The organism is Streptomyces sp. NPDC090108 (assembly GCF_044747185.1).
In the GTDB taxonomy this organism is placed as follows: Bacteria; Actinomycetota; Actinomycetes; order Streptomycetales; family Streptomycetaceae; genus Streptomyces.
Map to the genome: position 1 here is coordinate 115,344 of NZ_JBIVDQ010000002.1, position 461,373 is coordinate 576,716.

The 461,373-nt window shown below is 72.7% G+C and carries 366 protein-coding genes, 4 tRNA genes and 10 pseudogenes (2 of these 380 running past the window's edge); 199 read left to right on the top strand and 181 right to left on the bottom strand.

All coding sequences use genetic code 11. The annotated features are described in order from the left end of the window. Positions 1–961, top strand: partial view of a hypothetical protein gene (locus ACIPRD_RS05845; protein WP_401560243.1) — the 3' portion only. The gene continues 449 nt to the left of window position 1, outside the view; 961 of the gene's 1,410 nt are visible here — the last part of the coding sequence; its start codon lies off the left edge, out of view; it ends in the stop codon at positions 959–961. A gap of 62 nt (positions 962–1,023) precedes the next feature. Here the strand turns inward: ACIPRD_RS05845 and ACIPRD_RS05850 are convergent, their stop codons facing one another. Together ACIPRD_RS05850 and ACIPRD_RS05855 are read right to left on the bottom strand one after the other, a co-directional pair. Then, entirely contained in the window at positions 1,024–1,563 is a 540-nt protein-coding gene (locus ACIPRD_RS05850) for a GNAT family N-acetyltransferase (RefSeq protein WP_401560245.1), read from the bottom strand. Further along, positions 1,560–1,832 (bottom strand): annotated as a pseudogene (locus tag ACIPRD_RS05855) (XRE family transcriptional regulator); the annotation flags it as partial. The pseudogene ACIPRD_RS05855 and the gene ACIPRD_RS05850, both read right to left, overlap by 4 nt. A gap of 98 nt (positions 1,833–1,930) precedes the next feature. Here ACIPRD_RS05855 and ACIPRD_RS05860 point away from each other — a divergent pair. The 3 genes from ACIPRD_RS05860 (at position 1,931) to ACIPRD_RS05870 (ending at position 4,150) form a co-directional block, all read left to right on the top strand. Then, entirely contained in the window at positions 1,931–2,581 is a 651-nt protein-coding gene (locus tag ACIPRD_RS05860) for an SDR family oxidoreductase (RefSeq protein WP_401560248.1), read from the top strand. A gap of 6 nt (positions 2,582–2,587) precedes the next feature. Further along, complete coding sequence (locus ACIPRD_RS05865; protein ID WP_401560251.1) at positions 2,588–3,469, top strand: SDR family NAD(P)-dependent oxidoreductase; 882 nt, start codon at positions 2,588–2,590, stop codon at positions 3,467–3,469. A 66-nt stretch (positions 3,470–3,535) separates the two neighbouring features. Beyond that, the gene (locus ACIPRD_RS05870; protein WP_401560254.1) at positions 3,536–4,150 is read left to right on the top strand and encodes a TetR/AcrR family transcriptional regulator; all 615 of its coding nucleotides are present in this window, start codon (positions 3,536–3,538) and stop codon (positions 4,148–4,150) included. Between the two features lie 397 nt (positions 4,151–4,547). Here the strand turns inward: ACIPRD_RS05870 and ACIPRD_RS05875 are convergent, their stop codons facing one another. Next, positions 4,548–5,003, bottom strand: coding sequence for a hypothetical protein (locus tag ACIPRD_RS05875; RefSeq protein ID WP_401560257.1), 456 nt, complete (start codon positions 5,001–5,003; stop codon positions 4,548–4,550). Between the two features lie 854 nt (positions 5,004–5,857). Further along, positions 5,858–7,516: a serine/threonine-protein kinase gene (locus ACIPRD_RS05880; RefSeq protein WP_401560260.1), complete on the bottom strand. Its 1,659-nt coding sequence runs from the start codon at positions 7,514–7,516 to the stop codon at positions 5,858–5,860. 108 nt (positions 7,517–7,624) lie between these two features. On the opposite strand from ACIPRD_RS05880, the pseudogene ACIPRD_RS05885 reads away from it, so the two are divergent. The 3 genes and pseudogenes from ACIPRD_RS05885 (at position 7,625) to ACIPRD_RS05895 (ending at position 9,802) form a co-directional block, all read left to right on the top strand. Then, positions 7,625–8,479, top strand: a pseudogene (locus ACIPRD_RS05885) (IS5 family transposase). A gap of 102 nt (positions 8,480–8,581) precedes the next feature. Continuing rightward, positions 8,582–9,103 carry a 2'-5' RNA ligase family protein gene (locus tag ACIPRD_RS05890; RefSeq protein WP_401560262.1) on the top strand — a complete coding sequence of 174 codons (522 nt, stop codon included), beginning with the start codon at positions 8,582–8,584 and terminating at the stop codon, positions 9,101–9,103. Positions 9,104–9,259: 156 nt separating this feature from the next. Further along, positions 9,260–9,802 (top strand): NUDIX domain-containing protein, encoded by a 543-nt coding sequence (locus ACIPRD_RS05895; RefSeq protein ID WP_401560265.1) that lies wholly within the window; start codon positions 9,260–9,262, stop codon positions 9,800–9,802. Between the two features lie 692 nt (positions 9,803–10,494). Here the strand turns inward: ACIPRD_RS05895 and ACIPRD_RS05900 are convergent. The 7 genes and pseudogenes from ACIPRD_RS05900 to ACIPRD_RS05930 form a co-directional block, all read right to left on the bottom strand. Beyond that, positions 10,495–10,722, bottom strand: a complete 228-nt coding sequence (locus ACIPRD_RS05900) for an excalibur calcium-binding domain-containing protein (protein ID WP_401561827.1) — start codon at positions 10,720–10,722, stop codon at positions 10,495–10,497. A 126-nt stretch (positions 10,723–10,848) separates the two neighbouring features. Then, positions 10,849–11,072 (bottom strand): annotated as a pseudogene (locus ACIPRD_RS05905) (IS3 family transposase); the annotation flags it as partial. A gap of 15 nt (positions 11,073–11,087) precedes the next feature. Further along, positions 11,088–11,288: pseudogene (locus ACIPRD_RS05910) on the bottom strand (IS3 family transposase); the annotation flags it as partial. 66 nt (positions 11,289–11,354) lie between these two features. Next, positions 11,355–11,621: a hypothetical protein gene (locus tag ACIPRD_RS05915; RefSeq protein ID WP_401560268.1), complete on the bottom strand. Its 267-nt coding sequence runs from the start codon at positions 11,619–11,621 to the stop codon at positions 11,355–11,357. Continuing rightward, positions 11,621–15,688, bottom strand: coding sequence for an RHS repeat-associated core domain-containing protein (locus ACIPRD_RS05920; RefSeq protein ID WP_401561830.1), 4,068 nt, complete (start codon positions 15,686–15,688; stop codon positions 11,621–11,623). Before ACIPRD_RS05920 ends, ACIPRD_RS05915 begins: the two co-directional genes overlap by 1 nt. Before the next feature lie 138 nt (positions 15,689–15,826). Further along, a pseudogene (locus ACIPRD_RS05925) lies at positions 15,827–15,880 on the bottom strand (hypothetical protein); the annotation flags it as partial. Further along, on the bottom strand, positions 15,877–17,004 hold the full coding sequence (locus ACIPRD_RS05930; RefSeq protein WP_401560271.1) for a DUF6531 domain-containing protein: 1,128 nt from the start codon (positions 17,002–17,004) through the stop codon (positions 15,877–15,879). The pseudogene ACIPRD_RS05925 and the gene ACIPRD_RS05930, both read right to left, overlap by 4 nt. A gap of 1,088 nt (positions 17,005–18,092) precedes the next feature. On the opposite strand from ACIPRD_RS05930, the gene ACIPRD_RS05935 reads away from it, so the two are divergent. Further along, complete coding sequence (locus tag ACIPRD_RS05935) at positions 18,093–18,881, top strand: class I SAM-dependent methyltransferase (protein ID WP_401560274.1); 789 nt, start codon at positions 18,093–18,095, stop codon at positions 18,879–18,881. 234 nt (positions 18,882–19,115) lie between these two features. On the opposite strand, the pseudogene ACIPRD_RS05940 reads toward ACIPRD_RS05935, so the two are convergent. After that, positions 19,116–19,627, bottom strand: a pseudogene (locus ACIPRD_RS05940) (transposase family protein); the annotation flags it as partial. 323 nt (positions 19,628–19,950) lie between these two features. On the opposite strand from ACIPRD_RS05940, the pseudogene ACIPRD_RS05945 reads away from it, so the two are divergent. Then, positions 19,951–20,223, top strand: a pseudogene (locus ACIPRD_RS05945) (MBL fold metallo-hydrolase); the annotation flags it as partial. Between the two features lie 160 nt (positions 20,224–20,383). Here ACIPRD_RS05945 and ACIPRD_RS05950 read toward each other — a convergent pair. Genes ACIPRD_RS05950 through ACIPRD_RS05960 form a run of 3 tightly spaced genes read right to left on the bottom strand, consistent with a single transcriptional unit; the run spans position 20,384 to position 24,373 of the window. Next, on the bottom strand, positions 20,384–22,651 hold the full coding sequence (locus ACIPRD_RS05950; RefSeq protein WP_401560277.1) for a hypothetical protein: 2,268 nt from the start codon (positions 22,649–22,651) through the stop codon (positions 20,384–20,386). Further along, positions 22,651–23,505: a hypothetical protein gene (locus ACIPRD_RS05955; RefSeq protein WP_401560280.1), complete on the bottom strand. Its 855-nt coding sequence runs from the start codon at positions 23,503–23,505 to the stop codon at positions 22,651–22,653. Before ACIPRD_RS05955 ends, ACIPRD_RS05950 begins: the two co-directional genes overlap by 1 nt. Before the next feature lie 25 nt (positions 23,506–23,530). Then, a complete protein-coding gene (locus tag ACIPRD_RS05960) occupies positions 23,531–24,373 on the bottom strand; it encodes a vWA domain-containing protein (protein WP_401560283.1) in 843 nt (280 codons plus the stop codon). A gap of 187 nt (positions 24,374–24,560) precedes the next feature. Between ACIPRD_RS05960 and ACIPRD_RS05965 the strand changes: the two genes are divergently transcribed. After that, positions 24,561–25,319, top strand: a complete 759-nt coding sequence (locus ACIPRD_RS05965; RefSeq protein WP_401560286.1) for a hypothetical protein — start codon at positions 24,561–24,563, stop codon at positions 25,317–25,319. Between the two features lie 51 nt (positions 25,320–25,370). On the opposite strand, the gene ACIPRD_RS05970 is transcribed toward ACIPRD_RS05965, so the two are convergent. The 6 genes from ACIPRD_RS05970 to ACIPRD_RS05995 all read right to left on the bottom strand — a co-directional run bounded on the left by ACIPRD_RS05970 (position 25,371) and on the right by ACIPRD_RS05995 (position 31,354). Next, positions 25,371–26,159 carry an SAM-dependent methyltransferase gene (locus tag ACIPRD_RS05970; RefSeq protein ID WP_401560288.1) on the bottom strand — a complete coding sequence of 263 codons (789 nt, stop codon included), beginning with the start codon at positions 26,157–26,159 and terminating at the stop codon, positions 25,371–25,373. A 198-nt stretch (positions 26,160–26,357) separates the two neighbouring features. Further along, entirely contained in the window at positions 26,358–26,933 is a 576-nt protein-coding gene (locus ACIPRD_RS05975) for an ATP/GTP-binding protein (protein WP_356410963.1), read from the bottom strand. Next, complete coding sequence (locus ACIPRD_RS05980) at positions 26,920–27,309, bottom strand: DUF742 domain-containing protein (protein ID WP_356410960.1); 390 nt, start codon at positions 27,307–27,309, stop codon at positions 26,920–26,922. The genes ACIPRD_RS05975 and ACIPRD_RS05980 overlap by 14 nt, the downstream gene beginning before the upstream one ends. Beyond that, entirely contained in the window at positions 27,309–27,755 is a 447-nt protein-coding gene (locus ACIPRD_RS05985; protein ID WP_356410957.1) for a roadblock/LC7 domain-containing protein, read from the bottom strand. The genes ACIPRD_RS05980 and ACIPRD_RS05985 overlap by 1 nt, the downstream gene beginning before the upstream one ends. 172 nt (positions 27,756–27,927) lie before the next feature. Further along, positions 27,928–30,597, bottom strand: coding sequence for a nitrate- and nitrite sensing domain-containing protein (locus ACIPRD_RS05990; protein ID WP_401560291.1), 2,670 nt, complete (start codon positions 30,595–30,597; stop codon positions 27,928–27,930). A 313-nt stretch (positions 30,598–30,910) separates the two neighbouring features. Then, a complete protein-coding gene (locus ACIPRD_RS05995; protein WP_356410951.1) occupies positions 30,911–31,354 on the bottom strand; it encodes a MarR family transcriptional regulator in 444 nt (147 codons plus the stop codon). 131 nt (positions 31,355–31,485) lie between these two features. Here ACIPRD_RS05995 and ACIPRD_RS06000 point away from each other — a divergent pair, with 131 nt between their 5' ends. Continuing rightward, positions 31,486–32,994, top strand: coding sequence for an MFS transporter (locus ACIPRD_RS06000; RefSeq protein ID WP_356410948.1), 1,509 nt, complete (start codon positions 31,486–31,488; stop codon positions 32,992–32,994). A gap of 130 nt (positions 32,995–33,124) precedes the next feature. Then, positions 33,125–33,943 carry a maleylpyruvate isomerase family mycothiol-dependent enzyme gene (locus ACIPRD_RS06005; protein WP_401560296.1) on the top strand — a complete coding sequence of 273 codons (819 nt, stop codon included), beginning with the start codon at positions 33,125–33,127 and terminating at the stop codon, positions 33,941–33,943. 44 nt (positions 33,944–33,987) lie between these two features. Here ACIPRD_RS06005 and ACIPRD_RS06010 read toward each other — a convergent pair whose 3' ends face one another. The 9 genes from ACIPRD_RS06010 to ACIPRD_RS06050 all read right to left on the bottom strand — a co-directional run bounded on the left by ACIPRD_RS06010 (position 33,988) and on the right by ACIPRD_RS06050 (position 44,076). Continuing rightward, positions 33,988–35,229: a cytochrome P450 gene (locus ACIPRD_RS06010; protein WP_401560299.1), complete on the bottom strand. Its 1,242-nt coding sequence runs from the start codon at positions 35,227–35,229 to the stop codon at positions 33,988–33,990. A gap of 197 nt (positions 35,230–35,426) precedes the next feature. After that, entirely contained in the window at positions 35,427–36,443 is a 1,017-nt protein-coding gene (locus ACIPRD_RS06015; RefSeq protein WP_356410938.1) for a substrate-binding domain-containing protein, read from the bottom strand. A 12-nt stretch (positions 36,444–36,455) separates the two neighbouring features. Continuing rightward, the gene (locus ACIPRD_RS06020) at positions 36,456–37,490 is read right to left on the bottom strand and encodes an ABC transporter permease (protein WP_356410935.1); all 1,035 of its coding nucleotides are present in this window, start codon (positions 37,488–37,490) and stop codon (positions 36,456–36,458) included. Then, the gene (locus tag ACIPRD_RS06025; RefSeq protein WP_356410932.1) at positions 37,487–38,986 is read right to left on the bottom strand and encodes a sugar ABC transporter ATP-binding protein; all 1,500 of its coding nucleotides are present in this window, start codon (positions 38,984–38,986) and stop codon (positions 37,487–37,489) included. Before ACIPRD_RS06025 ends, ACIPRD_RS06020 begins: the two co-directional genes overlap by 4 nt. 10 nt (positions 38,987–38,996) lie before the next feature. Next, positions 38,997–39,401, bottom strand: a complete 405-nt coding sequence (rbsD, locus tag ACIPRD_RS06030; RefSeq protein ID WP_401560304.1) for a D-ribose pyranase — start codon at positions 39,399–39,401, stop codon at positions 38,997–38,999. Continuing rightward, positions 39,398–40,414, bottom strand: a complete 1,017-nt coding sequence (locus tag ACIPRD_RS06035; protein ID WP_401560307.1) for a ribokinase — start codon at positions 40,412–40,414, stop codon at positions 39,398–39,400. Before ACIPRD_RS06035 ends, rbsD begins: the two co-directional genes overlap by 4 nt. Positions 40,415–40,582: 168 nt before the next feature. After that, complete coding sequence (locus ACIPRD_RS06040; RefSeq protein WP_356410923.1) at positions 40,583–41,587, bottom strand: LacI family DNA-binding transcriptional regulator; 1,005 nt, start codon at positions 41,585–41,587, stop codon at positions 40,583–40,585. Positions 41,588–41,849: 262 nt separating this feature from the next. Next, positions 41,850–42,611: an IclR family transcriptional regulator gene (locus tag ACIPRD_RS06045; protein WP_401560311.1), complete on the bottom strand. Its 762-nt coding sequence runs from the start codon at positions 42,609–42,611 to the stop codon at positions 41,850–41,852. A 130-nt stretch (positions 42,612–42,741) separates the two neighbouring features. Further along, positions 42,742–44,076 (bottom strand): MFS transporter, encoded by a 1,335-nt coding sequence (locus ACIPRD_RS06050; protein WP_401560314.1) that lies wholly within the window; start codon positions 44,074–44,076, stop codon positions 42,742–42,744. A 74-nt stretch (positions 44,077–44,150) separates the two neighbouring features. On the opposite strand from ACIPRD_RS06050, the gene ACIPRD_RS06055 reads away from it, so the two are divergent. The 11 genes and pseudogenes from ACIPRD_RS06055 to ACIPRD_RS06105 all read left to right on the top strand — a co-directional run bounded on the left by ACIPRD_RS06055 (position 44,151) and on the right by ACIPRD_RS06105 (position 55,835). Continuing rightward, positions 44,151–45,101, top strand: coding sequence for a 2-hydroxyacid dehydrogenase (locus ACIPRD_RS06055; protein WP_401560317.1), 951 nt, complete (start codon positions 44,151–44,153; stop codon positions 45,099–45,101). A gap of 359 nt (positions 45,102–45,460) precedes the next feature. Continuing rightward, positions 45,461–47,485, top strand: a pseudogene (locus ACIPRD_RS06060) (sensor histidine kinase); the annotation flags it as partial. Positions 47,486–48,309: 824 nt separating this feature from the next. Further along, positions 48,310–48,744, top strand: a complete 435-nt coding sequence (locus tag ACIPRD_RS06065; RefSeq protein WP_356410912.1) for a roadblock/LC7 domain-containing protein — start codon at positions 48,310–48,312, stop codon at positions 48,742–48,744. 2 nt (positions 48,745–48,746) lie between these two features. Further along, positions 48,747–49,118, top strand: coding sequence for a DUF742 domain-containing protein (locus ACIPRD_RS06070; protein ID WP_401560320.1), 372 nt, complete (start codon positions 48,747–48,749; stop codon positions 49,116–49,118). After that, positions 49,096–49,695: an ATP/GTP-binding protein gene (locus ACIPRD_RS06075; RefSeq protein ID WP_356410906.1), complete on the top strand. Its 600-nt coding sequence runs from the start codon at positions 49,096–49,098 to the stop codon at positions 49,693–49,695. The genes ACIPRD_RS06070 and ACIPRD_RS06075 overlap by 23 nt, the downstream gene beginning before the upstream one ends. Positions 49,696–49,807: 112 nt before the next feature. Then, on the top strand, positions 49,808–50,383 hold the full coding sequence (locus ACIPRD_RS06080) for a GAF domain-containing protein (protein WP_401560323.1): 576 nt from the start codon (positions 49,808–49,810) through the stop codon (positions 50,381–50,383). A 231-nt stretch (positions 50,384–50,614) separates the two neighbouring features. Next, complete coding sequence (gene tdh, locus ACIPRD_RS06085; RefSeq protein ID WP_356410900.1) at positions 50,615–51,643, top strand: L-threonine 3-dehydrogenase; 1,029 nt, start codon at positions 50,615–50,617, stop codon at positions 51,641–51,643. A gap of 147 nt (positions 51,644–51,790) precedes the next feature. After that, a complete protein-coding gene (locus tag ACIPRD_RS06090; RefSeq protein ID WP_356410897.1) occupies positions 51,791–52,990 on the top strand; it encodes a glycine C-acetyltransferase in 1,200 nt (399 codons plus the stop codon). 31 nt (positions 52,991–53,021) lie between these two features. After that, complete coding sequence (locus tag ACIPRD_RS06095) at positions 53,022–53,930, top strand: LysR family transcriptional regulator (protein WP_401560328.1); 909 nt, start codon at positions 53,022–53,024, stop codon at positions 53,928–53,930. Positions 53,931–54,060: 130 nt separating this feature from the next. Next, on the top strand, positions 54,061–55,425 hold the full coding sequence (locus ACIPRD_RS06100) for a B12-binding domain-containing radical SAM protein (RefSeq protein WP_401561833.1): 1,365 nt from the start codon (positions 54,061–54,063) through the stop codon (positions 55,423–55,425). A 50-nt stretch (positions 55,426–55,475) separates the two neighbouring features. Continuing rightward, positions 55,476–55,835, top strand: a complete 360-nt coding sequence (locus ACIPRD_RS06105; protein ID WP_356410888.1) for an MmcQ/YjbR family DNA-binding protein — start codon at positions 55,476–55,478, stop codon at positions 55,833–55,835. Between the two features lie 18 nt (positions 55,836–55,853). Here the strand turns inward: ACIPRD_RS06105 and ACIPRD_RS06110 are convergent, their stop codons facing one another. Both ACIPRD_RS06110 and ACIPRD_RS06115 read right to left on the bottom strand, forming a co-directional pair. After that, positions 55,854–56,774, bottom strand: a complete 921-nt coding sequence (locus tag ACIPRD_RS06110; RefSeq protein ID WP_401560331.1) for a transketolase family protein — start codon at positions 56,772–56,774, stop codon at positions 55,854–55,856. Between the two features lie 111 nt (positions 56,775–56,885). Then, the gene (locus tag ACIPRD_RS06115; RefSeq protein ID WP_401561835.1) at positions 56,886–57,539 is read right to left on the bottom strand and encodes a transketolase; all 654 of its coding nucleotides are present in this window, start codon (positions 57,537–57,539) and stop codon (positions 56,886–56,888) included. Positions 57,540–57,766: 227 nt separating this feature from the next. Here ACIPRD_RS06115 and ACIPRD_RS06120 point away from each other — a divergent pair. The 6 genes from ACIPRD_RS06120 to ACIPRD_RS06145 all read left to right on the top strand — a co-directional run bounded on the left by ACIPRD_RS06120 (position 57,767) and on the right by ACIPRD_RS06145 (position 64,216). Further along, a tRNA-Pro gene (locus ACIPRD_RS06120) sits at positions 57,767–57,840 on the top strand. A gap of 209 nt (positions 57,841–58,049) precedes the next feature. Further along, positions 58,050–58,805: an RNA polymerase sigma factor gene (locus tag ACIPRD_RS06125; RefSeq protein ID WP_401560334.1), complete on the top strand. Its 756-nt coding sequence runs from the start codon at positions 58,050–58,052 to the stop codon at positions 58,803–58,805. Then, a complete protein-coding gene (locus tag ACIPRD_RS06130) occupies positions 58,798–59,754 on the top strand; it encodes a CU044_5270 family protein (RefSeq protein ID WP_401560337.1) in 957 nt (318 codons plus the stop codon). Before ACIPRD_RS06125 ends, ACIPRD_RS06130 begins: the two co-directional genes overlap by 8 nt. 640 nt (positions 59,755–60,394) lie before the next feature. Then, positions 60,395–61,567: an NAD-dependent formate dehydrogenase gene (locus ACIPRD_RS06135; protein ID WP_401560340.1), complete on the top strand. Its 1,173-nt coding sequence runs from the start codon at positions 60,395–60,397 to the stop codon at positions 61,565–61,567. Between the two features lie 141 nt (positions 61,568–61,708). Beyond that, positions 61,709–62,584: a formate/nitrite transporter family protein gene (locus ACIPRD_RS06140; RefSeq protein WP_401560343.1), complete on the top strand. Its 876-nt coding sequence runs from the start codon at positions 61,709–61,711 to the stop codon at positions 62,582–62,584. A 237-nt stretch (positions 62,585–62,821) separates the two neighbouring features. After that, positions 62,822–64,216 (top strand): NAD(P)/FAD-dependent oxidoreductase, encoded by a 1,395-nt coding sequence (locus tag ACIPRD_RS06145; RefSeq protein ID WP_401560346.1) that lies wholly within the window; start codon positions 62,822–62,824, stop codon positions 64,214–64,216. A 48-nt stretch (positions 64,217–64,264) separates the two neighbouring features. On the opposite strand, the gene ACIPRD_RS06150 is transcribed toward ACIPRD_RS06145, so the two are convergent. The 8 genes from ACIPRD_RS06150 to ACIPRD_RS06185 all read right to left on the bottom strand — a co-directional run bounded on the left by ACIPRD_RS06150 (position 64,265) and on the right by ACIPRD_RS06185 (position 74,236). Further along, positions 64,265–65,137: a carbohydrate ABC transporter permease gene (locus ACIPRD_RS06150; protein ID WP_401560349.1), complete on the bottom strand. Its 873-nt coding sequence runs from the start codon at positions 65,135–65,137 to the stop codon at positions 64,265–64,267. After that, entirely contained in the window at positions 65,134–66,102 is a 969-nt protein-coding gene (locus tag ACIPRD_RS06155) for a carbohydrate ABC transporter permease (RefSeq protein ID WP_401560351.1), read from the bottom strand. The genes ACIPRD_RS06150 and ACIPRD_RS06155 overlap by 4 nt, the downstream gene beginning before the upstream one ends. Then, the gene (locus ACIPRD_RS06160; RefSeq protein WP_401560354.1) at positions 66,096–67,454 is read right to left on the bottom strand and encodes an ABC transporter substrate-binding protein; all 1,359 of its coding nucleotides are present in this window, start codon (positions 67,452–67,454) and stop codon (positions 66,096–66,098) included. The genes ACIPRD_RS06155 and ACIPRD_RS06160 overlap by 7 nt, the downstream gene beginning before the upstream one ends. Continuing rightward, the gene (locus tag ACIPRD_RS06165; RefSeq protein WP_401560357.1) at positions 67,451–68,431 is read right to left on the bottom strand and encodes a GNAT family N-acetyltransferase; all 981 of its coding nucleotides are present in this window, start codon (positions 68,429–68,431) and stop codon (positions 67,451–67,453) included. The genes ACIPRD_RS06160 and ACIPRD_RS06165 overlap by 4 nt, the downstream gene beginning before the upstream one ends. Positions 68,432–68,494: 63 nt before the next feature. Continuing rightward, positions 68,495–69,835 (bottom strand): exo-beta-N-acetylmuramidase NamZ domain-containing protein, encoded by a 1,341-nt coding sequence (locus tag ACIPRD_RS06170; protein WP_401560360.1) that lies wholly within the window; start codon positions 69,833–69,835, stop codon positions 68,495–68,497. 103 nt (positions 69,836–69,938) lie between these two features. Next, positions 69,939–70,688: a hypothetical protein gene (locus ACIPRD_RS06175; protein ID WP_401560363.1), complete on the bottom strand. Its 750-nt coding sequence runs from the start codon at positions 70,686–70,688 to the stop codon at positions 69,939–69,941. Positions 70,689–70,857: 169 nt separating this feature from the next. Further along, positions 70,858–71,970 (bottom strand): aminotransferase class V-fold PLP-dependent enzyme, encoded by a 1,113-nt coding sequence (locus ACIPRD_RS06180; RefSeq protein ID WP_401560366.1) that lies wholly within the window; start codon positions 71,968–71,970, stop codon positions 70,858–70,860. A gap of 553 nt (positions 71,971–72,523) precedes the next feature. Then, on the bottom strand, positions 72,524–74,236 hold the full coding sequence (locus tag ACIPRD_RS06185) for an MFS transporter (protein WP_356408899.1): 1,713 nt from the start codon (positions 74,234–74,236) through the stop codon (positions 72,524–72,526). A 308-nt stretch (positions 74,237–74,544) separates the two neighbouring features. Between ACIPRD_RS06185 and ACIPRD_RS06190 the strand changes: the two genes are divergently transcribed. From ACIPRD_RS06190 to ACIPRD_RS06200, 3 genes are all read left to right on the top strand, one after another. Continuing rightward, the gene (locus ACIPRD_RS06190; protein WP_401560370.1) at positions 74,545–75,333 is read left to right on the top strand and encodes a TetR/AcrR family transcriptional regulator; all 789 of its coding nucleotides are present in this window, start codon (positions 74,545–74,547) and stop codon (positions 75,331–75,333) included. A 152-nt stretch (positions 75,334–75,485) separates the two neighbouring features. Further along, positions 75,486–76,637: a glutamate--cysteine ligase gene (locus tag ACIPRD_RS06195; RefSeq protein ID WP_401560373.1), complete on the top strand. Its 1,152-nt coding sequence runs from the start codon at positions 75,486–75,488 to the stop codon at positions 76,635–76,637. A 427-nt stretch (positions 76,638–77,064) separates the two neighbouring features. Then, positions 77,065–78,903, top strand: coding sequence for an MOSC domain-containing protein (locus ACIPRD_RS06200; RefSeq protein WP_401560376.1), 1,839 nt, complete (start codon positions 77,065–77,067; stop codon positions 78,901–78,903). 175 nt (positions 78,904–79,078) lie between these two features. Here ACIPRD_RS06200 and ACIPRD_RS06205 read toward each other — a convergent pair whose 3' ends face one another. Continuing rightward, entirely contained in the window at positions 79,079–80,542 is a 1,464-nt protein-coding gene (locus ACIPRD_RS06205) for an MFS transporter (RefSeq protein WP_401560379.1), read from the bottom strand. A gap of 345 nt (positions 80,543–80,887) precedes the next feature. Here ACIPRD_RS06205 and ACIPRD_RS06210 point away from each other — a divergent pair, with 345 nt between their 5' ends. Beyond that, entirely contained in the window at positions 80,888–81,829 is a 942-nt protein-coding gene (locus ACIPRD_RS06210; RefSeq protein ID WP_401560382.1) for an adenosine kinase, read from the top strand. A gap of 169 nt (positions 81,830–81,998) precedes the next feature. Here ACIPRD_RS06210 and ACIPRD_RS06215 read toward each other — a convergent pair whose 3' ends face one another. The 3 genes from ACIPRD_RS06215 to ACIPRD_RS06225 are packed head-to-tail and all read right to left on the bottom strand — an operon-like array spanning position 81,999 to position 85,127. Next, the gene (locus ACIPRD_RS06215) at positions 81,999–82,526 is read right to left on the bottom strand and encodes an NUDIX hydrolase family protein (RefSeq protein WP_356408953.1); all 528 of its coding nucleotides are present in this window, start codon (positions 82,524–82,526) and stop codon (positions 81,999–82,001) included. A 16-nt stretch (positions 82,527–82,542) separates the two neighbouring features. Beyond that, positions 82,543–83,721, bottom strand: a complete 1,179-nt coding sequence (locus ACIPRD_RS06220) for an amidohydrolase family protein (protein WP_401560384.1) — start codon at positions 83,719–83,721, stop codon at positions 82,543–82,545. Between the two features lie 2 nt (positions 83,722–83,723). Continuing rightward, positions 83,724–85,127 (bottom strand): glutamine synthetase, encoded by a 1,404-nt coding sequence (locus ACIPRD_RS06225; RefSeq protein WP_401560386.1) that lies wholly within the window; start codon positions 85,125–85,127, stop codon positions 83,724–83,726. A gap of 445 nt (positions 85,128–85,572) precedes the next feature. On the opposite strand from ACIPRD_RS06225, the gene ACIPRD_RS06230 reads away from it, so the two are divergent. Beyond that, complete coding sequence (locus ACIPRD_RS06230) at positions 85,573–86,433, top strand: Cof-type HAD-IIB family hydrolase (RefSeq protein WP_356408878.1); 861 nt, start codon at positions 85,573–85,575, stop codon at positions 86,431–86,433. A gap of 157 nt (positions 86,434–86,590) precedes the next feature. Here ACIPRD_RS06230 and ACIPRD_RS06235 read toward each other — a convergent pair whose 3' ends face one another. Together ACIPRD_RS06235 and ACIPRD_RS06240 are read right to left on the bottom strand one after the other, a co-directional pair. Continuing rightward, positions 86,591–87,391 carry an SAM-dependent methyltransferase gene (locus tag ACIPRD_RS06235; protein WP_401560389.1) on the bottom strand — a complete coding sequence of 267 codons (801 nt, stop codon included), beginning with the start codon at positions 87,389–87,391 and terminating at the stop codon, positions 86,591–86,593. Between the two features lie 169 nt (positions 87,392–87,560). Beyond that, on the bottom strand, positions 87,561–88,370 hold the full coding sequence (locus ACIPRD_RS06240) for a lysophospholipase (protein ID WP_401561838.1): 810 nt from the start codon (positions 88,368–88,370) through the stop codon (positions 87,561–87,563). 167 nt (positions 88,371–88,537) lie between these two features. Between ACIPRD_RS06240 and ACIPRD_RS06245 the strand changes: the two genes are divergently transcribed. The 4 genes from ACIPRD_RS06245 (at position 88,538) to ACIPRD_RS06260 (ending at position 93,211) form a co-directional block, all read left to right on the top strand. Continuing rightward, complete coding sequence (locus ACIPRD_RS06245) at positions 88,538–89,725, top strand: thiolase family protein (RefSeq protein ID WP_401560392.1); 1,188 nt, start codon at positions 88,538–88,540, stop codon at positions 89,723–89,725. Between the two features lie 162 nt (positions 89,726–89,887). Further along, positions 89,888–91,396 carry a long-chain fatty acid--CoA ligase gene (locus tag ACIPRD_RS06250; RefSeq protein ID WP_401560395.1) on the top strand — a complete coding sequence of 503 codons (1,509 nt, stop codon included), beginning with the start codon at positions 89,888–89,890 and terminating at the stop codon, positions 91,394–91,396. Positions 91,397–91,594: 198 nt separating this feature from the next. Continuing rightward, entirely contained in the window at positions 91,595–92,368 is a 774-nt protein-coding gene (locus tag ACIPRD_RS06255) for a sulfite exporter TauE/SafE family protein (protein ID WP_356408867.1), read from the top strand. Positions 92,369–92,464: 96 nt separating this feature from the next. After that, positions 92,465–93,211, top strand: coding sequence for a cobalt-precorrin-6A reductase (locus ACIPRD_RS06260; RefSeq protein WP_401560398.1), 747 nt, complete (start codon positions 92,465–92,467; stop codon positions 93,209–93,211). Positions 93,212–93,298: 87 nt separating this feature from the next. On the opposite strand, the gene cobF is transcribed toward ACIPRD_RS06260, so the two are convergent. Together cobF and ACIPRD_RS06270 are read right to left on the bottom strand one after the other, a co-directional pair. Next, complete coding sequence (gene cobF, locus ACIPRD_RS06265) at positions 93,299–94,072, bottom strand: precorrin-6A synthase (deacetylating) (protein WP_401560400.1); 774 nt, start codon at positions 94,070–94,072, stop codon at positions 93,299–93,301. Positions 94,073–94,404: 332 nt separating this feature from the next. Continuing rightward, a complete protein-coding gene (locus ACIPRD_RS06270) occupies positions 94,405–94,926 on the bottom strand; it encodes a DUF309 domain-containing protein (RefSeq protein ID WP_401560403.1) in 522 nt (173 codons plus the stop codon). Between the two features lie 101 nt (positions 94,927–95,027). Here ACIPRD_RS06270 and ACIPRD_RS06275 point away from each other — a divergent pair. After that, positions 95,028–95,101, top strand: a tRNA-Pro gene (locus ACIPRD_RS06275). 256 nt (positions 95,102–95,357) lie between these two features. Here the strand turns inward: ACIPRD_RS06275 and ACIPRD_RS06280 are convergent. The 3 genes and pseudogenes from ACIPRD_RS06280 to ACIPRD_RS06290 form a co-directional block, all read right to left on the bottom strand. Then, positions 95,358–96,341: a GNAT family N-acetyltransferase gene (locus tag ACIPRD_RS06280; RefSeq protein ID WP_401560406.1), complete on the bottom strand. Its 984-nt coding sequence runs from the start codon at positions 96,339–96,341 to the stop codon at positions 95,358–95,360. A 70-nt stretch (positions 96,342–96,411) separates the two neighbouring features. Beyond that, positions 96,412–96,627, bottom strand: a pseudogene (locus ACIPRD_RS06285) (transposase); the annotation flags it as partial. Continuing rightward, on the bottom strand, positions 96,614–97,498 hold the full coding sequence (locus ACIPRD_RS06290) for a helix-turn-helix domain-containing protein (RefSeq protein WP_401560409.1): 885 nt from the start codon (positions 97,496–97,498) through the stop codon (positions 96,614–96,616). The gene ACIPRD_RS06290 and the pseudogene ACIPRD_RS06285, both read right to left, overlap by 14 nt. Positions 97,499–97,679: 181 nt before the next feature. Here ACIPRD_RS06290 and ACIPRD_RS06295 point away from each other — a divergent pair, with 181 nt between their 5' ends. Both ACIPRD_RS06295 and ACIPRD_RS06300 read left to right on the top strand, forming a co-directional pair. After that, on the top strand, positions 97,680–98,591 hold the full coding sequence (locus ACIPRD_RS06295; RefSeq protein WP_401560412.1) for an alpha/beta hydrolase: 912 nt from the start codon (positions 97,680–97,682) through the stop codon (positions 98,589–98,591). 79 nt (positions 98,592–98,670) lie between these two features. After that, positions 98,671–99,600, top strand: coding sequence for an alpha/beta hydrolase (locus ACIPRD_RS06300; RefSeq protein WP_401560414.1), 930 nt, complete (start codon positions 98,671–98,673; stop codon positions 99,598–99,600). Positions 99,601–99,830: 230 nt separating this feature from the next. Here ACIPRD_RS06300 and ACIPRD_RS06305 read toward each other — a convergent pair whose 3' ends face one another. Continuing rightward, a complete protein-coding gene (locus ACIPRD_RS06305) occupies positions 99,831–100,856 on the bottom strand; it encodes a helix-turn-helix transcriptional regulator (protein WP_401561841.1) in 1,026 nt (341 codons plus the stop codon). A gap of 68 nt (positions 100,857–100,924) precedes the next feature. On the opposite strand from ACIPRD_RS06305, the gene ACIPRD_RS06310 reads away from it, so the two are divergent. Then, a complete protein-coding gene (locus ACIPRD_RS06310; RefSeq protein WP_401560417.1) occupies positions 100,925–102,199 on the top strand; it encodes an MFS transporter in 1,275 nt (424 codons plus the stop codon). Between the two features lie 45 nt (positions 102,200–102,244). Here ACIPRD_RS06310 and ACIPRD_RS06315 read toward each other — a convergent pair whose 3' ends face one another. Beyond that, entirely contained in the window at positions 102,245–104,893 is a 2,649-nt protein-coding gene (locus tag ACIPRD_RS06315) for an ABC transporter (protein ID WP_401560420.1), read from the bottom strand. A 225-nt stretch (positions 104,894–105,118) separates the two neighbouring features. Then, positions 105,119–107,059 (bottom strand): excinuclease ABC subunit UvrB, encoded by a 1,941-nt coding sequence (uvrB, locus tag ACIPRD_RS06320; RefSeq protein WP_401560423.1) that lies wholly within the window; start codon positions 107,057–107,059, stop codon positions 105,119–105,121. 141 nt (positions 107,060–107,200) lie between these two features. On the opposite strand from uvrB, the gene ACIPRD_RS06325 reads away from it, so the two are divergent. Continuing rightward, positions 107,201–107,749, top strand: coding sequence for a TetR/AcrR family transcriptional regulator (locus ACIPRD_RS06325; protein WP_356408825.1), 549 nt, complete (start codon positions 107,201–107,203; stop codon positions 107,747–107,749). A gap of 124 nt (positions 107,750–107,873) precedes the next feature. On the opposite strand, the gene ACIPRD_RS06330 is transcribed toward ACIPRD_RS06325, so the two are convergent. Then, positions 107,874–108,305, bottom strand: coding sequence for a response regulator (locus ACIPRD_RS06330; protein ID WP_356408822.1), 432 nt, complete (start codon positions 108,303–108,305; stop codon positions 107,874–107,876). 262 nt (positions 108,306–108,567) lie between these two features. Between ACIPRD_RS06330 and ACIPRD_RS06335 the strand changes: the two genes are divergently transcribed. From ACIPRD_RS06335 to ACIPRD_RS06350, 4 genes are all read left to right on the top strand, one after another. Next, on the top strand, positions 108,568–110,187 hold the full coding sequence (locus tag ACIPRD_RS06335; protein WP_401560427.1) for an ATP-binding protein: 1,620 nt from the start codon (positions 108,568–108,570) through the stop codon (positions 110,185–110,187). After that, positions 110,184–111,359, top strand: a complete 1,176-nt coding sequence (locus ACIPRD_RS06340) for a fused response regulator/phosphatase (protein ID WP_356408817.1) — start codon at positions 110,184–110,186, stop codon at positions 111,357–111,359. The genes ACIPRD_RS06335 and ACIPRD_RS06340 overlap by 4 nt, the downstream gene beginning before the upstream one ends. Before the next feature lie 158 nt (positions 111,360–111,517). After that, the gene (locus tag ACIPRD_RS06345) at positions 111,518–111,688 is read left to right on the top strand and encodes a hydrophobic protein (RefSeq protein ID WP_356408814.1); all 171 of its coding nucleotides are present in this window, start codon (positions 111,518–111,520) and stop codon (positions 111,686–111,688) included. A 150-nt stretch (positions 111,689–111,838) separates the two neighbouring features. Then, positions 111,839–112,501 (top strand): TetR/AcrR family transcriptional regulator, encoded by a 663-nt coding sequence (locus ACIPRD_RS06350; protein ID WP_356408811.1) that lies wholly within the window; start codon positions 111,839–111,841, stop codon positions 112,499–112,501. On the opposite strand, the gene ACIPRD_RS06355 is transcribed toward ACIPRD_RS06350, so the two are convergent. Next, positions 112,485–113,306 carry an alpha/beta hydrolase gene (locus ACIPRD_RS06355; RefSeq protein ID WP_401560430.1) on the bottom strand — a complete coding sequence of 274 codons (822 nt, stop codon included), beginning with the start codon at positions 113,304–113,306 and terminating at the stop codon, positions 112,485–112,487. The two genes, ACIPRD_RS06350 and ACIPRD_RS06355, sit on opposite strands and share 17 nt — an antisense overlap. A 119-nt stretch (positions 113,307–113,425) precedes the next feature. On the opposite strand from ACIPRD_RS06355, the gene ACIPRD_RS06360 reads away from it, so the two are divergent. Continuing rightward, complete coding sequence (locus ACIPRD_RS06360; protein ID WP_401560433.1) at positions 113,426–114,802, top strand: flavin-containing monooxygenase; 1,377 nt, start codon at positions 113,426–113,428, stop codon at positions 114,800–114,802. A gap of 82 nt (positions 114,803–114,884) precedes the next feature. On the opposite strand, the gene ACIPRD_RS06365 is transcribed toward ACIPRD_RS06360, so the two are convergent. Beyond that, positions 114,885–116,090, bottom strand: coding sequence for an epoxide hydrolase family protein (locus ACIPRD_RS06365; RefSeq protein WP_401560436.1), 1,206 nt, complete (start codon positions 116,088–116,090; stop codon positions 114,885–114,887). A 194-nt stretch (positions 116,091–116,284) separates the two neighbouring features. Here ACIPRD_RS06365 and ACIPRD_RS06370 point away from each other — a divergent pair, with 194 nt between their 5' ends. Beyond that, positions 116,285–116,752, top strand: a complete 468-nt coding sequence (locus ACIPRD_RS06370; RefSeq protein WP_356408799.1) for a hypothetical protein — start codon at positions 116,285–116,287, stop codon at positions 116,750–116,752. Between the two features lie 87 nt (positions 116,753–116,839). On the opposite strand, the gene ACIPRD_RS06375 is transcribed toward ACIPRD_RS06370, so the two are convergent. The 3 genes from ACIPRD_RS06375 to ACIPRD_RS06385 form a co-directional block, all read right to left on the bottom strand. After that, a complete protein-coding gene (locus ACIPRD_RS06375) occupies positions 116,840–117,211 on the bottom strand; it encodes a low affinity iron permease family protein (RefSeq protein ID WP_356408796.1) in 372 nt (123 codons plus the stop codon). A 245-nt stretch (positions 117,212–117,456) separates the two neighbouring features. After that, positions 117,457–117,915: an SRPBCC family protein gene (locus tag ACIPRD_RS06380; protein ID WP_356408793.1), complete on the bottom strand. Its 459-nt coding sequence runs from the start codon at positions 117,913–117,915 to the stop codon at positions 117,457–117,459. Between the two features lie 103 nt (positions 117,916–118,018). Further along, positions 118,019–118,990: a GNAT family N-acetyltransferase gene (locus tag ACIPRD_RS06385; RefSeq protein WP_401560441.1), complete on the bottom strand. Its 972-nt coding sequence runs from the start codon at positions 118,988–118,990 to the stop codon at positions 118,019–118,021. A gap of 52 nt (positions 118,991–119,042) precedes the next feature. Here ACIPRD_RS06385 and ACIPRD_RS06390 point away from each other — a divergent pair, with 52 nt between their 5' ends. From ACIPRD_RS06390 to hypE, 8 genes are all read left to right on the top strand, one after another. Next, the gene (locus ACIPRD_RS06390; protein WP_356408787.1) at positions 119,043–119,693 is read left to right on the top strand and encodes a TetR/AcrR family transcriptional regulator; all 651 of its coding nucleotides are present in this window, start codon (positions 119,043–119,045) and stop codon (positions 119,691–119,693) included. Between the two features lie 65 nt (positions 119,694–119,758). Beyond that, positions 119,759–121,525, top strand: a complete 1,767-nt coding sequence (locus ACIPRD_RS06395; RefSeq protein ID WP_401560444.1) for an enoyl-CoA hydratase-related protein — start codon at positions 119,759–119,761, stop codon at positions 121,523–121,525. After that, positions 121,522–122,091 carry a hydrogenase maturation protease gene (locus tag ACIPRD_RS06400; RefSeq protein ID WP_401560447.1) on the top strand — a complete coding sequence of 190 codons (570 nt, stop codon included), beginning with the start codon at positions 121,522–121,524 and terminating at the stop codon, positions 122,089–122,091. Before ACIPRD_RS06395 ends, ACIPRD_RS06400 begins: the two co-directional genes overlap by 4 nt. 78 nt (positions 122,092–122,169) lie before the next feature. Next, entirely contained in the window at positions 122,170–123,000 is an 831-nt protein-coding gene (hypB, locus tag ACIPRD_RS06405; protein ID WP_356408781.1) for a hydrogenase nickel incorporation protein HypB, read from the top strand. After that, positions 122,997–125,408 carry a carbamoyltransferase HypF gene (hypF, locus tag ACIPRD_RS06410; protein WP_401560449.1) on the top strand — a complete coding sequence of 804 codons (2,412 nt, stop codon included), beginning with the start codon at positions 122,997–122,999 and terminating at the stop codon, positions 125,406–125,408. Before hypB ends, hypF begins: the two co-directional genes overlap by 4 nt. Positions 125,409–125,411: 3 nt before the next feature. Then, entirely contained in the window at positions 125,412–125,831 is a 420-nt protein-coding gene (locus ACIPRD_RS06415; RefSeq protein WP_401560451.1) for a HypC/HybG/HupF family hydrogenase formation chaperone, read from the top strand. Continuing rightward, a complete protein-coding gene (gene hypD, locus ACIPRD_RS06420; protein WP_401560454.1) occupies positions 125,828–126,970 on the top strand; it encodes a hydrogenase formation protein HypD in 1,143 nt (380 codons plus the stop codon). The genes ACIPRD_RS06415 and hypD overlap by 4 nt, the downstream gene beginning before the upstream one ends. A gap of 22 nt (positions 126,971–126,992) precedes the next feature. Beyond that, complete coding sequence (gene hypE, locus ACIPRD_RS06425; protein WP_401561844.1) at positions 126,993–128,081, top strand: hydrogenase expression/formation protein HypE; 1,089 nt, start codon at positions 126,993–126,995, stop codon at positions 128,079–128,081. Between the two features lie 125 nt (positions 128,082–128,206). Here the strand turns inward: hypE and hypA are convergent, their stop codons facing one another. The 9 genes from hypA to ACIPRD_RS06470 form a co-directional block, all read right to left on the bottom strand. Next, positions 128,207–128,563 carry a hydrogenase maturation nickel metallochaperone HypA gene (gene hypA / locus ACIPRD_RS06430; RefSeq protein ID WP_356408771.1) on the bottom strand — a complete coding sequence of 119 codons (357 nt, stop codon included), beginning with the start codon at positions 128,561–128,563 and terminating at the stop codon, positions 128,207–128,209. 7 nt (positions 128,564–128,570) lie between these two features. Then, the gene (locus ACIPRD_RS06435; protein ID WP_356408768.1) at positions 128,571–128,720 is read right to left on the bottom strand and encodes a hypothetical protein; all 150 of its coding nucleotides are present in this window, start codon (positions 128,718–128,720) and stop codon (positions 128,571–128,573) included. Positions 128,721–128,799: 79 nt separating this feature from the next. After that, on the bottom strand, positions 128,800–129,006 hold the full coding sequence (locus ACIPRD_RS06440) for a hypothetical protein (RefSeq protein WP_356408765.1): 207 nt from the start codon (positions 129,004–129,006) through the stop codon (positions 128,800–128,802). Between the two features lie 63 nt (positions 129,007–129,069). Beyond that, positions 129,070–129,666 carry a DUF5947 family protein gene (locus ACIPRD_RS06445; RefSeq protein ID WP_401560458.1) on the bottom strand — a complete coding sequence of 199 codons (597 nt, stop codon included), beginning with the start codon at positions 129,664–129,666 and terminating at the stop codon, positions 129,070–129,072. Next, the gene (locus tag ACIPRD_RS06450; RefSeq protein WP_401560461.1) at positions 129,663–130,295 is read right to left on the bottom strand and encodes a NifU family protein; all 633 of its coding nucleotides are present in this window, start codon (positions 130,293–130,295) and stop codon (positions 129,663–129,665) included. The genes ACIPRD_RS06445 and ACIPRD_RS06450 overlap by 4 nt, the downstream gene beginning before the upstream one ends. Next, the gene (locus ACIPRD_RS06455; protein ID WP_356408757.1) at positions 130,288–132,081 is read right to left on the bottom strand and encodes a nickel-dependent hydrogenase large subunit; all 1,794 of its coding nucleotides are present in this window, start codon (positions 132,079–132,081) and stop codon (positions 130,288–130,290) included. The genes ACIPRD_RS06450 and ACIPRD_RS06455 overlap by 8 nt, the downstream gene beginning before the upstream one ends. Positions 132,082–132,142: 61 nt before the next feature. Next, positions 132,143–133,252 (bottom strand): hydrogenase expression protein HypE, encoded by a 1,110-nt coding sequence (locus ACIPRD_RS06460; protein WP_401560464.1) that lies wholly within the window; start codon positions 133,250–133,252, stop codon positions 132,143–132,145. 61 nt (positions 133,253–133,313) lie between these two features. Beyond that, complete coding sequence (locus ACIPRD_RS06465) at positions 133,314–135,152, bottom strand: hypothetical protein (protein ID WP_401560466.1); 1,839 nt, start codon at positions 135,150–135,152, stop codon at positions 133,314–133,316. A gap of 371 nt (positions 135,153–135,523) precedes the next feature. Further along, positions 135,524–136,924 (bottom strand): amino acid permease, encoded by a 1,401-nt coding sequence (locus ACIPRD_RS06470; RefSeq protein WP_356408748.1) that lies wholly within the window; start codon positions 136,922–136,924, stop codon positions 135,524–135,526. Positions 136,925–137,497: 573 nt separating this feature from the next. On the opposite strand from ACIPRD_RS06470, the gene ACIPRD_RS06475 reads away from it, so the two are divergent. The 4 genes from ACIPRD_RS06475 to ACIPRD_RS06490 all read left to right on the top strand — a co-directional run bounded on the left by ACIPRD_RS06475 (position 137,498) and on the right by ACIPRD_RS06490 (position 141,150). Beyond that, positions 137,498–138,517 (top strand): sugar ABC transporter substrate-binding protein, encoded by a 1,020-nt coding sequence (locus ACIPRD_RS06475; protein WP_401560469.1) that lies wholly within the window; start codon positions 137,498–137,500, stop codon positions 138,515–138,517. Next, entirely contained in the window at positions 138,517–139,593 is a 1,077-nt protein-coding gene (locus ACIPRD_RS06480) for an ABC transporter permease (RefSeq protein ID WP_401560472.1), read from the top strand. The genes ACIPRD_RS06475 and ACIPRD_RS06480 overlap by 1 nt, the downstream gene beginning before the upstream one ends. Positions 139,594–139,597: 4 nt before the next feature. Then, positions 139,598–140,521, top strand: a complete 924-nt coding sequence (locus tag ACIPRD_RS06485) for an ATP-binding cassette domain-containing protein (RefSeq protein WP_401560475.1) — start codon at positions 139,598–139,600, stop codon at positions 140,519–140,521. Between the two features lie 173 nt (positions 140,522–140,694). After that, on the top strand, positions 140,695–141,150 hold the full coding sequence (locus tag ACIPRD_RS06490; RefSeq protein ID WP_401560477.1) for a hypothetical protein: 456 nt from the start codon (positions 140,695–140,697) through the stop codon (positions 141,148–141,150). Here the strand turns inward: ACIPRD_RS06490 and ACIPRD_RS06495 are convergent. Further along, positions 141,138–142,175, bottom strand: coding sequence for an NAD-dependent epimerase/dehydratase family protein (locus ACIPRD_RS06495; RefSeq protein WP_356408735.1), 1,038 nt, complete (start codon positions 142,173–142,175; stop codon positions 141,138–141,140). The genes ACIPRD_RS06490 and ACIPRD_RS06495 overlap by 13 nt on opposite strands. A gap of 137 nt (positions 142,176–142,312) precedes the next feature. Between ACIPRD_RS06495 and ACIPRD_RS06500 the strand changes: the two genes are divergently transcribed. Next, positions 142,313–142,870, top strand: a complete 558-nt coding sequence (locus ACIPRD_RS06500) for a TetR/AcrR family transcriptional regulator (protein ID WP_401560480.1) — start codon at positions 142,313–142,315, stop codon at positions 142,868–142,870. A gap of 117 nt (positions 142,871–142,987) precedes the next feature. Here ACIPRD_RS06500 and ACIPRD_RS06505 read toward each other — a convergent pair whose 3' ends face one another. Both ACIPRD_RS06505 and ACIPRD_RS06510 read right to left on the bottom strand, forming a co-directional pair. Then, on the bottom strand, positions 142,988–143,992 hold the full coding sequence (locus ACIPRD_RS06505; protein ID WP_356408729.1) for a Gfo/Idh/MocA family oxidoreductase: 1,005 nt from the start codon (positions 143,990–143,992) through the stop codon (positions 142,988–142,990). Positions 143,993–144,180: 188 nt separating this feature from the next. Next, positions 144,181–145,344 carry a Gfo/Idh/MocA family protein gene (locus ACIPRD_RS06510; protein WP_401560484.1) on the bottom strand — a complete coding sequence of 388 codons (1,164 nt, stop codon included), beginning with the start codon at positions 145,342–145,344 and terminating at the stop codon, positions 144,181–144,183. Between the two features lie 266 nt (positions 145,345–145,610). On the opposite strand from ACIPRD_RS06510, the gene ACIPRD_RS06515 reads away from it, so the two are divergent. Together ACIPRD_RS06515 and ACIPRD_RS06520 are read left to right on the top strand one after the other, a co-directional pair. Next, positions 145,611–146,126, top strand: a complete 516-nt coding sequence (locus tag ACIPRD_RS06515) for a hypothetical protein (protein ID WP_356408723.1) — start codon at positions 145,611–145,613, stop codon at positions 146,124–146,126. Between the two features lie 55 nt (positions 146,127–146,181). Beyond that, the gene (locus ACIPRD_RS06520; RefSeq protein ID WP_401560487.1) at positions 146,182–147,180 is read left to right on the top strand and encodes a dioxygenase; all 999 of its coding nucleotides are present in this window, start codon (positions 146,182–146,184) and stop codon (positions 147,178–147,180) included. Between the two features lie 201 nt (positions 147,181–147,381). Here the strand turns inward: ACIPRD_RS06520 and ACIPRD_RS06525 are convergent, their stop codons facing one another. Next, positions 147,382–147,960, bottom strand: a complete 579-nt coding sequence (locus ACIPRD_RS06525; protein ID WP_356408717.1) for a helix-turn-helix domain-containing protein — start codon at positions 147,958–147,960, stop codon at positions 147,382–147,384. A 232-nt stretch (positions 147,961–148,192) separates the two neighbouring features. Here ACIPRD_RS06525 and ACIPRD_RS06530 point away from each other — a divergent pair, with 232 nt between their 5' ends. Next, positions 148,193–149,623 carry an MFS transporter gene (locus ACIPRD_RS06530; RefSeq protein ID WP_401560490.1) on the top strand — a complete coding sequence of 477 codons (1,431 nt, stop codon included), beginning with the start codon at positions 148,193–148,195 and terminating at the stop codon, positions 149,621–149,623. A gap of 45 nt (positions 149,624–149,668) precedes the next feature. After that, a tRNA-Pro gene (locus ACIPRD_RS06535) sits at positions 149,669–149,742 on the top strand. Positions 149,743–149,953: 211 nt separating this feature from the next. Here ACIPRD_RS06535 and ACIPRD_RS06540 read toward each other — a convergent pair. Together ACIPRD_RS06540 and ACIPRD_RS06545 are read right to left on the bottom strand one after the other, a co-directional pair. After that, complete coding sequence (locus ACIPRD_RS06540) at positions 149,954–151,147, bottom strand: hypothetical protein (RefSeq protein ID WP_401560493.1); 1,194 nt, start codon at positions 151,145–151,147, stop codon at positions 149,954–149,956. Positions 151,148–151,252: 105 nt separating this feature from the next. Continuing rightward, positions 151,253–151,657, bottom strand: a complete 405-nt coding sequence (locus ACIPRD_RS06545; RefSeq protein ID WP_356408709.1) for an FKBP-type peptidyl-prolyl cis-trans isomerase — start codon at positions 151,655–151,657, stop codon at positions 151,253–151,255. Between the two features lie 234 nt (positions 151,658–151,891). Here ACIPRD_RS06545 and ACIPRD_RS06550 point away from each other — a divergent pair, with 234 nt between their 5' ends. Beyond that, the gene (locus ACIPRD_RS06550; RefSeq protein WP_401561846.1) at positions 151,892–153,334 is read left to right on the top strand and encodes a carboxylesterase/lipase family protein; all 1,443 of its coding nucleotides are present in this window, start codon (positions 151,892–151,894) and stop codon (positions 153,332–153,334) included. A 203-nt stretch (positions 153,335–153,537) separates the two neighbouring features. Here the strand turns inward: ACIPRD_RS06550 and ACIPRD_RS06555 are convergent, their stop codons facing one another. Continuing rightward, on the bottom strand, positions 153,538–156,510 hold the full coding sequence (locus tag ACIPRD_RS06555) for an NACHT domain-containing protein (RefSeq protein WP_401560496.1): 2,973 nt from the start codon (positions 156,508–156,510) through the stop codon (positions 153,538–153,540). Between the two features lie 485 nt (positions 156,511–156,995). Here ACIPRD_RS06555 and ACIPRD_RS06560 point away from each other — a divergent pair, with 485 nt between their 5' ends. Continuing rightward, positions 156,996–157,859: an SDR family oxidoreductase gene (locus ACIPRD_RS06560; RefSeq protein ID WP_401560499.1), complete on the top strand. Its 864-nt coding sequence runs from the start codon at positions 156,996–156,998 to the stop codon at positions 157,857–157,859. A 328-nt stretch (positions 157,860–158,187) separates the two neighbouring features. Here the strand turns inward: ACIPRD_RS06560 and ACIPRD_RS06565 are convergent, their stop codons facing one another. After that, positions 158,188–159,696: an alpha/beta fold hydrolase gene (locus ACIPRD_RS06565; RefSeq protein ID WP_401560502.1), complete on the bottom strand. Its 1,509-nt coding sequence runs from the start codon at positions 159,694–159,696 to the stop codon at positions 158,188–158,190. Between the two features lie 195 nt (positions 159,697–159,891). Between ACIPRD_RS06565 and ACIPRD_RS06570 the strand changes: the two genes are divergently transcribed. Next, positions 159,892–160,872, top strand: a complete 981-nt coding sequence (locus ACIPRD_RS06570) for a MerR family transcriptional regulator (RefSeq protein ID WP_401560505.1) — start codon at positions 159,892–159,894, stop codon at positions 160,870–160,872. An 82-nt stretch (positions 160,873–160,954) separates the two neighbouring features. Here the strand turns inward: ACIPRD_RS06570 and ACIPRD_RS06575 are convergent, their stop codons facing one another. The 3 genes from ACIPRD_RS06575 to ACIPRD_RS06585 all read right to left on the bottom strand — a co-directional run bounded on the left by ACIPRD_RS06575 (position 160,955) and on the right by ACIPRD_RS06585 (position 163,826). Next, positions 160,955–161,731, bottom strand: a complete 777-nt coding sequence (locus tag ACIPRD_RS06575; RefSeq protein ID WP_401560507.1) for a VOC family protein — start codon at positions 161,729–161,731, stop codon at positions 160,955–160,957. 186 nt (positions 161,732–161,917) lie between these two features. After that, on the bottom strand, positions 161,918–162,805 hold the full coding sequence (locus ACIPRD_RS06580) for an MBL fold metallo-hydrolase (RefSeq protein ID WP_401560510.1): 888 nt from the start codon (positions 162,803–162,805) through the stop codon (positions 161,918–161,920). A 232-nt stretch (positions 162,806–163,037) separates the two neighbouring features. Next, complete coding sequence (locus ACIPRD_RS06585) at positions 163,038–163,826, bottom strand: hypothetical protein (protein ID WP_356408687.1); 789 nt, start codon at positions 163,824–163,826, stop codon at positions 163,038–163,040. 189 nt (positions 163,827–164,015) lie between these two features. On the opposite strand from ACIPRD_RS06585, the gene ACIPRD_RS06590 reads away from it, so the two are divergent. The 6 genes from ACIPRD_RS06590 to ACIPRD_RS06615 all read left to right on the top strand — a co-directional run bounded on the left by ACIPRD_RS06590 (position 164,016) and on the right by ACIPRD_RS06615 (position 170,666). Next, positions 164,016–164,141, top strand: coding sequence for a putative leader peptide (locus tag ACIPRD_RS06590; protein WP_356408684.1), 126 nt, complete (start codon positions 164,016–164,018; stop codon positions 164,139–164,141). Between the two features lie 137 nt (positions 164,142–164,278). Continuing rightward, positions 164,279–165,202 (top strand): glutathione S-transferase C-terminal domain-containing protein, encoded by a 924-nt coding sequence (locus ACIPRD_RS06595; RefSeq protein WP_356408681.1) that lies wholly within the window; start codon positions 164,279–164,281, stop codon positions 165,200–165,202. Positions 165,203–165,547: 345 nt separating this feature from the next. After that, positions 165,548–165,670 carry a putative leader peptide gene (locus tag ACIPRD_RS06600; protein WP_356408943.1) on the top strand — a complete coding sequence of 41 codons (123 nt, stop codon included), beginning with the start codon at positions 165,548–165,550 and terminating at the stop codon, positions 165,668–165,670. 219 nt (positions 165,671–165,889) lie between these two features. Next, complete coding sequence (locus ACIPRD_RS06605; RefSeq protein ID WP_401560514.1) at positions 165,890–167,149, top strand: LLM class flavin-dependent oxidoreductase; 1,260 nt, start codon at positions 165,890–165,892, stop codon at positions 167,147–167,149. A gap of 23 nt (positions 167,150–167,172) precedes the next feature. Next, positions 167,173–168,561, top strand: coding sequence for an NtaA/DmoA family FMN-dependent monooxygenase (locus ACIPRD_RS06610; protein ID WP_401560516.1), 1,389 nt, complete (start codon positions 167,173–167,175; stop codon positions 168,559–168,561). A gap of 311 nt (positions 168,562–168,872) precedes the next feature. Beyond that, entirely contained in the window at positions 168,873–170,666 is a 1,794-nt protein-coding gene (locus ACIPRD_RS06615) for a LuxR C-terminal-related transcriptional regulator (protein ID WP_401560519.1), read from the top strand. 38 nt (positions 170,667–170,704) lie between these two features. Here the strand turns inward: ACIPRD_RS06615 and ACIPRD_RS06620 are convergent, their stop codons facing one another. Beyond that, a complete protein-coding gene (locus ACIPRD_RS06620; protein WP_356408669.1) occupies positions 170,705–171,298 on the bottom strand; it encodes a DUF6817 domain-containing protein in 594 nt (197 codons plus the stop codon). Positions 171,299–171,562: 264 nt separating this feature from the next. Then, a complete protein-coding gene (locus ACIPRD_RS06625) occupies positions 171,563–174,127 on the bottom strand; it encodes a CHAT domain-containing protein (RefSeq protein ID WP_401561848.1) in 2,565 nt (854 codons plus the stop codon). Between the two features lie 195 nt (positions 174,128–174,322). On the opposite strand from ACIPRD_RS06625, the gene ACIPRD_RS06630 reads away from it, so the two are divergent. The 6 genes from ACIPRD_RS06630 (at position 174,323) to ACIPRD_RS06655 (ending at position 181,160) form a co-directional block, all read left to right on the top strand. Then, positions 174,323–175,747, top strand: coding sequence for a S8/S53 family peptidase (locus ACIPRD_RS06630; protein WP_401560523.1), 1,425 nt, complete (start codon positions 174,323–174,325; stop codon positions 175,745–175,747). Further along, a complete protein-coding gene (locus ACIPRD_RS06635) occupies positions 175,744–176,382 on the top strand; it encodes a sigma-70 family RNA polymerase sigma factor (RefSeq protein ID WP_356408663.1) in 639 nt (212 codons plus the stop codon). The genes ACIPRD_RS06630 and ACIPRD_RS06635 overlap by 4 nt, the downstream gene beginning before the upstream one ends. A 5-nt stretch (positions 176,383–176,387) precedes the next feature. Then, complete coding sequence (locus ACIPRD_RS06640; protein ID WP_401561851.1) at positions 176,388–176,972, top strand: hypothetical protein; 585 nt, start codon at positions 176,388–176,390, stop codon at positions 176,970–176,972. 209 nt (positions 176,973–177,181) lie between these two features. Continuing rightward, complete coding sequence (locus ACIPRD_RS06645) at positions 177,182–178,063, top strand: TIR domain-containing protein (RefSeq protein ID WP_401560526.1); 882 nt, start codon at positions 177,182–177,184, stop codon at positions 178,061–178,063. A gap of 38 nt (positions 178,064–178,101) precedes the next feature. Beyond that, the gene (locus ACIPRD_RS06650; protein ID WP_356408655.1) at positions 178,102–178,512 is read left to right on the top strand and encodes a hypothetical protein; all 411 of its coding nucleotides are present in this window, start codon (positions 178,102–178,104) and stop codon (positions 178,510–178,512) included. A 17-nt stretch (positions 178,513–178,529) separates the two neighbouring features. After that, positions 178,530–181,160 (top strand): tetratricopeptide repeat protein, encoded by a 2,631-nt coding sequence (locus tag ACIPRD_RS06655; protein ID WP_401560529.1) that lies wholly within the window; start codon positions 178,530–178,532, stop codon positions 181,158–181,160. A gap of 123 nt (positions 181,161–181,283) precedes the next feature. Here ACIPRD_RS06655 and ACIPRD_RS06660 read toward each other — a convergent pair whose 3' ends face one another. The 7 genes and pseudogenes from ACIPRD_RS06660 to ACIPRD_RS06690 form a co-directional block, all read right to left on the bottom strand. Continuing rightward, the gene (locus tag ACIPRD_RS06660; protein ID WP_401561853.1) at positions 181,284–182,060 is read right to left on the bottom strand and encodes an N-formylglutamate amidohydrolase; all 777 of its coding nucleotides are present in this window, start codon (positions 182,058–182,060) and stop codon (positions 181,284–181,286) included. Positions 182,061–182,340: 280 nt separating this feature from the next. After that, positions 182,341–184,557: an NADP-dependent isocitrate dehydrogenase gene (locus ACIPRD_RS06665; RefSeq protein ID WP_401560531.1), complete on the bottom strand. Its 2,217-nt coding sequence runs from the start codon at positions 184,555–184,557 to the stop codon at positions 182,341–182,343. 183 nt (positions 184,558–184,740) lie between these two features. Next, entirely contained in the window at positions 184,741–185,202 is a 462-nt protein-coding gene (locus tag ACIPRD_RS06670) for a DUF4186 domain-containing protein (protein ID WP_401560534.1), read from the bottom strand. Positions 185,203–185,314: 112 nt separating this feature from the next. Next, positions 185,315–186,406 carry a mechanosensitive ion channel family protein gene (locus ACIPRD_RS06675; RefSeq protein WP_356408934.1) on the bottom strand — a complete coding sequence of 364 codons (1,092 nt, stop codon included), beginning with the start codon at positions 186,404–186,406 and terminating at the stop codon, positions 185,315–185,317. Positions 186,407–186,952: 546 nt separating this feature from the next. Beyond that, positions 186,953–187,552: a putative immunity protein gene (locus tag ACIPRD_RS06680; protein WP_401560537.1), complete on the bottom strand. Its 600-nt coding sequence runs from the start codon at positions 187,550–187,552 to the stop codon at positions 186,953–186,955. A gap of 229 nt (positions 187,553–187,781) precedes the next feature. Continuing rightward, positions 187,782–188,546 carry a crotonase/enoyl-CoA hydratase family protein gene (locus ACIPRD_RS06685; RefSeq protein WP_401560539.1) on the bottom strand — a complete coding sequence of 255 codons (765 nt, stop codon included), beginning with the start codon at positions 188,544–188,546 and terminating at the stop codon, positions 187,782–187,784. 139 nt (positions 188,547–188,685) lie between these two features. Next, positions 188,686–189,653 (bottom strand): annotated as a pseudogene (locus ACIPRD_RS06690) (lysylphosphatidylglycerol synthase domain-containing protein). A gap of 275 nt (positions 189,654–189,928) precedes the next feature. Between ACIPRD_RS06690 and ACIPRD_RS06695 the strand changes: the two are divergent. From ACIPRD_RS06695 to ACIPRD_RS06725, 7 genes are all read left to right on the top strand, one after another. After that, positions 189,929–191,887: an ABC transporter ATP-binding protein gene (locus tag ACIPRD_RS06695; RefSeq protein WP_401561855.1), complete on the top strand. Its 1,959-nt coding sequence runs from the start codon at positions 189,929–189,931 to the stop codon at positions 191,885–191,887. A gap of 198 nt (positions 191,888–192,085) precedes the next feature. Continuing rightward, positions 192,086–193,447, top strand: a complete 1,362-nt coding sequence (locus ACIPRD_RS06700; protein ID WP_401560542.1) for a lectin — start codon at positions 192,086–192,088, stop codon at positions 193,445–193,447. A gap of 157 nt (positions 193,448–193,604) precedes the next feature. Then, the gene (locus tag ACIPRD_RS06705; RefSeq protein ID WP_401560545.1) at positions 193,605–194,168 is read left to right on the top strand and encodes an RICIN domain-containing protein; all 564 of its coding nucleotides are present in this window, start codon (positions 193,605–193,607) and stop codon (positions 194,166–194,168) included. A 59-nt stretch (positions 194,169–194,227) separates the two neighbouring features. Next, positions 194,228–195,070: a LytR/AlgR family response regulator transcription factor gene (locus ACIPRD_RS06710; protein WP_401561858.1), complete on the top strand. Its 843-nt coding sequence runs from the start codon at positions 194,228–194,230 to the stop codon at positions 195,068–195,070. 131 nt (positions 195,071–195,201) lie between these two features. After that, positions 195,202–195,618, top strand: coding sequence for a hypothetical protein (locus ACIPRD_RS06715; protein WP_401560548.1), 417 nt, complete (start codon positions 195,202–195,204; stop codon positions 195,616–195,618). Next, positions 195,615–197,348 carry a cation acetate symporter gene (locus tag ACIPRD_RS06720; RefSeq protein ID WP_401560551.1) on the top strand — a complete coding sequence of 578 codons (1,734 nt, stop codon included), beginning with the start codon at positions 195,615–195,617 and terminating at the stop codon, positions 197,346–197,348. Before ACIPRD_RS06715 ends, ACIPRD_RS06720 begins: the two co-directional genes overlap by 4 nt. A gap of 310 nt (positions 197,349–197,658) precedes the next feature. Continuing rightward, positions 197,659–198,867, top strand: coding sequence for a sensor histidine kinase (locus ACIPRD_RS06725; RefSeq protein WP_401560554.1), 1,209 nt, complete (start codon positions 197,659–197,661; stop codon positions 198,865–198,867). A 29-nt stretch (positions 198,868–198,896) separates the two neighbouring features. Here the strand turns inward: ACIPRD_RS06725 and ACIPRD_RS06730 are convergent, their stop codons facing one another. Further along, the gene (locus ACIPRD_RS06730; protein ID WP_356408222.1) at positions 198,897–199,079 is read right to left on the bottom strand and encodes a hypothetical protein; all 183 of its coding nucleotides are present in this window, start codon (positions 199,077–199,079) and stop codon (positions 198,897–198,899) included. Positions 199,080–199,296: 217 nt separating this feature from the next. On the opposite strand from ACIPRD_RS06730, the gene ACIPRD_RS06735 reads away from it, so the two are divergent. Then, on the top strand, positions 199,297–200,481 hold the full coding sequence (locus ACIPRD_RS06735; protein ID WP_356408219.1) for a hypothetical protein: 1,185 nt from the start codon (positions 199,297–199,299) through the stop codon (positions 200,479–200,481). Between the two features lie 73 nt (positions 200,482–200,554). On the opposite strand, the gene ACIPRD_RS06740 is transcribed toward ACIPRD_RS06735, so the two are convergent. After that, entirely contained in the window at positions 200,555–201,214 is a 660-nt protein-coding gene (locus ACIPRD_RS06740; RefSeq protein WP_356408216.1) for a hypothetical protein, read from the bottom strand. A gap of 321 nt (positions 201,215–201,535) precedes the next feature. Here ACIPRD_RS06740 and ACIPRD_RS06745 point away from each other — a divergent pair, with 321 nt between their 5' ends. The 8 genes from ACIPRD_RS06745 to fxsT (ACIPRD_RS06780) are packed head-to-tail and all read left to right on the top strand — an operon-like array spanning position 201,536 to position 214,488. Then, entirely contained in the window at positions 201,536–201,739 is a 204-nt protein-coding gene (locus ACIPRD_RS06745) for a hypothetical protein (protein ID WP_401560558.1), read from the top strand. A gap of 1 nt (position 201,740) precedes the next feature. Continuing rightward, on the top strand, positions 201,741–203,006 hold the full coding sequence (locus ACIPRD_RS06750; RefSeq protein WP_356408210.1) for an FxsB family cyclophane-forming radical SAM/SPASM peptide maturase: 1,266 nt from the start codon (positions 201,741–201,743) through the stop codon (positions 203,004–203,006). A 46-nt stretch (positions 203,007–203,052) separates the two neighbouring features. Continuing rightward, complete coding sequence (locus ACIPRD_RS06755; protein WP_401560561.1) at positions 203,053–203,943, top strand: DUF4231 domain-containing protein; 891 nt, start codon at positions 203,053–203,055, stop codon at positions 203,941–203,943. Positions 203,944–203,965: 22 nt separating this feature from the next. Then, positions 203,966–205,213 carry a toll/interleukin-1 receptor domain-containing protein gene (locus ACIPRD_RS06760; RefSeq protein WP_356408204.1) on the top strand — a complete coding sequence of 416 codons (1,248 nt, stop codon included), beginning with the start codon at positions 203,966–203,968 and terminating at the stop codon, positions 205,211–205,213. Then, positions 205,210–206,370 carry an AAA family ATPase gene (locus tag ACIPRD_RS06765; RefSeq protein ID WP_401560564.1) on the top strand — a complete coding sequence of 387 codons (1,161 nt, stop codon included), beginning with the start codon at positions 205,210–205,212 and terminating at the stop codon, positions 206,368–206,370. The genes ACIPRD_RS06760 and ACIPRD_RS06765 overlap by 4 nt, the downstream gene beginning before the upstream one ends. Next, positions 206,367–207,338 (top strand): hypothetical protein, encoded by a 972-nt coding sequence (locus ACIPRD_RS06770; protein WP_401560567.1) that lies wholly within the window; start codon positions 206,367–206,369, stop codon positions 207,336–207,338. Before ACIPRD_RS06765 ends, ACIPRD_RS06770 begins: the two co-directional genes overlap by 4 nt. After that, positions 207,335–211,246, top strand: a complete 3,912-nt coding sequence (fxsT, locus tag ACIPRD_RS06775) for an FxSxx-COOH system tetratricopeptide repeat protein (protein WP_401560570.1) — start codon at positions 207,335–207,337, stop codon at positions 211,244–211,246. The genes ACIPRD_RS06770 and fxsT (ACIPRD_RS06775) overlap by 4 nt, the downstream gene beginning before the upstream one ends. Before the next feature lie 53 nt (positions 211,247–211,299). Beyond that, positions 211,300–214,488: an FxSxx-COOH system tetratricopeptide repeat protein gene (gene fxsT, locus ACIPRD_RS06780; RefSeq protein WP_401560573.1), complete on the top strand. Its 3,189-nt coding sequence runs from the start codon at positions 211,300–211,302 to the stop codon at positions 214,486–214,488. Between the two features lie 42 nt (positions 214,489–214,530). Here fxsT (ACIPRD_RS06780) and ACIPRD_RS06785 read toward each other — a convergent pair whose 3' ends face one another. Further along, positions 214,531–215,379: a carbonic anhydrase gene (locus ACIPRD_RS06785; RefSeq protein WP_401560576.1), complete on the bottom strand. Its 849-nt coding sequence runs from the start codon at positions 215,377–215,379 to the stop codon at positions 214,531–214,533. Between the two features lie 239 nt (positions 215,380–215,618). Here ACIPRD_RS06785 and ACIPRD_RS06790 point away from each other — a divergent pair, with 239 nt between their 5' ends. From ACIPRD_RS06790 to ACIPRD_RS06805, 4 genes are all read left to right on the top strand, one after another. After that, positions 215,619–216,581 carry an NAD(P)H-dependent flavin oxidoreductase gene (locus ACIPRD_RS06790; RefSeq protein WP_401560579.1) on the top strand — a complete coding sequence of 321 codons (963 nt, stop codon included), beginning with the start codon at positions 215,619–215,621 and terminating at the stop codon, positions 216,579–216,581. 252 nt (positions 216,582–216,833) lie between these two features. After that, positions 216,834–217,526: a GNAT family N-acetyltransferase gene (locus ACIPRD_RS06795; protein ID WP_356408183.1), complete on the top strand. Its 693-nt coding sequence runs from the start codon at positions 216,834–216,836 to the stop codon at positions 217,524–217,526. Positions 217,527–217,778: 252 nt separating this feature from the next. Further along, complete coding sequence (locus tag ACIPRD_RS06800; protein WP_401560582.1) at positions 217,779–220,193, top strand: GH32 C-terminal domain-containing protein; 2,415 nt, start codon at positions 217,779–217,781, stop codon at positions 220,191–220,193. A gap of 151 nt (positions 220,194–220,344) precedes the next feature. Continuing rightward, on the top strand, positions 220,345–221,016 hold the full coding sequence (locus tag ACIPRD_RS06805; protein ID WP_401560585.1) for a LysE family translocator: 672 nt from the start codon (positions 220,345–220,347) through the stop codon (positions 221,014–221,016). Between the two features lie 159 nt (positions 221,017–221,175). On the opposite strand, the gene ACIPRD_RS06810 is transcribed toward ACIPRD_RS06805, so the two are convergent. Together ACIPRD_RS06810 and ACIPRD_RS06815 are read right to left on the bottom strand one after the other, a co-directional pair. Continuing rightward, the gene (locus ACIPRD_RS06810; protein WP_401560588.1) at positions 221,176–222,474 is read right to left on the bottom strand and encodes a DUF1479 domain-containing protein; all 1,299 of its coding nucleotides are present in this window, start codon (positions 222,472–222,474) and stop codon (positions 221,176–221,178) included. A gap of 489 nt (positions 222,475–222,963) precedes the next feature. Beyond that, positions 222,964–224,172: an ROK family transcriptional regulator gene (locus ACIPRD_RS06815; protein ID WP_356408166.1), complete on the bottom strand. Its 1,209-nt coding sequence runs from the start codon at positions 224,170–224,172 to the stop codon at positions 222,964–222,966. A gap of 403 nt (positions 224,173–224,575) precedes the next feature. Here ACIPRD_RS06815 and ACIPRD_RS06820 point away from each other — a divergent pair, with 403 nt between their 5' ends. The 5 genes from ACIPRD_RS06820 (at position 224,576) to ACIPRD_RS06840 (ending at position 230,555) form a co-directional block, all read left to right on the top strand. Next, complete coding sequence (locus ACIPRD_RS06820) at positions 224,576–226,285, top strand: sodium:solute symporter family protein (protein WP_401560591.1); 1,710 nt, start codon at positions 224,576–224,578, stop codon at positions 226,283–226,285. Positions 226,286–226,299: 14 nt separating this feature from the next. Next, entirely contained in the window at positions 226,300–226,617 is a 318-nt protein-coding gene (locus ACIPRD_RS06825; RefSeq protein WP_356408160.1) for a hypothetical protein, read from the top strand. A gap of 143 nt (positions 226,618–226,760) precedes the next feature. Further along, the gene (locus tag ACIPRD_RS06830) at positions 226,761–227,591 is read left to right on the top strand and encodes an aldo/keto reductase (RefSeq protein WP_356408157.1); all 831 of its coding nucleotides are present in this window, start codon (positions 226,761–226,763) and stop codon (positions 227,589–227,591) included. A 374-nt stretch (positions 227,592–227,965) separates the two neighbouring features. Continuing rightward, complete coding sequence (locus ACIPRD_RS06835) at positions 227,966–229,243, top strand: family 16 glycosylhydrolase (protein WP_401560596.1); 1,278 nt, start codon at positions 227,966–227,968, stop codon at positions 229,241–229,243. Positions 229,244–229,355: 112 nt separating this feature from the next. Continuing rightward, on the top strand, positions 229,356–230,555 hold the full coding sequence (locus ACIPRD_RS06840; protein ID WP_356408151.1) for a beta-1,3-glucanase family protein: 1,200 nt from the start codon (positions 229,356–229,358) through the stop codon (positions 230,553–230,555). A gap of 186 nt (positions 230,556–230,741) precedes the next feature. Here ACIPRD_RS06840 and ACIPRD_RS06845 read toward each other — a convergent pair whose 3' ends face one another. Then, entirely contained in the window at positions 230,742–232,199 is a 1,458-nt protein-coding gene (locus tag ACIPRD_RS06845; RefSeq protein ID WP_401560599.1) for a sugar porter family MFS transporter, read from the bottom strand. Next, a complete protein-coding gene (locus tag ACIPRD_RS06850) occupies positions 232,196–233,248 on the bottom strand; it encodes a zinc-dependent alcohol dehydrogenase family protein (RefSeq protein ID WP_401560602.1) in 1,053 nt (350 codons plus the stop codon). Before ACIPRD_RS06850 ends, ACIPRD_RS06845 begins: the two co-directional genes overlap by 4 nt. Positions 233,249–233,465: 217 nt before the next feature. Here ACIPRD_RS06850 and ACIPRD_RS06855 point away from each other — a divergent pair, with 217 nt between their 5' ends. The 3 genes from ACIPRD_RS06855 to ACIPRD_RS06865 all read left to right on the top strand — a co-directional run bounded on the left by ACIPRD_RS06855 (position 233,466) and on the right by ACIPRD_RS06865 (position 236,268). Further along, positions 233,466–234,617 carry a LacI family DNA-binding transcriptional regulator gene (locus ACIPRD_RS06855; protein ID WP_401560605.1) on the top strand — a complete coding sequence of 384 codons (1,152 nt, stop codon included), beginning with the start codon at positions 233,466–233,468 and terminating at the stop codon, positions 234,615–234,617. 140 nt (positions 234,618–234,757) lie between these two features. Further along, entirely contained in the window at positions 234,758–235,708 is a 951-nt protein-coding gene (locus ACIPRD_RS06860; protein ID WP_401560608.1) for a carbohydrate kinase, read from the top strand. A 263-nt stretch (positions 235,709–235,971) separates the two neighbouring features. Then, positions 235,972–236,268, top strand: coding sequence for a hypothetical protein (locus ACIPRD_RS06865; protein ID WP_356408128.1), 297 nt, complete (start codon positions 235,972–235,974; stop codon positions 236,266–236,268). A 48-nt stretch (positions 236,269–236,316) separates the two neighbouring features. Here the strand turns inward: ACIPRD_RS06865 and ACIPRD_RS06870 are convergent, their stop codons facing one another. The 4 genes from ACIPRD_RS06870 to ACIPRD_RS06885 form a co-directional block, all read right to left on the bottom strand. Then, entirely contained in the window at positions 236,317–236,790 is a 474-nt protein-coding gene (locus ACIPRD_RS06870) for a hypothetical protein (protein ID WP_401560611.1), read from the bottom strand. A gap of 139 nt (positions 236,791–236,929) precedes the next feature. After that, on the bottom strand, positions 236,930–238,300 hold the full coding sequence (locus ACIPRD_RS06875; RefSeq protein ID WP_356408122.1) for a phosphatase PAP2 family protein: 1,371 nt from the start codon (positions 238,298–238,300) through the stop codon (positions 236,930–236,932). Positions 238,301–238,659: 359 nt separating this feature from the next. Then, positions 238,660–239,166 (bottom strand): CAP domain-containing protein, encoded by a 507-nt coding sequence (locus ACIPRD_RS06880; protein ID WP_356408119.1) that lies wholly within the window; start codon positions 239,164–239,166, stop codon positions 238,660–238,662. A gap of 473 nt (positions 239,167–239,639) precedes the next feature. Continuing rightward, positions 239,640–240,302: a deoxynucleoside kinase gene (locus tag ACIPRD_RS06885; protein WP_356408116.1), complete on the bottom strand. Its 663-nt coding sequence runs from the start codon at positions 240,300–240,302 to the stop codon at positions 239,640–239,642. A gap of 553 nt (positions 240,303–240,855) precedes the next feature. Here ACIPRD_RS06885 and ACIPRD_RS06890 point away from each other — a divergent pair. Next, complete coding sequence (locus ACIPRD_RS06890; RefSeq protein WP_401561860.1) at positions 240,856–241,680, top strand: hypothetical protein; 825 nt, start codon at positions 240,856–240,858, stop codon at positions 241,678–241,680. Positions 241,681–241,835: 155 nt separating this feature from the next. On the opposite strand, the gene ACIPRD_RS06895 is transcribed toward ACIPRD_RS06890, so the two are convergent. The 7 genes from ACIPRD_RS06895 to ACIPRD_RS06925 form a co-directional block, all read right to left on the bottom strand. Then, entirely contained in the window at positions 241,836–242,630 is a 795-nt protein-coding gene (locus ACIPRD_RS06895) for an SGNH/GDSL hydrolase family protein (protein WP_356408110.1), read from the bottom strand. A 1,179-nt stretch (positions 242,631–243,809) separates the two neighbouring features. Further along, positions 243,810–244,886 carry a class I SAM-dependent methyltransferase gene (locus ACIPRD_RS06900; RefSeq protein WP_401560616.1) on the bottom strand — a complete coding sequence of 359 codons (1,077 nt, stop codon included), beginning with the start codon at positions 244,884–244,886 and terminating at the stop codon, positions 243,810–243,812. 182 nt (positions 244,887–245,068) lie between these two features. Continuing rightward, positions 245,069–247,471, bottom strand: coding sequence for a glycoside hydrolase family 65 protein (locus ACIPRD_RS06905; protein ID WP_401560619.1), 2,403 nt, complete (start codon positions 247,469–247,471; stop codon positions 245,069–245,071). Positions 247,472–247,520: 49 nt separating this feature from the next. Further along, complete coding sequence (locus ACIPRD_RS06910) at positions 247,521–248,441, bottom strand: pyridoxamine 5'-phosphate oxidase family protein (RefSeq protein WP_401560622.1); 921 nt, start codon at positions 248,439–248,441, stop codon at positions 247,521–247,523. A 142-nt stretch (positions 248,442–248,583) separates the two neighbouring features. Continuing rightward, the gene (locus tag ACIPRD_RS06915; protein ID WP_401560625.1) at positions 248,584–249,288 is read right to left on the bottom strand and encodes a response regulator; all 705 of its coding nucleotides are present in this window, start codon (positions 249,286–249,288) and stop codon (positions 248,584–248,586) included. Positions 249,289–249,347: 59 nt separating this feature from the next. After that, entirely contained in the window at positions 249,348–250,073 is a 726-nt protein-coding gene (locus ACIPRD_RS06920; protein ID WP_356408095.1) for a CBS domain-containing protein, read from the bottom strand. A gap of 130 nt (positions 250,074–250,203) precedes the next feature. Next, positions 250,204–250,905, bottom strand: coding sequence for a CBS domain-containing protein (locus tag ACIPRD_RS06925; protein WP_401560628.1), 702 nt, complete (start codon positions 250,903–250,905; stop codon positions 250,204–250,206). A gap of 352 nt (positions 250,906–251,257) precedes the next feature. On the opposite strand from ACIPRD_RS06925, the gene ACIPRD_RS06930 reads away from it, so the two are divergent. Continuing rightward, a complete protein-coding gene (locus tag ACIPRD_RS06930; RefSeq protein WP_401560631.1) occupies positions 251,258–252,022 on the top strand; it encodes an HAD family hydrolase in 765 nt (254 codons plus the stop codon). A gap of 40 nt (positions 252,023–252,062) precedes the next feature. On the opposite strand, the gene ppk2 is transcribed toward ACIPRD_RS06930, so the two are convergent. The 5 genes from ppk2 to ACIPRD_RS06955 all read right to left on the bottom strand — a co-directional run bounded on the left by ppk2 (position 252,063) and on the right by ACIPRD_RS06955 (position 256,917). Further along, positions 252,063–252,866, bottom strand: a complete 804-nt coding sequence (gene ppk2 / locus ACIPRD_RS06935) for a polyphosphate kinase 2 (RefSeq protein WP_401560634.1) — start codon at positions 252,864–252,866, stop codon at positions 252,063–252,065. A 53-nt stretch (positions 252,867–252,919) separates the two neighbouring features. Next, a complete protein-coding gene (locus ACIPRD_RS06940; protein ID WP_401560637.1) occupies positions 252,920–253,810 on the bottom strand; it encodes an SDR family oxidoreductase in 891 nt (296 codons plus the stop codon). A 92-nt stretch (positions 253,811–253,902) separates the two neighbouring features. Further along, positions 253,903–254,640 carry an SDR family oxidoreductase gene (locus ACIPRD_RS06945; protein ID WP_401560640.1) on the bottom strand — a complete coding sequence of 246 codons (738 nt, stop codon included), beginning with the start codon at positions 254,638–254,640 and terminating at the stop codon, positions 253,903–253,905. Between the two features lie 50 nt (positions 254,641–254,690). Beyond that, entirely contained in the window at positions 254,691–255,386 is a 696-nt protein-coding gene (locus ACIPRD_RS06950) for a TetR/AcrR family transcriptional regulator (protein WP_401560643.1), read from the bottom strand. A gap of 175 nt (positions 255,387–255,561) precedes the next feature. Further along, positions 255,562–256,917, bottom strand: a complete 1,356-nt coding sequence (locus tag ACIPRD_RS06955; protein ID WP_401560646.1) for a mycothione reductase — start codon at positions 256,915–256,917, stop codon at positions 255,562–255,564. Positions 256,918–257,599: 682 nt separating this feature from the next. On the opposite strand from ACIPRD_RS06955, the gene ACIPRD_RS06960 reads away from it, so the two are divergent. Further along, positions 257,600–258,013, top strand: coding sequence for a hypothetical protein (locus tag ACIPRD_RS06960; RefSeq protein WP_401560649.1), 414 nt, complete (start codon positions 257,600–257,602; stop codon positions 258,011–258,013). A 163-nt stretch (positions 258,014–258,176) separates the two neighbouring features. Here ACIPRD_RS06960 and ACIPRD_RS06965 read toward each other — a convergent pair whose 3' ends face one another. Then, the gene (locus ACIPRD_RS06965) at positions 258,177–258,758 is read right to left on the bottom strand and encodes a hypothetical protein (RefSeq protein ID WP_401560652.1); all 582 of its coding nucleotides are present in this window, start codon (positions 258,756–258,758) and stop codon (positions 258,177–258,179) included. 594 nt (positions 258,759–259,352) lie between these two features. Here ACIPRD_RS06965 and ACIPRD_RS06970 point away from each other — a divergent pair. Continuing rightward, positions 259,353–260,018: a TIGR02679 domain-containing protein gene (locus ACIPRD_RS06970; RefSeq protein ID WP_401561863.1), complete on the top strand. Its 666-nt coding sequence runs from the start codon at positions 259,353–259,355 to the stop codon at positions 260,016–260,018. A gap of 78 nt (positions 260,019–260,096) precedes the next feature. Here the strand turns inward: ACIPRD_RS06970 and ACIPRD_RS06975 are convergent, their stop codons facing one another. Beyond that, on the bottom strand, positions 260,097–262,082 hold the full coding sequence (locus tag ACIPRD_RS06975) for an N-6 DNA methylase (protein ID WP_401560654.1): 1,986 nt from the start codon (positions 262,080–262,082) through the stop codon (positions 260,097–260,099). A 168-nt stretch (positions 262,083–262,250) separates the two neighbouring features. Between ACIPRD_RS06975 and ACIPRD_RS06980 the strand changes: the two genes are divergently transcribed. The 4 genes from ACIPRD_RS06980 to ACIPRD_RS06995 all read left to right on the top strand — a co-directional run bounded on the left by ACIPRD_RS06980 (position 262,251) and on the right by ACIPRD_RS06995 (position 272,382). After that, a complete protein-coding gene (locus ACIPRD_RS06980; RefSeq protein WP_401560656.1) occupies positions 262,251–263,168 on the top strand; it encodes a serine/threonine-protein kinase in 918 nt (305 codons plus the stop codon). A gap of 202 nt (positions 263,169–263,370) precedes the next feature. Continuing rightward, the gene (locus ACIPRD_RS06985) at positions 263,371–264,657 is read left to right on the top strand and encodes a serine/threonine-protein kinase (protein ID WP_401560659.1); all 1,287 of its coding nucleotides are present in this window, start codon (positions 263,371–263,373) and stop codon (positions 264,655–264,657) included. A 160-nt stretch (positions 264,658–264,817) separates the two neighbouring features. After that, the gene (gene drmD, locus ACIPRD_RS06990; protein ID WP_401560662.1) at positions 264,818–268,063 is read left to right on the top strand and encodes a DISARM system SNF2-like helicase DrmD; all 3,246 of its coding nucleotides are present in this window, start codon (positions 264,818–264,820) and stop codon (positions 268,061–268,063) included. Further along, positions 268,060–272,382 (top strand): Eco57I restriction-modification methylase domain-containing protein, encoded by a 4,323-nt coding sequence (locus tag ACIPRD_RS06995; protein WP_401560665.1) that lies wholly within the window; start codon positions 268,060–268,062, stop codon positions 272,380–272,382. The genes drmD and ACIPRD_RS06995 overlap by 4 nt, the downstream gene beginning before the upstream one ends. Before the next feature lie 85 nt (positions 272,383–272,467). On the opposite strand, the gene ACIPRD_RS07000 is transcribed toward ACIPRD_RS06995, so the two are convergent. Continuing rightward, entirely contained in the window at positions 272,468–272,674 is a 207-nt protein-coding gene (locus ACIPRD_RS07000; RefSeq protein WP_401560668.1) for a DUF397 domain-containing protein, read from the bottom strand. Further along, entirely contained in the window at positions 272,671–273,537 is an 867-nt protein-coding gene (locus ACIPRD_RS07005; protein WP_401560671.1) for a Scr1 family TA system antitoxin-like transcriptional regulator, read from the bottom strand. Before ACIPRD_RS07005 ends, ACIPRD_RS07000 begins: the two co-directional genes overlap by 4 nt. 291 nt (positions 273,538–273,828) lie before the next feature. Between ACIPRD_RS07005 and ACIPRD_RS07010 the strand changes: the two genes are divergently transcribed. Then, positions 273,829–274,227 carry an ATP-binding protein gene (locus ACIPRD_RS07010; protein ID WP_401561865.1) on the top strand — a complete coding sequence of 133 codons (399 nt, stop codon included), beginning with the start codon at positions 273,829–273,831 and terminating at the stop codon, positions 274,225–274,227. Between the two features lie 70 nt (positions 274,228–274,297). Here the strand turns inward: ACIPRD_RS07010 and ACIPRD_RS07015 are convergent, their stop codons facing one another. Further along, positions 274,298–274,666: a hypothetical protein gene (locus ACIPRD_RS07015; RefSeq protein WP_401560673.1), complete on the bottom strand. Its 369-nt coding sequence runs from the start codon at positions 274,664–274,666 to the stop codon at positions 274,298–274,300. A 182-nt stretch (positions 274,667–274,848) separates the two neighbouring features. Here ACIPRD_RS07015 and ACIPRD_RS07020 point away from each other — a divergent pair, with 182 nt between their 5' ends. Together ACIPRD_RS07020 and ACIPRD_RS07025 are read left to right on the top strand one after the other, a co-directional pair. Then, the gene (locus ACIPRD_RS07020) at positions 274,849–276,495 is read left to right on the top strand and encodes a hypothetical protein (RefSeq protein ID WP_401560675.1); all 1,647 of its coding nucleotides are present in this window, start codon (positions 274,849–274,851) and stop codon (positions 276,493–276,495) included. Between the two features lie 88 nt (positions 276,496–276,583). Next, on the top strand, positions 276,584–277,639 hold the full coding sequence (locus ACIPRD_RS07025; protein WP_401560678.1) for an EcsC family protein: 1,056 nt from the start codon (positions 276,584–276,586) through the stop codon (positions 277,637–277,639). A 36-nt stretch (positions 277,640–277,675) separates the two neighbouring features. Here ACIPRD_RS07025 and ACIPRD_RS07030 read toward each other — a convergent pair whose 3' ends face one another. Beyond that, positions 277,676–278,365: a hypothetical protein gene (locus tag ACIPRD_RS07030; protein WP_401560681.1), complete on the bottom strand. Its 690-nt coding sequence runs from the start codon at positions 278,363–278,365 to the stop codon at positions 277,676–277,678. Positions 278,366–278,444: 79 nt separating this feature from the next. Here ACIPRD_RS07030 and ACIPRD_RS07035 point away from each other — a divergent pair, with 79 nt between their 5' ends. Beyond that, positions 278,445–278,864: a hypothetical protein gene (locus ACIPRD_RS07035; RefSeq protein ID WP_401560684.1), complete on the top strand. Its 420-nt coding sequence runs from the start codon at positions 278,445–278,447 to the stop codon at positions 278,862–278,864. Here the strand turns inward: ACIPRD_RS07035 and ACIPRD_RS07040 are convergent. From ACIPRD_RS07040 to ACIPRD_RS07065, 6 genes are all read right to left on the bottom strand, one after another. Beyond that, positions 278,859–282,164: a type ISP restriction/modification enzyme gene (locus ACIPRD_RS07040; protein ID WP_401560686.1), complete on the bottom strand. Its 3,306-nt coding sequence runs from the start codon at positions 282,162–282,164 to the stop codon at positions 278,859–278,861. The genes ACIPRD_RS07035 and ACIPRD_RS07040 overlap by 6 nt on opposite strands. Before the next feature lie 187 nt (positions 282,165–282,351). Beyond that, positions 282,352–283,443 carry a MerR family transcriptional regulator gene (locus tag ACIPRD_RS07045; protein WP_401560689.1) on the bottom strand — a complete coding sequence of 364 codons (1,092 nt, stop codon included), beginning with the start codon at positions 283,441–283,443 and terminating at the stop codon, positions 282,352–282,354. Positions 283,444–283,523: 80 nt separating this feature from the next. Continuing rightward, entirely contained in the window at positions 283,524–283,940 is a 417-nt protein-coding gene (locus ACIPRD_RS07050) for a hypothetical protein (protein WP_401560692.1), read from the bottom strand. Positions 283,941–284,070: 130 nt separating this feature from the next. Further along, complete coding sequence (locus ACIPRD_RS07055) at positions 284,071–284,520, bottom strand: hypothetical protein (protein ID WP_401560695.1); 450 nt, start codon at positions 284,518–284,520, stop codon at positions 284,071–284,073. Between the two features lie 194 nt (positions 284,521–284,714). Further along, the gene (locus ACIPRD_RS07060) at positions 284,715–287,261 is read right to left on the bottom strand and encodes a DUF262 domain-containing protein (protein ID WP_401560698.1); all 2,547 of its coding nucleotides are present in this window, start codon (positions 287,259–287,261) and stop codon (positions 284,715–284,717) included. 104 nt (positions 287,262–287,365) lie between these two features. Next, positions 287,366–288,205, bottom strand: coding sequence for a hypothetical protein (locus ACIPRD_RS07065; protein WP_401560701.1), 840 nt, complete (start codon positions 288,203–288,205; stop codon positions 287,366–287,368). Between the two features lie 341 nt (positions 288,206–288,546). On the opposite strand from ACIPRD_RS07065, the gene ACIPRD_RS07070 reads away from it, so the two are divergent. After that, positions 288,547–294,729, top strand: a complete 6,183-nt coding sequence (locus ACIPRD_RS07070; RefSeq protein ID WP_401560703.1) for an AAA domain-containing protein — start codon at positions 288,547–288,549, stop codon at positions 294,727–294,729. 79 nt (positions 294,730–294,808) lie between these two features. Here the strand turns inward: ACIPRD_RS07070 and ACIPRD_RS07075 are convergent, their stop codons facing one another. Next, complete coding sequence (locus ACIPRD_RS07075; RefSeq protein ID WP_401560706.1) at positions 294,809–296,980, bottom strand: UvrD-helicase domain-containing protein; 2,172 nt, start codon at positions 296,978–296,980, stop codon at positions 294,809–294,811. Positions 296,981–297,163: 183 nt separating this feature from the next. On the opposite strand from ACIPRD_RS07075, the gene drmA reads away from it, so the two are divergent. From drmA to ACIPRD_RS07105, 6 genes are all read left to right on the top strand, one after another. Further along, complete coding sequence (gene drmA, locus ACIPRD_RS07080) at positions 297,164–300,994, top strand: DISARM system helicase DrmA (protein ID WP_401560709.1); 3,831 nt, start codon at positions 297,164–297,166, stop codon at positions 300,992–300,994. Next, the gene (drmB, locus tag ACIPRD_RS07085) at positions 300,991–302,886 is read left to right on the top strand and encodes a DrmB family protein (protein WP_401560712.1); all 1,896 of its coding nucleotides are present in this window, start codon (positions 300,991–300,993) and stop codon (positions 302,884–302,886) included. The genes drmA and drmB overlap by 4 nt, the downstream gene beginning before the upstream one ends. Beyond that, positions 302,883–303,650, top strand: a complete 768-nt coding sequence (drmC, locus tag ACIPRD_RS07090) for a DISARM system phospholipase D-like protein DrmC (RefSeq protein WP_401560714.1) — start codon at positions 302,883–302,885, stop codon at positions 303,648–303,650. Before drmB ends, drmC begins: the two co-directional genes overlap by 4 nt. A gap of 1,188 nt (positions 303,651–304,838) precedes the next feature. Continuing rightward, entirely contained in the window at positions 304,839–305,258 is a 420-nt protein-coding gene (panD, locus tag ACIPRD_RS07095) for an aspartate 1-decarboxylase (RefSeq protein WP_401560717.1), read from the top strand. Between the two features lie 32 nt (positions 305,259–305,290). Further along, on the top strand, positions 305,291–305,665 hold the full coding sequence (locus tag ACIPRD_RS07100) for a GNAT family N-acetyltransferase (protein ID WP_356408065.1): 375 nt from the start codon (positions 305,291–305,293) through the stop codon (positions 305,663–305,665). A gap of 107 nt (positions 305,666–305,772) precedes the next feature. Then, positions 305,773–306,417: an aspartate/glutamate racemase family protein gene (locus ACIPRD_RS07105; RefSeq protein WP_401561867.1), complete on the top strand. Its 645-nt coding sequence runs from the start codon at positions 305,773–305,775 to the stop codon at positions 306,415–306,417. A gap of 1,055 nt (positions 306,418–307,472) precedes the next feature. Here the strand turns inward: ACIPRD_RS07105 and gndA are convergent. Next, positions 307,473–308,912, bottom strand: coding sequence for an NADP-dependent phosphogluconate dehydrogenase (gene gndA, locus ACIPRD_RS07110; RefSeq protein WP_401560721.1), 1,440 nt, complete (start codon positions 308,910–308,912; stop codon positions 307,473–307,475). A 286-nt stretch (positions 308,913–309,198) separates the two neighbouring features. Between gndA and ACIPRD_RS07115 the strand changes: the two genes are divergently transcribed. Further along, positions 309,199–310,518: a transglycosylase family protein gene (locus tag ACIPRD_RS07115; protein ID WP_401560724.1), complete on the top strand. Its 1,320-nt coding sequence runs from the start codon at positions 309,199–309,201 to the stop codon at positions 310,516–310,518. On the opposite strand, the gene ACIPRD_RS07120 is transcribed toward ACIPRD_RS07115, so the two are convergent. After that, on the bottom strand, positions 310,488–312,086 hold the full coding sequence (locus ACIPRD_RS07120) for a DMT family transporter (RefSeq protein ID WP_401560727.1): 1,599 nt from the start codon (positions 312,084–312,086) through the stop codon (positions 310,488–310,490). The genes ACIPRD_RS07115 and ACIPRD_RS07120 overlap by 31 nt on opposite strands. 238 nt (positions 312,087–312,324) lie before the next feature. Here ACIPRD_RS07120 and ACIPRD_RS07125 point away from each other — a divergent pair, with 238 nt between their 5' ends. The 7 genes from ACIPRD_RS07125 to ACIPRD_RS07155 all read left to right on the top strand — a co-directional run bounded on the left by ACIPRD_RS07125 (position 312,325) and on the right by ACIPRD_RS07155 (position 322,200). After that, positions 312,325–313,074, top strand: a complete 750-nt coding sequence (locus ACIPRD_RS07125) for a (2Fe-2S)-binding protein (protein WP_356408243.1) — start codon at positions 312,325–312,327, stop codon at positions 313,072–313,074. A 39-nt stretch (positions 313,075–313,113) separates the two neighbouring features. Continuing rightward, on the top strand, positions 313,114–314,283 hold the full coding sequence (gene glgA / locus ACIPRD_RS07130; protein ID WP_401560730.1) for a glycogen synthase: 1,170 nt from the start codon (positions 313,114–313,116) through the stop codon (positions 314,281–314,283). Positions 314,284–314,321: 38 nt separating this feature from the next. Then, positions 314,322–315,542, top strand: coding sequence for a glucose-1-phosphate adenylyltransferase (gene glgC / locus ACIPRD_RS07135; protein ID WP_356408053.1), 1,221 nt, complete (start codon positions 314,322–314,324; stop codon positions 315,540–315,542). Positions 315,543–315,879: 337 nt separating this feature from the next. After that, positions 315,880–318,201: a GH92 family glycosyl hydrolase gene (locus tag ACIPRD_RS07140; protein ID WP_401560733.1), complete on the top strand. Its 2,322-nt coding sequence runs from the start codon at positions 315,880–315,882 to the stop codon at positions 318,199–318,201. A gap of 144 nt (positions 318,202–318,345) precedes the next feature. Then, positions 318,346–319,677, top strand: a complete 1,332-nt coding sequence (locus ACIPRD_RS07145; RefSeq protein WP_356408047.1) for a wax ester/triacylglycerol synthase family O-acyltransferase — start codon at positions 318,346–318,348, stop codon at positions 319,675–319,677. Positions 319,678–319,876: 199 nt separating this feature from the next. Continuing rightward, positions 319,877–320,455 (top strand): carboxymuconolactone decarboxylase family protein, encoded by a 579-nt coding sequence (locus ACIPRD_RS07150; RefSeq protein ID WP_401560736.1) that lies wholly within the window; start codon positions 319,877–319,879, stop codon positions 320,453–320,455. Positions 320,456–320,646: 191 nt separating this feature from the next. After that, entirely contained in the window at positions 320,647–322,200 is a 1,554-nt protein-coding gene (locus tag ACIPRD_RS07155; RefSeq protein WP_401560739.1) for an SDR family NAD(P)-dependent oxidoreductase, read from the top strand. Between the two features lie 219 nt (positions 322,201–322,419). Here ACIPRD_RS07155 and ACIPRD_RS07160 read toward each other — a convergent pair whose 3' ends face one another. Both ACIPRD_RS07160 and ACIPRD_RS07165 read right to left on the bottom strand, forming a co-directional pair. After that, positions 322,420–323,259, bottom strand: coding sequence for a maleylpyruvate isomerase family mycothiol-dependent enzyme (locus ACIPRD_RS07160; protein ID WP_401560742.1), 840 nt, complete (start codon positions 323,257–323,259; stop codon positions 322,420–322,422). 158 nt (positions 323,260–323,417) lie between these two features. Then, positions 323,418–323,882, bottom strand: a complete 465-nt coding sequence (locus ACIPRD_RS07165) for a hypothetical protein (protein ID WP_401560744.1) — start codon at positions 323,880–323,882, stop codon at positions 323,418–323,420. Positions 323,883–324,377: 495 nt separating this feature from the next. On the opposite strand from ACIPRD_RS07165, the gene ACIPRD_RS07170 reads away from it, so the two are divergent. Then, positions 324,378–324,551, top strand: coding sequence for a hypothetical protein (locus tag ACIPRD_RS07170; protein WP_356408035.1), 174 nt, complete (start codon positions 324,378–324,380; stop codon positions 324,549–324,551). 229 nt (positions 324,552–324,780) lie between these two features. On the opposite strand, the gene ACIPRD_RS07175 is transcribed toward ACIPRD_RS07170, so the two are convergent. Then, positions 324,781–326,247 carry an amidase gene (locus ACIPRD_RS07175; protein ID WP_401560747.1) on the bottom strand — a complete coding sequence of 489 codons (1,467 nt, stop codon included), beginning with the start codon at positions 326,245–326,247 and terminating at the stop codon, positions 324,781–324,783. A 330-nt stretch (positions 326,248–326,577) separates the two neighbouring features. On the opposite strand from ACIPRD_RS07175, the gene ACIPRD_RS07180 reads away from it, so the two are divergent. The 3 genes from ACIPRD_RS07180 (at position 326,578) to ACIPRD_RS07190 (ending at position 331,256) form a co-directional block, all read left to right on the top strand. Then, entirely contained in the window at positions 326,578–326,949 is a 372-nt protein-coding gene (locus ACIPRD_RS07180) for a peptidase inhibitor family I36 protein (RefSeq protein WP_356408029.1), read from the top strand. 126 nt (positions 326,950–327,075) lie between these two features. Continuing rightward, entirely contained in the window at positions 327,076–327,960 is an 885-nt protein-coding gene (locus ACIPRD_RS07185) for a hypothetical protein (protein ID WP_401560750.1), read from the top strand. Positions 327,961–328,223: 263 nt separating this feature from the next. Further along, positions 328,224–331,256: an alpha-mannosidase gene (locus tag ACIPRD_RS07190; RefSeq protein ID WP_401560752.1), complete on the top strand. Its 3,033-nt coding sequence runs from the start codon at positions 328,224–328,226 to the stop codon at positions 331,254–331,256. 327 nt (positions 331,257–331,583) lie between these two features. Here the strand turns inward: ACIPRD_RS07190 and ACIPRD_RS07195 are convergent, their stop codons facing one another. Further along, positions 331,584–332,048 (bottom strand): GNAT family N-acetyltransferase, encoded by a 465-nt coding sequence (locus ACIPRD_RS07195; RefSeq protein WP_356408020.1) that lies wholly within the window; start codon positions 332,046–332,048, stop codon positions 331,584–331,586. Between the two features lie 178 nt (positions 332,049–332,226). Here ACIPRD_RS07195 and ACIPRD_RS07200 point away from each other — a divergent pair, with 178 nt between their 5' ends. Next, positions 332,227–333,960 carry a protein kinase gene (locus ACIPRD_RS07200; protein WP_401560755.1) on the top strand — a complete coding sequence of 578 codons (1,734 nt, stop codon included), beginning with the start codon at positions 332,227–332,229 and terminating at the stop codon, positions 333,958–333,960. 97 nt (positions 333,961–334,057) lie between these two features. Here the strand turns inward: ACIPRD_RS07200 and ACIPRD_RS07205 are convergent, their stop codons facing one another. Further along, positions 334,058–335,479, bottom strand: a complete 1,422-nt coding sequence (locus tag ACIPRD_RS07205; RefSeq protein ID WP_356408014.1) for a lipase maturation factor family protein — start codon at positions 335,477–335,479, stop codon at positions 334,058–334,060. A gap of 336 nt (positions 335,480–335,815) precedes the next feature. Here ACIPRD_RS07205 and ACIPRD_RS07210 point away from each other — a divergent pair, with 336 nt between their 5' ends. Further along, entirely contained in the window at positions 335,816–337,924 is a 2,109-nt protein-coding gene (locus tag ACIPRD_RS07210) for a SpoIIE family protein phosphatase (RefSeq protein ID WP_356408011.1), read from the top strand. Positions 337,925–337,997: 73 nt separating this feature from the next. Next, positions 337,998–338,861 carry an Fpg/Nei family DNA glycosylase gene (locus ACIPRD_RS07215; protein ID WP_401560759.1) on the top strand — a complete coding sequence of 288 codons (864 nt, stop codon included), beginning with the start codon at positions 337,998–338,000 and terminating at the stop codon, positions 338,859–338,861. Between the two features lie 57 nt (positions 338,862–338,918). Here ACIPRD_RS07215 and ACIPRD_RS07220 read toward each other — a convergent pair whose 3' ends face one another. From ACIPRD_RS07220 to ACIPRD_RS07230, 3 genes are all read right to left on the bottom strand, one after another. Then, the gene (locus ACIPRD_RS07220; RefSeq protein WP_356408005.1) at positions 338,919–339,575 is read right to left on the bottom strand and encodes a zf-HC2 domain-containing protein; all 657 of its coding nucleotides are present in this window, start codon (positions 339,573–339,575) and stop codon (positions 338,919–338,921) included. A 288-nt stretch (positions 339,576–339,863) separates the two neighbouring features. Then, on the bottom strand, positions 339,864–340,379 hold the full coding sequence (locus tag ACIPRD_RS07225; RefSeq protein ID WP_356408002.1) for a hypothetical protein: 516 nt from the start codon (positions 340,377–340,379) through the stop codon (positions 339,864–339,866). 136 nt (positions 340,380–340,515) lie between these two features. After that, positions 340,516–341,064, bottom strand: a complete 549-nt coding sequence (locus ACIPRD_RS07230; protein ID WP_356407999.1) for a sigma-70 family RNA polymerase sigma factor — start codon at positions 341,062–341,064, stop codon at positions 340,516–340,518. A 244-nt stretch (positions 341,065–341,308) separates the two neighbouring features. On the opposite strand from ACIPRD_RS07230, the gene ACIPRD_RS07235 reads away from it, so the two are divergent. Continuing rightward, positions 341,309–342,382, top strand: coding sequence for a CapA family protein (locus ACIPRD_RS07235; protein ID WP_356407996.1), 1,074 nt, complete (start codon positions 341,309–341,311; stop codon positions 342,380–342,382). On the opposite strand, the gene ACIPRD_RS07240 is transcribed toward ACIPRD_RS07235, so the two are convergent. After that, positions 342,383–343,807: an amino acid permease gene (locus tag ACIPRD_RS07240; protein ID WP_401560764.1), complete on the bottom strand. Its 1,425-nt coding sequence runs from the start codon at positions 343,805–343,807 to the stop codon at positions 342,383–342,385. 246 nt (positions 343,808–344,053) lie between these two features. On the opposite strand from ACIPRD_RS07240, the gene ACIPRD_RS07245 reads away from it, so the two are divergent. Beyond that, on the top strand, positions 344,054–345,313 hold the full coding sequence (locus tag ACIPRD_RS07245; RefSeq protein WP_401560767.1) for an MFS transporter: 1,260 nt from the start codon (positions 344,054–344,056) through the stop codon (positions 345,311–345,313). Positions 345,314–345,462: 149 nt separating this feature from the next. Here ACIPRD_RS07245 and ACIPRD_RS07250 read toward each other — a convergent pair whose 3' ends face one another. Further along, complete coding sequence (locus ACIPRD_RS07250) at positions 345,463–345,942, bottom strand: universal stress protein (protein WP_401561870.1); 480 nt, start codon at positions 345,940–345,942, stop codon at positions 345,463–345,465. Positions 345,943–346,208: 266 nt separating this feature from the next. On the opposite strand from ACIPRD_RS07250, the gene ACIPRD_RS07255 reads away from it, so the two are divergent. Next, the gene (locus tag ACIPRD_RS07255; RefSeq protein ID WP_356407988.1) at positions 346,209–347,042 is read left to right on the top strand and encodes a polysaccharide deacetylase family protein; all 834 of its coding nucleotides are present in this window, start codon (positions 346,209–346,211) and stop codon (positions 347,040–347,042) included. Positions 347,043–347,222: 180 nt separating this feature from the next. On the opposite strand, the gene ACIPRD_RS07260 is transcribed toward ACIPRD_RS07255, so the two are convergent. Then, positions 347,223–347,897 (bottom strand): class F sortase, encoded by a 675-nt coding sequence (locus tag ACIPRD_RS07260; protein ID WP_401560771.1) that lies wholly within the window; start codon positions 347,895–347,897, stop codon positions 347,223–347,225. A 333-nt stretch (positions 347,898–348,230) separates the two neighbouring features. Here ACIPRD_RS07260 and ACIPRD_RS07265 point away from each other — a divergent pair, with 333 nt between their 5' ends. Further along, the gene (locus ACIPRD_RS07265) at positions 348,231–349,058 is read left to right on the top strand and encodes a hypothetical protein (protein ID WP_356407983.1); all 828 of its coding nucleotides are present in this window, start codon (positions 348,231–348,233) and stop codon (positions 349,056–349,058) included. 99 nt (positions 349,059–349,157) lie between these two features. Here ACIPRD_RS07265 and ACIPRD_RS07270 read toward each other — a convergent pair whose 3' ends face one another. Both ACIPRD_RS07270 and ACIPRD_RS07275 read right to left on the bottom strand, forming a co-directional pair. Next, complete coding sequence (locus ACIPRD_RS07270; RefSeq protein WP_401560774.1) at positions 349,158–349,922, bottom strand: DUF4239 domain-containing protein; 765 nt, start codon at positions 349,920–349,922, stop codon at positions 349,158–349,160. Between the two features lie 33 nt (positions 349,923–349,955). Beyond that, positions 349,956–350,084, bottom strand: coding sequence for a hypothetical protein (locus ACIPRD_RS07275; protein ID WP_356407977.1), 129 nt, complete (start codon positions 350,082–350,084; stop codon positions 349,956–349,958). A gap of 812 nt (positions 350,085–350,896) precedes the next feature. Here ACIPRD_RS07275 and ACIPRD_RS07280 point away from each other — a divergent pair. The 5 genes from ACIPRD_RS07280 to ACIPRD_RS07300 all read left to right on the top strand — a co-directional run bounded on the left by ACIPRD_RS07280 (position 350,897) and on the right by ACIPRD_RS07300 (position 360,347). Next, entirely contained in the window at positions 350,897–351,835 is a 939-nt protein-coding gene (locus ACIPRD_RS07280) for an SCO0930 family lipoprotein (protein WP_356407974.1), read from the top strand. Between the two features lie 299 nt (positions 351,836–352,134). Then, complete coding sequence (locus tag ACIPRD_RS07285; RefSeq protein WP_356407971.1) at positions 352,135–352,947, top strand: SAM-dependent methyltransferase; 813 nt, start codon at positions 352,135–352,137, stop codon at positions 352,945–352,947. After that, the gene (locus ACIPRD_RS07290; RefSeq protein ID WP_356407968.1) at positions 352,944–355,091 is read left to right on the top strand and encodes an EAL domain-containing protein; all 2,148 of its coding nucleotides are present in this window, start codon (positions 352,944–352,946) and stop codon (positions 355,089–355,091) included. The genes ACIPRD_RS07285 and ACIPRD_RS07290 overlap by 4 nt, the downstream gene beginning before the upstream one ends. A 109-nt stretch (positions 355,092–355,200) precedes the next feature. Beyond that, entirely contained in the window at positions 355,201–359,502 is a 4,302-nt protein-coding gene (locus ACIPRD_RS07295; protein WP_401560777.1) for an AAA family ATPase, read from the top strand. Further along, complete coding sequence (locus ACIPRD_RS07300; protein WP_401560780.1) at positions 359,499–360,347, top strand: serine peptidase; 849 nt, start codon at positions 359,499–359,501, stop codon at positions 360,345–360,347. The genes ACIPRD_RS07295 and ACIPRD_RS07300 overlap by 4 nt, the downstream gene beginning before the upstream one ends. A 188-nt stretch (positions 360,348–360,535) precedes the next feature. Here ACIPRD_RS07300 and ACIPRD_RS07305 read toward each other — a convergent pair whose 3' ends face one another. Continuing rightward, complete coding sequence (locus ACIPRD_RS07305; protein ID WP_356407959.1) at positions 360,536–361,420, bottom strand: LysR family transcriptional regulator; 885 nt, start codon at positions 361,418–361,420, stop codon at positions 360,536–360,538. Between the two features lie 118 nt (positions 361,421–361,538). On the opposite strand from ACIPRD_RS07305, the gene ACIPRD_RS07310 reads away from it, so the two are divergent. From ACIPRD_RS07310 to ACIPRD_RS07320, 3 genes are read left to right on the top strand one after another with little or no spacing between them, the layout of a single operon-like run. Beyond that, the gene (locus ACIPRD_RS07310) at positions 361,539–362,210 is read left to right on the top strand and encodes a succinate dehydrogenase (protein WP_356408234.1); all 672 of its coding nucleotides are present in this window, start codon (positions 361,539–361,541) and stop codon (positions 362,208–362,210) included. Between the two features lie 2 nt (positions 362,211–362,212). After that, positions 362,213–364,186, top strand: coding sequence for a fumarate reductase/succinate dehydrogenase flavoprotein subunit (locus ACIPRD_RS07315; RefSeq protein ID WP_401560783.1), 1,974 nt, complete (start codon positions 362,213–362,215; stop codon positions 364,184–364,186). Beyond that, complete coding sequence (locus ACIPRD_RS07320; RefSeq protein WP_356407953.1) at positions 364,183–364,932, top strand: succinate dehydrogenase/fumarate reductase iron-sulfur subunit; 750 nt, start codon at positions 364,183–364,185, stop codon at positions 364,930–364,932. The genes ACIPRD_RS07315 and ACIPRD_RS07320 overlap by 4 nt, the downstream gene beginning before the upstream one ends. 192 nt (positions 364,933–365,124) lie before the next feature. Here ACIPRD_RS07320 and ACIPRD_RS07325 read toward each other — a convergent pair whose 3' ends face one another. The 6 genes from ACIPRD_RS07325 to ACIPRD_RS07350 form a co-directional block, all read right to left on the bottom strand. Beyond that, positions 365,125–368,532, bottom strand: coding sequence for an SAV_2336 N-terminal domain-related protein (locus ACIPRD_RS07325; protein ID WP_401560787.1), 3,408 nt, complete (start codon positions 368,530–368,532; stop codon positions 365,125–365,127). A gap of 2 nt (positions 368,533–368,534) precedes the next feature. Continuing rightward, on the bottom strand, positions 368,535–369,485 hold the full coding sequence (locus ACIPRD_RS07330; RefSeq protein ID WP_356407947.1) for a MoxR family ATPase: 951 nt from the start codon (positions 369,483–369,485) through the stop codon (positions 368,535–368,537). Continuing rightward, positions 369,482–371,572 (bottom strand): trypsin-like peptidase domain-containing protein, encoded by a 2,091-nt coding sequence (locus ACIPRD_RS07335; RefSeq protein WP_401560790.1) that lies wholly within the window; start codon positions 371,570–371,572, stop codon positions 369,482–369,484. Before ACIPRD_RS07335 ends, ACIPRD_RS07330 begins: the two co-directional genes overlap by 4 nt. Positions 371,573–371,629: 57 nt before the next feature. After that, positions 371,630–372,073: a CU044_2847 family protein gene (locus tag ACIPRD_RS07340; RefSeq protein ID WP_401560792.1), complete on the bottom strand. Its 444-nt coding sequence runs from the start codon at positions 372,071–372,073 to the stop codon at positions 371,630–371,632. 252 nt (positions 372,074–372,325) lie between these two features. Further along, positions 372,326–372,523, bottom strand: a complete 198-nt coding sequence (locus tag ACIPRD_RS07345) for an antitoxin (RefSeq protein ID WP_356407938.1) — start codon at positions 372,521–372,523, stop codon at positions 372,326–372,328. Positions 372,524–372,561: 38 nt separating this feature from the next. After that, positions 372,562–373,599 carry an LLM class flavin-dependent oxidoreductase gene (locus ACIPRD_RS07350; RefSeq protein WP_401560795.1) on the bottom strand — a complete coding sequence of 346 codons (1,038 nt, stop codon included), beginning with the start codon at positions 373,597–373,599 and terminating at the stop codon, positions 372,562–372,564. A gap of 90 nt (positions 373,600–373,689) precedes the next feature. On the opposite strand from ACIPRD_RS07350, the gene ACIPRD_RS07355 reads away from it, so the two are divergent. Then, positions 373,690–374,181: a hypothetical protein gene (locus tag ACIPRD_RS07355; protein WP_401560797.1), complete on the top strand. Its 492-nt coding sequence runs from the start codon at positions 373,690–373,692 to the stop codon at positions 374,179–374,181. Positions 374,182–374,360: 179 nt separating this feature from the next. On the opposite strand, the gene ACIPRD_RS07360 is transcribed toward ACIPRD_RS07355, so the two are convergent. The 5 genes from ACIPRD_RS07360 to egtA form a co-directional block, all read right to left on the bottom strand. Continuing rightward, on the bottom strand, positions 374,361–374,576 hold the full coding sequence (locus ACIPRD_RS07360; RefSeq protein WP_356407930.1) for a dodecin: 216 nt from the start codon (positions 374,574–374,576) through the stop codon (positions 374,361–374,363). A 134-nt stretch (positions 374,577–374,710) separates the two neighbouring features. Further along, positions 374,711–375,673, bottom strand: coding sequence for an L-histidine N(alpha)-methyltransferase (gene egtD / locus ACIPRD_RS07365; RefSeq protein WP_401560801.1), 963 nt, complete (start codon positions 375,671–375,673; stop codon positions 374,711–374,713). After that, entirely contained in the window at positions 375,670–376,557 is an 888-nt protein-coding gene (gene egtC / locus ACIPRD_RS07370) for an ergothioneine biosynthesis protein EgtC (RefSeq protein WP_401560803.1), read from the bottom strand. Before egtC ends, egtD begins: the two co-directional genes overlap by 4 nt. Next, positions 376,557–377,888, bottom strand: a complete 1,332-nt coding sequence (gene egtB, locus ACIPRD_RS07375; RefSeq protein ID WP_401560806.1) for an ergothioneine biosynthesis protein EgtB — start codon at positions 377,886–377,888, stop codon at positions 376,557–376,559. The genes egtC and egtB overlap by 1 nt, the downstream gene beginning before the upstream one ends. Then, positions 377,885–379,198, bottom strand: a complete 1,314-nt coding sequence (gene egtA / locus ACIPRD_RS07380) for an ergothioneine biosynthesis glutamate--cysteine ligase EgtA (RefSeq protein ID WP_401560809.1) — start codon at positions 379,196–379,198, stop codon at positions 377,885–377,887. Before egtA ends, egtB begins: the two co-directional genes overlap by 4 nt. 274 nt (positions 379,199–379,472) lie before the next feature. On the opposite strand from egtA, the gene ACIPRD_RS07385 reads away from it, so the two are divergent. Further along, a complete protein-coding gene (locus ACIPRD_RS07385; RefSeq protein WP_401560811.1) occupies positions 379,473–380,318 on the top strand; it encodes a TIGR02452 family protein in 846 nt (281 codons plus the stop codon). A gap of 288 nt (positions 380,319–380,606) precedes the next feature. On the opposite strand, the gene ACIPRD_RS07390 is transcribed toward ACIPRD_RS07385, so the two are convergent. The 3 genes from ACIPRD_RS07390 to ACIPRD_RS07400 form a co-directional block, all read right to left on the bottom strand. Continuing rightward, positions 380,607–381,053 carry a type II toxin-antitoxin system PemK/MazF family toxin gene (locus tag ACIPRD_RS07390; protein ID WP_356407918.1) on the bottom strand — a complete coding sequence of 149 codons (447 nt, stop codon included), beginning with the start codon at positions 381,051–381,053 and terminating at the stop codon, positions 380,607–380,609. Between the two features lie 231 nt (positions 381,054–381,284). Then, positions 381,285–382,781 (bottom strand): SPFH domain-containing protein, encoded by a 1,497-nt coding sequence (locus ACIPRD_RS07395; RefSeq protein WP_401560815.1) that lies wholly within the window; start codon positions 382,779–382,781, stop codon positions 381,285–381,287. A gap of 133 nt (positions 382,782–382,914) precedes the next feature. After that, positions 382,915–383,133, bottom strand: coding sequence for a hypothetical protein (locus tag ACIPRD_RS07400; protein WP_356407912.1), 219 nt, complete (start codon positions 383,131–383,133; stop codon positions 382,915–382,917). Between the two features lie 166 nt (positions 383,134–383,299). Between ACIPRD_RS07400 and ACIPRD_RS07405 the strand changes: the two genes are divergently transcribed. After that, entirely contained in the window at positions 383,300–385,330 is a 2,031-nt protein-coding gene (locus ACIPRD_RS07405; protein ID WP_401560818.1) for a TerD family protein, read from the top strand. A gap of 85 nt (positions 385,331–385,415) precedes the next feature. Here the strand turns inward: ACIPRD_RS07405 and ACIPRD_RS07410 are convergent, their stop codons facing one another. Then, positions 385,416–386,399 (bottom strand): alpha/beta hydrolase, encoded by a 984-nt coding sequence (locus ACIPRD_RS07410; protein ID WP_401560821.1) that lies wholly within the window; start codon positions 386,397–386,399, stop codon positions 385,416–385,418. Positions 386,400–386,554: 155 nt separating this feature from the next. Continuing rightward, positions 386,555–387,118 (bottom strand): NAD(P)H-dependent oxidoreductase, encoded by a 564-nt coding sequence (locus tag ACIPRD_RS07415; RefSeq protein WP_356407903.1) that lies wholly within the window; start codon positions 387,116–387,118, stop codon positions 386,555–386,557. Positions 387,119–387,222: 104 nt separating this feature from the next. On the opposite strand from ACIPRD_RS07415, the gene ACIPRD_RS07420 reads away from it, so the two are divergent. Both ACIPRD_RS07420 and ACIPRD_RS07425 read left to right on the top strand, forming a co-directional pair. After that, positions 387,223–387,903, top strand: a complete 681-nt coding sequence (locus tag ACIPRD_RS07420) for a TetR/AcrR family transcriptional regulator (protein ID WP_356407900.1) — start codon at positions 387,223–387,225, stop codon at positions 387,901–387,903. A gap of 195 nt (positions 387,904–388,098) precedes the next feature. Beyond that, the gene (locus ACIPRD_RS07425; protein ID WP_401560825.1) at positions 388,099–389,100 is read left to right on the top strand and encodes a LacI family DNA-binding transcriptional regulator; all 1,002 of its coding nucleotides are present in this window, start codon (positions 388,099–388,101) and stop codon (positions 389,098–389,100) included. A gap of 34 nt (positions 389,101–389,134) precedes the next feature. Here the strand turns inward: ACIPRD_RS07425 and trxA are convergent, their stop codons facing one another. Further along, positions 389,135–389,509, bottom strand: coding sequence for a thioredoxin (gene trxA / locus ACIPRD_RS07430; protein WP_356408594.1), 375 nt, complete (start codon positions 389,507–389,509; stop codon positions 389,135–389,137). Positions 389,510–389,761: 252 nt separating this feature from the next. On the opposite strand from trxA, the gene ACIPRD_RS07435 reads away from it, so the two are divergent. Together ACIPRD_RS07435 and ACIPRD_RS07440 are read left to right on the top strand one after the other, a co-directional pair. Beyond that, a complete protein-coding gene (locus ACIPRD_RS07435) occupies positions 389,762–391,192 on the top strand; it encodes an NAD(P)/FAD-dependent oxidoreductase (protein WP_356408591.1) in 1,431 nt (476 codons plus the stop codon). Between the two features lie 115 nt (positions 391,193–391,307). Then, a complete protein-coding gene (locus tag ACIPRD_RS07440; protein ID WP_401560829.1) occupies positions 391,308–391,664 on the top strand; it encodes a tetratricopeptide repeat protein in 357 nt (118 codons plus the stop codon). A gap of 58 nt (positions 391,665–391,722) precedes the next feature. On the opposite strand, the gene ACIPRD_RS07445 is transcribed toward ACIPRD_RS07440, so the two are convergent. The 3 genes from ACIPRD_RS07445 to ACIPRD_RS07455 all read right to left on the bottom strand — a co-directional run bounded on the left by ACIPRD_RS07445 (position 391,723) and on the right by ACIPRD_RS07455 (position 395,257). Next, complete coding sequence (locus ACIPRD_RS07445; RefSeq protein ID WP_356408585.1) at positions 391,723–391,992, bottom strand: hypothetical protein; 270 nt, start codon at positions 391,990–391,992, stop codon at positions 391,723–391,725. 365 nt (positions 391,993–392,357) lie between these two features. Beyond that, entirely contained in the window at positions 392,358–392,891 is a 534-nt protein-coding gene (locus ACIPRD_RS07450) for a GNAT family N-acetyltransferase (RefSeq protein ID WP_356408582.1), read from the bottom strand. A gap of 227 nt (positions 392,892–393,118) precedes the next feature. Then, complete coding sequence (locus ACIPRD_RS07455; protein WP_401560834.1) at positions 393,119–395,257, bottom strand: glycoside hydrolase family 6 protein; 2,139 nt, start codon at positions 395,255–395,257, stop codon at positions 393,119–393,121. A gap of 874 nt (positions 395,258–396,131) precedes the next feature. Between ACIPRD_RS07455 and ACIPRD_RS07460 the strand changes: the two genes are divergently transcribed. From ACIPRD_RS07460 to ACIPRD_RS07480, 5 genes are read left to right on the top strand one after another with little or no spacing between them, the layout of a single operon-like run. Continuing rightward, the gene (locus tag ACIPRD_RS07460) at positions 396,132–396,539 is read left to right on the top strand and encodes a DoxX-like family protein (RefSeq protein WP_356408576.1); all 408 of its coding nucleotides are present in this window, start codon (positions 396,132–396,134) and stop codon (positions 396,537–396,539) included. Then, a complete protein-coding gene (locus ACIPRD_RS07465) occupies positions 396,536–397,465 on the top strand; it encodes a hypothetical protein (protein WP_401560837.1) in 930 nt (309 codons plus the stop codon). Before ACIPRD_RS07460 ends, ACIPRD_RS07465 begins: the two co-directional genes overlap by 4 nt. After that, positions 397,462–398,226: a DUF2071 domain-containing protein gene (locus tag ACIPRD_RS07470; RefSeq protein ID WP_356408570.1), complete on the top strand. Its 765-nt coding sequence runs from the start codon at positions 397,462–397,464 to the stop codon at positions 398,224–398,226. Before ACIPRD_RS07465 ends, ACIPRD_RS07470 begins: the two co-directional genes overlap by 4 nt. Then, the gene (locus ACIPRD_RS07475; protein WP_401560841.1) at positions 398,223–398,984 is read left to right on the top strand and encodes a methyltransferase domain-containing protein; all 762 of its coding nucleotides are present in this window, start codon (positions 398,223–398,225) and stop codon (positions 398,982–398,984) included. Before ACIPRD_RS07470 ends, ACIPRD_RS07475 begins: the two co-directional genes overlap by 4 nt. A gap of 4 nt (positions 398,985–398,988) precedes the next feature. Next, a complete protein-coding gene (locus ACIPRD_RS07480) occupies positions 398,989–399,420 on the top strand; it encodes a hypothetical protein (RefSeq protein ID WP_401560844.1) in 432 nt (143 codons plus the stop codon). A gap of 97 nt (positions 399,421–399,517) precedes the next feature. On the opposite strand, the gene ACIPRD_RS07485 is transcribed toward ACIPRD_RS07480, so the two are convergent. From ACIPRD_RS07485 to crcB (ACIPRD_RS07500), 4 genes are all read right to left on the bottom strand, one after another. Further along, a complete protein-coding gene (locus tag ACIPRD_RS07485; RefSeq protein ID WP_356408562.1) occupies positions 399,518–400,804 on the bottom strand; it encodes a SpoIIE family protein phosphatase in 1,287 nt (428 codons plus the stop codon). A gap of 265 nt (positions 400,805–401,069) precedes the next feature. Then, entirely contained in the window at positions 401,070–401,447 is a 378-nt protein-coding gene (crcB, locus tag ACIPRD_RS07490; protein ID WP_356408560.1) for a fluoride efflux transporter CrcB, read from the bottom strand. Continuing rightward, positions 401,444–401,797: a DUF190 domain-containing protein gene (locus ACIPRD_RS07495; RefSeq protein ID WP_356408558.1), complete on the bottom strand. Its 354-nt coding sequence runs from the start codon at positions 401,795–401,797 to the stop codon at positions 401,444–401,446. The genes crcB (ACIPRD_RS07490) and ACIPRD_RS07495 overlap by 4 nt, the downstream gene beginning before the upstream one ends. Then, positions 401,794–402,333, bottom strand: coding sequence for a fluoride efflux transporter CrcB (gene crcB, locus ACIPRD_RS07500; RefSeq protein WP_401560848.1), 540 nt, complete (start codon positions 402,331–402,333; stop codon positions 401,794–401,796). Before crcB (ACIPRD_RS07500) ends, ACIPRD_RS07495 begins: the two co-directional genes overlap by 4 nt. Positions 402,334–402,407: 74 nt before the next feature. On the opposite strand from crcB (ACIPRD_RS07500), the gene ACIPRD_RS07505 reads away from it, so the two are divergent. The 3 genes from ACIPRD_RS07505 to ACIPRD_RS07515 all read left to right on the top strand — a co-directional run bounded on the left by ACIPRD_RS07505 (position 402,408) and on the right by ACIPRD_RS07515 (position 407,386). Beyond that, complete coding sequence (locus tag ACIPRD_RS07505; RefSeq protein ID WP_401560851.1) at positions 402,408–402,992, top strand: NADPH-dependent FMN reductase; 585 nt, start codon at positions 402,408–402,410, stop codon at positions 402,990–402,992. Between the two features lie 152 nt (positions 402,993–403,144). After that, positions 403,145–403,933, top strand: coding sequence for an SAM-dependent methyltransferase (locus tag ACIPRD_RS07510; protein WP_401560853.1), 789 nt, complete (start codon positions 403,145–403,147; stop codon positions 403,931–403,933). A gap of 621 nt (positions 403,934–404,554) precedes the next feature. Continuing rightward, entirely contained in the window at positions 404,555–407,386 is a 2,832-nt protein-coding gene (locus tag ACIPRD_RS07515; RefSeq protein ID WP_401560856.1) for a lectin, read from the top strand. A 57-nt stretch (positions 407,387–407,443) separates the two neighbouring features. Here the strand turns inward: ACIPRD_RS07515 and ACIPRD_RS07520 are convergent, their stop codons facing one another. Together ACIPRD_RS07520 and ACIPRD_RS07525 are read right to left on the bottom strand one after the other, a co-directional pair. After that, on the bottom strand, positions 407,444–407,650 hold the full coding sequence (locus ACIPRD_RS07520; protein ID WP_356408549.1) for a hypothetical protein: 207 nt from the start codon (positions 407,648–407,650) through the stop codon (positions 407,444–407,446). A gap of 210 nt (positions 407,651–407,860) precedes the next feature. Further along, a complete protein-coding gene (locus ACIPRD_RS07525; RefSeq protein WP_401560858.1) occupies positions 407,861–408,574 on the bottom strand; it encodes a PAS domain-containing protein in 714 nt (237 codons plus the stop codon). Between the two features lie 203 nt (positions 408,575–408,777). Here ACIPRD_RS07525 and ACIPRD_RS07530 point away from each other — a divergent pair, with 203 nt between their 5' ends. The 3 genes from ACIPRD_RS07530 to ACIPRD_RS07540 all read left to right on the top strand — a co-directional run bounded on the left by ACIPRD_RS07530 (position 408,778) and on the right by ACIPRD_RS07540 (position 414,366). Further along, the gene (locus tag ACIPRD_RS07530; protein ID WP_401560861.1) at positions 408,778–412,047 is read left to right on the top strand and encodes a bifunctional cytochrome P450/NADPH--P450 reductase; all 3,270 of its coding nucleotides are present in this window, start codon (positions 408,778–408,780) and stop codon (positions 412,045–412,047) included. A gap of 216 nt (positions 412,048–412,263) precedes the next feature. Continuing rightward, positions 412,264–413,310, top strand: a complete 1,047-nt coding sequence (locus tag ACIPRD_RS07535; RefSeq protein WP_401560864.1) for a zinc-binding dehydrogenase — start codon at positions 412,264–412,266, stop codon at positions 413,308–413,310. 255 nt (positions 413,311–413,565) lie between these two features. Continuing rightward, positions 413,566–414,366 (top strand): FAD binding domain-containing protein, encoded by an 801-nt coding sequence (locus ACIPRD_RS07540; RefSeq protein WP_401560866.1) that lies wholly within the window; start codon positions 413,566–413,568, stop codon positions 414,364–414,366. Between the two features lie 176 nt (positions 414,367–414,542). Here ACIPRD_RS07540 and ACIPRD_RS07545 read toward each other — a convergent pair whose 3' ends face one another. From ACIPRD_RS07545 to ACIPRD_RS07555, 3 genes are read right to left on the bottom strand one after another with little or no spacing between them, the layout of a single operon-like run. Then, positions 414,543–415,784 carry a ferritin-like domain-containing protein gene (locus ACIPRD_RS07545; protein WP_401560869.1) on the bottom strand — a complete coding sequence of 414 codons (1,242 nt, stop codon included), beginning with the start codon at positions 415,782–415,784 and terminating at the stop codon, positions 414,543–414,545. Next, positions 415,781–416,635 carry a phosphate/phosphite/phosphonate ABC transporter substrate-binding protein gene (locus tag ACIPRD_RS07550; protein ID WP_401560871.1) on the bottom strand — a complete coding sequence of 285 codons (855 nt, stop codon included), beginning with the start codon at positions 416,633–416,635 and terminating at the stop codon, positions 415,781–415,783. The genes ACIPRD_RS07545 and ACIPRD_RS07550 overlap by 4 nt, the downstream gene beginning before the upstream one ends. After that, positions 416,635–417,831 (bottom strand): acyl-CoA dehydrogenase family protein, encoded by a 1,197-nt coding sequence (locus ACIPRD_RS07555; protein WP_401560874.1) that lies wholly within the window; start codon positions 417,829–417,831, stop codon positions 416,635–416,637. The genes ACIPRD_RS07550 and ACIPRD_RS07555 overlap by 1 nt, the downstream gene beginning before the upstream one ends. Positions 417,832–418,074: 243 nt before the next feature. Between ACIPRD_RS07555 and ACIPRD_RS07560 the strand changes: the two genes are divergently transcribed. From ACIPRD_RS07560 to selB, 6 genes are all read left to right on the top strand, one after another. Continuing rightward, complete coding sequence (locus ACIPRD_RS07560; protein WP_401560877.1) at positions 418,075–419,328, top strand: cysteine desulfurase family protein; 1,254 nt, start codon at positions 418,075–418,077, stop codon at positions 419,326–419,328. A 102-nt stretch (positions 419,329–419,430) separates the two neighbouring features. Next, complete coding sequence (fdh, locus tag ACIPRD_RS07565) at positions 419,431–422,760, top strand: formate dehydrogenase (protein WP_401561873.1); 3,330 nt, start codon at positions 419,431–419,433, stop codon at positions 422,758–422,760. Next, a complete protein-coding gene (locus tag ACIPRD_RS07570) occupies positions 422,757–423,836 on the top strand; it encodes a 4Fe-4S dicluster domain-containing protein (protein WP_401560879.1) in 1,080 nt (359 codons plus the stop codon). The genes fdh and ACIPRD_RS07570 overlap by 4 nt, the downstream gene beginning before the upstream one ends. After that, complete coding sequence (gene nrfD, locus ACIPRD_RS07575) at positions 423,833–424,969, top strand: NrfD/PsrC family molybdoenzyme membrane anchor subunit (RefSeq protein WP_401560882.1); 1,137 nt, start codon at positions 423,833–423,835, stop codon at positions 424,967–424,969. Before ACIPRD_RS07570 ends, nrfD begins: the two co-directional genes overlap by 4 nt. A 218-nt stretch (positions 424,970–425,187) precedes the next feature. Next, positions 425,188–426,552 (top strand): L-seryl-tRNA(Sec) selenium transferase, encoded by a 1,365-nt coding sequence (selA, locus tag ACIPRD_RS07580; protein ID WP_401560885.1) that lies wholly within the window; start codon positions 425,188–425,190, stop codon positions 426,550–426,552. A 2-nt stretch (positions 426,553–426,554) separates the two neighbouring features. Beyond that, a complete protein-coding gene (selB, locus tag ACIPRD_RS07585; RefSeq protein WP_401560888.1) occupies positions 426,555–428,333 on the top strand; it encodes a selenocysteine-specific translation elongation factor in 1,779 nt (592 codons plus the stop codon). Between the two features lie 65 nt (positions 428,334–428,398). Here the strand turns inward: selB and ACIPRD_RS07590 are convergent. Continuing rightward, positions 428,399–428,494: transfer RNA gene (locus ACIPRD_RS07590), tRNA-Sec, on the bottom strand. A 113-nt stretch (positions 428,495–428,607) separates the two neighbouring features. Between ACIPRD_RS07590 and selD the strand changes: the two genes are divergently transcribed. Together selD and ACIPRD_RS07600 are read left to right on the top strand one after the other, a co-directional pair. Then, positions 428,608–429,645: a selenide, water dikinase SelD gene (gene selD / locus ACIPRD_RS07595; protein ID WP_401560891.1), complete on the top strand. Its 1,038-nt coding sequence runs from the start codon at positions 428,608–428,610 to the stop codon at positions 429,643–429,645. 240 nt (positions 429,646–429,885) lie between these two features. Continuing rightward, positions 429,886–430,293 (top strand): hypothetical protein, encoded by a 408-nt coding sequence (locus ACIPRD_RS07600; RefSeq protein WP_401560893.1) that lies wholly within the window; start codon positions 429,886–429,888, stop codon positions 430,291–430,293. A 107-nt stretch (positions 430,294–430,400) separates the two neighbouring features. Here ACIPRD_RS07600 and ACIPRD_RS07605 read toward each other — a convergent pair whose 3' ends face one another. Next, positions 430,401–431,504, bottom strand: coding sequence for a TolB family protein (locus ACIPRD_RS07605; RefSeq protein WP_401560896.1), 1,104 nt, complete (start codon positions 431,502–431,504; stop codon positions 430,401–430,403). Between the two features lie 286 nt (positions 431,505–431,790). On the opposite strand from ACIPRD_RS07605, the gene ACIPRD_RS07610 reads away from it, so the two are divergent. Beyond that, positions 431,791–432,576 (top strand): VOC family protein, encoded by a 786-nt coding sequence (locus tag ACIPRD_RS07610; protein ID WP_401560899.1) that lies wholly within the window; start codon positions 431,791–431,793, stop codon positions 432,574–432,576. 231 nt (positions 432,577–432,807) lie between these two features. Here ACIPRD_RS07610 and ACIPRD_RS07615 read toward each other — a convergent pair whose 3' ends face one another. Then, on the bottom strand, positions 432,808–435,027 hold the full coding sequence (locus tag ACIPRD_RS07615) for a SpoIIE family protein phosphatase (RefSeq protein ID WP_401560902.1): 2,220 nt from the start codon (positions 435,025–435,027) through the stop codon (positions 432,808–432,810). A 212-nt stretch (positions 435,028–435,239) separates the two neighbouring features. Next, positions 435,240–435,599, bottom strand: coding sequence for a metalloregulator ArsR/SmtB family transcription factor (locus tag ACIPRD_RS07620; RefSeq protein ID WP_356408501.1), 360 nt, complete (start codon positions 435,597–435,599; stop codon positions 435,240–435,242). Positions 435,600–435,738: 139 nt separating this feature from the next. On the opposite strand from ACIPRD_RS07620, the gene ACIPRD_RS07625 reads away from it, so the two are divergent. From ACIPRD_RS07625 to ACIPRD_RS07650, 6 genes are all read left to right on the top strand, one after another. Next, positions 435,739–437,082, top strand: coding sequence for an MFS transporter (locus ACIPRD_RS07625; RefSeq protein WP_401560905.1), 1,344 nt, complete (start codon positions 435,739–435,741; stop codon positions 437,080–437,082). 152 nt (positions 437,083–437,234) lie between these two features. Further along, entirely contained in the window at positions 437,235–438,314 is a 1,080-nt protein-coding gene (locus ACIPRD_RS07630; RefSeq protein WP_401560908.1) for a hypothetical protein, read from the top strand. Positions 438,315–438,480: 166 nt separating this feature from the next. Continuing rightward, positions 438,481–438,864 (top strand): SRPBCC family protein, encoded by a 384-nt coding sequence (locus ACIPRD_RS07635; protein ID WP_356408492.1) that lies wholly within the window; start codon positions 438,481–438,483, stop codon positions 438,862–438,864. Between the two features lie 77 nt (positions 438,865–438,941). Beyond that, on the top strand, positions 438,942–440,060 hold the full coding sequence (locus tag ACIPRD_RS07640) for a MerR family DNA-binding transcriptional regulator (protein ID WP_401560910.1): 1,119 nt from the start codon (positions 438,942–438,944) through the stop codon (positions 440,058–440,060). A gap of 192 nt (positions 440,061–440,252) precedes the next feature. Continuing rightward, positions 440,253–440,729, top strand: coding sequence for a helix-turn-helix domain-containing protein (locus tag ACIPRD_RS07645; RefSeq protein ID WP_356408486.1), 477 nt, complete (start codon positions 440,253–440,255; stop codon positions 440,727–440,729). 113 nt (positions 440,730–440,842) lie between these two features. Continuing rightward, a complete protein-coding gene (locus tag ACIPRD_RS07650; RefSeq protein WP_401560914.1) occupies positions 440,843–442,960 on the top strand; it encodes an MMPL family transporter in 2,118 nt (705 codons plus the stop codon). 172 nt (positions 442,961–443,132) lie between these two features. On the opposite strand, the gene ACIPRD_RS07655 is transcribed toward ACIPRD_RS07650, so the two are convergent. From ACIPRD_RS07655 to ACIPRD_RS07675, 5 genes are all read right to left on the bottom strand, one after another. Further along, entirely contained in the window at positions 443,133–444,026 is an 894-nt protein-coding gene (locus tag ACIPRD_RS07655; protein ID WP_401560917.1) for a YihY/virulence factor BrkB family protein, read from the bottom strand. Beyond that, positions 444,016–444,597: a hypothetical protein gene (locus ACIPRD_RS07660; RefSeq protein WP_401560919.1), complete on the bottom strand. Its 582-nt coding sequence runs from the start codon at positions 444,595–444,597 to the stop codon at positions 444,016–444,018. The genes ACIPRD_RS07655 and ACIPRD_RS07660 overlap by 11 nt, the downstream gene beginning before the upstream one ends. Then, positions 444,597–445,742: a DUF6286 domain-containing Asp23/Gls24 family envelope stress response protein gene (locus ACIPRD_RS07665; protein ID WP_401560922.1), complete on the bottom strand. Its 1,146-nt coding sequence runs from the start codon at positions 445,740–445,742 to the stop codon at positions 444,597–444,599. The genes ACIPRD_RS07660 and ACIPRD_RS07665 overlap by 1 nt, the downstream gene beginning before the upstream one ends. Beyond that, positions 445,739–445,933, bottom strand: coding sequence for a hypothetical protein (locus ACIPRD_RS07670; protein ID WP_356408474.1), 195 nt, complete (start codon positions 445,931–445,933; stop codon positions 445,739–445,741). Before ACIPRD_RS07670 ends, ACIPRD_RS07665 begins: the two co-directional genes overlap by 4 nt. A gap of 162 nt (positions 445,934–446,095) precedes the next feature. After that, positions 446,096–446,602, bottom strand: coding sequence for an Asp23/Gls24 family envelope stress response protein (locus ACIPRD_RS07675; protein ID WP_356408471.1), 507 nt, complete (start codon positions 446,600–446,602; stop codon positions 446,096–446,098). 463 nt (positions 446,603–447,065) lie between these two features. Here ACIPRD_RS07675 and ACIPRD_RS07680 point away from each other — a divergent pair, with 463 nt between their 5' ends. The 7 genes from ACIPRD_RS07680 to ACIPRD_RS07710 all read left to right on the top strand — a co-directional run bounded on the left by ACIPRD_RS07680 (position 447,066) and on the right by ACIPRD_RS07710 (position 454,057). Further along, entirely contained in the window at positions 447,066–447,650 is a 585-nt protein-coding gene (locus tag ACIPRD_RS07680; protein WP_401561876.1) for an RNA polymerase sigma factor, read from the top strand. Continuing rightward, positions 447,647–448,273, top strand: a complete 627-nt coding sequence (locus tag ACIPRD_RS07685) for an Asp23/Gls24 family envelope stress response protein (RefSeq protein WP_401560925.1) — start codon at positions 447,647–447,649, stop codon at positions 448,271–448,273. The genes ACIPRD_RS07680 and ACIPRD_RS07685 overlap by 4 nt, the downstream gene beginning before the upstream one ends. Continuing rightward, entirely contained in the window at positions 448,270–448,626 is a 357-nt protein-coding gene (locus ACIPRD_RS07690) for a hypothetical protein (RefSeq protein ID WP_401560928.1), read from the top strand. Before ACIPRD_RS07685 ends, ACIPRD_RS07690 begins: the two co-directional genes overlap by 4 nt. A gap of 252 nt (positions 448,627–448,878) precedes the next feature. Then, a complete protein-coding gene (locus ACIPRD_RS07695; RefSeq protein ID WP_356408462.1) occupies positions 448,879–449,574 on the top strand; it encodes a type 1 glutamine amidotransferase domain-containing protein in 696 nt (231 codons plus the stop codon). A gap of 374 nt (positions 449,575–449,948) precedes the next feature. After that, positions 449,949–450,866, top strand: a complete 918-nt coding sequence (locus ACIPRD_RS07700; protein ID WP_356408459.1) for a LysR family transcriptional regulator — start codon at positions 449,949–449,951, stop codon at positions 450,864–450,866. Between the two features lie 382 nt (positions 450,867–451,248). Beyond that, the gene (locus tag ACIPRD_RS07705; RefSeq protein WP_401560931.1) at positions 451,249–451,689 is read left to right on the top strand and encodes a hypothetical protein; all 441 of its coding nucleotides are present in this window, start codon (positions 451,249–451,251) and stop codon (positions 451,687–451,689) included. Further along, entirely contained in the window at positions 451,679–454,057 is a 2,379-nt protein-coding gene (locus tag ACIPRD_RS07710) for a tetratricopeptide repeat protein (RefSeq protein WP_401560934.1), read from the top strand. Before ACIPRD_RS07705 ends, ACIPRD_RS07710 begins: the two co-directional genes overlap by 11 nt. 25 nt (positions 454,058–454,082) lie before the next feature. Here the strand turns inward: ACIPRD_RS07710 and ACIPRD_RS07715 are convergent, their stop codons facing one another. Beyond that, on the bottom strand, positions 454,083–454,898 hold the full coding sequence (locus tag ACIPRD_RS07715) for a class I SAM-dependent methyltransferase (protein ID WP_401560936.1): 816 nt from the start codon (positions 454,896–454,898) through the stop codon (positions 454,083–454,085). Between the two features lie 368 nt (positions 454,899–455,266). Between ACIPRD_RS07715 and ACIPRD_RS07720 the strand changes: the two genes are divergently transcribed. Next, positions 455,267–456,238: a hypothetical protein gene (locus ACIPRD_RS07720; RefSeq protein WP_401560939.1), complete on the top strand. Its 972-nt coding sequence runs from the start codon at positions 455,267–455,269 to the stop codon at positions 456,236–456,238. Between the two features lie 149 nt (positions 456,239–456,387). Here the strand turns inward: ACIPRD_RS07720 and ACIPRD_RS07725 are convergent, their stop codons facing one another. Then, positions 456,388–456,699 (bottom strand): hypothetical protein, encoded by a 312-nt coding sequence (locus ACIPRD_RS07725; RefSeq protein ID WP_401560941.1) that lies wholly within the window; start codon positions 456,697–456,699, stop codon positions 456,388–456,390. Positions 456,700–457,023: 324 nt separating this feature from the next. Here ACIPRD_RS07725 and ACIPRD_RS07730 point away from each other — a divergent pair, with 324 nt between their 5' ends. The 3 genes from ACIPRD_RS07730 to pgsB form a co-directional block, all read left to right on the top strand. Next, the gene (locus tag ACIPRD_RS07730) at positions 457,024–458,265 is read left to right on the top strand and encodes a hydrolase (RefSeq protein ID WP_356408453.1); all 1,242 of its coding nucleotides are present in this window, start codon (positions 457,024–457,026) and stop codon (positions 458,263–458,265) included. Positions 458,266–458,503: 238 nt separating this feature from the next. After that, a complete protein-coding gene (locus ACIPRD_RS07735; protein ID WP_401560943.1) occupies positions 458,504–460,771 on the top strand; it encodes a HAMP domain-containing protein in 2,268 nt (755 codons plus the stop codon). 15 nt (positions 460,772–460,786) lie between these two features. Beyond that, a protein-coding gene (pgsB, locus tag ACIPRD_RS07740; protein ID WP_401560946.1) for a poly-gamma-glutamate synthase PgsB crosses the window boundary here: on the top strand, positions 460,787–461,373 show its beginning. 874 nt of this gene lie beyond the right edge of the window; only the first 587 of its 1,461 coding nucleotides appear in the window; the start codon lies at positions 460,787–460,789; its stop codon lies off the right edge, out of view.

A 461,373-nucleotide genomic window follows, 5' to 3' on the forward strand; every position in this document is an offset into this window, starting at 1 on the left:
CGACCGCCGCACCACCATCCCGCGCGGGCAGGCCGAGGAAAACGGCATGATCATGCTGCCCGCCGCAAGGTCCGGGCCCGTCAACGACGGAGACATCACCGCAGCGGAAATCACCGCTCTGCTCCGCGAGAACGGCAACAACAAACGCGAAGTCCTCCAGGTCAAAGGCATCTCCCAGGCCCCGGCCCGCCGTGTCCTGCCGGTCAAGATCCTGGTGTATGCCGACGCAGACCGTACCGACGTCGAAGTCGGCATCGTCGTCGACGGCGAACTCAGTCAGGCCCACGAACTCGCTCTCATCGGCCACGGTGGTGCCAAGGCCCTCGGCATCTCTGTCGCGCCGCCCCCCGAACGCCCTCTTCTCGACCCCGACCTCGAAAAGGCCCGCGTACCGCTGCAAGAGGTCACCCAGCACCGTGCAGAACAGGCCGCATTCCAGCTCGGCGCTCACGCCCCCATGCCCGGTCCGCCGGCAGTTCAGCAGCCACAGGCAGACGAGATCCGAGCCATCGGAGTCTTCGAGCATCCGGACGTCCTCGACGACGCACTCACCAACGCCCGCCGCCGACTCTTGATCATCTCCCCGTGGATCAAGAACGCGATCATCACCACCGACTTCCTTAGCAAACTCGAACGCCGGGTCAAACAAGGCGTCAAAGTGGACATTGCCTACGGCTACGAGGAAAACGACACCAAGACCGACCCTGCCTCCGTCCGGAAACTCACCAACCTCGCCGACCGCTACCGCGACAAACTCAGCTTCACGCGTCTGAAGAGCACCCATGCCAAGGTCCTCGTCTACGACGACGTTTGGGTGACCACGTCCTTCAACTGGCTCTCCTTCAAAGGTGATCCCGAACGTACCTACCGCATGGAGGAAGGAAGCCTCGTCCGCAACCGCCAGATCGCCGACACCCAGTACGCCCGCTACCTTAAGTTGATCGCCGACCAGCGCCGATAACTGTCAGCGGCGGTGCCTCCCGCATGCCGCTGCACCTTTGCACCGGGTCTTGTGAGCGTCGGTCAGCCGCTGGCTCGGATCATTACGGTGAGGACCGGTGAGGCCGGTGACGGCTGGCTCTGTCCGATGTCCTGGTACCCCCACAACTTGTAGAGCGCGTGGACCTTTCCGTCACCAGCGGCCGGGTTGACCATGAGCGTGACGTACGGCTCGTCGCGTGTGGCGAGGAGGGCGTCATGGATACGCCGGGCAGTACCGGTCTTCCGCCAGGTCGGTCGGACGCCGATCTCCTTCAGGGCCACGGCCGGACGCTCGGTGTACATCTCCGCCGGCGTCGGGCTGGTGCGCTGCCAGTAGCGGTCGCCGTGCTCGATGGTGTTGCCGTAGGCGTAGCCGACCGGGTGCCCGTCCGCGTACGCGAGGACGGCCGTGAACCCCGGCTCGGTGCCGTGCCGGTCCAGGCGTTCGCCGAACGCGGTGACCGCGTAATTCGGCAGGTGGAGGAGCGGGGCACGCACGTCGGCGTACACGTCGAGGAGGTCGCCGCGGGCGGTGTCGAGGGCGGTGAACGTGCGCAGGTCGATGGAGGGCGCCGTGGTCATGCAGCCATCCTCCAGGTGGCGGTGTGCTCGGTCCAGGTCCGCACGGTGGAGCTGACCGGCGCGGTGGCGCGCAGTGCGGCCCCGAACTCCTGCAGCATGCGCGTGACCCGGGTGTGCTGGGTGGCAGCCTCAGCGGGGACCTTCATCGCGGTGGCCGTGGCGGCTTCGGGGGCGCCCTGGGCGAGCTGGGCGTGGGCGAGCCGGGTGGTGGTGATGGCCCGGGACCGGATCATGTGGGGCCGGAGGGCGGACAGGCAGCGGTGGGCGTAGATCCGCCTCTACCCCGACGGCCACTTCGACATCTACCTCGGCGAGCCCTTCGAACGCGTTGTCACGGACCAGCTAGGACCACGTTGGCTCCGCGCGAGTGCAGCGTGCGGGCGGTGGCCGCACCGTCGCCAACGCGGGGATCGCGGCCGATCCGCCGGCGACGATCGCCACCATCGACCCGGCCATGTTCGAGCGCGTCGTCGAAGTGGACCTGCTGGGCGTCTGGCGCACCGTTCGCGCCGCACTGCCGCACGTCATCGCGGCGCGCGGGCACGTCCTGGTCACCGCTTCGCTGTACGCCTACTTCAACGGCATGACCAACGCCCCCTACGCCATGTCGAAGGCCGGCGTCGAGCAGTTCGGCCGCGCCCTGCGCGCCGAACTCGGCATCCACGGCGCCAGCGCCGGGGTGCTCTACCCCGGCTGGGTCCACACGCCCATCGCTGGAGCAGCCTTCGGAAGCAACGACATCACCACCCGCATGCGCGAGATCGCCTTCCCGTCCCTGCTCGGCAAGGCCATCGCCCCCACGCGCGTCGCGGACGCCGTCGTCCGCGGCATCGAGAACCGCTCGGCCCGTGTCATGGTCCCCCGCAGGTGGATACCGTTCTCCGCCCTGCGCGGCGTCCTTAACCCCGTCACCGATCTCATCGCCGAACGCCACCCCGAACTGCGCCGACTCCTGCGCCGACTCGAGGAAACCGCCGTCCCCACAGGCAAGTCCCCGCAGACCGACTCACCGAGCTAGGCTGTCATGCCCCGTTACGACCTGGCCGGGCGCACCGTCGTCCTCACTGGCTCCACCGGCGGCCTGGGCACCGCCCTCGCCCGGGCCCTGCGCGGGCGAGGCGCCAACCTCGCGCTGCTCGACCTCAGCCTCGCGGCCACCACGGCCCAAGCCCAGGACCTGGGAGACGAAACGGTCGCCCGTGGCTGGCACGCCGATGTACGCGACCTCGTCGGCCTGCAGCAAGCCATGGACGAGGCCGCCACGCAGTTCGGGCGCCTCGACATCGTCATCGCAGGCGCCGGGATCGACACCATGGCCCCGATGGCGACCATCGACCCGTCGGCCTACGAACGTGTCATCGACGTCAACCTCAACGGGGTCTGGCGCACCTTCCGCGCGGCGCTGCCCCACGTCGAGGCCCAACGCGGCTATCTCCTCGCGATCTCCTCCATGGCCGCCTTCGTGCACTCGCCGCTCCAGATCTCCTACACCGCGAGCAAAGCCGGCGTGTGGGCGATGTGCGACAGCCTTCGCCTGGAGGTTCGCCACCTGGGTGTCGGTGTCGGCAGCGCCCACCCCACGTTCTTCCGCACTCCGATGATGGACGACGTGACCGCGGACCCGGCCGGGCACGCCCTCTGGGGAGGCAACGCCAAGGGGTTGTGGAAGACGGTGCCGCTGGAGAAGGTCATCGCCGGTATCGTCCGCGGCATCGAGCGCCGTGCGGACCGCGTCGTCATCCCCAGGTACCTCACCCTGACCGCGAACGCTCCCGGTCTGTTCCGGCCGATACTCGAACGTGTCGGTTTCCGCCCTCAGACGGTCCAGCGCGCCCTCGGCCTCGCCTCGGCGTCAGGCTGGCACGACTCGGCGGTGCATGAGCGCCACCAGGCCGGTTCCCGCTGAATTCCGGGCTGAAGGAAGTGGCCCAGGGGGCCGGCCGTTAAAGCACCTCGTAAAGTAGCGGGAACCATGACAACCAAGGTCACACGCACGACACGTCGAGCCGCCGCAACCCGTGCGGCCATTGTCGACGCCGCCGAGGAGCTGCTGGCCGCCGGGGGCCCCGAGGCGGTCACCCTGGAGGGCATCGCCGAACGCGCGGATGTCGCCGTGCAGACGGTGTACAACCGCGTGGGTGGCCGCGCGGCCGTTCTCATCGCGGTTGCCGAGCGGGCACTCGAGGACAACCGGACCTACATGGACGACGCCTACGCTGCCCCGGGCACCCCGGTGGAACGCATCAGGGCCGCCTCGGCCGCGTACGTCCGCTTCGCCGCCGAGCGCCCGCACCAGTTCCGCCTGCTGGCCGAGCCGCCGGACGAACCCGCGGCCCTGGAACGGGTCGCCGCGCTCGTCGACGAGCAGAACGCCAAACTCGCCGCCGCCCTGGCCGACGGGGTGGCCGACGGCTCGCTCGCCGCCGACCTCGATCCCGTCACCACCGCCACCGCGTTGTGGGCTGCCATGAACGGCGTTCTCGGCCTCTCCTGGCGCGCGGACCGACTCCGCGCTGACGCCTCCCATTTGACGGAACTCGTCGCAGCTGTGGAAAGGGTGGTTCTCCGCGGACTGCTCGCCCGCTGAAGTCCGCCCGGGGCCGCGCCCTCCATGAACCCGGATCCGAAGCGACGGCGGCCTTCTCGCCCGCTGCCGGTCACCCCTGTCATCGTCCCTCGCCAGAACACGCCGTCCGCCGTCGTCCCGGTCATCTGCAGCGGGTTGTACAGCAGACCGAGGCTCAGGAAACGAGTGCTCGACCAGACCGCCTAGACGATGCCCACCTGCAGAACACGGGCGATTACGGGCACGGGGCGTGTGCGAGGCGATGGACCTGGACCCGGTGGCATTAACGGTCCGAACTGGCCCCATTTTTCAGGTTCCAGATGGCCCCATGCGGTCGTGCAGAGAGTCAGTGTTCCCGCTTGAGACGGCCCCGGGTTCCGGTTTCGAGTGGCCCCAGTCGATCCTGATCAACCGAGAATCAGGAGTCGGCCTCCGAGTCGCGCGCCCATTCCTCGCGCGGCCGTAGCTTCGCCAGGATCTGTTGGGCTTCGTTGCGGACCCCGGCGTCCGGGTCCGTTGCCAGCTCTCGGCACTGCTTGATCAGCCGGTCCGCGCCTTGGGTCGTCATCCATTCGGGGTTGCAGTCCAGGGCGGCACCGAGATGGTCCACGGCGTCGTCGGTGCCCGCCTGGCTGTAGGCCAGCAGGACATAGCGCAGGCCGATGGTGTCTTTGCGTTCGAGCAATGCCTCGGCCGTTTCCTGGATGACCCAAGTGTCCTGGGCGTCCAGGAGAAGACGGTGGAGGACGTCCGCCACTTCGTCGATCTTGTCCGAACCCGCGAGCTGCCGCCCAGCCGCCCCGCGAACGGACCAGGCCGGCGCCTCGGCATTCCGCTTCGCGGCGCTCAGTTCTTGATCGTTGAGGGGTGCCATGCCCACAGCCTGCCAGGAGACCTGGCGATCTCCGGATGATTTTCGTCAGCCTCGCTGCTGTCTTGAACGGCTCCAGCCTCGGCGAATGCCTCCGCGGCGTTCGCCGTGGCGGCGGGACCGCCGAGCACAGGGCCTCGCGCACCAGCCGCCGGTGGACGCCGTACTTCCGCGCGAGCGCGCGGACGGACAATCCTTCCCGCCATGAGTCGCGGCGGATCAGCAGGAATAGCTCTTCCTTCGAGGACACCACTCGGTATCGCCCCCCTCACGGAGACCTATACCGAGCGTCCCAGCCCCACGTCGGGGGTGGGGCCGCCTCAAGCCGGAACAACCCCCGAACGCTCCCATGCGCCCCACCGGTGGGGCCAACTCAAGCCGGAAGCGTGGGGCCGAGTCAGGCCGTTAATGCCAACCCGGCTCCGAACAACATCAACAACGTCCGTTTGAAGCTCAAGCGCCTGACCGGGCGCAACATCCTGACCGAGCCAGAACCGAGGCTGGTCACCCTGCCACGTCCGTAGTCGTCAGGCGAGGGCGACTTCATCCACAACGGCGAAACGGACATCAGCTCACATCCCGCCCTCTCAGAGGTGTCGCCTTGTGCATCCCGGGGAGCTAGCAGAGGCACCTGCTTGTTCCGGCAGCGACCGGCCACCACGGCCATGAGCATCCCCGGCGCTGGCCACGACCTGTACCTGGAACAGCCCGAGATCCTCTCTACTCCACCAGCGACAAGGTCAGCGATCACATCGGCCGACAGGCCTGTGATCCTCCGGTCGTCGGTGATCGCAGCACGACTGACACTTTCCACCACACGACCATGACCGGCGATCACGGGCTCGACGCCTCACCGACTATCGTGCACGAGCTCGTTCGGCCGCTGGCCAGACCGTCATGTCGACATCCACGAAGCTCAGCCCCTTCCGGTACCACAGCGCGGTCGACTTCACCTGGATCACGAGCAGCGCGATGTTTCCGGAGGAGTCCTTGGCGCAGATCTCGGTGCCAGCTGCCGCCGCTGCCAGTTCGAGACGGTGGCTGCCGGGCTTGTGGAGCAGGAGACGGCAGTCGTCGTACGTGGTCCCCGGCGGACCGAAGATCATGACGAACGTGCTGGTGTCGCTGTTCAGGGCGCAGTCGACTTCCTTGCAGTCGAAGCGGATGTCCCCCTTACGATCCTTACGCTGGACAGGCTCCTCGAGGCTCACTGAATCGCTCTCGTCCAGACTCCGCATGGCGTATGCGAGGGGCGTGGGCGTGGGTGGGACGAGGGGAGCCGCCCCCGGCACCCGACCGTCCTTCTCTGAAGGCGATGCCGATCCCGACGCTTCCGATGACCGCGTGGCCGATGTCGCCGGACCGGTGGTCGTCGACGAGGTGACCGTACCCCGGTGACGGAAGCCCTCCACCGCGTTGGTGAGCCGCCAAACCGCGCCCACCAGCAGCGCGGCTCCCACCGCCACGGCCGTGGCCATGGCCGCAGCCATGATCAACGCGGTACGTCTTCGGGCCCGTCGTTCCTCCGGTGGCAGTGGCGACGGTTGAGGCCACATCGGTCGGGTCGGCGGGACCAACGGCTCCGTGTACGGGGCCACGAGAGTCGGAGCGGGCACCGGAGCGGGAACGGTCACCGCCGGTCCCATGAACTCCCGCCATACGGCCGTTCCCGCGCCAGGGTCGGCGTCCGGGCCCAGCTGCTTCCGACACCACGCTACGACGTCCGCCGGGGTGGCCCGTTCCTTCGGTTCGGCGACCAGGCACCGGGCGAACAACGGGCGCAGCTCTTCGGGCAGCAGGGATAGATCGGGTTCGGAGTGCACGATTCGGTACAGCATGTTGACCGCGGAACCGTTGCCGTACAGCGGTTCGCCCAGTGCCGCGAACGCGGCCGTCTGGCCGAGCGCGAAGATGTCGGTCGCCGCCGTGACCTCCCCCGCGGTGGCCTGTTCGGGGGCCATGAACGAGGGCGTGCCGATGGTCGCGCCGGTGGCGGTGTACGAAGTGGCGTCGGAGGCGAGCGAGATCCCGAAGTCGATCACCCGCGGCCCGTCGGCGGCCAGCAGCACGTTCGACGGCTTCAGGTCCCGGTGCACGATGCCGGTGTCGTGGATGGCTTGCAGCGCCTCGGCCACCCCCGCCATCAGCCACAGCACCGCTGGGACGGGCAGAGGTCCGCGGCGGCCGACGGCCTCGGTGAGGGAGGGCCCGGGAACGTACAGCGTGGCCAACCAGGGCGGTGTGCCCTCCGCGTCGGCGTCGATCAACTCGGCGGTGTACGCGCCCCGGACGCGCCGGGCCGCCGCTATCTCCCGCCGGAACCGCCGTCGGAACTCCGCGTCGTCGGCCAGCTCCGGCCGTACGACCTTGATCGCCACCGGTCGGCCGCCCTGAGTGTGCGACAGGTAGACCCGTCCCATGCCGCCGGCCCCGAGCCGGGCGGCGAGACGGTAGCCGGCCACCGTGGGCGGATCGTCCGCCTGTAGCGGCTGGAACACTTCGGTCGCGTCATTCACGAGTCGTTGCCCCCTGATCCCCTCAACCCTGATCAAAAGACGACTTGATCAGCAAGGGAGCAGCCTAAGACATCGTTTCTTATGGCGTGATCACTAGTTGAACCGTGCATGACGGATCTGGTTGGGCGGTTGGTGCCGGACGAGTTATGGGTGTTGTTTCGGCGAGTGGTGCCGCCGACGGAGGTGAAGCGTCCGCAGCGCGGGGGTCGGCGGCGGGCCGGTGACCGCGAGACCCTGGCGGCGATCATCTTTGTGGCCACCTCGGGCTGCACGTGGCGACAGCTCCCGCCAGTGTTCGGTCCGGCCTGGCCCACCGTCTACCGGCGCTTTGCCCAGTGGAGCCGGGCTCGGGTGTGGGCGAAACTCCACCGCGTTGTCCTCGATGAACTCGGAGCCTGCGGGGAGTTGGACTGGTCGCGGTGCGCGATCGACTCCGTCAGCATCCGGGCGGCAAAAGGGGGCCACTGACGGGACCGAATCCGACCGACCGTGGCAAGGCGGGATCGAAAATCCACTTGATCACCGACCGCAATGGACTGCCGCTGTCGCTGGGCATCTCCGGTGCCAACATGCACGACAGCCAGGGCCTCGAACCGCTCGTGCGGGGCATCCCGCCCATCCGCTCCCGCCGTGGCCCCCGCCGCCGACGGCCGGCCAAGCTGCACGCCGGCCAAGGGTTACGACTACGACCACCTGCGGAAATGGCTTCGCCAACGTGGCATCCGACACCGCATGGCCCGCAAGGGAATCGAGTCATCAAAGCGGCTTGGTCGCCACCGCTGGGTCGTCGAGAGGACCGTGTCCTGGCTGGCAGGCTGCCGCCGCCTGCACCGCCGCTACGAACGCAAGCCCGAGCACTTCCTCGCCTTCGTCGGAATAGCCGCTGCTCTCATCGGCTACCGCCGACTGACCAAGTGCAACCACGTCGAAGGCCACGCGCAGCAGGGTAACGGCCTGCGCTGATGCCGGACCTGGGCGGCATTCGAGCAGATCAGCGAGATCACAAATCACTGGCAGCGGCCCGACTGGAAGCCCGGCACCCGCGCCTACTACTGGCTGCTGACGATGCCCACCACCGCGTTCGGCGACCAGATCCCTCAACTTCAGGCCGCCATCAGCCACCTGCCCTACGACCCGATACCCGACGACGGCATCCACCTGACCCTGGGACGAATCGGTGACACCGAGACCACTTCCCTCCGAGCAGTTCACGAGCTGCTCGGCGCCATTCGTGCAGGCATGTCGACCGCCTTCGACCTGACCGCCATCCCCATCACGGCATCCAGGGGCGCGGTCCGCTACAGCATCGCCCCTTGGACCCCGCTTCTCGCCCTGCACGCCCACCTTGCCCAGGCGACCGCGGGCGCCGGACTCGGACTGATGAAACCCACCAGCCACCTGAGACCACACGTCGGCGTCGCCTACTCCTCCCGCCGGTGTCCAGCCGCAGACGTACGAACCGTCCTCGCGCCCCTGCGGAAGCTGCCCCCTTCCACACTCCACGTCACCAAGGTGGACCTGGTGATGATGAGACGAGAGGCTGACGCCTACCGCTGGGACACCGTGGAGGAAGCACCGCTCGCCTAGCCTGAGGTATGGGGGCGGCTGGCAGAAGGCGGCCGAGACGGTGCCCGTCCGCAGAGACGGCGATGCCTGCTACTCGCCTCTCTCCCGCAACCGTACCTTCGTCACGTCGCAGACCGTTGTGCCTCCTGCAGGCACACACTGCCGGGAGGAGTCAGCATGATCGATGGCTGGAGCACGGTCTCGTCAACTGTGGGGTATTCGGGGATACGGTTGGTCGTGCGCCGCGACACCGTCCGGCGTTCCGACCAGAGCCTGGGCGCCTACGAGTACATCGAGTCGGTCGACGGTGTGCGCGTCGTGGCCCTCGATGACCGGGGACGGATCGCCCTGGTGGAGGAGAACGTCTACGTGTGCGGGCAGCGTCTACTGATGTGTCCCGGGGGCGGATGCGAGCTCGGCGAGGACCCGCTGGAGGCTGCCCGCCGAGAGCTGGCCGAGGAGGCCGGGATCTGCGCCGCCGAGGTCGAGCTGCTGACGGTGATGTGGCGGATGCCGGCTGGTGCACGCACCCGTGAACACCTGTACATCGCCCGAAACCTGAGCATCGGCGAGCACCACCGGGACGCGAGCGAAGCCGACATGGAGTTGCGCTGGGTCGCGTTGGAGGAGGCGGTAGCGATGTGCGGCGACGGTCGAATCACCGAAGCCGGAACCCTTGCGGCGGTCTTGCTCACCGCACAGCGCACCACCATCTCCTAGCGGGCCCCTCCTGGGACGTACCCGGTGGACACAGCAACCCGGGCGCTGCGTAGGTGGCGTATGCGCGCAGCCCGGCGCTGCGGGCGGCCTCCGCGCGGGCCGGGGTGGGGTCGACGACGGCGATCACGTCGATGCCTGACTCACCGCGCACAGGAGCACCTTCAACAGCCCGGTCCGCGACCGGCTTGGAGCAACAGTCGTGAGCGTCCCCAGGGCGCGGCCGGTGCAGCGCGAGTTGGACGACAACGAAGAGCGTGGGCGCGGCCTGCGTCTCGTGGCGGCGCTGGCCGCCGGCTGGGGCACGGACGAGCGGCGCTGGGGCAAGATCGTGTGGCTGGCCTGGAGGGGCGCGGGTGACCGTCGGAGAGCCTCCGGCCGCAGTGCGGCCCGTGCCCGTCCGTTCCAGCTGGTTGAGCTGTTTGGCACGGACGGGCGCCTGCGGATCAGCAGGACCCCTGCTGAACCCGGCCTGCCCGCCGTCGGCGGAGAGCCCGAGGACGACCAGCGGAACTGGCCGCCCCAGGGCGCGGCGAAGCCCCAGCTGGTGAAATCCACCGAGCCGGGTCTTCGCCGTCTCACGGGCGTCTCACACGCCGTGATCCGGCGGAAGTCGGAGGGGGCCGTTCGTGATCGTCCGGACAGGTGGATTCCCCCGCGCCGGCACCGCGTGTACGCGCCACAGCAAACCCTTGCTACGTCGGCGACGGCTTGATCGCCTTGGTGATCGGCGCGCCGTCCTTGTCGGTCATGAAGTCCCGGTGGACCGGCTTCCTGTCCGTCGGCGCGGGAAGGCCCGGGCACGCGATGCCGTCGCCGTCCCGGTCGAGTCCGTTCGGGTCGAGTGAGTCCGCTCGCAGCACCGCCTGCGCGTCGGCCTGGGCCTTGAACGCGTCGCAGTCGACAACGTGTCCCTTGTGCACATAGGGAGCGACGTCGAACGTATGCTCCGGAGGCCCGTTGCCGCCGCACGCGGTCAGCGTGATCGCCGCGAGCGCGCCGACCGCCGTGACGGAGATACGACGACCCGGCCGCGGCCGGTGATCCAGGCGTTTCTTGTGGGCGTAGTACGTGGAAGGGGCGATCTTGCAGTCGTGCTCGGTGAGCGTCCTGCAGATCGGCTCGACCCCACCGAAGCGGTCCCGGTGCTCGTCGATGAACGCTACGAGCGCGGGTGTGGCCGGTCGAGCTCGGCCGCGAAGAAACTCGCCGCTGCCTTCAGCATCTCGTTGGCCCGCTTGAGTTCGGCGTTCTCCTTCTTCAACGCCTTGATCTGGGCGGACCCCTCCGTCGTCGTCCCCGGCCGCTGGCCCGCGTCGACGTCGTGCTGCTTCACCCAGTTTCGCAGCGTCTCGCGGGAACCGATGCCAAGCTCGTCGACGGCCGCCTGCAAGGCGGCCGTCTCGTTCGGGTAGTCACCGCGGACTTCGGCGACCATGCGCACCGCGCGACGCCGCAGCTCAAGCGAGTAACGGGAGGGTTGTGCCATGGCTCAATCCCTCCATGGAATCGAGTCTCCACTTCACCCGGGGCGATTCAGGTGCAGAGAGGTAGATCAAAAGAGGTTGAGTTTTGCTGACTCCACGGCTCCCATAAGCCGGCAGTGCCCAGTCTCTCCGTCCACGCAAATGTAGCCGGTGCCGACGGCCATGTCGGATGGATCTCCGCTGTGGAGGTAGGCGACCGACTGGCAGTCGAAGTAGAATGTACCTTCGACCTGGGCATACTCTCCTTCAACGAGCGCGAAGGCCATGCCTTCGTGGCTCACCTCCCGGTCAAGAAACTCCTGCGCGAGCCTGGCCGCGTGTTCCATGTCCAGCATCAGTCCGTCCTGAGGAGGGAGAAGTTCCGCCACGTTGAGAGATCAGCGTGACCTGACTGACCGTCCAGGAACACCACGTCCCCCTCGACGTTCACGACGTTGAAAACATGGGCCTGCCGTCCCTTCTGGCCCATCACGATACCTCTGGCACCATCCCCCGATGTCTTGATCTCATGGACGATGCCCGAGATCGTCGACGACTTGAACTTCCTTCCGCCGTACAACGCCTCGATCGGCCCTGTGGAGCCTTCCATGAGAGCGCCGGGAGCGGAGGATGGGGCTCCCTCAGCCAGCAGGCGATCGACTGCAACAGCACATGCACGGCAGTTCGTCTCGCCACCCTGAGGGTTCACAAGTGCCCTGAGCTGAGGGGTGATGGGGGTCTTGTACGTGATGCCGCCGTATCCGAGCGTGACACCTCCGCCGCCGGGGCCGAACCGCAGGTTCCCGACCGCAACCTCAGCCTCTTCCGGGAATACGGCGGCCCGCTCCCAGCCGGTCAGTCCGCCGATGCCGACGAGGAGGATCTGCTGGGCGAGTTGGTCAGCCGCCTTGGAGTAGAGGTCCGACAGCTCCTCGCACCCCTGCTCATAGAACATGAACGAGGCGCGGTAGAGGCGGTAGGCGGGGCGGACGGGCAAGTACTTGTCGAGGAAGCCCCCCGCGCCTCCGTTGCGCCCGGAGAGGGCGTCGGCGAGGTCGCCGATGAAGATGAAGGGGGATTCGGCGCCCTCTTTCAGGCCGGTGCCGAAATCCTTGAAGGCTGAGGTGATGGGGTCCCACCAGCTCTGGCCCGAGGGGTCGACGGCGTAGGTCGGCCGGTCACCGGCGTAGGTGTAGGCGGAGGTGTAGGGCTCGGCGATGCCGGGCCGGATCGGGTCCTGGGCAGTGAGTCGGCCGGTGGTGGGGTCGTAGCTGCGGGCGCGGAGGTAGTAGCCGGCGGCGTTGGTGGTGGGTTCTTTGTACTGGCCGGTGTAGGTGAAGCGGTTAGTGGGGGGACTGGCGGCGGCGTTCGTCTGGGTGAGTTGGCCGTAGGCGGTGTAGGTGTAGCTGGTCTGGAGGTTGCCGGTGGCGTCGGTGAGGTCGGTGACCGAGCCGAGTTGGTCGTGGTGGTAGAAGTAGGCGGAGCCGTCGGCGGTCGTCTGGGACTGGATCTGTTCGAGGGGGTTGTCCTGGTAGGCGGCGATGAGGCTGCCGGAGCCGCTGTATTCCGCGGCGGCCTGGGGCAGGCTGTTGTTAGGGTCCCAGAGGCTAGTGCGCAGCAGGCCGGTGCCGGTTTTTGAGGCGGTGGTGCGGTTGCCGTCGGCGTCGTAACCGTAGGTGTAGGTGGCGCTGAGCGTGGTGAGTGAGGCGAGACGGTTGGCGGCGTCGTAGGTGAAGGTGTTGGTGCCGTCGCTGGTCTGGTTGCCGTTGTCGTCGTAGGTGTAGGTGCGGGTGGTAGTGCCGGTGGCGGCGGTATTCAGCTGGTCGGCCGCGTCGTAGGTGTAGGTAGTGGCGGTACCGCCGGTGGTCGAGGTGAGGCGGTTGCCGACACTGTCGTAGGTGTAGGCGATGCTGGCTGTGGTATCGGGGCACTGGGCGGCGGCGGTGGCGGAGGTGCAGTCGGTCAGCAGCCGTCCGGCGCTGTCGTAGGTGTAGTACTCGTACGAGGCGGGTTTGCCGAGCCGGGTGAAGTCCACGCGGGTGGGTTGGCCGGCGCCGTCGAGGGTGAGTTGCCAATTTGCCAGGGTGGTGGTGCCCTTGACGCTGCCGATGGAGGCTAGGTGTCCGGCGTTGTCGTAGGACCTTTTCTCCGTGTACCCGTTCGCGGCGGGCAGTGTGGTCGTTGTGAGGTTGTCGGCCTGGTCGTAGGCGTAGGAGACGGTGCCAGCGGGGCCGGTCTGGGAGGTTTGGCGGGAGTCGTCGTCGTAGCCGTACGTCGTCTTCTGCCCCGATGCCGGAGCGGTGGCGGTGTAGTCCTGGGCGCGGGAGGTGATCCGCCCGTCGTCATCGTAGGTGTAGGCGAAGGCGCCCTTGCCTGTCGACGGGGTCACCGACGTCAGCCGGCCGTCCAGGTCGTACCCGAAGGTTCGCGTCCCGGTTCCGTCGGTGACGGTCTTGTGCTGCCGGGCTGCGTCGTAGGTGTAGCTGATGGCTGGGGTGGAGTCGCTGTAGGTCGTCGCCGTCGGCAGGTTCCGCGCGTCGAAGGTGGTGGTGGCGATGATGCCGCGGGCGTCGGTGACCGTGGTGGTGTTGCCGTCCGCGTCGTACCCGAACGACTGTTTGCGGCCCAACGGGTCGGTGACGCCCGTCTGCCGTCCGGCGCCGTCGTAACCGTACGTCGTGGTGTGCCCGTTGGGGTCCTTGCGCGTGTCCAGCGTGCCCGTGACGTTGTACGAGTAGGTGGTCGCGGCCCCGTCCGGACCGGTCACCTTCGCGATCCGGCCCAGCTCGTCGTAACCAGTCTTCGTGACCCGTCCCAGCGGGTCGGTCACTGACGTGCTGTGGTTCATCGTGTCGTAGGCGGAGACGGTCTTCTTGCCGAGCGGGTCAGTGACCGTCGTCTGGTTGCCCGCCGGGTCGTAGCCGTACGTCGTGGTGTATTTCGTGGGATCTGCTCCGGAGGCGTTGCCTCGAGGATCGACCTCGGTCTGCATCCGCCCGTCGGCGTCGAACGTCCACGAGGTGACGAATCCGAGCGGCGATGTCTGGCTGGTGCGGTTACCGTCCGCGTCGTACCCGTACGACGTCACCTTCCCCAGTGGGTCCTTCACCGACTTCTGTCGGTCGGCCGTGTCGTAGGTGTACGTCGTCACCTTCCCCAGCGGGTCGGTGGTGGTGGCAACGTTGTTGTTGCCGTCGTAAGTGGTCTTGGTAACGTGACCGAGCGGATCGGTTACTGACACGACCCGGTCCAAGGCGTCGTAAGCGGACTTGGTGACCGCTCCGGTCGGGTCGGTAACCTGCGTCTGGTTGCCGTTGGCGTTGTAGGCGTAACTGGTGGTGTAAGCCGCCTTGTTGGCGCCTGTGCCGTTGCCGCGCGGCGAGACCGTGCTGAGCAGCTGCCCGTTCTTGTTGTAGGCGTAGGTCGTGGTGTTGCCGAGCGGGTCGGTGACCGAGGCGAGGTTGCCCGCCGAGTCATAGGTGTTGGTGGTGACCTTCCCCGCGGGGTCCGTGCTGGTCAGGACGTTCCCGGCCGGATCGTGGGTGTATGACGTGGTGTGGCCTGTGGCATCCTTGACGGAGGTGAGCTGCCCGGCGTCGTCGTAGCCGTAGTTGGTCGCATGCCCCAGCGGGTCGGTCACCGACGACAGCAACCCTCGCGCATCGTAGGCGTAGGTCGTGGTGTAGGCGGCCAGGTCCGCGCCGGAGACATTCCCGCGCGGGTCGGTCTTGGACAGGATGTGCCCGGCGGCGTCGTAGGTGAAGGTCGTCTTCTCACCCAGCGGCGTGGTGACCGACGTCCGGTTGCCGGCCGCGTCGTATCCGTAGGTCGTCCTCTTGCCCCGCGGGGTCGTGACCGAGTCGAGCGCGCCGAGCGAGGTGTAGGTGTAACTCACCTTCCCCGTCGCCGGGTCAGTAACGGTGGCTACCTGCTTGGCGGAATTGTACGTGTACGCGGTGGTGTTGCCGCGGCCGTCGGTGTGGGTGGCGACATTGCCGGCTGCGTCGTACGTCCAGCTCTCGCTGACGCCCAAGGATGACGGCGCGGTGCGGGTTAGCATGTTCCCCGCGCTGTCATAGGTCATCGTGGTGGTGTTACCGAGCCGGTCGGTGGAGTCCACCGGGTGGAGCGACTTGTCGTAGTCGTAGGAGACCTGGTTGCCGTAGGGGTCGATGCTCTCCATCAGCACGTTGCCGGAGTAGACGTCCGACCACACTCCGCCGTCGGCATCGGTAGTGTTCGAGGTACGGCTGCCATCCCAGGCGAAGGTGGTCTTCCTGCCGTTCGCATCGGTCTGGCTGTTCACCCGGCCGTTGGCGTCGTAGCCGTTGGCGATCTTCCCGCCGCTCGGGTCGGTCACGGTGGTGAGCCGCTTCGCCGAGTCGTACCCGTACCTCGTGGTCTTGCCCGCTGGATCAGTCACCGAGGTCAGCAACCCGGAGGTGTACCCGTACCCGACCGTCGTCGCATCCGGAAGTGTGACCTTGCTCAGCAGCCCGTCTGAGCCCACCGTGAAAGCAGTGGAGCGTCCGGCGGCATCAGTGACCGAGGACAGACGTCCCGAGGAGTACGACAGGGCCAGACCGTGACCACTGGCATCGTCCAGGGCCGTCAACTGGCCGCCACTGGTGAATAAGCTCGCCGAATGGTCCTCGTCGGTGACGGTGTAAGTCCCCCTGACGCGGTCAGCTTCAAGAGCGTGCCCGCTGGCGCAGCGTATGTACCGTCGCTCTGCTTCGCGAAGACGATCTGCGAACCGTCCGTAGTGAGCAGCGTGGCGGTGTTCGAGCCGAGTGTCAGTTTAGAGTCGAACGGTGTCGTCCAGCCCGGCCCCAGCAGTCCCACGGCCGTCGAGTCCGAACGGTAGTAGCGGTCGAGGGTCAGCGGCTTGCCCGCACCGACCAAGCGTGCGTCGGTAGCCTTCTCGAAATACGTGCCCGTGGCGGTGTTCACCGGGTCCGCCCGGTGCGATTGTGCATAGCACGTGCAGATGCCCACCTCCGCGCCCGGGATGTCCGGTGTGTAGAAGGCGGTCGCGTACGGCGAGGTTGTGCCGTTCGCACTGGCGGTGCCGTCGGTACCATCCATGAAGATCCAGGCGTAATACTTCTTGCCGTCCTGCAGCGGACCGCCGGGCTGGTTCGACGCCCACCAGAAGCACTGGTTCGCCGGGTAGGAATTGGCCGGCCACCATCCGTAGCACCAGGCCCCCGTCTCCAGGAACTTGCCAGCCGGGTCACCGGAGGACTTCTTGATCTCCTGCTGGACGACGAAGTTGCCTGCCGAGTCGATGACATACAGCCACATACCGGAGTACGTGGCCGCCGTGCCGGAGCCGAACTGCAGGTTCCCGCCGATCGACATGTATCCCGGATAGGCCGTCGCGTACGCCGTCACCCACGCCGGGTCGGGCGTCGCCGCGGCACTCCGCGGCGCGAGGGCGCTGCCGCTGCCCGACCGATGCGCGGCCGGCCCCTTGCGCAGGTCCTTGCCCGGGCGGGTTGCGGGTCTAGCATGCGGGCGCAGACCCGGCTTCATCGGCCGCGGCCGCACATAGCCCCGCATCGGCGACACCAGCCCCTGGCCGTGCGTCACCTGACTGCGTCGATCGGCCAGCGTCATCGCCTTCGGCGGCTTCGGAAGATCAGCCGCAGTCCTCGGCTTCACCACAGAGGACGCGAGCGACGCAGCCGTCCTGTTCGGAAGGGCCCATGACGGTGCCACGCCTGCGATGGCCACTAGGGCCAGGGTCAGGAGCGTGACGACTAACCTTCGTGCTCGTGTATGCACTGTGGATCCCCTGTGATCAAGTCGTGAAGGCGCAACAGGGATCTTTGGCTGACGGGGCCGCAGAGAAACCTGCGGCCTGTGGGTTGTCTGAAAGCGTCGGTGAGCTGCGAAAGCGTGCTGTGCAACGCCTGGCCAACAGGGGCGACGACGGAGTGCCGCAGTCGAAAATGGCGTGAACGTGTCAGAGTGCTGGGATCGGGACCCGATGGGGTCGGGTGCCCAGGCCGACGGCTACCGGCAACGCCGGTTCAGTTAGAACTCCTAACGAAAAGCCCTCTCGGTCTCTTCTGATTCCTCGTGTCCCGGTCCGGCGGCGTAGGCCAGCGGGGGTGCGACGAAATAGTCCCCGCCCACCGCTTTTTCGGGGCCCGCTCATGCTGTCTTCGACACGCCGCCGTCGTTATCCGTCCGACAGCACGGCCGCGGAGTGGGCCCGTCGCGACGGCCTGGAACGCCCTCAGATCCGGCGCCCCCGCCCCCGAGGCGGCCCGCCGTGGCGACGGAAGCGGCCGCCGCGCAGGGCGTCTTGATCTGATATGGCCCACCCACGTCTCCGCCCAGTCGGCGGCCGGGATCGGAGGACCGGCGTATGCGATTGATGATCAGACCGCCATCAAGGTGGCCGACGGCGCCGTAGAAGTGGTCTCCGAGGGTCACTGGAAGTTGTTCAGTCCTTCCGCCTGATGGACCGTGGTGCCGTGGAAAAAAGGTGTGCCTGTCGGCCCGGACCACCGCTGACGGCCCTTCATCCGGACGCGGCGTTTCGGCAATCAGTTTGGACGGCTGTGCCTAAAGCTCCCTGCAGTGAACGCGTGCTTGCCGGCCGCGGTCCCCATCGTGGCCGATGGGGCACCGGTGGAGTGGGGACCTGCGTCGGTGCGGCGTGCCGCGGTTTCCCACAAAATCCGGTGGAGCCTCAGCGGCCGGAAGTGGTTGGGTCCTGCTCACTGCTTTGCTGACACGGCCCGGCACAGTGCAAGGTCCAAATCGCAGGCGCGGTCTAGCCCGTGTGTCGTCGAGTGAAGGAGGTTATCGCGGTGGCTGGTTATGGGGCGCTTTGCGACGTATACGAGTGGCTGATCGGGGACGACAGGTTGACCCCCGCCAGGGCAGCCGCGGTTTACTACAGCGATGTCGTGGGCTCTCTGCTGCCCGACGCGCGCGTCCTCGACTGTGCGTGTGGAACCGGCCAGCTCGCCGTCGGTCTCGCGAGTCTTGGCCTTGACGTGGTCGCCGCAGACGCCAGCAGCGGGATGGTTCGTCGGACCGAGAAGGCCGCCGACGAACAGGGTGTGTCGCTTCGAGCCCTCCGCGCGAGCTGGGACGAGCTGCCCGACCACCTGGAGGACTCCACGTTCGATCTGGTGTTCTGCGTCGGCAATTCGCTCGGGCACGCTGAGGGCGCAGCCGGGCGCCTGACCGCACTGGAAGCAATGTCGCGGCTGCTGAATTCGGGCGGACGCCTTGTGCTCCACTCACGCAACTGGGAGCTCGTGCGGTCCGCTGGCTCACGGGTAGACGTCCGTGATCGACTCATCCGCCGCAACGACCGTGATGCGGTCGTCAGCTACTACTGGCAGATCGATCAGCGGTGGGAGCAGGAAAACTTCCTCGAGATCGTGGTCGCCCAGATCGAGCCGGACGGGGCAGTGCGAGCCTGCTCGGAGCGGTTGTCCATCTGGCCCTACCGGTACGAGGACCTCGTGGCGCAGTTGCGCAGTGTCGGGCTCACGGTGCAGTCCACCACCTTCGATCCCGAGAGCGATGGATACCTGGTGGTCGCCAGCCACGACCAGGCGCGAGGCGCGTCTGAGCCGGCGCGCTGATCCGCCTTTCGTCGTTGTCGGTGCCGACCTGCCGGCTCGCGACCGCCTGCAGCGAGTTCTTCGCGAAGTGTTCAGCGCTTGAAGCGGTTGCTGCGGGTGCGGTCCTCACCCTGCATCTGACCTGCTCAAGCTGAGGCTAGAAGCAGCTCGCGATCTGCCTTACCGTCAGCTCATCAGTGAGCCTCTTTCATCCTGAATGTATGCAGGTCAGGAGGGTGTGGATTGCCTGGACGATGCCGCAGTCAGGTCGTGGGTGCGTCCCGGTGTGGCACGCAAGAACCAGAGTGGGGTTCCGTCCGGCCGTGCGATGACCTGGACATTCATGCCGTGCTTCTTGTGCTTCTGGGAGTAGTACGGTTCGTCCGCCCTGATGCGGTCAGTGGGGATGAGGGTGCCGTCGACGATCACGAAGTCGCCGTCACCGAGTCCGGTCAGGGTTTCGTGCAGGCCGGGTGCCCAGGAGGCGAGTATCTCGATCGTCTCGTCGGCGTAGCGCCAGGCGGTTGTCTCGGACACCCCGAAATCGGCGCCGACCTGCCGATATGTCTCATTCTTTCGTAGATGCGTCAGGGCGAGGAGAGCCTGCTTGAAGCAGCTCAACTTCCGCCAAGGCGATCGCAGTTAACGCCTTCGGGCGTAGACGGGCCAGGAGACATGCTCGACGAGCTCGTACGGGACGTCGAGCATGGAAGGATACGGAACCAACAGGGCCCCTCGGTCGCCGGTGTGATGAGTGAGATCACCACGCCAACGACGAGGGGCCCTGCCTCGTCACCAGACCCGCCGACCAGCCCATTTCGCCCGCCAGTACAGGATGAAAGAGGCTCAGTTACGGGATGGACCTTAACCCCCTTCGAATTCGAGACCGTCATGCCTACACCGGCTCTCCAGGCCGCGTGCGAACCTGTCACCCGAACCTGCAGCAGACCCGGTGTGTAGACATGGCCGCCATACGGGTCGCGCGGACGAGCGGCCACGCACCGCCGCTGCCATCGCGGTGAAACAGGGGCGGGTGCTGATGGCGCCTTGGAGAAACGCGTTTGCCGGTTAGCAAAACCGGCAAACGCGGCTGCTGCCGATCCACTGGGGAACCTTCAACCTGGCCTTCCACCCGTGGGCGGAGCCGGGGGAGTGGACCAGGGACGCGGCCGAGGAGGTCGGGCAGGCCGTTGCTTCTCCTCGGCCGGGCGAGCCTTTCGAGCCGGCCGGGCAGATTCCCACGGATCCGTGGTGGCAGTCCGTGTCCGGCCCCATCCCCCACCCGTGGCGCGAGCCCCGGCCCACGGTGGCGGCCGCCACCGAGGAACGACACGAGGATCTGGACTTCGCGGGCGACGTCTGACATCGGGTCGGCGTGAGACCGGCCCGCTCGTAGGGATCTGCCGCACGACCGGGCTACAGGGGAACCTGTCATCCGCACTGCGGCGGATCCGGGGACCCGCTCGTGGGACGGCTGCTCGGCGAGGAGCGGGACGGGGGCTCAGCAGGCTCGCGGGTCCGTTTCAGTGGCCCGTCAGCAGGAAGGTCATGTATTTCCGGATGCCGAGATCGCGGCGGGTTTCCTTCCGCGCCGTCCGAAGTTCGCCCGTGACCCGCGCGCGTTCGGCCTCCGCGCCGCTCAGCTGCTTCTGGCGTTGCAACAGTTCGGCGCGCTTGCGCTGGGTCTCCATGGCGCGCTGCTGACGGTCTGCCGTGAGCCGCTGCCGTTCGTCGGTGATCCGCTTCTGAAGGGCGTCCCGATCCTGCTGGGCCGTGCTCTCCGCCTGCTTCACCTCCTGGTCGTACCGTGCCCGCAGCGCGGCCATCTCCGTCCGGATCCTCGCCAGGTCCGGCCCGGGCAGCTTGGAGGGCGCGGAGGCCCTGGCCCGCTGCTCCAGGGACTGGCGCCACACCTCGAGGGCGGTCGCCCGTGCTTCGCCCACACCGGACACGCGGACGTGGTGGCCGCCCGGGCGGACGAAGTAGGCGATTCGGCTCCCGGAACCCTGCCCCTGGGAGTAGGCCACCCCCGTGAAGTCGGCCGCCGTGCGGATGCCCGCCTGCACCAGGGCCCCGACGGTCTTGGCCCCCATGTTCGGCAGGGACCGCGCGTCCTGGATCGAGGTGGCGCGCAGCTTCGCCTCGACGTGCCGGCGCACCGCGGGTTCCAGCGCGGCGGCGATCAGGCTCTTCTCTCTGGCGGGCAGCTCCGCCTTGCGCTTGCGGGACTGGTCGGTGCGGCGGTTCAGCTCCATGGTGATGCGGGCCAGTCCGTCACGCAGGTCGGTCTGGAGGGTCTGGACCCGCTTGTCGGTGGCCGCGCCGTCCTTGGCGGCGGAGGCGTCCAGTTTCTGGATCTCCTGCTCCAGCCGCCGGTGGGCGCCTGCCGGGTCCCTGAGTTCGCGGGCCCGGCGGCTCAGCCCCCGGGCCCGCCGGCGGGCCGTCCGGTACTCCGGCCTGAGCCGCCGGCCCACGGCGATCACGGCGGCCGAGGTGAGCAGGGCGGCTCCCTGGGCTGCGGGCAGGTGGCCGCCCGGCTGTCCGGCGGCGACGGAGAGCACGCCGGGCGCGGCGGTGCTCAGCAGGGCGGTGGCCGCGGCCGCCAGATCGCGGGGGCGGCGCCCGGCGAAGCCCGTGATGGCGGGCGCGGACGCGGAGGCCGGCACTGCTGTGGCGGGGGCGGACGATACGCGGTCCACGAGCCACGTCGGGATGCCCCCGGCGGGTGCGGGCGCCGGTGCGGGCGTACCCGCCGTACCCGCCATACCGCCCGTTGCCGCAGGGGCCGCAGGGGCCGCGGTGCCGTTCTTCCGCATGCCGGGTGAGCTGGGGACCCGGAGCGCGTCGGCTGTCAGGCGGGGCAGCTTGGAGCAGGGTTGCCCGAGGAATCCCTGAACGCGGGCCGCCTCCGTGCGAAGCCGTTGCTCGGAGTGATTGAGCAGCAGCGGCCAGGCCAGTGAGGTCGCAGGGTCCTTGAAGTCGGGCTCGGACAGGATCAGGTACTCGCCCTGGGCGTCGTGGAGCTGGGTCCACAGACCGGGGTCGACGGCGACGGCGAGCAGGGAGAGGTGGATGAGCCAGGCCGAGAAACGGTCCATGGCGGGCCCGAAGTCGGCGGCGCCGCGCTCCGGCGACTGATAGTTGCGGTGGCCGTTCTCCGTCGCGGCCTCACCCTTGAGCGCGGGGACGTACATGCCGTCGTAGTCGACGAGACGCAGGGTGCCGTCGTCCGCCACGATGATGTTGCCGTGCTGTAGGTCGCCGTGGGCGATGCCGTGGTCGTCCAGGTCGCCCACCATCGCGAGGAAGCGGTCGGCCAGGGCCTGGACGGCAGTCGAGTCGTGGCGGTGGCGGTCGATCCACGAGATGAGGTCGGTGCCCTGCACCCATGCCATCCGGAGCACCGGAAACCAGTCGCCGAGGGCCAGCACACCCTGCTCCAGGAACTCGAAGCGCACGGGCCACGGCTGGGAGAGGCTGCTGGTGTCGAGTGCGCGCAGCGCAGCGCTGATCGCGGTGTAACGGCTGCCGATGGCGGAGGTGTCACGGGTGAAGCACTTCAGGGCATAGCGCTGCCCGTCGCGCGCGGTGACGGAGAATACGCTGGCGAAATTGCCGGAGATCGCCTTGGGTCCGAGGACGGGGCTCTGCTGGACGGTTCCGTGCTGGAGATCGGGATCGCGGAAGCAGAGCTCAGGGTGTTGCAGGGCCTCCGCGTACTTCGCGCCCGTGGGGAACTTCCGGACCCCACCGGCCGCGGTGGCGGGGCGACCGCCGCGGGACACAGCCATCACGCCTCCGTTCTCACCCGTATCCGGACAAGGGTCACGTCGTCGTTGCGCATGAGTCCGCGCGCCCGCTGGTCCTCCACCCACTCCGTGAAGGACTCGTCGCCCGCATCGGCGAGTGTGGCCAGCACGGTGCCCGGCGTCCGGTGCCCGTGGTCGGGGGACAGCAGCCAGGCGGCCAGCGCGTCACTGGCGAGCAGCACCTCGTCGCCCGGTGCCAGGGTGCCGTGGGCGAACTGCAGCCGCTCGGCCACCAGGGCCGTGTCATGGTTACGACTGCCGAGGAGCTGGGGGGTGATGCCGAAGCCTTCGACGTCCTCGACGGGGAAGGCCCGCAGGACGGCACCGTCCCGCAGGTGGAACAGGCAGCTGTCGCCCAGGGCGAAGGCGTGCCAGGACCGGTGGACTTCGCCGTCACCGTCCTCGGTGGCCCGAACCTCCACTCCCAGCACGGTCGCGAACGCACCCTTTTCCAGACCGGGCTGTTCGTACCAGGTGATGGGCCGGCCCCGGGCCTCGCGCTCCTCCCGGTACCTCTCCAGGTACACCTTCCAGCGGAGTGCGGACCGCTGCATGAGGTCCGGGACGAAGGTGTCCGCCTCGTCCCACCAGTCGCGGTTGAGGGACATCGATTCGACGGCGTCCGTGACGAGGCGCTCCGCCCAGGCGCCCGCGAGCAGGCTCTCCGAGGCGCCGTCCGACACCGCCGCGTACAGGGGGACGACGGTGCGGCCGTGATCGTCGGTCCGTGCGTCCCCGGACCAGGACAGCCCGGCGTCCTCGCACTCGGCGAGGGTGTTGCCCGCCTTGGGTACCCGTAGCACCTGGCATTCCGGCAGAGCCGGGACGTCCTCCATGGTCAGCGCAGCTCCGTCCCGGTGTTCAGCGCAGCTCGGTGGCGCGGGTGCCGATGTCGAGGAACTCCACGATGGAGGTGATGTCCGCGTTGTAGACGAAGCCCCGGGTGGTCTCGCTGACACGGTGCCCCTGCGAGGCCGCGTAGGAGCGCATGTGGCTGGGCAGCACGCTGGACATGTGGAACAGCAGCCGGGCGTACGCGTCCGGCAGCCCCTCCTCGCTGTCCGGGAAGGTGACCGGCGTGCCGCCGCTGCCGGACACGTGGAGGTTGAACAGGAGCACCGCGCCATCGGCCGTGGCATGCGAGGCCAGTGCGATGGCGGCGCTGGTGGGATCGCCGTCGGTGGACTCGCCGTCGGTGAGGTTGAGCACGATAGGCGGGAAGCCGCCCGGGTGCGCCTCGATCCAGTTCGCCACAAGGCTGTCCGCGTAGCCGAAGGCACGTGTCATCGGCGTACCGCCGTTGGTCACCGGGTCCATCCACACCGGGAACTGCACGGAGGTCTCGACCAGGCCGCCGGCCCCGTCGGGCACCTTCTTGGTACGACTCTCCACGCGTGCGGGGTTGTTGGCCACCTCACCCAGCGGAACGAGGTCGCGTCCGGCCAGCGCGCCCTGGAACGCGGAGCCCACGTGGTTGTGCCCGTACCCGATCACGGCCACATGGAAGTAGTCCCGTACCCCTTCCTCCTTGGCGCACTTGACGGACAGTTCGGTCAGCAGACGGTTGATCGCGTCGGACACGACCGTGGCGCGCTGCTGCGCGACTTCACCGGCGCCCATGGGGTCGCTCATGGAGGCGGACTGGTCCACGAGGAAGATGAAGCAACCCGGATTGGTGCGGCTGATCTCTGCGGTGTACGGCACTGCGCCCCCCTGCTCTGAAGGGGATCACCATATCGAATGACCAGTACGTTCACGCCATCTTCACGCTCCAGTGGCCCGAACTGCGCCTCGGACAAGGGCGATCCCGGTGACGTGCCGGGAATTCGTGTGGGGCAGGATGTCCGCGGACGAGGACTGCCCGGCCCCGGCGCAGCGGATCAGGCGAGGCATGATGACCATCCAAGTGACCTTCGGCGACGACCGGTTCGCCACGGTCACCGACGAACCGCTGCGCATTCCGCCCCGTTTCACCGGTGACTCCGTGGACGTCGTGCCGTACGGGGACCGGAGGGGGCGGGAGCGGTTTCTCGGGGGCACCTTCGGGAGTCAGGAGTGGTTGTGGGACACGCCCGACGTCCTGCGGTTCGACCCGGACAGCCGGGAACTGGCAGGCGTCGAGCTCCAGATGCCGTACGTCTCCGCCTGTGCCGAGACGTCCCTCCGGGGTCCGGTCCTGCCCGCGGTGCGCCGGGGCGGGCTCCGCGCGGAGGAGGTGCGGGCCTTCCGGCAGGAGACGTGCACCGTGCTGTGCCGGGCTCCCGGGGACAGCGTGCTGACCTGTCTGCGCGATCTCGACGTCCTCCAAGCGCCGTTGGACGCCCGCATCGGCATCGCGCCCGACGTGGCGCTCCTGGTCCGGCGCGGCGCCGTCGTCGGCTGGAGCCTCACCGACCCCGTGCGTCACCTTGCCACCGCCTACGCCGCTCCCGACCCCGCTCCGCCGTCACCCGCCACCCGTGCGCTGCTCGGTTCCTGCCTGGACCTGGTCACGGATCCGCTGCTCGGACAGGTGCAGGACGGTGAGCCGGCCGCCCTCGCCCGGCTCCGGGAGGTCCACCGGGCCCTGGTCGTCCAGCGCGGCGCCGGGCATGACCGGCATCGCGCCGACGCTCTCCTCTCTCTCATCGGCAACCTGGTGGAGGGGTGAGGCTGAGGGCGGTGCGGTGAACGTGAAGGGGATCTGGTTCTCGGGGGGTTCTTACGGCACGCGCGCCACGCCGACGTAGAAGCCGCTCGGTTCCTGGGCGGGAGCCGGAGTGTCCTGGTACCACCGGGTCGCTGTCACCAGACCCGGGGCGACCAGGTCCAGGCCCTCGAAGAACGGCTCGATCTCCGCCCGCGTACGCATCCGCAGCGGGATCTCGCCCTTGCGGTAGGTCGTGGTCACCGACCTGGCGAGGTGCGGGTGTTCGTCGGTGGTGCCGTGGGAGAACATGAACCAGCTGCCCGGGGGCAGGGCGTCGAGAAGGGTCCGGGTGACGCCGTAGGGATCGTCCTCGTCGGTGACGAAGTGCATCAGCGCGTTCATCGACAGCGCGACGGGCCGGGTGAAGTCCAGGAAGGCGCGGGCGTGTTCGAGGATGGCGTCAGGGTCGCGGACATCGGCTTCGATGTAGTCGGTTCCTCCCTCGGGAGTGCTGGTGAGCAGGGCCTCCGCGTGCCGCAGGACGAGGGGGTCGTTGTCGGCGTAGACGATCCGCGCCGACGGCACCACGGCCTGCACGATCTGATGCAGGTTCGGCCGTGTCGGGATGCCCGTGCCGATGTCGAGGTACTGGTCGACGCCGTTGCCGGCCAGCCAGGCCGCGGCGCGGTGCATGAACGCCCGGTTGCGCCTGGCGTTGAGACGCGCCTCCGGCGGCAGCTTCGACGCCACCTCCTCGTCGGCCGGATAGTTGTCCTTGCCGCCCAGCAGCCAGTCGTAGACACGTGCCGGATGAGGCCTGCTCGTGTCGATACGGCTCTCGGAGGAGGGGCCTGCCGTCATGCATGACTCCAGCGTGTACGAGATCGCGGACCGGCTCCCCGAGGTCGCTTCACGCGCCCGGGCGAGGCGGCAGAGGGCGTGGTGATTGTGCCATCGGCCCAGCGGTGAGGGGGAGTTGGTGAGTGGTCCCTGCGTCCTCGCGGACCGGCTTCTGGGCTGCGAGGACGGTGGCGACGGCGACGGCATCGCCGGCGCGGCTCACGGCACCTGCGCCGCCAGTTCGTCGGCGATGACGTGGTCGACCAGGGCCAGGAGGACGTCGCGGCAGGACTCGCGCTCGCGGGCGTCGAACATGCGGAGGTGGACATCGGGGCGGAGAGCCAGTGCGCGGCGGATCTGCTCGGCGGGGTAGGGCTGGTGGCCGTGGAAGCGGTTGACGGCCACCACGAAGGGGATGCCGCGTTTCTCGAAGAAGTCGATGGCGGCGAAACTGGTCTCCAGACGCCGGGTGTCGGCCAGCACCACGCCGCCCAGAGCCCCGACGGCCAGGTCGTTCCACATGAACCAGAACCGCTGCTGACCCGGAGTGCCGAAGAGGTAGAGGACGACCTCGGGGCTGAGCGTGATGCGGCCGAAGTCCAGGGCCACCGTGGTCGTCGACTTCCGCTCGACGCCCGTGAGGTCGTCCACCCCCGGGCTCACCGCGGTGAGTTGCTCCTCGGTGCGCATCGGCACGATCTCGCTGATGGCGGTGACCATGGTGGTCTTGCCTACGCCGAAACCCCCTGAGATGAGGATCTTGACCGCGTCGGGGGTGATGTCAGAGGCGGGCAAGGCCGTCCCTCACTCTCTGCAGTAAGGCGATTCCCGGGCGCCCGTTCGGGGCCGCAGCTGCCCGGACGGGTGGTCGAGCGGTGATCAGCTCAGCTTCCAGCAGGTCGCAGAGCATGATCTTGAGTACGGAGACGGGCAGGTCCAGCTGGGCGGCGAGCTCGACGACGGCCACCGGGCCGGGACACCGGCGCAGGATGCGCAGGTGCTCGGCCTGCAACGGCCGGCCGGCCAGCTGGGCCGGCCGCTCCACCGCCGTGACGAGGGTGATCAGGGTGAAGACGTCCCGGGCCGGCTGGGTCCGGCCTCCGGTGAGGGTGAACAGCCTCACCCGGCGGGCTTCCGCCGGGCCGGTGGGGCCTGCGCCGGGACCGTCCATCACGGAATCTCGGGGGAGCGGCGGTGGCCGGCCGCGGCCTCCGGGAAGCGGGGCGCGACACCGAAGAGATCGCTGATGCTCTCGGCGAGCGTGTTCATCTCGAAGGCGACCACACCGACGTCGGCGTGGGCCGTGGCGATGACGGCCAGGTGGGCGCCCGCGCCGGCGTTGCTGAGGATCAGATAGCCCTCGCGCATCTCGATCAGCGCCTGGAGCACCGCGCCGCCCTCGAACTCGGCGCAGATGCCGCGCCCCAGGCTCATCAGGCCCGACGACGTGGCCGCGAGGCGTTCCGCCTCCTCCCGGCCGATGGACGTGGATCTGCTGACGACCAGTCCGTCGTCGGAGAAGACGACGGCGTGGCGGACGTTCGCGACACGCTGGACCAGTCCGGTCAGCAGCAGGTCCATCGGGGTGTCGGCGGCGGGAACCGGATTTCTGGCCATGGGATGTCAACTCCGGTGACGGTGACGGTGAGGGGGGACGGTGACGGGAGCGGTGACGGTGGCGGTGAGAGGGGACGGTGACGGGAGCGGTGAGAGGGGACGGTGGTGGTGAGAAGGGATGGGCGAGGCAGCGGACGTGACGACGGTTTCCGGGGCGGATCCCCGCTCCGGCTCACTCCTTGCGGTGCCGTGCCCGTGCGGTGCCGCTCTGGAACGCCGACATGGTCCGGGCACTGCGCTCCGCCGTGGTGGGCCCGCCCGCCGCGTCGGACATGCCCATCGGCGCGGGGGCGTGGCGCAGTTCCTCGGCGAGGCTCGCCTGAGGGGTACGGCTGGGCAGCGGCGGCAGCCCGTCGGGCACCCGCTCGGCCTCCGCGGGCCCCGGCGGGCGGCTGGTGCCGCTGCCGGACACCAGCGGGCCTCCGTTCCCGCTTCCCGGCACCGGCGGGCCTCCGTTCCCGTTTCCGGTCACCGGCGGACGGCCGGTCCCGCCTTCGGCCGCCGGCGGGCCTCCGTTCCCGCTCCAGGCCGTCGTGGGGTGCGGCAGCGGTGCGGCCGGATCGGGGTGGGGCAGCGCGGCCGTCGGGGCGACCCGGCGCAGGGAGCCGCTCCGGCCCGGGGCGGTCGCCGGTTCCCCCGCGGGCGCGGGCCTTACGGCGGTGAAGTTGCCCGGCGCCGGGGAAGCGGCCCCGGCCCGGTCTGCCGAGGACGCATCCGCGTGCGCCGCGTGAGCCGTGCCCGATGCGCGCACCGCACGAGCCGCGTCCGCCGCACGTGCCGCGTCCGCCGCACGTGCCGCGTCCGCCGCACGTGCCGCGTCCGCCGCACGTGCCGCGTCCGCCGCGCGAGCCGTACGCGCCGCGCGCGCCACGCGTGCCGCGTCCGCCGTCAGCGTCCTCTCCGCGGCGTCCGCCGCGTGGCGGACGATCAGATGCTCGGGGACGATGACCACCGCGGACGTGCCCCCGAACGCCGACGGCCGCAAAGTGACGCGCAGTCCGCGGCGGTTGACGAGCCAGGCGATGACGAACATGCCGAGGCGGCCGTCGTCGCCGAGGGCGAGCACGTCGAACGAGGGCGGTTCGGCCAGACGCAGGTTGGCCTGTGCGTACTCCTCCGCGCTCATGCCGATGCCGCGGTCCTCGATCTCGATCGCGGCGCCCTTGCCCACCGGGCCCGTCCGGACCATGACGGGACAGATGGACGGCGAGAACTTGACGGCGTTCTCCAGGAGTTCGGCCACCAGGTGGGCGACGTCGGCCACGGCGGTGCCCACGAGGGACACCTCGTCGTCGGCGGTCACGGTGATGCGCTGGTACTCGGACACCTCGCCCGCCGCGCTGCGGAGCACGTCCGGCAGCGGTACGGGCTCGGTCGTGCGGCGGCTCGGCCGCTCCCCGCTGATGATCAGCAGGTTCTCCTCGTACCGGCGCAACTGGCTGGCCTGGGAGTCCAGTTGGTAGAGGTCTTCGAGGATCTCGGGTTCCTGGTGCTTGCGCTCGAACCTGTCCAGCAGTTCCAGCTGGCGGTCCACCAGGTTCTGGGTGCGCCGGGCGATGATCAGGATGGCGTTCTGGAATCCCCGGCGGGCGTCGACCAGGGCGACCGTGCTGCGGATGCCGGTGCGCTGCACGGCGTTGAACGCCTGGGCGACCTGGCCCACCTGGTCGGTCCCGTAGTCGAGTTCGAGCGCGGTGGCCTCGGCCTCCACGTCCACCGTCTCTCCGTGGTCCAGGCGCGACACCAGGTTCGGCAGCCGGTGGTCGGCCAGTTCCAGCGTGGCCGTGCGCAGTCCGGCCATCCGGCGCAGCAGGGAGGACGACACGCGCCAGGCGAGCACGGCCGAGAAGAGCACGGCGAGCAGGCCGTAGAGGCTCAGGACGCCCTGGTGGATCAGTGTCCGGTGGGCGGTGTCCGCCTGGTTCGACAGCAGTTGCCGTACGGAGGCGCGGATTCTGTCCCTGAACCTGCTCTCCACCTGGTCGAGCGTGGGACGCCACAGCCGGGACAGCTGTGCCAGCGGGACGGCGCCGCGGGCGTCGGCGGGCGCGGTGATGAGGTAGTTCTCCGCCTTGACCAGGTTCCGCCACTCGGTGCTCCTGGTGATCCTCGCCAGTGCGGCGCGGTCGCCGGGCGACTGGATGAGGACCACGTCGGCCAGCAGTGACCGCTGCAGGCCCAGGGGGGCGGTGAACGCGACCCGCTGGGCGGGGCTCAGCCGCCCGGAGGGCAGCGCCCCGGACACCACCGCGTCCTGCAGCTGGATGGCCTGTTCTATCTCGATCAGCATCGACAGGGGTTGGGCGTCCGAGACCAGTGAACCCTGCGGAACCTGCCAGGCGTTGAAGACCGAGGTGATCTCAAGCCCGATGAGGGACTCGAACTGTCCGATTGCCTCGATGTCGCTGACGGCTCTCCGGTCGATCTGCCGGCGCAGTCCGCTGAGGGGGAAACGCGCCACGGCCTCGGCGAAGGGTGTCTCGGACTTCCGGACGTGGGCGGGGGCGCCGGCGAGGCGATGCCGCAGGTCGCCGAGGGCCTTGAGGGAGGCGTCGGTGGCGTCGCGCCGGTCCCGCAGTCCGGTGGGGGAGGCGGCCGGGTCGTTCAGCCAGACGGTGCTCGCGCGCAGTTCCGCCTCCAGGGCGGTGCGCACGTCGTTCAGCTGCGGATCCGTCGTGTGTCCCAGGCGCGCCTGTGCGCGCAGATCGAGCCCCTGGGAGAAGGCCTGGACGGTGTTCCCGCCCCAGATGACGGCCAGCGCCGTGCACGGGACGAGGGTGAGTAAGAGCAAGGAGGTCAGCAGTGATCTGCGCCGCCGGTGCCGCCGTCTCGGTGGTGCCATCTGGTCTCCCGGTTGTTGAACGCCTCGCTGCGATCGGACCGTGCTCGGAGCGGCGCAGGACGGAGACCGCCCGGCCTGACCACCCACCCCTCGGGACCATAAGGGGAGGCCAATCCTTCGAATGGCCGTGCGGGGTTGTCAAGAGGTGATTGCGCTCTGCTCAACGCAGCGCCGGGCGGAGCCAGTTCGTTACGGGTGTGACCGGAGGGGGAGTCCAGATCCGGCACGGGCGCGGGCGTGACCGAGGGGGGCAGGTCCGGCGCGGGCGCGACCCGAGGGGCCAGGTCCGGTACGGGGGTGACCGGAGGGGGGTTCAGGGGCGGCCGGCGGGTGGCTGCTCGGCGAAGACGCGCTCCAGCAGCGTGTGCAGTGTCTCCCGCTCCCGCTCGTCGAGCCGGCCAAGGCCGTCGAGCGTGTGGCGCATCTTCCCGCGGATCACGTCGACGACCCGCTCGCCCTCCGCGGTCAGCACCACGTTCTTGACGCGCCGGTCGGAGGGGCTCGGCTCGCGGTGCACCAGGCCGCGCTTCTCCAGGCGGCCGACGATGCCGGTCATGTTGGAGGCGTCGCAGGTCAGCGTGGTGGCCAGCACACTCATCGAGGCGGGTCCCCGGCGCAGCACGGTGAGGGTCTTGCCCTGGCTCGCCGTGAGGTTCTCGCTCGCGGCGGCGACCGTGAAGTCGCCGTAGTACGCGGCCAGCGAGACGGAGAGCAGCTCCATGAGCTGGGCGGTTCCGACGCGGGGGAGTGCCGTCATGCGGCTCACCCTACGCCCCGAAACTTGACTATCTCAAATATCGGCGGTTACGGTCCCGACCGATACTTGAAGTTCTCAATCTTCGACGTACTGAAGCAGTTCGTCGGGATCCCACTCATGGAAGAGAGTCCGTGTCTCACGAACAGCACACGGCGGCGCGAAGGCATGCGACGGACACCGCGGTCGTCCTGGTGCTCGGGCTTGCCGCGATGGTCGTCTCGATGATGCAGACCCTGGTCGTCCCGATCCTGGGCATCATCCAGAACGACCTGGGGGCCACCACGGCGAACGTCAGCTGGGTGACCACCGCGACGCTCCTGTCGGCGGCCGTCTTCACCCCGCTCCTCGGCCGCTTCGGCGACCAGCACGGCAAGAAGCCCACCCTGGTCGGCGTCCTGCTCGTGATGATCGCGGGCTCCGTGCTCGCGGCCACCACCACCTCCCTGACCTGGCTGATCGTCGGCCGGGTGATGCAGGGAGCGGCGACCGCGATCTTCCCGCTCGCCCTCTCCATCCTGCGTGAGGAGATCAAGCCGGAGAAGCTGCACGGCGCGATGGCCCTGGTCAGCGGCACGCTCGCGTTCGGCAGCGGACTCGCGCTGGTGGGCGCCGGCCTCCTCACCCGCGGCTCCGACCCCGACTACCACCGGGTCTTCTGGCTCGCGGTGGTGCTCGCGGTGGTGGCGCTGGCCGGTGTGCAGTTCGCGGTCCCCGCCTCCCGCAGCAAGACCGGGGGACGGACGGACTGGCTGGGCGCGATCACCCTGGCGGCGCTGCTCGTCCTGCTCCTCCTGCCCATCTCGCAGGGGCACACCTGGGGCTGGACCTCCGGCCGTACCCTCGGCTGCTTCGCCGCGACGGTCGTCATGACCGGTGTGTGGGTCCTCACCGAGAGCCGGGTCAAGGAACCCATGGTGGACATGAAGATGTTCGTCCACCGGCCCGTCCTCTTCACCAACCTCGCCGGCCTGCTGCTCGGGTTCGCGATGTTCGCCCAGTTCATCGGCGTCTCGTACCTGGTCCAGGTGCCCGAGAGGATCGCGGGCTACGGCTTCGGAGCCTCCGTCCTCGCGGCGTCCGTCGTGTACCTGCTGCCGACCACGCTCGTCTCGCTCCTGGGCTCCCAGTTCGGCGGCGTGCTGGTGCGCCGGGTCGGCGCGCGCGTCACCCTGGCCGCCGGTGCCTGCTTCGGCGTGGTCGGCTTCACCTGGCTGAGCGTCGCCCACGACACCACCGCCTCGGTGATCGGCGCGGGCATGGTCATCGGGCTCGCGATCAGCTTCGGCTACGCCGCGATGCCCGCGCTGATCGTCGCCAGCGTCCCGCCGCACCAGTCCGGCATCGCCAACGGCATCAACTCCATCTCCCGCTCGGTCGGCAGCGCCGTCGCCAGCGCGGTGATCACCTCGCTGCTCGCGTCGAAGACGATCCCGCTCCCGAAGGGGATGCCCGCACTCCCCGAGGAGAGCCAGTTCACGCTGAGCTTCGAGATCGCCGGAGTGGCGTTCGGACTGGTCGTCCTCGTCGCCCTGACCGGGATCAAGGCCGCGCACGCCCCCCGCACCCCGGTCCTGCGCGGCAGCGCCGCCCCCGCCGAGCCGGCGGCCGCGGAGCCGGAGACCCGTACCGAACGCGTCTGACCCGCTCCCCGCAGCACCGCCGGCCGCGGCCCGTGCCCGCCGGACGTCCCGCACCCGCCGGACGTCCCGGGTCGGGCCGCGTCCGGCTTTCCCCGCAGGAACCCGCATCCTCCCCGAAAGGCATGTCCCGATGAAGACGACCGACCAGACGGACCGCACCGGCCACGTCTCCGATCACGTCCGCGATCACGGCCCGGTCGACCACCGCGCGGCGCTCGCGCGGGAGACCGCCCGGCTCGTCGAGGTCGTACGCGGTGCCGACCTGGACACGGCCGTGCCCGGCTGCCCCGGCTGGACGCTCGCCGACCTCGTCAGGCACACGGGCAGCGTCCAGCGCTGGTTCTCGGTCCTGCTGAGCGCGCGCGTCCAGGAACCCCCGCGCAGCAGGGACGTGGACCTCCGGCTCCCGGACCGGCAGGACGGGTACGCCGACTGGCTGGCGGAGAGCGCGGCCGTGGCCGCCGACGCCTTCGCGGCCACCGCACCGGACCTGCCGATGTGGGCGTGGGGTGCCGACCAGCACGCCCGGTTCTGGGCCCGCCGGATGCTCTTCGAGACCCTGCTGCACCGGTCCGACGCCGAGCGGGCACTCGGCCTGCGGCCCGCGTTCGACCGCCCCCTCGCCGTCGACGGCGTCGACGAGTTCCTCGTCAACCTGCCCTTCGCCACCCCCTTCGCCCCCCACGTGTCCGAGCTGCGCGGACCGGGCAGGACCATCCGCTTCGCGGCGGCGGACGGGGACGAGTCCTGGCTCGTCCGCCTGCGCCCCGACGGCTTCGGTATCGACACGGCCCACCCGGCCGACGCCCCCGCCGACGCGACCGTCCGGGGCACCGCTGCAGACCTGCTCCTGCTCGTCTACGGCCGCCTGCCCCACACGGCCGCGCCGTTCGGCCGCGAGGGGGACGAGCGGCTGCTGGACCACTGGTTCGCCCACTCGTCCTTCTGAGCGACCCGCCCGGCCCGGGAGGCCGCGCCCGGCGGCTGCGGGGATCAGCCCCGCAGCCGGACCGGCACCTCCTGCCAGCCGAAGGCGATGAACGACGGCACCTGCCGCAGCCCGCCCCTGCCGAAGGCCGGCGCCAGAGCGGGGAACCGGTCGAACAGCGCGGGCAGCGCCGTCAGCGCCTCCAGCCGGGCCAGCGGCGCGCCGACACAGCGGTGCACACCGATCCCGAACGCCAGATGGTCGTCGGCGCCGCGCCCGGCGTCGAAGACGTGCGCGGCCTCGCCGTAGTGCGCCGGGTCCAGCCCCGCGGCGGCGTACGTCGTGAGGATGGCGTCCCCGGCCGGCACGGTGACGTCCCCGACCGTCAGGTCCTCGACCGCGAAGCGCAGCGGCAGCGAGGCGATCGAGGGATGCACCCGCAGCGTCTCGTCGATCACCGCGTCCCAGGTGGTCCCGCCCGAGCGCACGGCCGCGAGCTGCTCCGGGTCCTCCAGCAGGGCCACGACCGCGTTGCCGATGAGGTTGACCGTCGTCTCGAAACCGGCGCCGATCACCAGCAGCAGCGTGTACAGCAGTTCCTCGTCGCTGAGCCGGTCGCCGTCCTCGTCGCGGACCCGGATCAGCTCCGTCGTCATGTCGTCGCCCGGGTGCCCGGACTTGTACGCGATCAGGCCGCCCAGCACCGTCCCGATCCGCTCCTGCACGAACGCGGTGTGCTCCGGGCCCGGGTCGGAGGTGTCCATGATGGCCGCGACGAGCTCGGCGGTGCCCGCCCGCAACTCGTCCGGCACACCGAACAGTTCACAGATCATCCGCATCGGCAGCTCGTGCGCGAACAGCGGCCGCAGGTCCACCACCGCGCCGTCGGCACCGGCGCGCTCCACGGCGTCGAGCAGCTCGGCCGTGATCGACTCCACCCGCGGGCGCATCGCCTCGGTGCGCTTGTGCGTGAAGCTCGGCGCGACCAGCTTGCGCAGCCGCGCGTGCTCCGGGCCGTACGTGGTGAGCATGTTGACCACACCCACCCAGCCGAGCACCCAGCCCCAGGAGGGGTGTTCGGCCAGTTCGGGCCACAACCGCCAGTGCAGCCGGGGGTCCTTGCTCACCCGCCGGTCCAGGATCAGTTCCTTGAGGACGTCGTGTCCGGTGGGCGCCCAGGCCGGTATGCCGCCGGGCAGTTCGACGGGCACGATCGGACCGAGTGCGCGCAGCTTCGCGATCTCGGAGGGGATGTCGGTGCCGAACGGGTCGAGGGCGACACGGTCGGCGGGATCGGTCACGGTCACGGCAACTCTCCTCAGCGGCAAGGGAATCGAGGACTGAACCGTACGGGCAGGCGCCGGCCGCGTGTGGCGGCGGGGGAGATCCGCCGGACGCCGCGGCCCCGGCGCCGGGGCGTGCCCGCCCGCCGGGACACGCCCCCGTCGTCAGCCCTCCCGCGCGCTCCGGTGCCGCGGCGCACCTTCCGGGGAGGGAGATTCTCCTAGCGCAGCGACGCCGGTACGTCCGCGGAGTCGCCGATCCCGACCAGGTACTGCGCGTACGCCTTGACGGTGGACTTGGTGACGAGCCTGCCCTGCAGGGTCTGCGCGGCACCCACCTTCTTGCCGTCGAGGACGTCACCGGCGAGGCTGACGACCTTCTGGCCGAGGGCGTAGGGCGATTCGGCGTTGGTGGCGTACATCGTGCCGGCCTGCACGGCGGCGAGGGCGTCGGCTATGCCGTCGTTGCCGACGAGCTTGACCTTCCCGTCGAGGTGACGGGACTTGAGGGCGGCCAGGGCACCCATCGCCATCTCGTCGTTGGCCGCGTAGACACCGTCGATGCCGGGGTGGGCCTGGAGGATGTTCGTCATGACGTCGAGCGCCTTGGCCCGGTCGAAGTCGGCGGCCTGCTTGGCGACGGTTCTGATCTTCGGGTACTTGGCGAGCTGCTCCTCGAAGCCCTTGCTGCGGTCCTGGGCGACATTGGTGCCGAGCAGCCCCTGGATCTCGACGATCGTGCCCTTCCCGCCGAGGGACTTGGCGAGCGCGTCGGCGGCGTTGCGGCCCGCCTGGATCGCGTCGTAGCCGACGAAGGAGGCCAGTTCGCCGCTCTCGGGCTTGCGGTCGAAGGCCATGACGGGGATGCCCGCGCCGTTGGCCTGCTTGACGGACGCCGTCGCCGACGTGCTGCTCACCGGGTCGATGATCAGGGCGCCGGTCTGCTTGGAGACGGCGGTGGTCGCCAGGTTCAGCGCGGTGGAGTCGGAGTTGTTGGCGTTCTGCACGCTCAGCTTCACGCCCGACTTGGCCGCCTCGGACCTGGCGCCGTTCCCGACGCTCACGAAGAACGGGTTGTTCAGGGTGCTCATGATCAAGGTGGCGGTCTTGTTCCCGGAGGCCTTGCCGGCGGAGGTGCCGGACGCCGTGTTCTGGGCGCCCCTGCTGCAGCCGGTGAGGGCGAGCGCGGTGACGGCGGTGAGGACGGCGGCCGACCTCACGGTGCGGGTGACGGACATGGTGCGGCTCCTTCAGGGGGTGTGACGCGCGGCGGGGACGGGGGACGAGGCGGGGACGGGGTCCGGCGCCGGGGAGCCGGCGGGCAGGGAAGGCCTGCGCCAGGCGACCATCGCGCGCAGGGCGTCCACATTGCGGTCGAGGAAGACGGCGAGGAGGATGACGAGGCCCTTGACGACGCTCTGCAGGAACGGGGAGACGTCCAGGAGGTTCATGCCGTTGTCGATGACGCCGAGGACCAGCGCGCCGACGAGGGTGCCGAGCAGCTTGCCCCGGCCGCCGGCGAGGCTGGTGCCGCCGATGATGACGGCGGCGATCGACTCGAGTTCCAGGCCGGTGCCCGCGGTCGGCTCGGCGGTGGACAGGCGGGCGGTGAGGATGAAACCGCCCAGCGCCGCCAGGAGTCCGCTGATCACGAACGCCAGGACCTTGACCCGCTGGGTGCGGATGCCCGACAGCCGGGCCGCCTCCAGGTTGTCGCCGGTCGCGTAGACGAAGCGGCCGAAGCCGGTGCGGGCCAGCAGCACGCCGAAGACCGCGTACCCGGCCACCATCAGCCATACGGGGACGGGGATGCCGGCGAGGTAGTCCTGCCCGATGCCCTGGAAGGCGTAGTCGCTCACACCGACCGGGTTGCCGTCGCTCAGCTGGAGCGTCAGCCCGGACAGGATGGACATCATCGCGAGGGTGGCGATGAAGGACGGCATCCGGGTCCGGGTGACCAGGACCCCGTTGAGCAGGCCCGCGGCCGCGCCGACACCGAGTCCGGCGGCCAGGGCGGGGAACAGGCCGTGGTCCCGCAGGACGAGTGCGGTCACCACGGAGGAGAAGCCGAGGACGGCGCCGACGGAGAGGTCGATCTCGGCCAGGACGATGACGTACGTCTGGCCGATGGCCAGCAGCGCGACCACCGAGGTGGCAAGACCGACGTTGAGCAGGTTGGTGCTGGTCAGGAAGACCGGCGACGCGATGCTCAGGACCACGCCCACCAGCAACAGCATCCACAGTGCCCGCAGTTGGCGGGCCACTGACTTCAGGACGGGGATCATGCGGCACCCACCAATGCGTGTTCCAGGACGGACTGCTCGCTGAGGCGGTCGCCGGCCAGCTCGGCCACCAGCCGCCCCTGGCGCATGACGACCGCGCGGTCGGACATGGCGACGAGTTCGGGGAGGTCGGAACTCACCAGGACGACGGCGACCCCGTCGGCGGTGAGCTGGTTGATGATGCGGTAGATCTCGGTCTTCGCGCCGACGTCCACGCCTCGGGTCGGCTCGTCCATCAGCAGCACCCGGGGGCCGGTCAGCACCCACTTGGCGAACAGGGCCTTCTGCTGGTTGCCGCCGGACAGCGACGTCACCGCGGCCTCGGGGGAGGCGGTCCGTACCCGCAGCCGGGACATGACCTCGCCGCAGGCCTCCCGCTCCCGGGACCGGCGCACGAGATCCGCCGGACCGGTGTGGCGGCGCAGCGTGGCCAGGGAGATGTTCGCCTCCACCGACAGATCCGGGCACAGGCCCTCCGCCTGCCGGTCGGGGGTGACATAGGCGATGCGGGAGGCGATGGCGTCCTGGACGCGGCGCAGCCGAACCGGCCGGCCGTCCACCTCGACCGTGCCGGAGGTGAGCGGTTCGAGACCGAACAGAGCGCGCAGCAGGCTCCCGCGGCCGCAGCCGACCACCCCGCCGATGCCCAGCACCTCCCCGGCACGGACCTCCAGATCGACGTCCTGGAAGGCGGCGCCGGAGCCCGCGCCCCGGACCCGCAGGACGGTCTCCTCCCCGGCGTTGCGCTCCTTGGGATAGAAGTCGTCCACCGTGTCGCCGACCATGGCCGCGACGACCTCCGCCGGGCCGGTGTCCGCGGTCGGCGCGTCCAGGGCGACCAGACCGTCGCGCAGGACGACGATGCGGTCGGCGAGCTCGAAGATCTCGTCGAGGCGGTGGCTGATGTAGACGATGGACACGCCCTCGTCCCTCAACCGCCGCACCTGCTCGAAGAGTTGCCGCGACTCGCGTTCGTCGAGAGCCGCCGTGGGCTCGTCGAGGATGAGCAGCCGCAGATCGTGGGAGGTGGCCTTGGCGATCTCGACCATCTGCTGCTCGGCGACACCGAGCGTGCCGACGGGGGCGAGCACGTCGATGCCGTCCATGCCGAGCGCGGCGAGAGCCGAGCGTGCCTCGCGGGCCATCCGGTTCCTGGAGACCAGCAGCCGCCCGAACCGCCGCTCGCGGTCGAGGACATGGATGTTCTCGGCGACGCTCAGATGCGGGAAGAGGTTCTGCCGGAACTCCTGGTAGATGACCTCGATGCCCCGGGCCATCGCCGCCTGGGGATCCTTGAACGCCACCGGCTCGCCGTCGACGACGACCTGCCCGGAGTCCGGCCGGTGCGCGCCGGAGATGACCCGGGTGAGCGTGGACTTCCCGGCCCCGTTCTCCCCGGCCAGGGCCACCACCTCGCCCGGACCGACCTCGAAGGTGACCCCGCGCAGCACGCTGTTCTCGCCGAAGGACTTGGTGACGTCCTGAAGTCGTAGCCTCATGCCTCGCTCCTCAGTACACGACGCCCGCCGTGAGCAGCACGTTCGCGTACGGGGTGAACTCCCCGGAGCGAACGGCGGCCCGTGCGGCGGCGGTCGCCTGCTTGAAGGTGGTGTGGGGCGCGAAGCGCAGGGCCACCCCGTGCGCGGCGAACCGGTTCTCGATCTCGGCGAGCATCAGCGGGCTCGCCTCCTTGATCTCCTCCGACAGCAGCACGTCCTCCACCGCCACCTCGGCCAGGACCACGTCGAGCAGGTCCAGGAAGCGCGGCAGGTTCTCGGCGACGGCCAGGTCCACCCGCTCCACACCGGGCGGAACCGGCAGGCCCGCGTCGGTGACGACGAGCTGGTCGGTGTGGCCGAGTTCGGAGATGACCCGGGCGAGCTGCCCGTTGAGCGTTCCGTTGTTGCGCCTCACGAGGCGGCTCCTTCCAGATCGGTCGCGGCGCCGGCGGTGGCCGGGCCGACGGCGGTACCGACGCCCGCGGCCGAGGGGCCGGCGGCCGGGCCGGCGCCCGCGAGCAGGGCGTCGACCGCGGCCAGGTCCGGGAGCGAGGGGCTCGCCCCGGGGCGGGTGGTGGCCAGGGCTCCGGCCGCCATGCCACGTCGTACGGCGGTGTCGGTGTCCAGGCCGGCGGCGAGCGCCGCGCCGAGCGCGCCGGTGAACGCGTCACCGGCCGCCGTGGTGTCGACGGGGGTGACCGGGAAGGCCGGGAAGCGCGTCACCGTCTCCGCGGTGACCGAGACCGCCCCGGCCCCGCCCAGCGTGATCAGCGCATGCCGCACGCCCCGGTCGAGGAACCAGCGGGCGGCCCGTTCCGCGGCCTCGGGACCGTCCACCTCGATGCCGGTCAGCGCGGTGGCCTCGCTCTCGTTCGGGGTGACGATGTCCACGTCCGCCCAGATGTCGTCCGGCAGCGGCTGCGCGGGAGCCGGGTCGAGCACGACGGTGAACCCGGCGTCGGCGCCCGCCCGCGCGGCGTGCCGGGTGACCTCGGCCGGGACCTCCAGCTGGAGCAGCAGGACACGCGTGCGGTCCCGGGTCGCGGCGATGCTCGCGTCGACCATGGCGGGCGTGAGCGAGGCGTTGGCCAGCGGGGTGATGACGATGTCGTTCTCCCCGGAGGCGTCGACGCGGATGTGGGCGACGCCGGTGCGCCCGGGGACCGTACGGACCTCGGAGGTCCGCACGCCGTGGGCGCGCAGGCCGTCCAGCGCGAGGTCCCGGAAGAGGTCCTCCCCGACGCAGCCGGCCAACCAGGTGGGCGCGCCCGCCCGGGCGGCGGCGACGGCCTGGTTGGCCCCCTTGCCGCCGAGGACGAGCGTGAAGTCGTCCCCCAGCACCGTTTCGCCGGGGCGTGGCAGCCGCCGGCTGAACGCGGTGACGTCCGCGGTGATGCTGCCGACGACGAGAACACCGGTCCGGGTCATCGCGGACCTCCTCCTGTTTGTGGCATGAGCGGGGTAGGGACATGGCCGAGCGGCCGTGCCCCGAGGGGGTGGTGCTGTGGGGGAGTCGTGCCTGTTCCGGTGCCTGAGCGCCTGCCTACGGCGCCGGTTCGCGGCCGGATCCGTCAAGGCACGGGCACCGGGACCGGGTTACCGCCGGGGTGCTCCGGTGGAACCGCGCTGGACGAGCTTGGTGTCCAGCGTGATCCGCCGGGCGGCGCCGTCCCGGTCGTCGCCCTGGCCGAGCCGCTGGAGCAGCAGGCGCATGGCGAGGACGCCCTGTTCGACCATGGGGCGGTCGATGACGGTGAGGGGCGGATTCAGCAGCGGCCCGGTGTCGAGGTCGTCGAAGCCGATGACGCTGACCTGCCCGGGGACGCCGACACGCATGTCGTGCAGCGCCTTCAGCGCGCCCAGGGTCAGGAGGTTGTTGGCCGTGAACACGGCCGTGGGCGGCTCGGCCGAGGACAGCAGCCGCAGCGTGAGCTGATAGCCGCTCTCCTCCCGGAAATCGCCGATCAGGTCGAACTCCGGCAGGAGTTCCACGCCGGCGTCGGCCAGTGCCTCGACGAACCCCTCGCGGCGGTGCCGTCCGGGTGTCGTCTCCTGCTGGCCGCTGATCGCGGCGATCCGGGTGTGCCCGAGCGCCAGCAGATGGGAGGCCGCCTGCCGGCCGCCCCCGTGGTTGTCCACCAGGACGGCGTCGAAGTGCTCGCCGCCCGCCAGATCGCGGTCCACGAACACCAGCGGCACGCCCGCGTCACGGACATGCAGCGGTGTCTCGTCCTGCTCCGTGGCCGGCGCCAGGATCACCCCGTCGACCTGGTGGATCATGTCGGTGAGCACCTCGTCCTCGCGCTCACTGCTCTCGTCGCTGTTGGCGAGCAGGATCCGGTACCCACGGTCCCGGGAGGCCGACTCCATGCCCTTCACGACAGCGGCGAAGTACGGGTTGGTGATGTCGGGGACGACGACGCCGATCGTGCGGGTACGCCCCGACTTCAGCGACTGCGCCGCCACACTGGGCCGGTAGCCCAGCGCGTCGACGGCCGCCTGGATCGCCTCCGCGTTGCGCACCCGCTGGCCGCGCAGATGCCGGGAGACCGTGGCGGCGGAGACCCCGGCGCGGGCAGCCACATCGTGGATGGTGCTCACTGCGGAACTCCCGTTTCGTCGCTGAAACCGTTGTCAGAGAACGATTGCAGTCGGGTCCGGGCCCGTCAATGAGCGATGAGCAGATTTTTCGGCGCCGCACCCCGGCGAGCCGGGACCGCGACAGGACGCCGCTCCCCGGAGCGGTCCGGGGAGCGGCGTCGGCGGGGTGCGCGAAGAACGCCACCCCGGCCGGACCGGCTTCACGCCCGGATCGCCCAACCTGGCTTTCCTGATGGGGCGTTCGGCGGGCGGATGGCCAGGGTCAGGGCGACACCCGTGCGGCGACTTCCTCCACGCACTCCCGCAACGCGTCCGCGTACGAGCGGAGTTGGTCCTCATCGGTGAGGATCACCGTGGCGGCCAGCGAGATGGCCAGACGCGGGGAGTCCCCGGCTGCGCCGGGCAGCGCGGCCGCGATCGAACGGACGCCGATCTCGTTCTCCTCGTCGACCCCGGCCCAGCCGCGCTCCCGCACGAGGGCCAGCTCGGCCCGGAGCGGTTCCGGGTCGGTGAGGGTGCGGGGGGTCACCGCCGGGAGCGGCCCCGCCAGCAGCCGCTCGCGTTCCTCCTCCGGGAGCCCGGCGACGATCGCCTTGCCGAGGGAGGTCGCGTTCCAGGGGTTGCGCGTCCCCTCCGCACTCCGCAACTGCAGGTGCTGGGTGCCCTGGACGGAGAGGACGAGCAGGACCTCCGCGCCCTGGAGGACCCCCGCGATGACGGGCAGACCGGTGCGCGCGGCGAGCCGGCGCATCGGGGCCGCGGCGGCCGAGTAGCCGGCCGGTGAACGCTGGAAGCCGCGGGACAGCTCCAGCACGCGCGAGCCCAGGGCGTAGCGCCGCGCGTCCTCGTCGTAGACGGCGAACCGCTCCTCGACGAGCCGGCCCAGGATGCGGTGGGCGCTGCTGACGGGCAGGTGCGCGGCGCGGGCGGCGGCGCTCACGCCGAGACCGGCGGGGTGCTCGGCCAGCACAGTGAGCAGCCGCAGCCCCCGGCCCAGCATGTCGTCGCCGGATGGTGTGGTCACCGTGTCTGCCTCCGTCGTTCGGTGCGGCGGTCGTCCGCGGCCGTCGCCGGCCGGCGGGGTGGCCGGCCGCCGGGTGGAGCGGGATGCGGCGGCCGTCGTCCGCAGGACGGGGCGGCCGCCGTCGCGACGATCACCGTACCGGGGCCGGCCGGGCGCTCGCGGGCTCGGGCACGGCCAGGGTGAGCGCGGCGGCGATCAGCGCGCACCCCGCCATCAGCCCGAAGGCGCCCGCGTCGCCCAGCTCCGTGCCGCGCACCCAGCCGACCAGATAGGTCCCGGCGAACGAGCCGAGCGCCCCGAAGGAGTTGACCAGGGCCACGGCGGCGCCCGCGATCCCGGGCGGGGCGAGGGTCGTGACGAGGGCGAAGTAGGGGCCGTACGGCGCGTACAGGCACAGCCCCGCCACCACGAGCAGCGCGAGGGCGAGCGGGAAGTCGCCGGCCGCCGCGTAGGAGGCGAGCAGGGCGGCACCGCCGCAGGCCAGCCACGGCCACACCGCCGCCCGCCGCCGCCCGCTGCGGTCGGACATACGGGAGTTGAGCAGCATGGCGCCGGCCGCGCAGGCGTACGGGATCGCCGTGAGCAGCCCGGTGGCGCCGATGCCCTCGCCCGAGCCCTTCTTGATGATGGCGGGGAGCCAGAACACGAAGCCGTACATGCCGAAGGACCAGAAGAAGTACTGCGCGGCCATGACGAGCACCGCGGGGGAGCGCAGCACCCGGCCATAGCGCTCGCGCAGCGTGCCGGTCACCGGCGGCGCCGCCGCCCGCTCGGCCTCCAGGTCCGCGCGCAGCAGAGCGAGTTCACGCTCGGGCAGTCCGTGCGCCCGCTCGGGGCGGTCCTTGATGAGCCACAGGCAGCACAGCCCCCACACCACGGAGGGGATGCCCTCGGCGATGAACATCACGCGCCAGTCGGAGGCCGACACCAGCCAGCCGGACACCGCCGACAGCCACATCACCGTGACCGGATTGCCCAGGATGAGGAAGGTGTTGGCGCGCCCGCGCTCGCCGCGCGTGAACCAGCGTCCGAGCAGCATGACCATCGACGGCAGCACCGCGCCCTCGACGACGCCCAGGGCGAAACGGACCGCGATCAGTTCGGCCGGGCTGCTGAGCAGGCCCTGCGTCACGGCCAGCAGCCCCCAGGCCACGGTCGACCAGGCGACCAGCCGGCGGGCGCTGCGCTGCTCGGCGTAGATCGTCCCCGGTATCTGGAAGAAGAAGTAGCCGAGGAAGAAGGAGGCCGCGATGAGGGAGTCGGCGTTCGCGGACAGCCGCAGATCGCCTGCCATGCCGCCGGCGGACGCGATCGCGTAGTTGGACTTGTCGAGATAGGCGAGCGAGTACGTGACGAACGCGACCGGCATCAGCTGCCGGGCGCGCGCGGACCGCCAGAACCCGGCCGGCGCGGGCGCCTCCGGCGGGGCCGCGGCGGTGTCGGTGGCAGGTGACGTCGCTGTCATCCCTGACCCCCTGTTTTCCGTGAGGTGGAAAGTGTTTCACTGGACGGGAAGCACGGTACGAGAAGGAGAGTCCGATGACCAGAGCCCTTCACCACTCCGCCACCGGCGTACTGCTCCCGTGGTCCGGTCTGGACCGCGAGCACGGCCCCTGGCCGCCGGGCGTGGAGGTGCACACCTGGGACGGGGTGACACCGGGCACCGAACCCGACGGCGAGGCGGCGGCCGGCATCGGGCTGTGGGTCATGCCCTACGCCGTGCCCGACGCCGTACGCCTGCTGCCCCGGCTGCCGAATCTGCGGGCGGTGCAGTCGCTGAGCGTGGGCGTCGAGAAGCTCGTGCCGCTCCTGCCCGCCGGGGTCGACCTGCACAACGGCCGCGGGCTGCACGACGCCTCCACCGCCGAACACGCCCTCGGGCTGATCCTCGCCGCGCAGCGGGACCTGCCGCAGTGGGTCGCCGACCAGGCCGCCGGCCGCTGGGAGCCCCACTTCACGCGCTCCCTCGCCGACGCCCGCGTGACGATCGTCGGGTACGGCTCCATCGGCGCCGCCCTGGAGCGGCGACTGCTCGCCTGCGAGGCCCGGGTCGTCCGGGTGGCCCGGCGGGCCCGGCCCGACGAGGGCGTCCACGCCGTGGCCGACCTCCCCGGCCTGCTCCCGGAGACCGACATCGTCGTCCTCGTCCTGCCCGAGAACCCGGACACGGTCGGCCTGTTCGGGGCGAAGGAGCTCGCCGCGCTGCCCGACGGGGCGCTCGTGGTCAACGTGGGCCGGGGCCGGACGCTCGACACCGGGGCCCTGCTCGCCGAGACCCGCGAGGGCAGGCTGCGGGCGGCGCTGGACGTCACCGACCCCGAACCGCTGCCCGCCGGCCACCCTCTGCGGCACGCTCCCGGGGTTCTGGTCACCCCCCATGTCGCCGGCGGCTCCGCCGCGTTCCGCCCCCGCGCGGAGCGTCTCGTCGTCGACCAGGTCCGCCGCTTCGCCGCCGGGGAGCCGCTCCTGCACAGGTTCCCCCGCGACTGATCCCGCTCGCGGGAAACCCGCCGGGAAAAGGGCCGGTGCGCATCCGTGCGCACCGGCCCTCGCCGATTATCACTGGCAATTGCTGATCGAATCCGATCGTTTCCTCCTGTCTTTCTCTCGGAAATTCAACACGGTTATCGCTCTGCCGTACGACGCTTAATACCAGAGCGGGATGCTGTGCGGGGGACTTTGCCAACTGGCCTCCGAACGTCATCCGCAGGCAACTACCGTGAGTGTCCGTCAGGCGGCGTAAGCCCTGTTCCAACGGCCTTTCCGTCGCCCGGCACCGCGATCGCTCATGCCCGCATCGCGCACCGCGCGCGGAATTCCGGGCCCGACGGACCAGTACGAGGACGCAGATGTCTCACCTCCGTGCACCGGCCGCCCGAACCGACCGCCGAGAGGGCGGCCGGCACGGTCGACCGGTCGCCCGAACCGCTCCCGAACTGACCGAGACGCACATACGGCCCCAGCTCATGCGGCTCGCCGTGCTCCCGCCCGTCGCGGTCGCGCTCAGCGGCACCGCGGCCGTTCTGTTCAGCGTCCGCTCCACGGGCGCCCGCACGGGCCTCACCCTGTGGGCGGTCCTGGCCGCGGCCGTCACCGTGAGCGTCGCGGGCATCCTCATCGCCGCCGTGGCCGCCGACCGCGCCGCCCGTTCCGTCACCGAGCGCGTCGGGGCACTGCGCCGCAGCGCCGCACGTGGCGAGGCGGACCTGCGCGGCCTCGTGGAGGCGATGCGCCGGGGCACGCCCCCGACGCAGCGCAAGCCGCGCCACAGGCCGCCCCAGGACGCCGACGACTTCGAGCTGCTCGCTGCCGACCTCGCCCGCGCGCACGACGGCGCCGTCACCGCCGTCGTGCAGGCGGCCCAGCTCTCCAGCCAGGCCGGCAGCGAACAGAAGCTCGAGGTCTTCGTCAATCTGGCGCGGCGCCTTCAGTCCCTCGTGCACCGCGAGATCTCCATCCTCGACGACCTCGAGAACGAGATCGAGGACCCCGACCTGCTCAAGGGCCTCTTCCACGTCGACCACCTCGCCACCCGCATCCGCCGCCACGCCGAGAACCTCGCCGTGCTCGGCGGCGCGGTCTCCCGGCGCCAGTGGAGCAACCCCGTCGACATGACCGAGGTGCTGCGCTCCGCCATCGCCGAGGTCGAGCAGTACTCGCGGGTCAAACTGGTGCCGCCGATCGACGGCGAACTGCGCGGCCACGCGGTCGCCGACGTCATCCACCTGCTCGCCGAACTCATCGAGAACGCCACGGTGTTCTCCGCCCCGCACACCCCGGTCCTGCTGCGCGCCAACCTCGTCACCTCCGGGCTCGCCGTGGAGGTCGAGGACCGCGGACTCGGCATGCCGGTGGGGGAGCAGAGCAGGATGAACGCCCTGCTCGCCGACCCCGACCAGGTCAACGTGGCCAGCCTCCTGGCCGACGGCCGCATCGGGCTGTACGTCGTCTCCCAGCTGGCCCGGCGGCACGGGATCGGCGTGCGCCTGCAGACCAACATCTACGGCGGCGTCCAGGCCGTGCTCATCGTTCCGCAGGCGCTGCTGGGGGCGGGGGCCGGGGCGTTGGCTTCGGGTGCGGGTGCGGGTGCGGGTGCGGGTGCGGGTGCCGGTGCCGGTGCCGGTGCCGGTTCGGGAGCGCTGCCTGCGGTGCCGGAGGTGATGCCCGCGGTGGAGGGGGCGTCGTCTGCGGTGCCGGGGTCTGCTCACGGCGCGGTCGCCGCGGGTCGGCCCGCCGTTGGTGACACCGGTCCGGACCAGGGACGTCCTGGAGCGCCGGTAGCCGGCCCGACGGTTGGGGCGACCAGGAACGGGGCCGGCGTGAACGGCGCCGGCGCGAACGGCTTCGGCCTGGACGGCGTCGGCCTGGACGGCTCTCGTGACACGTCCGCTGTCCGTCGGGCCGAGGAGGGGCCCGACGCCGCTGTGGACGGAAGCGGGAGCGGGAGCGCCGGGCGGGCGTCCGGCGGCGGCAGGCGGCGGCACGCGCAGCGCGGCGGCGGCCGGGCAGGAGCCGTGAAGGGCGGCAGCGCGGAGAACGCGGGCACGCCCCCTCCGCTCCCGGTGCGCGGCAACCACGAGCAGCGTCCCAACCCGGCCGAGGCCGTCCCCGGCATCAGCGCCGAGCACCGTTCCGCGGTGGAGGCCCACGCCGGCGTCGCGCCCACCCCGCGCGACGGAGTGGTGCGCGGCACCATGGACAGGCCCCGACTGCCCCGGCGGCGCGCTCAGGAGCACATCGCGCCCCAGCTGCGCGGCGGCCCGGCACCCCGGCAGGACGGCGACACGGTCCCGGGGCACGACCCCGGGCTGATGGCCGCCTTCCAGCGCGGGATCGGACTGGCCGAGGCACAGCAGCACCTGGAGGCGTCGGAGGCCGCGGAGATGACGGAGGCCGCGGAGACCGCGGGGCCGGGCGAGCCCGCGGTACCCGCTTACGGAGAGCCGTATCCCGGGACGGGGGCATACAGCGAACAGACACATGTGGAGTCGACGCACGTGGATTCGGTACAGGGGGAGTTGCCCCAGTCGGTGCCGCAAGTGGAGCTGTCCTACACGGAGTCGTCCCACACGGAGTCGTCCCACACGGACACGCCCCACACGGATACGCCCTACACGGCGTCGCCCTACGCGGTGCCGCCCCACATGGAGCACCCGCACATGGAGCACACGCACGTGGAGCCGCCCACTGCGGTGCCGCCCCACGTGGTGCCGACATACACCGCGCCTACGCACACCGCTCCGCCATACCCGAGCCCCGCGTACATGGACGTCGACCACATGGACGCCGCGCACATGGAGACGGCACACACAGCCCCGGTGCACATGGCCACCGACCACGCAACAGACGCCGTACACACGGCCACCGACCACACGGCCACCGGCCATACGGACGCCCCCTACATGGAGCCCTCCTCCATCGACTCCGCGCGCCCTGAGCGGGCCCACCTGGAGTCCGCGCCGGCGTCCCCCGCGCCCCTCGGCCTCCTGAACCCGCTTCCCGCGCAGCAGCCGTACACCCACGCGCCGTTCCCCGCGCCCGAGGCGGCCAGCCGATCCGACGGGAGCGCGCCGGCCGGATGACCCCTGTCACCTCGTTCTCCCCGCCCCCGTCTCTCTCCCTCCCTCTTTCCCACTCCCCCCTCACCCCCACTTCCAGCGCTCGCGCTGACTTTCGTACCTCAAGGAGTCGATCCACCATGGCGAGCGATGCGCCGAGCGCCCACGCGTCCGACCTCGACTGGCTGCTGAGCGGCCTCGTGCAGCGCGTGCCGCACACCAGCAGTGCGGTGCTCCTGTCCTGCGACGGGCTGGTGAAGGCCGTGCACGGCCTCGACCCCGACAGCTCCGACCACATGGCGGCCCTGGCCTCCGGGCTGTACTCGCTCGGCCGGAGCGCGGGCGTCCGGTTCGGGGACGGCGGCGAGGTCCGCCAGGTGGTCGTCGAACTCGACTCCACGCTGCTGTTCGTGACCACGGCCGGCTCCGGCACATGCCTGGCCGTGCTCGCCGGCCGCGAGGCGGACGCCGCCGTGCTCGGTTACGAGATGGCCATGCTGGTCAAGAGCGTCCGGCCCTATCTGGTGACCGCACCCCGCCGGCCCACCGCCGAATCCCCGGCGATGAGGCCTTGAGGGTGGCCACAGCCGGCGACGGGCCCTGGCTGGACGACGCCGCGGGCAGGCTGGTGCGCCCGTTCACGGTCAGCAACGGCCGCACCGAGCCCAGCATCGCCCTGGACCTGATGTCCCAGGTGATGGCCACCGGGGTCGTCCCGCCCGGCTACCTCGGCCCCGAGCACGCGCAGGCACTGGACCTGTGCCGCGCGCCCCTCTCGGTGGCCGAGGCCGCCGCGCATCTGAAACTGCCCGCCGTGGTCACCAAGGTGCTGCTCTCGGACCTCGTCGACTGCGGGGCGCTGACCGCCAAGCCCCCCGCCTTCCACCACCACCCCACTGACCGGTCCCTGCTGGAGGCAGTGCTCGATGGACTACGACGACAGCTCTGACCCGTTCCCCACCGCGCTCAAGATCCTGGTCGCGGGCGGGTTCGGGGTCGGCAAGACCACCTTCGTGGGAGCGGTCAGCGAGATCGCGCCGCTCAGCACGGAGGAACTGCTCACCACGGTCGGTGCCGCCACGGACAACCTCGACGGCATCGAGAACAAGGTCGAGACGACGGTCGCCATGGACTTCGGCCGGATCACCCTCGATCCGCAGCACGTCCTGTACCTGTTCGGCACGCCCGGGCAGGAGCGGTTCTGGTTCATGTGGGACGAGCTGTCGGAAGGGGCGCTCGGCGCGGTGATCCTCGCCGACACCCGCCGGCTCGAGGAGTGCTTCGCCGCCGTGGACTTCTTCGAGGAACGGGGCCTCGGTTTCGTCATCGCCGTCAACGAGTTCGACGGGTCGTTCCGTTACGAGCCCGACGAGGTGCGCGCGGCCCTCGACCTCGATCCGGGGATCCCGGTCGTGCGCTGCGACGCCCGGATCTCCAGCTCCGGCGTGCAGACCCTGCTCACCCTCGTGCGCCACCTCATCGCCCACGCACCCGAACCCGCCCCCAGCCACGGCGCCCATATGTGACGCCCCCATGTGGTCCAGCCACACCGCCACGGAGAGGACCGGACCACATGGGGTCCGGGTACCGCCCACGGAGAAGACCTATGAGCCACGCCCACAGCCACGGAGCACGGACATGAGTTACGAGCCCGCCCGGCCGGTCCGGGGACTGCTGCTCACCCCGGAGGACAGGGAAGCCCCCGCCCGGATATCCCGGCTGCGCCGCCTGGGGCTGGGGGAGCGGCCCGAACCCGCCCTGGACGCCTTCGCGGACCGGCTGGCCGGGCTCACCGGAGCGCCCTACGCGATGGTCAACTTCGTCGGCCAGGACCACCAGTTCTTCGCGGGTCTCAGCGTCCCGGCGACGGCGCCGGTCGTGCGGGAGGACGGCAGCAGGGCCGAGATCGGCCGGGTGCTGCCGCGCGGCCATGGTTTCTGCCCCCATGTGGTGGTCCGCCGCAAGGCCCTGGTGCTGGAGGACGTCCGCGACTACCCCCGCTTCGCCGGCAACCCGGTCGTCGACGCGTACGGCATCCGCTCCTACCTCGGCGCCCCGCTGGCCGACGGGTCGGGCATGGTGCTCGGCACCGTGTGTGCCGCCGACACGGAGCCCCGCGCCTGGGGGAGGTCCGGGCTGGAGACCATCAAGGCACTGGCCGCCGAACTCGCCGCACGCCTGCAGCGCGCCGCCGACGACGGACTGCCCTTCTGAGAGCCGCCGCGACACGCCGGGAGGAGCCCTCTCGGCCGAACCCCCGGACAGGAAACCCGCAGGCGGGAGGCGTCCGGCGGACGTGAAGCAAACCTGAGGCGCCGGTTAAGAAAAGATCGATGGACCACGGCCCGCGCATACGGCAGATTGCAGGGTGATTTCACCCCTCTGACCCGGTGCGGGCGCTTCGGCGTACCCGCGTCCGGGACCTCACCCACAGGAGCCGTAGCGTTGAAGGCGCTGGTCAAGGACAAGGCGGAACCCGGGCTCTGGCTCAAGGACGTACCGGAACCCGTCATCGGCTCCGGTGACGTACTGATCAAGGTCATGCGGACCGGCATCTGCGGCACCGACCTGCACATCCGTGCCTGGGACGGCTGGGCGCAGCAGGCCGTCAGCACTCCGCTCGTGCTCGGGCACGAGTTCGTGGGCGAGGTCGTGGAGACCGGCCGCGACGTCACGGAGATCAACGTCGGCGACCGGGTCAGCGGCGAGGGCCACCTGGTGTGCGGCAAGTGCCGCAACTGCCTGGCCGGCCGCCGCCACCTGTGCCGGTCCACCGTCGGCCTCGGCGTCGGCCGCGACGGCGCGTTCGCCGAGTACGTCGCGCTGCCCGCGTCGAACGTGTGGGTGCACCGCGTGCCCGTCGACCTCGACATCGCCGCGATCTTCGACCCGTTCGGCAACGCCGTGCACACCGCGCTGTCCTTCCCGCTGGTCGGCGAGGACGTCCTGATCACCGGCGCGGGCCCGATCGGTCTGATGGCCGCCGCCGTCGCCCGGCACGCCGGCGCCCGCAACGTCGCCATCACCGACGTGAGCGAGGAGCGCCTGGAGATCGCCCGCAAGCTCGGCGTGAGCCTCGCCATGAACGTCTCGCGGACCACGATCGCCGAGGGCCAGCGCGAACTGGGCCTGCGCGAGGGCTTCGACATCGGCCTGGAGATGTCCGGCCGTGCCGAGGCCATGCGCGACATGATCGCCAACATGACGAACGGCGGCCGGATCGCCATGCTCGGCCTGCCGTCCGAGGAGTTCCCGGTCGACTGGTCCCGGGTCGTCACCTCGATGATCACCATCAAGGGCATCTACGGCCGCGAGATGTTCGAGACCTGGTACGCGATGTCGGTGCTGCTGGAGGCGGGCCTGGACCTCGCCCCCGTGATCACCGGCCGGTACGCGCACACCGACTTCGAGGCGGCCTTCGCCGACGCGGCGAGCGGCACGGGCGGCAAGGTCATCCTCGACTGGACCGTCTGATCCCCGGCCCGGTTCGCCCCCGGGACGCCGGAGCCGGTGCCGAAGGACCGACCGCGTTCAGCCCTTCGGGCCTGCGCGCGCTCGGCCTCCCGGCACCGGCCCGCCCTCTTCGGCTCACTCGCCCCTCGTACTCGATGGAGTCCCCACATGTTCAACTCTGTACGTGACGACCTGCGCGTCACTCTCGACGAGATCCGCGCCGCCGGCCTGCACAAGCCCGAGCGGGTCATCGGCACCCCGCAGTCCGCGACCGTGAACGTCACCGCCGGCGGCCTTCCCGGCGAGGTCCTCAACTTCTGCGCCAACAACTACCTGGGCCTCGCCGACCACCCCGGCGTGGTCGCCGCCGCCCACGAGGCCCTCGACCGCTGGGGCTACGGCATGGCGTCCGTGCGCTTCATCTGCGGCACCCAGGAGGTCCACAAGGAGCTGGAGGCCCGCCTGTCGGCGTTCCTCGGCCAGGAGGACACGATCCTGTACTCCTCCTGCTTCGACGCCAACGGCGGTGTCTTCGAGACCCTGCTCGGCGAGGAGGACGCGGTGATCTCCGACGCCCTCAACCACGCCTCCATCATCGACGGGATCCGCCTGTCCAAGGCCCGCCGCTTCCGCTACGCCAACCGCGACATGGCGGACCTGGAGACCAGGCTCAAGGAGGCGACGGAGGGCGGCGCCCGGCGCAAGCTGATCGTCACCGACGGCGTCTTCTCCATGGACGGCTACGTGGCCCCGCTCGCCGAGATCTGCGACCTCGCCGACCGCTACGACGCGATGGTCATGGTCGACGACTCGCACGCCGTCGGCTTCGTCGGCCCGTCCGGCAAGGGCACCCCCGAGCTGCACGGCGTCATGGACCGCGTCGACATCATCACCGGCACCCTCGGCAAGGCCCTCGGCGGCGCCTCCGGCGGTTACGTCGCCGCCCGCGCCGAGATCGTCGCCCTGCTGCGCCAGCGCTCGCGCCCGTACCTGTTCTCCAACACCCTCGCCCCGGTGATCGCCGCCGCCTCCCTGAAGGTCCTCGACCTGCTGGAGTCGGCCGACGACCTGCGCGTGCGGCTCGCCGAGAACACCGCCCTGTTCCGCAGCCGCATGACCGCGGAGGGCTTCGACATCCTCCCCGGCGACCATGCCATCGCGCCCGTCATGATCGGCGACGCGGCCGAGGCCGCCCGCATGGCCGAACTGCTCCTGGAGCGCGGCGTGTACGTGATCGGCTTCTCCTACCCGGTCGTCCCGCAGGGCAAGGCCCGCATCCGCGTCCAGCTGTCCGCGGGGCACTCCACCGAGGACGTGAACCGGGCCGTCGACGCCTTCGTCGCCGCCCGCGCCGAGCTGGCGGCCTGACCAGGGCCGACGCCTTGCGATAATTGACCGCATGATCGAAGCGCGGCGGCTCCACATCCTCCGTGCGGTGGCAGACCACCGCACGGTCACGGCGGCTGCCGCCGCGCTGTACCTCACCCCCTCCGCCGTCTCGCAGCAGCTGGCGGCGCTGGAGCAGGAGACGGGCCACCGCCTGGTCGACCGGGGCGCCAAGGGCGTACGGCTGACCCCGGCCGGCGAGATCCTGCTCGGCCACACCAACGCCGTCCTCGCCCAGCTGGAGCGCGCCGAGGCGGAGCTCGCCGCGTACGGCTCGGGGGAGGCGGGCACGGTCACCGTCGCGGCCTTCGCGACCGGCATCGCCCAGGTCGTGGGGCCCGCCGTGGCCCGCCTCGCCGCGACGGCGCCCGGCATCCGCATCCGGGTGCGGGACGCCGAGGGCGACGAGAGCCTGCCGATGGTCCTGGACCGGCAGGTGGACGTGGCGGTCGCCGTCGAGTACCGGGGCGCCCCGCCCGCGGACGACCCCCGCTTCACCTACGTCCCGCTGTACGCCGAGCCCTTCGACGCGGTCGTACCGCTCGGCCACCGTCTCGCGGACGCCGCCGTGGTGCCCCTCGCCGAGCTGTCCAAGGACCCGTGGATCGGCCCCTACCCCGGCAACCCCTGCCACGACGTGGTCGTCCTCGCCTGCGAGAGCGCCGGATTCCAGCCGGTCCTGGAGCACTCCTCCGACGACTTCCGCGCCGTGGTCGCCCTGGCCTCGGCCGGAGCGGGCGTGGCCCTCGTCCCCCGCTCGGCCCTGCGCGGCATGGACCTGACGAGCGTGGTCGTGCATCCCGTCGACGGCGTGGCGCCGACCCGCCGGGTCTTCGCGGCCGTACGCCGGGGAGCGGAGCAGCACCCCCTGATCCAGCCGGTGCTCGAAGCGCTCGGGCGGGCGGCGCAGGCGGAGGCGTAGCGCGGGCGCCGGCGCACGTGGCCGCCCCGGTCCGTGCGGGCCGGAGGCCGCTCCGTGCGGATGGGGCAGGCGCCGTCTCCGGGGAACCGGCCGGCGGCCGCGCGCTGTCTGGGCTGTCATGCGCGTGACGATGATCCTCCCGGCCCTGACCGAGGCGACCAGCCCCCTGTTCCGGCCGATCAAGTACTCGCTCTTCCCGCCCCTCGGCCTCGCGACCCTCGCCGGGTACCTCGGACCCGACGACGAGGTCACGCTCCTCGACGAACACGTGGAGCGCCTCGACCTGGAGTCCCTGGACACCCCCGACCTGCTGGTGATCCAGCCGTACATCACCTCGGCCCGCCGCGCCTACGAGGTGGCGGACCACTTCCGCGCGCGGGGCGCGCACGTCGCCATGGGCGGTCTGCACGTCACCTCGCTCCCCGACGAGGCGGCGGCCCACGCCGACACCGTGTTCACCGGCCCCGGCGAGGAGACCTGGCCGCTGTTCCTGAAGGACTTCCGCGACGGCGTCCCCGCCCGCCGCTACGACTCGACGGCGACCCGCACCCTCACCGGACTCCCGCCCATAAGACGCGACCTGATCAAACGCCGGCTCTACCTCGTCCCCAACTCCATCGTCGTGACCCGGGGCTGTCCGCACCACTGCGACTTCTGCTACAAGGACGCCTTCTTCGAGGGCGGGAAGTCCTTCTACACGCAGACCGTCGACGACGCCCTCGCGGAGATCGACCGGCTGCCCGGCCGCCACCTCTACTTCCTCGACGACCACCTGCTGGGCAACCGCCGTTTCGCGGCGGCCCTGTTCGACGGGATGAAGGGCATGGGGCGGCTGTGGCAGGCGGCGGCGACCGTCGACTCCGTGCTCAGACCGGGCCTGCTGGAACGCGCGGTGGAGGCCGGGCTGCGCAGCCTGTTCGTCGGCTTCGAGACGGTCAACGACGCCAACCTCGCCGAGCGCCGCAAGAACCAGAACATCGGCACCGACTACGCGGCCGCCGTGCGGCGCCTGCACGAGGCCGGGGTCATGGTCAACGCCAGCTTCGTCTTCGGCCTCGACCAGGACGGCCCCGACGTCTTCGACCGGACCGTGGAATGGGCGGTCCGGCAGGGCATCGAGACGGCGACCTTCCACATCATGACGCCCTATCCGTCGACCGGCCTGTGGAAGCAGATGGAGGCGGAGGACCGCATCGTCCACCGCGACTGGGACCTCTACGACACCCGCCACGTCGTGTACCGGCCCAAGGGGATGACCCCGGAGCAACTGGAGGAGGGGTACTGGCGGGCCTACCGGGACTTCTACCGCTGGTCCAGCATCTGGCGGGGGTCCGCCGCCCAGCCCGGACCGCACGAACGCCTCCGGCACCTCGCGTACGCCGGCGGCTGGAAGAAGTTCGAACCCGCCTGGGACCTGCTGATCCGCTCCCGGCGCGTGGTGCGGGCCCTGCCCGCGCTGGAGAGCACGCTGGCGGCGTTCGGCGGCCGGCGGTGAACCGCACCGGCGGCGGGTGACTGTCAGTGGCACGGGCTACGGTGCGTTGCATGCCGGACGCAGAAGACGTACGCCGTGTCGCCCTGGGCCTTCCCCACACCACCGAGAAGGTCGCCTGGAACATGCCCACGTTCCGGGTGGCGGGGAAGATGTTCGCCACGCTCCCGGAGGACGAGACGTCGATAGCCGTGCGCTGCCCGAAGGAGGAGCGCGACGAACTGGTGCTCGCCGAACCCGGGAAGTTCTGGATCGCCGGCCATGAGGCGCAGTTCGCGTGGGTGAGGGCGAGACTCGCCGCTCTGGACGACGAGGACGAACTCCGCGACATCCTCGCCGACTCCTGGCGTCAGGCCGCCCCGACCGCCCTCCTGGACGCGCACCCCGGGCTGGGGCGGCCCGAGGAGCGCTGACGTGCCGCGGCCGGCGGCTCATCGGCCGCCGGTGGCCGCAGCCGCTCCCACGAACGACCCGATCCGCTCCCGCAGGCTCGCCGCGTCCAGACCGTGCGCGGTCACGTGCTCCTCGACCGTGCCGTAGCGCCGCAGCTCACGGCGCCCGACACCGAGCCCCAGCACCCGGTGCGGCACGTCGGCCAGTGCCTCGCTGACGGCGGCCGTGGACGTCCCGGCCAGATACGGCTCCACGAGGACGACGTCCGTGCCGGCCGCCTCGGTGGCCCGGCGCAGCCCGGCCGCGTCGAAGGGCCGTACGGTCGTCGCGTACAGGACCGTCGTGTCCAGGCCCTCGGTCGCGTCGAGGACGGCGTCCAGCGTCGGGCCGACCGCGAGGACCACACCCGCGCGCCCCTCGCGGACCGTGTGGAGGCGCAGGCCGTCCACCGGCCGCCCCAGCCGGTTGGACTGGACGGAGAGGCGGACGTAGACCTTGTCGTCGCCCGCGGCGACCGCGTGCCGCAGCAGGGTCTCCGCCTCGTCCGGGTGTCCCGGCACATGGATGGTCCAGCCGTCCAGGGTGTCGAGGAGGGCCACGTCGCCGGGCGCCATGTGCGTGTGGCCGCCGGCCGGCCAGTCGAAGGAGGCGGCCGCGCTGACCAGCACCGCGCCCACGTCCTGGTGCCCCAGGTCCAGCTTGATCTGCTCGAAGGGCCGCTCCACGAGAAAGCTGGCGAAGGTGTGCACGACCGGCCGGAGCCCGGTGAGCGCCAGCCCGGCCGCCGCCCCGACCAGGAGCTGTTCCCGGATGCCGACGTTGATCACCCGGTCCGGGTGCCGGGCCTGGGCCGCGGCGAACGCGTCCCTGCCGATCTCGGCGAGGACGACCGCGACCCGCGGGTCCTCGTCCAGCAGCCGGGAGACGACGGGGGCGAGACGGTCACGCATGGTGTCCATGAGGGGGGCTCCTTCGGTGGCGCGGCTCGTGCCGCGGGTCGCCCGGAACCGAGGTCCCGGGCCGGGGCAGGCCCCTAAGGGGCAGGGGGCAGGGGGCAGGGGGGATGGGGGTCAGGCGGCCGTCTTGGGCTCGACCCGGGCCACGACCACGTGCGGCCGGCCCGGATGCGGGGCGGTGAACGCGTCGTACAGGGCCGTGTGGTCACGCCCGTCCACCGTCACCGCCGACCAGCCCGCGGCCTCGAACCGGGCCGCGATGCCGCCGGGCAGGGCGTGGCTCGCGGAGGAGTTGTCCACCACGACCGTGTGCAGCCGGTCGAGCCCCGAGGCCCCGGCGAAGGCGATGGCCTCGTGGTTGCTGCCCTCGTCCAGCTCGGCGTCCCCGGTCAGCACCCACACGGCCTGCTCGCCCAGCCCCTGCGCGCGCAGGCCCAGCGCGGTGCCGACCGCGATCGGCAGGCCGTGCCCGAGCGAGCCGCTGCCGATCTCCGCGCCCAGCACCAGCACCCGGTCCGGGTGATGGCCGAGCGGGGAGTCGTACGCCCCGAACCCCGGCAGCCAGTCCACCGGCACGAAGCCCTTCGCGGCGAGGACGGCGTAGTACGCCATCGGGCCGTGCCCCTTGCTGAGCAGGAACCGGTCCCGCGCCGGATCGTCCGCCCGCTCCGGCGCGACCCGGAGGACCCGGTCGTAGAGGACCCACAGCACGTCGAGCGTGGAGGTGGCCGCCGGGCCGTGCTTCTCGTCCCCGGTCATGAGCGCCATCAGCCGGGGCAGGTCGTCGTACCCGTAGCCATGGCCGCTGACGCCGTCGGCACGGCCGGTCGAGGGGCCGTGCGCGCGGCTGTCGTCCGCTGTGATCGTCATGCTGTCGACGATGCGACCTCAACCGGACTTGAGGTCAAGCGGCATACGGATGCGCGACCACCGACCCGAGTGCGGTATTGTTTCCCTGCACGTTGAGGCCAGGGAAACCCCAGGTCAGACGGCAACGGGACGTGGCGCAGCTTGGTAGCGCACTTGACTGGGGGTCAAGGGGTCGCAGGTTCAAATCCTGTCGTCCCGACTCGTGAGAGTCGCAGATCAGGGGCTGTTCCAGAGAAATCTGGAGCAGCCCCTGACTCGTTTTCGCAACCGGTGCGGAACAGCCCCCTTCTCCAGGTGGAGTGACGCAGGTCACGTCACGGTGGGGAACCCGGAGGTGGCCGTCGGCGAACAGCGGAAGACCGTGACAGGGCTTCCGAGGGATGACGACATGAACCACAGAGGCAGCGCATGACGCCTCCGCCGGGTACCGGCACCGATCCGGCCACGAAGACGGAACCGCCCACCGCCTCGAAGGCACCCACCGGCGGCCCCGGCCGCTCCATCGGCTCCGGCCCCTCCATCGACCACCGCCTCCTCCAGGGGCTCGGCGCCGCCGCGGTGTCCGGAGACTCCGGAGAGCCGGACGGCTCGGTCATCGAGCGCTCGTGGGAGGCCCCCGACCTGTTCGCCGTGATCTTCGACCGTCATGCCGACGACATCCACCGCTACATCGCACGGCGGCTGGGCACCGACACCGCCGACGACTTGATGGCGGAGACGTTCGTGATCGCGTTCCAGCGCCGCCGCCGCTACGACCTGGCCTATCCGCACGCCCGTCCCTGGCTGTACGGCATAGCGACCAACCTGATCGGCCGGCACCGCCGGGACGAGGCCCGCCGGCTGCGCGCGCTCGCCCGGATGGCGTCCCTGCCGGCGGGGCACGGGCACGACGGCCCCGAAGAGGCGGTCACGGGCCGGCTCGCCGCCGGGGGGACGCACGGAGAGCTGGCCGGCGCGCTCGCCCAACTGCCCGCCCGCCACCGGGACGTGCTGCTGATGATCGCGTGGGGGGAGCTCGACTACGCCGAGGCCGCGCAGGCCCTCGGTGTCCCCGTCGGTACGGTGCGCTCGCGCCTGCACCGGGCCCGCGTCAAACTGCGCCGGGTCCTGGGCCGCCCGGACCCCACCGCCCCCACCACCGCCGAGGAGTCCGACCGTGGATGAAGTGACGCTGCTGCGTGAGTGGGACACCGCTGGTCAGGGGCCTTCCGGCCCGGCCCGGGACGCCGCCCGGGCGCGCCTCGCGGCGGCCGTGGCCGAGGAGTCGCGCGGTGACCGGGCCCGGGTGCGCGCGCCGGGCCGGCGGCTCGTGCTGCGTACCGCGTTCGCCGGTGCGGCCGCCGCGGTGGTGGGCACCACCGTGTTCGTCGCCCGTGACCCCGGGCACGGCCGTGCCCCCGGGGCGCCGCGCCTGGAGAGCGTCAGCGCGACACAGGTGCTGCTCAGGGCGGCCCACCGGTCCCGCGGTACGCGCCGCGAGCTGCCCGTACCGCGCGACGACCAGTACCTCTACAGCAGGACCTACATCCGCCGGACATCTCTGACGGGGGGCCGGGTCCGGACGTGGGACGACGAGAGCTGGATGTCGGTGGACGGGTCCAAGCCGTCCCTGCGCCAGGAGCACGGGGACATCCACCATGATCCGCCCCTCGGCGAGCACGAGGTGAGGTGGCCGCCCACCGTGTACGCCCAGCTGGAGAAGATACCGGCGGACCCGGACCGGATCCTTGCCGGACTCCTGCGCGGCATGCCCGCCACCGACCCGACGGCCGGTGTCATGGCGTTCACCCAGGGGTGCATGCTGATGATGGGGCCAAGGGTGACGCCTCCGGGACTCCAGGCCGCCGCCTTCGAGGCGCTGGCGAAACTGCCCCGGATCCGCTTGGACCGCCACGCGCTGGACGGCGACGGCCGCGAAGCCGTGGGGGTTTCGTACCCCGGGTCCACCTTCACCTTCCTCTTCGACCGTCGTACGTACGACTACCTCGGCCTGCGGGTCAAGGGCCACGGTCTGAAGCGGGTGAACGGTGAGTGGGAGACCGCGCACTGGTACTACGAGACCAGGACCCTCCGCGAAGTCCGAGTCGTCGACCGGATCGGCCAACGCGGCTGACCTGACAGCCCCGCCCCGGCGATGCCGGGGCGGGGCTGTTGTTCTTCTGCCGGAGCCGGAATCCTTTCTTTTCCCGGTCGCATCGCCTGTCGGTGAATTCTCCGCGCGCCGGCGGGCTGCGCGGTATTCACGCGTTTTTTCGGGCTCCGGTAGGCGCGGGTCGCGTCAATTCGACACAGACGCGCTTCCAGTCCCCTTGGCGCTCGCATCTGCGTAGCTGATGGCGCCGAGAGGGCTGCACATGCGGTGCTTCATGGCGCAAGGGCTGGCATCTGCGGACAGTGATGCGACACCTCTTTTCTGTGCCCTGGGTCACATGTGCGCCTCCTTGGTGGCGCCTCCGGCGGTCGCTTGCGGGTGCATGGGACGACAGGGTGCGACAGGTCGATGGTCCGAATGTGCCGCGAACTCGCCTTTATTCAGGGCAAGTTGGAGGAACGTGTGTCGTGCCTGGTCGCGGCCTGTCGGGGTGATGGGGGTGGATCCGGGAGGTTGAAAAGTGGATCAATAAGAGTTGCTTATCAAGCGGTCGAATTTGCCTCTTTGACGGGGTCGGGCGGTCGGGAGGAGGGTGGTTTTCGACGCGGAAACCGGAAAAACATTCCGGACTGATTCCGTGTTTTCCGACTGGAGGAATATCGTGGCGAAGATTGTCTGTGTTCTGTACCCGGACCCCGAGACGGGCTTCCCGCCGAAGTACGCACGGAACGACCTGCCGAAGATCGAGGGCTACCCGGGTGGCCAGACCCTGCCGTCGCCGAAGGCGATCGACTTCACGCCGGGTGAGCTGCTGGGCAGCGTCTCCGGTGAGCTGGGTCTGCGCGCGTTCCTCGAGTCCCGCGGTCACGAGCTGGTCGTCACCTCCGACAAGGAGGGTCCGGACTCGGAGCTGGACCGTCACCTCGCGGACGCCGACGTGGTGATCTCGCAGCCGTTCTGGCCCGCCTACCTCACCCCGGAGCGGATCGCGAAGGCCCCGAAGCTGAAGCTGGCGCTGACCGCCGGCATCGGCTCCGACCACGTCGACCTGGACTCCGCGATCGCCCGCGGCATCACGGTCGCCGAGGTCACCTACTCCAACAGCATCAGCGTCGCCGAGCACGCGGTGATGATGGTCCTGTCCCTGGTCCGCAACTACCTGCCCTCCCACAGGATCGCCGAGCAGGGCGGCTGGAACATCGCCGACTGCGTCTCCCACTCCTACGACCTCGAAGGCATGGACGTCGGCGTCATCGCCGCCGGCCGCATCGGTGTCGCGGTCCTGCGCCGCCTGAAGCCCTTCGACGTCAAGCTCCACTACACCGACAAGCGCCGCCTGCCCCGCGAGATCGAGGAAGAGCTGAACCTCACCTTCCACGCCACCGCGCAGGACCTCGCGAAGAACGTGGACGTGGTCTCCATCCACGCCCCGCTGCACCCCGAGACGATCAACCTGTTCGACGAGAAGCTCCTGAACAGCATGCGCAAGGGCTCCTACATCGTGAACACCGCCCGCGCCCAGATCGTGGACCGTGACGCGGTCGTGCGGGCGCTGGAGTCGGGTCAGCTCGGCGGTTACGCCGGTGACGTGTGGTACCCGCAGCCGGCTCCGGCCGACCACCCGTGGCGCACCATGCCGTTCAACGGCATGACCCCCCACATCTCCGGCACCTCCCTGACCGCGCAGGCCCGTTACGCGGCCGGCACCCGGGAGATCCTGGAGTCCTTCCTGGACGGCACCCCGATCCGCGACGAGTACCTCATCGTCGACGGCGGCAAGCTCGCCGGCACCGGCGCCGCCTCCTACACCGCGGGCGACAAGAAGAACAGCTGAACCTCTCGGCTGCGGTGGGGGCGTACGGAACCGACGCCGTACGCCCCCACCGCGGCCGGCCACTTCGACGTCCGGCCCGGACGGGTCCCGGCAGGGGCCCGTCCGGTTGTCGGTCCGGGTATCAGCACCGAGAAGGACAACGTGCCCATTCCACTCCAGGACGCTCTGGCCGAGCAGGCCACCACCGCCGAGCGCAAGGCGTCCCAACTCCGCAGCCCCGTACGGTTCCTGTTGCTCTCCGCGCTCGCCGGTGCCTTCATCGGCGTGGCCGCGGTGCTCCTGCTCGCGGTGACAGGACCGCTCGGCGCGGCGCACTCGCCGTGGACCAAGCTCATCCAGGGCCTGATCTTCGGCGTGGCCCTGACCCTCGTGGTCTTCGCCGGCTCCGAACTGTGCAACGGCAACATGATGACGATGGTCCAGGGCGTCGGCCGGCGGAAGGTGTCCGTCGTCGGTGCCGTCGCCGTCATCGTCTTCTCCTTCGTCGGCAACCTGATCGGCTCGGTCGTCTTCGCCTGGATGGTGCACCGCGCCGGTGTGCTCGACGCGGTGAGCGTCCCCGGCAGGCCCGCGCCCGGCGTCACGCTGCTGGCGGGCATGCTGTCGACGAAGATGGGCGCGAGCTCCGGGGCACTGTTCTTCCGCGGGGTCCTGTGCAACTTCCTCGTCTGCCTGGCCGTGTGGACGGCCGGCCGGACGCGTTCCGACGGCGCGAAGATCGCCCTGATCTTCTGGTGCCTGCTGGCCTTCGTCGGCTCCGGCTTCGAGCACGTCGTCGCCGACATGACCTACTTCTCGCTGGGCCTGTTCGCGCACCTTCCCGGCGTGACCTTCGGCGCCTTCGCCCGCAACCTGCTCTTCGTGGGACTCGGCAACCTGGTGGGCGGCGCGCTGCTGGTCGGTGTGGCCTACACCGTCATCGCACGCCCGGCCGCGGAGACGCCACCCGCACCGCAGGAGGAGACCCCGGTCCGATCGGCCGCCCTCCTCGGCGCCGGCGCGTCGCCCGGGAGGTGACGCCGGGCCGGGCGCCCCGCGCCGGCGAGGGCATTCACCGGCGGATTCTCCGGGCACCGGCCGCGGGACCTGCGGCGTTGCCGGGGACGGCCCGCCGAACGGCGCCTTCCGCCCGCCGCTCACAGGTCGCGCGACGATTCCCGGCGTGCTGGGATCGATATGTCGGCCGTGCTCCCGCGCGCGCACGGTCCGAGGCGCGGCTGCCCGGAGTCGAGCTCCCTGACCTGCGGAAAAGGGGTGGTCTTCGTGTCACGACCCAGGATCCTGGTGGTGGGGGCCGGTTTCGCCGGGGTCGGCTGCGTCCGCCACCTGGAGCGCAAGCTGGCCCCGGGGGAGGCGGACGTCACGCTGGTGACGCCGTACTCGTTCCAGCTGTATCTCCCGCTGCTGCCCCAGGTCGCCTCCGGGGTGCTCACGCCCCAGTCCATCGCCCTGTCGCTGCGCCGCAGCGAGAAGTACCGCACCCGGATCATCCCGGGCCGGGCGATCGGCATCGACCCGGCGGCGAAGGTCTGCGTGGTGCGGACCCTGACCGGCGAGATCGTGAACGAGCCGTACGACTACATCGTGCTCACGCCGGGCAGTGTGACCCGCTCCTTCGACATCCCGGGTCTGGAGGAGCACGCGCTCGGCATGAAGACGCTCGCCGAGGCCGCGTACATCCGTGACCACGTCATCTCCCAGCTCGACCTCGCCGACGCCAGCGACGATCCGGCGGAACGGGAGGCGCGGCTGCAGTTCGTGGTGGTCGGCGGCGGCTACGCGGGCACCGAGACCGCTGCCTGTCTGCAACGCCTGACCCATGCCGCCGTGGAGCGCTACCCGAACCTGGACCCGGGCCTGATCCGCTGGCACCTGATCGACATCGCGCCCAAGCTCATGCCCGAACTCGGCGACCGGCTGGGCCGCAGCGCGCTGAAGATCCTGCGTGACCGGGGCATCGACGTGTCGCTGGGCGTGTCGGTGGAGAAGGTCACCGACGACCAGGTGACCTTCACGGACGGCCGGGTCATCCCGACACACACGCTGATCTGGACGGCCGGCGTGATCGGCAGCCCCCTGATCGACACCTTCGACGCGGAGAAGGTCCGCGGCCGGCTGAAGACCACCGCCGAGATGACCGTGCCGGGCCAGGACGGGATGTTCGCGCTCGGCGACGCCGCCGCCGTACCCGACGTCGCCAAGGGCGGCGACGCGATCTGCCCGCCCACCGCCCAGCACGCCATGCGGCAGGGCAGGAAGGCCGCGCAGAACGTCATCGCCTCCCTGCGCGGCGAACCCCTCCAGCCCTATGTGCACCACGACCTCGGTCTCGTGGTCGACCTCGGCGGCAAGGACGCCGTGTCCAAGCCGCTGGGCATCGAACTGCGCGGAGTCCTCGCCCAGCTCGTCGCCCGCGGCTACCACTGGTCGGCGCTGCGCACCAACGTCGCCAAGGCCCGTGTCCTGGTCAACTGGCTGCTCAACGCCGTCGCCGGCGACGATTTCGTCCGCACCGGCTTCCAGCGCGGCCGCCCCGCCCGGCTCAAGGACTTCGAGAGCACCGACGCCTACCTCACCCCCGACGAGGTACGCACCGAAGTGCGACGCGCCGGGGCCGGACGGAAGACCGCGGAACGCGACTCCGGCTGAAGCAGGCCGCAGGACAGGGCTCCGGCCGGAACGGACCGGACCCCGCGGTCACTTGAGGCCGCTGAGCATGACCCCGCGGACGTAGTGCTTCTGGAGCAGCAGGAAGAGGACGAGGACCGGCAGGATGCTCAGGACGAGACCGGCCATGACGATGGGCATGGTGCGGGACGGGTCCACGTAGTCCTGGAGGAGCTGGATGCCGACGGGCAGCGTCATCACGTCCGGGTCGGCCGTCGAGACGAGCAGCGCCCAGATGTACTCGTTCCAGGAGTCCACGAAGGTCAGCAGTCCGAGGGTCACCAGGACCGGTCCGGTCTGCGGCAGGACGATCCGCCACCACACGGCGAACTCGCCGGCCCCGTCGATGCGCGCGGCCTCCAGGACCTCGTCGGGGATCGCGACCATGAACTGGCGTGCCAGGAAGATCCCGAAGCCGTTCACGAGGAACGGCATGGTGAGGGCCACGACGCTGACGGTCAGGCCCGCCCCGCCCCGCCCGAACAGGTCGTTGCCGCCCGCGAGCGGCCAGTGCACCAGGATCAGGAAGTGCGGCACGAAGAACAGGAACGGCGGGAACATCATCGTCGACAGCACCAGACGGAACACGAAGTCCCGCCCGGGGAAACGGAGTTTGGCGAGGGCGTAGCCCGCGAGGGACGACGTGAGCAGCACCGACCCGGTGATCACGGCGGTGGCGACCACGCTGTTGCGGAACAGCAGCGGCAGATCGAGCTGGTGGAACGCGGCCCGGTAGTTGGACAGGTCGAACGCCTCGGGCAGGAACCGGTACGGCAGCGTGCCCGACTCGCCCGGCCCCTTGAAGGACGTCATCACCATGTCGAGGAACGGGACGGCCGTGAGCACGGCACCGGCCACCACCACGAGGTACGACAGCCACGGGACGCCACGGCGGCGGTTCACGCGTCCTCCCCGTTGCGCCGGAAGAGCCACAGCTGCACCAGCGTGACCACGAGGATCACCACGAACAGCAGGAAGGCGGCGGCGCTCGCCGTCCCCCAGTCGCCGTGGACGAAGGCCTGCCGGTACATCTCCAGCGCGGCCACGTCGGTCGCGTCGCCCGGGCCGCCCTTGGTCATCACGCTGATCAGCGCGAAGGACTGGAGACCGGTGAGGAACTGGGTGATGCACACGAACAGCAGGGACGGCCGCAGCAGCGGCAGCGTGATCCGCCGGAAGACGGTGACCGGCCCGGCGCCGTCGAGCGCGGCCGCCTCGTAGTACGACTCCGGAACGGACTTCAGGCCGGCCGTCAGGATGAGGATCGCCGAGCCGACCGAGGCCCAGGCCTGGACGACCACGACCGAGGGCAGCGCCATGTCCGGGTCGGTGAGGAACGCCACCGAGCCCAGCCCGAGGGCGTTGAGGACCCCGTTGGCCAGGCCGCCCGGCTCGTACATGTACTTCCACACGTTGCCGACGGCGACGACGGTCGTGACGATCGGCAGGAAGTACAGGGTGCGCCACAACCCCTGGAACCGCAGGTTGTCGATGCAGGTGGCGACGACCACCGAGCCGGCGAGCGCCAGGGCCACCGTGCCGAGCGCGAACAGCAGCGTGTTCGTGAGGACCGGCGTCAGGAACGCCGAACCGTCCGCGAGCAGCCCGGTGAAGTTGTCCAGGCCGACCGGATCGATGTCGCCGAGCGCGAACCCGGCCCAGTGGGACATCGACAGCAGCAGCGCGAATCCGAGCGGCACCAGCAGGAAGACCACGAAGAACAGCAGGGCCGGTGCCAGGAAGAGATAGGCGACGACGGCCTGGCGGCGCCGGGCCCGCGCGCGGACGCCGGCAGCGGGCGCCGGGGCCTCGGCGGACCGCGGGCGGTGCGCACGGCCGGCCGTCTCCGGCACCAGGGCGTTCACCATGAGCGGGACACCTCCTGATCGACCTGGCGGCGGGTGAGGCGCAGCGCCTCGTCGACCGACCGCTCGCCGGTCCACAGCGCCTCGATGTTCTTGCGGAGCAGCGACTTGGCCTGCTGCGCGCCCGGGATGTTCGGCTCCGGCACCGCGTACGCCAGCGCCTCCAGGAACGGGCGCAGGTTCGGATCGCCGCCCCCGCCCAGGAGCGCGCGCATGTCGTCGGCACGGCCGGTCAGGGAGCCCACCGACACCTGGAGGGAACTCATCCGGGTCGCCTGCGCGCCCGTTCCGGCACCGGGCACCCCCACCTTCTCGGTGTTGAGCCAGCGCAGGAACTCCCAGGCCTCGCGCGGATGTCTGCTGGCCGTGTTGACACCCAGCATGAACCCGGTGGCGAGCGTGGCACGCCGGCCGTCCGCCTCCGGCAGGGGAACCGGCGCGACCCCGACATCGCGGTAGGCGTCGCCCATCTCCGCCTTCAGGCTCGTGGTCCACCAGCCGGCGCTGACCACCATGGCCACCTGCCCGGACTGGAACGCCTTGTAGACGTTGATCCCGGGGGCGCTCGCACCCCTGGCGACGAGCCGGTGCTCCAGGTCGAACACGGCCCGCCCGGCGGGCGAGTCGATGGCGGTCCGTCTGCCGTCGGCCGAGACGAACGCGCCGCCGGCCGCGTTGAGCAGCGCGAGGGTCTGGCCGACGGTGGTGGAGTCGTCGTAGACCGACAGGCCGAACCCCTGGACCAGCGTGTTGCCGTACCGGTCCCGCTTCGTCGTGCGGTACGCCGTCTCCTCCAGCTCCCGCCAGGTCCGCGGCGGCCGGTCGACACCGGCCGCGCGCAGCAGCCGCCGGTTGTAGTAGAGGGCGTACGTCTGCATCTCGGTCGGGTAGCCGTAGACCGTGCCCGCCACCGAGGAGGAGCCGACCGCGGCCGCGCCGTAGCCGCGGGTGATCTCCTCGGCGTGCTCGGCCGGCGCGGGCCGCAGGACGCCGGCCCGGACGAGCTGGCCGCTCCACAGGCAGTACGGCTGGAGGATGTCCGAGCCCTGGCCCGCGGTCTGCCGGACCATGAAGGTGGTCAGCAGATCCGAGAACTCCACCGCCTTCGTAAGCACCTTGACCCGGTCGTGCGTGGCGTTCCACTCGTCGACCGGGCCGCGCAGCGCCTCCTTCAGCTCCCCGCTCGCGTAGTGCGAGAGCAGGGTCAGCACGATCGGGTCGCCCGGGCGCCCGGTGCCCTGGTGGGGCCCGGCGCAGCCGGAGGCCCCCGGCACGAGCAGCGCGGAGGGCAGCGCGAGCGCGAAGTGACGGCGGCTCAGGCCGTCCGCCGTCCGGGCCCGGTGTGCCCGCGTCACCGTGCGGCCTCCTTGCGCAGCACACGGAACACGCGCGTCGTGGTGAATCCGGTCTTCCGGTACAGCCGGCCCGCCGGGGAGTGCTCACCGGTCCACAGGAACCACGCGGAGTGCGCCCCGTGCGCCCGCATCCGCTCCAGCACCAGGTGCAGCAGCACCTTGCCCAGTCCGGTGCCGCGCATCTCCTCCAGCACACCGAACGGGCCGAACCGCTCGTCCGCCCTGCCGTACGCCCCGTGCATCGCCCAGCCCGCCAGGCGTCCCGAAGGGTCCCGGACGACGACGATCCGGTCGAGCGGCGTCCCGGCGGCCGCGCACTCCCGGATCGCGCGCGCCCAGTCCGGGCTGAAGCGGGTTCCGGCGAGCGCGATCAGTTCCACCAGCTCGTCGTCGGACGGCGTGCCGAACCGGTGGCCGGCCGCCGTCAGTTCGTCCCGGTGCAGCACGACCTCCGCCGGGACGCTGTACCCGACCAGGCCGCGGTCCATCGCCGCCGCCTCGTACAGGGTGCGGAAGCCCAGGGACTCCAGGAGCCCGGCCGCCTCCGGGTACGCCTCGGCGTCCAGGCCCGGCAGCACGTAGTGCGGGGTGTACGACGCGAAGTCCACCCGGGTGCGGCCGTGGCCGTGCAGCCAGTCGAGGGCTTCGGTGAGCAGTTGCCGGCCGAGGCCGCGGCCGCGGGCGGCCGGGTCGGTGAAGAAGAACGGGATCCAGCCCTGCTCCGGCTCCAGGTCGGTGCCGCTCAGCGGCGTCAGACGGCGTACCGCGTAGGCGGCGCCCACGACACGGTCGCCGTCGACGGCTACCCGCAGCCCCTCGGGGTCGAAGTTGGCGTCGAGCAGCACCAGCGAGCGGAAGCGGTCCGGGGTGATCGGGTCGGCGGGGGCACTGCGGCGCCACGCCTCCACCAGCCGCGGCCCGTCGCCCGTGCGGAAACCACGGATCACGGCCCGGGACGGCGTCGTGCGGTCGGTCATCGACGGGGTGTCCTTTCCTCCGCGGATCGCGGCGGGCGGTCGGGTGACGGGGTGCGGCGGCGATCAGGAATAGAGCAGTACGTCGTCACCGGCCCATCGGCGGGGCGGCGACGGCGGATCGCACAGCGGCAGCGGGTCGTCCCCCGCGTCGATGGCGCGTCGCAGGCGGTCGGACCCCCACAGCAGGTCGATGAAGGGACGGTGACGGGACCGGGCCGCGCCGCCGCCGGAAGAAGGGTCCGCTCCGCCGTCGGAACGCGTGTCCGCGCCGCTGCCGATACTCGTGTCCGCGCCGCTCCCGGTGTCGCCGCCCGCTTGGGCGCCATCGATGGTGTCGCCGTCCGCCCGCGCGCCGTCGCCGGTGCCGTCGTCCGTGCCTCTCCAGGCGAAGTCGTCCGGGTACAGACGGCGCAGTACGGCGAGCATCGCGACCGCGGTGCGCACAGGGGCGAAGGACGCCCGGTCGGTGACGTGGAGCTGCACCCCGCGCAGCGGCCGTCCGGCGTGCTTGTGGAAGGCCGGCACGTACCGCAGTTCACGGAAGCGCACGCCGGGCAGGGCGAGTGCGGCGAGCGAGGGCGCGAACCGCGCGTCGATCCAGGGTGCTCCGACGATCTCGAAGGGCTGCGTCGTACCGCGGCCCTCGGAGAGGTTCGTCCCCTCGAACAGGCAGGTGCCGGGGTAAACGGCTGCGGTCGCCGGCGTCGGGATGTTCGGCGAGGGCGCCACCCACGGCAGCCCGGTGGCCCCGGCGTCCATGTGACGCCGCCAGCCTGCGGTCTCGATCACCGTCAGGTCGGCCGCCCTGCCCGCCGCCCGGGGCACGGCCGCGGTGTTGAGGAGCCGGGCGAGTTCACCGCAGGTGAGCCCGTGCCGGACGGGTGTCGCGGCGCGCCCCACGAAACTGGCCCACTCCGGGTCGAGCAGGGGGCCCTCGCTGACGAGTCCGCCCAGCGGATTGGGGCGGTCGGCGACCACGAACCGTACGCCCGTACGCGCCGCCGACACCATCAGGTCGTACATGGTCCAGACGTAGGTGTAGAACCTGGCGCCGATGTCCTGGAGGTCGTACACCAGGGCGTCGACACCGCTCGCGCGCAGCAGTTGGTCGAGCCGCTCGCCGTCGCACCGGTAGGTGTCGTGGACCGGCAGACCGGTCGCGGGGTCCCTCTCCGCGTCCTCGCTCTCCCCGGCCTGGCCGGTCCCGTGCAGTCCGTGCTCGGGACCGAACAGCGCGACCAGGCGCACACCGGCCGCCAGCAGCGCGGGCGCGGCCGGACGCAGATCGGGGAGAACACCGGTGTGGTTGGTGACCAGTCCGAGCCGGCCGGGTCCGGCGAGTCCGGGCGACGCGTGCAGGCGTGCGATCCCGGTCGTCACCGCGACGCGGTCGTCCGTGCTCATCCTTTGCCCCGTCTGCCGGTGACATCTCGAAGCGACTGTCGGAAATCTACGTTCTTGTTACGGAATTTGGCAATGATCCCTCGTGGTTCGCGTCGAGGGAACGTCAGTACGCAGACGCCCCTGCCGGAGCCGAGGCCACCAAGTCCTCCATCACGGCCCGGGGCAGCGACGGGTTGGCGGCGGCCGCTCGCGCCACCTCCGCGTCCTCGTCGGAGAGAAGCCCGATGAGGACGCGTGGGGGCAGTGCCGGGTGCACGGCGGCGACCGGCCGCGCCCTCCTGTCCGTCAGGCACGCGAGCAGCGCGGCGGCCGTCGCGTCGGGGCGCCCGGCGATCCTGCGGAGTGCCTTCCCGGCGGGCGGTACGCGTCCGGCCAGTTCCTCGAGCAGGTCCGCCGGAGCGTCCGGGTTCGCGGCCACCGCGGCGGCGACCTGGGCCCCGTGACGCCCGATCATGTTCCGCAGCCGGGCCGGGGAGAGCCCCGGGTGCGGGGCGACGGACTTGACGACCTTGGCGTCCGGGTCCGCCGCCAGCTGGTCGCGGATCCCGGCCGGCAGGTCGCGCCGTTCGGCCAGGAGCATCCGCATCACCGGGTGCGGGGACCGGGCCAGCCGCTCGACCTCGGCGGGAGAGGCGGCGGCGATCCGCGGCAGCAGGGTGGGCCCGATCCTGACCGTGGAGGCCAGCTCGCCGAGCACGTCCAGCGGCACCCGGGGATGGTGCGCGAGGGCACGCCGCACGTCGTGGCCGCGGCCGTCGGCCAGCGCCCGGACGAGGTCCTCGCCGATCCCCGGATTCCCCGCGAGCCCGGCACGGACGCCGGGATCGGGGTCGCCGACGAGGCGCGCGCCCACCTCTGCCCGAGCCGGGACGGCCCGAGCCGGGGCAGGCCGCTTCCGTCGTCGGGGCCCGTGCCCCGGGGTGTGCCGGCCGGAGGGGCCCGCGGCGGCAGGTGCGGGCGACCGGTGACGGTGTGCCAGGTCCGGGCGTGGGGCTGTGGGTCCAGGCGCGGGGGACGTGGGTTCAGGCGGGCAGGGACGACAGTGCGGCGGCGACCCGCTCGGAGGCCTCCGGTGGGGTCGAGGCGTGAGGGGAGAGGCGGAGCGAGTCCGTGCGCACCGTGGGGGTGACGCCCTCGGCGTGGAGGGCCTTCGCGACCAGGGACGGATCGTGGTCCGGCATCGTGAAGGAGAGGATGCCGGCGCGCCGGGCCGGGTCGGCGGGGGAGAGGACGCGGCCGCCGTGCACCCTGACGGCCTCGGTGAGTTCGGCGGTCCGGGTGGCGATCGCGGACTCGATGGCCGCGACCGTGTGCCGCTCGACCAGGTCCAGCGCGGCCGCGAACGCCGCCGCCGTCACCGGGCTGAGGTTGGTGATCGACCACTGCCGCGCGTCCGGGGCGGGGGAGTGCTCCGCGCCGTCGAAGAGGCCCGCGTCCTGGACGCCCGTCCAGCCGGTGAGGACCGGCTCCAGGGACTCCAGCGCGCGGTCGGACAGCGCGGCGAAGCCGGTGGCCCATCCCGCGCGCAGCCACTTCTGGCCGCCGGCCACCACCACGTCCGCCGCGTCCCAGGGCATCTCCGCCACGCCGAACGCCTGGATGGCGTCCACGATCAGCAGCCGGTCCGGGCCGATCGCCTCGCGCAGCCCGGCCAGGTCGGCACGGAAGCCGGTGCGGAAGTCCACGGCGCTGACGGACACGGCGACGACGTCCTCGGACAGTGCCGCGCGGACGAGTTCGGGGGTGACCCCGCCACCGGGCTCCGGATCGAGCCAGCGGGGCGTGGCCCGGCCCAGTTCCGCCGCGCGGCGCCACGGGTAGTGGTTGGCGGGGAAGTCCGTACGGGCCGCGAGGACCACGCCCCGACGGATGCCGAGCGCGGCGTGGAAGAGGCCCGTGGACGCGTTCGGGAGCAGTGCCGTGTGCGCGGCGTCTGTGCCTGCGAGTCGCGCGGCGGTGTTCCGCGCGGTCTCCTCGGCGCGCATCAGCTCGTCCACGGTGGTGTGGTCGGCACGGGCGGACTCCTCCATAGCGCGCGCGGTGGCGGCCACCGCGTCCCGCGACGGCGGTCCGAACCGCGCGAAGTCCAGGTATCCGGCGGGCGTGTCGAAATGAGCTGCGTACGACGTGAGCACGGGGCTCGTCCTTCCGGGGCGTTGCGGATCGGGCGTGGTGGATCGGGCGTGGTGGATCGGGCGTTGAGGATCGGGGGCTGCGGATCGGGGTGTTCGGGCGTGCGGATCGGGGCGGTCCGCGGGGGTGTGGTCCGACGGGCACGAACCCGCCCGCGTGGCGGTGCGGGCGGCGCGCCGGGTCAGGGGTTCCGCGCGTCCGGCCGACAGGCGTGCCGCGTCCGGCCGGCGCGCCGCCCTCGTGGACGCCCCCGCCCGCTCGAACGGTACGCGCAGCGCGGCGCGCGGTCCGCCCCGGGGCCTGCCCCCGACCGACCTCCGACCGACCTCCGACCGGCACCCGGCGGCACCCGGCGGGTCCGGGGGACGACATGACGGGACGGCCGGGCACCCCTCCTCAGGGGTATCCGGCCGTCCCGTTCACCTGGACGCGCGCCGCCGGGAGCAGCTTCGGTCACCCGGACGCGCGCCGCGGGAAGCAGCCCCGGTCACCCGGACGCGCGCCGCCGGAAGCAGCTCCGTGCACCCGGACGCGCGCCGCCCGAGGCGGCCGGGCTCAGTGTCCGGCGGACTCCTCGGGACGGGCGTGGCGGGGCAGCAGGAAGGCCAGCAGGAACGTCAGGCCCAGCATGCCGTCGACGATCCACAGCACCGTCTTCATCACGGAGCCGAACCCGCTCTGGAAAGCCGAAGTGGCGGTCGCCTTCAGCGCGGCGGGTATGCGGGCGCCGGCCTGGGGCGAGGTGACGGCGGACCGGGTGTCCTTCTCCAGGCGCGCGCAGGACGCGGGGGTCGCGGCGGGATCCTTCGCGACCGCGCGGTCCGAGGCGCACGTGCGCAGGTCCTTCACGATGCGGTCCTGTGCGGCCGGGGCGACGTGCGCGGCGGCCAGCTGCCCCCGCAGCCCCGCCGAGTGGTGGTCGACCGCGGTGGCGATCCCGCCGCCCACCAGGCCGAAGAACACGGTGCCGAGGATGGCCACGCCGAACGCGCCGCCGAGCTGCTGCATCGCGGTCATGGTGCCGGACGCCGACCCCGTCTCGTGCTGCTCGACACTGGCGAGGACGATGTCGAAGAAGGGGGCCATGAGCAGGCCCATGCCGACACCGGTGACGAGGAGCGACGGCAGGAGCTGCCAGGGGCCGACGCCGCTGCCCACCCTGTCGAGGGTCAGCCACACGCCGAACACGCCGAGCGCCATGACCAGCGCGCCCGCCTGGAGCACCGAGCGCCCGAACCGTACGACACCCTGCGCCACGCCGAAGCCGACGATCATGCCGCCGGACCAGGGGACCATGACCAGACCGGCCTTGAGCGGCGAGTAGCCGAGGCCGATCTGGGTGTAGAGGTTGAAGACCAGCATGAAGCCCTGCATGGCCGAGAAGAAGACCAGGCCGAGGACCATGCCGCCGCTGAACCCGCGCTTGCGGAAGAGGCTGGGGACGACCAGCGGGTCGTGGCCGGCCGCGTTGCGGCGCGACTCGTACACACCGAAGGCCACGAAGAAGGCCACCGAGACGGCCATCATCACGAACGTCCACACCGGCCAGTCGTACTCGCGGCCCTGGACCAGCGGGAAGATGAGGAGCAGCGCGGCCAGCGAGACCAGGAGCATGCCCGGTATGTCGAGGCGCGGCCGGCTGTCGGACCGGCCCCGCGGCAGGTAGCGCAGGGCGCCGAGCAGGGCCGCGGCGCCGAGCGGCAGGTTGATCAGGAAGATCATCCGCCAGCCGGTGCCGAAGTAGTCGGCGTCCACCAGCCAGCCCGCCAGGATCGGACCGCACACCGCGGACAGCCCCATGACCGGGCCGAACATGCCGAAGGCCTTCTGGGACTCCTTGGGCGGGAACATCTCCTTGATCATGCCGAGGCCCTGAGGCAGCATCACCGCGCCGAAGAGACCCTGGACGACACGCGCGCCGATCAGCATCTCGGGCGACACGGACACCGCGCACAGCAGCGAGCCCAGGGTGAAGCCTGCGGCGCCGACCATGAACATCCGGCGGCGCCCGTGGATGTCCCCGAGACGTCCACCGGTGACCAGGCCCACGGCCATCGAGAGGGTGTACGCGGCGGCGAGCCACTGCAGGGTGGACGCGCTGCCGCCGAGGTCGGCCCGCATGGAGGGACCGGCGATGTTCGTGACGACGGCGTCGAGGAGGTCCATCACCTCGGCCGCGAGGATCACGAAGAGCGCGGGCCAGCGCCACCGGTAGGGCGCTGGTGCGTCGGCGGGCGTCTCGGCGGACGCGACACCGGTGGTGGACATCGGTACTCCTCGCGGAACGGCCGCGCCCGCGGTGAGGTCCGGGGCGCGGCGGATGGACGTGACTGACGGATGGATGCGGCCGCCCGGCTCGCGGCGGCGGGCCCGGAGGCCGGGTCGAACGGCGGGGCGGAACGGCCGGACGCGTGGGAGAACGGCGTTCACCCTAACAGAACACTGCTCACCGAGAGAACGGCGTTCATCAAGATATAGCGCAAGGGTGGCGCGGTGACAAGATATATCGCGTTTCTCGGAGCGGAGTGCCTGCTCGCGGGAGGAGAACACTGTTCTCCCGCGCCTAGACTGTCCCCATGAGCGACGCGGCCGCCGGCAACTCCGTACCACCTCCGCCGTCCCCCTGGGAGCGCGAGCGTCCCGCCCGCCCGCAGGCCGCCCCCGCGCGTGCGCCCCTGTCCCGCGACCGGGTCGTCGAGGCGGCCTTCACCGTGCTGGACCGGCAGGGGCTCGACGGGCTGTCGATGCGCCAGGTGGCCGCCGAACTCGGGGTCGCGGTCTCCGCCCTCTACGCACACGTCACCTCCAAGGACGACCTCCTGGAGCTGATGTACACGCGTCTCTTCGACGGCTTCCGGATGCCCGAGGCCGACCCGGAGCGCTGGCGGGAGCAGGTCCGGGAGTACGCGCGCGGGGGGCGCGAGCGGCTGCTGGCCCATCGCGACATGGCCAGGATCTCCATGGCCCACGTGCCGTTCACGGCCGAACTGCTGCCGCACGTCGAGTCGTTGCTCGCCGTCTTCCGTACCGCGGGGCTGCCCGACCGCATCGCGGCGGAGGCGGGCGACCTCATCTCCACGTACATCGACGGCTTCGTGCTGGAGGAGGAGATGTGGCAGGACCGGGCCGCGCGGCGCGGCGGTGGCGACGCCTCCCTGGCCCGTCCCGACTGGCGCGAGATGGCCGACGAGATGCAGGGCTATTTCGCGTCCCTGCCCGCGAAGGACTTCCCCCACCTGCGCGCCCTGGCCCCGGTGATGGTCACCGACTCCTCCGACGAGCGGTTCGACATCGGCCTGGAGATCATCCTGCGCGGCCTGGCGAGCTACCTGCCCGGCCCGGACGCTCCGGGCCCGGACGCCTGATCCGCAGGTTTGGCCGCCGGAATTCCGGCCAGACGGACATACGTATCGTTTGCCGCCATTCGTCGGGCCGTGGCGGCGCAGCCGCGGCCGTGGCCCGGACGGGACGGGCAGGTGGAGGACATGCGAACGTGGGGACGCCGGGCGATGGTCGCATGCGCAGCGTAGGCGTGGAGGAGGAACTGCTGCTGGTGCACGCCCGCAGCGGTGAGGCACTGGCCCTGTCGGGCGCCGTCCTGAAGGCCGCGGACCTCGACGCCGCGGACCGGGCGGCCGCGGACCGGGCGGCCGGAAAGCCGTCACCCGACGGCGGCGCCCCCGGGCACGCCTTCGAGAAGGAACTCCAGCGGGAGCAACTGGAGTTCGCCACCCGGCCGGTGACCCGGATGGGCGAACTCCGCGACGAGATCGTCCGCTGCCGCGCCGAGGCGCGCCGGCACGCCGCGTCCGCCGGAGCGCTCGTCGCGGCCATCGCGACCTCCCCCCTGCCGGCGCGGCCGTCGAGGAGCCCGGGGCAGCGGTACGACTGGCTGGGCGGGCAGTTCGGGCTGACCGCGCAGGAGCAGCTGACCTGCGGCTGCCACGTCCATGTCGCGGTCGAGTCGGACGAGGAGGGCGTCGCCGTACTGGACCGGATCCGCCCCTGGCTGGCCGTGCTGACCGCGATGAGCGCGAACTCCCCCTTCTGGCAGGGGCAGGACAGCGCCTACGCGAGCTATCGCAGCCGGGTGTGGAACCGGCTGCCCTCCGCCGGGCCCATGGACGTCTTCGGGTCCGCCGACCGCTACCACGAGCAGATCCGCGCCATGCTGGGCACCGGCGTGCTGCGGGACGAGGGGATGATCTACTTCGACGCCCGGCTGTCGGCCTCCTATCCCACCGTGGAGATCAGGGTGGCCGACGTCTGCCTCGACGCGTCGACCCCCGTGGTCCTGGCCGCCCTCGTCCGGGCCCTCGTCGAGACCGCCGCCCGGGCCTGGCGCGACGGGGAACCCCCCGCCCGCGTCGGCACGCATCTGCTCCGGCTGGCGGCCTGGCGGGCCGGCCGGTCCGGGCTAGACGGCCCCCTCCTCCACCCGGAGACGATGACGGAGACCACCGCCGAGGACGCCGTGCAGGCGCTCTGCGCCCACGTCCGCAAGGCCCTGGCCGGGTACGGCGACGAGGAACTCGTCCGCGAGGGCGTCGCCGGCCTGCTGGCGCGGGGCAACGGTGCGCGCATCCAGCGCCGGCTCCTGCGGGAGCGGGGCTCCCTCGCCGCCGTGGTCACCGACTGCGCCCGCATCACCACGGCCGCCCCGGCCTGAGCCCGCCCCGCCCCGGCCTGGCCTGAGCCCGCCCCGGCCTGGGCCCGGCCCAGCCTGGGCCCGGCCCGGGCCAGGCCCAGGGGGTCCGCGTGGCGCGGCTGGTGGCGGTGGGGGCGTGGTGGGGGGTCGCTGTCGCGGCCCGTGGCGGCTGGGGGCGGCCCGGCCTCACCCCGGCACCGGCGGTCCCGCAGGACCGGCCGCGCTCCGTGGTGTTCGATGGGTGGAGGCGGTCCCGCCCGGGCGCGGATCCGATGCCGGCGCGCCCGCCGGTGCGTGTCCGGGCGCGGTGCCGGTACCGGCGCGCCCGGACCGCCGCGCACCCGCGACGGGCGGGGCGGCTGGTCGACCGGCCGCGTCGCCCCCGTACCGCCGCGGCCGGACCACCCCCTCCGGCCACCCCCTCCGACCACCTCGCGGGAGGTCACCGATGGCCACGCTGCTCTCCGTCAACGTAGGGATGCCCCAGGACGTCCCCTGGGCGGGCAGGACCGTCCGCACCGGCGCCTGGAAGTCCCCGGTCCAGGGCCCGCGCATGGTCCGGCGCCTCAACGTCGACGGAGACGGCCAGGGCGACCTGGCCGGACACGGCGGCGAGATCCGGGCGGTGCTCGTGTACCAGCTGGAGTCCTACCGGTTCTGGGAGAAACAGCTCGGCCGCGACGACCTGGCCTTCGGCATCTTCGGGGAGAACTTCACCGTCGACGGACTGCCCGATGACGAGGTGTGCGTCGGTGACCGGTACCGCGTCGGCGAGGCCGAGTTCGAGGTCACCCAGCCCCGCGTCACCTGCTACCGCGTCGGCATGCGCCTGGGCGAACCCACCATGGCCGCCCAGATGGTCGCCCACCACCGGCCCGGCTTCTACCTGCGGGTGATCACCGAGGGGCTGGTCCGGGCGGGCGACACGATCACGCTGGTCCGCAAGGGGCCGCAGGAGCTCAGCGTCGCCGAGACCGACGCCCTCCTCTACCTGCCCGGCCGCGACCCGGCGATGCTGCGCCGCGCGCTGGAGATCCCCGCCCTCAGCCCCGGATGGCAGCAGTCCTTCCGGGAACTCGCCGCACGGACGCCCGACGGCGGGCCGGAGCCCGCCGGCGCACCCGGGCGAGCGGGCGCACCCGGGCGAGCGGGCGCACCCGGGTCGGCGGGCGCAGCCGGGCGTGCGGACGGGCCCGCCGCGGAACGGCCGCCCGTGGACCGGCCCGGATGGCAGGGCTTCAGGGCCATGCGGGTCGACCGGATCGTCCACGAGACCGCCGCCGTCTCGTCGATCTACCTCACCCCGACCGACGGCACCCCCCTGCCCGGAGGCCGCCCGGGGCAGTACCTCTCCCTCCGGCTCGCCCTCGGGGACGCCGGTCCCGCCGTGCGCAGCTACTCCTTGTCCGCCGTCCCCGAGGACGGCATGTACCGGATCAGCGTCAAGCGCGAGAGCCCCGGTCTGGTCAGCGGCTACCTGAACACCACGCTCCGGACCGGCGATCTGGTGGACGTCGCGAGCCCGCGCGGGACGTTCGTCCTGGAGGACGGCACCCGTCCGGTCGTCCTCGCCTCCGCGGGGATCGGCGCCACCCCGGTGCTCGCCATGCTCCACCGGCTCGCCGCCGCATCCGATCCACGCCCCCTGTGGTGGGTGCACATCGCCCACGACCGTGCCCACCACGCGTTCGCGGACGAGGCCCACGCCCTGCTGGCGCGGCTCCCGCGCGCCCACGAGCACATCTTCTACAGCTCCGGCGCCGGCCAGGACGGCGGACCCCGGGTGACCGGGGGCCGGCCCACGGCCCGGTCGCTCACCGCCATGGGCATCCCCGCCGACGCCGACGCCTACCTCTGCGGTCCCGTCGCCTTCATGGACGGCTTCGGCGCCCTCCTGCGCGACCACGGCCTGCGGCCCGAACGGATCCGTACGGAACAGTTCGGCGCCCTGCCCGCCCTCACCCCCGGCGTCGTCGCGGGCGACGCGGGCACGGCTGTACGGCCCCACCGGCCGGCCGGCCCCGCCGGCACCGGTCCGCTCGTCACCTTCGCCCGCAGCGGCGTCACCACCCCCTGGCCGTCGGGATGCGCCTCCCTCCTCGAACTCGCCGAGGCCTGCGACATCCCGACCCGCTGGTCCTGCCGCACCGGTGTCTGCCACACCTGCGTCACCCCGCTGGTGACGGGCGGCGTCACCTACACCAGCCCGCCCCTCGAACTTCCCGAGGAAGGCACCGTCCTCGTCTGCTGCAGCGAACCGGCCACCGAAGTGGTCCTCGACCTCTGACACCCCCGCCCGCGCCGGACCGGCGTCCACCGGTGCCGCCGTCCGGCCGGACCGTACTCCTCCGCCGGTCAGCGCCCCGGCGCCGCCGGAACCCCGGACCCGCGGGGAACCCCGGACCCGCGCGGAGGCCGGGACCCGTGCGGAGGCCCGGACCCGAGCGGAGGCCGAGGCCCGGTCAGCGCCCCGGCGCCGCTGCCGGAGTGCCGGGCCGCCGGGCCCTCCCCGGCACGCACCACCACGCGAGCGCGGCCGCGACCAGATAGGCGAGGGCTCCCACGGCCATGGCGGTGCGCACGCCGGTGCCGTGCCCGGTGCCGTGCCCGGCGCCGGTGGCCAGCAGGCTGCCGCCGAGGGCCACGCCGGTGGCGCTGCCGATCTGGCGGGCGGTGTTGAACAGCCCGGAGGCCGCGCCCGCGTACGCCGGGGGAGCCGCCCCCATCACCGTGGCGGTCGAACCGGTCAGCGCGAAGGACGTGCCGAACCCGACCGCCATCAGCGGAGCGACCAGCAGCGGGTAGGCGGGAGCGGCGCCCGCCGCGGCCCAGCCCGCCAGCCCCAGGGCGCCCAGGAGCATGCCGGTCACGACCAGCGGACGGTCCCCGGTGCGGCGGGCGAGGCGTCCGGAGAGGACGGAGGCGAACATCGTCATCGCCACCGCGGGAAACAGCGCGAGGCCCGTCCTGAGGGCGCTGTAGCCCCGCTCCTGCTGGAAATCCAGGCTGGCGGTGAACACCATGCCGTAGAAGCCGAAGTTGAACAGCAGCCCGATCGCGGCCCCGCCGGCCATCGCGCGCGAGCGGAGCAGGCGGGTGGGAAGGGCGGGTGACCGGGCGGTGCGCTCGCGCCACACGAACGCCCCGGCCGCGGGCACGACCAGGCCGAGCCCGGCCAGCACCAGGGGATCGGACCAGCCGCGCCGGCCGGCCTCGTTCAGCGAACCCGTCAGCAGGGCCACCGCCGCGATCACGGCACACTGCGCGGGCCAGTCCAGGGCCCGTCCGGCGTGGCGGGGCGAGGCCGCCACGCATCCCGCCGTGAGCGCCAGACAGGCCGCGCCGACCGGCAGGTTGACGAGGAAGACCCAGCGCCAGCCCACCGTGGACACCAGCAGCCCGCCCAGCAGCGGTCCGGCGGACGCCGCGACGCCCGCCATCGAGCCCCACAGCCCGAAGGCGCGCGAACGCTCCTCGGGCAGCGGATACGCCTCCTGGAGCAGGGCGAGCGAACCCGGGACGATCAGTGCCGCGCCGAGTCCCTCCAGCAGCCGGGCCGCCACGAGGAACACGGCGTCCGGGGCGCCCGCGCACGCGGCCGAGGCCAGCGTGAACACCACGACGCCCGCGCAGAACACGCGCCGGCTGCCCAGCCGGTCGCCGAGCGCGCCGCCCGTCATCAGGAACCCGGCGAAGACCAGGGTGTATCCGTCCGTGATCCACTGGATGCCGGTGAGCGAGGCCGGCAGCTCCCGGCCCATCACGGGCACGGCGACGTTGATGACTGTGACGTCCAGGATGACCATGAAGTAACCGGTGCACACGGCCAGCAGCGGTGCGGCGGACCGGCGTCCGGCCGGCCGGGCGGGCCCGGGGCGTCCGGGGTGCCCGGGGGCACCGCCTCCCGCCGACTCCGCGAAGGGCACGACGCAGGCTCCGATCTGTCCGCGGCTCCCCCCGAACGGCCATCATGCCAACGCGGGCGCGGACCCCGCCCGGGACGCGCCCACCGGGCACCCCAGCGTCGCCCCTCGCCCCATGCCGTGCGCCGCGCCGGACACCGATCGCCCCATGTCGTGTGCCGCGCCGGACACCGATCGCCGCGCGTCAGACGCATCGTCACCGGACACCGTTTGCCGCGCGTCCGACGCATCGTCATCCGACACTGATTGCCGCAAGTTTCTGCAAGTTCTTGCCAGGTGTGCCGCGGGCTGTTTGACTCGCACAGCTCCCCGAGCCGATGAGCCGACGAGAGGAACCAGCAGACCTCCATGAGCACCGAGACCGACGTCCTCGTCCTGGGCGGCGCCGGCGTGGACACCATCGTCCACGTCCCCGAGCTGCCGCTTCCGTACGCCGACAGCTACATGATCCGGCCGGGCATCCGGACACGCGCGGGACAGAGCGGGGACTTCGTCGCGCTCGGCCTCAGCGCGCTGGGGTTGCGCAGCCACCACCTCGACCTGATCGGCGACGACCACGAGGGTGACCTCGTCCGCGCGCTGCACCGCGACCGGGACATCCCCTTCACCGGTGTCCTGTCGCCCGGCGGCACGAAGCGGGCGGTCAACCTGGTCGGCCCGGACGGACGGCGGCTGTCGCTGTACGACGCCACGCGCGCCCAGGAGCCCGCCAGTTTCCCTGAGGAGACCGTGCGCGCCCTGGCCGCCTCCAGCCGGCACGCCCACGTCGTCATCACCCATCCGTGCGCGCTCGCGATGCCCCTGCTGCACGAGGCGGGCCTGACCATCTCCACCGACCTGCACAACTGGGACGGGGTCGACCCGTATCACGAGCCCTTCGCGCTCGGCGCGGACCTCGTGTTCCTGTCCACCACGGCCCTCGCCGACTTCGAGGCGACCATGCGCTCGATCGCCGCCCGCGGCCGGGCCCGGACGGTGGTGGCCACCGCCGGGGCCGACGGCGCGTACCTGCTGGCCGACGGCGAACTGACGCACGTCCCCGCCGTCACGCCCCCGGGCGCCGTGGTCGACTCCAACGGCGCGGGCGACGCCTTCGCCTGCGGCTTCCTGTTCGGCCGGCTGCGCGGCGAGGACCCCCTGCGGTGCGCCCGGTACGGCGCGGTGGCCGGGGCGTACGCCTGCACGGTGCCGTCCACCCGCGCGGACGCCATCGGCAGGGACGCGCTCCTCGCCGGCGCGGCGGAACCGCCCCGCGAGACCGTCCACGCGCCGGGGGCCGGCAGCCGCTGACCTGCCCGCCCGCCGGGCCGGTGCCACCCGCGCCGACCGCGGTACTGCCGTCCACGCGGGCCGGGGTGCTGCGGTCCGCGCGGGCCGGGGGTACCGCCGTCCGCGCGGGCCGGGTGGTGCCGCCCGCGGGGGCCGGGCGTGGCGGCCCGGCCCGGCGGGCGGGTGTGGATCAGGACACGACGCCCACGTGTGCCAGCGCCTGCTTCAGCAGCACCCCGTGCCCGCCCGGCATCTCGCTCTGCACGGCCGCCGAGGCCGCCTCCTGCGGGCTGAACCACACCAGGTCCAGGGCGTCCTGGCGGGGCCGGCAGTCGCCGGTCACCGGGACGATGTAGGCGAGGGACACGGCGTGCTGGCGCGGGTCGTGGTACGCGGTGACGCCGGCCGTCGGGAAGTACTCGGCGACCGTGAACGGCTGCATGGAGGACGGCACCCGGGGGAGGGCCACCGGGCCGAGGTCCTTCTCCAGATGGCGCAGCAGCGCGTCGCGGACCCGCTCGTGGTGCAGGACCCGGCCGGACACCAGGGTCCGGCTGACCGTGCCGTCCGGGCCGATGCGCAACAACAGCCCGATGCTGGTGACTTCGCCGCTGTCGTCCACCCTGACGGGCACAGCCTCGACGTACAGGATCGGCATCCGGGCCCTGGCCATTTCCAGCTCGTCCGTGGTCAGCCAGCCGGGCGTGGTCTCGGTCATGTCAGACATTGCTTGATCATACTTTCCGGGTGGGGCGCCCGCCGGGGTGACGGGCGGATTCGGATGCGGGCAGTCCGTAGACGCGGCGGGCGTTGTCCCGGCCGGTCCAGGCCGCGATGCGCAGGGCGTCGGGCAGGCTCAACTCGTCCTCCGCCACCCGGGCTTGCAGCAATCCGGCCATTCCCCGCCGGAAGGACAGCGCGCCCAGGTGATGGAACTCGGCCACACCATAGGCGTCGGAGCTGTACAGCAGCTTGCGGAACGGCGTGATCTCCAGAGCCTCCTCCAGCACCTCCCGTGAGCGCGCCGGACCCGTGTGGTGCAGGGCGAGTCCCACGTCGAGGTACACGTGCTCGAACACCGTTGCCAGGAAAGCGGCTTGGCGGTGGTAGGGCCAGCAGTGCAGCAGCAGGACCGGGACCGCGCCCGCCGTCAGGCGCAGCCAGTCGGTCAGCAGGGACGGGTCGGCGCGGTGGAGCCGCAGGTCGGCGTCGCCGAAGCCGGTGTGCAGCTGGAGGGGCAGTCCCAGCCCGACGGCCGTCCACAGCAGGTGCCGTACGAGGACCGGGTCGGCCAGGCGGCGCCCGCCGTCCGCGAGCATCCGCGCGGCCGCCCGGGTCACCTCGTCCGCGGCCGGGCGCGCGGGGTCCAGACCGAGACCCGTGCGGTAGGCGGCCACCGACTTCACCGCCACCACCCCGGGCCGCCGTACGGCCTGCTCGGCCGCCGCCTCGAACTCCCGTGCGTACGCGTCCGGTTCGACGCCCCGGGCCACGACCGCCTCCGCCACCCGCTCCAGCCGTACGACCTCGTAGGCGGCGGCTCCCGCGGCCGCGGCGAGTTCGGCGGGTCCGGTGCCGGGGTGCGGGGTGAAGCCGGTGTCCACGCAGAACACCTCGGCCCCGGCGGCGGACAGGAGACGCCGGTTGACCTCGCGCCAGCCCAGCTCGGCGCGCCGGGCCACGTAGTCGGCCGGCGGTGCGTGGCGGGGGAGGTCCAGCAGGGGCGCGCAGTGCCGGCGCACCGCCACGCCGGCCGGGCTGTCGAAGGGGGACACACCCGGCCACGCCCCGCCCTCGGTGAGCAGCGAGGCGAACTCCCCGGGGCCGAGGTCCGCGGTCGAGGCCCCGTGGCAGTGGTGGTCCACCAGCGGCAGCGCGGCGAGGGCCTCCTGGAGCGGTCCCGGCGTGGTCATCGTCAGTACGCCCACCGGTAGGCCGCCGCCACTCCGGCGTCGTCCAGCCCTTCGGCTGCCGCCGCCTCGCCCTGCCGTACGGCCGTCACCGCGTCCGCCAGCACCGGGCCCAGCGCGTCCCGCAGCACCCGGTCGGCGCGGAACTCCGCGACGGCCTCCGGCAGCGACTCCGGCAGCCGCCGTACCCCGAGGGCGGCGGCGTCGTCCGGCCCGTACCGCGCCGGGTTCCCGGTGATCTCCCCGGGCAGCGGGCGGCCGGCGGCCAGGCCGTCCAGGCCGGCGGCGACGACACAGCCGAGGGCGAGATACGGGTTCGCGGCCAGGTCGACGGGTTTGACCTCCAGATTCGCGCTCTGCTCCTCGTGTCCGGCCGTCCCGGTGACGACCCGCAGCGCGGCCTCGCGGGTCTCCCGGCCCCAGGAGGTGAACACCCCCGCCCATCGGGAGGGCCTGAGCCGCAGATAGCTGGCCGGGCTCGGCGCGGTCACCGCCGTCAGCGCCGGCAGCCGCGCGAGCACCCCGGCGAGGAACGACTCCGCCTCCGCCGTCATGCCGTACCTGCCCTCGCCGCCCGCGTGCAGGTTCCGGCCGCCGCGCCGGCAGGACAGGTGCAGATGGCCGCCGTTGCCGACGCTCCCGGCGAGCACCGCCGGGGCGAACGACACCCGCAGACCGTGCCGGGCGGCCACCGCGCGGATCGTCTGGCGCACCAGCACGCTCCGGTCGGCCGCCGCCACCGGGTCCAGCGCGCCCACCGAGACCTCGAACTGCCCGGCCGCGTACTCGGGATGGACCTGGTCCACGTCCACGCCCTGGGCGTCCAGCGCCGCCAGCAGGTCGGCCGCGAAGTCGCTCAGCGCGACCTGCCGCACCGCGCCGTACGCGGGGCCCGGCGCCGCGGGCACGAACTCCCCGGGGGGCGCCGAGTCCAGCCCTACCGCCCACTCGATCTCCACCGCGGCCCGGAAGGACAGGCCGTACCGCTCGGCGGCCCGCGCGACCGTCCGGCGCAGGAACGTGCGGGAGCACCCCGGGTGCGGGGCGCCGTCCTGGCCGACGCGGTCCACCGGCGCCCACGCCCATCCCGGCTGCGCGGCCAGGACGGTGAGCCGGTCGAGGTCGGGGTAGAGCCGCAGGTCGCCGTCGGGGGAGCCGAGCACGTCGGTGGTGACGACCGAGTCGTCGGCGAGGAAGGTGTCGAAGACCGGGGACATCCCCACCCCCCAGGTCACCGCCGCCTCCAGCCGCGCCGGCGGGACCGTCTTCACCCGGGTGATCCCCGCGGTGTCCACGTAGGCGAGCACGATCCCGCGCACGCCCCGTTCCGCCAGGTCCGCGCCCAGGGCGGCGGCCCGCCGCGGCTCGCCGGGGCGCCCGCCGGGCACCGGATCGGCAAGGGTCGTCATACGTCCTCCTCGACGGCTCGGCCTTCCGCGTGGCCGGCCCCGGGGCGGCCCGGTCCCGGGGGCGCGCGGACCGGCTGACCGGACCGCCCGGGCGGTGCGCGTACCGTCCGTCTCCCCGGCGCGGGGCCGCGCGGGTCCCCGGTCCCGGCGGTGTCGGGGCCAGGGTTTCACGGCGACCGCACCGAACCGCGGCACCGCCGCGGCCGCGTCGTCCGGTTCCCGGCCCGCGCGCCGCGCGCAGCGGAGGTGTCCGGTCCGGTCCTCCGCGGTCCGGACCGGGCCTCTGCGGTCCTGGCCGGTCCTCCCCGGGCCCCCACGGTCCTCCCCGGGCCCCCGCGGTCCTCCCCGGGTCCCGCGGTCCTCCCCGGCCCGGGGGACGGCCGGGGGCATGAGGAAGACTGGGCGGCATTCCCGTGTTGTACCCGTCCCCGACCGGAAGCAGGACATGTCCGTCACGCCCGCCCCCCTCCTCGACGCCTCCGACCTGCCCCCGGGCCCGGCCGACATCCGGCTCGTCGTCACCGACATGGACGGCACCCTGCTGGACGACGCCAAGCGCGCCCCCGCGGGCCTGTGGCCGGTGCTCGCCGAACTGCGCCGGCGCGGCGTGCTCTTCAGCCCCGCGAGCGGCCGCCAGTACGCGACGCTGGCACAGCAGTTCGCCGAGGTCGCCGACGGCATGGTGTTCATAGCGGAGAACGGCACCTACGTGGTGCGCGACGGCGTGGAACTGAGCTCCGACCCCATGGACCCCTCCGCCGCCGCCCGGGTCGCCCGTACGGTACGAGGGCTCGTCGCGGACGGCACCGACGCCGGCGCGGTCGTGTGCGGCAAGCGGTCCGCCTACGTCGAGCGGACCGACGAGGCGTTCCTGGCCGAGGTGCGCAAGTACTACGTCGAACACCGCGTCGTCGAGGACGTCACGGCCGTCGACGACGACATCATCAAGGTCGCGGTGTTCGACTTCGGCTCCGTCGAGCGGGTCACCGCCCCCGCGCTGGCGGAGTTCGGGGCCACCCACCAGGTCGTGGTCTCCGGCGAGCACTGGGTCGACGTCATGAACCGCACCGCCAACAAGGGCGCCGCCCTGCGCGGGCTCCAGCGCGAACTGGGCATCACGCCCGCGCAGACCATGGTCTTCGGGGACTACCTGAACGACCTGGAGATGCTGGACGCCGCCGACTGGTCCTTCGCCATGGCCAACGCCCACCCGGAGGTCGTCCGCCGCGCCCGCCACATCGCCCCGTCCAACAACGACAACGGGGTGCTGCGGACGATCGCCCGGGTGGTCGGCGTACCGCTGTAGCCGTCACCGGGCCGGGCCGGGGCGGGAGCCGTGGCCGGTCCCCGGCCGGCCCGGACGCGAGCCGCCACCGGCCCGGATACGAGCCTTCACCGGCCCGGACGCGAGCCGACACCGGCCCGGACGCGCCCGCGTACCCGCGCGTCCGGGCGGCGCGCGGTCAGGACTTGAGCGCGACTCCGCCGTACAGCGAGACCGGCCGGCCGTCCTCCGGCGTGCTCTCGGGCCGCCAGTCGGACACCTGCGCGACACCCGGCTCGACGAGGCGGAGTCCCTCGAAGAACCGGCCCACTTCGGCGTGCGAACGGGCCACCAGCGTCACTCCGCCCGCCGCGTAGGCCGAGATGCCCCGCTGGACGTTCTCCGGTTCGAAGTCGGCCGTCATCATGGACAGCACCAGCGCGCTGCCCGGCGCCAGCGCCTCGACCAGGGTGCCCACCAGGTCATGGGCTCCGTCCTCGTCCGCGACGAAGTGCAGCAGCGCGATGAGGGACAGGGCGACCGGGCGGTCGAAGTCCAGTACCGCGGAGGCCCGTTCGAGGATGCCGCGCGGATCGCGGGCGTCGGCCTGCACGTACTCGGTCACGCCCTCGGGGGTGCCGCGCAGCAGGGCGCCCGCGTGGGCCAGCACGATCGGGTCGTTGTCGACGTACACCACGCGGGTGTCCGGCGCGACGGACTGGGCGATCTGGTGCAGGTTGGGCTCGGTCGGTATGCCCGTGCCGATGTCCAGGAACTGGCGGATCCCCGTCTCCTCGGCCAGCATCCGGCCGGCCCGGCGCATGAACGCGCGGTTGGCGCGGGCGGCCCTCGGGGCACCGCCGTCGATGGCCGTGATCCGCCGGGCGAGCTCCTCGTCGACCGGGTAGTTGTCCTTGCCGCCGAGGAACCAGTCGTAGACCCGGGCCGGATGCGGCCGCGTGGTGTCGATCAGCTGGACGTCCGGTCCCGTGCCCGTCACGTGCCACTCCTCCGCTCGGCCCCGGCGCTCGCCCGGGTGTGCGAGCAGTCTGGCACGGGCGAGCGGCCCGACGCGGAGGATCTTCGGTCATCGGTCCGAATGGAACGCCCGTCAACGGAGTTGCCCGGCAGCCCGGTCGAGCGTGCCCCCCGGGGACGCGCGGCGGCGGTCAGCGGGGGAGCACCTCGTCGAGGAAGCGCGTGACGTCCGCGAAGACCTCCTCCCGGTTCGTCTCGTGGAACACCTCGTGCCGGGCCCCGGCGTAGATCCGCTCGGTCAGCCGGCCGCCGCTCAGGCGCTCCACGCCGGGCCGGCTGCCGGACAGCGGCACCAGCCGGTCGTCGTCCCCGTGCAGCCACAGCAGCGGCAGCGGCCCGGCGTCGCCGCCCCCCGCCACGTCCTTCAGCGTCCGGACGAACGCCTGGAGCGTCGGCCGCTTCATCGGGCCGTGCCAGACCAGCGGGTCGGCGGCGTACGCGGCGCCCACAGCGGGGTCGCGGGAGAGCGCGGACGGGCTGACGGGCACGTCCGGGATCTCGTCCAGCGCGAGCAGCCGCCCGGGCAGCTCCCACGCGCCGATCACCGGCCCGGAGAGGATCAGCGCGCTCGGCTCGTCGCCGTACCGCTGGACGTACCGGGCCGCGATCAGGCCGCCCATGGAGTGGCCGAGGACGACGAGAGGCGCGCCGGGGTGCGCGGCGCGGGCCAGGTCCGCCACGCGGTGCGTGTCGGTGACGACGTCCTCGAAGTCCTCGATCAGCACCCGTTCGCCGGCCGACCTGCCGTGACCGGCGTGGTCGGGCGCGTACACGGCCGCGCCGTGCCGGCCCAGGACGCCCGCGAGCCCGTCGTACCGGCCCGCGTGCTCGCCGTACCCGTGGACCACCAGGACGACCGCTCTCGGCGCCGGGTGCGGCCACTCGCGGACGGCCAGGGCGCCGCGGGTGCCGGTGAGGGTGTGTTCGCGGACGTCGGGCATGTGGGGCATGTCTCCTCCGGCTGCCTGGGGGAAGGTCCGGGAGGATCTTCCCAGCCGGCCGGTGGCCGGTCTATAGTCAAAAACTAGCAGTGCTAATTAAGGGGCTCCGCCGCCCCACACGTCAGGTACGTGCTGATCCACAACGCCGTCGGTCAGGAGTCCAAGTCGTGCGTCCCGTCCACTTCGCGGCCGCCCGCCGCACCCCCATCGGCAAGCTGCGCGGTGCCCTGTCCTCCGTGCGCCCCGACGATCTCGCGGCGACGGTGATCCGGCATCTCGTGGCCGGGGTGCCCGCCCTCGACCCCGCCCGCGTCGACGACGTCTACTGGGGCGCCGCCAACCAGGCCGGCGAGGACAACCGCAACATCGCCCGCATGGCCGCGCTGCTCGCGGGCCTGCCCGAGTCCGTGCCCGGCGCCACCGTCAACCGGCTCTGCGCCTCCGGCCTGGAGGCGGTCACCGCCGCCGCCCGCACCATCGCCGCGGGCGAGGCCGACATCGTGATCGCGGGCGGCTCCGAGTCCATGAGCCGCGCTCCCTTCGTGCTGCCCCGCCCCGACGAGGCCCTGCCGGCACGCATCGAGACCTACGACACCCGCCTCGGCTGGCGCCTGGTCAACCCCGCCATGAAGGACCTGCACGGCGTGCTCTCCATGGGCGAGACCGCCGAGGAGGTCGCCGAACGGTACGGCGTATCCCGCGAACGCCAGGACGAGTTCGCCCTGCGCAGCCACCAACGGGCCGCCGCTGCCCGCAAGGACGGCCACTTCGACGCCGAACTCCTGCCCGTGGAGCGGCCGGACGGCATCGTCGTCGATCAGGACGAGTGCGTCCGCGAGGACACCTCGCTGGAGAAACTGGCCCGCCTCAAGCCGGTCTTCCGCCCCGGCGGCACGGTCACCGCCGGCAACGCCTCACCGATGAACGACGGCGCGGCCGGACTCCTGCTGGTCAGCGAGGAGATGCTCGGCGAACTCGGTCTGGAGTCCCTCGGCCGGTACGTCGCCGGCGCGTCCGCGGGCGTCCACCCCGACGTCATGGGCATCGGCCCCGTACCCGCCACCCGCAAGGCGCTCGCCCGCGTCGGCTGGCGGACCGACGACCTCCAGGAGGCCGAGTTCAACGAGGCGTTCGCCGCCCAGGCCCTGGCCTGCGTCGACCAACTCGGCATCGACCCCGCCCTGGTGAACCCGTACGGCGGCGCGATCGCCCTCGGACATCCCCTCGGCTGCTCCGGCGCCCGCATCCTCACCACCCTCCTGCACCGGATGCGCCGCACCGGCGGCGCACGAGGCCTGGCCACCATGTGCGTGGGAGTCGGGCAGGGAAGCGCCGTACTGGTCGAAAGGGCTTAGGGGGAGTCTCCCCGGGGGGTGTCCTCCCGGGAGCGTCTCTCCCCGCACGCGCCCCGGACCCGCCGCCCGGCAACACCAGCCGCGGCAGCAGGAGTTCCTCCCGGACCGGTCCGGTGGCAGCACGAGCCGCAGCAAGGAAAGCAAGGAACGGAGCACCACCCCATGGCAACCCTGTCCGTCGCCGCCATCCTCGCCGAGAACGCCCGGCGCCGCCCGCACAAGACCGCACTCGTCGAGGGCGGACTGCGGCTGTCCTTCGGGGAGGTGTGGCAGCGCTCCCTCGCCCGGGCCGGAGCGCTCGCCGGACTCGGTGTGCGGCCGGGGGACCGGGTCGCCCTGATGGCGCCCAACACCGCCGAGTTCCCCGTCGCCTACTACGCGATCACGGCCGCGGGCGGCGTCGTCGTCCCCGTCCACCTGCTGCTCTCCCCGCGGGAGGTCACCCACGTCCTGAAGGACAGCGGCGCCGGCCTGCTCCTCGTCCACCCCGCGCAGGCCGAGACCGGACGGGCCGCCGCCGACGCCCTCGGCATCCGGGTCGTCGTCCTCGGCGAGGAACTGGACCGGCTCGCGGACGCCGCCGTACCGCTGTCCTCGTACCTCACCCGCGAGGCCGACGACCCCGCCGTGATCTTCTACACCAGCGGCACCACCGGCGAGCCCAAGGGCGCGGTGCTCAGCCACTTCAACATCGTGATGAACGCGACCGTCAACGCCTTCGACGCCAACGACATCCGCCCCGACGACATCGCGCTCGGCGCGCTGCCCCTCTTCCACGCCTTCGGCCAGACGGTGTCGCTCAACTCCACCTGGCGCGCGGGCGCCACGCTCGTCCTGCTGCCCCGCTTCGACGCCGCCCGCGCGATCGAGCTGATGGTCCAGGAGGGTGTGAACACCCTGCACGGCGTGCCGACCATGTTCGTCGCGCTGGCCGCGGCCGCCGAGCACGCCGCCGCCCTGCCGGACCTGCGCGTCTGCGTCTCCGGCGGGGCCTCCCTGCCGGTGGCCGTGCTGGAGCGGTTCGAGGCCGCGTTCGGGGCGAAGATCTACGAGGGCTACGGGCTGTCCGAGACCTCCCCGACCGCCACCGTCAACCAGCCCGTCTTCGGCACCCGGGCGGGCACCATCGGCCACCCGCTGTGGGGCATCGACGTGGAGATCGCCCGCGCGGACACGGAAGGCAGCGTCGAACTCCTCCCGGCCGGGGAGCTGGGCGAGGTCGTCGTCCGGGGCCACAACGTCTTCTCCGGCTACCTCGGCCGTCCCGAGGCCACCGCCGAGGCCCTCGTCGACGGCTGGTTCCGCACCGGCGACCTCGGCGTCAAGGACGAGGACGGCTTCCTCAGCATCGTCGACCGCAAGAAGGACATCATCATCCGCGGCGGCTACAACGTGTACCCGCGCGAGATCGAGGAGATCCTGATGCGCCACCCCGGCGTCGCCCAGGTCGCCGTGATCGGCCTGCCCGACGACCTGCACGGCGAGGAGGTCTGCGCCGTCGTCGTGCCCGAGCCCGGCAGCGGCCCCGACGCCGCGGGGATCACCGAGTGGTCCAAGGAGCACCTCGGCAAGTACAAGTACCCCCGGCGCGTGGAGTTCACCGACGCCCTGCCGCTCGGGCCGAGCATGAAGGTGCTCAAGCGGGAACTGCGGGCCCGCTACACCGCCTGAGACCCGCCCGGCCGGTCGTCCGGGGTCCGCTGGGCTCACCGCCCGAGGTGCGCTGGGCTCACCGCCCGGGGTCGGCTGGGCTCACCGCCCGAGGTGTGTCCGGCCCGCCGCACGAGCTCCGGCCGGCCGAGCCCCCGAGTCCGTCCGGCGGACGCCCCTCACCCGGCCCGGATGTGTGCACATAGCATCGGTCTTCGCATGAACACGATGACGCTCTGGCACATATCCGGCTGGGAGTTCGCCGCCCTGGCCCTCGCCGCCCTCCTCGTCGGCTTCTCGAAGACCGCCGTCAGCGGGGCCAACACGGTCAGCCTCGCGGTCTTCGCCGCCGTCCTGCCCGCCCGCGCCTCCACCGGCGTGCTGCTGCCCCTGCTGATCGCCGGCGATGTCCTCGCCGTCCTCACCTACCGGCGGCACGCCCACTGGCCCACGCTGTGGCGGCTGTTCCCCGCGGTGGCGGCCGGCGTGGTGGCCGGCACCCTCTTCCTCCTCTGGGCCGACGACGGGATCGTACGGACCTCGATCGGCGCGATCCTGCTGCTGATGACCGCGGTCACGCTGTGGCGGCGCCGCACGGCGGACACCGCGGACGAACCCGACGCCGTCACCGGCCGCGCCGGCCGGGTCAAGGCCCGCGGCTACGGCGTGCTCGGCGGGTTCACCACGATGGTCGCCAACGCCGGCGGCCCGGTGATGTCGATGTACCTGCTGTCGGCCGGCTTCCGCAAACTCGGCTTCCTCGGCACGTCCGCGTTCTTCTTCCTCATCGTGAACGTGGCCAAGGTGCCCTTCAGCGCCGGCCTCGGCCTGATCGACGGCCGCTCGCTGCTCCTCGACGCCGCGCTCGTGGTGTTCGTGGTGCCCGGCGCGTTCCTCGGCAAGTGGGCCGTGCACAAGATCGACCAGGTGCTCTTCGACCGCCTGGTGATCGCGGCGACGGTCGTGGGCGCGGTGGAACTGCTGGTGAGCTGAAGCCGCCCCTCCGGGGATGTCTCCCCTCTCTTCGCGTCTCTTCGCGTCTCTTCGCGGGTCCGCGACGACCGGAGAGGCATCCCCTAACCTCACCCCATGCCCACGCACGTCCTGATCCTCGGCGGCACCACCGAGGCCCGCCGTCTCGCCGCCGACCTGGCCGCCCTCCCGGACGTCCGGGTCACCACCTCGCTCGCGGGCCGGGTCGCCCGCCCGGGGGCGCTGGACGGCGACGTGCGGACCGGCGGCTTCGGCGGAGCGGAAGGGCTCGCCGACTGGCTGCGCGCCCACCACGTCGACGCCCTGGTCGACGCAACCCACCCCTTCGCCGCGTCGATCACGGCGAACGCGGCCCGGGCGGCCGGCGCCACCGGAGTCCCGGCGGTCGTCCTGCGCCGCCCCGGCTGGCGGCCCGGCCCCGGCGACCGCTGGCACCTCGTCCCGTCGCTCGACGCCGCCGCGGCGACGCTGTCCCGCCTCGGAGAGCGGGTGTTCCTCACCACCGGGCGCCTCGGGCTGTCCGCCTTCGCCCACCTCACGGACCCACACTTCGTCGTCCGCTCCGTGGAACCGCCCGAGCCGCCCCTGCCCCCGCGCACCGAAGTGCTGCTCGCCCGCGGTCCGTTCACCCTCGCCGACGAGCGGGAGACGCTGCGCGCCCACCGTGTCGACGTCCTGGTGACCAAGGACAGCGGCGGCGCCGCGACGGCCCCGAAACTGACGGCCGCGCGTGAACTCGGCCTGCCCGTCGTGGTCGTACGCCGCCCCGAGCTGCCGCCGGGCGTGACCGCGCTGCCGGACGTGCCGGCGGTCCTTGAGCGCCTGGGGCTGGCGAGCCGGTGACGGCGGCCGGGGCGGCGGCCGGGGCGGCGGCCCGCCCCCGGTTCGCGCCGGTCGGGTACGTCCCGGCCATCGAGGGCGAGTGCGCGTTCAGCCCTCGGCGGGGTTCCGGCGCAGCAGGTACGTGTCCATGATCCAGCCCTTGCGCTCGCGGGCCTCGGCCCGCAGCCGCTCGATGCGCGGGGCGGCCTCGGCGATCGGTCCGGACACGAGGATCTCGTCCGGAGTGCCCAGGTAGGCGCCCCAGTAGATGTCGATGTCGCCGTCCGTGTACTCCTGGAAGGCCTGGTGCGCGTCGAGCATCACGACGATGTCGTCCACGCCGTCGGGGAAGCCCTCGGCGAGCCGCCGCCCGGTGGTGATCTGCACCGGACGCGCCACCCGGTTCAGCCCCGTGCGGTGGCGGGCGACCAGCGTGGAGACGCTGCTGATCCCGGGGACGACGTCGTACGCGAAGTCCACCGCCCCGCGTTCCAGCACCTCTTCGAGGATGCCCAGCGTGCTGTCGTACAGGGAGGGATCGCCCCAGACCAGGAACGCGCCGGTGGCGTCCTCGTCCAGTTCCTCCGTGATGAGCCGCTCGTAGATGGCGGCGCGTGCGCTGCGCCAGTCGCCGACGGCCGGCGAGTACGCCGCCCCGCCCGCCTTCCGGTCCCGCTCCGGGTCCCGGACCGCCACGATCCGGTACGACCCCTCGGGCAGATGCGCGTCCAGGATGTCCCGGCGGAGCTGCGTCAGATCACTCTTGACCTCGCCCTTGTCGAGCAGGAAGAACACGTCGGTGCCCCGCAGGGCCTTGACCGCCTGGAGGGTCAGCTGGTCGGGATCGCCCGCGCCGATGCCGATGACATGAATCGTTCGCACGCCCCGAGTCTGCCGCATGCCCCCGGAGACCCGTCCACCGCCTCCACGAGGCTCGGTGCGGCGGGCCCGGCCACGCGCCGGCGCCCTCGTCCCGGCCGCCCCGGAGGCGCCGGGCCCCGGCCCACCCCGGCTGCCCGGAGCCTCCCGCTCGGCCGCCCCGGCACCTCCACCTCGGGACCTCCACCTCGGGACCTCCGCCCCTGTGGCGCCGCCTCGGGAGCTCCGCCCTTGTGCCGCCGCCTCGGGACCTCCGCCCCCTGCCTCCGTCTCAGGACCGCCGCGCCTCCCGCGCCTCCGCCCCCCGTGCCTCCGCCCTTCGTGCCTCCGCTCCCTCAGCCGCCCAGACGCGGTGCCTCGGCGGCCGCGTCGACGGGGTCGGTGCCGTGCTCGACCCGCCCCGCCAGTTCACGGGCCCAGTCGGCGAGCCCGGCGAGATCCACGCCGTAGGGCCGGTCCTCGCCCGGTCCCGAGGCCCACGCCTCGACGGCGCCCGCACCGCGCCGCAGCAGCCGCGCACCTCCGGTGGTGTTGCCGCGCGCGGAGTGCGTGAGGCCCACCGCCAGCTGGGCCATGCCGCGCCACAGGGCGCGCTCGTGCTCGGGACCCGACTTCCAGGCGTCCTCGAACACCTCGTGCGCGTGGAACGGCTTCCCCGCCGCCAGCAGCGCCCGCGCCTCGGCGACCGTCTCCTCCGGGGTCCGCACGATCCCCTCGGGCTGCCGCTCGACCCCCGCCGAGCCGTACGGCAGGGGCCGCCCCAGCCCGTCCCGGGGCCGCGCGTTCCGCGCGCGCCCGTCGTCGTCCCTGTCCCGGCCGCCCGCCGGGCCGCCCGCCGCGGTGTCCGTGTCTCCCATGGCACCGATTGTCCTCCGCGCGGGGCCGTCTTCGGATCAGCCCCGTACGTGGGGTAAAGTGCTGTTCACGCGATCACGCGGGTCACCGCGAGTGAGCGCATCGGGACGTGGCGCAGCTTGGTAGCGCACTTGACTGGGGGTCAAGGGGTCGCAGGTTCAAATCCTGTCGTCCCGACTTTTCGAAGTCGCAGGTCAGGGGCCGTTTCGGAGAAATCCGGGACGGCCCCTGAGCCGTTTTCGGGGACCAGTTGGGGACCAGCCACCTTGACCGCGTCAGCGGGCGGCGACGATCGGGTGCGGAACGGTCCGCGGGGATCGACGTCATCAGAGCGCTGAACGTCCAGGACCTGGAGTCCTTGAGCGACGTCGTCGAGCAGATCGAGGAACAGTCGAATTTTGTGGACCGACCGGACAGTCCGATGACCGGTCGATCAAGCGAGCGGCTTGCGGTAGCGGACGTACTCGTTCCGTCTCCGGAACCCCACGCTCTCGTAAAGATCGTAGGACCGGTGCGGATTCGCCGTGCCCGTGTACAGCCTGGCAGTCGTCGCACCCTGCTCACGTAGGCTTCGCAGCCCGTCCAGCAGCAGGATCCGGCCGATTCCGAAGCGTCGCTGGTCCGTTCGGACACTCAGCTCTTGCACCTCGCCCACGGTGTGGTCGTGGCTGCGGATGGAGCAGAGGGCCACGCCGAGCATGTCCTGCCCGTTCCAGGCAGCCCTCCAACATGCAGGGTCGGCGGTGTCGACAAAGTCCCGGAAGGGCCATTTCTGAGTGAAAGCGGTGTCCGCATACGAATCGACGACCGTCCTCCAGGCCGCACGGTAGTGGCTGGTCCCGATCGGCCCCGTCCTTATGCCGGCCGGGAGTTCGCTGCCCGGCTCGGGCAACTGCTGCAGATCGCCCAGCTCCAGCTCGACCAGACTGAAGACACGTCGGTAGCCGGCTGCGAGCAGAAGCGCCGTGGCGTCCTGCGCGGAGGCCATGGCGTTCGCACCGATCACTGCGGTCCGCGCCGTGCCATGTTCGTCGACGAGCTGGCGGATACGCTCTTCGGCCCAGCTCAGCATGGCTGATCCGATGCCCTGGTCGCGATGCTCGGGCAAGAGGTGACCGCGGTGCAGGTAAAGCCACGTATCGTCCCGCTCCTGCCACCACCGGATCGTCGAGTAGCCGACGACGCTCCCGTCGCGTACCACCAGGACCTGGTTCTTGGACGGCTCGTCCAGCTCGGCGGATGCCTCGGCGATCTCGGCCGCTGTCGGGAGCCCTTCCACGATCGAACGGGCGTCGACCCGGTCCCGTTCGACACATCCCAGCCGCACCGCGGCCATGGGGCCGTGGTCCTCGTCGCCCCGATACGGCCGGAACCCGAAGCCGGCCGGGAGGCCCTGTTCTGGCGTGTCTTCGGACATGATCGGATGATCTCGAACGTCGAGGCAGGTCCGCCATCCTGTTCAAGATCCATGCCGCGTTCGTCTGCGGCCGTTCGTGGATCCAGTGCTCGGCGGGGAAGTCGTAGAGGGCCAGTAGTCCGTCCCCGTCGTCGGTGATCTTCTTGACGGCCTTGGGGAACTTCGCGCCGTACTGTCCGGCGAACGCGGCGACGGCCATGGCCGCGTGCTCGCGGTCTTCGGTGTTGTAGGTGTCCTGGATGGCCTTCTTCGCCGCGGGCTGGGCCGTCCGCTCAGCGTTGCCCAGGCTCTGACCGGTCCGTTTCCGCTTCCCGCGTGCCCGTCGTCCACGAGGCGAGTATCCGCAGGGCGTCGTGGGAGGGGGTGCCGGGTTCCGCGGTGTAGGTGACCAGTTGCTGGTCGGGGTCGGTGGCGCAGGTGAGGGTGTTCCAGTCGAGGGTGAGGTCGCCCATGACCGGGTGGTGCAGCACCTTGGTGCCCATCCCGCGGGTGGCGACGCGGTGGGCGCCCCACCAGCGGCGGAAGTCCTCGTCGCGCAGGGAGAGTTCGCCGACCAGGGCGGTCAGCCGAGGGTCCTCGGGGTCGCGGGCCGCCTCCATGCGGAGCTGGGCGACGCCGGTCTGAGCGACCTCCGGCCAGTCCCGGTAGAGGGCGCGGACCGCGGGGTCCAGGAAGACCATGCGCACGTAGTTGCGCTGCTTCCCGGGGATGTGGTCGAAGTCGCCGAGGAGCGCGCCGGCCAGCGGATTCCAGGCGAGCACGTCCATGCGGCGGCCCAGGACCATGGCCGGGACGTGGGACAGGTCGTCCAGCAGCTGGCGCAGTTGCGGCTGGACCTTCTGCGAGGTCTGCCTGCGCGACCGGTGCGTGTCCTTTCCGGCCAGCTCCAGCATGTACGCGCGTTCGTCCTCGTCGAGCCGCAGGACGCCGGCGATGATGTCCAGCACCGCGGCGGACGCCTGGCGGCGCCCCTGTTCCAGCCGCGTGTAATAGTCGGTGCTGATCGAGGCGAGCAGGGCCACCTCCTCCCGGCGCAGACCGGTGACGCGGCGCCGGCCTCCGCCGCTGTCCGCCAGCCCCACCATGGCCGGGCTGAGATCCATCCGCCGGGCCTTGAGGAAATCGCCCAGCTCGTTTCTGCGCGTACTGCTGCTCATGCGGACGATTCTGCCAGGGCGGGCCCTTTCCGAGAGGGGGACGGTTTTGTCCCTGGACAGGAGTGGCCCATTTCGCGGGTGTCCTCCGCGTGCGAATGTCGATGACGTGGCCGGTGGCGACGAGATCCACATTTCGGGACCGCCGGCGATTTCCCCCCTGCACGAAGGAAACACCGAAGACATGAAGCAGAACGTCGCTTTCGACAGCGCCGGCCTAGAACTGGCCGGGACCCTCTTCACCCCGGACGGACACGGCGGCGACCCGCTGCCGGCCGTCGTCGTGTCCCACCCGGCGGGCGGTGTGAAGGAGCAGACCGCGAGCGTCTACGCCGAGCGCCTGGCCCGTGAGGGCTTCGCCGCTCTCGTCTTCGACGCCGCCTGCCAGGGCGACAGCGAGGGCACCCCGCGCGGTCTGGAGAACCCCTTCCAGCGCGCCGAGGACGTCCGCGCCGCCGTCACCTACCTGACCACCCGCGACGACGTCGACCCCGCCCGCATCGGTGCGCTCGGCATCTGCGCCTCCGGCGGCTACGTACCGTTCGCCGCCCAGACCGACCACCGCGTCAAGGCCGTCGGCACCGTCAGCGCCGCCGACACCGGCGACCTGTTCCGTCGTGGACTCGGCCGCACCCAGGGCCCGGAGGTCCTCCAGGCCATGCTCGACCGGGCCGGCGCCCTGCGCACCGCCGAGGCCCGGGGCGAGGCCCCCACCATGCAGAACTGGGTACCCGAGTCGCAGGAGGGCCTGGAGGAGGGCACCCTGTGGCGCGAGGGATCCGAGTACTACTACACGGACCGCGGCCGGCACTGCCGCTCGAACACCGGCTGGGTGCTGCGCAGCATCGACCAGCTCGCCCAGTACGACTCCTACGCGATGATCCGGCTCATCGCCCCCCGGCCGCTGCTGATGGTCATCGGCTCGGAGGCGGACACCGCCTACTTCAGCCGTGAGGCGGTCGCCGAGGCCGGTGACAACGCCGCGCTGTTCGTCGTCGACGGCGCCACGCACGTCGACCTGTACGACAAGGACGAGTACGTCACCCCCGCGGTCGCCGAGCTCACCCGGTTCTTCGGCGAGCACCTGGCCGCCTGAACCGAACCATGCCCGAACCATGCCCACGAGCCGCCCTCCCCGCGGCGGCTCGCGGTGAAAGCCAAGAAGAGGCGGAACCATGCAGAAGGAATCTGTACGTTTCAAGAACCGCACCTGGGACGTTGCGGCCGACCTGCGCCTGCCGGACGGGTTCGACCCCGCGAAGAAGTACCCGGCCATCGTCTGCGGTCACCCGATCAGCAGCTGCAAGGAGCAGACTTCGGGAAGCGTCTATGCCGAGCGGCTGACGGAGCTGGGATACGTGACCCTGGCGTTCGACGCGTCGTACCAGGGCGAGAGCGGAGGTGAGCCCCGCTACCTGGAGGACCCCGCCACGCGTGTGGAGGACTTCCGCTGCGCGGTGGACCACCTGGTCACACTCGACTACGTGGACGAGGACCGCATCGGTGTCGTCGGCGTCTGCGGCGGTGGCGGCTACGCCGCGAGCGCCGCGATGACGGACCACCGGATCAAGGCGCTCGGCACCGTGGTCGCCGCGAACTACGGCCGGATCATGCGCGAGGGCGGTCTGACCCCGGACGCGGCGATCGCGGCGATCGAGGCGATCGGCAGGCAGCGTACGGCCGAGGCGCGTGGCGCCGAGCCGGTGGTCACGACCTACATCCCCGACTCCCCCGAGGAGCGCGAGAAGGCGGGCATCGGGGACGTGGACATCGTCGACGCCGTCGAGTACTACCGCACGCCCCGCGGGCAGGACCCGAACTCGCCGAACAGGCTGCGCTTCTCGGGCCTCGGCGCGGCGATGGGTTTCGACGCCTTCCACCTCGCCGAGGTGCTGCTGACGCAGCCGCTCCAGGTCATCGTCGGTGACGTGCCGGGCGCCTTCGGGTCGTACCGGGACGGGTTCGAACTCTTCGACCGGGCCCGCTCGGACAAGAAGGACATCTTCGTCGTCCCGGGCGCGAGCCACTACGACCTGTACGACCGGCCGAAGTACACCGCGCAGGCGCTGGAGAAGCTGGAGTCCTTCTTCGCGGAGAACCTGTAGCCGCCAGGGGAGGCCGCCTCGGTGGCCTCCCCGCCCTGTGCGTGAAAGCGCCCGCCCGCCCCCAGGCCGCCCGGGCGCTTTCGCGCCGCCCCGCCTTTATGCGAATGAAAGGAGGGAACGCGCGAGGGAAAATCGCATTCTTCAGCAGGGGATCGAAACCCACAGGGCAATGGTTCGTTCCGCGGGAAAGGGCGGACGGCGCGGGACCGCCGGGAATCGTCGTCCCGCTTTCATGGACCCGGCTCCGCCGGCGCGGACCGACGCGGATCCTGGTGGAGGCACAGGAGTTCGGCGGCGGCGTTCGCCACCGCCCGGCGCAGGTCCGGTGGTTCGAGCACCTCCACGCCCGGACCGAGCCGGAGGACCTCGCCGACAGCGTGCTCCACCGACTCGACGGGGACGACCGTGCGCACCCGGCCGTGACCGTCCGGCGGCTCCGCGTGCGTCCTGGCGGCGTCCAGGACGGCGGCTTCCGCCAGGTCCGGGAGGCGCTGCCACGCCTGGGCCGAGAGCCGCAGCACGGCGTGGCCCCGGAACCGTCTCGCGTCGAAGTCCGCCATCCAGGCGCGCCAGTACCCGGCCAGGTCGAAACCGGCGGGCCGGTCGAAGGGCTCGCCGTCGTCGACCGTCAGCCGGAGGATCTGCGAGATCCGGTAGGTGCGTATCGCGCGTGCCGCGTCCTGTCCCGGCGACTGCGCCACCAGGTACCAGGTCCCGGCCTTCAGCGTGATCCCGAGCGGGCGCAGCTCCCGCTCGACCTCCTGCGGCTCGGCCCAGCGGCGGTAGAGCAGCCGCAGGGTCCGCTGGTTCCACACCGCCCGCGCGACCGCGGCGAGGTGCGGGACCTGATCGGCGTCGCGGTACCAGGGCGGTGTGTCCAGGTGGAAGCGCTCGCGGACCCGCGCCGACCGCTCGCGCAACGCCGGTGGCAGGGCCGCGTCCAGCTTCAACTGTGCGGCCAACAGGTCGGCCCCGAGACCCAGTTCGGATGCGGGGCCGGGCAGTCCGGCCAGGGCGAGCGCGTCCGCCTCGTCGCCGTGCAGCCCGTTCAGCCGCGTCCGGTAGCCCTCGACCAGCGCGAACCCGCCCGCGTGACCGGACTCGCCGTAGACCGGGACACCCGCGGCGGAGAGCGCGTCCACGTCCCGGTAGACGGTGCGCACGGAGACCTCCAGCTCCGCGGCCAGCTGCCGGGCGGTCATCCGGCCGCGATTCTGCAGGAGCAGGACGAGGGAGAGCAGACGGCTCGCGGTCATGGCCATGGTGCCCATCCTCACCGACTCGGCTGACACACCGTGGCAGTGAAGATTCCTTCAATGGGCGCATGGTCATGGAACACCGCTCGCGACGCACCGGACGCCTCCTGGTCTCCGCCGCCTTCACCACCTCGCTCGGCAACAACGTCCAACTCATCGCCGGCACGCTGCTGGTGATCCGCACCGGTCACACGATGATGTCGGTGGGATGGCTGTTCATCGCCGTCGCGGTGCCGCAGGCCTTGCTCTCGCCCTTCTTCGGGCGGCTGGCGGACCGCGTCGACCGGCGCACGCTGTGGATCCTCAGCGATGCGGCGAGCGCGGTCACGGCGCTGGCGCTCCCGCTGTGGCTGTGGACCGCCCACGGCAGGGACACCGGGCCGGCGGTCTACGGCGCCGGTCTCGCCCTCGCCGTGCTCTCCGCGCTGTTCTTTCCGGCCAGTGCCGCGCTGATCAAGGAGAGCGTGCCCCCGGAGCGGCTGCGCGTCTTCAACGCCCGCTACGAGATGGCCGTCCAGACCGGCATGCTGCTCTCGGCGACGGTCGGCGGACTGGCCGTCCAGGCCTTCGGGGCCGTCCCCCTGCTGCTCTTCAACGCGGGGACGTTCGCCCTCTCGGCGACATGCGTGGCGGCGGTCGGGCGGTCCCGGCCGCGCGCGTACGAGGCTTCGCGGGCCCCGGTGGAAGAGGTCCGGGTGGCCGGACGGGACGGCACGGATGCCGCGCCCGGTGCGACGGGTGCCGCTCCGCCGCCGATGGTCTGGCTCATCGTGCTGTTCGCCCAGGGCAGCGTCGTCGTCACGGTGTTCAACGCCCTGCTGCCGAAGTTCGTCCTGGGCGACCTGCACCGGGGAGCGGGCACCCTCGGTGCCGTCGACGCGCTCGGCAGCCTCGGATTCCTGCTGGCCACGGCGGCGTACCGGTTCTCGGGCCGCCGGTTCGGCGACCTGCGGACCGCGGTGGCCGGGTTTCTCCTGTGCGGCGGACTGTTCGTGCTCCAGCCGCACTTCGGCGTGACAGGAGCGGCACTCCTGGTGCCGATGGGAGCGTTCGCCTTCGGCCAGGCGCGGATCGCGTCCCGCAACCTGCTGATGGCGCACGTGGGGACCGACGAGGCGGGGCGGGCCTTCGGTCTGGCCAACGGCGGGGGACTGGCCGCCACCGTGGTGGCCATGGTGCTGGTCTCCGCGGTCACGGACCGCACCGGCATCGCGACCGGCTTCGCCGTGACGGCCGCGCTGAGCGTGGCCGCGACGGCGGCCGCCGCCTGCCGCCTGTCCCGCGCCCGCGTCCGCACCCGTGTGACGGCTGTCCGCGAGCGGGAGGTGTCCCGTACGACCTGAGCCCTGCCGTCCGGTGGCCGTACGACGGGCGAAAGCATCGTGCCGCTATGGAAGTTGCGCCGGGCTGCCGTCCTCGGCCTCCTGTGCCGCGAGGCGGCGGGCCAGGTGGTCGGCGGTCGGGGTGCCGCCCGAGCGGGCGACGTCCGCCGGGCGCCCCTCGGCGACCACGCGTCCTCCGTCGTCGCCCGCCCCCGGCCCGAGGTCCAGGACCCAGTCCGCGGCGGCGACGGTGCGCAGGTCGTGCTCCACCACGACGACGGTGTTCCCGGCGTCCACCAGACGCTGCAACTGCCCGACCAGCAGGTCGACATCGGCGGGATGCAGTCCCGTGGTCGGTTCGTCGAGCAGATAGAGGCTGTGGCCCCGGGGCGCCCGGTGCAGCTCGCTCACCAGCTTGATGCGCTGGGCCTCCCCGCCGGACAGTGTGGTGGCACTCTGGCCCAGCGTCAGATAGCCCAGGCCGATGTCGGAGAGCAGGGTGAGGATGCGTGCGGCGGGCTGTACGTCGTGGAGGAACTCGCGCGCCTCGTCCACGCTCATCGCCAGCACGTCCGCGATGGTCCTGTCGCGGTGACGGACCATCAGGGTGCCGGGGTTGTAGCGGGCCCCCTCGCAGACCGGGCAGGGGGAGGTCTCGGTGGGGAGGAAGAGGAGTTCGATGCTGACGACTCCGTCGCCCAGGCAGTGCGGACAGCGCCCCTGGGTGACGTTGAAGGAGAACCGGCTCGCGGTGTAGCCGAGTTCCTTCGCGGCGGGCTGGGCGGCGAACAGCTTGCGGACGCTGTCGAACAGGCCGGTGTAGGTGGCGAGGTTCGAGCGCGGGGTGCGTCCGATGGGCTTCTGGTCCACGACCACGAGGCGGTCGATGTGCCCGAGACCGGAGCCGGACCGTACCGTCACCCGGTCCTCCTCCAGGTCCCACACGGGCACCCCGGCCTCCTCCTCGTCGGCGGTCTCCACCGACGCGGCGTTGCGGGCGATGTCCTCCTCGCTCTCTCCGGCGTGCAGGTGGTCGTAGACCGTCTCGGCGAGGGCGCGCCGCACGAGCGTCGACTTCCCGGACCCGGACACGCCGGTGACCGCGGTCAGCGTGCCCAGCGGGAAGCTCGCGTCCACGTCGCGCAGGTTGTGACCGGTGACCCCGTACAGGCGCAGCCATTCCTCCGGACGGCGGGGCTCGTCCGGTCCGGGCACGGTGGGCGGGGCCGGCCGGAGGTAGCGGGCCGTCACCGACTCCGGCGCCTCGCGCAGCTCGTGCGCGGGACCGTTGTAGAGGACACGGCCGCCGTGCCGTCCGGCGCCGGGCCCCATGTCGACGATCCAGTCGGCCGATTCGAGGACCTGCGCGTTGTGCTCCACGACGTAGACGCTGTTCCCGGCCCTTCGGAGCCGTCGCAGCGCGGTGAGCAGCATCTCGGTGTCGGCGGCGTGCAGGCCGGCCGAGGGTTCGTCGAGGACGTAGAGCACGCCGAACAGGCCGCTGCGCAGCTGGGTCGCCATGTGCAGCCGCTGCAGCTCGCCGCTGGAGAGGGTCGAGGTCGCGCGCCCGGTCGCGAGATAGCCCAGGCCCAGGTCGACGAGCGTGCCCAGCTGCTCCTGGAGACCGGAGACCAGGGCGTGCGCGGCCTGCCGGCGCTCGGCGGGCAGGGCGAGGGTGTCGGGATGGTCGCGCGCCGACTCCAGGAAGGCCGAGAGCTGCGTCAGCGGCATCGAGGTGGCGGCCGAGATGTCCTGCCCGGCGACGGTCACCTCCAGCGCCCGCGGATTGAGCCGCTTGCCGTGGCAGGTCGGGCAGACCTCCTGGGTCATGAAGGAGGCGGCCTTGGCCCGCAGATGCGCCGCCTTGGAGGTGGCGAAGGTGTGCAGCACCCATCTGCGGGGGCTCATGTACGTGCCCTGGTACGAGCGTTGGACCCGGTGCGCGTCACGGACCGGGTGCACGGTGACCGTCGGCTGCTCGTCGGTGGTCAGCAGCCACTCGCGCCGGGCGGCGGGCAGGTCGCGGAAGGGTACGTCGATGTCGACGCCCAGTTCGGCGAGGATGTCGCGGTAGTTCTTGCCCTGCCAGGCGCCCGGCCAGGCGGCGATGGCGCCCTCGCGGATGCTGAGGGAGTCGTCGCCGACGAGCTTGCCGTCGTCGACGGTGTGCAGGCGTCCCAGACCGGAGCAGGTCGGGCAGGCGCCCACCGCGGTGTTGGGCGAGAAGCTGTCGGAGTCGAGCGGCGCGGCGTCCCGGGGGAAGGTCCCGGCCAGGTCCTCGGGGGTCCGGCCGGCCGGATAGGTGCCGGCGCGGGAGTACAGCATGCGCAGCACGTTCGAGACGCGGCTGACGGTGCCCACCGTCGAGCGCGTGCTGCCCCCGCTGTGCTGCTGGCGCAGCGCGACGGCCGGCGGCAGGCCGGTGATCGAGCCGACCCGGGGTGCCGCGCCCTGGTCGATGAGTCTCCGGGCGTACGGCGAGACGGATTCGAGGTAGCGCTGCTGGGCCTCGGCGTAGAGGGTGGCGAACGCGAGCGACGACTTGCCTGACCCCGAGACCCCGGTGAACGCCACGACCTGGTCGCGCGGAACGTCCACGTCGACATGGCGCAGGTTGTGCTCGTCGGCTCCCCGGACCTTGATCAGCCCGTCGTCACCGGCGTCCTGCGGGGCGGTGTGCGAGGGTGCGGAAGCAGGAGGTGCCGATGGAGCCATGGCCACAACGTAGCCCAGCGGGTCGGAGCCCGCGGGAGGCGGATGGCGATCGGGTGACCGGGCCCGGCGCCGGCCGCGCACCGCCGCCGCGCGCGTACGACCGCCCGCTGTGCGTGTACGGCCGCCTGCTGTGCGCGTACGACCGCCCGCCTCGCGCGTACGGCCGTACGCCGCCCGCTTACGGCCGTCGTCCGCTCAGCCGCTGAGCCTCCTCACCCGGCCCGGTCAGGCGGCGTTCCGCCGGTCCGACGCCATCCCGCGGTTGTAGGACGTGCCGGTGGTCGGGTGCTGCGCCTGCGGGTACCGGGCGGCCACCGTGCCGCTGATCTTCTTGCGCAGGGCGGTCGGACGTGTCCCGTGGACGCGGTTGTGGTTCTCCTGGAGCGTGCGGCGCCGGTGGGTCTCGTCGATGGCGCGCTGCATCGACGCCGACGTCCGGTCCGCGTACATGTGCACCTCGCCGTCGGGATGGCGGGCCGCGCGGCCGATCATCTGGATCAGCGCGGAGTCGGAGCGGAAGAGGCCGTCCCGGTCGGCGTCGAGGATCGCCATCAGGGAGACCTCGGGCAGGTCGAGTCCCTCCCGCAGCAGGTTGATGCCGACCAGCACGTCGTACTCCCCGCGGCGCAGTTCGGCGAGCAGTTCGCCCCGGCGCAGGGTGCTGACACCGGAGTGCAGGTAACGGACTCGGATCCCCTGCCCCTCGAAGTGCTCGGTCAGCTCTTCCGACATCTTCTTGGTCAGGGTCGTCACCAGGGTCCGCTCGCCGCGGGCGGCCCGCTCGCGGATCTGCGCGACCAGGTCCTCCATCTGCCCGGCGCTCGGCTTGATCAGCACCCGCGGATCGAGCAGCCCGGTCGGCCGGATGACCTGCTCGACGACGGCGCCCCGCGCGGCGGTCAGCTCGAACCGGCCCGGGGTCGCGGACAGGTACACCCGCTGCGGGCACCGCGCGGAGAATTCCGGCCACGTCAGGGGACGGTTGTCCAGCGCGGACGGCAGCCGGAAGCCGTGCTCGACCAGCGTGCTCTTGCGCGCGGCGTCGCCGTGGCTCATGCCGGACAGTTGCGGCACCGTCACGTGCGACTCGTCGATGACGACGAGCAGGTCCTCGGGGAAGTAGTCGAGGAGCGTGGACGGGGGAGCGCCGGGGGCGCGTCCGTCCAGGTGCCGGGAGTAGTTCTCCATGCCGGAGGCGACCTGGGTGTGCCGGATCAGCTCGATGTCCTCCTCCGTCCGCGTCCGCAGGCGCTCGGCCTCCAGCAGCCTGCCGCCGCGGTGCAGCTCCCCGAGCCGCTCGGTCAGCTCGGCCTGGATGGAGTCGGCCGCCGCGCGCATCCGCTCGGGGCCGGCGAAGTAGTGGGTGGCGGGGAAGACCCGGGTCCGGTCGACGGCCTCGCGCACCTCCGCGGTCTCCGGATCGACGACGGTCAGCCGCTCGACCGTGTCGCCGAACATCTCCACCCGCAGCATCGTGCGGTCGTAGGCGGGGTGGATGTCGATGGTGTCGCCGCGGACGCGGAACCGGCCCCCGGCCGGCTCGCCGTCGGTGCGCGTGTACTGGATGTCGACCAGGGCCGCGAGCAGCTCCTCCCGGTCGACCGTGTCGCCCACCGCCAGCCGGAACGAGCGGTCGAGGTAGGACTGGGGGGTGCCCAGGCCGTAGATGCACGAGACGGACGCCACGACGATCACGTCGCGGCGGCTGAGCAGGGACCAGGTCGCCGAGTGCCGCAGCCGGTCGACCTCCTTGTTGGAGACCGACTCCTTCGCGAAGTACGTGTCGGTGCTCGGGGCGTACGACTCGGGCCGGTAGTGGTCGTAGAAGGAGACGAAGTACTCCACCGCGTTGTGCGGGAACAGCTCGCGCAGCTCGTTCGCGAGCTGGCCGGCGAGCGTCTTGTTCGGCGCGAGCACGAGGGTGGGCCGCTGGAGCTTCTCGATGAGCCAGGCGGTCGTCGCGGACTTCCCGGTGCCCGTGGCACCGAGGAGGACCACGTCGCTCTCGCCGGCGCGGACGTGCGCCTCCAGCTCGGCTATCGCCTTCGGCTGGTCGCCGGAGGGGGTGTGGCGGGAGACCACCTGGAACGGCCGTCCGGCCCGTACGACCTCGTCGGCGGTGTGCTCGGCGAGCGTGATGCGCCGGTTCTCGGAAGGGAATGCCATGGGGTGGTCGCTCCTGAACTCGATGTAACCGCACAGAAGCGGACAAACGCTAACTAGACGGTGTCCAGTTTGTGCTTTTGTTCCAATCTTGTCAATGGCAAGTATCTTGCCGGTGACCAGTTCGGGGGATAGGGTGCCGCCGTGACGCCGTACCACCACGGGAATCTGCGCAGCCAGGTGCTGGCGACCGCCGCCGAGCTGGTCGCCGCCGAGGGCCCGGACGCTCTCTCGCTGCGGGAGCTGGCACGCCGGGCCGGCGTCTCGCACGCCGCGCCGACGTACCACTTCAAGGACCGGCGGGGACTCTTCACCGCACTCGCGACCCAGGGCTTCGACCTGCTCACCGCCGCCCTCCGCGGTGCGGAGGCGTCCGGCCGCCCGGACGCGGCCGCCGGGACCTACGTCGGCTTCGCGATCTCACACCCCGGCTACTACGCCGTGATGTTCCGCCTCGACCTGGTCCACGACACCGACGACACCTTCCGCGCCGCGCGCCGGCGCGCGTACGACCTGCTCACGGCCCGGCTCGACCCCGGCGGCCCCCCACTGGACGCGGCCGGTCGCACCGCGACCGGCGAGGCGGTGTGGTCCCTCGTCCACGGGATCGCGGCGCTCGCCCTCGCGGAGGCGCTGGGCGTCCCGGACCCCGTCGCGCTGGCCCGGGTCACCGTTCTGCGGCTGACCGGATGACGGCCGGAGGCAGGGGGCGGGCGGCAGGTGACCGGATCGCGGAAGGCCGCCCCGGAGGAGTCCGGGACGGCCTTCTGTCGCTGCTGGTGCCGGAGGTCCCGGCGGCGGCCGGCGCCGCCCGGGCTCAGGCCTTCGGAGGCTTGACGGCGATGTCGAGGTAGAAGGCGTCGATGCTGCGGACCGCGGCCTCGAACTCCTCCAGGTTGACCGGCTTGGTCACGTAGGCGTTGGCGTGGTGGTGGTAGGCGCCGGTGACGTCGTCGGGGGCGGCGGACGTGGTCAGCACGACGACCGGGATGGTGCGCAGCTCGGCGTCCTCCTTGACCACCGCGAGGAACTCGCGCCCGTTCATGCGCGGCATGTTCAGGTCGAGCACGATCAGGTCGGGGCGCTCGTTCTCCGGGTCGCGCAGGTAGTCCAGGGCCTCGAGGCCGTCGGAGACCTGGGTGAGGTTGCGGGTGCCGCGCTCGGCGAGGGCGTCCTGGATGAGCATCGCGTCGGCGATGTCGTCCTCGACCAGCAGCACGTCGTACGGGCGGATTGCGGCGGCAGCCATGATTCACGTGCTCCGGTGTGTGGGGCGATGGGGAGGGCGGTGCGTGCGGTCGGTGACCGGCCCGGGCCGGCGGAGCCGTGCTCCCCCCGGCCGTGCCTCCACGCCGTCGGGCGGGAAGACGCAGAGGGGCCAAGCATGACAGCACCATAAATCGTTGATCGAGGACGGGACAACACGCGGTGTCAGGCCACGGGTACAGTGTGCCTGCCGTACGCCGCGGCACAGGCCGGGAGGCCGGCCGAGGGAGGGGAAGTCCACCGCGATGTCGAGCGATGCGTCGGACGCGGGAGCGTTCGCGGACTGGACGACCCGTCGCTGGCTGCGTGCGGGTGTGGCCGCCACACTCGTCGTCCTGGCGGTCCTGGGGGCCCTGGGCGGCTGGGCGATGTGGCGCACCTCGCAGATCACGTCCTCGCTGATCGACCGGCGCTCCCCTGCTCTCGTCCAGTCCATACGGGTGGAACAGGGTCTGGTGAACCAGGAGACGGGCGTGCGGGGCTACGGCCTCTCAGGCCGGCGGGACTTCCTGGAGCCCTACGCGCAGGGCGTGGTCGACGAGAAGGCGGCGCTCGCACGGCTGCGGTCCCTGCTCGACGACGACAGCCGGGGCCGGGCCGATCTCGCCCGGGTGGAGAAGCTCGCCGGCACATGGCAGCAGCGGATAGCCCGGCCCGTCGCGGAGGCGCCGCCCGCGGAGGCGGTCGAGATCACCGCCGCACGCGCCGACGAGGGCAAGACCGCCTTCGACGCGCTGCGAAGTGCGATGGCCCGCCAGCAGACGCACCTGCAGACCCGGCGGACCGCCGCCGCCGACGCGCTGCGGCAGGCGATGACGCTGCGGAACTGGATGTTCGCCGCCATCGCGGGCGTCATCCTCCTGGTGGCGCTCATCGTCTTCGAGGCCCTGCGGCGCGGGGTCACCGGACCGCTCACCCAGCTCGGCTCGGCCGCCCGTGACGTCACCCAGGGGCGGTTCGACCGTTCCCTCGTCGGCACCGGTCCCGCGGACCTGCGCCGGCTCGCCGCCGACCTGGACTCCATGCGGCTGCGGCTGGTGGACGAGCTGCGCTTCGCCGAGTCGGCACGCAGGCAGCTGGACGAGCAGTCCGAGGACCTGAAGCGGTCGAACACCGAACTGGAACAGTTCGCGTACGTCGCCTCGCACGACCTCCAGGAGCCGCTGCGCAAGGTGTCCAGCTTCACGCAGCTGCTGCAGCGGCGCTACGGGGGGCAGCTCGACGAGAAGGCCGACCAGTACATCGCCTTCGCCGTCGACGGCGCCAACCGGATGCAGATCCTCATCAACGACCTGCTGGCCTTCTCCCGGGTCGGGCGCGTCCACAACGAGCAGCAGACCGTGGACCTGGAGAAGGTGTTCGCCCGGACGCTGGCCGACCTCAGCGTCAGCCTGGAGGAGACCGGCGCCGAGGTCACCCACGATCCGCTGCCCACCGTCGTCGGCGACGCGACCCAGCTGGGCATGCTCTGGCAGAACCTGCTGTCCAACGCGGTCAAGTTCCGCAGCCCCGACCGGCCGCCGCGCATCCACCTCGGTGCCGTGGCGCACGACGGCGTCTGGGAGTTCTCGGTGAGCGACAACGGCATCGGCATCGCGCCGGAGTTCCGGGAGAAGGTCTTCGTCATCTTCCAGCGGCTGCACACCAAGGACGCCTATCCGGGCACCGGCATCGGCCTGGCCATGTGCAAGAAGGTCGTGGAGTTCCACGGGGGCACCATCGGGATCGACCCCGGACGCGAGCAGGGAACCCGCGTCGTCCTCACCCTTCCCGCCCTCGCCGGGGCGGAGACCGCTCCCGCGGACACCCTTCCCGCCCTCGCGGGGGCTGAGACCGCTCCCGTGGACGGGGAGGCCCAGCCATGACCGTCCGGGCCGCGGAGCGCGGTGAGCGGTACGACGTCCTGCTGGTGGAGGACGACGACGGGGACGCCCTCCTGGTCGAGGAGTTCCTCCACGACACCGACCTGCCGCACACCCTGACGCGGTGCCGTACGGCCGCCGAGGCGCGCCGGACGCTCGCGTCGGGTTCCGTCGACTGCGTCCTGCTCGATCTGCACCTGCCCGACGCCTCCGGGGTGGAGACGGTCCAGGCGATCGAGGCGGACACCCAGGCCGCGATCATCGTCCTGACCGGGCTCGACGAGCCCCGCGCGGGAGTCGACGCCCTCGCCGCCGGCGCCCAGGACTACCTGATCAAGGGCAAGGTCGAACCCGAGCTGATGCAGCGGGCCGTCCGCTACGCCGTCCAGCGCAAGCAGGCCGAACGCGCGAACGCCGCCCTGCAGATCGGACGGCTGCGCGCGGAGGAGAACGCGCGCCTGGAACGCGGGCTGCTGCCCGAGCCGATCCTGACCTCCTCCTTCGTCACCGCCTCCAGCCGCTACTACCCCGGCCGGGCCCAGGCCCTGCTCGGCGGTGACTTCCTCGACGTCGTCCAGACCGACGACGGCCAGGTCCATGCCATCATCGGCGACGTCAGCGGTCACGGTCCCGACGCCGCCGCGCTCGGTGTCTGCCTCCGCATCGCCTGGCGGGCCCTCACGCTCGGCGGCCACCGCGACCGGGAACTGCTCCGGCTCCTGGAACAGATCCACATCGCCGAACGCGCGGGCAGCGACCTGTTCGCCACCTGCACCCTCATCACCCTGGACCCGAGGGCCGGTGTCCTCACCCTGCACCTGGCCGGCCATCACGAACCCCTCGTGCTCGGCCCGGACGGCACCCGGCAGCTCGACGCCGCCCACGGCATCGCGCTCGGCATAGCGCCCGGACTGGGGGACTGGCCCGCCACCACACTGGAACTGCCCGGCACCGGCGCGCTCATCGCCTACACCGACGGACTGATCGAGGGCTTCGCGGACGGTACGGGAGCCCGGCTCGGCGTGGACGGCCTGCTGCGCATCATCGACACCCTGCACACGTCCGACCCCGGCATCCATCTCGACCGGATCATCGCCAGCACCCGGGCGCTCAACGCGGACCGCCACACCGACGACCTCGCCGTCCTGCGCCTGGACTGGAACACCAAGGGCTGACCCCGTCGCGGGACGTGCGCGCCGGGGGCACGGAGCCCGCGCGGGGGTCCTCCCGCGGATCGTCGGCGGCCCCCGGAGAACAGCCGTGATGAACAAGGCGTTCTCGGTGTATGACCGTGCGATCGCGGGGCAGACGGGGGTGCAGGAGGTCGATAGACATGGTTCCCTTGATTCTGGTTCTGCTTCTCGCTCTGCTTCTGTTCGGCGCCGGTTTTGCGATCAAGATCCTGTGGTGGGTCGCCGTCGCCGTCCTGGTGCTGTGGCTTCTCGGCTTCGTCATGCGGTCCACCAACGCGGGTGGTGGCCGGGGCCGTTGGTACCGATGGTGAACTGACCCGCACCGTGCTGTCCTTCGCGGGGCCGGACCGTCACGACGGTCCGGCCCCGCGGCTGTGCCGCCGTCCGCACCGCACGCCGCCGGGCCCCTCACCGCTTCGTGACATGATGCCGACGACGTGTCGTGGCAGTGGAGGTGCGGGGTGCCGACGGGTACATGGGAACGGCTGCCCGAGGCCCGGCGGTCGGCGATCGTACGGGCGGCGGAGCAGGAGTTCTCGGCGCGCGGATTCTCCGGCGGCAGCCTCAACACCATCGCCCGCACCGCGGGGGTCGCCAAGGGCAGCCTGTTCCAGTACTTCACCGACAAGGCCGATCTGTACGCCCATCTCTCCGAGCTGGCGAGCCTGCGGATCCGCGCCGCGATGGAGACACGGATCCGCGCACTCGACTGGGAAGCGGACTTCTTCACCGCGTTCACCGGCCTGGCGCTGGCGTGGGAGGCCTACTTCCACGACCACCCGCTCGAACGGGCGCTGACCGCCGCGGCGAACCTGGAGCCGGACAGCGCCGCGCTGGGTGCCGTGCGCCGTGTCGTCAACGAGCACTATCTGGCCGTGCTCGGGCCACTGCTGCGGGCCGCGCAGGAGCGCGGGGACCTGCGCCCCGACGCCGACCTCGACGCCTTCCTGTCCATGCTGCTGCTCGTCCTGCCGCATCTGGCGCTCGCGGCGCACCACCCCGGACTCGACCCGGTCCTGGGGCTGGGCGCCGCGCGTCCCGAGGACCGTGCCGCCGCCGTCGTCCGTCTCACCGAGGTGTTCCGCTCCGCGTTCGGGGCGCCGGGCCTCACCGGTCCGCGCTGAACCCCGGACGGGCTCCGGGCAGCCAGTCGAGCAGCGCGGCCAGCGGCGCGCGCCAGCCCCGGTCGAGCATGAGGTCGTGGCCCATGCCGGGGAACTCGCGCAACTCGGCGCCGTAGCGGCGGGCCGTCGCGCGGACGTCGCGCACCGGGACCAGACGGTCGTCCGGCGTGGCCAGGACGAGCACCGGTGCCCGCCCGCGCGGCGCGGCGGGCGGCCGGTGGAACAGGAGCTGGTACTGCGCCGGCGGTGACTCCGCGCCGCAGCGCGCCGACTGCCTCCGCGCCTCCTCCCGCGGCAGCCCGGCGAAGAGGTACTCGGGCCGCAGCGGCAGGGAACCGCCGCCCATCATGCGCAGGGCGTCCAGCGGATGCCGCCGGGCCACGGCCAGCAGGGAGCCGAGCGCCGGATGCGCGGGCACCGGGGCGACCAGCACGCCGGCGTGCGCCGCGTAGCGGGCGAGCACCTGCTGGACGACCAGGCCGCCCATGGAGTGGCCGACCAGGACGGGCCGCCGGGGCAGGGAGGCCGCGGTGTGCATGACGTCGTCGGCGAAGTGGGACAGCCGCGCCGTACGCAGCCGGCCCCCGCTGCCGCCGTGCCCGCGCAGCGACACCGCGTGGGCGGTGTGCCCGGCGGCCGCCGCGGCCGTGAGCCAGTGCTCCCAGCACCAGGCGGCGTGGCCGAGACCGTGCACGAACAGCAGGGGCGGTCCGTCCGCGTTCCCGTCGACGGGCGCGGCGGTGAGGACCTCCAGGCCGCGGGGGCCGCGACGCGAGGTGATGACGACCGGAGGGTTGTCTGTCATGAGCCGCGACTCTAGTGTGACCGTCGGTCATATGACCAGTGGTCATGGCGGATCGGTTCCGTCGCGCCGCCCATGCCCCTCCGTCACGCACCTCCCTCCGAGCCGCCATGGAGACATCCGTGTCCAGTCCCGCAGCCACTCCCGCCTCCTCCGCCGTCCCGCCCGGCCCCCGGGTCTGCGTGATCGGCGCCGGCTCCTCCGGGATCGCCGCCGCCAAGGTGCTGCACGAGCGCGGGTTCGACTTCGACTGCTTCGAGCTGTCCGACCGGGTCGGCGGCAACTGGGTGTTCGGGAACAGCAACGGCGTCTCCTCGTCGTACCGCTCGCTGCACATCAACACCTCGCGCTCGCGCATGCAGTTCAGCGACTTCCCGATGCCGGAGCACCTGCCGAACTTCGCCCGGCACGACCAGATCGCCGCCTACTTCGACGCCTACGTCGACCACTTCGGCTTCCGGGAGCGCATCGCGTTCACCACAGGGGTCGACCGGGTGACACCGCTGGACGGAGGAGGGTTCGACGTACGCCTCGGCAGCGGGGAGACGCGCCGGTACGACGCCGTCCTCGTGGCCAACGGCCACCACTGGGACCCGCGGCTGCCGGAACCCGCCTTCCCCGGCGCGGAGACCTTCACCGGCGAACAGATGCACTCCCACCACTACAAGGAGGAGTCCCAGCTGGCCGGCCGGAAGGTCGTCGTGCTGGGCATGGGCAACTCCGCGATGGACATCGCGGTCGACGCCAGCTACCACGCCGAGGAGACCTTCCTGGCCCACCGGCGCGGGGTGCACATCATCCCCAAGTACGTCTGGGGGCGGCCCTACGACAAGATCGGGGGACACGAGCGGATCCCCGCCGCCGTCCGCTGGCCGGTGGCCCGGATCCTGATGCGCGCCGCCACCGGGCCGATGTCCCGCTACGGGCTCCAGGACCCCGACCACCGCTTCGCCGAGGCGCACCCGACCATGTCCAGCCGGGTCCTGGACCGGCTCGCGCACGGTGCGATCACGCCGAAGCCGAACATCGACCGCTTCGACGGCCCCGACGTCGTCTTCACCGACGGCAGCCGGGTCGCCGCCGATCTCGTCGTCCACTGCACCGGCTACCGGATCACGTTCCCCTTCCTCGACAAGGACTTCCTCGACCCCGGCGGCGACAACCGGATCAGGCTCTACCGGCGCATGTTCCACCCGGACGTGCCCGGCCTGTACTTCATCGGGCTCGTCCAGCCGCTCGGCGCGATCATGCCGATCGCCGAACGCCAGTCGCTGCTGGCCGCCGACCACCTGGAGGGACGGTACGCACTGCCCTCGCGCGCCGCGATGGACGGGGAGATCGACCGCTACCAGCGCTCCCTGGACCGCCGTTACGTCTCCAGCAAACGCCACACCATCCAGGTCGACTTCGACGACTACATGCGCGCGCTGACCAAGGAGCGCGCCGCCGGAGCGCGGGCGTCCCGCCGGGGACGCGCGGCCGCGCCGGCCCGCGGCTGAGCGGCGCCGGCCGCGGACCCGCCGGCCGGCCCCGGGCCGGCGGACCCGCCGCTCGGCCGGGCGGGGCCGGGCGGGTGCCTGTTCAGGCCGGTGGTGCCTCGCGCAGGTCGCGGAAGAAGGCGCGGATGTCGCCGACGAGCAGGTCCGGTTCCTCCATCGCGCCGAAGTGGCCGCCGCGGTCGAACTCGGTCCAGCGCACGATGCGGTTGCTGCGTTCGGCGAGGTGACGCAGCACGATGAAGTTCTCCCGCGGGAACAGGGCGAGCGCGGTCGGAGCGGAGGACGGCTCGGGCGGCTGCCCCCAATAGGGGGCGTGCGCACGCTCGTAGTAGATACGGGCGGACGAACCGGCGGTACCCGTCAGCCAGTACAGCATCACGTCGGTCAGCAGGTGGTCGCGGTCGACGGCGTCCTCGGGCCGGTCGACCGAGTCCGTCCACTCCTTGAACTTCTCCGCGATCCAGGCGAGTTGGCCGACCGGTGAGTCGTTGAGGGCGTAGGCGAGGGTCTGCGGGCGGGTGGACTGGATGTCGGCGTAGCCCTGCTTGTCCCGGCTCCACTCCCGCATCCGCTCCCAGGAGGCCCAGGTGCGTTCCCGCTCCGCCGGGCTCAGCTCCGCGAGCTCCTTCTCGGTGGGCTCGGACGTCGCCCCGGTGCCGGGGATCAGGTTCAGGTGGACGCCGGTGACCGCGTCCGGGCGGATGCGGCCCAGCTCGCGGGAGACGGCCGCTCCCCAGTCGCCGCCCTGCACGCCGTAACGGTCGTAGCCGAGCCGGCGCATCAGCTCGGCGAAGGCGGCCGCGACGCGCCGGTACTCCCAGCCGCTCTCCCGGGTGGGCCCGGAGAGGGTGAAGCCGGGGATGCTCGGCAGGACCAGATGGAAGGCGTCGGCGGGGTCGGCGCCGTGGGCCCGCGGATCGGTGAGCGGACCGGCGATCCGCTCGAACTCCACGATGGAGCCCGGCCAGCCGTGCGTGATGATCAGCGGGGTGGCGTCCGGTTCCGGCGAGCGGATGTGCGCGAAGTGGACGTCCGCGCCGTCGATCGTGGTCATGAACTGCGGCCACCGGTTCAGGCGGGCCTCCGCCGCCCGCCAGTCGTAGGTGTGCCGCCAGTAGTGCGCCAGCTCCCTCAGGTAGTCGCGGGGGACGCCGTAGTCCCACCCGACGCCCGGCAGCTCGTCCGGCCAGCGGGTACGGTCGAGCCGGTGGCGCAGGTCCTCCAGATCGCTCTCCGGTATCGCGAGGCTGAAGGGCCTGATGCGGGCCTCGTGCGAAGTCGTCGTCATGCGCGTGCAGTGTAGGTGTGTTTCCGTCCTGCTGATCTTGTCCGACGCCCTGCGGACGGAGCCCCGGGCCGGCACTGCGTCCTGCGGACGGAGCCCGGGGCGGCGCGTGACCGGGCCGGACGGCAGCGCCCCGTACCGCCCCGGTGGGTCCACGCCCGTGGTTGGGGTGGAGCGGCCGGGGAACTCGGCAGGACATGATCCGGACCCTCCTCCGAGGCGGCGTGGCCGGCGCCGCCGGTACGACCGTGCTCGACGCCGTGGGCTACGCCGACATGGCGTGGCGCGGCAGATCCGCCAGCGGCGTGCCCTCCCGGCTCGCGGACGAGCTGACCCGCGACCTGGGGCACCCGGTCACCGGCTCCGGCGAGGCCCGGGACAACCGGCTGTCCGCGCTCGGCGCGCTCACCGGCATCGGGCTCGGCTGCGCCGTAGGGGTATCCGTCTCCCTGCTGCACGCGGCCGGGCTCCGGCTGCCGTGGTGGGCGGGCGGCCTGATGACCGGAGCCCTTGCCATGGCCGCCGCCGACGTGCCGATCGCGCGCCTCGGCCTGAGCGACCCGGCCACCTGGTCGGCCGCGGACTGGACGTCGGACGTCGTGCCTCACCTGCTGTACGGGGTCGTCACCTACGGTGTCGTGGCGGCCGGGGATCGCTGTCCGTGAGGCCGGATCCGGGCGGCCCGCCGATCCGGCCGCGCGCCCGGCTGTGCCCCGTGGACCGGTCCGGGGGGCCGCGTCCGGGAGGGTCGGTCAGATCTCCTCGTCCATGCGGATGACGTCCCGGAGGTCGTCGTGGGCCTTGCCCGGCGGGCCGCCTTCCTGCGCTTCGAGCAGGGCCGCGGCGATGGCGTCCAGCTTGCGCTGGATCGCGCGCTCGGCGCGCAGCTCGGAGTTCTTCAGCAGGGCGAGCAGGATCAGGGTCACCGCCGTCATGCAGTCCCCGGCGAACACCTGCCACTCCGTGCCCAGCCCGATGACGTGGATCACCACCATCCAGGTGACCAGCGCGAGGCACAGGACGAAGAAGAACGGCGAGCTGGTGAACGTCGACGCGCCCTCGGAGAACCGCTCGAACCGCTGACGCCGGGCGCCGCCCCGGTCGGCGGGGTGCGGGAAGGTCATCGGCTGCCGCCTCCTCTGCGTCGGACCGCACGGTCACCCGCGCCCCGGGTCCGGGGATCTCCGGTCCAGGGATCCCCGGGCCGGGGTCCCGGGTCCTGACGTCTACCCCGGTCCGGCACCCGCGTACCGGTCCGGCGCCCGCGTACCGGTCCGCCACCCCCGTACCGGTCCGCCACCCGCGCCCCCTCCGTGTGCCGGGCGGTGCGGAGGGGGCGCGGGTGAGGGACGCGGCGCGGAGCGGAAGCTCAGCCCGGGGTGACGCGGCCGCGCCACCCGCCGGACGCGTCGCCGCGCGTCTCGATGAACTCCTTGAAGCGCCGCATGTCGCCCTTCACCCGCCGGTCGATGACGCCGAGCCAGTCGGCCACCGTCTCGGCCGGGTCGGTGGGCTCGACGTCCATGACGAGTTCCACCCGCGTCCGGTCGTTCCCGAGGCTCTGGAAGCGGACGCTCCCGCTCTGGAGGGTGTCCCCGCTGATCGAGCGCCAGGTGATCCTCTCGTCCGCGAGCTGGTCGACGATCTCGGTGTCGAAGTCCCGCCGTATCCCGCCCATCGAGGTGGTCCAGTGGTTGTGGGTGTCGTCGAGCTGCTCCACCGTCTCGACGCCCTCCATGAAGTTCGGGAACTCCTCGAACTGCGTCCACTGGTTGTAGGCGGTGCGGACCGGGACGTCGACCTCGACCGATTCCCTCACTGTGCCCATGACGCTCCTCCTTCTGTGCGAGACCGGCGGCAGGCACCGGGCAACGGGCTGCCCCACCCGAGTACCCCGCCCGGCACGCCTCGCCCCTCGCACGCCCGAGCCGTCATCCCCCGGTGGCGGGCTCGTCGTCCCAGGCCAGCGAGCTGATGCGCCAGCCGTCGGGCGTCCGGACGAACTGCACGGTCTTGTGCCCGACGGCCTCGAACCACTCGCCGTGCAGGAACCCGGACTTGCGGTAGTCGCTGAACCGCTGCGCGACCGAGCCGAACATCCGGGTGTCCTCGGCGACTTCCGCCTCGGAGAACTCCGTCAGCGTCCCGTCGGTCAGGATCTTCTCGCGGGACGCGACGAAGGACCCGACGCCGTACACCAGGGGGTCGCCGTCGGTGTTCTTGATGATCAGCCCCTCGGGGATGAACACCTCGCGGATGACGCCGAGGTCGGGACCGCGGCCGCCGGTGGTGGTGAAGGCGCCGAAGAGGTCGTGCATCAGCCGGTCGATCGCGGCCTTGTCCCCGCACGCGGGGCCGTCCGCAGGCGGCCACTCCTCGGCGAGCACCGACCAGACCTCGCTGTCGCGCCGCACGCCCCGGTGCGCGGAGCGCTGCCGCAGCACGCCCTCGCGGGTCATGCCGAGCCGGCGGGCGACCCCGGCGCTGCGTTCGTTGCCGGCGGCCACCCGGCATTCGACGCGGTTCATCCCGCGCTCCGTGAACGCCCAGTCGATGAGCCGACGGCCGGCCAGGGTGACCAACCCCCGCCCCTGACCGGCCGGTTCGAGCCAGCAGCCGATCTCGCAGTTCCCGGCGGCGGCGTCGAAGCCGGTGAACATGACGCCGCCGACCAGGGTGCCCGCCAGCCAGATGCCGTGGATCCGGCCCTCGTCCGCGGCCTGCCGGTCGGCGTGACGCCGCAGGGTCGCGGTCGCGGAGCCGAGGTCGGTACTGAGGTCCGCCCACGGTATCCACGGGTCCATCAGGGGGCGCGCGCGGTCGATGTGGGCGAGGAACTCCTCGGCCTGCCAGGGTTCCAGCGGGCGGAGCTGAGCGTCGTCGGTGAGCGGCAGAGCGAACACGGGCACCTCGTTCGTAGGTACGTAACAAGCGTTCGGTACGTAAGCTAGCACCATGCCGCCCGCACCCGGAGACCGTGAAGCCCGCCGCGACGACGTATCGGAGGCCGTGTGGCGCGTTCTCGCCGAAAGAGGGTTCGGCGGGCTGACCCTGCGTGCCGTGGCCGCCGCGATGGGCGCCTCGACCGGCCTGCTCATGCACTACTTCCCGACGAAACGCGCCCTGCTGACCCACGCCCTGGACCTGCTGGAGAAGCGCACCGCCGAACGCCCCCGGCGCGCGCGCCCCGCACCCGGCCTCGCCACCGTGCGCGTCATGCTCCTCGACATCCTCCCGCTGACCCCGGACGACACCGCCCGCAACCGCATCTGGGTCAGCTCCTGGGACCTGTCCCTGGCCGACGCCGGACTGGCCGCCGACCAGGCCGGGCGCTACGACCGCCTGCGCGCCACGATCCGCCCGCACCTGGAGGAGGCGCGGCGGCTCGGCGAACTCCCGGCCGATGCCGACCCGGAGCGACTCGCCGCCTCTGCGGTCGCGTTCACCCATGGACTGGTCGTGCAGGCGCTCTTCGACCCCGGCCGGTTCTCCGGGGACGCGCAGACCGCCCTCCTCGACGGCTTCCTCGCCTCGCTCGCGGCGGGACGGAAGGGGGAGGGGGAGACGCCTGGGACAGGGGGAGGCGCGAGGGAGGAAGAGATCTGACGAAGGCGGACGAAACGCCGCGCCAGTGCTTCTCGCCCTCCCGGAAACCGGCGAACATCCCCGTCATGGACCTCCTTCTCGTCGTCAGCGCGTTCAACAGCCTGTCCCAGCGCGTGTACGCGGAACTGTCCGACCTCGGGCACCGGGTGGACGTCGTCCTCGCCTCCCACGGCCCCGACGCCGTCCGCGCCGCCGTACGCGAGGTGCGCCCGGAGCTGATCCTCGCCCCGATGCTGAGGTCGGCGATCCCCGAGGACGTGTGGCGGGAGCACACCTGCCTCGTCGTGCACCCCGGGCCGCCCGGCGACCGCGGGCCCTCCTCGCTGGACTGGGCCGTCGCCGAGGGCGCGCGGGAGTGGGGCGTGACCGTGCTCCAGGCGGAGGCGGTGATGGACGCGGGGCCGGTCTGGGCCGCCGAGCCGTTCCGGGTGCCGGAGGCCGGCAAGAGCGACCTGTACCGGGGCGAGGTCGCCGACGCCGCCTCGGCCGCCGTCCTGCTGGCCGTACGGCGCTACGGCGAGGGCTCGTACAAGCCGGTGCCGCAGCCCGGCCCCGACACGCCCGTGGTGTGGCGCGACGCCTTCCGCCAGGACCGGCGGCGGATCGACTGGGCGGCCGACGGCACACAGACCGTGCTGCGCAAGCTCCGCGGGGCCGACTCGCAGCCCGGCGTCCTCGACGAGATCCACGGCCGGCAGGTGTTCCTGCACGGCGGACACCCCGAGGACCGGCTGCGCGGCCGGCCCGGGGAACTGCTCGCGACCCGCTCCGGCGCGGTCTGCCGGGCCACCCGGGACGGCGCGGTGTGGATCCCGGAACTGCGCCCCCGCAAGGCCTCCGGCGACCCCGCCCCGTTCCGGCGCCCGGCCGCCTCCGTACTCGCCTCCTTCCCGCCCCCGCCCGGTGCCGCCAGGCCCGTGGAGACTCGCCCCGGCGACCGCCCCTCATGGCTGCCGGAGGACACCGTCCCGCTCGAACTGCCGGGCGACCGGCGCACCTGGAGCGACATCCGCTACACCCAGCGCGGTGACGCCGGATTCCTGAGCTTCTCCTTCCCCGGCGGGGCCATGAGCACCGACCACTGCCGCAGGCTGCTCGCCGCCTACCGCTTCGCGCTCACCCGGCCCACCTCCGTGCTGGTGCTCGGCGGCACGCGCGACTTCTTCTCCAACGGCATCCACCTGAACGTCATCGAGGCGGCCGCCGACCCGGCGGGCGAGTCCTGGCTCAACATCAACGCCATCGACGACCTGGTCGAGGCGGTGCTGCGCACCACCGACCGGCTGGTGGTGTCGGCGCTCGGCGGCAACGCGGCCGCCGGCGGCCTGATGCTGGCCCTCGCCGCCGACGAGGTGTGGTGCCGCACCGGCGCCGTCCTCAACCCGCACTACCGGCGGATGGGCCTGTACGGCTCGGAGTTCTGGACCTACACCCTGCCGCGCCGCGTCGGGGCCCGCACCGCAGGGCGGTTGACCGGCGAGGCGCTGCCGGTGAGCGCCGCGACGGCCGCGCGGATCGGACTCGTCGACCGCCTGGTGCCCGTCCCCGCAAGGGAGTTCACCGCCGAGACCGCGCGCATGGCGGCCGCGCTCGCCGCCGCACCCGGCCTCGGCGCCCGCGTCGCCGCGAAGGCCGCGGCCCGCCTCTCGGACGAGGAGGCACGGCCCCTCGCGGAGTACCGGCGCGACGAACTCGCCCGCATGCGCGCCGTGTTCTTCGATCCCCGTGCCCCCTACCACGCCCTGCGCTCGGCCTTCGTCCGCAAGCAGCCCACGGGTTCGGCCCGTCCGCTGTCCCCCGCCGGCGACCCGACCACCGGAGGTCCCGCATGACCCTGACCGAAGCACGCCTGCTCGTCGCGGGCGTCGGCAACATCTTCCTCGCGGACGACGCCTTCGGACCCGAGGTGATCCGCGCCCTGGACCGGCGCCCGCTGCCGCCCGGCACCCGGGTCCGGGACTTCGGCATCCGCGGCCTCGACCTCGCGTACGAACTGCTCGACGGCTACACCACCGCCGTCCTGGTCGACGCCGCCGAACGCGGCCACCGGCCCGGAACCCTCTCGCTGATCGAGCCGGACCTCCCCGACGGCGGCCCCGGCGCGGCCCCGCCCGAGGCCCACGGCATGGACCCGGCGAAGGTCCTGGCCCTCGCCGCCCACCTCGGCGACGGGACGCTCCCGCGCGTCCTCGTGCTCGCCTGCGAGCCCGCGACCCGGCCCCGCGCCGACGAGGACATCGCACCCGGCCTCAGCACCCCGGTGAGCGACGCCGTCGCCCATGCGGTCGAGGCCCTGCACGTCATGGTCCCGGCGCTGCTCGCCGACCCCGCCGCCACACCTGCGTTGCGCCGCCAGGAGGAATCCGCGGACCCGTCCGCGGCCGGGCTCGCGCACTAGAGGGGCGGCGGCGCCGAGGATCGGCAGGGCAACGCGTCCCTCGACGTGTGCCCGAGCCGATCGCGAGGAGCAGCGCCCATGTGCGAGTCCGAGGACGTCACCCAGGCCGTCCTGGCCAAGAACGACGGCCTGGCCGAGGAGCTCCGCGCCGAGCTGGCCCGGCGCGGGGTGAGCGTGGTCAACCTGCTGTCCAGCCCCGGCAGCGGCAAGACCGAGCTGCTCGGCCGGGTGCTGGCGCGCGCGGTGGACGAGCGGGTACCGGTGGCCGCGCTCACGGCCGACCTGGCGACCGAGAACGACGCCCGCCGCCTCGCCCGCTCCGGCGCGCCGGTGAAGCAGCTGCTGACCGACGGCCTGTGCCACCTGGAGGCCCGGCAGCTGAGCGGCCACGTGGAGAACTGGATGCCGCGGGACACCGCGGTGCTCTTCGTCGAGAACGTCGGCAACCTCGTCTGCCCCGCGTCGTACGACCTCGGGGAGAGCCTGCGCATCGTGCTCATGGCGGTGACGGAGGGCGAGGACAAGCCGCTGAAGTACCCCACCTCCTTCGGCTCCGCGCACCTCGTCGTGCTCACCAAGACCGACCTCGCCCAGGCCGCCGGCTTCGACGAGGCCGCGTTCACCGAGAACGTGCGGCGGGTCAACCCCGGGGTGGAGATCCTGCGGTCCTGCGCCCGCACGGGCGAGGGCGTCGCCGTCGTCCTGGACCGTGTGCTCGCCGTGCGCGACGGCGCCCCCGTCCACCGGCCGCCCCTCGCCCCGCACCCGCACGGACACGTCCACGTCCACGACGGGGACGACGGCCACAGCCACGCACACGGCCACCACCATGCCGGTGAGGCCCACCGGGGCCATGCCGGTGAGGACCCCCGGGACGCCTCCGGCCTCCCGGCCGGCCGCGTCTCGTGACGACGGGCACCACCGAGGCGGTCCGCCGCCGCGTCCGGGTCCGCGGCACCGTGCAGGGCGTGGGCTTCCGCCCGTACGTGCACCGGCTCGCCACCGGCCTCGCGCTCTCCGGCTTCGTGAGCAACACGGCGTCCGGCGTGCTCATCGAGGTCGAGGGTCCGGCCGACGGGGTCGAGGGCTTCTGCGGCCGGCTCGCCGCCGAGCCGCCGCCGCTGGCCACCGTCACCGGCGTCGACGTCGAGCAACTGCCCGCCACCGGCGCCGACGACGCCTTCACGATCCGCTCGACCGACCGGTCCCCGGGCCGCACCCACCTCCCGCCCGACACCGCAACCTGCGCCGACTGCCTGCGCGAACTCGCCGACCCGGCCGACCGCCGGCACCGGCACCCCTTCGCCACCTGCACCCACTGCGGCCCCCGCTTCACCATCGCCACGGGCATGCCGTACGACCGGGCCGCCACGACCATGTCCGGCTTCCCCATGTGCCCGGCCTGTGCGCGCGAGTACGGCGATCCCGGCGACCGGCGCTTCCACGCCCAGCCCGTCGCCTGCCCGGACTGCGGACCCCGGCTGCGCCTGGTGCCGGCCGCCGGCACCGGCATCCGCCCCGCCCGGGACGCCGACGCCCTGACGGCCGCCCGGGCGCTGCTGGCCGACGGCCGGATCGTCGCCGTCAAGGGCCTCGGCGGCTACCACCTCGCCTGCGACGCCGCCGACACCCGCGCCGTCGACGCGCTGCGCGCCCGCAAGGCCCGCGGCGGCAAGCCGTTCGCGGTGATGTGCCCGGACCTCGACGCCGTACGGCGCCTGGCCACGGTGTCCGAGGCGGAGTGCGCCGCGCTCACCGGCCCCCACCGCCCCATCGTGCTGCTGCGCCGCCGCACGGACACCGGCGCCCGCCCGCTCGCCCCCGGTGTCTGCCCCGGCAGCCCGCACCTCGGCGTGATGCTGCCCTACACCCCTGTGCACACCCTGCTGCTCGGCCTGCCCGGCGACCCGCCCGGACCGCGGACCCTCGTCATGACCAGCGGCAACCGCTCCGGGGAACCGATCGTCACCGACGACGACGAGGCACTGACCCGGCTCGCCGGACTGGCCGACGCCTGGCTCGCCCACGACCGCGTCGTCGCCTCCCCGTGCGACGACTCCCTGCTGCGGGTCCGCCCCGACGGCACCGCGCAGGTGCTGCGCCGCTCGCGCGGCTACGTGCCCCGGCCACTGCGGCTGCCCGTCCCGGTGCGCCCCGCGCTCGCGGCGGGCGGCGACCTGAAGAACGCCCTGTGCGTCGGCGAGGGCGACCAGGCGTGGTTCGGCCCGCACATCGGCGACATGGGCGACCTGGCCACGCTGGAGGCCGCCGGCCGGGCCGAAGCGCACCTGCGCGCCCTGACCGGCGTCACCCCCGTGCTCGTCGCCGCCGACCGGCACCCCGGCTACCACTCCGCCCGCCTGGCGAACCGGCGGGCCGCCGAACTCGGCCTGGGCAGAACGGTGTTCGTACAGCATCACCACGCGCACATCGCCTCCGCCATGGCCGAGCACGGCCTCGACGCCACCGCCCGGGTCATCGGGGTCGCCTTCGACGGCACCGGATACGGCGACGACGGAAGCGTCTGGGGCGGCGAGATCCTGCTCGCCGGCTACTCCGGCTACCGGCGCTTCGCCCACCTCGCCCCCGCCCCGCTGCCCGGCGGCGACGCGGGCGTGGCCAACCCCTGCCGGCTGGCGCTGGCCCGGCTGTGGGCCGCGGGACTGCCCTGGGACACGGACCTGCCCAGCGTCGCCGCCTGCTCTCCCGGCGAACTCGCCGTACTGGAGCAGCAGTTGAGGAGCCAGGTGGCCTGCGTTCCGACCTCCAGCATGGGACGCCTCTTCGACGCCGTGTCCTCCCTCGCGGGCGTGTGCCATCGCGCCGGGTACGAGGCGCAGGCCGCGCTGGAACTGGAGGCCGCGGCCGCCTCGGCACAGGGCACGTACAGCGCCCCGGACGCCTGCGGTTACACCTTCGGGATCGTCACCGGCCCGGGCCCGCTGCGCTGCGACCCCGCCCCCGTGCTCCGCGCGGTCGTCGCCGACCTGCGGCGCGGCACCCCCGTCCCGGTCGTCGCCGCGCGCTTCCACCACGGGGTCGCCCGGTGTGTGCGGGAGGTGTGCCGGCACGCGCGCCGGGCCACCGGACTTCGCACCGTGGCCCTCACCGGCGGGGTCTTCGCCAACGCGCTGCTGGAGCAGACGTGCGCCGGCCTGCTGGACGGCGACGGCTTCACCGTCCTGCGGCACGGCGAAGTCCCCCCGAACGACGGCGGTCTGGCGCTCGGGCAGCTGATGGTCGCGGCCCACGAACCAAGGGACCCGGCCCACGCCCGGCCGACCCCCGACAGCGCATCCAGCGACGAGACGGAGTGACCCATGTGCTTGGCAGTGCCCGGCAAGGTCGTGGCCATCGACGACAGCGCCGACCCGCTCACCGGTCTGATCGACTTCGGCGGTGTGCAGAAGAACGCGTGCCTGGAGTACGTCCCCGACGTGCGGGTGGGTGAGTACGTCATCGTGCACGTCGGCTTCGCCCTCCAGCGCCTGGACGAGGAGTCCGCGCTGGCGTCGCTGCAACTCTTCGAGGAACTCGGCCTGCTGGAGGAGGAGTTCGGGGACGCCTGGCAGCAGGCCGAACGCGAGGCGGGCGCCGCCCTCGCGCAGGCCGCCGGTCCGGCCCCCGCACCCGCCGCCCCCGCGCCGGCACCCGCCGTCGCTCCCGCCCCCGCCCCCGCCCCCGCTCCCGTCGCGGCCGCGGCCCCGGAGGGCACGGAGAACGGGAGCGAGACCCGGTGAAGTACATCGACGAGTTCAACGACCCGGAGCTGGCCCGCCGGCTGCTGGACGAGATCCGCGCCACCGTGACCCGCCCGTGGGCGATCATGGAGGTGTGCGGCGGCCAGACCCACTCCATCATCCGGCACGGCATCGACCAACTGCTGCCCGAAGACGTCGAGTTGATCCACGGGCCGGGCTGTCCCGTCTGTGTCACCCCGCTCGACGTCATCGACCAGGCACTGGAGATCGCCTCGCGGCCCGAGGTGATCTTCTGCTCCTTCGGCGACATGCTCCGGGTGCCGGGCAGCGACCGCGACCTGTTCCGGGTCAAGGGCGAGGGCGGAGACGTCCGCGTGGTCTACTCGCCCCTCGACGCCCTGGAACTGGCCCGGCGCCACCCGGACCGGCAGGTGGTGTTCTTCGCCATCGGCTTCGAGACCACCGCCCCCGCCAACGCGATGGCCGCCCACCAGGCGCGCCGCCTGGGCCTGACCAACTTCAGCCTGCTGGTGTCCCATGTGCGGGTGCCCCCGGCCATCGAGGCCATCATGACCTCGCCGGTCTGCCGGGTGCAGGGATTCCTGGCCGCCGGGCACGTGTGCAGCGTGATGGGCACGGCCGAATACCCGGCGCTGGCCGAGCGGTTCGGCGTACCGCTCGTCGTGACGGGATTCGAACCGCTCGACATCCTCGAGGGCATCCGCTGCGCCGTCCGCCAGCTGGAGCGCGGTGAGCACCGGGTGGAGAACGCCTACGCGCGCGCCGTGCGCGACGACGGCAACCCGGCGGCCATGCGCATGATCCAGGAGGTGTTCGAGGTCACCGACCGCAACTGGCGCGGGATCGGCCCCATTCCGGGGAGCGGCTGGCGCCTCACCGAGGCCTTCCGGGAGTTCGACGCCGAGCACCGCTTCGACGTCGGCGGCATCCGCACCCAGGAGCCCGCCGAGTGCCGCAGCGGCGAGGTGCTCCAGGGCCTGATCAAGCCCACCGAGTGCGCCGCGTTCGGCACGAGCTGCACCCCCCGCACCCCGCTCGGCGCGACCATGGTCTCCAGCGAGGGCGCCTGCGCGGCCTACTACCTGTACCGCCGGATGAGCGGCCCGACGCCGCGGGCCGACCGGGCCGCGCGGGAGGAGATGAACCCCGTTGTCTGAACTCGCCGACACCGCCGACGCCATGACCGGCGGCACGCCGGCCGGCCCGTACGCCGGAGCGCCCGTCGACCCCGCCGCCTGGACCTGCCCCGCCCCCCTGCGCGACCAGCCCGTCGTGGTGATGGGGCACGGCGGGGGAGGTGTCCTGTCCGCCGAACTCATGGAACAGGTCTTCACCCCCGCCTACGGCAACCCCGTCCTCGCCGGTCTCGCCGACTCGGCGGTCCTCGAACTCGGCGGCGTCCGGCTGGCGTTCTCCACCGACTCGCACGTCGTCCGGCCGCTGTTCTTCCCCGGCGGCAGCCTCGGCGACCTCGCCGTCAACGGGACCGTGAACGACCTGGCGATGAGCGGGGCGCGGCCCGCCTGGCTGTCCGCGGCCTTCGTGCTGGAGGAGGGCGTACGGCTGAGCGTGGTCGAGCGGATCGCCCGCGACATGGGGGCGGCCGCCGAGGCGGCCGGGGTCACGATCGTCACCGGCGACACCAAGGTCGTGGAGGCCGGGCACGGCGACGGCGTGTACGTCACCACCGCCGGGATCGGCCTCGTCCCCGCCGGCGTCGACATCCGCCCCCAGCGGGCCCGCCCCGGCGACGCCGTGATCGTGAGCGGTCCCATCGGCCTGCACGGGGTGGCGGTGATGAGCGTGCGCGAGGGGCTGGAGTTCGGCGTCGAGATCGCCAGCGACACCGCGCCGCTGGCCGGACTGGTCGCCGCGATGCTGGACGTCACCCCCGACGTCCATGTGCTCCGGGACCCGACCCGGGGCGGTCTCGCCGCGTCCCTCAACGAGATCGCCCGCGCCTCCGGCACCGGCGTGCGGCTCCGCGAGCGCGCGGTCCCGGTGCCGGACGCCGTGGCCAACGCCTGCGGTTTCCTCGGACTCGACCCGCTCTTCGTCGCCAACGAGGGGCGGCTCGTGGCCTTCGTGCCCGGCGCGGCGGCCGAGGAGGTCCTCGCGGCGATGCGCGCGCACCCGCAGGGCGCCGGTGCCGCGCTGATCGGGGAGTGCGTGGCCGAACACCCGGGCATGGTCGTGGTCTCGACCGGACTCGGCGGGACCCGGGTGGTGGACCTGCCGCTCGGCGAGCAACTGCCCCGTATCTGCTGAACGGCAGACCCGCACGGCCCGGCGCGGCGGGGCGCGGCGACCGGTACGCGCCGGCCCGACGCGCCACGGCCCCGCGACCCGCGCACGCCACGCGGGTCGCGGGGCCGTACCGCCTACCGCCCGCGTCAGGCCGGCGCGGGCAGGGGCTCGATCCCGGTGATCTCCAGCTCGCGGCCGCTGCGCAGGTCGTTGGACGGCTGGTCGCAGCGCGGACACCAGAAGAACGGGGGCATGCCCACCGCGAACTCCTCGGCGCACGCCCCGCACCACGCGTGGGCGGTGACCTGCTCGACCACGAGCCGGGCCCCGGCCAGCGCGGTGCCCTCGCGGGCGACCTCGAAGGCGAAGTCCAGGGCGTCGGGGACGACCCCCGACAGCTCGCCGACCCGGACGGTCACCGCCGAGACGGCCGCCGTCCCCTCGGCCCGGGCCCGTGCGCCGGCCTGCTCGATGATCGCGGTCGCGACCGACAGTTCGTGCACGGCCGGCTCACGGGTACCGGCGGGCGGCGACGCACCCGCCGGTCATCCGGCGGATCCGCAGCTCACGCACCAGGCTCGGGAGCGACCGGACGACCAGTGCGGTCGCGAGCACCCCCACGATCAGGGCCTGCGCCCTCAGTACCCGTCGTCCCGTCATCGTCCCGGCTCCCGTGCAAGCGTCCGCTGATCGTCTGCCTCGGTGGTCCCTCATCTGCGGTGACTCCCTCCTGCTTCCGTCATCCCGGTGGGATGTTCGGCATGATCTCCAGAAGAGCGTCATGCCGGTGCGGGCTGATCCCGGTCGAGCGGCGGGCGTCCGCGGTGCCGTCCTCGTAGTGTCCGGGCTGTGCCTCGTACGGTCCCTGGTTGCCCTCGTGCGTCCCGCACACATGCGTGGGCGTGTCGGGCTTCACCTGGGGCCGGCCGACTCTGATGTTGCCCATGAGGTGGTCTCCCTTCGTCGCCGGCTGTCGCCGGTTGCCGCCTCCGCGCCGCGGAGGACGTGTTCACGACCGTTCGGTGAGGTCCTCGAAGAACCGTTCCACGGCCGGCCAGACCTGTCCGCCGCCGGACAGGCCCCGCCATTCCCGGCGCACGACCGCGACCATGCGGTAGCAGTCGTCCACCGGCACGATCCAGTGGTGGTCCTGGCCGTGGACGGTGTTCACCAGCAGCGCCTCCACGTCGGGTGCCACGGAGGCGAGCCGCGGAAACGACTCGGTCAGCTGCCGCCAGGCCGCCGCGTCCACCTCCCACCGCATGGCGCCGGCCGGGCTCGGGCCCTCGGCGGTGACCGTGCCGTCGTCCCGCGGCACGAAGAACACCAGCCCGACCGGCACCCCCAGGATCTCGGTGTCGACCCGGGGGAGCCGGACCCGGCGCCGGGGCACCAGCCGGTAGCGTCCCTCGCCCGCGGCCTCGTCGCCGAAGAGCACCGAGCAGGGGCCGCAGACGCAGCGCACCTCGGCGTCGGTGCGGTCGTACAGATGGCGGTGCTCGCCGGGCACCGGCGTGGCGCACAGCTCGCACACCTCCGCCGCGGCCGCCGCCGAACCGTCGGCCGAGGAGCGGATGAGGCGGGCCAGCGCGCCGTCCGTGCTCACCGCGCACCCCGGAGCGTGAGGGTGGCCAGCGGCACGAACGCCGGGGCGGCGCGCCCGGCAGGGGAGGCCGGCAGCACCTCCACCGACGTCAGCTCCGGCGCCACCGCGAGCACGGCCTCCCGGACCGCGTCGGCGACCTCGGCCGCACCGCCGCCCGAGCCGCCGCCCGCGCCGCACCCGGAGCCGCAGCCGGAGGCCGCCGTCAGCCGGATCCGGCCGACTCCGCCCTCCGCACCGGCCCACTCGACGTCCCCGCCGCGTTCGCGCACGGCGGGCCGCAGCCGTTCGACGGCGCGGGCGGCCCGGCGCTCCACCGGTTCCGGATGGACGTCGTGCAGCACGAACAGGTGCGCCAGCAGTTCGTCGCCGGCCAGGTGCCCGGCGAGCCGTCCGTCCGCGTGGTCCATCACGCGGGCGAGTGCCTCGCCGTAGACCTCGGTCAGCAGCCGTACCGCCTCGACCGCGGAACGGGTGGCCGGGCCGGGCGTGGACTCCAGCCCGGCCAGCACTTCGTCGAGCCGGGCGAGCCGGGCCTCCACGGCGGGGTCCGGCAGCCGGACCGGCGCCCCGGCCGCGGCCTCGCCCGCCGCGCCGCCCGCGGTCCGCGTCTCCGCCGCCGCCTCAGCCATGGTTCGCGCCGTAGGTCGGCGAGTGCAGGGTCGTCAGCGTCTTGCCCTTGCCGACGTACATGTGCACACCGCAGGGCAGACACGGGTCGAAGCTGCGGACCGTGCGCATGATGTCGACGCCCTTGAAGTCGTCCGGCCCGTTCTCCTCGAAGATGGGCTGGCCCTGCACCGCGTCCTCGTACGGCCCCGGGGTGCCGAACTTGTCGCGAGGGCTCGCGTTCCACGGCGTCGGCGGGTACGGGTGGTAGTTGGCGATCTTCTTGTCCTTGATCACCAGGTGGTGGGAGAGGACACCGCGGACCGCCTCGTGGAAGCCGCAGCCGATCGCCTCGTCGGGTACCTCGAAGTCCTCGAACACCTTGGTCTCGCCGGCCCGCACCAGACCCATGGCCTCCTCCAGGAACTGCAGGGCCATGGCGGCCGCGTAGGCCACGAAGTACGGCCGGGCGCGGTCCCGTTCGAGGGTGTTGCTCCACTTCGGGATCTTCCACTCCAGCGTGGTCTCCGGCAGCGTCTCGCCCGCCGGCAGGGAGATGCGCACGCTGTTGCCGGTCGCCTTGATGTACGGGGTGTCGACCAGGCCGCTCAGCGCGGTCGACCAGAGCCGGGCGAGGGGGCCGCCGCCGGTGTCGAGCGCGAGGTGGTCGCCGGTCCGCTTGTCGAACCAGCGCGGGCTCATCACCCACGTGTACTTGTCGTCGAAGTTCCGCTTCTGCGGCATGGGGATGGTGGTCTGGTTCCACGGGTGCCGCATGTCGACCGGGTTGCCCAGCGGGTCGTGGGTGACGAACGGCTGCTCGTTCACCCAGTCCTCGTAGTACGAGCTGCCCAGCATGATGCGGATGCCGAGGTTGATGTCGACCAGGTCGTTGGTGACCAGCTTGCCGTCGACGACGATGCCGGGGGTGACGTACATCGCCTTGCCCCACTCGTTCATCGTCTCGTAGCGGTAGTCGCAGACCGCCGGGTCCTGCCAGGCGCCCCAGCAGCCCAGCAGGATGCGGCGCTTGCCGACCTCCTCGTAGCCGGGCAGCGCCTCGTAGAAGAAGTCGAAGACGTCGTCGTTCATGGCGACGGCCTTCTTCACGAAGTCGATGACCCGCATCAGCCGGCTGAGGTAGTCGGTGAAGACGGCCGGGGTCGGCATCGTGCCCACGCCGCCCGGGTAGAGCGTGGACGGGTGGACGTGCCGCCCCTCCATCAGGCAGAACATCTCCCGGGTGACCCGGCTGATCTTCAGGGCCTCCTTGTAGACCTCGCCCTCGAAGGGGTTGAAGGCCTTCATGATGTCGGCGATCGTCCGGTAGCCGTGGATGTCGCCGCGGGGCGCGTCGGTGCGCTCGGCGCGGGCCAGCACGCCCGGGTTGGTCGCCTTGACCATGGCCTCGCAGAAGTCCACGAACACCAGGTTGTCCTGGAAGATCGTGTGGTCGAACATGTACTCGGCCGCCTCGCCGAGGTTCACGATGTGCTCGGCCAGCCGGGGCGGCTTCACGCCGTACGCCATCTGCTGGGCGTAGTCGGAGCACGTGGTGTGGTTGTCACCGCAGATGCCGCAGATGCGGGAGGTGATGAAGCCCGCGTCGCGCGGGTCCTTGCCCCGCATGAACACCGAGTAGCCGCGGAACAGCGACGAGGTGCTGTGGCATTCCACGACTTCCCGGTTGGCGAAGTCGATCTTCGTGTAGATGCCCAGGTTGCCGATGATGCGGGTGATCGGGTCCCAGGACATGTCCACGAGCTGCTGGGGTTTGCGTCCCTTGCGCCCGGCCTCGGTTGTGGTCATCGGTGTCTACAGCCTCTCGGTTCGGAGTCGGCGTGCTGCGGGTGGGGGGATCGCGTGCCGGTCAGGCGCGCCAGTACGGGTCGTAGCCGGTGGTGAGCTTGCGGCCCTTGTGGCGCCACTTGGTCTCGTGGTTGACCATGTCGTTCGTGAAGCCGCGCAGCCTGCGGATGACCGCCCCGTACGGCTTGACGAACAGCGTCGACAGCGTGGCGCCGGGCGGTTCGTCCATGAACGGCATGAACGCGTCGGGGAAGGCGGGCATGGTGCAGCCGATGCAGATGCCGCCGACGTTCGGGCAGCCTCCGATGCCGGCCATCCAGCCGCGCTTGGGCACGTTGCAGTTCACGACCGGACCCCAGCAGCCGGTCTTGACCAGGCACTTGGGGGAGTTGTAGTCCGTCGCGAAGCTGCCCTGCTCGTAGTACGAGCCGCGGTCGCAGCCCTCGTGGACCGTCTTGCCGAAGAGCCACTGCGGGCGCAGCATGTGGTCCAGCGGCGGCGGGGGAGCGGAGCCGGCCGCGTGCTGGAGGACCCAGATCAGGGTCTCCATGAAGTTCTCGGGCTGGATCGGGCAGCCGGGCACGTTCACCACTGGCAGGCCGCTCTCCGCGGTGAAGTCCCAGCCCAGGTAGTCCGCGAGCCCCATGCATCCGGTCGGGTTGCCGGCCATCGCGTGGATGCCGCCGAAGGTGGCGCAGGTGCCCGCCGCGACCACCGCCCAGGCCTTGGGGGCGAGCTTGTCGATCCAGGTGTTGAGGGTCTCCGGCTGACCGGTCTCGGGGTCGTTGCCGAAGGAGGTCCAGTAGCCGTCGCCCTCGATCACGTTCTGGTTGGGCACCGAGCCCTCGATGACGAGGATGAACGGGGCACCGAGCTCACCGCGCGCCGCCGCCCGGTAGGGGGCGAGGAAGTCCTCGCCGCCCAGGCTCGGGGAGAGGACCTTGTTGACCAGGTTGACCCTCGGCAGGCCCGGGATCAGGCCGAGTATGACGTCCTCGAGGGAGGGCTGGTCGGCGGCCGTCAGGGAGACGGTGTCGCCGTCGCAGCTCATGCCCTCCGAGATCCAGAGGATGTAGATCTCGTCGAAGCCCCACCTCTCCTCGGCGATTCCGGGAGTGACTCCGGCATCGGTGGTGCCGCTGGTGCCGTTGGTGCCGCTGTGACTGGTCATGTCCTCGGCCTCCGCTGCAGGGGGTGGGGGAGTGGTGCGGGTGTCGCGGGAGAGCCGGGGTCTACGGCTCGTCCGGCGCTCCGGCGGGCTCGAGGGGTTCGAGTTCGTCGGGCCGGAAGTAGTGGAAGCGGCCGTACCAGGTGTGCAGCTCGGCCGCCGGGTCGTCGTCGACGGTGACGGCGACATGGGTGCTGCCGTCCACGTCGTGGAAGACGGCGGCCACCCGGGCGCTCCGGCCGGCCAGGAACATGTCCTGCGCGTCGGAGCCCCGGCCCCGCGGCCGCATCCGCACGCGGCTGCCGTTGCCGACGCGCGTGCCGTCGACGAGCACGGTGTCGGTGGCCGGGGACAGCCCGTCGTCCCCGCCCTCCTGCCACCAGGCCGGACGGCCGAGGGCCGGGTCGGCGGGGTCGGCGGGGTCGCCGGGGTCGCCGGTGGGAGGCGGGGCGCCTGGGCCGCCTGCGAGGGATGCGGGGAGCGGCGGGCCGGTGAGGTCCGTGCGCCCGGTGAGGTCCATGTCGCCGGTGGGGCCGGTGAGATCCATGGGGCCGGTCAGACCGGCGAGGCGGGGTGGGACGGTGAGGCGCGTCGCGGTGCCGGGGCCGTCGGGGCCGTCGGGGCTGCCGGGGTCGGCCTGTGCGGCTTGTGCCGCCTGTGTCGCCGGGGCTGCCGGTTCGGCGGAGGCGGCTGTCGGGGCTGCCGGGGCGGACGGGGTCAGGGAGCGGACGGCACCGTGCAGCCGTTCGAAGACCTCCCGCGGCATCGTGTCGACCCGGTCGAGGATCGCGGCGGCACGCGGGTCGGTCGCGCGCGCCTCGCGCTTCTCCTCGTCGGTCAGCAGCATCGTGCGCAGGGTGAGGATCTCGTCGATCTCCCCGGCGTCGTGCAGATCGCCCGGACTCTCCGGTGCCACCTGCGGGTGATCGGGCAGGATGATCGGCGCGGAGAGCAGCAGGTCCGCCGTCAGCCCGTCCCCGGCGTCGCCGGAGGTGCTCCCCGCGCCCTCGGCGCGCTCCGGCTCGGCGGGGGGCGGTCCGCCCAGGACGGGGAAGGTGAACTCGTTCCGGCAGGCGCGGGTCTCCTCGACCAGCGCGGCGGGCGGGTCGATCAGGGAGACGAACTCCACGCCCTCGCCGGCGAGCAGGGTGTGCGTCGCGATGAGCGCGCCGCGCAGCGCCTCGTCCCGCGGGGTGGCCGGCTCCGGCGGGGGTCCCGTGTGCTCCGTGCGCACCCGGAGCCTGCAGACGCCGTCGGACAGCCGCTCGGCCGTGACCGTGGCGCGGGCCCGCACCTCCGCACGCCGGCGCACCACCCGCCCGGCCCCGCCGGGCAGCGGCTCGGTGTCCTCGCCGGCCGGGGCTCCGACGTCGAGCGTGTGCTCGCGGCGCAGCAGATCCTCCAGCGGGACGGTGAGGCCGGCCTCACGGGGCACCGCCTCGTCGAAGCTCAGATGCGTCGTGCCGTCGTCCGCGCGCAGCGACGCCACCGGCCGCGGACTTCCGTCCCGGCCGGTCTCCTCGACCTGCTTGTGCTGCATCTGCAGGTGGCGCACCCGCACGCGGACGACCGCGCCGGGCCGTCGTACCCGCAGCAGGCACTCGGTCCGCTGGTACCAGGAGTCCGCCGAACCCGAGACGCCCGCGGCGACCGGACCGGACTGTTCCACCCAGTCCCGGGGGAAGAGCACCCCGAACTGCCAGCGGACGCGGTTCTTGGCCGACGACCGGCGGTAGGGGTAGAGCAGGTAGCCCTCGTAGAGGACGGCGTCGGCGACGGCGCCCATCTGCTCGAAGCCAGGGGAGGCCGGAGCGGGCTCCGGCCTCCCGGCGGCTCGCGGGGCGTCCTGCGCGACGGCGACGGCACGGACCGTGTCGCCGTCCTCCACCAAGCCCTCCGACATCCGGCCTCCTCGGATCGGTACGCGCGTCGCCCATGCCTTCCACCACGTTCACACCGGCGACGCGGACTCGCCTCCTCCGGCGCGGCCGCGTTGAGCCGTTCGGGCGACCGGGCCCCGGTCGCGGCCGGGAACGGCGGGGTACGGCGAAGTACGGCGGGCGGGGGCGGCCGGTTTCGGCGGGAACGGCGGGGTACGGCGAAGTGCGGCGGGCGGGGGCGGCCGGTTTCGGCGGGGACGGGCACGACGACGAGGGGCCGTGCCGGATCTCGTCCGGCACGGCCCCTGGAAGATGTCCGTGTTGCGTGGTCGTCTGGCGCGGCTTCCGCGCGGTCCCGTGCCACCGCCCCGTTCCCGGGGCCGGTGGCCGCAGGTCACGCGGTGCTGCGCTGCCGCCGTCCCGCCATCACCGCGAAGAGGATGATCCCGACGAAGAGGAACAGCACGCCCTGGTACACCGCCGCGTAGCCGGCGCCGGCGACGAGCCAGACGGAGAAGGCGGCGGCGACGCCCGCGATCACCAGGTCGCGCACCAGCCGGCCCGGGGCGACCTTGTCGCGGCGCCCGCTGATCAGGTGGAACAGCTGCGCGGCGGCGGCCAGCAGGTACGGCACGGTGGCGGTGAACGTGGTGATGAGGATCAGGGACTCGAAGACCTTGCCGGAGCCCGACATGTAGTTGTAGACGGTCAGCAGCGAGGCCAGGACGCTCGTGACGACGACGCCGACGGTCGGCACACCGCGACGGCGGCGCCCGAAGGCGGCCGGGAACAGACCGTCCTGCGCGGCGGCGTACGGCGTCTGCGCGCTGAGCAGGGTCCACCCGTTGAGGCAGCCCACCATCGACACCAGTGCGGCGAGCGCGACGGCCCAGCCGCCCCAGGTGCCGCCGAACATGGCGTTCACGGCGTCCGAGAAGGGCGCGGTGGACTTGACCAGGTGGTTGTGCGCGACCGTGCCGAAGACCGACAGGGTGCCGAGCAGGTAGACGAGCGCGGCACCGGCGGTGCCGATCACCGTGGCGCGTCCCACGTTGCGCCGGGGGTTCTCGACCTCGCCCGCGCTCACCGCGGCGGACTCCACACCGAGGTAGGAGAAGAGCAGCAGTGCGGCCGAGGCGGACACCGCGCTCAGGGTGCTGCCGCCGCCCGTGTGGAAGGGGCCGAGCTTGTGCGGGTCGAAGAAGAACAGGCCGCCGATCGCCACGAGGAGCAGCGGGGCGAACTTCAGCACGGTGGAGACGAGCTGCACGGCGCCCACGTACCGGGTGCCGGCGAAGTTGGAGAGGGCGGGCAGCCACAGGATGACCAGCGCCGCCAGGCACGCGGTCCAGCGGTGGCCGCTGACCGGTATCAGCACGTCGAGGTAGCCGACGGCGGCGACGGCGAGCGCCGCGTTCGAGACCCAGGTGGTGATCCAGTACGACCACGCCGTGAGGAAGCCGGCGAAGTCGCCGAAGGCCTCGCGGGCGTAGACGTAGGGGCCGCCGGTCGCCGGGTTGCGCTCGGCGAGGCGGCCGAAGACCAGGGCGAGGGCGATGGCGCCCACGGTCAGGACGCCGAAGGCGACCAGGCTGACCGTGCCGAAGGGGGCGACGGACGCCGGGAGCAGGAAGATGCCTCCGCCGATGATGTTGCCCATCACCAGGGCGGTGGCGACGGGCAGCCCGAAGCTGCGGGCATGCTTTCCGGTGTTGCCGTGCAGGTCCTCACCGGGAACGTGGGGGGCGCTCGGGGGCGCCGGAGCCGTCTGGGGGGCGGTCCCGGTGGCTTGCATGCGTGGCGATACCTCTCAGTGGGCGGGGTGAGTCCCGGGATGGCCGGGACCAGCCCATGGTCCGTTATGCGACACCCCGGTGCCAAATCGCCGTTTCTTGTGTCGTAAAGGGCGCCCGATCATGGAAAAACGTTTCGGCAATGGGGGGAGGTCGAGGAGGAATTGCGGTCGGTGTCCGGAGGGTCGCTCAGCGGAATCGGCGGCGCGGCGGGAGTCCGGGGTCTGGGAGGCGTCGGGGACGCCCGGAACCCGGCACCGGCCGGACCGGGGCTCGGCGTCGGCCCGACCGCGGCTCGGGACTGGCCGGACCGCTGCCCGGGACGTGCCGGCGGCCTCGGGTCCGCTTGCGGGCCGACAGGTCAAATCCCTTGTTGTACAGGCCCGTTGGTGCGGCATGATGGCGCCGGAAGTGATCGCCGATCTGCGGCCCTTCGACGCTTTGTGGACGCTTATGTCCCGTCCTGCTTTGCAATAATGTCTTGACAAAGTATTGACAGTGGCCCCGGCAGGCACTTTGATCGCGTGCCGACGCAACAGCGTTCCTTCCCCGTAGCGCAGTGAGGTGCACGCAAGATGGACCGCTCTTCTCGCTCCCGTTCCCGCCGGCCGGCCGCTCTCGTCGCCGTGGCCGCCGCGGCAGCCCTCACCCTCGCCGGCTGCTCCAGCGGCTCCGGCGGGAAGAAGGCCGAGGAGGGAGGGCCGGGCGCCTCGGCGGGCAAGGCCGGCACTCCCCGGATGACGATCGCGCTGGTGACCCACCAGTCGCAGGGCGACACCTTCTGGGACATCGTCCGCAAGGGCGCCGAGGCCGCCGCCGCCAAGGACAACGTCAAGCTCGTCTACTCCCACGACCCGAACGCCGGCAACCAGGCCGGCCTGGTGCAGAACGCGGTCGACCAGAAGGTGGACGGCATCGCCCTCACCCTCGCCAAGCCGGACGCCATGAAGGCCGCGATCGGCAGGGCGAACGCCGCGAAGATACCCGTGGTCGGCCTCAACTCCGGGGTCAGCGACTGGAAGAAGCTCGGCCTGCTGGAGTTCTTCGGGCAGGACGAGACCGTGGCGGGCGAGGCGTTCGGCAAGAAGCTGAACGAGGTGGGCGCCAAGAAGGCCGTCTGCGTGATCCAGGAGCAGGGAAACATCGGCCTCACCCAGCGCTGCGACGGGGTGAAGAAGACGTTCTCCGGCACGACGCAGACGCTGTACGTCAACGGCACCGACATGCCGTCCGTCAAGTCCACGATCACCGCCAAGCTCAAGCAGGACAGCGCCATCGACTACGTCGTCACGCTCGGCGCGCCCTTCGCGCTGACCGCGGTGCAGTCGGTGGCCGAGGCGGGCGGCAAGGCCAAGGTCGCCACCTTCGACCTGAACAAGGAACTGACCGGCGCCATCCAGAAGGGCACCATCCAGTTCGCCGTGGACCAGCAGCCCTACCTCCAGGGCTACCTGGCGGTCGACTCCCTGTGGCTGTACAAGAACAACGGCAACTACAGCGGCGGCGGCGAGCAGCCGGTGCTGACCGGGCCCGCCTTCGTCGACCGTTCCAACGTCGACCGCGTCTCGCAGTTCGCCACGAACGGCACCCGGTGATGGCTGCGGCCCCGCGGGCGGAGCCCGCGGTCGACGGGCCGCCGGCGCCCGGCCCGAAGGACGCCGACGGCCGCACCGCCCCGCGCCCCCCGGTCCTGCGCCTGCTGGCGCGGCCCGAAGTGGGCGTCTTCCTGGGCGCCCTGGCCGTCCTCGTGTTCTTCCTGGCCGCCGCGCCCTCGCTGCGGCAGGGCAGCTCCATGGCCACGGTCCTCTACCAGTCCTCGACCATCGGCATCATGGCGCTGCCCGTCGCCCTGCTGATGATCGGCGGGGAGTTCGACCTCTCCTCCGGCGTCGCCGTGATCACCTCGGCGCTCACCGCGAGCATGCTCAGCTACCAGCTGACCGTGAACGTGTGGACCGGCGTGGCCGTCGCCCTAGTCCTCTCCCTCGCGATCGGTGCGCTCAACGGCTGGATGGTGGTGCGCACCGGACTGCCCAGCTTCCTGGTCACCCTCGGCACGTTCCTCATCCTCCAGGGCGTCAACCTCGCCGTCACCAAGCTCGTCACCGACAACGTCGCCACCGACGACATCAGCGACATGGACGGGTTCGCCGCGGCCAGAAGGATCTTCGCCTCGACCGTCGACATCGGCGGCGTCCAGGTGAACATCACGGTCTTCTACTGGCTGGCCTTCGCGGCCCTCGCCACCTGGGTGCTGCTGCGCACCAGGTACGGCAACTGGATCTTCGCCGTCGGCGGCAGCAAGGAGAGCGCGCGTGCCGTCGGCGTCCCGGTGGACTTCACCAAGATCACGCTGTTCACGCTGGTCGGCTTCGGCGGCTGGTTCATGGGCATGCACAACCTCTTCTCGTTCAACACCGTGCAGTCGGGCGAGGGCGTCGGCCAGGAGCTGATCTACATCGCCGCGGCCGTCATCGGCGGCTGCCTGCTCACCGGCGGGTACGGCTCGGCGATCGGCCCGGTCTTCGGCGCGTTCATGTTCGGCATGGTCAACCAGGGCATCGTCTTCGCCGGCTGGAACCCCGACTGGTTCAAGGCCTTCCTCGGCGTCATGCTGCTCGGCGCCGTCCTGATCAATCTGTGGGTCCAGCGCACGGCCACCCGGAGGTGAAGCGATGACCGACAACGGAACCGGAACCCACGGCGCCGCCCTCGCCGACCCCGCGGTGTCCGAGGACGTCCCGCTCGTCGAACTGCGCGGCGCGGGCAAGTCCTACGGCAACGTCCGGGCCCTGCACGGCGTCGACCTCGCGGTCCACGCGCACCGGGTGACCTGCGTCCTCGGCGACAACGGCGCGGGCAAGTCCACCCTGATCAAGATCATCTCGGGGCTCCACCGGCACACCGAGGGCGACTTCCTCGTGGACGGCGCCCCGGTGCGCTTCGGCACGCCCCGGGAGGCCCTGGACAAGGGCATCGCCGCCGTCTACCAGGATCTCGCCACGGTGCCGCTGATGCCGGTGTGGCGGAACTTCTTCCTCGGCTCCGAGCTGACCAAGGGGCCCTGGCCGGTCCGCCGCCTGGACATCGCCCGGATGAAGGAGACCGCCGACCGCGAACTGCGGGAGATGGGCATCGTCCTGGACGACCTGGAGCAGCCGATCGGCACGCTCTCCGGCGGCCAGCGCCAGTGCGTCGCGATCGCGCGGGCGGTCCACTTCGGCGCCCGGGTGCTGATCCTGGACGAGCCGACCGCCGCGCTCGGCGTCAAGCAGTCCGGCGTCGTGCTCAAGTACATCGCCGCCGCCCGCGACCGGGGCCTCGGCGTCGTCTTCATCACCCACAACCCGCACCACGCCTTTCTGGTCGGCGACCACTTCAGCGTGCTGCGTCTCGGCACCCTCGAACTGGCCGCCCCGCGCTCCGCGATCACGCTGGAGCAGCTGACCAACCACATGGCGGGCGGCGCCGAACTCGTCTCTCTCCGGCACGAGCTGGCGCAGGTGCGGGGGGTGGACGTGGACACCCTGCCTGGAGCCGAAGGGCTCGCGCCGGACCCCGGCGGCCCCGCGGCCGGCTCCGGCGGGAACGGGGGGTGAGGGGGTCGGGCGTCGGGAATCGGCAGGTGGAGGGGCGGGGCGTCGGGATCGGGCGAGGCGGGAGGGCGGATCGGCGGGAACCGGGGAGGTGAAGGGGCGTGTCCTCGGGAACCGGGCAACGGGCGCCGGCGTTGTAGGGATGACGGGGAGACCCGCGGTGACGGGAGGGCGAGATGACAGACGGTACGCAGGACCGGCGGGCGTCCGCACAGGCCGAGGAAGCAGCCCGGGAGCCCGAGAGGATCCCGGAGATCCGGAAGACCCCGGAGAGCGGCGAGACGCTGGCGGCGTCCGGAACCTCGGCCGCCCTGCCCGAGAAAGCCGTGGCGGCGGTGGACCCCGCGGACACGACGGGCGTGACGGCCTTGGCGCGCGTGATGGGCGCAACGACCCTGGCGGGCGTGACGGACGCGGCCGACGCGGCCGACGCGGCCGACGCGGCGGCCGGGGTGAACGCGACGGCCGGGACGGCCGGGGAGGGGGCCGCGGACCTGCGCCGGGCCCGTTTCGGCGTCCTGCCCGAGCGGATACGCCCGCAGGACACGGTGGAGACCCGGCCCGCGACGCTGCCTGACCCCGCGCGCGACCGCTACCACGCGGACGAGTGGCTGGTGCGTTACTGCGGCTGAGGCGCGAGGGCGGGAACCGCGCCGCGGGAGATCAGGCTCTCGGCGCAGTCCAGCACCGTCCGGGCCGCGGGCCGCGGCTGCCAGCCGAGCAGCCGGTGGGCCTTGTCGGTCGTGTGCCGGTTGCGCCGGCCCAGCGCCGGGATGATCTCGCGCAGTGTCCGGTCCCCGAACCGCGCCGCGAGCCGTACGGCGACATCGGGGATCCGGCGCGTGGAGACGAGCCGGCCCTGCTCGCCGAGCCCGTCCCGCAGCACCTTCGCCATGTCCGCCATCCACATGAACTCGCCGGTGGCCAGGAAGCGTTCGCCCGCCGCCGCCGGCGCGGTCATGGCCCGCAGGTGGACGTCCACCAGATCCCGTACGTCCACGATCTCCAGGCCGACCCGCGGGACGCCGCGCATCGCCCCGGAGAGCATGCGGGCCACGATGCCGACCGACCCCAGGCCGTCGGTCGCGAGAACGGGACCGAACACGGCCCCGGGCAGCACCGTGGTCAGCTCGGTCGGTCCGTCGTGGCGCGCCATGAAGTCCCAGGCGGCCCGTTCGGCGAGGGTCTTGGAGCGGCGGTAGGGGATCAGCGTCGGATCGTCGGGGTCGGTCCACAGCGTCTCGTCGGTGACGCCCTCGGCGGAGTAGGAGGAAGGACTCGCGGCGTTCGCCGCCGAGGTCATCACCACGCGGGCGACCCCGGCCGCCGTCGCGGCGCGCAGCACGCGCAGGGTGCCGTCCCGGGCCGGGGTCACAAGATCGCCCGCGGCGGTCGCGCCCAGCGGTGAGGCCACGTGCAGGACGCGGTCCACCCCGTCGAGCGCGGCTTCCCATCCCGCGTCGTCGGTGAGGTCGGCGACGGCGAAGCTCAGCCGCCCCGCCGGGTCGGCCACCGTCGACACGGCCTCGGTGACGGCTCGCTCGCGGCCGGGGGAGCGCACGGTCGTACGGACGTGATGACCGCGCCGCAGCAGTTCGGCGACGCACCAGCCGCCGATGTATCCGGTGCCACCGGTCACCAGCACGAGTTCGGACATGACTGTCCTCCTGCAAGAAGGGTGAGGAAAGGGGAGGTGTGCCAGAATGGCGGGAAACGGAGGGCCCTCCGCTATGACCTCCAACGTACCGGAGGGGCCTCCGGTTAGCAATCGGAGACTGGACGGAAGCCTCAGCCGTGAACCCGCAGCCCGCGAAGCCGACCCGGAAAGACGCCCGCGACAACCGGGCCCGCATCCTCGCCGTCGCCCGCGAGGAGATCGCCGCGTCGAGCACCGCCTCCCTCACCGCGATCGCCAGGAAGGCGGAGGTCGGCATCGGCACGCTCTACCGGCACTTCCCGACCCGCGAGGCGCTGATCCTGGAGCTGTACCGCACCGACCTGCAGTACCTCATCGACCTCGCGCCCCGGCTGAGCGACGAACACCCCCCGCTGACGGCCCTGCGTCTGTGGTTCGACGAGGTCGCCCGCTACGGCCGCCTCAAGTTCGGCGTGTCCGAGGTCATCCACGCGGCGACGGACAACGGCCGCGAGGACGAGTTCTACGGGCCGTTCGTCCGCGCCATCGGGGTGCTGCTGGACGCCGGCGCGGCCGACGGCTCGCTCAAGCCCGGCATCGACCCGGAGGACGTGCTGCTCCAGCTCAGCGTGCTGTGGCGGATCGACCCGGCGCGTGACGGGGAGGCGCGGGCGACGCGCATCATGGGGCTGATCGTGGACGGACTCCGCGCCTGAGGCGCCGCCCGCGGCTGTGCCGTGTCCCGGATCCGGGCGAGGCTCGCCGTGCTGAACCGTGTCCCGGTGTCCTGGGCGCCGGCTCCGGTTCCGGGGTTCGGGCCACCGCCCGCCGGGTCAGGCCGTGCGGACCTCCGCCAGGGGTACGGGGCGGTGCTCGCGCAGCGACAGGGTGCACGCCTCGGCGACCCAGCCCGCCTCCAGCGCGTCCTCGACCGTGCAGGGGGACGGCCGCGTACCGGCGACGACCTCGGTGAACGCCGCGAGTTCGGCGCGGTAGGCGGCGGTGAAGCGGTCCATGAAGAAGTCGTGCGGGGTGCCGGCCGGGAAGGTCGCGCCGGGCTCGACCGAGCGGAGCGGCAGCCTGTCGTCCAGGCCGACGGCGATGGAGTCGGCGAAGCCGTGCAGCTCCATCCGCACGTCGTAACCCCGCGCGTTGTGACGTGAGCTGGAGACCAGCGCGAGCGTGCCGTCGTCCAGGGTGAGGACCGCGCCGGTCGTGTCGGCGTCGCCGGCCTCGGCGATGTAGGCGGCGCCGCGGTTGCCGCCGGCCGCGTACACCTCGCGGACCTCGCGGCCGGTCACCCAGCGGATGATGTCGAAGTCGTGCACGGAACAGTCCCGGAAGATGCCCCCGGACGCGGCGACGTACGCGGCGGGCGGCGGCGCCGGATCCAGGGTCGTCGAGCGGACCGTGTGCAGCGGGCCCAGCTCGCCCGCCCGGACGGCGTCCCGCGCCGCGGCGAAACCGGCGTCGAAACGCCGGTTGTAGCCGATCTGGACCGCCACCCCGCTGTCCCGCACGGCCTTCAGGACCTCGGTCCCCTCCCTCATCGTGCGGGCGACGGGCTTCTCGCAGAACACCGGCACGCCCGCCTCGACACCGGCCAGGAGCAGCGCCGGGTGGGCGTCCGTGGCCGCCGCGACGACCACGCCGTCCACCCCGGCCGCCAGCAGCGCCTGCGGCGAGTCCGCGACCTCGGCACCGAACCGCTCGGCGGCCGCCTTGGCGGCGTCCGCGGACGGGTCCGCCACGACGAGGGACTCGACGACGTCCAGTCCGGAGAGCGTTTCGGCGTGGAAGGCGCCGATGCGGCCGAGGCCGAGGATTCCGATTCGCATGTGTCCACCGATCCCTGTGTCTGGTTGCCGTACTCCGCTGCCCCGCCGGGGCTCCGCCGGGGCTCCGCCCCTTGTCCGCCCGCCGTCCTCCGCGCCGAGCCGTGTACGGCCGCGGCCGGCGCGCGCCCGGTCCGCCCCGCGCCACCTGCCCCGCCTAGTCGGCCGTGCCCTCGCCCTTCCGTCCCCGCCTACGGCACCGTCACGTCGGCCCATGCCCTGGTCGCGGCCGACTCCGCCATCGCGTCCAGCACGGCGGCGCTGTGCACCGCGTCCACGAGGGTGGCGCCGGGACCGTACGGCTCGCCCTCGGCGACCGAGCGCAGGAACCGGTAGGCCTCGATGACCTTGAGGTCGTCGTAGCCCATCGCGTTGGCGGCGCCCGGCTGGAACGCGCCGAACTCGCCGTCGCCCGGGCCGACGTACACCGTGCTCACCGGCTGGTCCTGGTACGCCGTACCGCGGCTGACGCCCAGTTCGTTCATCCTGCGGAAGTCCCAGAACACCGCGCCCGTGGTGCCGTGCACCTCGAAGCCGTAGGCGTTCTGCTCGCCGACCGACACGCGGCAGGCCTCCAGGACACCGCGGGCGCCGGAGGCGAAGCGCAGCAGACAGCCCACGTAGTCCTCGTTCTCCACGGCGCCGGGTTCGCCCCCGGCCGCGAGAGCGTGACCGGAGGTGGCGCCCGCCGGGCGGGGCCGTTCGCCGACGAAGACCGCCGTGTCGGCGGCGACGGACACGATGTCGCCGAGGAGGAAACGGGCCAGGTCGGCGCCGTGCGAGGCGAGGTCGCCGAGGACTCCGCTGCCGCCGCGCTCGCGCTCGTACCGCCAGGTCAGGGCGGCGTCGGGGTGGGCGGCGTAGTCGCTGAAGAGACGGACGCGCACATGGGTGACCCGGCCGATCCCGCCGGAGGCGATCAGGGAGCGGGCGGTCTCCACCGCGGGCGCGGCACGGTAGTTGAAGCCGACGGTGCTCCGCACGCCGGCCTTGGCGACCGCGTCGGCCACCGCGCGGGCGTCCGCGCCGGTCAGCCCGACCGGCTTCTCGATCCACAGGTGCTTGCCCGCCTCGGCCATGGCCACGCCGATCTCGCGGTGCAGGAAGTTCGGGGCCGTGACGCTGACGGCACCGACGCGTGGATCGGCGGCCACCTCACGCCAGTCCCGGGTGGCCGAGGCGAACCCGAACCGTTCCGCGGCCTCCTCGGCCCGGCCCGGCACCTCCTCGGCGACCGTCACCAGTTCGGGGCGCAGGGGCAGCCGCGGAAAGTGGTGCCGGACGCGGGCGTACGCCTGGGTGTGCACCCGGCCCATCCAGCCGAACCCGATGACAGCGACTCCGAGCGCATCCATGACAGCCCCTCGTCCGACCGGTCCCACTCCTGTCCGGGCCACCTTTGTACGGACATGGCCGGGGAGTCAACGCCTCCGCACCGTCCGGCCGGTCCCGGTGTGCCCCGGCCGCAGCCCGGTCGGCCTCGCCGCGGTGCGCGGCGCCGGCTTCGGTGGCGGCGGTGGCCGGCAGGACGGGAGGGTACGACATCGGGGCAGGTGGGGGCGGTTTTCGCCGGGCGGGGGACAGGTGGCGGGCGCGCCGGGCGTGGGTGATCGTGGAGAGCATGGCTGACTCCACGGCGGCCGCCGACGCGCCGCACCGGCGGCACGGCATGCGCGAGGGCATCCTCTTCGGCGGGGTGTACGGCGCCGTACTCGCCAGCGCGATGGTCGCCGCACTCACCCAGCACGGCCACAGCTCAGCGGGCAGCCGTCGCTACGACGCCGCGTGGCTCCTGGTCACCGCGTTCGCCTCCGCGCTCGCCCACGGCTACGCCCACTACATCGCCGAGCGCTCCCCGCACGGCGGCCAGGGCGTGCTGCGCAGCCTCGCCGCCGAGTGGCCGCTCGTCACGACCGTCCTGCCGACCGTCTTCCTGCTGGCCGCCGCGGGCTGGGGCCGGCTGCCGGCGAACGGCGTGGAGTACCCCGCGTTCGGGCTCAACATCGCGATCCTCTTCGCCCTCGGGATGGTGACCGCGCGCCGTTCCGGGCGCAGTTGGGTCGCCTCCGTGTTCATCGGAGCGGTCGACTCGCTGCTCGGGGTGATCGTGGTGGTGGCGAACTCGGTCATCCATTAGGTGCCGAAAGCCCGCTTCGGGTGGGTGCGGGGCCCACAGGGGGCAGGCAGTCCGTATGACCACGACAGACCACGCGGCCGCCGTACCGGACGACGCTGTGCCGGAAGGCGCACTGCCGGACGACGCTGTGCCGGAAGGCGCTGTGCCTGGCGACGCCCTGCCGGACGCCGTCGTACCTCCTGTCGCGCCCGGTGACGCCGCCGGCGCCCTGACCCGGCAGGTGCTCGACGGGCTGCACGCGACCGCGGACGACCGGCTGCGCGAGCTGCTGCGGTCCCTGGTCCGGCACCTGCACGGGTTCGCGCGCGAGACGCGGCTGACGCGGGCGGAGTGGGAACGGGCGATCGGGTTCCTCACGGCCACCGGGCAGGCCTGCACGGACACCCGGCAGGAGTTCGTGATGCTCTCCGACGTGCTCGGCCTGTCGATGCTGGTCGAGACGCTCCACGGACACGGTGCGCCCGGCACCACCGAGTCCACGGTCCTCGGCCCCTTCCACGAGACGGCCTCCCCGGCGCGCGCGTTCGGGGACAGCATCGACACGGTCGGCGGCGGTGAGCCCTGTGTGGTGAGCGGCCGGATCCGCTCCACCGACGGCAGGGCGCTGCCCGGGGCCGTCCTGGACGTCTGGCAGGCGGACGGCAACGGCTTCTACGACGTCCAGCGCCCCGACCGCCAGCCGGCCGGGAACGGGCGCGGCCTGTTCACCGCCGACGCCGAGGGACGCTTCCGCTTCCGCACCTGCGTGCCGAGCCCGTACCCCATCCCCACCGACGGGCCCGTGGGCGAGCTGCTGCGCGCCGCCGGCCGGCATCCGTACCGGCCCGCGCACATCCACTTCCTCGCGGACGCCGAGGGGCACGTGCCCGTGACCACGCACATCTTCGTGGCGGGTGGCGCCCATCTGGACTCGGACGCGGTGTACGCGGTGAGGGAGAGCCTGGTGCGGGACTTCACCCCGACCGACGATCCTGCCCTGGCCCGGGAGTACGGCGTACCGAACCCCTTCCGGCACGCGGCCTTCGACCTCGTGCTGGAGCGGAGCGAGACGTAACCGGCAGGGATCACCGGGTCTCGGGGAAGCACCCCCTGAGGGCTCTGCCGGGTCGACCGGACCGAGGGGTACCCGCCGGGCCCGCGGAGCCGAAGAGTCCCCGCCCGGTCCGCCGGAGCCGAAGAGCCCCTGCCCGGTCCGCCGGGCCGAGGGGTCCCTGCCGGGGCTGCGGAGCCGGAGGGCAGCCGCCGGCCGAGATGCTCAGCGGGCCGCGCGTACCCCGTCCAGCGCGATCGAGAGGACGCGGTCACGCTGGGCGTCGTTCTCGAAGGACGTGGCCGTGATGCCGGCGACCATGCGCAGCAGGTCGCCGAAGTCCATGTCCTGCCGTGCCACGCCGGCCCGCTGGGCGCGGTCCAGGAGCGGGCCGCCGGCCGAGTACATCGAGTCGCGGCAGGCGATGAAGATGTCGGACTCGCCGTCGAGGGCCTCGCGGACCGCGCGCTTGGTGACCATGTAGCCGGCGAAGCGCCTCAGCCATGTCGTCAGCGCCTCCCACGGTTCGTGGTCGGCGACCTCCACGGAGGCCTGGCACAGGGCGTTCACCTCACCCGCGTAGACGCTCTCGAAGAGGTCGCGACGGGTGGGGAAGTTCCGGTACAGGGTGCCGATGCCGACCCCCGCGCGGCGGGCGATGTCCTCCAGGGAGGCCTCCGCGCCGTGCTCGGCGAACGCGTCACGGGCCGCGACGAGCAGGGCGTCGTAATTGCGTGCCGCGTCCTTACGGTGCGGCCGGCGGGACGCGACGATCTCGCTGACGGGGAACGGCGTGGCCGTCACTGCTGCCTCCCGGAAGGGAATCGGTTGAACCGGAGGGTGGCCTCCGCTACAGTGGAGGGGTACCTCCACTTTACCAGTGCGAGGTGACTCCGCCATGGGCGGGCGTACGCCGCCTCACGGCACCTCCCTCGACTCACGCTCTTCCCTCACGCGACGCTGCCCGCACGCGCAGCCCGCTCCTCGATCTCCCGGCCCGTAACCCTCCGCGCCCTGATTCCGGAGAGGCTTCTCCATGCCCCGCACATCCACCCGCCTCACCTTCGCGGTCCTCGCGACAGGTGCGGGCGTGTTCGCCATGCTCCAGTCGCTGGTCGCACCGGCCCTGCCGACCGTCCAGCACGCCCTGCACACCTCTCAGTCCACCGCGACCTGGGTGATGACGGCCTATCTGCTGTCCGCCTCGGTCTTCACCCCGATCCTGGGACGCGCCGGCGACCTGGCCGGCAAGAAGCGCACCCTCGTCGCTGTCCTGGTGGCCGTGCTCGTGGGCTGTCTCATCGCCGCGCTCGCCCCGAACATCGGCGTACTGATCATCGCCCGGGTCGTCCAGGGCGTCGGCGGCGCCCTCTTCCCGCTCTCCTTCGGCATCATCCGCGACGAGTTCGCGCCGTCCGAGGTGAGCGGAAGCATCAGCAACCTCTCCGCCGTGATCGCCGCGGGCGGCGGCGTCGGCATGGTCGCCGCCGGCCCCATCGTGTCGGCCCTCGACTACCGCTGGCTGTTCTGGATCCCGGTGGCCGTCGTCGCCGCGACGATCCTGATAGCCCTGCGCTACGTTCCCGAGTCGCCCAAGCGCGCCCAGGGCAGGGTCAGTTGGCTCGGCGCCGTCCTGCTGTCCGCCTGGCTGGTGGCGCTGCTGCTCCCGCTGAGCCAGGCCACCCGATGGGGCTGGGGCTCACCGAGGACCCTCGGTCTGTTCGCCGCCGCCGTGGCCTTGTTCGCGGTGTGGCTCGCCGGCGAGGCGCGTTCCGACAGCCCGCTGATCGACCTGCGCGTGATGCGGCTGCCCGCGGTGTGGACGACCAACGCGGCCGCGCTGCTCTTCGGCGCCGGCATGTACGCGATCTGGTCCTTCCTGCCGGGCTTCGTCCAGACGCCGACCGCGGCCGGGTACGGCTTCGGCGCGAGCGTCACCGAGTCCGGGCTGCTCATGCTGCCGATGCTGCTCGCGATGTTCGCCTCCGGCATCCTCTCGGGCCGTCTGGAGCCCCGCGTCGGGGCCAAGGCGCTGCTCACCGCCGGGGCCGCGCTCGGCGCGCTCGCCTGCGGCTTCCTGACCCTCTGGCACGACGAGCAGTGGCAGATCGCCGTCGTCGCGGGCCTGTTCGGCCTCGGCATCGGACTGGCCTTCGCCTCGATGGCCAACCTGATCGTGGGAAGCGTCCCGCCCGAGCAGACCGGCGCCGCGACCGGCATGAACGCCAACATCCGCACCATCGGCGGCTCCATCGGCGCCGCGCTCACCAGCGTCCTGGTCACCGGCCGCCTCCAGCCCTCCGGGCTGCCGTACGCCTCCGGCTACACCCACGGCTGGGCCCTCCTCACCGTCCTCTGCCTCGCCGCCGCGGGAGCCGCCCTCCTGGTCCCGGTGCGTCGCACCGCCGGCCGCGCGATGGAGCCCGTCCCGGCCGGGGCGGCATCGGCACCCGCTCGCGTGCGGTAGTGTTGACCTGCGTGATCGCGCGGAACACACCGCGTGAGACCGCGGCGGGACGTGGCGCAGCTTGGTAGCGCACTTGACTGGGGGTCAAGGGGTCGCAGGTTCAAATCCTGTCGTCCCGACTCGGAAGAGTCGTGGTTCAGGGGCCGTTCGGGAGAAATCCGGAACGGCCCCTGAAGCTTTTCCGGGAGCCTTCGGGGGCCGATCGCCCGCGCGGGCGGTCCCATGGGCCGGGGCGCAGTGCGCGATGGGGTGGCGCCGCCCGGCCGGCGGTCACCGGGGCCCTCGGGATCCTCGCTGCGCCGGGCGCGTTCGCGTACCCGGTCGGCGGCCTCAGCCGACGGATCTCGCCGCTCTGGACAGAAGCCAGTTGATGATCGCCGCCCGGCAGACGGCCGTCGCGTGTTCGAGGAGCAGTTCCTCGTACCACCGCTGAGGATTCGGCATACCGCGCACTTCCAGATCGGAGACGAACAGCCGGGTGCCGTGGCTGATCTGGCTGCGGATCCTGTACAGGCTTCGGTGCATCTTCCGCATCACGTCGTCCGTCGCCGGGGCGTACCGGTCGACGAACGCCCGGAAGGCCGAGGTCGTGCTCTCGCCGCCCGGGGCGTCCACCAGCGCCTCCATGCTCTGGACGACGGCCGTGTACGCGGCGGACGCCGACAGGTGGCCGACCTGCGCCGCGTGGTGGAACCAGTGTGTGGCCCGCAGGAGCGTTCGCCGGTCGGTGACATCGAGGGAGTCGAAGGCGTGGAGGCAGCGCGTGAGGTGGGTGGGCAGGTGCAGAGGGGAATCGCACCGCACCACACCTGTGTGTTCGTCCGTCACGGGAATGTCGCCCAGGTCGCCCTGCTCGCACAGGCTGTCCGGCGTTCCGCCCCAGTCGGCCGGCCAGTACTGGTCGTGGACCCATTCGCCGCTGGGATGGTCCGTCTGCCCCGGACGCCGGAACGCCGCCGTCGCCCACCTGCCGCGGACCGGCCCCCGTACGGGAAGCACCAGGTGCGCGGCAGCGACCCCGAGGACGCTCATCCACTGGTCGGCGATGCGGTCGCCGCGTGAGAAGGACAGCAGGCTGTCCTCCGCGCCGGGATACGCGCACTCGAAGATCAGCGGGTGGGTCTCGGCGATCCAGGGCGTTGCCGGATTGCCCGCGGGCAGCGGACGCAGGACGAGCCGGTCCTCGAAGCGCCAGTACCCCTCGTTCGGTTGGGTGGAGAAGAGGATCTTCCGCACCAGGCGAGGAACGGGCGGCGCCAGCAGCTGCAGGCGGATCCGTTCCTCCATCTCGGCCAGCTGCCCCTCGGTCAGGGCTTCCCCCGGGTGCACGTCGCACAGCCTGCCGCTCGCGGTGAAGTGCAGCACGAGTCGGGCCGGGCCGGTCGCCGGCGCGGGAAGGACGAGGCGCCGGTCGTCCACGTTCTGGCAGTCACCGACAAGCTGGAAGAGGAGTTCGAGCAGCTCGTCGGTGTCGACTTCGTCGAGGTGCAGGCGACGCCGCACCTCGTCCTTGGTGATGCTCACGTGCCCCCGCTGTCCGTTCCGTCCTGGCCGGCAACACCTTGGGGCAGCGCGTGGACCGCGCGCAAGCGACTTGCGGCGGGGCCGGCACCAGGAGCCGGGGAACCCCTAGGAGTTGCTCCACCCCGTCGTGCCGGAGTACGAGTCCAGCAGGTCGACCACGAAGATCAGGGTCGAGTTCGGGGGGATCAGGGGCGACGGCGACTGCTTGCCGTAGCCGAGGCGCGGGGGAACGATGATCTCGCGTCGGCCGCCGACCCTCATGCCCCTCACGCCCCGGTCCCAGCCCTTGATGACCTTGCCGCTGCCCAGCGCGAACTTGTACGGCTCGCCGCGGTCCCAGGAGGCGTCGAACTCCTTGCCGGACCCGAAGGTCACCCCGACGTAGTGGACCCTGACCACCATGCCCGGCTTCACCTCGGGGCCGTCCCCGACGACCAGGTCGCGGACGGTCAGTTCGGCAGGAGCGTCACCCTCCGGGACGTTCACCTCGGGCTTCGTCAGTTCGCTCATCGCAGCCTTCTCGCTCTCCGCCGGAACCCGTCGTACGGTCCGGCGGGACGCATGGACGCTCCATGCGGCAGATGGTCACGCTACCGGGCGTGGCGCTCCCCGGAACGCAGCCCCGCTCCCGGTGGCCGCACAAAGGGTGAGCGCCGGGCGTGTCCGGCATGGTGGAGTGGGGCAGTGGATCTCATCCGTACGTGCAACGGGTCGGTGCGGGGCTTCCGGGCGGCCGCGGCGGTCATGGCGTTCCTCGGCATCCCCTACGCCGCCGAGCCCTTCGGGGAGAACCGGTTCAGGGAGCCGGCTCCGGCCCGGGGCTGGGACGGGGTGCGGGAATGCCGGGAGTTCGGGCCGGTGGCCCCGCAGTCCGCGCGGCTTCCCGGGGCACCGTGGTGGTCGCCCGGCGACGAGGACGTCCTCACGCTCAACATCTGGGCTCCGGCGTCCGGCGACGGCCCGCTGCCCGTCCTGGTGTGGATCCACGGAGGCGCGTACACCTTCGGTTCCTCCGCGCAGCCCGACTTCGACGGGACCACCCTGGCGGAGGCAGGGCTGGTGGTGGTGACCTTCAACCACCGGGTCGGATTCGAGGGGTTCGGGCACGTCCCGCCGGGTGACGGGCCGCCGTACCCGGATAACCGGGGTCTGCTCGACCAGGTCGCCGCGCTGCGGTGGGTGCGCGAGAACATCGCCGCCTTCGGTGGCGACCCGGACAACGTCACGGTCGCCGGGCAGTCGTCCGGAGCGGCCTCGGCGGCCTGCCTGATGGTGATGGACCGGGCGCGCGGGCTGTTCCGCCGCGTCATCGCCCACAGCGCCGTCGGCCCCTGCTTCTCGAAGGAACTCGCCGCGGACATCACCCGGAGGGTCGCCGCGGAGGCCGGCGTGCCCGCCAGCGCGAGCGGCCTGGGGTCCGCGACTCCGCAGGCCCTCATCGCGGCGTCCGACCGCGTGGCCGAGAGCTTCCGGGAGGACCCCGGATCCGGGCGCCTCCACTACGACCCCGTGATCTACGGCCCGGTCGTCGACGGAGACGTCCTGCCCGGCGACCCCCTGTCCGCACCGCCGGCCGCGGGCCCGGAGACGGTGGACCTCCTGGTGTGCCACACCACGCAGGAATACTGGCTGATGGACGCCGTCGGCAGCAGCGCGAAGGTCACCACCGACGAGCAACTCGACCTGTTCGCGAAGGACTTCCGCCTCCCCGGTGAGCTGGTGCCGGGGTACCGGGCGATGATGCCCGGCGCGCCGGTCCTCGACGTCTACCTCGCCGTCTTCGGCGACCTGCTGTTCACCGAGTACACCAGCCGGCTTGCGGAGCGCCACGCGCGAGCGGGGGGCCGGGTGTTCACGTCCCGCTTCGCCCGCCACCGCGCCGGGCCCGGGGGAGTCGTGCGCCCCTGGCACTGCGCCGACATCCCCTTCGCCTTCGGCAACCACGCGCACCGATGCGTCGAGTTCCTCATCGGCGGCCCGCCCCAGGACGCGGATCACGAGCTGTCCCGGCGGATGGTCGCGGCGTGGGCCGGCTTCGCCGCCACCGGCGACCCCGGCTGGCCCGCGGCCGACGGCCCGACGGCACCTCCTCATGTCTGGGACACCGAGGACAGCCCCGTCGGCCCTGGGGACGCCGCGGCGCGTGCGCTGTGGCGCCACGCCGACTTCTCGCCCCTGCGGCCCTGAAACGGACGGTGGGTCGCGGGGGCCGACGACCGCTCCACCCGTCCCCGTCCCCGACGACCGCACCGGCACGCCTCGCTCCCCCCGGCACCTCAGCCGGCCCCGCTGCCCCGCTCACCCCTGCCCCCTGCCCCCTGCGCACCTCAGCCCGGCCAGCCCCGCTCACCCCCGTCCCCCCGGCGGCACCTCAGCCCGCCCCGCCCCGCTCACCCGTGCCCGTCGCGCACCTCGCGCGGCCACGTGTCCGACGGGCTTCCGGTGCGGGCGACGGCGCGGAACCGGTCGTCGCCGGACCAGCCGTTCGCCAGGTGGGACTGCAGCCGCAGATGCCGGAACTCGAAGGAGGCACCGGACCGCCTCAGGACACCGCGCCGGTGCGCCTCCTCCAGGAACGTCATCAGCCGCCACGGCAGCCGCCCGGTCGCCGCCAGCCAGATCCGCGCCACCGTGAAGCGCCCCCACGCGCTGAGCGCCAGAGCGGCCGCGCCCAGCGGCAGCCACAGCTGGGTGCCCACGTGCGACAGGCCGCCCCAGTCGCCCGGCAGCGCCATCACCGGCACACAGACGAGCGCCACGAGCAGCGCGACGACACCCCCTCGGGTGAACGACGCCGTACGGTCCGTACGCAGCGAGGAACCGGGGCCGGTGGCCCGCATGAGGTCCGAGGGGACGCTCAGCGCGCGGTACACACCGCACACGCACCCGCCCACCAGACCGATCAGCACCCCGCCCGCCGCGAACGGCGGCAGACAGCGGATCAGGAGCCCCAGCGCGGGACCCTGGGTGAGCCAGCCGCGGGCCTGTCTCGGCAGCTCCGACCGCAGGTTCGCCGCGTACGCCACCGTCCCCGGGCCGCCGGCCAGGGCGAGACGGACGACGACGACCCCCTCCTCGGCCTCGAACACCGTCTTTTGGGACGTGAAGGGGCGGCACTTGCGGCCGTGCAGCAGCGGGATCGTGCAGTCCGGCGGTTCGCCCCTGCCGGGGTAGGCGATCGGCCGCGCGCCGTCACCGGGGATCAGGAGCATGCCCCGCAGCGGTCGGGTGCTGGTCGCCGTCCGCACCCCGTTCCGTACGGCGAACCGCCAGCCGTCGATCCGCCGGCCGCTCAGCTCGGCCGGCGTCCCGGACTTCAGCTCGGTCACCCCGACCGCGGTGACGCCCGCCGCCGTGCAGGCGGTCACTCCGATCAGCAGCGCGGCCGCGGTGCCCCGCACCACTCCCGCGGCGAACCGGCGCAGCACACGGCCGACCCGCGGCGCGTGCGCCCCGTCCTGGCCGGCCTGGTGCGTGCCGCTGACCAGTAAGGCCGTACCCACTCCCATGCACGTGGTGCCGATCAGCGCGGTCCACGGATCGCGGGACCGGCCGAACAGCACGGTGCCCGCCGCGCACGCCCCGCCCAGCAGCAGGGCCGCGCCGCACGCCCGGGCCACCGCCCGGCCCGCCGTACCGCTCCAGGGCAGGCTGAGCGGCACCGGCCTGCGGGGCAGCCCGGCGATGCCGAAGAACAGGGTGAACAGCAGGGAGAACAGACAGCCGCCGAGCAGGTCGGGCACCCAGCCGTCGGTCACGGTGCCGTAGCGGAAACCGAACCGCAGGTCGTCGGTGTAGGCGAAGGCCGCCCACAGCGCCGCGCTCACCGCCGCGGTCAGCAGCGTCTGGCGCAGGACGAACCGCTTGCCCGGCAGGTCCCCGTCCGTCGGCAGCAGCCACGACGCCCCGAACGCGAAGCCCAGGGTCTGCCCGAACAGCGTCGCGCAGACCGACAGGACGTCCTGCGCGCCGGCGGTGCCGCTCACCACCCGCACCGCCATGAGGGGCAGCACCAGCGCGGACAGCACGGCCAGCGCCAGCAGCCCCGGCGCGTACACCCGCAGGGCGCGCGGCAGCAGCGACTCCAGTTCCCACCAGGCCAGCCGTCCCGTGTCGCGGCGCTGGAGCGCCCGGGCCAGCAGGGTCAGACGGCGTACGGCGTCGCCCGTCGCCCGTGGTCCCGAGTCGGCGAACGCGGCGGGCACGAAGCCCCCGAGCAGGTGCTCCTCGACGGATGCCACCGTCGGGAAGCGCTTGGTGTCCAGCAGCTCCGCGGGGTTGCCGGAGGTGTCGCTGTAGACCGCGCGGGCCAGCGCCACCATCAGCGGGGTCGTCAGGGCGCGCGCCGGCGCCGACTCCGGCCGCCGGTCCAGTTCCCGCAGCACCGGCGTCCACACGGTCACCCGCCCGCCGTCCGCCGTGTGCAGGGGCCGGGCCGTGCGCTCCAGATGTGCCCCGGCCTGCGCGAGGTCCAGCGGCCTGAGCTCGACCACCTCGGCCGCGGTGAGCACGTCGCCCTCGGCGACCGCCGTCGCCCACGCCTCGGCGCGGCTGGTGAGCAGCAGCGGCAGGTCGTCGTCGAGCTCGGCGTTGACCCGTCGTACGGCCTCCCCGTAGGCGGGGCGCGGCAGTTCGTCGAAGCCGTCGAGGACGGGCAGGACGAGCCCGGCGTCCAGGAGCGCGCGGGCGAGGGTCCGCCGGCCGTCCGCCGCCGCGGCGAGCGGCGGGTAGTCGTCCGCGAGCCGGTCCGCGAGCCAGGCGCGCAGACCGGTGCGCCGCGGGTCCCAGCCGGCGAGCGGGACGATCACCGGGACCGGCCCGCCGGGCGGCCGCGCGGCCAGCCGGCCGAGCACGAACCGCATGGTCAGCACGCTCTTGCCGGACCCCGGGCCGCCGAGCACCACCAGCCGGCGGCCGGGCAGCGTCGCGAACGATCCGGTGAAGTCATCCGTCTCGGCGTCCCGGGGCGCGGGCAGCGGCTGGGCCCGCCTGATGTTCTCGGGGTGGTCGGCGAGGCGGCGGTCGGCCTGCGCCCAGCGCACCTCGATCGGCATCGGGTCCTGGAGCCGCCGCAGCCGTGCCTCCGCCGCCCACTGGTCGCGTACGGCCTCGGCCAGCGCGTCCGCGGCCCTCCTGCGGTCCTCGGTCGCCGACCGGGGCGGCGGATCGCCGTCGCCGCGCAGGATGTCGGCCACCAGCGCCACGATCGACACGAACGCGCCGATCGCCGAGATCAGGACGCCCGCGACCGCCGCGTTCCACCACCAGAACTGGAGGACACCCGCGAGCGCCGCCAGCGCGGCCCCGCACGCGGCGAACCCCAGCCGCCGCCGCGCCCGCGCCCTGTGCCATCCACCTCGCATATGACCGCTCCCCGCGCCGGAATCCGGTGCCTCGCCATTGTGTCGGAATCATCCGTTTTAACCGTGGAACACCCTCAGAGGGTGCTTTTCGAAACACGTGTGAGGGAGCGCGCGGGGTTGTTCGGGGGGCGGGTGAGAGCGCGAGCCGCGCGCCGGGCACACGCCGACAGCATCAGCGGTCGGCATATGTGACAAGCGCGCGGGCCGAACGCGAGCCGTCCGGACCGGGACGGAGGACGGGCCGGCCTCGGGCGCGCACCGGGATGCCCGGACGCGCCCCCTGGTTCACGCCTCGTGCGCTCCTGCGGACGGGCACACGAGCTGCCACCATCGACGCGGGCGGACGGAGGGACCGCTTTCGGCCGCGGGCACGGCGTGACCGCGGCGCGGGCACGGTGTGCGCCGCGCGTCGCGGGTACGGCGTGACGGCGGCCGGACGTGAGCTGCTGCGAGGGCCTCCGCGGGGGCCGTCACGAGGGGGACGTATGACGCGGCGATGGCTGGTGACGGGGTGTTCCTCGGGGCTGGGGCGGGCGGTGGTGGACGCCGCCGCGCGGGCGGGGGACCTGGTGGTCGCGACGGCCCGCCGGCCCGCCGTGCTGGAGGAGCAGGCGGCCCGGTTCCCGGACCGGGTGACCACCGTGGCCCTCGACGTGTGCGACCCCGCGCAGTGCGAGGCCGCCGTGGCGCACGCGGTCGACCGCTTCGGCGGGGTGGACGTGCTGGTGAACAACGCGGGAGCGGGGCTGTTCGGAGCCGTGGAGGAGGTGACGGACGACGAGTTGCGGGCGCAGCTGGAGATCCTCACCGTCGCCCCGTGGCGGCTCGTCCGGCTGGTGCTCCCGCTGATGCGCGCCCAGGGCTCGGGCCACATCGTCAACGTGTCCTCGCTCGCCGGACGCACGGGGTTTCCCGGGCTGTCCGCGTACGTGGCGGGCAAGTACGCCCTGGAGGGCATGAGCCAGGTGCTCGCGGCGGAGGCCGCGCCGTTCGGGATCCGGGTGAGCGCGGTCGAGCCCGGCGGCTTCGCCACCCGCTACGGTGCCGCCCTGGCCGAGGCCGCGACGCGCGTCCCGGCCTACGAGGGGATCACGCAGGACATGCGGTCGGGACTGCGGGACATGGAGGACAACCCCGCGCTGGGGCGTCCGGAGGCGTTCGCCGCGCACCTGCTGCGCCTGGTCGAGGCGGACTCCGCACCCGTGCGGGTGCCGGTCGGGGCCGACGCGTTCGCCTTCCTGGAACTGGTGGAGGAGGCCGCCCGCGAGGAACTGGCGGCCGCCCGGACCCTCGTGACGGACGCCCCCACGCCACCGGAGACGGCCCCCGTGACGGCGCCGGTGACGTAAGGGGCCATCCGAGGGGCCCTGGCCGCCGTCGAGTTCGCGAGCGGCGGCGACGACGGCCGCCGTACGGAGCGGCGGCGGTGACGACCGGTGTACGGAGCGGCGGTGGCGACGGCCGGTGTGCGGAGCGGCGGCGGTGCGCCGTGGGATCCGGCGGTCCTCGGCGGTCCGCACCGCCCCCGCGTGCCGTGGCATGTCGGTGGCGTCCACCCCGAGTGCCGTGCCGTGCCGCTGAGGTCCACCCCCGCGTGCCGTGGCGGTACGGGCCGCCACGGCACGATCGGAGCCTCCGGAGGCACCGGGCCCGAAGGCGGCCCGAACGGCGCCCGGATCAGCTCGACAGGTGGGCCAGGACGGTGTCGTGGGCGGCCCGCACGGCGGCGCGGGACTCCTCGGTGTGGTCGGCGACGTCGAAGCCGTGGCGGCCGGCGGGGACGTCGACCGTCTCGACCCGGGTGCCGGCCGCCGTCGCCGCGGTCAGGAACTCCGCCACGGTGGCGGCGATCGTGGGCTGCTCCAGCCCGGCGCGGGTGAGCACCACCGGCAACTCGCCCGCGGTCCGTACGGCTTCGGCGGGCCGGAACCGCGCGTCCATCGTGTGCCATCCCGGGAGCGGCGCCAGGACCGGATAGCTGGCGGCGACGCAGCGCAGCCATGGCGGAGGTGCGGCGAGCCAGTCGGTCAGGAGCGGTCCGCCGCCGGAGAAGAACCACAGGGCGACCCGGTCGGCGTCGACCCGGGGGTCCGCCCGGACGAGGGCGACGGCCGCGGCCACGTCCTCGGCGGCCCGCGCGTAGTCGGTGAGCGCGTGCAGGCCGTGGTCGACGGTCGCGCCGACCATGCCCAGAGCGGCCGCGTGGCGGGCGTGCCCGGTGTAGAGGGGCCAGTCCCTCGGTGTGGGGCGCGCGTCCGCCGGTACGGGCCCGCCGTGCACGAACACCACGGCGGGCCGGGGGTCGGCCGCGTCCGGCAGGAACAGGTCCACGGCGCCTGTCCGTTCACGCGGGCACTCCGGCGGGTCCAGCACGAACGGCCGTGTGGAGAAGGGCTGTTCGTCCTCGCCGACGGTGATCCGGTGGCCTTTGCCCGCGGCGGCGTCGAGCAGGACGGCCGCCAGGCCGTCGGGGGCGGACAGCATCGGCCAGTGTCCCGTGGGGATTTCGAAGAAGGTGACCCCGGGGCGGGCCAGGGCCCGGAACTGCGGCGGACCGGTGCGCACGAACGCCTCGACCATCGCGATGGTCGTCCCGGACGCGGTGCAGAACACGCCGGTGACGGGTGTCCCGGCGGCCGCGCCGGTCAGCCGCAGCGGCTCGACGAGGGTGCCGGACGGCTGCGGCGCGGCGTACCGGTCCAGGCGCTCCAGGGCCCGCGCCGACAGTCCGGCCGTGCTGCCCCAGCGCTCCCACCCGCCGGGCTCCGGCACCGGGACCCGCCCGCCGTGCTCCGCCGGACCGTCCGGGCGCGACAACCGCTCACGGACCTCCTGGTCCGGGACGAGGGCCAGGGCGGTGTCGCCGTCCTGCGGCATACCGGAGTCCAGGTACACGATCCGGCCGACGCGCTCCGGGCGGCGGTCGGCGGCGCCCAGCACGGGGTGGATGGCGTAGTCGTGGCCGACCAGGACCAGGTCCGCCTCGTCGAGATGGTCGATCAGCTGGACCACGTCCTCGACGTGCGTCTCCAGACCGGTGCCGGGACGGGCCAGATGGCGCCGCTCCCCGAGCCCGGTCAGGCTCAGCGGGCAGGCCCGCGCCCCCGCCTCGCCCAGCCGTGCGGCGGTCTCCCGCCAGACCCAGCCGCCGGTGAAGGGGCCGGAAACCAGTACGAACGTCGTCATGTTCGCCTCCTCGTGTCCATCGGTCCGCGCGGGCGCCGCACCGGTCGCCGGTGCCGGTCGTGCGTATCGTCCGCACCGGGCGCACGCGCCCGTCACCCGCATCGGGCGGGCGTACGACGCTGCGCGCCGGCCGTCCTCATCGGTCGTCCGCGCTCACGGGTACGGTAGGAACTCCCCCAGAGGGAGGTTCAAGCCATGTCGCCCGAAGGGCTGTTGAGCATCGGTGAGCTGGCCCTGCGCGCGGGCGTCACCGTGAAGACCGTCCGCTTCTACTCCGACCGCGGTCTGCTGCCCGCCGCGTCCCGCAGCTCCGGCGGCCACCGGCGGTACGGGCCGGAGGCGCTGGACCGGCTGCGGCTGATCCGGTCGCTGCGCGGCCTCGACCTGCCGGTGCCCGAGGTGGACCGGGTGCTCGGCCGGGGCGACGACCTGACGGAGGCCCTGGAGGAAGCCGTCGACGGCCGGCTGCGCGAGCTCGGCTCCCAGCTGACCGCGCTGCGCTGGCGGGAGGCGGCCCTGCGGCTGGTCCGGGACTGCCCGGCCGGGGAACGCGCGGACCGGCTCCGGCTGGTCGGCGCGGTGGCGACCCCGCCGAGCACGGCGGCCATGGCCCGGTTCTGGCGCGGGGCGCTCCCCGTCCGGCTGGCGCCCCGGCTGGTCTCCTCGATCCTGGAGTACGCGGTCCCGCAGCCGCCGGAGGATCCGACACCGGCCCAGGTGCTGACCTTCGCGCGCCTGCACGCCATCGTCACCGCGCCCTGCCCGGCCGTCGACCCGCGCCGCCCGGCGGGCAACCGCACCGACACGGACTGCCACCCCGACGTGCTCTACGACGGCCTCTTCGACGCCTACGGCCTGGCCGCCGGCCACCTGAAGGCCGACCGGGCGCCGGACCGCGGCCAGGCGCTCGACCGCTTCGTCGCGGCGCACGCGGAAGCGCGCGGCCTGCCGGACAGCCCCGGCTTCCGCCGCACGCTCAGCGGCCTGCTGGCCCGGGCCGCCGACCCCCTCGTCGACCGGTACTGGGAGCTGACCGGTGAACTGACGCGCTCACCGGAGCCGACCATCGGAGCCGTGCACGCCTGGCTGCGGTCCGCGCTGCACACGGACGTCACCGCGACGGCCGGCCGGCCGCCCTCCGGCGGCCCGCCGCACCCGGCGCCCACCGCTCCGTGACGCCCTGCCGGGGAGCGCCCGGCAGGCAGGGGGAGCCCGGCGCGGGCCGCACCGCGAGCGGGTGCGCGGGGGCCGCCGCCGGTCAGGCCTGGTGCGGGTTCGGCTTCAGTACGGCGAAGACCGCGCCGGCCGGGTCCGCCAGCCACGCCACGCGGCCGCCGTCGGGCACGTCGGTCGCCGGCAGCAGCACCCTGCCCCCCGTGCTCCTCGCCGCGGCCACGGCGGCGTTCACGTCCATGACGGCGAAGTAGGGCACCCAGCACGCCGCCTGCCGCGGGTCCTGGAGCGCCGTCGCACCGCCGAAGGAGGTGTCCTGCCTGTCGTCCTCGGACCGGTAGCTGAGCACCTCGTAGCTCATGTCGGGGTCCTTCATCTCCTCGGAGCGCCAGCCGAACAGCGCCTCGTAGAAGCGGACCGCCGCGTGCGGGTCGGCGACGTACAGCTCGTCCCAGACCAGCGCGTCGTTGTCGGAGACCCGTTCCAGGCCCGCCGCGGACTCCAGGACGGCGAAGTGGGCGCCCTGCGGATCGGTGCACTGGGCCATCCGGCCCTCACCCACGGGCTGCGGCCCGCAGCGCACACGGCCGCCGGCGGCGCCCACCTCACGGACGGTGGCCTCGATGTCGGCGGTCCGGAAGTACGTGATCCAGGCCGGCCGGGCCCCCGCCTCGGTGAGCGGTCCGAGGCCGGCGACCGTCGCGCCGTCCTTGCGGAAGAAGCCGTAACCGCCCGCCTCCGGACCCGCGGACTCGAACTCCCAGCCGAAGACGGCACCGTAGAAGCTCACGGCCGCTCCGGTGTCCGGACTGCCGAGGTCGATCCAGAAGGGTGAACCGGTGGGAAAGTCGGTGCCGAGCATGGGGGTGCCTCCTGCGGTTCCGGTGGACGGACCGTCACTATGCCGACCGCCGTGGCCGCCGCCCGGCATCCCGCCCCGCCCGCACCGGCCGGTTCACCCTGGCTGGGTACAGCCCGCGAGGTTCAGGAGCAGGCCCGCTCCCGTCGTGCGGCCCCGCCCCGCGTCAGTCGTGCCGCCCGCCCCGCCTCAGTCGTGCGGGCACAGGACGAAGTCGTCGTACGGCCGCCACGCGCGGTCCTCGCCCAGCTCGGTCAGGGCCGCGCGGACGCGGCGCAGATGGTCCGGCGTGAGCTGGAGCGGGGGCTCGTCGGGCTGGTAGGTGGTGCGGACCGGGTAGTCGACGCCCGGTACGGCCGTCATCTCGATGTGACAGCCGAGCACATGGGTGACCGGGCGCCGGGCGGCGAAGTCGATCAGACGGTCGATGCTGCGGGTGAAGGCGGGGACGTCCTGGATGTAGAGCCGGCCCGGATAGACGCTGTCGCCGGTGAGCAGGAAGCCGGTGGCCGGGTCGTAGAAGGTGACGGCCGTCTCGTGGTGGCCCGGGGTGGCCAGGCACTCCAGCACCCGGCCGCCCAGGTCGACTCGGGCGACGGCGTCCGGGTCGGCGTCGAAGCCGAAGTACGGCCACGCCGTGCCGAGACCCGCGTCCACCACCGTGGTGTGCGGGCGGTCCGCGAACTGGCCGTCGCCCGCCACATGGTCGCCGTGGGCGTGGGTGTGCAGGACGAGCAGTCCGTAACCGTCCTCGGGGTGCCTGGCCGCGATCAGCTCGTCGACCACCCGGCGCAGCGGGAAGAACGCGTCGGACCCGGTCGCACCGGTGTCGACGAGCACCGCCCGGTCCGCGCCGAACAGCAGGAACAGGAACGGGGCCTCGTAGTGCACCGCCATGTTCTGCCGCAGGATGTACGTGTCCTCGTCGTGGGCGTGGACCTGGATGTCCGGGTCGGTGTTGTGCTTGGCCGACGGCGAGCCGTGGATCCAGGCCACGTCCAGCGGGTGTTCCCGGGAGGGCGGACTCTGCGGCGTGCTCCCGCCGGCGGAGCGGTTCGGACCGGAGCCGGCGTCCACGGCAACTCCCTCGTGTCGGGTCCGCTGACACCGTGCCCCGGACTCTGCCCGGGAAGCTACCACGCTGGTCAGCGGCCCTGTCCCGCGGTGCTGCCACGCTGGTCGGTGGCCTGTCGCGCGGTGCCGCCACGGTGGCCGGCGGCTCTGTCTTGCGGTGCCGCCACGCTGGTCGGTGGCCCTGTCCCGCGGTGCTGCCACGCTGGTCGGCGGCTCTCTCCCGAGGCCGGGAAGGTCAGTCGAAGGTGCCCGGGTCCGCGGGCGGTGTCCGGCCGGCGAGGACGTCCTTCAGCCGCCCGGCGCCCTGCTGCACGGCCCGCTCCGTGCTGTCGTGGTCGGCCTGCACCGGGCCGCCGTTGGTGACGGTGATCGCCGAGGAGCCGACCCGTACGACCGCCAGGTCCACGGAGAGCGTGACGGGCGCGCCGTCGGTGGTGCCCTGCACGGTCATGGTCAGACCCTGCCGGGCGTCTCCCGCCTTCGGCAGCTCCAGGTCCACGACCTGCACCGTCCGCTGCCCGCCGGCGCCGTCGACGGTGAACTGGTCGCACTCCGCGGTGGTCTTCTCCAACTGGTCCAGGGACTTGTCCAGCGACTTCCCGTCGTACTGGCCCACCTGGTACAGCAGCCGCGCGTCGCCCTCGGTGAAGCCTGTGAGCGCGGACTCACCGGACGGGCGGCCCAGCACGCTCTCCGCGTACACGCTGTCGAGCAGCTTCTGGCAGTCTGCCGCCGCGGCCTTGCCGGTGAGGAACGCGGCGACGTCGACCTTGCCGACCAGCAGCTTGTCGCGCCAGCTCGCCGCGTCGTCCACCTGGGTCCAGGAGTCCTCGATGTCGGCCTCGGTGATCAGCGCGGCCTTCGCGCCGTCCTTGGTCAGGGACGGCGGCGCCGAGGAGGACGCGTCCGCCGCGGGAACGGTCCGCGTGGACGTGTCGTCGCCCGCGCACGCCGAGGTGGCCAGCAGGGCCCCCGTGGCGAGGGCCGACGCGAGGACACGTGCGGGGCGGGACGGACGGTTCATCGCGGCGGCCTCCTCGGAGCGCGGTATGTGCCTCCACGTCACCATCCGCCCCACCGGGCGACCAGCCACGCCCGTCCGTTCGAGTGAACACCCGCACCGGGCCGCCTAGGACGTGGACACCCTCTTGACGCCGCGCGGCGCCGGATCGACACTCCAGTGAGGTAATCCCAGTGAACAGGTAGGGAAACGATGCGGCGCCTGAAGACGGTCACCGGCCCGGCGGGCCGTACGCCGTTGTGCGCCCCCCTTCTCACCTCACGCCTGCACATCGATCTGCTGCGGGTCTGCAGCGCCATCGGCCGCTCCGCCGCCTGAGCCGGTCCCGCGCGCGCCGGCGCCGCCTCCCGGCCGCCGGTGCAGCCCCCGCCTTCCGTTCGCCGACACCGCATTCCACCCGCCGCGCATGTGCGCAAGGTCCGCACGTCCGCGCGCGCCCACGATCGGGGAGTCGTATGTCCGCCGCACCGCTCGCCGCCCTTCCGCCCGCCCCCCGAGCCGCCGCCTTCCGGGGCCGGATCGGCGGGGATCCGCGCAGTGGCCACCACGCCGTCGCGCACCGCTACCGGCTCCATCTGTCGACCGCGTGTCCCGACGGCCTGCGGCTCGCCGTCGGCCACAGCCTGCTGCGGCTCGGCGACACCTGTCCGGTCACCTTCCTGCCCGCCCTGCCCGACCGCCCCGACGGCGGCCACGAGGCCCTGCGCCCGCTGTACGAGGCCGGCGCGCACCACTACTCCGGGCCCGCCGCGGCACCGGTGCTCAGCGACGACTGGTCCGGACGGGTCGTCAGCACCCACACCCCGGACATCCTGCGCGACCTCGACCGCCTGGCCCCGGACCCCGCCGTCCGGCTGTACCCGCGCGGCTGGGAGTCCACCATCGAGGCGGTCGAACGCCTCTGCGCCACGGGCATCGAGGACGCCGCCCAGCGCGCGGGGCGGGCGGGGGTGCGTCCGGCGGAGCGGGCCGCCGCGCTCGACGTGCTGCTCGGCACGCTCGGCCGCCTGGAGCGGTCGCTGACGGGGGAGGAGTACCTGGTCGACGGCCGCCCCACCGCCGCCGACATCGAGCTGTGGGTCGCCCTGCTCCGGCTCGACACCGTGCACCGCTGTCACCTCGACGCCTCCGCCGTGCACCGCGTCGCGGACCATCCCGTGCTGTGGTCGTACGCCCGGCGGCTCGCCGCGCACCCCGCCTTCGGCACGCATCTCGACCTGGACGGCATCGCCCGCCGCCATCACGGTCACTGCCAGGGCCTCGAAGCGGCCGGGGCGGCCGTGCAGATCCTGGACTGGGCGGGACACGCGACCGAGATCCCCGCTCCCGCGGGCGCGCGCGACCCCCTCCCGGCCGCCCGTACCCGGCGGGGCCACTGACCTGCCGCCCGTACGGGCCGGGGCCACCGACCTCCCGCCCGTACCCGGCGGGGCCACTGACCTGCCGCCCGTACGGGCCGGGGACACCGACCTGCCCTCCGCACCCTGCGGAGCCGCGGAACTGCCGGCGGCCGCCCGGCTGCCGGGACCCGCGTGTGCGGGGTGGCCGGGTCCGGAGCGATCCCGGGACGGGCGCCGGACCATAACCCGCTCGCGGCGGCGCGGAATCCGGGTGCCGCGAACGGGAACACCTGTCCGGGGCGGGACGTTGTGACAGACGACGGGACAGACGAGGTGCCGCGCGGACGGCGTGCCTCGCACCGGCGGACGGGGGGTGTGACGGACATGAAGCCCGACCTCGCGCAGGCACCGTGCCCCCGCACGCCGAGGACCGCCCGCTCCGTCCTGCTGCACTCCCGGCCCCACATAGACCTCCAGCGTGTGGCCGGCACGCTCTGTCGTCGCTGACGCACCCTCACCGCCGCCGACGGGCCCGGGATCCGCTCTCCCCGGCCCGCCCGTCACGGCGTCTCCCCTCCGCACCGCCCGGCGTCGGCCCCGTCGCACCCGCACACCCGCACACCCGCACACCCGCCACGGTCTACCGGCGCCGTACCCGCCACCGCCGCGTCCCGCGCTCACGCGGGCCGGCGTGCCCTCGTCCGGACAACCAGGAAGGCGTCACCCGTGCCCCCTGCCCCCTCTGGTTCCGCTGTCTCCTCCGCCCACCTCCATCTCGCCGTCGACCTCGACGGGACCGGCCGCCATCCCGCCTCCTGGCGCGACCCGGCCGCCCGGCCCGGCGAACTGTTCACCGCCGGCTACTGGGCCGCCCTGGTGGCCGAGGCCGAAGCCGGCCTGCTCGACTTCGTCACCTTCGAGGACGGCCTCGGCCCGCAGTCCTCGAACCCCCTGGACCCCGACGAACGCACCGACCAGGTGCGCGGCCGCCTCGACGCGGTCCTCATCGCCGCGCGCGTCGCGCCGCTCACCCGGCACATAGGGCTGGTCCCGACCGTGGTGGCCACCCACACCGAGCCGTTCCACATCTCCAAGGCCATCGCGACCCTCGACCACGTCACCTCCGGCCGCGCGGGCCTGCGCGTGCGGATCAGCGCCCGGTCCGACGAGGCCGCGCACTTCGGGCGCCGCGCCATCCCCCGCTTCCAGGCCTACGACAGCCCGGAAGCCCGGGAGACGGTGACCGGTCTCTTCGACGAGGCCGCCGACCACGTGGAGGTCGTCCGCAGGCTCTGGGACAGCTGGGAGGACGACGCCGAGATCCGGGACGCGGCCACCGGGCGCTTCGTCGACCGGGACAAGCTGCACCACATCGACTTCGAGGGCCGCTTCTTCAGCGTCAAGGGCCCCTCCACCACCCCGCGTCCCCCGCAGGGCCAGCCGGTGGTGACCGCGCTCGCGCACCAGACCGTCCCGTTCCGGCTGGTGGCCCGTCAGGCCGACGTCGGGTACGTCACCCCGCAGGACGCCGCGCACGCCCGTGCGATCGTCGCCGAGATCCGCGCCGAACAGGAAGCGGCGGGCCGCGCCGAGGACCCCCTGCACATCTTCGGCGACCTCACCGTCCTCCTCGACGACACGGCCGGGGCGGCGCGGGACCGCAGGCAGCGACTCGACGACCTCGCGGGCGGGCCCTTCACCGACGACGCCCGCGTCTTCACCGGGACCGCCGCGCAACTGGCCGACCTGCTGGAGGAGTTCGCGCAGGAGGGGCTCACCGGATTCCGGCTGCGGCCCGCCGTCGCCGCCCACGACCTGCCCCGCGTCACCCGGGACCTGGTCCCCGAGCTCCAGCGCCGGGGCCGCTTCCGGTCCCGGTACGAGGCCGGCACCCTGCGCGGCCTCCTCGGGCTCGACCGCCCCGCCAGCCGTTACGCCCCAGGGGACCCGGCTCCGGCCGCTCCCCGGACGATCCCCGTCGCCTGAGCAGCCGGAGAGGACCGCACGCCATGAGCGAGCCCAAGAAGCAGATCCATCTCGCCGCGCACTTCCCCGGGGTCAACAACACCACCGTGTGGAGCGATCCCGCGGCGGGCAGCCACATCGATTTCAGCTCCTTCGCCCACTTCGCGCGCACCGCCGAACGCGCCAAGTTCGACTTCCTGTTCCTCGCCGAAGGACTGCGGCTGCGCGAACAGGGCGGGCGGATATACGACCTGGACGTGGTCGGCCGCCCGGACACCTTCACCGTGCTGGCCGCGCTCGCCGCCGTCACCGACCGGCTGGGCCTGACCGGCACCATCAACTCCACCTTCAACGAGCCGTACGAGGTGGCCCGCCAGTTCGCCTCCCTCGACCACCTCTCGGACGGCCGGGCTGCCTGGAACGTGGTCACGTCCTGGGACGCCTTCACCGGCGAGAACTTCCGCAGGGGCGGCTTCCTGCCACAGGAGGACCGGTACTCCCGCGCCCAGGAGTTCCTGGCCACCGCGCACGAGCTGTTCGACTCCTGGCGGGGCGACGAGATCCTCGCCGACCAGGCCACCGGGACCTTCCTGCGGGACGCGCGGGCCGGGGCCTTCACGCACCGGGGCCGGCACTTCGACATCCAGGGGCGGTTCAACGTCCCGCGCAGCCCGCAGGGCCGCCCGGTGATCTTCCAGGCCGGCGACTCCGACGAGGGCCGCGAGTTCGCCGCCTCCGACGCCGACGCGATCTTCAGCCGCTATGCCACCCTCGACGAGGGCAAGGCCTTCTACGCGGACGTCAAGGGCCGCCTCGCCCGGTACGGCCGCGAACCCGGCGAGCTCCTCATCCTGCCGGCCGCCACCTTCGTGCTCGGCGACACCGACGAGGAGGCCGCCGAGCTGGCGCGTGAGGTGCGCCGGCAGCAGGTCAGCGGGGCCACCGCCCTCAAGCACCTGGAATTCGTCTGGAACCGCGACCTGTCGGACCACGACCCGGACGGTCCGCTGCCCGACGTCGACCCGCTGGTCTCCGAGGAGCACATCTCACGCGGCCGCGCCCAGGTGCGGATGTACCGCGACCCGCTCGCCACCGCCCGGGAATGGCGCGAGCTGGCCGAGGCCAACAAGTGGTCCATCCGCGACCTGGTCATCAACACCGGCAACCGGCAGACCTTCGTGGGCTCCCCGGCCACCGTCGCCCGCAGCATCGACACGTTCGTCCAGGAGGACGCCGCCGACGGATTCGTCCTCGTCCCGCACATCACACCGGGCGGTCTCGACGTCTTCGCCGACCGGGTCGTCCCGATCCTCCAGGAACAGGGGGTCTTCCGCGCCGACTACGAGGGCACCACCCTGCGCGACCACCTCGGCCTCGCCCACCCCGGCGCGGACACCGGTACCGGCCGGCGCGGACGGTTCGCCGGGGTCTAGGGCCTGACCCGGAGGAAAGACCCTGGCGGGCCGCCCCGGCCCCGTCCGCACCTCCTGGCCCCCCCGGGGACGCGCAGTGCCGCCGAGCGGGTCCCCGCGCGCCCCGGTCCCCGTGTCCGGTGCGGCACCCTCGGAGCACCGGTGTGGCGGCGAAACGTCTCCCTCCCCCGAAGGAGGCGTTCCGCCGCCGTCCCCCGGTGCCGGACTGCGGTCCCGGGAGAAAGACTGCCGTCCAGGAGCGGGCGGGCACCTGAGTCGGGGGCTACTCAAGTCGCCCTGTATCAGAACTGAGTACCCGCACTCCTGTTGACGTGACGACATACGAACAGGACGCCAAGACCCTGGAACTGCCCTGGCCGTTCACCGGCCGGGAGGACGAACTGGAGCTGGTCCGCCGTTCGCTCGCCGTCGGGCGGCACGGCATCGTGCTGACCGGGCCCGCCGGCTGCGGAAGGACCCGGCTGATCGCCGAGGCGCTCCGCGGCACCGACCGGGCCCGCGTGACGGGCACCCCGGAGGCCCGCCATCTGCCCTTCGCGGCCTTCGCCCACCTGCTGCCCGAAGCGGTCTCGCTGCACCGCGCGGTCCAGCTCCTGTGCGGCGTACGGCTCCTCGTCGTGGACGACGCCCATCTGCTCGACGAGGCCTCCGCCGCGCTCGTCCACCAGCTCGCCGTGCACGGCCGCACCCGGCTCGTCGTGGCCGTCACCGACGGGGCCCCGGCACCGGAGGCGGTGTCCCGGCTGTGGACCGGGGAGCTGCTGCCGCGCCTGTCACTGGAGCCGCTGCCCCGGGAGGACACCGCCCAGCTCCTCGCCCCCGCCGGCCTGGAACCCCTCAGCGCGGCCCGGCTGCACCGGCTGTGCCGGGGCGATCTGCGGCTGCTGCGCGAACTGCTGGGCGCGCTGCGCGAGTCCGGGGGGCTGCGCCGCGTCGACGGCGGTGAGGAGTGGGCCTGGCGCGGTCCCGTCCCCGTCACGCCCGCCGTACGGGGACGGCTGGCCGCCGCGCTGGACCGGTCCGGGCCCGGTGAACGCGAGACGCTCGACCGCCTCGCCTTCGCCGAGCCCCTGCCGGTTCCTCTCGACGGACTCGACCTGGACGTCCTGGAGGCGCTGGAGGCGGACGGGCTGATCCAGGTGGACGACGGCGGGGGCGTCACCCTCGCCCACCCGCTGCACGGACCCGCCCTGCGCGCCACCGCCGGGCGGCTGCGGGCCCGCCGGCTGGCGCCGGCACCGGACCACTGCCTGGACGCGCTGGAGGCCGAACGGGCGGAGATCGTCGGACGCTGGGAGCGCGGCCTGGTGACGGACGTGCCGACCCCGGTGGGGGACTGGCTGCTCTCCGGGGAACTGCCGGTTCCCGCCCCGTACGCCGCCGTACGCGCACGGTACGCCCGGCTGCGGGGCGAACTGCGCGAGGCGGCCGCCTGGGCACGGGAAGGACTGCGCCGGGCACCGGGTGACGCGGACTGCGAGGGGGAACTGCGCCTCTGCCTGGAGCAGTCGGGGGAGGGCGACGCCGGGGACGGCGTGTGGGGCGCCGCCGCCCGCGGCGACCTCGACGGCGCCGTCGCCCGGATCACCGGGGACGACACCTTCGCGCTGTACGACGCCGTCCGCCTCGGTGCGCCCGAGCGGGTGGCCGGACGGCTGCGGGACCGGGGGGTGTTCGCCCGGCACGCGGAGGCGCTCGTCCGGCTGGACGGGCACGCCCTGGACCGGGTGGCCGGGGAACTGGCCGAGCGCGGCTTCGTCCTGTTCGCGGCGGAGGCGTGCGCCCAGGCCGTACGCGCCCACCGCGACCCGCGCGCCGCCCGGCTCTCCCGCACCCGCGCGGTCGCGCTGGCCAGACGCTGCCCGGGAGCCCGGACCCCCGCGCTGTCGGCACTCGTGCTCGGCGAGCTCACCGCCCGGCAGCGGCAGATCGTCACCCTCGCGGCGGCGGGCCTCAGCAACCGGCAGATCGCCGAGCGCCTCACCCTGTCCGTCCGCACGGTCGGCAACCACCTGTACAGCGCCTACACCCGCCTCGGCGCCAGCGACCGCGGCGCGCTGCCCTGGCTCACCGACCCGGTGGAGGTGACGGCGGAGTCGGCGTGAGGGGCGTGCCGCCGCCATCGGCCCGGCTACCAGCCCGGCTACCGGCCCGGCTGCCGGGCGCAGGCTTCCCAGGCAGCCGGGGACATCAGGTCGCGCGAGGCGGCGAACAGGCGCCGGAGCGCCGGTCCATGGCGTTCGGCCAGTTCGGCGTTGTGGGCGAACACGTCGAGTTCGTTGGCGGCGGTGATGTCCAGGAAGGCGCGTACGTCCGCCTCGGCCGGGGTGTGCTCGCGGCCGGTGGAACGGTCGCGGAAGAGCACGGGCCGGGGGCCGCCGAGGCGCGGGTAGACGACGGCGCGGTCGCAGCTCGCGTACAGGTGCACCAGGGCTTCGGCCCGTTCGCCGATCAGGCCGGCGAGCACGCCGCGTTCACCGGTGTCCAGCAGGGGGTGGTCGAACCCGTCGGTGCCGTAGGCCGCGTGGCACAGCCCGGCGAGCCGGACGTCCTCGCCGGCGCCCCACTCGCCCAGGACCGCCGCGACGCGGTTCAGGTGTTCCAGCAGGGTCCCGCCCGGGTGGGGCATCTCCGCGGCGCCCCGTGCGCGCAGGAAGTCCTGGGCCCCGGCCCAGGACGACGGGCGAACGGATCCCGTCCGCGTGGAGTCGCTCTCCGAAGGTGTGAAGGGGTTCATCGGGCCTCCTCGTCCGGTGTGCGTACGGCGCCGCCGCGGCCGCCGGTCGGGCCGCCGCCGTTCGTGCCTCGTGCCGTGCCGGTCCGCGTGACACGGATCCGCTTGGCACGGATGCGCGTGGCATCGGTCCCGGCGAAGGCCAAGGGTAATCAGGGCCGCCCCACCGTTCACCCGCACCCCAAGCCGTACCCGAAAGCCGGACTCCCGTCCGGGCGGGGCACCTACGCCGCCCCGAAGGCCGCACTCCCGTCCGCCGGAGGGCCCCTACGCCGCCCCGAAGGCCGCGAACGCCCAGCCCGTCGCCTGGTGGACGGGGTCCGCCGGCTGGACGGCACGGGCGTCGCGCAACGCCTCGGCCAGGGACAGACCGGCGTCGAGGCCCTTGTGCAGGGCGAGCATGAGCGGCACCACGGCCGCGTCGTTGACCGGGGCGCTGCTGGCCACCACCCCGGCCGTGCCCAGCGGCAGCAACGCGGTGACCAGGCCGAGGAGTTCGTCCGCGCCCACCGAGGCCAGCCGCGCGGTGTCGCAGCTGGACAGGATGATGCGGTAGGGGCTGCGGGCGAGACGCTCGAAGTCGTGCACGATGAGCGGACCGTCGGTCATCCGCAGAGCGGAGAACAAGGGGCTGTCGGCGCGGAACGTGCCGTGCGCGGCGAGATGGGCGAGGGCCGCGCCGTCCAGCTCCGCGAGGACGCGCGGAACCTGCGCGCCCTCACCCTCCAGGACGGTCGCGCCGCCGTGCCGGCCCGCCAGTCCGGGCACTTCGGCGCCGCCCGTCGCGAGACCCGGGCCGCGTACCAGGACGTGCCGGCCGCCCGGCGGCGGCTCGGTCTCGCGGGCGCGCAGCCAGCTGCCCGCCGACGGGGAGACGCTGAGCACCCGGTCCCGCAGCGCGGGCAGCAGGGCCCACGGCACCCGGTGCAGCGCGCCCGGAGGTACGATCACCACCGGCCCGGAGCCCAGATGCGCGGCCGCCCCGGCCAGCAGCAGCTCCTCCAGACGGCGCCCGGCGGCGGCGACCAGCGGCAGCCGCGCCTCGCCGCCCGGGTGCGCCAGCCGACGCAGTCCGGCCTGCACGTGCTCCGCCTCGGTCACCGCCTCGTCGAGCGAGCCGCCCGCGAACCGCCGGACCCGGCCGTTGCCGCACAGCAGGACGTGCACCCGCCCGTCCACCACGGCGAGTTCGACCAGCCGGGTCCCGCCGAGCCGGTCGAGCAGACGGCCGGTGTCGAAGCGGTCGCCACCGCCCGGCGCGTCGCCGCGCATGTGATGGGTGCGGGAGCGGATCTCCCGTTCCAGCCGCCGCTGTTCGCGCTCCAGGGCCGGCATCGGCCGGCCGCCGGCCCGCGCCTCCTCCGCGCGGGCGGCGATCTCCCGGTAGGCGGTGAGGCTGCCGAGCAGGGCCGGATCGGCGGGCGGCCGGGCGGGCGGCGCGGACAGCACGGTCGCCCGCCACCGCTCGCTCCACTCCAGCAGTCGCCGCGGACTGCCCTGGGCCAGGCTCGCCGCCTGTGCCAGCGCGGCCAGTTCGGCGCCCTGCGCGGTGACACGGGCCCGCAGCTCGGAGGCGCCGAGGGTCATCCGGTGGTCGTCGAGGACGTCCAGCCCGCGCCGGCACGCCTCCAGCACCCCGCGCGCGGACCCCGCCGCCCGGGCCCGCAGCGCCTGCGCCACCCAGCCCGTCACCCGGGCCTGCGGCGGACCCCCGCGCCGGCTGCGCGCGGCCGCCTCCAGGTGCCGTTCCGCCTCCCGCGGCCGGTCCAGCGCGAGCGCGGTGCGCCCCGCGAGCAGCGAGGCCTCGGCGGCGGCCGGCGAGCCGGAGGAGGCCAGCCGCTCCGCCACCGCCGCCGCGTCCGCGACCAGACGTCCCGAACCCCGCCCGGAGACCGAGCGCGCCTCCGTCAGCACCAGCCGGGCGTGCGCCTCCCACCACGTCCGCCGCTGCCCCGCGAACAGCCGTACGGCGTCGGCGGCGCGGGCGGTGGCGGTGTGCGGGTCACCGGCCGAACGGGCGGCCCGCGCGGCGGCGAGCAGCAGCTCGGCCTTGCGCGTGGACTGGCCGCCTATCCGGTCGAGCTGGGCGATGGCCGTGTCCGCCTCGGTCAGCGCCTCCGGGGCGAGCCCGGCCGCCATCAGCACCTCGCAGCGCCGGACGGACAGCATGAACGTCGGCGTGCCCAGCTTCGCGTACCGCTCCTCGGCCTCGTCCAGCAGACGCAGCGCCGCCGGGATGTCCCCCGACCGGAACGCGGCGAGACCACGGCTCTCCACCGCGTCCGCCTTGTCGTGCTCCTGGCCCGTGGTGCCCCACAGCCGCTCCGCCGCCGTGAAGTCCGCGTCGGCCCGGTCCACCGCGCCCACCGCGAGATGCACCGTGGCCCGCAGGGTCAGCGCCCGCGCGGTCCAGATGTCGTCCCGCACCTGCCGCAGCACCGGCAGGGCCCGGCGCACGTCCTCCAGAGCCTCACGGTGCCGGCCCAGCACCCACCACACATAGGCCCGCCGGTACAGCACCCGCGCCCGCGTGTGTCCCGTACCCCGTGCCACCCCGCGCTCGAACGACGCCAGCCCCTGCCGGGTGCGCCCCGCGTGCACCAGTGCGACCCCCAGCGTGGCCAGCACATCGGCCTCCCGCTCGGCCGACTCGGCGCGCGCGGACAGGTCCCTGGCCCGGCGCAGATGGCCGAGCGCGGTCCGCATGTCGCCGAAGTCCCGCTCCCAGATGCCCAGTACCTGGTGGGCGACACCGGCGTGCAGCGGTGACGGCCCGGTGCGCAGCAGCGCCTCCGCGCGTGCCCGGGCCTCGGCCGGATCGGCGAAGACCATCGGCAGCAGCTCGAGTACCGGCTCGTTTCCCGCTGTCACCCCTCGGATGGTAGTGGCCCGCGCGCACCCGTCACACGGTTCTTCCCGGCGGTGTATCCGCGGCAGCGCTGTACGCGCCGGGTCCGGGGGATGTATCAATCGGTCGTCCGGCGACTCTGCATGTCGGACGACCGGTTCCGGGGGAGGACACACAGCATGGCACCACAGCGATTCCACGAGCAGTTCGGTCACATCCAGCGCCAGATGCCCGGCGTCCCCCTCGCCATGGGCCCCGGGGACGCGGGGGAGTTCCTCTACGAGAAGGGGGTCGTGCTCGCCCGGGACGGCGAGGAGGCCCGGCTGGTCGAGGACACCGTCCGCACCCACTTCACCGACACCCAGGGCCTGGTCCCCGAGCACGTGCGCCGCACCGGGCCCGACACCAACCGCACCGGCGTCACCCGCATCCGCGTCGGCGACCCGGCCGGGGGCGACGACGTCGTCCACCACGCCCTCGGCGCGCTGCGGGAGGCCGAGGGCCGGCAGGGGCGCCCGCTCGTCACCCGCAACCACGTCGTGCACATCGCCGTCAACGCCTGCCCCGGCGACGAGCCGGTGCCCGTGGCGCGCGGCGAGGCCCCCAACCCCGCCCCGGCGCAGGGCTCGTACGACCCGGACAGTGCCGTCGGCGTCCTCGTCATCGACACCGGACTCGTCCACGACCACGCCTCCTACCCCCTCCTCGCCCACACCACCGGCGACCTCCAGACCGGCGAGACCGACGCCGAGGGGGTGCTGCGGCAGTACGTCGGGCACGGCACGTTCATCGCCGGGATCGTCGCCGCCGTGGCGCCGAACACCGGCATCACCGTGCGCGGCACGCTGAACGACGCGGGCGCCGTCCTGGAGTCCGAGTTCGGGGCCGCGCTGTTCGACGCCGTGGACCAGGGCGGCTGGCCCGACATCATCAGCCTCTCCGCGGGCACGTCCACCGGCGGCACCGAAGGACTCCTCGGGCTCGACGCGTTCATGAGCGAACTGCGCGCGCAGAAGACCCTGTTGGTCGCGGCGGCGGGCAACGACGGCTCCGACAACCCGTTCTGGCCCGCCGCCTACGCCACACTGCCCGGCTACGAGGACAGCGTGCTCTCGGTCGGAGCGCTGCGCGGCGACGGCGAGTCCGCCGCCTGCTTCAGCAACCACGGCCCGTGGGTGGCCGTGCACGCCCCGGGCGAGCGCCTCACCAGCGCCCTCACCGGCTTCGGCGCGCCCGTGCCGTACGTCTACCAGCACTCCACCTACGACGCCTGCCGCTACGGCTTCGACTACGCCTGCACCTGCCAGTACCCGCGGCACACCGGGGTGCTGACCGAGGCCCGGGAGAGCACGGCGGCCAAGCCGGACCAGGTCATGTTCGACGGCCTGGCCCAGTGGAGCGGCACGTCCTTCGCCACCCCGGTCGTCGCCGGACTGGTCGCCGCCCACATGACGGCGCACGGGGAGCGCGACCCCCGTGCGGCCCGCGCCCAACTGCTGCGTTCCGGAGCCGAATCCGCCGACGTGCGCGGGGCGCGCGTACCGGCGCTCAGGCCGCCGACCTGGCGACCTGTCCCCGTCGCGATCACGGCGCAGCCCGCATGAGGGCCGGAACCCTCCTCTCCTCGGCGTACGATGACGTGCCGTACACGAGGGGTGGAGCCGTGGACCGAGCAGAGGTCGGCGCGCTGGTCAGGTCGGCCGTCGACGGTGACGCGGCGGCCTGGAAGGCGCTGGTGGAGGGGCTGGGCCCGCTGGTGTGGTCGGTCGTGCGGGCGCACCGGCTCTCGGAGGCCGACGGACACGAGGTCTATCAGACCGTGTGGTTCCGCTTCGCCCAGCATCTCGGCCGGATCCGGGAACCCGAGAAGGCGGGCGCGTGGCTCGCGAGTACCGCCCGGAACGAGTGCCTGAAGGTGCTCAAGGGACTGACCCGGCTGACGCTGACGGACGACCCGCGGGTCCTGGACCGGGCCAGTGAGGAGCGGACGCCCGAGCAGTCGCTGCTCGACTCCGAGGAGGAGGCGGACCGCGCCGAGCGGATCCGTCACCTGTGGCAGGAGTTCGAACAACTCGGCGATCGATGCAGGCAGCTGCTGCGGGTGCTGATGGCCTCGCCGCCGCCGAGCTACGGAGAGGTGTCGGCCGCGCTCGGTATCGCGGTCGGGAGCATCGGGCCCCTGCGCCAGCGCTGTCTGCGCCGACTGAGGGCCCGCCTGGACGCACGGGGGGCGGCGTGAACGGCATGGACGACAGCGGCTTCCCTCACGAGGAGCTCCCGGACGAGGATCTCCCGGACGGGGGTCTCCCGGACGGGGGATTCGCGGGCCCGGACGGGCAATTCGTAGGTCCGGAAGGGGAGTTCGGGGGTCCGGAGGAGGACTTCGGCGGCTCCGGTCCGGACGAGGACCTCCTGGAGGAGCAACTGCGCCGGGCGGCCGCCGTGCTCGACCCGGTCCCCGAGGGACTCCTCCAACTCGCGCTGGAGGCGTACGCGTTGCACGACCTCGACGCCCGCGTCGCCGAGCTGACCTTCGACTCGCTCGTGGACGCGCTGCCGGTCAGGGGCGCGCCGCAGGCACCGCGCATGCTGACCTTCCAGGCCGGCGAGCTGACCGTCGACGTGGAGGTGACCGGTGACGGGCTGATCGGCCAGCTGCTGCCTCCGCGCCCGGCGCGCATCGAGGTGCTCGGCGGTCCGCGGACGGTCCTGCCGGTCCCGGTCGACGTCCTGGGCCGCTTCACGAGCGACGCGCCGCCCAGCGGACCGTTCGCCCTGCGGCTGCGCACCGGCGAGGACGTCATCGTCACGGAGTGGCTGAGAGCCTGACCTGGCAGGGCCGGTCCGCACGACGGGTCCACCGGGGCGGTGAGGGACAGCGCCCCCGGATCGGCGGATCGTGCCGTTGCCGGCGGATGGGAGTGGATCGGCTTCCGCGCCCTCTATTGTGGACGTGTCCTTTGTCGTCCCTGAGACTTCATTGCGATCGTGAAGTCAGGCCTGTGTCCCGCGGAGTTCGCATGCCGTTTCATGTCCGTGTGACCACCCGGTCCGACCCGTCCCGCGTGGAAGTCCGTCTCGACCTCACGGAGCAGCAGCTCGAGGCGTACTTCTTGAAGCCGTACCACGAGGGTCGCCCCATCGTCATCGGTGGAGCGACGGTACCGATGGCGGACCTCGAGCGCATCCGGATCAACCACTCCGATCTGGGCGCCGCGCAGATCGACGCCCTCCTGCGCCGGGAGGCGCGCGTTTCGGGGGCCGGACTGTTCGGACCGACCCACGCCGGCATCGCCGCCCATGGCGAGGACGTCACCGACCGGTACATCACCTCGGCCCCCGGCTCCCGGGCGACCGGCTCCCCGCGGCCGGACGAGGGTCCGCCCGCCGGCGGGGAGCCCGACCGGCGCCGGGTGTTCGTCGTCCACGGACGCAACACGAGGGCCAGGGACGAGATGTTCGCGTTCCTCCGTGCGCTCTCCCTCGGCCCGATCGAATGGAACGAGGCCGTCATGGAGACCGGAAGACCGTCGCCGTACGTCGGTGAGACCCTCGACCTGGCCTTCCGGCGGGCCGCGGCCGTCCTGGTGCTGATCACCCCGGACGACTACGCGTGGCTGAAGGAGGAGTTCCACGGCCCCCACGAGCCGCCGTACGAGACCGGCCCCACCGGGCAGGCCAGACCCAACGTGCTGTTCGAGGCGGGCATGGCGATGGGGCGTGACGAGAACAGGACCGTGCTGGTCGAGTTGGGGCAGGTCCGCCCGTTCAGCGACATCGGCGGACGCCACGTCCTGCGGATGAACGACTCGACCCGGCGGCGTCAGGAACTGGCGCAGCGGCTCCAAGCCGCAGGCTGCGCGGTGAACATGAACGGAACGGACTGGCACCGGGTCGGCGACTTCGCCTCCTGCGTGTAGTCCCGCGCGCGGTCCGCACCCGAGCAGGATCGAGCCTCGTGAAACGTGAGGTGCAGTTGAGCATCACCGAGCAGACGCCCGACATCGTCGTCCACATCCTCGCGGAGAAGTCCTCCGTGGAGGAGCTCCTCGCCGCGCTGGCCGAGGAGGGCATCCAGGCGCGGCCGGTGGAGGCGCTGGGCAGTTCGGAACTGGCCGAGATCCTGCTGTCCGCGGGAGTGCTGGCCGCCGCGCTGCCCAGGCTGATCGCCTCGGTGTCCCGGCACTGCCGGCGCGGCCTGGTCATCGATCTCTACGACGGGGACGTCTCCGTCAAGAAGGAGAGGTCGCTGCCTCGCGGGGTGATCGTGGTCCGTGACCACGAGGGGAAGGTGCTGGTCAAGGACGTGGACGGGGATGTCCACGGCGTGGTGGACGTGATGCGTGCGGCGATGGACGACCAGACCTGAAGGACGGGGTGCGGGGTATGCGGATCAGCGCGCAGCGCAGTGTCGTCTTCCGCGATGTGCAGAACCGGGAACTCGCCGAAGAGGCAGCCCGGTTGTGCCGGACGTTGCACCAGCCGATGACCGTGCGGCAGCTGGGCGCTGGTGATCTGCAACGGGGCTGGCAGCAAGTCGAGCAGCTCAACCTGCAGTTGCGTATCCATCTCGACGGTCTGCTGATGTCGGTGCCTCCGGAGGAGCGGCAGCGCGCACGGCGACTGGCGGCGTCGGTGGAGGCTATCTGCGTCGCGGACGACGCCCATCAGTCACGGGTGTTCAAGAATCCCGGCAGGACCGAAGGCTTCGTGATCGCCGTCTCCGCGATCGCTCTGGGACTGGCGGCCGAGGTGGCGCTCCAGATGCCCGGCGCGTACGCGTTCAACGCCTTTCACCAGGAGATGCCGCGGACGCGGGCCGGCGACGCTCTGGAGGAGACCGTCCTCGGCTATCTGCGGGCCACGGCGCCGGGGCGCGAGGAACCGGTGGCCGTCCGGTCGGCTTTCGGCGCGGCGGAGCGCCTTCCCGGTCTTTCCCCGGAGATCCGCGAGTGGGCCGAGGGCCAGGAGCGCGACGCCTGGGTCTCGAGCATCTCCTTCGCGCTCCAGCACGAGCTGTGCCACATCTGGGAGAACCACTTCGACGGGAGCACGCGGATCGACGACGCTCTCGTCCGCGACCTGCCGCCCGCGATGCGACGCGAAGTACAGGCCGACTGCAGCGCGGCGACCTCGCTCGTCAACTATCACGTCTTCGTCCGGCTGAACCGCATTGATGAACCCCGCGTCGCGGAGGAGCCGGAGGCGCCCTCGGAGGCGGCGGATCCGGAGCAGGCGGCCGAGACCGGGGAGACGGACCCTGACAGCCGTTTCACCACCGCCGTCCGGTACGGCACCCGTCTGATGATCGAGGCGATCGAGTCCTTCTACACCGCGAGCCTGCTGATGACGGAGTACTCCGTCCACATGGGCGCGGAGGAGGACGAGTTGAAGCGCTCGGACCTCATCCTCAGGCGTCAGTACACCCGTTTCTATCTCGACTGGTTGTGCGAAACCGAGTTCCCGGCGCGGTACGGCTTCGAGATCGGCCGCCGGCGCGGCTACCACGAACTGCACAACAGGTTCATCAGCGAGGTTCAGTTCAGCATCTGGGACCTCGACGCGGCGGGCGGAGAACAGACACGGCAGGAGGAGATCGAGCGCTGGGAGGCCGAGTTCGCCCGGGGCGACGCCGAGGCCGCCTTCAAACTCGGCGGACTGCACGTGCGACGGGGCCGCCCCGAGGGACTGACCTGGTTCCAGCGGGCGGCCGAGGCGGGGCACCGGGCCGCGGCCGCCAAGTACGGCCTCCTGCTGGACGAGACGGGAAGGAAGGACGAGGCCGAGCACTGGTACCGGCGAGCGGCCGAAGCCGGCTACGCCTCCGCGATCCACAATCTGGGCGTGCTCCTGTGGGAGGCGGAACGCCCGGCGGAGGCCGAGCCCTGGCTCCGGTCGGCGGCGGAGGCCGGCAACGCGCGGTCGGCCGCCTGCCTCAGCATGCTGCTCCGGGCGTCGGGGGCGACGGAGGAAGCGGATCGCTGGCTGAGGATCGCCGCGGAGAACGGCGCCGGTGGGGCGGGGTCGCACTACGCGCTGACCCTGCGGATGAACGGCCAGGAGGACGAGGCGGAACGCTGGTGGCGCGAGGCCGCGATGGCCGGCCGCCCCGAAGCGGTCTACTGCCTGGGGCTGGCGCTGGACGAGAAGGACAGTGCCGAGGCCGAGGGCTGGCTCCGCAAGGGCGCCATGGCCGGTCATGCCGGCTGCATGGTGGCCCTGGGGTCCTGGCTCACCCGGCACGGCGACACCGCCGAGGCCCGGGAATGGCTGACCGAGGCGGCCGCGACGGGCCACATGGGCGCCGCCGGAGGCTTGGCCGACCTGTGCCACCAGGCCGGCGACGCGGCAGGGGCGCGGCGCTGGTGGCGCAAGGCCGCCGGACACGGCAGCGCCGAGGCGGCGCACAATCTGGCGGTGATCAGCCACGCCGAGGGCCGCACGGAGGAGTCCCTGCGGTGGATGCGGCAGGCCGCGGAGGGCGGGGTCGCGTCGTCCGCGTACAACCTGGGGATCGTCAGGAACCTGGAGGGCGACCGTACCGAGGCGGAGGCCTGGTTCCGGCGGGCCGCCGAACAGGGCCACGACGAGGCCGCGTACAACCTCGCCCTGTTCCTCGCCAGGCGCGGGCAGGACGAGGAGGCCGAGCGGTGGTATCGCCAGGCCGCACTCGGCGGTGATGCGGACGCGGCCAACAATCTGGGCATCCTCGTGGTCCGGCAGGGCCGGACCACGGAGGCCGAGTACTGGTTCCGGCAGGCGGTGGAGAACGGCCACACCGACGCGGTGAGCAATCTCGGACGGCTTCTGAGCGAGCTCGGCCGGGTGGAGGAAGCCGTAGCGGTGATGTCCCGGGCGGCGGACGGGGGCAGCGGCCCCGCTGCCTTCAACCTCGGCTGGCTCGCCTATGAGCAAGGGCGCCTGGAAGAGGCGCGGACATGGTGGCAGAAGGCCGCCGACGCCGGACATCCCGGGGCGGAGCAGAACCTGGCGAGTCTGCGCGACGCGGAGGAGTGAACCTGGGCCTGCCCGGGAGGAGGCGGTGGACCTGGCGGGCCTGCCCGGGGAAGCAGGGGTGCCCGCGCTGCGCCGGGCCGGGGCGTCCCGGCGCCCGCTCCCGTCCTCCTCCCCGTCCTCGGCTCAGACCGCCGAACCGACGGCGTCCACCAGTTCGGCCAGCCCGGCGGCCAGCCGTTCCAGCCCCGGCCCCGCCGGGCCGCCCGGCTCCCGCATGTAGGTGTCCCGCCGGATCTCCACCATGAGCGCGCTCACCCGCCGGTCGCGCCCGTAGTGCTCCAGCGGCACGTACGTCCCGGCGAACGGGCTGTCGAGGCCCGTGCCGCCGAACCCGGCGAACGCGGCCAGCGCCGCCTTCGTCAGCTCCGGCGGCGTGTGGAAGGAGTCGGTGCCGAGACAGACGGCGGGACGCGGCCCGGCGCCGTGCAGTTCGTACGGCAGGGGTTCGGCGGGATAGGAGTGCACGTCGATCACGACGGCCCGCCCGGTCGCCGCGAGCCGTCCGGCCACCGCCTCGGACATGGCCCGCGCGTAGGGCCGGAAGTACCGCTCGACCAGCGGTTCCGGGTCGGTGTCCGCGGCGCGCAGCTCGCCTCGGTGCGTGGTCCGCGTGTACACCGCGCCCATCCCCACCGCGAGCATCTCCTCCCGCTCGTCGGGGAACCTCTCCGGGTCCACCACCAGTCGCGAGAGCCCGTTGACGAACCGCCACGGCCGCGCGCCGGCGAGCCCGGCGGCCACCTCCGCGATCCGGGCGGTGTGCGTGTCGGTGATGTGGTCCAGCTCCCGCTCCAGGGCGTCGTCGTCCAGCACGATCCCGGCGCGCACGTCCCCGGGTATCGCCCGCGAGGAGTGCGGGACGTGCAGCAGCACGGGCGAGTCGGCGTCACCGGGCAGCAGCGCGTACGCGGCCGGCGACGAGGCCGTGGACGGCGACCCGGCCGCGGGGGAGAAGGACGAGTGGGACGCCGGGGAGGCGGGCGTGACGGGCGGGGGTACGGACACGGGCGGCTCCGGGATCGCGGTGGGGTACTGCCGGGACGGTCAAGGTGTCACACGGCACCGACAACCGGGTCCACGGGTATGCCCGCGGGCGGTACGACGGCGCCCCGGCCGGGGAGGATCCCGGCCGGGGCGCCGTCGGAGCCACGGCGTGGTGTCACACGCCGGGGGCGTCAGCTCACAGGGACGCGAGCGTCTCGTTCCACGTGGCCGACGGGCGCATGACCGCGTCCGCCTTGGCCTTCTCGGGCTGGTAGTAGCCGCCGATCTCGGCCGGGGAGCCCTGGACCGCGTTCAGCTCGTCGACGATCTTCTGCTCGTCGGCCGCGAGAGCCTCGGCCAGCGGCGCGAACGCCTTGGCCAGCTCCGCGTCCTCGGTCTGACGGGCCAGCTCCTGCGCCCAGTACAGGGACAGGAAGAAGTGGCTGCCGCGGTTGTCGATGCCGCCGACGCGACGGGTCGGGGACTTGTCCTCGTTGAGGAAGGTCGCCGTGGCGCGGTCGAGGGCGTCGGCGAGGACCTTGGCACGGGTGTTGCCGGTGGTCGCCGCGAACTGCTCCAGGGCCGGGACCAGCGCGAAGAACTCGCCCAGCGAGTCCCAGCGCAGGTAGTTCTCCTTGACCAGCTGCTGGACGTGCTTCGGCGCGGAGCCGCCGGCACCCGTCTCGAACAGGCCGCCGCCCGCCATCAGCGGGACGACCGACAGCATCTTGGCGCTGGTGCCCAGCTCCAGGATCGGGAAGAGGTCGGTGTTGTAGTCACGCAGCACGTTGCCGGTCACCGAGATGGTGTTCTCGCCGCGGCGGACGCGCTCGACGGACAGCTTGGCGGCCTCGACCGGGGCGAGGATCCGGATGTCCAGGCCCTCGGTGTCGTGTTCCGGCAGGTACGCGCGGACCTTGGCGATCAGGTTGGCGTCGTGGGCGCGGCTCTCGTCCAGCCAGAACACGGCCGGGTCACCGGTGGCGCGGGCGCGGGAGACGGCCAGCTTGACCCAGTCGCGGATCGGCGCGTCCTTGGTCTGGCAGGCGCGGAAGATGTCGCCGGCGGCGACCGGCTGCTCGATCAGGACGTCACCGGCCTGGTCGACCAGGCGGACCGTGCCGGCGGTCGCGACCTCGAAGGTCTTGTCGTGGGAGCCGTACTCCTCGGCCTTCTGCGCCATCAGGCCGACGTTCGGGACCGTGCCCATGGTCGACGGGTCGTACGCGCCGTTCGCGCGGCAGTCGTCGATCACGGCCTGGTAGACACCGGCGTAGGAGGAGTCCGGGATCACCGCGAGGGTGTCGTGCTCCTGGCCGTCCGCGCCCCACATGTGGCCGGAGGTGCGGATCATGGCCGGCATGGAGGCGTCGACGATGACGTCCGAGGGGACGTGCAGGTTGGTGATGCCCTTGTCGGAGTCGACCATGGCGAGAGCCGGGCCCTCGGCCAGCTCGGCGTCGAAGGAGGCCTTGATCTCGGCGCCCTCGGCCAGCTTCTCCAGGCCCTTGAAGATGCCGCCCAGGCCGTCGTTCGGGGAGAGGCCGGCGGCCGCGAGGACCTGGCCGTACTTCGCGAACGTCTTCGGGAAGAAGGCGCGCACCACGTGACCGAAGATGATCGGGTCGGAGACCTTCATCATCGTGGCCTTCAGGTGCACGGAGAACAGGACGCCCTCCTCCTTCGCGCGGGCGACCTGCGCGGCGAGGAACTGCTCCAGCTCGGCGACGTGCATGACGGAGGCGTCGACGACCTCGCCCGCCAGGACCGGGACCGACTCCTTGAGCACGGTGGTGGTGCCGTCCTCGGCGACCAGCTCGATGCGGAGCTTGCCGTCCTCGGCGACGACCACGGACTTCTCGGTGGAGCGGAAGTCGTTCTCACCCATCGTCGCGACATCGGTCCGGGACTCGGGGCTCCAGGCGCCCATGCGGTGCGGGTGGGCCTTGGCGTAGTTCTTGACCGAGGCGGGGGCGCGGCGGTCCGAGTTGCCCTCACGCAGGACCGGGTTCACGGCGGAACCCTTGATCTTGTCGTAACGGGCGCGGATCTCGCGCTCCTCGTCGGACTTCGGGTCGTCCGGGTAGTCCGGCAGCGCGTAGCCCTTGGCCTGCAGCTCGGCGACGGCGGCCTTGAGCTGCGGGATGGACGCCGAGATGTTCGGCAGCTTGACGATGTTGGCCGCGGGGGTCTTGGCCAGTTCGCCCAGCTCGGCCAGGGCGTCCGGGATGCGCTGGTCCTCGTTCAGGTGCTCGGGGAAGTGCGCGATGATGCGCCCGGCCAGCGAGATGTCACGGGTCTCCACGGGCACACCGGCCTTCGCGGCGTACGCCTGGATCACCGGCAGGAACGAATGCGTGGCCAGGGCCGGGGCTTCGTCCGTGTAGGTGTAGATGATGGTCGAGTCAGTCACCGGGTGCTCCGCTCCACGTCTGCAACATTGCTCGACATCAAGATATCTCGTGAGCGGGGCGCCCTCGACAGGGGCCCGCGCCCGCGTGAGCGCCGGGGCGCCGCCACCTGGCCCGACCTGGCGTGACCGTGACGATCCACAGCCGTCCGGAGGTCCGGCGGGTCTGCGCTCACCCGTCCCCGCTCACCCCTGGCGGCCGGGTTCCCCCTGCTGCCCGCCGCCCGTCATCTCCCGCTCGATCCACCTGAGGATCACGTCCACCACGTACAGGTGCTCGGCGCGGGTCAGCGGGCGTCCCTTGGGGATGCCGTGCAGCCGCTGCAGGCAGGTCCGGCAGCAGGTGGCGGTCGCGTGCTGGGCGACGAAGACCGGATGGCCCCGGTACGGCGTCTGCCTGCCGTCCTTGTACGGCTCGGCCGGGGCGAGCCGCTCGGCGATCAGGTCGTAGGCGTGCCGGCGGACGGTGGCGGGGCCCTTCAGCTCGGCCGTCGCGCGGTCGCGGCCTCGCAGGTGGAACTTCGCGCGGAACGGATGGCGGCCGATCGTGTCGATCCGCGCGTCCAGCGCGCGGAGCGTCCGGGGTGTCTGGGGCGTACGGGCGGGGAGCTGGGGCTCGGGGAGCCGGGGGTCCGGGGGAGTGGCCATGACCCTTCGAGCGTACGACGGGGCCGTCCCGTCCGGACGGCGGACGGAAACGGCCCCGGACTCCCGCGCCAGGTTCTCGGGGGCGTCTCCCCCTCCCGGCGCCGGACGGACCTCAGTCGGCCAGGACCGGCCCCGGCGCCAGGTCCTCGGCGTGCCGCTGGTGCGGGATCAGCACGGCACCCTGCTGGAGGGAGACCGTCCGGGTCGGCGCCGGGATGCTGATGCCCTCCTCGCGGTAGCGGCGGTGCAGACGCTTGATGAACTCGTGCTTGATCCGGAACTGGTCGCTGAACTCGCCGACGCCGAGGATCACCGTGAACCCGATGCGCGAGTCGCCGAAGGTGTGGAAGCGGATGGCGGGCTCGTGCTCCGGGACCGCGCCGGTGATCTCGGTCATCACCTGGGACACCACCTCGGCCGTCACCTGCTCGACCCGGTCGAGGTCGGCGTCGTAGCCCACACCCGCCTGCACCAGGACCGTCAGCTGCTGCTCGGGCCGGGTGAAGTTCGTCATGTTGGTCTTGGCGAGCTGCCCGTTGGGGATGACGACCAGGTTGTTCGACAGCTGGCGGACGGTCGTCTGGCGCCAGTTGATGTCCACGACGTACCCCTCCTCGCCGCTGCTGAGCCGGATGTAGTCGCCCGGTTGCACGGTCTTGGACGCGAGGATGTGGACGCCCGCGAAGAGGTTGGCGAGGGTGTCCTGGAGCGCCAGGGCGACGGCGAGGCCGCCGACACCGAGGGCGGTGAGCAGCGGCGCTATCGAGATGCCCAGCGTCTGGAGCACCACCAGGAAGCCGATGGCCAGGACCAGCACACGGGTGATGTTGACGAAGATGGTCGCCGAACCCGCCACGCCGGAACGGGACTGGGTGACCGCCTGGACGAGACCGGCGATCACCCGGGCCGCGGAGAGCGTCACCACCAGGATCAGCCACACCTCCAGCGTCAGGTGGACGTCCCGCTGCACGGTCTTCGTCAGCGGCAGCACCACGGCGGCCGTCGCCGCGCCGCTCGCGATCGCCGCCCACGGCACGACGGTCCGCAGCGCGTCCACGATGACGTCGTCACCGGTCCAGCGGGTGCGCTTGGCGTGCTTGGCGAGCCAGCGCAGCAGGGTGCGGGAGAGGAAGGCCAGCACGAGGCCCGCGGCCAGCGCGATGCCGGCGACGACGAGGTCGTCCAGGGTCGGATCGCGGGTCAGGGCGTGGTTCACCGCGTACCTCCGGGGCGCGAAGCGGTCGCGTGGAGCCTGATGTGATGTCTCGTCAAGAAGTCACCTGCTCGAAGTCCGGGATGTGCGAACGCGCCGCTCCGCCGGATCGGCGGCGGTCGGCGCGTTCGCTCATCCTGCCGTATCCGGGAAGGGGGTTCGTACCAGGACCGGCGGAGGGGGCACGCCTTTCGGACGATTCCCGCCGCGAGTCCGTCCTGGTCGCGGCCGTCGCCGTGGGCGGCGGTGGTGGGCGTGCCGCACGAACGGCGGGCCTGGCGTAACGGCACGCCCGTACGAACGGCCGCCTGGCCGAACGGCACGGTCGCACATGCCGTCCCGATCACCGCGCCCCAGCCCACCGGCCTGCTCCACCCGCCCAGGTTCCACGGTCACGGCCGGAACCTGCCACCGGCGCGCGGACGCAGCGGGACCGGGACGGCGTACGCCGGAGCGACGCCGATGGCGTCACCGCTCGGGCAGTCGGCCGACTCCGCCCGGCGGTGGGCCTGTTCGGTGAGGTGGCAGCGGCCGGTCTCAGTCGCGCAGCGCCGCGTCGAGATCGCGTACGAGCTGTCCCACCCGGCCGCCGCCGGGCGGCGCGGCGGGCAGCCGGCCGAGTACCGCGACGACGGCCCCGGGCGCGTGCCGACGAGCCCACGCCAGCGTGTCGGCGGCGGCGCACCCGCCGTCCGCCGAGGTCGAGTCACCTGTCCTGTCGGCCTGTTCGGCCGATCCCGCTCCTGCCCGCGGTTCCGTGAGGGCGAGTTCGCGCGCCCGCGCCGCGTGGGCCGCCGCGCCGAGAAGGTGTTTGACCTGATGGGCGCTCGCTCGGGGATGGAGGTAAGCGGCGGCGGCCGCGTGGCTCGCCGCAAGTGCCGCGTCGCCCGCCGCGGGTGGCGCGGCCGCTTCCCGTCCCGCCCGGTACGCCGCCCACGCGCAGCGCCGCAGCGCCGCCGTACGACGGCCGCCCCCGGCGAACGCGTACGCCGCGTCCAGGGCTTCGCGAGGGCGCTGGTCGGCCGGGTGGCTCCGCTCGAAGAGCGCCAGCACCTCGCGCGCGCAGTCGGCCGCGAAGCCCGTGATGGCGCGGAGTTCGTCCTCGCTCAGTTCGATCTCGTCCGGCCCGGCCGCCATGGCTCGCCCGCCCTCCTGGGTCGTGTCCGCGAAGTACCGCCCCGCCCGCGTACGCCCGGTACGCGGACGAGCCTACGCCTCGGGCTCGCACCTGCCGGACGCCTCGGGCTCGCACCTGCCGGACGCCTCGGGCCTGCACCCGCCGGACGCCGTGAGCGGTGCTCTTCGGGCGCCGCGGGCGCCGCACTCCGGGTGGACGACGCCGCTTCGCGGGCGCGGTGCGGGTGGCTCAGAGGTCCGTGAAGGAACCGTGCCGTCCGGCGCCTCCGGCGAAGCGCGCGGCGCCCTCGCCGGACTCGGCCAGCACGCGCATCCCGTGGACGAGTTCACCCCGCATCGCGGTCTCCTCGTCCAGCCCCTCCTGCTCCAGGGCCGAGGCCCGGTCGCCGCGCAGGCAGGCCTGCGGGAAGCGGGCGATGGCCGCCGCCAGCAGCTCCGCCTCCGCGCGGGCGCGGCCGGCCGGGACGAGGCGGTCGGCGAGGCCGATGGCGTGGGCCTCGGCGGCGGGGACCGGGCGGCCGGTGAGGATCATGTCCATCGCCCGCCCGGCGCCGATCAGCCGGGGCAGCCGTACCGTTCCGCCGTCGATCAGCGGGACGCCCCAGCGGCGGCAGAACACCCCGAACACGGCGTCCTCCTCGGCGACCCGCAGATCGCACCACAGGGCCAGTTCGAGGCCGCCCGCCACAGCGTGCCCGGCCACGGCCGCGATGACGGGCTTGGACAGCCGCATCCGGGTCGGACCCATCGGCCCGTCCCCGTCCTCGGTGACCAGGTTGCCGCGTTCCGCGCCGATCGCCTTCAGGTCGGCGCCCGCGCAGAACGTGCCGCCCTCGCCCCACAGCACGGCCACCCGCGCGGTGTCGTCCGCCTCGAACGCGCGGAACGCGGCGGCGAGTTCGGCGGCGGTCGGACCGTCCACCGCGTTCCGCGCGCCGGGGCGGGACAGGATGACGGTGGTGACGTGCTCTGCGCGTTCCACACGGACCGGCACGGCGGACACTCCTTCTCGGGGCTCGGGGCTCGGGGCTCGGAGCTCGGGGACTCTAGTGCTCCGGGTGTCCGGGTGTCCGGGTCTCCGGGGCGACGGCGGTGCGATGTCCGGCGGACGCGGACCGGAGGGCAACTCTGCCTCAGATGACCTTGAGCCGCACCAGTGCCCCCGGCGTCGGCGCACCCGGCACCAGCGGCACCCAGACGGTGATGACGCGGTGGGCGAGCACCACGGCCGTCGCCATCGCCATCGCCATCGCCACCGCCACCGGCCCGCCCACCGCGACCAGCGCCACGACCAGTGCCGCCTCCACGGATCCGACGCCGCCCGGGGTGGGCACCAGGGCCACCGTGGCCGTCGCCGCGAGGTACGCCAGTGCGATGTGCGCCAAGGGCACCGGTAGCTCCAGCGCCCGGCCCACCGCCGCGAGCCCCGCCGCCTGCAGCGCGGGGAAGGCCGGCGAGCCGCCCCGCAGCGCCGACGAGCCGCCCCAAAACGCCGGCGCCCGCGCGGGCACGGTGTGCACCGAGCGCGCCTCGGCCAAGGCGTCCCGCAGGAACCGGGCCACGGCCGCGCGCAGCCGTCGTACGCACACCACCGCGAGCACCACCGCGCACAGCACTGCCGCGCACAGCAGCACTGCCGCGCACAGCAGCACTGCCGCGCACAGCAGCGCGGCCACGGCCGGCAGCGGCGGACGCGTCGCACCGGCGGGCAGCACGGCGCCGGCCCGCAGCGCGTCCGGGAACGCGAGCAGCGGCGCGCCCAGCAGCCCGAGCCGGCCCATGCCCTCGGCGAGCAGGTACCGGGCGAGCGCGGCCGAGGAGCGGGCGGGCGGCGCCCCGCACACGGTCATGACCCCCCCAGGTTCACCGCGCTCGCCCCGAGCCCGGTCGGCAGCAGGTGGTTCGCCGCGCCCGCCGCGAACGGGGTGGCCGGCAGCCGCGCCTTGGGCAGCGGCTGCACCACCGCGCCCTGCCGGGTGACTGCGGCCGCGACCCAGGTCGGACAGGTGGCTCCGGCCGCCGCGAGGATCCACGGCCAGGACGTGCCGCGCCGCTGTCCGAGGCCCGCGGCGAGCACCGTCCGGTGCCGCACAGCGGCCACGGGAGCGGGGCCGACGGCTCACGGGACGGCAGCGGCTTCCGTGCGGACGGCCGCCCGAGCCCGGCTGCCTGATGCCGGACCCTGGAGGCCCCGATGCCGGACGCCTCGAAGGGCCGCGCGGAACGGTCGGCGGCGAAGAGCACGCCGAGGACGCCCGATGCCGGACCCTGGACACCCGACACCCGACGTCGGATGCCGGATGCCGGACGAATAGGGTGAACCGCTGTGGACCTTGACCTCAATGAAGCTTGAGGTTCTACCGTTCTCTCATGAGTATGGAGATCACCGCCTGGACGCAGCTGCACAGCGTGATGACCGCGCAGCAGGAGCGCCGTCCCTTCGCCCGTGCCACACTGCGCCGCATCGCCGCCTTCGCCCGCCCCCACCGCGCCGGGATCATCCGGTTCGTGCTGCTCGGGGTGGCGACCGCGCTGCTCGCCGTGGCCACGCCCGTCCTCGCCGGCCATGTCGTCGACGCGATCGTGGCGGGCCACGACTCCGGCACGGTCGTACGGCTGTCCCTGCTCATCGCGGTGGTCGCGCTCGCCGAGGCCGGTCTCGGCATCCTCGGCCGCCGCCTGTCGGCCACCCTCGGCGAGGGGCTCATCCTCGACCTCAGAACGGCCGTGTTCGACCACGTGCAGCGCATGCCCGTCGCGTTCTTCACGCGCACCCGCACGGGAGCGCTCGTCAGCCGCCTCAACAACGACGTGATCGGCGCCCAGCGGGCCTTCGCCAACACCCTGTCCGGCGTGGTCACCAACGTCGTCACCCTGCTGCTCACGCTGGCCGTGATGCTCACCCTGTCCTGGCAGATCACCCTGCTCGCCCTCGCCCTCCTCCCGGTGTTCGTGCTGCCCGCGCGCCGCATGGGCAGCCGGATGGCGCGCATGCAGCGGGAGGCCGCGGCACTGAACGCGGCCATGGGCACCCGGATGACCGAGCGGTTCTCCGCGCCCGGCGCCACCCTGGTCAAGCTGTTCGGCCGCCCGGAAGAGGAGTCCGCGGAGTTCGCGCTGCGGGCCGGACAGGTCCGTGACATCGGGGTCCGCACGGCGACCGCCCAGTCGGTGTTCGTCACCGCCCTCACCCTGGTCTCCGCGCTCGCGCTCGCCCTCGTCTACGGCCTCGGCGGATGGTTCGCGCTGCACGGCACCCTGGAGGCGGGCGCGGTGGTCTCCCTCGCCCTGCTGCTCACCCGGCTCTACGCCCCGCTCACCGCCCTCGCCGGCGCCCGGGTCGAGGTGATGAGCGCCCTGGTCAGCTTCGAGCGGGTCTTCGAGGTGCTCGACCTGAAGCCGCTCATCGAGGAGAAGCCCGACGCCATCGAGGTGCCCGAGGGCCCGGTCGCGGTCGAGTTCGACGACGTGCGCTTCTCCTACCCCGCCGCCGACCAGGTCTCCCTCGCCTCCCTGGAGGAGGTCGCCGCCCTCGACACCCGCGGCGGCGAAGAGGTCCTGCACGGCATCTCCTTCCGCGCCGAACCCGGCCAGACCGTCGCCCTCGTCGGCTCCTCCGGCGCCGGCAAGTCCACCATCGCCCAGCTCCTGCCGCGCCTGTACGACGTCGACACCAACGCCGACGGCGACGGCAACACCGACACCGACACCGACGGCGACGGCGAGGGGGCCGACGGGGCCGGCAGGGCCGGCGGTGCCGTGCGGATCGGCGGCACCGACGTGCGCGACCTGACCGCGGCCTCCCTGCGGGCCACCCTCGGCATGGTCACCCAGGACGGCCACCTCTTCCACGACACCGTCCGCGCCAACCTGCTGCTCGCCCGCCCCGGCGCCACCGACGACGACCTGTGGGAGGCGCTCGGCCGGGCCCGCCTCGCCGAGGTCGTACGGTCCCTGCCCGACGGCCTCGACACCGTGGTGGGCGAACGCGGCTACCGGCTCTCCGGCGGCGAGCGCCAGCGCATGACCATCGCCCGCCTGCTGCTCGCCCGCCAGCGGGTGGTCATCCTGGACGAGGCCACCGCGCACCTCGACAACACCTCGGAGGCGGCGGTCCAGGAAGCCCTCGCCGAGGCCCTGGAGGGCCGCACCGCCGTGGTGATCGCCCACCGGCTGTCCACCGTCCGGGCCGCCGACCAGATCCTCGTCGTGGAGTCCGGCCGCATCGTGGAGCGGGGTACGCACGACGAACTCCTCGCCGCGGACGGCCGGTACGCGGAACTGCACCGGACGCAGTTCGCCTCCCGCAACGGCGACGAGGTGCCCGCGACCTGAGCCGCGCGGACGACGGCGGCCCGCCGGGCCCGGGGTGCGGTGACCCGGGTCCGGCGGGCCGCCGTGCCGTATGACTTGACGCGGATGGTCCGTACCTTTAACTTCACGCCTTAATCAAAGACTCCGGATCCATCCGACGCCTTTGCCCCACGCGTGAGTTGGTCATGATCCGGCACCCCCACACGAAAGGCCACCCGCATGGCCAGACCCCTTGGCGCGGCCGTCTCCGTCGCGCTCCTGTCCCTCGCCGGCGGACTGCTCGCCGCGGCCCCCGCCCAGGCCGACACCGGCTCCATCACCGGACTCGCCGGAAAGTGCCTCGACGTCGCCGCGGCCGGCACCGCCGACGGCACCGCCGTCCAGCTCTACGACTGCAACGGCACCGCCGCCCAGCAGTGGACGGTGGGATCGGACGGCACCGTACGCGCCCTCGGCAAGTGCCTGGACGTCACCGGCAATTCGACCGCCGACGGCGCCAAGATCCAGCTCTGGACCTGCACCGGCGGCGCCAACCAGAGGTGGACCGTCACCTCGGCGCACGACATCGTCAACCCCCAGGCGGACAAGTGCCTGGACGTCACCGACAACAGCTCCGCCAACGGCGCCCGCGCGCAGATCTGGACCTGCACGGGCGCCGCCAACCAGAAGTGGAACGCCCCCGCGGCGAGCGGCGGTGGCGGCGGCACGTCCGCGCCCATGGCCGTCGCGCCGTACCTGTACAACGGCTGGGGCAGCCCGCCGAGTCCGAGCACCATCACCCAGGCCACCGGCGTCAAGTGGTTCACGCTCGCCTTCGTGCTGAGCAACGGCTACTGCAACCCCCAGTGGGACGGCGCACGCGCGCTCACCGGCGGGGTCGACCAGCAGACCGTGAACACCGTGCGGGCGAACGGCGGCGACGTGATCCCGTCCTTCGGCGGCTACAGCGGCAACAAGCTGGAGAGTTCCTGCTCCAGCGCCGGTGAACTCGCCGGCGCCTACCAGAAGGTGATCAACGCCTACGGCCTGAAGGCGATCGACATCGACATCGAGGCCGACGCCTACAGCAACCCCACCGTGCAGCAGCGCACCGTGGACGCGCTCAAGTCCGTGAAGGCGGCCAACCCCGGGCTGAAGGTGTACATCACCATCGGCACCGGCCAGAGCGGCCCCGACACCAGCCTCATCAACCGGGCGGCGTCCTCCGGGCTGACCGTCGACGCGTGGGCCATCATGCCGTTCGACTTCGGCGGCGCCGGACAGAACATGGGCAACCTCACCGTGCAGGCCGCCGAGGGCCTGAAGAACGCGCTGAAGAACGCCTACCACTACAGCGACGACCAGGCCTACCGGGACATGGGCATCTCGTCCATGAACGGCATCACCGACAACAACGAGACCGTGACGGTGAACGACTTCCGCACGATCCTCGCCTACGCGCAGGCCCACCACCTGGCTCGGCTCACCTTCTGGTCCGCCAACCGCGACCGTCCGTGCACCGGCGGCGGCGCCGACAGCTGCTCCGGCGTCGCCCAGTCCGCCTGGGACTACACCCGCGTTCTCGCCGGCTACACCGGCTGACACGCGCCGCCCCGGACACCCGGCCGGGCACCGGACATCCCGCACGGCCCCCGGCGGCCGCCCGGCGCACCCCGCCGGGCGGCCGCCGGCCCCCCTCCCGCGAGGAGATCCCCGTGTCCCCCTCTTCCGCCGCGGCAGATCCACCGCCGCCGCGCTGGTGGCCGTCACGGCCGCCGCCCTGCTCACCGGCGCCCCCACGCACCCCGCGGCCGCCGCGGTCCCCACCGGCTTCGTCACCGTGATGAACGCCGCGAGCGGCGGATGCCTGGACGCCGAGGGGGTCGGCACCGCCAACGGCACCGTCGTCCAGCAGTACGCGTGCGACGGCACCACCGCCCAGCAGTGGAGCCTCACCGGCACCGGCGAAGGCCACGTCCGGATCGGCGACCGCAACGACACCGCCCAGGCCGCCGGCACCGTCACCGGCCACCAGGCCTACGGACTCGGCAGCTACTGCTGCTTCGACGTCGACCCGGCCGTCACCCCCCGGACGGGGGCGGTGGCCGCCGTCCGCGCACCGGCGAACGCCCGCCGCCGCACGCGATCTCGACGTGGGCGCCGAACCGGGCCACGATGCCCAGGCGCGGTTCCCCGCGCGGTTACGGTTCCCCGCGCGTGTGCGGCGCCCACCGCGGAGCAGACGCACCGCGGGCCCGGGCGGACCGCACGGACGGAACTGGCGGCACCGGCGGACGACGGGAAGAGGAGCGGCGGGCGATGAGCGTGACCGGCCGGGAGCGGCCGACGGAGGGAGCGGCACGAGCCGGAGAGCCCGGCCGCCTGTTGAGGGTGCTCGCGGTGGACGACGAGGAACCGGCGCTCGAAGAACTGCTGTACCTCCTCGGCGGGGACCCACGGGTCGGCACCGTGCTGCCCGCCCTCCGGGCCGGCGACGCGCTCGACCGGCTCACCGGGGCCGCGGAAGGCGGCCCGGACGGCCCCGAGGGCATCGACGTCGTGTTCCTGGACATCAACATGCCCGGACTCGGCGGCCTCGAACTGGCCCGCCTGCTCCACAGGTTCGCCGCGCCGCCGCTCATCGTCTTCGTCACCGCCCACGAGGACTTCGCCGTCCGCGCCTTCGACCTCAAGGCCGTCGACTACCTGCTCAAGCCGCTGCGCGAGGAGCGCTTCGCGGAGGCCGTACGCCGGGTGGCCGAACTCACCCGCGCCGGACAGGGCCCGCGCCCGGCCGCCGCCCACGCCACGGGGTACACGCGGGGCACCGGGGCGGTCGGGACGGGCCCGGGGAGCGTGTCCGGCGGCGGCTTCGGGGACCAGGTGCCCGTCGAACTGGGCGGCGTGACGCGCTTCGTGCCCATCGCCGACATCACCTATGTCGAGGCGCAGGGCGACTACGCCCGCCTGCACACCCGGCGCGGCAGTCACCTGGTGCGGGTCCCGCTGTCCGCGCTGGAGGAACAGTGGCGCTCCCGGGGTTTCGTCCGCATCCACCGCAGTCACCTCGTCGCCCTCGGGCGCATCGAGGAACTGCGCCTGGACGGCGGCAACCTGACCGTACGCGTCGGCGGCCGTGTCCTGGCGGTGAGCCGCCGCAACGCCCGTGAGCTGCGGGACCTGCTCGCCCGACAGGCCAAAGGGGCTGCGGGCAGGGCGCGTTGAGCCCGAGAGGCGCTCCCGGCCCGTCTTCTGTGACGGCCCTGTGCCGAACCGCGCCGGGCGACTACCTCACCACTGACGTGCTGCGTACACTCGCCGCAACAAGGTGATCACGCGGTCTCGGGGGGTGTGCCATGGGTGCGGAGCCCGTCCCCCGCGAGGAGGCCCGCACCGGCCCGGGGCGGGACACCGGCCGGCAGCGGGTCACCTCCCGTGAAGTGGTCACCGGACCGCCGCGCGCCACCGCCCGCGACGGGCACCCCTGCCCCACAGCCCCCGAGCAGGACCGCCTGCCCGCAAGCGACTTCGCCGTACGGTCCCTGATGCGACGTCAGTTGCGTACGGCTCTCATGGCGACCGGCCTGCTCACCGCCCTCCTCGGCCTGCTCCCCGTCGTCCTGCGGACGCTGCCGCTCTCCGGCGCCCGTCCGGGCGCGCCCCTGGCCGTCTGGCTCGTCCTCGGCGTCGCGCCGTACCCCGCCCTGCTCGGCATCGGCGCCTGGTACGTCCGGCGCGCCGAACGCAACGAGGGTGACGTGAAAGGCCGTTGAACCAGACGTACGGAATCGTGGGGATCTCGGCCGTGGTGCTCGCCACGGCCCTTCTCGGCGCGCTGGGCCTGCGCGTCTCCCGGACCACCTCCGACTTCTACGTCGCCTCCCGCAACGTCGCCCCACGGCTGAACGCCTTCGCGGTCAGCGGCGAGTACCTGTCCGCCGCCTCCTTCCTCGGCATCGCCGGACTGCTCCTCGCCCAGGGCGTCGACATGCTGTGGTTCCCCATCGGCTACACCGCAGGCTTCCTCGTCCTGCTGGCGTTCGTCGCCGCCCCGCTGCGCCGCTCCGGCGCGTACACGCTGCCCGACTTCGCCGAGGCCAGGCTGGAGTCCCGGGCCGTGCGGCGGATCGCCGGCGTCCTCGTCGTCGGCATCGGCTGGCTGTACCTGCTGCCCCAACTGCGCGGCGCCGGACTGACCCTGAGGCTGCTCACCGGCGCGCCGGGCTGGCTCGGCGGACTCGTCGTCGCCGTCGTGGTCACCGCGGCCGTCGCCGCCGGCGGCATGCGCAGCATCACCTTCGTGCAGGCCTTCCAGTACTGGCTGAAGCTCACCGCCCTGCTCGTCCCCGTGGTGTTCCTGCTGCTCGCCTGGCACGCCGACCGCGGCCCGGCCCCCGCCTGGGACGACCGCCCGGTCTTCCACCGCTCCACCGAGGTCCGCGTCGACCGTCCGCTGACCGTCACCGTCGAAGAGGCGGCCCGCGTCACCGCCACCGGGGCCGTCGACGGCCACCCGCTGCGCGGCGCCGCCGTCACCCTCACCGAGGGCCGGCACCGGATCGGCGCCGGGACCGTCCTGCGCTTCCCGTCCGGCGCCCGTGTCCCGCTGCCCGACAGGGCCTCCGGCCCGGCGGCCCCGTCGAGCTGGGCGACACCGCTCGCGTCGAGCCGCGAACAGCACGGGCTGTACGCCACCTACGGGCTGATCCTCGCCACCTTCCTCGGCACCATGGGCCTGCCCCATGTCGTCGTGCGCTTCTACACCAACCCCGACGGCCGTGCCGCCCGCCGGACCACCGTGATCGTGCTCGGCCTGCTCGGCGCCTTCTACCTGCTGATGCCGCTGTACGGGGTGCTCGGCCGGCTGTACGCGCCCGACCTGCTGCTCACCGGCGACACCGACGCGGCCGTGCTGGTCCTGCCCCAGCGCCTGATCGGCGGGGCCGGCGGCGACCTGCTCGGCGCCCTCGTCGCGGGCGGCGCCTGCGCGGCCTTCCTGTCCACCGCCTCCGGGCTCACCATGTCGGTCGCCGGCATCCTCGCCCAGGACGTGCTGCCGGCCCTCGGCGTACGGCACTTCCGGCTGGCCGTCGTCCCGGCCATCGCCGTGCCCGCCGCCGCGAACACCGTCGTCGGCGACCTGCCCGTGGCCGACGCGGTCGGTCTCGCCTTCGCCGTGTCCGCCTCCTCCTTCTGCCCGCTGCTCCTGCTCGGCATCTGGTGGCGCGGTCTGACCCCGCCGGGGGCCGTCGCCGGGCTCCTCCTCGGCGGCGGCTCGGCCCTCGCCGCGGTCACCTCGACCATCGCCGGCTCGGTCAGCTCCGGCTGGCTGCACACCCTGCTGGCCTGGCCGGCGGTCTGGTCGGTGCCCGTCGGCTTCGCTGCGATGGTGCTGACCTCCCTCGCCACCCGCGGCCGCGTGCCACCGGGCACCGGCGTCACCATGGCCCGCCTGCACCTCCCGGAGACGGCGCTCCACGGCCACGAACCATCCACCCCCTGACCTCGGAGGCACCCCGCTCCCGACCGCCCCCGGGCTCCCGCGCCCCTGACCGCCGCCAGGCCTCCCGCTCCCGACCGCCTCCCCGACCGCTCTCCGGGCTCCTGCTCCCAATCGCCCCGGGGCTCCCGCTCCCGACCGCCCCGGGCTCCCGCTCCCGACCGCCGACCCCGACCACCCGCCCCGGGGGGCCGCCGGGCCGCCCGACCACCCCGTGTCAGCCCGACCGCCGCGCCCGACCGCCCCGACCGCCCCGACCGAGGAGAGCCCCGATGTACGACCCCCACCCACGCCACGCCGGAGGCCGCGCGCGGTGAGTGTTCTCGGGGTGCTCCTGCTCGCCGTGGCGGGCCTCGCGCTGTTCGTCCTCGGGGCCGCCCTCGGACACGTGGCCCTGCGCCGTCAGCAGGAGAACCCGGCCGGCCCCGGCACCCCCGTCGAACAGGCCACGTTCCACACCCTGCACACCGCCTCGCTCGCCGCCCCGGCCCTGCGCGCCGGACTGACCCCGGACACGGCCCGCAAGGCGGCGCGGCGGCTGCGCCCGCTGCTCGGCACGGCCGCCCTCGCCCTCACCGACGAGGAGTCCGTCCTCGCCTGGGACGGCGCCGGCGACCACCACCGGGAGGCGACGGCGGCACGGCTCGCCGAGGCCGTGCGCAGCGGCCGTACCCAGGCCCTCGAACTCTCGTGCGACGAGGACGGCTGCCCGGTCCGCCGGGGCGTCGTCGTGCCGCTCACCGTGGACGGCCGGGTGACCGGAACGCTCGCCGCGTTCGGCGACCGCGAGTCCGCCGTGCCGGTCCGGGCGGCCGGGGAGGTCGCGCGCTGGGTCTCCGTACAGCTCGAACTCGTCGACCTCGACCGGGCCCGCTCCAGCGCGATCGAGGCCGAGATCCGCGCCCTGCGCGCCCAGATCTCCCCCCACTTCATCTACAACTCCCTCGCCGGCATCGCCTCGTTCGTCCGCACCGACCCCGAGCGGGCCCGCGAACTGCTGCTGGAGTTCGCCGACTTCACCCGCTACTCGTTCCGCCGGGGCGGCGACTTCACCACCCTCGCGGAGGAACTGCGCTCCATCGAGCAGTACCTCGAACTCGCCCGCGCCCGTTTCGGACAGCGCCTGGCGGTCACCCTGCGCATCGCGCCGGAGGTACTGCCCGTCACGCTGCCGTTCCTGTGCCTGCAGCCCCTGGTGGAGAACGCCCTGAAGCACGGACTGGAGGAGTCCGTGGAGCGCAGCCGTATCACGATCACCGCGGAGGACGAGGGGACCGAGGCCCGGGTCGTCATCGAGGACAACGGCATCGGCATGGAGCCGGAGCGCCTGCGCGCCCTCCTGCGCGCCGCGCCGGGACCCGCCACCGGCATCGGCCTGAGCAACGTCGACCGCAGGCTGCGCCAGGTGTACGGCGACGCCTACGGCCTGGTCATCGAGACCGGCCTCGGCGCCGGCACCAAGATCACCGTGCGGGTGCCGAAGTTCCGCCCGGGCATACGGCCGGCGCCCAGGCCCGGGTGAGCGTGGGCGCCCGCACCGCTGTGTGGAGGTCAGACCGTCCAGCGGCCGTTCGGCTGGCGCCGGTCCTGCTGCTGGCGGTTGCCGGCCGGCGGCTGGCTCTTCGTCTGCCGGGCCGCCGCCTGGGGTGCCTGCGTGTGGTAGTAGAGCTGCTTGCCCTGTCCGCGCGCGCCCAGGCCGTGGTGGCCCTTGACCGGAGAGTTGTGTCTACCCATGACGACTCCTTGCCCGCGGCAGGCCCGCGTTCTCCGGAGCCCGGCCGCCTGCGTCACCGCACGGCGACGGCGGCCGGTTTTTGTTACCGCTCACGGTACGCCGGGGCCGACCGCCCGGCGACTGGGCCGCGAGGGTGAGTTTTCCGGCACGGGGTTTCACCGGCGGGGACCCTGGATTCTTCGAGGTGCGGGGCGCCGGGCGCGGTGCGACGCTGACATGGTGCATACGTCTGAACTGACTCCCGAGATCCGGGCCGCCCTCAGCGAGGAGCGGCCCTATCCCGCCATCACGCTCGTGCTGCCGACCGATCCGGATTTCCCGTTCAGCGAGAAGGACCGGATCCTCCTGCGCGACCTCGTCACCGAGGCCAAGCGCCGGCTGGCGGACGACCCGGACGTGGGGCGGGAGACGAAGCTGGAACTGCGGGACCACCTGCTGGATCCCGCCGTGGTCGAGAACGCGATCGACCCGTTCCACCCCGACGACGCGATGGTCGTCTACCTGGCCGCCAACGAGCCCGTGCAGGTCTGGCAGATGACCTCGCTCGCGCCCGTGCAGCCACGTGTCGAGTTCGCCGACTCCTTCCTCACGCGGTACCTGGTGGGCGCCGAGCAGCGGTCCCGGCCCTACCTCGTCCTGGTCCTCGACCAGGAGATGTGCCGCCTCTACCACGGCTCCGTACGGCGTCTGGACCAGGTGGACCACCACGGGTTCCCGTGCGCACCGGAGATCCCGTCGCCCGAGGACGCCCTCCCGGGGGCGATTCCGCACTCGGCGCCCTACGAGGGCCACAAGGCACGCGTCGAGCAGTACGTGCGCCGGGTCGACAAGCGGCTCGGCGACGCGCTCGGCGAGCACTCCGGCCTGCCGCTGTTCGTCATCGGCGGCGACAAGATCCTCTCCGTGTTCAAGTCCCTGTCCGCGCACGGCAACCACATCGCGGGCACGCTGCCGCTGGCCGGGATGGACAACGTGCGGCCCCAGGACCTGGTGAAGCGACTGGAGCCGATGCTCGCGGAGTTCCACGCGAAGCAGGTGGACGAGGCCGTCTCCGCGCTGGCCGAGGCCCAGGGGCACGGCAAGTACGCCGGCGGACCGCTGGAGGTCTGGACGGCGGTCGCCGACAAGCGGGTCCGGCTCCTCGTCGTGGAGGAGGGCCTGGAGCTCGCGGGCCGGATCACCGGAGACGGGCGGCAGCTGGAACTGGCAGAGGTGCCCAGGCCCGTGACGCTGCCGGAGCCGCTGCGGGACATCGAGCCCCCGGCGCACGCGAGGGGCATCGCCACCGACATCGTGGAGCAGCTCGTCGACGCCGCGATCGGGGCCGACACCCAGGTCCTCTTCGTCCCCGACGGCACCCTCCAGGGAGCCTTCGGCGTGGCCTGCGTACTGCGCTACTGACGGCGGCCGGGACGCGGTACCGGACGCGAGGTGCGGGGGCCGTCCCCTACGGCCCCCGCACCCGTGCCCGCCGTCAGGCCTCGGCGTCCGCCTCCTCGATGTCGCGGCCCGCGTGTCCCAGCACCTCGTCCATGTCGCCGAGCTCCTTGTCGAGCTCCTCGGCGCGCGGGGCGACCGACCGGAGCCAGGCCACGGTGGCGAGTGCGAGATCGACGGCCTTCTTCCGCTCGCCGTCCCCGAACAGGTCCTCGATCCGGTACGCGAGGCCGGCGAGGGTCTCGTCGCCGGTGCCCGGCACCAGGGCCCCCGCCAGGCCGGGCGGGACGGGGGTCCGCTCCCGCGACTCCCGCAGGGCGGTGACGACCGCGGGGTTCTCGCTGTAGCCGTCGAGGAGGCCCATCAGGACGTACAGCCGCGCCCCCAGCCGGGGCAGGCCCGGGTAGCGGTCCAGCCAGGCGATCAGCTTGGGCTCCCCGTCGAGGTAGGCGACGACCTGCGCCAGCTCCTCGGCCGTCGTGTTGGGCAGCACGTAGTGGAACGGCAGGACCCGGGCCACCTCGTCGGCGAGCGCGGCCTTGCCCTCCGCGTCCAGCCGGCCCGAGACGAACCGGGCGACCAGATCACCGTCCAGCCCGAACCCGGGGGGAGCCGTCCGGTCCCGCGAACTGCGCGACGCGTCGTGCCGCAGCCGCAGGAGCTCGTCGGCGATCTTGCTGATCGGTCTGTCGTGCACGGAATCTCCCGCGGGCCAGGATGTCGCTGATCTCCGGACGCCTGCGGCCGGTACGCGGTGTGCCGCGCACCCGGTCCTGAGCAGGCATCAAGACTGTGCCGCCCGGGAGCGGGGAGTAAGCACGGGTTGGGCCAGGCGGGCTACGCGGCCACCGGGGCGCTCCACGCGGCGGGGCGGCGCGGACGCCGGACCCGGCTGAGGTGGAAGGGCCGTTGGAGGCTCGGACCGTGGCGGCTGGCTCTACGATTGCCACGTCGCCGTGTCGCGCACGGCACGATCCGGCACAGCCACGTCCGAGTGGCTGATCGCGGAGGGAGCACCGTGTCGAATCTCCGGCTGGACGGCCACCTCGTGGCCGACGGCCCCGGTCGGGCCGGCCGGTCGTGTCCCGCCGCCGGCGCGGACCGGGAACCGCTGGATCATGGCCTGGACCATCCGGTGCTCTCCGAGGTGCTGCGCCACCTGCTGGAGAGGCAGGAGCGGTCGGCGGGCCGGCCCGTCGCGTACTACGAGGACAGTCCCTGAGGTGAGACACGGTCCGGAGGGGGGAGCGGGGGCTTCGGCGGACGTGCACGCGTCGGCCCCCTGGCCGCACAGGCTGCTGGACGTGCCCGCCCTGCGCCGCGAGGGCACCGCGCCGGTGCCCTTCCAGCAGTTCGTGCTGAAACTCAACAGCCGCTGCAACCTGCTCTGCACGTACTGCTACGTCTACAACGCGGCGGACGCCTCCTGGCGGGGCCGTCCGGTCAGGGTCACGGACACCGTGCTCGCGCGCAGCGCCGAACGCATCGGTGAACACGTGGCCGCGCACGGGCTGGGACGGATCCGGGTCGAACTGCACGGCGGTGAACCGCTGCTGGGCGGCGTGGACACGGCCCTGCGGCAGGTCCGGGAGGTCCGCGCCGCGGTACGGGCGGCCGCCGGCGCCTCCTGCGAGGTGCTGGTGGGCGTGCAGACGAACGGCACGCTGCTGACCGCCGACACCGTACGGCGGCTCGCCCGCGCCGGGGTGCGCGTCGGTGTCAGCCTCGACGGCGGACGGCCCGAGCACAACAAGCGGCGGGTCGACCACGCGGGCCGGCCCGCCTGGGAAGCCGCCACCCGCGGCCTCACGACGCTGGCCCGGCACCCCGAGGCCTACGCCGGCATCCTGTGCACCATCGACCTCGACCTGGATCCCGAGGACGTCTACGACTCGCTCACGGCGTTCTGCCCCCCGGCGCTCGATCTGCTCCTGCCGCACGCGAACTGGGCCGCCCCGCCCCCCGGCAAGGGGCCCTCCAGCGCCGGCTCGGCACCCTACGGGGAATGGCTCGCCCGCGCCTTCGACCGGTGGTTCGACGGCGACCGCCACCGCACCCGCGTCCGGCTCTTCACCGAGATCATCGGGCTGCTCCTCGGCTTCCCCGGCGGCGCCGAGGCCGTCGGACTGTCCCCGGTCGCGGCCGTCCTGGTGGAGACGGACGGCACGATCGAGCAGGTGGACTCCCTCAAGGCGGCGTACTCCCAGGCCCCTTCGACCGGGATGGACGTCTTCCGCGACAGCTTCGACGACGTGCTGGAGCATCCGGGCATCGCGGCACGCCAGCTGGGTGTCCGCGCGCTCGGCGCGGACTGCCGCGACTGCCCGCTGGTACGCGTCTGCGGCGGCGGCCACTACGCCCACCGCTACCGCGCGGGCAGCGGCTTCCGCAACAGATCGGTCTACTGCGCGGATCTCGCGCTGCTCATCAGACACATCGCGGGGAGAATCGAGCCGGTTCTGCGCTCGGGTCCGCTCTTGCCCGATTGAACCGGTTTGCATTGCACGGCAGTTGAAGCCGCGTCAGAATCTTGTCGTGAGCACTGGCGGGGGAGTGTCCGCGACGGAGCACGTCTGGCGGGCCCAGAGCGTATGGTCACAGGCCGCGAACCGGCACAAGGCGGCGATCGGCAGGGCGCGTACGGCCACGCTGTGCGCGGTCGTCGCCGCGGGTGTGTGCGGAGCCGCCTCGGCGCAGCTCATGCCGCTGTCCGCGTGGGCCGGCCGGCTGCTCGCCTTCCTCGCCCTCGTCGTCGCGGGGCTCGCTCCCCTCCTCGCCCGTGGCGCCGCCCCGGGCCGGGTGCGGGAGTGGACCCGGCTGCGCTCGGTGTCCGAGGAGCTCAAGAGCCAGACGTACCTCCGCCTGGCCCGGGTGGCGCGGTACCGGGAGCCGGCGGGGCGCGACGCGGAACTGCGCCGCCGTACCGACGCCGTGGTCGCGGCGGCCGCCGATCTCGAGTACCTCACCACCGGCATCGCGCCCGCCGACCGGCCGCTGCCGCCCGTCGCCGGCATCGCCGACTACGTCGAGGGGCGGCTCAGGTACCAGCTCGACCGGTACTACCGTCCGAAGACCGGCGAGATGGCCGGGCGGGCCCGGCTGGTGGAACGCTGGGGGCAGGCGCTGGCCGCCGTCTCCGTGGTGCTCGGCGCCGTGGCCGGGGCGTTCGCGGTGGAGCAGGCGGCCGCCTGGATCCCCGTCGTCGCCGCGGTCTCGGCGGCCGTCGTGTCGCACGGGGCGGCGGCGCGCTACGTCGCCCAGCAGGTGGAGTTCGGCAGGACCGCGGGCGAACTGGAGCGGCTGCTGGCGTGGTGGCGGAGCTGCGACCCGGCGACCGATGCGGAGGCCGACCGGCTGGCCGAGCGTACGGAACACGTCGTCTCGGTGCAGAACGAGGGCTGGATGGCCAAGTGGATCGCGGAGTGAAGGCGGGGCGAGGGTGGTCAAGGTGTTCATCAGCCACAGCACCAGCGCGGACGACGAGATCGCCCGGGTGAGAGAGGCCCTCGCCAAGGGCCTGGACGACCGGAACCACAAGGTGCTGCTGGACGTACGGATCCAGGAGCCCGGCCGGCCCTGGCAGCTGAAGCTCGCCAGACTCCTCGGCGAGTGCGACGCGGCCCTCGTCCTGGTCAACGAGTCGGCCCTGGCCTCCTCCTGGGTGCGCCGCGAGACCAACATCCTGCACTGGCGCAAGACGCTGTACCCCGGCATGGTCCTGGTCACCGTCCTGGTGGGCGGGGTGAGCGCCGGCCAGCTCAGGGCCTCCGAGCTGCGCTACCTCGCCGACGACGACGTCGAACGGATCCGGACCTGGACGGACGACGAGGTGGACCGGCTCGTACGGCGGTTCCCGCAGGTCCGCCGGGTCTGGGACGACACCGTCAGCGCCTGGCTCGACGACATCGGCAACCACCTCAGGGAGATCAAGGACCCGTCGGTCTTCGCCAGGATCGCCCGGGAACTGGAGGTCCCCGAGGAGGAGCTCGACGAACTCCTCCCCGGGCTCGCCCCCGTGCTGCTCGCCTCCCAGATGCTCGACACCCACGACGTCGTCAAGCTCGGCAACGCCGTCCTGGTGGCCCGCAGAAGTGGCCTGGAACGGGACCGGGTGGGTCAGTTGGCGACGCTGATCCTCCCGGTCTGGGTCGACCGCGACGAGGCCCGGCGCATCGTGCGCGAGACCGACGGCTCGGTGCGCCGCGTCGTGATCCTGACCGTCGACAGCCCCGAGATCGGCAGGCAGTACCTCGACCGGGCGTTCTGCGTCGACAACCGGAGCTACTACGTCGCCATGGCCGCGGGACGCCCGCCCGGTGACGAGAACCCGGAGGACTACCTGCTCGAACAGTGCGAGCTGGCGGTCAAGGACCGGATCGGCATGGATCCGTACCAGGAGCTCGGGCGGCCGAAGGAACCGCGTGACTTCGGACGCCTCTTCCTGGTGCTGGACGTCAAGCGCTGCGACCTCGCCATGGTGCACCGGGTGATCGCCCGGCTGCACGAGAAGGTGCCCTGGGTGCATGTCCTGGTCATCCCCGGCCGCGGTGTCGACGTACGGGGACGCTGGCCGGGAAGTCCCGACGAAGTGCTGGTTCTGGACCCGCCGTTCGAGGCGAGTCATGAGACTCTGGTCGAGGCTGTCATGCGACGCGTGGACGAGTGCGTGCAACCGAGCCGCAGGGGGGCGTGGTGAGTCAGAAGAAGACCGGTGCGCGGAATCAGCCCGAGGCACAGGGACGGCCCCCCGAGGACACCGGTGACGCCGGCCCGGGCGGAGCCGGCGCGGCCGCACGGGACGGGCAGGCCGGCGCCCTCGCGGCGGACGGCTGGCTCGACACCCCCGACCGCGGCGACGGCCGCGTCTACGTCATGGCCTCCGAACTGGACTTCGCGGTCAAGGTCGCCCTCGCCACCGGACGCCCCCTGCTGCTGCGCGGCATGCCGGGATCCGGCAAGTCCTCCCTGGCGCCCTACATCGCCCGCCGGCTGGGCTGGCGCTACTACGTCCACGTGGTCACCTACCGCACCCAGCCGCGGGAACTGCTCTGGAGCTTCGACAGCGTCCGCAGGCTCGGCGACGCCCAGGTCGCCGCCCAGCGCGGCGAGCCCCTGGACAACGCGAGCTACGTCCAGCCGGGCGTCCTGTGGTGGGCGCTCGCCCCCGAGTCGGCCCGCAGGCGCGGCAGGCCCGAGGGCACCGAGGTCGGCGACCCCTGCCCGGACCCGTTCGAGAAGGTCAACGCCGACCGCAGTCCCGACCACGCCGTGGTCCTCATCGACGAGATCGACAAGGCCGACCCGGACGTCCCCAACAGCCTTCTCGTGCCGCTCGGTTCGCACCGGTTCGTGGTCGCCGAGATCAACGCGGAGATCCACACCGAACAGGCGGCGCAGGGGACACAGGCGACACAGGGGACACAGGCGACGCGGGCGGCCGGTCCCGGTTCCGCCCCGGCGACGGAGAGCACGCACCGCGCCCGCCACCTCGTCGTGCTCACCACCAACGAGGAACGCGAGCTGCCCCAGGCCCTGTTGAGGCGCTGCGTGGTGCACGTCCTGCCGGAGCACGACAAGGACATGCTGGTCCGGATCGCCAAGGAGCACATGACCGACTGGCCGGGCGAGGTGACCGACGCCGACGAGGAACTGGCCGAGGCGGTCGCCGGCAACCTGATGAAGGTCCGCGAGCAGGCCGACAAGCAGGACGTACGGCGCCCCAGCACGGCCGAGTACCTCGACGCCCTGCTCGCCTGCCGCTCCCTGGACATCCGCCCCGGCGACGACGAATGGCAGCTCCTCACCCGCAACGTGCTGATCAAACCGCAGCAGATGGCCGGTGACCCGACATGACGGGGGAGGCCTGGCTCGGTGACGTGGCACGGGCCGCCCGCGCCCTCGGCACCCGCTCCCCGGAGGACTTCGCACGGATCGCCGCCCTGCTGGGCATGGGCGGACCACCGGCCGGACCGCCCCGGGCGAGGCCGGAGGCCCCCGGCCCCGACGCCCCCGCCTGGCGGGCCCCGGCCCGCGACAAGGACCCCGCGCGAACACGGACCGACAGCGACCCGCCGGAGTTCCGCCACCGCGACCGGCCGGGGCGCTCCACCACCGTCACCGTCCTCGTCCCCGACGACGTGGACCGCCGCTTCCCGCACACCTGGACCACGCCCTCGCTGGCCCGCCCCCGCGAACGCGGCGAGGCGCCCCGGCGGCCCCCGCACCTGCCGCTGCTCGCCCCCCGCTCCACCGCCGCCCTGCTCACCATGCTGCTCTCCCGGGTCACCCCCGAGGGAGAACTCGACGTCGACCGCGCCACCGAGGAACTGGCCCGCGCCCGCCCGCTGACCGCCATCCCCCGGCTCCCGCTGTCCACGCTCCGCTACGGCGTGCAGATCCTCGCCGACACCTCCGGCGCGATGGAACCCTTCGCCCGGGACGTGGACGACGTCGTCACCCACGTCCGCGCCCTCGCCGGGGTCGCCGGCACCCAGGTCCTCCGCTTCGCCGACGTACCCCTGCGCGGGGCGGGACCGGGCTCGCGGGCCACCTGGGAACGGCCCTACCGGCCGCCCCGGCCCGGGGTGCGCGTGCTGATCCTCTCCGACCTCGGCGCCGGCGGCCCCACACTGAACCCCTGGCGCGCCACCGAACAGGAGTGGCGCACCACGATCGACCTCATACGCCGGCGCGGCTGCGAACCCGTCGCCCTCGTCCCGCTGCCCGAACGGCACTGGCCGCGCTGGGCCCGCCTGCTGCTCCCCGTGCTGACCTGGGACCGCGGCACCACCGTCGGCAAGGCGCTGGGGGCCAGGCGTTGAGCGCGCGGGAGCGGCCGGGCCGGACACTGGCGGTGCTGCTCAGCGTCGCCGCCCGGATCGATCCGGAGCTGATGCGGGCGGTGCGCCTGCGCGTGGCACCCGGCCTCGACGTCGCCGCCGAGGTGGACCTCTGGTTCGGCGACCTGGTCGCCCACCGCGGGTTCGGCTTCGTCGTACTGGACCCCCGGCTGCTCGACGAACTGCGCGCCGAACTCGCCCTGCGGCTGCGCCAGGCCGGCGAGGACGACCCCATCCACCGCCTGTGGCCCACCTTCCGGCAGCTGCGCGCGGGCGCCTCGCCCGCCCTGGTCGCCCAGGAGACCGCCACCTGGCAGGCCGTCAGCGGACACCCCGACGCCGACCGGAACATCGAGGAGAGCCTCCAGCCCGCCCTGCGCGCCCTGGTGGAGGAGGAACGCGAGGGCATCGCCCGCTGGTTCACCGAGGCGTGGGACACCCTGCCCGAGCGCGTCCAGCGCTCCACCACGGCCTGGCAGCTGCGCACGCTCTCCGCGGTCCGGCTCGACCTCGACCCGCCCGCACCGCCCCGGCCGGCCCGCCTGTCGCTCGCCGACGTCGCCGTCATCGCGGAGGGGCTGCCGACCGCGAGGCTGCACCTCGGCTGGGACGGCCCCCGGCTGGTGCTGAGCGACACCCCGCTCGGACCCGACCAGTTCGCCGTCGTCGTGCCCGACACCGACCCCCGCGTCGTGGAACTGGTCACCTCCAGCTCCATCCGGACCATCCTCGTGGGCCGGGGCACGGTCGTCGAGGAGTGGGTGGGGCCGGCGGGAGGACTGCTGTACACCGCGGAGGGCGCGACGTACTCGCTGCCCGCCCCCGCCCCGTCCGGGCAGGAGGCCACCGGCCCGGAACACACCGATCCGGGACGGGAGGACGCACCGGACCGGCCCGGGGAGCACGCGGCCGGCGCGGCGGACCACGAGCGGGACGCCGGAGCCGGACACATCAGCATCTGCTACGCGGGCGAGAGCCGCCCCTGGGCCCTGTGGACCGCCCACCAGCTCGGCCGCGCCGGACGGCCCACCACCCTGCTGCACTGGGACACCGCCTCACGCACCCCCACCGAGTCCCTCGAACCCCTGCTGGCCGCACCGGGCCGGGTCCTGCTCCTCATCAACGAGCGGGCCCTGCGCCCGGATCTGCACGACGACTCGGAGTGGACCGAGGCCCTGCGGCTGATCGTCCGCCCGCACCGGGAGCGGTTCGTCGCGATCGCGGTGTCGTACGAGCCGCTGCCCGACACCATGGTGGAGCTGCACCCGGTCGACCTCGCCGGCCTCGACGAGGCGGAGGCCCGGCGCGACATCCTCCGGCGGCTGGGCGTCGACCCCGGCGAGGACCCGCCGCCGGACGGCCCGCGCTTCCCCAACGACCCGCCCCAGGTACGCGAGGCCCCCCGGCGCAACGGCTACTTCACCGGACGCAAGGACGACCTGGAGGCCCTGTCGGAACTGCTGGCCGAACCCGGGCCGAGCGGCGGCCGGGTCGTCCTGCACGGCATCTCCGGCGTGGGCAAGAGCCACCTGGCCACCGAGTACGCGCACCGCTACGGCGACGGCTACGACGTCGTGTGGTGGATCACGGCCGGACTGCGCGCCACCGCCCGCGAGGACTTCGCCGCGCTGGCCGTCCACCTGGAACTGGAGGCCGCGCGCGACGTCGGCGAGCGCATCCGCGCCGTGCACACCGCGCTGCGCGCCCGCACCGGGCCGCGCGAGCGCTGGCTGCTGATCTTCGACGGCGCCGACGACGTCGGCGAGATCCGCGACCTGCTCCCCGAGGGCCGCGGCGACGTGCTCATCACCAGTCTCAGCCGTGACTGGGCGGCCATGCCGGGCTTCCAGGAGTACACGGTCCGCCCCTTCACCCGCAACGAGAGCGCCGCGTTCATCCGCCGCCGGGTCCTCAGGTCCACCCAGGCCCAGGCGGAACGGCTCGCCGAAGCCGCCCAGGACCTGCCCCTGGTGCTGGCCCAGACCACCGCGTGGCTCATCGCCAACCCCGCCGAGCCCGTAGCCGGTTACCTGGAGGCGCTGGACCGGCAGTCGCCGCAGGAACTGGACGTGCGCACCGAGGACGACTACCCGGTCGGCTTCGTGCGCTCCTGGGGCCTGCTGCTCAACTCCCTGCGGGAGCGCAATCCGGACGCCGCCGAACTCATCGAACTCATGGTGCTGTTCTCCCCGGACACGATCCCGCTCCGCCTCATCGCCGCCGCCCCGGCGGGCGTGTTCCCGCCCGGCGGGCTCGCCCGCACCGTGGCCGACTCCACCCGCTGGCAGAACGCCCTCGCCAGCCTCGCCGACCTCACCGCCATCCACCTCAGCTACACCCCCGACCCGTCCCTGGAGTACGGCGTCGAATCGGCCCAGATGCACCGCCTCTACCACCGGTTCATCCGCGGCACCCTCACCCGCGACCGCCGCGCCGAACTCGCGGCCGCCGCCAGCGGGATCCTCGCCGCGGCCAACCCCGGCAGGCCCGCGGACCGGCGCGAGTGGCCCGTCTACACCGCGCTCATCCCGCACCTCGACTACGCCGGCTCGCTCGACCGCGACGAACCCGGCGTGCGCGGCCTCGTGCTCGACTGCCTCGACACCCTCCGGCTGCGCGGCGAGTACGACACCGGGCTGCGCCTGTGCCAGCAGGCCGTGGCCCGCTGGCGGCCCCGCCACCCCGAGACCGACGCGGACATGCTGGTCCTGGTCCACCAGCACGCCAACCTGCTGCGCCGCGTGGGCCGTTACCGCGACGCCGAGGCGGTCGGCAGGGCCGTCGTGGAGGAGCTGTCCGGCGTCCGCGGCACCGACGATCCCGAACTGCTGCGCGCCAAGGACGGACTGGGCGGCACCCTGATGGCCCTCGGCCAGTTCCAGCGCTCCCGGGAGCTGTTCGAGGAGGTCTGGCGCGGCCACGCCCGCCCGTCGGGCGACCGGGGCGCCCGGGACCGCGCCCGCAGCAACATGGCCCTCACCCTGGGCCTCCTCGGCCGCTACGAGGAATCCCTCGACATCCACCGGGAGTTGTTCGAACTGCGCCGCCGCGAGCTGGGCGCCGACGACTACGAGACCCTCTACTCGGGCCTGTGCCTGGCCTGGATGGCCCGGCTGCTCGGCCGCTACCGCGAGGCCCTGTCCCTCCAGCGGTCCAACGCCCGGCTGCACAGCCGCGTCCTCGGCCCCTACCATCCGCAGACCCTGCGCGCCGAGCACAACCTCGCCCAGTGCCTGCGCCGGGACGGCCGGCTCGACGAGGCGGCCGCCCTGTTCACCAGTGCCGTCGGCCGCTCCCAGCAGGCGCAGGGCGTGCTCCACCCGGACACGCTGATGATGACCTCCGACCGCGCCACCCTGCTGCGGGAGATGAACCCCCGCGAGGCGCACGACCTGGCCCGCACCGTCTCCGAGCGCTATCTGCGCCTCCTCGGGCCCGATCACCCCTACACCGCCGGCTCGCTCGGCAACCTCGCGCTCGCCCAGTGGACCGACGGCGACGAACGCGGCGAGGCGGACGCCTCCGCGCACACCGCCTGGCAGCTGATGGTCCGCGCCGTGGGCGGCGAACACCCCTGGACGCTCGGCTGCCGCATGAACCTGACCGCGAGCCTCGCCCGGTCGGGGCGCCACGAGGAGGCCCTGGCCCACGACACCGAACTGCTCGACGCCGCGAGGCGGCAGCGCGGCACGAGCCATCCGCTGACCCTCGCCGCCGCCACGGCCCGCGCCTGCGACCTGCGGGCGCTCGGCCGTACCGAGGAGGCCGGACCGCTGCTGCGGGAGACCGTCGCCCTGCTGCGGGACACCCTCGGCCCCCAGCATCCGCACACCCGGTCCGCGGAGGTGCTGGAACGCCCCCACTGGGACTTCGAACCACAGCCCATCTGACCCATCGGCAGGGCACCGCACCCGCTGCGGCAGCCGCGGAGGAGACCAGGCGCATGGACAGCCGGAGAACGGCCGACGGCCGGCACATCACCGTCAGTTACGCCGGGTTCAACCGGCCGTGGGCGGTCTGGATCGCCCACCAGCTGAACACGCGCGGCCACAGGGCGGTCACGCGGCGCTGGAACCCCCGGGTGGACGTGCCCTTCGAGGAGGAGTTCGCCGCGCTGCTCTCCGACCGCGGACGCGTCCTGCTGGTCCTGGACAACTGGTACTTCGGCCTCGGACCCATCGCCGAGACCGACTGGGACCGGGTGCTGCGCCGCGAGGTCTCCGCCCACCCCGACCGCTTCGCCGCGGTCACCGTGGCGACCCAGCGGGTGCCCGGCGCCGTGGCCCTGCTCAAGCCCGCCGACCTGCACGACCTCGACGAGCACGAGGCCGCCCGCAGGCTGCTGCGCCGGCTGTCCATCGACCCGGCCCACCCCGCCCGGCCGTCCGACGTGACGGCCCCCCGCTTCCCCAACGAACCCCCCGAGGTGCTCGACACCCCCCGCCGCAACCGCCGCTTCACCGGCCGGGACCTCGAACTGGAGCACGTCCACGCGGCCCTGACCCGCGCGGATCCCGGCGGCGAGGCCGCCACCCGGATCGTGCTGCACGGCATCAGCGGCACCGGCAAGACCCAGATAGCCGCCGAGTACGCCCATCGCTTCGGCAACGACTACGACGTGGTGTGGTGGATCGACGCCACCCACCGGGCCAAGGCCCGCGAACGCCTGGCCGCGCTGGCCCCCCGCCTCGGGCTGCCGGTCGGCGAGCGCATCGGGGAACGGATCAGGGCCGTGCACGAGGCCGCGCGCACCGCCGCGCACGGACGCTGGCTGCTGGTCTTCGACGGCGCCGAGGACCCCGCCCAGCTGACCGACCTGCTGCCCGGCCGGCACACCCACGTCCTGCTCACCGCGGTCAGCGACTGGTCCGGCGTACCCGGCACCCATGTGATGGACGTCCGCCCCTTCACCCGCACCGAGAGCGTGGCGTACGTACGCCGCCGTGCCCCGCGCCTCACCGCCGGGGAGGCGGACGGGCTGGCCTCCACGGTCCGCGACCTGCCGCTGCTCCTCGCCCAGACCGCCGCCTGGCTGGCCGCGAACGACGTGGCGGCCGAGGACTACCTGCGCCTGCTGCGCGACACACCGGAGGACGAGGCACCCGAACCGGACGCGGGGGACGCGCGGGACCCCGCGGACGCCGGCACGGACGTGGACGCCGACACCGATACCGACACCGACACCGACACCGACACGGTCACGGTCACGGACGAAGGCGAACGGGAAGACGTCACGGAGGGCGCTGCGGACGCCGAGGACACCGCGGACACGGCGGGCGCCGTCGGAGAGGCGGAGGCCACCGACGCGCGCCCGGAGTACGAGGAGGCGTACCCGCTCGGCTTCCGCACGGCCTGGTCGACCACCCTCGGCACGCTCCGGGTGCGCAACCCGGAGGCCGCCGAACTCCTCAACCTGCTGGCCTTCTTCGCCCCCGCCGAGATCCCGGTACGCCTGCTCGGCGAGGTGCGCCACGGCGACCTGCCCCCCTCCCTGGACGAACTGGTCCGCGACCCCCGCTCCTGGCACCTCGCCCTGCGCCGGCTGTCCGAGTACACGGCCGTACGACTGGACTACGAGCAGGACCTGGGGGAGAACCCGGCCGTCGAACAGGTCCGGATGCACCGGCTCTACCAGCGGTTCCTGCGCGAGACGCTCTCCCCGCAGGAACGCCAGAGGTACGCCGCGACCGCCTGCCAGGTGCTGGTCGGCGCCGACCCCCGGCGCCCCGCCGACACCCGCGACTGGGAGCGTTACGCCCTGCTCATCCCGCACCTCGGCCCGGCCGGCGCCTTCGACTCCACCCGCACCGCCGTGCAGGAACTCGTGCTCAACTGCATCGAGTACCTGCGGGTGCGGGGCGAGTACCGGACCGCTCTGCGACTGTGCGAGGAGGTGCTCGCCCACTGGGAGCGCGAACTGGACCCCGCGCACGGCGCCCTGCTCTCGCTCCAGCACAAGCTGGGCAACATCCTCCGTCTGGCGGGTCGTTACCCCGAGGCCGAGCGGCTCGGCCGGTCGGTCGTCGGCCGGCTCGCCGCGACCCGCCCCGAGGACCACCCCGAACTCCTGCGCGCCAAGGACGGACTGGGCAGCACGCTGCTGGCCCGCGGCCGGTTCACCCAGGCCCGCGACCTGTTCACGGAGGCGGCGACCCGCTTCGCCGACCAGTTCGGCACCGAGGCCCCGCAGACCCTGGCCGCCCGCCACAACCAGGGCCTCGCGCTGCTGCTGCTCGGCCGCTACACCGAGGCCAGGTCCATCCACCGGGACGTGCTCCAGATACGGCAGCGCCGGCTGCGCTCGCGGCACCACCTCACGCTGCACTCGGGCGCCGTCTACGCCCGGCTGATCCGGCTGCTGGGCGACTACCCGGAATCGGTGTCGCGGCTGGAACAGATCGTGCGCACCCTGCGCCAGATCTCCGACGAGCGCCATCCGCGGTCCATCCTGGCCGACCACCAGCTCGGCATCTCCCGGCGCCGGACCGGGGACTACGCGGGGGCGGGCGAACGGCTCTCCGGAGCCGCGCGCCGGGCCGCCCAGGTGCTCGGCCCCCAGCACCCCGACACCCTGGTCGTCGAGGCCGACTACGCCACCTACCTGCGCGAGCACGGAGAGCTGGGCGTCGCCCTGCGCTGCGCGGAGTCCGTCGCCGAGCGGTACGACGGCCTGCTCGGACCCGGGCATCCGTACAGCATCGGCACCCTGGGCAACCTGGGCCTGACCCTCGGGCACGCCGGTGACCACCAGAAGGCGCTGCGGCTGGCCGAGACCGCGTACCGGGACATGGTCGTGGCCGTCGGCGGCGACCATCCGTGGAGCCTCGGATGCGCGCTGAACCTCAGCGGCGCCCGCACCCGCACCTACGACGTGCGCGGCGCCTGCCGGCTCAGCCGGGACACCGTGCTGCGCGCGGCCCGGCTGCTCGGCGGCACCCATCCGCTGACCCTGTCGGCCCGCACGGCCCTCGCCGACGACCTGCGCGGCCTCGGGCAGCCCGCCGAGGCCGCCGACCACGAGAGCGAGGCCGTACGGACCCTGCGCGAGCGCCTCGGCCCCGAACATCCGCACACCCGGGACGCCCAGCGCCGGCTGCGCCCGTACTGGGACTTCGAACCGCAGCCGATCTAGGGGTCCTCCCGGAACGAGCGGCGCTTCAGGGGAAGTGGCGGTTCAGGAGGGGGCGCCGGAGAGGATCTCGACCTTTCCGGTGTCGAGCGAGTAGTAGGCGCCGACCACGGCGAGGGCGCCCTTGTCGACGAGGGGGCCGAGGCCGTCGTTGGAACGCAGCGCGGCGGCCGTCAGCGTGACCTGGGCGCGGGCCATCGTCTCGACGGGGTCGTCGCCGCCCTCCTTCACCGCCTTCTCGTACGCCGGGCGCAGCGCCTCGGCGATCGCCTGGAGACCGCCGGGCAGCGGCTTGCCGTCGCGCAGGGACTGGTACGAGGCCTGGACGGCACCGCAGCGCTGATGCCCGAGAACGACGACCAGGGGGGTGTTGCTCGTCAGGGGGCCGTACTCGACGGATCCCGTGACCACCGGCTCCACCGCCTCCCCGCCCGTGCGCATCACGTACAGGTCGCCCAGCCCGGTGTCGAAGAGCAGCTCGGGCGGGACCCGGGAGTCGATGCAGGACAGGACCGACCCGAAGGGCTCCTGCTTCTCGGCCACGAACTGCCGCCGGTCCGGATCCCGGTCGGGGTGCTGGAGGTTCCCGCTCACCCAGCGCCGGTTGCCGTCCATCAGCCGCTTGAAGGCCTCGGCGGGCGTCCCGGGCCGGGCCTGCGGCGACGCGCTGTCCGTCGCCCCCGTCGTCGTACCCGCCGTACCGGCCGGTCTCGCCGCGCCCGTCGAGGCGGCCGGAGCCGCCGACGTGGTGGCGCCCGTCGCCGAGCAGCCCGTCAGCGCGACCGCGGCGCCCGCCAGCGCCCCGGCCAGCAGCCCCCTGCGATCCGTGCGTCCCCCGGCACCGGCCGGCGTGCCGTCCGGGGCGTCCCCCCGCCTGTTGCCCGGCGTGTCCATCGGCTGTACCTCCTGATGCCGCGCGGCCGCGGCCTCGTGCCGTGCCGGCGCCGATTGTTCAGCGCGGGGCGGCGCCCGGGGAGCAGGCGCGAGCGGGCGCGGGCGACATTGGCACCGACGGCCGATGCCTGCGCGGCGCGGGGGAGACGTCCGGAAGCGGCCCTTCCGCGCCGCGGGCCGTGCCCGCCCGTCTCCCGCGAGCCTGCCGCGGCGCACCCGCGGGGGCCATGATGGCGGCCATGGGTCTTTCGACGGCGTTCACGGAACTGTTCGGTCTGCGGCACCCCATCGCCCTGGCGCCCATGGGCGGTTCGGCGGGCGGGGAGCTGGCGGCGGCCGTCTCGCGCGGCGGCGGTCTGGGTCTGCTGGGCGGCGCGTTCGGCGACCGGGACTGGCTGGCCCGCGAGCTGCCGCTCGTGGCCGGGGCCGGGAGACCGTGGGGCGCGGGGTTCCTGAGCTGGGCCGCCGAGGTCGCCGCGGTCGAGCAGGCGCTGGAGTACGGGCCCGCGGCCGTGATGCTCTCCTTCGGCGACCCGGCCCCGTTCACGGAGCGGATCAGGGCGGCGGGCGCGGCGCTGATCGTCCAGGTCACCGACCTGGAGGAGGCGCGCAGGGCGGCGGATCTCGGAGCCGACGTCATCGTGGCGCAGGGCACCGAGAGCGGTGGCCACGGGGCGCGGCACGGGCGGGGCACGCTGCCGTTCGTGCCGGTGGTGGTGGACCTCGTGGCGCCGGTGCCGGTGCTGGCGGCCGGGGGGATCGCGGACGGGCGCGGTGTGGCCGCGGCCCTGGCGCTGGGGGCCGCCGGTGCCCTGCTGGGCACCCGTTTCCAGGCCACGGCCGAGGCCCTGGTCGATCCCTCGGTCGCGCGGGCGCTCGTCGAGGGGCGCGGACAGGACACGGAACGCAACACCGTCCTCGACATCGCCCGCGGTTCCACGTGGCCGACGGCGAAGTACAGCGCCCGCGCCCTGGGCCATCCCTACCTCGACGCCTGGCGCGGCCGCGAGGCGGAACTCGCCGCGGACCCCGCGGCGCGGGAGGCCTACCGGGCCGACGTGGCCCGCGGCGCCGTGCCCGCGCTGCCGGTCTGGGCGGGGGAGGGCGTGGACCTCGTCCGTGACCTGCCTCCGGCGGCGTCCCTGGTCACGGAGCTGGCCGCGGGTGCCGAGGCCGCTCTCGCCCGGGCGGGCCGGCACTGAGGGCGGGCGGCACCGGGCGGCTCCCCGCTGCCCGTCGTAAGATCATCCCCAGCCTCCTGCCGTCCGTCCACGGCCGAGGTGGGGGTACCGCATCTCCATGGGCGGGACATGGTGCATGTCACCTAAATGTCCCCCTTTCTTTACTGGCCCTTTCCTCATTGGGCCGGGCTCGGGCCGCATGCTGAACCACCGCCATCGCACCGGGGCGTCGGTGGCGGTCAGCACTCCCATTCACGAAGGACCGAAGGCCCTGTGCCCGCACCTGTTGTTCTCACCGGCCGCAATGTGCGGCTCGAGCCGCTCGCTCCGCATCACGCCGAGGCCCTGGCCGCGGCCGGAGGCGAGGACCGTACGACCTACGCTTTCACCCCCGTCCCGCAGGGCGTGGAAGCGGCCCGCGGCTATGTCGAGCGTGCGCTCGGCGAACAGGCCCTCGGCCGCATCCTGCCCTTCGCGGTGATCAGCACCGCGAGCGGGCTGGTGGTGGGTGCCACACGTTTCCTCGAACTCGACTACTGGCAGGGCCCGCTGGTCTGGCCGTCCGTCCCGGGCGTCCCGTACGGCGACCCGCTCACCGCGGTGCCCGACGCCGCGGAGATCGGCAACACCTGGCTCGCGCCCAGGGCCCAGGGCACCGGTGTCAACACCGAGGCGAAGCTGCTGATGCTGCGCCATGCCTTCGAGACCTGGGGCGTGCGCCGCATCTCCTTCCGCGCCGACGCCCGCAACGTGCGCTCCCGCGCCGCCATCGAACGCCTCGGCGCCACCTGCGAGGGCGTCCGCCGCGCCCACTCGCGCGGACTGGACGGCGTCGTGCGCAACACGGCGTTCTACTCGATCCTCGACGAGGAGTGGCCGACCGTCCGCGACATCATCGAACTGCGCATGGCCGGCACGGTGTCCCCGGCCGTCCTGGACCGTGCGCCGGACGCCGCCTGCACCTGACCGTGCGCGAGTGCGCCCCGTGTCCGGCCGTCCGCCGGGCGCGGGGCGCTCCCGACTGCGGGCGGCGGTGGTCCGTACCGGGCGTCCGCCGCGTCCGGGAAGCGCCGGTCGCGCGGATCGGGGCCGTCCGATGCGTTGACGGGCCGTGCGCACGGCCGCATCATCGGACACCGGTCGGTCGTACGCGACAACGATGTCAGAGCGCGTGAATGTCATGCACCTGTCTATCCAGTGCCGCGGGAGTGGGATCACATGCGTCGAAGAGCCTGGGCCCTGCTTCTCCCTCTCGCCGCGCTCCTGGCCGCACTCCTTCCGTGCACGCCCGCGGCGGCCGGGACCGTGCAGGACTACCCGGAGTTCCCCTATCCGCCGACCACCTACAGCGAGCCGTACCGGGGCCAGTTCCACTTCAGCTCCAGGTCCGGCTGGATGAACGACCCCAACGGACTCGTCTACGCCAACGGGCACTACCACTTCTTCTACCAGCACAACCCGCACGGCCTGGCCTGGGACACCATGCACTGGGGCCACGCCACCAGCCCCGATCTGGTCCACTGGACGCAGAAGCCGGTGGCCCTGGAACCCGGGGTCCACCCCGGCACCCTGTTCTCCGGCGGCGGGGTCGTCGACAAGGACGACACCTCGGGTCTCAGGACCGGCTCGTCCGACCCGATCGTCGTGTTCTCGGGCATCGACGGCGTGAGCGTCTTCTACAGCAACGACGACGGGCGGACCTTCCAGGCCTACGACAAGGGACGCAAGGTCATCGACATCCCGGCCGACAGCCGTGACCCCAAGGTCTTCTGGGACGCGGCCCGGCACCGCTGGGCGATGGTGGTGTGGTCCTCCCAGGACGGCAACGGCGTGAACATCTACACCTCGCCCGACCTGCTGCACTGGACGTTCGCCAGCCGCTACACCGCCCCCTGGCTGTTCGAGTGCCCCGACCTGTACCCCCTCGCCCTGGACGGCGACCCGGGCCGGCAGAAGTGGATACTGACCTCCGCGTCCAGCCAGTACGTCGTCGGCTCCTTCGACGGCACGACGTTCACCACCGACCGGCCCCAGCCGCAGCAGATGGACCTCGGCACCACCTACGCGGGCGGCAGTTTCTACGCGGCCGAGACGTTCACCGGCGCACCCGGCGGACGCACCGTGCAGATGGCCTGGCAGGGCGGCAACTACGGCAGCACCTGGACCGGCGACGCCACCTTCCCCGCGACCCTCGCCCTGGTCACCACCCCCGACGGCCCGCGCATCACCCGTACCCCTGTGGCGGAACTGGAGTCCCTCGCCTCGGACAGCCGGACCTGGAAGAACCGCACACTCGACTCCGCCACCCGGCCCGACCCCCTCGCGGGCGTCAAGGCCGACACCTATGAGCTGACCGCGCAGTTCGACGTCAGGGGAGCCACGGCCGAGACGTTCGGCTTCGACCTGCACCTGCGCTCCGACGGCACCGCCGACCGCCGGGTGGTCTACGACACCCGGGCCCAGACGCTCCAGGGCAAGCCGCTCAGGCCGAGGGACGGCAAGGTCACGATGCGGATCCTCGTGGACCGCGGCCAGTTGGAGATCTTCGCGGACGGTGGCCTGTACTCCCTGTCCGACAACGCCTCCTTCGACTCCTCCGCCGACAGCCAGGGCATCGGACTCTTCTCCCTCGGCGGCAAGGTGACCCTGGACAGCGCGACCTTCACCCGCCTCAACACCAGTTGGGGCACGGGGCAGTCCACGCTGCGGAGCGACCTGAACGGCCCCTGGCACGCCTCCGGCGGAACCTGGAGCGACACCGGCGGCGGCAAACGGGTGTCCGCCCCCGGCGACGCCTTCTACCTCAGCGCGAGCGCCGGGAGCGACGCGACCTACCAGGGCGACATCAGCCTCGACACCGCGCGGGCCGGCGGCCTCACCTTCCGCGCGGACGCGGCGGGCGCCGGGTACACCGCCAACGTCGACACCTCCGGCATGGTCAAACTCTGGCGCCCGGGCCGGGACATCGCCACGTACGCCACGCCCGTCGCGGCGGGCAGCACCCACCATCTGAAGGTGCGCACGGACGGCGACCGGATCCGCGTCTGGCTCGACAACGGCACCGACCCGGTCATCGACGCGACCGACGGCACCTACGCGAGCGGCCTGTTCGGCGCCAACGTCTACAACGGCACCGCCACCGTGCAGAATCTCGACACCGGCACCGGCGGCCTCGCCTCGTTCACCGCCGGACGCTGGAGCCCGCGGGACGGCACCTGGACGGTCGAGCCGGACGGGCTGCACGGCACCGGCGCCCAGGACGCGTTCTACCTCAGCGACCGCACCGGCGCGGACTTCACCTACCAGGGCGATCTCTCGGTCACGAACGGCACCGCCACCGGTCTGACCTTCCGGGCCGGTTCCGGCGGCGCCGGCTACACGGCGAACATCGACACCTCCGGCGTGGTCAAACTCTGGCGCCCCGGCCGGGACATCGCGGCGTACAGGACGCAGATCGTCGAGGGCCGCGCCTATCACCTGAGGGTGCGCACCGACGGCGACCGCATCCGTGTCTGGTTCGGCGACGGACCGGATCCGGTCATCGACGCGACCGACGGCACCTACACCAGCGGCCTGTTCGGCGTGAACGTCTTCGCAGGGAACGCCGTGGCGCAGAACCTGAGCGTCGGCTGACCGCCGGCCGGACGGGCGGCCGCGCCGGACACCCGGCGTGGCGCGAAGTCCTCCCCGGCACCCCGACGTCCGGCCGGAACATCACCGGTAAGTGCTACTTTTCGCCCGGCCGTCGGCGGCGGGTACGTACGACGCAGGAAGGACGATCACTGTGTGGATCATCGGATTTCTCGCGGCGGCTCTGCTGGTCGCGCTGACTCCGGGTGCCAACAATCTGCTGGCACTGCGGCATGCCATGGTGCACAGCTTCGGCGGGGCGATGACCGGGGTCTGCGGACGGCTGGCCGCCTTCGCGATCCTCGTGGGCGCGGTCGTCGCCGGGCTGGGGCCGCTGCTCTCCGCCTCGGAGTGGGCGCTGACGGCCATCAAGTGGGCGGGCGTGGCCTACCTCCTGTATCTGGGTACGACCATCCTGTGGTCCAGCTTCCGCGACGGGGGCGTCGACTCCGGTGAGCCGGGCCCGGGTGGATCCGGCCCCGGTGAGAACGGCACGCCCGAACCCCCGGCACGCGGGACGCCGACGCTGCGGGCCCTGGCGCGCAAGGAGTTCCTCGTCGCGATCACCAACCCGAAGGCGGTCCTGGTCTTCACCGCCTTCGTCCCGCAGTTCGTCACCCCCGAACGCGGCTCCGTGGCCACCCAGCTCGCGACCCTCGGCGCGGTCTACCTCCTGGCGGAGGCGGCCGCGGCCGGAGCCTTCGCCGCCGCGGGCAGCGTGATCAGGACGGTCCGGCTCAGCCGTCGCGCGCACCGCAGGCTGGACCGCGCCACCGGTGGCGTACTGCTCGGCATGGCGGGCCTGCTCGCGGCGGAATCCGCCTGAGCGCCTGAGCGCCTGAGCGCCTGAGCGCCTGAGCGCCTGAGCGACGGAGCGGCGGCCCGGCACCGAGCGCCGGCCGGCCCGGAAGCGAGGCCGGCCCGGCACCGCGGCGGGCCCGGGTGGCACCGGAACGCCGCGCCCGAGCATGGGTCCGCGACCGTGTCAGCACTCCAGGCCGAGTCCGCGGCGCCCGGTGTCGTTCAGGTCCTCCGGGCCGAACCGGCCGGTCCAGGCGCGCTCGTAGTGCTCCTCGGGGAAGTCGCCCGGGCTGGAACCCGTGGCGAACGCCTCGCGCACGTCTGCCGCGTAGCTCTCGTTGCGGGAGCACCAGGGGGCGGCCGGGATGTACATGACGTTCCCCCAGCCCTTCTGGTCCGTGACCGGCGCGACGCTGTGGATCATGTCGCAGTGCCACCAGACCGAGTCGCCGGCCCTGACGTCCGGGATGCCGCTCAGCGCCTTCATGAGCAGCGGGTGCCAGCGCGTGCTCGCGGGGAAGACCTGGTTGGTGGTGACCCCGCACATGTCGTCCTCGGGGACGTCGGCCAGCAGCGGGCGCAGCATCAGGTAGGCCATCGCCTCGGGCACCGGCACCGTGTGCAGGACGCCCTGGTCGTGCTCCATGTCCGACAGGGCGGTCCAGCCCTGGAACGTGCGGAACGCCGAGCACATGGTGCTGCCCGGGTACTGCGGGCCGGTGGTCCGGTGGGCCGCGTCCCAGGGGTCGTAGAGCTCGACGCTGCCGTCGAAGAGGTGCCGGAAGGCCCGCTGGTTCTCCTGGGTCATCCACAGGTCGAGCGTGCCGGGGTCGCAGTGCGTGCCCAGCCCGCCGGAGTCGGTGCCCGGAGGGCGGCGGCGGATGCGGTCCGGGTACATGGCGTCGCGCTCGGGGTCGAACCATCGCACACCCTCGGACTCGTGCCGCCACAGCGAGTTCAGGAAGCTCTGGACCCGGGCCATCCGGTCGCTCTGACGCGCCTCCATCTGGGCGCGGGACCAGTAGATGGGGTAGATCTCGGGCTTGGAGCCGACACTGCCGAAGAAGTCGTCACCGGGACCGGCGTAGTTCTCGAAGAACTCGTTGCGCTCGACGTAGTCGACGATGCCGGAGTCCCACGCGAGGGCCTGCTCGCGCGCGAAGTGGCCCCGTACGACCAGACAGCCCCGGCGGCGGAGCTTGTCGAGCTGCTCGGGGGAGACCGAGCCCGCCTCGATGTCGGCGTAGTCGACGACGGGCCACACCTCCTCGCCGCGCTCCCTGTCCGCCTCGATCTCGGCGACCCGCGCGGCCACGCGCTGTTCCACGACGGCGAAGACCTCGTCCACGGTGCGTCCCGAAGCCTCGATACGGGCACGCAGCGCGGGCTTGATCCGGCGGATCGCCTCGGACAGATCCCCGGGCACGCTCTGCCAGTGCGGCAGAGCGGGCAGGGGCCGGGTCGGGTCGTTCGTGGGGGACATGGCGCAACCGCCTTTGGTCAGGAGCCCTTACTTGCGCCTCCGACGGTAACGAGCGAGAAATGTTTAGGCAAGGCTCCTGACTAAACAGTGCGGGACGACCGGCCGCGCCGACCGACGGGCACCTGGGCGGGACGGCCGACGACAGGACGGAACGGCGGCCGCCCACACCGGCCGGCAGCCGGCTCTGCCGGCCGGCGGGCGCCGGGCGTGACGGCGGACGGCATGGCGGAACGGCGGCCGCCCATACCGATCGGCGGGCACTGACACCCACCGAAGGCCGCCCACACCCACCGAAGGCCGCCCACACCCACCGAAGTTCTCCTGCACCGACCGAAGTCCGTCTGCATCGACCGACGGGCACCCGGCCCGGGCGAAGTGTCCACCCTCCGACGGGCACCCGGCCCGGGCGGACACCTCCGGAAGCCGCCCCCGTCGCAGCGGGCACCGGGCCCCGGCCGCCGCCCCCGCAGACGGCCGGGCGCCCGGTGCCTACGAGCGCTTGCCGCCCGCCCCGGCCCACAGGTCGGCCCGGGCCCGCCGCAGGGCGAGGGCGAGGGCTCCGCGCAGGACCGCCGTGTCGCCCAGGGTGCCGACCTCGATGGGCGGGGTGAGCGGCGCGAGATCCTGGACGGTGGCCCGCACCGGTTCGAGCAGCGCGGGGTGCAGGCCGATGGGGCCGCCGAGGAGCACGAGCTCGGGGTCGACCACCGCGCAGACCGCCGCGATGGCCTCGCCGATCGTGCGTCCCTCCCGCTCCACCACGGCCTTCGCCCCGGCGTCGCCCTTCGAGGCGCGGTCGAAGATCTGCCGCGCCACGTCGACGGCGACCTGCTCGCTGCCCGGTTCGCGATGGGGATGGAAACCCCCTGCCGCGACGGCCCTGGCGAACCCGTGCCTGCCGTGCCGCGGTCCGGGCGGCTGGGTGCTGACGCCGAGGTACCCGATCTCCCCGGCCACGCCCCGGGCGCCGCGGACCAGCTGGTCGCCGATCACCAGGCCCATGCCCATGCCGGCGCCGACGTAGACGTACGCGAAGCTGTCCGCCGTGCGCGCCGCACCGTGCCAGCGCTCGGCCAGGGCGGCGAGGTTGACGTCGTTCTCCACGAGGACCGGCGCGTCGACCGTGCCGTCGAGCGCCTCCTGGGGCTGGAACAGGCCTTCCGGGTAAGGGGTGTCGGGCAGGTCGACGACCTGGGAGGTCACCGGGTCGACCGGGTTGGCCACCGACACCGCCACCGCCAGGGGCCTGCCGTGGCCCGGCGATCCCTCGGCGACCGCCGCGCCCACCAGGTCGCGCAACTGCGCCGCGACGAGGGCCGGGTCGCGCGGCCGCACCGGGACGACGTGCGTGCTCTCCAGGAACGGCCGGCCGAACAGATCGGCCGCGCACACGCGGATCTGGGCCGGATTGAGGTCCACGGCCACGACGAAACCGGCCGTGGGGGCGACCTGGTAGTACGTGCCCACCCGGCCCTGGCGGCCGCGCTGTTCGCCCGCGGGCAGCAGCAGGCCCGCCGCCTCCAGCCGGCGCACCGCCTCGGAGACGGTGGTCTTGGAGATCCCGGTGTGCTGGGCGATCTCCGCCCGCGTGACGGGGGCCTGCTCGAAGACCGTGTCCAGCACGATCTGATCGGTCAGTTCCCGCAGCAGCGTCATGCTCGGCAGCGCCTGCAGGCCGAGTCCCTTGCGGATCTCCATCTCACCCCTTGTGGCCGGATGTCGCTGCTGTTACGTTAGCGCGCAATCTTTGGTCAGGCCTCCTTCCTAACTATCGACTGAGCAGGGCGGACGCCCACGAGACCGGCCTGATGGGACCGGCCCACCAGCACCTGGGCACGGCGCATCGGACCGGCCTCCGAACCCCCGCCCGCGACAGCCGGCCACGAAGGCCGACCCCCGCACGCCGCCCCCGTACGGAACGCACGCACCCGCGTCCGGCCGGTCGGCCGACGGACCCCCGACGCCCGGAAAGCAGGGACATCCACCATGAGGCAATCCGCACAGGCCCCGGAGCCACCAGACCCGGCCGGACCCCTGCCGGGCCGGGCACGCGCCCTGGCCGGCACCCCGGTCCCGACGTGCCGCCGGGGAGGTGAGAGCGGTGTACGCACTCGCTGACGCGGACCTCCGGCTGGACGCCGGACCGGTCGACTACGTGCTGATCGCGGTCTACTTCGCCTTCGTGCTGGGCATCGGGGTCGTGGCCCGCCGCAAGGTGGCCTCCAGCATGGACTTCTTCCTGTCCGGCCGCTCCATGCCGGCCTGGGTCACCGGACTCGCGTTCATCTCCGCCAACCTGGCGGCCGTCGAGATCCTCGGCATGACGGCCGACGGCGCGCAGTACGGGCTGCCCTCGGTGCACTACTACTGGATCGGCGCCGTACCGGCCATGGTCTTCCTCGGCCTGGTCATGATGCCCTTCTACTACGGCTCGAAGGTCCGCAGCGTCCCCGAGTTCCTGCTGCGGCGCTTCGGCCGCTTCGCCCACCTCGTGAACTCGGTCAGCTTCGGACTCGCCCAGGTGCTGATCGCCGGCGTGAACCTCTACGCCCTGTCCACCGTGGTGAACCTGCTGCTCGGCTGGCCGTCCTGGCTGTCGATCCTCGCCGCCGGCGCGATCGTCCTCGTCTACACCCTCCTCGGCGGCCTCTCCGCGGCCATCTACAACGAGGTCATGCAGTTCTTCGTGGTCCTGGCCCTGCTCGTGCCGCTGACGGTCGTCGGGCTGCACCGGACCGGCGGGTGGAGCGGCCTGGTCCACAAGATCGACGGCTCGAACGGCGACGCCGCCCTCCAGCTCCACTCCTGGCCGGGCACCAATCTCACCGGGATCGGCAGCTCCACGCTCTCGGTGCTCGGCATCGTCTTCGGCCTCGGGTTCGTGCTGTCCTTCGGGTACTGGACGACCAACTTCACCGAGGTGCAGCGCGCCCTGTCGGCGAAGAGCATGTCCGCGGCCCGGCGCACCCCGCTGATCGGCGCCTTCCCCAAGACGCTGATCATCCTGGTCATCATGATCCCCGGCATGGCCGCGGCCGTCCTCTCCCCGGAACTGGCCGCGCTCAAGGCCGCCAACGCCGCCGACCCCGGGGTGCAGAGCCTGCACGGGGTGTCCTTCAACAACTCCATCGAGCTGCTGATGCGGGACCTGCTGCCCAACGGCATGCTCGGCGTCGCGATCGCCGGACTGCTCGCCGCCTTCATGGCGGGCATGGCCGCCAACGTCAGCTCCTTCAACACCGTCGTCACGTACGACATCTGGCAGACGTACGTGCGCAAGGGCCGGCCGGACGAGTACTACCTGCGCACGGGCCGTGTCCTCACGGTGGTCGGATGCGTGCTGGCGATCGGCACCGCGTTCATCGCCGGGAACTTCGGCAACATCATGGACTACCTCCAGACGCTCTTCGGCTTCTTCAACGCGCCCCTGTTCGCCACCTTCATCCTGGGCATGTTCTGGAAGCGCATGACACCGGCGGCCGGAGGCGTCGGCCTCATCGCCGGCACCGCGTCGGCGGTCACCGTGGACATGCTCAACCGGTTCGGGGTGATGCACGTCTCCGGCCAGGGCGCCAGCTTCCTCGGGGCCATCGCCGCCTTCGTCGTCGACATCCTGCTGAGCGTCGCCGTCTCGCTCGCGACCCGGCCCAAGCCCGACAGCGAACTCGCCGGTCTCGTCTGGTCCCTGACCCCGCGCGACCACCGTACGCACAGCGAGACGGGCGACGACGCCGGCTGGTACCGCAAGCCCGCCGTGCTCGCCACCGGCGTACTCGTCCTGACCGCCGCGCTGAACATCGCCTTCTGGTGAGAGGGGAAGACCCCATGTCCGACAACACCGACCTGCCGGCCACGGCGCCCGCGAGGTCCGCGCACCTGCTGTTCGATCTGCGCAGCATCATCGCCGCCCTGTTCGGGATCTACGGCGTCGTGCTCACCGCCATGGGCGCGACCGGGGCGAGCGGCGAGGAACTCCGCAAGTCCGGGGGCTGGAACGTCAACCTCTGGTGCGGGATCGCCATGCTGGCCCTCACCGCCTCCTTCGCCGCGTGGGTGATCCTGCGCCCCACGCCCGCGCCGGACGCCTCCGTACCCGCGGCGGAGCCCGAGGCCGAGCGCGCCGTCCCCGCGCAGACCGCCTGACCTCACCGGGCCCGGCGGCCCGCGGACCCCTCCGCACCGCCGGGCCCGGTGCCTGTCCCGTCCCTCTTCCTTCTTCCTTTCCCCTCTCTCGCCCCGCCCTCCCTCGTCCCTCCCTCGTCCCACCCTCGACCACAAGGACTTCCATGAGCACGGTCCCCACGCGCCTTCTCCCGGACGGGCTTTCCCTCCCCTGCGTCGGCTTCGGCACCTATCCGCTCGCCGGACAGGAGGCCGAGACCGCGGTCCTGAGCGCGTTCGACGCCGGTTACCGGCTCATCGACACGGCCGCCAGCTACGGCAATGAGGCCGAGGTCGGCCGGGCCGTCGCCGCGAGCGGCCTGCCGCGCGAGGAGGTGCTCGTCACCACCAAGCTGCGCGGGGCCGACCACGGTTACGAGCCGACGCTGCGCGCGTTCGCGGCGTCCGCCGAGCGGCTGGGTGTCGACTACGTGGACCTCTACCTGATCCACTGGCCGCTTCCCCGGCTCGACGCCTACGCCGACTCCTGGCGGGCGATGACCGAACTGCGGGAACAGGGCCTGGTGCGCTCGATCGGCGTCAGCAACTTCACCGTGGACCAGCTCGATCGGCTCGCCGCGGAGACCGGCGTCATGCCGTCGGTCAACCAGATCGAGATGCACCCGCACTTCCCGCAGGAGCGGCTGCGCGAGGAGCACGCCCGCCGGGGCGTCACGATCCAGAGCTGGAGCCCGCTGGGACGCGGCGACGGGCTGCTCGCGGAGCCGGCCGTGACCGAGGTGGCCCGTGCCCACGGAGTGACGCCGGCCCAGGTGGTGCTGCGCTGGCACCTCCAGCTCGGCGTGGTCCCGGTCCCCAAGTCGGCGTCCCCCGCGCGCCAGCGGGCCAACCTCGACCTCTTCGGCTTCACCCTGAGCGAGGAGGAGACCGCGGCCCTGTCGGCCCTCGAACGCGGGCGCACAGGCGGGGACCCCGACACCCACGAGGAGTTCTGAGACCTCCGTCGCACCCCCTCGCCCCGCCGGACACCCCCAGGGCCCCCGGCCCGTGTTCGCCCGCTGACGCGGCGTGCACGGGCCGGGGGCCCTTCTTAAGAGCGGCTTAAACGCGTCTTAAGCCTGTGCGGGAAACTCTGTCGCTTCTCAAGTAGCCGCAGTTCAGAGGCATTTGAGGGGGCGCACTCCGGTTGGCGGGGTGGTTGAACGTGCGTATTGTCGGTGCCCACCGACGGCGCTCGCCGTCCCGGTGAGAGCGCTCTCAGGCTCTCCGCCGCCTGCGGCACGCGCTCCTGTCCGCGCCGCACACCCGCGAGTCCCCGCTCGGCTCACGACCGCATGTTCCCCCCCCAAGACAAGGTGCGTCACCCCACATGGCCGCTCACCGCTCCCGCCGATGGACCCTAGGAGGGTCGGCGTGTCTCCTCGCCGCCGCCCTCGCCTCGGCCGTCCTGTTCAACACCACCGGACCCGCCGCGCACAACGCGAACGCCGCGACCGTGCAGACCTGGTCCGACGACTTCGACGGGGCCGCGGGCAGCGCGCCCGACCCGGGCAAGTGGTCCCTGGAGACGGGCGGCGGCGGCAACGGCAACCACGAACTCCAGTACTACACGAAGAACACGGGCAACGCCGCGCTCGACGGCAACGGCGACCTGGTCATCACCGCCCGCAAGAACAGCGACCCTGGCCTGCAGTGCTGGTACGGGACGTGCCAGTACACCTCGGCCCGGCTGAACACCGCGCAGACCTTCACCCAGGCGTACGGCCACTACGAGGCCCGCATCAAGATCCCCCGCGGCCAGGGCGTCTGGCCGGCCTTCTGGATGCTGGGCGACAACCTCGGCAGCGCCGGGTGGCCGAACAGCGGCGAGATCGACATCATGGAGAACGTCGGCAAGGAGCCCGGCACCGTCCACGGCACCATCCACGGCCCCGGCTACTCCGGCGCCGGCGGCATCGGAGCGGCGTACACCCTGCCCGACGGCAAGGCCTTCGCGGACGACTTCCACGTCTTCGCGGTCGACTGGAGCCCGAACGCCATCACCTGGTCCGTCGACGGCAAGAACTACGAGACCCGCACCCCGGCCGACGTGAACGGCAACAAGTGGGTCTACGACCACCCCTTCTTCATCATCCTGAACCTCGCGGTCGGCGGTGACTGGCCCGGCAGCCCCGACGGCGGCACCTCCTTCCCGCAGAGCATGACCGTCGACTACGTCCACGTCACGACCTCGGACAGCCCCGACTCCGGCAACGGCGGCACGAGCCGTACCGGCGCCATCAAGGGCATCGGCGGCATGTGCGTGGACGTCGCGGGCGCCTCCAGCGCCGACGGGACCCCCATCCAGCTGCACGACTGCAACGGCGCCGACGCCCAGAAGTGGACCCTGGGCACCGACGGCACCGTACGGGCGCTCGGCAAGTGCCTCGACGTCAAGGGCGGTTCGACCGACGCCGGAGCCGCCGTCCAGCTCTACGGCTGCAACGGGACCAAGGCCCAGCAGTGGGCGTACACCTCGGCCCACGACCTGACCAACGTCGGCGCCGACAAGTGCCTCGACGCGACCGGCAACTCCGCGGCCGACGGCACCCGGCTGCAGATCTGGACGTGCGGCGGCACCGCCAACCAGAAGTGGACCGTCGGCTGAGGCGCTCCGCCCGCCCGGACCCCTTCCCACGCACCCCCCCACCCACCCCCCACCAGAGCGGTCCCGGCCTGCGCCGAGGACGGGACCGCACTCCATGGCAAGGAGCTCACCCATGACGCCTCGTCACCAGCGCAACATGACCCGCCGCAAGATGATGTTCGCCCTCGGCGGCGCCGCCGTGGGAGTTCCGGCCCTCGCCGCGCTCGCCCCGTACGCGCTCGCCGGCCAGACCGACGCCAAGACCGCGGCGGCGGCCGGTTCGCTCCCGGTGACCGTCGTCAACAGGACCGGCTCCTTCGACAACGCCTCCGCGCACCTCTACGTCGTCGGCAACCTGGACGGCAAGCAGGTCCGCCTCACCCAGGACGGCACGCTCGCCCCCATCGCCCTCTCCGACAACGGCGCCGACGGCTTCACCGACTACGCCATCCCGCTGTCCGGCAGCGGCGACACCAAGCTCAACCTGCCCTTCATGTCGGGACGCATCTACGTCTCCCTCGGCCAGAAGCTCAAGTTCAAGGCCGTCACCGACGGCAACGGCAACGCCGCGCTCCAGTTCCCGGCCGGCTGGGTCACCTCCGACCCCAACTTCGGGATCCTGCACGACTGCGCCGAGTTCACCTTCAACTCGGGCGGCATGTTCTGCAACACCACCATGGTCGACATGTTCAGCATCCCGATGAGCATCCGGCTCACGGGGCAGAAGGACCAGACCACGGGCACGCTGCGCGACGGCGGACGCGCCGCCGCCTTCGCGGCGGTCAAGCAGGTCGAGGAGTTCTCGAAGCTCGTCGTGGACGACACCCGCGTCATCGCCCCTGGCCACGGACTGGACTCGGGCATCTTCGCCAAGGACTACTTCGCCCCGTACATCGACCAGGTGTGGAGCACCTACACCGGCAAGGACCTGAAGATCAGCACCAACGCCGGCACGTTCACCGGCCGGGTGCGCGGCGACCGGTTCACCTTCGACGGTCCCGCCTCGGTGTCCTTCGCCAAGCCCTCCACGCGTGACGTCCTCTTCTGCGACGGCAACCTCGCCGCGCCGAACGACGGCACCACCGGCCCCGTCGCCGCCGTGCTCGGCGCCGGCTTCAACCGCTCCACGCTGATCAGCCAGACCGCCCAGCCCGCCACCGACCCGGCCGCGTTCTACCAGGGCGCCCTGACCAACCACTACTCCAAGGCGATCCACGCGGCCACCAAGGACGGCAAGGCCTACGGCTTCGCCTTCGACGACGTCGCGGACTTCGCCTCCTACATCCAGGACACGGCGCCCACCGGTTTCACGCTGACGCTCACGGCGTTCTGAGCACGCCGGGCGGTCCGGGATCCTCGTGCCCCGGGATCCTCGTGCTCCGGGATTCCGGGCCCCAGGATCACGCCGGAGCGCCGCCGGTCACCCGCGGCCGCCCCGTGAGCGGCCGTGACCGTTCCGTACGACGAGAGGCGCCCGGCCGGAGAATCTCTCCGGCCGGGCGCCTCTCGTCGGGTCCGGTCAGCTCACCGACGCCGTCGGCGCGGGTGCCTCCTCGGCCTCGGCCCCGTCCCGCCCGGCGGACGTGCCCCCGCGGTGCAGCAGGTCGCGCTCGATCTGCTCCAGGGTGCGTCCCCGGGTCTCCGGCAGCAGCCGCTTGACGAAGACACCGGAGAGGAACGTCGTGACCGCGAAGATCACGAAGTTGGCCCCGGCACCCCAGGCGCTGAGCAGCGACGGGAAGACCAGCGCCACGGCCATGTTGAAGAGCCAGTTGAAGACGACGCACACACCGACGGCGCCCGCGCGGATGCGGGTGGGGAACAGCTCGGGCAGCATCACCCACTGCACCGGGCCCCAGGAAGCGGCGAACGAGGCGACGTAGAGCGCGACACCGAACAGGGTCAGCGGCGCGAGCAGCGGCCCGTGACCGAGCGGCGTCAGGTTCACCGCGGCCAGCACGGCCATGCCGGCGCACATGCCGACCGAGCCCCACAGCAGCAGGGGGCGGCGCCCGCGGCGGTCGATGAGACGCATCGCGGGAAGCGTCATCAGCATGTTGACCAGGCCGATGCCGACGTTCGCAAGGATCGCTCCGTCGTCGCCGAACCCGATGCTGGTCAGCAGCGTCGGGGCGTAGTAGATGATCGTGTTGATGCCGCCGAAGTTCTGGAAGAACACCAGCAGCAGGCCCACCACGAGCACGGGCCGCAGCCGGGGCGCGAACAGGTCGCGCAGCGTCAGCCGCCGCGTCTCCGCCCGCTCCTCCTCCAGCGTCCTCTCGATCTCCAGCAGCTCGGTCCGCGCGGCCCGGCCGTCCCCGCGCAGACGGGTCAGCACGGCACGGGCGTCGTCCGGCCGGCCCCGCCCCACGAGCCAGCGCGGGCTCTCCGGCTGCGTCAGGATGCCGAGGGCGAGCACCGCCGCGGGCAGCACACCGAGACCGATCATCCAGCGCCAGGCGTGCGCGGGGGCCAGCGCGTAGTCCGTGACGTAGGCCAGGAAGATGCCCACGGTCACCAGGAGCTGCATCAGGGAGGCGAGACCGCCCCGCACCTCCACCGGCGCCAGCTCCGTCAGATAGAGCGGCACGACGACCGACGCGATGCCGACACCGACGCCGATGACCACCCGCGCGCCGATCAGGAACGGCGCCTCGGAGGCGACGGCGGCGGCGAGGGTGCCCACGATGAAGACGAGCGCGGCGCCCAGGATCAGACGGCGCCTGCCCCAGGCGTCGGAGAGCTTTCCGGCCAGCCCGGCGCCCGCCATGGCGCCCACCAGCAGGCCGGACACGACCAGCCCCTCCATCAGGGGCGACAGGCGGATGTCCTGGCGGATGAAGAGCATCGCGCCGGAGATCACCCCGGTGTCGTAGCCCCACAGGATGCCTCCGAGGGCACCGAACACCCAGATCAGGGCGTTGCGCAGCCGTGGCCGCCCCTTCGGCGCCACCCCCGCCGCCGGCCGCGCGCTCACGACGCCGAGCCCGCCGCCGTGCCCAGCGCCGTGGCCGCCGCGACACGCGGGTCGCCGGCCTGCGGGGCGAGGTGGATCTTCTGGCCCGAGCCCGAGCGGAAGCGCCGTACGGCCTCGTCGAACTCCTCCAGCGGCAGGACGTCGCTGACGAGCGGGTCCAGGTCGAGTCCGCCGGCCAGGATCTCCACGGCCGGCTGGAAGCCGTTGTGCACCGCCATCGAACCGATGATGTCGATCTCGCGGTTGTAGACCAGGAACGGCGAGAACGAGGCCCGCCGCGCCGGGTCGGCCACGCCGAACTGCAGGAACGTGCCGCCCTTGCGGACCCGGCCCAGACCGTCCTCGATGGCCGCGATGACGCCGGTCGCGTCGATGACGACCTCGAAACCGTGGTCCCGGCCCAGCTCCCCGGCGTTCGCCGCGGTCGCGTCGGCGCCCATGCGCCGGGCGAGCTCCAGGCGGCGGGTGTTGGGGTCGACGACCGACACGGAGGCCGCGCCGGAGTGCGCCACCAGGGCCGACATCATCAGGCCCATGGTCCCGGCGCCGTAGATCAGGTAGTGCTCACCGGGGCGGCGGGGGAGCCGGCTCAGACCGTGGACGGCGCACGAGAGCGGCTCGACGAGACCGGCGGCGGCCTCGGACAGCCCCTCGGGCAGGACATGGCAGCGCCCCGCGGGGACCGCCACGTACTCGGCGAAACCGCCGTCGCGGGTCACCCCGGTCGCGGTGTAGTGCTCGCAGAGGTTGCCGCGGCCGATCCTGCAGTAGTGGCAGGCGCCGCAGGGGGTGTTGGGGTCGACGGCGACCCGCTGGCCGACGCGCGGGAAGAGCACGTCCCTGCCGGTCCCGACGACGACTCCGGTCAGCTCGTGACCGGGTACGAGCGGGTAGGTCACGGACGGCAGCTCGCCGCCCAGGATGTGCATGTCCGTGCCGCAGAGACCGCAGGAGCTGACGCGGACGACCACCTCCGAGGGACCAGGACTCGGATCGGGTATGTCGGTCAGCTCGGCGCTTCCCGGCTGGGTGACCACGACAGCGCGCATGGCGCCTCCTCACGACGGTGTGCGGACGGATGTCGGCAGACGCCGGGAAACATAATCGGCGCGTAAGCGCTTGCGCAAACGCTTACGTGTGACTTTTCATAGGTCACTGACGTCTCATGGACGAACGAGACGGCCTCTCCCCACCCGCGCCCGCACCCGTCCGGCTCCGGCCCGGGACAGGCGCACACGCGGCAGCGGGGCACACGAAGGAGAACGGATGCGGACCATGGCGGACGTGGCGAGACACGCGGGTGTCTCGGTGGCCACGGTGTCCCACGTGCTGAACGCCACACGTCCGGTACGCCCGGCCACCCGCGACGCGGTGCTGCGCGCCATCGACGAGCTCGGCTACATCCACAACTCCCTGGCGAGGTCCCTCGTCACCTCCCGCACCCGCTCGGTCGGCCTCGCCGTCTCCGCGATCAGCAACCCGTACTTCACCGAGATCCTCCAGGGCGTCGAGGCCGAGGCCCTCGCCACCGGCTACGGACTGCTCATCGCCGACCCCCACGACGACCCGGCCCACGAACTGAGCGTCGTCCGCATGCTCCACGAACGCCGCGTCGACGGCGTGATCATCGCCCCGTCGGCCGAACCGTCCGCGCTGCTGGAGTACCTGGACCGCGCCGACGTCCCGGTCGTCTTCCTGGACCGCCTCGTCGACGAGGCGGAGCCGCCGGCGTACGACCAGGTGTGCGCCGACGGCGCCCCGCCCGTGCGGGAACTGGTCGAGCACCTCGCCGCGCTCGGGCACCGCCGGATCGCGATGGTCGCGGGACTCGCCGGACTGAGCACCACGACCGAGCGGATCGACGGATACCGGCAGGGGCTGCGGGCGGCCGGCCTCCCCTTCGACCCCGCCCTCCTCGCCCACGGAAGCTCCGCCTCGGACGGCGCCCGCCTCGCGACCGAGCGGCTCCTGTCCGGCCCCGGGCGCCCCACCGCCGTCATCGCGGCGAACAACGCGATGACCATCGGCGCGCTCCAGGCGCTCCGCGCCGCGGACCTGCGCATCCCCGAGGACATCGCGCTCGTCAGCTTCGACGACTTCGAATGGGCCGACCTCTTCTCGCCCAGCCTCACCGCCGTCCGCCAGCCGAGCCGTGACCTCGGCAGACTGGCACTGCAGCTCCTCCTCGAACGCCTGGACGAGCCGGACCGCGCCCCGCGGACCGTCCGGCTCCCCTGCACCGTCGTCCACCGCACGTCCTGCGGCTGCCCGCCGGGCACTCCGGTCACCACGGCATCGCATGCCTCTGCGGCCTCTGCTGCCTCTGAAGCTTCGGCGGGCTCTGCAGCTTCGGTGGCCTCTGCGGGCTCGGCGGCTTCGGCGGAATCCGAGGGGGCGCCGTCGCCGGGGCCCGGCTGACCTGCCCGTCCCGGCGGAGCGCCCCCCGGCCGTGCCCTCGCCGGCAGTCGCCGTCCCAGCCGCTCCGCCGCCCCGCTGTTCCGCCGTCATGCCGCACCACCGCTCACCGCACCACAGTTCACCGAAAGGAACCCACAGAAGTGATCGTCGTCGCCGGTGAGGCGCTCATCGACCTCGTGCCCGCTCCCGTCGCCCCCGAGCGGCCGTCCCCCCTGCCGCCGCTCCTGCCGCAGCGAGGCGGCGGCCCGTACAACGTCGCCGTCGCGCTGGGGCGTCTCGGCTCTCCGACGGCGTTCTGCTCGCGCGTGTCCACGGACGCCTTCGGCGCCGCTCTGCTCGCGGGGCTGCGGGACGCGGGCGTCGGCACGGAACTCGTCCAGCGCGGCCCCGAGCCCACGACGCTGGCCGTCGCCGACGTGGGCAGCGACGGATCGGCCGGCTACGGCTTCTACACCGAGGGCACCGCCGACCGCTTGTTCGCCCTGCCGCCCGCGCTGCCGGACGGCACCACCGCCCTGTCCGTGGGCACCTGCTCGCTCGTGCTCGAACCGGGCGCGAGCGCGTACGAGGCACTGCTGCGCCGGGAGTACGGCAACGGGGTCTTCACCGCCCTCGACCCCAACATCCGGGCCGGTCTGATAGCGGACCCCGACGCCTACCGGAGGCGTTTCCTGTCCTGGCTGCCCCATGTCACGCTGCTGAAGCTCTCGGTCGAGGACGCCTGCTGGCTCGCGGACTGCCGTCCCGACGGCGCCCTGGAGGACAGCCTGGCCGCCTGGCTGGAGCGCGGTCCGGCGGCGATCGTCCTGACCCGGGGCGGCGACGGACTCAGCGTGCGCGGCCGGGGCGCCGGCCGGGTGGACGTGCCCGGCACCCCGGTCGAGGTGGTCGACACCATCGGCGCGGGGGACACGGTCAACGCGGCCCTGCTCCACCGGCTGCGCGAACTGGGGGCGTTGAGCCACGCGGCGGTTGCCGGACTCGGCGCCGACGTCTGGCGGGACGTGCTCGGCTTCGCGGCCCGCGCGGCGGCTCTGACCTGCTCGCGGGCGGGGGCCGAGCCGCCCTACGCCTCGGAGCTGTCGGACTGAGGCGGCCGGGGGCCGCGGAGCGGACCGGCCGGGCGGGGCAGGCCCGACGGGGTCCGGTGGGGCAGGTCCCGGTGGGCGGCCCCGCCGGCCAGGCTCGGCGGGCAGGCGCCGGTGGGGGAGCGGGCGCTCCCACGTCGCCGGTCCGCGCGGCGACCTGAGAAGCGGCTCTGGCGGGCCACCGCTGAACGACCGCCGAACAGGGCTCCGCTGAAGCGCAGTTGCCGATTTCCCGTCTGACCGGGCGTCTGCTTATGATCTTGATCGTGACTGTGCAGAACGCCGGCAAGGCGCCGTCCCGCAAGCAGCGGCTCCAGGAGAAGCAGCGCCGTCAGCTGGCGGTGGTCGACACCGTCGACAAGGCTGAGGTGAAGGTCCGCAAGGCGGAGGCGGAGCTTGCCATGGCCATCGCCGAGGCGGTGCAGGTGTTCGGCGACGAGCACGCCGCCTCCCAGGGGCTCGACATGCCCGCCGAGGCCATCCGCCGGTTCATCGACATCGCGCTCACGGCGACCGCGTCGCCCGACGAGAACGACACCGAGACCCCTCAACCCCAGTCCTGAGCCTGCCCGTCGACCTCGCGGGGCAGGCCTCGTCCCCGCTTCCGGCCGTCAGCAGTACACGGTCCGTGTGGCGGAGTCGAGCCGCAGACGGGTGTGATAGCGGGCGATCAGGGCCTCGGTGTAGTCGCCGTGGTCGACGCGGAACCAGACGTCGTCCTGGCCGCGATCACCATTGACGTCGTCCAGGCGGACGCACCAGCGCTCCGGGCGGATCTCCTTGGTGTACGACTCGGTGCCCTGCCGCACGTCATGACATGTCCGCCGGTGCTCGGTCGTGTACCAGGTACGGGTCCGGCGGTGGCCGCGGGAGCCGGTCGTGGAGGAGTGCCCGACCCGGACGTCTTCGGCCGAGCACTGCTTGACCAGGTGCGGGCGGGTGGCCGGGGCGGTCTTCCGGGGGACGTGCCTGAGGTCGTCCTTGAGCCCGGAGACCGGGTCGGGGGCGTCGAGACCGCAGGCGGTGAGCGTGCTCAGAAGAACCGCCGCCAACCCGAGCGCCGCTCTCGCTGTCCTGTCCGGCATCCTTGTCTCCCCCCGCGGTCCGGACGCGCAGCGTATCGAACTTCTGTGCAGACGCACCGGTGGACGACGGGCCGGACCACCTTGTCCGGCCCGGCCCAACGGCGCGTCTCTTCGGGCGAGTCCGGGCAGGGAATCCCTCTCAGACGAGTTCCGGCAGGGGTTCCGGTCGCCTGTCCGGTGACACCGCAGGCTCCCACGACCGGGTGGTCCCCATGTAGTGATGGATGACCGAAGCCATCGCCAGCAGGAGGAGCGGCCCGAACACCCAGGGATGTCCGGCCATGTGGGTCGGCAGGTAGCGGTAGGAGAGCAGGAGCCCGGCGAAGACGGCCGTGCCGTGGGCCACCAGCCGTACTCCCGAGGGGTCCCAGCCGCGTTCGAGCGAGCGCAGGGCCGCCTCGATCGTGAGCGCGAACACCACGCCGGCGACCAGGTCCGTGCCGTAGTGGTAGCCGAAGCCCAGCGTCGCGCAGAGTGTGGCGACCAGCCAGAACGTCCCCGCGTAGCGCAGCGCCTTCGGGCCTCTGCGGGAGTGGATGAAGATCGCGGTGGCCCACGCGGTGTGCAGGCTCGGCATGCAGTTGCGCGGGGTGATCGCGTCGTACGGCACCGGGTGGGGCGCGCCGAGGACCGGCGGCGTGTCCGGCCACAGGTTGGCCACCGCCCACTGCACGCCGCCGGTCCCGGAGGCGCCGGGACCGTAGGCGAAGACCGGCCCCACCACCGGGAAGATCATGTAGATGGCCGGTCCGAGCAGGCCGATCACGAGAAAGGTCCGCACCAGATGGTGGCGCGGGAAGCGGCGCTCGGCCGCCACGTCGCGCAGCTGGTACAGCGTCACGGCGACCGCGGCCACGGCGAGCTGGGCGTAGACGAAGTGGAGGACATGCGTGCCGGCCGGCCCGACGGCCGCGAGGATCCGGCCCGCCAGCCACGACGGGTCGCCCAGCGCGTGATCGGCGGTCGCCACATAGGGATCGAGCACCGACGGGCGGGTCTTCGACGTGATGAGCAGCCAGGTGTCACCGGTCTTGCGGCCGGCCACCAGCAGCAGGCCGAGCCCGACGCCCTTCAGCAGCAGGACGCGTTCCTCGCCGGTGCGGCGCGTGACGGCGACGACCGCGCAGCCCAGCATCACCCAGAGAGCGCCGTTGCCGAAGGAGCGGCCCTCGGGCACGTCGGCACCCGCCGCCCAGCGCACCAGGACGAAGACGACATCGATGCCGATCGCGGCCGCGGCCGCGATGAATCGCTGCCGCCGGGTGAGCACCACCATCATCAACGCCATACCCGCGTACAGCGGCCCCGGTTTGGGCGGGAATATCACCTCGCGCGCCTGTTCGGTGATCGGCCCCGGAACGCCGCAGTAGCGACGCGCGACCACTTCCACCGCGACGAGAAAGGCGAGGGCCACCGCACCCGTCGTGGCCCAGAGCAGCGCCCGTGGGTGACGCCGTACGGCGATCAGCGTGCTTCTGTCGGTTATTCGCGCAAATGCCCGCGATATCATATATGTCAAGGTGTCTGGCCGCTTTGGTCATTGGTCAACCAGGCCACATATCGCGCCGTATGGCATGGTTTGCCGGAAAGCCAACAGTGATCGTCGTGAGCTCGAACATGCTATCGGAGCATGTCATCGGAGAGGCGGGCATCAGGCGTCCGGCACCACGATCAACCCCCCCCCGGGTCGACAGAAGCCCGCCGGCCGGTCGGCACGGCGGGCAGTGCGACGATATTGCCTCTTCTGTCCGAAGGCTGTGGCCGGCGTCACTACTACGGCGAAACGGAACGGGCCGGGCGGGAACCTGGATGGGTTCCCGCCCGGCCCGCGACCGCGGCCTCGGCCTGTGGACTTCCCCTGGAGAGGGGTCAGTTGTAACGGCACACGGTGATACCGTCACGCGCGCCGCAGCCGATCTTCGTGTACCCCGGCTGGATCATGTTGTAGTAGTGCCCCCAAGTCCGGTACCCCGGGCTGTTGGTGTCGTGGTCGGGATCCGCGTCGTAGGCGCCCTTCTCGCTCGCCCACTGCCCCGTGGCCTGCGTCGGCGACGAGGACGAGATGTTCTCGGCGGCGTTGTTCACGCTCTCGTCGTGCTGCAGGCCGCCCGCGGTGGATGCCGGGTCGTCGGCCCAGGCCTGGGCGCCCCTGGCGAGGCCGGCGTCCCAGGACAGCGCCGACTGGCCCGCGTCCTGGCGCACGCTGTTCGTCTCGGAGACGATGCTCTGCTGATCGGACGAGCTGACGTCGGCGGGGAAGGCCGCCGCGTGCGCGGTGCCCGCTGCGGCGCCGTACGCGAGCGCCATGCTTCCGGCCATCAGCGCCGCTGCGGCGACGGCCGTGGCCCGGTGGTGTATTCGAGTCGGATGCGTCATTTGCGACTCCCTGGTCGCACAGGGGACGGCGGCAGGGGCGGAGCCCTGCTGGAGAGGCGCCGGCGTGCGTCACGGCCGTCGTCGGCGGGCCGCACGCCCGGCTCGTGCGATGGTCTGGAGCCATCGGCGACGCGGTGGTCCGCAAGGCGTCCGCATGGCCGCCTTCGGTAGCACAAGCCTATGTCCGGGGCGTCCGGGAGGCGACCGGAGACATCGCAACGCCGCCCGCCTCCCCGGTCGCCGTGCGGGCGGGCCGGGGAGGCGGGCGGCGTCAAGTGGGGCCGTGCGTCACGGTGTTCCGTGCGTTCCCCCGTCGGAGGGCATGCCGTACCCGCCCGAGTCGGGCCGGACGACGGCCTGTTGAGCGGAGCCCCTCCGACGCGGGCCGCCGCGGCGCCGGCCTTCGGCGGCGTACGCGGCGCCGGAGCCGAGCCGAGGCCGCGCCCGGGTCCGTGCCCGAATCAACGCCCGAGTCAGCGTCGGCGCTCGACCGAGGCCAGGGCGTCCTTGACCTCCTGCGCCACGCGGGCCGCGTCCTCGGGGTTGTGCACCACGTCCGTGTTGTTCATGTCGATGACGAGGACCTCGCTGGCCGAGTAGTGCTTGTGCACCCAGTCGTCGTAGCCGGACCACAGCGTCCGGTAGTACTCGACGAGGCTCTCGTCCTGCTCGAAGTCACGGCCCCGCAGACCGATGCGGTGCTGCACCGTCTCGAAGTCCGCCTTCAGGTAGACCATGAGGTCGGGTGCCTTGCGGTACGGCAGACCGTCGATCTCGCGCATCATCTCGTCGAGCAGCGCCTCGTACACCTGCATCTCGAGGGAGCTGATCCGGCCCAGGTCGTGGTTGACCTTGGCGAAGTACCAGTCCTCGTAGATGGAGCGGTCGAGGACGTTGTCGTTCACTTTGTACGCTTCCTTGATCGACGCGAACCGCGTCTGCAGGAAGTAGAGCTGGAGCAGGAAGGGGTAGCGCTTGGCCTGGATCTCTTCGGGGCTCGCGGTGTAGAAGAGCGGAAGAATCGGGTTGTCTTCCACGCTCTCGTAGAAGACCTGGCTGCCCAGCTCCTTGGCGAGCAGCTCGGCGACACTCGTCTTGCCGATGCCGATCATGCCTCCGACGCAGATCACTGGCATACCTCATTCTCCCGGGGGGCTTCTGTCCGTGGGCGGGGCGACCGGGCGCCCCACCCCATCGAGACGCACGCCGGAGGGCACGCGATTCCCCGGGACCTTCATGATCAGCGTCACGTGGTTCTCGTCCGGACAGCTGTCCCGACACGTACCGCCCGCCTCGGCCGGCCAGAGCATTCCGCAGTCGCCGCGCATAGGGGCGAGCCGCAGCTCGGCGGCCGCCTTGAATCATAAATGAAGATTCACCTTCTGCCTGCCGGTGTGCCGGCGCCCGCTCCACCCCGCGCTCCGGCGCCGCCCGCGGACGTCCGCGACCGGGTTCCGTGCCGCGTTTCCCGTGTGCGGGTGACTGCGCGAGAGCTTGTGGTGAATTGCCCTGCTGGGCGACGTTTCGCCCCCCTGTGGGAAAGCGGTAGCGGTACGGCTCACTCGCGGACCTATATTGACCCGGGGAAACATCGGCGCGGTGCGGGGGGATCGAGCGCTCATGCGATCAAGGGGAACGCCGGGAAGAACGCGCAGGGCGTCCGCCGCCTTCTTCGTCTGCGCCGTCGCCATGGTGCTTCTGGGCGCGTGCGGGACGGAGGTGGCCGGACAGGGGGACGGGAGGCCGGCGTCGGCTGCCGAGCCGATCCCGTGGACGACGATGGAGCCCTCCGCGGTCACCGGAGTGCGTCTCGGTGCCGACCGCCGCACACTGCTCCTCGACGCGCCGGTGCCCAGCGGTCCCCGTCCTTGCGTGCGCAGGCTCAAGGCCGTGCTCACCGATCCGATGACGGACCTCGTACGGGTGCAGGTCACCTTCACCTCGCCGTCCGGCGACAGGGCCTCCGGGTGCACGAGGGAGGGCAAGGCCACGGCGAGGGTGCGGCTGCCCGAGCCGCTGGGCGACCGCGACGTGATCGTCGACAGTCGTACGCGCTTCACCGCCGACGGTGCCGCACCGCCCGCGCTGCGGTTGTGCGGGAAGCTGGGCTGCACCCCGCCGGTCACCGGCTGCACCCCCGACTCCTACGACCAGGCGCTGTCGGCGGCCGGCGCGCCCGAGCACACGTACCGGGACGCGGAGAGGTGCGACGGCGGGTGGCTGGTGCTCGACTTCTCCTGGCGCACGGGACCGGCCTGCGGCGACTCCACGGGCCCCGCCTGCTCGTCCCGCCTGGGCGACCGCTGGTTCTTCCGCGCGAAACGCACGGGCTGGATGCCGATCACCCGGACCTCGGCCGGAGGCTGCCGGAGCGTGCGGCGCGTGGAGCCCGCCTTTCCGGCCTCGCTGTGCGCGTCACTGGCTCCGCTGCCCTCTGCGCTCCACCCGGGTTTTCCTCCGCCCTCCCCGTCCGGGAAGCCCGGTCGGGGAGCACCTGCTACGGCCACCCCGTGACCCGGCGTACGGCCGGCCCTCATCGCGCATGAGGTGTCGGCGGCACGATGCCGCAGCCCCTGGGGCCCGCCCGAGGGCGGCATGGGCAACCCCCGTGCGCGGTGCTCGCACGGGGGGCCGTGGGGTTCGGGGAGTGTGCCGTCGGAGGGGTCCGGTCAGCTGTTGGCGTTGAGGACCGGGTAGAAGCCGGAGGCGTGGCCGGTGGCGGTGGGGTGGTACGACTCCCACGACGGCGAGACGACGATGGAGTGCATCCAGTTGTCGCCGGAGCACAGCTCGTGCCCGTTGAAGGTGCCGCGGACGTCACCGAAGACGAAGCCGTGGGCGGCGGCCCTGGCCTGGATGACGTTGTCGAGGACGTCGGAGGCCTCGTCGATCTTCCGGTGCTTGGTGTCGCTCAGCCCGATGCAGAAGACGTTGAGGGTGTACAGGTGCGGGTAACCCAGCACGACGACCTTGGCGTTGGGGGCCTTGGCCCGGATCGCGTTGTAGGTGGCGTCGAGGCGGGCGGGCAGGGTGTTCTGCGCGTAGCTCTCCGCCTGGTTGACCCGGTTGACGCAGTCGGAGTCGGAGTCGGTCGCACAGGCCGTCATGACGTCGGCGAACCCGGCGTCGTTGCCGCCGATGGTCAGGGAGACCAGCGTGGTCGAGGAGTTCAGGGGGCCGAGCTGGGAGTTCGTCACGTCCGTGGTGACGGCGCCCGAGCAGGAGGTGTCCGCGAAGGAGGACGGGGCGTGCGCGTTCTTCCAGAGGTAGGGGTAGGCGCTGAAGCTGCGGTGGCAGTTGCCGCTCGCGCTGTCGTAGTTGCCCGCGCCGTTGCCGGCGGAGTAGGAGTCGCCGAGCGCGACGTAGACGGGACCGGCGGCCTGGGCCGGGGCGTTCAGACCCAGGCTGAGCAGCACTGCGGCGCCGAGGGTTGCGAGCACCGAGAGCGGCTTGGTCGATCTCACGGGGACCTCCAGAAGTGGAATGTTGGATTCCGTCGAACGGCAGACGGCAGCGCTACGCCTTGATGCGGACATGACAGGTCAGCCTTCCGGCCGGACTCGCGTTCGCGCCCCGGTCTCACGGGGAGGCGGCCAGGGGCGGGCCGAACGGGAAGGGCCGCCACGGGAAGGCGGTGAGATGCCCCCCGGTGGGTCGGGGGCGACATGGGAGGCCGCGGGAGTGCGGCCGGCGGATGGTCAGCGCATGCCGGTGCCGGACGGGTCCGGCATCCCGGTCACGGACCTGGAGGCGGGGCGGCGGGAGCGCGCGCCCCGGCGGATGCGGGCTCGGCGGACGTCGCGTGGGTCCGCGGCGAGGGCCCGGCGGTGAAGGCGGTCCGAGTGGGGGGAGGGGTGGGAGTGGTGGGTGCGGTCACCGTGGACGGGCCGGTCGCTGTGGCGATCGGGCCCGTGCGTCTCGCGGTGCCGGACTTCGTGATCCGCATGCGGCTCTCCTGTGGGGGGATGCGGGTCAGGGGGTGTGCGGGTGCGGCAGGGACCCGCCCATGGATGGTGGGCGTGCTCCTGACAAGTTCACTTTTGAAGTGTCGTGATTCCAGGGCCTGTCGGCAAGCTGTTGGAGCCAAAAAATTACGCGCGTAGCACTTCTCTGTGACAGCGCTGTGTCCGCGGCCCGCAGCGGCTGCCACCTCAGGGGACTCCACGTCAGGGCGTTCGCGGCCGGGGCGGTTTGAAGCGGGAGGGTCGGCCCGCGCGGCTGGTGACCATCTCCCAGGTGCTGAACCTGGCCGGGGCGCTCACCGAGGACCGTGTGCGTGCGGGCCGGAGCGCTCGTGCGCCGGATCGGTGCAGTCCCGGCCCGGCTGCAGGCTGCCGGGAGCCGGCAGCCGGATGAACGAGGGGTGTCACCGCCTCGGCTCCTCCGGTGCGGCGCTCCGGCACGGCCGCCTGGCCACCGGCCGGGTGCCGCGCTATACGGCCGGGCCCCGCGCTTTACCAGCCGGGTCCCGCGCTACACGGCCAAGGCCCCGGCGCCGCGCGGCCGGCCTCGGGCAGGCTGGTGCCAGGGGAGTGCCGGGCGTGCGGCACGGCGGGTGAGCCGGTCCGGGTGGGTCCGGCCGGGCTCCACCCGGTCGGGGCGCCGCCGATCGCCCCCCCCGCCGCCGCTCTGCCGCTTCGCGGTCAGACGCGGGCCTCGTAGACGATGTTGAACGGCGTCTGTGCCGCCCGGCGGAAACGGGTGAGCCCGGCCTCGGACGCGACCTGACGGGTGCGTTCCTCGCCCGCCTGGGCGCCCAGGGCGCGGCCGACCTCCTGGGACTGCGAGGCCGGCGTGCAGATCAGGGCCGAGGCGCTGTAGAAGGTGCGGCCGACCGGGTTGAGGTTCTCCTCCAGCCGGTCGCCCGCCAGCGGCTCCACGAGCATGATGCTGCCGCCCTCGGCCAGCCGCTCCCTGCTGTGCGCCAGGGCGCCGACCGGGTCGCCCATGTCGTGCAGGCAGTCGAAGAACGCGATCAGGTCGTACGGCCCGCCGCCGAAGTCCTTGGCGCCGGCCACCTCGAACGCGACCCGGCCCTCGACGCCGCCCTCGGCGGCCAGTTCGCGGGCCGCTTCGACGGACGGCTCGTGGGTGTCGAAGCCGGTCACCCGCGCGTCCGGGAACGCCTCACCGATCATCACGGCGGAATGTCCCAGCCCGCAGCCCACGTCGGCCACCTTGCCGCCGGTGCGCAGCTTCTCCACCACACCGCTCAGCGCCGGCAGCCACTCGGCCACCAGGTGCGCGGCGTAGCCCGGGCGGAAGAAGCGGCCCGTCCCGGCGAACAGGTCGGCGTGATGCTCGTGCCAGCCGACGCCGTTGCCGTCCCGGAAGGCGCGCTCCAGCCGGTCCCGTTCCTCGGCCGAGCCGCAGGACAGGAACGACTGGTACCCGCCGAGCGCGAAGGCCGGACTGTTCTCGTCGGCGAAGACCGCGCTCTGTTCCGGCGTCATGCGGAAACGCTCGTCGCCTTCATGGCTCAGGTATCCGCTGGCGGCCATCGCGGCCAGCCACTCGCGGACGTTGCGCTCGGTGGTCCGGGTACGCCCGGCGAGCTCCCCCGGGGTGACGGTCTCGCCGTCCGAGAGGGCCCGGAAGAGCCCCAGCCTCTCCCCGAGCAGGGCCAGGGGCGCCGCCGCGACCGCGCCCAGATCGGTCACGACCCTCCCGAGCAGCTCGTTCAGCTTCGTCTCGTCCACGGCGCTCATGTCGACCGACACGACCGCACCTCCGCTCGCTCCGGCCGGACCCGCAGTTCGTCGCGGAGGAGATCCCCTCGCGCCGTTCGTGCGACTGACGCTACCTCGTGCCCATGGGGAGAAAGCGCTGCAAAACACCCCGGAGCGCGGGCGGGAGCCCATCAAGGCCACCCCCGTCCCGGGCGGCCTCGGGTGACGCCGCGTCAGGCCTCGGACAGCGTGAGCCGGTACGTCTCCCCGGGGGCGATGGTCACCGCGCGGCCGGCCAGCCTCACCCGGACCGGTGACTCCTCCGAGTCGGGCACGCTGATCTCCAGCTCCCCGCCGCGCCGTCGTATGCCGATCCCCCAGTGACCGCGATAGCGCACCGTGAACCCGTACTCGGAGAGCGTCGAGAGAGGGACCGGGTCCAGCCACAGGGCGTCCTCGCGTGTCTCCAGTCCCGTCAGGCCGCGCTGGATCAGGTCGAGGGTGCCGGCCATGGCCCCGAGATGGATGCCCTCACCGGTCGTACCACCCTGGATGTCGGCGATGTCCGCCTCCAGCGCCTCGCGGACGTACTGCCATGTCTCGGACCGTCTGGCTCTGGCGAGGACCAGCCCGTGCACCAGTCCGCTGAGGGTGGAGCCGTGACTGGTGCGCCGCAGGTAGTAGTCCACGGTGCCGCGCCAGATGTCGTCGTCGAGGGGGTAACCGAGACGCTGGAACAGGGACCGCAGCTCGGCGGGCGAGAACAGGTAGCCGAGCATGAGGACGTCGGCCTGCTTGGACGCCTTGTAGCGGTTGACCGTGTCGTCCTCGGCCTCCAGGATCCGGTCCAGCCGGCGGATGCTGCCGTAGCGGGCGCGGTAGGCGTCCCAGTCGAGTTCGGCGAGGTCGTCGTACCCCTCGAACTGGCTGATGACGCCTTGGTGGAACGGCACCCGCAGCCGGCGTGAGACCTCCTCCCACCTCGGCAGTTCGTCAGCTCTCAGCCGGACCCGCTGGAACAGTTCCTCGCGGCGCCATGCGGGAAGGCGCCGCATCAGCTCCAGGGTGCGGGCGAGGACCCAGGCGGCGGTGACGTTGGTGTACGCGTTGTCGTCCAGCCCCGGCCGACCCGCGTCCGGGTAGCCGTCGTGGTACTCGTCCGGGCCGACGACACCGCGGATCCGGTAGCGGTCCGGGCCGGGGTCGTGGACGGCGAGACCGGCCCAGAAGCGGGCGATCTGCAGCAGCATCTCCGCACCCTTGGTGTGCAGGTACTCGGTGTCGCCGGTGGCCTCGCAGTACTGCCACACGTTGTAGGCGATCGCCGAGCCCACGTGGTGCTGAAGCCTTGAGTGGTCGGGCAGCCAGCGGTCCGAGCGGGGGTTCAGATGCTGTTCCTGGGTCTCCTCGCGGCCGTCGCTGCCGCTCTGCCACGGGTACATGGCCCCGGCCCGGCCCGCCTCGGCCGCGGCCCTGCAGGCCCGGGGGAGGCGCCGGTAGCGGTAGTTCAGCAACGCCCGGGAGACCTCGGGGAAGTGCAGGTCGAGATACGGCAGCACGAAGAGCTCGTCCCAGAAGACATGACCCCGGTAGGCCTCGCCGTGCAGCCCCCGGGCGGGAACGCCCACGTCCAGGTCCCCGGTGTGCGGGGAGAGCGTCTGCAGGACGTGGAAGAGATGGAAACGCAGGACGCGGCCGGCCTCGCCGGGCACCCGCAACTCCGCGCGCCGCCACAGTTGTTCCCACGCGGCCGTGTGGGAGTCCAGCAGGGTGGGGAAGTCCGCTGCCGTGGAGACCCGGTCGACCGCTTCGCCCAGCGGGTCGCTGATGGCCGTGTCCCGCGAGGTGTGCAGCGCCACGGTCTTCTCGACGGTGACGGGACGGCCGGGGGCGATCAGGACGACCAGGCGGTGGACGGCCCGCTGACGACCCGGCCGGAGCACCGATGCGACCGGAGCCCGGTCGGCGACGACCGTCGTCCGGGCGGCCAGGGCGACGGTGATGTCCGAGGAACTCGTGCGGCAGCTGAGCCAGATCGTGCGGGGCTCGCGCGCACCCGTCCGCACATGGCCCACGTGGCGGCGGTCGAGCGCGCGGTAGCGGTGCACGTTGCCGTTGATCACCTGGCCGTCCAGACAGCTCTGGATCTCGATCTCGCCCGACCAGCCCTCCGCCGTGAACTCCGTCCGCAACGCGGCCAGGTGAGGATCCCCCATGTGCACCATCCGGGTCTGCTCGACGCCGACCAGGCCCGTGCCGCCGTTCCGGTGGTGGAAGGACCTGGTGAGGGTGGCGCGGCGCAGGTCCAGCGTGTGCCGGTGATCGACGAGGGTGCGCGCGTCGGGGGAGAACCACGGGCCCCACGCTTCCCCGGCGCGCCGCGTACGGAACCTGAGGAGCAGCCAGTTCGGGAGGTTGACCAGGTCCTCGTTCACCAGCCGGCGCCCCGCCACGGCCGACTCCAGGCGGTTGTAGCACCCGGCCGCGTAGGTCCCCGGGTAGTTCGTCAGACCGGCCCGGCGCTCGGGCAGCGCTCCCCGTGTGGCGAAGTAGCCGTTGCCCAGCGTGCAGAGCGCTTCCCGCAGTTGTTCGGCCGCGGGGTCGTAGCCCGTCCACTCCCATGTCCACTCCGACATCCGCCACCCGTCCCTCTCCTGCGGAGGTGATGGAGGACCGTGCGGCGGGCTACTGCTCGGCCGCGGTGATCCGTCGCCCGGTGAGGCTCGTGGGGCGGATCGACAGCCACATCTCACGGGCACCGCCCGCCCATGGTGTCGTGTGGGCGTGCCGGGTGAGCCGGCGTACCTCGTCGGGCTCCGTCACGACCGTCGCGGGGCCGACGGCGAGGACGCTCCAGCCCTGGCTCAGGGCGTCGTCCACGTGGTCTACCTCGAAGGCGACCTCCCTCTCGGCCGCCGCCGCGGTCACGGAGTTCGGCGCCGTACGGAAGACGATGGCGTCGTCGACGACCGCGTAGTTGACCGGGATGACAGCCGGATGCCCCTCGGACGTCGACACCGCGACGCGTCCCACACCGTGCGTGGAGAGCAGGGTGCGGCACTCCTGCGGAGTGAGGTCCCGGAGCACGGGGTGCAGCAGCGCGTGCCCCTGGCCGGGCGGGAGGTCCATGCCACCTCCGTACAGAGCGGTGACGGTGGTGCCCAGTGCGCCGGCCAGCCTGATGAGAGTGGCCATGGACGGGGCCGCGGGCCTCTCTTCGAGGTAGGCGAGGTACTCGGGGGACATCCGTGCGCGGCGGGCCGCTTCCTCCAGGCCGATCCCCTGTCTGCGCCGCTCGGCGGCCACACGCCGGCCGATGTCACCGGGGTCGGCCGTCCGGCGCGGTGTGACACGGGTGGACGCGGCTTGTGCGGCACCCGTGCCCGGCCGTGACGTGCGCGTGGTCCCGGAGGGGGCGTCGTGAGGGTGCTGGAGGTGTGCGTCGGGCCCGGGGAAGACGAGCGTCACCTCGTCCGTGTCGGACCAGCGCACGTCGTAGGGGGGTGTTCCGTCCTCGTGGTGGATGCCGACGATCTCGCCGTCGCGCCGGGCGGCGCCGGTCGTCGGACTCTCGATGACGAGTTGGTCGCCGAGGTGAGCTCGCATGACTCTCGCCCTCTCCTCAGAAGGGTGCTGTATCCCAACCTGCCACGCGCGCCCCTCCGCCGCAGGGGACGGCAGCCCCGGTCCCGTGAGACGAGCGCACCGCGTCCGGGAGGACGCACGCACCGTCGCACGGCCGAGGGGCTCATGACCCGGAACCCGTGTGCTCACCGCCGCGCTGATCCAGGTGGCAGGCGAGGACGGCGGCCTGGACCCTCCGCTGCACGCCGAGCTTGGCCAGCAGCCGGGAGATGTGGTTCTTGACGGTCTTCTCGGACAGATAGAGCTTCTTGCCGATCTCACGGTTGGTGAGACCCTCGCCGATGAGGGCGAGGATGTCCCGTTCCCGGGGTGACAGCCCCGCAAGTTCCGGCGGGAGGGGCGGTGCCCCGGCCGGCTCCGCGCGCAGCGAGCGCATCAGCCGGGCGGTGGTCGCGGGGTCCAGCATGGACTGTCCCGAGGCGACGGTGCGCACGGCCGAGACCAGGTCGGACCCCTTGATCTGCTTCAGGACGTAACCGGCGGCGCTGGCCATGATCGCGTCCAGCAGGGCCTCCTCGTCGTCGAACGAGGTCAGCATCAGACACGCCAGTTCCGGCATCCGGTCCCGCAGTTCCCGGCACACGGTGATGCCGTCGCCGTCGGGCAGGCGTACGTCCAGGACGGCGACGTGCGGGCGCAGGGCCGGTCCGCGGACGAGGGCCTGCTCGGCGGTGCCCGCGTCGCCGACCACTCGGATGTCCGGCTCGGCGTCGAGCAGGTCGTTCAGCCCGCGCCGTACCACCTCGTGGTCGTCCAGCAGGAAGACCCGGATCGGGTCCTGCTCGGTGAAGGTGTGTGTCTCGGCCATGACGATCCCTCACCTCGGTCTCTCGGTTCGGACGCGCTCCGAGCTGCCCACGAGACCGATCATCGCCCGTGGCCCCCGGACGCACCAGGGCCGACCGGGCCCTGTTCGTGCGGCGCTTCCGTCCGGTGCGGGGCATGCCGGACCGCGTCCCGCGCGAGGTCGAACTCCACGTCCACCACCCCCTCGACGGCCCGCACCAGGCGCGCGGCCACGGGGACCAGGGCGGTGTCCCGGACCCGGCCGGTCAGGGTGGCGACTCCGTCGTGCACCTCCACGTGGAGGTCGCAGGACGACAGCGGGAAGAGGTAGGCCACGATGTCCCGCCGTACCTCCTCGGCGATGTCCTCGTCGTCGCGCAGGAAGACCGTGAGCAGGTCGGCGCGGCTGACGACACCCTCCAGCAGACCGGCCTCGTCCACCACGGGCAGCCTCTTGACCTTCTCGCGGGCCATGACGCGTGCCGCTTCGGCGAGAGTGGCGTCCGCCCGGACGGTGATCGCGGGTGAGGACATCAGGTCCCCCGCGGTCACCGCGCCGGCCTTCACCACGTCGGCGGGGCGCAGCAGGGCGTAGCCCCGCTCGGGGCTGTCCCGGAGTTCCTCCGTGGGCAGCAGGTCGGCCTCGGAGACGACACCGACGACCCTGCCCTCTCCCTCCAGCACGGGCAGCGCACTGACCCGCCACTCCTGCATCATGCCCACGATGTCCTTGAAGGAGGCCCACCGGCCGACGGAGACGACCGTGTGGGTCATGACCTCGCTGACGATCTGCGGGCTGGCGAACATGATGACCTCGCTGGGCGTCGGTGAGAGCGGGTGCCGTCTCCAGCATGTGCCCGTACGCGGAGGCGGGCCATGGGACCCTCGGCCTCGGGCAGGGCCGGTCGGCCTTCCGTCGGCCCCGCGCGGGCGGCCGTCAGATGCCCCGCCCGTCGGCCCCGGTGAGCCGGCAGTCCACGCCGACCACGCCCTCGACGCCCCGCACGAGGCGGACGGCGAGCGGAATCCGCGTGGCGTCCGCGACCCGGCCGGTCAGCGTCGCGACACCTTCGCTGACGATGATGTGCACGGGCTCGACCGGGGCCGGGAACAGGACGTCGACGACATCGCGCCGGATCTCGTCGGCGAGGTCGTTGTCCGGACGCAGGAACACCTTGAGCAGATCCCCCCGGCTGACGACGCCGTCGAGGACGCCCTCGGCGTTCACGACCGGAAGCCGCTTCACGTGCCGGACGGCCATGATCCGCGCGGCTTCCGCGAGCGTGGCGTCGGCGTGGACGGTGACGGCCGGGGTGCTCATCAGCTCCTCGGCACGGGACGCCCCGGCCTTGGCCAGGTCGGCCAGGCGGCGCGTTCGGGTCAGCCGGTCCGGATCGCTGTCCCGGAACTCCTCCTTCGGCAGCAGATCGGCCTCGGAGACGACCCCGATGACACGGCCGTCGCCCTCCAGGACCGGCAGGGCACTGACCTTCCACTGGTCCATGCGCTCGACGATGTCCTTGAACAGGGCCGTGCGTCCCACCGCGACGACGGCCCGCGTCATCACGTCGCTCACCCGGTGCGGGCTGCCGTGCAGGCTGTCCTGCTCCCGGGCCTGAGGCCGAGGCCGTGTGCTCATGTCGGACCGCCGCTGCCGTCGGGGGCGTACAGATCGACCAGCCGGATCCGGGAGGTGTGCGGTCGCTCGGCGACCGTGGTGGCGGAAGACATGGTTCAGGCTCCCTTCGTGGGTCCTGATACCAGCGTGAGCGCTCCAGAGCGCCACCACCACAGGCCGCTCGGATCCGGCCGGGGCCCTTCGGCCCCTCGTCCCCGTGCCCCCGCATGCGCGGAGGAGGAGCGGAATCCACACTGGTCGGGGAACGAGTGCCCGCACCGGGGAGGGCCGCACTCCGCAGGCTCCGACGGAGCCGGCAGCGATGCTCGAAGGAGACGACCATGACCGCGGGCCGGCCGGCGCAGGACAGGCCATGACAGCCCGGTCCCTGGCCGCGCTCGTACCGTCGCTGCGTGACGTCGCGGCGGTGGTGCTCGACACCGACGGGGTGATCACGGACTCGGCCCGGCTGCACGCCGAAGCCTGGAAGGCCGCCTTCGACGCCTTCATCGGCGAGTACCCGCCCGGGGATCTCGGGCAGCGGCGCCCGTTCGACACCCGCGAGGACTACCTGCGGTACGTGGACGGGAGGTCCCGGCTCGACGGCGCCGCCGCGTTCCTCGTGTCGCGCGGCCTCGCGCCGTCGCCGGAGACGGTACGCCGTGTGGCGGGTGAGAAGGAGCGCCTGTTCACCGAGAGCCTGCGCGCCCATGGCGTACGGGCGTATCCCGGCACGGTACGGCTGGTACGCGTGCTGCGCCGGGCCGGGGTTCCGGTCGCCGCCGCCTCCGCGTCGCGGCACGCCCGGGAGCTCCTCGCCCTGGCCGGCGTGCTGGACCTCTTCGACGCGCTGGTCGACGGCGCGGAGGCGGCCCGGCTGGGGCTCGCGGGCAAACCGCAGCCCGATCTGTTCCTGGAGGCGGCCCGACGGCTGGGCGTCCCGGCCGAACGCGCCGCGGTCATGGAGGACGCTCTCGCCGGTGTCGAGGCGGGCTGTCGTGGACGCTTCGCCGTCGTCGTGGGCGTGGACCGCTCCGGCGACCCGGACACCGCGGCGAGGCTGCTCCGCTACGGCGCCGACATCGTCGTACGAGACCTCGGAGAACTGCTCGAAGGCGAAGGAGCACCGTCGCGGTGAGCGGGACGTCCGTCGCGCCGACGAAACGGCCGGGTGCGGTTCAGAGGTCCGCGGTGTGATCGGGGACGTAGGTCTGCAGATCGCGTGGCGGCCGCTCGTACCCGGTCGACGGCGGCCGGGACGGCAGTTCGAGAACCGGTGGCGGCACCTCGTGGTAGGGCACGGAGTCCAGCAGGTGGCTGATCATGTTGAGACGTGCCCGGTGTTTGTCGTCGCTCTCGACGACGTACCAGGGCGCCTCGGCGATGTCGGTGTGGACCATCATCTCGTCCTTGGCCCGCGAGTACGCCTCCCAGTGCGTGATCGACTCCAGGTCCATCGGTGAGAGTTTCCACCGGCGCAGCGGATCCTCCAGCCGGCGCCGGAAGCGTTCCTGCTGCTCGGTGTCGCTCACCGAGAACCAGTACTTGCGCAGCAGGATTCCGTCCTCCACCAGCATCCGCTCGAAGATCGGGCACTGCCGCATGAAGAGCTGGTACTCCTCCCTGGTGCAGAAGCCCATCACGTGCTCGACCCCGGCGCGGTTGTACCAGGACCTGTCGAAGAGCACGATCTCCCCGGCGGCCGGCAGATGCTCCATGTAGCGCTGGAAGTACCACTGCGTGCACTCGCGTTCGGTCGGTCTGGGGAGCGCCGCGATCCGTGTCACCCGCGGATTGAGGCGCTCCGAGACCCGCTTGACGGCGCCGCCCTTGCCCGCCGCGTCCCGTCCCTCGAAGACGACGACCAGCCGGGCGCCCTCCGCCCGCACCCACTCCTGGAGCTTCGCCAACTCGGTCTGCAGCCGCAGCAGTTCCTTCTCGTACACCGTGCGCGGGAGTCGTGCCGCCTTCTTCCCCGCCATGCCCCACCACCATCCCTCGCCATCGAGCGTCCGGCGCAGATCCACGCGTGCGGTCAGCAGACCCCGGTGACGAGGTCCGACAGGCCGACGCGGGTCAGGAACTCGCGCCGGATGCGGTCGGCGACGTCGGAGACTTCCCCCGAGCCGTCGTCGGCAGGGTCGATGTGGACACGGTAGGGCCGCTGTCCGTCGGGGAGGGCGACGATGCGGGCGATCTCGTCGGAGACGAGCGAGGCGTCCGCGCCCTCCGGAGCGAGCGCGGCGAGCTTCTCGGACACCTGCTCCATGAGGCCCGCGTAACGGCTCTCGTACACGGTCGCGGTGTCCTGGTCGGCGGGGTGCCCGGAGTGGGCGAAGTGGTTCGTGCCGCTGGTGAAGGAGCCCGGGACCACGATCGACGTCTCCACGCCCCAGCGGGCCAGCTCGCCCGCGTAGCTGACGGCCATGGAGTCCATGGCGGCCTTGGCCGCGAAGTACGGCGCCAGGTACGGCGGGGTGCCGCCCTTGACGCTGGAGCTGGACACCCAGATCACCAGGCCCTTGCCGGCGGCGCGCAGGTGCGGCAGCACGGCGCGGTTGACACGCTGGGTGGACACCACGTTGACGTCGTACAGCTCGGCGAGCTGCTCCGGCGTGAACGCCTCGGCGGGCCCGGTCACCATGTGGCCCGCGTTGTGGATCAGGACGTCGATGCGGCCCTCTTCCGTGAGGATCCTGGCCACGCCCGCGTCCACCGACTCCTGGGAGCCGACGTCCAGTTCCACGGTGCGCAGGTCGACGTCGTGCTGCTCGGCGTACTCCTGGGCGGCCAGCACCTGCGGGGCGTTGCGCGTGCCGGTCTGCCGCATGCCCGCGTACACGGTGTGGCCCGCATCGGCGAGGGCTCGCGCGGTGAGGGCTCCGAAACCGCTGGAGGCTCCGGTGATGACGATGACCTTCTTCATGGTTCTCTCTCCCTTGCGCGGTCGATCGGTCCGTGCGGCCGGGCGCGCGTGGGTCACGGCCGGTGCGGGACATTCCGGGTGCGGGGGTGGGCTCAGGCGGCGCCGCCGTTGGTGAAGAGGACCTGGCCGTTGACCCAGCGGGCGGGGCCGGCGAGGAACGCGACCGCCTCCGCGATGTCCCCGGGGACGCCGAGCCGCTCCAGCGGCGGGACCTTGGCGAGCTTCTCGATGGTGGCCTCGTCCTTGCCGTCGAGGAACAGCGGGGTCGCGGTGGGACCGGGCGCGACCGCGTTGACGGTGACGTCCTTGCCGCGCATCTCCCGGGCCAGAACCGGCGTGAGGGCCTCGACGGCGCCCTTGCTGGCCACGTAGGCGCCGTAGGTGGGGAAGAGCAGCCGGGTCACCGAGGTCGAGAAGTTGATGATGGCGCCGCCGCCGCGCACCCGGCGGGCCGCCTGCTTGGACACCACGAAAGTGCCGCGGATGTTGGTGCGGTAGATCCGGTCCAGGTCGTCCATGTCGAGCGTCGCGACCGGCGAGAGGAGCATGATGCCCGCGGTGTTGACGACGACGTCCACGCCGCCGAACTCCTCCTCCACGGTGTCGAACGCGGCCGACATCGCCTCCTCGTCGGCCACGTCGCCGCTCACGGCGATGGCACGTCCGCCCGCCTCACGCACCGCGGCCACGGTCTCCTCGGCCCTGGCCTTGTTGCCCGCGTAGTGCACGGCCACGGCCATCCCGTCCTCGGCCAGGCGCTCCACGACGGCGCGGCCGATACCGCCGGATCCGCCGGTGACCAGGGCGACGCGGGTGTTCTCGTTCGTCATGGGTTCGCCTTTCACAGGGAGCACGGAGAGCCGGGCCGGCCGCACGGGCGTCACTCGGCTCCGCCGTCGAGAGGGATCGCCGTCAGCCACTGCCCCAGCAGGGCCGCCTCGGCGGGGGTGAAGGGGTGCGGGGTGAGCCCTCCGAGGTTCGACCGCAGGGTGGTGACGGCGGACGCACGGGCGTCGCGTGCCGTCGTGCCGGGCGCGTCCACGAGGATGGCGCGGTGGACGGCGTCCCGCACCAGGGTGGACAGCCCCTGGTCGGGGTAGAGCGCGGGCCGGGTCACCAGGGCGAGGGCGACGCCGGTGTTGGCCGACATCACCATCTGGGCGGCCACCTCGGGCGGCACGCGCAGACGTCCGTCGGCGGCGAGCCGGTCGAGGACGTCGCGCAGGAGGCGCACCGCCTCTTCCACCGCCTGCGGCACGGACCGCAGTCCGGGCGCGAACATCAGCTTGTAGGCGTTGGGGTGGGCGAGCGCGAAGGCGGTGTGGCTGTCCCATCCGGAGCGCAGGTCCTCCAGCGGGTCCTGGGACTTCTCGGCCTTCCGCTTCCGGTCCAGGTACTGGCCCCAGGTGTGGTCGACGGTCGCCGAGAGGAGGCCGTCCTTGTCACCGAACAGCCGGTACAGCACCGGCTGCTGGATCCCCGCGGCCTCGCACACCGCACGCGTGGAGACGTCCCCCGAGTCCGAGGCGTCGAGGAGTTCGGCCGTCACCGCGATTACCGCTGATCTCGCGTTCATGTAAGCAACGATAACGACACCTATCGCTGATCGCAAGTTCTTGTTATCGGCGATACGGATCCTTCGTACGCACCCGCGCGGACGCGCCGCCGCGTGTTCCGGTGCCGGGCGCGGAGAGATCGGGCTGGGGGAGATCGGGCGCGGGGAGGCCGGGCGCGGGGAGGCCGGGCGCGGGTCAGACTTCGAGCAGGGCCTGTTCGACGACCTCGGTCAGGGCCGGGTGGATGTAGATCGTGTCCCGGGCCACCTGGTCCACCGTCAGCCCCAGGGACATCGCCTGGATCAGCTGCTGGATCAGGGTGGCGGCCTGCGGCCCGATGATGTGCGCGCCGAGGATCGTGCGGTCGGCCGGGCTCACCAGCAGCTTGACGAAGCTGGTGGTGTCCTCCAGGGCCCAGCCGTAGGCGGTCTGCGCGTAGTCGCGGACGCTCACCAGGTACGCGACGCCGAGCCTGCGCGCCTCCTGCTCGGTCAGGCCGACGCTCGCGATCTGCGGACTGGTGAAAACGGCGTGCGGCGCGACTTTGTTGGACAGGGTCCGCACGTCCTCGGGGTGCAGCAGGTTGTGCCGCACGACCCGCGCCTCGGCGTTCGCCATGTGCTTCAACTGGAAGTGGTTGGCCACGTCGCCCAGGGCCCAGACCCCCGGCACCGACGTGCGATACGCGTCGTCGGTCACGATGTGGCCGTGCTCGTCGAGCGCCAGCCCTCCGGCCGTGGCGTCCAGGAGGTCGGTGTTGGGCCGGCGGCCGGCGCTCACCAGCAGCGTCTCCGCCTCCACGACCTCTTCGCCGGCGGGGCCGCTGACGGTGAGCGCCACCCCGCCGCCGTGTGCCGCCACGGACGTGACGGCGGTCTCCAGCAGAACCCGGTGCCGCTGCGCGGCCAGTTCGGTGAACCGCTCCGACACCGCCTCGTCCTCCGCCATCAGCAGCCGCGGCCCGCGCTGCACGATCGTCACGTCGGTACCGAACGCGCCGAACACGTAGCCGAGTTCGGCGGCGACGAACCCGCCGCCGATGACGGCCATCGACGCGGGCAGCTCGTCCATCCGCATCACGGTGTCGGACGTGTGGTACGGGACGGCGTCGAGTCCGGGAACGTCCGGCACCCGGGGCCGTGCGCCGACGGCCACCACGAACATGTCGGCGGTGATCTCCTCGGCGCCGACCCGCAGCACCTTCGGCGCGGTGAACCTGCCCGGCTCGGTGTAGACGTCGACGCCGTTCGCCCGGCGGTAGTCCACCGCGCTGTCGTGCAGCGGGTCGATGCGCCCGAACACCCGGTCGCGAATGGCCTTCCAGTCGACGCGGTCGACGGTGGCGTGGACACCCAGCCGCGCACCGGTCCGCGTCCCGACGGCCACATCGGCGGCGACCACGAACATCTTGCTCGGGATGCAGCCCCGGTTGAGACAGGTGCCGCCGAAGCGGCCGGGATCGACCACGGCGACCTTCAGCCGGGCCGTTTCCTCGGAGAGCAGCATGTTTCCGCTGCCTGCCCCCAGGATGACCAGATCGTAGTGCGCCACGTCGTCCACCTCCGCCGTCGGAGTCGGTCTCTGAGTCGGTCCCGGAGTCGGTCAGGGAGAGAATTTCTGAGGCCGCGAAGACGAACGGGCACGAGCTCCGAGCGACTTCTGGGCCGGCCTTTTGCGGGGGGCGCGGATCGGTCACCACTCTCCGATACAGCTTGCCCGATTCCTGTGCAGTGTGCAGCCGAGCGTGCTGTCGCCCGCTCCCGGCGGGTCTACCGGGGCGGTTTCCGCGCTCCGGCGCTCCGGCGATTCGGCGTGCGGGGGCGGTTCCCGCGCTCCGGCGATCCGGTGGCGTGTCGTCGGCGGCTGAGTCCTGATCGGGGCGGGAGCGAGTGGCCGGCTCGGACTGCGCGACCCCGGTGCCCCGTTCGGCGACCCGCGGGTGTGCGGGGGAGCGAAGACTCGCTCGACGTCGCGCTCGACGCCGGGCGACTTCCTCTCCCCGAGGGGGAGGGGCGAGGGGTGCCAGCCGTCCTCGTCGAGAGGCGGCGCCAGGGGACGGACGGCGCGCGGGAGACCGTGGACGTCGCCCTGCGCCTTGACCCCGGCCGGGCCACGCCGCTGCGGCCGTAAGGGCATCAGCTCGCGGACCGATACCGATGGCCTCGCGCCCCGATCGTCCACCCCCGGTGGCACCTCGGCCACCAGAGCCGGACCGGCCGCTTAGAGTGGTCCGATGTTCGATCGTCTGGAGATCGAGGTTCTCCCGCCGGGCTCCCGATACGCCGCCCAGGTGCGGCTGCGCGTCAACCGCGAGGATGTGATCCGCGAGGCGGTCGGCGAAGGCGGCCGCGGACCTTTCGCGGCGGATGTGCTGCCGGCCGACCGACCCAGCCCGCTCCGGGCCACCGCCGAGGCGCGGCGCCTGGAACTGGGGGCGCCGGAGTGCACCGGCGAGTGCTGTGGCTTTCTCACCGTGGTCGTGCAGCGGTTCGGGGAGATCGTGCAGTGGTCGGACTGGACGATGCCCGGGGCGCTTCCACTGGCCCCCGATCCTTACCCGCTGCCGGAGTTCCACTTCGAGGCGGGACAGTACGACGCGGAACTGGCCCGCGCCGAGGCGGACCGCTCCTGGCAGGCGCGACCGTAGAGGAACCAGGAAGCAGGAACCAGGAAGCAGGAAGCAGGAACCAGGAACCCGGCGGGATCTCACCGCTCGGACGCCCTGCGGGCGGTCGCCGCTTCAGCAAGGGACCGCTACCGCCACGCCGGATTCCAGGCCCAGGCCGCTCGCCACGACGCTCCGCTCGGGATCAGTACAGCCAATGCCGCAGTACGAAGATGTGGAGCGCCAGGGCGGCTGCGATGGCGAGGCCCAGGACGACTCCCCACGTCCGGGGCCCGATCCGGTCCCTGAGACGCTGCGGCGGTCGGAACCGCGCGGACGGGTCGGTGCTCAACTCCCACCAGTCCATTATGCGTTGGACGTCCGCGTCGAAGTCGGGCAACGGGTACGTGGCGCTGTCGGTGAGCGCGGGCAGCGATCGGCGCCGCCTGTTGGTCAGCGTGATCCGGGCGGTGTACGCCATCCCGGTCCGGCCATTGATGTCGCGTGTGTCGATCCAGCGGATCTCCCGCCAGGGGTGGGTACGGCCGCGGCCGATGCCCCAGCAGATCGTGATGCCGTCGGCCCCGACCCGGGTCCAGCTGCGGCGTGACGACCACAGCCCGCCTGCGAGGAGCACGAAGGCCCCGGCCGTCAGCCACGAGAAGGCCACGCTGCTCAGGTCTTGAGCGGCGAGGAACAGTTGAACAGCGATGGCGGCGACAGGTGCGATCAGGTGACGCCACGAGAGGCGATAGCGGTCTCGACCGCGGAAGATCAATTCGTCCACAGCCGCGCACGCTACGCCCGCTCATCGAACACGCGACCGGGTGTGCACGGTCTACAGCGAAGCTGTTACGTGACCTGGAAAAGGCGCTCTGGCCTCGGTCGGCATCCGCCCAGGAAACGCGGAACGCGACGAGTGGCACAGCGGCCTTCTCCATGCCTGCCCAGGCAGGCAGGCGGTGGCCGCTGCGGCGGCGGCCGTCAGGACTCGGGGAGGCATGGTCAGGGTCTCCATGACTGCCCCCGCCCGCCCGCAACCCGCGGCCCGCCGGGAAAGTCGGCAAAGCGGTCGGCGCGGGTCCTGAAAAGCCAAGGGACCGCTACCCGGACAGGCGCCTCGCTGTAGGGTGAGGAAACAGCCCTTGACCTGCAAGTACGCGGGCAGGGAGCCGACAGATCGGGAGTTTCTCCGTGTTTCGCACCATGTTCAAGTCCAAGGTCTAGCGTTTGGGTGTTCCGCAGGTCAGAGGCTTGACAGTCATGCTCGGGTCAGCGGGCGGTCAGCATCGGACGCGGGAGCGTCCCAGCTTGCCGACCAGGTGGCCTCCATGGGGGAGCTGGACACAGGTGCCCGGCTCCCGCTGGGGAACTGCCGGACCTGGGCACCCGCCTGCGCGCCAGTGCGGTCGGACGGGGCCTGTCCTCGACGCTGGAGGAATTGGGCCCACCACTGACCGACCGTCGGGCAGTCCGCGGCGCGGCGACGGCTGAACGCTCCCGCCTGTGGTCGACGGTTCAGACGGAGCTGGAAAGCACGACGCTGTCGGCCGAGCCCTGGACTGCCCAGTGGCTGGAGGAGATACGACGCGGCGGCACACTCGCCCGCCAGGACCCGCACACCGTGACCACCGTCATCACCCAGGCCGTCCAGACTCTGGCGACACTTTTCCCCGGCACGGACCCACGCATGACCGCGGCCTCCTGGGGCCGCGGCGAACCGGCCACCCGCGTCACCGGCTCGGCGCACGGCCTGGACGACGGCACCCTGCTGTCCCGGCTGGTCCTGCGCGGCATCGCACTGGCACGAGGCGTCGAGTTCCCCGGCGACGCACCGGCGCGCCGGGCGCTGTGGCGCATGGCCTCGGTCACTCCGGACGAGGTCTCCAGCACGGTTCTCGCGTACGGCCTGCGCCCCACCGGCGGCACCTGGCGGGAGGCGGCACTGCGCGAGCGTGCCGATCACCACATGGAGATCCACCTGACCCTACGCGAACTCCGCACCCTCACCCTGAACATGCCGCCCGGCACCCTGGTCCACAGGTGACGACGTTGAGCATCCGCCTCGCGGATGGCTCCAGGCCGGGTTGGGACGGTGGCTCAAGCCCTGCCCGGGCGGGAGTGGTCAGGCAGGTAGCCCGCCTGCTGCGAGTCGATCACTCATGTCGCTCACCAGCTCCTTGCCCGACCCGCCGGCCGTGGTGAGCAGTTCCTCGAAGGTCCGCAGACGACGGAAGGCCTCGGCGTAGACCGTCTGCTTTTCCAGAGGCAGCTGGAGCACCTGGAGACGCCGGATGTCGACCCTGGACGAGCTGGAGGCATGGGTGCCGGCCTGACGCCCGTTGGCCGGCGCGAACAGGCAGCCGGCGAGGAAGTGCGGTTCCAGTTTCTCCGCGTCCACGCGCAGGAGGTACAGCTGAGGGCCCAGGGCGGTCGGCGGTCCCTGGTGGACCCAGGCCTTGAAGGCACGGGCCACTCCGGCGACCACGACGTCGCCCTCCTCGGCGACGGCCGCGGCCGAGCCGGTGGGGACCATCCCGCTGGGAGTGCCGTCGTGCAGGAGGTCGGCGATGGTGAGGAGCGGAACGGCGACCCCGCCGGCGGGCGCTGCCGACTCCGGCGGCTGCTGGCCGGCGCGCAGTGTCAGTGCTCCGGCTTTGACGAGGTCTCCCACCGTCGTCGTGGTCTGTGCGGTACCGGCCTCGAAGTCGAGGGCGGACAGGCGCGTCGCGTGATCGGCCAGATCCGTCAGCAAAGATCCGAACTCGTCCCACTTGCCTGCGAGTTCCTTGCGGGACGGTTCGGCCGCCGCCGCGGTGTAGCGCCCGGGGGTGACATCCACCTCGTCGTCGAGAAGGTCGAGCAGGGGCACCTGGACGGCGCCCTGCGGCGGCTCCCGGTCCGGCTGGTCGAGGGTGGCCATCGCGGTGAGCACATAAGAACCGAGGCTGTCCCAGTCGGGGCTGGGTTCGCGCGTTCCCGGTCTCGCGAATCGGGTGGCGTCCACCAGGAGGGCGTCCTGGCTCGGGGGAGCGGCCGCGGAGCCGTCCGGGGCGGCGCGGAGGATCCACAACTGAAGTGACACGCTGTGTGGTTGGGCGCTGCCGGGAGGCAGGGAGACGACGGCGCGGAGCGCTCCGGTGCGCAGCAGGGAGCCGCGGATACGGCGGCCCGCCTTGCGTGACGCGACGGCCGGCGGAAGGACGATCACGGCGGCCCCGCCAGGCTTGAGATGGGACAGCAGGTGCTGCACCCAGGCCAGTTCGGGTTCGGTGCGAGGGGGCAGGCCGTGCGTCCAGCGCTGGTCGGTGGCGAGCTCCGCGTAGCCCCAGTCGCGTTCGTTGAAGGGAGGGTTGCACAGGGCGATGTCGGCCTTCGATCCGGCGAAGGGGTCGTCCCGCAGCGCGTCGGCGCTGACGATGCGTGTCCGGATGTCGTGGTCCTCCGAGAGGAACTCGAGCCGGGCGGCCGTCAACGCGGCCAGTGTCAGGTCCCTTTCGCAGGCGAGCACCTCCAGGCCCGCTCTGTCGTACTCCCGCACGGCTGCGGCGGCCAGGTGTCCGGTACCGCACGCCGGATCGAGGAGGGCCAGTCCGTCCTGCGCCGGGCCGAGGCGGACGGCGAGGGCGATCCGGGCCATCAGCGCGGCCAGTTGCGACGGGGTGGTACTCAGCTGCCGGACGTGCGTCTCCAGCCATCGCTGCAGCAAGAACTCGAAGACCTCCCGGGGCCCCTCTTTCCGCCCCACCTTCGCGGTCTCGGCCACCAGGTCACGTGCCTGCGCGGAGAGTTCGGGCGGGGTGGTGCGTGTTCCGGGGGAGCGCATCCGGCGAGCCGCCGCGGCGATGGCGAGCCCCGACTCGTTCCGGCTGCCGAGTGCCTCGAAGCGCGGCCAGAGGAGTTCGCGGCCACCGATGTCCCTGAGCTTCCCGTTGTCCCGCAGCCACTGCTCGACCTCGGCCAGGGAGAACTGCGGACTGACGTCGGTGCCGCCGATGCGGGTGGGGAAGGAGTCGTGGCGGCGGCGCCAGTTGCTCACGGCGGCGCGGCCCACGCCGGCGATCCGGGCGATCTCGGCCAGGCTGACGGGGACGGCTTCACGGGCACTCATGGTTCGGTCTCCGAGGTACTTGGCGGCTGGGCTGGTCGGCGTTCCCAGCGGCCGTTCATGCAGGGAAGGCTACTACCCCTATTGACTTTGTTCACAGCGTGTATGTTCCATCTTGTTGTGCAGGGAATGTGGAGGTCGGCGGAAATGTGGAGTCCCGCGCCGGGAACGGTGATCCATGACCGCTATCGACTGGAGTCCGTGCTGGGCCGCGGAGTGATGGGGTACGTCTGGCGGGCCCGCGACCTGCCCCTTGACCGGCCTGTGGCGGTGAAAGCCGTCGCAACGGAACTCCTGGCCGTGGCGAGCAGCCGCGACGCCGCACTCGCGCGGTTCGGCAGGGAGACGCGGGCGGCAGCACGCCTCGACCACGCCAACGTCGCCACGGTCTTCGACGCGTCGATCACGGACGACACATGCTGTCTGGTGATGGAGTTGATCGACGGCACCACCCTCGAGTACCTCTTCGACCAGCAGGAGAACGGCCGCTTCGACGTGCCCTCGGCGGCCGCCGTCGCCGCCCAGCTGTGCGCCGGACTGTCCGCGGTCCACACGGCCGGCCTGGTGCACCGCGACCTCAAGACGCAGAACGTCATGGTCCGCCGCGACGGCGTCGTGAAGATCCTCGACTTCGGCCTCGTCAAGCTGCTCGGCGACACCGACCCGCGGCTGACGATGACCGGCGAGGGGGTCGGCAACCTCGTCTGCGCTTCTCCCGAGCTGCTGGCGGGCCGGGACCCGCTCGACGGCCGCAGCGACCTGTATGCCGTGGGCTGCCTCCTGCATCACATGCTCACCGGGGAGACGCCCTTCCCCACGGATCAGCCCGCGCTTCTGGCCTCGCACCACCTCGTCTCGCCTCCGCCCCTCGTCGCGGACGCGGGGGTGCGAGTGCCCGGGGATCTCCAGAATCTGATCACGGACCTCCTGGCCAAGCGACCGGACGACCGTCCCGCGTCGGCCGCCGAGGTCTACGCAGGTCTGGCACCCCACCTGCCGGAGCCGGACCTCGCGTCGGCGGTCAGGCGGACTCCTCCCGAGGATCCGCGTCGCCCTTTCCTCGTGCCCCAAGGACCGCTGCCCCTGTGACCGCTGCCCCTGTGATCGACGGGCCCACCGGTTCACGGCAGGAATTCTGCGGTCGTTGCAGGTTGCACCTTTTCGGTCACACCCGGCACAGGAGTGTCATGGCCGGTGACAGAATGTCCCCGTCGGCCGGGACGCCGTGACGCTCCCGGACGACACGGGATGCGGCGGGCGCGGCAGGCGCCGGAACTGGGGGCGGGGCGCGATGCGGCGGAGCCTTGGGCGGTACGAGCTGACGCACGAGCTGGGCCGGGGCGGGATGGGTGTCGTCTGGGCGGCCCACGACCGCGACCATGACCGCGCGGTCGCCGTCAAGCTCCTCGCCACCCGTGGCCGCGGTGCCGAACCGAGCATGCTGGAGCGCCGGTTCCTGCGCGAGATCCGCCTGACCGGCCGCCTGCGGCATCCGGGCGTCCCCGCCGTCCACGACCACGGCAACCACGAGGGCGAGCTGTACCTGGTCATGGATCTCGTCCCCGGTCGCGCCCTGGACGCCGTCCTGAAGAACGACGGTCCGCTGGGCGTCGAGCAGGCGGCGGACGTGGCCCGCCGTACGGCCGAGGTGCTGTCCTACGCCCACGGGCAGGGCGTCGTGCATCGCGACCTGAAGCCGTCGAACCTGATGCTGACCCCCGACGGTGAGATCAAGGTCCTGGACTTCGGGGTCGCCGCGGCGCTGGAGCCCCAGCCCGGCGAGACCCGTTTCACCGCCGCGAACGCCACTCCCGGCACGGTCGTCTACATGGCGCCCGAGCAGGCCGTCGGCCAGACCGTGCCCGCGAGCGACCTGTACGCGCTGGGCTGCGTCCTGTACGAACTGCTCACCGGCGCGCCGCCGTTCACCGACGCCAGCCCGTTCATGCTGTACCACCGGCATGCCCACGACCCCGTCCCGCCGCTCGCCGACCGCCGCGCCGGTGTGCCCGACGGATTGCGGACGCTGGTCGAGCGGCTGCTGGAGAAGAAGCCCGAGGACCGGCCCGCCTCCGCCGAAGAGGTGGCCGCCCTGCTCGCCGCCTGGGCGCCCCGACCGGCTTCCGCCGCCGGGGTCGCGGCCGCACACCCGCGGCTGGCGGAGCTGGCGGCCCTGTGCCGGGCGGGACGTCCGGCCCGCGCCCTGGAGGAGTACCGCGAGCTGATGGACGGCCCCGGTCTCGACCGCGCGAGCATGCTCGCCGCCCGCGCGGGCGCCGCCCTGTGCGCGGGGACGCTCGGCCGCACCCGCGAGGCACTGGACGAGCTGAAGTCCGTCCTCGCCGAACAGCGCAGCCTGCTCGGGCCCGGCCACCCGGCCGTTCTGGACACCCGCTACGAGATCGCCGTCCTGCTGGTCCGCACCGGGGAACGGCACGCCGCCGAGGAACTGCTGCGCCGCCTGGCCGACGAGGAGGACACGATCTTGTCCGAGTCCGAGTCCGAGTCCGAGTCCGTGTCCGACGTCGGACACGGACGGAGCCGCACGCTGCTGGAGCGGCTGCGCCGCATGGGCTGAGCCCCACCGAGGCCCCGAACCCGACCGTGCGAGTGTTTGTGAGCTCTGTTCACAGATTACGGCTCGTGTTAGCCTGCCTTCACGTCGTTCCGGAGGGGAGACAGGACACGAGACACTGTCTACGGACGACGGCAGGTGAACACCGAGGGGAACAGCGCTCATGACGCCAGCAGCTCAGCGCGAGACCGAGCGGACGGGGGCGCAGCCGCTCCCCGAGGAAGGGAATCTGGTCGAGGTGCGCGGCCAGTCCTGGGTCGTCGCCCGCGTCGAGCCGTCCTCGGCCGCCTCGGACGGTGAGGGGAACCGGCACCCCGCGACCCTGATCCACCTCCAGTCCGTCGCCGACGGCCGCTTCGGCGACACCCTGTCCGTGATCTGGGAGGTCGAGCCCGGACGCCGCGTCCTGCCCGCCGGCTCCCTGCCCGACGCCTCCACGGGCTCCTACGACTCCCCGAACCGCCTCGCCGCGTTCCTCGACGCCGTCCGCTGGTCCGCCGTCGCCTCCGCCGACGCCCGGACCCTCCAGGCCCCGTTCCGCTCCGGCGTCGCCGTGGAGCCGTACCAGCTGGAGCCGGTCTCCCGGGCGGTCGGCGCGCCTCGCGTCAATCTGCTCCTCGCCGACGACGTCGGCCTCGGCAAGACCATCGAGGCCGGCCTGGTCGTGCAGGAACTCATGCTGCGCGGCCGGGCCCGCCGCACCATGGTCGTCTGCCCGGCCGGTCTCACCCTCAAGTGGCGCGACGAGATGGCCGAGAAGTTCGGCCTGGAGTTCACCATCGTCGACTCCGAGCACTGCGCCCGCCTGCGCCGCACCCACGGCACCGCCGCCAACCCCTTCCGCGTCCACCCGCTGACGATCGTCTCCCTGCCCTGGCTGCGCGGCCAGAAGGCCCAGCGCCTCCTCGACGAGGTCATCGGCGCGCCGGAGGAGAGCCCCGACGGCGAGCACAAGCGCTTCTTCGACCTGCTCGTCCTCGACGAGGCACACCATGTCGCACCGGCCGCGCCCAAGCAGGTGTACGCGGTCGACTCCCAGCAGACCAAGCTGATCCGCCGCCTCGTCCCGCACTTCGAGCACCGCCTCTTCCTCTCCGCCACCCCGCACAACGGCTATCCCGAGTCGTACACGGCGCTCCTCGAACTCATCGACGACCAGCGCTTCGCACGCGGCGTCGACCCCGACAAGGAAGCGCTCAAGGACACCGTCGTACGACGTCTGAAGTCGACCGTCACCAACGCCGACGGCACGCCCCGCTTCCGCACCCGCGTCACACGCGAGCTCTCCGTCGACTACACACGGCAGGAGCGGGCGATCCACGAGCTGCTCGGCTCGTTCGCGGAACTGCGCCGCAAGAAGCTCACCCCCAAGGCCCGCGGCGGCCGCCGCGCCGCCGACCTGGTGACCCTGCTGCTGAAGAAGCGCCTGTTCTCCTCCCCGGCGGCGTTCCTGCACACCGTCCAGGTCTACCTCTCCCACCTGGAGGACACCGGCGGCCCCGCGCGCACACGCTCGGCGGCCGCCGAAGTCCCGGAGTGGCTGGAGGAGTTCGCCGACCTCGTCGCCGACCTCGACGACACGGGCCTGGTCGACGCCGAGGACGACGCCCTGACCCGCTCCACCTCGCTCACCCCGGCGGAGGACGGCCAGGAACTGGACCTGCTCCAGGAGATGGAGCGCTGGGCTCTCACGCACGAGGCCGCGCCCGACTCCAAGGCCGAGGCGCTGATCGCCGAACTCAAGGCGATCTGCCGCCCGGACGGAAAGAAGTGGACCAACGAACGGGTCGTGGTCTTCACCGAGTACCGCGACACCCAGAAGTGGCTCCACGACCTTCTCCAGCAGGAGGAACTCACCGTCGGGGGCCGCGTCGAGCGCCTGCACGGCGGCCTGTCCGCCGAGGAGCGTGAGCGTATCCGCCTCGGCTTCCAGACCGAGCCGTCCCGCGCGGAGGGCAAGGTCCGCATCCTGCTGGCCACCGACGCCGCCGGCGAGGGCATCGACCTCCAGAACCACTGCCACCGCCTGATCAACTACGACATCCCCTTCAACCCCAACAAGCTCGAACAGCGCATCGGCCGCGTCGACCGCTGGGGCCAGAAGCACGACCCGGAGATCACCCACTTCATCGGCTCCGGCTGGCAGCAGGCGCAGGCCGGCTCCTACGAGGCCGACCTGGAGTTCCTGTCCCGGGTCGCGAAGAAGGTCGCCCGTATGGAGCAGGACCTCGGCTCCGTCAACGCCGTCCTCGCCGACGCCGTCCAACGCCGGATGACCGGCGACACCGCCCCCGTCGACATCGAGAACGCCAAGCCCAGGCCGATCAAGGGCCGTCGCACGGGCGGTGAGGTCGCCCCCGAGCAGAACGTCACCGCGCAGACGAAACGGCTCGCCGACCAGTACGACGAGACGGTGACTGCGCTCGGCCTCACCCCGGGTAACGTCAAGCGCGTCGTGGACACCGCCCTCGCGCTGGACAACCAGCCGCCCCTGCTGCCGTCCACACTCCGGGCGGAGGACTTCGAGCCGGGCGACCTCTTCGACGTACAGCCCCTGTCCGGCAGTTGGGAACGGGCCACCCGCGGCCTCGCCCACAAGCTCCGCGAGGGCGAGCAGCGCCCGCTCACCTTCTCCCCGGCGGTCGCCGCCCAGGGCAGGGACGACGTGGTTCTCGCCCACCTCAAGCACCCGCTCGTGGCCCTCTCCACGCGCCTGCTGACGGCGGCCGTCTGGAACGCGGACCTGATCGGCCTGCACCGCGTCACCGCCGTCGTCTCCGACGACCCGGCCGTGACCACGACCCTCGTCTCCGCGTACGCCCGGTACGTCCTCGTCGGCACCGACGGCACCCGTCTGCACGAGGAAGTGCTGTACGCGGGCGGCTGGTTCGGCGACACAGGCCGCTTCCGTCGCTGGGAGTCGGTGAACGAACAGGGGCGGGTCCTCTCCCAGGCCCTCACGGACGGCATCGAGGCCGCCCCCCACCTGCGCAGGGAGCTCACCGAGGCCTGGCCGCGACTCCGCGACCCGCTGTTCCGGTCCCTGGAGGCCCGCGCAGGTGAACTCGGCCGCCAGCTGGAGAGCAGGCTCGCGGACCGCCGGGCGGAGGAGGAGCACCGGATCGCCGCGACCCTTGACCGCTTCGAGGCCACCCTGCGCGCCAAGCTCAAGGAGGAGGGCGACGGAGAGGGCGAACAGCTCGCGCTGCTGTCCACCCACGAGCTGACCGGCCACGAGCGCCGCCAGTTCGAGGACGACCGCCGCCGCTGGGACGATCGCCTCAAGGGCCTCCCCGCGGAACGGGCGCGCGAACTCGCCGCCATCGCCGCCCGCTACCGCGAGCCCCGTTCCCACCTCTTCCCCGCCGCCGTCGTCTTCGTGATCCCCGCAAAGGAAGCCCGCCGATGAGCCCCCGCCGCCCCGTGAGCTCCGGAGTAGCCGCCGCCAAGGCCCAGGCCGCCGACGGCCGCAGGCAGCACCAGGAGTGGCTCGACCTCACCGAGGTCTCCGGCCCGTTCCTGACCATGCCCGTCCTGCTGCGCGCCTGGCCGCAGCTCGACACGCTGGAGAAGGACGAACGCGCCCGCCTCCGCGCCCGCCACGCCGACTGGCAGACGGACACGACGGCCGGCCGCGATGAGTGGGTGGCCTACCTGCTGGGCCGCCTGCTGGGCTGGGGTGACGCGCTGGCGTTCCGCCAGGGCGAGGCGGAGCACCACGGCCTCGACCGCCTCACTCTGCGCGTCGCGGAGCACAACACAGAGGTGCGCCCCGACTTCGCGCTGGTGGAACCGGGGGCCGACCTGGCGGCCGAGCCGGACGTCGAGTCGGCGGCGAAGCGGGTACGCCTGCTGGGCATGACGGTGCCCGCGGGCACGGCGCCCACGGCCCGCGTCGGCGGTGGCGGCGACTGGTCGGCGGCCCCCGCCGACCGCCTGGCCCGCCTCCTGCGCCACCACGGAGTACCGCTCGGCCTGGTCACCGACGGCCGCTGGTGGTGCCTGGTCTGGGCCCCGCTGGGCGGCGTCACGACCACGGCCGTCTTCGACACCATCGGCTGGAACGAGGCCGCCGAGCGGAACGTCGTACGGGCCTTCGTCTCGCTGCTGCGCCGCCGCCGCTTCTTCGAATACGACGACGCCGAGACCCTCGTCGGCCTGCTCAAGGCCGGCCTCGCGGCGGGCGAGGATGTCACCGAAGCGCTGGGCATCCAGGTCCGCCAGGCGGTCGAGTTGCTGGTGGACGCCATAGGGCGCGCGGACGTGCGGGCGGTGGAGCACGGGGCGCCGGGTCTGCACGCGTCGGGCGTGAGTGCGGGGGAGGTGTACCGGGGCGCGGTGGCGGTGATGATGCGCGTCGTCTTCCTGCTGTTCGCGGAGGAGCGAGGCCTGCTTCCAGCGGACAACGAGGTGTACGCCCGCTCTTACTCTGCCCGCTTCCTGCGCGACGAGCTGAAGGCGCGGGCGGACGAGGAGGGCGAGACGTCACTGGAGCACACGACGTCGGCATGGCACCGCCTGATCGCCCTCTTCCACGCCGTGCACGGGGGAGTGGACCACCCGGGCTCCGGCTTCCACCTTCCGGCGTACGACGGCTCGATCTTCGACCCCGACAAGTACCCGTGGCTGGAGCGCACCACCCCGCTCCTCCCCATCGACGACCGCACCGTCCTGCACATGCTCCAGGCCGTCCAGGAAGTCCGCGTCGGCAAGGGCAAGGACCGCGAGGTCCGCACGCTCAGCTTCCGCGCGCTGGACGTCGAGCAGATCGGCTACGTGTACGAGGGCCTGCTGTCGTTCGACGGCCGCCGGGCCACCGAGCACATGGTGGGTCTGATCGGTCCCGAGGGTCTGGAACACGAGGTGGCGCTGAGGGACTTGGAGACGCTGGCGGCGAAGGCCGGCGGCTCCGTGAAGACCCTCGCGAAGTCGGTCTTTGAGAAGTGGAAGGACCCCAAGCCCCCGGCGACGGCCGGCCAGTTGGAGAAGAAGCTCGCTCCCCTGAGCACGGAGGGCGCGGCGGAAGCCCGTCGCCGCCTGAACGCGGTGACGAAGGACCCGGCGCTGACGGAACGGCTCCTGCCCTTCGCCGGCATCCTCCGCGACGACCTGCGCGGCCTGCCGACGGTCATCCCCAACGGCGCGCTGTACGTCACGGAGTCGTCCCTGAGGAAGAACACGGGCACGCACTACACGCCCCGCTTCCTTGCGGAGGAGGTCGTCCTGCACGCGCTGGAACCGCTGGTGTACGAGTCCGGCCCGCTCCAGACCGCGGACACGGGGGAGTGGCGCCTGAAGCCGGCCGACCGGATCCTCGACCTGAAGGTCGCGGACATCGCGATGGGCTCGGCGGCGTTCCTGGTGGCGGCCTGCCGTTACCTGGGCGACCGCCTGATCGAGGCGTGGGAGTCCGAGGGCCGCGCGGACGCGATGGCCTACCGCGCGGGCCGGGCCGTGGACGCGGTGACAGCGGCGGACGCGGAGCAGGACCCGGTCGTGGTCGAGGCGCGACGCCAGATCATCGAGCACTGCCTGTACGGCGTCGACATCAACCCGATGGCCGTGGAGATGGCCAAGCTGTCGCTGTGGCTGGTGTCGATGGACCCGGGCCGGCCGTTCACGTTCCTGGACGACCGGTTGGTGGCGGGGGACTCGCTGCTGGGTGTGCACGACATGGAGCAGATCCAGTCCGTGCACATGAAGCCGACCGGGCAGACCGACGTCCTGGCCGAGCAGGCCCGGCAGTTGGTGGACCAGCTGACGCGGGAGCGGCTGGCGATCACGGCCATCAAGGGGGTTGACCTGCCGGCGCTCCAGGAGAAGCGGGAGCGGCTGGAGGAGGTCAACCGGCACTCGCGGCGGCTGCGGCTGGTTGGCGACCTGATCGCGGGGGCGGCGCTGGCTACTTGTGCTTCGGGGCGGGTGCCTTGGTACGAGGAGGAGGGCGGGGAGCGGGTCCGGGACCTGTTCCCGCGGGCTGCGTGGATCGTCCAGCGGATCATGGAGGACGGGGTCGAGGACGACTCCGAGGTGGTGCGTGCGGCTCGGGCTACGGCGGAGGAGTGGCTGGCGGCGGAGCTGCCGGAGGGGGCGTTGGAGCGACGGCCGGTGCATTGGCCTTTGGTGTTTCCGGAAGTGTTTTCACGGATGGGTGGGTTCGACGCGATTGTGGGGAACCCTCCCTTTCTGGGTGGACTCAAGCTCAAGACCGCGTTCGGTGAGGCGTATAGGGATTACCTGGTAGAGCAGGTGGGGCGAGGCGTCCGGGGAATCCGGGGTACTGCAGATATGGCGTCCTATTTTCTGCTGCGCGTGAATTCATTGCTCAATGATGAGGGTCAAGAGGCGATCATTGCGACCAATACCCTGGCGCAAGGGGATTCGCGGGAAGTTGGCCTTGCGCAGTTGGTGGCAGATGGGGTTCAGATTAGGCGTGCAGTCAAAAGCGAGGCTTGGCCATCGAAGTCCGCAGTGCTCGAGTATTGCGCGGTGTGGTTGAATAGGGCCGTTGCCCCTGACGCCAAGTGCTACCTTAATGGCCTTCCGGTTCATGGGATCACTGCTTCTCTGAACCCTGACACTCGATTTTCTGCCCCAGTTGGACGGCTCGTGTCTAATAAGTCTATGGTATTTCAGGGCTCCAACGTCCTGGGTACAGGTTTCACGATGCCTCCAGAGGAGGCGCGTCAATGGGTTCTCGCGAATGCGAGAAATGCTGAAGTATTGCGGCCCTACCTGAACGGACAGGATTTGAATGGGCGCAGCGATATGTCTGCCAGTCGTTCGATTATCTCCTTTTGGGATTGGCCTCTTGAGAGGGCGATGGAATACCCTGAGCTTCTCGGACAAGTGAAGAAAAGGGTGAAGCCTCAGCGTGACGGTGATCCAATCAAGAGCTACCGTGAGTACTGGTGGAGATTCGCTGCTCATCGCCCGAACTTGTACGCCGCCATTGAGGGTTTGAGTAAGTGTATTGTTTGTGCCAGGGTGAGCAAGGCGGCTATGCCTGTCATGGTGTCGACGGGCCCCATTTTCAGCGAGATGACTGTTGTCTTCGCATCGGATGACCCTGGATTTCTGGCATTTCTATCCAGCTCGTTGCACTATTGGTGGGCCCTCGATAGGTCATCGACGATGAAGGGGGATCTGCGGTATACCCCCACTGATGTTTTCGAGACCCTCGTTCGCCCGTCGCTCAGTGAGAGGCTACGAGTAGCAGGGGTAAAACTCGACACCTTCCGCCGTGATTTGATGCTCGCGCGGAACATGGGTCTCACGGCCACTTACAACCTGGTGCACAACCCCGGTTGCGAGGACAAGGAAATCACGGAACTTCGTCGACTCCACGAGGAGATTGATAAGGCCGCTGTTGAGGCATACGGCTGGCATGACCTCCTCGACGATTCCGGGCAGACCCCTCCCGCCGATCCCACCCATGAGACGTTCCCCCTCGACCACGGCTTCCACGAGACTGACCAAGGCACCCGCTACACCATCGGCCTCCTCGCCCGAACCGAGATCATCGACCGCCTGCGCCAGCTGAACCACCAGGCTTACGCCGACGAGGTGCACCTCGGGCTGCACAAGGGTGTGACGGAGAAGAAGGCGCGAGAGAAGCACCCCGACCTGCCTCCGCCGTCGCCCGAAGCCGTCCGGAAGCGAAAGGAGCAGCTTGCCGCGCGGGGTGGGGCGGATTTCGGTGAGGGCGCTGAGGGCGCCCTGTTCTGAGCCGTCGGTATGACAACGGGCTCGTTCACGTCACCTCAAGTGACGTGAACGAGCCCGTTGTTCCGCTCGGAAGCCGTGCTCGGCCCTACTCCACCGTGAGCCTTACGAACGTCGCCCACTCGCCCCGCCCGACCCGCAGCATCGGCCCGTCACCCACGACCTTCGAGTCACGCACGTACACGGCGTCCAGGCCGGCGGCTACTTCCATGCAGTCGCCGCCGCCCGATCCGCTGTAGCTGCTCTTGAACCAGTGCAGCCCGCTCACGTTCTCGGATACCTGCTCCACGCTCATGTCTCTCCCACCAACCGTTCGATGAGCCGTGCGGACTCGACGCCGTTCAAAGCCTGCGATCGCAGCTTGCCATACCGCAACCCGAAGGCGCTGACCTCTGCGGGATCATGCACGACACACCCGACTTCCTGAGACTCGATGTAGCCGAGGTGCTGGTGCTCCTTGGTCTCCAGCACCACGAACGCGCCGTTCAGACCGGAGTGAAACCCGCACGCGGCAGGCATGACCTGCACCTCCAGGTTCCGCAACGCACCCACCTCCAATAGGCGTTGCCACTGTCCGCGCATGACCTCCGTGTCGCCCACCGGATTCCGCAGCGCCTCCTCCGCGATGATGAAGGACAACTCCGCGAGCGGCACCCGAGTCAGCAGCTTCTGGCGACTCATACGTGCCTCCGTGTGCTGCTCGATGATCTCCTCACTCAGCGGCGGACAGTGCCCGGCGAACAGGGCCCGCGCGTACGCCTCCGTCTGCAACAACCCGGGAACGAGCAGCGGATCGTAAGAGAACCGGCTCACCACCTCCGCCTCGATCAGCGCGAAGTTCCTGAAAAACCTCGGCAACTTCGCCCGATCCACCTCCCCCTGGAGCGCCTCCAGCACCCCACCCGCCTCCAGCACCTCCTCCGCCGCCGCCGTGAACGCCGCCTTCGCCGGCCGCCGCCCCTGCTCCACCGAGGCGACCTGCTCCAGCGAGTAGCCGATCGCGTCACCGAGTTGCTGCTGGTTCAACCCGGCACGCTTGCGCAGGTACTGCAACAACACCCCGTACGCCGACCACACGCCCGGCACATCGGGCCCCTCGTCCTTCGCCTTCGCGCCCCGCCCCGTCCGCGTCTCCCGTGCGTCCCGTACCGTCCTCACAGTCCCACGCCCTTCCCATCCCGCTCCGCGCCCCGCCACGGCCGCAGCTCGCCACCGGTCCATGTCCAACGCGATGCGCGGGAACCGGGACACGCGCCGGACCCGTACAACGCCCGTACAAGCCCCGTACAACCAGGTCGACGGCCGCCCTCCCACCCCGTACGACGAGCCCGACGTACGGCCGTCGTACCTGGTCAGCGGACCACCCACCCCGCCACGCTGACACCGTGACCCACCATCACCGCACGGAAGAGGCGCAGGCGCCTCTCGCCCCCCACCCGCCAACTCACCCTGCGCTTCAGCAGTACCCGGCGCGGCGCCCGCCTCGGCCGCCGGCTCGCCGTCCAGCAGTTCACCGAGTGGACAGGCACCCCGTACGACTCCGACCCCGCCCGGGCCGTCGCCCTCGTCACCGCCGAGCTGGCGTCGAACGCGGTCCGCCACGGCAGCCTCCCCGGCCGCGACTTCCGGCTGACGCTGCACCTCCTGCCGGACCGCTTCCGCGTCGAGGTGACCGACACCCGCCCCGAACGCCTGCCAGCGCCCGCGACCCCGCGGCCCCCCGACGAGACCTCGGGCCGCGGACTGCTCCTCGTCGAGGCCTACGCCGACCGCTGGGGACGCACGGTCCGCGACGCGTACACGAAGACGGTCTGGGCGGAGGTACGGCTCCGCACCACGGGCTCGTGAGACCGGCCACCCTCGTCAGGGACAGGCCGCCCGGCGACAGCCGCCGCAACGCCGACGAGGGGAAGGACCGTCAACGACCGCCGTAGTGCTCCGCCGGCTTCTGGATCTCCAGCGTCCACAGCAGCACGTCGTCGCCCGGCCGCTTGTACGGTGCGCGCCGGGCCGGCTTGAAGAAGCCGCCGGACGGCCAGCCGCTGTCCTTCAGCACCACGAGTGCCGACAACAGAGGCAGCGACCCGTCCGGGCTCTCCCGGACCGAGGCATCCTCCAACAGGTAGGGCATGGGCCCCTCGTGGGCGGGGACGTGATGACCGAGCCGTGCGAGCTCGCTGCTCAGGTCGCCGTACTGAATCGGTGCCGCGCCCTGGCGTGCCCGCGACCGCAGGATCTCGACCACGGCGTCCAGAGCCTGCTCGTACTTCAGCGTGCCCTTCTGCATGTGCCCTCCCGACCGCGGATCCCGACGACCGCCGAACCTACGCCACCGGCGGCGGCGCGGCGCGCGAATGCGTGAAGTGGCCATGTTCCTCTTGTGAACTGAGTGCATGGGTTTCATACTGATGGCGGCCAACTGCCGCCCGCCTCCTCGGCGGGCAGATGCGCGTGGCCGGGGGGAAATGAATGAACGGCTCGGACGGCAGACTCGTGCAGACCGCGGTGATCGGAGGCCGGAACTCCGGACGCGCGATCATCCTGCCGACAGACGCGGAGGAACTGACCCGGTGGCGCCGACGCCATCCCGCCTACACCTACTGGTGCGGCACCCAGCTCGGTGGTTGCGGCAACGAGCTGTCGGACCGCTTGTATCGCGACAAGGTCTGCCACTTCGCCCACCGGCCCCACACCTCCTGCCACCGTACGGCCACCGGCGCGGCCAGCGCCGACCACCTGTTCATCAAGGACGACCTCGCCGCCTGGGCCGGGCGCAACAGGCTGAAGGGGCGGACCACTTCACGCGACCTCGGATCCGGCCCCGGAGACGCCGTCGACTTCCGGGTGGGTGGAGCCAGGCAGCATGTGCGCTTCCAGTTCAGCAGGCTCGCGCACGCCGAGTGGCAGCAGGCCCGCAGGCGGCTCGCTCCTGAATCCACCACCCTCGACTGGGTGTTCGGCCCGGGCACGGCCCACCCGGAGACCATGGAGGAGCTGTACGACGCGTACGGATACCTGCTCCGCTTCCGCTTCGAGACGCACGGTGCGGTACGGCGCATCCGGCTCCGGGCGGAGGATCCTCGGCGCAGCACCGACTGGGTGCCCCTCGACGTCTGTGCGATGACCTCCGAAGGGCTTCGGCTCCCGGGAGTGAGGCCGCGACGCCGGGCGGGTGCCGGCCCCGCCGCCGAGGCGGGAGCCCGGCGCAGCGGAGTGCCGGTGCGCCGGTCCCGCGAGGAGCAGGTGCTCGCGCTGAGGGAGGCGCTGCTGAGCGCGGCGAGGTTCCGAACTCGGCCCACTTGGGAGGCACTGGCCCGAACCGCCGGAAGCGACCTGCTCGGTCTGTCCACCCCGGACCGTGTCGCCTTGCTGCTCGCCGTGGAGCAGGCCGGTGGCGGCGAGGGGAGCCCGCTGCTGTCGGCGCTGATCAGGACGGGGGAGAGCGACCCGCCGCCCTACCTGGGGGATGTGGTGGCCGCTGTCGGCTGCGGGGTCCCCGCGACAGCGGCGGTCCTCAAACGATGGTGTCAGCGTGAGGCGGACCGGGCATTCGCCGTGCACGGGGTACCGTCCCGCACGGCTCCGCCGCGGCTGCCGCTCACCGTGGACGGTCAGCTCGCCGCTCAGCAGGGTGCGGAGCCCGCTCAGCACCAGACCATCGTGCATGTCCAGGGCGGCCCGGTCCGACAGTCCATGGCCCGGCCGAAGCCGGAGCCGAAAGGGCTCGTCGGTGTTCCCCTCCTCCGCGACACGGAGATTCGTCACGCCCTGCGCAGCGCACGGCACAGACGCGGCCCCAGGCCCAGGTACGCCGCGGCTCTCATGGCGCGGGCGGAAGAGGCACTGACGCGGCTGCCGGAACCACAACGCAGCGAACTGGTCGCCGAGATGGTGACCACCCGCCGCTGGCTGGACAGCCGGCCGGAAAAGCCGGCGCGGAAGCCGAGGCAGAGCCGGCGCGCCAAGGAGGCGGCCGACGCGAAGAAGACTGCGGCCGCGAAGCAGTCGGCGCGAGCGAAGAAGACGCGGCAGGGGAAGAAGGCGAAGAACCCCTTGCAGGGTGCACGCCCCCTACCCGGAGTCGGCAACGCCCCACCGAAGAAGAGACCGAAGTGAGCGCCGTTCCTCCTCGTCCACTGGCGCCGACTCACGACCGTGATCATGCGGGACTACTCACCAACACTGTGACACCGGGGGCGATGACATGATTCTCTCTGCTTACGAACAACAGGAGTGGGACAAACTCCAGAAGCGAAAGGCGGCCTCCCTCGGCAAGGAAGCGAGGAAGATCCTTCCGCAGTCGGCCCGGGACCGACTCGCTTCGCTCGGCCAGAAGGTGAAGAGCGCCCCGGGCGCCGACAAAGTCGCTGCCGCGTACGGCGGAGCCGCAAGGGGTCTCGGCAAGGCTGTGGGAGACACCGCAAGCCGGACCGTGAGCAAGAAGCGTGTCATCGAACAGTATCGACGTGCCGGACATGACGTCGCCAGGGCGGACGAGATCCGTGAACTCGACCTGCGCGTCGTCGATGAGGTCACCAGGCACAACCTGCTTCGGTACGGCCACGCGCTCTCGGCGGCCGCAACCGGCTTTGGCTCCGCCGCGGCCGTGACAGGCGGCGAGGTGCTCGCCAGCGCCGGAACAATCGCAGGCGCAGGTGCGGGTGCCGCACCCGGATTCGGAACCGTAGCCGGGGCGATGGCCGCCGACACCGCGATGATGCTTGCCCTCTCCGCTCGAACGGTCTCCGCCACGGCTCTCTACTACGGCTACGACCCAAGCGATCCCGAAGAGGAAATCTTCGTGATGTCCGTGATCGCTCTCGGAATGTCCACGGGCACATCCGCGAAAACGGCCGCTTACGCCGAACTGTCTCAACTCACCCAGTTGCTGGTGAGGAACGCTCCTTGGGCCAAGTTGAACGAGAAGGTTCTCACCAAGATCGCCCAGGCCTTCGCGGCCAAGTTCATGCAGCAGCTGCCGAAGAGGAAGCTCGGGCAGCTCGTGCCCATCGCCGGCATGGCTGTCGGTGCGGGGCTGAGCTACATGCTCATCGATCGGATCGCCGTTTCGGCGCGCGACGCGTATCGCGAGCGCTTCTTGATCGAGAAGTCGGGTGGCGACCTGACCGGTGACTTTGACTACGGCGACGCCGACCTCGTGCAGGACGATGACGCGATCGGCGTGTTCGAACTGCTCCGGAAGGAGGATGCGCTGCCGACGTCCGCCCCGTCCGACTCCGTGGATCAGACGGACACCTGAGCTTGGCGTACTACCGCACGCGGCACTTCCTGGAGATCACGCAAGTTGCTTGCCGCGGGCGAACAACGCGGCTTCGATCTGGTCCGGGAGGACACCCGCTCCTTGTGCGTACTCGTGGGTGAGGAACAGATACCGGCGGTACCACGGCGTCGTCCAACCGCTTGTGGGCCACATCTCGCCGGTGTCGGCGGCCCGCAGCGCGAGGGCGACGAATCGGTCCAGGATCAGAGGACGCCACGCTCCCTCGTCCTGCTCGTGACCGGCGAAGTAGATCACCTTGGTGAAGAACGCCGGGCCCAGGTACTTGATGTGCTGGTCGTTGTTGAAGGCGTAGTACGCCGCGACGGGGCCTTCCTCCCGGAGCGTGCCCAACCCTGCCTCCAGGTGCGCGTCGATGTCCCCGGCGGAGGCGGCCGCGAAGATGTCGGCGCGACGCGCGACCGAACGGGCCTTGGTACCCGTGCCCCAGACGAGGGCGTTGATCAGCAAATGCCGACGGCCTTCGACGGTGTCCGAGCGACGCGCGACACCGAAGACCGTGGTGCGGTCGACTCTCTGCCGACCGGCCACCGTCGGGCAGTCATCGAGCTCCGGCGGCCACCAGTCGACGCTGGGCAGAAGGGGTATCCAACGGGCTCGGTCGAACGGAATCGCTTGCCCGAGCACGTCGCCGCGATCAGGGACGGGAGTCCCGGTCGGCATCAAGCCCACCTTGGCCGCCGGCATGCCCACAGTGTTCCGCATCGCCGTATCAACTCCTCTGTGTCGGGGCGCCGGGACGCCCGCCGCGCGCAATACTGGAGGCATGCTTGTTCCCAGCGGTCAACTGTCGCCGCTCCAGCAACACTTGTTGCGGGAATTGGACCTCTGTGACCTCCCGGCTCCCGAGGCGGCGCCGGAGTCCTACGCGGCCCGGGACCTCGACACGGACGAGGTCCGGGACGCCTTGCCGACCCTGTTGTGGTCCGGGCTGGTCGAACAGCGCGGTGGCGACCGGGGCGCCCTCCGCCTCACCCCGCTCGGCGCGGCGGCCCTGCGCGCGGCCGAGTGCGACGAGCTGACGGCTCGCCTGAGCGCGGTGACGTCCTTCGCCGACACCGTGTCCCGGGGGGCGCCGCCCCGTTCCGCCGGGCACGCGCTGAAACGGCTCGCGGAAGGGACATGGACTCTGAAACAGGCGGAGTCCTACGTCCGCACGGGTGAGACGGGCGCAAACCACTCATGACGCGTCCGGTTCGCCGAAGTCCAGGACCACGCGCCGCCGTGCGCGGGTAGCTCCGGGCTGCGGTGGGAGCACGCCCGCCGACGTGAGGTCGGTGACGGTGACGACCGGCGAGCCCACGATCTTCGTGGTGAGCGCTTGCTGCACGGGTGCGAGGTCGACCAGCCGTCGAAGGACGGACAGCAGGTCGATCAGTTCCTCGGTCCACTCCCTCGGCCAGGACGTGACGTGGATGTCGTCGAGCGGGCTCGTCTTCCGGCTGGTGGGGGAGGCCTTCCGGTAGCCGAACCACTTCTTGATGACGTTCATCCCGCCGACTTCGTAGTTCCAGACCTCGGGCGGGACACCGGTGAAGGCCCCCGGACCTACCCGCAGGGTTCCGGTCTCCGCGTCGTAGCCGAGCATGTCCGGCACAGTGTCGCCGATTCCCGTTTCGTACCGAACCTGCCGTGGGTCTCCCGCGGGAAAGGCGACGCTCTCCCGGCCGGATTCCTGCCCGGCGGGAGCGGCGCCGGCGTCGCCGTAGGTCGCCGCCCACAGGAACTCGCGGCCGACGCCGACCGCTTCGCCCCACAGCACCGGATCGCGGGTGAGGGGTAGCCGGACGCCGGGAGTGAGCAGTTCCTCGCTGAAGTGCTCAGTGAATGCGCTGTGTCCGGCGACCGCCACGGCATAGGCGGCGAGGTCGTGCGCGGTCAGCTCGTTGTCCAAGCCGAGGGCCGCGGTCAGGTACCGGAGCAGTCCGGTGGGCACGTTGGCGCTGCCGTCTGGATGGAGCACGGGGTGTACTCGCCCGCCCCGGCCGTTGAAGTGATGCGTGTCCGGCAACAGCGCGGTCGCCACCAGTGCTGGACCGCTGCTTATCTCGTGGCCGCTCTGCTGGTTGAGGAACACCTGGCCTGGCTGTAACGACTCCCACAGGTCAGGCCTGGGGAAATCGAGTGCCCGATTGTCGGCGATGACCCATTGGCGATCGAAGCTGCGCATGGCGATCCGAAAGGTCTTCGGCTCGGTGCCGCTTTCCTGCTCCATGCTTCGATCTGGGTGGGGGAAACCCGGCAGGGGCACCGGACGTGAGCCGAGTCGACGGTCCCGTGTCTCTTTGAACAGGACGGATTTGACCTCGAGGTCCTTCTCGGCGTTGACAAGCGCCCAGCGGCGCACGAGAACTGATGCCGAGGGTGAAGTAACCCACGAGCGGTTTGCCTTGCTACCTGGACTCCCCCATGGGAAGAGCACGTCGAGCGCTGGATATTCGTCCCAACCCGACGCGGAAGCCGGTGTGAACGGCCGCACCCCACCCGCATGCGCGTCCCGCCAGCCCCCGTCATCCAGACGCAGCTCCCGCAGCTGGGCGAACTTGTCCGCCCGTCTGCCCTGGAGAGCCCGGTAGTGAATGCGCGCGGGACGTTCCGAGTCGTGATCCGCCCGCCGGACGAAGACGCAGATCGACAACGGCTGGGCGACGTGCGGGAACACGCGGGTGGCCACGTCCGACCGCTGCCCCTCCGGCGACAGGTTGATGATCCACCCCTCGTCGCACGTCCTGCGCAGATAGTCCCGCATGCCCCGCCCGGCCGGACCGGTGGCGAACGCCGACGGGGTGATGAAGCAGACGACGCCGTGCCGGTCGTCGGCGTGTGCGTCGAAGACCTTCCACGTGGCCCAGCGCCAGAAGTAGACGTAAAGGTTCTTGAGCGCGTGCTCGTAACGTCCGTTGCCCGGGTACCGAAAGTCGTCCAGTGGAGGACGGCCCTGCCCTTTCACACGCTTCTCGATCCAGCCGCCGCGGTTCTCCGCCTTGTCGTCGTACGGCGGATTGGAGATGACCACGGTGACAGGGACGTTGGCCTTGACGTGGTTGGCGCGGGCGCGTGACAAGGAGAGGGCCGCGTACGTCGAGGCGAGTTGCTCCTCCTGTACGTAGGGGTCGTCGAGCGTGTCCGTGACGTGGAGGTTCAGGCCGCCCGGCGGGAGTGCGGCGCCGTGTTTCTTCAGCAGGTCGGCCGCGCGTAGTTCGGCGACGGCGAACGGGCCCATCTGGAGCTCGAAGCCGTACAGTCGCTCGGCGAGCCGGCCGATCGCATCGGGTGCCATGGCCTCGCCGGACCGTTCGGCCGCCTGCCGTGCCACCCGCTCGATGACGGTGTGCAGGTAGGTGCCGGTGCCCATCGCGGGGTCGACGATGTGCACGCTCTCGTCGCTGTAGCCGAGTGCCTTGCCCAGCCGGGTGCGCAGTACCTCTTCGGCGAGCCGGACCATCTCCTCGACGATCTGGTGCGGGGTGTAGTACGAGCCGCTGCGCTGGCGGAGGCTGTCGTCGTAGACGGAGAGGAACGACTCGTAGAGATGGAGGTAGGCGTCCCGGTTGCCCTGCCGGATGGTCTCCCAGTCGACGGCCGCGACGGTACGGGCGAGGAGGTTCAAGGTCACCTCGAACCGCTCGTTGACGTTGTCGGTGAGCAGTTGCAGGGCCTTGCCCATCAGGGCGTGGCCCGCGTTGAGGCGGCGGCCGATCTCGTGGAAGCTTGTGCCGGTGACAGGGATGGCCTCGGTGTGGGCGAGCAGTAACGCGAAGGTGACCGTCTGGGCGTAACCGTCGGCGAAGGTCGCATCGTCCGCAGTCGGGAAGAGGTAACGGCGCCAGTCGCCCCTGAGACCGGTGAAAGGGAGGTCGGCGGCGGCGTCCGCCGTGTTCAGCCCGGCCTCGGCCCGCAGCTGTTCCCGCACGGCCTCGCGCAGCAGGCGGCACAGCGGGGCGATGTGCTGGACGAGTACCGAAACACGGCGGATCCTCGGCGGGTCCCAGCACAGCACGGCCTGTGCCAAGGCGTCGAAGGCGGCGAGGTCGAAGGCTGTCAGCTTCTCGCTGGCGCTCCTCAATGCCCCCGTCAGTACGACCTCCTCGCCGATCTGCGCGCCGTACTGGAAGACTCGCCAGTGGGTGCCGTTGGTGTAGAGCAGGTTGGGGAGGTCGCGCAGGCGTTCCCACTGCCTCTTGTCGTGACCGGTGAAGGAGTCGGGATCGACGCTCTTTCCGGGTCGCTTCACCTCGATGTATCCGGTCACGTCCGTGCCGACGCGTACTGCGTAGTCGGGTCGTACCCCAAGGTGCGGGATGCGGGTCTCCGGGAACCATTCGATCTCTGGTCGGGCATGGTGCGCGGCGATCGTACGGAGCAGTTGCTCCAGAGGGCTGCGGATGGCCGCCTCGCGGTCGCCCGGCCCCAGCAGGTTCCGTTTGCATTCGGCACCGAAGACGGATACAGCTTCCCGGAGCCAATGAAGACGTGCGTCAGCCATGAAATGTCCCCCATCCCCCCGGTCCCGGACGCGATATGGGACCAGCCCCTACTTGCGAAGTATGAGACAGCAACATCCCCATTGGGCAGGGGTGTGCAGGAGTTCGGCTGAGGTGACCGTGCGCCCCGCAGCGGTCGTTCGTCGGGCGGATCCGGTTCCGTCGGGAACCGGATCCGCCCGACGGAACCTAGTTCTCCAACCGGACCGGCATGAGAAGTGAGAAGGTGCCTTCGTCGTCGGGCCGGCGGATCGCGAGCGGTGCCGTGGGCGCGCCCAGTTCCAGGACCAGTTCGTCCCGGGCCCCGGCGGCGAGCGCGTCCAGCAGGAACGCGCGGTTGACGGCCACGTTGTCCGGGTCGTCGTCACCGTCGTCGCACACGATCACAGAGCCGTTCTCCGCCACCCTGAGCACGCTGAGGTCGTGAGGCTCGCCGTCCTGCTCACGTGTCTCGCTCACCCGTACCGAGCCCGTCTCCAGCGCTTCACGGAAGGCCGTCGTATCGACGTGGGCCCGGCGACCGGCCGGGAGGTCGACGAGACGGCGGTAGTCGGGGAACTCGTGGCCGATGCTCCGGCCGGACGTCTGCCGGTCGCCGGTCTCCAGCGTCACGCGGTCACCGTCCACCGCGAAGTGGACGGACTCCTTACCCGTCAGCAGCGCCCGCATCGAGTCGACGAGCGGAAGAGGCACGACGACCTGGGTCCCCGGGCCGCCGTGCCCGGTCGTGGGCGCCTGCGCGACGGCCATCCGGTAGCGGTCGGTGGCCACGAGGCGAAGGCCGTCGCCCTCGACGTCGAACAGGACTCCGCCGAGCATCGGCAGCTCCGCGTCGGTACCGGCCGCGAAACGGACGGCGTCCAGCGCGGCACCCAGCTCCGGTGCGAGGACGGACAACCGGGCGGTGGCGTCGGCGGTGTGGAGCGAAGTCATGGGGTCTGTCTCCCTGCGGTCGAGTAGAGCTCGGAGCGAGGAGAACTCGACGCGGGCATCGGACAGCCCCAGCTCGAGACGGCGCAGGTGCGCCTGAAGCAGACCGCGCACCAGGTCCGTGTCGGTACCGGCCCAGCCGGCCAGTACGAGCCGGATGTCGGCCAGCGGCATGCCCGCCCGGCGCAGCCGGGCCAGCAACCGGGCCTCCTCCAGCTGCCCGGGCTCGTACCAGCGGTAGCCGCTGACCGGATCCACCCAGGCGGGGACGAGTACACCGGCCCGGTCGTAGAACCGCAGCGCGCTCACGCTCAGTCCGCCGTCCCGGGCCATCTCCCCGATGCTGCGCATGTCGTTCTCCACATCCGGAACCCTGAGCCCTCGACAAGGTCGAGGGTCAACCCGGCCACGCCCGCGGACATCACGGTCGTTCAGATCCCGGCGAATTCGGGTGCCCAGGTGAGTCGTAGGCCGACACTGTCGGCCAGTGCGGTCCAATGGACCGCAGACGGGCATTTCTCCAGTACCAGAACCGGGCGTATCGCAGCGCTTGGGCAGGTGCTCCGGAGCTGGTGGGCGTAGTCGAGGATCTGTCCGATGCCCAGGCGCATCTGCTGGTCCTCGCGTGCTCCGGTGAGGCTCTTGACCTCGGCGACGAAGATGTCTTCACGAGGACCGCCGAGAACGCGTGCTTCGGGTGAAGCGGCCGCGACGGGTCGAACGCGTCCCGTGCGCGCTCTTCTCAGCTCCAGGCATGGTGCGGGCCTTCCCCTGAGCAGTGCCGAGAAGCCGTCCGCGTCCACGACGCAGACGTGCCGTCCGCGCCTGCGCTGGGCCTCGGCGTCCACGGGCGTACTGCTGTAGGTGCGACGCTCGCCGGTCACGACCTTGCTGGCCAGATCGCCATAGACGACAAGGGTGACCTTGCGTGAGAAGTCGGTCTTGGGGGTCGCGCCCTGGGGTTCTGCTCTCTCATCCTCAGTCGTCGTCCGAGGGCAGCCAGCCGATGTGCCGCAGTACGGGCACTATTCGGAAGCGGACGAAGGCGATCACCGGTGTCTCGTCATCGGTGGCGGAAAAGAGCAGGGCGTGCTGGAGGGGCTTATCGTGCTGTGGGTCGTCCAGGCCCACAGGAGGCAGATCCGGTCGGTCGAACGCGGCCTCCAGAGCGACACCCTCCCGATCGGTCAGCGCTCTGAGATGGCGCAGTCCCACGACGTTCGCCAGGTCCCAGGTGGTGAGCGACTTCTTGATCCGCGGCCGGCCATGTGTGTCGACGTACGTGGGGAACACCATGATCCGCAGTTCGCCATGCCTTGCAGAGGCGCAGACCCCGGAGCGCAGTCGGTTGTGCAGGTTGGAGAGGGCCGACGGCATCTCGGGGACGACCGTGGGCTTGTGGAGCACCAGGTCGCGCTCGCCGTTCATCCAGTGATTGTCATGTACCTTCAATGAAGGCCGCCCGGGGACGCGTACCTCCCACGCAGCGGCGGTCGCCCTGGACATTTCTCCGGAACATGTCGTCCCGCTCTTCTCGATGCCCCTTCCGCCGGCCCGGGCCAGCGTGAGGTCGTTCAGTAACTGCACGAGTGATGCCTCCGTTGAGAAATCCCGACAAGCGTTCAGTTCCGCTGCGCCAGATCCAGCGCAGCCACCCCGACGAACCAGTCCAGGACTTCGCAGATCTCGTCGCCGTGCTCCGCGAAGACACTGACCGGGAAAGAAGGACGCAGCTCCAGCTTCGCCTCGGGCAGGTCGATTCCGTCGATCTTGTTCAGCCGGTTCAGGAGTTCCCGGCGCTGCTCCGTGTCGTCGAAGGGGCTGCGCGTCTTGAGGTACTGGAAGACCACCTCGACGGTTCCGCTGACGGGATAGATCCCGACCGGCCACATCAGGTGTGGCCCATGGCTGGTTCCGAGGTCCAGCATGGGGAAACAACTCGTCTCCTCGTGCCGGCTGTACGTCACGTGGCCGCCCTGGCGGCGCCAGAAGTCGAGGGCCGCCACGACCCCCTCGAACGCGGCAGGCCAATTGTCGCGCAGCTGCGCACGGAACCGCTCGGCCGCTGCCGTGTCTTCCCCGTCGGGGAGCGGGTCGTGCGCCGCCGGCTGCGTCACATCCCGGCCCAGCAGGGTGGCCAGCTCGGCGGCGGACAGGCGCTGGGAGGGGTGTGCCCGCCCGAGGGAGTCGAAGCGCACTCCCTCGCTCGCCAGCAGTTCCTGCGGGGGTGGCCGGTCACTGCCGTCCGCCCAGCGGAACGAGGGGGAGACCCTGCCCTCCACGGTGAGTACCCGGTAGGCGCCGATCACGCCCATGTTGGCGCCGAGGTAGGCCCCGACAGGCACCGGGTGGCTGCCGATGAGCTCGGCGACGTCGCCGTACGTCGTCCAGGTGCCGCTCGGCATCGCCACCAGAGCGGCACGCAGTTCGACCCAGCCCGGTGATTCCTCACCGGTCGGCTTGACCCCGCCGATCGGACCGGGCCACAGTTCCGCGGCGCGGTCGGCCAGACGATCGGCCCGTTCGAGGATCTGCGCCTTGCCCCAGCGCTGTGCCGAGGCGATCTCGAGGTTCATGCGCAGGGCACTGCCGTCGAGGATCTGCTGCTTGCGTTCGAACGGGTGGTTGGAAAGCTTGGCGTTGTCACCGGTCAGTGTCAGGTTGCCGAGCGTGTGCACCAGCAGGTCGTGCAGTTCCTGCGGAGTCTGGTCCGGCTCGGTCTCCTCAGCGAGCAGATCCAACCAGGCAGCGGCGGGGCGTTGTGGCAGGACGTGCTCCACGCTGAGGGACGCCTTGGTGAAGTCCACAGGCTCGGAGGCCCGGTAACTCTCCTCGAGACGGCGCAGAATGTAGCTGCGCTGTGAAGGGCGTCCGGACCAGTAGAACGGTTTGGCGCGGACCGCCGCGCTCAGTTCCTCGTCGCTCGGCCAACGCCTGCGTCGGCCGGACAGGAACCGCCGCACCGCCTCGGCCGCCGGCCGGTCGGTTTCGAGCTCCTTCGGCGCTTCCATGAAGATGCGGTTGAGGCCGGTCGTGGGCGTCTGACAGATCAGGCGGCGTACCAGGTAGGACTCGACGTAGCCCAGCGCCTGAGCCGCTTCGTCGGGCGTCGTCCTGCCCGCCGCCAGAAGGTCCAGCAGGTGCAACGCGAGCGGGTAATGTGTCTGGCCACCCCAGGAGGTCAGACGCTCCAGGATCGCGCGGAGGGCGGGAGCCTGCTCGCGGGCGGGTTCGACGACGCGCATGAACCTCGCTGCCCGCTCGGCCAGTTGCTCGATCTCGCGCTGCAACGCATCCTCGTCGCCAGCCAGCGGCTGGAGCCGTTTCTGTTGCTCGCGGTAGATCTCGCTCTGCTTGGTCTTGTAGTGGCCGCGTACCACCAGGTCGAGCCATACCAGGAGTTCGAGGTTCTTCGGGCCGAGACTCTGCTGCATGGGCAGCCAGAGTTCCTGGTAGATCCGCTCGCCTCGCTTGGGCAGCAGCATGAACACGTAGTTGCGCAGTAGGTCGCTCTGGCTGAGCCCGACACCGGTGTTGTTGATCGACTCGAAGATCCGGTACACGTTGTCACCGGGCTCGGCGGTGATCTCCACGATGGAGAGCAGGTCCTTGAGCACGGTCTCGACCGTTGAGGCCCACCGCTCGTCGCCCGCCTCGTGGTCCTGGGCGAGGGCACCGCGGAAGAACCGGTAGGCGGCCCCGATGTTGTCGCCCCCGCCTGCGTCCGCCCGTGACTGGACGCAGGCGGTGTAGGCATCCCGGTCCGCCTGTGTGGGCAGCAACCGATAGTGGTCCGCGCCTTCGTGGAACTCGTTGACCAGTACCTGGCGGTGCACCCGATCCACCCCTCGCGCGTCCCCCGACTCCTTCAGGTGGTCGCGCAGCGCGGTGAAGGCCAGCATCAGCGTGGTCAACCGCTGTTGCCCGTCGACCACGAGCCACCTTTGCACGCCGCCCGCCTGGATCTGACCGGGTGCGAGCACCACCGAGCCGAGAAAGTGCGGCGCGGCCGGCTCTCCGGCCAGGTGCTGATCGACCAGCTCCCCGATGTCCTCCCACAGCCGCTGAAGCTGCTCCCTCCCCCAGCTGTACGTGCGCTGATAGAGCGGCACCTGGAACTGTTTGTCCCCTTGGACGAGCTTGAGGAAGGTGATCTCTTGGGCGCGCATGTGCCTCCTTTCGCTACGGCACCCCCGACGGAGGCACAGGACAGGGGCGTTCATGTACGACGCCCTGCGCGCCATGGGCAGTTGTCCGTTGAATCTATGCCTCTTCAGGCGCCGTTGTCCGCTGATGTCAGGGACGAACGGTTCGAGATGCGCGGCATCGTTTCGTTCGGGGAGCGGCGCAGCAGCTTGATGGTGCGGCCCTCGACCCAGGCGTTCCAGGCTTTGAGGTAGTAGAGCAGGTGCTCACGTGAGTCGTCGCGGCGTCGGTGCGCGTTGCCCAGGGCCAGGTTGAGCATGGTGTTGCGCAACGTCAGACGTGGATCGCCCGGCTCCAGGCGGGCACCGGTGACGACCCCCGTCTCCCAGTCGGATTGGTCGATGGCGGGCCGGGCCTCACTGGTGACGTACCAGCCGATCGTCGCGGCCGTGACAGTGATACGGCACCCCCTGTTCAGTGCGATGCCGTGGTGCAGGGCATCGCGGACACCGGGGTGCTCGCGAAGCAGGTGCAGCAGTTGGTCGTTGCTCGTGACCGACGATCCACCGCTCCACGGGGAGTTGGGGGAGTTGCGGTACAGGTGCAGTCCGCGCAGTGCGGCCGCCAGGTGGGTTGCGTGGGCCTCCCCCGCGAGGGCCAGCGCGTCCCGGCCGGTGCGCTTGCGGCCCGTGTCCATCACGGTGAACGCGGTGCGCGGCACGCCGTGTGTGACGGTCAGGGGCACGGTGACGCCCGCCTTGACGATGGCTGCCAGGCGGTGCTGTCCGTCGATGAGTACGTCGTCCTCGTCGAAGGCGATGCCCTGGTGCGTCAGCTGCCATTCCCCGCGCTGGATCTGACCGGCCAGGTGCTGCACCGTGCTCTTGCTGAGCGGCCGGTTGCTGGTGTTGCGGGTGAGCCAGTCTGCCGCCAACTGCGGCGACACCTCGACCACTTGCATATGCATGGCACCTTTGCCTTCCTCCTGGGTGACGTCACTGACAGCCTGCCGTGAGTTGTGAACTAAGTCAACGGGGTTATGGGAGGCGAAGCCGGGTGTCAAAGTGTCGTACGAGTGATCCAGGTTGGCGCAGTGTCGGTGGCGATCACTCGCCGCGCGCCGCCTGTTACGGAAGGGTGACAAGGTGCGATGGGTGTCCGTGTTTGCTGATACGCTCGCTTTGTGTGCTCAGTTCACACTCGAGTTCGTGCGCCGGGGGGCGCCTTGTGATCGGGCTCGCGGTGCTCGGGGCGGGATGACTGGACGGGTCACCGGATGGCCCTCAGGAGCAGTGGTGGGGTGGGCGTGTGAGTCAGGATGAGCGCGGGCTGAGTGACGGGCTGCAGCCTCTCGGTTCGGTCTACCAGTACGACGACGGGCTGTATCTGCGGGTGGACGACGTGGTGCCCCACGTGCTGGCGGACGTCGAGGGTAGTCACGGGTACCGGGAGGGGGACGACCTGGTGCGCTGCACCCTGTCCCTGAGTAACGGAACCGGGCGGCCGTTCGAGCTCGACGGGGTCACTCTGCTGGTGCGGGGAGGTCCGTACGGCAAGACGGGCCGTCAGGTGCACGACCACCGCAGTGACGTCATCGACGACGCACTGGAGGGCACCCTGCGCGCCGGGCGCAGAGTCTCCGTCACGTGGGCGTACAGCATTCCGCCCGGCACCGCCGACGACCTGGACATCGAGGTCCGCTTCCCGGCCGGGGACCGGGGGAGTGTCACCTTCGGCACGGCGTCGACGGTCTGCACGGTGGCCGCCGCGGTGTCCGGCGAGCGACCTGTACCGATCGCATTCGATCAGTCCGTGCTGTTCGATGAGCAACAGCAGTCGTTCTTCGCGGAGCCGCAGGGCGCCCCGGAGCCCGTGACCGGGGCCGCGAGCGGGGCCGGGCGTGCCGTCTCGGCCGCAGGCGGGGAGCAGGAGGCAGCGCCCGCCGGCCTTGACGCCGTCCCGACCCAGCCGACCGGGCTCGGGCACCAGACATCCCGGTCACTGGTGCCGGAGATGTCCGCCGACGATCTGGACGCCGCCCGAGTCCGGCAGATCTTCCGGTTCCTCGCCGAGGCCGAGGAGTCGAAGACACGCCCCGTGCGCACGCTCGACGGGGCGGCCGGTGCCGTGTGGTTCGACGAGCTGCCGGACGGCGACGGCGTCGAGGTGATGACCGACGGCGCTCTCGCCGGGGACGACCCGGCCTGGCTGACCGTCGCCCGCCCCGAAAGGGAGGAAGCGCCCCAGCCCAGGCCCCTGCTCGGGCCCTGGGTGGACGAGACCCGTGTCCGCGACTTCAAGGAGTCTCGCGCCCCGCACCTGAGACGGCGTATCGAGCCAGAGTTCCCCGACTGGTCACAGGGCATCCCGCTCGACAAGACCTACCACCTGCTCGACGAGCACCCCCAGCGCGAGAAGATCGAGAAGTTGTACGCCGCCTGGGAGCGGGAATGGCTCGCCTGGGCGGAACGCCGCCGCTCGATCGACCCCCTGGTCCGGCTGTACGACCGACTTCACAAGATGCACGAGGACGCCGCGGGCCTCGGAGAGGCGTACGAACTCGTCCTCGGCCTGGGCCGGCTCACCTGGCAGACGAGCACCGGGCAGCGAGTGGAACGGCACCTCATCACGCACCGCGCCACCCTCCGGCTCGACCCGTCCACCGGCACGCTCACCGCCGCTCCCGACCCCACCGGCGTGGGCCTGGAACTCGAGGAGGGCATGCTCGAAGGGGCCCAGCATGTGCCGGGCGCCGTGCGCGAGACGATCGTCGAGGTGCTGGAGGACGCCTCGGACGTGACCGACCCCGAGCACCTCCACGCCGTACACACCGCTTTGCGAAGCTGGGTCAATGCCGCGCACAGCGCGGGAAGTTACGCACCTGCCGTCGAGCGCGTGAAGCCGCGCAGCCTCGAAGTCCCCCAGGTGGGGCTCACTCCCGCGCTCGTCCTGCGTGAGCGCAGCCGCCGCTCCACCATGGACGCCCTCAAGGCCATTGCCCGGCAGATCGACGCCGGCACGCCGCCGACTGCACTGCTCGGCTACATCGCCGGCCGGGATGGCGCGCTGACCGCTGCGGACCTCGCTGCTGCGGAGGACGACGGAGCGGCGCAGGGCGGCGACGAGATGTACTTCGCGCTGCCCGCCAACGAGGAGCAGCGCACGATCGCCGAACGCCTGCGCGCCAACCGGCTCGTGGTCGTCCAGGGGCCGCCCGGCACCGGCAAGACCCACACCATCGCCAACCTGGTCACCGACCTGCTCGCCCAGGGCAAGCGCGTCCTCATCACCAGCCACACCCCGCGCGCCCTGCGCGTGTTGCGGGACAAGCTTCCGGAGTCCGTCCGCGACCTGTGCGTGAGCCGCACCGAGGACGGCGCGGCAGCCCAGAGGGAGCTGGAGGCGTCCGTGCAGCGGATCCTCCGCGAGTACGCGGGCTACGACGAGAAGGCCTCCCACCAGCAGATCCGCACCCTCCAGACACGCCTCGCCCGGGCCCGTGCCGCACAACAGGCCATGCTGCGCGACCTCGCCGTGCTGCGCGAACAGGAAACGCACCGCTTCGAGGCGGGGATCGGCGGCTACAGCGGTAGCCTGCAGGAGATCGCCAGGCGGCTCACCGCCGAGGCGGAACGGTACGACTGGCTGGGCCCTGTCCCGCAGGAACAGCCCGCCCTGAGCGCCGAAGAAGCCTTGCGCCTGCTGCACACCACCCGTGCGTACACCCCGCACCACCAGGCCCTCGTGGCCGAGGTGCCCGGACCCTCGGAACTGCCGGGCCCGGGCGACTTCGAGGAGGCCGTGCGCGTCGTACGGTCCGCCGAGGGAGCGCACACGGCCGCGCGCCAGGATCCGCTGTGCGCGGAGTACGACACGGCCGTGAGGAGCCTCAGCGAGGGGGAACAGCAGCGGCTGTCCGCGGCGCTCGACGCGTTCTCCACGGCCCGCGCCCGCGCCGCGGCGCTCGCCGCGGCAGCCGGTGACTGGGCCGCGGCGCTCCTGAGGCAGGTGACGGAGGGAGAGGACTGGCAGGCACGCAGCCGACGGGCCGCCGTCACCGAAACCCTGGAGGCCGTCGACAACTCGCTCGCCATCCTCGGCACGGCCATGGTCAACGGCCTGGACCAGTACGACCCGGCCACGGCGCTCGCCCAGGCCACCGCACTGCACGACGGCTTCGGGCAGGGACAGAGACTGCGCGGCCCCCTCGGGATGCGCTCCAAGCTGGCGAAGGCCGTCGGCGCGTTCGCGGAGAACGTACGCGTCGACGGGCGGGCGCCGGAGGATGTCCCGACCTCGGCCGTCGTCCTCGCCCGAGTCCAGCTGGAACTGCGCCTGGCCCAGGTGGAGTCCGAGTGGGGCACGCCCGTCGCCGCCTGGCAGGGACACGGGCCGCGCCTCGCACGGCTGCGACAGGACGCGGAGGTGCTCGACGCGCTGCTCGCCGTCGCCGCCGCCCGCACCGACGTCCTGACCGCCTCGGCCACCTCCCCGGCCCTCGCCGTCGCCACCTGGCACGATCCGTCGGTCGAGAACGCCGTTCGCGCCCTCCTGCGCGCGTCGACCACCCTGTACGCGGCCGAACAGTCCCGCAAGGTCATCGCGGACGCCGAGGAACTGCTGCGCGTCTGGGGCGACCGGCCCGGTGTGTCGCCCGCCGTGGTGCGCGCATTCGGCGCCGTTCGCGACCATGACCCCGACGCCTACCGGACGTTCGGCGAGGAGATGGCCGAGGTGCGCGAGGCGGCCCGGCTGCGAGCCGAGCGGGACGTGGCCCTGGTCCGGGTCCGCGAGGCGTTCCCGGCCCTGGCCGACCGGATCACCGCCGCACCCGAGGACCGCGCCTGGGACGCCCGACTGCCCTCCCTCGCAGAGGCCTGGGCCTGGTCCGCGTGGCGCGACCGCATGGAACGACTGACCGACCCCGAGGCCGAGCGGGGCCTGCGCCGACAGCTGACGGAGGCCGACGACGAGGCCCGCATCATGCTCGCGCGGCTCGCCGCCGCCCGCGCCTGGCACCGCTGCCTCGGCCTGCTCACCGGCGACCAGTCCCGGGCGCTCAGCGCCTACCAGCAGGCCGCACGCCGCATCAAGGGCAAGTACCAGCACCGCTACCGGCGCGACGCGCAGGCCGCCCTGCGCAAGGCGCAGACGGCGGTGCCGGCCTGGATCATGCCGCTGCACCAGGTCGCCGAGACCGTACCCATGGACCGGCCGGGGCTGTTCGACGTCGTCATCGTCGACGAGGCCAGCCAGTCCGGCCTGGAGGCCATGCTGCTGAGCTGGCTCGCCGACCGGATGGTCATCGTCGGTGACAGCAAGCAGGTCAGTCCGTCCAACGTCGGCCTCAAGCAGGACGAGTACTTCCACCTCCGGGACCGTCTGCTCACCGCGCTGGAACCGGACGTCCGCAGCCTGTTCGGACCCGATTCCAGCTTCTTCGACCTCACCGAAGCGCTCTCGGCGGGCCGCGGGACTCTCATGCTCAAGGAGCACTTCCGGTGCATGCCGGAGATCATCTCCTTCTCCAACGACCTCTGCTACAACCGTGATCTGCTGCCCCTGCGGCAGTACGGAGCCGACCGGCTGCCCCCGCTCCGCACGGTGTACGTCGAGACGGGCGAAGCCGTCGGAGCCAACACCCGGCTGACCAACCTCGCCGAGGCGGAGGCACTCGTCGACGCGATCGTGCGCTGCTGTGCCGACCCCGCCTACGACGGGAAGACCATGGGCGTCATCAGTCTCCGCGCGAGCAAGGGACACCTGACGGAACTGGAGAACCTGCTCGCCGAACGCCTCGACTACGAGCAGCGCGAGGAGCGGCGCATCCGGGTCGGTGACGCCGAGGACTTCCAGGGCGACGAGCGGCACATCATGTTCGTCTCGTTCGTCAACTCGGCGACCACCGCTGCCGGAGCGGTCCCGGGCGGCTTCAACGGCAAGACCTACGAGCAGCGCATCAACGTGGCGGCCTCGCGCGCCAAGGACCAGGTGTGGGTGTTCCACAGCGCGCGGACCGAACAGTTCCACGAGAACGACCTGCGTCGGCGGTGGCTCGATCACCTCACCCGCCCCGCTGAGGAGGACGTCGTCGCGGTCGAGGGCCAGGTGCTGCCCGATGTCCGGCACGAAGCGTTCGACAGCCTGTTCCAGCAGCAGGTGTACCTGGAACTGACGGGCCGGGGCCACCGGGTCCGTCCGGGATACAAGGTGGGCCGCCACGCTATCGACCTGGTCGTGGAGGGCGGCACACGTCGCCTCGCGGTCGCGTGCGACGGGGATGCCTTCGCCGAAGGAGAGGACGCCTCCACCGCGGCCGCCAGACAGCGCGACCTGGAACGCGTCGACTGGACGTTCGTCCGGATCCGGGGCAGTCGCTTCCACCTCGACCGCGAGCAGGCCCTGGCCCCGCTGTGGGCAGAACTGGAACGGCTGGGCATTGAACCGGCCGGACGGGAGCCGGAAGCCGCCGCCGACGACGCCGTGACCGCCGCCGACCCCACGACCGGCGAGGCTCGGCCGACGGGGGAGGCGGCGGCCGGGGGTGAGGTGACGGCGGACGCCGACGTTGCCGTGCCCGGGCGCGTGGCTGTGCCGGGCAGTGCTGCCGAGGCGGAGGATGTGGCCTCGGCGAGGGCCGGATCCACCGCTGCGGTCGGGGTCAGTGCCGCTGGCGGGGACCGCGGGGCGTCCGAGCCGCGGGGCGCGTCGCCCCAAGGGACGGGGAGCCCGGACACGGCACGAGCGCAGCAGCCGGCGGGACCGGCGGCGACCCTCGGAGCGGTGTCCGCGCCCAGCAGCACGGACCCGCGCGAGTCCCTGAGCGGTCCGGCCCGAAGGCCGACGCCCGCTCCGACGCCGCCGTCTGCGACGATCGCCGACGACGGAGCCGCTCCCGCACGAGCGGCGGGGACGGCGATGTCCGGGGCACCGTCTGCGGCACGGCCGACGGGGCCGGCCCACCCGGCCGGGCACGTCGTACCGTCCGACGGTCCGGCGCCGTCGTCGATGCCGAGCAGGACCGCCCCGGGCCCTCTGCCGGTCCGGGAGATCCCCGCTGCGGCGTTCCAGCGCCTGTTCCGTGAGGTGCAGCAGTTGCAGGCGGCCGTCGATGCTCCGGCCGAGTTCCCCGACGGAGCGGACGCGGCCCAGCTGGTGTTCCTCAGGAGGACCCAGGCCGACCGACGCGACCGGCGGAACAAGCGCCTGGCCTTCCTGCGCACCTTCCTCGACTCCGTCGGCGTCGGACGGGAAGGGACGGTCCCTGACGTCGTCATCCCGGGCGCGCTGCTCCGTCTGGAGTTCGACGGCCAGGTGGACGAGGACACTTTGTACACGATCGCCGAACTTCCCACCGAGGAGGCGGACATCGTCTCTCCGTCCTCCCCTCTCGGCCACGCGCTCACCTGGCAGCCGACGGGGCGCGAGATCGCGTACGACGCGTCCCAGGGAAAGTCGCGCACGGTCGTCGTGCGGGAGATCCGCGTCTGATCGCGCCGACGGGTCGTGACCGGATGGACGCCCTGCCCCGCGGACCGCTTTCGGCTCGCAGGACAGGGCTCGGTGCGGCTCAGCCGGTGACCGGGTCCAGCATGGGGCTCCGCTCACCGCTCCAGGAGATCGCCAGAGCGTCACGCGCCCGCGTACAGGCCACGAAGAGCAGACAGTGCTCGGCCAGCAGGTCCGAGCGGTGCTGCACGGCGTCCTCGTCGGCCGGCGTCACCTGCGGGGCGAACGGCAAGGCGTCGGCCGTCACGCCGACGACGGCCACACAGCGGAACTCCAGCCCCTTCATGGCGTGCATCGTCGCCACGCGCACCCCCGAAACCGCCGACCCGGGGTCGTCCTTGACGGCGACAGCGGGGAGGCCTTCCCTGCGCAGGCGGGTGATGACGGCGTCGACCAGTGTGTTGAACCGGGCGCACACCGCCACTTCGGACGGCTTCACACCGTCCTGCTCGACCCATGTGCGGACCTGCTCCACCAGCGCGCGCAGTTCGTCGTCCTGGCTGCCATGCCCGCGAGCCACCGGGACGCGGCCGTGCAGCTCGGAACGGTAGCCCCGCAGCGAGTCCGGCCCGCCGTCGTCCTCGTCGTCCTCACCGAGCCGGCCCACCGGGTGACCGTCCAGGAGGGACGCGGACCAGCGCAGAATTTCCTCCGTGCTGCGGTAGTTGAGGCGCAGCCGGGACGTCCGTCCCCGCACGTTGACGCCCAGGGAGCGCAGCGAGACCCGGGAGTCGTAGATGCGCTGGTGGGGGTCGCCCACGAGGAACAGGTCATCGGCCTGCTCGGCCACGCAGGCACGCAGCACCCGCCACTGGGCCGGGTGCAGGTCCTGTGCCTCGTCCACCACGACGTGGCGGTAGCGCGGCCCCCGCTCGGCCAGGATCCGGGCGGCCTGGTCGCACACCATGGTGTACGTCGCGCAGTCGCGGGAGGCCAGATCCCCCGTGAACTTCTCCATGACCCGCCACAGCCGGGCCCGTTGGACCCGTCCCAGCGGTGTGCCGCGCCCTCTGCGCACACATCTCAGGTACTCCTCCGGCGTGCGCAGTCCCTGCGCCAGGACGACGCTCCGGAACTCCTGGGACAGGAAGCGCTCCGACCAGGGCAGGTCCTCGCGGGCGGCGGCGCGGGTCCACGCGCTCTTCTCCGCCGCGGCCGACAGCGGTTTCGGCGAGCCGCCCCTGGCTTCCCGGACGACGCGGGCGGCCAGTGAGTCCACCGTCGTGACGTCGACGCGGTCGAGCAGACGTGCGTCCGCGTCGCCGAGCAGGAGGGCGAGGCTGTCCCGCAGGGCAGCCGCCATCGCGTTGGTGAAGGTGGTGAGCAGGATCCGGTCGTCCTGGCGTCCGGTACGCAGCAGGTGCCTCACCCGGTGCAGGGCGACGACCGTCTTGCCGGTGCCGGGGCCGCCCGTCACCTGGGCCGGCCCGTTGAAGCCCGCGTGGTAGGCGTACCTGCGCTGGGCGGGGTGCAGGAATACCCGCCAGCGGGTGAAGTCCTCGGTGAGGATCCGCTCCAGCTCGCCGGGGCCGGTCACCTCCACGATCCGGTCGGGCGTGTTGAGGATCGCCTCGCTGAGCGTGACGGCCGGCCGGTCCTCAGCGGTGCGCACCGTCTGCCCGCGGGGGGCGATCAGTTGCTCCCAGACGTCCTGGGGCGAGTAGTCGGCTGCCAGGTATTCCAGTACCTCGTACTGATCGGCGGGCATCATGGGGGGCGCCATGACCGTCAGGTCGTCGGCGGTGACGCACACACGCGCCAGTCGCAGGACCTGCTCGTCGATGCCGAGGTCGCGCAGTACGGTGTCGGAGTGGCGCGCGAAGAGCCGGTCAGGGGTCTGGACCGCCTTCGTCTCGAAGTAGGTCTCCATCTGCTCGAGTGCCTCGACGTTGCGGACCTCCAGGCCACCGGTGGCACTGTTGACCGAATAGGCGCGCTTGCAGGCCCAGTTGATCGCCTCGTCGTGAGGCGCCACCCTGAGGAGAGTGAACAACTCGCTCCCGTCGTCCGGGGCGAGGAGAACACCGCGGTAGAACCTGGTGACCCGGATGGTACGGATCCGGGGATCGCGCGCCCGCTCGAGCTTCTCCAGATGCATTCCCTTGCTGGCGTGGAGCTGAGGCACGGTCAGGCTCCGGAACATCCGGATCGCGTCGTTGACCTCCTTCTGGACAGGTCTCTGCAGGGAGATCAGATCCGTGACGAAGTCGTCGGAGAGGGCGAGGCGGGGCATGGAGGTCCTAGGGTCGCGGACAGGCAGTGGGCGGGCACCAGCCTAGAGACAGACGGAGCGCCGGGCGAGGGGGGACCTCCCGTATTCGTTGTGTGAACTGAGTCAACGGGTCTATATTTCTCGTGCTGTCACATCACCGACGCATACCCGTGCTCCCACGGCCCTGTCCGGAAGGACCCCCGCATGCCGGCCCAGCCTGCCCAGGCCGCTGTTCCGCACCCGCTCGACGAAGTACCCCAGACGTTCCGCCCCGGGGACTCCTACGCGGTGCGCGACGCGCTCGTGCACTACATCCGCCGGGATCTGCTGGGTCCCTGGGACGGTGAGACGGAAACCCTGCCGAGCGCCTCCTCAGGTCCCCGTGACCGGTATCTGGTCGGCGTGCTCGGCCCGCGTCCGCAGGCCGTCACCGCGGACCGGATCGCCCGTGCGGCCGCCCAGGGCGCGGACGGCGAGTCGGGCGACGAGCAGGAAGGTGACGACAGCGGCCTGCAGGACCGGCTGAGTTCCCAGGCCGCTGGACACATCTGGGCATCTTCTATGGGACTGTCCTTCACCGCCGCGGCCTCGGTCGGCACACTCAGCGCCACTGTCCGCTGGGGCCGCTACAGCCAGTCGGGCGAGGCCACCGAGCGGGGGGCGACGCGACGGGTCTGGACACGTGAGCCGGTCGAGCGTCTGGTGGACATCGACGTGACCGACGGGGCCGACCGCACCATTCAGCTCGACGGCGACAGCGTGGTCCTCGACGTGCAGGTACGCCGGCACACGGGCCGCACGGGCGTCGAGGACCTGCGCATAGTCGAACTCGCCCTGGTGAACCGGCAGCAGGACAGCGCGGACGCCCGCGACGCGCACTGGCTCTTCCAGACCGAGATCGACGTCACCGCCTTTCCCGACGACCAGGCAGCCGTTTTCCTGCCGGTCGACGACCCACTCGACCCGGCGGCCCGCGATCGCGCACCCGAGGACGCCGAGGAACGGCGGCTGCGTCTGCTCTACCGGGACAGCCTCAGCCATGCCACCGGCCGCAACGTCGCCGTTCACGCGCACGTCCGCGACGGAGAGCGCAACGCGCACCGGCTGACCACCGTCTGGCTTCCCGAGTACGACGTCAGGGCCACCACCGCGCCGGCACTCGACGAGCAGGACCTGCTCCAGGGTCTGGAGCTGGGCATGGACGAGCTGGCGGTCCTCGCCGTGCCCACCCGGCGTGCCGAACTGAGTGCCGCCCTGGCCCCGTTGGCCGATGGCTACGGCACGTGGCTGGAGCAGCAGCGCCGCAAGGCCGCCGCGCTCCCCGAGGACCTGCGAGCGGCGGCCGAGACTGCCATCGAGCAGGCGCTCGAGGTCTGCGATCGCATCACCCTCGGCATCGACCGACTGGTGGCCGACGAGACGGCCCTGCTGGCCTTCCGGTTCGCCAACCGGGCCATGGCCCTCCAACGCCGCAACACGGCGATCGCGGCCGCCCGCGCCGGCCGCGAGAACGACCCCCGGTCCTACCAGGAGGCCTTCGACGAGGTACACGGCAAGGGCAAGGCGGCGGCCAGCTGGCGCCCGTTCCAGCTCGCCTTCGTCCTGCTGAACATCGACTCTCTCACTCAGCCCGGGCACCCGCACCGTGGTACCGGTCGTGAAGCCCTCGTCGATCTGCTGTTCTTCCCGACCGGTGGCGGCAAGACGGAGGCGTATCTCGGACTTGCCGCCTACACCTTCGCCTTGAGGCGCCTCCAGGGCACCATCGGCTCCGGTGCGGAGGCCCGCAGTGGTGAGGCGGGCGTGGGCGTTCTCATGCGTTACACCCTGCGGTTGCTGACCGCTCAGCAGTTCCAGCGCGCCGCAGCCCTGGTGAGCGCCTGCGAGGTCCTGCGACGCGAGGAGTTCGCGCGGGACCGGCGCTGGGGGCCCACCCCGTTCCGTATCGGGCTCTGGGTGGGGACCTCCGTCTCACCGAACTGGTTCGACGAGGCCAAGGAACAGATCGCCGAAGCCAAGGAGAACGCCAGCGACAAGCACGCCCGTGTCCTGCAGGTCCTCACCTGTCCCTGGTGCGGCAGCGGACTGACCGCCCGCTCGAACATGGAGTACGACGAAGGCCGCCGCAGGGTCCTGCTGTACTGCCCCCGCGGCGAGGGGGAGGACCGCTGCCCCTTCTCCCGTCGCGAAGCGCTCGGCGAGGGCATCCCGGTGCTCACCGTCGACGAGGAGATCTACCGGCTGGCCCCGTCCCTGCTGATCGCCACGGTCGACAAGCTCGCCCAGCTTCCCTGGAACGGCTACTCCGGCTTGCTGTTCGGCAGGGTCACCGAGTTGTGCCCCCGCCACGGCTACCGCCACGACGACCTGGACGCCAAGACCGGCTGCGGTGGCCGCCACAACGCCCGAGGCGATCTGCCCGGCGTCACCGCCCAGCCCGTCACGCGCCTGCGGCCGCCGGACCTGATCATTCAGGACGAGCTGCACCTGATCTCCGGAGCCCTCGGCACCACCGTGGGCCTCTTCGAAGCGGCCGTCGACCAACTGTGCACGTGGAGCTTCACCGACGCGCACGGAGGACGTCACGAAGTCGGCCCCAAGATCGTGGCCTCCACCGCGACCACCAAGCGCGCCGCCGACCAAGTGCTCGGTGTCTTCGGCCGCAAGGTCGCCGTCTTCCCTCCCCAGGTGCTGGACGTCGGCGACACCTTCTTCTCCCGGCAGGTGGACCTGAGCCGGGAGAACCCCGGCCGCCGCTACCTCGGCGTCTGCGCCCACGGCACCCGACTCAAGGCTGCCGAGATCCGTGTCGCGGAGATCCTGCTGCTCGCCGCTCAGCAGCTCTTCGACGACTACGGCAGGCCGGCGGACCCGTACATGACGCTGGTCGGCTACTTCAACGCGACCCGTGAACTCGCCGGCATGCGACGGTACATGGACGACGACATCACCACCCGTGTGCGGTCCAACGGCAGTCGCAAGGGCCAGGACACGCTGTCGGACCGGATCGTCAGCAGGGCCGGGATGCTCGGCATCCAGGAACTGACCTCACGCATCTCCTCCTCGGATGTCGGCGCGGCCCTGAAGCGGCTGGAGATCGAGTTCGACCCCGAGCGGGACACCTCGGTGCGCAGGCGCGCTTTCCTGCGCGAGTACGCCGCCGCCATGAAGGACAAGCGCGAACCCCGCGCGTCCATGACACCGACGGTGCGACAGGCCGTCGACGTCGTCCTCGCGACCTCCATGCTCCAGGTCGGTGTCGATGTCTCCCGCTTCGGACTGATGCTCGTCGTGGGCCAGCCCAAGAACACCGCCGAATACATCCAGGCGTCCTCGCGCGTCGGCCGTGACGCCGCCCGCCCGGGCCTGGTGGTGACCCTCTACAACTGGTCACGCCCCCGCGACCTCGCCCACTACGAGGACTTCGAGCACTATCACGCGACGTTCTACCGCCAGGTGGAAGCGCTCTCCGTCACCCCCTATACGCGCCGGGCGCTCGACCGCGGTGTCGCCGCCACCTATGTCGCCGCCCTGCGTCACGCGGCCTACGACTCCTCCCGCAACCTCGACGCCCACCACGTCGACCTCGACGGACCGGTCGCGCAGGAGGTCGAACGGCGGCTGCTCGACCGCGCCGAACGGGTGGGGGGAGACCGGGCCCGCGAGTACCTGAGCGAACGTCTGGACCGGCTCAAGGACGAATGGCGCCGCAAACGCGACGAGAGCAGTTCGGCCCTTGCCTACCGCAAGGAGAAGCACAAGACGACCGTCGTGAACGGCCTGCTGCGACGGGCGGACGGATCCCGGTGGACCGAGCTGACCGTCGGCATGTCGATGCGTGAGACGGAGAACGAGATCAACCTGCTCCTTCCCGGCGGCGGCGCGTTCCTGGAGGAACCCTCCGGCGACGGACCCGACTGGACGTTCGGCACGTCCGGCGCCGACTCCGGCACCGACCCGGACACGGCGAGCACCGTGGACAGCGATGAGTACGGGCCCGTCACGGCCGACACGGCCAGGAAGGCACAGCGATGAGCAGCCAGGGAAGCAACCGCAGAGTCGGCGCCGTACGGCCCAGCCACCTCATGTTCACCGCCGGGATCGGCGCCCTCGTCGACCTGCCCAACTTCTCCGTCCTGATCCGGGGCACCGACTCCTGGAGTCACTCCGGAGTCACCGACTACGACATCGACGAACCCCGGCTGCGCGCCGCCGTCAACCGGTCGCTCCAACGCTACGGACGAGGCCAGATCGAGCAGTTGCGTGCCGCTCCCTGGCTGGAGGGTGCCGACGCGGACCCGAAGGGCTGGGCGGCCCAGGGCGTCGGGGTGCCCGTCACGCCGTTCCCGCAGTGGCTGCGCTGCACCGCGTGCAACGTGCTGGCCGCGATCGACTCAGGCGAGTTCGCCTTCGTCAACGCCAACCCGCGGACGCCGCACGAGGCGAAGTTCGTCCACGACTGCAAGCGGGGCAAGCCCCTGGCGGTGGCGGCCCGTTTCACCCTTGTGTGCACCGCAGGCCATCTCGACGAGTTCCCCTACACCACGTACGTGCACCGCGGGCAGGCCTGTGGCAAGACGCCGCGCCCGAAGCTGCGCATGAAGGACCACGGCGGCAACCAGGCCGCCAATGTCACCCTCGAGTGCGTCGCCTGTGGTGTGAAGCGCAACATCCGGGAAGCCATGGGTGAACGAGGCCGGCGCAACCTGCCCAGCTGCCGCGGGCGGCACCCGCATCTCGGCACCTACGAGACGAACGGCTGCGCACAGGAACCGGTCCTGATGGTGGCGGGCGCGTCCAACCAGTGGTTCCCGCTCACCCTCAGTGCCCTGGCCCTGCCCAAGGCACCGGGCGGAGATATCGACAAGCTCCTGGACGACCACTGGCCCGACCTTGAAGTAATCAGCGACCGGGGCCAGTTCGACTTCATGGCGAGTATGCCCAAGTTCACCTTCCTCAAGGAGTTCGACGCCGACGGGGTGGTCGCGGCGATCACGGCCCGCAAGCAGGGAGCCACGGGGCCGGCCCCCTCCGCCCCCGACGTCCAGGCGGACCTCTTCGGACCCGAGTGGGACGCGCTCTCCGGTCCGGTTCCCACCCCCACCGACGACTTCGCACTCCGGCAGATGCTCGTGCCGGCCCGTCTGAGCGAACTGTTCTCCGACGTCAGGCAGGTCGAGCGGCTGCGTGAGGCTCGGGCACTGATCGGGTTCACCCGGCTCGACGCACCCGATCCCGAATCCCCGGAGATCGCCACGCGCGTCGAGCTGTCCCGCGGGGTCCGGAACTGGGTGCCGGCCAGCGAGGTGCGCGGCGAGGGCGTCTTTCTGCGCGTACGGGACGGTCTGATGGCCGAATGGACCGCCCGTATGGAGAAGTCACCGCAGATGGACGCGCACAGACAGGCGTACGCACGGTTCCGCGCCAATCGGAAGTCGGACCGCAAGATGAGCGACTTCGACCCCTACTCCGGGTGGCCCGGAGCGCGGTACATCGTCCTGCACACCCTCTCCCACCTGTTGATCCGCACCATCGCCCTGGAGTGCGGCTACAACTCGGCCTCGCTGGCAGAGCGGATCTACGCAGGGGACGAACACAACCCGCGGACCGGCATCCTCATCTACACCGCCGTCCCGGACTCCGAAGGCACCTTGGGAGGGCTGGTGTCCCTGGCCGAAGAGCGGGAGTTCGACCGGATCGTGCGTCGCGCTCTGGCCGACGCCCGCCACTGCTCGGCAGACCCGCTCTGCGCCGAGCGCCTGCCGCAGGACCCGGCGGACTTCCTCCACGGAGCCGCGTGCCATGTCTGCCTGTTCGTGTCGGAGACCACCTGCGAACGCGGCAACAGGTTCCTGGACCGCCGGTTCCTCGTCCCGCTCACCGGAGACCGGGATCCGGTGCTCACGCCGGTCGGGCTGCTGCCGTGAGCCGACCCGCGTTCGAGGGCGCCGCCGAGGCCGCCGTCGCGGCTCTCGGCCTGTCCCGCAGCAAGGACCTCGCCGGCCTGCTCGCCCGGGGACGCACCAGAGAACGGATACTCACCGAACTGGCGACTCCGGGAGTCAGCGTGACTGTCGCGGCGCTCTACGACGCCATGGAGGCGGAGTCGGTGCCTCCCTCCGAGGCGGCTGCCTACCTGCGTGGCTATGTCGCCGCCCGGCGGAAGGCTCGGGACACGGTCCGGGTGCGCACGGTGTGGAGCGGACCTTCGACACCGGCGGTGCCGGTGCGGGCGACCGCTCAGGTACTGGTCGAGGTCATCAACGAGGCGCGGCACGAGCTGTTGGCGATGACGTACGCGGCTCGTCCGTATCCGGCCCTGACAAGGGCCCTGACAGAAGCTGCGGGCAGGGGCGTCAAGATGCACGTCGTGGTCGAAACCTTGGCCGGGGCCGCCGGCCTGCTCTCGGGCAGGGAACCGGCCGAAGCGTTCACGTCCGTGCCCGGCCTGCAGCTGTGGGTCTGGGCGCGGGATCAGGCGAAGCAGGGCCGGTCACGCCAGCACGCCAAGCTTGCGGTCGCCGACCGCCGCACTCTGCTGCTCGGCAGCGCCAACCTGACTGAGTCCGCCGCCCGGCGCAACATCGAGGCGGGTGTGCTGGTGACCGGCGGTGAAGCCCCGCGTCGCACGGCAGAGCACATCGTCGAAATGCAGCGTCTCGGCATACTCAGACCTTTCCCGCCACGATAAGCTCCCGATCGGCCACAGAACCGTGCTCGTGACGAGACGCGCAGGCGGCAGGCAGCAGCCCACCGTCGCGAGGGTGCCGGCTCTGTGGCCCAGCTGATTGGTGTGGGACGAACTCATCGGCGCATCGGACCGGGCCCCAGACAACGGCCCTAGACCTGATCATCGGGATCAACAGGACATCGCGTGCGCCCTACCGCTTCATCAGCCACGACCTGGCGTGGTGTGCAGGGCGAGCCATCGGTTCGCGGTACTGCTGCACGGCAAAATCGTTTGAGGTGTGCGACGTGCGCCAGGTGCGTAGCAGCTACAACACCCGTAGAGCCCTGCCGGCAGATGGCCGCACTCGTGGCCGGTCCCGTACTTTCAGGGCGGCGTGCCGACCGGCACGGTACTGCAGATGTCGGTGTATGTGTCGGTGCGTGCACTGCAGGCTTGCGGAAGAAGGGTGGACACCGTCACTACGACGGGTATGCGATCTCCTGATCAGCCCCATCCCGTGGCGGCAAGGTCAGCAACAGCCCACCCACGGCGGTTCCGGTACCGGGCTCCAGAACATCCTTCAAGCTGCGACGGGGGCGCTCTTCCCGGGGGAATCCCGCGCCGGAGTCTGCCGCGGAGGAGTTCGGGCTGACGTGGATCGGCCTGCTGCACCATTACCCGAATGAGCAGGTTGTCCTGCTGGTGCCTGGAGCGGCGGGACGGCGTCCTCGCACTCGGCGGCGGCGCGGGCAGCAGCCTTGCCAACCATCGAGTGCCATGCCTCGCTCCCTGCTCCGGTGCCTGTGGGTACCGGGCCCATGCCCTGGTGGCGGGCCAACCCGTCTCCGGAGTCGCTTCGGTGCCGTCATCCGCCACCCACTACATGCGTCTCCTGCTCCTTGTGGCCCTGTGCTCTCCCATCTCGGTGACGGCCTCCGTGTGGTCGCCTGACTGCTCGTCCCTGGTCACCATCCGCGACGTGCTCGCGGTGGACGCACTGACGGCATGGGCCTGCATACCCTGGTCAGTCCGCCTCGCAGATCGAAGCTCGCATTAAGCTGATTCTTCGTCAGGGAAGTCAGCCACGGGTCAGTCTGAGGCCTGAAACACCTAGGGACAGCGGACCGAACATGCGAATCGTTGTACGCTCCGGACATCGCCCTTGACCTGCAAAAGCAGGCAGGGAGCAGACAAACCGGGAGTTCCTCCATGCTGCGCACCATGTTCAAGTCCAAGATTCATCGCGCCACCGTCACTCAGGCGGACCTGCACTACGTGGGATCCGTGACCATCGACGCCGACCTGCTGGACGCCGCGGACCTGCTGCCCGGTGAGCTCGTGCACATCGTGGACATCACCAACGGGGCCCGGCTCGAGACGTACACCATCGAGGGTGAGCGCGGGTCCGGGGTGATCGGGATCAACGGGGCGGCCGCCCATCTCGTGCAGCCCGGGGACCTCGTGATCATCATCAGTTACGCTCAGGTCGACGATGCCGAGGCGCGGGAGATGCGGCCGAAGGTCGTGCACGTCGACGGCGACAACAGGATCGTCGCCCTCGGTGCCGACCCGTCCGAGCCGGTGCCCGGTTCCGACCAGGAGCGCAGCCCGCAGGCCGTCCCGGCCTGACCGGGGGACGACGACCAGGAGCGTGCGTACCGATGACCGGGAACGACATCGAGATCCGTGACGACCGGGCTGCAGGCCGCCTGGAGGCTTTCGAGCCCGTTGGTGCCGGTGGTGACGGCGGCGGCGAGGTCGTCGGACACATCGAGTACTTCGTGCTCGAATCGCCCGCGCGCGCCCTGGTCCCGGTCCACACGATCGTGGAACCCGCGCACGAGGGCCGGGGCATCGCCGGATCCCTGGCCCGGGAGCTGTACGGCATCGCCGCCCGCGAGGGTGTGCCCGTCGCTCCCCTCTGCCCCTACGTCGTCAAGTGGGCGGAGCGTCATCCTGAGGTGGCCCCGCCCGCCGACCCCGCCCTGCTCGACGCCGCGAAGGACTGGCTGCGGGCGCATCCCGGACGGTTCTGACCGGCGCCGGTTCGCCACCACAGGGAGCCGGTTCGCCACCGCACGGCGCCGGCCCGCCACCTTAGGGAACGGTCTTTCGGGGACCTTTCGGAGAAGGGATGTCGTCCGTGCTCGCCCTGCTGCACACCTCGCCCGTCCATGTCCCCGTCTTCGACGCCCTGCGCGACACGGACCATCCGGGTCTGGAGCTGCGGCACTTCGTCGACGAAGGGCTGCTGGACCGGGCCCGTCGGGACGGTCCCGGGGCCGTGGCGGCGGACGTGCGGGACGTGCTTGTGCGCGCCGCGGACGCCGGGGCCACGGCCGTGCTCTGCACCTGTTCCACCATCGGTGCCGTCTCCGAGGCGCAGGCCGGCGCCGTCGGCCTCCCGGTGCTGCGGGTCGACCGGCCCATGGCGGCCGCCGCCGTGGCGGAGGGCCCGCGTGTGGTCGTCCTCGCCACTGTCGAGAGCACCGTCGCCCCGACCGTGGACCTCGTCGAGGAGGAGGCGCGCGCCGCCGGCCGGGCCGTGTCCGTCCGCTCCCTCCTGGTCGAGGGCGCCTGGGACCTGTTCTCCACCGGTGACACCGACGGGTGCGCCCAGCGCGTCGCGGCCGTCGCCGACGGCGTCACCGACGCCGACGTGATCATCCTCGCCCAGGCTTCGATGAGCCCGGCCCAGCGTCTGACGACGACTGCGGTCCCCGTACTCTCCAGCCCCCGTCCCGGACTGGCGGCTGCCGCCGCGGCGGCGGCGGTGAGGGCGCGCTGAGCGCCGGGGAGATCGCATGATCACGGGGCGGCGGCCCTGACACCCCTCAGGGAAACCACGACCGGACCTGCCTCGGCCCCCTCAGGGCCCCCGCCCGCAGCGGCCGGGCCTGCCTCGGCCCCTCAGGGAAACCCCCGGTCCGCCCCGGCCTGACCTGTCCCGGCCCCTCAGGGTGATCCCGCGCAGGCCCCCGAAGTCTCCGAGCCTCGGACCCCGTGTGGCCGTGGGGTGCGTGGCTGTCCGGTCGCCGGGTAGTCGGGGAGTGGTCCAGGGGCGCCGACGCGCCCGGTGACTGCCCGGAGGACTGCCATGACGAACCCGCTTCCCGACCCCGCATCCCCGGGACCGCCCCCGGAACCGGTCTCCCCGGCCCCCGACCCGTACCCCTACCCGACCCCGGTGCCGCCGCCAGGTCCGGTCCCCGAGCCGGCACCGCCCGCCCCGGGACCCGATCCGACCCCGGCGCCCGCCCCGCCGGCCCCGGGGCCTCCGATTCCGGGCCCTCCGGTGCCCGAGCCGCCCGCTCCAGGGCCGCCGGAACCCTCACCGTCCCCGATCCCGCCGGGCCCGGAACCCGTACCGAACCCCGAACCCGGACCGCCCCTCACCTGACCTCGCCCTCAGGGCCGAGCCCTGGACCAAGCTCTGGGCCGAGCCTTGGACCGAGCCCAGAACAAGGGCGTCCGCCGGGAGCCTGCGCAGGCTGATGTACGGGAGGTCCGGCATCCGGCGGGTCCAGAGGTGCGGCATCTGTACGGGGCCCGCAGGGCGTCCGTGCTGAGGTCCCGATCCCCTCTCTGCGGGACACACGCGCTCCCCGCCGGACACGCGCGCTCTCCGCCGGACACACGCGCGTCCCGGCGCGTGGAACGCACTGCCTGCGCTCCGCGCACCGGGACGCGGCACGGGCCGGCGGCCGACCGCAGGCGACCCAGCTCGACCCCGCTCGGCCCACCTACGGCAACCACAGCCAACCCGGTTCAGCTCAGTTCACCTAGCCAGCAGCCAGCAGCCAGCAGCCAGCAGCCAGCCCAGCTCACCGAACCCGGAACCCCCTACGCCGAGACCTCGCTCCGGTCCCCGCCCCACAGCGTGTGGAACGAGCCGTCCCGGTCCACCCGCCGGTACGTGTGCGCGCCGAAGAAGTCCCGCTGCCCCTGCGTCAGCGCCGCGGGCAGCCGCTCCGCGCGCAGCGCGTCGTAGTAGGCGAGGGCCGCCGAGAAGCCCGGCGTCGGCACGCCCTCGCGGGTGGCCGCGATCACCACGTCACGCCAGTCGTCCTGCGCACCCGCGATCTCCTGCGCGAACGTCGCGTCGGACAGCAGACTCGGCAGGTCGGGGCGGGCGTCGTAGGCGGCGCGGATGCGGTCCAGGAAGGCCGCGCGGATGATGCAGCCGCCGCGCCAGATGGAGGCGACCTCGCCGAGGTCGATGTCCCAGTCGTACTCCTCGCTGCCCGCGGCGATCTCGTGGAAGCCCTGGGTGTACGAGACGATCTTGGATGCGTACAGCGCCTGCTCCACCTTGTCGGCGAAGGCGGCGGCCTCCTCCCTGCTCAGCGGGGTCGGCGTCGGGCCGGCAAGGTCGCGCGAGGCCTCGCGCAGCGCCGCGTGGCCGGAGAGGGAGCGGGCGAAGACGGCCTCGGCGATGCCGGACACCGGGACGCCCAGGTCGAGGGCGATCTGGACCGTCCAGCGGCCGGTGCCCTTCTGCTCGGCCTGGTCCACCACGACGTCCACGAACGGCTTGCCCGTGGCCTCGTCCACGTGGGACAGCACCTCGGCCGTGATCTCGATCAGGTAGGAGTCGAGGCGGCCGCGGTTCCAGGTGCGGAAGATGTCCGCGATCTCGGCGGGGGAGTACCCGGCGACATCGCGCAGCAGCTGGTAGGCCTCACCGATCAGCTGCATGTCGGCGTACTCGATGCCGTTGTGGACCATCTTCACGAAGTGGCCCGCGCCGTCGGGGCCGACGTGCGTCACGCAGGGGGCGCCGTCCGCCGCCTTCGCGGAGATCTTCTCCAGCATCGGGCCGAGGGAGGCGTACGACTCCGTCGAGCCGCCGGGCATGATGCTCGGCCCGTGCAGCGCGCCCTCCTCGCCGCCGGAGATGCCCGTGCCGACGAAGTGGATGCCCTGCTCGCGCAGCTCCTTCTCCCGGCGCCGGGTGTCCGCGAAGTGGGCGTTGCCGCCGTCGATGATCATGTCGCCGGGCTCCAGCAGCGGCGCGAACTCCTGGATCACCGCGTCCGTCGGCTCACCGGCCTTGACCATGATGACCAGACGGCGCGGGCGCTCCAGGGCATCCACGAACTCCTTGGCGGTCTCCGCCGGGACGAAAGCGCCCTCGTCCCCGAACTCCTCGACCAGAGCGTGGGTGCGCGCCGCCGTACGGTTGTGCAGGGCCACGGTGTAGCCGTTGCGCGCGAAGTTCCTGGCCAGATTGCGTCCCATGACCGCGAGGCCCGTGACGCCGATCTGCGCTGAAGTGCTCATACCGCCTGCTCCCTAGCTGCCTGGTGATGACGGATCCGTCCGCTGGGCCCGGGTCCCGGGTCCATCCTGACGTGCCGCCTCGGCGAGCGCACATGCGACTCGCCACGCTGGTTTACGGATGGAAGGCGCCACTCGCCTCAGTGGGGAGCGTGATGCGGCCGAGGCGTCCAACCGCGATGCGTTCCCGGCCACTTGCCGCGACGGTAGGCCGGTTTCGTATCTTGTCATGGCCTGTTCCCAGCCCTTACTTTTGCCCCTCCTGACGCATGTCGAGGGGATTTCGGTCATGGCCGTACGCGGCCGGCATCGCCGGTACCAGCCGAACAGGATCAACCGCGCCTCACTCACCGTCACGGCGGGGGGCGCCGGACTCGCGATCCCGCTGGTCGCTGCCGGCACGGCGGACGCGGCCGACGTGTCCACCTGGAACAAGGTCGCCGCCTGCGAGTCCAGAGGCGACTGGAGCATCAACACCGGGAACGGTTTCTACGGCGGGCTCCAGTTCACCCGGTCCACCTGGGAGGCGTACGGCGGTACGCGGTACGCGCCGCGCGCCGATCTCGCCACCCGGGACCAGCAGATCGCCGTCGCCGAGAAGGTTCTCGACGGGCAGGGGCCGGGCGCCTGGCCCGTGTGCTCGGTACGGGCCGGTCTGACCCGGGGCGGCCCCGCGCCCGGCGCCGGTGGCGGTGGCGTTCACCCGGACGGGCACCGTACGGAATCCCACGCGGAATCCCGTACGGGCACCCACCACTCGGGAAGCGGTACGGACACGCACCGCTCCGGAGCCCCCGCGGGCACCGCCGCCCGGACCGCGCCGGCCTCCTCGGTGCGGGACGTCCAGCCGCAGACGACCCCGCAGTCCCGGGCCGGCAGAGCCGAGATGTACACCGTGGTGCACGGCGACACCCTCTCCGGCATCGCGGGCGACCAGCATGTCCGGGGCGGCTGGCGGGAGCTGTACGCGGCCAACCGGGCGACCGTCGGCTCCGACCCCGACCTGATCCTGCCCGGCCAGCGGCTCGACGTGCGGCCGGGGACCGGCGTCACGCCCAAGTCCCCGGCGAAGAAGGCTCCTTCGCAGGGCAACGCCCCGGCGCGGAAGAAGGCCCACCCGGCCACGAAGACCGCCCCCGCGAAGAAGCCCGCGGAGCACCAGCACGCCTCGCACCCCGCGGCGCCCGCCCACGACACCCGAAGCCACACGCTCGTCGCCCCGGTGCACGCGGCGATCGGCACCGGCTACCGCGTGTCCGGCGCGCACTGGTCGAAGGGCTACCACACCGGGATCGACTTCCTGGTGGGGACCGGCACCTCGGTCCAGGCCGTGGCGCCCGGGCATGTGGTGGCCGCGGGCTGGGGCGGCTCGTACGGCTACCAGGTGGTGATCCGGCACGCCGACGGCCGCTACACGCAGTACGGCCACCTGTCCGCCATCTCCGTGCGCGCCGGCCAGAGCGTGGCGGAGGGGCAGCGGATCGGGCGTTCGGGCGCGACGGGCAACGTCACGGGCCCGCATCTGCACTTCGAGGTGCGGACGGGGCCCGACTTCGGCAGCGACGTCGACCCGCTCGCCTACCTCCGCGCGGGCGGCGTCAGCATCTGACCCGGGACCCGGTGCCGGTCCAGGAGGGACGACGGCACCGGGATGCTCGCGGCCAGCACCTCGGAGGCGGGGATCCCGTCCGGGACGCACCGCGGCCGCCGCATGGCGTCGAGACCGTCGCCGTCCGCCGCGAGCAGGTCCTCCAGGTGACTCCCGTCCGCTGCGAGGACGCCGTCCGGTCCGTCGTCGGGGACCCGTTCGCCGTCCGGGTACGAGCCGCCCGGCGCCCGTACGCCGTCCGGGCTCACGGTGCGCGGTTCCCGTACGCCGTCCTGCCTGTCCTCCACCGTCGGAGTCACGGCGTCCCGCGCGTCGGCGCCCGGCACGAGTGCGCCACCGGCTCGCACCGGGTCCGCCCCGTGGGCGTCCCCCGCCACGGCACCTTCCGGGCCGCCGGCCGCCTCCCCTTCGACGCCCGCCGCCGGCATCGGCCCCCGCGCCGGAACACCCGCCGCCGGCACCGGCCCCCGCGCCGGCACGCCCTCCGGCGCGAGCCGCGGCCGGGGCACACCCGCGGCCGGTCCACCTGCATGCGTGGCCGTACCCGCACCCGAAGCCGTCGAGCCGACAGCGGAAGCCGTTCCCGCAGCGGAAGCCGCTGCGGCAGCGGAGGCCGTCCCGACGACGGATCCGGTCCCGGCGGCGGAACCCGCCCTGGCGGCGGAACTCGCCCTGGCGGCGGAACCCGCCCCGGCACCGGCATCCGTACCGGCGGCCGCCCGCCCGTCCCGGGCCGGAGTCCCCTCCAGCCGCTCGGTCGTCAGCAGGATCAGACCGCCGCCCGCCACCACCCCGCACGCCAGCGCGAGCATCGTGCCCGTGGCGCCGTGGCGGAACGTCTCACCGAACATCAGAATGCCGACCGCGGCGGCCAGCACCGGGTTGACCACCGTCAGCGTGGCCAGGGGCGACGCGAGGCCGCCGCCCCGGTAGGAGGCCTGGGACAGCATGACGCCGGCCACCGAGAACAGGGCGATCACCGCGAGCGAGGGCAGGTCGGCGAGACCCACCCCGTCGCTCCAGTCCACGGCCACGGTCTTGGTGAACACCGACGACATGCCGAACGCGGCGCCCGCGCCGGTGGCGAGCAGCACGCTGCGCACCGCGGGATGCCGGTGCGCGGCGCGCCCCGCGGCCGCCAGCGCCGTCACCGCCGCGCCGGTGGCCGCGGCGACGGCGATCCGCTGCGCGGTGTCGAGGGAGTGTGATCCGGCGGAGCCGACCAGGGACAGCAGGCCCGCGAGACCCGCCGTGGCCATGACGGCACCGCGCCAGGCGGCGGCCCCGGCCCTGCGGCCGACGCAGAGCGCCGCCATGGGCAGGGCGAAGACGATGGTCAGGGCGCCCAGCGGCTGTACGAGGCTGAGCGGGCCGTACGCGAGCGCCACGACGTGCAGCACGCCGCCGAGGCCGTTCAGCGCGAGTGCCGCCCACCAGCCGGGCCGGCGCAGGGGCACGTACTGCTCTTCGGGGCAGCACAGCGCGACCTGCTCCTGCACGATCGCTCCGCCGGCGTAGGCGACGGCGGAGACGAACGACAGCAGCACGGACAGCGCGAGGGCGCTCATGAGCGTCTCCCCTGCGGGAGGAGGGCCGGGTGGACCCTGAGGGTCCGGCGCGGCGTACGGTCGGCTTCCATGACGGACACTGTGCCCGCTCCGACCCCGTCAAGTCGTCGTCCCTGAGCACGCAATGGGTCCTACTGCCGATGGAGTACGACAGGGCGCCGATCATCCCCAGGAGGGGTGACTCGGGGGCGCGACCCCGAGTCCCGAGCGGGCACGGATCCTGGTAGTAGTGCTGTCCGTGGATCTCGACCCCGAACTCGCCGCCCTCCGCCCGCTCGGCGGCTTCTTCGTCCTGCGCGCGGCGGCGGCCGGAGCCGGCCCGGCGCGGCGGCTGCCCACCCTCGCGGAGGCGTACGGCCCGCCGGGGCCGGACGACGGCCGCCGCACCGCCCTGACCTCGCGCGTCGAACTGGTCGCACAGCGGCTGCGCGTGACCGAGCCCCGGGTCGCCGCCTCCCTCGCGCACCAGGGCCTCGCCGCGCGCCTGTGGTCCGCCGCACTGGCCTGCGCGGCCGTGTACGGCTCGGTGCCCGACCTGGACCCGCGCCGCTTGCGCTGGGACGTCCCGGCGGCCGCGCCCGACGACCTGTGGCTGACCGGCGTGCGCCCGCTGCCCGGAGACCCGGACACGCTCGTGGACGGAGTGCTCCGCGGTCATCTCCAGCCCCTGGGGGAAGCCCTGAGATCCCGCTACGGCGTGGCGGCCGGGCTGCTGTGGGGCAACGCCGGGTCCGCGCTCGCGGGAGCCGCCAGGGAACTGGACCGCTGGGCACGCGTCCACGGCCGCACCGACGTGGCGGAACGGGCCCGCGTCCTCACCGACGCGCTCTTCGCCCACCCCCTGCTCGCCGGCACCGGAACCCGGGGCGGCACCGCGTTCCGCCGGGGCAGCTGCTGCCTGTACTACCGCGTCGCCGGCGGCGGCGTGTGCGGCGACTGCTGCTTCACCCGGCCACCGGGCTCTTCCCCACGCGCCGCATCTGGGTGACCATGAGAGAACTACCGCCGATCGCAAGGGGGTTGCCCGGTGCGAGTGGGACTGCTGACACGGGAGTACCCGCCGGACGTGTACGGCGGAGCCGGCGTCCATGTCGAGTTCCTCGCCCGGGAGCTGTCCTCCCTCGTGGAACTGGAGGTGCACACCTGGGGCGAGGGGCGCGGCGTCGGAGTGGTCCGCCACCGTCCCTGGGCCGCTCTGGACGGGGCGAACGACGCGCTGCGCACCTTCTCCGTGGACCTCTCCATCGCGGCCGGGCTGCGCAGCCGTGAACTCGTGCACTCCCACACCTGGTACGCCAATCTCGCGGGCCACTTCGCGAAGCTCCTCTACGGCGTCCCGCACGTGGTGACCGCCCATTCGCTGGAGCCGCTGCGTCCGTGGAAGGCCGAGCAGCTCGGCGGCGGGTACGCCCTGTCGGGCTGGGCCGAGCGGACCGCGGTCGAGTCCTCGGACGCCGTGATCGCCGTGTCGGGGGCCATGCGCGAGGACGTCCTCGCCTGCTACCCGGCACTCGACCCGGCACGGGTCCACGTCGTGCACAACGGCATCGACACCGCGCTCTACCGGCCCGACCACCGCACCGACGCCCTCGTCCGGCACGGCATCGACCCGGCCCGGCCGTACGTGCTGTTCGTCGGCCGGATCACCCGGCAGAAGGGTGTGCCCCATCTGCTGCGCGCCGTACGGGAGATCGACCCGGGCGCGCAGGTCGTGCTGTGCGCGGGCGCGCCCGACACCCCGGAGATCGACGGGGAGTTCCGCACGCTGTTCCGGGAGCTGGACCGGGTGCGGTCGGGCGTGTTCTGGATCCCGCAGATGCTGCCGCGCACGGAGGTCATCCAACTCCTCACCCGCGCGGCCGTGTTCGTCTGCCCGTCGGTGTACGAGCCCCTCGGCATCGTCAATCTGGAGGCGATGGCCTGCGGCACCCCGGTCGTCGCCTCCCGGGTCGGCGGGATCCCGGAGGTCGTCGAGGACGGCCGGACCGGACTGCTGGTCGACCTCGACGAGGACCCCGGGGTCTTCGAGTCGGGCCTCGCGCGGGCGCTGGACACGGTCCTCGCCGATCCGGCCGGTGCCGGGCGGATGGGGGAGGCCGGACGGGTGCGCGCGGTCGAGGAGTTCGGCTGGGACACCGTCGCCCGGCGCACGGCACTGCTGTACGGGGAGGTGCTCAAGCAGGCCCAGGCCCGCTGAGCGCGTCCGTGGGTTCGACCAGGGTGGAGGGAGCGGCGATGAGTCGTGGGGGACCTTCGGTTCTCGGGATCGTACTGGCGGGCGGCGAGGGCAAACGCCTGATGCCGCTGACCACGGACCGCGCCAAACCCGCGGTCACCTTCGGCGGCACCTACCGGCTCGTCGACTTCGTGCTGTCCAACCTCGTCAACGCGGACGTGCTGCGGATCTGCGTGCTCACCCAGTACAAGTCGCACTCGCTGGACCGGCACGTCACCACCACCTGGCGGATGTCCAGCCTGCTCGGCAACTACGTCACCCCGGTCCCCGCCCAGCAGCGCCTCGGACCCCGCTGGTACCTGGGCAGCGCGGACGCGATCCTGCAGTCCCTGAACCTCGTCCACGACGAACAGCCCGAGTACGTCGCGGTGTTCGGCGCCGACCACGTCTACCGCATGGACCCGCGGCAGATGCTCAGGCAGCACGTCGAGGGCGGTGCGGGCGTCACGGTGGCCGGGATCCGCGTACCGCGCGCCCAGTCGTCGTCGTTCGGGGTGATCACCCCGGGCTCGGACGGCCGTACCGTACGGCGCTTCCTGGAGAAGCCGGCCGATCCGCCCGGACTGCCCGACGACCCGGGCAGCGTGTTCGCCTCGATGGGCAACTACGTCTTCACCACCAAGGTCCTGGTCGAGGCGCTGCACCGGGACGCCGAGGACGAGTCGTCCGCGCACGACATGGGCGGCTCGATCCTGCCCCAGCTGACGGTCCGCGGCGAGGCGCAGCTGTACGACTTCCAGGACAACCACGTCCCCGGCGAGACCAGCCGGGACCGCGGCTACTGGCGCGACGTCGGCACCCTGGACGCCTACTACGACGCCCACATGGACCTCATCGCCGAGCGGCCCGCCTTCAACCTGTACAACCGGCAGTGGCCGGTCTACACCCATTCGGGCCAGCTCTCCCCGGCCCGGTTCAACGCGGGCGGCATCGCGAGCGAGTCCATCATCAGCGCCGGCTGCCTGATCCGCGGCCAGGTCACCCGCTCGGTGCTGTCACCGGGGGTACGGGTCGATCCGGGCGCGGTCGTCCAGGGCTCGGTGCTGCACGACAACGTGCGCGTCGGACGGGGCGCGGTCGTGCGCGGCGCGGTGCTCGACAAGAACGTCGAGGTGCCGCCCGGCGCGACGATCGGGGTCAACCCGGAGCGGGACGCTGAGCTGTACACCGTCTCGCGGGGCGGGGTGATCGCCCTGGGGAAGGGGCAGCAGGTCTCCTGACCGGCCGTTCCGCCGCCCCGCGCACAGGGGCGGCGGCCCGCACCCGCCCGGCCGCGCCGCCCCGCCGTGCGCACGTCCTCGTGCCGCGCGGACGCCGTCACCGCCCCCGCTCGGCACGCCCTCGTGCCGGGCTCGCACGGCCTCGCCGCCCCGCCCGGCGCGCCCGCGTGCCTGCCTCGCCGCCCCGCCTGGCACGTCCGCGTGCCTACCTCGCCGCCCTGCCCGGCACGCCCTCGTGCCGCGACGCGCCGACACATTCCGCCCGGGATGCCCGAGTTCACGTCCTTCGCCCCGCACGATGCAGGCAACGACGTCGAACCTTCGGAGGTCATCCGACATGAGAGGGACCCGGCGCACACGGCTGTGCCTGGCCGGGGTGATGGCAGCGTCCACGCTGATCGCCACCCCCGCCGCACGCGCCGCCGAGCGGACCGACGGCCACCTCACCGACCTGGTCAACCCCTTCATCGGGAGCCAGGACGAGGGCAACACCTTCCCCGGTGCCGCCGTGCCCTTCGGCATGGTGCAGCTCTCCCCGGACACCGGGCACAACACCGGCTACGACTACACCCAGAACCGCATCCGCGGCTTCTCGCTGGTCCATCTCTCCGGCGTCGGCTGCCGCATCGGCGGCGACCTGCCCGTCCTGCCCACCACCGGCGACGTCACGGGGACGGACTACACCAAGTACGCCGCCGGGTTCCGGCACGCCGACGAGGAGGCGAGCCCCGGCTACTACCGGGTCGGCCTGGACTCCGGCATCCGCGCCGAACTCACCGCGACCGAACGCACCGGCGTGCAGCGCTTCACCTTCCCGGCCACCGACAAGGCCAACGTGCTGCTCAACGCGGGCCAGGCACTGCACAAGCCGGTCGCCGCCTCCGTCGAGATCCTCGACGACCACACCGTGCGCACCGGGATCACCGGCCACGGCTTCTGCCGGGACACCGGCCCGTACACGGTCTACACGACCACCCGTTTCAGCCGCCCCTTCACCGCCTACGGCACCTGGGACGGCGCCAAGCTCACCCCGGGCGCCCGCACCGGCCGCGGCGGCGCCTACGTCCGCTTCGACACCACCGGCGACCGCACGGTCGAGGCGACCACCGCCCTGAGCTACGTCGACGCCGCCGGCGCGGACGCCAACCTGAGGGCCGAGGGCGGCCGCTCCTTCGACGCCGTACGCGACCGGGCGCGGGCCCTGTGGGAGCGGCGGCTGGCGGGGGTCCGCGTCCAGGGCGGGGACCCCGTCCTGCGGCGGACCTTCTACTCCTCGCTGTACCGGTCGTTCCTCGCGCCCAACATCGGCAGCGACGCCGACGGCCGCTACACCGGCTGGGACCAGCGGATCCACCGCGCCAAGGGCTTCACCTACTACCAGAACTGGTCCCTGTGGGACACCTACCGCACCCAGGCCCAGCTGCTCGCCCTGCTCGCGCCGCGCGAGGCCCGCGACATGGCGCTGTCGGTGGTCAGGACCGACGAGGACGGCGGCTGGCTGCCCAAGTGGGGCTACGGCCCCGTCGAGACGAACATCATGAGCGGCGACCCCGTCACCCCGTTCCTGACCACCGCCTACCAGCTGGGTCTCCTCAAGGGTGAGGAGGAGCGGGTCTACCGGTCGCTGAAGAGGAACGCCGACGGCGTGCCGCCCGCCGGCCACCCGGGCATCGGCCGCGAGGCCAACAACGAGTACCTGGCGCACGGCTTCGCGCCCTACGAGGCGGACCGCCCGTACGCGAAGATGGGCGACAGCGACTACCACCACGGCGCCTCCGTGACCCTGGAGTACGCCCTCGCCGACGCCATGCTCGCGCAGATGGCCCACGGGCTCGGGCACGACGCCGACGCCGCCCGCTACGCCGCACGCGCCCAGAACTACCGCCGGATCTTCGACCCCTCGACCGGCTTCTTCCGCGCCCGTGACGCCTCCGGCGCCTTCACCGGACCCGCCGACCCGGCCCGCGGCACCGGCTTCCACGAGGGCACCGCCTGGCAGTACCAGTGGCTGGTGCCGCAGGACCTGAACGGCATGGTGGACCTGATCGGCGGCCGGGCCGCCGCGAACGCCCGCCTCGACGCGTTCTTCGCCTACGACCGGCTGCTCGCCGAACCGGAGAGGACCGCGCGCGAGGTGTGGGTGCACGGCAACGCCTACAACTACTACAACGCCGACAAGTACAACCCGATGAACGAGCCCGACCTCATCGCGCCGTACACCTACCTCGCCACCGGCCAGCCCTGGAAGACCACCGACGTCGTGCACGCGGCGCTGACCCTCTTCACCGACGGCCCCACCGGCATGACCGGCAACGACGACCTCGGCACCATGTCCGCCTGGAACGTGCTGTCGTCGATCGGCCTCTTCCCGATCCAGCCCGGCTACGACACCTGGGGCCTGTCCACCCCGGTCTTCGAGCGCGTCGATTTTGCCCTGGACCGCCGCTACTGGCCGGCCGGCCGGCTCACCGTCACCGCGCCCGGCACCTCGGCGGGCGACCGCTACGTCCAGACCGTCCGCACGGACGGCACCCCGCACCCGCTGACCTACCTGACGAACCGTGCGCTGCGCGCCACGCGCACCGTCGCCTTCACGGTCGGCCCGCGCCCGTCCGAGTGGGGTACGTCGCCCCAGGCGGCGCCCCCCGTGCTGAGGTGACCTCAGAAGTCGCCCGAGTCCCGCCGCTTTCTTGGGGCGGGACTTAATCTCTCGTTAACTGAGCGTAACCCGATCGCACTTGACCGTAATCGCCTGCCGGAGTTTGACTTCAGACTCACCCCGTCATCGACGCGAGGGACGCCCGTGACCTCCGACCTTCTCGCTCCCCTCGACCTGGCCTTCTGGAACATGGAGTCCGACCGGTACCCCATGCACCTCGGCGCGCTCGGCGTCTTCGCCACGCACTCGCCGACGGCGGGCGCCCACGCCGCCGACCTGCTCGCGGCCCGCGCCGCCGCCGTACCGGGCCTGCGGATGCGCATCCGCGACGTCTGGCAGCCGCTCGCGTTCGGCGGCGCCACCCGTGAGCCCGACCCGGACTTCGATCCGCTCGACCACGTCCGGCTGCACGCCCCGGTCTCCGACTTCCAGGCCGAGGCCGGCCGGCTGATGCGGCGCCCGCTGGAGCGCTGCCGGCCGCCCTGGGAGGCGCACGTCCTGCCCGGCGAGGACGGCGTCTCCTTCGCCGTCCTGTTCAAGTTCCACCACGCCCTCGCCGACGGACTGCGCGCGCTGAAGCTGGCGGCCGGGATCCTCGACCCCGTCGACCTGCCCGAGCGCGGCCCCCGGCCCCCCGAGGCGCCCCGCGACATGCTGTCCGACCTGCGCGGACTGCCCGGACGCGTCCCCGAGCTGGTCAGGGGCACGCTGTCTGACGTGGGCCGTGCGGTGGGCATCGGTGCCTCGCTCGCGCGTTCCACGTTCGGCATGCGGCCCTCCGCCGCGCTCACCTCCGCGCCCAGCGGGACCCGCCGCACCGCGGGCGTCGTGATCGACATCGACGACGTGCACCGGATCCGCAAGAGCGCCGGGGGCACCGTCAACGACGTCCTCATCGCGGTCGTCGCCGGCGCGCTGCGCCGCTGGCTCGACGAGCGCGGCGACGGCAGCGAGGGCGTGGCCCCCCGCGCGCTCATCCCCGTCTCCCGGCGCCGTCCGCGGGCCGCCCAGCCACAGGGCAACCGGCTCTCCGGGTACCTGATACGGCTTCCGGTCGGCGATCCCGACCCGCTCGCCCGGCTCGACACCGTCCGCACCGCGATGGTCCGCAACAAGGACGCGGGGCCGAACCGGGGCGCCGGCGCCGTCGCGCTGCTCGCGGACCATGTGCCCGCGCTCGGGCACCGGATCGGCGGGCCGATCGTCGGGCAGGCCGCGCGGCTCTGGTTCGACATCCTCGTGACGAGCGTGCCGCTGCCGGGGATCGGGCTCCGGCTCGGCGGCCACCAGCTCACCGAGGTGTACCCGTTCGCGCCGCTGGCCCCCGGCCAGACGCTGGCGGTCGCGATCTCCACCTACCGGGGACGCGTGCACTACGGGCTGGTCGCCGACGCGGAGGCGGTGCCGGACCTGGACGTGCTCGTGCGGGCGGTGTCGGACGAGGTCGCGTCGCTGATCGTCGCCTGCGACGCGTGAGGCCCGGGCGGGCTTCCGGCAGGGCTCCCGGCCGGGCGGGGGAGTCCTGCCCGGCCCCCGGCCCGGGCAGCCCGCCCCGCAATCCGGCGCTGCCGCTGTCCGGCCCCTGCCGGACGCCGGTAGCGCCGATGTCACACCCGTGAGCTCCCGGACGTCTCCATGTCGAATGCCGCACACGAAGACGTCCAAGGAGGACACCGTGACACCACGCGTTCCGAAGACGGAACTCCCCGCCGACCTCGCCGCCGCCATGATCAAGCAGTTCGGCGCGGTTCCCGAACCCGTCGAGGTGACGTGGCACAACCCTCAGGTCGCCCAGGCCTCCATGGAGCTCGGGGCCAGGGTGGGGCAGTGGGACGCGGCCGACGAGAGCCTCAAGTCGTTCGCGCACATGGCCGTCGCGGCGCAGGTCGGCTGCGGCTGGTGCCTCGACATCGGCTACTTCCAGGCCCAGAACCAGAACCTCGACCTCACCAAGGCCGCCCAGGTGCCGCGCTGGCGGGAGTCGGACGTCTTCACGCCGCTGGAGCGGGACGTGCTGGAGTACGCCGAGGCCATGACGAACACCCCGCCGACGGTGAGCGACGAGCTGATCGCGGGCCTGCTCGGCGGTCTCGGTCCGGCGGCGCTCGTGGAACTCACCGCGTTCATCGCCTTCTCCAACTTCGCGACCCGGACCAACGCGACCCTGGGCATCGAGTCGCAGGGCTACTCCGCGGCCTGCGAGATCCCGCTGGCGGCCCGCCCGGAGAGGTCCGGCGCCGGATCCGTCTCATGACCGAGGACCGGCGGGGCGTGACGGCCGGCCGTCACGCCCCGCCGGTCACTGTGTTTGTTCGCGTTCGCTCGGGTTTGTCCAGAATCACATGAGCGGTTTGGTGCTCGGGGCCGCGGCTCCCGTAAAATTCCCTGTTCGAGGGCGGGCGCGAGTCGGAGCGCTGCGCAGGTGATCAGGGAAGCGGCAGCGCGATGACGGTGACAGAGGACGGCGCGACGTCCATGGGGTCCGTGTCCATGGAGGCCGGGTCGGAGGACTCCGTGTCCGTCGACCCCGCGGTCGTGGACGAGATGGTCTACGGCCCGGGCATCGACCCGGAGCGGATGGCCGTCTGCCTGAGCGTCCTGGAGGAGCTCGACACGCTCGACGTCGACCACCCCGACGCGATCAAGGTGCGCCGGGCCACCTCGCACATCTACCGCACGGTCAAGCAGCGCCGCCGTCAGGAGCGCCGGGCCGCCAAGACCGCGCACGACCGCGCGGTGACCGAGGCCACGGCCACCGGTTCCGCCGAGCGCATCGACGACGAGACCGAGGGCATCCTGCCCTCCTCCAAGATCGAGACCGGCCGGATCGCGGGCATACTCCAGCGCCCGCGCTCCTGCTACACCTGCAAGCAGCGCTACGTCGAGGTCGACTACTTCTACCACCAGCTCTGCCCGGACTGCGCCGCCGAGAACCGCGCCAAGCGCGACGCCCGCGCCGACCTCGGCGGCAAGCGCGCCCTGCTCACCGGCGGCCGCGCCAAGATCGGCATGTACATCGCGCTGCGGCTGCTGCGCGACGGCGCCCACACGACGATCACCACCCGCTTCCCGAAGGACGCGATCCGCCGCTTCAAGGCTATGGACGACTCGGCGGAGTGGATGCACCGCCTGGAGGTCGTCGGCATCGACCTGCGCGACCCCGCGCAGGCCGTGGCCCTCGCCGACCAGGTCGCCGACGCGGGTCCGCTCGACATCCTGATCAACAACGCCACGCAGACGGTACGCCGCCTGCCCTCCGCGTACGCCGCCCTGGTCGACGGCGAGAGCGCCGCGCTGCCCGCCGGCGAGCTCCCCGCCCATCATGTGATCGGCGCCTTCAACTCGGGCGCGGTCGACGGTCTGGCCGCGCTGCCGGTCGGCACCAGTGGCATCGCCGCCCAGAAGGTCGCCGACCTGGCCCTGGTCGCGGGCAACGCCAGCATCGCCCGGCACCTCGACGGCACCGCCATCGACGCGGGCGGGCTGCTCCCGGACGTCGTCGACTCCAACACCTGGGTGCAGAGCATCGACCAGATCTCCCCGGTGGAGCTCCTGGAGACGCAGCTGTGCAACTACACGGCGCCGTTCATCCTCATCAGCAAGCTCCGTCCGGTCATGGCCGAGGCCGCGAAGAAGGCGGCGAGCGGACGCTCCTACGTCGTGAACGTCTCGGCGATGGAGGGCGTCTTCAGCCGCGGTTACAAGGGTGCGGGCCACCCCAACACCAACGCCGCCAAGGCCGCGATGAACATGGTGACGCGGACCAGCGGCGAGGAGATGTTCCAGACCGACCGGATCCTCATGACCTCGGTCGACACCGGCTGGATCACCGACGAGCGGCCCCACTACGACAAGCTGCGGCTCGCCGAGGAGGGCTTCCACGCCCCCCTCGACCTGGTCGACGGCGCGGCCCGCGTCTACGACCCGATCGTGCGCGGCGAGGCGGGCGAGGACCTGTACGGCGTCTTCATGAAGGACTACGCGCCGGGCAAGTGGTGAGCGACGGGTCCGGGGGCACCGAGGACCGGCGCCCCCGGACCCGGATTCCCTGACCGGTGCTCCCGGACCCGGCCTTCCGGACCCGGCCTTCCGGACCCGGCCTTCCGGATCCGCGCTTCCGGATCGGCGCTTCCGGACCCGGTCTTCCGGGCCCGGCCCTCCGGACCCGGTCTCCCGGGCTCGGGCTTCCGGCCCCGGGCCGCCGGGGGCGGGCCGTCCTCAGGGCGCGGTGAACAGTCCGGGGAAGCGCGGCGCGAGCCACGGCCTGCGGCCGCGCACCAGGATGCGGCCCCGCGCCAGCGCGCTCCACTGACCGAGCCGGCCGAGCGCCATGAGCAGGAACGTGACCGGTTCGATGGCGATCGTGCAGTCCGGCCGCTCCGGCGGCCGCGTGTCCACGCGGACCGTGCCCGCCTCCACCCGGACCCCGAAACTCCCCCCGCTCCACAGGCGGATGGCGTAGGACGCGGTCGTTCCGGCCGCTCGGGCGGGCTCGGTCACCCGCTCCATCACCGCCGTCAGGAACGGCAGTGTCAGCTCCACCCGGTCCGCGTCCAGCATGTGCGGCCGGCCGAGCGCGCGGGCGAGATCGTAGCCATGGCCCAGCATGTGGGTGAGCAGGTACGAGCCCAGCACCTGTCCGCTCATGGTCCCGAGCGGGGTCACCACCGTGGTGTCCGCGCCGCCCGCCCGCAGCGCCCGCAGGCACGCCTCGGCCTGCTCCTCGATCATGGCGGCCAGCGGTTCGGCCTCCCGCTGCCCGAACGCGGCCAGCGACTCCTCGTTCGCCGCCGCGAGGCTCTGCGGGGTGCCGTCCCCGTACGGCCGCTCGCTGCCCGCCGCGAGTTCCGCCATCAGCTCGTTCGCCAGCGCCAGATGGGCCGCGGCCTCGCCCACGCTCCACAGCGCACCGGGTATCCGTACCCCCATGCCGTCCGCGCCCCCGCGCAGCAGCGCGGCGATCGCGGCAGCCGTGTCCCGTACGGCCGTCTCCAGCCCCTCGGGCAGCTCCGCCCGTACATCCCGTTCCGCCGCCGACCCCACGTCGTTCTCCTCCACGCCTGTGCCACCGTCCGAACCGGTACGAGTCCCCCGGGCGCGGCGGACGTGCCGGCACCGCTGATCAGGGCTCACGGGGCGTACAGAACACCAGGCAACCGGCGTGGCGGCAAGTCCCCGGGCGGCGGGAACCCCGGGGGCCTCGTGTGCGCCCGCTGTCAGTTCCGGTGCGCGGGCCGGTGCGCGGACGGTACCTGGCGGGCCGCGACCAGTTCCAGGACGGTGCGCCAGTCCTCCAGCACACCGGCGTCGAAGACCGCCGTACGGCTCTCCTCCGCGGCCTGGCGCAGCCGCTGCTGATCGTCGGCGTCCGGGCCGCCGTCCCCGAGGAGCAGCCGGAACACCCGCTCGCCGAGCAGGGCCCGCACCGCCTCCGCCGTGACGCGCGCATGCTCCGCCTCCGCCGTGGCGCGGACATGCCCAGCCTCGGCCGTCGCGCGCGCCCGCGGCTGCCCGTCACCGCCGGACCGTGGCATCGCGGTGATGCCGTGCACCAGCCCGGCCACCTGGAGCTCCTTGTCCGCCGGGCGGCCGCGGCGCAGCAGCGCGGCGGTGCGCAGCGCGTGCCGGCACCGGCCGGCGTACAGCAGATCCATCAGCTCCTCGACACTGCGCGGCTCCATGCGTCGGTCCTTCCGCGAGACAGCCGTTGCCGCGTGTCACCCGATCACGGCGAGCTTGCGCGTCGGCCAACGGCACCTGAACTGCGCCGGGTCGGCGGCGAAGGTCGGTCCGTGACCGGGGGACGGATGCGCGGCGGTAGGCCAAGTGGGTGTTTCACTTCGGTGGACGGTGGTGCGCTTTATGACAAATAGCAGCATATTAGGGGGTATTGAGCGAGTGAGCGACGCGCGATGGTTACGCCTTGTTTTCACTCCCTATCGAGCGCATGTCCGCTCATCTGGTTAATCTGGTGAGGACGGGCAGACAGTACGGGTCCCACCCACACCCATCGTCCGTCCCCGGGTGAGCCGGCCGACAACGGCCTGCTCCGACTGCGAGGTACCGGCGCCACCGCGACCGAACTGGCCTTCCATCCAGACCCGAGCGGGCGTCGAGAGCCGGAGCGTGGACGGTCCGGCGGCCCCGAGGGCGATCCGACGTATAAGGAGTGCGCGGTGACACCGGAGAAGACGAACAGCGACAAGGGCCCCGAGGAACGTGCGGAGAGCAGGCGCCGCCGCCCCGGAGAGCTCGGCAGCCTGGAGGTGTGGGCCCGCTCGGCCCCCATCCGCCTGGCCGGCTACGAGGACGACCTCGCCGAACCGCACATCCTGCCGAGCGTGGACTGACCTTCCCGGCCGGGCGCCGGGAGCGGGCCGTGCGGGTGGGAGGACGAGGCCTCCCGCACCCCCGCAGCACAGGTGAGCAGGCGTGATTCCCCGCAGCGGCGACCGGCCGATCGTTTCCTGCGTGCCGGCGGTCGCCCGCATGGCCCGGCGGTCGCCCGCGTGGCCCGGCCGGGCCCCCGCCCCCGTTGGTGTCGAACCGCTCAGCGGCTGGACCCGCGCCCTCCCGGAATCAGCTCGCGTCCTCGGCCAGGGGCGCCGTCCGCCGCCATGGGTGCAGGCGTTCCAGTTCCTCCGCGAGGTCCAGCAGGTCGGCCTCCGTGCCGGGGCGTCCCACGAGCTGTACGGCACAGGGCGCGCCGGACGGCAGCGTGCCGAACGGCACCGACATCGCGGGCCAGCCGGTCAGGTTCCACGACGGGGTGAACGGCGAATAGGCCGTGTTCGCGAGGACGTTGCGCAGCCAGCCCCGCTCGTGCCAGGGGGCTGCCTCGGGGGACCGGCGGGCCAGGGCCGGGGTGAGCAGGATGTCGTGCGCGGTGAAGAACGGGGTGAGGCGGGCGCGCAGCCGCTCGCGGTGGTCACCGGCCCGTACACCCTTCAGGAAGCGCCGGCCCACGGCTGCGTGCACCCGGGTCCGCCGGGTCAGCCGCGCCGGATCCAGGCCCTCCGCGTCCACCGCCGTACCCGCTGTCCAGTACCGCAGCGACGTCAGGCCCAGCGAGAGGGGATACGGCGGCTCCGCCTCGCTGACCTGGTGTCCGGCGTCCGCCAGCAGCCCGGCCGCCTGCCGCACCGCGGCCGCGTACGGCCTGCTCACGCCCACCCCGGCGAGCGGGCTGCGCAGCGCGACGGCGATCCGCCGCGGCCCGCGCGCCCGTCCCGGCTCCACCCCCGACGCCGGCTCGGGACCCGACTCCGTACCCGACTCCGTACCCGACTCCGTATACGACGCCGGCTCCGCCCCCGGCTTCCGCTCCGCCGCGTCCGGACCTGCGGGCGGGGCGGTGTCCGCGATCACCGAGAGCATCAGCCGCAGATCCTCGACGGTGGTGGCCAGCGGGCCGTTCTCCGACATGCCGAACCAGTCGCCGTTGCCGATCCCGGCCGGCACCACTCCGTGTGCCGCTTTCAGCGTGACCAGGCCGCAGTTGGCCGCCGGGATGCGCAGCGAGCCCATGCCGTCGTTGCCGAGCGCGAGGGGCACCATGCCCGCGGCCACCGCCGCCGCGCTGCCGCCCGAGGAGCCGCCCGCCGTACGGGAGGTGTCCCACGGGTTGCGGGCGGTGCCGTGGACGCCCTCCGTGGTGCCGAAGACGCACAGCTCCGGCACGTTCGTCAGGCCGACGACCACCGCGCCGGCCGCGCGCAGCCGGGCCACCGTCACATGGTCCTCGGCGGCCGGGGTGTCCGGGGTCGCCGCGGAGCCGTTGCGCAGGGACTCGCCGCGCACGGACAGGTTGTCCTTCACCGCCACCGGTACGCCCGCGAGGGGGAGCGAGGCCAGGTCGGCGCGGGCGGTCAGCTCGTCCGCCTCGGCGAGCGCGGCCTCGGCGCGGACGACGCGGAAGGCGCCCACCCGCCCGTCGAGCCGCTCGATCCGGGCCAGGTGCTCCGCCACCACCTCGCGGGGCGTGACGCGCTTCTCGCGCACGGCGGCGGCGATCTCGGCGGCGGTCCGGCCGGCCCAGCTGCTCACGGGAACTCCTAATCGAGGCGAATCGGTGGATCGAGGTGCGCGGTCGTGCGGGGGAGCGCATCGGATCGAGGGGACGTGCAGGAGAACTGTGCACGGTCGGACGCGGTACGTCGAGGGGCGCAGGACCCGACGGGCGGAGAGAAAGCGCGAGGGTCACCGCCTCGTGAATCGCCTTTTGAAGCGGTAGCTAAGCATTTGCGCCCTTTGTGGAAACGGGATTTCCGCCGCTCTTGTCAAACGAGTCGGCGACCTGCATCCTGTTGATCAAGAAGCGGGTGGAAATGTCATCCGCGGCTCGGGAAACCGTACATCGTGCAGAGGAGAGAATGAATGAGAAAGCGCATTGCGGCTGCCTCCGTCGTGCTGGCGGTTGCCGCCGGATGTTTCACCGCGCCGGCGGCATTTGCGTCCACCTGCTCCGAGAACTATGGCTTCGAGCTGTACTACAACTCCAATGAGGGTGGGTCCAGCGCCTGCTTCTACGTCAAGCAGAACTTCGCCGGTGAGGTCTTCACGGAAGCGGGAGCGGGCAAGGGTCAGCCCGTGAAGAACAATGCCGCCTCGGCCGACAACTGGGGAGGGCACACCGCCCGGGTGTTCTACAACTCCAACTACGTCGGTCTCTACGACGACGTGCAGGGGGATTCCTGGCGCAACCTCGCGGACACCTACAACAACAACGCTTCCTGGGAGCGGCTCTAGGTTCGGACCGGTGCCGGTCCCGGCCCTCACCGTGAGGTGCGGAGCCGGGGCCGGCGCTTTTTGATGTGCTGTGGAACAGGGGTCGGTGTGGTCGGTAGAAGGTATCGGTTCGGTCTGGCCGGAGTCGTGGTCTCCTGCCTTTCTTTGATGGTGTCCGGTTGTCAGGCGGGCGGAAAGGTGTCGTCTCCCCATGCGTCCGGCGCGGCTCCGCACCTGCTGGCCGGTGTGGATCTGACTCTCCCCGTCGAGAAGTACCTTTTCTCGACAGCGGAGCAGAAAGAGCTGCAAAGTGCTCAGGATGTGCTCGCCGCTCGTTGCGTGAAGGGTTTCGGCCTGCACTACGAGGTGCCGGCATCCGGCTCTGATGCCGGACCGCGCAGCCTGATGGACCGCAGGTACGGAGTGACGGACGAGAAGATGGCCGCGGCCTTCGGATATCATCTCGGAGATATTGATCCGCGCAAGGTGAAGACAGCGAATCCCGACCTTCCCAAGGGGGACGCTCTGGTCGTACTGACCGGGAGATCGGGCAAGGTGACGAAGTCCGGTGTCCTGGTCAACGGGAAGAAAGTCGCGCCGGGCGGCTGCTTCCGCACGGCCCGGGAGGCGATCTTCGGGAAGAGCAAGGGAAACACCTCGATCGACGACTTCCCTCAGGATCTGAACCGGCAGAGTTTCTTCGCTTCGAAATCCAGCCCCGATGTGGTGCGGGTTTTCGAAGCGTGGTCGAACTGCATGAAAAAGCGCGGATTCTCGTACCCGGACCCGCTCACCGTCGCCGACGACAAGCGTTTCCGCGGGGCCGATCCGGTCCCTGCCGAAATCGACGTGGCGCGCGCGGACGTCGGGTGCAAGAAGGAGACGAACCTGGTCGGGGTCTGGTTCTCCGTGGAGACGCGGTTCGAGGAAGGAGCCATTCGCCGGAACGCCTCCCGTCTGAACCGTGAGCTGGAGAAGAAGAAGGAAGTGCTCGCAGCGGCTTCGGACGTGGTCCGGAAGGCGGACGGCTGAGCCCGGGTCCGCCGGTCGCCGGCGCCCGGCGGGGAGCCCTCCTCGTCCCCGGCACCGAGCCCGCGGAGAGGAGCTGGAGGCACGATTCGAACGGTGCGCGGTGGGGGAGCTGTACAACGCGTCGACTCCCGTGACCGTCGTCGCCCCCTGACGGCCCGGGGCCCGCGGGCCGCCCGCGGCGCACCGCCGACCCGCCTCACCGAACCGCTCCGCCGACCGCCCCACCTGGCAGACCACTTCCGGACCCAGCAGGGAGCACCCGCATGCATGACGACCGCAAGCTCGTCGAAGACCGGCTCCGGCGTGTCCTCGACGAACGCATCCGTCCCGCCGTGTACCCCGAGTCCGTGCCGCTGGAGGTCGCCGTCTGGCACGCGCCGGGCGAGCCGGTGCCGGTCGAGGAGGGGCTGGCGGCCGAGCCCGAGCCCATCGAGGTGGGCAGCCGGTGGGGCGCCCCCTGGGGCACCAGCTGGTTCCGGGTGACCGGCACCGTCCCGGCGGCCTGGGCGGGCCGTACCGTCGAGGCCCTGCTCGACCTCGGCTTCGACGAGAACATGCCCGGATTCCAGTGCGAGGGCCTCGTCTACCGCCCGGACGGCACCCCGGTGAAGGGCCTCAACCCGCGCAACCAGTGGGTCCGCGTCGGCTCCCCCGCCGAGGGCGGCGAGGAGGTGCGCCTGCACATCGAGGCCGCCTCCAACCCCGTCGTCTTCGGCCCCCGTCCGTTCCGGCCCACCCCGCTCGGCGACAAGGACACCGCCGGGAGCGAGCCGCAGTACACGCTCACCCGCATGGACCTCGCCGTCCTCGACGAGACCGTGTGGCACCTCGTGCTGGACCTGGAGGTCCTCGGCGAGCTGATGGCCGAGCTGCCCGCCGACTCAGGCCGCCGCCACGACATCCTGCGCGCCGTCGCCCGGGCCCTGGACGCGCTCGACCTCCAGGACGTGAACGGCACCGCCGGCCCCGCCCGCGCCGCACTCGCCGACGTGCTGGCCGCACCCGCGGTGGCCTCCGCCCACCGGATCAGCGCCGTCGGTCACGCGCACATCGACTCGGCGTGGCTGTGGCCGCTGCGCGAGACCGTGCGCAAGGTGGCCCGTACGACCGCCAACATGACCGCGCTCATCGAGGACGAGCCCGAGTTCGTCTTCGCCATGTCCCAGGCGCAGCAGTGGGCCTGGGTGAAGGAGCACCGGCCCGAGGTGTGGGCGAGGGTGAAGAAGGCGGTGGCGGAGGGACGGTTCGTGCCGGCCGGCGGGATGTGGGTGGAGTCGGACACCAACATGCCGGGCTCCGAGGCGATGGCACGGCAGTTCGTGCACGGAAAGCGGTTCTTCCTCGACGAGTTCGGCATCGAGAACGAGGAGGCCTGGCTCCCCGACACCTTCGGCTTCGCCGCCGGGCTCCCGCAGATCATCAAGGCGGCCGGCTCCAAGTGGCTGCTGACCCAGAAGATCTCGTGGTCGCAGACCAACCGGTTCCCGCACCACACCTTCCGCTGGGAGGGCATCGACGGCACCCGGATCTTCACCCACTTCCCGCCCGCCGACACCTACAACTGCTCCATGAGCGGCAGCGAACTCGCCCACGCGGCACGCAACTTCCGCGACAAGGGGCACGCGAGGCACTCACTGGCGCCGACCGGCTGGGGCGACGGCGGCGGCGGAACCACACGCGAGATGGTCGCCAGGGCGGCCCGCCTGCGCGACCTGGAGGGCTCCCCGACGGTCACCTGGGAGACACCGCGCGCGTTCTTCACGAAGGCCGAGGCCGAGTACCCCGAACCTCCCGTCTGGGTAGGTGAGTTGTACCTCGAACTGCACCGCGCCACCCTCACCAGCCAGGCGCAGACCAAGCAGGGCAACCGCCGCAGCGAGCATCTGCTGCGCGAGGCCGAGCTGTGGGCGGCCACCGCCGCCGTGCGCACCGGATTCCCCTACCCCCACGAGGAACTGGACCGCCTCTGGAAGACCGTCCTGCTCCACCAGTTCCACGACATCCTGCCCGGCTCCTCCATCGCCTGGGTGCACCGGGAGGCCCGCGCGACCTACGCACGTGTCGCCGCCGAACTGACCGCGATCATCGAGGGCGCCCAGCGCGCCCTGGCCGGCGAGGGCACCCGCCCGCTCGTCTTCAACGCCGCCCCGCACCCCCGCGCCGGGGTTCCCGCGGGCGGCGCCGGAACCCCGGTGAGGGAGGGCCGCACGACCCTCGTACCGCGCGTGGACGGCGGCCACGTCCTGGACAACGGGCTGCTGCGGGTCGAGATCGACGCGCGCGGTCTCGTCGTCTCGGCCTACGACCACGCCGCCGGCCGCGAGACCGTCGCCCCCGGCACGGCCGCGGGCCTGCTCCAGCTCCACCCGGACCTCCCCAACAAGTGGGACGCCTGGGACGTCGACTCCTTCTACCGCAACACCGTCACCGACCTGACCGGCGTCGACGAACTGAGCGCCGGCGAGGACGGCGTCTCGGTACGGATCGTGCGGTCCTTCGGCGACTCGCGCGTCACCCAGGTGCTGTCCCTGCCACCGGGGGAGCGCGGGCTGGTGTTCGACACCGAGATCGACTGGCACGAGACGGAGAAGTTCCTCAAGCTGGCCTTCCCGCTCGATCTGCACGCCGAACGGTACGCCTCGGAGACCCAGTTCGGGCACGCCTACCGCCCCACCCACACCAACACCTCGTGGGAGACGGCCAAGTTCGAGGCCTGCAACCACCGCTTCGTCCATCTGGAGGAGCCGGGCTGGGGTGTCGCGGTCGTCAACGACTCGACGTACGGCCACGACGTGACCCGCACGGTCCGCGACGGCGGCGACGGCGGCGACGGAGGTACGACGACCACGGTCCGAGCCTCTCTGCTGCGCGCCCCGCGCTTCCCCGACCCCGAGACCGACCAGGGAGTCCACCGCTTCCGCCACGCCCTGCTCCCCGGCGCCCGGATCCCCGACGCGGTCCGCGAGGGCTGGCGGATCAACCTGCCGGAGCGGCACACGACGGGCGCCGCCGATGAGGTCGCCCCGCTGGTGACCGCCGACGACGAGGCGGTCGTGGTCACGGCCGTGAAGCTCGCGGACGACGGCAGCGGTGACGTGGTCGTCCGCTTCCACGAGGCGCACGGCGGCCGGACCCGGGCCACGCTCACGGCCGGTTTCCCGGTCCGGGACCTCACCGTGACCGACCTGCTGGAGCGCCCGGTGGACGCGGGCGCAGAAGTGCGGAGGGAGGGCGAGCGGATCACCGTGTCCCTCAGGCCCTTCCAGCTGATGACGCTCCGCCTGCGGCGGGCCTGACCGGGGCGGCGGGGGCCGGGAGCTGAGCCGGCGCCTGGGCCCGGGGGCGCCGGGGCGGGCGACCTCGGGTCCCGGTGGCCGCTGGCGGTCGCGCGACGTGCCGGCCGCTCCCGGCGGCGGGCGCGCCGGCCGCACGGGCACACTGTCGCACTGCCGCACGGGCACACGGCCTCACGCGCACACGGCTGCACGGGTACACGGCCCCACGCGCATACGGCCCACGCGCAGCCGTCCCGCCGACGGAGCGCCCTGTGCCGGGCCGGTGTCGCGCGCCTCCCGGGGTGGACCCACGGCGCGACGGCGCCTGTCCGGTCCGCCGGCCTCGGTTCAGTCGACCGCCAGGCGGTAGACCTGCCGGGAGCCACCCTCCGGGCCGGGTGCGGCCGCCTCCGCCGGGCTGAAGCCGAGGCGCTCGTAGAAGACGCGCCCGCCGCCCGCCGCGGCGCCCGGGTGGTCGGGGCCGAAGGTCACCACCTCGATGGTGCCCGGACCCCGTACGAACCTGCGTGTCGCGCTGTTCACGAGCGCGCGGCCGACACCGCGCCGCCGCGCCTCCGCGGACACGACCAGCCAGTGGATGTGATGCACGGGCGCGTGCCCGGCACCGAACAGCAGCCCGCCCAGCAGTCCGGACGGCGAGCTCGCGACGAGCGCCGTGGAACGGCGGACGTGCCGTTCGAGGACGCGATGGAAGCCGGGTTCCCCGGCCATCGGACCGAACCACTGCTCGACCTCGGCCGCGAGCCCCACGAGTGCGTCGATGTCGTCTTCCCGCGCGCTTCTCAGGATCACGAGGGCAGTCTCCCAGACGGGACGGGTGTCCGCGCGGGCTCGATCCGGCCGCGGACGACACCCGGCGCGGACCCTCCCAGGCCGGCCCACGGACCTCCCCCGGACCCCGACCGGTCTTCCCCGGCCGTCGTCCACGGACCCTCCCCGGCGGCAGGCGGACCCCGCTAGGGTCCTGCCCATGCGATCGCACCGCGTCGTGACGCTCACGGCCACCCTCAACGAGTACGCGGCCGTTCTCAAGCAGCTGAGCGATCAGGAGTCGCTGAACTCGAAGTCGGGCGTGCCCTACACCGTGGGAAACCTCGAAGTGGGCCGCGGCGCCTGGGAGATGTGGGCCACCTGCATCGGGCAGGGGAACGTGAACGCGGCCCTGCAGGCCAGCCAGGCCATCCAGGACCTCCAGCCGGAACTGATCGTGTTCCTCGGCACCGCGGGAGGGCTGAAGGAGGACGTGCGCCTCGGAGACGTCGTCTTCGCGACGAAGGCGTACGGGTACGAGACCGGGAAGCAGACGGACGAGCGCATGCTCGCCCGCCCGGACATCGCGCTGGCCGACCCGCGGACCGTCGGATTCGCCCGCAGGCTCGCGGCCTCGGAGAAGTGGCGGCCGCCCCGCGGCGGACCGGCGGCCGGGCAGGAGCTCGAGTCCCCCTGGGCGCACGTCGAACCCATCGCCGCCGGGGAGAAGATCCAGGCGGGGCGCCGGGAGGAGTTCCGCGCGCATCTGCGTGAGTCCTTCAACGACGCCGTCGCGGTGGAGATGGAGGGCCTCGGCTTCCTGACCGCGGCCCAGCAGTGGAAGGGGATCACCGCCATGGTGATCCGCGGGATCTCCGACCTCCTCGCCGACAAGTCGCCGAGCCAGGACGCGGTGGTCCAGCCCGTGGCCTGCGACAACGCGGCGCGCTTCCTGCGCGACCTGCTCACCGACCTGTGGCCCGAGGGGGAGGACCCCGCCGGGGGCGTCCGGAGCGACGCCGCTGCCCGGACGCGGACCCTGTTCGACCCGGTGACCTTCATGGCCGCGGATTCCGCCGACGCGGCCGACGGCAGAGCGGTCTTCAGCCGCGGGGATCTGCCCGTGGTCGATCTGACCGGCGAGACGGTGGGTCCGGCCTACCAGCTCGTGCGCGAGATCGGCCGGGGATCGCTGAACGCCGTCTGGGAGGCCGAGGAACGGGCCTTCGGACGCACCCTGAACCGGGTCGCGGTCAAGCTCCAGCCGCCGGACACGACCAAGCGCCACCGGTACTTCGCCCGGGAGGCCGCCACCATGGCCGCCTTCGACAGCCCCTGGGTGATCCCCTACCGCGCGGCCGGGACCATGAACTCCGGTCGCCTGGAAGGCTGGAGCTACATCGTCACCGGACTGGGCGGAGGCTCGCTGAGGAACTGGATCGACGAACGGCCGCTCGCCGGCGAGGACCTCGGGCTCATGCTGCTGGACATCGCCCGGGCGCTCCACTACCTCCACCTCGGCGGCCTGGTCCACGGCGACGTGAAACCGGCCAACATCCTGCGCTACGAGGGCCGCTGGGTGCTCGGCGACTTCGGACTCACGCAGCCGACCGGGGCCCAGGAGACCGAGGGGACGCTCGGCTACATGGCTCCCGAGCGGTTCGAGGGCCGGGTGGTCACGGCGAACGACGTGTACGCGTTCGCGGTCACCGCGGTGGTCGCCGCCTGCGGTGTCTGGCGCAACGAGCGCCGCACCGTCGACAGCACCATGAGCAGGGTCGCCGAGTACCTCGCCACCAACGTCCGCAGACGGCCCGAGTGGGACCCCGAGGCGTTCCCGGACGCCTTCTCCCAACTACTGAGACGCTGTTTCAGGGACGACCCGCGCGAACGCCCCGGCATGGCCGAGGTGATCGACTGCCTGGAACAGGAACTGCGGATGCCTCCCTCCTGAACCGGGCGGCGAGTTGTGGCTGTAGCTACACCTGTGGCCGTAGCCGTAGCCGCAGCCGTACCGGGGTTCCCCCCGCAGGGGCTTCCCGGCGCGCCGCTCACCACCGCCGCGCGGTCTCCGACAGCCGCGTCGGCGGCAGGTACTCCCGTACGTATGTCCGCTGCCAGCACGCCCCCGTGTCCCGCAGTTCCCGCCAGGTGCTGTAGCGGTAGTGGAAGAGGCGGGCGCGGACGTAGCGGGGCGGGGTGTCCGCGGGGAAGGGGGAGCGGCGCAGCAGCCGCAGGGTGTCGCGGTCGTTGTCCAGCAGCCGTTCCACCAGGCCGCCGAACCATTCCCCGGCGTAGCCCGGTGACAGCGCGGCGAACCACATCAGCCAGTCCAGGCGCAGATGGAAGGGGGCGAACTGGCGCGGCCAGTGCCGCAGGTCGCCCGGCTTGCCCCGGAACTCGTACTCCCGCCAGTCCGCGTCCTCGCGGGGTGCCTCGTCCAGCGTGCCCTCGACCACCACCTCGTAGCGGATCCGGCTGACGCTGCCGAAGGCGCCGTAGGTGTTCACCAGGTGCAGCGGGTCGAAGGAGCGGTTCATCACCTGACGGCGGGAGACCATGTTCGCCACCGGGTGGTAGCTCAGGAAGACCAGCAGCGCGGCCACCGCGAGCACCACGACCTCGTACCAGAGCGGTGCCGGGGGCACCGGCGGGGCGCCGCCGGGGATCCGGAGCGCCGACAGGGCGAGCACGATGGTGATCCAGTTCAGCCAGGAGAAGTTCCCGGACAGCACCAGCCACAGCTGGGTCACGATCATCAGCGCCGCGGCCGCCGAGGCGACGGGCTGCGGGGTGAACAGCAGCACCGGGACGACCAGCTGGGTGACGTGGTTGGCGGCCACCTCCGCCCGGTGCAGCGGCCGGGGCAGATGGTGGAAGAACCAGCTCAGCGGGCCCGGCATCGGCTGTGTCTCATGGTGGTAGTAGAGGCACGTCAGCTTCCGCCAGCAGGTGTCTCCCCGGATCTTGATCAGTCCGGCGCCGAACTCCACCCGGAACAGGATCCAGCGCAGCAGGAACAGCACGACGACCGGCGGCGCGACCTCGCCGTTGCCGAGGAAGGCCGCCAGGAAGCCGGTCTCCAGCAGCAGCGACTCCCAGCCGAACGCGTACCACGTCTGGCCCACGTTCACGATCGACAGATACAGCGCCCACGGCACCAGCCACAGCAGGATCCCGGCCCACAGCGGCAGCAGTGAGTCCACGCCGGCCAGCAGCGCGGCCGAGACCGCGCACCCCGTCCAGGCGCACCCGGCGAAGAAACGGTCCGAGTAGTGGAGATGGAACAGGCTCGGCGCCCGCTTGAAGGGGACGCGCGCGGTGTAGCGGGGGATCGGCAGCATGCCGCGTTCGCCCAGCAGGGCCCGGAACTGCGTCACGGCGACCAGGAACGCGACGAGGTACACGGCGGCCAGAGCCCGCTGGAAGACCAGCCGGCTCAGCCAGTAGTCGGGTGCGGTGAACCAGTCCACGGCCGTCTGCTCCTGCCTCCATTGTGGCCACCCCCGCGAGCACCCCTGCCGGCACCCCGCGCGACCACGCCCGTGCTCGCTCCGGGCCCGTCACTGCCTGTACCGCGTCACGGCGTCCGCGTAACCCGGCCCGCGGCCGCCGCCCAGCGGACCGCCCCCCTTCGCCCAGCGGACCGCTCCCTCGCCCAGTGGACCGCTCCCTCGCCCGGCGGACCGCCTGCGCCCGTGGACCGCCCCCGTCCCGCCCCCGTCCCGCCGGGTGGGCCCGGTCCGGTCCACCCGAAGAGCCGGTCCGGTCCACTCGAAGAATCGGACAAATGCTGGCAAGGTGGCCCCATGGTCGAACGGGCAGCGAGCGCCCCGTCACCCTCGGAGGACTGGCCCGCCCACCCGGATCCGATCCTGGCGCTCAACCGCATGGGCAGCTTCGACTGGGACCTGGACGCGGGGCTGTTCCACATGGACGCCCAGGCCCACGAGGTCTTCGACCTGCTCCCCGGCGAGTACGACGGCCGGCCCGAGTCCCTGGTGGCACGCGTGCCGCAGGCCGAGGGCGCCCGGCTCGACGCGGTCGTGTCCCAGGCCATCAAGGAGGGCCGGGAGAACTACGGCGCCTACTTCCGCATCCGCCGCCGCGACGGCACCTGGCGCTGGACCCACACCCAGGGCTACATCCGGCGCGACGAGTCCGGCCGGCCGCTCAGGGTCGTCGGCATCGTGCGCGACGCCACCGAGGAACTCGCCGACAGCGGCGCCCGCGGCGCGCGGTCCGCCCAGGACGACGCCTTCCGCAAGCAGACCAACGTCGTCCAGGTCATCTCCGCCGCCCTCGCCCACGCCCGCAGCGTGCAGGACGTCATCGACGTCCTCAAGGACACCCAGGGCGTCCGGCACGTGGGCGCGGCCAGCCTGGTCATGGGCCTGGTGGAGGCCGGGCGGATCCGGCTCGTGGCGGAGGGCCCGGCCGGCAGCTTCGTGCCCGGCACCGGCCTCACCCGGATCGACGACCCCTACCCGATGAGCGAGGCCGTCCGCACGCTCGCCCCGCGCTTCATCGAGTCGCCGGAGGAGTTCGCCGACTGCTACCCGCTCCTGTGGCAGCACATCACCGGCCTGCACATCACCTCCGCCGCCTACCTGCCGCTGATCGCCCAGGCCCGCCCCATCGGCGCCATCGGGCTGCTCTACAACGACCGGCGCGGCTTCTCGGCCGAGGAGCGGGCCGTGCTGGTCGCGCTCGGCAGCAGCATCGCGCAGAGCCTCCAGCGGGCCATGCTGTACGAGCAGGAGAAGGACCTCGCGCAGGGGCTGCAGCAGGCGATGCTGCCCCGTACGATCCCCAGCGTCCCCGGCGCGGACGTGGCCGTGCGCTACCGCTCGGCCGCCCTCGGCCGGGACATCGGCGGCGACTGGTACGACCTGATCCCGCTGCCCGGCGGCGGCTCCTCCGGGGGACAGGTCGGCGCGGTCATCGGGGACGTCCAGGGCCACGACACCCACGCGGCGGCGGTGATGGGCCAGCTGCGGATCGTGCTGCGCGCCTACGCCGCCGAGGGGCACCCGCCGGCCACCGTCATGGCCCGTGCCTCCGTCTTCCTGCGCGATCTCGACACCGACCGCTTCGCCACCTGCCTGTACGCGCAGGCCGACCTGTCCACCGGGCTCGTCCAGGTGGTCCGCGCCGGGCACCTCGACCCGCTCGTCCGCGACGCCGACGGCAGCTGCCGCCGGGTCCCGGTCCAGGGCGGTCTGCCGCTCGGCCTGTCCGCCGAGTTCGGCCGCCTGGAGTACCCCGTCACCACCCTTGAGCTGGAGACCGGGGACACCCTGCTGCTGTGCACCGACGGACTCGTGGAGGAGCCCGGCACCGACCTGGACGACGGCATGCGCGACCTGGCCGCGCTCGTCGTCGGCAGCCCGCGGGACGTGGACATGGGCGGCCTCGCCGACCGGCTGATCGAGGCGGCCGAGCGCCGGGGCGGCGACGACGACATGGCGCTGCTCCTGCTGCGCCGGCGCGGACCGTCCGCCGCGCGGGCCGGGGGCCGGCTCCGCCGTTATGTGGCCCCCGGCGACTCCGAGGCGCTCTCCCGGACCCGCCACATGATCCGGTCCGCGGTCCGCGCGTGGCACGCCGGGAGCCGGGCCGACGACATCGAGCTGGTCGCCGACGAACTGGTCACCAACGTGCTCATGCACACCGAGTCCCCCGCCTGGATCACCCTGCGGCTCCTGGAGGGCGGCGACCGGCGGGTGCGCATCGAGGTGGAGGACTCCTCCAGCGCCCTGCCACGCCGCCGCGAGGCGCGGGCCGACGGCGTCTCGGGACGCGGACTGCTCCTCGTCGACCGGCTCGCCGACGCGTGGGGCGTGGAGGCGCGCGGCGGCGGCAAGGCGGTGTGGTGCGAGTTCCGGGTGCCCCCGGGCGAGGACGCACCCGCCTGACGCCGGGGAGGCACCCCCCGGGGCGTGCGGCGTCCCGTGTGGCCCTGTCGGTGGCGGATGGCACTCTGGAGCCATGCCGGAACTGCCCGAGGTCGAAGCGCTGAAGGACTTCCTCACCGAGCACCTGGTCGGCCGCAGGGTCGCACGGGTGCTGCCGGTCGCCGTCAGCGTCCTGAAGACGTACGACCCGCCCCTCACCGCGCTGGAGGGCGGCGAGATCACGGCCGTGCGGCGGTACGGCAAGTTCCTCGCCCTGGAGACGGACGCCGGCCCGATCCTCGTCACCCATCTGGCCCGCGCGGGCTGGCTCCAGTGGAGGGACCGCCTGCCGGACGGGCCGCCGCGCCCGGGCAAGGGCCCGCTGGCGCTGCGCGTCGCCCTGGAGACCGGCGAGGGGTTCGACCTCACCGAGGCGGGTACGCAGAAACGCCTCGCGGTGTACGTCGTCCACGATCCGCGGGAGGTCCCGGGCATCGCCCGCCTCGGCCCCGACCCGCTGGCCCCCGGCTTCGACGAGGCCGCCTTCGCCGCCCTGATCGAGGGGGAGAGGAGACGGCTGAAGGGCGCCCTGCGCGACCAGTCCCTGATCGCCGGCGTCGGCAACGCCTACAGCGACGAGATCCTGCACGCGGCGAAGATGTCGCCGTACAAGCTCGCCGGGTCGCTGACCCCCGAGGAGACCGCCGTGCTCTACGCAGCGCTGCGCTCCACCCTCACGGAGGCGGTCGAGCGCTCCCGGGGCCTCGCCGCGGGACGCCTGAAGGCGGAGAAGAAGAGCGGCCTGCGGGTCCACGGCCGTACCGGCGAACCGTGCCCGGTGTGCGGGGACACCGTCCGCGAGGTCTCCTTCAGCGACTCCTCGCTCCAGTACTGCCCGACCTGCCAGACCGGCGGCAAGCCGCTCGCGGACCGCAGGATGTCCCGCCTGCTGAAGTGATCCCCGTGACCCCCGCCCCGGGGCCGACGAGCGGGCCGGCCCGCGTCCCCCGGTGGACTACTCGGCCGCCCGCAGCGTCACCAGCGGCTGCCCGTCCGAGGTGCGCACCTCGTAGCGGGCGATCTCGTCCGGATGCAGCCAGGAGCCGACCGTGGTCGTGGTCGTGCCGGTCTCGTGCGCGCCGATGTCCCAGCCGCCGAGGATCTGCTCCGAGCCGTCCTGTCCGATGACGACCAGCCGGCACGAGTGCGCTCCGGAGGCGTCCTTCACGCTGAGGTCCAGGGCGCTGCCCCACTCCTCGTCCTTGGCGGTGACCTGGGCCCATACCCCGGTGCGCGCGTCGGTCGCCGCGGTGACCCCCGGCGCGGGCACGCCCCGCTCCGCGTAGAACAGCGCCCCGGAGCCGGACACGGCCAGCACCACGGAGGCGGCCAGGCCGTACAGGAAGCGGCGGCGGCGCGCGCGGTCGCGGTGGGCGACCCCGTCGAGCAGCCGCTCCAGCAGCCGGGGGCCGGGCCGGGTCAGAGCCGGCACGAAGCGCGGAGTGGCCTCCCGGTACAGCATCAACTGCCGTGCCGCGGGGCGGAATCCGGTCACCTCCGCCGTGCACTGAGGGCACTCCATGAGGTGGTCCTCGAAGCGGAAGGCGTCCGCCTCGTCCAGCACGCCGAGCGCGTACGCGCCGACGTCGCGATGCCTTTCCAGGGACCTCATGCCGAATCCTCGTGCCTATGGGTGCGGGTGGGGTTACTCGTTGCACCCACCGGTACGCAGGGGACGGCCGAATCACTCAAGCCGCGCACGGAAATCACGGCGGAGGTATTCGGAGCGGTCCGGGCCGCGGATTGGTGCGATTTCCGGAAAGTTTCGGGGAGCCGCCGGCGGCGCTCCGACGGCGCTCTGGCGAGTCCTCCCGGCACCCCCGATGTACCTTCGACGCGCCCGCAGGCGTACCTTCGACGCGTCCGCCGGCGTGCCCTCAGGGGCCTTCGGGCCGGGGTCTCAGAACAGGTGGATGGCGAGGTGCCCGAGCGGCAGCCCCAGCTGCCAGGCCGGGGTCCACACCTTGGGCCCGTCGTCCTCGCCGGGCCCCGCGCCGCCCGGCACCGCGTCCAGGTCGGGCGCGAGCAGCTCGGTCTCCTCCAGCCAGCGCCAGGCGTCGTCCGCCAGCGCGAGGTCGGGCGAGGGCACGGCCGACCGCGCCGCCTCGGCCGTGAGCTCGGCCAGCCGGTCCCGCACCCAGTCCTGCCACGGCTGGTCGTACGCCGTCAGCGACAGCCAGGTCTCCAGCTGCGAGATCACCCGGACCGAGGAGAGTTCGCCCTCGGTGTCGGACAGGAAGACGGTCAGCGCCAGCGCGTCCCGCCCGGCCCGGAACTCGAACGACGTCGGCGGCATCAGATCGCCGGTGCGCAGCAGTTCGTCGGCGATGTACTCGGCGTAGAACCACGCCATGGGAACGTCCAGTTCGCCACCGCCCGTGCCGCCCGTGCTCTCTTGACCTCTGTTGTGCAGCATCCCGTCCTGCCCTTCTCCGGTGCGTGCGTGCCGCTCCGGACCCGACCCCCGACCGGAAACCTGGATGAGGACAGCTGAGTGCCCGGACGGGGGTGGCGGCAAGGCGCTTTGCCGAGGCTTGACCCGGCTCCCGGTTTCATCCCAGGTCGGTGGCGTATCCCGGCAGAACCCTGCGCAGGGCGCGCAGCGCGTAGTACGCGCGTGACTTCACGGTACCGGGCGGGATTCCGAGGGTCTGGGCCGCTTCCGCCACACTGGCCCCGCGGAAGTACACGAGGACGAGGACGTCACGGTGTTCCGGTGTGAGAGTCTTCACGGCCTCGCGGACGTCCAGCGTCGCCACGGCCCGCTCGGCGTGGTCGGCGGTCACCCGCGCGTCCTCCGGCACCTCGTCGCCGACCTCCGGCGGGCGGGCCCGCCGGGCCCGCCGGGCGTCGATCGCGAGGCGCCGGGCGACGGTCAGCAGCCAGGGGCGGACCGAGTCGAAGTCCTCGGCGTGCAGGGCCTCCGGATGCTGCCAGGCCCGTACGAGGGTCTCCTGCACGAGATCCTCGGCACGCTGGCGGTCCCCGTCGCTGAGCCGGAGCAGCAGCGCGAAGAGCGGCCGGCCGTGCTCGCGCTGGAGCGCGGCCAGCTCGTGCTCGGCGGTCGTGGTCCCTCGGGCGGTGGTGGTTACGGCCGTCATGTCCGTATGGCAGCGCAGGGGGCGGCCGGGGGACAGGGGCCGTGCCCGGCTGTGCGACGGGCGGTCGGTCCCCGGCGGCGAACGGTCGGCCGGGAGGTCCGCGACGGCACGGTCCGCCACCGGACGGGCTAACGAGAGCGCCGGGACTGTTTGCGCCGCGAGTCAGCTTCGTACCCATATGCCTGTCACGGCTTTGTCTGTCAATACGACAACTCAGGCAATACGACAACCCAGGGGTGAGCAGATGTTCGGACGCAGGCATCAGGTGGCTCTCGCGCTGACCGCCCTCCTCACGGCGGCCGCCGCCTGCCAGAACCAGGAGCGGACCGAGCCGTCCGCGACCGCGCACCCGGCGCCGGCCGCCGCCCGCGGCTTCACGCTCGTCGCGTCGGGCGACATCCTGCCCCACAGCTCCGTCCTGGAGCGGGCGAACTACGACGCGGGCGGCAACGGCTACGATTTCCGCCCGATGCTCGCCGCCGCGCAGCCGGCCGTCGCCCGCGCCGATCTGGCGCTGTGTCACCTCCAGACGCTCTCCGCGCAGCCCGCCCTCACGCCCCCGCCGCAACTCGTCCGCGACCTGGCCGCGGCCGGCTACGACGGCTGCTCCACCGCCTCCGACGGCTCCCTGGACGACGGGATCCAGGCCGCTCTGTCCGCCATGGACCAGGCCGGGCTGCGGCACGCGGGGACCGCCCGCAGCGAGGAGGAGGCCCGCACGGTCCCCCTGCTGAAGGCGGGCCCGGCCAAGGTCGCGCACCTGTCCTACCCCGAGGACGCCGACGAACGTCAGATGATCGCCGACGCCCGGACCGCGCGGCGGGCGGGCGCCGACGTGGTGGTCGTCTCGGTCCGCTGGGGCACCGCCTGGCAGGACGCGCCCGACCAGCGGCAGGTGGCCCTCGCCCAGGACCTGACGGCCTCGAAGTCCGGCGGCCGCCCGGACATCGACCTGATCCTCGGCACCCACACCCAGGTCCCGCAGGCCTACGAGAAGGTGAACGGGACCTGGGTGGTCTACGGCCTCGGCGACCAGATCGCGGGCGAGACCAGCAACGCGAGCGGCGCACGGGACTCCCGCGGCGACGAGTCCACGCTCGCCCGCTTCACCTTCGCCGCCCCGGCCCGCCCCGGCGGCCGCTGGGAGGTCACCAGGGCCGAGTACCTGCCCCAGACCTACGACGTCGACGCCGGCCGCGTCGTCGACCTCGGGCAGGCGATCGCCGGCGGCGCGGAGCTGACCGCCGCGCGCGACCGCGTCAGGGACGTCGTGCTCAGCCGGGGAGCCGCCGGGAGCGGACTCGTGGCCGGACAGTGATCACTCGGCGGGCGGCCGCCCGGCGAGCGCCGAGTGGCGGTAGGAGTACCCGAAGTAGATCGCGCAGCCGATCACGAACCAGACGGCGAACCGCACCCAGGTCTGCCACGTCAGGTACGTGATCAGCCAGAGCGAGAAGACGGCGCCCAGCGCGGGCGTGTACGGCATCCACGGCGTACGGAAGCCGCGCGGCAGGTCGGGCCGCCGGTGCCGCAGCACGATCACCGCCACGCACACGACCACGAACGCCAGCAGGATGCCGATGTTGGTGAGTTCGGCCGCCTGGCCGATCGGCACGAAACCGGCGATCAGCGCCGACCCGGCCCCGACGATCCACGTCACCCGGGTCGGCACGTGCCGCGTGGGGTGCGTCTTGGCGAACCACCGCGGCAGCAGCCCGTCCCGGGACATCGAGAACCACACCCGTGTCACCCCGAGCATGAACGTGAACATGACCGTCAGGATGCCGATGATGGCGCCCACCGCGATCACGTCCGCGAGCCCGCTCAGCCCGACCGCCTGGAACGCCGACGAGAAGCCGCTCTCCGGGTCGATGGACCGGTAGTCCTGCATGCCCGTCAGGACCAGACAGGCCGCCACGTACAGCACCATCGCGATGATCAGCGAGTAGACGATCGCCTTCGGCATGTGCCGCTGCGCGTCCTTCGACTCCTCGGCCGCCGTCGACATCGCGTCGTACCCGAACACCGCGAAGAACACCGTGGCCGCGCCGGTGAACGTCCCGCTGATCCCGTACGGGAAGAACGGGTGGTAGTTGCCGGTGCTGATGTGGAACGCGCCCACCCCGATGACCAGCAGCACCACCAGCACCTTCAGGGTCACCACGACCGTCTCGAAGCGGGCCGCGCTACGCATGCCCCGGTTGAGCAGCCAGGCGATCAGCAGGCACAGCAGGGCCGCGAACAGGTCGACCCGGTGCCCCGCCCCGGTGCCCGGCGCGCCCTGCATCCAGTCGGGCAGGTCCGCGCCCAGCTCCTCGACCAGGAACCCGAAGTACCCGGAGATGCCGATGGCGACCACCGCCACGATCGCCGTGTACTCCAGCAGCAGGTCCCAGCCGATGAACCAGCCCGCGAACTCGCCCAGCACCGCGTACCCGTAGGTGTAGGCGGATCCCGCCTTCGGGATCATCCCCGCGAACTCGGCGTACGACAGCGCCGCGCAGGCGCTCGCGACACCGGCGATCAGGAACGACAGCAGCACGGAGGGTCCGGCCGTCTCGTTGGCCACCGTGCCGGCCAGCGTGAAGATGCCCGCCCCGATGATGCCGCCCACGCCGATGGCGGTGAGCTGCCACAGTCCGAGCGACCGTTCGAGCTCCGCTCCCGCCCCGGCCTCGGTGTCCTCGATGTGTTCGATCGGTTTGCGGCGGAGAATCCCCTCACCCATACGGATCTTGGCCATGCGCCTCACCTCTTCTCCGAAGGCAAACGGCTGACGGCCGATCATGATGACGCAGGGGCGTGCTCTACGGAAGACGCCACGCACGGCCGGTTCCGGTCCGGCTGCGACGCGCGCGGCGCCGCGGATCCGCTCGTACACCTGCCCGGACATTCGTACAACCGGCGGTTGTAGGGTGCCCGGCGCCGGTTGTTTGATCCCGAGGCCACGGGCCCGCTTACATGGCCCTGGATCAACGGGAGGTTGTACATGAAACTGGGGCGGCCCTTCGGCTGGCTCTGGGCGGCGTACGCCGTGAGCGCCGCCGGAACCTGGCTGGCCTTCGACGCCTTCGCGGTGATCGCGGTCGTCGTGCTGCACGCCGGCTCCGCCGAGGTGGCGCTGCTGGCGTCCGCCGGACCGGCCGTGGGCGCGCTGCTCGCGGTTCCGCTGGGACCCTGGACGGAATTCCGCCGCAAACGACCCGTCATGATCGCGGCGGATCTCGTGCGGTGCGCCGTCCTCCTCTGCGTCCCCGCCGCCCACGCCCTCGGTGTCCTCGGCTTCCCCCAACTGCTCGCCGCATCCGTCGTGGTGGCGGCCGCCGACATCACCTTCGGCGCGGCCTCCGGCGCCTGCCTCAAGAGCCTGGTGCCGCCCGCCGGCATGCTCACCGCCACCAGCAGGTTCGAGTCCACCACCTGGACCGCCACCGTGCTCGGACCGCCCCTCGGCGGCGCCGCGATCGGCCTGTTCGGCCCCGTGGTCACCGTGGCCGCCAACGCCGTCAGCTTCCTGCTCTCCGCGCTCGGCATCCGTGCCGTCGAGGGCGCCGAGCACCCTCCGGCACGGCCGCCGCGCGACGCGTCCCGCACCCGCGCCGCCGGCCTCCTGGAGGGCTGGCGGCATCTGCTCACCAGCCCGGAACTGCGCCCCCTGTTCCTCAACGCGGTCCTGGTGAACGGCCTGATCATGGCCGCCTCGCCGCTGCTCGCCGTCCTCATGCTCGGCAAGCTGGGCTTCGCGCCCTGGCAGTACGGCCTCGCCTTCTCCGTCCCCTGCCTCGGCGGCCTGCTCGGCTCCCGGGCGGCCCGGCCGCTGGCCGCCCGCTTCGGCCGCCGCCGGGTCCTGTTCACCACGGGGGTGCTGCGCGCCTGCTGGTCGGTGGGGCTCGCGTTCGTCCGCCCGGGCATACCCGGACTGGTCCTCGTCATGGCCGTCGAGCTGGGCCTGATCACGTCCGCGGGCGTGTTCAACCCGGTCCTCGCCGCCGAGCGCCTGGAGCGCACCCCGGCCGACCGGGTGGCCCGTACCCTCTCCGCCTGGTCGGTCGGCACCCGGACCGGCATCGCCGCGCTGACCGCGCTGTTCGGCCTGCTGGCCTCCCTCACCGGCCCGCGCCCCGCGATCGCCCTGACCGGCGTGCTCCTCCTCGCGACCACGCCCATGCTGCGCGGGTTCGCCAGGGAGCGCCTCCCCGGTCTTCGCGGGCCCGCGACGCCCGGCACGGCACCTCGCCGCACGGCCTGACCGCCCATGTACGCCCATGTACGCCCACGTACGCCCACGTACGCCCACGTACGCCCACGTACGCCCAGTGCGGGGGCGATCCGGCCGCACGCCGAGGCACACCGCTCCGGACGCCGCGGCCTGATCCGCGAAGACCGGAGAGACGCCCCCTAGGGAACGACCGTCACCGGCCAGCGGCCCGACTTCACGAGTCTGACCGCCACCGAGCCGATGATGCGGTGTCCCGCCTGTTCGGACGCGCCCACCACCACGGCGTCGGCCTTCAGTTCGTCGGCCGCCCGCACCAGCCCGTTGTACGGGTCGCCGCGGAAGGTGTGGAACTCCCAGCGCACCGCGTATATCCCCTTGAGCCGCTCGGCCGCCGCCCGGATCTGCGCGATCAGGTCCTCGGCGATCTCGTCGGTCACCTCCGCCACCGGCGCCCCGAGCGCCGCTCCCGCGGCCATCACCGGCTGGACGTACACCACCGCCAGCAGCGCGTTCTGACGCCGGGCCAGTCCGCTCGCGTACGCGGCCGCGCGCAGCGAGGAGTCGGAGCCGTCCACTCCGACGACGATGACCTTCGGGCCGTCCGTGCCCCGTTCGAACCGGTGCTCCGGCTGTTCGTGCCGCTCCGGCTGTTCGAACAGCTCGTGCCGCTCGTGCCGGTCGTCCTGCTCGTGCCGCTCGTGCTGTTCCGCCACGCCCGTGAGGCTATCGGAAGCGGTGGCTCCGGTCGGTGCCCGGTGCGCCGGCCCGGCGGTCCGCCCCGGAGCGCCCGGCGCGGCGCGCGGCTCCGGCGCACCCGTGGCACTCCGCCGCCCGAGGGGCGCGGGCTGCTCCGACCGGGTGTATTACCGCCGCCGCACCGGTGGAGTTGTGGGGCGGTCGCCGTTCGCGGGGCGACTGATGGGTCATGCAGAAGGATCAGTTGTTCACACGGCGCCGGCTGCTGCTCGCCGGCACCGCCGCGCTGGGGGCCGCGGGCACGGCGGGGATCATCATGGCGGGAGACGAGGAGAAGCCCGTCCGTACCGCCGCCCTCGCGGGTCCACAGGCGCGCCAGACGCTCAAGTCGTCCGCCTTCCGGCTCCAGCCGCTCGCCGGATACGGCCACCCGCGCGCCGTGCCGCGCAAGCCCGCGGTGCGGCACGAACCCATCATGCGGATCTCCACGAGCGGCCGGCACATGATGCTGACCTTCGACGACGGCCCGAACCCGGACTACACCCCGCACATCCTCGACACCCTCGCCAAGTACCGCGTCAAGGCGATGTTCTTCGTGTGCGGCGAGTGCGTCGTCGAGAACCGGGAGCTGCTGGCCCGGATGGCCGACGAGGGACACGTCGTCGGCAATCACACCTGGACGCACCCGCTGCTGACCGAGCTGGACCGGGGCGAGATCCGCTCCGAGATGGAGCGGACCAGCGACGCCATCGAGGACGCCTACGGGGACCGCCCGCAGTGGTTCCGCGCCCCCTACGGCGCCTGGAACCGCGCCGCCTTCCAGCTGGGCGCCGACATGGGCATGGAACCGATGGCGTGGACCGTGGACAGCCGCGACTGGACCACCCCGGGCACCGACACCATCGTCGACCGCGTCGAGGGCGGCGCCGACCCCGGTGTCGTCGTGCTCTCCCACGACGCCGGGGGCGACCGGACGCAGAGCGTGCGCGCGATCCGTGAGTACCTGCCCCATCTGCTCGACTCCGGCTACCGCTTCTCCGTGCCGCGCCGCCGCGTGGCCTGAGAAGACCGCGGCCCCTGCCGGCGGCCCCGGGCACACCGGGGGCGCGCCGGGCGGGGGCCGAGGGACACCGGCCGAGGTCCGGGCGGGGCCGTGGGGTGTGCACCGAGGTCCGGGCGGGGGCCGCGGAGCGCGCGCGGAGGTCCGTGAGGGGCCCGCGCCGCCCGGTCGCCGTGTGCCGGCTCAGCCGCCCGTGGCCAGGCGCGCGAACACGACGACGTTGCCGTCGTAGCCGTTCTGCTTGGAGAAGCCGCCGCCGCAGGTGATCACCCGCAGTTCCGGTGTGCCCTTCGAGCCGTAGACGCGGTCCCCGGGGAACTTGTCCTTCTCGAAGACCTCGATGCCGTAGATGTCGAACACGGCGGTCGTCCCGTCCTTGCGGGCGACCTCGACCCGGTCGCCCTTCTTCAGCGCCCCGAGCCCGTAGAACACCGCGGGGCCCTGCTGGTTGTCGACATGGCCGACGATCACGGCGGTGCCCTTCTCGCCCGGGGAGACCGCACCCGTGAACCAGCCGGCGAGGTCGGGGTTCTCGGGCGGCGGGGCGGCGACCCAGCCGTTCGCGTCCAGCCCGACGGACATGACCGGGGCGTCGACGCGGATCGCCGGGATGCGGATCCGGTCCGCGGGGGAGAACGGCATCGCCGGGGGTCCCGCGGCGAAGGTCTCCGGTGCGGAGGGCCGCACGTCCGGGGCGGCGGCGGAGGCGGGCTGGGGCGGCCCGCTGTCGAACTCTCCCGAGCCGTTGCGGATGAGCGCCAGACCGGTCAGCAGGACGAGCGCGATCATGCCCCAGGGGGCACGTCTGCGCCGCCGCTCCTCCTCTTCGGCCGGCACTGCCGGATCGGACGCATACATTCGCCATCCTCTCTCGACGCGGCCGTCACCACGTCCCGCCTGCATGGGAGAACGCTAAGTCCCCGGCACGCGGCGGGCGACGGGCCGACGGGCGAACGGGTGTCCCGTCAGCCTCGCGGTGCGCCATCCGAGTTGCAGTCCCGAGAGAATTTCTGACGGTCCGTGACCTGCGGCAATATCCGATTGTCGGGTTATCTCGCAGGGTGGCGTATCACCAGGACGGACCATTCTCGACGTGCGGGCGTGTTCCTGGGGTCTGAGGGTTCAGTCGGGAGGTCCTTTCTCGCCGATCGCCCGGGCACGAGGCCCGGGGTGCCTCCCGCGGAGGATCACATGCGAAACCAACGTGCCCTGGCGGCCGCGTGCGCCGCGGTCGCCATGCTCGGTTTGGCCGCCCCCGTGGCGGTCGCCGACGGCATGGGCAACGGGGGCGGCCCGTCCGGAGGCGGGGTCAGCCCGAACACCGGAACGGCGGTCATCGGAGGCGGCACCGGGATCGGGGGCACCGGGATCGGTCCCGGCGGCGGTGTCGTCATCGGCGGCGGCAACGGCAATTTCAACGGGAACGGCAACTTCAACTGCAACGGGAATTTCAACGGGAACGGGAACTTCAACGGCAACAACGGGAACTGCCGGGGCGGCAACAACAACTTCGGCAACGGCAGGGGCAACGACAACGGCCGAGGGAACGACAACGGCAGGGGCAACGACAACGGCCGGGGCAACGACAACGGCCGCGGCGGTGATTTCGGCGGGCGCGGCGACGACCACGGGCGCAACATCATCGTGACGCCGAACGTGGTCCCGGCCGGCGGCCGGCTCACCGTCACCGTGGACGGCTGCACCGGCGGCACGGTGTCCTCGCGCGCCTTCCGCACGGCCACGCTCCTGCCGGTCGACGACGAACGCTCGCGGGCCCGTGTCACCGTCGACCGCGACACCCGGCCCGGCCGGTACGACATCACGGTCAACTGCGGCGGACGCAGCCTGACGCGTTCCTGGGCCTTCACCGTGCTCGGCGGTGTCCAGGGCGGTCTCGGCGGCAGCAGCACCGCCGGGGCCACGCCGACGGACATGGCCATCGGGGGCGGGCTCGTGGCCTCGGCCGTGTTCGGGGGCGGCGCGTTCTGGCTGCGCCGCCGCGGCGAGAAGCAGATCTGACCCGGTCCCGGTCTTCCCCCGCGGAGAGCCCGGGACCCCGCACATCCCGGCAGGCCCGCGCCCCGGCCCCTCACGGGTGCCGGGGCGCGGGCCTGCCGGTCAGCCCTTGACGTTCGGGAACAGGTCGAGGAACGGTGCCGCGGTCGCCGCGATGCCCCGGCTGAACGGGGAGTCGAAGTCCCAGATGAGGAACAGCATGAAGGCGATCGTGGCCGAGAACAGCCCGGCGAGGATCAGTTCGCGCGCGGTGCGTCTGATCTGCAGGGCGAAGACCATGCCGACCGTGATGACCGCTCCCGCCAGCAGTCCCCACCACACCACGGGCGGCATGGTGGGCCCGGTCGAGTCCGCGCGCGCGTTGCGGGCCTGGTCGGCCGCGGCCATCTGGTCCAGCACCGGCTGGTAGGCCTGCGCCTCGAAGTCGTTCTTCGGCTGGTAGTCGGTGACGTCCTGGCGCAGCTGCTGCAGGAGCTGCCCGCCGCGTGCGGTGACCTCCTCATGGTCCGTCATGGACTTCCACTCGGTGTTCACGACGTATCCGACGTAGGTGTCGATGTCGTCGCGGACGCGGTCGCGCACGTCCGGCGGATAGACGCGGACCCGCTCCGAGATCTCGTGCAGCGCCTGGGCCTCCGCCTGCACGTTGTCCTGGGCGGCGCTGCGCGCCTCCCACACGCCGGCGATGGCCAGGCCCAGGACGATGGCGTACACCACCCCGATCCACATCGTCATGTACTCGATGACGTCCGGCGTCTCGCTGGGGTCCTCGTCGTCGGGCGCCCGCCTGGAGCGCACGAAGGTGATGACGACGACCACGGCACAGGCCCCCAGCATCCCGAGGACGAGAACGAGCCAATCGGACAACTGATGCCTCCAGGGGTGAGAACGGCCCGCATGTCAGCGCGGGCGCAGCGCCGCGACGGCGACGATCGCGGGGATGGCGATGAGCAGGACGTAGGTGACGGGTGACGTGGGGGACGGCGCCGGGTGCGAGTCGGCCTTCGGGTGGTAGGCCGGGTAGCTCACCGGTGCCGGAGCGGGCCGAGGAGTGGGGCTGGGCGGGGGAGCCGGTGCCGGCTTCGGCGCGGGCTTGGGAGGCGGCGGTGGCGGGGGAGGGGGCGGCGGTGGCGGCGGGACCGGCCGCGGCGCCGGTGCCGCGGGGGCGGGCGGCGGGGGCGGCTCGGGCTTCGGCGGTGGCTTCGGGGCCGGCGTCGGCCGCGGTTCGGGAGTCGGCTTCGGCTTCGGCGGAGGTGGCGGCGGGGGCGGCGGTGGTGGTGGTGGTGGCGTGGGAGTGGGTGTCGGCGTGGGCGGGCACGGCGGCGGTGTGGGTCTCGGACAGTGGTGAGGACGGCCATGGCCGTCTCCCACGCCCGCACCGGCGCCGGTGCCTCCACCGCCGGCCACGGCCACCGCCACCGTGCCGCCCGAGCCCGTCGAGGCGTACGCGCAGGCGTCGGCCGACGCGCTGCCCACCGGGCAGCCCGTCAGGGTCCAGGTCAGTGCCAGCAGCGCCAACCCCCGTGTGATGGAGGCATATCGGGTCGCTTCGGGTCCTTGCACGTCGGAGAGCATGAGGCGCCGGGGGCGATCTCACTCCACAGTGGGCCTGGATTGGTCCGAATGAGGGATAAAGCGTGATCCGTGGTTTGACGTACAGAAGTGTCACGAGTGGCCGGCCCGCGCGCCTGTGCGATCACCGCCGTCCCCGCGCCGCCGTGCCGCGCGCCGGAGGAAATTTCCCGCCACCTTTGAACACACCGCTCCCCGGGCCCGTACCCATGGCCGTGCGGCGGCGCGGCGAAGCGCTGCGATATCCAGGCGAATATGGGGAGTTGACGATGAAGACCTCGTGGCGGACCGCCTCGCTGGTGGCCACGGCCGCCTCGGTACTGGCGCTGACGACGGCGTGCGGTCAGGAGAACGCCGCTGCTCCGGCGCCGGTGGCCCAGAACGTCGGGGCCACCACCGCGGCGGGCGACTACGGCAGCTCGGGCACCGACACGGGCAACGGCTACGGCGCGGACGGCAAGGCCTCCGGCACCGCGCCGGCCGGCAAGCTGACCGTCGCCAGCAACGCCGACCTCGGCAGCGTGGTCACCGACGCCGCAGGCGTCACCCTGTACCGGTTCGACAACGACACCGCCAATCCCCCCAAGTCCAGCTGCGACGGCGACTGCGCCACCACCTGGCCGCCCGTCCCCGCCACGGACTCCTCCGCCGGCGCCGGCATCGACAAGGCGCTGCTCGGCGAGGTCACCCGCACCGACGGCACCAAGCAGCTCACCATCGGCGGCTGGCCCGCCTACCGCTACGCCAAGGACACCGGTCCCGGCGAGGTCAACGGCCAGGGTGTGGGCGGCAAGTGGTTCGCGCTCGCCCCCAACGGCAAGAAGGCCTCGCTGTCCGCCGTGCCGGGGCTGTCCGTGCGCAAGGACGCCAAGCTGGGCGATGTCGTCGTCGACAAGAACGGCATGACGGTCTACCGCTTCCTGAAGGACAAGGCGTGGCCCAAGTCCGTCTCGAACTGCACCGGCCCCTGCCTGGAGAAGTGGCCCGCCGTCGCCCCGGTCAAGACCGAGGACACCGAGGGCGTCCAGAAGAAGGGCCTGATGGGCTTCACCCGCCCCGACGGGGTCAAGCAGATGACCGTCAACTGCTGGCCGATCTACACCTTCTCCGGTGACAAGACCCCCGGAGACACCAACGGTCAGGGCGTCGGCGGCACTTGGTACGCCGTCTCGCCCGACGGCAAGCCGGTCGGCGCGCCGGGCAAGTAAGGATCCCCCTCCCCAGGGTCGATCGCCCCGCCCCGCCCGGCATCCGACCGCAGGTCCGCCCCCTCCGCACCGCACGGAGGGGGCGGACCGTTTCGTCGTACGGGCGCGGCGCGGCAGGCGCGCGGACCGCTCCCGCGCGCCTGCCGTCACCCAGCGGGGTCGTACCGGCACTTGCCGCAGGCAGTGACGGGGAACGGATGGTCAATTTCCGGTTCGGGTCGCTCCTTTGGCGGACGATCAGTAGCCTCAGCTCGAACACCGGATCGCCCGTCCCTGTCGCCTACGCCTTGGAGAGATACATGGAGCGTCCCGCCTGGGCCCCACGGAACATCGACATCTCCGTGCCGAGCGTCTCGCGTATCTACGACTTCTACCTGGGCGGTTCGCACAATTTCGAGGTCGACAGGGAAGCGGCCCGCAAGGCGATGGAGTTCCTGCCGGGACTGCCGAAGATCATGCGCGCCAACCGCGCGTTCCTGCGCCGGGCGGTGCGGTACGCGGCCGGTGAGGGCATCACCCAGTTCCTCGACATCGGCTCCGGCATCCCGACCTTCGGCAACGTCCACGAGATCGCCCAGGCCGCCGTACCGGGCGCGCGTGTCGTCTACGTCGACCACGACCCGGTCGCCGTGGCCCACAGCCAGGCCGTGCTCGCGGGCAACGAGGACGCGGACGTCATCGCCGCCGACCTGCGCAAGCCGCGGGAGATCCTCGCCAGCCCCCGGCTGACGGAACTGATCGACCTGAAGCGTCCGGTGGCCCTGCTGCTCGTTGCCATACTGCACTTCGTGGAAGACGCGGACGATCCCCGCAGCGCGGTGGCCGAACTGAGCGCGGCGCTCGCGCCCGGCAGCATGCTGATCCTCACCCATGCCTCCTACGAGGGCATCCCGTTGCCGGCGGAGCGGGCCGAGGGCGCGGTCGACGTGTACAAGGACATCCGCAACCCGCTGATCATGCGTTCGCGTGACGAGATCGCGCGGTTCTTCGAGGGGTACGACATGGTGGAACCCGGACTGGTCCCGATGCCGCTCTGGCGCCCGGAGACGGCCCCGGAGGACGAGGACCCGTTCGCGTTCTCGGGATTCGCCGGCGTGGGGCGCACCGCGTGAGCGCGGAGCCGGACGGCCCGGAGGACAGACTGCGCCGCCTGACGACGATCTGGGGCCGGGCCGTCTTCCCGGTCACCTCCACGTCGCTCACCCGCGTCGAGTTCGAGGAGCAACTGCTGCCCCTCGCACGCCGGCTGAGTGCGCTGCTGCGCGCGCACAGCTTCGACGCCGAGGAGGCGAAGGCGGTCGGCGCCGCCCTCGTCGGCGTCCACTGCACCGACCCCGAGGCGCTCACCCGCACCCTGGACTGCGTCGACGCCTACCTCGTCCTGTACTGCGGCGAGGACCGCCCGCAGGACGAACTGCGCATGCGCTCGTCCCGGTTGCAGCACGCCATGGCCGCCGGATACGCACAGGCCCTGCGCGAGCGGACGCTCGCCGAACAGGAGGCGATCGCGCAGGCCGCGTCGCGGGCCCAGGGTGTCGTCGCACAGGCGCTGCACGCCACCGAGGCCCGCTTCCGCGCCGTCTTCGAGGGCGCGGCGATAGGGGTCGGCATCGCCGACCTCAACGGCAACGTGCTCCAGGTCAACAGGGCGCTGCTGCGCATGTTCGGGCTCTCCGAGCCCAGTCTGCGCGCGCGCCGGGTCCGGGACTGGACGCACCCCGAGGACGCGCCGCAGACCTGGAAACTGTACGAGGAACTGGTGCGCGGCGAACGCGACCACTACCACGTGGAGAAGGCCTTCAACCGCCCCGACGGAACGGTCCTGTGGACCAATCTGACCGTCTCCCTGCTGCGCGACGCCGACGGGGAGCCGCAGTACCAGCTCGCCCTCATGGAGGACACCACCGAGCGGCGCCTGCTGCACCTGCGGCTGCGCTACGAGGCCACCCACGACGCCCTCACCGGACTGCCCAACCGCAGCCTGTTCTTCGAGCGTCTGGAGAAGGCGCTGGCGGCGGGCGAGGGCCAGCGGTTCGGCCTGTGCTACCTCGACCTGGACGGCTTCAAGACCATCAACGACAGCCTCGGACACGCCGCCGGCGACCGGCTGCTGGTGGAGGTCGCCGACCGGCTCCAGTCCTGCGCGACCGCGCCGGGCGAGATGGTCGCCCGGCTCGGCGGCGACGAGTTCGTGGCCCTGACCACCGGCCCCGGCACCGAGCGCGCGGTCGACGAGCTCGCCGAGCGCATCATGCACGCGCTCGTCACCCCGATCAGCATCGACGGCCGCGACCTGCTGGTGCGCGGCAGCCTCGGCATCGTCGAGGGCCCGGCCGGCGAACGCACCGCGGCGGAGGTCCTGCGCAGCGCGGACATCACCATGTACCGCGCCAAGTCGGCGGGCGGCAACCGGTGGGAGCTGGCGGACCCCGAGGCCGACGCCCGCGCGATCACCCGCCACGGCCTGACCACCGCCCTGCCGACGGCGCTGGAACGCGGCGAGTTCTTCATCGAGTACCAGCCGCTCGTCCATCTCGGCGACGGCAGCGTGCGCGGCGCCGAGGCGCTGGTGCGCTGGCTGCACCCGCAGCACGGCGTCCTCGGCCCGGACCGGTTCATCCCGCTGGCCGAGCACACCGGTCTGATCGTGCCGCTCGGCCGCTGGGTCCTGGAGGAGTCCATCCGCCAGGCCCGCGCCTGGCGCAGCCGTGAGGACGCCGGGGCATCGGCGGGCGGACCGCTGCGCATCAACGTCAATCTCTCGCCCTGCCAGCTCACTCATCCCGGGCTGGTCCAGGACACCGTCGACATCCTGGAGCGCGCGGGGGTCACCCCCGACGCGCTGTGCCTGGAGGTCACCGAGTCCGCCCTCATCGGCGCCGACGACGACCTGCTCAAGCCACTGCGCCGGCTAGCCGACATGGGCGTCGACATCGCCCTCGACGACTTCGGCACCGGCTACTCCAACCTCGCCAACCTGCGCCGGCTGCCGGTGAGCATCCTCAAGCTGGACCGCTCCTTCACCCGGGGCATGCAGCAGTTCCCCGCCGACCCGGTCGACCTCAAGATCGTCGAAGGCATCGTCTCGCTGGCCCACAGCCTCGATCTCGCCGTCACCGTCGAGGGCGTGGAGACGGGCGCCCAGGCCGAACAGCTGCGCGTCCTCGGCTGCGACACCGCCCAGGGCTGGTACTACGCCCGCCCGGGGCCGCCCGAACGCCTGCACGACCTGGCGCTGGTGGACGCGGTGAGCTGAGGCTCCGGCGCGGACATGTTCCCGCCGGTGTCCGTCCGGGATCTGGCCGTGAGGGCACCTGCCGGGCGACACTGGACGCGAGATCGGTGCGCGCCGGGGGGAGCGGGCTGTGCGAGGACGTGCTGGACCGGCCGGACGACGCCGCGCGCTGTGCGTCGGCCTGACCACTTTCGGACAGCACCGCGGCGAGCCGCCCGCCGGCACCCCGGCCGGACTGCCCTACGCCGGTGAACGGGTGGAGGGGCTGGAGAAGGTCCTCGTCTCCGGCGGGTACGACTGCACCGTCCTGGACGGGCAGGCGCTGCCGACCGCCGAGGCACTGGGAGACGCCGTCCGCGCGGTGCTGAGCGAGGGCACGACCGGCGACGTACAGGTCGTCCACGTGCTCAGCCACGGGCATCTGGCACCCGGCGGCGTGTACGTCGTGGGCGCCGACGGCCTGTACGCGCCCGGCACGAAGGTGCAGGAATGGGTCGCGCACATCGAGGACTTCGCGGAACTGCCCCGCGCGCACACCCTGTTCCTGGTCGACACCTGCCACGCCGGGCAGGCGGCCAGGCTGAACTGGCTCCCGGCGGCGGGAGCGGCGACCCGCGCCTGGGTGATAGCGGCCACGCCCGCGCACGGTCTCGCCTACAACGGCTGGTTCACGCAGGCGGTCACCAACGTCCTGACCCGGCTGCACGCCGGCGAGATCGACTTCTACCCGGGCGAGTACGTCCCGTTCGGGCACGTGGTGGAACACATCCGGCGCGAGGTGGCCGTGCTCGGCGGCGACCGGCAGGCCGTGTGCAGCACGCCCGTGGACGGACAGCCCGACCCGCCGCCGTTCTTCCCCAACCCCCGCCCGGCCGAAGCCGGTTCGCTCAGCGCCCTGCGGGAGGAACTGGACGCGGCGGCCGAGCCGCTGCTCGACCTCGACGCCGCCCTGGACGCCGCGCACTTCCTCGACCGCGCGGCCGGACACCGCCCGGAGCCGGGCACCGGCCGCGTCGGCTGCTTCGTCGGACGCGAGCGCGAACTCCAGGGGCTGGCCGACTGGCTGACCCCGGCCGGCGAAGGCGGCCTGCGACTGGTCACCGGCGGTGCCGGGTCCGGGAAGTCGGCCGTGCTCGGCATCCTGATGTGCGCCGTCCACCCCCGGCTGCGCGAGGCCACCCGGCACCTCTGGGAGGCCGCGTCGGCGTCGATGCCGCGCTGGAACGGCGCACTGGCTGCCGTTCATCTGCGCGAGCAGGACCTCGCCGGCGTCACGGCGGCCCTGGTGCGCCAGCTCGGCCTGGACCTGGACCCGTCCCGGGCGACGCCCGCCGAAGTGGTGGCGCTGACCGGCCGCTTCGCGTGCCCGCCCCTGCTCGTCCTGGACGCCCTCGACGAGGCGGTGGACCAGGAACGCATCCAGGAGGAACTGCTGCTGCCGCTCGCCGGGGCGGCGCGGTCCGACGGCACGCCGGCGTGCCGCCTGGTGATCGGCACCCGGCCCTGGGAACAGTTCCAGCCGCTGCTCGCCCTCGCTCAGGAGCGGGGTGGCCTCGTGGACCTGGACACCGTGCCCGCCGACCGGCTCCGCGGTGAGCTGGGCCGCTACGTCGCGGACCTGTTGAGTCTCGCCCCCGCCTTCGAGTCCGGCCGGATGCTGCCGGCCCGGCGGGCCCTCGCCCATGGAGTCGCCCGGACGCTGACCGAGGGCGGAGGGCAGCGGGGCGGCGAGTTCCTGTCGGCTGCCCTGTTCACCAACTGGGTCGTGCGCGGACACCCGGACGGCCTCGCCCCGGCCGAGGCCGCGCGGCTCGCCCTCCAGGTGCCGCGCGGGGTGCCGGACGTCCTCGAACTCGATCTGAGGGGGCGTACCGGACAGCGCCGGCTGCGACCGGTGCTGACAGCGCTCGCCCACGCGTGCGGCGCCGGCATGCCCGCCACCGTCGTCAGACGGGTGGCCGTCGCCGCGGCCGGCGCGCGCGAGCCCGGCGCCCCGTCGGAAGACGGGCTCTCGGCGGCGGAGTTCGAGGACGTCCTGCGTCAGGTCCGCTTCTACCTGCGCTCGTCCCCCGACACGGACGGCACGACCCTCTACCGGCTGTTCCACCAGAGCCTCGTGGACCACCTGCGGCAGGACCGGGTGGACCTGGACCTGTTCCACGACCGGCTGACGGCGCCCGCCCCACCCGACGCCACGGGCGCCCGGCGATGGGACGCCGCCGAGCCGTACGTCGTCCGGCACGCCGCGCAGCACGCGGCCGAGGCGGGCAGGCTGGACGAACTGCTGCATGTGGCACCCCATGTCGTCCGGTCCCTGTTCAACACGGTGACCGGTCCCCGGGGGCGGCTGGCCGCCGCCGTGTACCGGCTGAGCGCGGACCGGCCCCCCACACCGCCCGATCCGGTGACCGCACGCCGTGACCTCCAGGCGCTCGACGCCGCCCGCTTCGGCGCCCGGGGCCTGCTGGAACGGCTCACGGCACGGGCGCCCTCGGGCCACTGGCTGCCGCGCTGGGCGACGGGCGGTCAGCTCCCGTCCGCGCAGCGCGCCGTTCTGCTCGGCCACACGGACACCGTGCGCGCGGTGGCGTGCGCCCAGGTGCGCGGCGGTCCGGTCGCCGTCAGCGCCGGCGACGACATGACGTTACGGGTGTGGGATCTCGTGACCTGCGCCGCGGTGCGCGCCCCGCTGACCGGGCACGACGCGCAGGTCTCGGCCGTCGCCTGCGGGGAGTGGGCCGGCCGGCCCGTCGCGGTCTCGGGGGACACCGGCGGCGGCATACGGCTCTGGGACCTGGACGGCGGGAGCTCGCACGCGTTCGCCTCGCTGTCCGCCTCCGTCACGAGCCTCGCCTTCGGTGTCGTGCGGGGGCGCACGGTGGTGATCGCTGGCGGCACGACCGACGCGATACTCGTCCACGACATCGAGGACGGCAGCCTGGTGCGGCGGCTCGCCTTGGGCGAGGGCGCTTCGGTGGGCGCCCTGGCGTACGAGGAGCGCGACGGTCTCCTGGTGGCCTGTCTGCAGCGGCACGACCACCACTACCGGCTGGTCGCGTGGGACTGCGCCGGCTGGGACGTCGTGACCGACGCGGACCTCTCGCCGCTGTCCTGGGGCACCGCCCTCGCCTGCACGGCGCTGAACGGCCGTACCGCATGCGTCACCGGGCACTTCCGCGGCCAGGTGCAGCGCTGGCAGCTCGCGGGCGGAGCACGCGTGGGCGACCCCCTCTCCGGTCATGAGGACGTCGTGTACGGGCTGGCGGTCACGGCGTCGGGCGGCCGGACCCTCGCCGTGACCGCCGGGAACGACGCCACGGTGCGGACCTGGGACCTCGAACGGGGCGAGCGGGCCGCGGAGACCCTGCTCGGACACCAGGGGCCGGTGAACACGGTCGCCTGCACGGCGGTGGAAGGGCGTCCCGTCGCGGTGACCGGCGGCAGCGACGGCACGGTACGCCTGTGGGACCTCGCCGGCGACGACCGGCTCGGAGATCCTCTCCCCGGCCACCGGGACGTCGTGAACGGTCTCGCCTGCGCCGTCCTGGACGGCCGCGACATCGCGGTCACGGTGAGCAGCGACGGCACGGCGGCGGTGTGGGACGTGGAACTGGGCCTGCCCGTGCGGCGGCTGGAGTGTTCCACCGGCTGGCTCCACGACGTGGCCTGCACCGTCCTGGAGGGCCGGGTGCTCGCGGTGACCGTGGGCCGGGACGGCTCCGTGCGGGTCCTGGAGCTCGGCAGCGGACAGCAGGTCCGCGCCCCGTACACCGCGCACGGCTGCGCGGTGGCGGCGGTCGCCTGCACCCGTGTCGACGGCAGCGCGACAGCGGTCACCGCCGGTTTCGACGGCACCGTGCGGATGTGGCCGGTCCTGGACCGGCGCCGCGGGCGGGACGTCGTCCTGCGCGGGCACGAGTCAGCGGTCACGGCGGTCGACTGCGCCGCCCTGGGCCGCAGGCCCGTCGCCGTGACGGGGGGCCACGACGGCACCGTGCGCGTCTGGGACCTGCGCGAGGGCAGGCAGTCCGGCCGGCCCCTCGACCGGCACCGGGGTCCGGTGAGCGCGGTCGCCTGCGGGCTGCTGGACGGCCGCCCGGTCGCGGTGACCGGCGGCCACGACCGGACGGTGCGGATCTGGGACCTGGCCACCCGTCAGGCGCTCGGCGGACCGTTGTGGGGGCACCGCGGCACCGTCACCTCGGTCGCGTGCACGACGGCCGGCGGCCGCCTCGCGGTCGTCACCGGGAGCGCCGACCGGACCGTCCGCACCTGGGACGCGGCCACGGGCGCGCAGACGGCGGTCAGTCCGATGCCGTACCCCGTGAACGCCGTGGCGGTCACGCACGGCGGGGACCTGGTGGCCGGTTCCGGCTGGGAGACGGTCTGTCTGGGGCGGGGCGGCGGTCGCACGGAGAAGGAGGCCCGGTGAACGACGACGGAACGGGGACGGGACCCTCACGGGTGCTCGGTGTGCACGGGATCGGCAACCTCCAGCCCGGACTCGACGGCCCGGCGGCCGCCGCGCGCCTGGCCGGCTGGTGGTCCGGGGCGCTCGCCGCCCGTCTCCCCGGAGCCCCGCCCGCGGTGGAGATGGCGTACTACGCGCACCACCTCCGGAGCGTGGAGGAGATGCCGCAGGGCGCGGACGGGCTGGACGCCCTGCCCGGACACGGCCGGCGGGACGCACTGCGCTGGGGGGAACTGCTCGGTGCCGGGGACTACATCGCACAGGGCAGGCTGACCGCACCACTGCGCGCGCTGGTGAGCTGGGTGGCCGGTGCGTACGGCCTCGACCACCGGCTCGCCGGCCTGTTCGTCGCGGCCTTCTTCACCGAGGTCGGCACCTACTTCACCCAGCCGGAGCGGCGTACCGCGGCCGTCGGCGAGGTGGCCCGGGCACTGCGGCGGACCCGGCCGCGGGTCGTGATCGCGCACTCGCTGGGGTCCGTGGTCACCTACGACGCGCTGTGGACGCACGCGCATCCCGACGTGGAACTCCTGCTGACCGTCGGCTCGCCCCTGGCGATGCCGGACATCGTGTACGACCGGCTGCTCCCGCACCCCGGGCCGAGGCGGCTGCCGCCGGGAGTGCGGAGGTGGGTCAACGTGAGCGATCCCGGGGACATCGTGGCCGTTCCGCCGCGCGGGGTGTCCGCCAGGTTCGAGCAGGTCACGGCCGACCTCAGCGACTCCATCGGGGTGTTCGACTTCCACCGCGCGACGAAGTACCTGGGGTGCGCGGCGGTCGCGGGCGTGCTGGCCGCGTATCTGTGACGGACCGTGTCCGCACGCTCGTCCCGGCCCCTTCCCCGTCCCGGCCCCTTCCCCGTCCCGGCCCCTTCCCCGGCCCGGGGAGGCGGGACCCGGGGAAGGCCGGGGCCTGCGTGGGGACGCCGGTCCGGTGGGGCGCCGCGCACCGACGGCACAGGCGGCCCCGCCGGCCACCCGGTGACAGGAGACGGTCAGCGCTGCAGCAGCATGTGCTGGAGTTCGCGGGCCGCTCTCGGCGGTGCCACGTCGCTGCGGTGGGCGAGACCGATGGTCCGGTGCAGGCCCGGCCGGGTCAGCGGGGTCACCCGCAGCCGGCGCCCCGAGCCGGTGGCGACCATGCGCGGCACGACGGCGACCCCGAGCCCCGCCCGCACGAACCCCAGCACCGCGTCCATCTCCCCGCCCTCCACCGCGAAGTCCGGCTCGAACCCGGCGTTGCGGCACGCGGCCACGGTCAGCTCCCGCAGGTCGTAGCCGTGCCGGAACATCACCATCCGCTCGCCCTCCAGATCGGCGATGCCGACCGTTCTCCCGCCCCGCCCGGGCGCCGGGACGTCCGGTGAGGACACCACCACCAGATCCTCCCGGAGCAGTTCCACCGTGGTCAGCGCGGGTGCCCCCGGCGGCAGCGGCAGCACGAGCAGCGCCAGGTCCAGGGCGCCCCGGGCCAGCTCGCGCACCAGGTCGTGCGAGCCGCTCTCCTCGATCATCAGCTGGATCCCCGGGTACCGGTCGTGGAAGGCCCGCAGCACGTCCGGCAGCAGGCCCGTGCACAGGCTCGGCGTCGCCCCCAGCCGGACCCGGCCGCGCCGCAGCTGCGCCAGCTCCTGCACCTCGTGCCGGGCGGTGTCGGCGTCGGCCAGGATGCGCCGGGCCAGCGGCAGCAGCGCCTCGCCCGCGTCGGTGAGGGTGATGTTGCCCCGAGCGCGCAGGAACAGATCGGCGCCCAGCTCCCGCTCAAGGGCCCTGATCTGCTGCGACAGCGAGGGCTGGGCGACATGGACGAGCTCGGCGGCCCGGGTGAAGTGCCGGGTCTCCGCCACGGCCACGAAGTACTGGAGCTGCTGGAACTGCACGTCTCCAGCATAGTCCTGGCCTATGGAAACGAGCCGCACCATGTCTTGGACCGATGAGGGCCCGGGGTTCTAGCGTCGAGCCATGGCTCTGGCAACGCGGACGGACCGACGGCCGTCGATGGCGCGCACGATGTGGGACAGCTCCGTCGGCAAGAAGACGGTGATGGCCGTCAGCGGTCTGGTCATGCTGCTCTACCTGGTCGCGCACATGATCGGGAACCTGAAGATCTACTTCGGGGCGGGCGAGTTCAACCACTACGCCCACTGGCTGCGCACCGTCGGCGAACCCTTCATGCACTACGAGTGGACCCTCTGGATCATCCGGGTCGTCCTCGTCGCCGCCGTGATCGCCCACGCCACCTGCGCCTACCAGCTCAGCCGCCGCGACATCCGGGCCCGCCCCGTCAAGTACGTGCACAGCAAGGCCCGCGCGTCCTACGCCACGCGCACCATGCGCTGGGGCGGGATCATCCTCGGCCTCTTCATCGTCTGGCACCTCCTGGACCTCACCACCGGCACCGTGCACTCCGGCGGCTTCCAGGAGGGCCACCCCTACCAGAACGTCGTGGACACCTTCTCCACCTGGTACGGCGACGTCATCTACATCGTCGCGATGCTCGCGCTCGGCCTGCACATCCGGCACGGCTTCTGGAGCGCCGCCCAGACCCTCGGCGCCGGCAGCCGCGCCCGCGACCGCGCCCTCAAGACCGTCGCGAACGTCCTCGCACTACTGCTCACGGCCGGTTTCATCGCCGTACCCGTGGGCGTCATGACCGGAGTGGTGAGCTGACCATGAACGCCTCCCCGTACGCCGACAGCACGACGTACACCGACTACACGACCGGCGCACCGGTCACCGACACCAAGGCCCCCGCCGGCCCCGTCCACGAACGCTGGGACAAGCGCCGCTTCGAGGCGAAGCTGGTCAACCCCGCCAACCGCCGCAAGCACACCGTCATCGTGGTCGGCACCGGCCTCGCCGGCGGCTCCGCGGGCGCCACGCTCGCCGAACAGGGCTACCACGTCGTCCAGTTCTGCTACCAGGACTCCCCGCGCCGCGCCCACTCCATCGCCGCGCAGGGAGGCATCAACGCGGCGAAGAACTACCGCAACGACGGCGACTCCGTCCACCGGCTGTTCTACGACACCGTCAAGGGCGGCGACTTCCGCGCCCGCGAGTCCAACGTGCACCGGCTCGCCCAGGTCTCCGTCGAGATCATCGACCAGTGCGTGGCCCAGGGCGTGCCGTTCGCCCGCGAGTACGGCGGCCTGCTCGACACCCGCTCCTTCGGCGGCGTCCAGGTCTCCCGCACCTTCTACGCCCGCGGCCAGACCGGCCAGCAGCTCCTGCTCGGCGCCTACCAGGCGCTGTCGCGGCAGATCGCCGCCGGGAACGTGGAGATGCACCCGCGCACCGAGATGCTCGACCTGATCGTCGTCGACGGCAGGGCGCGCGGCATCGTCGCCCGGGACCTGATCACCGGGAGGATCGACACCTACTTCGCGGACGCCGTCGTCCTCGCCTCCGGCGGCTACGGCAACGTCTTCTACCTGTCGACCAACGCCATGAACTCCAACGCGACCGCCGTCTGGCGCGCGCACCGGCGCGGCGCCTACTTCGCCAACCCCTGCTTCACCCAGATCCACCCCACCTGCATCCCGCGCACCGGCGACCACCAGTCCAAGCTGACCCTGATGAGCGAGTCGCTGCGCAACGACGGCCGCATCTGGGTGCCGAAGGCCAAGGGCGACGACCGGCCGCCGCACCGGATCCCCGAGGACGAGCGCGACTACTACCTGGAGCGGATCTACCCCTCCTTCGGCAACCTGGTCCCCCGGGACATCGCCTCCCGTGCCGCCAAGAACGTCTGCGACGAGGGCAGGGGAGTGGGCCCCGGCGGGCAGGGCGTCTACCTGGACTTCGCCGACGCCATCGCACGCATGGGCCGCAAGGCCGTCGAGGCCAAGTACGGCAACCTCTTCGACATGTACCAGCGGATCACCGACGAGGATCCGTACGAGGTGCCGATGCGCATCTACCCGGCCGTGCACTACACGATGGGCGGACTGTGGGTCGACTACGACCTCCAGACCACCGTCCCCGGCCTGTTCGCGATCGGCGAGGCCAACTTCTCCGACCACGGCGCCAACCGGCTCGGAGCCTCCGCGCTGATGCAGGGCCTCGCCGACGGCTACTTCGTCCTGCCGGCCACCATCAACGACTACCTGGCGCGCAACCCGCACCAGGAGCCGGTGACCGGCGCACACCCCGCCGTCCAGGAGGTGCTGGCGGAGACCGAGGACCGGATCAACCTGCTCCTCGCCGTCGACGGCGACCGCACCCCCGACTCCTTCCACCGCGAACTCGGCGAACTGATGTGGGAGTTCTGCGGCATGGCCCGCACGGAGGAGGGACTGCGCAAGGCGCTGGAGCGCATCCCGCAGATCCGCGAGGAGTTCTGGCGCCGCATCAAGGTCCCCGGCACCGGTGAGGAGTTCAACCAGTCGCTGGAGAAGGCCAACCGCGTCGTCGACTACCTCGAACTCGCCGAGCTGATGTGCCTCGACGCGCTGCACCGCGCCGAGTCCTGCGGCGGCCACTTCCGCGAGGAGTCCCAGACGCCGGACGGCGAGGCGGCCCGCAGGGACGAGGAGTTCTCCTACGCCGCCGCCTGGGAGTTCACCGGCACCGGTGAGGCCCCCGCCCTGCACAAGGAAGACCTGGTCTTCGAGTACGTCCACCCCACCCAGCGGAGCTACGCATGAAGCTCACCCTGCGCGTCTGGCGGCAGAAGAACGCCGACGCCGAAGGCGCCATGTCCACCTACGAGGTGGACGGCATCTCGCCCGACATGTCCTTCCTGGAGATGCTGGACGTCCTCAACGAGCGGCTCATCCTCGGGGGCGAGGAGCCCGTCGCCTTCGACCACGACTGCCGCGAGGGCATCTGCGGCGCGTGCAGCCTCGTCATCAACGGCGACGCGCACGGCCCGGAGCGCACCACGACCTGCCAGCTGCACATGCGGTCCTTCCGGGACGGCGACACGATCGACATCGAGCCGTGGCGAGCCGCGGCCTTCCCGGTCATCAAGGACCTCGTCGTCGACCGGTCCGCCTTCGACCGGATCATCCAGGCCGGCGGCTACGTCACCGCCCCCACCGGCTCCGCCCCCGAGGCCCACGCCACCGCCGTGCCCAAGGCCGACGCCGACCACGCCTTCGAGCACGCCGAGTGCATCGGCTGCGGAGCCTGCGTCGCCGCCTGCCCCAACGGCGCGGCGATGCTCTTCACCTCCGCCAAGGTCAACCACCTGGGCGTCCTGCCCCAGGGCGCGCCCGAACGCGAGAGCCGCGTGCTGGACATGGTGGCCCAGATGGACACCGAGGGCTTCGGCGGCTGCACCCTGACCGGTGAGTGCGCCACCGCCTGCCCGAAGGGCATCCCGCTGATGTCGATCACCAGCATGAACCGGGAGTGGCTGCGGGCGAACCGCGCGTCGCGCAAGCGGTAGAGACGTTCGCCGGCGGATCGGCGGACGGGCGGGGCCGGGGATGGTGCTCATCCCGGCCCCGTCTGGCTTTTACGGGCGCCGCCGCCCCGGCAACACGAACGCCGTTCGGCGACCCCGCCCGCGCTCCCGCCCGTGCGCTCCTGCCCGCGCGCTCCCGCCCGTGCGCCGGGCGGGCCGCGCGTCCCGCCCGTGTCACGGCGTCTCCGCCTCCGTGCCCAGGTCCGTCCCCGTCCGCTCCGTCCCCTCCGCATCCGCCCGCGCCTTCGGCGGCAGTGGGCCCACGGCCAGAGCCCCGAGCTGCAGGAAGGCGCCCATGGTGGCCGCGCGGAGGTCCTTGAGCCGCCAGTGCGGGGAGCGGAGCGCGGCGTCGAAGGGCACGTGCACGATCCGGCCGGGCATGCGCGTGGCGAAGTCCCCGGGCAGCCGCCCCCGGGAGCCGTCGGTCCGCGTCGCCACGACCACCGCGCCGTCCGCCAGGGCGTGACGTCCCGCCTCCCGCAGCTGACCGAGGGTGCGCACCACCGCGCTTCGCGACACCTCGCTCGTACCGCAGCAGACGATCAGCAGGTCCGTGTGGTCCAGGACCACGTCCAGCGGCCGGTCCACGCTGACCGGCGCCCAGTCCGTGAGGACGAAGGCGTAGTAGGGCGCCGTGTGGGACAGCACCCGCGTGTACTCCTGCGCGTGCGCGGAGTTCGGCCCGAAGTGCCCCGCCGGATGGGCCGCCACCTCGAGCCCCGAGTCGAGCCGCGTGGTGCGGGCACTGACCTCCTCGTACGACGGACCGAGCGGCAGGGCGGCCAGGTCGCGCGGCACGGCACGGCTGCGGCCGTGCGGCAGGAACACGTGCAGCGCCCCCTCGGTCGCCGCCCCGTCCAGGGCCAGCACGGGCTCGTCCCGCGCCGTGGCCAGCAGCGAGCCCAGCACCATCGTCGCGGTCGCCCGGCCGCTGTAGTGCTCGGCGGCGAGCAGGGTCAGCCGCCTGCCGTGGGTGAGCGGGGCGCGCAGCCGCGCCAGCCGCTCCTGGGCGCGCGAGCGGGCCGGACCGAAGCGGGGCAGCGGGATCCGCTCCCCGGTGCGCCCTGCCTCGGTCCGCGGAGGCGGCGGGACGAGCGGCCCCGGAGCGGGTGCCCTCACGGCCGGAGGGGCGGTCGGCTGCTCCGGTCCGCCCTGCCGCATGCGGGTCTGGGCGATGTACCGCGCGAGGACGTCGGCCAGCTCGCTCGCCGTCGGACACCGCGCCGGGTCGTCGTCGAGACACCGCTCGACCAGGCCGCGCAGCTGGTCCCAGCCCTCCCCCTGCCACAGGTGCATGCCCTCGGGCAGGTTCGGGACGTCCACCCCCGCCTTGCTGCTGATCAGCCTGAGCATCACGCCCAGGGAGCGCATGCTGCCGGCGACGTCCGGCGCGGGACCGGTGCCCGCGTACTCGCCGTCCACGGCGTAGTCGGACAGGTCGGCGAGCACCACGGTGCGCCGCAGGACGAACACGTTGTCCATCCCGAAGTCTGCGGGCACCAGCCCGCTGGCGTGGCACAGGGAGAGCGCGTTCGCCAGATGCCAGGAGACGAGGAGACCCCGGACCAGGTCGAAGGGGGCCGTGCCGCGTTCGAGCGCGCCGGCGAACACCTCGGCGAGCCGGGGCGGCTGGGCGTCCGGCGCGTCCGCGTCCTGCACCGGGGTCATCGCGAGCCAGGGCGGCGACTCGTCGAGCCCGGTGGCCAGCAGCGCGGGCGCGTACTGCCCCTGCAGCCGGGCCAGCGCCTCCGCCTCCACCGCGATCAGCCGGGCGTTGGCGGCCGGCAGATCGGGCCGCGGCACGCGCAGCACCGCCTCGGTGCCGTGCTGGTCGACCCCCCGGTAGACCACCGTACGGCGGCCGCGGCGCCGGCCGCGCAACCGGTAGCCGCCGAGCCGCCGGGGGTCGGCGGCGGTCAGCGGCTCCCAGTCGTCCGCCGGAGCCGCTCCTTGCGCGTCCGCCGGGCCGGCCGGGCCGGCAGGGGAGACCGGGGTCCGGTCGAACGACACCCCGAAGCGGGTGAGCAGCCGCTTCTCCACGCTGGTGAACGGATGCTGGGATCCTGGCAGCCGGTCCGGGCCGTCCGGGTGGGCCAGCCACGCGGGGAAGTCCGGCGAGTTTCCCGCGAGTTCCTCCAGATGGCGCCCGATGCGGGCGCTGGTACGCAGGAGTTCGTCCTGCGGCACCGCGTCGAGGAGCACGGTCTTGGCCGACTCGGAGAAGTCGAACACCCGGTGCTTGGCGGGCAGCGGACCCGGCACCGGCGCCGGATGCGGGTGCACCAGACCGCCCAGGAACACCTCGGCGAGGTGCGAGGTGGTCGCCGGCCAGGGCACCGCGGACTGCACCAGCCGCATCACCGGCACGGAGAGCGGGGAGACCGCCGCGAGATGCGCGGCGAGCCGGTACGCCTCCGGGGTTGCCGCGTCCCGGAAGTGCTGGGCGCTGGTCAGGTCCCGGGCCGCCGCCACACTGCCGTACCGGTCGGGCAGCGACAGCAGGGGCAGCTCCGCGGTGGTGCCGGGGGAGGAGAGCAGCCGGGCCCAGTCCCGCAGCGACGCGGGCACCGGTTCCAGCACCGGCACCGGCACCCCCTCGAAGGCGGACAGCTCCGCCGGCAGCACCGGATCCCGTATCTCCCACGAGGAGTTGGCGCCCCCGATGCGCCGCGTGGTGACCTCCCAGCGCTCCGCGCCGATGCCGGACGCCTCCCACATGCCGGGCGGCAGCGTCTGGAGCACCGCGACCGGACCGCGCTTCGCCCAGCCCGCCAGCAGCGCGTGCACGGCACCGGACCGCCAGGCGGCGCCCATGCCGTCACTGACGACGAGGACGAGGCCGCGGCCGGAGGGGTCGTTCACGGACCGCAGCGGCAGCGGGGTGCTGTCCGGGCGGAACGGCCGCGCGTGCAGCGCCGGTTCGTGTGCGCGGCGGGTGTCGAGGCCGAGCACCCGGGTCGTGGCGAAGGCGCCCAGACGCTCCAGCAGGGAACGCAGCTCGGCACTGAGCCGGTGCCACAGCAGCATCGACAGCCCGTCGTCGACGAGCAGGGTGAGGTGCAGCCAGCGTTCCCGCACCGGCCGCTCCACCACGTCCGGCAGCCCCGTCTCCGCGACCTGGTCGGCCGTGCGCTCCTCGTCGATCTCCAGCCGGTGCCGGCTGTCCACGCGCAGCCGCAGGGGTTTCAGCGCCCGGCCCGCCTCCAGTTCGTCGGCGAGGGCCTTGTCCTCCGGCACCCGCACCGGCATCGCACGCCGTGCCTCCGGGGCCGGCGGGACGGGGCGCGCCTCGGCGGCCGGCGCCTGCCGTGCCGCCGCGTACAGGTCGGGCGCGGTCAGGTCGGGCAGGTCGGGGTCGTCCGGCTCGGGTGTCCGCGGGCGAGCGGCAGCGCGGCCGGACCCGGGAGCGGGCTCCGGCTCCGGGGGCTCCTCGGGTGCCTCCTGCCGCAGCGGCGCGCCCGCCCCCGCGGGCAGCAGGCGGGCGAGCCACAGCACGTCGAGGAGCTGCCCGGCGTCCAGGTCGTGACCGCAGGCCGACAGGACCCGCAGGGCCTCGGCCAGCCGGTCACCGCCGCCCGCCATGGTCACATCGCCCCGGTCAGCTGGTGCAGCACGGCGTCCAGCAGCCCGTCCGCGTCCAGGTCGACGCCGCCGGTGCGCAGGAACACGGCGTTGAGGAGCTGGTCGGTGGCGAGCTCGCCCAGGGCGCGCCGCCGCAGGAAGGCCTCGATCAGGTCGTCGGCGTCCCGCAGCGCCTCCGCGCCCAGGTGGGCCGAGACGATGGTGCGCAGCCGGTCCTCGTCGGGCACCGGCAGCTCCAGCCGCAGGCACCGGCGCAGGAACGCGGGCGGGAAGTCCCGCTCGCCGTTGCTGGTGATCACCACGACGGGGAACTCGGTGCACTGCACCAGACCCTGGTGGACCCGGACCGTGCCCCGGTGGTCCAGCGTCTGCACCTCCACATCGGCCATGTCGGCCGGGAGTCGCACCAGTTCACCGATCTCGAAGTACCCCTCCTCGAACACGGTGAGCAGATCGTTGGGCAGGTCCACGTCGCCCTTGTCCATCTCGTCGATGAGCAGGCAGCGCGGCGCGGCGGAGGCCACCAGCGCGGTGCCGAGCGCGCCGAGCCGGATGAACGAGCCGATGGACGCCTGCTCCTCGCCGCGGTCCCGGTTGAGCGTGGTCTCCCGCAGCCGGCCGATCGCGTCGTACTTGTAGAGGGCCTCCTGCACGGTGGAGCGGCTGGTGACGGACCAGCGCAGCAGGTCGCCGAGCCGCAGTTCGTGGGCGACGGCGCGGGCCAGGGAGGACTTGCCCGTGCCCGCCGGACCGGTCACCAGCAGCGGACGGCGCAGGTGCAGCGCCGCGTTGACGACGTCGGCGTGCCGCGGATCGATCACGTACGGCTGCTCGGGGCGCACCGCGGGCGACGGGGTGAAGCGGCGCCAGGGCGGCGCCGGAGGGAGGGCGACGGCCCTCGGTACGCCGTCGCCCCGGAAGAGTCGCCAGTCGGCCTCGGCGGCTGAAGTCATGGGCTCTCCTGAGGTTCTGTCAGGTGCAGTCGGGGCACGGCACGGTCGGCGTCGGCCCAGGCGAGCACGGGCCGGCCGGGGAACTCGGGCGGGTTCGCCTTGGCGTTGGCGCGGTAGGTGTGCACTCCGTCGGGCAGTTCCGGGGTGGCCACCCGCGCCATGTGCCGCAGGCTCGGTGAGGTGCCGTCGCGGCAGCGGTCCCACATCACCACCGGGATGCCCAGGGCGAGGCAGGTCTGCACGATGCCGTCCCGGGTGCCGGGCGGTACGTCCACGGAGACGCGTACGGTGTCGAGTTGGTTGACCAGCCGGGAGTACAGGGTGTCGCGGTCCATCGGCTCGGAGACGACGAACTCCTTCCCGGAGTCCAGCCGGTTCCATCTGCTGCGCCAGCGGGAGACGAACCGGCTGTTGCGGCGCAGGAGTTCGGGACAGTGCACGACCAGCGGGAACTCCACACCCAGCACACCGGGCAGCGGCTCGCCCGGCTCCCGCGCCGCCCATTCGTCGACCGGCAGGTTCAGCCCCGCGCGGTCCACGAGCACCTCCACCAGGGGCGGACGTTCGTCCTCGGGCGGCGGGGTGAGCGAGTCCAGGACGCGCAGCACCTCGCGCGCCGCCTCGGTCTCCGAGAAGGTCCGCACACTGTCCGTGGACACCTGCCGCGGCCCGGCCCCCTCGTCGCACCAGATGCGGATCCGGTGCCGGTTCCGCCCGGCCCCCGTCACCTGGACCAGGACCCGCGCCCGCAACGGGCGCGCCCGCACGGAACGCCCCCACTCCTGCGCGTCGTAGCGCCGCTCCGCCAGCGCCGGGCGTTCGATGCCGAGCCGGGCGGTCACCCCGTCCGCCCACATGCGCAGATAGGCCCGCCGGGTGTCGGAGCAGAGCACGCTCAGGTACTCGACCACCCGCAGCAGCGCGGGCACCCTGCGCTCCCCGGCGCCCGAGCGGCCGTCCCCGGGGAGCTTCTCCAGACGGTCGATCAGCGCGTCCACCGTCTCCGCGTCGGGCATGGCCGCGAGATGCGGCAGGGCCGCCCGCACCACCTCCGGGAACCGGCCGAGGACGGCCGGATCCAGGTCCCGCAACTGCTCCAGCAGTGCGGCGTGCTCCGTCGGGGAGAGCAGCCGGGGCACCTGGGACAGGGCACCCGCCGTGAGGAGAGGCCCGACGGCCCCCGGATGGTCGCGGCGCAGGATCGCGGCCAGGGCGGCGAGTGCCCGCGGATGCGTCAGGAGGAACGCGGCGAACTCCTCCGCCGAGGGCGGCACGACATCGCTGCCGTACCGCACCCCGCACACGCGGGCCAGTCTGCGGGCGCAGTCGCCCCGTCCGCTCGGCGAGGGGAACATGTCCTCGATCGCCTCCACCAGCAGCCGGAACGCGGGATCGCCGGTGTCCGGCGTCACGGGTCCGGCGACGGACGGCACGCCGAGGGCGCGCAGTTCGGCCTCCACGGTCTGCCAGGGAACGGCCCAGCTGCGGCGGACCACGTGCTGCGGGTCGAAGGGCGCGGGAGCCCCCGACTCCCGGTCCCGGGGCGTGAAATGGGCGACGACGAGCCCCACCACCGCCCGTTCGTCGGCGCACCACACCGGGCTGCCGCTGTAGCCCGGACCGACCGCCATACCGGTCGGCGCGCCGTCCACGAAGGCGTGCGGACCGTGGACCATGGCCACCATGAGGCGCGCCACCGTGGAGGCGTGGCCGGTGCCGTGCCAGGCGCAGACCTCCTGCCCGGCCGTCATGGGAGCCCGGAGGGGAACGGTCCGCGGACCGAAGGCCGCTCCGTCCACGTGGAGCACGGCCAGGTCGCCGTACCACTGGCGGGTGCGCGCGGCGGGGGCCCCGCCGTCCTGCGCGCGCGGCGGGATCCAGTGCGTCACCCGTCCCACGCCCCGCCCGACGCCCCCGCCGCGGCCGCGCATCTCGACCGGCACCTCGGCGACGCCCGGCGCCCTGGACTCGAACGGCTGTCTGCCCAGCGCCGCGTTCACGACGTGCGCGCAGGTCAGCACGGTGTCCGGGCCCAGCAGGAATCCGGCCCCGGCGACCTTGTCGTCAGCGGGCCGGCGCAGCGTCACGACATGACGGGAGGGCTCGTCGGTACCGTCCCCCGCGGTTCCGAACCAACCCACGCGTCACCCCGCGCCGGTGGCCGGCCCACCGCCCGCCGGGGTTTTCCAGCAGGCGGTGACGGTGAGATGGGCCTGCCCGGCCGAACCGACGATGCCGAACTTCAGGTCGTGCCCCACCTGGACGCCGAAGGTCACGGTCAGTTCCGTGGGCGGCGCCGGCACGGCCGTGGCGGCGTCGTGGACCTCCTGCAGCAGCGGGCCGATGGGCCGCAGCGCGCCGCGCAGGGCCTCGCCCGCGAAGTTCGCGACCGCCGTCGTGAAGCTGCCCACGGGCACGGCCGTCCCCAGGCCCTCGGGAAGGTCGTCGTCCAGCGGGTCCGATGTCGGCGCGGCCGCGAGGCCCGGTCCGGGCGCCTGGGGCGCCGCGGGCAGCAGGACGAAGCGGACGGGTGTGCCGTCGTCGAGTTCGAGATCGCCGTCACGTTCGAGATCGGGTGAAGTGGACACCACCGCATTGTCGGTCAGAAAGTGCCCGTCCGAGGTGGTGATCGCACAACTCGGTCACCGGATCCGCGCACCGCGCGCACGAGCACGGCCGGCTGAACGCGGCATCACGGAGCCGGAGTTCACCGGGCGGAGGGTGCGCGGGACGCCTGACGGAGGGTGCACGTGAGTGAGGCCTGGCGGGGGCCGCACGGGGAGCTGCACGGGACGCGGCCCGCGGCCGGTGCGGACGCGGGCCGTGCCGGAAGGCCACGCCTACGGCTGCGGGGGATTGTCGCGCGGCGGACGCGTGCCCAGCTCGTCCCGCATCTTGTCCTGGGCGGTGTCGACCTGCGACTGGTACTTGTTGCCGGTCCGCTTGTCGGCGTAGTCGCCGGCCTGGTCGATGCCCTTGTCGGCCATGCCCTCGTGGCCCTTGAGCATGCCCTTGATCTTGTCCATGAAGGACGACATGGCAGCCCTCCTCGCTGCTCGGTGCTTCCCTCCCAGGGTCACCGCGGCGCGCCCGCTTCGCATCTCGGGCCCCCGGGTCCGGGAGCGAACAGCGACGCCAGACGCCGGTAGGAGTCCAGCAGCTCCGCACGCCCGTAGGTGCTGGTGGTGACCAGCACCTCGTCGGCGCCCGTCTCCTTCAGCACCGCCTCCAGCTCCCCGGCCACCTCCTCCTCGGTGCCGGCGAGCTGTCCGGCCGTGCCCCGCTCGAACAGGTCCCGCTCCTTCGCGGTCATCGCGCGGGCCTCGGTCTCCTCCGCGGGGGCCAGCGGCGGGAACGTGCCGTGCGTACGCGCGTACGCCATGGCCCAGGCCTCGGGGACCAGCAGGCGCCGCGCGGCCCGCGAGGTGCCGGCGACCGCGACCGTGCCGGAGACGACCACGTACGGCTCGGCCGCCCAGGCCGAGGGCCGGAACAGGGAACGGTACTGGTCGATGCCGCGCAGCATCCGCTCCCGGTCGCGCAGATCACCGATCACCATCGGCAGCCCGGCGAGGGCCGCGATCCGGGCCCCCTCGCCCATGGCCAGCACGAACGGAGGCACCCGCAGACCGTCCGAGGGGCGCGCCCGCACCCCCGTGGGCGAGGTCCCCTCGAACCAGCCGAGCAGCTCGGCCAGCCGCGCCGCGAAATCCCCGGCGTCCTCCTTGTCCCGGCCGAGCGCCCGGCGCACCCCGTCGGTGAAGCCCACCGAGCGGCCCAGCCCCATGTCGATCCGGCCCGGGAACAGCGACTCCAGCACCCCGAACTGCTCGGCCACGACGAGGGGCTGATGGTTGGGCAGCATCACCCCGCCCGTGCCGACCCGGATCGTGCGGGTCGCACCGGCCACCGCGGCCGCCAGCACCGTCGGCGCCGACCCGGCGACCCCGGGCACACCGTGGTGCTCCGCCACCCAGAACCGGTGGTAGCCCAGCGCCTCCGCCTCCCGTGCCAGCGCGACGGTGTCCCGCAGCGCCTCGGCGGGCGGGCGCCCCGCGCGGATGCGGGAACGGTCGAGGACGGAGAACCTGGTCCGGGCGATCACTGCGTTCACACGGGGTTCAACACCGCGGCGGTCCCAGGATTCCCGGGCATGGCCGACGGGCCCCGCGGAGACCGGGGAGACACCCCCTACGCTGGCCCCGTGACAGACAGCAGCGGGCGCCCGGTCGCCGTGTTCGACCTCGACAACACCCTCGCCGACACCGGGCACCGGCAGCACCATCTGCAGCGGCGCCCGCGCGACTGGGGCGCGTTCTTCGCGGCGGCGTCCGAGGACCCGCCGCTCGCCGAGGGGGTGGCGCTGCTGCTGGACACCGCCCGCGACTGCGAGATCGTCTACCTGACCGGCCGCCCCGAGCGGTGCCGGCGCGACACCCTGGACTGGCTGGCCGCCCACGGGCTGCCCGGGGGAGACCTCCACATGCGGCGCGACGGCGACCGCAGGCCCGCCCGGTCCACCAAGCTGGAGATCCTGCGCCGGCTCGCCCGGGACCGCGAGGTGCGGGTCCTCATCGACGACGACATGCTCGTGTGCGACGACGCCGAGCGTGCCGGGTTCGCGGTCGTGCGGGCCGGCTGGGCCGGACGTTCCGCGGTGCTGGAGGACGCCCAGGAGCGTGAGGGCCGTACCTGAGGGCCCGGACCCCGCGGCCCGGCGCCGGGCGCCCGGCGGGGGCGCGGGGCGTACTGCTCGTCCCCGGACGGCTCGGCCTCGGCGTACTGCTCGTCCCCGGCCGGACGGCTCGGCTCGGCGTACGGTTCGGCTCGGCGTACGGCCGGGCGCGGCGCAGAGACCGGAGCCGGGCGCGGCGGTCAGGCCGAGTCCTCCAGGCGGAAGCCCACCTTCATGCAGACCTGGTAGTGCTCGACGCGGCCGTTCTCGATCTGGCCGCGCACCTGTGTCACCTCGAACCAGTCCAGGTTGCGCAGGGTCTGGTCGGCACGCTCGACGCCGTTGCGGATGGCCTGGTCGATGCCCTCGTGCGAGGTGCCGACGATCTCGGTGACGCGGTAGGTGTTGTTCGTCATACGGGTGCTCCTCTGCGCGCGAGGCCGCGGCGACGCGCCTCGTGTCCCTCGTGACCGGCAGGTCACTCCGTACTCCACCGTGCCGCATCCCCGTCCGCCGCGCGAGGCGTCGCCGCCGTCCGCGCGGCGGTCCCTCAGCGGGCCACGCTCAGCGACAGCGCGAAGCGGCCCTTGGCGTCCGTCCACCACCGGGTCAGCTCCAGGCCCGCCTTGGCAAGTTCCGCCGTGACGCCCTCCTCGCGGAACTTCGCCGACACCTCGGTGCGCAGATCCTCGCCCTGCGCGAAGTGCACGGCGAGGTCCAGCGCGGGCACCTTCACCGTCTGGGCCACGCGGGAACGCAGCCGCATCTCGATCCACTCCCGCTCCGGGTCCCACAGCGCCACGTGATCGAAGGCGTCGAGGTCGAAGTCGGCGCCGAGTTCACGGTTGACGACGGCGAGGACGTTCTTGTCGAAGGCGGCCGTCACCTTCGGCACGTCGTCGTACGCCAGGACCAGAACCCGGGGGTCCTTCACCAGGTCCGTGCCGAGCAGCAGGCTGTCCCCGGGAGCGAGCAGGGAACGCACGGAGGAGAGGAAGTCGGCCCGCTCGTCGGGCAGCAGGTTGCCGATCGTGCCCCCGAGGAAGGCCACCATGCGGGGCCCGGGGGTGTCGGGCAGAGCCAGGGGAGCGGTGAAGTCGGCGATCAGCGCGTGCACTTCGAGGCCGGGCCGCTCCGCGATGAGGGCTTCGCCGGCTCCGACGAGCGCGCTCTCGCTGACGTCGACCGGTACATAGGCCTCCAGCGAGGTGAGCGCGTCGATCAGGTAGCGGGTCTTCTCCGAGGAACCGGAGCCGAGTTCGACCAGCGTCCGGGCACCGCTCGCGGCGGCGATCTCGTCCGCGCGCGCGGCGAGGATCTCGCGCTCGGCGCGGGTGGGGTAGTACTCGGGCAGCTGCGTGATCTTCTCGAACAGCTCACTGCCCCGGGCGTCGTAGAACCACTTGGGCGGCAGCCACTTGGGTTCGGAGGTGAGTCCGGCGAGGACGTCGGCGCGCAGCGCGGCGTCCGTCGCGTCCTCGGGGAGGGTGCGGGTGACGTGCAGGGGGCTCACGTACAGGACTCCTTCGGGAGGGCGGAGACGGGCTCCCCGGCCGCGGGGGCCGGTGCGCCGGGTGCGGCCGGGGTGACCGCGGTGGTGGCCAGAGGGGCGGGGACGGCCGGGCCGCCCGTGGGGGAGGCGGCAGCGGCGTCCGGCGCCGCCGGGGCGAGACGTACGCCGTCGCGGTCGGCCGTGAGGACGGTGCGGTCGGGCACCTCCCGCCACAGCGGATCGTCGTCGTACGGCTCGGAGGCGACGACCACGCCGCGGCCGGGCTCCGCGCGGTACCAGAGGCTGTCGCCCCAGCGGGTCGCGGTGATGGTCTCGCCGTCGGTGAGCAGCAGGTTGAGGCGGGCTCCCGGAGCCGCCTCGGCGACCTGGCGCACCGTGGCGCACAGCGCCGACTCCGGGGTCTCCAGGGCGCGCAGCCGCTTCAGGACCAGGGCCCACACGAACGCCGAGTCGGTGCGCGCCTCCAGGGAGAGCAGGTCGGCCGGGGGCAGCAGGGGAACCAGCGGGGCCGCGGACGCGGGCCAGCCGGGGACCGCCCCGTTGTGGCTGAACAGCAGGTGGCCGGCGGCGAAGGGTGCCGCCGCCGCCTCGCCGTCCGCCCCGGCCAGCGTGGCGTCGCGGACGGCGGCCAGGACGGCGCCCGAGCGCACGACCCGGCAGAGGTCGGCGAAGGACTGGTCCGCCCAGACCGGCCCGGCCCGCCGGTAGCGGGCCGGCACCGGATCGCCGGCCGCGTACCAGCCCGCGCCGAAGCCGTCGGCGTTGACCGTGCCGTACCGCTGCCGACGCGGTGCCCACGACTGGCGGTAGAGGCTGTGCGGGGGCTCCACGAGCAGCCGGCCGAGCGGCTCCTCGGGCCCCAGATAGGCCAGATGGCGGCACATCAGGCGGACTCCGGACGGGCGGTGCGGAACCCGGAGAAGATCTGCCGGCGCACCGGGTAGTCCCAGTTGCGGAACGTGCCCCGGCAGGCCACCGGGTCCACCGCGAACGAACCGCCGCGCAGCACCTTGTACTCGGGTCCGAAGAACACCTCCGAGTACTCCTTGTACGGGAACGCCGCGAAACCCGGGTACGGCGCCAGGTCGCTCGCCGTCCACTCCCACACGTCGCCGATCAACTGACGTACTCCGAGCGGGGATTCACCGGCCGGATAGCTTCCGGCGGGCGCGGGTCCGAGGTGCCGCTGGCCCAGGTTGGCGTGCTCGGGGGCCGGGTCGGCGTCGCCCCAGGGGTAGCGCCGCGAGCGTCCGGTCGCCGGGTCGTGCCGGGCGGCCTTCTCCCATTCGGCCTCGGTGGGCAGTCTGCGTCCGGCCCAGCGGGCGTAGGCGTCCGCCTCGTACCAGGACACGTGCAGCACCGGCTCGCCGGCGGGCACCACCTCGGTGGCGCCGAAGCGTCGCCTGAGCCACTGGCCGCCGTCCCGGTGCCAGAACAGCGGCGCCGTGAGTCCGTGTTCCCGGACGTGCTTCCAGCCCTCCGGCGCCCACCAGCGTTCGGTGTCGTAGCCGCCGTCCTCGATGAACGCCTGGTAGGCCCCGTTGGTCACCGGGGTCGTGTCGATCCAGTAGGGCGCGACCTCACGGCTGTGCGCCGGGCGTTCGTTGTCCAGCGCCCAGGGTTCGGTGGAGGTACCCATGGTGAACGGGCCGCCGGGCACCAGGACTTCGGCGGGCCCGGTGAACTCCGGTGCCTGCTCGGGCCGGGGCGCGGTCAGCGCCTGGGGACCCCGGCGCAGCTGATGGGTGATCAGCATCGTCTCGTCGTGCTGCTGTTCGTGCTGCGCGATCATCCCGAACGCGAAACCCGCCTCGGTGAGCCGGGTGCCGTGGAAGTCCGCGGTCTCCAGCAGGTCCAGGGCGCGCTTGCGCACCTCGGCGGCGTACTGGCGTGCCTCCTCGGGCGGCAGCAGCGGCAGCGAGGGGCGTTCGGACCTCGGGTGCTCGAAGGCGTCGTACAGGCCGTCGATCTCCGGCCGCATCGCCTCCCGGCCGCCGACCGCCCGCAGCAGCCACAGCTCCTCCTGGTTGCCGATGTGCGCGAGGTCCCAGACCAGCGGCGACATCAGCGGGGAGTGCTGCGCGGTGAGGTCGGGGTCCTCCACGCACGAGGTCAGCAGCGTGGTGCGGGCGCGGGCGGTGGTCAGCGAGGCGAGCGCGCGGTCGCGCAGCGCCTCGGCGCCGGTCACGGACGGGCCGGTCTCCGGGGCGGTCATGTGCGGATGTCCTTCCTGGCACGGGCACGGTGGTCCGTGCGGCGCAGGCGGTCCAGCAGGTCGTCGGCGGGGCTGCGGCCCCGGGCGACGTACCGGTGCAGGTGGGCGGCCACGGCGTCGGTGACCGCGCGGGTGGCGCCGAGGCGCGGCAGCGCCTGGAGCGCCGCCGAGAAGCAGGTGACGGCGGCCTCGCGCAGTTCGGGATCGGCGAGGCCGTCCCGGGCCGCGTCGGCCCACAGCGGGTTGTGCGGGGCGGGCAGGTTCAGCGCGCGCTCCGCGAGCGGCTTCACGGCCTGGTGGGCCGTCTCGGCGGCCTCGGCGTCGTCGAACAGCGCCGTCGTCACCGCGAGCGGGACGATCCAGCCGTCGTCGCCGGGTTGTGCGTCGATCATCCTCAGCTCCATGTGGCCACGCGGCCTGACCGGCGGGAACAGCGTGGTCAGGTGGTAGTCGAGGTCCGCCCGGGTGGGCGGCCGGTGGGTGCGCGAGCGGGTCCACTCGCGGAAGGTCAGCTTCTCGGGGACCTCCCACGGGCCGTCGTCCCCGCGGACGCACATGACGGGCGAGTCCAGGACGTGCCGGGCCCAGCCCGCCCGCACGTCCCCGTCCGGCGGGGGCGCGCCGGCGCGGCCCGCGCCGATCTCCATCCAGACCAGCTGCCGGGTGGACCGCCAGCCCGTGGGACGCCCGCCGACCAGGGGGGAGTTGGCGAACGCGGCCACCAGCACCGCGCCCAGCTGGTGCGCCAGCCACCAGCGCTGCTCGTACCCCAGGGGGCCCGGTTCCTCGTGTCCCGCGTCCAGGCTCACCTGCACGGACGCCGAGGAGCACATCATGTGCCGGCCGGCCGGCCCCGTGCGGTCGAGGCAGGCCTCCATGGCGTCGTAACGGGGTTCGCGCAGGAAGCGGGCGGGTGCGTGCCAGGGGTCGTGGCCCATGCCGACCAGGGCCAGGCCGTCCTCGGCGAGGACGCCGCGGACGGTGTCCAGGTCGGCGGAGACGATGTCCACGCACTCCATCAGGGAGGCGGCGGGGGGCGAGCTGAGCTCCAGCTGCCCGCCGGGTTCGACGGTGAGCGCCGAGAGCAGCGGCACCGTCCGCAGCGTGGCGTAGGCCGCTGCGAGTCGTTCGGATGTCACGGGGAGCTGCGGCAGCCGCAGCTCGTGGACGAGCCATTCCAACTCGACCCCGACCGTGCGGGGCGGGCCCGTCTTGAAGCAGATGCCCCGTACGAGGGCGTCCACCTCGGCCTCGGTGACCGCGGTGCGACGCTCCGTACAGTTACCACCCTCGCTCAATGAGTCGGACATGTCGGGATCCTCCTGAGATTCCACCATGCCGCCGTCCCGGCTTTCGGTGGGCCGGGCAGGGACTCGTCCCACCCAAGACCCTCGCACCGAATCGCACAAGGGCGCCCAACAGGACGTTCGGGACCTGTCATCTCCCCTTCCTCGCGCGTTTCCGCCCGCTCAGGACCTGGGAAACCCCGTTGCACCGCCTCACCAGCATCACCCAGGATGCGTGCGTGAGCACGACGGAGGAGACCGCGCGGGCCGCGGTCATGGCGTCCACGGGGGTGGCGCCATGAGCGCGCGCCTGCGCGGGATCGCGACGGAGACCGAGCGGATCGTGGCGGCGGGGTCCTACCGCGCGCCGGACGGCCGGGAGGTGTCCCTGGCGGCGGCGACCGAAGCCGCCCGCGCCGGGACGCGGATGTACGGTCCCGGGCCGGTCGACGTGCCCGAGCCGCTGCCGCGGCTGTCCGGATCCGGCACGTTCTTCGAGGTCACGGGCGAGAGCAGCCTGGAGGCCGCCCGCCGGCTGGGTGCCGCCGGTGAACCGGTGGCCCTCCTCGGTTTCGCCTCGGCCCGGAACCCCGGCGGGGGCTATCTGAACGGCGCCCAGGCCCAGGAGGAGGCCCTGTGCCGCGCCTCCGCGCTCTACACCTGCCTGCTCCGGGTCCGCGCCTTCTACGACCACCACCGCGCGGACCGTGACCCGCTCTACTCCGACCGGGTGATCCACAGCCCGGCCGTGCCGGTGTTCCGCGACGACAGGGGGAGGCTGCTGGCCGAGCCGTACCCGGTGGGCTTCCTCATGGCGGCCGCCCCCAACGCGGGCGTCCTGCGCCGTACGGCTCCCCACCGCGCCGGCGAGCTCCCGGCGGCCCTCGCCGCGCGCGCCGGACGGGTCCTGGAGACCGCGGCCCGTCACGGCTACCGGCGGCTCGTGCTGGGCGCCTGGGGGTGCGGTGTCTTCCAGAACGAGCCCGCCCAGGTCGCGGCCGCCTTCCGTGGCCTCCTCGGCCCCGGCGGCCGGTTCGCCGGCACGTTCGCCCACGTGGCGTTCGGCGTCCTCGACCGCACACCGGGTGCCGTGGTGCGCGGGGCGTTCGAGGCGGCGTTCCCGGAGGGCGCGGGGGTGCCGTAGGCGGACGTCCGCGGTGCGGGACCCGGCTACGGGGGTGGGGCCGACCCCGGGTTACGGGGGTGGGGCCGACCCCGGGTTACGGGGGTGGGGCCGACCCCGGGTTACGGGGGTGAGGCCGACCCCGGGTTACGGGGGTGAGGCCGACCCCGGGTTAAGGGAGTACGGCCGACCCCGGCCGGGGTGCTGGGTGTGTGCCGCCCGCCGGGCGGTGTTCAGGGCTCGCGGGCTCGCGGTGTCCCGGGCGGGCGGCCTCGTGGGGCGCGCCGGTGCCCGGGTCCGGCCGGTGTCTCAGGTCCAGCCGTAGCGCTCGTGCAGCCGGTGGCGGACGAGGTTGAACCGCATCCGGTCCAGCGCGCACGCCTCACGGCGCATGCCGTCCTCGTGCAGACGCAGCACGCGGTCCACGTCGACCCACGAGTCGCGCCCCGTCCGGTCCCACGGTCCGCTGCCGATCGCGACCCACTCCCGGTCGCCGTCGTGCCGCTTGCTGGAGAGCTGCACGGCGAGGAAGGTCCCGGCCGCCTCCCTGGCGACCACCAGCACCGGCCGGTCCTTGCCCCGGCCGTCGTTCTCCTCGAACGGCACCCAGGTCCAGACGATCTCACCCGGGTCCGGGTCGCCGTCGTGGGCGGGGGAGTACTCGGTGCGCACCCGGCCGACCTCGCGCGGGTCGGCCTCGGTGGTGGCGTGGGGGCCCGAACGGCCCGGAACGTTCTCATCGGTGTACGTGCTCACGACAGGCACCCTAATGCGTCCCGTCCGCAGGTCAACGGGCGCCCGGCGGTTGCGGGTTGCGGGTGCGCGATCTCCGTGTTGCGGCCGTCCCCGGAATGTGCGGCCGCCTGCGGGACGTGCGGCGGTCTGTGCGATCTGCGGCGGCCGGCGCAAGGTGCGACCGCCCCCGGACGGCGGACGGCCGGGGCCCCGGATGTCGGGACCCCGGCCGTGGTACCGGCCCGCTGCCGGTCAGCCCTCCTGTTCCACGGTCACCCGCTGCGCCTTCGGCGACGCGGGCGCCGCGACCCCGTCGAGGGACGGCGAAGTGCCCTCCGGACGCTGGCCGTTCTGGTTCATCGACGACAGGAGCTGACGCGCGAGGCCCAGTCCCGTGCCGCCCATGGTGAGCGCCTTGGCGAACATCTCGGCCACGCCGTCGGCCCCGTTGAGCACCACCATGTTGTCCACGTTGCCGAACGCGGACGCACCGGCCTCGACGATCGACGGCCAGTTCTCGGCGAGCTGCTGGGCGACGACCGCCTCCTGGTTCTCGGCGAGGGCGGCGGCGCGGGCCTTGATGGCCTCCGCCTCGGCGAGTCCCTTGGCGCGGGCCGCCTCGGCCTGCGCCAGACCCTTCGCCTGTGCGGCGGCCGCCTCGGCCTCACCGGTCGCCCGGGTCGCCGCGGCGGTGGCGGTGCCCCGCGCCTTCGTGGCCTCCGCCTCGGCGCTCGCGGCCGCCTTGACCCGCGTCGCCTCCGCCGCGGCCGCCAGCTCCGTCTCCTTCGCCTTGGCCTGGGCGCCCGAGATCCGCGCGTCACGCTCGGCCTCGGCCAGGGTCCGCTTCTCGTAGGCCCTGGCGTCGGCCGGCTTGCGGACGTCCGCCTGGAGCTGCTGCTCCCTGCGGTGCGCCTCCAGCTCGGCCACCCGCGTCTCCTGCACGACGACCTCCTGCCGGGCCGCCGCGTCGGCGAGCGGACCGGCCTGGCGGGACTTCGCCGCCGCCTTGTCGCGCTCGGCCTGGTAGCCGGCCTGGAGGATCTCGCTGTCCCGGGTGGCCTCGGCCATCCGGGCGTACGACTGCTGCTCCGCCTCGGTGGCGAGACGGTTCGCCTCCGCCTGTGCGATCCGCGCGTCCCGCTGCACCGCGGCCGCGTGCGGCATCGCCAGGTTCTGGATGTACCCGGTCGGGTCCTCGATCTCGTGGATCTGCAGCGAGTCGACGATCAGGCCGAGCTTCTCCATCTCCGTACCGCACGCCGCCCGGGTCTGGCCCGTCAGCTTCTCCCGGTCGCGGATCATGTCCTCGACCGTCAGTCCCCCCACGATGGAACGGAGATGACCGGCGAAGACGTTGTGCACCCGCTCCGACATCATCCGCTGCTGGTCCAGGAAGCGGCGGCCCGCGTTGGCGATCGACACGAAGTCGTCGCCCACCTTGAAGATGACCACACCCCGCACCTTGAGCGGAATGCCCTGGTGGGTCACGCAGTCCACCGAGAGCTCGGTCTCGTTCAGGTCGAGGGAGAGCTTGCGCACCGCCTGCACGCCGGGCAGCACCAGGGTGCCGCGCCCCGTGACGATGCGGAAACCCATCCCCTCTTCCAGGCCCTCGGTACGGTGCTTGGACCCCGAGATGATGAGCGCCTCGTTCGGCTCGGCGACCCGCCACATCATCTTGAACAGACCGATCAGCACGAGGACGGCGACAACGACCGCCCCCGCAACGACGCCGACAACCATCGGCATACGCCCCCTTTGCATGGTGCCCTTTCGGCACCGAACGAAGGGAGTGTGCGCCTTCGCAAGCCCTTGGTGAAGACGCTGACGGTTCCTTGTTGCAATCTTGACACCCAGCGCTCCCACCTGCGCCGGAGCATGCTCAACTGTCGTACGCGGCAGTGACGTAGACGGTTCTCGGCGGCAGGTGCTCCACCACCATCACCACGGTCCCCGGCGTGATCCTGGCGGTTCCGTCCGCCGCGTAGGCGAGGAAGTGCTCCGCCCCGCCCCGCACCCTGACGATCACCTCGCCGACCAGCCCCGGCCCGATCGTCCCCGTCACCCGTCCCATGAGCCCGACCATCGACGCGTCCTCCATGGCCACAGCGTAAGGGCGGAACGCGTTCGCGGAGCCGGACGTGGGAACGATCCGTGGGGTCTACAGTCTCCTTTTGTGTGCCACATCACCCCAAGGTGCGCTTTGGTGGACGTGATGCCGTGGCGCGCGGTGCCGTCGCAGCAATCTGGGGGGATTCGTGCGCGAGATGACGAAGGGGTCGAACGTCGTCCTGTCGGCCCTGAGCGAGAACGCCGGCTCGGTGATCGTCGGCCTGGGCTGGCTCAGCCCGAGCGGCGAGGGCGACGCCGATGTGTCGGTCCTGGCGCTGGGGCCCGACGGGAAGGTGCGGACCGACGCCGACTTCTACTTCTACAACAACCCCGTCGCCGCCGACGGCAGTGTGCAGTTGTTGGGCAAGGCGCCCGCCGACCGCGGGGACACGGACCGGATCGGATTCGATCTGACCGCCGTTCCCGGGGGTGTGCAGCGGATGGTCGTCGCCGCGAGCAGGGACGGCGGGGCGTGCTTCGGTGAACTGGAGGACCTGACCGTCACGTTGTCCGACGGAGCCGGCGAAGCGCTGCTGCGGTTCGCGATCGCCGACGCCGGCGCGGTGAGCGCCGTCGTCTTCGGCGAGCTCTACCGGCACGCGGGGGAATGGAAGTTCCGCGCCGTGGGCCAGGGCTACGCCGACGGACTGGCGGGACTCGCGACCGACTTCGGTGTCGACATCGACGACGACGCCGCGAACGGCCCCGCGCCCGAGGACGCGACCGCGGTCGAGCAGGAGGTCGCGGCCGCCCCGGCGGCCGTTCTCGGCACCGGTGTGGAACGCCTGCCGGACGCGGTCCCCTCGCCCCGAGCGCCGCAGGACGCGGCCGTACCCGCGCGGACGGCGCGGCCCCGCACGGCCAGGAGGAAGACCACCCTGCCCAGGGTCGCGAAGAAGTCCCTCGCCGAGAACGAGTCCTGGCGGGACGCGCGGCTCTTCCCCGCGTCCGCCCTCAAGAGCGACCGGGACCGTGAGACGCGCGCGACCTCGGTGCTGCTCTCGGTCATGGCACAGGTGCCGGAGTTCGGCAGAAGGCTCACCGCCGCGTTCGGAGCCCCGGCCGGCCGCATCGAGACGTTCACCGAGGTCTCCCTGCCGCACGGGAACGGCCCGCGCCGGCCCGACGGGGTCATCCGGGTCGAACGGGCGGGCAAGCTGTGGACCGCGCTGGTGGAGACGAAGACCAACGGCAACGCGCTCAGGGCCGAACAGGTGCAGGCGTACGCCGACATCGCCGCGCGCCGCGGCTACGAGGCGGTGATCACGCTGTCCAACGACGTCGCCCTGGAGGGCAGTTCACTGGTCGACGTGAAGACCGACGGCCGGCGCAAGCACAAGGTCGCGCTCTGGCACCTCTCCTGGGCCGAAGTGGCCTGTCAGGCACAGATGCTGATCCGTCACGAGGGGGTCGGCAACCCGGCGCACGCCTGGCTCCTCCAGGAACTGCTCCACTACCTCCAGCACGAGAACTCCGGCTGCCACGGCTTCCAGAACATGGGCCCGGCATGGGTCCCCGTGCGCAACGGCATCGACGACGAGACCCTGTGTCCCGGAGACCCGCGCGCCCTGGAGGTCGTGGAGAGCTGGGAGCGGCTGATCCGTCAGGTGTGCCTCGGTCTCGGCGGGGAGCTCGGCCGGAAGGTCCTGCCGGTGCAGCGCGGCAAAAGGGGTGCGGGGCCGGGGGAACGCCGCAGCGCGCAGGCCGGCCAACTGTGCGCCCAGGGGCGGCTCCAGGCCGAACTGCGCATCGAGGGGAACACCGGTGTCCTCGCGGTCTCCGCGGACCTGCGCACCGGCCGCGTGCGGGTCTCCACCGAGATCCCGGCGCCGGAGCAGGGGTCCGCGCTGACCGGGGTGAAGCGTCTGGTCCGGCGCCTCGCCGACGCCCCGGCCGATCTGCACGTCGAGACCCTGGTCGACAGCGGTGCCGGCGGTCCGCGCGGGACGCTGGAGCGGCTGCGCCCCGAGCCGGCGGATCTGCTGCCCACCGGCGACGGCGCGCGCATCGCCGGGTTCCGTCTGTCGCTGCTCAGAGGGATGGGAAGCGGCCGGGGCAACGCGGAGTCCGGGTTCATCCGGAGCGTCGACGACGCCGTACAGCGCTTTCACACGCACGTGGTCGTCCACCTCGACCGGGCGCCCGCCCGCCGGACCCCGGTCAGGGAGGCGGTACCGGCGAGGTGAGGGCCTGCCACCGCCTGCCCGCCTGCCCGTCTGCCACCGCCCGTGCGCGGGTCCGCGGGTCCGCGGGTACGCGGGCCGGTGGTGGTCAGCGGTCCAGGAGGCGGGTGAGCCAGGTCAGTTGGGCCGCGCGGGCCGCCCGGGCCAGGGCGGTGTGCGGGGCGAAGGTGTCGAAGCCGTGGAAGCCGCCCGGCCAGACGTGGAGTTCGGCGTCGCCGCCCGCCTGCCAGATGCGGGACGCGTAGGTCACCACCTCGTCCCGGAAGGTCTCCGCGGAGCCCACGTCCAGGAAGGCCGGCGGCAGTCCGGACAGGTCGTCCGCGCGGGCGGGGGAGGCGTACGGGGGAACGTCAGGACCGCCCCGGCGGTCGCCCAGCACCGCGGTCCACGCGGTCTCGTTGGCGGTACGGTCCCAGACGCCGATGCCCGTCATCTGGCGGCCGGAGACGGTGTCGTTGTGGTCGTCGAGCATCGGTGACATCAGCAACTGGCCGATCGCGGGCGGTCCTTGCCGGTCGCGCAGCAGCAGGGCGAGCGCGGCGCCCAGGCCGGCGCCCGCGCTGGAGCCCGCGACGACGATCCGGTCCGGGTCGCCGCCGATCTCCCCGGCGTGCGCGGCCGTCCAGCGGAACCCGGCGTACACGTCGTCGATCTGTGCCGGGTACGGGTGCTCGGGGGCCAGCCGGTACTCCACGGAGACCACCACCGCCCCCAGTTCCAGCGCCCAGTTGAGCGCGCCGTCCACACCGGCCCGGTTGGTGCCGAGGACCATGCCGCCGCCGTGGACGTAGTAGATCACCGGCAGCGACGCGCCCGCTCCGGCGGACTTGGGGCGGCAGACGAGCAGGGACACCTCCGGCGCGCCCTCGGGGCCCGGGACGGCGCGGTCCTCGAAGGCGAAGGCGCCGTTCGTGGTGAGGTCGAGCAGGTCCAGGAGGCCGGCCAGATCCGCGTTCGTCTCCTCGCGCGCCGGAGCGATCTCGTCCGGGGCGAGCCCGGGCGTGATGACGTCCTTGTTGCTCTCCAGGCAGGCGGCGAGCTCGGGGTCGAACGGGGGCGGGTCCAGCGACATGGCTTCTCCTCGCGCGGGTCACGACGGGGTGCTGTGACACCTATGCCCCGTCGGCGGGAGATCGTGACGCGCCGCCGCGCGCGGACCGGACCCCGGACGGCACGGAGGGGGCCGGCGCCTCGTCGGGCGCCGGCCCCCTCGGGGTGCGGCCGTGCTCAGGCGGCCGGGGCCTCGGCGACGGTGCCGTGCAGGCGGGCGACGACCTCGGTCAGCTGGGCGGCGACCTCGGCGTCGTCGACCGGGTGGGTCTCCGCGAAGCGGGTCACCGAGCCCGGGATGGAGAGCTTGATGTCCTCGACGACCTTGCCGCCGGCGATGCCCGCGGCCTTGCGGGTGTCGTCCTGGGCCCACACGCCGCCGTACTGGCCGAACGCGGTGCCGATGACGGCGACCGGCTTGCCGCCGAAGGCGCCGGCGCCGTACGGGCGCGACAGCCAGTCGATGGCGTTCTTCAGGACGGCCGGCATGGTGCCGTTGTACTCGGGAGAGAACAGCAGGAACGCGTCGGAGGCCTGCGCGGCCTGGCGCAGCTTGGCGGCGGCGGCCGGGACGGCGCCCTCGACGTCGATGTCCTCGTTGTAGAACGGGACCTCGGCCAGGCCCTCGAAGAGCTCGACCTCGACGCCCTCGGGCGCGAGCTTGACGGCCGCCTCGGCGAGCTGGCGGTTGTGCGAACCGGCGCGAAGGCTGCCGACGAGCGCGAGGATGCGAACAGACATGAACTACTCCAAGGGAGGCTGCTGAAACACTGCTGTCACAAAGCGGACCGAAGTCCGTTTAACTTCTACCAGGCTAACCGGACCGCGGTCCAGTTTTGTTCCCGATGCTTTACGCTGGCTTCATGTGCGCCGCCCTGCCGCCCTTTGCCGAGCCTCAGGACCCCTTCGACGTCCCCCAGCTGCTGGAGGTGGGTCCGCTTCCGCAGGAGGCGTGCCTGCGCGCCGACGCGGCCCGCAACCGGGCCCGCCTGCTGGATGCCGCCGCCCGGCTGATCGCCGAGCACGGGGTGGCCGGCGTCACCATGGAGGCGGTGGCCGCCGCGGCCGAGGTCGGCAAGGGCACGGTCTTCCGCCGCTTCGGCGACCGCAACGGGCTGCTCATGGCGCTGCTCGACCACTCCTCCCGCACGCTCCAGGCCGCCTTCCTCTGCGGACCGCCCCCGCTGGGTCCCGGAGCCCCGCCCCTCGACCGGCTGCGGGCGTTCGGGCTCGCCGTGCTCCACGGCTGCGCCGAGCAGCTGGAGCTGCAGCTCGCCGCGCAGCCCGAGGCCTGCCGCCGGTTCTCGCACCCCTCGTTCCAGGCGCTGCGCGCGCACGCGACGATGCTGCTGCGGCAGATCGTGCCGGACGCCGACTGCGACCTGCTCGCCCAGACGCTGCTGGCCTACCTCGACCCGGCCCTGATCCACCATCTCCTGCGGCAGTGCGGCATGCCCATGGAGCGGCTGGAGGCCGGCTGGACCGACCTCGTCGCCCGGGTGACGGGCACCCCGGCCACCGGCTGAGAGGCGCGCCACGGCGCCCGGCACCCCCGCCCCCGCCCGCGCCGACAGTGCCCCCGCCCGCGCGGACCTGTGCCTTCGCTCCCGCCCGCGCCGACGGTCGCCCGTGGCCGCCTCCGGAGCCCAACTGGTCCGTTCCTGAACGAGGTTGCCCCGCCCGAAGCCGCCGTCGGCACCTCTGCCAGGATGCGTGCTGCCATGGTGCAGATACCGAACACGCCCACGAGCGCCGACGTGGCCCGCCTGGCCGGCGTCTCACGGGCTACCGTGTCCTACGTCCTCAACAACACCGGTGCCGTGCGGATCAGCGAGGCGACCCGCCAACGCGTCCGCCAGGCCGCCCGCGAACTCGGATACGTGCCCCACGCGGCCGCCCGCAGCCTGCGCGCCGGACACAGCCGTACGGTCCTCATGTCCGCGCCGACGACCCCCGCCGGCCCGGTGTACGGCCGCCTCCTCGGCGAACTCCAGACGGCGTTCGGAAGCCTCGACTACACCGTCGTGCAGTACGGCAGCGTCGGTCTCCGGGGCGACGAGGCGGCTCGCGCCTGGGCCGAGTTACGGCCCGTCGCCGTCGTCGTACCCGCGACGGAACTCGGCCCGCGGGGAGTCGCCGTCCTCAAGCGGGCCGGTGCCCGCGCCGTGGTGACCCTCGGCCCCGACCGGGTCGAGGGAGCGCACGCCCTGCTGACGGACCACGCGGCCGTCGGCCACTGCGCGGGCACCCACCTGTACGCGCGGGGCAGACGCCGCATCGGGGTCGTGATGCCCGAGGAACCAGGCCTGGACGCGTTCTCCCGGCCCCGGCTCGCGGGCGTGCGCCGGGCGCTGCTCGGCACGGACGCCACCGCGACCGCGCTCCCGCTCGCCTACACCGAGGCGAGCGCCGGCCGGCTCGCGTCGGGCTGGACGGAGTCGGGCCTGGACGCCGTGTTCGCCTACAACGACGAGTACGCGATGCTGCTCACGCGCGCGCTCCAGGACCAGGGAGTGCGCGTCCCCGAGGACGTGGCCGTCGTCGGCGCCGACGACCTCATGCTCGGCCGGCTCCTGCGCCCCCGCCTCAGCACGGTACGACTGGAACTGCCCCCGGGACGCGACCTCGCGCAGCTGGTCGACGACGCGGTCCGCGAACCCGGTGTGGAGCCCGTGGTCCGCACCGTGCTGGGCGCGTCGGTGGTCCACCGGGCCTCCAGCTGACCGCCCGCACCGCGGCCGTACGGCCCGCCGGCCGTCACGCGCCCTTCGCCTGCTCCTCCGCGATGTCCTTGCGGACCTGGTCCATGTCCAGCTTGCGGGCCTGCTCGATGACGTCCGTGAGCGCGGCCTCGGGCAGGGCGCCGGGCTGGGCGAAGATCGCGATCTGGTCCCGGACGATCATCAGGGTCGGGATCGACTGGATGGCGAAGGTCGCCGCCAGCTCCGGCTGGGCCTCGGTGTCCACCTTGCCGAAGACCACGTCGGGGTTGGCCTCGGCGGCCTTCTCGTAGACGGGCGCGAACTGCCGGCACGGCCCGCACCAGGACGCCCAGAAGTCGATGAGGACGAAGTCGTTCTCCGCCACGGTCTGGTCGAAGTTGTCCTTGGTCAGCTCCACGGTGCTGCTCATGGCGTGATTCCCTCTTCCTGGTGTGGGGTTGTCCCGAGGGCGGAAACAGGACCGCCAGGTCCCCTATTCCTATGCCGCTTCCGCCGCTTCTTCCACTTCTTCCGCCTTCCGGGCCATTTTGGACCTTCCGGTCCCGGTCCGGATCCCGCCCCCCTCGTGCCCGGATCCCGACCCCCCTCGTGCCCGGATTCCGCCCCCCTTCGTGCCCGGATCCGTGTGGCCTCCGTGCGGCTCACCCACCAGACTGACCCCATGACGGAAACGGATTCCCTGGCGTACGACGTCGTGGTGCTCGGTGCCGGTCCGGTGGGGGAGAACGTCGCCGGCCGCGCCCGCGCCGCCGGTCTCACCACCGCGATCGTGGAGAGCGAGCTGGTCGGCGGAGAGTGCTCGTACTGGGCCTGCATGCCCAGCAAGGCGCTGCTCAGGCCGGTCATCGTCCAGGCGGACGCCCGTCGGCTCCCCGGCCTCGCCCAGGCGGTCCAGGGCCCCCTCGACGCGCCCGAGGTCCTCGCCCGCCGGGACGTCTTCACCTCTCACTGGAAGGACGACGGACAGGTCGCCTGGCTGGACGGCATCGGGGCGGACCTGTACCGCGGCCACGGCCGCCTGGCCGGCCCCCGCACGGTCACCGTGACCGCGCCCGACGGCACCGTCACCACCCTCACCGCACGCCACGCCGTGGCCGTCGCCACCGGCACCCGGGCCCAGCTGCCCGACCTGCCGGGACTCGCCGAGGTCAGGCCCTGGACCAGCCGGGAGGCCACCAGCGCCGAGTCGGCACCCGGCCGGCTGATCGTGGTCGGCGGCGGTGTCGTCGCCACCGAGATGGCCACGGCCTGGCAGGCCCTCGGCTCGCGGGTCACCCTGCTGGTGCGTGGCAAGGGCCTGCTGAGCCGCATGGAGCCCTTCGCCGGCGAACTGGTCGCCGAGGCGCTCACCGAGGCGGGCGTCGACGTCCGCACGGGCACCTCCGTCGCCTCCGTGACCCGCGAGAACGGCGCGGTCGTGGTCGTCACCGGCACCGGCGAGCGCATCGAGGCCGACGAGATCCTGTTCGCCACGGGCCGCGTCCCGCACACCGGCGACATCGGCCTGGAGACGGTGGGCCTGGAGCCCGGATCCTGGCTGGAGGCGGACGACACCCTGCGCGTCGACGGCACCGACTGGCTGTACGCGGTGGGCGACGTCAACCATCGTGCCCTCCTCACCCACGAGGGCAAGTACCAGGCCCGTATCGCCGGCGACGCCATCGCGGCCCGCGCCCTCGGCCGGCCCGTCGACGACGTGCCCTGGGGCGCCCACGCGGCGACCGCCGACCACTACGCCGTACCCCAGGTCGTCTTCACCGACCCGGAGGCGGCCGCCGTCGGCCTCTCCCTGGCCGAGGCCGAGCAGGCCGGGCACCGCGTCCGCGCCGTCGACGTCGAGTTCGGCTCGGTCGCGGGCGCCGGTCTCTACGGCGACGGCTACAAGGGCCGCGCCCGCATGGTCGTCGACCTCGACGAGGACATCCTGCGCGGCGTCACCTTCGTCGGCCCCGGCGTCGGCGAACTGCTGCACTCCGCGACCGTCGCCGTCGCCGGCCGTGTCCCGGTCAGCCGCCTGTGGCACGCCGTACCGTCCTACCCCACGCTCAGCGAGGTGTGGCTGCGGCTGCTGGAAGCCCTCCGGGACAGCTGACCGGCGGCCGACCCGGTCGCCCCGAGGCGTATCCGGCAGGCGAGCGTCCCGGCATCCCCATCTAGTGGAATGTTCAACAACCCCTTCGCGTTGTACGGCGCGAAGGAGGTCAGGAGTGGAGACCACGTACTACGACCACGGAACCGCCGCCGACCGCTGGGAGCGCGCGCGGCTGTTCTTCGACGCCAAGGACTACGCGGGTGCGGCCCGGGTGCTCGCCGGGCTCGTCGAGGAGGTGCCGGAGCAGACCGGTCCGCGGCTGCTGCTGGCCCGGGCCTACTACCACTCGGCCCAGTTGAGCCGCGCCGAGGCGGAACTGCGCGCCATCGTCGAGCGCGACCCGGTGGAGCACTACGCACGGCTGATGCTGGGCCGTACGCTCGAACGCCGGTCGCGGCACGACGAGGCGGCACGGCACCTGCGGATCGCTTCGGCGCTCGCGGGCGAGTTCCCGGCCGGCGAAGCGGAGTGAGCGGGACACGGGGCCCGGTTCCTCGGGGAGCCGGGCCCCGTGCGTGCCGTGCCCCGGTTCACTCCCCGGCCTGGCGGCAGGCCGCCGCCGCGGTGTCGGCCGCCACCCCGGCCCGGGCCAGGTCGTCGGCGCACTTCGCGTGGTCGCCGACCAGGCCGACGTAGCAGGCCATCCGGACGGCGTCGCTGACCTGGCCGCCGCCTGCCGCGACCTGGTTCTCGCACGCGGGGATGTCCGCGTGGGCGGCGGGAGCGCCGAGGAAGAAGACGCCGCCGAGGGCGATGGCCACACCGGCGAGGGTGCTGGAGATGCGGGCCGACGGATGCATGCGGACACACCTGCTCTCTCGATCGTCGCGCGCGGACCGGGCGGATCCGGCGGGCGGACGGCCGGGCGAGCCGGGCGGACACGCGGCACGCGCCGGGCTCCGCGCGGGGGACGTCACCGGGCGGACGCGAGCGGAGGGGCGGCCGGAGGGCGATCGCCCGGCCGGCGCGTCAGCGATGCCGCTGATTCCGCCCTGTTCTCCCTCCGACGCTAGAACACCGCCCGGGAGCACGCACGCGCAGGAGCCACGGGCACCGCACCACGGACACGGCGCCACGAGCACCGCACCACGGGCCGGCCGGGCCGCTGCCCGGCCCGGTTCGGTGCCGGACGAAGGACGACGGACGACTGGCGACGGACCCCGGCTCAGGCCTCGAACTCGGTGAGGTCGATGCCGTGGACCTGGAGGGCATGGCCGTACTCGGGATGCACCGTCTCGCGCTCCGGGGTCATGCCGAGCTTGTGGACGACGTTCTCGGAGGCGGTGTCACCGAGACGGTGGATGGCGACGACGCGGTCGAGGCCGCGGTCCTGGAGCGCGAACTCCAGCGTGGCCTGGGCCGCTTCGGAGGCGTATCCCTGGCCCCAGAACTGCGAGCCGAGCCGCCAGCTGATCGCCGCGTCGGGCATCGCGTCGGGCAGGAACTCGGGCAGGGACAGACCGGTGAAGCCGATCAGTTCGCCCGATCCGAGCAGCTCCACGGCGAAGAGCCCGAACCCCTCCTCGTCCCACTCCTCCTCCCACCGCTCGATGTCCTCGGCGGTGCGCTCCAGATCGAGCACCGAGCCGTCGTCGACCCAGCGCATGACCCGCGGGTCCGCGTTGATCTCGGCCATCGGCACGAGGTCGTCGTCGTGCCAGCGGCGCAGGAGGAGGCGAGGGGTACGGATCTCGGTCATGACCCCCATCCTGCCGAATGCCGGGCCCGACCGGAAATCGGCGCCCACCTCGGCGGAAACGCCGTTCCCGGTGCCGCGGACCGCTGATGCCGCGGACCGCCGGTGCCGAGGTCCGGCGGTGTCACGGTCCACCGGTGTCCTCGGACCGACGGTGTCCCGGACCCGCCGGCACGCGGACCGGGGGACCGGCGCTGCGCGCGCGGCCCCCCGGCTCGTCTCCGCGCGGTCTACGGCTCGGTGCCCCAGACCAGGGTGCCGCCGACGTAGACGGTCACCTTCGGGGCGTCGGCGTAGGACGTGCCGGTGCCGCGGCTGTAGTCGTCGGACTCGCTGAAGTTCGACCAGTCCGACTTGGCCAGGCGCAGCTGGATGTCACCGCTGTTCGCGCCGGCGGCCAGCGAGCCGGAGGCGAAGGAGACGTCCAGCGTGTGGTCGGCCCCGGTGCGGGCGCTCGGCAGGGTCGTGACCGAGGTCCGTACGGCGGAGCAGCCGAGCTGCGCGTAGTCGCACCAGGTCTGGTAGCCGGCGGCCGAGGAGTCGCCGGTGAACCAGTAGCGGACGGTCACCTTGGACAGATCGGCGGCGCCGGAGCCGGAGTTGACCAGCTGGAGACCGGGCTTGATCTGGTTGTCGGTGGGCGAGGAGTCGTTGTTCTTGTACTGGACCTTGAGGCCGGTCGACCCGCCGCCGCCCCCGCCGGAGGACCTGGTGGTGGCGGACACCGAGGACGAGGCCGTCGAGACGTTGCCGGCCGCGTCCTTGGCCCTGACGGTGTACGTGTACGTGGTGGCGGCGGACAGGCCGGTGTCGGTGTACGAGGTGCCGGTGGCGCTGCCCACCTTCGTGCCGCCGCGGTACACGTCGTAACCGGTCACGCCGGTGTTGTCGGTGGCCGCGCTCCAGCTGAGGGAGACGCTGTCGGCCGTCGTCGCCGAGACGGTCAGACCGGTCGGCGCGGTCGGCGCCTGGGTGTCACCGCCGCCTCCGCCGCCCGAACCGCTCACCGGCGGATAGGCGTTGGCGAGCAGCTGGCGGAACTGGGCCGAGAACCAGTGCCCCGCCAGCGGCGAGTTGGACAGGGCGCCCGTCGGGTTGTTCCCGTTGCGCGCGTTGCCGGTGTACGTCGGGTCGCACATCCGGTCGAAGCCCTTGCCCTCGTCGTTGTCGACGGCCTGGCTGGCGCCGTCCGACTCGCCCGGCGGCTTGGCCCACACGTACGCGTCGATGCCCGTGTCGGGCGCGGTCGCCGGGCGTTCACCGAGTCCGGCCCCGCTCTGGTTGCACCAGTTGCCCGCGTGGATGCGCCGGTCGATGCGGCCGCCGTCGACATAGGCGTCCACACCGGTCGTCGGACCGGCGCCGGCCGGCCTGGCCGAACCGCCCCAGCCGTTGCGGGAGGTGTCGATCAGCATGCCGGTGCCGCTGTCGAAGCCCTGGGAGACGAGGGCGGAGCGCAGCCCCTGGGCGTACGTGGTCTCGTCGTCGTACTGGTTCCAGTCGATCCACTTGGACTGGCGCACGGTCTGGCCGTTCACCGTGTCGGTGATCTTGACGTACGGCTCCTTGGTGGCCGAGTAGTTGGCCGTGTTCACGATGAACCCGGTGACGTCGGAGACGGTCGCGCCGCCGGTCGTCGCCGCCTTCTTGAACTCCTGGGCGGCCGGCACCAGGTTGCTGTCCCAGCCGAGCCAGCCGTGGTGGCCGGCGTCGATGTAGTTGTACGCGTTGGACAGCGCGCCGAGCTTGTGCAGGGCGTAGCCGACGCCCTTCTCGTAGTTGCCGTTCGCCTTCATGGTGGCGCACTGGGTCGTGGAACCGGCCGTGCCGCCCGCGTTGGTGACCAGGTTGGGCAGCGAGTCCGGCTCGATCAGGTTGACGATCCGCAGGTTCGCGTAGGCGGGGTCGGCGAGGATCGCCGCGATCGGGTCGATGTAGTCGCTCTGGTAGCGGCCGAGTTCGTCCGGGCCGAGTTCACCGTTGGACGCGAGGGCCGCGCAGTCCCGGCCGGGCAGGTCGTAGATGACCAGTTGGACGAGATTGGCGCCCTGCGCCTCGGCCGCGTCGAGATGGGCCTTGAGCCCGCGGGCGTCGGAGGTGCCGGCGATCGCCGCGATGCGGTCGAGCCACACGAAGGTCGGCTGGTTCGCCACGGCCGAACCGCCCGGCTCCGCCGCCGCCCTGGCCGACCAGTCGGGGTTCACGTAGGGCTTGGCGCCCACGTACGGGTTGTCCAGCTTGGCGGCGGCGGACGCGGACTGGGGCACGGTGATCAGGGACAGCGCCCCGACCAGGGCGCCGACGGCCAGCGCCGCGGTCCGCCTCGGCGGGCGGCGGCGCGGGGAGGGATCGGGTCTGCGGGAATGCATCAGGCGTCTCCTGGGGGTGACGGTGTACGGATGCGGGTGGATCCGGGTCGGTACGACTCGTCGCGCTGCGGCGCTGAACCGTGGAAGGAGCTGCGGATCACGGGCGACGGCGTCCGGGCCGGCGGGCCGTGGACCCGGTGCGCCGGGGACGGACGGCGACGCCCGCGTGAGCGGCGTGCCGGACGGGAGGTGCGGGCGGCGTGCGACTGCGCGGGGCACGTACGGGGTGGGCCGGTGACGCGGCCTGACAGGAGTGCGCGCGGAACCCGGGGAGCCCCGGAGTCCGCCGTGGCGTCGAACCGGCGGTGCCCGGCCGCGAACGAGAGCGGAGGACAGGGCACCTGTCGCATGGGAGCGCTCCCAAGGTGACGCGGCCACGCCGCACGTGTCAACAGTCCTGACGGCGAAGGCACTTCGGGAGACATGGCGCACCGGCCCCGTGCAGTCACCGCGGTGCGGGACATGCCGAGGTCAGGGCCGCGGCGTGGTGCCAAGTGCGCCCGACGACAAGGGAATTCGAGGACGGGCGGGGGTGGCGGGCGTCCACCGCACCTTTCCCGTCAACTTCGCCCGGACGGCCGGACCGTGACCCCGAGGCATTGACGTGTGCACGCATAGTGGCTTCCATGGGCCACAGTCCGGCCCTGACGGGTCGGGTCCGGCCCGGAGCGGGACACTCGGGGCCGGCCCGCGGGAGCCGCCGCGCCGGACGCCCGCCACCGGAAAGCCGCCGAGGTGCCGCGCGCCCGCTCGTGGGAGCGCTCCCACGCCTCGTCGGCACCAGGAAGGGACACAAGCCATGCTTCTCGCCCATGCGCCCCCGCCGCCGCACCCTCCCCGCGGGCGCGGCAGGTCCGCTTGACATGATGTGCTCATGTTCGAACAAGGGCGGGGACTGGTCGCGGCGCGGGGAGCGATCGCGCTGGTGTGGTTCTACGAGGGGTTCTGGTGCAAGGTGTGGCCCGGGAGGGCCGACCAGCGCGCGATCGTGGGCGACGTTCCACTGCTGCCCGGCTGGGCGGTGACGGCGGCCCTGCTCGCCATCGGACTGGCCGAGGTGGGCATCGGGCTGTGGGTGCTGAGCGGACGGCGGGCGAGAGCCGCCGCCGCTGTCCAGACCGCGCTGGTGCTGGTGTTCAACGCGGGCGGCCTGCTGTTCGCCCCCGACCGGATCGACGAGCCCGGCCGCCTGCTGACACAGAACCTCGTCTTCCTGGTCCTGATCCACGCCGTGGGAACCCGGAACGCCGGCGCCCCCGCCGTCCGGCGGGTGACCACGTGAACGCCGCCACCCCCTGGGCGCGAGGACGGCTGAGCGGCCTCGGCGGCACCCCCCGGATCCTGTTCGGGCAGATGTACGAGGACTGGGGCGTCGAACGCCGGGTCTTTCCCGCGCCCGGTACCCGGGTGCTCTGCATCGCCTCGGCGGGCGACACCGCGGCCGCCCTCGCGGGCCTCGGGTACGACGTCACGGCCGTGGACATCAACCGCACCCAACTCGCCTACGCCCGCGCCCGGCTGGCCGGTGCCCCCGTCGTCGAGGGCACGGCGGAGCAGGGCATGCGGCTCGGACGGGCCGCCGCCGGCCTGCTGCTGCCCGAGTGGCGGCCCCCGCGGCTGCGGGCCTTCCTCGGCCTGCGCGACACCGAGGAGCAGCGGCGCCACTGGCGGCAGCACCTGGACGGCCCCGGACTGCGCCGCCTGATGCGCGTCGCGCTGCGGCCCGGGGGAGTCCTCGCGGCCGCGCTCCGCCCGTCCTTCGCCGGAGTCGTGCCCGCCCGCTTCGACGAAGTGCTGCGCCTGCGCATCGAACGGACCGTCGCGCGCCATCCCAACGCCACGAACCCCTGGCTGTGGCGCCTGCTCCTCGGCGCCGAGCCGCCCGGCGGCCCGCCGCTGTCGGCACCCGGCGTGCGTCTGGTGCACGGCGACGCGGCCGACGTCCTGGAGCGGGCCGCGCGCGGATCCTTCGACGCGGTGACGCTCTCCAACGTGCTCGACGGCCCCGACCGGGCCTACGCCCGGCGCCTGCGCGCCGCCGTGCGGCACGCGGTCCGGGAGGACGGCGTCGTGGTCCTGCGCAGCGCCCGCGAACCCGGACCGGCCGGCCCCGGCTGGGCGGCCGAGGACCGCTCCGTGCTGTGGGGCGTCGTCCGCGCGGTACGACTCGGCGCCGCGCCCGGGACCGACCGGAGGATCACCCCGTGAGACACCTGCTCCAGCGTCACCCCGTGTCCATCCGCACCCGTTTCGGGCACTCGCTCGTCCTCACCTACGCGCTGCCCGCCGACGTGCTGCGCCCCCTGCTGCCCCCGGGCCTGGAACTCGACACCCACGGCGGGCACGGCTTCGTCGCCGTCGCCCTCGTCGACACCCACGACCTGCGCCCCGCGTTCCTGCCGCCCGCCCTCGGCGCGGACTTCCACCTCACCGGCTACCGCGTCTTCGTCCGCTTCCCCACCCCGGGCGGCCGCACCATGCGCGGCCTGTGGATCCTGCGCAGCGACACCGACAGCCGTCTCATGACGCTCGGCGGCAACCTCCTCACCCGCTACAACTACCGGCTCGCCCGCATCCGCAGCCACGTCGCCGACGGCGTGCTGGAGTGCCGGATCGACAGCGCCGACGGCCGCGCCGACCTGCATGTGCGCGCCCGCGTCGACGGCTCCCCGGCGCCGCTGCCCCCGGGGAGCCCCTTCGCGGACACCCGGGACGCCCGGCGGTTCGCCGGACCGCTGCCCTACACCTTCGAGCACGAGGCACGGACCCGCTCCATGATCGTCATCAAGGCGTTCCGCACGCACTGGGACCCGGCTCCCGTGTCCGTGGACGTACGCCGGCTCACCTTCTTCGACCACGGGCCGTTCGCCGGCACCCGCCCCGTCCTCGCCAACGCCTTCCACGTCGCCGATCTCGACTACGGCTGGGAACGCGGCGTCCGCCGCGCGGAGAACGGCGGCGCACTGTGAACCGTCCGGCGGGCCACCGGTCCGGCGTCCGCGAGGTCGTCGCCTACAACTGGCCCCTCTACACCGCCGGGATCGCCGTCGCGGCCGGCGCGGGCGCCCTGCACGGCGCCCTCCCTCCGCGGCTGCGGCCCGTGGCCCGTGCCGCAGGCGCCGCCGCGGCCGGCCTGCTCGCCTCCACGACGCTCGCGACCTGGCTCGTCTACGACCGCTCCGGCCTGTACGGCTTCGACTGGCTGGACACGCTGCTGCCCGGGGCGCCCGCGGCCCACCTGGTCGTCGGCACGGGACTCGACGAGGCCAGCGTGCCGCTCGCCGCCCGCTGGCCCGGCTCCCGGCAGACCACGGTCGATCTGTACGACCCGGCCGTCATGACCGAGGGCTCGGTGCGCCGCGCCCGCCGCCGGGTGCCCCCGCCCGCCCACGCGCTGCCCGGCAGGGCCGGCGCCCTGCCCGTCCCCGACGCCTCCGCCGACGCCGTCCTCCTCTTCTTCGCCGCGCACGAACTGCGGTGCCGCGCCGAGCGGGGGCGCCTGTTCGGCGAGTGCGCGCGAGCACTGCGGCCGGGCGGCAGCATCGTCCTCGTCGAGCACCTGCGCGATCCCGCCAACACCGCCGTGTTCGGTCCCGGCGCCTGGCACTTCTACCCGCGCCGGGAGTGGCTCCGGCTCGCCGACGAGACCGGCCTGCGCCTGGCGGCGGAACGCCGGATCGCCGGTCTGGTCACCGCGTTCTCCTTCACCCGTGGCGCGGGTGCGTGACCGGATGATCCAACTCCTCTCCCTGGCGGAGCAGTTGCGGCTCGTGGGATTCGCCCTGGTCGTCATGGGGCTCGTCCACATCGTCCTGCCGCGCCTGCTCGACTGGCCCGCCGACCTGTCCGGCACCACCCTCCTGACCCGCCAGGTCTCCTACGCCCACCTCTTCTTCATCGGCGCCGCCTGCGTCGTCCTCGGCGCACTGCCCCTTTTCTGTGCCCCCGAACTCCTGGGCGGCACCCCGCTGTCCACGGTTCTGCTGGCCGGGCAGACGGCGTTCTGGGGCCTGCGCTGGGCCGCCCAGTTCGTCTACTTCTCCCCGCTGCTCTGGCGCGGAAAGCCCCTGTTCACCCTCGGCCACGTCGCGCTGGCCGTCCTGTGGACCTGGGTCACCGGCGTCTTCGCCGTGGCGCTGGCGCGTTCGGCGGGCTGGGGCTGATCTCTGCGGTACGCGGCACGCGGTGCGCGGTCCCGGCACCGTCCGCCGGCCCGCGGCGACGGCGTTCGTACGATCCGCCGGACAGGCCCTGGCCCGGTCAGAGCCGGACCACGACCAGCGCGATGTCGTCGAGCGCGCCGTTGCTGACGCCCAGCTGGTCGAGCAGGGCGGAGGCGAGGTCGTCCGGGCCGAGCCCCGTGCACCGGGCGAGTGCGCCGGTCAGCCGGGCCAGGCCGGTGTCGATGTCCTCGTCGTGACGCTCGATGAGGCCGTCGGTGTACAGGACGAGCGTGTCGCCCGCGTGGTAGCTCGTGCCGGCCTGGGGACGGGGGACGTGCTCGGGCCGGGCGCCCAGCGGTGGGTCGGTGGCCTGGTCCAGCAGCTCGAACGAGCCGTCGGAGCTCAGCAGGACCGGCGGGGGATGTCCGGCACTGGAATAGATGATCAGCCGGGACCTGTGGTCGACCAGCGCGGTCACCGCCGTGGTCGCCAGCGCGCCCTCCACCGAGCGGGAGTACAGGCCGAGGACCTCCAACGCCTGCGCGGGTCCCGTCACCGCGCGGCTGGCCGCCGACAGCGCACTGCGCAGCATGCCCATGACGGTGGCGGCCTCCAGACCATGGCCCACCACGTCCCCGACCGCCACGGTGAAGCGGCCGTCGGGCAGGTCGACGGCGTCGTACCAGTCCCCGCACACGTTCAGCGAGCCGATCGCCGGCAGGTAGCGCACCGCCACGTCCGGATGCCGGGCCAGGTCGGGGGAGTGCAGCATGGCCTCCTGAAGGGTGATGGCGACCTGCCGTTCACGGGCGTGGGCCCGGCGCAGCTCCTCGTTCAGCCGCTGGAGCTCCTCGGCCCGTTCGTACAGTTCGGCCTCCATGGCCTCCTCGCGCTCGCTCAGGGGTACGGCGTGCTGCCGTCCCCGGGTACGGCGGGCCCGGCGGGCGCGGATGAAGGCGGTCACGTCCTCCGCCTTGTGGATGAGCAGCGACACCTCGCTGTCGGGCCCCAGCACGGGCGCGTTGACCGGGGACCACCAGCGCTCCTCGAACTCCCCCGGCCGGTCGGCGAGCGGCATGTCGAACTTCTGGACGGCCATGACGTCCGGCTCCCGTGTGGTCAGCACCCGGTCGAACGAGGCCGACAGGTTCCGCACACCTTCCGGGTGCGGGTCGGCGGGGTTCTCGGGGAACACGTCGAACACGTGCCGCCCCACCAGATCGGCGCGGGTGTGCCTGGTCGCCCGGCAGTACGCCGCGTTGGCGTCCACGATCACCAGGTCCGGCGAGAGCACCAGATACGGGCTGGGCGTGGCGTCGAACAGCGCCGAGTAGTCGACCTGCGTGGTGGCCCCCTCTCGCACGCCGTCCGCCGGGCTGTCCACCTCTTCACTCTACGAGGCGCCCCAGAACGGCGCCTGGGCGCCGCGTGCGGCCTCCGGCCGGTCCGCGGGCCGGTTGCCGGGGCCCTCCTGCCGGTGCCCGCGCCCTCCTGCCGGTTGCCCGTGCCCTCCGCGGGCCGGTGCCCGCACCCTCGGCCGGAGGGCCGGTGCCCGCACACTCCGGCCGGCTCCCGGCTCGACCCCCCGCCCGACTCCCTGCGCCCGAGCGCCTTCCGCATCGCTTCCCGCGGCCCTGGGGGGCACGCGATCAGGCGAGGAGTGCCTGGGCGAGGGTGAGGCCCGCGAAGACCGCGCCGATACCGGCCGTGACGGACGCGGCCACGTTGGCCGCCGCGAAGAACCGCGCGCCGGACTCGGCCAGCCGGAGTGTCTCCCAGGAGAAGGTGGAGTACGTCGTCAGCGCCCCGCACAGCCCGGTGCCCAGGAGCAGTTGCACCGAGTGGCCGACCGCGCCGGACAGCACGGCGCCCGTGAGGACGCCGAGGATCAGGGAGCCCACGACGTTGACGGCGAAGGTGCCCCAGGGGAAGACGGTGTCGTGCCGGGCCTGGACGGCGCGGTCGGTCAGATAGCGCAGGGGCGCGCCGACGACACCGCCGGCGGCCACGAGAAGGAAGTCGTTCACCTGCCGGCCGCCCCGGGGTCGCCGTCGAAGGTGACGGTCCGGATGTCCTCCAGGGTGATCAGCCCCTCCAGGCCGAGGTCCGCGAGCTGCGGCAGGAACGTCCGGATGCGCTCCTCGGTGTCGACGATCACCACGGCCACGGGGAGGTCGTCCGCCATGGACAGCAGCCGGGTGGTGTGCACGATCTGCCCGCTCCCGAAGCCCTCCACCCCGTGGAAGACCGAGGCACCGCGCAGTCCCGCGCGGTGGGCCCGGTGGACGATCTCGCTGCAGACCGGCTTGTGGTGCCAGGTGTCGGTGTCGTCGACCAGGACGGTCAGGCGCACCGCGGGGTGCGTGCGGAAGGTCATGAAGCGCTCCGATCCGCCAGGAGGCGGCGCGCGCCGAACGCGCCGGCCGTCACCGCGGCCGCCGCGGCGACGATCGTCGAGGCCAGATAGGCGAGGGCCGTGAGGGCACGGCCCGCGTCGACGAGGCGCTCGATGTCCAGGCAGTAGGTCGAGAAGGTGGTGAAACCGCCGAGCACGCCCGTTCCGAAGAAGGGGCGCAGCAGCCGGTGCGGGGTGAAGATCTCGGTGACGGCGACGAGGAAGAAACCGATTACCAGACAGCCGACGGCGTTCACCGTCAGCGTCGTCCAGGGAAAGGCACCCGCAGGCGTGGGCCACAGGCGTCCCGCCTCGAACCGGGCCAGCGCGCCCAGCGCACCGCCGACCGCGATGACCGCGAGCACGTCGTACTGCGCCCGGCGCGGATCCGGGAGCCTGCCGGTGTGCGGGGAAGAGCCGTCCATGCCGGCGTGCACCGCAGCGCCGTCCGGCCCGTCCGGTTCGATGGGTCCGTCGGACGCGGGCGTCGTGGCCCGTCGGGACTTGTCGGAACGCATACCTCTCCCTACGCGTGGACTCCCGCCCGCCGACAAGGGCAGGACGGATCACGGGTAGGGACTGTTGGCGGCGAGTGCCGCGGTTCGGATACGGCGAGCCCCACCGCCGCGCGGCCCCCGAAGGCGCCCGCACCCTCACCCTACCGGGTGGCGACCGAGCGGGCGCCCCCGGAGGCCCTGCCCCCAGCCGTAGGGAGTTCGCCCTGTGGCCGGATCTGGGCCGGCTCCCGTACTTCGACGCCGATGCCGAGGAGACCGCGCTGCCGCCGGTCGTCGCCCGCCTGCGCGCCGCGGTGGCCGCGTCGGACGGCGTGCTGATCGCCACGCCCGAGTACGCCCACGGGACCTCGGGTGTGCTGAAGAACGCGCTGGAGTGGCTGGTCGGTGGAGGCGAGCTCGACGGCAAGCCGGTGGCCCTGGCGAGCGCGTCCCCCGCGGTGTCCGGCGGCGACCGCGCGCGGGCCTGGCCGGCCCAGACCCTCGCCGTGATGATGGGGGCCAGGGTGATCCCGAGGCAGCTGCGTCTCCCGGGCGCCACCCGGAGGATCGAGCACGGCAGGGTCGTGGACGGACCGGGCCTCGCCGCGCTGGGCGCACTGCTGGACGACCTCGCCGCCGCGGCGGCCGTCGCCCGGGCGGAGAACGAAGCCCTCACCTGAGGACCGGTCCGCCCGGCCCCGGCCACCCCCAACAGCGTTCACCAGCAGGGCTTTTGCGGGAGTGATGACCAGCCTGATCCACCGACGCCCGGCCCCGTGTGTCACACTCACTGATCGTCAGGTATTCGCACCCGCGCGCGACGGAGTCCGCCATGACGACCGGCACCCCCATTCCCCGGCAGATCGACACCAGTGCGGCTCATCCCGCCCGGGTCTACGACTGGCTCCTCGGGGGCAAGGACAACTACCCCGTCGACGAGGCCGTCGGAGAGAAACTCCCTCCCGAGGCCCGTGACGCGGCCCGCCAGAACCGCGCGTTCATGCATCGCGCGGTCGCCTGGCTCGCCTCCCAGGGCGTCGACCAGTTCCTCGACATCGGCACGGGCATACCCACCGAGCCGAATCTCCACCAGATCGTCCAGCGGATCGCCCCGACGGCCCGGGTCGTCTACACCGACAACGACCCGATCGTGCTGCGGCACGCGGAGGCGCTCCTCGTCGGCACCGCCGACGGCGCCACCGACTACGTGGAGGCCGACGTCCGCAGCCCGGCCGACATCATCGAACGGGCCCGCCAGACACTAGACTTCAGCCGTCCCGTCGCGCTGTCCCTGATCGCGCTGATGCACTTCATCGGCGACGACCAGGAACCCCACGCCCTCGTCCGCAACCTGCTGGACGTCCTCCCCTCGGGCAGCTACCTCGTGCTGTCCCACGCGGCCTCCGACCTCTACCCGGAGCTCGCGGCCCAGGTCACCGCCGAGTACGCCAAGGGCGGGATACGGCTGGGCTTCCGGGACCGCGCCGGCGTCCTGCGCTTCTTCGAGGGACTCGAACTGGTCGGGCCGGGACTGGTCACCGCCCCGGAGTGGTACGGGGACGGCCCGGCCCCCGCCCCCGAGGGCAGCGGCATCTACGCGGCCGTCGCGCGCATTCCGTAGCCGTTGCGTCCGGGGTGCGGCGGAGAGAGCGTGCCGTCGCACCCCGGGCTCGCAACCGCGTTCACGGGTGGCCGAGTCGACCGCGACTCCGTCCCGGGCGCGGGTCGGGACGGGACCTCTCTCCCGTATTGACGTGAGCACGACTGCTGACTACGTTGCGACAGTGCTCCCGTCGGACCGGTGTCCCGCGGCGGGGGTGACGAGAAGAGTTCCGAGTTCCCTGCCAGGCTCGCCGGGTCGTACGACTCCGGCACGGTGGACAACGTTGTCACGGTGGTGATCTCCGCATGAGTGGTTCCACGGCCGCCCGCCCCCGCCGTGACGCGCCCGCGAGCCGACGCGCCGGAGACCACGGGTCCTGAGACAACGTTGTCACCGGCATCACCGGCACGTCCCCGGTGCGCGCCCCCGGCCGCCTCTCCCGGCGCGGGCGGTGCCGCCCCCGGAGCGCCGGCGCGGAGACCCGCCGCAGCGAGCCGTCGAGCGGGACCCGGCAGCCGGAATCCGGGCCAGCCGGCAGCCGGAATCCGGGCCCGCCGGCAGCCGGCGGACCGTCAAGTACAGCGCACAGCAAGCCGCTTCACGGACTCAGCCCGCATCCCCCACAGGAGGCAGATCGCCATGTCCTGGACCCCGGTCGGCGCGCGCCGGCCCGACAGACGCGGGCGGCCGTCCCGCGGCCGCCGGATCCGTACGGCCCTCGGCGCCGCGGCGGGCGTCACGCTCCTCGGCGCCTACGCGTTCCCCGCCCCGGCCGCCTGGGCCGCGCCCGCGCGGACCACCGCGCTCGTCTCCTCACCGGCCGACCTGGTCAACCCCTTCATCGGCACGTCCAACGACGCCAACGACTTCCCCGGCGCCGACGTCCCCTTCGGCATGGTGCAGTGGAGCCCGGACACCTTGTCGCGGCCGCCGGGCGGCGGATACGAGTACAAGGACTCCTCGATCACGGGCTTCAGCCTCACCCACATCGCCGGACCGGGATGCGGGGCGGCCGGTGACGTGCCGGTGCTGCCCACCGTGGGCGCGGTGAACAACTCCGCGACGGACAGCTACTCCCACACGGGAGAGTCCGCCTCGGCCGGCTCGTACAAGGTCGCCCTCGACAACAAGGTGACCACCGAGCTCACCACCACGACACGCAGCGGCATGGCCCGCTTCACCTTCCCCGCCACCTCGCAGGCCAACCTGCTCTTCAAGCTGGCGAGCAGTCAGAACGGCGGCAGCTCGACGCAGTTCAACGTCGTCTCCTCCACCGAGGTCAGCGGCCAGGTCACCAGCGGGCGGTTCTGCGGCGCCGGGAACACCTACACCGTCTACTTCGACATGGTCTTCGACCGGCCGTTCGCCACCAGCGGCAGCTCCCTCGCCCCCGGTGCGAAGCAGCCCGCGCCGAGCGCGGGGCGCGCCGCGAAGAACGCGCCGGACAAGCCCAACCACCCCCGCCTGCACGAGAAGACGGCCGCGCCCGCCGCCTCCGCGAAGGGATCCCGCGCGGCCGCTCCCGGTGCCGCCGCCTCGAACGCCCACGTCACCTTCGACACGACCGCCAACCAGGTCGTCCAGGCCAAGGTCGGCGTCTCCTACGTCTCCGTCGCCAACGCGAGCGCCAACCGCGCCGCCGAGAACCCCGGCTGGAACTTCGACAGCGTGCGCACGGCCGCGCACAACGCCTGGGACGGCGTCCTGGGCAAGGTGCTCATCGGCGGAGGCACCGCGGACCAGCAGAAGATCTTCTACACCGCGCTCTACCACTCCCTGCTCCACCCGAACGTCATCAGCGACACGAACGGCCAGTACTACGGCTTCGACGGCAGGACGCACCAGGTCGACGCCGGACACGACGCCGCCTACGCCAACTACTCCGGCTGGGACATCTACCGCTCCCAGGCCCAACTGGAAGCGCTGGTCGCCCCGCAGGTCGCCTCCGACACCGCCCAGTCGATGACCGACGACTACACCCAGACCGGGATCTTCCCCAAGTGGTCGGAGAACAACGGCGAGTCCTACGTCATGGTCGGCGACCCGGCCGCGGCGATCATCGCCGACTACTACGCCTTCGGCGCCCGGAACTTCGACACCTCGACGGCGCTGGCCGGGCTGCTGAAGCAGGCGAGCACCACGAACAACGACCGGCCCGGCCTCAACTACCTGGACAGCCCCGGCTACGAACCCCACGACGGAAGCTACGGCTGCTGCAACTTCTACGGCCCGGTGGCCACGACCCTGGAGTACGACACCGCGGACTTCGCCCTCTCCGCCTTCGCCGGCGCCCTCGGCGACACCCGCAGCCAGTCGACGTACGCGCACCGCGCCCAGGACTGGCGCAACGTCCTCAACCCCGCCTCGGGCTTCGTCCAGCCGCGCAACGCGAACGGCACCTGGACCGGCGGTTTCGACCCCACCAGCGGCACGGACATGGTGGAGGCCGACTCCTGGATCTACACCGGCATGGTGCCCTTCGACGTCGGCGGCCTCGCCACCGCCAAGGGCGGCGACAAGGCCATGGGCGACTACCTGGACACCGTGCTGCGCAGCTACACCGGTGCCAACGGCTACGCCTGGGTGGGCAACGAACCGAGCATCGAACTGCCCTGGGAGTACGACTACATCGGGATGCCCTACAAGACCCAGGCGACCGTCCGCTCGGTGCAGGACCAGATCTGGTCGAACACCCCCGCCGGCCTCGCCGACGGCAACGACGACCTCGGCGCGATGAGCGCCTGGTACGTCTGGTCGGCGCTCGGCATGTTCCCGATGACGCCGGGAACCGCCGATCTCGCCCTCGGCTCACCCCTGTTCACGCAGGCCGTGATCACGCTTCCGTCGGGCAGGACCCTGACGGTCAACGGCTCCGGTGCCGCGGACAACGCGCCGTACGTCCAGTCCGCCACGTTCAACGGGTCCGCCTGGAACAACGCCTACGCGCCCACCAGCGCGCTCACCGCCGGGGGAACCCTCGGCTTCACGCTCGGCACCACCGCCAACACCGGCTGGGCCGACGGCGCTTCGGCCGCCCCGCCCTCCTACCCCGGTGACACGAGCGCTCCCGCGAAGCCGCGGGTGGGTCCCGTCACCTCCGGGGTCAGCTCCACGCTGTGCGTCGACGACGCCAACTCGGCCACGGCCGACCACACCGCGATCCGGCTGTGGACCTGCAACGGCACCTACGCCCAGGACTGGACGGTCGCCTCGGACGGCACGCTGCGCACCCTCGGCAAGTGCCTGGACGTGTCGAACAGCGGAACCACCAACGGCACCCTCGTCCAGCTCTACACCTGCAACGGCACCGGCGCCCAGAAATGGACGGCCGGCTCGGGCGGCTCGCTCACGAACACCAACTCCGGCCTGTGCCTGGACGACCCCAACTCGTCGACGACGGAAGGGACTCAGCTCCAGATCTACACCTGCAACAACACCGGCGCGCAGAAGTGGACACTTCCGCCGGCCTGACATCCGGGTCCGTGACCGGTCCGGTCCGGGCGGTGCCTCCGCCCGGGCCGGACCGGCTCAGCGCTCCATGACGCGGCGGGCCGCCTCGGCCTCGGCCGCGGGCGGTGACAGCTCGTCGAGGGTGTCGAGCTCGGTGTCCGACTCCAGCTCCCGTTCCCAGGCCGCCGCGAGCTCCTCCTGCTCCTCACGCGGCCTGGCGCCGATGGCCTTCCGGTGGTCCGGGTCCAGGGCCGCGAGGAAACGTCCGACGGAATCCGTCACCATGCCGTGTCTCCTTGTCGCCGGGGAACGCGGCGCGTCCCCCTCCGGCCCAGCATGGCCAATACGCCCGCTCCAGGACGCCCGACACGGCCGAGGACCACCCGGACGTCCCATTCGGGCCCGCACCGGACACCACCACTCCGGAGCAGGCACGGGGACCGGCCGCCGGTCCCCTCCCGGGCAGCGGCCCGGCCGGTCCGTACCGGAGGCCCGTCACTCCGTACCCGCGGAGCCCCCTCGGACATCCTCCGCGGCGGCCGGCGGCCACACCGCGGGGTCGAGCACACCCAGGAAGTAGGCGCGGGCGACCAGCGCCGCCTTGCCCCGCACGCCCCAGCGCCGCGACAGCTGCGTCAGGTGGTAGTTGACCCCGTCCGGAGTCAGCCCGACCCTCTTCGCGATCCGCGCGGTCGTGTCGCCGGCGGCCGCCAGGGCGAGGATCCGCGCCTCGGCCCCGCTCAGCCGGGGGCGCGCCGCCGCCTCGTCGGCGGGAGTCTCCACGCGCTCGCCCCCGACCCGCAGCAGCAGCATCAGGCTCATCGCGGAGTCCGGCGCGTCACTGACCGGGTCGACGTCGATCTCGCCGTACCGCTCGGTGCCGTCCGGGGTGGACCAGGTCACCTCGACCGGGTACCGGGACCGGCGGCGCAGCCGGACCGCCTCCGCGATCGGATGGAGCCGGACGGGGGAGAGCGGACGGAAGAACTCCAGGGCGTTGCGCCCCTGCATCTGCCCCGACAGCATGCCCCACTCCGCCGCCATCGCCGGGTTCGCCAGCAGGATGACGCCGTGGGGGTCGCAGAGCGCCACCGGCAGCGGCAGATGGTCCAGCAGCAGCATCATGCGGTTGCGCCAGGTGATGGCCTGCCGGTGCCAGGACTCCGGGGTCTGCGGATCGTCCGGCGGCCCGCTCGCGCCGAGCTCCATGGCAGGCCTCCTCCGTCCTCGTGCCCTCGGTCCCGAGGCGCACGCCGGCCGGATCCGCAAGCCCGGCGGGCGACCGCGCCCTACACAATTATGGAGGAGCGGACGCCGGACGGGTGCCCGGGAGGGGTGACCGTGGAGAAGACCGCCGGAGACGCTCCCGTGAGCCGCCCCGGTACCTCCCGAACGGAAGGCGGTTCGCCCCGATGTCCGCGACCCTGCTCCCCCCGCAGCCCGAAAGCACGGGTGGCGTTCCCGTCGTCGACGTGTCCGCCGCCCCGACCGCCACGCCGGTCCTGAGGACCATGGAACTGGCCCGGCGCCACGGCCCGGCCTTCGTCCAGCGCCAGCACGGCCAGGACACCCTCTTCGTCAGCGGCCTGGACCTGGTCACCGAGCTGTCCGACGAACAGCGCTTCGCCAAGGCCGTCGGACCGGCGCTGGAGAACGTGCGCGAGTTCACCCACGACGGCCTGTTCACCGCGTACAACGACGAGCCGAACTGGGCCAAGGCGCACGACATCCTGATGCCCGCCTTCGCGCTCGGCTCGATGCGCACCTACCACCCGGTGATGCTGAAGGTGGCCCGGCGGCTCATCGAGGCCTGGGACGTCCGCAGCGCGGCCGGCCTCCCGGTCGACGTGCCCGACGACATGACCAGGATGACCCTGGACACCATCGGACTGGCCGGGTTCGGCTTCGACTTCGGCTCCTTCGGCCGCACCGAACCGCACCCCTTCGTCGAAGCCCTCGTCCGCGCCCTGCACTGGTCGATGACCCGGCTCAGCCGCCCGCCGGGCCTGGACCACACCGAGACCGACGCGGCGTTCCGCGCGGACGCGGCCTACCTGGCGTCGGTGGTGGACGAGGTCATCGCCGCGCGCACCGCCCCGGGCGCACCGGCCCCCGAGCACGACGACCTGCTCGGCCTGATGCTCACCGCGACCCACCCCTCCGACGGCGCCACCCTCGACCTCGCGAACATCCGCGACCAGGTCATCACCTTCCTCATCGCCGGGCACGAGACCACCTCCGGCACGATGTCCTTCGCCCTGTACAACCTGGTCAAGAACCCCGCCGCGCTCCGCCTGGTGCAGCGCGAGGTGGACGGGCTCTGGGGCGACCGGGCGGACGTGGAGCCCGCCTTCGAGGACATCGGCCGCCTGCGGTACACCCGCCAGGTGCTCAACGAGACGCTCCGGATGTTCCCGCCCGCCCCCGGTTTCTCCCGGCAGGCCCGCCACGACACCGTCCTCGGCGGCATCCCGATGCGCGCCGGACAGTGGGCCGCGGTGATCACCCCCATGCTGCACCGCGACCCGGCCTGGGGCGACAACCCCGAGCTGTTCGACCCCGACCGCTTCACCCCCGAAGCGGAGGCGGCCCGCTCCCCGCACGCCTTCAAGCCGTTCGGCACCGGCGAACGCGCCTGCATCGGCAGGCAGTTCGCGCTGCACGAGGCCACCATGCTGCTCGCCATGCTGGTCCACCGCTACCGGCTGCTCGACCACGCCGACTACCGGATGCACCTCAAGCAGGCGCTCACCATCAAGCCCGAGGGCTTCACCCTCACCCTCGCCCCGCGCACCACGGCCGACCGCACCACGGCCGACCGCACCACGGCCGACCGCACCACGGCCGACCGCACCACGGCCGACCGCGCCGCGCTGACCGCGTCCGCCGTCGCCCCCGCTGGCACGGCCCCGGCCGGCGGCGCCGCGCTGCCCGCCCGGGTCCGGCAGGACACCGGACTCCTGCTGCTGCACGGCTCGAACTACGGCACCTGCCGCGACTTCGCCGCCCAACTGGCCGACGCCGCCACGGAGATCGGCTGCGACACCGCCGTGGCCCCGCTCGACGCCCACACCCGCGCCCTGCCCACCGACCGCCCTGTCGTCATCGTCGCCGCCTCCTACAACGGCCGGCCCACGGACGACGCGGCCGCCTTCGTCGAGTGGCTGGAGACCGCCGCGCCCGGCGCCGCGGACGGGGTCACCTACGCCGTCCTAGGCGTCGGCGACCGCAACTGGTCGGCCACCTACCAGCGCGTCCCCACCCTCGTCGACGACCGGCTCGCCGCCCTCGGCGGCACCCGGCTGACCCCGCGTGCCGAGGGCGACGCGGCGGGCGACCTGACGGGCGCGGTCGAGGCGTTCACCGCCACCCTGCGCACCACCCTCCTGGAGCGGTACGGCGACCCCGCCACGGCCGGCGCCCCCGCCGCGCCGGAATCCGGAGCCCCCGCCTACACCGTCACCGAGGTCACCGGCGACCCGCTGTCCGCCCTCGCCGCCCGTCACGGCATGACGCCGATGACCGTCACCGAGACCGGCAGCCTCACCGGACCGGACCACCCGCGCGCCAAGCGCTTCGTCCGGCTCGCCCTGCCCGACGGCCTGACCTACCGCACCGCGGACCACTTCACCGTGCTCCCGGCCAACGACCCGGACCTCGTCGACCGCGCCGTCCGTGTCCTGCGGGTGGACCCGGACACCGTCCTCAGCATCGCGTCCGCCCGCCCGCGCCGCGACGGCATCGCCGTCGACCGCCCGGTCACCGTGCGTGAACTGCTCACCCGGTACGTCGAACTCCAGGACCGCCCGACCGCCGCGCAGCTGGCCGTTCTCGCCGGGCTCGACCCGTGCCCGCCCGAGCGCAAGGCCCTGGCTGCCCTGGCCGAGGACGACGAGGCCCGCGCCGCCGACCACCGCGGCCTCCTCGACGTCATCGAGGACAACCCCGCCCTCGGCGAGTTCCTGACCTGGCCCGTGCTGCTGGACCTGCTGCCGCCGATCCGCCCGCGCCACTACTCGGTCTCCTCCTCGCCCGCGGGCGACCCCCGCCACGTCGACCTGATGGTCTCCCTCCTCCAGGCCCCCGCGCGCTCGGGCCGCGGCACCTTCCGCGGCACCGGCTCGGGATACCTGAACGACGTGCGGGCCGGAGACACCGTGTACGCCAGGATCCAGCCGTGCCGGGAGGTCTTCCGGATCGACCACACCGCCGGGACCCCGGTCATCATGGTCGCGGCCGGCACCGGCCTCGCCCCCTTCCGCGGCGCCGTCGCCGACCGGCTCGCCCTCGCCGTGAACGGCACCCGCCTCGCCCCGGCGCTGTGCTACTTCGGCTGCGACGCCCCCGGCGCCGACTACCTGCACGGCGAGGAGCTGCGCGCCGCCGAACTGGCCGGCGCGGTCCGGATGCGGCCGGCCTTCAGCGAGGCGCCCGTGGACGGTCACCTGTTCGTCCAGCACCGCATCGCCGCCGAGGCGGACGAGGTGTGGACCCTGCTCGGCGACGGCGCGAAGGTCTACGTCTGCGGTGACGGCGGCCGGATGGCCCCGGGCGTACGCGACGCCTTCCGCACCCTCTACGCCGAGCGCACCCCCGGCGCCGACACCGCCGACGCCACCGCGTGGCTCGACTCGCTGGTCGCGGAGGGCCGCTACATAGAGGACGTCTACACCGCGAGCTGAACCGTGCACCCCTGCGCCCCTGCGCCCCTGCACCCGCGCGGCCACGTACCCGTGCACCCGGGCGACCACGTACTCGCCCGGCCGGAAACCCACCTGGCCGGGAACCCGCCTGGCCCGTGACCCGTACATCAAGAACCCGTACATCACGAACTCCTGCATCCCCGGAAACCCGCAGATCCCAGGAAACCCGTACACCCCCCAGGAGGTCCCACCCCCATGGAAACCATGCTCGCCGGGCGTCTGCACGTGCCCAGTGGAACGTTCCGTGTCGAAGACGTCCCCGTGCCCGTTCCCGGGCCGGGTGAGGTGCTGGTCGAGGTCAAGGCCGCCGGAGTGTGCCTGTCCGACGTGCATCTGATCGACGGCAGTCTGAAGCCGTTCGGGGCCGCCGAGGACCTCACCCTCGGACACGAGGTCGCCGGAGTGATCCACACCCTCGGCCCCGGCCTCCTCGGCGACTGGACGACCGGCACGCGGGTGGCGCTCCAGGCCGGGCAGAGCTGCGGCGCCTGCGCCAACTGCCGTCGCCGCCGCACCCCGTGCCTCAACTCCCGTACCCGGGGCGTCGACTACGACGGCGGCTGGGCCCAGTACACGCTCGCCCGTGAGGACACCCTCGCCCCGATCCCCGACCATCTGCCCTTCGACCAGGCCGCGATCATCCCGGACGCGGTCTCCACCCCCTACGCCGCCATCGTCGCCACCGGCGAGGTCCGCCCCGCGCAGGCCGTCGGCATCTGGGGCGCGGGCGGCCTCGGGGCCCACGGCATCCAGCTCGCCCGGCTGGCCGGCGCCGCGCCGGTGATCGCCGTGGACCCGCTGCCCGGTGCCCGGGAGCGCGCCCTCGCGTTCGGCGCCGACTTCGCGCTGGACCCGGGCGACGCCGCGTTCGCCGAGACCGTGCTGCGGCTCACCGAGGGCCGCGGCCTGGACGCCGCCTTCGACTTCGCGGGTGTGCCGGCCGTACGCGAACAGGCGGCGACCGTCCTCGCCCGGGGCGGGATCATGGTCCTGGCGGGGCTCACCCCGCAGCCGCTCACCCTCACCGGCGGCACCCGGTTCAGCTGGAACCGGAACCAGATCCGGGGCCACTACGGTTCCACCCCCGAGCACGTCGAGCAGCTGATCAGGCTGGCCTCCGTCGGGCGTCTCGACCTGGCCCCCTCCATCAGCGACCACATCCCGCTGGCCGACGCCGCGGAGGCGGTGCACCGGCTGGAGAACAAGGTCGGTGATCCGATCCGGCTGGTGCTCGTCCCCTGACGGGCGGGGCCGGCCACCCCGAGGAGGCCGGCCCCGAGCAGGACGGTCCACCGGGGGCCGGGCGCGGGCGCCCGGCCCTCACCGCTGTCCGCCCGCGTCCTCAACGGGGGCGCACGGCACGGCCGTTCGAGCCCTGTACACGGGGGGCCCGTACGAGAAGACTGTGCCCTGCCGGCCGTCAGCACGGCCGCAGTCGCCGTTCCCGTTCCCGTGCCCTCGCCCGTGCCCGCATCCGAGGAAGGCAGGTCCACCGCCGTGCTCTTGCGTCTCCCCACGTCCCTATCCGAAGCACAGGCATGTCTCGCCGAAGGGGCCGTGCCGATCGGCGGGGCGACACTCGTCTGGGCGACCTGGCAGCGCGACGGCTTCCCCGAACTGGCCATGTCCCTGCGCGACGTACCGGAGGCCAACGTCATCGGCCGCGGGACGCTCGGTGCCGCGGTGGTCCTGCACCGGGTCGACGAGCGGGTACCGGACGTCCTCCGCCAGGCGGCGTCCACGGTCGGCACCGGCGCCGTGCGCCGGACCGCGACGGTCGGCGGCAACCTCGTCGGCAGTACGCTGCGCTGCCTGCTGCCCGCCGCTCTCGTCCTGGGCGGCAGGGCGACCGTGCTGGAGGCGGACGGCGTCCACGAGACGGACCTCGCGGAGGTCGTGGCCAAGCGCCCCCTCCTGCTCAGCATCGACTGGCGCGAGCCCCTCGCGTGCGCCTACCGCAAACTCCCCGCCGACGCGGGCGGACCCCCGCCGCTGGTCGTCGCCTCGGCCCTGCACACGGGCGGCGGGAACGGCGCCGCACCCGCGAACGGCGGGGACGGCGGGGACATCCCCGCACCCGCGGACGGCGGCGGGGACGGCACCGGCCGGCTCGTCCGCGTCGCCGTGCGCGACGGCTACGACGTCCTCAGCGGCGACACCGCCCGAGGCGCCGGCGGCGACCCCGAACAGGCCCTGCACGCATTGCGCGACACAGCCCTCGGCGACCTCCCGCCCACCGCGTGGGAGATCGTCCGCACCCAGGTCACCGGCCTGCTGGAGGGACGCGGCCAAGGGTGAACCCGGCCGAGGCGACGCCCCGGCGTCCCTCGACCGGCCCGATCTCACCGGCCCGATCTCACCGGTTCGTGCTCACCAGCCCGTGCTCACCGGCGTGGCAGTCCGACCAGAGCGGCCCGCCGGTGGCGGCCGGGCCGGTGCCACCAGCTCGCGTCCGCCGACGGATCAAGCGCTGCTCACATGAAGTTGCGCGTGTGCAGCGCGGACAGTTCGGCGGCCTCGTCGTCGGGGAAGCCCAGGCGCGAGAGCCGGTGACGGCGCCCCTCGTCCATGTCCGCCTGGAGCCGCCGCACGGCCTCCCAGCCGCGCGCGATCGCCTGAGGCTCCCAGGATCCGGCGGCCAGCAGCACCAGGGCGTCGAAGACGTCCCGGTTGAGGCCGGCCGTGCCGACGAGCGCGTCGTGCCGCCGTTCCACCGCGGCCCGCAGCCGGCCGCGCAGCGCGGGGTCGACGCCCGCCCGGTGCTCCAGATGCCCGACCCCGAACGCGACATGGCGCGCCTCGTCCTGCCGTACGAGATGGCTGATGCGCCGGGTGACCGGGTCGGGGGCGTGCCGTTCGAGGAAGGACAGCAGGTTCAGGAAGCTCCCCTCGCCCAGCACCGACAGCAGGAACGAGGCGATGGAGAAGTCCGGCTCGGTCAGCAGTGTCGCCAGCGACGCCCGGCCGCCGACCGAGGAGGTCCCCATCTCCCCGCCGCGCAGCAGCGCCCGCCGGGTGAAGACCTCCACGTGCCGCGCCTCGTCGGCGGCCTGCACCGCGAGCAGCTGGAGCACCTCGCGGAAATGCGGGTGCACCTGCACCAGCAGCCGCCCCGGGATCACCAGAGCGGCCTGCTCGTTCTCCACCAGATAGGTCATGACCTGGACGACGGCGGTCTCCACCTCGTCCGGCAGGGCGAAATCGGCGTCCCAGTCCACCGCCGCCTCCGGGTCCCACTGCGCGGCGGCCGCCTGCCGGTACAGACGCGGTGCCAGATCCGTCCACGCGATGTCCCGGTCCACCACCGCGAACGGCACGTCGGGACCGCCCGCCTCCACCAGCGCCCCGCGGGCCGCCAGCCCCCAGTGCAGCGGGGCCCGGCCGGCCGTCTGCGCGGCCCCGGGGCCGCCGGCGCGTTCCGCGCCGTGCAGGCGGGCGCCCGTGAAGGGGCCCGCCCGTACGCGCGCGACCACCGGCGCCTCCCCGGGGTCCGCGGCCCGCAGCTCGTGCCCCTCGTGGCGGCACCAGGCGGCCAGGTGCGGCAGGAGCGCCGGGTCCGTGCCGAGCACCTCGACACGGGTCCCGGGCGGCGCCTGCCGCAGGGCGCGGTCCAGGAGCAGGTGCGCGCCCTGCTCGAAGCTCAGCACGCCGAGATCGACCGGGACCCCGCCGGAGGCCGGAGCCCCGCCGGACCCCGGAGCCGCGCCCGAGGTCATGGCCGGTAGTCCTCGGCGGTGATCCGGCCGCCCGCGTCGTAGAAGCCGGTGGCGTCGACGGCCGCGGTCAGCTGCCCGAAGCCGGTCTCCCGCCCCGGCATCCACCGGGTGAGCCCCTCCAGGTCCAGCAGATGCCGGACCTCCGGATCGTCATACGACATGGACAGCAGTGCCCGCGTGAACCGCTCGGCCAGGTCCGCGTCCAGGGAAGGACCCGAGGCCAGCACGCAGTGGTCGAAGGGAGCGGTGCGGGCCAGCAGCCGGGTGCCGCCGGGCGGCAGGATGCCCTCCTGCCCGAACAGCAGGTGGTTGGAGTCGATCATGCACGCGGCCGCCGCCTCGCCCGCCATCAGCGCCCGGGCCGCGTCCCGTTCGCCGCCGATGTGGTCCCCGTGCAGACCCACCCCGGTGTCGTGGCGCAGCACCTCGAAGTCGGTGCCCGCGACGAGGCCCAGGTCGGCGAGGTGCCGCAGCGGGATGAGCGTCGACTGCGGGGAGTCGACCGCGCCGACCGCCACCGTCCGGTTCTTGAGGTCGGCCGGCGAGCGGATCCCGTCGTCGGAGCGGACGACGACCACCGAGGTCAGGTCGCGGTCGGTGTCCCGCATGACGAGCGGCCGTACCTCCACCCCGGCGGCATCGGCGAGCCTGCGGGTGCGCAGCCACGCCAGCGGCGAGTGCCAGGCTGCGTCGATCCGCCCCTCCACCAGGTCCTCGGCCTGTCGCTCGTAGTGGGCGTAGAGCACGAAGTCGAAGGGCATGCCTTGGTCGCGCAGCCAGGAGCGGAAGCCCGACCAGATGGTCACGACCTTCGGGTCGTACGCGACGGCCCCGAGGACCAGCTCCGTCATCAGGCCTCCTCGAAGAGCGGCAGGCCGAGCTGCACCCGGCCGCAGAAGTCGTTGAGTGCCTCGGTGGTCGGGGCCATCACGCGCGCGGCGAGCGCGTCACGGAAACGCCGCTCGACCCCTGTGTCGCGGCGGAAGGCCGAGCCGCCGCACAGCCGCATCGCCCCGTCCGCCACCTCGGCCGCGGTCTCCGCCGCGAGGGCCTTGATCTGGAGCACGCGCAGCGTGGCGTCCGGCCGGCCGGTCTCCATCGCGCGCAGGGTGTCCTCCAGCATGGCGCGCAGCGCGTCGGCGCGGAGCCGCAGGGCGGCGAAGTGGTTGCGGGCGATCGGCTGCTGGGCCAGCGTCTGGTCCAGGTGCTCCAGCCGGGTGTCGCGCAGGTGGGCGGCGGTGAGGCCGAGCAGCGCCTCGGTCACGCCGAGCGAGAACGCGGCGCTCAGCACCAGGAAGGCCGGCAGCACCACTTCGAGGGCGGTGGTCAGGCCCTCCCCGTCGGTGCCCAGCAGAGCGCCCGGGGAGACCTGCACGGCCTTCGCGGTCATCGGGCTGGAGGCGTTGCCGCGCAGCCCGAACCCGTCGTAGTCGCCCCGTACCTCCAGTCCGGTGCCGCCGCCGGAGACCAGCCACAGCGACATCACGCCGTCCGCCCGCAGCGGCTTGCTCGACCACACGTAGCTGTCGGCCTCGCCGGCCGAGGTGACCCACGACTTCTGCGCGTCGAGGCGTACCGCGTCCGCCCCGTCCGGGGTCGCGGTGCCCACCGGGGCCCAGAAGTGGCTGCGGGAACCCCGCTCGGAGAACGCCAGCGTGCTCAGGTGACGGCCCGCGGCGATGTCGCGGCGCACCTCCTCGGGCGCGAAGCGGTCGAGGACGGTCACGGCCGAGTAGTGCATGAGCAGCACCATGGCCGTCGACCCGCACGCGCCCGCGAGCCGTTCGATCACCTGGGCGGCCTCGCGCAGTCCCGCGCCGGAGCCGCCGCTGTCCGCCGAGCTGAGCAGGCCGAGCAGGCCCACGTCGCCCAGCGCGCGGACGCCCTCGCGGGGGAAGCGCCCCGCGCGGTCCACCTCGTCGGCGAGCGGTCCGGCGACTTCGTCGACCACGGCGTCGAGCGCCGCGGTCAGCAGAGCGGGGGAGTCCAGCACGGAAGCCTGAGCGCGGTCGTCACCGGATCCGGACGGGTTCTTGAATGCCACCATCAACCCCTGTATCGGTTCTTGAATGCCACCTTGGGACCAGTGAAGCACTCCGATTCGCAGAGCGGGAGAAGCGCGCGCCATTGCGGCAAAGGAGTGAAGATCAGACGAATGGTGTTTGCTCCCGCGGTGTCCTTCCGCCCCTGTCGCGAAGGCACGCGAAGACTGGGTTCGAAAGCGTGTGAACACTGACATAGCGTCTCGATTCATCACGCACCAAATCGACCGCGAAGAAGGGTGCGTCCCATGCACGTTCCGGCGAGTCCGCTCAGGGACGGCGATCCCGTGTACCTGGATCACAACGCCACCACCCCGGTCGACCCCCGGGTGGTGAAGGCGATGCTGCCCTTCCTGACGAGCGGCTTCGGCAATCCGTCCAGCGCACACGCCTACGGCACGGCCCCGCGGGCGGCGCTCGCCCGGGCCCGCCGGCAGGTCGCCGCGCTCCTCGGCCTCGGCACACGCGAGCCGGACGCCACGGACGATGCGGCCGGCCCCGAAGGTCCCGACGGCTCGGATCAGATCGTCTTCACCGGCTCCGGTTCCGAGGCGAACAACCTCGCGCTGCGCGGCGCCCTGCTCGCCGCGGACGGGCGGCGGCGCGTGATCACCCAGGCCACCGAGCACCCCGCCGTCCTGGAGACGTGCCGCGCGCTGCACCGTCTGCACGGCGCGGAGGTGATCTGTCTGCCGGTCGACCGAAGGGGCCTGGTCGATCCCGCCGACCTGGCCGCGGCACTGGACGACCGCACGGCCGTGGTCTCGGTCATGGCCGCCAACAACGAGACCGGCACCCTCCAGCCGGTCGCCGGCCTCGCCCGGCTCGCCCACGACCACGGCGCGCTGTTCCACTGCGACGCCGCCCAGGCGGCCGGCAAGATCCCGCTGGACGCGCGGGCGCTCGGCGCGGACCTGCTGACCCTGGTGGGCCACAAGATGTACGCCCCGAAAGGCGTCGCCGCGCTCCTCGTCCGCGCCGGTGTCCGTCTCGAACCCCTGGTGTACGGCGGGGGCCAGGAGGGCGGGCTGCGCGCGGGCACCGAGAACGTCGCCCTCGCCGTGGCCCTCGGGACCGCCGCCGTACTCGCCGCCGAGGACCTCGCCGGCGGTGGCGCGCGGCGGGTCGGGGAACTGCGCGACCGCCTGCACCGGCGGCTCACCGAGGCGCTTCCCGGGCGGGTGCACCTCAACGGCTGCGACCGCCGGCTGCCCAACACCCTCAACGTCAGCATCGACGGCGTCACCGGACAAGCACTGCTGGACGCGGCGCCCGGCGTCGCCGCCTCCACCGGCTCGGCGTGCCACAGCGGGACCACCGCGCCGTCGCCCGTGCTGAGCGCGATGGGCCTGGACGACACCCGGGCGCTGGCCGCCGTACGCCTGTCGCTCGGCCGCTGGACGACCGCCGCGGACGTGGACCGGGCGGCCCGCGCGCTCATCGGCGCCGCGCTCGCGCCCGCCCCGGTCCCGTCGGGCGCGGGGCGGGCCGCCGGCCTCTGATCTGCGGCACCGCGGTCCCGGGTTGCGGCGCGTCTGCGAGCCGGTAGCGTCGGGAGAAGGTGGGGGCCCCTGCGTGAACGGAGCGGGCAGATGGGCGTCAGGATCGGTGTGAAGCGACTGCTGGACATGTGGCCGATCTACCGGCAGATCACCGGGGCCGACCGGCTGGGCCGCGGCCTGGCCGTCCAGTCGAAGAGGTCGAGAACGCTCAGGCCGCGCAACGAGGAGGCCGACAGAGTCGTGCACTCGGTGTGCCCCTACTGCGCGGTGGGCTGTTCGCAGAACGTCTACGTGAAGGACGAGAAGGTCATCCAGATCGAGGGCAACCCGAACAGCCCGGTCAACCGCGGACGCCTGTGCCCCAAGGGATCGTGCAGCAAGCAGCTCGTCACCGGGCCGCAGCGGGAGAACTACGTCCTCTACCGTCCGCCGTTCGGCACCGAGTGGCAGCGCATGGACATGGACACGGCCATGGACATGGTCGCGGACCGGGTGCTCGACGCCCGGCGCCGGGGCTGGCAGGACACCGACGAGCAGGGCAGGGTCCTGCGCCGCACCCTCGGCTTCGCCGGGCTCGGCGGCGCCGCGCTGGACAACGAGGAAAACTATCTGATCAAGAAGTTGTTCACCGCGCTCGGCGCTATCCAGATCGAGAACCAGGCCCGTATTTGACACTCCGCAACCGTTCCCGGTCTGGGAACCTCGGTCGGACGTGGCGGCGCAACCAACTACCCGGAGGATCTCACCAACTCGGACTGCATCATCATCATGGGCTCGAACATGGCCGAGGCCCATCCCGTGGCCTTCCAGTGGGTCACCGAGGCCAAGGTCAAGGGGACGAAGATCATCCACATCGATCCCCGCTTCACGCGCACCAGCGCGCACTCCAGCCAGCACGTGCGCATCAGGGTGGGCAGCGACATCGCGTTCCTCGGCGGAGTGGTCAACTACATCCTCTCCAACAACCTGCAGTTCGAGGAGTACGTGAAGGCGTACACCAACGCCACCTTCATGGTGAACGAGAACTACCGGGACACCGAGGACCTGGACGGCCTGTTCAGCGGCTACAACCCGGAGACCGGCAGCTACGACACCTCCAGCTGGGCGTACGAGGTCGTCGAGCAGGGCGCCGACGGGCGGCAGGGCAGCACGCTCATCTCCGCGACCCCCGCCGAGGCCGGCGGCGATCACGAGTCGCCCCCCGCACCGGCCGGCACGATCGCGACCGACCCCACCATGACGCACCCGCGCTGTGTGCTCCAGGTGCTCAAGCGGCACTACTCCCGGTACACCCCGGAGATGGTCGAGAGGGTCTGCGGCATCACCCAGCGGCAGTTCCTCGACGTCTGCCGCGCCTGGACCGAGAACTCCGGCCGGGAGCGCACCACCGCGCTCGTCTACAGCGTCGGCTGGACGCAGCACACCGTCGGCGCGCAGTACATCCGGGCCGGCTCCATCGTGCAGATGCTGCTCGGCAACCTCGGGCGCCCGGGCAGCGGCATCTTCGCCCTGCGCGGCCACGCGAGCATCCAGGGCTCGACCGACATCCCGACCCTGTACAACCTGCTCCCCGGCTACATGCCGATGCCGAACGTCACCCACCACACCCTGGAACGGTTCGTGGACGACGTCCGCCGCGTCTACCGCAAGGGCTACTGGTGGAACGCCGACGCCTACATGGTCTCCCTGCTCAAGGAGTACTGGGGCGACAAGGCCACCGCGGAGAACGACTTCTGCTACGACTACCTGCCACGCATCGACGGTGACCACGCCACCTACGCCACCGCCATGGACATGCTTGCGGGCAAGGTCTACGGGTACTTCCTGATGGGCCAGAACCCCGCGGTCGGCTCCGCGCACGGGCAGTTGCAGCGGCTCGCCATCTCGAAGCTGGAGTGGCTGGTCGTCCGCGACCTCGCCATGATCGAGAGCGCGACCGTGTGGAAGGACTCCCCGGAGATCGAACGGGGCGAGATCTCCAGCGAGACCTGCCCCACCGAGGTGTTCTTCTTCCCCGCGGCCTCGCACGTGGAGAAGTGCGGCACGTTCACGCAGACGCAGCGCATGGTGCAGTGGCGCGACGTCGCCGTCGAACCCGTCGACGACCGCCGTTCCGACCTGTGGTTCTTCTACCACCTCGGCCGGCTCGTCCGCGAGAAGCTGGCAGCCTCGGAGGACGAGCGCGACCGCCCGGTCCTGGACATGTTCTGGGACTACGAGATGGAGCACGGCGACGAGCCCTCGGCCGAGGACGTCCTGCGCCACATCAACGGCATCGACCTGACCACCGGACGCACGGTCAGCAGCTACGAGCAGCTGAAGAACGACGGCACCACCGCGTGCGGCTGCTGGATCTACAGCGGTGTCTACGCCGGTGAGGACAACCTCGCCCGCCGCCGCAACTCCCGCTTCGAGCACCCGATCTCGGACGGCGAGTGGGCCTTCGTCTGGCCGCTGAACCGGCGGATCCTCTACAACCGCGCCTCCGCCGACCCCCAGGGCAGGCCATGGAGCGCGCGCAAGGCCCTCATGTGGTGGGACGAGGAGAACAACACCTGGGCCGGCGACGACATCGTCGACTTCCAGCGGCACAAGCCGCCGGACTTCCGGCCCGCGCCGGACGCGCACGGCCCCGACGCCCTCGCGGGCGACGACGCGTTCATCATGATGGGCGACGGCAAGGCGGCGCTGTACACGCCGACCGGTCTCGTCGACGGGCCCCTGCCCACCCACTACGAACCGGAGGAGTCGCCGGTCCGCAACCACCTGTACGGGCAGCAGTCCAACCCGACCAGGACGATCTACAAGCGCACCTACAACCCGTACAACCCCTCGCCGCCGCAGCCCCTCGGCGACACCTTCCCGTACGTGTTCACCGCGTCCCGCTACACCGAGCACCACACGGCCGGCGCGATGAGCCGCACCCTGCCCTACCTCTCGGAGCTCCAGCCCGGACTGACCGTGGAGGTCTCCCCGGAGCTGGCCGCCGAGCGGGGCCTGCACCACATGGACTGGGCGCACGTGATCACCAGCCGGACCGCGGTGGAGGCCAGGGTGGTCGTCACCGACCGGCTGGCGCCCCTGCACATGGACGGCCGCGCGGTGCACCAGCTCTGGATGCCCATCCACTGGGGCAACCTCGGGATCACCACGGGCGACGTGACCAACGACCTGATCGGCCTGGTCCTCGACTCCAACGTGCTGATCCAGGAGAGCAAGGTGATCACCTGCGACATCCAGCCGGGCCGTCGCCCCCGCGGCCGCGAACTCCTGGCCTACGTCGAGGAGTACCGGCGCCGTGCCGGGATCAGCCTCGCCACCGGCACCCAGGAGCTGACCGTCGACCCCGACGCGCCACCCAGCAGGACCGACGTGCATCCCCGGGGCACCGGCCATCCGCCGGCCCCGCCCGGGCCGGAGGGTTCCTCATGACCACAGAGAAGACCGAGCGCACAGAGTCCGCCGAGAGCGCGCAGGCGCCGGAGGAGAGCAACGACAACAGCCTCTTCGGCCTGCTCGACGACCCGGCCGGCGACGCCGGCTACCCCGAGGACCACCCGCCGCGGATGGGGTTCTTCACCGACACCTCCATCTGCATCGGCTGCAAGGCCTGCGAGGTCGCCTGCAAGGAGTGGAACGGTGTCCCCGCGGACGGCTTCCAGCTCCTCGGCATGTCCTACGACAACACCGGATCGCTCGGCGCCAGCACCTGGCGGCACGTCGCCTTCATCGAGCAGGACCTCAAACTGGGCAGCCAGGACGCGGGCCTCGAAGGTCTGCCCACCGGGCCCTCCGGCGCCCCGACCGCTGCACAGACGGTCTCCGGCGCGATCCGCGAGGGCCACCGGGCCGGCGGTGAACTGGGCACCGAGCCGGTCGACCTGGGCTTCCCCAGCTTCGACCTGCCCGGCGCCGGGTCCGGAGCGGAGAGCCGCACCGATTTCCGCTGGCTGATGTCCTCCGACGTCTGCAAGCACTGCACCCACGCCGGCTGCCTCGACGTCTGCCCCACCGGCGCGCTCTTCCGCACCGAGTTCGGCACCGTCGTCGTCCAGCCCGACATCTGCAACGGCTGCGGCTACTGCGTCTCCGCCTGCCCCTACGGCGTCATCGACCGGCGCCCCGACGACGGCCGCGCCTGGAAGTGCACGCTCTGCTACGACCGGCTCAAGGGCGGCCTGGAGCCGGCCTGCGCCAAGGCCTGCCCGACCGACTCCATCCAGTTCGGCGTGCTCGACGAACTGCGGGAGCGGGCGGACCTCCGCCTGGCGCAGATGCACGAGGCGGGCTTCGACTCCGCCCAGCTGTACGGCCGCGACCCCGATGACGGCGTCGGCGGCGACGGCGCCTTCTTCCTGCTCCTGGACGAGCCCGAGGTCTACGGACTGCCGCCCGACCCGATCGTCACCACCAGGGACGTCGTGTCCATGTGGAAGCACGCCGGAGTGGCGGGCGCGCTGATGGTGGCCGCGACCGCCGCCGTGTTCTTCAAGGGAGGACGCCGATGACCAAGGGCGACGGCGCGCAGCGCGAGCCGCACCAGCACCCGGGAGCCGCCGACCACACGGCCACGTTCTCCGCGCACGGCAACGGCGGCCGGCACCGCAAGGGCCGCAAGGGCCACGGCGGCGCCGAGGAACTGATGGTCCCCGACGCCGAGTTCAAGTCGTACTACGGGCGCCCGGTCCTCAAGCCGCCGGTGTGGGAGTGGATGGTCCCCGCCTACCTCCTCACCGGCGGACTCTCCGCGGCCACCGTCATGCTGTCGGTGGGCGCCGACCTCACCGGCCGGCCCGCCCTGTGCCGGGCCTGCCGCATCGGCAGCTTCGGCGCGCTGCTCGCCAGCAGCTACCTGCTCATCGGCGACCTCGGCCGGCCACTGCGCTTCCACCACATGATGCGCGTCGCGAAACCGACCTCCCCGATGTCGATGGGCACCTGGATCCTCATGTCCTTCGGCCCTGGCAGCTCGCTGGCCGGACTGGTCGAACTCCTGCCGAAGTCCTGGCGCACCCGGGGCGCCCTCGGCACCACCCTCAAGTGGGTGGCCCGGGTGAGCGGCATCTCCGCCGCCGCGGTCGGCCCCGCCCTCGCCTCGTACACCGCCGTGCTCCTCGCCGACACCGCGGTGCCCGCCTGGCACGAGGCCTACCGTGAGCTGCCGTTCGTCTTCACCGGTTCCGCCGCCGCCAGCGGCGCGGGCCTGGCGATGGTGTTCTCGCCGGTGTCGGAGGCGGGACCGGCCCGCAGGCTCGCCGCCGTCGGCGCCGCGATCGAGATCGCGGCGGCGCTGCGCATCGACCACAAGCCGGACTTCGAGCTCTCGACATACACCCACGGCGAGCCCCACCACCTGCGCAAGATGTCCGAGTACTTCACCATCGGCGGCGCCCTCGCCGCGATCACCCTCGCCGGGCGCAGCCGGATCGTCTCCGTCCTCGGCGGTCTCGCCCTCCTCGCGGGCAGCGGCTTCCAGCGCTTCGGCACCTTCGAGGCGGGCGTGGAGTCCACCAAGGACCCGATCTACGTGGTGAAGCCGCAGCGCGAACGCCTCGACGCCCGCCGCAGGGAGCAGGAGGAGCGCGCGGCCCAGGAAGCGGGGGACGAGCAGGAGACGCAGGGGAAGGCACCGGGGGAGTAGGAGCCCCGGCGGACCCCTGCCGAGGGGAAGACCGTACGACGTGAAGACCGGCCGAACGACGTGAAGACCGGCCGTACGATGTGGAGGGAAGCGGGCGCCCGCCCGTCCGGACCGCCGCGCCGCACCGGGACTCCCGGTGTGGCGCGGGTGACGGCCGGCCGATGCCGCCGTAGCCTGGCAGGGTCTCAGCCGGCAAGGCCAGAACGAGGGTGCCCGAGATGGACCGCGACCACGCCTGCGCCGCGGACGCCGACCCGCCCGCCGACGAGCGGAGGCGTCTGCCCCGCACCGACACGCTCCTCGCCGACCCCCGCCTCGACGCGGCGGCGCACCGGCTCGGACGCGAACTGGTCAAGAGCGTCGTCACGGACGTCCAGGCGCGGGCCCGCGAGGGCCTCGTACCCGTGGACGAGATCGCCGACCGCGCCGTCGCCGCGCTGCCGGCCACCGCGTCCGCGCTGCGTCCCGTCATCAACGCCACCGGCGTGCTGCTCCACACCAACCTGGGCCGGGCCGCGCTCTCGGACGCGGCCAGGGACGCCGTGCTCGCCGCCTCCGGCACCACGGACGTCGAACTCGACCTGGCCACCGGAGCCCGCTCCCGCCGGGGCCGCTCCGCGCTCGACGCGCTGCTGCGGGCCGTCCCCGCCGCCGAGGCCGCGCACGTGGTCAACAACGGGGCGGCGGCGCTCGTCCTGGCCGCCACCGCGCTCGCCCAGGGACGCGAGATCATCGTGGGCCGCGGCGAGATGGTGGAGATCGGGGACGGATTCCGCCTCCCCGACCTGCTGGTCTCCACCGGAGCCCGGCTGCGCGAGGTCGGCACGACCAACCGCACCACCCCCGACGACTACGCCGCGGCCCTGGGACCCGACACCGGCTTCATCCTGAAGATCCACCCCTCCAACTTCCGCGTCACCGGCTTCACCCGCGAGGCCACCGTGGCCGAACTCGCCCCGCTCGGCGTGCCCGTGGTGGCGGACATCGGCTCGGGACTGCTCACGCCCGAACCGGCGCTGCCCGCGGAACCCGACGCCACCGGCTGGCTGCGCGCCGGCGCGTCCCTGGTCACCGCCAGCGGCGACAAACTGCTCGGCGGACCGCAGTGCGGACTGCTGCTCGGCGACGCCGCACTGGTGCGCCGGCTGGCCCGGCACCCGCTGGCCCGCGCGCTGCGCGTGGACAAACTGACCCTCGCGGCCCTGGAGGCCACCGTACGCGGCCCCCTCCCGCCGGTCACCGCCGCGCTGCGTGCCGACGCCGCCGGACTGCGCCGGCGCGCCGAGCGGCTCGCCGAGAAGCTGCGGGCCGACGGGATCGACAGCCGCGCCGTCGACACCGGGGCCGTCGTCGGCGGCGGCGGCGCGCCCGGGGTCACGCTGCCGAGCGCCGCCGTGTCGCTGCCCGCCGGATACGCGGCCGCGCTGCGCGGCGCTGACCCCGCCGTGATGGCCCGCGTCGAGGACGGACGCTGTCTGCTCGACCTGCGGGCCGTACCGGTGGACGACGACCCACGACTGGCGCAGGCGGTGAGCCGGGCCGCGTCCCCGCGGGAGCCGGCCGGGACCGGACCGGGGAGCTGACCATGCACGTCATCGCGACAGCCGGACACGTCGACCACGGCAAGTCCGCGCTCCTGCGCGCACTGACCGGCATGGAGCCCGACCGCTGGGCCGAGGAGCGGCGCCGGGGCATGACACTGGACCTGGGCTTCGTCTGGACCCGGCTGCCCGAGGCGGGAGACATCGCCTTCGTGGACGTCCCCGGACACGAGCGGCTCGTCGGCAACATGCTGGCGGGCGTCGGCCCGGTCCCGGCCGTCCTCTTCGTCGTCGCCGCCGACCAGGGCTGGCAGCCCCAGTCCGAGGAACACCTCGCGGTCCTCGACGCGCTCGGCGTCCGCCACGGCGTGCTCGCCGTCACCCGCAGCGACCTCGCCGACCCCGAGGAGGCCCGGGTCCGGGCGCTCGACCGGATCGCCGAATCCTGCCTCGGGAAGCTGCCGAGCGTGACCGTCAGCGCGGTCACCGGCGCCGGACTCGACTCCATGCGCACGGCGCTGGTCCGGCTCGCCGCCGAACTGCCGCCCCCGGAGCGCGACGCGGACGTACGGCTGTGGGTGGACCGGGCGTTCACGGTACGCGGCCACGGCACGGTCGTCACCGGCACCCTGGGTGCGGGCACGCTCCGCGTCGGCGACCGGCTCCAACTCGCCCGCGACGGGGCGGTGTTGCGGGTGCGCGGACTCGAATGCCTCAAGGAGGCACGGCAGGAGGCCGGCGCGGTCGCCCGGGTGGCGGTCAACCTCACCGGCCCCGGCGCCGGGAGCCTGTCCCGCGGCGACGCGCTGCTCACGCCCGGCCGCTGGCTCGCCACCGACACCGTGGACGTACGGCTGCGCGGCGACCGGGCCGCCGACCTGCCGCGCGAACTCACGCTGCACGCGGGGTCCGCCGCCGTCCCGGTCACGGTCCGCCCGCTCGGCGAGGACACCGCCCGCCTGCGCCTGGCCGCGACGCTCCCGCTGCGCGTCGGCGACACCGCGCTGCTGCGCGATCCCGCACGGCACCGCGTCCCGGCCGGCGTCACCGTGCTCGACGTCCGCCCGCCCTCGCTGACCCGGCGCGGGGCCGCGGCGGCCCGGGACCGGGACCTGCGCCCGGGGCCCGAACCGGCCGACGGGACGGCCGAACTGCGCCGCCGCGGCCTGATCCGCCGCTCCGAACTGCTCGCCATGGGCGTACGGCCGCCCGCCGACCCCGTCGCGGGGGAGTGGCTCGCGGACCCCGGCCACTGGGCCGCGCTGCGCGCGCGCCTGACGGACGCGGTCGAGGAGCACGCGGCCCGCAACCCCCTGGAGCCCGGCCTGCCGCTGGAGGCGGCCCGCCAGGCACTCGGACTGCCGGACCGCGTTCTCGTCGACGCCCTGCTGGCACAGTCGTCCGGGCTGCGGCACAGCGAGGGCAGGCTCTACGGCAGCCACGCAGGACCCACGCTCCCGCCGGGGGTGCGGGCCGCCGTGGACGCCGTACGCGCGGACCTCGCCGAAGCGCCGTTCCGCGCGCCGGACGCGGACCGGCTGAACGCGCTGGGCCTCACCCCCAAGCTGCTGGCGGCCGCCGAGGCGGCGGGGGAACTGCTGCGGATCGGCAAGGGCGTCGTCCTGCTGCCGGGAGCCGACGCGCGGGCGGCGGCCGTCCTCGCCGAGCTGGACCAGCCGTTCACCGCGAGCCAGGCCTGCCGCGCACTGGACAGCACGCGCCGGGTCGTCATCCCGCTGCTGGAGCACCTGGACCGGCACGGCCGCACCACCCGCGTGGACGGCGCGCTGCGCCGCTGCCGGGCCGCGGACCCGGACGAGTGATGAGCGGGCCCGGACGGGTGATGAGGAGCGGACCTGGAGGCGCGACGACGCGGCGGGCGGCAGGCTGGCGGAGACGGATGGGAATCGAACCCACCTGCCCGAGTTGCTCGGACACCTCGGTTTTGAAGACCGGGAGGGCCACCAGGCACCCCTACGTCTCCCCGCAGGCCTCGTCGGGGCACTGCCCCGGCCGCACAGCCATCGAACCGCCGCCCCGCTCCCGAGTCAACGCACCACACCACGGTCACTTCCACAGATGAGGACAGACAAGGCCATGACGGATACGCGGACCGACGTCCGGCAGGCGGGGGAGACGGTACGGCTCACGCAGTACGCCCACGGGGGCGGCTGCGCCTGCAAGATCCCCCCGGGCGAACTCGAGGAGATCGTCGCCGGGCTGACACCCCCGAAGACGGCGGTCACCGCCGGTGACCTGCTCGTGGGCCTCGACCACGGCGACGACGCGGCGGTGGTCCGGCTGCCGGGCGGCCCCGGTGCCCTCGCCGCCGTCGCCACCGCGGACTTCTTCACCCCGGTGGTCGACGACCCGTACGACTGGGGGCGCATCGCCGCGGCCAACGCGCTCTCCGACGTCTACGCCATGGGCGGGACCCCGCTCGTCGCGGTCAACCTGCTGTGCTGGCCCCGCGACGTGCTGCCGTTCGACCTGGCCAGGGAGGTGCTGCGGGGCGGACTCGACATCGCCGCGCAGGCGGGCTGCGTGGTGGGCGGCGGCCACAGCGTGGACGATCCGGAACCCAAGTACGGGATGGCGGTCACCGGCACCGTCGATCCGGACCGGCTGCTGCGCAACGACGCGGGGCGGGCGGGGGTGCCGCTGTCGCTGACCAAGCCGCTGGGGCTCGGCGTGCTCAACAACCGGCACAAGTCGACCGGCGAGGTCTTCCCGCAGGCGGTGGAGACCATGGTCGCGCTCAACCGTGACGCGGCGCGGGCCGCGCTGGACGCGGGCGCGGTCTGCGCCACCGACGTCACGGGCTTCGGCCTGCTCGGGCACCTGTACAAGATGGCGCGCGCCTCCGGGGTGACCGCGGTCCTCGACTCCGCCGCGGTGCCGTTCCTCGACGGCGCCCGGGACGCCGCCCGTGACGGGTACATCAGCGGCGGAACCCGTCGCAACCTCGAATGGGTCCTCCCGCACACGGACTTCGGCGCCACGGACGAGCTCACCCGACTCCTGCTCGCCGACGCCCAGACCTCCGGCGGCCTCCTCGTCGCCGGCGAGGTGCCGGGCGCCCCGGTGATCGGCGAACTGGTCCCGGCCGGACCGCACCCGATGGTCGTCCGCTGAGAGACCGCCACCGTCGCGCCGGCCACTGTCCTGGGCCGGCGCGATGTGCGTGATGGTTCTGTGCGGCGCCGGAGCCGACGTGCCGGACCGTCGGCCAGTTCGCTCCGCGGCCCCGTCGGCGCGGCCCCGTCGGCCGGTCGCGCCCGGGGCGGAGGTCGTCATGTCTTGTCCCCCGGAACACCCGCGCGCTACTGTTTGAGCAAGTGCTCAAAACATTGCTCCGTCCGCCGAGGGGGACGCATGAGACGCAGTGTCCGGCCGTGGTTCTTCGCATGGTTCACCGTGGGCGCGCTCGCCTCGCTCGGCGTGCTGAGCCTGCTGAGCGTGGGCCTCTACCTCCTTCCCGCCGCCCTCGCGGCGGCCGCCCTCCTGGCCCTCCGGCCCCGGTCGCACGCCGGACTGCCGGGCCTGGTCTCCGGGCTCGGGATCCCGCTCCTGTACGTCGCCTTCCTCAACCGCGGCGGCCCCGGGACGGTCTGCACCACGTCGGCCGCCGGCCAGTCCTGCGTGGACGAGTACGACCCCTGGGTGTGGCTGGCCGCGGGCGTGGTTCTCCTGCTCGCCGGGATCGTGACCGGCGTCCTCACGACGCGCGCGGAAGCCGTGCGCGGAAGGCCGCTCCTCCGCCCGGGGCAGCCTCGGCGCTGAGGAGACCCCCCGTGCCGTCGCGCGACGTCCACGGCGACGGCGGGTCCCGGTCCGGCACCGCCCGGGTCACGGCTGCGGGCCTCGTCGAGACGGACGAACCGGAGGTGTCAGCGGTGCGGGCGGGCGACGAACACGTCCGGGACGCCGTTGGTGTCGCCCTGGACGAGGCCGGCGGCCGAGGAGGTGAAGACGGCGTCTCCGTGGCGGCTGACCGAACCCGGCAGCACGGCGTCGCCCTCCGCCGGGGCCACCGCCCGCTGCCGGCCGGTGCGCAGGTCGCGCAGCACCAGGGTGTCCCCCTCGGTCAGCACGACGAACCGCAGTGCACCGTCCGCCGCCAGGGCGGTCGCGCCGGCGATCCGTCGCACCCGGTCGGTGCGCAGGTCGCGTACGTACGACGCCGAAGTGCCGTCCTCCGACCGGACGGTGAACAGCACGCGCCGGCCGTCGGCGGAGAGCTGCACGAGACGCGCCGAGACGCCGGTGTCCACGCGCCGCGTCACGCCCGTCACCCGGTCCTCGACGTAGACCTGCCCGACCATGCCGTCGCCGGTGCTCGCGGAGACGCCGTACGCGACCGATCTGCCCTTCGCGTCGAGCGAGGCGCCGACGACCATCGCGTCCGGCGAAAGCCTGACGATCTGTTCGTCCGCGCCGGAGGCGAGGTCCCGGACGTAGAGCACGCTCGCGAACTCCAGGCCGTGCCGGTTGCCCAGGGTGTACGCCACCCGCCTGCCGTCGGCACTGATCGCCGCCGTCTGGCCCAGCTCGTAGGAGCCGTCCTCCGGCGGCCGCGCGGGCCACAGCTGGGTCGTCCGTCCGGTCGCGCGGTCGTGGACGTACGGCATCGGGTAGCGGTTGCCGTCGGAGTACGCGATCCGGCGCCCGTCGGCGCTCAGCCCGGTGACCTGGGTGTACACCAGGCTCTCGGGGATCCGGGTGAGCGCGCCGGTGCGCAGGTCCTTCAGGCGCAGGATCCGGTCCTCGCCGCCTCCGGGATCCCTGCTCAGGAACACCGCGTACCGGCCGTCGGCGCTGACCGCACCGGCCTGCGAGGCGCTCGGCAGCTGGCCGCCGTCCGAGTCCGTGCTGATCCGTTCGACTCTCGCCCGCGTGGCAGGGGCGGGTGCCGCGGCCGCGGCCGGGAGCGCGGTGCCCGCCCCCGCGGCCAGCAGGACGGCGATCAACGACATACGTGCGGCAACGGACATGATTCCCCCCGGAATCCGGACATCCCCTGTGCCCTCGGCCCCACACCGAGGGCACAGGGGATGCAACCGCACCGCACCCGGCGGGTCAACCACGCGTACGGCACGGGAAACGGGCGGACGGCGACGCGGGGCGTGGCGGGGGAGCGGCGTGGTGAACGAGCGGCGCGTGGGCGGGCAGTGGGCGGCGCGGAAACCCGGGTGCGGGTGCCGGGCGCTCGCCTCTAGGCTGCGCGGCGGCGCTGGGGTGGCCCCTCGCCGGCCGTCGGCGGAGCGGAGACGCACGGAAATGACCAGTCAGCTGTTCGCGATCTGTTTCCACACCCCCAGGCCCCCGGGCCTGGCGAGGTTCTGGTCCGAGGTTCTGGGCTGGGAGCCGGGCGACGGGCCCGGCGACGACAGCGCGATCCTGGTCCCCGGCCCCGCCGGCTTCCGCATCCGGTTCGTGCCGGGCGACGAGCCGAGGACCGGGCCGAACCGGGCGCACTTCGATCTGACGAGCGGTTCCCCCGAGGACCAGGAGCGGACCGTCGCGCGGGCGCTGGAGGCCGGCGGGCACCACCTCGACGTGGGCCAGCTCCCCGAGGAGGGGCATGTGGTGCTCGCCGACCCCGACGGCAACGAGTTCTGCGTGATCGAGGCGGGCAACAAGTTCCTCGCCGACACCGGCCCCGGTCTCATCGGGGCGCTGGCCTGCGACGGCACGCGGGCGGTCGGCCACTTCTGGAGCGCGGCGCTGGGGTGGCCGCTGGTCTGGGACCAGGACGAGGAGACCGCGATCCAGTCGCCGCACGGCGGCATCAAGATCACCTGGGGTGGGCCCCCCGTGGCGCCGAAGACCGGGACCAACCGGCTGTACCTCGAACTGACGCTGCCCGCGGGCGCCGACCTCGCCGCGGAGACCGGCCGCCTGATCGCCCTCGGCGCGACGCGCCCCGGCGCCGGCAGCGGCACCGGCACCGGCACCGGCATGGGCACGGGTGCCGGCACCGGCACCGGAGGGAGCGATGACACCCACGTGTTCCTGCTCGACCCGGACGGCAACGAGTTCTCGGTCCGGCGGCCTCGCCGGTAACCGCCCTGCGGCCTCGCCGGTGACCGCCCGGGGGCGGCATGTGCCGGCAGGGGACGGGGTGCCTCAGGTCGTACCGGCTGCGTCCCCCGGGGGTCAGGCGGCGCCGGTCGCGGACCTGGGGTCAGGTCGTACCGGTGGAGCCCCCGGGGGAGGCGGCGCCGGTCGCGGACCGGGCGTCAGGTCGTACCGGTGGCGGCTCGGAGGCAAGGCGTGCCGGTGGCGGACCCGGCGTCAGGCCGCGTCCGTGAGCGGGTCCTCGGCCCAGATGGTCTTGCCGCGGTCCTCGTAACGCGTCCCCCACCGCTGGGCGAACTGCGACACCAGCAGCAGGCCGCGGCCGCCCTCGTCGGTCGTGCGGGCGTGCCGCGGATACGGGGCGGCGCTGCTCCCGTCGGAGACCTCCACGCTGAGCGCGCGGTCGCGGATCAGCCGCAGCCGTATCGGCGGCTCGGCGTACCGGATGGCGTTGGTGACGAGCTCGCTGACGATGAGTTCCGTGGAGAACGCCTCGTCGTCCATGGCCCAGTTGTGCAACTGGCGCGCCGTCAGCGACCGGGCGGTGGCGACGGCCTCCAGGTCGGCGGGGAGCATCCAGGTGGCGACGCGCGCGGGATCGATCGGCCGGATGTTCGCCACGAGGACCGCCGCGTCGTCCCGGGGGTCGGCGGGGACCAGCGTCTCGGTCAGCCGCAGGCAGAGATCCTGCGGGGACTCGTGGGAGCCGGTCAGCGCGCGCGCCAGTGTGCCGTACCCGGCGTCGCCGGTGAAGGCCTGCAGCAGCCCCGGGGTGAAGAGGACCAGCCGGCCTTCCCCGGACAGGTCGAGAGTCGTCCTGGCGAACGACGTGCCGGGCCGGCCGAGCGGAGGTCCGGCCGGGACACCGGCGAAGGCGACGCCGCCGTCGGGACCGACCGTGGCGAGTCCCGCGGGTCCGGCCGCGCTCGCGGTGCACCGGCAGGTGACGGGGTCGTAGACCGCGTAGAGGCAGGTCGCGCCGACCGGGCTGTCGGCGGGCGGCTCGGCGGTCTCGGCGTCCATCTGGCGGACCAGGTCGTCCAGGCGTGCCATCAGCTCGTCGGGCGCCAGGCCGAGGGCGGCCATGGTGTGCACGGCGGTCCGCAGCCGTCCCATCGTGGCGGCGGTGCGCACCCCGCGTCCGGGGGTGCTCCCCGCCACCAGGGCGACCCGCGCTCCGGGCAGGGCGATGACGTCGGTCCAGTCGCCGCCCGCGCCGGACTGCACCCAGTGATGCGCCGCCTGCACCGCCTGCGGCACCTCGGGGTTCTCGGGAGCCAGACCGCGCTGGAGCGTCAGCACACTGTTGCGCTCGCGCACGTACCGGCGGGCGTTGTCGAGCGCGACGGCGGCACGGGCGACGAGGTCCCGGGCCAGCACGAGATCGTCGTCCTCGAAGGCGCCCCGGGCGGTCCAGCGGTGGAAGGTGACCAGTCCCAGCACCGAGTCGCGGGCGAGCACCGGCACCGCCATCAGCGAATGGACCTCGTCCTCCGGCGTGCCCGGACCGGGGGCCGGGTCGTGCCGCACCCACGCGCTGTCCGGACCGAGCGCGCGCACGAGACGCGGCCTGTGGTCGGCGAGCACCTGTACGGCGGGTGCGCCGGCGGGGGAGACGACGGGTGCGACGACGGGTGCGACGACGGGTGCGACGGCTGGCGCGTCCACGGGCCGGTCGCCGACGTCGCCGGACGGGTGCGGGCCCGGGCGGGTGCGGCAGGGGACGGACCGGGAGGCGGCCCGCCGCAGGTCCCAGCCGTCGGGTCCGGGACCGTCCGGCAGCTCCTCCCCGGCCAGCACCTGTTCGACGAGGTCCACGGTCACGCCGTCGGCCAGCCGCGGCACCACCACGTCGGCCAGCTCGGCCGCGGTGCGCAGCACGTCGAGGCCCGTGCCGATCCGGGCGCCGGCCTCGGCGATCAGCGCGAGACGCTCCTGGGCGCGGTGCTGCTCCGTGATGTCGACGACGAGATCGGCGATCCCGAGGACATGGCCCTCGGGGTCCTCCAGGCGGAACACGGACGCCGAGTACACGTGCTCACGGTCCGGATCGCCGGGGGGACGGCCGCGCTTCTCGAAGGCGAGGGCCGGACGCCCGGTCTCCAGGACCTCGTTCATCTTCCGCTCGGCGATCTTGGCGCTGAAGTCGGGCCACGCCTCGGTGGGCCGCAGGCCCAGCCCCTCGGTCACGCGGGTGCCCTGCATGCCCTCCGCCGCCGCGTTGTACCGGGTCAGGCGCAGCTCGGGGTCCAGGACGAACAGCCCCACGGGGGAGCGGGTGAGGAGTGCCTCCAGGAGGGCCCGCTCGACGGCGTCCGCCGCCCCTTCGCCCCCGCCCGCGGAGCCGCCCGCGGAGCTGTCCGCGGAGCCGTCCGCGCGGCGGCCGCTCTCCGCCTGCTCGTTCATGATCCGGCCGCTCTCTGCCGACTCGTTCATGATCACCCGACCGTTCTCACGCTGGATCCGGTGCGGTCGTCCCTCCAAGTCTGACGGGGCTGCCCCGACTCGGCACATCGTCCGGTCGGTGATGCTGCCCTCGTCCGCCGCCGCCAGAACGTCTGGACCAGCTTGAGGTTCGACTCCACGCGAGCATCGTCCCGCGGCGTCCCGCGGCGTCCCGCATCGCACCCGCGCGGCAGGCGTCGCGCTCAGTCGTGCGGGGCCTGCCCGCTGACGCGGTGGTCGGCGTGGCTGAGCGCCTCCATGACCAGGCGCCGCAGGTGCCCGTCGCGCAGGCTGTAGTGGATGTACCGGCCCTCGCGCCGGGTCTCGACCAGCCCGGCGAGACGCAGTTTGGCCAGGTGCTGGCTCACGGCGGTGCGGGAGGCCCCGCACCGGTCGGCCAGCGAGCCGACGTCGGACTCGCCCTGGGCGAGCAGCCACAGCAGGTGCAGCCGGGTCTGGTCGGACAGCATCGTGAACACCTCGGTCGCCTCGGCGAGACGGACGCTGTCCGGGGCGCGCAGATGCGTATGAGGTGCAGAAGACACGGTGTCGCGAGCGGCCATGAGGACAGCGTAGAGCGCGGACCGGCGCGGGCCTCCTCCCGGACCCCGACGGATGCACAGAACAACATGTGCACACCTGCGCAGGTGTGAGTACAGTGGGAGGGAGTCGACGCCGTCCCCACCGCCGAGGACCGCTCCCATGTTCTTCGTCCTGCGTGACCGCACCTACCGCCACCTCTTCACCGCCCAGGTCATCGCCCTGACCGGCACCGGCCTGGCCACCGTCGCGCTCGGTCTGCTGGCCTACGACATCGCGGGCGCCGACGCGGGGTCGGTCCTCGGCACGGCGCTGGCGATCAAGATGGTGGCGTACGTCGTCATCGCCCCGGCCGTGAGCGCGGTCGCCGGCCGGCTGCCGCGCCGGGTGCTGATGGCCGGCTCGGACCTGGTCCGGGCCGCTGTGGCCGTGGCCCTGCCGTTCGTGGACCAGGTGTGGCAGGTGTACGTCCTGATCTTCCTGCTCCAGGCCGCGTCCGCCGCCTTCACTCCGACGTTCCAGGCCGTCGTCCCCGACGTGCTGCCCGCCGAACGGGACTACACCCAGGCCCTGTCGCTGTCCCGGCTCGCCTACGACCTGGAGAGCCTGTTCAGCCCGGCCCTCGCCGCCGCGCTCCTGTCCGTGGTCACGTACAACTGGCTGTTCCTCGGCACCGTCGCCGGTTTCCTCGGCTCGGCGGCGCTGGTGGTCTCCGCGGTCCTGCCGAAACCCCGGGCCGCCGACGGGCCGGGCGCCGGCTCCGGCCGGCCGAAGGCCACCGCCGGCGCCCGCCTCTTCCTCGCCACGCCCCGGCTGCGGGCCCTGCTCGCCCTCGACCTCGCGGTGGCGGCCGCGAGCGCGACGGTCACGGTCGACAGCGTCGTCTACGTCCGTCACGTCCTGGGCCGCGGCCCGGCCGACGTGTCCCTCGCCCTCGGCGCGTACGGCGGCGGTTCCATGGCCGTCGCGCTCATGCTGCCCCGGGTGCTGGAGAAGCTCTCCGACCGGACGGTGATGCTGCGCGGAGCCCTGGTCCTCACGCTCGCGTTCGCCGGGCTCGGCGCGGTGACCGCCGGCGGGGGCGCCTGGCGCTGGCCCGCGCTCCTCGCCGTCTGGGCCGTGTTCGGCGGGGCCTGCTCGATGGTGCTCACGCCGACGGGGCGGCTGATCCGCCGGTCGGCGCCGCCCGAGGGCCTCGCGGCCGCGTTCGCCGCGCAGTTCTCGCTCTCCCACAGCTGCTGGCTGCTGACGTACCCGCTGGCCGGCTGGCTCGGAGCCGCGGCGGGCCTGGCACCGGCCGTGGCCGCCCTGGGCGCGATCGCCCTCGCCGCCGCCCTGACGGCAGCCCGCCTGTGGCCCGCCCGGGAACCGGCGGCCACCGAACACGAACACACCGGCCTCCACCCCGGCCACCCCCACCTCGCCGGCGCGGTACGCGTGGGCGACACCTGGCGCCACAGCCACAGCCACAGCCGGGTGGGCGACGTCCTGCACGCGGGACGCTGAGCCGGTGGCGAGAGAGAGGTCCGGCGGTCGGTCGGCGGCGGCAAGCGCTGCTCAGCCCTTCGGGACCACCTTTTCTGCGACCTTCGGAGCCCCGGTCAGGTTCCAGGTCGTACCGCGTCGTCAGTCGTCCCCACTAGAGTCCCGCCATGGTCATGGAAAGCGTCTTACGTGGATACCTGCTCGAAGAAGTCGTTGCGTGGCTTCTGCGTTCGAGCGGGTACGAGTTGCTCGCCGAGGCGGACGACAAGGAGACGAACCCCGTACACCGAGTGCTCGAAAAACGGCACAACGGGCTGGCCGTGCGCGGCAGAGGCGCGTGGCATCAGGCCGATGCGCTCGGGGAGTTCCGCTATGTGCCGCCCTTCTCCCTGCCGGTGAGACTGTTCGCCGAGGCGAAGTTCACCGGCAGGAACGTCGGGCTGCCGACGGTGCGCAACGGCCACGGCATCGTGCACGACGTCAACGAGAACGTGGTCACCTCGCTGTACGGATCAGCTCCCAGCAGGCCCAGACCGCGCTACCGCTACAACTACGCCATCTTCTCGACCGCCGGCTTCAGCCGGGACGCCCAGGAGTACGCGCTGGCCCACCAGATCTCGCTCGTCGACCTGTCCATGCCCGACTTCGCCGGGCTGCGGAATCTGGTTTCGGTCGCCGCACGGCGGGTTCACGCAGTGCTCGACGCCCTCCCGCCCAAACAGCGGCCCCAGGCCTACGCGATCCGCAGTCACCTGCGCCAACGCCTGCTTGCTTTGGTCGACGACCACGCATACATGAGGCACTCGCCCGACAGTCAGCCCAGGCTGCCGTCGGCACTGGCCGAGCCGCTCGACGAGGTCGCCGGGCAACTGAGCAGCCGGCAGACGGCAGGTCTCGTCCTCGCTTTTCCGTCCGCCCCCTTCGTTCTCGGTCTGGCCTCGGAGAACCTCCGTGCCTTCGTCGACTACGCACGCCGGAATCCGACCCACACGGTGCACCTGCGCAGGCTTCCGCAGGGAGCCTCCCACCCGGTGTGGCAGGTCCGTCCCGCTGACGAGCCCGGCGCCTACGCGATGACGTTCAGCCTGCCCGAGCAGGTCGATTCCTGGATCCGGGCACAGGAGGAGACCGTCAACGACAGGGCCCGCTGGATCAAACGGAACGTGCTGTCGACCATGACGGTCTACTGGCTGGACGGCGAGCACGCTCTCACTTTTCAGCTGCGCTACGCCCCGGAGGAGCTGCGCCGGTGACCGGCCAGGGGCGATACGGCGACATGCGTGGGCCCGGGGGCGGAGTGGCTTCGTACCCGGATGCCCGCTCCAGGTGACGTTCCGCATGCCCCGCCCGCGGGCCTGCCGCCGCGCGAACCTCCGGGGGGCGGCCTAGATTGGTGGCGACATCGCTGGGAGGTCAGTCATGCGGCACACCGTCACCGTCGCGGGGCCGGCGGCGCCCGACGTGGTCTGGGACCGGTACGCGGAGTACGCCCGGTGGGCCCACTGGGCACCGCACCTGCGCGCCGTCGAGACGGAGGGCGACCGGATCCTGCCGGGTGCGCGGGGCGAAGTGAAGGTCGCGGGGGTGCTGCCCGGCCGCTTCCTGGTCACCGAGGTCGACCGGCCGAAGGGCGTCTGGACCTGGCAGCTCGTGTTCCTGGGCATCCCCGTCAGGGTGGGGCACACGATCGAGCCGCACGGTACGGGCACCCGGGTCGTCGTGGACCTCACGGCCGCCTGCCCGGTGCCCCTCGTGTACGCCCCCATGGTCGACTGGGCCCTCCACCGCCTCACCCGCGTCTGACGGGGACCTCGTGCCCGGCGCCGTACCCCTTGACCTTGCCCCCAGGGGCAACGTCTAGGGTCCTCGCGGGTGATGGCATGAGAATCGGTGAAGTCGCGCGACGCGCGGGCGTGACGGTCAAGGCGGTCCGCTACTACGAGTCCCTGGGGCTGATCGCCCCCGCGCGGCTCCCCAACGGTTACCGGGACTATTCCGAGCGGGACGCCCGGATGGTGTCCGAGGTCCGGGCGCTCAACCGGCTGGGGATCCCGGCCGAGCGGACGCGGCCCTTCCTCGACTGCCTGGCCGCGGGCCGGGACCGCGCGGACGACTGCCCGTCCTCGCTCGCCGGTTACCGCGACGCCATCGACGACCTGACCGCGCGGATCGAGGCGCTGACGGTCCGTCGTACGACGCTGATCCGGCAGCTTCGGGACGCCGCCCACCGCGCCGGCCCCGCCGACCGGTCCGGCGACACCGGCCCCGCTTTCCGGTCCGGCGTCACCGGCCCCGCTTTCCGGTCCGGCGTCACCGGCCCCGCTTTCCGGTCCGGCGTCACCGGCCCCGCTTTCCGGTCTGGCGACACCGACACCGACACCGACACCGACACCGACACCGACACCGACACCGACATCGAGAACGAGGACGTCTTGGACCACCTGACCCGGCTTCCCGCAGGGCTGCCCGTCCCCGAGGACGACGGCGCCGCCGACCACCTCACGTGCCTCGCGCTGCCCGGCCTGGACCTCGCCTCCACCGCCGGTGGCGACGTCGCGCTGCACGCGCTCGGCGAGGGCCGCAGCGTGCTCTACGTCTACCCGCTCACGGGGCGGCCCGACACGGACCTCCCGGACGGCTGGGACAACATCCCGGGCGCCCGGGGCTGTACGGCGCAGGCGTGCGACTTCCGCGACCACCACGCCGAACTCGTCGCCGCGGGCGCGGCCGGGGTGTACGGCCTGTCCAGCCAGGACACCGCGTACCAGCGCGAGGTCACCGACCGGCTGAGGCTCCCGTTCGCGATGCTCTCCGACCCGGGCCTGCGTCTCGCGGAACTCATCGGACTGCCCACCTTCGAGGCGGCGGGAACGACGCTCCACCGGCGCATCACCCTGATCGTCCGCGACGGCGTGATCGAGCACGTCTTCTACCCGGTCTTCCCGCCCGACCGGCACGCCCGGCAGGTGCTGAGCTGGCTCACGGAACACCCCGCCTGAGCGCACCGGGGCGGCCGAGCCGATTCCCGCCGCCCGCGGTGAACGCCGCCTCCCCGTGGCAGTCCCGCCGCCCGCGGCGAACCCCGTATCCCCGCAGCAGCCCCGCCGGGCCCCGCAGCCCCGCCGGGCCGCGCGCACCCGCCCCCCGACCGGCCTCCTGTGGCCGCGCCCGCACTTCTATAGGCTGATCACGTGGGTACAGCACAGGGCCGGGACGGCGACGCGGGACGGTCGCAGAGGGCGGAGCTGGGGTCCTTCGCCACGCAGCTGCGCAGGATGAACGGCGAGATCAACCGGCTGGTGCAGGCGTACGCCGGCGACCAGGGGCTGCACCCCACCGATGTCCAGGCGCTGGCGGCGATCCTCGACGCGGACGAGCCCATGACGCCGGGCCGGCTGCGCGAGCACCTCGGCCTGACCTCGGGAGCGGTGACCGCGTGCGTGGACCGGCTCGAACGTGCCGGCCACATCCGCCGTGTCCGCGAGAGCGCCGACCGCCGGGTGGTGCACCTGCACTACGACGAGGGCGCGCGGGCGGCGGCCCGTACCCACTTCCGTCCGCTCGCCGAGGCGACCGAGGCCGCGCTCGCCCGGTTCGACGGAGCGGACCGCGCCGTGGCACTGCGTTTCCTCACGGCCATGAACGAGGAACTCTCCCGCATCCGCTGACGCTTCAGGAGCAGAAGGACAGGTGTCCGCCCAACCACGCGGACCACGTATATCTTGATGATTGAGATTGTTTTTCATTGAGACAGTGCGTTACCTTCCGAACCTGGAGAGAGATGGCCGCCAAGTCCGCCCGCTTCCTCGTCCCCTTCGCGCTGCTCGCCGTCTGGCTGGCGGTGGGCGCCTTCCTCGGCCCGTTCGCCGGGCGTCTTGGCGAGGTCTCCACCAACGACCAGGCCGCCTTCCTGCCCCGCAGCGCCGAGTCCACCCGGGTCGCCGAGCAGCAGCGGGCCTTCCGGCAGGACGAGACGCTGCCGGTGATCGTCGTATGGACCACCCAGGGCACCGCCGCGCCCGCGCGGGCCGCCCAGGCCACCCGGGCCCTCGCCTCCCTCGCCGGGACACCGGGCGTCGTCGGACGGCCCTCGCCGGCGCTGCCGTCCGAGGACGGCCGGGCCCTGGAGGGCGTCGTGGCTCTCCGCCCCGACCTGGGGAAACGGCTCCCGGACACCCTCGACGGCATCCGCGCCGCCGCCCGGCACGTCGACGGCGCCACCGTGCAGCTCGCCGGTCCGGCCGCGACCCAGGCCGACCTCGGTGACGCCTTCGCCGGCATCGACGGCCTGCTGCTCGGCGTTGCGCTCGTCACCGTCCTGCTGATCCTCCTGCTCGTCTACCGCAGTGTGCTGCTCCCGCTCGTGGTCATCCTCGGCGCCGTCTTCGCCCTCGGCCTCGCCTGTGCCGTCGTGTACGTCCTCGCCGACCACGGGGTCGTCCGCGTCGACGGACAGGTGCAGGGGATCCTCTCGATCCTGGTCATCGGCGCGGCCACCGACTACGCGCTGCTCCTCAGCGCCCGCTTCCGTGAGGAACTGACCCGCCACCCCGACCGGTTCACCGCCGTCCGGGCCGCGCTGAGGCAGTCGTGGGGCCCGGTCACCGCCAGCGCCGCCACCGTCGCCCTCGCCCTGATCGCCCTGCTGCTCAGCGACCTGACGAACAACCGTGCGCTCGGACCCGTCGGCGCCATCGGCATCGTCTGCGCCCTGCTGAGCACGCTGACGTTCCTGCCCGCCGTCCTCGTCCTGCTCGGCCGCGGCGCCTACTGGCCCAGGAGGCCCAGCGCGGGCGACGACGCCGAGACCGCGCACCGGCTGTGGCGACGCGTCGCCGCCGCCGTGGACCGCTCGCCGCGCAGGATCTGGGCGGTCTGCCTCGTCGGGCTCCTCGCGGCGGCCGCGTTCGCGCCGAGTCTCGCCTCCAAGGGCGTTCCGCTGTCCGAGACGTTCGTGAACGACGCGCCGTCGGTCGCCGCCCAGGACACCCTCGACCGCCACTTCCCCGGCGGCTCCGGCAACCCCGCCGTGGTCGTGACCGACGCCGCGGGTCTGCCGCGGGTCCTCGCCGCGGCCCGCGCCACCGACGGCGTCGCCTCCGCCACCGCCGTCACCGCGGGCGGACGCCCGGGAACGGGGGCACCCCTGGTGGCGGGCGGCCGGGCCCTCGTCGACGTCACCCTGCGCGCGTCCGCCGACAGCGACGACGCCAGGGCCGCCGTCGGGCGGCTGCGCACCTCCGTGCACGCGGTGCCCGGCGCCCACGCCCTGGTCGGCGGCTACACCGCACAGCTCGACGACACCCTGCGCACCGCGGAACGGGACCGCTCGCTGATCGTCCCCGTCGTCCTCGCCGTCATCTTCGTCATCCTGGCGGCGCTGCTGCGCTCGCTGCTCATGCCGGTCCTGCTCGTGGCCACCGTCGCGCTCAACTTCTTCGCCACGCTCGGCGTCTCGTCCCTCGTGTTCCGGCACGTGTTCGGCTTCAGCGGCACCGACCCCTCCGTCCCCCTGTACGGCTTCGTGTTCCTGGTGGCGCTCGGCGTCGACTACAACATCTTCCTGATGTCCCGGGTCCGGGAGGAGTCGCTGAGGCACGGGGTGCGCGAGGGCGTGACCCGCGGACTGGTGTCGACCGGCGGGGTGATCACGGCGGCCGGCGTGGTGCTGGCGGCGACGTTCGCCGCGCTCGGCGTCATCCCCCTGGCCTTCCTGGTCCAGATCGCCTTCATCGTCGCCTTCGGCGTCCTGCTCGACACCCTGGTCGTGCGGTCCCTGCTGGTGCCCGCCCTGGTCCGGGACATCGGCGCCCTCGCCTGGTGGCCGGGACGGCTGAGCCGGGGTGCGCGGGAGCAGGAGCCCGCGCGGGACGGGAGCGGGATGGAGGCCGTGCGCTGACACGGCGGATGGAGGCCGTGCGCTGACACGGCGGCGCGGGCCGGGGGCGCACGCGGGTCACACAGCGCACGCGGGTCCTACAGCGCACCCCCGGTCCGGGACGCACGCGCGTGCGCCCCGGACCGGCTGTCCGGACCCGCGTCCGGTCGTCCCGGACCCGCGTCCGGTCCGCTCAGGCCCGCGTCCGTTCGGCCTTGTGGAGTTCGGCGGTGAACTGGGCTCCGGCCAGCAGCGCGAGATTGGACAGCCAGAGCCAGATGAGGAACACCACGATGCCGGCGAGCGAGCCGTACAGGCGGCTGTAGGTACCGAGCAGCGACGCGTACACGGCGAACCCGGCGGAGACGATCAGCCACAGGGCCGCCGCCAGAGCGCCGCCGGGCAGGCTGTGGCCCCGACGGCGGGCGGGCGGCGGCCCCGTGTGGAACACGACGACCACGAGCACCGCCACCAGCGAGACCAGCAGGGGCCAGCGGATCACGCCCCACACCAGCGGCACGCTGCCGTCCGCGTGCAACAGCCGCCCGATCGTCTCCACGACGGGTCCGCTCAGCATCAGCACCAGCGCGCTGACCAGCAGCAGCGCGAGCAGGACCAGCGCGGTGCCGACGATCCGGTGGGCCTTGCGCCAGGGCGAACGGCGGTCGGGGATGCGGTACATGTGGTGCAGGGCGCGGCGGAACACGGCGAGGTAGCTGCACGCCGACCACAGCGCGCTCGCGATGCCGCCGCCGAGCAGCGTCCACGCCGTGGACCGCTGCGGGACCATCCGGGCCAGCGCGTCGTGCAGTTCGGCGCCGGACTGGGCCGGCGCGTAGTGCGTGACGCGGGCGACGAACTCCTGGGCGGTGCCCGGGCTTATCAGCCCGAAGGCCAGCACGGTGACCAGCAGGGCCGGCAGGACCGTCAGTATGGCGTAGTAGGTCAGCGCGGCCGCGTAGTCGGTGATGTCGTCGTTCCACATCGTCACGGGGGTTCTGCGCAGGGCGGATCCCCAGGTACGGGCGGGACGGGCGAGCGAGCGGCACGTGCGGTCGCGCGAGGGCGTACGGGAGTCAGCGGACACGCGGCATCCCGTGGGAACGGCCGGTGAAGCGGACGCGGACGTCGAGCGGGTACGGGGCGAGGAGACGGTCGGCTTCGGTCACGGCCTTCTTCAGGTGTTCGGTCACGGCATCGGGGGGCACCTGCGGAGCCAACCACACCCGCAGGCCCGCCCGCACATGCCCACGACGTGCGCGGACGCTCGTACGGCACCGGGTGACGCCGTCGGTCGCGGCCACCCGGGCGGCGAGCGCCTCCTCCAGGGCCCGGGTGCGCAGCACACCGCCCGGGACGGCCAGCGGTACGGGGGCGCGGCCGCCCACGCGCAGCCTGCCGAGGAGCCAGAAGGCGAGCAGCGCGGTGAGCAGCGATCCGGTGGCGACGACGGCGGGTGTCCACCAGCCGTGCGCCCGCAGGCCGGACAGGGCGGAGCGGTCGAGCAGCGTGCCGTCGGCCGCGGGAGCGGGCCACCAGGCGGGCAGGCGGCCGGCGAGGGGGGCGCGGCCCGTCGCGGGCCAGGCCCCGCCGAGGATCAGCGCGATTCCGAGGAGGCCCAGCAGGAGGCGGCGGGCCGCGGTCCGGGTCCGGTCCATCAGCCCTCACCTCCCGCCGGACGGCGGCGCGCGCGCACGGCTACGGGTACGGGTACCGGTGGCGCTGTGGCTGTGGCTGTGGCTGTGGCTGTGGCTGTGGCTGTGGCGGTCGCAGTCGCGGTCGCGGTGTCCGTCGCCGTCGCCTGGGCGGTCTCCGGTCCGGGGAGCGAGGGCCGCGGGCCCGGTCCGGGCGTCGCGGTCGTCCTCACGCTCACCCGCGGGGCGCGGCGCAGCAGGCAGCCGTCGACGGCACGGCAGGCTGCCGCCGTCGCCGACGCGTGCGCCCGGTCCCGGTCACCGAAGCCGAGCCGCGCCCGTACGAGGACACGACGGCGTCCCGCGCGTACCCGTACCGCTGTGACACCGGGCGTGGCGGCGACGGCGTCGCGGACCAGCGCGGCCACCGTGGAGCGGTCCACCACCGCGCTCGGCGCGCCGCCGTCGGCGAGCAGCGTCAGCCACCGCCGGCAGCCCGGCGTCGCCGCGAGCACGCACAGCCACACCCCGAGAGCGGCCATGCAGGCGCCGCCGACGACCACCGCCGTGTCCTGCGGGCCGTGCGTGGAGAGCCAGTTCACGGTGTGCGCCCGCCAGACGGCCGCCGGGCGGCCGGTGAGGTGGACCCGGAGCACGTCCGCGGTCACCGCGGCACTCGCGGCGGCGGCGAGCAGAGCGAGCACCGCCACGGGGGTGCCGCGGCCCGACCACAGGCGGCGCGGTGAACGGCGCGCCGGCCGGTCCCGGTCCGGGGACGCGGCTGGGTCGGCACCGGCTGGGTCGGCACCGGCGGGCGGGGGCACGGGAGAGGGCGCGGGGGAGTCCCCGTCCGCCGGGGGAGACGCGGCCGGGGACCTCCCCGACGTGATGCGCAGGCGGGTGACGGTCAGCCGGGGCGCCGGCACATCGAGCCCGGTGAGCCGGCCGGTGCGTTCGGCCACGTGCTGCCGCACGCGCTCGGCAGACTCGGCCAGGGGCGTGTCGTAGGGCAGGGTCACGCGCAGGTCCACCGCGGCCCGGCGCCCGTGGAGTTCCACGGACCCGACGGCCGAGGCGCCGGGCAGCGCCTCGCCCGCGGCGCGTTCGGCGATCCTGCGGACGGCCCTGTCCGCCACGACGAGGGTCCCGCGGCCGGCCGGGCCGGTCATCGGCGGCTCCGTTCGAACATCTCCCGCATCTCCCGCAGATCGTGGGTCCTGCCGCCGCCGTCCAGCCAGAGGCCGACGGCGAGACCGATCGCGCCGAGGGCGGCGACGAGCACGAAGGCCCCGAAGCCGCCGAAGTAACCCGCGAACGCCAGCGCCATGCCCGCTGCCATTCCGGTGAACGCCTTACTCATCTCTCATCCGTCCTCACATCGAAGTCCCCTCCGACGACTTGAACGCCCGTACGCGACGAACTCGCACTCCCGTGCGCCCGTATGCCCGTACGGCCTTGCACCCGAAGACCTCGGTCCGCGGCCGCGGCCGGCAGGTCCGGCCGGCCGCCGTGGCCCGGCCGTTCACTCCACGCGGGACTCCGTGGCGACGGAGGTGTCCTCGTCGTCGGGCAGGTGGACGTCGTTCACCGCGATGTTGACCTCCACCACCTCCAGGCCGGTGATCCGCTCCACCGCCGCGATCACGTTCTCGCGCACGTCGGAGGCGACATCCGCGATGGACACGCCGTACTCGACGACCAGATCGATGTCGAGAGCGGTCTGCCGCTCGCCCACCTCGACCTTCACGCCGCGGCCCACGTTGGGCCGTCCTCCCGGCACCCTGTCGCGCACCGCGCCGATGGTGCGGGAGAGGCCACCCCCCATGTCGTACACGCCGGGGATCTCCCGGGCCGCGATGCCCGCCACCTTGACGACGACGACATCGGCGATCGAGGTCCTGCCCCGCGACTGCGCGGGCTCGTTCACCCCCGTGGCGCCGAGGCTGACGTCCGTGCTGCCGGACGCCCGCTTGTCCAGCCGCGCGGGGGAAGGACCCTGGGACACCGGGGTCGTCTGCTGCGTGGTCATGGCCATACGTCCTCTCGTCGAGCGCGGTGAGGCTGCCGCCCCGATGCGCTGTCACTCGGTAGACACCGCCGGGCGGCGGTTGTGACGCGCCTGCCCGGAAAATCTTCAGCCGGACACCGTCCGGCACCCGTGACCGGCTTCTTCTCCGGGGCACGGACGCTCAATCCGCCCGACACGGAAGAACGGATGCGGCCGTCCGCCGAGGGGCTTACGGGGGAAGGCCCCCTCCGCGTGCGACGCTTGGCGGCGTGCCCCGGGCGACCGGGGCGACCCGCGTGACCTGCGCGACCGCGTGACGACCCGCCGGATCCGCCCGGGCCACGGACGTGGGCGTGACGGAAGTCCGGGCGTGTGCGTAACGGACGGGCCGCCCGGCGTGTCCAAGGAAGCAGAACCGACCCGTAACGGACGGCCGCCCGGCGTGTCCAAGGAAGCAGAACCGACCGACGAAGGGAGCCGCCCCGTGCCGGGGGACCCCACACCGACCGGACCGCCCGGCGAGGCGGACGGGCTGGACGACGCCCTGCTCACGGTGCGCGCGGGAGAGGGCGACGAGGAAGCCTTCGCCGTCCTGGTGCACCGTCACGCCCCCGCGCTCGTAAGGCTGGCCACGCAGCTGCTCGGCGACCAGGCGGAGGCGGAGGACGCCGTCCAGGACGCGTTCATCAGCGCCTGGCGGAAGCTGCCCGAGTTCCGCGGCCGTTCCTCCTTCGGCACCTGGCTGTACCGCATCGTCACCAACCGCTGCCTGAACGTCCTGCGCGCCCGCAGACCCCAGGCGCCGCTGGACGCGGTCGGGGAGATCGCCGCGCCCGAGTACACCGTCGCGCCCGACCGGATCGCCGAGGCCCGCGCCGCCGTACGGGACCTGAACCGCGAACTGGCCGGGCTCTCCGCCGAACAGCGCATCTGCTGGGTGCTGAGAGAATGGGACGGCCAGTCCTACGCATTCATCGCGGACACGGTCGGCATCACCCAGCAGGCCGTCCGCGCCCGCGTCTTCCGCGCCCGACGCCATCTGACCAACGCCTTGGGGGCCTGGCGATGACCACTCGTTTCCACCCGCCCGACACACCCCCGCCCCACGAGCCCGACGACGAGCGCCTGCCCTGCGGGCGCCTGCTCTCCGGGGTCTGGACCGCCTGGGAGGAGGGCGCCACCGACGAGCACCTGGACACCTGCCCCCACTGCCGGGCCGCGGTCGCCGAACTGGAGGACCTGGAACGGGCCGTCGAACAGCTCCGCGACGACACCCCGACGCCGGCCGACTACGACGCGGCGGCGCTCACCGAGCGCGTCATGAACGTGGTCCGGCTGGAACTGCGCCCGGGGCGGCCGCTGCCGCTGGGCGAGCCGGAGGAGGACATGTGGATCGTCGAGTCGGCGGCGGCCCGCACCCTGCGCGCGGCCGCCGAGCGGGAACCCGGCGTGCGCGCGGGATCCTGCCGGATCACCCCCGACGACGACGCCGGCACCGGCCTGGTCGCCGTCCGTCTCGGCATCCGGGCCCCGATGAGCGCACCCGACCTGCCCGGCCTCGCCGACCGGGTGCGCGAGCATGTCCGGCTGGCGGCGGACCGGAGCCTCGGTCTGAGGATCGCGGACATCGACGTGCACATCACCGATCTGACCGACACGCCGGACAGCGGCGAGAAGGGCCGCAGCCGATGACCCCGCCCACGCCCCCGTCCGTGCCCCCGCCCACGACCCCGCCCCTCGGTGACGCTCTCGCGCAGGCCGTGCGCGAGGTACCCGGGGTGGCCTTCCTCGCCCCCGGCCTGACCCACCGGCTCCGGGCGGCCCTCGACAGCACCGGCGGGGACCGCGCCTCCTGCGCCGGGGTACGGATGACCCGTTCCGCACGGACGGAACCCTGGAAGATCGACGTGCGCATCGTCATCCGCGCCCAGGCGCGGGCGCTGGACGTCACGCGCGCCACGCGGACCGCCGTCACCGCCTGCCTGGCCGGCGCCCGGCCCGCGGAGCCGGCACACGTCACGGTCACGGTGACGGGCGTCGTCTGACCGGCATCGTCCGACCGGCGTGGTGCCACCGTCGTCCGCTCCGGCGGTGAACCCGGTCTGTTCCCCGCCGATCCATCGGAATGCCGATACCGGGCATCGGTCCCTCCATTGGTCACGCGGGGGCGACGGGGTCTACGTTCGAGGTCATCGCCGCACCGACGATCTGGACGCGGAACGTCAGCGTCCGCCGAACGCCGGTGCGCGTGCCCCTCGTCCCCGGGCCGCCGGCCCGACCCTCATTGGAGCAAGACCTTGTCGAAGATCCTCTTCGTGATGACCGGTGCCGACCACTGGACGCTCGCGGACGGCACCGAGCACCCCACCGGCTTCTGGGCCGAGGAGGCCGTCGCCCCGTACGAGGCCTTCAAGGCCGCCGGCCACGAGATCGTCGTCGCCACCCCCGGCGGTGTCGTCCCCACCGTCGACCGTGGCAGCCTCGCCCCCGAGGTCAACGGCGGCCAGGAGGGTGCCGACAAGGTCGCCGCCGCTCTCGCCTCCTTCACCGAGCTCGACAAGCCGGTACGGCTGGAGGACGTGGACCACGGCGACTACGACGCCGTCCTCTACCCCGGCGGCCACGGCCCCATGGAGGACCTCGCCGTGGACGAGACCTCCGGCAGGCTGCTCATCGACGTCCTCGCCTCGGGCAAGCCGCTCGCGGTCGTCTGCCACGCCCCGGCCGCGCTCCTCGCCGCCACGCGCGCCGACGGTTCCAACGCCTTCGCCGGCTACAAGGTCGCCGCCTTCACCAACGCCGAGGAGACCCAGGCCGGCTTCGCCGACAAGGCCAAGTGGCTCCTGGAGACCCGGCTCGTCGACGCCGGTGTCGAGGTCCAGGCGGGCGAGCCGTGGGCCCCGAACGTGGTCGTCGACCGCAACCTCGTCACCGGCCAGAACCCGGCCTCCTCCGCCCCGCTCGCGGCCGAGGTCCTCAAGAAGCTGGCCTGACCCATGAGGGCCGACCGGCTCTGAGAGGTCCTCGACGCCACCTGCGACCGCCTCACCCGGTGCGGCGTACGGCGCGCCACGATGGACGACATCGCCCCCCATGGGCGTGTCCCGGTGAGCGTTCCACCCGGACGCCCGCGGCAAGGACGACGCCTCCCGCCTGCTCGCCGCCCGCCTGCCCGGCCAGGCACTGGCGCGGGCCCGGCGGGCGGCGACCGCGGACGCCCCGCAGGCCCCGTACGCCCCGTGCGCCCCGTACGCCGAGCGCGTGCGGGGCGTCCTGGCGGCCGGGCCGGTGCCCCCGCCGAGCCCGGCCGCAGGAGAATGGATACGCTTCCGGCGTGGCACATACGCACTCCGACGATGCTCCACCGGTGCCACCCCCCGGCACCGCTCCGGTGTCGGACCTGAACCTGCTGCGCACCTTCCTGGCCGTCTACCGCTCCGGGTCCTTCACCGCCGCCGCCGGGACGCTGGGGCTGTCGCAGTCCACGGTGACGGCCCAGATCCGTTCCCTGGAGCGCCAGACGGGCCGCGAACTGTTCGAGCGCCTGCCGCGCGGTGTCGCCCCGACCCACGTCGCCCACGACCTCGCGGCCCGCGTGGCCGCCCCGCTCGACGCGCTCGCCGCCGCGGGCGGCCACGGCGACCCGTCCGGCGCGCGGGCCCGGCCCGTCCACCTGGCGGGCCCCGCCGAACTCCTGTGCACGCGGGTCCTGCCCGTCCTGGCCCCGCTGGTCGCCGAAGGCGTGCGGCTGCGGATCACCCCGGGCCTGACCGCCCCGCTCCTGGAGGAACTGCGCGCCGGCCGTCACGACCTGGTCGTCTCCACCTACCGCCCGCGAGGGCGCACCCTCGCGGCCGTACCGCTGATGGACGAGGAGTTCGTCCTCGTGGCCGCCCCGGTCTGGGCCGACCGCGTCAAGGAACGCCTCGCCGTGCAGGGCCCGGCGGCGCTGCACACCGTCCCCCTGGTCACCTACGCGGAGGACGTGCCCATCGCCCGCCGCTACTGGCGGCACGTCTTCGGTGCGCGACTGTCCTGCCCCGCGGCCGTCACCGTCCCCGACCTGCGCGGCGTTCTCGCGGCGGTCACCGCGGGAGCGGGGTTCACGGTCCTGCCGCGCTATCTCTGCCAGGCCGAACTCGCCTCCGGCGCCCTCGTCGCCCTGCACGAACCCGAGGATCCGCCCATCAACACCGGCTTCCTCGTCCAGCGCCCGGGACGCCCGGACAACCCGGACGTCACCCGGGTCCGCGACCTCCTGATCGACGCGGCCCGCACCTGGTGAAGCGGCCCGCGTCCGCCGGGTGGCGTGACGCGGGCCGGCCGGCGGACCCGCTGTCGCCGCGGGCCAAGCCGGCCGTGACCGCGGGCAAGGCCGTCGCCGCGGCGCGCGCCGGAGAGTGCCATCGCCTCTGGGATCATGAGCGGATGTCCGGACAGCCGAACCCGCTGTCGGACTCGTGGCCGCTCGCCCCGTCCGCGCGGCCACCGACTTCGAGAACCTGTGCGTACGGACGGGCCGGCGTCGGTGACGCCGGGATCCTGTACGACCCCGAGATCCAGGGGGACGTGAGGACACACCGCACCGGGGACCGCTTCCGCACGCCACCTTGCGGCCCCGGACACGGAGGCGGATTCTGGTCTCCACTCGTCGGGAGGAGCGCGCTGTGGAAGCCGACTGGATCGCCGCGCTGGCGACTTCAGGTGCGACGGCACTGGTCGCGGCGGCGGCCACGGACACGTGGCAGTCCACACGTGAGGCCTTCGGCCGCGTCTTCCACCGGGCTGGCCGGGAGGACGTGGTGACGGGTGAACTCGACCGGGTCGCAGCACAGCTGGATGCAGCCGGCGACGGCCGGGAGGCGGCCCGTGCGGCGCTGACCGGCCAATGGGCCGCCCGCCTGCGGGAAGTGCTGGAGCGTCATCCCGAGGCGGCGGCCGATATCCAGGCCGCCATCGACCGGGCGAGGGGCTCCTCGGCGGCGACACCCCGCGATGCGGCGGTGGGTGAACTCTCCGTCCGGTCGGCCCGGGACGTCTACGTCTCGGGCCGGGACCAGACCATCACGCACCACCACGCACCCGGCACCGGCCGGCATGGCGAGTAGCCACGGCACCCACCCGAGCCCGGACGCACCCGGGGACGGACGGCCCGGACCGGCCCCGGTCAGCGCCGCGGGCGATGTGTACATCGCGCACCGCGACCAGATCATCACCCATGTCCGACAGGAGGATCCCGGCCTCGCCGGCCCGGTGTCCATCACCCCGCGCCGCACCGGATTCCCGGTACGTGGCCGCTCCGCCCTGCTGAAGTCCGTTCTGGACAGCGAGCCGGGGTCCGTTCACGTGGTGCACGCCGCCGGCGGGTACGGCAAGACGACCACCGCCCTCGACCTGGCCGCCCACGCGCGCACGCGCGGCCGCGACGTCTGGTGGATCTCCGCGGCCGACTATCCGGCACTCAGCGCCGGGATGAGGGCACTCGCCCTCAGGCTGGGCGCTTCTCCGGAACGGGTCAGGCTGGCCTGGTCCGGTCACGACGGCGACGCACCGGAGCTCGTCTGGGAACTCCTGGCGCTCCATCCGCGTCCCTGGTTCCTCGTGATCGACGGAGCCGACGACACGAGGATCCTGGCCCCGCCGGGCGGCTCCGTGGGTGACGGAAACGGCTGGCTCAGAACCCCCGGCCTCTCGGGAACGGTCCTCGTGACCAGCAGGAACGGAAACGCGGAAGTGTGGGGTGCATGGCAGCGGCACGCGCTGCGTGAACTGACGACGCGACAGGCGGCCCAGATCCTGCGGGATCGTGCCGGTCCGGGGGCCGGCTCCCTGCAGGACGCCGAGAGACTCGCCGACCGGCTGGGGCGCATGCCGCTGGTGCTGCACCAGGCGGGGCTGTATCTCGCCCGGGTGCGGACGTCCGCCCCCTGGCCCGGTTCCACCGCTCCCACCACCTTCGACGCCTACCGCGCCGCCCTGGACGAGCGGTTCGGTGAGCTGGTGGACGGTCCCGTCGGCACCGGCTCCGCCCAGCGCAGTGTGCGCGTCACCGTCACCTGGGAGATCAGTCTGGACCTCCTCGGTGAACAGGGGGTCCCGAACGCCCGCGCCCTCATGCGTCTGTTCTCGCACTGTGCCGACGTGGACATCCCCTACGTCCTGATGGCCGGTCCCGAGACGCTGGCACGGTCGCCTCTGTTCACGTTCGGGTCGACCAACGAGATCCAGAGAACCATCGACGGCCTCGCGGACTTCGGTCTCCTGCTGCGCAATTCCCCCGCCGGGGGATCACCGGTCTCGGCCTATTCGCTGGTGGTGCACCCGGTCATCGGCGAGACGATGCGTGCGTCGGTGGCCGCCGACGGCGAGCGCGGCGCCTACGTCGCGCTGGGGCTGCACGGCCTGGCCGCCGCCGTCCGGGGGCGCGATTCGAGGAACACCGGTGAGTGGAGCTTCCGGGGCAACCTCCTCTCGCACGCGATGCGTCTGAGCACGCTCGCGCAGACGCTCGACGACATCGAGGAGCCGGCGGCCGCATACCTGTTCGAGGGAGTCGCGGCGTGCATGGACCACGCCCTGTCCACCGGGAGTCTGGAGCAGGCCGTCCGGCTCAGGGAGGACGCCGAGCCGATGCTGGACCGGCTGCCGGCGGCTCATCCCAGCGTGCTCCAGTTCCGTTACCAGGCGGCCCGGCTGAAGGACAGGGGCGGTGATCCGGCCGCAGGCGAGGAGGCCTACCGGCGCGTCCTGGGCGACCAGTCCCGGGTGCTGGGCCCTGTGCACCCCGAGACGCTGCGCACGCGGCACGCCCTCGCCTGGCTGCTCGGGCAGAAGGGGAACCTGGCGGGCGCCGAGGCGGAGTACCGCGCGGTGCTGGCGGAACGTACACGCGTGCTGGGCGCGAGCCATCCGCAGACCCTCTGGACGAGACACGATCTCGCGCTGGTCCTCGTCCGGCGCGGAAGTCTGGCCGGTGCCGAGGCGGAGGCGGAGTACCGGGCGGTGCTGGCGGAACGGACCAGGGTGCTGGGCGCGAGCCATGTGCATACGCTGTGGACGCGTCACGATCTCGCCGCGGTCCTCGCGCGGCAGGGCGACCTGGCCGCCGCCGGGGCGGAGTACCGCGCACTGCTGGCGGAACGCACCCGCGCTCTCGGCGCCTCGCATCCCGACACACTGGCCGTGCGGCACGCCCTGCTGCGGATCCTCGTGCAACAGGGCGAGGTCACCGGAGCCGAGGCGGAGGCGGAGTACCAGGCTTTGCTGGAGGAGCGGACCAGAGTGCTCGGCGCGTATCATCCGCAGACGCTCGGGACGCGGCATGACCTCGCCTGGATCCTCGCCCGGCACGGGCAGGTGGCCGCCGCGCAGGCCGAGTACCGTGCCGCCCTCGAGGGGCGGACCCGGGTGCTGGGTGAAGAGCATCCCGACACACGGAAGACGCGCCGGCGGCTCAGTGCTCTGGAATCCGGCTGACGGCGCCGCGCGCGGACCGCGGCATTCAGTGAATCCCCGTCCCCGGTTCTCGTTGTGCGACGACGGAGAAACTCAGCGGCACCGGAGAGCTCTTCCGTCTCCACAGCCGACGCCCCGAGACCACCATGCCCGAATACGCCTGCCAGCTCAGCGAGTCGTACTCCTGGAATTCGACGAGACGGAACACGGAGAGGACGGACCGGAGGATGTCCGCCATGGTGTGGCGTGCCTCGATCACCGTCGTATGCCTGATGTCGGCCCCGCGTTCGGCATAGTCCTTCCGGTCGACCGAGATCTTCCGCTCACCGAAGTAGTCCTCGACCGGCACCATCAGGGAAGGGGGGAATCCGCGCCGGAAGGTGAGGGACGCCGGGTGCTGGTCGACGACGACGAGATGGCCACCGGGACGCAGTACCCGCCGCAGCTCGACCAGGACGGACGGCAGATCGAAGATCCAGACCAGAGAGCCCCAGTTGAGGAAAACGACGTCGAAGCAGGCCGATGCGACCGGGATGGCCGCCACATCACCCGCCATGAAATGGCAGTTCCGCACCCCGGCCCGGTCCGCTGTCCGGCCGGCGATGCGTACGGCCTTTTCCGAGTAGTCGAATCCGACCACCTCGGAGAAGGTCCGCGCGACGCTCACCGTGTCCGTTCCGATATGGCACATGGGATGCAGACACCGGCCGCCGAGACCGGCGAGGAGTTCGCTGTCGATCGCGGACAGGCTCGATTCCCCGGAGATCACCTCCCGCACCGCGTAGAAGGGGGAATCGAGATGCAGAGCGGCGGCCTCGTCCCAGCGGAGCAGGTTGGCGATGTCCTCGTCCGAACGCGGCATGGCCCCGGATTCCCCCCGCCCTCGACGGCATCCCGGCAAGGCTAGGCGCGGTGATCCATGACGGTCAACAGGGCGGCCGAGCGGCACGCGACCCAAGGGAAGGCCGGCAGGTGGCAGAGATATCCGGGTGGCGGGAAATCGGCGAAAGAGCTGCCGGAATCCCGAACCGTCGAACCAAATACGGGAGTTCCGCCTCGGTACGGCTGGAGGAGTTGGCGGCCCGGGCCTGGAGGGCTTACGAGATGTCCGCGCAGGATGAAGGAACCTGTCACGCGGAATTCCGGGAGGGCTTCCGGTCCGCCGCCGGTACCGGGGCGGGTGCCGGCTCGGCCCGCGATGCGTGGGCCCGGAACTCCGCGGTGCAGGTGATGGTCGAAAGTCTGCGCAGATGCCGCGACATCGTCGCGCTGTCCGCCGCCCTCGCAGGGTGCAGCGAGGCCCTCCTGCTCGCCGGCTCCATGTCCTACGGCAGGTTCTTCTCCGTACGCCAGCAACGGCCGGGCCTGCGCCCGTCCGACGTGGATGTCGTGGTCGTCGTGCGCGACCGTGACGAACTGCCCTCGGCCGTCTCCCGGTTGGCCTCCGTCGACTTCCTGGAGGTTGTCGGCTACCCGTCCACCGCCGAACTGGAGCGGGCTGTCGGGGCGGCCGGGGAGGGCCGTGCGGTCGATCTCATGGTGGTGACCTCGCGCAAGCCGCAGGGCGACCGCATGTGCGCGGACTGGGGGAGTCCGGGCCGGTACGACGTCAGTGCGCACATCTGTTCCGTCGCGGACCTCCGGCGCCTCGTCCTGCCGTTCGGTGCCGGTGCGGAGGATGTCGCCATGACCGTCAGGGCCTTACCGGTCACGGCGCGGGGGGCGGGAAAGCTGCGTGACGAGAGATGGACCTCGCTCTCCGGTTCCAGTGTCTCACGCGAGGTCCGCCGGATCCGGACAGGAGAACTGCACGCCGATCTCAGGACTCCTTTCCGCAGCGGGTCCGACGGAATGTATCTGGGGCGCTTCGTGCGCTCGCTCCTTCCTCGTCTGGAGGTTCTGCATTCCTCGCCCGCGGTGATCGCGGTACTGCGTGAATGCGCCGACCAGCTGAACGCGATGCTCGGCGTCGTCGGCGGGCGCGGTCCCCTCTCGCCGCACGAGAGCCTGCACCCGCACCGCCGGGACTTCTCGCCGTACGTCAGGAACGTGTGCCGAGGGGCACCGGGCTTCTCGGTGACCGCCTCCGAGGTCGTGACGCGCCGTATGCCGCGGCAGGCGAGCGGCCGCGAGGTCCCGTGCGGCCCTCCGCCCGTGCCACGGTCCGGCGTCCTCGACGGAACCGAGTCCGGCGGAGGTTGACTCGCGGGGCCGTGCACGGGCACCCGGCCGGCTCCCCCGGCCGGCGTCCGTCGGAGTGGGGCGTGGCCGGCGCCGAAGGCCGGCGCGAGGGGCCGGCGCTCAGGAACGGCGTGGCGTCCGATGTCCGAGAGTCGCGAGGGGGCCGCTGCTCAGGGGCGTGACGGTGGCAGTCTGTGGCGTTTTCTCCGGGATCGTCCGCGTCCCGAGGCTCTGGCCGCCGCGACGACCAGTGCGGCGCCGGCGAGGTTCGAGGCGGCCGAGCACACGGCGAGGACCGGGCCGAGCGGATGCCGGGCTCCGGCGAGTTCGCCGGCCCCGTGCAGCGCCGCTCCCAGTCCGATCGCGACGGCGCCCCAGCCGGCGAGGGTGTTCGCGCGCCGGCCGCGCCCGCGTCGCAGGATCCACACGCCAGCCGTGAGGAACACGAGCGCGTCGAGGGCCCGGAAAGCCGCCACGGCCATGCTCCACCCCCCTGATCCGGACACGTGATCCTGACTTCACCCCTCGGGCGCGGTCAAGCGGAGAGGCTGGGGGAAGGGGCGTGCGAGCCGGGAGATGGGCGAGGGGCGGCCGTACGAGATCGGGCCGGAGTCGGGTGCGACGGTTCACCGGCTCCGCAACGGCGATACGGTGTACGGCAGTCGACCGCCAGTTCTGCGGTCGTGTTCCCACGAGGGGGTTCCATGAAACACCGCCGCCCACGTCCCAGTGGCAGATCGATCGCGAAGGCGGTCGGGACGGCGAGCGCGGTCGCTGTCGCTCTGGGGGCGGGGATGACGCCGGCGATGGCCGCCGACTCCACGCCCGGCAAGGCAACGCCCACCAAGACGTCGCCCGACGTCAACACGCCCTGGGCTCCCGAGAACGACGAGGCGCCCAGCCTGCACCGGGCCCACCCCTCGGCCGTTCCGCCCAGCAGCAGCCTGCGCGCGGCGTCTCCGCTCAAGCTCACCATGCCGGCGCCGTCCGGGCCGCACAGCGTGGGCATGGTCGGACTGCACCTGGTCGACAAGTCCCGTAAGGACCCTTATGTCTCCGGCAGCAAGTCCCGGGAGCTGATGGTCTCGGTCTGGTATCCGACGGCCGCTCCGTCGGGCCACTACCAGGCGCCGTGGATGCCGTCGCTCTCGGGCAACCACTTCCTCGCCACGCGCGGTCTGAACCCGCAGCAGGTGACGCTGCCCACCACCGCGGGCCATGTCCTCGCCCCGGTGGACACCAAGCTCGGCAAGCTGCCCGTCCTGCTGTACTCGACCGGTCTGCACTCCGACCGCGCGATGGGCACCGCCCTCGCTCAGGACATGGCCAGCCGTGGCTACCTCGTGGTCACCGTCGACCACACCCACGACGCCAACGAGGTGCAGTTCCCGGGCAACCGGGTCGAGGTCAACACGATGCCCGCGGGCTCGCACTCCTCGGACACCCTCAAGGTGCGCGCCGCCGACATGAAGTACGTCGTCGACCAGCTCGGCGTGCTCAGCAAGGGCGGCAACCCGGACGTGGGTCACGCCACGCTCCCCACCGGTCTGACGAAGTCCGTGGACATGGCCCGGATCGGCATGTTCGGCTGGTCGCTGGGCGGCGCCGCGGTCGACACCGCCATGCAGCTCGACCACCGCATCGCCGCCGGCGCCAACCTGGACGGACAGTTCTTCGGCACCGCGCCGAGCAAGGACCTGGACCGCCCCTTCATGCTCTTCAGCTCGGGCACCCACAACCGCAACAACGACGGTTCGTGGCGCACGCTGTGGTCGCACCTCAAGGGATACAAGGTCGACATCCAGCTGCACGGCGCCGCGCACCTGTCGTTCAGCGACAACGAGTGGATGGTGCCGCAGGTGGCCGGCCTGATGGGGCTCTCCAGGTCCCAGGTCCAGCAGCAGTACGGCACGATCGACCCGAACCGCGCGGTCCAGATCCAGCGCACCTACCTCGCGGCCTTCTTCGACCAGACGCTGAGCAAGAAGCACAGCACCCTGCTCGACGGGCCGAACAAGCAGTACTCGGAGATCTCCTTCGTCCGCTGACCGGCCGCTCGAAGGGCGGGCCCGCACAACGGAGTCCGCCCTTCGATGTGACCGGAAAAAGCACCCCATCCGGACAGCCCCGGTACGAAAGTGTGATGGACATGTGATCGCGTGCGATTAAAGTGTTCGTTCGCCCCATCGAACGTTTTTGCGCTAGGCGCTCACTGAGAGAGGAACCGCTGCCCTGCCCACCGAGTCCCGGGCGCCGCGCCGACACCGTATTCGCCGCCGCGCCGACATGCCGCTGCTCGGCGGTGTGCGTCCGCCGATAGCCCTGCTTCTGCTTCTGCTCCTCCTGGTCGCCGTCCTGACCGTCACCGGCCTCGGTGGCGTGCACGCCGAGCGCGTGCCCACGGCCGTGCTGACCTCGGAGCAGCACATCGCGTCGGACACCGCGCTGTCGGTGCGTACGACCATCGACGCCGAAGCCGGCGCGGTACGCCGCACGGCCGACGCCTACCCCGCCACGAGCACCTCGACACCCGCGAGCGTCCTCAAAGCGCTCACCGCCACGAGCAAGGCCGACCTCGGTGGCACGCTCGTCGACGCCCGCAGCGGCAAGCTGCTGGCCTCCGGCGGCGGCCCGGTGCCGCTGGCCGAGGTGGAGGCCGCGAGGACGACGACCCCGCACGGCCCCCTCGCGCCCCGGCTGGTGACCGCCAACGGCACCCGGCAGCTGCTGTACTTCGCCAGGGTCACGCTGCCCCCGCAGAAGCCGGACGCCGACCAGGACCAGAACCAGGTGCCGCGCCCGACCGTGCGGCAGTGGCTGCTGGCCGTCTCCGAGGCGCTCCCCACCCTGACGACGTACGGCGACGGCCGCACCGCGGCCGTGCTCGACGCGGCAGGCAAGGCGCTCGTCACCACCTCCCGCGGCACCGCGCCGCCGGCCGCGGCCGAAGGCGGACTGCTCGCCAAGGCGGCCCGCGCGGTGGGCGACGCGGGGCAGGACACCGACGCCTCCGGAAGCCTGCTGGGCACCGTCACGGGCACCCGGAGCACCGTCGCCGGATGGTCCCAGGTGGCCTCCCGGACGGGCTCGGGCGACACCGACGAGCTCGGCCTCGCGGTCCTCACCTCCCGCTCGGTTCCCGCCACGGCCGCCTCCGTCGACTACTCCAGCTTCGCGCTGGAGGCGGCCGCGGCGCTGGTCGTGATCGCGCTGCTGCTCGGACTCGCCCTGCACCTCCTCGTGCAGCGCCCGCTGCTGCGGCTCTACCTGTCCGCGGGCCGCCTGGCCCGGGGCGCGACCGAAGGCGGTGCCGCCGAGGCGGAGCTGTCCCGGCCCGTCCCCGTGCACGGCTTCGGCGAACTCGCCCGGATCGGACGCGTACTGGAGTCGCTGCGCCTGCAACTGCTCGGCGAGACCGGTCCGCAGGAGTTCCCGGCCCGCCGCGGACCGGGCCACCGGGCGCTGGCCGCGCTGGGCGTGCTGCTGGTCGCCGCCTGGGCCGTACCGATGATCTTCATGCTGAACCGCGCGGACACCGCGACCGCCGTCCCCGCCCCGGTCGTCGCCGACCAGCAGGCGCGCACCGAGATCGCGGCGAACCGCGTCCGCCAGTCGCTCGACCAGTCGTACGCCGACCTGAGCGACGCGGCCCTGAGCCTGCCCGGCAAGAGCCGCGACGCCCAGAGCGAGGTCCTGCGGCACACGCTCGCCCAGCACAAGCAGTACCGCTCGCTGTACCTCCTGGACCGTTCCGGCGGCATCACGCTCAGGGTCGGCGGCACACCGCTGCGCACCCTCGTCCACGTGCCCGGCGGAGGCGGGGTCACCACCGTCAACACCTCGGGCCGTATCCCCGCCATCGCCACCTACACCCAGGTCCGCGCGGCCAAGGGGCAGAAGCCCGCGGCGGGCGTGGTCCTGTTCGGCGAGATCGACGTGACCACGCTCAACTCCACCCTCGCCCGGCCCGACCTGGGCAGCGTGTGGGTGACGGACGCCGACTCCAAGGTGCTGGCGGCGAGCGTCGGCTACCGCGCCTTCCAGGCGCTGCCCGAGGCCGGTCTGACCCGTCTCGCCCGCGGCGCCCAGGCAGCCCCGGGCACCGCGGGCACCGCGACCTCCACGGTGCTCTCCTCGTCCTCCGGCCCCTCGGTCGACGCGGCCGCACCGCTCGCGCAGAGCGGCCCGACGGCCCACCTCGGCTGGCGCGTGGTGACCGCGGAGCCCGCGGCCGCCCTGCGGCTGCCCGCGGTGCAGGCCCAGCAGCGCACCATGCTGTCCGGCATCCTCGCCCTCGCGTTCGGCGCGGCCTGCCTCGGCTGGCTGCACGTCGTGGTGATCCGTCCGCTGCGCTCGGTCGCCGTGCTCGGCGAACAGCTCGCGGGCGGAGACCGCCGTACCGTCCTGCACCCGGTCAACCACGACGAGGTCGGCTCGGTCACCCGAGGCCTGGAGCTCATGCGCCAGGCCCTCACGGACCGGAACCGGGCCGGCGCGGCGGGCCACACCGCCGAGGCCTCCCGGGCCCGGCACGAGAACACCCTCCAGCGGTAGAAGGACGGATCAGGCGTGCTCTTCCTCTATGTCGTAGTCCTGCTGTCCTGTGCCGTGCTCTGGGCCGCCGGAATCCTGGAACAGCGACGGCACTTCGCGTCGCTGGACCAGATACCCACGCGGGTGCTGGTGAACGGCATCCGCGGCAAGAGCTCGATCACCCGGCTGTGCGCGGGCGCGCTGCGCGGCGGTGGTCTCGTGACGGTCTCCAAGACCACCGGCACCGCCGCCCGGTTCATCCACCCGGATGCCACCGAGGAGCCGGTGTACCGCAAGTTCGGGCTGTCCAACATCGTCGAGCAGATCGGCATCGTGCGGCGGGCCGCGGCCTACCGGCCGGACGCGCTGGTGATCGAGTGCATGGCCGTGATGCCCGCGCTCCAGGAGATCAACCAGGAGAAGCTGATCCGCTCCACCATCGGCGTGCTCTGCAACGTCCGTGAGGACCATCTCGAGGAGATGGGCCCGACGCTGGACGACGTGGCCCGCTCGCTCTCGCGCTCGATGCCGGTCGGCGGCATCTGCGTGACGGCGGAGAAGGACCGGCTGCACATCCTCCAGCAGGAGGCCGACAAGCGGAACTGCCGGCTGATCTCGGTCGA

Bases quoted from the DNA above. Each gene is read 5' to 3' on its own strand.
- ACIPRD_RS05850 (WP_401560245.1), bottom strand. From the start codon at position 1,563: ATGACCACGGCGCCCTCCATCGACCTGCGCACGTTCACCGCCCTCGAC.
- ACIPRD_RS05865 (WP_401560251.1), top strand. From the start codon at position 2,588: ATGCCCCGTTACGACCTGGCCGGGCGCACCGTCGTCCTCACTGGCTCC.
- ACIPRD_RS05870 (WP_401560254.1), top strand. From the start codon at position 3,536: ATGACAACCAAGGTCACACGCACGACACGTCGAGCCGCCGCAACCCGT.
- ACIPRD_RS05875 (WP_401560257.1), bottom strand. From the start codon at position 5,003: ATGGCACCCCTCAACGATCAAGAACTGAGCGCCGCGAAGCGGAATGCC.
- ACIPRD_RS05890 (WP_401560262.1), top strand. From the start codon at position 8,582: ATGCCCACCACCGCGTTCGGCGACCAGATCCCTCAACTTCAGGCCGCC.
- ACIPRD_RS05895 (WP_401560265.1), top strand. From the start codon at position 9,260: ATGATCGATGGCTGGAGCACGGTCTCGTCAACTGTGGGGTATTCGGGG.
- ACIPRD_RS05915 (WP_401560268.1), bottom strand. From the start codon at position 11,621: ATGCTGGACATGGAACACGCGGCCAGGCTCGCGCAGGAGTTTCTTGAC.
- ACIPRD_RS05950 (WP_401560277.1), bottom strand. From the start codon at position 22,651: ATGGCTGTGTCCCGCGGCGGTCGCCCCGCCACCGCGGCCGGTGGGGTC.
- ACIPRD_RS05955 (WP_401560280.1), bottom strand. From the start codon at position 23,505: ATGGAGGACGTCCCGGCTCTGCCGGAATGCCAGGTGCTACGGGTACCC.
- ACIPRD_RS05965 (WP_401560286.1), top strand. From the start codon at position 24,561: ATGATGACCATCCAAGTGACCTTCGGCGACGACCGGTTCGCCACGGTC.
- ACIPRD_RS05970 (WP_401560288.1), bottom strand. From the start codon at position 26,159: ATGACGGCAGGCCCCTCCTCCGAGAGCCGTATCGACACGAGCAGGCCT.
- ACIPRD_RS05980 (WP_356410960.1), bottom strand. From the start codon at position 27,309: ATGGACGGTCCCGGCGCAGGCCCCACCGGCCCGGCGGAAGCCCGCCGG.
- ACIPRD_RS05985 (WP_356410957.1), bottom strand. From the start codon at position 27,755: ATGGCCAGAAATCCGGTTCCCGCCGCCGACACCCCGATGGACCTGCTG.
- ACIPRD_RS05990 (WP_401560291.1), bottom strand. From the start codon at position 30,597: ATGGCACCACCGAGACGGCGGCACCGGCGGCGCAGATCACTGCTGACC.
- ACIPRD_RS05995 (WP_356410951.1), bottom strand. From the start codon at position 31,354: ATGACGGCACTCCCCCGCGTCGGAACCGCCCAGCTCATGGAGCTGCTC.
- ACIPRD_RS06005 (WP_401560296.1), top strand. From the start codon at position 33,125: ATGAAGACGACCGACCAGACGGACCGCACCGGCCACGTCTCCGATCAC.
- ACIPRD_RS06015 (WP_356410938.1), bottom strand. From the start codon at position 36,443: ATGTCCGTCACCCGCACCGTGAGGTCGGCCGCCGTCCTCACCGCCGTC.
- ACIPRD_RS06020 (WP_356410935.1), bottom strand. From the start codon at position 37,490: ATGATCCCCGTCCTGAAGTCAGTGGCCCGCCAACTGCGGGCACTGTGG.
- ACIPRD_RS06025 (WP_356410932.1), bottom strand. From the start codon at position 38,986: ATGAGGCTACGACTTCAGGACGTCACCAAGTCCTTCGGCGAGAACAGC.
- ACIPRD_RS06035 (WP_401560307.1), bottom strand. From the start codon at position 40,414: ATGACCCGGACCGGTGTTCTCGTCGTCGGCAGCATCACCGCGGACGTC.
- ACIPRD_RS06050 (WP_401560314.1), bottom strand. From the start codon at position 44,076: ATGACAGCGACGTCACCTGCCACCGACACCGCCGCGGCCCCGCCGGAG.
- ACIPRD_RS06055 (WP_401560317.1), top strand. From the start codon at position 44,151: ATGACCAGAGCCCTTCACCACTCCGCCACCGGCGTACTGCTCCCGTGG.
- ACIPRD_RS06065 (WP_356410912.1), top strand. From the start codon at position 48,310: ATGGCGAGCGATGCGCCGAGCGCCCACGCGTCCGACCTCGACTGGCTG.
- ACIPRD_RS06075 (WP_356410906.1), top strand. From the start codon at position 49,096: ATGGACTACGACGACAGCTCTGACCCGTTCCCCACCGCGCTCAAGATC.
- ACIPRD_RS06080 (WP_401560323.1), top strand. From the start codon at position 49,808: ATGAGTTACGAGCCCGCCCGGCCGGTCCGGGGACTGCTGCTCACCCCG.
- ACIPRD_RS06090 (WP_356410897.1), top strand. From the start codon at position 51,791: ATGTTCAACTCTGTACGTGACGACCTGCGCGTCACTCTCGACGAGATC.
- ACIPRD_RS06095 (WP_401560328.1), top strand. From the start codon at position 53,022: ATGATCGAAGCGCGGCGGCTCCACATCCTCCGTGCGGTGGCAGACCAC.
- ACIPRD_RS06100 (WP_401561833.1), top strand. From the start codon at position 54,061: ATGATCCTCCCGGCCCTGACCGAGGCGACCAGCCCCCTGTTCCGGCCG.
- ACIPRD_RS06105 (WP_356410888.1), top strand. From the start codon at position 55,476: ATGCCGGACGCAGAAGACGTACGCCGTGTCGCCCTGGGCCTTCCCCAC.
- ACIPRD_RS06110 (WP_401560331.1), bottom strand. From the start codon at position 56,774: ATGGACACCATGCGTGACCGTCTCGCCCCCGTCGTCTCCCGGCTGCTG.
- ACIPRD_RS06115 (WP_401561835.1), bottom strand. From the start codon at position 57,539: ATGGCGCTCATGACCGGGGACGAGAAGCACGGCCCGGCGGCCACCTCC.
- ACIPRD_RS06125 (WP_401560334.1), top strand. From the start codon at position 58,050: ATGACGCCTCCGCCGGGTACCGGCACCGATCCGGCCACGAAGACGGAA.
- ACIPRD_RS06155 (WP_401560351.1), bottom strand. From the start codon at position 66,102: ATGGTGAACGCCCTGGTGCCGGAGACGGCCGGCCGTGCGCACCGCCCG.
- ACIPRD_RS06165 (WP_401560357.1), bottom strand. From the start codon at position 68,431: ATGACCGACCGCACGACGCCGTCCCGGGCCGTGATCCGTGGTTTCCGC.
- ACIPRD_RS06170 (WP_401560360.1), bottom strand. From the start codon at position 69,835: ATGAGCACGGACGACCGCGTCGCGGTGACGACCGGGATCGCACGCCTG.
- ACIPRD_RS06185 (WP_356408899.1), bottom strand. From the start codon at position 74,236: ATGTCCACCACCGGTGTCGCGTCCGCCGAGACGCCCGCCGACGCACCA.
- ACIPRD_RS06190 (WP_401560370.1), top strand. From the start codon at position 74,545: ATGAGCGACGCGGCCGCCGGCAACTCCGTACCACCTCCGCCGTCCCCC.
- ACIPRD_RS06195 (WP_401560373.1), top strand. From the start codon at position 75,486: ATGCGCAGCGTAGGCGTGGAGGAGGAACTGCTGCTGGTGCACGCCCGC.
- ACIPRD_RS06200 (WP_401560376.1), top strand. From the start codon at position 77,065: ATGGCCACGCTGCTCTCCGTCAACGTAGGGATGCCCCAGGACGTCCCC.
- ACIPRD_RS06210 (WP_401560382.1), top strand. From the start codon at position 80,888: ATGAGCACCGAGACCGACGTCCTCGTCCTGGGCGGCGCCGGCGTGGAC.
- ACIPRD_RS06215 (WP_356408953.1), bottom strand. From the start codon at position 82,526: ATGACCGAGACCACGCCCGGCTGGCTGACCACGGACGAGCTGGAAATG.
- ACIPRD_RS06220 (WP_401560384.1), bottom strand. From the start codon at position 83,721: ATGACCACGCCGGGACCGCTCCAGGAGGCCCTCGCCGCGCTGCCGCTG.
- ACIPRD_RS06225 (WP_401560386.1), bottom strand. From the start codon at position 85,127: ATGACGACCCTTGCCGATCCGGTGCCCGGCGGGCGCCCCGGCGAGCCG.
- ACIPRD_RS06230 (WP_356408878.1), top strand. From the start codon at position 85,573: ATGTCCGTCACGCCCGCCCCCCTCCTCGACGCCTCCGACCTGCCCCCG.
- ACIPRD_RS06240 (WP_401561838.1), bottom strand. From the start codon at position 88,370: ATGCCCGACGTCCGCGAACACACCCTCACCGGCACCCGCGGCGCCCTG.
- ACIPRD_RS06250 (WP_401560395.1), top strand. From the start codon at position 89,888: ATGGCAACCCTGTCCGTCGCCGCCATCCTCGCCGAGAACGCCCGGCGC.
- ACIPRD_RS06255 (WP_356408867.1), top strand. From the start codon at position 91,595: ATGAACACGATGACGCTCTGGCACATATCCGGCTGGGAGTTCGCCGCC.
- ACIPRD_RS06260 (WP_401560398.1), top strand. From the start codon at position 92,465: ATGCCCACGCACGTCCTGATCCTCGGCGGCACCACCGAGGCCCGCCGT.
- ACIPRD_RS06270 (WP_401560403.1), bottom strand. From the start codon at position 94,926: ATGGGAGACACGGACACCGCGGCGGGCGGCCCGGCGGGCGGCCGGGAC.
- ACIPRD_RS06280 (WP_401560406.1), bottom strand. From the start codon at position 96,341: ATGTCCGAAGACACGCCAGAACAGGGCCTCCCGGCCGGCTTCGGGTTC.
- ACIPRD_RS06290 (WP_401560409.1), bottom strand. From the start codon at position 97,498: ATGAGCAGCAGTACGCGCAGAAACGAGCTGGGCGATTTCCTCAAGGCC.
- ACIPRD_RS06295 (WP_401560412.1), top strand. From the start codon at position 97,680: ATGAAGCAGAACGTCGCTTTCGACAGCGCCGGCCTAGAACTGGCCGGG.
- ACIPRD_RS06300 (WP_401560414.1), top strand. From the start codon at position 98,671: ATGCAGAAGGAATCTGTACGTTTCAAGAACCGCACCTGGGACGTTGCG.
- ACIPRD_RS06305 (WP_401561841.1), bottom strand. From the start codon at position 100,856: ATGACCGCGAGCCGTCTGCTCTCCCTCGTCCTGCTCCTGCAGAATCGC.
- ACIPRD_RS06310 (WP_401560417.1), top strand. From the start codon at position 100,925: ATGGTCATGGAACACCGCTCGCGACGCACCGGACGCCTCCTGGTCTCC.
- ACIPRD_RS06315 (WP_401560420.1), bottom strand. From the start codon at position 104,893: ATGGCTCCATCGGCACCTCCTGCTTCCGCACCCTCGCACACCGCCCCG.
- uvrB (WP_401560423.1), bottom strand. From the start codon at position 107,059: ATGGCATTCCCTTCCGAGAACCGGCGCATCACGCTCGCCGAGCACACC.
- ACIPRD_RS06330 (WP_356408822.1), bottom strand. From the start codon at position 108,305: ATGGCTGCCGCCGCAATCCGCCCGTACGACGTGCTGCTGGTCGAGGAC.
- ACIPRD_RS06335 (WP_401560427.1), top strand. From the start codon at position 108,568: ATGTCGAGCGATGCGTCGGACGCGGGAGCGTTCGCGGACTGGACGACC.
- ACIPRD_RS06340 (WP_356408817.1), top strand. From the start codon at position 110,184: ATGACCGTCCGGGCCGCGGAGCGCGGTGAGCGGTACGACGTCCTGCTG.
- ACIPRD_RS06345 (WP_356408814.1), top strand. From the start codon at position 111,518: ATGGTTCCCTTGATTCTGGTTCTGCTTCTCGCTCTGCTTCTGTTCGGC.
- ACIPRD_RS06355 (WP_401560430.1), bottom strand. From the start codon at position 113,306: ATGACAGACAACCCTCCGGTCGTCATCACCTCGCGTCGCGGCCCCCGC.
- ACIPRD_RS06365 (WP_401560436.1), bottom strand. From the start codon at position 116,090: ATGACGACGACTTCGCACGAGGCCCGCATCAGGCCCTTCAGCCTCGCG.
- ACIPRD_RS06370 (WP_356408799.1), top strand. From the start codon at position 116,285: ATGATCCGGACCCTCCTCCGAGGCGGCGTGGCCGGCGCCGCCGGTACG.
- ACIPRD_RS06375 (WP_356408796.1), bottom strand. From the start codon at position 117,211: ATGACCTTCCCGCACCCCGCCGACCGGGGCGGCGCCCGGCGTCAGCGG.
- ACIPRD_RS06380 (WP_356408793.1), bottom strand. From the start codon at position 117,915: ATGGGCACAGTGAGGGAATCGGTCGAGGTCGACGTCCCGGTCCGCACC.
- ACIPRD_RS06390 (WP_356408787.1), top strand. From the start codon at position 119,043: ATGCCGCCCGCACCCGGAGACCGTGAAGCCCGCCGCGACGACGTATCG.
- ACIPRD_RS06395 (WP_401560444.1), top strand. From the start codon at position 119,759: ATGGACCTCCTTCTCGTCGTCAGCGCGTTCAACAGCCTGTCCCAGCGC.
- ACIPRD_RS06400 (WP_401560447.1), top strand. From the start codon at position 121,522: ATGACCCTGACCGAAGCACGCCTGCTCGTCGCGGGCGTCGGCAACATC.
- hypB (WP_356408781.1), top strand. From the start codon at position 122,170: ATGTGCGAGTCCGAGGACGTCACCCAGGCCGTCCTGGCCAAGAACGAC.
- ACIPRD_RS06415 (WP_401560451.1), top strand. From the start codon at position 125,412: ATGTGCTTGGCAGTGCCCGGCAAGGTCGTGGCCATCGACGACAGCGCC.
- hypE (WP_401561844.1), top strand. From the start codon at position 126,993: ATGACCGGCGGCACGCCGGCCGGCCCGTACGCCGGAGCGCCCGTCGAC.
- ACIPRD_RS06435 (WP_356408768.1), bottom strand. From the start codon at position 128,720: ATGACGGGACGACGGGTACTGAGGGCGCAGGCCCTGATCGTGGGGGTG.
- ACIPRD_RS06440 (WP_356408765.1), bottom strand. From the start codon at position 129,006: ATGGGCAACATCAGAGTCGGCCGGCCCCAGGTGAAGCCCGACACGCCC.
- ACIPRD_RS06450 (WP_401560461.1), bottom strand. From the start codon at position 130,295: ATGGCTGAGGCGGCGGCGGAGACGCGGACCGCGGGCGGCGCGGCGGGC.
- ACIPRD_RS06455 (WP_356408757.1), bottom strand. From the start codon at position 132,081: ATGACCACAACCGAGGCCGGGCGCAAGGGACGCAAACCCCAGCAGCTC.
- ACIPRD_RS06460 (WP_401560464.1), bottom strand. From the start codon at position 133,252: ATGACCAGTCACAGCGGCACCAACGGCACCAGCGGCACCACCGATGCC.
- ACIPRD_RS06465 (WP_401560466.1), bottom strand. From the start codon at position 135,152: ATGTCGGAGGGCTTGGTGGAGGACGGCGACACGGTCCGTGCCGTCGCC.
- ACIPRD_RS06470 (WP_356408748.1), bottom strand. From the start codon at position 136,924: ATGCAAGCCACCGGGACCGCCCCCCAGACGGCTCCGGCGCCCCCGAGC.
- ACIPRD_RS06475 (WP_401560469.1), top strand. From the start codon at position 137,498: ATGGACCGCTCTTCTCGCTCCCGTTCCCGCCGGCCGGCCGCTCTCGTC.
- ACIPRD_RS06480 (WP_401560472.1), top strand. From the start codon at position 138,517: ATGGCTGCGGCCCCGCGGGCGGAGCCCGCGGTCGACGGGCCGCCGGCG.
- ACIPRD_RS06485 (WP_401560475.1), top strand. From the start codon at position 139,598: ATGACCGACAACGGAACCGGAACCCACGGCGCCGCCCTCGCCGACCCC.
- ACIPRD_RS06490 (WP_401560477.1), top strand. From the start codon at position 140,695: ATGACAGACGGTACGCAGGACCGGCGGGCGTCCGCACAGGCCGAGGAA.
- ACIPRD_RS06495 (WP_356408735.1), bottom strand. From the start codon at position 142,175: ATGTCCGAACTCGTGCTGGTGACCGGTGGCACCGGATACATCGGCGGC.
- ACIPRD_RS06505 (WP_356408729.1), bottom strand. From the start codon at position 143,992: ATGCGAATCGGAATCCTCGGCCTCGGCCGCATCGGCGCCTTCCACGCC.
- ACIPRD_RS06510 (WP_401560484.1), bottom strand. From the start codon at position 145,344: ATGGATGCGCTCGGAGTCGCTGTCATCGGGTTCGGCTGGATGGGCCGG.
- ACIPRD_RS06515 (WP_356408723.1), top strand. From the start codon at position 145,611: ATGGCTGACTCCACGGCGGCCGCCGACGCGCCGCACCGGCGGCACGGC.
- ACIPRD_RS06520 (WP_401560487.1), top strand. From the start codon at position 146,182: ATGACCACGACAGACCACGCGGCCGCCGTACCGGACGACGCTGTGCCG.
- ACIPRD_RS06530 (WP_401560490.1), top strand. From the start codon at position 148,193: ATGCCCCGCACATCCACCCGCCTCACCTTCGCGGTCCTCGCGACAGGT.
- ACIPRD_RS06545 (WP_356408709.1), bottom strand. From the start codon at position 151,657: ATGAGCGAACTGACGAAGCCCGAGGTGAACGTCCCGGAGGGTGACGCT.
- ACIPRD_RS06550 (WP_401561846.1), top strand. From the start codon at position 151,892: ATGGCGTTCCTCGGCATCCCCTACGCCGCCGAGCCCTTCGGGGAGAAC.
- ACIPRD_RS06555 (WP_401560496.1), bottom strand. From the start codon at position 156,510: ATGCGAGGTGGATGGCACAGGGCGCGGGCGCGGCGGCGGCTGGGGTTC.
- ACIPRD_RS06560 (WP_401560499.1), top strand. From the start codon at position 156,996: ATGACGCGGCGATGGCTGGTGACGGGGTGTTCCTCGGGGCTGGGGCGG.
- ACIPRD_RS06565 (WP_401560502.1), bottom strand. From the start codon at position 159,696: ATGACGACGTTCGTACTGGTTTCCGGCCCCTTCACCGGCGGCTGGGTC.
- ACIPRD_RS06570 (WP_401560505.1), top strand. From the start codon at position 159,892: ATGTCGCCCGAAGGGCTGTTGAGCATCGGTGAGCTGGCCCTGCGCGCG.
- ACIPRD_RS06575 (WP_401560507.1), bottom strand. From the start codon at position 161,731: ATGCTCGGCACCGACTTTCCCACCGGTTCACCCTTCTGGATCGACCTC.
- ACIPRD_RS06585 (WP_356408687.1), bottom strand. From the start codon at position 163,826: ATGAACCGTCCGTCCCGCCCCGCACGTGTCCTCGCGTCGGCCCTCGCC.
- ACIPRD_RS06590 (WP_356408684.1), top strand. From the start codon at position 164,016: ATGCGGCGCCTGAAGACGGTCACCGGCCCGGCGGGCCGTACGCCGTTG.
- ACIPRD_RS06595 (WP_356408681.1), top strand. From the start codon at position 164,279: ATGTCCGCCGCACCGCTCGCCGCCCTTCCGCCCGCCCCCCGAGCCGCC.
- ACIPRD_RS06600 (WP_356408943.1), top strand. From the start codon at position 165,548: ATGAAGCCCGACCTCGCGCAGGCACCGTGCCCCCGCACGCCGAGGACC.
- ACIPRD_RS06610 (WP_401560516.1), top strand. From the start codon at position 167,173: ATGAGCGAGCCCAAGAAGCAGATCCATCTCGCCGCGCACTTCCCCGGG.
- ACIPRD_RS06620 (WP_356408669.1), bottom strand. From the start codon at position 171,298: ATGAACCCCTTCACACCTTCGGAGAGCGACTCCACGCGGACGGGATCC.
- ACIPRD_RS06625 (WP_401561848.1), bottom strand. From the start codon at position 174,127: ATGGTCTTCGCCGATCCGGCCGAGGCCCGGGCACGCGCGGAGGCGCTG.
- ACIPRD_RS06630 (WP_401560523.1), top strand. From the start codon at position 174,323: ATGGCACCACAGCGATTCCACGAGCAGTTCGGTCACATCCAGCGCCAG.
- ACIPRD_RS06635 (WP_356408663.1), top strand. From the start codon at position 175,744: ATGAGGGCCGGAACCCTCCTCTCCTCGGCGTACGATGACGTGCCGTAC.
- ACIPRD_RS06640 (WP_401561851.1), top strand. From the start codon at position 176,388: ATGGACGACAGCGGCTTCCCTCACGAGGAGCTCCCGGACGAGGATCTC.
- ACIPRD_RS06655 (WP_401560529.1), top strand. From the start codon at position 178,530: ATGCGGATCAGCGCGCAGCGCAGTGTCGTCTTCCGCGATGTGCAGAAC.
- ACIPRD_RS06670 (WP_401560534.1), bottom strand. From the start codon at position 185,202: ATGGCCACTCCCCCGGACCCCCGGCTCCCCGAGCCCCAGCTCCCCGCC.
- ACIPRD_RS06680 (WP_401560537.1), bottom strand. From the start codon at position 187,552: ATGGCGGCCGGGCCGGACGAGATCGAACTGAGCGAGGACGAACTCCGC.
- ACIPRD_RS06695 (WP_401561855.1), top strand. From the start codon at position 189,929: ATGGAGATCACCGCCTGGACGCAGCTGCACAGCGTGATGACCGCGCAG.
- ACIPRD_RS06700 (WP_401560542.1), top strand. From the start codon at position 192,086: ATGGCCAGACCCCTTGGCGCGGCCGTCTCCGTCGCGCTCCTGTCCCTC.
- ACIPRD_RS06715 (WP_401560548.1), top strand. From the start codon at position 195,202: ATGGGTGCGGAGCCCGTCCCCCGCGAGGAGGCCCGCACCGGCCCGGGG.
- ACIPRD_RS06730 (WP_356408222.1), bottom strand. From the start codon at position 199,079: ATGGGTAGACACAACTCTCCGGTCAAGGGCCACCACGGCCTGGGCGCG.
- ACIPRD_RS06735 (WP_356408219.1), top strand. From the start codon at position 199,297: ATGGTGCATACGTCTGAACTGACTCCCGAGATCCGGGCCGCCCTCAGC.
- ACIPRD_RS06770 (WP_401560567.1), top strand. From the start codon at position 206,367: ATGACGGGGGAGGCCTGGCTCGGTGACGTGGCACGGGCCGCCCGCGCC.
- fxsT (WP_401560573.1), top strand. From the start codon at position 211,300: ATGGACAGCCGGAGAACGGCCGACGGCCGGCACATCACCGTCAGTTAC.
- ACIPRD_RS06785 (WP_401560576.1), bottom strand. From the start codon at position 215,379: ATGGACACGCCGGGCAACAGGCGGGGGGACGCCCCGGACGGCACGCCG.
- ACIPRD_RS06790 (WP_401560579.1), top strand. From the start codon at position 215,619: ATGGGTCTTTCGACGGCGTTCACGGAACTGTTCGGTCTGCGGCACCCC.
- ACIPRD_RS06800 (WP_401560582.1), top strand. From the start codon at position 217,779: ATGCGTCGAAGAGCCTGGGCCCTGCTTCTCCCTCTCGCCGCGCTCCTG.
- ACIPRD_RS06810 (WP_401560588.1), bottom strand. From the start codon at position 222,474: ATGTCCCCCACGAACGACCCGACCCGGCCCCTGCCCGCTCTGCCGCAC.
- ACIPRD_RS06815 (WP_356408166.1), bottom strand. From the start codon at position 224,172: ATGGAGATCCGCAAGGGACTCGGCCTGCAGGCGCTGCCGAGCATGACG.
- ACIPRD_RS06825 (WP_356408160.1), top strand. From the start codon at position 226,300: ATGTCCGACAACACCGACCTGCCGGCCACGGCGCCCGCGAGGTCCGCG.
- ACIPRD_RS06830 (WP_356408157.1), top strand. From the start codon at position 226,761: ATGAGCACGGTCCCCACGCGCCTTCTCCCGGACGGGCTTTCCCTCCCC.
- ACIPRD_RS06835 (WP_401560596.1), top strand. From the start codon at position 227,966: ATGGCCGCTCACCGCTCCCGCCGATGGACCCTAGGAGGGTCGGCGTGT.
- ACIPRD_RS06840 (WP_356408151.1), top strand. From the start codon at position 229,356: ATGACGCCTCGTCACCAGCGCAACATGACCCGCCGCAAGATGATGTTC.
- ACIPRD_RS06850 (WP_401560602.1), bottom strand. From the start codon at position 233,248: ATGCGCGCTGTCGTGGTCACCCAGCCGGGAAGCGCCGAGCTGACCGAC.
- ACIPRD_RS06855 (WP_401560605.1), top strand. From the start codon at position 233,466: ATGCGGACCATGGCGGACGTGGCGAGACACGCGGGTGTCTCGGTGGCC.
- ACIPRD_RS06870 (WP_401560611.1), bottom strand. From the start codon at position 236,790: ATGCCGGACAGGACAGCGAGAGCGGCGCTCGGGTTGGCGGCGGTTCTT.
- ACIPRD_RS06875 (WP_356408122.1), bottom strand. From the start codon at position 238,300: ATGATATCGCGGGCATTTGCGCGAATAACCGACAGAAGCACGCTGATC.
- ACIPRD_RS06880 (WP_356408119.1), bottom strand. From the start codon at position 239,166: ATGACGCATCCGACTCGAATACACCACCGGGCCACGGCCGTCGCCGCA.
- ACIPRD_RS06885 (WP_356408116.1), bottom strand. From the start codon at position 240,302: ATGCCAGTGATCTGCGTCGGAGGCATGATCGGCATCGGCAAGACGAGT.
- ACIPRD_RS06890 (WP_401561860.1), top strand. From the start codon at position 240,856: ATGGTGCTTCTGGGCGCGTGCGGGACGGAGGTGGCCGGACAGGGGGAC.
- ACIPRD_RS06905 (WP_401560619.1), bottom strand. From the start codon at position 247,471: ATGTCGGAGTGGACATGGGAGTGGACGGGCTACGACCCCGCGGCCGAA.
- ACIPRD_RS06910 (WP_401560622.1), bottom strand. From the start codon at position 248,441: ATGCGAGCTCACCTCGGCGACCAACTCGTCATCGAGAGTCCGACGACC.
- ACIPRD_RS06915 (WP_401560625.1), bottom strand. From the start codon at position 249,288: ATGGCCGAGACACACACCTTCACCGAGCAGGACCCGATCCGGGTCTTC.
- ACIPRD_RS06920 (WP_356408095.1), bottom strand. From the start codon at position 250,073: ATGTTCGCCAGCCCGCAGATCGTCAGCGAGGTCATGACCCACACGGTC.
- ACIPRD_RS06925 (WP_401560628.1), bottom strand. From the start codon at position 250,905: ATGAGCACACGGCCTCGGCCTCAGGCCCGGGAGCAGGACAGCCTGCAC.
- ACIPRD_RS06930 (WP_401560631.1), top strand. From the start codon at position 251,258: ATGACAGCCCGGTCCCTGGCCGCGCTCGTACCGTCGCTGCGTGACGTC.
- ppk2 (WP_401560634.1), bottom strand. From the start codon at position 252,866: ATGGCGGGGAAGAAGGCGGCACGACTCCCGCGCACGGTGTACGAGAAG.
- ACIPRD_RS06940 (WP_401560637.1), bottom strand. From the start codon at position 253,810: ATGAAGAAGGTCATCGTCATCACCGGAGCCTCCAGCGGTTTCGGAGCC.
- ACIPRD_RS06945 (WP_401560640.1), bottom strand. From the start codon at position 254,640: ATGACGAACGAGAACACCCGCGTCGCCCTGGTCACCGGCGGATCCGGC.
- ACIPRD_RS06950 (WP_401560643.1), bottom strand. From the start codon at position 255,386: ATGAACGCGAGATCAGCGGTAATCGCGGTGACGGCCGAACTCCTCGAC.
- ACIPRD_RS06960 (WP_401560649.1), top strand. From the start codon at position 257,600: ATGTTCGATCGTCTGGAGATCGAGGTTCTCCCGCCGGGCTCCCGATAC.
- ACIPRD_RS06975 (WP_401560654.1), bottom strand. From the start codon at position 262,082: ATGAGTGCCCGTGAAGCCGTCCCCGTCAGCCTGGCCGAGATCGCCCGG.
- ACIPRD_RS06985 (WP_401560659.1), top strand. From the start codon at position 263,371: ATGCGGCGGAGCCTTGGGCGGTACGAGCTGACGCACGAGCTGGGCCGG.
- drmD (WP_401560662.1), top strand. From the start codon at position 264,818: ATGACGCCAGCAGCTCAGCGCGAGACCGAGCGGACGGGGGCGCAGCCG.
- ACIPRD_RS06995 (WP_401560665.1), top strand. From the start codon at position 268,060: ATGAGCCCCCGCCGCCCCGTGAGCTCCGGAGTAGCCGCCGCCAAGGCC.
- ACIPRD_RS07000 (WP_401560668.1), bottom strand. From the start codon at position 272,674: ATGAGCGTGGAGCAGGTATCCGAGAACGTGAGCGGGCTGCACTGGTTC.
- ACIPRD_RS07015 (WP_401560673.1), bottom strand. From the start codon at position 274,666: ATGCAGAAGGGCACGCTGAAGTACGAGCAGGCTCTGGACGCCGTGGTC.
- ACIPRD_RS07020 (WP_401560675.1), top strand. From the start codon at position 274,849: ATGAACGGCTCGGACGGCAGACTCGTGCAGACCGCGGTGATCGGAGGC.
- ACIPRD_RS07025 (WP_401560678.1), top strand. From the start codon at position 276,584: ATGATTCTCTCTGCTTACGAACAACAGGAGTGGGACAAACTCCAGAAG.
- ACIPRD_RS07030 (WP_401560681.1), bottom strand. From the start codon at position 278,365: ATGCCGGCGGCCAAGGTGGGCTTGATGCCGACCGGGACTCCCGTCCCT.
- ACIPRD_RS07035 (WP_401560684.1), top strand. From the start codon at position 278,445: ATGCTTGTTCCCAGCGGTCAACTGTCGCCGCTCCAGCAACACTTGTTG.
- ACIPRD_RS07040 (WP_401560686.1), bottom strand. From the start codon at position 282,164: ATGGCTGACGCACGTCTTCATTGGCTCCGGGAAGCTGTATCCGTCTTC.
- ACIPRD_RS07045 (WP_401560689.1), bottom strand. From the start codon at position 283,443: ATGCGCAGCATCGGGGAGATGGCCCGGGACGGCGGACTGAGCGTGAGC.
- ACIPRD_RS07055 (WP_401560695.1), bottom strand. From the start codon at position 284,520: ATGAACGGCGAGCGCGACCTGGTGCTCCACAAGCCCACGGTCGTCCCC.
- ACIPRD_RS07060 (WP_401560698.1), bottom strand. From the start codon at position 287,261: ATGCGCGCCCAAGAGATCACCTTCCTCAAGCTCGTCCAAGGGGACAAA.
- ACIPRD_RS07065 (WP_401560701.1), bottom strand. From the start codon at position 288,205: ATGCATATGCAAGTGGTCGAGGTGTCGCCGCAGTTGGCGGCAGACTGG.
- ACIPRD_RS07075 (WP_401560706.1), bottom strand. From the start codon at position 296,980: ATGCCCCGCCTCGCCCTCTCCGACGACTTCGTCACGGATCTGATCTCC.
- drmA (WP_401560709.1), top strand. From the start codon at position 297,164: ATGCCGGCCCAGCCTGCCCAGGCCGCTGTTCCGCACCCGCTCGACGAA.
- drmB (WP_401560712.1), top strand. From the start codon at position 300,991: ATGAGCAGCCAGGGAAGCAACCGCAGAGTCGGCGCCGTACGGCCCAGC.
- panD (WP_401560717.1), top strand. From the start codon at position 304,839: ATGCTGCGCACCATGTTCAAGTCCAAGATTCATCGCGCCACCGTCACT.
- ACIPRD_RS07100 (WP_356408065.1), top strand. From the start codon at position 305,291: ATGACCGGGAACGACATCGAGATCCGTGACGACCGGGCTGCAGGCCGC.
- gndA (WP_401560721.1), bottom strand. From the start codon at position 308,912: ATGAGCACTTCAGCGCAGATCGGCGTCACGGGCCTCGCGGTCATGGGA.
- ACIPRD_RS07115 (WP_401560724.1), top strand. From the start codon at position 309,199: ATGGCCGTACGCGGCCGGCATCGCCGGTACCAGCCGAACAGGATCAAC.
- ACIPRD_RS07120 (WP_401560727.1), bottom strand. From the start codon at position 312,086: ATGAGCGCCCTCGCGCTGTCCGTGCTGCTGTCGTTCGTCTCCGCCGTC.
- glgC (WP_356408053.1), top strand. From the start codon at position 314,322: ATGAGTCGTGGGGGACCTTCGGTTCTCGGGATCGTACTGGCGGGCGGC.
- ACIPRD_RS07140 (WP_401560733.1), top strand. From the start codon at position 315,880: ATGAGAGGGACCCGGCGCACACGGCTGTGCCTGGCCGGGGTGATGGCA.
- ACIPRD_RS07155 (WP_401560739.1), top strand. From the start codon at position 320,647: ATGACGGTGACAGAGGACGGCGCGACGTCCATGGGGTCCGTGTCCATG.
- ACIPRD_RS07165 (WP_401560744.1), bottom strand. From the start codon at position 323,882: ATGGAGCCGCGCAGTGTCGAGGAGCTGATGGATCTGCTGTACGCCGGC.
- ACIPRD_RS07180 (WP_356408029.1), top strand. From the start codon at position 326,578: ATGAGAAAGCGCATTGCGGCTGCCTCCGTCGTGCTGGCGGTTGCCGCC.
- ACIPRD_RS07190 (WP_401560752.1), top strand. From the start codon at position 328,224: ATGCATGACGACCGCAAGCTCGTCGAAGACCGGCTCCGGCGTGTCCTC.
- ACIPRD_RS07200 (WP_401560755.1), top strand. From the start codon at position 332,227: ATGCGATCGCACCGCGTCGTGACGCTCACGGCCACCCTCAACGAGTAC.
- ACIPRD_RS07210 (WP_356408011.1), top strand. From the start codon at position 335,816: ATGGTCGAACGGGCAGCGAGCGCCCCGTCACCCTCGGAGGACTGGCCC.
- ACIPRD_RS07215 (WP_401560759.1), top strand. From the start codon at position 337,998: ATGCCGGAACTGCCCGAGGTCGAAGCGCTGAAGGACTTCCTCACCGAG.
- ACIPRD_RS07220 (WP_356408005.1), bottom strand. From the start codon at position 339,575: ATGAGGTCCCTGGAAAGGCATCGCGACGTCGGCGCGTACGCGCTCGGC.
- ACIPRD_RS07225 (WP_356408002.1), bottom strand. From the start codon at position 340,379: ATGCTGCACAACAGAGGTCAAGAGAGCACGGGCGGCACGGGCGGTGGC.
- ACIPRD_RS07230 (WP_356407999.1), bottom strand. From the start codon at position 341,064: ATGACGGCCGTAACCACCACCGCCCGAGGGACCACGACCGCCGAGCAC.
- ACIPRD_RS07235 (WP_356407996.1), top strand. From the start codon at position 341,309: ATGTTCGGACGCAGGCATCAGGTGGCTCTCGCGCTGACCGCCCTCCTC.
- ACIPRD_RS07240 (WP_401560764.1), bottom strand. From the start codon at position 343,807: ATGGCCAAGATCCGTATGGGTGAGGGGATTCTCCGCCGCAAACCGATC.
- ACIPRD_RS07245 (WP_401560767.1), top strand. From the start codon at position 344,054: ATGAAACTGGGGCGGCCCTTCGGCTGGCTCTGGGCGGCGTACGCCGTG.
- ACIPRD_RS07255 (WP_356407988.1), top strand. From the start codon at position 346,209: ATGCAGAAGGATCAGTTGTTCACACGGCGCCGGCTGCTGCTCGCCGGC.
- ACIPRD_RS07260 (WP_401560771.1), bottom strand. From the start codon at position 347,897: ATGTATGCGTCCGATCCGGCAGTGCCGGCCGAAGAGGAGGAGCGGCGG.
- ACIPRD_RS07265 (WP_356407983.1), top strand. From the start codon at position 348,231: ATGCGAAACCAACGTGCCCTGGCGGCCGCGTGCGCCGCGGTCGCCATG.
- ACIPRD_RS07280 (WP_356407974.1), top strand. From the start codon at position 350,897: ATGAAGACCTCGTGGCGGACCGCCTCGCTGGTGGCCACGGCCGCCTCG.
- ACIPRD_RS07285 (WP_356407971.1), top strand. From the start codon at position 352,135: ATGGAGCGTCCCGCCTGGGCCCCACGGAACATCGACATCTCCGTGCCG.
- ACIPRD_RS07310 (WP_356408234.1), top strand. From the start codon at position 361,539: ATGGCGCGCACGATGTGGGACAGCTCCGTCGGCAAGAAGACGGTGATG.
- ACIPRD_RS07315 (WP_401560783.1), top strand. From the start codon at position 362,213: ATGAACGCCTCCCCGTACGCCGACAGCACGACGTACACCGACTACACG.
- ACIPRD_RS07320 (WP_356407953.1), top strand. From the start codon at position 364,183: ATGAAGCTCACCCTGCGCGTCTGGCGGCAGAAGAACGCCGACGCCGAA.
- ACIPRD_RS07325 (WP_401560787.1), bottom strand. From the start codon at position 368,532: ATGGCGGGCGGCGGTGACCGGCTGGCCGAGGCCCTGCGGGTCCTGTCG.
- ACIPRD_RS07330 (WP_356407947.1), bottom strand. From the start codon at position 369,485: ATGACTTCAGCCGCCGAGGCCGACTGGCGACTCTTCCGGGGCGACGGC.
- ACIPRD_RS07345 (WP_356407938.1), bottom strand. From the start codon at position 372,523: ATGTCGTCCTTCATGGACAAGATCAAGGGCATGCTCAAGGGCCACGAG.
- ACIPRD_RS07360 (WP_356407930.1), bottom strand. From the start codon at position 374,576: ATGACGAACAACACCTACCGCGTCACCGAGATCGTCGGCACCTCGCAC.
- egtC (WP_401560803.1), bottom strand. From the start codon at position 376,557: ATGTGCCGCCATCTGGCCTATCTGGGGCCCGAGGAGCCGCTCGGCCGG.
- egtB (WP_401560806.1), bottom strand. From the start codon at position 377,888: ATGACCGCCCCGGAGACCGGCCCGTCCGTGACCGGCGCCGAGGCGCTG.
- egtA (WP_401560809.1), bottom strand. From the start codon at position 379,198: ATGTCCGACTCATTGAGCGAGGGTGGTAACTGTACGGAGCGTCGCACC.
- ACIPRD_RS07385 (WP_401560811.1), top strand. From the start codon at position 379,473: ATGAGCGCGCGCCTGCGCGGGATCGCGACGGAGACCGAGCGGATCGTG.
- ACIPRD_RS07395 (WP_401560815.1), bottom strand. From the start codon at position 382,781: ATGCCGATGGTTGTCGGCGTCGTTGCGGGGGCGGTCGTTGTCGCCGTC.
- ACIPRD_RS07400 (WP_356407912.1), bottom strand. From the start codon at position 383,133: ATGGAGGACGCGTCGATGGTCGGGCTCATGGGACGGGTGACGGGGACG.
- ACIPRD_RS07405 (WP_401560818.1), top strand. From the start codon at position 383,300: ATGACGAAGGGGTCGAACGTCGTCCTGTCGGCCCTGAGCGAGAACGCC.
- ACIPRD_RS07410 (WP_401560821.1), bottom strand. From the start codon at position 386,399: ATGTCGCTGGACCCGCCCCCGTTCGACCCCGAGCTCGCCGCCTGCCTG.
- ACIPRD_RS07415 (WP_356407903.1), bottom strand. From the start codon at position 387,118: ATGTCTGTTCGCATCCTCGCGCTCGTCGGCAGCCTTCGCGCCGGTTCG.
- ACIPRD_RS07420 (WP_356407900.1), top strand. From the start codon at position 387,223: ATGCTTTACGCTGGCTTCATGTGCGCCGCCCTGCCGCCCTTTGCCGAG.
- ACIPRD_RS07425 (WP_401560825.1), top strand. From the start codon at position 388,099: ATGGTGCAGATACCGAACACGCCCACGAGCGCCGACGTGGCCCGCCTG.
- trxA (WP_356408594.1), bottom strand. From the start codon at position 389,509: ATGAGCAGCACCGTGGAGCTGACCAAGGACAACTTCGACCAGACCGTG.
- ACIPRD_RS07435 (WP_356408591.1), top strand. From the start codon at position 389,762: ATGACGGAAACGGATTCCCTGGCGTACGACGTCGTGGTGCTCGGTGCC.
- ACIPRD_RS07445 (WP_356408585.1), bottom strand. From the start codon at position 391,992: ATGCATCCGTCGGCCCGCATCTCCAGCACCCTCGCCGGTGTGGCCATC.
- ACIPRD_RS07450 (WP_356408582.1), bottom strand. From the start codon at position 392,891: ATGACCGAGATCCGTACCCCTCGCCTCCTCCTGCGCCGCTGGCACGAC.
- ACIPRD_RS07455 (WP_401560834.1), bottom strand. From the start codon at position 395,257: ATGCATTCCCGCAGACCCGATCCCTCCCCGCGCCGCCGCCCGCCGAGG.
- ACIPRD_RS07460 (WP_356408576.1), top strand. From the start codon at position 396,132: ATGTTCGAACAAGGGCGGGGACTGGTCGCGGCGCGGGGAGCGATCGCG.
- ACIPRD_RS07480 (WP_401560844.1), top strand. From the start codon at position 398,989: ATGATCCAACTCCTCTCCCTGGCGGAGCAGTTGCGGCTCGTGGGATTC.
- ACIPRD_RS07495 (WP_356408558.1), bottom strand. From the start codon at position 401,797: ATGACCTTCCGCACGCACCCCGCGGTGCGCCTGACCGTCCTGGTCGAC.
- crcB (WP_401560848.1), bottom strand. From the start codon at position 402,333: ATGCGTTCCGACAAGTCCCGACGGGCCACGACGCCCGCGTCCGACGGA.
- ACIPRD_RS07510 (WP_401560853.1), top strand. From the start codon at position 403,145: ATGACGACCGGCACCCCCATTCCCCGGCAGATCGACACCAGTGCGGCT.
- ACIPRD_RS07515 (WP_401560856.1), top strand. From the start codon at position 404,555: ATGTCCTGGACCCCGGTCGGCGCGCGCCGGCCCGACAGACGCGGGCGG.
- ACIPRD_RS07520 (WP_356408549.1), bottom strand. From the start codon at position 407,650: ATGGTGACGGATTCCGTCGGACGTTTCCTCGCGGCCCTGGACCCGGAC.
- ACIPRD_RS07525 (WP_401560858.1), bottom strand. From the start codon at position 408,574: ATGGAGCTCGGCGCGAGCGGGCCGCCGGACGATCCGCAGACCCCGGAG.
- ACIPRD_RS07530 (WP_401560861.1), top strand. From the start codon at position 408,778: ATGTCCGCGACCCTGCTCCCCCCGCAGCCCGAAAGCACGGGTGGCGTT.
- ACIPRD_RS07535 (WP_401560864.1), top strand. From the start codon at position 412,264: ATGGAAACCATGCTCGCCGGGCGTCTGCACGTGCCCAGTGGAACGTTC.
- ACIPRD_RS07545 (WP_401560869.1), bottom strand. From the start codon at position 415,784: ATGACCTCGGGCGCGGCTCCGGGGTCCGGCGGGGCTCCGGCCTCCGGC.
- ACIPRD_RS07550 (WP_401560871.1), bottom strand. From the start codon at position 416,635: ATGACGGAGCTGGTCCTCGGGGCCGTCGCGTACGACCCGAAGGTCGTG.
- ACIPRD_RS07555 (WP_401560874.1), bottom strand. From the start codon at position 417,831: ATGGTGGCATTCAAGAACCCGTCCGGATCCGGTGACGACCGCGCTCAG.
- ACIPRD_RS07560 (WP_401560877.1), top strand. From the start codon at position 418,075: ATGCACGTTCCGGCGAGTCCGCTCAGGGACGGCGATCCCGTGTACCTG.
- ACIPRD_RS07570 (WP_401560879.1), top strand. From the start codon at position 422,757: ATGACCACAGAGAAGACCGAGCGCACAGAGTCCGCCGAGAGCGCGCAG.
- nrfD (WP_401560882.1), top strand. From the start codon at position 423,833: ATGACCAAGGGCGACGGCGCGCAGCGCGAGCCGCACCAGCACCCGGGA.
- selA (WP_401560885.1), top strand. From the start codon at position 425,188: ATGGACCGCGACCACGCCTGCGCCGCGGACGCCGACCCGCCCGCCGAC.
- selB (WP_401560888.1), top strand. From the start codon at position 426,555: ATGCACGTCATCGCGACAGCCGGACACGTCGACCACGGCAAGTCCGCG.
- selD (WP_401560891.1), top strand. From the start codon at position 428,608: ATGACGGATACGCGGACCGACGTCCGGCAGGCGGGGGAGACGGTACGG.
- ACIPRD_RS07600 (WP_401560893.1), top strand. From the start codon at position 429,886: ATGAGACGCAGTGTCCGGCCGTGGTTCTTCGCATGGTTCACCGTGGGC.
- ACIPRD_RS07605 (WP_401560896.1), bottom strand. From the start codon at position 431,504: ATGTCCGTTGCCGCACGTATGTCGTTGATCGCCGTCCTGCTGGCCGCG.
- ACIPRD_RS07610 (WP_401560899.1), top strand. From the start codon at position 431,791: ATGACCAGTCAGCTGTTCGCGATCTGTTTCCACACCCCCAGGCCCCCG.
- ACIPRD_RS07615 (WP_401560902.1), bottom strand. From the start codon at position 435,027: ATGAACGAGTCGGCAGAGAGCGGCCGGATCATGAACGAGCAGGCGGAG.
- ACIPRD_RS07620 (WP_356408501.1), bottom strand. From the start codon at position 435,599: ATGGCCGCTCGCGACACCGTGTCTTCTGCACCTCATACGCATCTGCGC.
- ACIPRD_RS07625 (WP_401560905.1), top strand. From the start codon at position 435,739: ATGTTCTTCGTCCTGCGTGACCGCACCTACCGCCACCTCTTCACCGCC.
- ACIPRD_RS07630 (WP_401560908.1), top strand. From the start codon at position 437,235: ATGGAAAGCGTCTTACGTGGATACCTGCTCGAAGAAGTCGTTGCGTGG.
- ACIPRD_RS07635 (WP_356408492.1), top strand. From the start codon at position 438,481: ATGCGGCACACCGTCACCGTCGCGGGGCCGGCGGCGCCCGACGTGGTC.
- ACIPRD_RS07640 (WP_401560910.1), top strand. From the start codon at position 438,942: ATGAGAATCGGTGAAGTCGCGCGACGCGCGGGCGTGACGGTCAAGGCG.
- ACIPRD_RS07650 (WP_401560914.1), top strand. From the start codon at position 440,843: ATGGCCGCCAAGTCCGCCCGCTTCCTCGTCCCCTTCGCGCTGCTCGCC.
- ACIPRD_RS07660 (WP_401560919.1), bottom strand. From the start codon at position 444,597: ATGGACCGGACCCGGACCGCGGCCCGCCGCCTCCTGCTGGGCCTCCTC.
- ACIPRD_RS07665 (WP_401560922.1), bottom strand. From the start codon at position 445,742: ATGACCGGCCCGGCCGGCCGCGGGACCCTCGTCGTGGCGGACAGGGCC.
- ACIPRD_RS07670 (WP_356408474.1), bottom strand. From the start codon at position 445,933: ATGAGTAAGGCGTTCACCGGAATGGCAGCGGGCATGGCGCTGGCGTTC.
- ACIPRD_RS07675 (WP_356408471.1), bottom strand. From the start codon at position 446,602: ATGACCACGCAGCAGACGACCCCGGTGTCCCAGGGTCCTTCCCCCGCG.
- ACIPRD_RS07685 (WP_401560925.1), top strand. From the start codon at position 447,647: ATGACCACTCGTTTCCACCCGCCCGACACACCCCCGCCCCACGAGCCC.
- ACIPRD_RS07690 (WP_401560928.1), top strand. From the start codon at position 448,270: ATGACCCCGCCCACGCCCCCGTCCGTGCCCCCGCCCACGACCCCGCCC.
- ACIPRD_RS07710 (WP_401560934.1), top strand. From the start codon at position 451,679: ATGGCGAGTAGCCACGGCACCCACCCGAGCCCGGACGCACCCGGGGAC.
- ACIPRD_RS07715 (WP_401560936.1), bottom strand. From the start codon at position 454,898: ATGCCGCGTTCGGACGAGGACATCGCCAACCTGCTCCGCTGGGACGAG.
- ACIPRD_RS07720 (WP_401560939.1), top strand. From the start codon at position 455,267: ATGGTCGAAAGTCTGCGCAGATGCCGCGACATCGTCGCGCTGTCCGCC.
- ACIPRD_RS07725 (WP_401560941.1), bottom strand. From the start codon at position 456,699: ATGGCCGTGGCGGCTTTCCGGGCCCTCGACGCGCTCGTGTTCCTCACG.
- ACIPRD_RS07730 (WP_356408453.1), top strand. From the start codon at position 457,024: ATGGCCGCCGACTCCACGCCCGGCAAGGCAACGCCCACCAAGACGTCG.
- ACIPRD_RS07735 (WP_401560943.1), top strand. From the start codon at position 458,504: ATGCCGCTGCTCGGCGGTGTGCGTCCGCCGATAGCCCTGCTTCTGCTT.